This window comes from Deinococcus hopiensis KR-140, from assembly GCF_900176165.1.
In the GTDB taxonomy this organism is placed as follows: Bacteria; Deinococcota; Deinococci; order Deinococcales; family Deinococcaceae; genus Deinococcus; species Deinococcus hopiensis.
In genome coordinates this window covers 57,160-380,191 of sequence record NZ_FWWU01000004.1, presented here as the reverse complement: position 1 = coordinate 380,191, position 323,032 = coordinate 57,160, and the positions used below count along the sequence as shown (strand labels likewise).

At 66.1% G+C, this 323,032-nt stretch carries 258 protein-coding genes, 8 pseudogenes and 4 riboswitches (1 of these 270 cut by a window edge); of the genes and pseudogenes, 159 read left to right on the top strand and 107 right to left on the bottom strand.

Annotation, left to right across the window (positions count from 1 at the left end; all coding sequences use genetic code 11):
• The 3 genes from B9A95_RS04860 to B9A95_RS04850 form a co-directional block, all read left to right on the top strand.
• Positions 1-1,057, top strand: a 1,057-nt coding sequence (locus B9A95_RS04860; protein ID WP_342744560.1) for a Gfo/Idh/MocA family protein, incomplete at its 5' end; no start/stop codon positions are given.
• Positions 1,054-2,103: a Gfo/Idh/MocA family protein gene (locus B9A95_RS04855; RefSeq protein ID WP_084045794.1), complete on the top strand. Its 1,050-nt coding sequence runs from the start codon at positions 1,054-1,056 to the stop codon at positions 2,101-2,103. The genes B9A95_RS04860 and B9A95_RS04855, both read left to right, overlap by 4 nt.
• Entirely contained in the window at positions 2,100-2,852 is a 753-nt protein-coding gene (locus B9A95_RS04850; protein WP_084045793.1) for a ThuA domain-containing protein, read from the top strand. The genes B9A95_RS04855 and B9A95_RS04850 overlap by 4 nt, the downstream gene beginning before the upstream one ends.
• A gap of 59 nt (positions 2,853-2,911) precedes the next feature.
• On the opposite strand, the gene B9A95_RS04845 is transcribed toward B9A95_RS04850, so the two are convergent.
• Positions 2,912-3,592 (bottom strand): Type 1 glutamine amidotransferase-like domain-containing protein, encoded by a 681-nt coding sequence (locus B9A95_RS04845; protein WP_084045792.1) that lies wholly within the window; start codon positions 3,590-3,592, stop codon positions 2,912-2,914.
• Between the two features lie 346 nt (positions 3,593-3,938).
• Between B9A95_RS04845 and B9A95_RS04840 the strand changes: the two genes are divergently transcribed.
• The 9 genes from B9A95_RS04840 to B9A95_RS04800 all read left to right on the top strand — a co-directional run bounded on the left by B9A95_RS04840 (position 3,939) and on the right by B9A95_RS04800 (position 14,088).
• Positions 3,939-5,150, top strand: coding sequence for an ROK family protein (locus B9A95_RS04840; protein ID WP_084045791.1), 1,212 nt, complete (start codon positions 3,939-3,941; stop codon positions 5,148-5,150).
• On the top strand, positions 5,147-6,688 hold the full coding sequence (locus tag B9A95_RS04835; RefSeq protein WP_139806452.1) for a sugar ABC transporter ATP-binding protein: 1,542 nt from the start codon (positions 5,147-5,149) through the stop codon (positions 6,686-6,688). Before B9A95_RS04840 ends, B9A95_RS04835 begins: the two co-directional genes overlap by 4 nt.
• A complete protein-coding gene (locus B9A95_RS04830) occupies positions 6,681-7,679 on the top strand; it encodes an ABC transporter permease (protein WP_084045789.1) in 999 nt (332 codons plus the stop codon). Before B9A95_RS04835 ends, B9A95_RS04830 begins: the two co-directional genes overlap by 8 nt.
• Before the next feature lie 61 nt (positions 7,680-7,740).
• Entirely contained in the window at positions 7,741-8,691 is a 951-nt protein-coding gene (locus tag B9A95_RS04825; protein WP_084045788.1) for an ABC transporter substrate-binding protein, read from the top strand.
• A 109-nt stretch (positions 8,692-8,800) separates the two neighbouring features.
• Entirely contained in the window at positions 8,801-9,814 is a 1,014-nt protein-coding gene (locus tag B9A95_RS04820; RefSeq protein WP_084045787.1) for a sugar phosphate isomerase/epimerase family protein, read from the top strand.
• Complete coding sequence (locus B9A95_RS04815) at positions 9,811-10,947, top strand: Gfo/Idh/MocA family protein (RefSeq protein WP_245808139.1); 1,137 nt, start codon at positions 9,811-9,813, stop codon at positions 10,945-10,947. Before B9A95_RS04820 ends, B9A95_RS04815 begins: the two co-directional genes overlap by 4 nt.
• 243 nt (positions 10,948-11,190) lie before the next feature.
• Positions 11,191-11,409 (top strand): hypothetical protein, encoded by a 219-nt coding sequence (locus B9A95_RS04810; protein WP_084045786.1) that lies wholly within the window; start codon positions 11,191-11,193, stop codon positions 11,407-11,409.
• 130 nt (positions 11,410-11,539) lie between these two features.
• A complete protein-coding gene (locus B9A95_RS04805) occupies positions 11,540-12,118 on the top strand; it encodes a hypothetical protein (protein ID WP_084045785.1) in 579 nt (192 codons plus the stop codon).
• A gap of 101 nt (positions 12,119-12,219) precedes the next feature.
• Positions 12,220-14,088 (top strand): sensor domain-containing diguanylate cyclase, encoded by a 1,869-nt coding sequence (locus tag B9A95_RS04800; RefSeq protein WP_084045784.1) that lies wholly within the window; start codon positions 12,220-12,222, stop codon positions 14,086-14,088.
• 15 nt (positions 14,089-14,103) lie between these two features.
• Here B9A95_RS04800 and B9A95_RS04795 read toward each other — a convergent pair whose 3' ends face one another.
• Positions 14,104-14,853 carry an IclR family transcriptional regulator gene (locus B9A95_RS04795; RefSeq protein ID WP_084045783.1) on the bottom strand — a complete coding sequence of 250 codons (750 nt, stop codon included), beginning with the start codon at positions 14,851-14,853 and terminating at the stop codon, positions 14,104-14,106.
• A 116-nt stretch (positions 14,854-14,969) separates the two neighbouring features.
• On the opposite strand from B9A95_RS04795, the gene hutU reads away from it, so the two are divergent.
• From hutU to B9A95_RS04770, 5 genes are all read left to right on the top strand, one after another.
• The gene (hutU, locus tag B9A95_RS04790; protein ID WP_084045782.1) at positions 14,970-16,667 is read left to right on the top strand and encodes a urocanate hydratase; all 1,698 of its coding nucleotides are present in this window, start codon (positions 14,970-14,972) and stop codon (positions 16,665-16,667) included.
• Entirely contained in the window at positions 16,667-17,581 is a 915-nt protein-coding gene (locus B9A95_RS04785) for an arginase family protein (protein WP_084045781.1), read from the top strand. Before hutU ends, B9A95_RS04785 begins: the two co-directional genes overlap by 1 nt.
• Positions 17,574-18,794, top strand: a complete 1,221-nt coding sequence (hutI, locus tag B9A95_RS04780; RefSeq protein ID WP_084045780.1) for an imidazolonepropionase — start codon at positions 17,574-17,576, stop codon at positions 18,792-18,794. Before B9A95_RS04785 ends, hutI begins: the two co-directional genes overlap by 8 nt.
• Positions 18,791-20,290, top strand: coding sequence for a histidine ammonia-lyase (gene hutH / locus B9A95_RS04775; RefSeq protein WP_084045779.1), 1,500 nt, complete (start codon positions 18,791-18,793; stop codon positions 20,288-20,290). Before hutI ends, hutH begins: the two co-directional genes overlap by 4 nt.
• Positions 20,291-20,633: 343 nt before the next feature.
• Entirely contained in the window at positions 20,634-20,921 is a 288-nt protein-coding gene (locus B9A95_RS04770; protein ID WP_084045778.1) for a DUF1989 domain-containing protein, read from the top strand.
• Between the two features lie 148 nt (positions 20,922-21,069).
• Here B9A95_RS04770 and B9A95_RS04765 read toward each other — a convergent pair whose 3' ends face one another.
• The gene (locus B9A95_RS04765; protein WP_084045777.1) at positions 21,070-21,264 is read right to left on the bottom strand and encodes a type II toxin-antitoxin system antitoxin; all 195 of its coding nucleotides are present in this window, start codon (positions 21,262-21,264) and stop codon (positions 21,070-21,072) included.
• A 44-nt stretch (positions 21,265-21,308) separates the two neighbouring features.
• Complete coding sequence (locus tag B9A95_RS04760; RefSeq protein WP_084045776.1) at positions 21,309-22,220, bottom strand: SPFH domain-containing protein; 912 nt, start codon at positions 22,218-22,220, stop codon at positions 21,309-21,311.
• Positions 22,221-22,384: 164 nt separating this feature from the next.
• Here B9A95_RS04760 and B9A95_RS04755 point away from each other — a divergent pair, with 164 nt between their 5' ends.
• Both B9A95_RS04755 and B9A95_RS04750 read left to right on the top strand, forming a co-directional pair.
• Entirely contained in the window at positions 22,385-23,098 is a 714-nt protein-coding gene (locus tag B9A95_RS04755) for an HAD family hydrolase (protein ID WP_084045775.1), read from the top strand.
• On the top strand, positions 23,095-23,736 hold the full coding sequence (locus tag B9A95_RS04750; protein WP_245808138.1) for an MBL fold metallo-hydrolase: 642 nt from the start codon (positions 23,095-23,097) through the stop codon (positions 23,734-23,736). The genes B9A95_RS04755 and B9A95_RS04750 overlap by 4 nt, the downstream gene beginning before the upstream one ends.
• 48 nt (positions 23,737-23,784) lie before the next feature.
• Here B9A95_RS04750 and B9A95_RS04745 read toward each other — a convergent pair whose 3' ends face one another.
• Together B9A95_RS04745 and B9A95_RS04740 are read right to left on the bottom strand one after the other, a co-directional pair.
• Positions 23,785-24,669, bottom strand: a complete 885-nt coding sequence (locus B9A95_RS04745) for a ParB/RepB/Spo0J family partition protein (protein ID WP_084045774.1) — start codon at positions 24,667-24,669, stop codon at positions 23,785-23,787.
• The gene (locus B9A95_RS04740; protein WP_084045773.1) at positions 24,666-25,442 is read right to left on the bottom strand and encodes a ParA family protein; all 777 of its coding nucleotides are present in this window, start codon (positions 25,440-25,442) and stop codon (positions 24,666-24,668) included. The genes B9A95_RS04745 and B9A95_RS04740 overlap by 4 nt, the downstream gene beginning before the upstream one ends.
• 756 nt (positions 25,443-26,198) lie before the next feature.
• On the opposite strand from B9A95_RS04740, the gene B9A95_RS04735 reads away from it, so the two are divergent.
• Positions 26,199-27,620 (top strand): replication initiator protein A, encoded by a 1,422-nt coding sequence (locus tag B9A95_RS04735; protein WP_084045772.1) that lies wholly within the window; start codon positions 26,199-26,201, stop codon positions 27,618-27,620.
• Between the two features lie 52 nt (positions 27,621-27,672).
• On the opposite strand, the gene B9A95_RS04730 is transcribed toward B9A95_RS04735, so the two are convergent.
• Both B9A95_RS04730 and B9A95_RS04725 read right to left on the bottom strand, forming a co-directional pair.
• Positions 27,673-28,311, bottom strand: coding sequence for a DsbA family oxidoreductase (locus B9A95_RS04730; protein WP_084045771.1), 639 nt, complete (start codon positions 28,309-28,311; stop codon positions 27,673-27,675).
• 46 nt (positions 28,312-28,357) lie between these two features.
• On the bottom strand, positions 28,358-29,170 hold the full coding sequence (locus tag B9A95_RS04725; RefSeq protein ID WP_342744559.1) for an ABC transporter permease: 813 nt from the start codon (positions 29,168-29,170) through the stop codon (positions 28,358-28,360).
• A 611-nt stretch (positions 29,171-29,781) separates the two neighbouring features.
• On the opposite strand from B9A95_RS04725, the gene B9A95_RS04720 reads away from it, so the two are divergent.
• The gene (locus B9A95_RS04720; RefSeq protein WP_139806451.1) at positions 29,782-31,377 is read left to right on the top strand and encodes a DEAD/DEAH box helicase; all 1,596 of its coding nucleotides are present in this window, start codon (positions 29,782-29,784) and stop codon (positions 31,375-31,377) included.
• 139 nt (positions 31,378-31,516) lie between these two features.
• Positions 31,517-31,666: a hypothetical protein gene (locus tag B9A95_RS33215; RefSeq protein ID WP_170928420.1), complete on the top strand. Its 150-nt coding sequence runs from the start codon at positions 31,517-31,519 to the stop codon at positions 31,664-31,666.
• Positions 31,667-31,816: 150 nt separating this feature from the next.
• Here the strand turns inward: B9A95_RS33215 and B9A95_RS36070 are convergent, their stop codons facing one another.
• Positions 31,817-32,044, bottom strand: a complete 228-nt coding sequence (locus B9A95_RS36070; RefSeq protein ID WP_084045770.1) for a helix-turn-helix domain-containing protein — start codon at positions 32,042-32,044, stop codon at positions 31,817-31,819.
• Between the two features lie 1,329 nt (positions 32,045-33,373).
• On the opposite strand from B9A95_RS36070, the gene B9A95_RS04710 reads away from it, so the two are divergent.
• From B9A95_RS04710 to B9A95_RS33210, 3 genes are all read left to right on the top strand, one after another.
• Positions 33,374-33,784: a transposase family protein gene (locus tag B9A95_RS04710; RefSeq protein WP_084045069.1), complete on the top strand. Its 411-nt coding sequence runs from the start codon at positions 33,374-33,376 to the stop codon at positions 33,782-33,784.
• Between the two features lie 8 nt (positions 33,785-33,792).
• Positions 33,793-34,179, top strand: a complete 387-nt coding sequence (locus B9A95_RS04705) for a transposase family protein (protein ID WP_245808063.1) — start codon at positions 33,793-33,795, stop codon at positions 34,177-34,179.
• 168 nt (positions 34,180-34,347) lie between these two features.
• Complete coding sequence (locus tag B9A95_RS33210) at positions 34,348-34,494, top strand: hypothetical protein (protein ID WP_170928419.1); 147 nt, start codon at positions 34,348-34,350, stop codon at positions 34,492-34,494.
• A 231-nt stretch (positions 34,495-34,725) separates the two neighbouring features.
• Here the strand turns inward: B9A95_RS33210 and aceB are convergent, their stop codons facing one another.
• The gene (gene aceB, locus B9A95_RS04700; RefSeq protein WP_084045769.1) at positions 34,726-36,288 is read right to left on the bottom strand and encodes a malate synthase A; all 1,563 of its coding nucleotides are present in this window, start codon (positions 36,286-36,288) and stop codon (positions 34,726-34,728) included.
• 248 nt (positions 36,289-36,536) lie between these two features.
• Between aceB and B9A95_RS04695 the strand changes: the two genes are divergently transcribed.
• The 4 genes from B9A95_RS04695 (at position 36,537) to allE (ending at position 41,361) form a co-directional block, all read left to right on the top strand.
• The gene (locus tag B9A95_RS04695; RefSeq protein ID WP_245808136.1) at positions 36,537-37,871 is read left to right on the top strand and encodes an aldolase/citrate lyase/malate synthase family protein; all 1,335 of its coding nucleotides are present in this window, start codon (positions 36,537-36,539) and stop codon (positions 37,869-37,871) included.
• On the top strand, positions 37,868-39,118 hold the full coding sequence (locus B9A95_RS04690) for an allantoate amidohydrolase (protein WP_084045767.1): 1,251 nt from the start codon (positions 37,868-37,870) through the stop codon (positions 39,116-39,118). Before B9A95_RS04695 ends, B9A95_RS04690 begins: the two co-directional genes overlap by 4 nt.
• On the top strand, positions 39,118-40,461 hold the full coding sequence (locus B9A95_RS04685) for an allantoinase (protein WP_084045766.1): 1,344 nt from the start codon (positions 39,118-39,120) through the stop codon (positions 40,459-40,461). Before B9A95_RS04690 ends, B9A95_RS04685 begins: the two co-directional genes overlap by 1 nt.
• Positions 40,462-40,599: 138 nt before the next feature.
• Positions 40,600-41,361, top strand: a complete 762-nt coding sequence (allE, locus tag B9A95_RS04680; RefSeq protein WP_084045765.1) for a (S)-ureidoglycine aminohydrolase — start codon at positions 40,600-40,602, stop codon at positions 41,359-41,361.
• Positions 41,362-41,368: 7 nt separating this feature from the next.
• Here the strand turns inward: allE and B9A95_RS04675 are convergent, their stop codons facing one another.
• A complete protein-coding gene (locus B9A95_RS04675) occupies positions 41,369-42,043 on the bottom strand; it encodes a winged helix-turn-helix transcriptional regulator (RefSeq protein ID WP_084045764.1) in 675 nt (224 codons plus the stop codon).
• 166 nt (positions 42,044-42,209) lie between these two features.
• On the opposite strand from B9A95_RS04675, the gene B9A95_RS04670 reads away from it, so the two are divergent.
• Together B9A95_RS04670 and B9A95_RS04665 are read left to right on the top strand one after the other, a co-directional pair.
• Positions 42,210-42,797: a dihydrofolate reductase family protein gene (locus B9A95_RS04670; RefSeq protein ID WP_084045763.1), complete on the top strand. Its 588-nt coding sequence runs from the start codon at positions 42,210-42,212 to the stop codon at positions 42,795-42,797.
• 69 nt (positions 42,798-42,866) lie between these two features.
• Positions 42,867-44,336, top strand: coding sequence for an MDR family MFS transporter (locus B9A95_RS04665; protein ID WP_084045762.1), 1,470 nt, complete (start codon positions 42,867-42,869; stop codon positions 44,334-44,336).
• 97 nt (positions 44,337-44,433) lie between these two features.
• Here B9A95_RS04665 and B9A95_RS04660 read toward each other — a convergent pair whose 3' ends face one another.
• Genes B9A95_RS04660 through B9A95_RS04650 form a run of 3 tightly spaced genes read right to left on the bottom strand, consistent with a single transcriptional unit; the run spans position 44,434 to position 47,595 of the window.
• The gene (locus B9A95_RS04660) at positions 44,434-45,561 is read right to left on the bottom strand and encodes an alginate O-acetyltransferase AlgX-related protein (RefSeq protein ID WP_084045761.1); all 1,128 of its coding nucleotides are present in this window, start codon (positions 45,559-45,561) and stop codon (positions 44,434-44,436) included.
• A gap of 6 nt (positions 45,562-45,567) precedes the next feature.
• Positions 45,568-46,989, bottom strand: a complete 1,422-nt coding sequence (locus B9A95_RS04655) for an MBOAT family O-acyltransferase (protein ID WP_084045760.1) — start codon at positions 46,987-46,989, stop codon at positions 45,568-45,570.
• A gap of 15 nt (positions 46,990-47,004) precedes the next feature.
• A complete protein-coding gene (locus B9A95_RS04650) occupies positions 47,005-47,595 on the bottom strand; it encodes an alginate O-acetyltransferase AlgF (protein ID WP_245808135.1) in 591 nt (196 codons plus the stop codon).
• A 210-nt stretch (positions 47,596-47,805) separates the two neighbouring features.
• Between B9A95_RS04650 and B9A95_RS04645 the strand changes: the two genes are divergently transcribed.
• Positions 47,806-49,176, top strand: coding sequence for an alginate O-acetyltransferase AlgX-related protein (locus tag B9A95_RS04645; protein WP_084045759.1), 1,371 nt, complete (start codon positions 47,806-47,808; stop codon positions 49,174-49,176).
• Between the two features lie 225 nt (positions 49,177-49,401).
• Here the strand turns inward: B9A95_RS04645 and B9A95_RS04640 are convergent, their stop codons facing one another.
• Positions 49,402-50,247: a glycoside hydrolase family 16 protein gene (locus B9A95_RS04640; RefSeq protein ID WP_084045758.1), complete on the bottom strand. Its 846-nt coding sequence runs from the start codon at positions 50,245-50,247 to the stop codon at positions 49,402-49,404.
• Between the two features lie 659 nt (positions 50,248-50,906).
• Here B9A95_RS04640 and B9A95_RS04635 point away from each other — a divergent pair.
• From B9A95_RS04635 to B9A95_RS04615, 5 genes are all read left to right on the top strand, one after another.
• Positions 50,907-51,113, top strand: coding sequence for a hypothetical protein (locus B9A95_RS04635; RefSeq protein ID WP_084045757.1), 207 nt, complete (start codon positions 50,907-50,909; stop codon positions 51,111-51,113).
• Positions 51,114-51,200: 87 nt separating this feature from the next.
• A complete protein-coding gene (locus B9A95_RS04630; RefSeq protein WP_084045756.1) occupies positions 51,201-52,370 on the top strand; it encodes an LLM class flavin-dependent oxidoreductase in 1,170 nt (389 codons plus the stop codon).
• Between the two features lie 120 nt (positions 52,371-52,490).
• The gene (locus B9A95_RS04625; protein ID WP_084045755.1) at positions 52,491-53,465 is read left to right on the top strand and encodes an aliphatic sulfonate ABC transporter substrate-binding protein; all 975 of its coding nucleotides are present in this window, start codon (positions 52,491-52,493) and stop codon (positions 53,463-53,465) included.
• Entirely contained in the window at positions 53,462-54,331 is an 870-nt protein-coding gene (locus B9A95_RS04620) for an ABC transporter permease subunit (protein ID WP_084045754.1), read from the top strand. Before B9A95_RS04625 ends, B9A95_RS04620 begins: the two co-directional genes overlap by 4 nt.
• On the top strand, positions 54,328-55,056 hold the full coding sequence (locus tag B9A95_RS04615) for an ABC transporter ATP-binding protein (RefSeq protein WP_084045753.1): 729 nt from the start codon (positions 54,328-54,330) through the stop codon (positions 55,054-55,056). Before B9A95_RS04620 ends, B9A95_RS04615 begins: the two co-directional genes overlap by 4 nt.
• Before the next feature lie 305 nt (positions 55,057-55,361).
• Here B9A95_RS04615 and B9A95_RS04610 read toward each other — a convergent pair whose 3' ends face one another.
• Positions 55,362-57,524 (bottom strand): PAS domain-containing sensor histidine kinase, encoded by a 2,163-nt coding sequence (locus B9A95_RS04610; protein WP_084045831.1) that lies wholly within the window; start codon positions 57,522-57,524, stop codon positions 55,362-55,364.
• Positions 57,525-57,552: 28 nt separating this feature from the next.
• Positions 57,553-58,623: an SGNH/GDSL hydrolase family protein gene (locus B9A95_RS04605; RefSeq protein ID WP_084045752.1), complete on the bottom strand. Its 1,071-nt coding sequence runs from the start codon at positions 58,621-58,623 to the stop codon at positions 57,553-57,555.
• A gap of 276 nt (positions 58,624-58,899) precedes the next feature.
• Between B9A95_RS04605 and B9A95_RS33205 the strand changes: the two genes are divergently transcribed.
• From B9A95_RS33205 to B9A95_RS04590, 3 genes are all read left to right on the top strand, one after another.
• On the top strand, positions 58,900-59,043 hold the full coding sequence (locus tag B9A95_RS33205; protein WP_170928418.1) for a hypothetical protein: 144 nt from the start codon (positions 58,900-58,902) through the stop codon (positions 59,041-59,043).
• A gap of 136 nt (positions 59,044-59,179) precedes the next feature.
• Positions 59,180-62,575 carry a PAS domain S-box protein gene (locus B9A95_RS04595; RefSeq protein WP_084045750.1) on the top strand — a complete coding sequence of 1,132 codons (3,396 nt, stop codon included), beginning with the start codon at positions 59,180-59,182 and terminating at the stop codon, positions 62,573-62,575.
• Between the two features lie 172 nt (positions 62,576-62,747).
• The gene (locus B9A95_RS04590; RefSeq protein WP_084045749.1) at positions 62,748-64,427 is read left to right on the top strand and encodes a polysaccharide deacetylase family protein; all 1,680 of its coding nucleotides are present in this window, start codon (positions 62,748-62,750) and stop codon (positions 64,425-64,427) included.
• A gap of 160 nt (positions 64,428-64,587) precedes the next feature.
• Here the strand turns inward: B9A95_RS04590 and B9A95_RS04585 are convergent, their stop codons facing one another.
• A complete protein-coding gene (locus B9A95_RS04585) occupies positions 64,588-67,518 on the bottom strand; it encodes an ATP-binding protein (protein WP_084045748.1) in 2,931 nt (976 codons plus the stop codon).
• Positions 67,519-67,617: 99 nt separating this feature from the next.
• On the opposite strand from B9A95_RS04585, the gene B9A95_RS35040 reads away from it, so the two are divergent.
• The 4 genes from B9A95_RS35040 to B9A95_RS04570 all read left to right on the top strand — a co-directional run bounded on the left by B9A95_RS35040 (position 67,618) and on the right by B9A95_RS04570 (position 69,910).
• Positions 67,618-67,899 (top strand): hypothetical protein, encoded by a 282-nt coding sequence (locus B9A95_RS35040; RefSeq protein WP_245808134.1) that lies wholly within the window; start codon positions 67,618-67,620, stop codon positions 67,897-67,899.
• On the top strand, positions 67,859-68,476 hold the full coding sequence (locus B9A95_RS04580; protein WP_281255805.1) for an esterase/lipase family protein: 618 nt from the start codon (positions 67,859-67,861) through the stop codon (positions 68,474-68,476). Before B9A95_RS35040 ends, B9A95_RS04580 begins: the two co-directional genes overlap by 41 nt.
• A gap of 148 nt (positions 68,477-68,624) precedes the next feature.
• On the top strand, positions 68,625-69,179 hold the full coding sequence (locus B9A95_RS04575; protein ID WP_084045747.1) for a helix-turn-helix domain-containing protein: 555 nt from the start codon (positions 68,625-68,627) through the stop codon (positions 69,177-69,179).
• Positions 69,095-69,910: a transposase gene (locus B9A95_RS04570; protein ID WP_342744557.1), complete on the top strand. Its 816-nt coding sequence runs from the start codon at positions 69,095-69,097 to the stop codon at positions 69,908-69,910. Before B9A95_RS04575 ends, B9A95_RS04570 begins: the two co-directional genes overlap by 85 nt.
• A gap of 261 nt (positions 69,911-70,171) precedes the next feature.
• On the opposite strand, the gene B9A95_RS04565 is transcribed toward B9A95_RS04570, so the two are convergent.
• A complete protein-coding gene (locus tag B9A95_RS04565; RefSeq protein WP_139806449.1) occupies positions 70,172-71,284 on the bottom strand; it encodes a transposase in 1,113 nt (370 codons plus the stop codon).
• A gap of 62 nt (positions 71,285-71,346) precedes the next feature.
• Positions 71,347-72,457 (bottom strand): annotated as a pseudogene (locus tag B9A95_RS04560) (IS701 family transposase); the annotation flags it as partial.
• Between the two features lie 1,985 nt (positions 72,458-74,442).
• Here B9A95_RS04560 and B9A95_RS04555 point away from each other — a divergent pair.
• The 4 genes from B9A95_RS04555 to B9A95_RS04535 all read left to right on the top strand — a co-directional run bounded on the left by B9A95_RS04555 (position 74,443) and on the right by B9A95_RS04535 (position 79,555).
• Positions 74,443-74,961 carry a hypothetical protein gene (locus B9A95_RS04555; protein ID WP_084045744.1) on the top strand — a complete coding sequence of 173 codons (519 nt, stop codon included), beginning with the start codon at positions 74,443-74,445 and terminating at the stop codon, positions 74,959-74,961.
• 738 nt (positions 74,962-75,699) lie between these two features.
• Complete coding sequence (locus tag B9A95_RS04545; protein ID WP_084045743.1) at positions 75,700-77,544, top strand: ABC transporter ATP-binding protein; 1,845 nt, start codon at positions 75,700-75,702, stop codon at positions 77,542-77,544.
• 380 nt (positions 77,545-77,924) lie between these two features.
• Positions 77,925-78,617 carry a hypothetical protein gene (locus tag B9A95_RS04540; RefSeq protein ID WP_139806448.1) on the top strand — a complete coding sequence of 231 codons (693 nt, stop codon included), beginning with the start codon at positions 77,925-77,927 and terminating at the stop codon, positions 78,615-78,617.
• Between the two features lie 11 nt (positions 78,618-78,628).
• Positions 78,629-79,555: an NAD-dependent epimerase/dehydratase family protein gene (locus B9A95_RS04535; protein WP_084045741.1), complete on the top strand. Its 927-nt coding sequence runs from the start codon at positions 78,629-78,631 to the stop codon at positions 79,553-79,555.
• Between the two features lie 276 nt (positions 79,556-79,831).
• Here the strand turns inward: B9A95_RS04535 and B9A95_RS04530 are convergent, their stop codons facing one another.
• The gene (locus tag B9A95_RS04530; RefSeq protein WP_084045740.1) at positions 79,832-80,614 is read right to left on the bottom strand and encodes an SDR family oxidoreductase; all 783 of its coding nucleotides are present in this window, start codon (positions 80,612-80,614) and stop codon (positions 79,832-79,834) included.
• A 240-nt stretch (positions 80,615-80,854) separates the two neighbouring features.
• Between B9A95_RS04530 and B9A95_RS04525 the strand changes: the two genes are divergently transcribed.
• The 16 genes from B9A95_RS04525 (at position 80,855) to B9A95_RS04455 (ending at position 98,757) form a co-directional block, all read left to right on the top strand.
• A complete protein-coding gene (locus tag B9A95_RS04525) occupies positions 80,855-82,180 on the top strand; it encodes a nucleotide sugar dehydrogenase (RefSeq protein ID WP_084045739.1) in 1,326 nt (441 codons plus the stop codon).
• Positions 82,177-83,130 (top strand): Gfo/Idh/MocA family protein, encoded by a 954-nt coding sequence (locus B9A95_RS04520; RefSeq protein WP_084045738.1) that lies wholly within the window; start codon positions 82,177-82,179, stop codon positions 83,128-83,130. The genes B9A95_RS04525 and B9A95_RS04520 overlap by 4 nt, the downstream gene beginning before the upstream one ends.
• Before the next feature lies 1 nt (position 83,131).
• Positions 83,132-83,722: an acyltransferase gene (locus B9A95_RS04515; protein ID WP_084045737.1), complete on the top strand. Its 591-nt coding sequence runs from the start codon at positions 83,132-83,134 to the stop codon at positions 83,720-83,722.
• On the top strand, positions 83,719-84,825 hold the full coding sequence (locus B9A95_RS04510) for a DegT/DnrJ/EryC1/StrS family aminotransferase (RefSeq protein WP_084045736.1): 1,107 nt from the start codon (positions 83,719-83,721) through the stop codon (positions 84,823-84,825). Before B9A95_RS04515 ends, B9A95_RS04510 begins: the two co-directional genes overlap by 4 nt.
• 4 nt (positions 84,826-84,829) lie before the next feature.
• On the top strand, positions 84,830-86,083 hold the full coding sequence (locus B9A95_RS04505) for an oligosaccharide flippase family protein (RefSeq protein ID WP_084045735.1): 1,254 nt from the start codon (positions 84,830-84,832) through the stop codon (positions 86,081-86,083).
• Between the two features lie 34 nt (positions 86,084-86,117).
• Positions 86,118-87,293, top strand: coding sequence for a glycosyltransferase family 4 protein (locus B9A95_RS04500; protein WP_084045734.1), 1,176 nt, complete (start codon positions 86,118-86,120; stop codon positions 87,291-87,293).
• A gap of 437 nt (positions 87,294-87,730) precedes the next feature.
• A complete protein-coding gene (locus tag B9A95_RS31550) occupies positions 87,731-88,675 on the top strand; it encodes a hypothetical protein (protein WP_139806447.1) in 945 nt (314 codons plus the stop codon).
• Positions 88,656-89,786: a glycosyltransferase gene (locus B9A95_RS04495; RefSeq protein WP_084045733.1), complete on the top strand. Its 1,131-nt coding sequence runs from the start codon at positions 88,656-88,658 to the stop codon at positions 89,784-89,786. The genes B9A95_RS31550 and B9A95_RS04495 overlap by 20 nt, the downstream gene beginning before the upstream one ends.
• 28 nt (positions 89,787-89,814) lie before the next feature.
• The gene (locus B9A95_RS04490; RefSeq protein ID WP_170928415.1) at positions 89,815-90,738 is read left to right on the top strand and encodes a D-glucuronyl C5-epimerase family protein; all 924 of its coding nucleotides are present in this window, start codon (positions 89,815-89,817) and stop codon (positions 90,736-90,738) included.
• A complete protein-coding gene (locus tag B9A95_RS04485) occupies positions 90,735-91,931 on the top strand; it encodes a glycosyltransferase (RefSeq protein ID WP_139806446.1) in 1,197 nt (398 codons plus the stop codon). Before B9A95_RS04490 ends, B9A95_RS04485 begins: the two co-directional genes overlap by 4 nt.
• An 11-nt stretch (positions 91,932-91,942) precedes the next feature.
• A complete protein-coding gene (wecB, locus tag B9A95_RS04480; protein WP_342744561.1) occupies positions 91,943-93,004 on the top strand; it encodes a non-hydrolyzing UDP-N-acetylglucosamine 2-epimerase in 1,062 nt (353 codons plus the stop codon).
• Positions 93,001-94,248 carry a glycosyltransferase family 4 protein gene (locus B9A95_RS04475; protein ID WP_084045730.1) on the top strand — a complete coding sequence of 416 codons (1,248 nt, stop codon included), beginning with the start codon at positions 93,001-93,003 and terminating at the stop codon, positions 94,246-94,248. The genes wecB and B9A95_RS04475 overlap by 4 nt, the downstream gene beginning before the upstream one ends.
• A complete protein-coding gene (locus tag B9A95_RS04470; RefSeq protein ID WP_084045729.1) occupies positions 94,248-94,883 on the top strand; it encodes a sugar transferase in 636 nt (211 codons plus the stop codon). Before B9A95_RS04475 ends, B9A95_RS04470 begins: the two co-directional genes overlap by 1 nt.
• Complete coding sequence (locus tag B9A95_RS04465; RefSeq protein WP_084045728.1) at positions 94,880-95,509, top strand: acetyltransferase; 630 nt, start codon at positions 94,880-94,882, stop codon at positions 95,507-95,509. Before B9A95_RS04470 ends, B9A95_RS04465 begins: the two co-directional genes overlap by 4 nt.
• Positions 95,506-96,702 carry a DegT/DnrJ/EryC1/StrS family aminotransferase gene (locus B9A95_RS04460; protein ID WP_084045727.1) on the top strand — a complete coding sequence of 399 codons (1,197 nt, stop codon included), beginning with the start codon at positions 95,506-95,508 and terminating at the stop codon, positions 96,700-96,702. The genes B9A95_RS04465 and B9A95_RS04460 overlap by 4 nt, the downstream gene beginning before the upstream one ends.
• A 213-nt stretch (positions 96,703-96,915) precedes the next feature.
• A complete protein-coding gene (locus B9A95_RS04455; protein ID WP_084045726.1) occupies positions 96,916-98,757 on the top strand; it encodes a polysaccharide biosynthesis protein in 1,842 nt (613 codons plus the stop codon).
• A 692-nt stretch (positions 98,758-99,449) separates the two neighbouring features.
• On the opposite strand, the gene B9A95_RS04450 is transcribed toward B9A95_RS04455, so the two are convergent.
• The 9 genes from B9A95_RS04450 to B9A95_RS04410 all read right to left on the bottom strand — a co-directional run bounded on the left by B9A95_RS04450 (position 99,450) and on the right by B9A95_RS04410 (position 109,344).
• Positions 99,450-101,114, bottom strand: a complete 1,665-nt coding sequence (locus B9A95_RS04450; protein ID WP_084045725.1) for a tyrosine-protein kinase domain-containing protein — start codon at positions 101,112-101,114, stop codon at positions 99,450-99,452.
• A 176-nt stretch (positions 101,115-101,290) separates the two neighbouring features.
• Complete coding sequence (gene hpaI / locus B9A95_RS04445) at positions 101,291-102,055, bottom strand: aldolase/citrate lyase/malate synthase family protein (RefSeq protein ID WP_483863745.1); 765 nt, start codon at positions 102,053-102,055, stop codon at positions 101,291-101,293.
• The gene (gene hpaH, locus B9A95_RS04440) at positions 102,042-102,914 is read right to left on the bottom strand and encodes a 2-oxo-hept-4-ene-1,7-dioate hydratase (RefSeq protein WP_084045723.1); all 873 of its coding nucleotides are present in this window, start codon (positions 102,912-102,914) and stop codon (positions 102,042-102,044) included. Before hpaH ends, hpaI begins: the two co-directional genes overlap by 14 nt.
• Positions 102,904-103,881, bottom strand: a complete 978-nt coding sequence (gene hpaD, locus B9A95_RS04435) for a 3,4-dihydroxyphenylacetate 2,3-dioxygenase (protein ID WP_084045722.1) — start codon at positions 103,879-103,881, stop codon at positions 102,904-102,906. Before hpaD ends, hpaH begins: the two co-directional genes overlap by 11 nt.
• A complete protein-coding gene (gene hpaB / locus B9A95_RS04430; protein WP_084045721.1) occupies positions 103,878-105,365 on the bottom strand; it encodes a 4-hydroxyphenylacetate 3-monooxygenase, oxygenase component in 1,488 nt (495 codons plus the stop codon). Before hpaB ends, hpaD begins: the two co-directional genes overlap by 4 nt.
• Position 105,366: 1 nt before the next feature.
• Positions 105,367-106,179: an NAD-dependent epimerase/dehydratase family protein gene (locus B9A95_RS04425; protein ID WP_084045720.1), complete on the bottom strand. Its 813-nt coding sequence runs from the start codon at positions 106,177-106,179 to the stop codon at positions 105,367-105,369.
• Positions 106,176-107,729, bottom strand: a complete 1,554-nt coding sequence (hpaE, locus tag B9A95_RS04420) for a 5-carboxymethyl-2-hydroxymuconate semialdehyde dehydrogenase (RefSeq protein WP_084045719.1) — start codon at positions 107,727-107,729, stop codon at positions 106,176-106,178. The genes B9A95_RS04425 and hpaE overlap by 4 nt, the downstream gene beginning before the upstream one ends.
• A complete protein-coding gene (locus B9A95_RS04415; RefSeq protein WP_139806445.1) occupies positions 107,726-108,493 on the bottom strand; it encodes a hypothetical protein in 768 nt (255 codons plus the stop codon). Before B9A95_RS04415 ends, hpaE begins: the two co-directional genes overlap by 4 nt.
• Before the next feature lie 50 nt (positions 108,494-108,543).
• Entirely contained in the window at positions 108,544-109,344 is an 801-nt protein-coding gene (locus B9A95_RS04410) for a fumarylacetoacetate hydrolase family protein (RefSeq protein ID WP_084045717.1), read from the bottom strand.
• A gap of 85 nt (positions 109,345-109,429) precedes the next feature.
• Here B9A95_RS04410 and B9A95_RS36535 point away from each other — a divergent pair, with 85 nt between their 5' ends.
• The gene (locus tag B9A95_RS36535) at positions 109,430-110,653 is read left to right on the top strand and encodes a PucR family transcriptional regulator (protein ID WP_342744556.1); all 1,224 of its coding nucleotides are present in this window, start codon (positions 109,430-109,432) and stop codon (positions 110,651-110,653) included.
• A 154-nt stretch (positions 110,654-110,807) separates the two neighbouring features.
• Here B9A95_RS36535 and B9A95_RS04400 read toward each other — a convergent pair whose 3' ends face one another.
• Positions 110,808-112,079, bottom strand: a complete 1,272-nt coding sequence (locus tag B9A95_RS04400) for an O-antigen ligase family protein (protein WP_084045715.1) — start codon at positions 112,077-112,079, stop codon at positions 110,808-110,810.
• 65 nt (positions 112,080-112,144) lie between these two features.
• Complete coding sequence (locus tag B9A95_RS31545; RefSeq protein WP_139806444.1) at positions 112,145-112,759, bottom strand: tetratricopeptide repeat protein; 615 nt, start codon at positions 112,757-112,759, stop codon at positions 112,145-112,147.
• 179 nt (positions 112,760-112,938) lie between these two features.
• Here B9A95_RS31545 and B9A95_RS33200 point away from each other — a divergent pair, with 179 nt between their 5' ends.
• From B9A95_RS33200 to B9A95_RS04375, 3 genes and pseudogenes are all read left to right on the top strand, one after another.
• Positions 112,939-113,091, top strand: coding sequence for a hypothetical protein (locus tag B9A95_RS33200; protein WP_170928413.1), 153 nt, complete (start codon positions 112,939-112,941; stop codon positions 113,089-113,091).
• A gap of 2,399 nt (positions 113,092-115,490) precedes the next feature.
• A pseudogene (locus B9A95_RS35030) lies at positions 115,491-115,788 on the top strand (transposase); the annotation flags it as partial.
• 107 nt (positions 115,789-115,895) lie between these two features.
• A pseudogene (locus tag B9A95_RS04375) lies at positions 115,896-116,105 on the top strand (IS66 family transposase); the annotation flags it as partial.
• A 419-nt stretch (positions 116,106-116,524) separates the two neighbouring features.
• Here the strand turns inward: B9A95_RS04375 and B9A95_RS04370 are convergent.
• Both B9A95_RS04370 and B9A95_RS04360 read right to left on the bottom strand, forming a co-directional pair.
• A complete protein-coding gene (locus tag B9A95_RS04370) occupies positions 116,525-118,375 on the bottom strand; it encodes a CASTOR/POLLUX-related putative ion channel (protein ID WP_212648245.1) in 1,851 nt (616 codons plus the stop codon).
• A 186-nt stretch (positions 118,376-118,561) separates the two neighbouring features.
• Positions 118,562-119,365 carry a M8 family metallopeptidase gene (locus B9A95_RS04360; RefSeq protein WP_084045709.1) on the bottom strand — a complete coding sequence of 268 codons (804 nt, stop codon included), beginning with the start codon at positions 119,363-119,365 and terminating at the stop codon, positions 118,562-118,564.
• Positions 119,366-119,744: 379 nt separating this feature from the next.
• Here B9A95_RS04360 and B9A95_RS04355 point away from each other — a divergent pair, with 379 nt between their 5' ends.
• Positions 119,745-120,245 (top strand): PDDEXK family nuclease, encoded by a 501-nt coding sequence (locus B9A95_RS04355; RefSeq protein WP_084045708.1) that lies wholly within the window; start codon positions 119,745-119,747, stop codon positions 120,243-120,245.
• A 49-nt stretch (positions 120,246-120,294) separates the two neighbouring features.
• Positions 120,295-121,254 (top strand): LysM peptidoglycan-binding domain-containing protein, encoded by a 960-nt coding sequence (locus B9A95_RS04350; protein WP_084045707.1) that lies wholly within the window; start codon positions 120,295-120,297, stop codon positions 121,252-121,254.
• A 23-nt stretch (positions 121,255-121,277) separates the two neighbouring features.
• On the opposite strand, the gene B9A95_RS04345 is transcribed toward B9A95_RS04350, so the two are convergent.
• The 13 genes from B9A95_RS04345 to B9A95_RS04285 all read right to left on the bottom strand — a co-directional run bounded on the left by B9A95_RS04345 (position 121,278) and on the right by B9A95_RS04285 (position 135,730).
• On the bottom strand, positions 121,278-122,117 hold the full coding sequence (locus tag B9A95_RS04345) for a metallophosphoesterase (protein WP_245808131.1): 840 nt from the start codon (positions 122,115-122,117) through the stop codon (positions 121,278-121,280).
• Positions 122,118-122,231: 114 nt separating this feature from the next.
• A complete protein-coding gene (locus B9A95_RS04340) occupies positions 122,232-123,338 on the bottom strand; it encodes a glycosyltransferase family 9 protein (RefSeq protein WP_212648244.1) in 1,107 nt (368 codons plus the stop codon).
• Entirely contained in the window at positions 123,335-124,135 is an 801-nt protein-coding gene (locus B9A95_RS04335; RefSeq protein ID WP_084045706.1) for a glycosyltransferase family 2 protein, read from the bottom strand. The genes B9A95_RS04340 and B9A95_RS04335 overlap by 4 nt, the downstream gene beginning before the upstream one ends.
• The gene (waaF, locus tag B9A95_RS04330) at positions 124,132-125,223 is read right to left on the bottom strand and encodes a lipopolysaccharide heptosyltransferase II (protein WP_084045705.1); all 1,092 of its coding nucleotides are present in this window, start codon (positions 125,221-125,223) and stop codon (positions 124,132-124,134) included. Before waaF ends, B9A95_RS04335 begins: the two co-directional genes overlap by 4 nt.
• Positions 125,223-126,686 (bottom strand): D-glycero-beta-D-manno-heptose 1-phosphate adenylyltransferase, encoded by a 1,464-nt coding sequence (gene rfaE2 / locus B9A95_RS04325; protein WP_084045704.1) that lies wholly within the window; start codon positions 126,684-126,686, stop codon positions 125,223-125,225. The genes waaF and rfaE2 overlap by 1 nt, the downstream gene beginning before the upstream one ends.
• Positions 126,687-126,924: 238 nt before the next feature.
• Positions 126,925-127,542: a D-glycero-alpha-D-manno-heptose-1,7-bisphosphate 7-phosphatase gene (locus B9A95_RS04320; RefSeq protein ID WP_084045703.1), complete on the bottom strand. Its 618-nt coding sequence runs from the start codon at positions 127,540-127,542 to the stop codon at positions 126,925-126,927.
• Complete coding sequence (locus tag B9A95_RS04315) at positions 127,539-128,306, bottom strand: SDR family oxidoreductase (RefSeq protein WP_084045702.1); 768 nt, start codon at positions 128,304-128,306, stop codon at positions 127,539-127,541. The genes B9A95_RS04320 and B9A95_RS04315 overlap by 4 nt, the downstream gene beginning before the upstream one ends.
• Positions 128,303-130,264: a glycosyltransferase gene (locus B9A95_RS04310; RefSeq protein WP_084045701.1), complete on the bottom strand. Its 1,962-nt coding sequence runs from the start codon at positions 130,262-130,264 to the stop codon at positions 128,303-128,305. Before B9A95_RS04310 ends, B9A95_RS04315 begins: the two co-directional genes overlap by 4 nt.
• Positions 130,261-131,229, bottom strand: a complete 969-nt coding sequence (locus tag B9A95_RS04305; RefSeq protein WP_084045700.1) for a glycosyltransferase family 4 protein — start codon at positions 131,227-131,229, stop codon at positions 130,261-130,263. Before B9A95_RS04305 ends, B9A95_RS04310 begins: the two co-directional genes overlap by 4 nt.
• 1 nt (position 131,230) lies before the next feature.
• Positions 131,231-131,623 carry a glycosyltransferase family 9 protein gene (locus B9A95_RS04300; RefSeq protein WP_084045699.1) on the bottom strand — a complete coding sequence of 131 codons (393 nt, stop codon included), beginning with the start codon at positions 131,621-131,623 and terminating at the stop codon, positions 131,231-131,233.
• Positions 131,613-132,611, bottom strand: a complete 999-nt coding sequence (locus B9A95_RS04295) for a glycosyltransferase family 9 protein (RefSeq protein WP_084045698.1) — start codon at positions 132,609-132,611, stop codon at positions 131,613-131,615. The genes B9A95_RS04300 and B9A95_RS04295 overlap by 11 nt, the downstream gene beginning before the upstream one ends.
• Before the next feature lie 354 nt (positions 132,612-132,965).
• A complete protein-coding gene (locus B9A95_RS04290) occupies positions 132,966-134,576 on the bottom strand; it encodes a carboxylesterase/lipase family protein (protein ID WP_084045697.1) in 1,611 nt (536 codons plus the stop codon).
• A 41-nt stretch (positions 134,577-134,617) separates the two neighbouring features.
• Positions 134,618-135,730: an ROK family transcriptional regulator gene (locus tag B9A95_RS04285; RefSeq protein ID WP_084045696.1), complete on the bottom strand. Its 1,113-nt coding sequence runs from the start codon at positions 135,728-135,730 to the stop codon at positions 134,618-134,620.
• Between the two features lie 149 nt (positions 135,731-135,879).
• Here B9A95_RS04285 and B9A95_RS04280 point away from each other — a divergent pair, with 149 nt between their 5' ends.
• The 9 genes from B9A95_RS04280 to B9A95_RS36065 all read left to right on the top strand — a co-directional run bounded on the left by B9A95_RS04280 (position 135,880) and on the right by B9A95_RS36065 (position 151,822).
• Entirely contained in the window at positions 135,880-138,354 is a 2,475-nt protein-coding gene (locus B9A95_RS04280) for a glycoside hydrolase family 3 C-terminal domain-containing protein (protein WP_084045695.1), read from the top strand.
• Between the two features lie 641 nt (positions 138,355-138,995).
• Positions 138,996-140,000: a LacI family DNA-binding transcriptional regulator gene (locus B9A95_RS04275; protein ID WP_084045694.1), complete on the top strand. Its 1,005-nt coding sequence runs from the start codon at positions 138,996-138,998 to the stop codon at positions 139,998-140,000.
• Positions 140,001-140,096: 96 nt separating this feature from the next.
• Positions 140,097-141,344 (top strand): ABC transporter substrate-binding protein, encoded by a 1,248-nt coding sequence (locus B9A95_RS04270; RefSeq protein WP_084045693.1) that lies wholly within the window; start codon positions 140,097-140,099, stop codon positions 141,342-141,344.
• A gap of 54 nt (positions 141,345-141,398) precedes the next feature.
• Positions 141,399-142,388, top strand: coding sequence for a carbohydrate ABC transporter permease (locus B9A95_RS04265; protein ID WP_084045692.1), 990 nt, complete (start codon positions 141,399-141,401; stop codon positions 142,386-142,388).
• A gap of 1 nt (position 142,389) precedes the next feature.
• Entirely contained in the window at positions 142,390-143,259 is an 870-nt protein-coding gene (locus B9A95_RS04260; RefSeq protein ID WP_084045691.1) for a carbohydrate ABC transporter permease, read from the top strand.
• Between the two features lies 1 nt (position 143,260).
• Complete coding sequence (locus B9A95_RS04255; protein ID WP_084045690.1) at positions 143,261-144,535, top strand: GH39 family glycosyl hydrolase; 1,275 nt, start codon at positions 143,261-143,263, stop codon at positions 144,533-144,535.
• Between the two features lie 47 nt (positions 144,536-144,582).
• Positions 144,583-145,923, top strand: a complete 1,341-nt coding sequence (locus B9A95_RS04250) for a GH1 family beta-glucosidase (RefSeq protein ID WP_084045689.1) — start codon at positions 144,583-144,585, stop codon at positions 145,921-145,923.
• A 106-nt stretch (positions 145,924-146,029) separates the two neighbouring features.
• Positions 146,030-148,159, top strand: coding sequence for a glycoside hydrolase family 3 N-terminal domain-containing protein (locus B9A95_RS04245; RefSeq protein ID WP_084045688.1), 2,130 nt, complete (start codon positions 146,030-146,032; stop codon positions 148,157-148,159).
• Between the two features lie 78 nt (positions 148,160-148,237).
• Positions 148,238-151,822 (top strand): acyltransferase family protein, encoded by a 3,585-nt coding sequence (locus B9A95_RS36065; protein ID WP_084045687.1) that lies wholly within the window; start codon positions 148,238-148,240, stop codon positions 151,820-151,822.
• Positions 151,823-151,882: 60 nt separating this feature from the next.
• On the opposite strand, the gene B9A95_RS31540 is transcribed toward B9A95_RS36065, so the two are convergent.
• From B9A95_RS31540 to B9A95_RS04210, 6 genes are all read right to left on the bottom strand, one after another.
• Positions 151,883-153,043, bottom strand: a complete 1,161-nt coding sequence (locus B9A95_RS31540; RefSeq protein WP_212648243.1) for a PucR family transcriptional regulator — start codon at positions 153,041-153,043, stop codon at positions 151,883-151,885.
• 152 nt (positions 153,044-153,195) lie between these two features.
• Positions 153,196-153,870 carry a beta-phosphoglucomutase family hydrolase gene (locus tag B9A95_RS04230; protein ID WP_212648242.1) on the bottom strand — a complete coding sequence of 225 codons (675 nt, stop codon included), beginning with the start codon at positions 153,868-153,870 and terminating at the stop codon, positions 153,196-153,198.
• 1 nt (position 153,871) lies between these two features.
• Positions 153,872-154,612, bottom strand: a complete 741-nt coding sequence (locus B9A95_RS04225; RefSeq protein WP_084045686.1) for an endonuclease/exonuclease/phosphatase family protein — start codon at positions 154,610-154,612, stop codon at positions 153,872-153,874.
• Positions 154,609-156,483, bottom strand: a complete 1,875-nt coding sequence (locus tag B9A95_RS04220) for a glycosyltransferase family 2 protein (RefSeq protein ID WP_212648241.1) — start codon at positions 156,481-156,483, stop codon at positions 154,609-154,611. The genes B9A95_RS04225 and B9A95_RS04220 overlap by 4 nt, the downstream gene beginning before the upstream one ends.
• Before the next feature lie 284 nt (positions 156,484-156,767).
• Positions 156,768-156,965 (bottom strand): DUF1540 domain-containing protein, encoded by a 198-nt coding sequence (locus B9A95_RS04215; protein ID WP_084045685.1) that lies wholly within the window; start codon positions 156,963-156,965, stop codon positions 156,768-156,770.
• A 211-nt stretch (positions 156,966-157,176) separates the two neighbouring features.
• Positions 157,177-157,698 carry a hypothetical protein gene (locus tag B9A95_RS04210; RefSeq protein WP_084045684.1) on the bottom strand — a complete coding sequence of 174 codons (522 nt, stop codon included), beginning with the start codon at positions 157,696-157,698 and terminating at the stop codon, positions 157,177-157,179.
• Positions 157,699-157,899: 201 nt separating this feature from the next.
• Here B9A95_RS04210 and B9A95_RS33195 point away from each other — a divergent pair, with 201 nt between their 5' ends.
• The 4 genes from B9A95_RS33195 to B9A95_RS04190 all read left to right on the top strand — a co-directional run bounded on the left by B9A95_RS33195 (position 157,900) and on the right by B9A95_RS04190 (position 165,001).
• On the top strand, positions 157,900-159,063 hold the full coding sequence (locus tag B9A95_RS33195) for a hypothetical protein (protein ID WP_084045683.1): 1,164 nt from the start codon (positions 157,900-157,902) through the stop codon (positions 159,061-159,063).
• Positions 159,064-159,133: 70 nt separating this feature from the next.
• Entirely contained in the window at positions 159,134-161,044 is a 1,911-nt protein-coding gene (locus tag B9A95_RS04200) for a glycosyltransferase family 2 protein (protein ID WP_084045682.1), read from the top strand.
• Between the two features lie 151 nt (positions 161,045-161,195).
• Positions 161,196-161,280: riboswitch (cyclic di-GMP riboswitch) on the top strand.
• A 103-nt stretch (positions 161,281-161,383) separates the two neighbouring features.
• A complete protein-coding gene (locus tag B9A95_RS04195; protein ID WP_084045681.1) occupies positions 161,384-162,505 on the top strand; it encodes a S8 family peptidase in 1,122 nt (373 codons plus the stop codon).
• A gap of 12 nt (positions 162,506-162,517) precedes the next feature.
• Positions 162,518-165,001, top strand: a complete 2,484-nt coding sequence (locus B9A95_RS04190) for an EAL domain-containing protein (RefSeq protein WP_245808129.1) — start codon at positions 162,518-162,520, stop codon at positions 164,999-165,001.
• 161 nt (positions 165,002-165,162) lie between these two features.
• Here B9A95_RS04190 and B9A95_RS36530 read toward each other — a convergent pair.
• Positions 165,163-165,234 (bottom strand): annotated as a pseudogene (locus tag B9A95_RS36530) (hypothetical protein); the annotation flags it as partial.
• 260 nt (positions 165,235-165,494) lie between these two features.
• A pseudogene (locus B9A95_RS35015) lies at positions 165,495-166,319 on the bottom strand (FGGY family carbohydrate kinase); the annotation flags it as partial.
• 292 nt (positions 166,320-166,611) lie between these two features.
• Here B9A95_RS35015 and B9A95_RS04180 point away from each other — a divergent pair.
• Entirely contained in the window at positions 166,612-167,436 is an 825-nt protein-coding gene (locus tag B9A95_RS04180) for a DeoR/GlpR family DNA-binding transcription regulator (protein ID WP_425429910.1), read from the top strand.
• Positions 167,437-167,952: 516 nt separating this feature from the next.
• Here the strand turns inward: B9A95_RS04180 and B9A95_RS04175 are convergent.
• Entirely contained in the window at positions 167,953-168,438 is a 486-nt protein-coding gene (locus B9A95_RS04175; RefSeq protein WP_084045679.1) for a response regulator, read from the bottom strand.
• Between the two features lie 319 nt (positions 168,439-168,757).
• Here B9A95_RS04175 and B9A95_RS04170 point away from each other — a divergent pair, with 319 nt between their 5' ends.
• Positions 168,758-170,596, top strand: a complete 1,839-nt coding sequence (locus B9A95_RS04170) for an alpha-amylase family glycosyl hydrolase (protein WP_084045678.1) — start codon at positions 168,758-168,760, stop codon at positions 170,594-170,596.
• A gap of 20 nt (positions 170,597-170,616) precedes the next feature.
• Positions 170,617-171,210, top strand: a complete 594-nt coding sequence (locus B9A95_RS04165) for a class I SAM-dependent methyltransferase (RefSeq protein ID WP_084045677.1) — start codon at positions 170,617-170,619, stop codon at positions 171,208-171,210.
• A 47-nt stretch (positions 171,211-171,257) separates the two neighbouring features.
• Here the strand turns inward: B9A95_RS04165 and B9A95_RS36060 are convergent, their stop codons facing one another.
• Positions 171,258-173,129, bottom strand: coding sequence for a winged helix-turn-helix domain-containing protein (locus tag B9A95_RS36060; RefSeq protein WP_084045676.1), 1,872 nt, complete (start codon positions 173,127-173,129; stop codon positions 171,258-171,260).
• Positions 173,130-173,298: 169 nt separating this feature from the next.
• On the opposite strand from B9A95_RS36060, the gene B9A95_RS04155 reads away from it, so the two are divergent.
• Positions 173,299-173,697, top strand: coding sequence for a hypothetical protein (locus B9A95_RS04155; RefSeq protein ID WP_084045675.1), 399 nt, complete (start codon positions 173,299-173,301; stop codon positions 173,695-173,697).
• Positions 173,698-173,753: 56 nt separating this feature from the next.
• On the opposite strand, the gene B9A95_RS04150 is transcribed toward B9A95_RS04155, so the two are convergent.
• On the bottom strand, positions 173,754-175,364 hold the full coding sequence (locus B9A95_RS04150; protein ID WP_170928411.1) for a tetratricopeptide repeat-containing diguanylate cyclase: 1,611 nt from the start codon (positions 175,362-175,364) through the stop codon (positions 173,754-173,756).
• A gap of 130 nt (positions 175,365-175,494) precedes the next feature.
• Entirely contained in the window at positions 175,495-176,916 is a 1,422-nt protein-coding gene (locus B9A95_RS04145; protein ID WP_084045673.1) for an MATE family efflux transporter, read from the bottom strand.
• Between the two features lie 92 nt (positions 176,917-177,008).
• Between B9A95_RS04145 and B9A95_RS04140 the strand changes: the two genes are divergently transcribed.
• Positions 177,009-178,031 (top strand): GGDEF domain-containing protein, encoded by a 1,023-nt coding sequence (locus tag B9A95_RS04140; protein WP_084045672.1) that lies wholly within the window; start codon positions 177,009-177,011, stop codon positions 178,029-178,031.
• A gap of 60 nt (positions 178,032-178,091) precedes the next feature.
• Here the strand turns inward: B9A95_RS04140 and B9A95_RS04135 are convergent, their stop codons facing one another.
• Positions 178,092-178,565, bottom strand: a complete 474-nt coding sequence (locus B9A95_RS04135) for a hypothetical protein (RefSeq protein ID WP_084045671.1) — start codon at positions 178,563-178,565, stop codon at positions 178,092-178,094.
• A gap of 78 nt (positions 178,566-178,643) precedes the next feature.
• On the opposite strand from B9A95_RS04135, the gene B9A95_RS04130 reads away from it, so the two are divergent.
• The 4 genes from B9A95_RS04130 to B9A95_RS04115 all read left to right on the top strand — a co-directional run bounded on the left by B9A95_RS04130 (position 178,644) and on the right by B9A95_RS04115 (position 182,836).
• A complete protein-coding gene (locus B9A95_RS04130) occupies positions 178,644-179,504 on the top strand; it encodes a helix-turn-helix transcriptional regulator (protein WP_170928410.1) in 861 nt (286 codons plus the stop codon).
• A 179-nt stretch (positions 179,505-179,683) separates the two neighbouring features.
• Positions 179,684-180,289, top strand: coding sequence for a YceI family protein (locus B9A95_RS04125; protein WP_084045669.1), 606 nt, complete (start codon positions 179,684-179,686; stop codon positions 180,287-180,289).
• A gap of 17 nt (positions 180,290-180,306) precedes the next feature.
• Positions 180,307-180,732 (top strand): hypothetical protein, encoded by a 426-nt coding sequence (locus B9A95_RS04120; RefSeq protein ID WP_084045668.1) that lies wholly within the window; start codon positions 180,307-180,309, stop codon positions 180,730-180,732.
• A gap of 250 nt (positions 180,733-180,982) precedes the next feature.
• Positions 180,983-182,836 carry a glycoside hydrolase family 2 protein gene (locus B9A95_RS04115; protein ID WP_084045667.1) on the top strand — a complete coding sequence of 618 codons (1,854 nt, stop codon included), beginning with the start codon at positions 180,983-180,985 and terminating at the stop codon, positions 182,834-182,836.
• 638 nt (positions 182,837-183,474) lie between these two features.
• On the opposite strand, the gene galK is transcribed toward B9A95_RS04115, so the two are convergent.
• From galK to B9A95_RS04100, 3 genes are all read right to left on the bottom strand, one after another.
• The gene (gene galK, locus B9A95_RS04110; protein ID WP_245808127.1) at positions 183,475-184,581 is read right to left on the bottom strand and encodes a galactokinase; all 1,107 of its coding nucleotides are present in this window, start codon (positions 184,579-184,581) and stop codon (positions 183,475-183,477) included.
• Positions 184,578-185,675 (bottom strand): galactose-1-phosphate uridylyltransferase, encoded by a 1,098-nt coding sequence (gene galT, locus B9A95_RS04105; RefSeq protein WP_084045665.1) that lies wholly within the window; start codon positions 185,673-185,675, stop codon positions 184,578-184,580. Before galT ends, galK begins: the two co-directional genes overlap by 4 nt.
• Before the next feature lie 224 nt (positions 185,676-185,899).
• A complete protein-coding gene (locus B9A95_RS04100) occupies positions 185,900-186,829 on the bottom strand; it encodes a glycoside hydrolase family 43 protein (RefSeq protein ID WP_084045664.1) in 930 nt (309 codons plus the stop codon).
• A 469-nt stretch (positions 186,830-187,298) separates the two neighbouring features.
• Here B9A95_RS04100 and B9A95_RS04095 point away from each other — a divergent pair, with 469 nt between their 5' ends.
• The 8 genes and pseudogenes from B9A95_RS04095 to B9A95_RS04065 all read left to right on the top strand — a co-directional run bounded on the left by B9A95_RS04095 (position 187,299) and on the right by B9A95_RS04065 (position 199,592).
• A complete protein-coding gene (locus tag B9A95_RS04095) occupies positions 187,299-188,639 on the top strand; it encodes a S8 family serine peptidase (protein WP_084045663.1) in 1,341 nt (446 codons plus the stop codon).
• A gap of 14 nt (positions 188,640-188,653) precedes the next feature.
• A pseudogene (locus B9A95_RS37525) lies at positions 188,654-189,283 on the top strand (tetratricopeptide repeat protein); the annotation flags it as partial.
• Between the two features lie 102 nt (positions 189,284-189,385).
• Entirely contained in the window at positions 189,386-190,663 is a 1,278-nt protein-coding gene (locus B9A95_RS37520; RefSeq protein ID WP_245808126.1) for an HD domain-containing phosphohydrolase, read from the top strand.
• Positions 190,664-190,813: 150 nt separating this feature from the next.
• Positions 190,814-195,766 (top strand): response regulator, encoded by a 4,953-nt coding sequence (locus B9A95_RS04085; RefSeq protein ID WP_084045661.1) that lies wholly within the window; start codon positions 190,814-190,816, stop codon positions 195,764-195,766.
• A gap of 1 nt (position 195,767) precedes the next feature.
• Positions 195,768-196,607 carry a CheR family methyltransferase gene (locus tag B9A95_RS04080; RefSeq protein WP_084045660.1) on the top strand — a complete coding sequence of 280 codons (840 nt, stop codon included), beginning with the start codon at positions 195,768-195,770 and terminating at the stop codon, positions 196,605-196,607.
• The gene (locus B9A95_RS04075) at positions 196,604-198,313 is read left to right on the top strand and encodes a PAS domain S-box protein (protein WP_084045659.1); all 1,710 of its coding nucleotides are present in this window, start codon (positions 196,604-196,606) and stop codon (positions 198,311-198,313) included. The genes B9A95_RS04080 and B9A95_RS04075 overlap by 4 nt, the downstream gene beginning before the upstream one ends.
• 438 nt (positions 198,314-198,751) lie before the next feature.
• A complete protein-coding gene (locus B9A95_RS04070) occupies positions 198,752-199,153 on the top strand; it encodes a hypothetical protein (RefSeq protein ID WP_084045658.1) in 402 nt (133 codons plus the stop codon).
• Positions 199,131-199,592 carry a hypothetical protein gene (locus B9A95_RS04065; RefSeq protein WP_084045657.1) on the top strand — a complete coding sequence of 154 codons (462 nt, stop codon included), beginning with the start codon at positions 199,131-199,133 and terminating at the stop codon, positions 199,590-199,592. Before B9A95_RS04070 ends, B9A95_RS04065 begins: the two co-directional genes overlap by 23 nt.
• An 87-nt stretch (positions 199,593-199,679) precedes the next feature.
• Here B9A95_RS04065 and B9A95_RS04060 read toward each other — a convergent pair whose 3' ends face one another.
• From B9A95_RS04060 to B9A95_RS04045, 4 genes are all read right to left on the bottom strand, one after another.
• On the bottom strand, positions 199,680-200,531 hold the full coding sequence (locus B9A95_RS04060; RefSeq protein ID WP_084045656.1) for a tyrosine-type recombinase/integrase: 852 nt from the start codon (positions 200,529-200,531) through the stop codon (positions 199,680-199,682).
• Between the two features lie 54 nt (positions 200,532-200,585).
• On the bottom strand, positions 200,586-201,626 hold the full coding sequence (locus B9A95_RS04055; protein ID WP_084045655.1) for a glycoside hydrolase family 16 protein: 1,041 nt from the start codon (positions 201,624-201,626) through the stop codon (positions 200,586-200,588).
• Positions 201,627-201,775: 149 nt separating this feature from the next.
• The gene (locus B9A95_RS04050) at positions 201,776-203,122 is read right to left on the bottom strand and encodes a right-handed parallel beta-helix repeat-containing protein (RefSeq protein WP_084045654.1); all 1,347 of its coding nucleotides are present in this window, start codon (positions 203,120-203,122) and stop codon (positions 201,776-201,778) included.
• A gap of 12 nt (positions 203,123-203,134) precedes the next feature.
• Positions 203,135-203,209: riboswitch (cyclic di-GMP riboswitch) on the bottom strand.
• A gap of 145 nt (positions 203,210-203,354) precedes the next feature.
• Positions 203,355-203,801 carry a response regulator gene (locus tag B9A95_RS04045; RefSeq protein ID WP_084045653.1) on the bottom strand — a complete coding sequence of 149 codons (447 nt, stop codon included), beginning with the start codon at positions 203,799-203,801 and terminating at the stop codon, positions 203,355-203,357.
• A gap of 419 nt (positions 203,802-204,220) precedes the next feature.
• On the opposite strand from B9A95_RS04045, the gene B9A95_RS04040 reads away from it, so the two are divergent.
• Positions 204,221-205,408, top strand: coding sequence for a glycosyltransferase family 1 protein (locus B9A95_RS04040; RefSeq protein WP_139806443.1), 1,188 nt, complete (start codon positions 204,221-204,223; stop codon positions 205,406-205,408).
• 58 nt (positions 205,409-205,466) lie between these two features.
• Complete coding sequence (gene glf / locus B9A95_RS04035) at positions 205,467-206,609, top strand: UDP-galactopyranose mutase (RefSeq protein ID WP_084045820.1); 1,143 nt, start codon at positions 205,467-205,469, stop codon at positions 206,607-206,609.
• Positions 206,610-206,686: 77 nt separating this feature from the next.
• Here the strand turns inward: glf and B9A95_RS04030 are convergent, their stop codons facing one another.
• From B9A95_RS04030 to B9A95_RS04010, 5 genes are all read right to left on the bottom strand, one after another.
• Positions 206,687-207,583, bottom strand: coding sequence for a carbohydrate ABC transporter permease (locus B9A95_RS04030; protein WP_084045652.1), 897 nt, complete (start codon positions 207,581-207,583; stop codon positions 206,687-206,689).
• Between the two features lies 1 nt (position 207,584).
• Positions 207,585-208,547 carry a carbohydrate ABC transporter permease gene (locus tag B9A95_RS04025; RefSeq protein WP_245808125.1) on the bottom strand — a complete coding sequence of 321 codons (963 nt, stop codon included), beginning with the start codon at positions 208,545-208,547 and terminating at the stop codon, positions 207,585-207,587.
• Between the two features lie 172 nt (positions 208,548-208,719).
• Positions 208,720-209,946, bottom strand: a complete 1,227-nt coding sequence (locus B9A95_RS04020) for an ABC transporter substrate-binding protein (protein WP_084045651.1) — start codon at positions 209,944-209,946, stop codon at positions 208,720-208,722.
• Positions 209,947-210,131: 185 nt separating this feature from the next.
• Positions 210,132-210,800, bottom strand: a complete 669-nt coding sequence (locus tag B9A95_RS04015; protein ID WP_139806442.1) for a hypothetical protein — start codon at positions 210,798-210,800, stop codon at positions 210,132-210,134.
• 29 nt (positions 210,801-210,829) lie between these two features.
• Positions 210,830-211,699, bottom strand: coding sequence for a tryptophan 2,3-dioxygenase (locus B9A95_RS04010; RefSeq protein WP_084045649.1), 870 nt, complete (start codon positions 211,697-211,699; stop codon positions 210,830-210,832).
• 66 nt (positions 211,700-211,765) lie between these two features.
• Between B9A95_RS04010 and B9A95_RS04005 the strand changes: the two genes are divergently transcribed.
• Together B9A95_RS04005 and B9A95_RS04000 are read left to right on the top strand one after the other, a co-directional pair.
• A complete protein-coding gene (locus B9A95_RS04005; protein WP_084045648.1) occupies positions 211,766-212,611 on the top strand; it encodes a VOC family protein in 846 nt (281 codons plus the stop codon).
• Positions 212,612-213,389: 778 nt separating this feature from the next.
• Positions 213,390-215,264 (top strand): site-specific DNA-methyltransferase, encoded by a 1,875-nt coding sequence (locus B9A95_RS04000; protein WP_084045647.1) that lies wholly within the window; start codon positions 213,390-213,392, stop codon positions 215,262-215,264.
• An 8-nt stretch (positions 215,265-215,272) separates the two neighbouring features.
• Here B9A95_RS04000 and mgrA read toward each other — a convergent pair whose 3' ends face one another.
• Positions 215,273-216,274, bottom strand: coding sequence for an L-glyceraldehyde 3-phosphate reductase (gene mgrA / locus B9A95_RS03995; RefSeq protein ID WP_084045646.1), 1,002 nt, complete (start codon positions 216,272-216,274; stop codon positions 215,273-215,275).
• A gap of 66 nt (positions 216,275-216,340) precedes the next feature.
• On the opposite strand from mgrA, the gene B9A95_RS03990 reads away from it, so the two are divergent.
• A complete protein-coding gene (locus tag B9A95_RS03990; RefSeq protein ID WP_084045645.1) occupies positions 216,341-217,324 on the top strand; it encodes a type I phosphomannose isomerase catalytic subunit in 984 nt (327 codons plus the stop codon).
• A 467-nt stretch (positions 217,325-217,791) separates the two neighbouring features.
• On the opposite strand, the gene prpE is transcribed toward B9A95_RS03990, so the two are convergent.
• A complete protein-coding gene (prpE, locus tag B9A95_RS03985) occupies positions 217,792-218,583 on the bottom strand; it encodes a bis(5'-nucleosyl)-tetraphosphatase PrpE (RefSeq protein ID WP_245808124.1) in 792 nt (263 codons plus the stop codon).
• Between the two features lie 314 nt (positions 218,584-218,897).
• Between prpE and B9A95_RS03980 the strand changes: the two genes are divergently transcribed.
• Genes B9A95_RS03980 through B9A95_RS03965 form a run of 4 tightly spaced genes read left to right on the top strand, consistent with a single transcriptional unit; the run spans position 218,898 to position 222,856 of the window.
• Entirely contained in the window at positions 218,898-219,182 is a 285-nt protein-coding gene (locus B9A95_RS03980) for a DUF3006 domain-containing protein (protein ID WP_084045644.1), read from the top strand.
• The gene (locus B9A95_RS03975) at positions 219,179-220,183 is read left to right on the top strand and encodes an excalibur calcium-binding domain-containing protein (protein ID WP_084045643.1); all 1,005 of its coding nucleotides are present in this window, start codon (positions 219,179-219,181) and stop codon (positions 220,181-220,183) included. Before B9A95_RS03980 ends, B9A95_RS03975 begins: the two co-directional genes overlap by 4 nt.
• Positions 220,184-220,236: 53 nt before the next feature.
• Positions 220,237-221,634 carry a DEAD/DEAH box helicase family protein gene (locus tag B9A95_RS03970; protein WP_084045642.1) on the top strand — a complete coding sequence of 466 codons (1,398 nt, stop codon included), beginning with the start codon at positions 220,237-220,239 and terminating at the stop codon, positions 221,632-221,634.
• Positions 221,621-222,856 carry a DUF790 family protein gene (locus B9A95_RS03965; protein ID WP_084045641.1) on the top strand — a complete coding sequence of 412 codons (1,236 nt, stop codon included), beginning with the start codon at positions 221,621-221,623 and terminating at the stop codon, positions 222,854-222,856. Before B9A95_RS03970 ends, B9A95_RS03965 begins: the two co-directional genes overlap by 14 nt.
• Positions 222,857-223,021: 165 nt before the next feature.
• Here B9A95_RS03965 and B9A95_RS33175 read toward each other — a convergent pair whose 3' ends face one another.
• From B9A95_RS33175 to B9A95_RS03950, 4 genes are all read right to left on the bottom strand, one after another.
• The gene (locus B9A95_RS33175) at positions 223,022-223,198 is read right to left on the bottom strand and encodes a hypothetical protein (protein ID WP_170928409.1); all 177 of its coding nucleotides are present in this window, start codon (positions 223,196-223,198) and stop codon (positions 223,022-223,024) included.
• Entirely contained in the window at positions 223,174-223,887 is a 714-nt protein-coding gene (locus tag B9A95_RS03960; protein ID WP_084045640.1) for an MsnO8 family LLM class oxidoreductase, read from the bottom strand. Before B9A95_RS03960 ends, B9A95_RS33175 begins: the two co-directional genes overlap by 25 nt.
• Positions 223,888-223,942: 55 nt before the next feature.
• Positions 223,943-224,734 (bottom strand): YdcF family protein, encoded by a 792-nt coding sequence (locus B9A95_RS03955; protein ID WP_084045639.1) that lies wholly within the window; start codon positions 224,732-224,734, stop codon positions 223,943-223,945.
• Between the two features lie 703 nt (positions 224,735-225,437).
• Positions 225,438-226,271: a ribonuclease H family protein gene (locus B9A95_RS03950; RefSeq protein WP_084045638.1), complete on the bottom strand. Its 834-nt coding sequence runs from the start codon at positions 226,269-226,271 to the stop codon at positions 225,438-225,440.
• A gap of 129 nt (positions 226,272-226,400) precedes the next feature.
• On the opposite strand from B9A95_RS03950, the gene B9A95_RS03945 reads away from it, so the two are divergent.
• The 3 genes and pseudogenes from B9A95_RS03945 to B9A95_RS36740 form a co-directional block, all read left to right on the top strand.
• Positions 226,401-227,378 carry an NAD(P)/FAD-dependent oxidoreductase gene (locus B9A95_RS03945; RefSeq protein ID WP_084045637.1) on the top strand — a complete coding sequence of 326 codons (978 nt, stop codon included), beginning with the start codon at positions 226,401-226,403 and terminating at the stop codon, positions 227,376-227,378.
• Positions 227,379-227,561: 183 nt separating this feature from the next.
• Positions 227,562-228,590 (top strand): tyrosine-type recombinase/integrase, encoded by a 1,029-nt coding sequence (locus tag B9A95_RS03940; RefSeq protein ID WP_084045636.1) that lies wholly within the window; start codon positions 227,562-227,564, stop codon positions 228,588-228,590.
• 668 nt (positions 228,591-229,258) lie between these two features.
• A pseudogene (locus tag B9A95_RS36740) lies at positions 229,259-229,537 on the top strand (helix-turn-helix domain-containing protein); the annotation flags it as partial.
• Positions 229,538-229,742: 205 nt separating this feature from the next.
• Here the strand turns inward: B9A95_RS36740 and B9A95_RS03930 are convergent.
• Both B9A95_RS03930 and B9A95_RS03925 read right to left on the bottom strand, forming a co-directional pair.
• Positions 229,743-231,209 carry a glutamate synthase subunit beta gene (locus tag B9A95_RS03930; RefSeq protein ID WP_084045817.1) on the bottom strand — a complete coding sequence of 489 codons (1,467 nt, stop codon included), beginning with the start codon at positions 231,207-231,209 and terminating at the stop codon, positions 229,743-229,745.
• 56 nt (positions 231,210-231,265) lie between these two features.
• The gene (locus tag B9A95_RS03925) at positions 231,266-236,035 is read right to left on the bottom strand and encodes a glutamate synthase-related protein (protein ID WP_084045816.1); all 4,770 of its coding nucleotides are present in this window, start codon (positions 236,033-236,035) and stop codon (positions 231,266-231,268) included.
• A gap of 363 nt (positions 236,036-236,398) precedes the next feature.
• Here B9A95_RS03925 and B9A95_RS03920 point away from each other — a divergent pair, with 363 nt between their 5' ends.
• The 5 genes from B9A95_RS03920 (at position 236,399) to B9A95_RS03900 (ending at position 243,390) form a co-directional block, all read left to right on the top strand.
• A complete protein-coding gene (locus tag B9A95_RS03920) occupies positions 236,399-239,560 on the top strand; it encodes a GAF domain-containing protein (RefSeq protein ID WP_084045634.1) in 3,162 nt (1,053 codons plus the stop codon).
• A 60-nt stretch (positions 239,561-239,620) separates the two neighbouring features.
• Positions 239,621-239,893, top strand: a complete 273-nt coding sequence (locus B9A95_RS03915; RefSeq protein ID WP_084045633.1) for a UBP-type zinc finger domain-containing protein — start codon at positions 239,621-239,623, stop codon at positions 239,891-239,893.
• On the top strand, positions 239,890-241,275 hold the full coding sequence (locus tag B9A95_RS03910; RefSeq protein ID WP_084045632.1) for an ATP-binding protein: 1,386 nt from the start codon (positions 239,890-239,892) through the stop codon (positions 241,273-241,275). The genes B9A95_RS03915 and B9A95_RS03910 overlap by 4 nt, the downstream gene beginning before the upstream one ends.
• A gap of 96 nt (positions 241,276-241,371) precedes the next feature.
• Positions 241,372-243,036: a response regulator gene (locus B9A95_RS03905; protein WP_245808123.1), complete on the top strand. Its 1,665-nt coding sequence runs from the start codon at positions 241,372-241,374 to the stop codon at positions 243,034-243,036.
• A gap of 27 nt (positions 243,037-243,063) precedes the next feature.
• Positions 243,064-243,390 carry a YnfA family protein gene (locus B9A95_RS03900; protein ID WP_084045631.1) on the top strand — a complete coding sequence of 109 codons (327 nt, stop codon included), beginning with the start codon at positions 243,064-243,066 and terminating at the stop codon, positions 243,388-243,390.
• 407 nt (positions 243,391-243,797) lie between these two features.
• On the opposite strand, the gene B9A95_RS03895 is transcribed toward B9A95_RS03900, so the two are convergent.
• From B9A95_RS03895 to B9A95_RS03885, 3 genes are all read right to left on the bottom strand, one after another.
• Positions 243,798-246,068 (bottom strand): putative bifunctional diguanylate cyclase/phosphodiesterase, encoded by a 2,271-nt coding sequence (locus tag B9A95_RS03895; protein WP_084045630.1) that lies wholly within the window; start codon positions 246,066-246,068, stop codon positions 243,798-243,800.
• A 485-nt stretch (positions 246,069-246,553) separates the two neighbouring features.
• Positions 246,554-247,105, bottom strand: a complete 552-nt coding sequence (locus B9A95_RS34460) for an SDR family oxidoreductase (protein WP_212648240.1) — start codon at positions 247,103-247,105, stop codon at positions 246,554-246,556.
• A gap of 137 nt (positions 247,106-247,242) precedes the next feature.
• Positions 247,243-247,572, bottom strand: a complete 330-nt coding sequence (locus tag B9A95_RS03885; RefSeq protein ID WP_084045629.1) for a helix-turn-helix domain-containing protein — start codon at positions 247,570-247,572, stop codon at positions 247,243-247,245.
• Positions 247,573-247,649: 77 nt separating this feature from the next.
• Between B9A95_RS03885 and B9A95_RS03880 the strand changes: the two genes are divergently transcribed.
• From B9A95_RS03880 to B9A95_RS03845, 8 genes are all read left to right on the top strand, one after another.
• A complete protein-coding gene (locus tag B9A95_RS03880) occupies positions 247,650-248,639 on the top strand; it encodes an ion channel (RefSeq protein WP_084045628.1) in 990 nt (329 codons plus the stop codon).
• Positions 248,640-249,133: 494 nt separating this feature from the next.
• Entirely contained in the window at positions 249,134-250,447 is a 1,314-nt protein-coding gene (locus B9A95_RS03875; protein WP_084045627.1) for an ABC transporter substrate-binding protein, read from the top strand.
• 136 nt (positions 250,448-250,583) lie between these two features.
• A complete protein-coding gene (locus B9A95_RS03870; RefSeq protein WP_084045814.1) occupies positions 250,584-251,522 on the top strand; it encodes a carbohydrate ABC transporter permease in 939 nt (312 codons plus the stop codon).
• On the top strand, positions 251,522-252,379 hold the full coding sequence (locus B9A95_RS03865; RefSeq protein WP_084045626.1) for a carbohydrate ABC transporter permease: 858 nt from the start codon (positions 251,522-251,524) through the stop codon (positions 252,377-252,379). The genes B9A95_RS03870 and B9A95_RS03865 overlap by 1 nt, the downstream gene beginning before the upstream one ends.
• Position 252,380: 1 nt before the next feature.
• Positions 252,381-253,400 (top strand): glycoside hydrolase family 43 protein, encoded by a 1,020-nt coding sequence (locus tag B9A95_RS03860; protein WP_139806441.1) that lies wholly within the window; start codon positions 252,381-252,383, stop codon positions 253,398-253,400.
• Between the two features lie 148 nt (positions 253,401-253,548).
• Positions 253,549-254,280: an LOG family protein gene (locus B9A95_RS03855; protein WP_084045625.1), complete on the top strand. Its 732-nt coding sequence runs from the start codon at positions 253,549-253,551 to the stop codon at positions 254,278-254,280.
• Positions 254,281-254,282: 2 nt separating this feature from the next.
• Entirely contained in the window at positions 254,283-254,942 is a 660-nt protein-coding gene (locus B9A95_RS03850; RefSeq protein ID WP_245808142.1) for an N-acetylmannosamine-6-phosphate 2-epimerase, read from the top strand.
• Between the two features lie 58 nt (positions 254,943-255,000).
• Entirely contained in the window at positions 255,001-255,258 is a 258-nt protein-coding gene (locus B9A95_RS03845) for a hypothetical protein (protein ID WP_084045623.1), read from the top strand.
• A 68-nt stretch (positions 255,259-255,326) separates the two neighbouring features.
• Here the strand turns inward: B9A95_RS03845 and B9A95_RS03840 are convergent, their stop codons facing one another.
• Positions 255,327-256,349 (bottom strand): aldo/keto reductase, encoded by a 1,023-nt coding sequence (locus tag B9A95_RS03840; protein ID WP_084045622.1) that lies wholly within the window; start codon positions 256,347-256,349, stop codon positions 255,327-255,329.
• Between the two features lie 195 nt (positions 256,350-256,544).
• Positions 256,545-256,659: riboswitch (cobalamin riboswitch) on the top strand.
• Here B9A95_RS03840 and B9A95_RS03835 point away from each other — a divergent pair.
• The 19 genes from B9A95_RS03835 to thiD all read left to right on the top strand — a co-directional run bounded on the left by B9A95_RS03835 (position 256,634) and on the right by thiD (position 279,083).
• A complete protein-coding gene (locus B9A95_RS03835; protein ID WP_281255803.1) occupies positions 256,634-257,590 on the top strand; it encodes a cobalt-precorrin-7 (C(5))-methyltransferase in 957 nt (318 codons plus the stop codon). It overlaps the preceding riboswitch by 26 nt.
• On the top strand, positions 257,587-259,176 hold the full coding sequence (locus tag B9A95_RS03830) for a precorrin-8X methylmutase (protein ID WP_084045621.1): 1,590 nt from the start codon (positions 257,587-257,589) through the stop codon (positions 259,174-259,176). The genes B9A95_RS03835 and B9A95_RS03830 overlap by 4 nt, the downstream gene beginning before the upstream one ends.
• Positions 259,173-260,309 carry a cobalt-precorrin-5B (C(1))-methyltransferase CbiD gene (gene cbiD, locus B9A95_RS03825; RefSeq protein WP_245808121.1) on the top strand — a complete coding sequence of 379 codons (1,137 nt, stop codon included), beginning with the start codon at positions 259,173-259,175 and terminating at the stop codon, positions 260,307-260,309. Before B9A95_RS03830 ends, cbiD begins: the two co-directional genes overlap by 4 nt.
• On the top strand, positions 260,306-261,037 hold the full coding sequence (cobI, locus tag B9A95_RS03820; protein WP_084045620.1) for a precorrin-2 C(20)-methyltransferase: 732 nt from the start codon (positions 260,306-260,308) through the stop codon (positions 261,035-261,037). The genes cbiD and cobI overlap by 4 nt, the downstream gene beginning before the upstream one ends.
• 2 nt (positions 261,038-261,039) lie before the next feature.
• The gene (cobM, locus tag B9A95_RS03815; RefSeq protein WP_245808141.1) at positions 261,040-261,807 is read left to right on the top strand and encodes a precorrin-4 C(11)-methyltransferase; all 768 of its coding nucleotides are present in this window, start codon (positions 261,040-261,042) and stop codon (positions 261,805-261,807) included.
• On the top strand, positions 261,804-262,565 hold the full coding sequence (locus B9A95_RS03810) for a cobalamin biosynthesis protein (protein ID WP_084045618.1): 762 nt from the start codon (positions 261,804-261,806) through the stop codon (positions 262,563-262,565). Before cobM ends, B9A95_RS03810 begins: the two co-directional genes overlap by 4 nt.
• On the top strand, positions 262,562-264,103 hold the full coding sequence (cobJ, locus tag B9A95_RS03805; RefSeq protein ID WP_084045617.1) for a precorrin-3B C(17)-methyltransferase: 1,542 nt from the start codon (positions 262,562-262,564) through the stop codon (positions 264,101-264,103). The genes B9A95_RS03810 and cobJ overlap by 4 nt, the downstream gene beginning before the upstream one ends.
• Complete coding sequence (locus B9A95_RS03800; protein ID WP_084045616.1) at positions 264,100-265,200, top strand: CobW family GTP-binding protein; 1,101 nt, start codon at positions 264,100-264,102, stop codon at positions 265,198-265,200. The genes cobJ and B9A95_RS03800 overlap by 4 nt, the downstream gene beginning before the upstream one ends.
• A gap of 1 nt (position 265,201) precedes the next feature.
• Positions 265,202-265,882, top strand: a complete 681-nt coding sequence (locus tag B9A95_RS03795; protein WP_084045615.1) for a HoxN/HupN/NixA family nickel/cobalt transporter — start codon at positions 265,202-265,204, stop codon at positions 265,880-265,882.
• Positions 265,882-266,496 (top strand): 5,6-dimethylbenzimidazole synthase, encoded by a 615-nt coding sequence (bluB, locus tag B9A95_RS03790; RefSeq protein WP_084045614.1) that lies wholly within the window; start codon positions 265,882-265,884, stop codon positions 266,494-266,496. The genes B9A95_RS03795 and bluB overlap by 1 nt, the downstream gene beginning before the upstream one ends.
• 10 nt (positions 266,497-266,506) lie before the next feature.
• Entirely contained in the window at positions 266,507-270,832 is a 4,326-nt protein-coding gene (locus B9A95_RS03785; RefSeq protein WP_084045613.1) for a cobaltochelatase subunit CobN, read from the top strand.
• Positions 270,829-271,620, top strand: coding sequence for a class I SAM-dependent methyltransferase (locus tag B9A95_RS03780; protein WP_084045612.1), 792 nt, complete (start codon positions 270,829-270,831; stop codon positions 271,618-271,620). Before B9A95_RS03785 ends, B9A95_RS03780 begins: the two co-directional genes overlap by 4 nt.
• Before the next feature lie 47 nt (positions 271,621-271,667).
• Complete coding sequence (locus B9A95_RS03775; protein WP_084045810.1) at positions 271,668-273,329, top strand: VWA domain-containing protein; 1,662 nt, start codon at positions 271,668-271,670, stop codon at positions 273,327-273,329.
• Positions 273,330-273,403: 74 nt separating this feature from the next.
• Positions 273,404-273,515: riboswitch (TPP riboswitch) on the top strand.
• Positions 273,516-273,620: 105 nt separating this feature from the next.
• Complete coding sequence (gene thiC / locus B9A95_RS03770) at positions 273,621-275,402, top strand: phosphomethylpyrimidine synthase ThiC (RefSeq protein WP_084045611.1); 1,782 nt, start codon at positions 273,621-273,623, stop codon at positions 275,400-275,402.
• Positions 275,399-276,055, top strand: a complete 657-nt coding sequence (gene thiE / locus B9A95_RS03765; RefSeq protein ID WP_084045610.1) for a thiamine phosphate synthase — start codon at positions 275,399-275,401, stop codon at positions 276,053-276,055. Before thiC ends, thiE begins: the two co-directional genes overlap by 4 nt.
• 211 nt (positions 276,056-276,266) lie before the next feature.
• Entirely contained in the window at positions 276,267-276,461 is a 195-nt protein-coding gene (gene thiS, locus B9A95_RS03760; protein ID WP_084045609.1) for a sulfur carrier protein ThiS, read from the top strand.
• Entirely contained in the window at positions 276,458-277,276 is an 819-nt protein-coding gene (locus B9A95_RS03755; protein WP_084045608.1) for a thiazole synthase, read from the top strand. Before thiS ends, B9A95_RS03755 begins: the two co-directional genes overlap by 4 nt.
• Positions 277,273-278,274, top strand: a complete 1,002-nt coding sequence (locus B9A95_RS03750; RefSeq protein WP_084045607.1) for an NAD(P)/FAD-dependent oxidoreductase — start codon at positions 277,273-277,275, stop codon at positions 278,272-278,274. The genes B9A95_RS03755 and B9A95_RS03750 overlap by 4 nt, the downstream gene beginning before the upstream one ends.
• Positions 278,271-279,083 (top strand): bifunctional hydroxymethylpyrimidine kinase/phosphomethylpyrimidine kinase, encoded by an 813-nt coding sequence (gene thiD / locus B9A95_RS03745; RefSeq protein WP_084045606.1) that lies wholly within the window; start codon positions 278,271-278,273, stop codon positions 279,081-279,083. The genes B9A95_RS03750 and thiD overlap by 4 nt, the downstream gene beginning before the upstream one ends.
• Here thiD and B9A95_RS03740 read toward each other — a convergent pair.
• From B9A95_RS03740 to B9A95_RS03705, 8 genes are all read right to left on the bottom strand, one after another.
• Positions 279,068-280,345, bottom strand: coding sequence for an MFS transporter (locus B9A95_RS03740; protein ID WP_245808120.1), 1,278 nt, complete (start codon positions 280,343-280,345; stop codon positions 279,068-279,070). The genes thiD and B9A95_RS03740 overlap by 16 nt on opposite strands.
• A gap of 131 nt (positions 280,346-280,476) precedes the next feature.
• Positions 280,477-281,235 (bottom strand): SDR family oxidoreductase, encoded by a 759-nt coding sequence (locus B9A95_RS03735; protein WP_084045605.1) that lies wholly within the window; start codon positions 281,233-281,235, stop codon positions 280,477-280,479.
• 117 nt (positions 281,236-281,352) lie between these two features.
• Entirely contained in the window at positions 281,353-282,603 is a 1,251-nt protein-coding gene (locus B9A95_RS03730) for an extracellular solute-binding protein (RefSeq protein WP_084045604.1), read from the bottom strand.
• Positions 282,604-283,325: 722 nt separating this feature from the next.
• Entirely contained in the window at positions 283,326-284,291 is a 966-nt protein-coding gene (locus B9A95_RS03725) for an aldo/keto reductase (protein ID WP_084045808.1), read from the bottom strand.
• Positions 284,288-285,631 carry a GH1 family beta-glucosidase gene (locus tag B9A95_RS03720; protein WP_084045603.1) on the bottom strand — a complete coding sequence of 448 codons (1,344 nt, stop codon included), beginning with the start codon at positions 285,629-285,631 and terminating at the stop codon, positions 284,288-284,290. Before B9A95_RS03720 ends, B9A95_RS03725 begins: the two co-directional genes overlap by 4 nt.
• Before the next feature lie 27 nt (positions 285,632-285,658).
• Entirely contained in the window at positions 285,659-287,134 is a 1,476-nt protein-coding gene (locus tag B9A95_RS03715; protein ID WP_084045602.1) for a gluconokinase, read from the bottom strand.
• 21 nt (positions 287,135-287,155) lie between these two features.
• Complete coding sequence (locus tag B9A95_RS03710; RefSeq protein ID WP_245808119.1) at positions 287,156-288,079, bottom strand: MurR/RpiR family transcriptional regulator; 924 nt, start codon at positions 288,077-288,079, stop codon at positions 287,156-287,158.
• Positions 288,080-288,417: 338 nt separating this feature from the next.
• The gene (locus B9A95_RS03705; RefSeq protein ID WP_084045806.1) at positions 288,418-289,455 is read right to left on the bottom strand and encodes a LacI family DNA-binding transcriptional regulator; all 1,038 of its coding nucleotides are present in this window, start codon (positions 289,453-289,455) and stop codon (positions 288,418-288,420) included.
• A 255-nt stretch (positions 289,456-289,710) separates the two neighbouring features.
• Between B9A95_RS03705 and B9A95_RS03700 the strand changes: the two genes are divergently transcribed.
• The 6 genes from B9A95_RS03700 to B9A95_RS03675 all read left to right on the top strand — a co-directional run bounded on the left by B9A95_RS03700 (position 289,711) and on the right by B9A95_RS03675 (position 296,183).
• The gene (locus B9A95_RS03700) at positions 289,711-291,039 is read left to right on the top strand and encodes an ABC transporter substrate-binding protein (protein WP_084045601.1); all 1,329 of its coding nucleotides are present in this window, start codon (positions 289,711-289,713) and stop codon (positions 291,037-291,039) included.
• 169 nt (positions 291,040-291,208) lie between these two features.
• Positions 291,209-291,994, top strand: coding sequence for a substrate-binding periplasmic protein (locus B9A95_RS03695; protein ID WP_170928407.1), 786 nt, complete (start codon positions 291,209-291,211; stop codon positions 291,992-291,994).
• A gap of 138 nt (positions 291,995-292,132) precedes the next feature.
• Positions 292,133-293,059 (top strand): carbohydrate ABC transporter permease, encoded by a 927-nt coding sequence (locus B9A95_RS03690; RefSeq protein ID WP_084045599.1) that lies wholly within the window; start codon positions 292,133-292,135, stop codon positions 293,057-293,059.
• A 1-nt stretch (position 293,060) separates the two neighbouring features.
• Positions 293,061-293,918 carry a carbohydrate ABC transporter permease gene (locus B9A95_RS03685; protein ID WP_084045598.1) on the top strand — a complete coding sequence of 286 codons (858 nt, stop codon included), beginning with the start codon at positions 293,061-293,063 and terminating at the stop codon, positions 293,916-293,918.
• A complete protein-coding gene (locus B9A95_RS03680; RefSeq protein ID WP_212648239.1) occupies positions 293,915-294,574 on the top strand; it encodes a nucleoside/nucleotide kinase family protein in 660 nt (219 codons plus the stop codon). The genes B9A95_RS03685 and B9A95_RS03680 overlap by 4 nt, the downstream gene beginning before the upstream one ends.
• Positions 294,575-294,680: 106 nt before the next feature.
• On the top strand, positions 294,681-296,183 hold the full coding sequence (locus tag B9A95_RS03675) for a mannitol dehydrogenase family protein (RefSeq protein WP_084045804.1): 1,503 nt from the start codon (positions 294,681-294,683) through the stop codon (positions 296,181-296,183).
• Positions 296,184-296,436: 253 nt separating this feature from the next.
• Here the strand turns inward: B9A95_RS03675 and B9A95_RS03670 are convergent, their stop codons facing one another.
• From B9A95_RS03670 to B9A95_RS03660, 3 genes are all read right to left on the bottom strand, one after another.
• Complete coding sequence (locus B9A95_RS03670) at positions 296,437-298,386, bottom strand: adenylyl cyclase (protein ID WP_084045597.1); 1,950 nt, start codon at positions 298,384-298,386, stop codon at positions 296,437-296,439.
• Positions 298,387-298,519: 133 nt separating this feature from the next.
• Positions 298,520-299,797, bottom strand: a complete 1,278-nt coding sequence (locus B9A95_RS03665) for a family 16 glycosylhydrolase (protein WP_084045596.1) — start codon at positions 299,795-299,797, stop codon at positions 298,520-298,522.
• Positions 299,798-299,985: 188 nt separating this feature from the next.
• Positions 299,986-301,290, bottom strand: a complete 1,305-nt coding sequence (locus B9A95_RS03660; protein ID WP_084045595.1) for a glycosyl hydrolase — start codon at positions 301,288-301,290, stop codon at positions 299,986-299,988.
• A 757-nt stretch (positions 301,291-302,047) separates the two neighbouring features.
• On the opposite strand from B9A95_RS03660, the pseudogene B9A95_RS03655 reads away from it, so the two are divergent.
• Positions 302,048-302,212 (top strand): annotated as a pseudogene (locus B9A95_RS03655) (twin-arginine translocase TatA/TatE family subunit); the annotation flags it as partial.
• A gap of 7 nt (positions 302,213-302,219) precedes the next feature.
• Here the strand turns inward: B9A95_RS03655 and B9A95_RS03650 are convergent.
• The 5 genes from B9A95_RS03650 to B9A95_RS03625 form a co-directional block, all read right to left on the bottom strand.
• On the bottom strand, positions 302,220-303,503 hold the full coding sequence (locus B9A95_RS03650; RefSeq protein WP_139806439.1) for a lipopolysaccharide biosynthesis protein: 1,284 nt from the start codon (positions 303,501-303,503) through the stop codon (positions 302,220-302,222).
• On the bottom strand, positions 303,500-303,934 hold the full coding sequence (locus B9A95_RS03640) for a hypothetical protein (RefSeq protein ID WP_084045591.1): 435 nt from the start codon (positions 303,932-303,934) through the stop codon (positions 303,500-303,502). The genes B9A95_RS03650 and B9A95_RS03640 overlap by 4 nt, the downstream gene beginning before the upstream one ends.
• A 25-nt stretch (positions 303,935-303,959) precedes the next feature.
• A complete protein-coding gene (locus tag B9A95_RS03635; RefSeq protein WP_139806438.1) occupies positions 303,960-305,882 on the bottom strand; it encodes a hypothetical protein in 1,923 nt (640 codons plus the stop codon).
• A gap of 10 nt (positions 305,883-305,892) precedes the next feature.
• On the bottom strand, positions 305,893-308,211 hold the full coding sequence (locus B9A95_RS03630) for a glycosyltransferase family 2 protein (protein ID WP_212648238.1): 2,319 nt from the start codon (positions 308,209-308,211) through the stop codon (positions 305,893-305,895).
• A 240-nt stretch (positions 308,212-308,451) separates the two neighbouring features.
• Positions 308,452-309,321 carry a glycosyltransferase family 2 protein gene (locus B9A95_RS03625; protein WP_084045588.1) on the bottom strand — a complete coding sequence of 290 codons (870 nt, stop codon included), beginning with the start codon at positions 309,319-309,321 and terminating at the stop codon, positions 308,452-308,454.
• 500 nt (positions 309,322-309,821) lie between these two features.
• Here B9A95_RS03625 and B9A95_RS03620 point away from each other — a divergent pair, with 500 nt between their 5' ends.
• The 3 genes from B9A95_RS03620 to B9A95_RS34995 all read left to right on the top strand — a co-directional run bounded on the left by B9A95_RS03620 (position 309,822) and on the right by B9A95_RS34995 (position 311,738).
• Positions 309,822-310,193: a hypothetical protein gene (locus tag B9A95_RS03620; protein ID WP_084045587.1), complete on the top strand. Its 372-nt coding sequence runs from the start codon at positions 309,822-309,824 to the stop codon at positions 310,191-310,193.
• A complete protein-coding gene (locus B9A95_RS03615; RefSeq protein ID WP_084045586.1) occupies positions 310,190-311,005 on the top strand; it encodes a hypothetical protein in 816 nt (271 codons plus the stop codon). Before B9A95_RS03620 ends, B9A95_RS03615 begins: the two co-directional genes overlap by 4 nt.
• Positions 311,006-311,255: 250 nt before the next feature.
• Positions 311,256-311,738: a hypothetical protein gene (locus tag B9A95_RS34995; protein ID WP_245808118.1), complete on the top strand. Its 483-nt coding sequence runs from the start codon at positions 311,256-311,258 to the stop codon at positions 311,736-311,738.
• Between the two features lie 74 nt (positions 311,739-311,812).
• Here the strand turns inward: B9A95_RS34995 and B9A95_RS03605 are convergent, their stop codons facing one another.
• From B9A95_RS03605 to B9A95_RS03585, 5 genes are all read right to left on the bottom strand, one after another.
• Complete coding sequence (locus B9A95_RS03605) at positions 311,813-312,778, bottom strand: ArsR/SmtB family transcription factor (RefSeq protein ID WP_084045585.1); 966 nt, start codon at positions 312,776-312,778, stop codon at positions 311,813-311,815.
• Positions 312,779-312,906: 128 nt separating this feature from the next.
• Complete coding sequence (locus B9A95_RS03600; protein WP_084045584.1) at positions 312,907-313,794, bottom strand: N-acetylglucosamine kinase; 888 nt, start codon at positions 313,792-313,794, stop codon at positions 312,907-312,909.
• A 1-nt stretch (position 313,795) separates the two neighbouring features.
• Positions 313,796-314,887, bottom strand: a complete 1,092-nt coding sequence (locus B9A95_RS03595; protein WP_084045583.1) for an ABC transporter permease — start codon at positions 314,885-314,887, stop codon at positions 313,796-313,798.
• Between the two features lie 106 nt (positions 314,888-314,993).
• Entirely contained in the window at positions 314,994-315,965 is a 972-nt protein-coding gene (locus B9A95_RS03590; RefSeq protein ID WP_084045582.1) for an ABC transporter permease, read from the bottom strand.
• An 87-nt stretch (positions 315,966-316,052) separates the two neighbouring features.
• A complete protein-coding gene (locus B9A95_RS03585) occupies positions 316,053-317,822 on the bottom strand; it encodes an ABC transporter substrate-binding protein (RefSeq protein ID WP_084045581.1) in 1,770 nt (589 codons plus the stop codon).
• A gap of 141 nt (positions 317,823-317,963) precedes the next feature.
• Here B9A95_RS03585 and B9A95_RS03580 point away from each other — a divergent pair, with 141 nt between their 5' ends.
• From B9A95_RS03580 to B9A95_RS03565, 4 genes are read left to right on the top strand one after another with little or no spacing between them, the layout of a single operon-like run.
• Complete coding sequence (locus tag B9A95_RS03580) at positions 317,964-318,749, top strand: GntR family transcriptional regulator (protein WP_084045580.1); 786 nt, start codon at positions 317,964-317,966, stop codon at positions 318,747-318,749.
• Positions 318,746-319,924, top strand: a complete 1,179-nt coding sequence (locus B9A95_RS03575) for an anhydro-N-acetylmuramic acid kinase (protein ID WP_084045579.1) — start codon at positions 318,746-318,748, stop codon at positions 319,922-319,924. Before B9A95_RS03580 ends, B9A95_RS03575 begins: the two co-directional genes overlap by 4 nt.
• On the top strand, positions 319,921-320,838 hold the full coding sequence (gene murQ, locus B9A95_RS03570) for an N-acetylmuramic acid 6-phosphate etherase (RefSeq protein WP_084045578.1): 918 nt from the start codon (positions 319,921-319,923) through the stop codon (positions 320,836-320,838). The genes B9A95_RS03575 and murQ overlap by 4 nt, the downstream gene beginning before the upstream one ends.
• Positions 320,835-321,833 (top strand): serine hydrolase domain-containing protein, encoded by a 999-nt coding sequence (locus tag B9A95_RS03565; RefSeq protein ID WP_084045577.1) that lies wholly within the window; start codon positions 320,835-320,837, stop codon positions 321,831-321,833. The genes murQ and B9A95_RS03565 overlap by 4 nt, the downstream gene beginning before the upstream one ends.
• A gap of 73 nt (positions 321,834-321,906) precedes the next feature.
• Here B9A95_RS03565 and B9A95_RS03560 read toward each other — a convergent pair whose 3' ends face one another.
• Positions 321,907-322,326, bottom strand: a complete 420-nt coding sequence (locus B9A95_RS03560; protein WP_084045576.1) for an HU family DNA-binding protein — start codon at positions 322,324-322,326, stop codon at positions 321,907-321,909.
• Between the two features lie 178 nt (positions 322,327-322,504).
• Positions 322,505-322,777 carry a metal-sensitive transcriptional regulator gene (locus B9A95_RS03555; protein ID WP_084045575.1) on the bottom strand — a complete coding sequence of 91 codons (273 nt, stop codon included), beginning with the start codon at positions 322,775-322,777 and terminating at the stop codon, positions 322,505-322,507.
• A 250-nt stretch (positions 322,778-323,027) separates the two neighbouring features.
• On the opposite strand from B9A95_RS03555, the gene B9A95_RS03550 reads away from it, so the two are divergent.
• Positions 323,028-323,032 carry the start of an alkaline phosphatase family protein gene (locus tag B9A95_RS03550; protein WP_084045574.1) on the top strand. It continues 934 nt past the right edge of the window, so the window shows 5 of its 939 coding nt (coding positions 1-5); the start codon lies at positions 323,028-323,030; its stop codon lies beyond the right edge, outside the window.

The window sequence follows — 323,032 nt, the reverse complement described above, 5'->3', positions numbered from 1 at the left end:
AGGTCCAGTCATGACCAAGTTTCTGTCTCCAACCGAGCCCCTTACCGTCGGCCTGATCGGCGTCGGCGGCATCGCCACCCTTCATGAGCGCGGCTACCGGGAAGCGGGCGCACAGGTGGTGGCCATCGCCGACACGCACGAGGCGACCCTGTCGCGGCGACAGGCCGAGTGGAACGTGCCCCGCGCCTACGCCGATATGGAAGCGCTTCTCGCCGATCCAGAGGTGCAGGCCGTGTCGGTCTGCCTGCCCAACGCCTGGCACCACGAGGCCACCCTCGCCGCCGCCCGCGCGGGCAAGCACGTGCTGTGTGAAAAGCCCATTGCCATGTCCCTGACCCAGGCCGACGAGATGATCCGGGTGTGCCATGAGGCGGGCGTGGTGTTGCAAGTCGGTCACCACCTCCGCACCAACCCCTACGCCGCAAAGGCCCACGAGATCATCACGAGCGGCGCACTGGGGCGCGTCACCTTCCTCCGGCTGCGGCAGGCCCACGACTGGGGGGGCACCACCCCACGGGCCTCCTTTATGACGCTGGCGAGTTCGGGCGGCGGCACCCTGCTGGACAACGGCTGCCACATGATGGACCTCGCCCGCTTCTTCGGTGGCGACGTGCGCGACGTGTTTGCCCGCACCGCCACGCTGGGCTACGACGCCGAAGTCGAGGACACGTCCCTGGTGTCGCTGGGCTTCGAGTCCGGCGCCCTGGGCAGCGTGGAAAACGCCTGGACCGCGACGGGCTGGGAGGAGGCTTTCTGGATCTACGGCACGCGGGGCGCGCTGGAATACACCAACCGCACCGGCACGCCCGAGTTGCGGCACGTCTTCCGCGACTCGCCCGGCACGACCTGGGACGGCACGGACGTGGCGACGTACCGCTTCGGGGGCGTGTCTCCCCACTCGCGGGGCGTGGCCGCCTTTGTGGACGCCATCCGGGGAGGGCGCGAGATTATCTGTACGGGCGAGGACGGGCGGGAAGCCGTGCGCCTGGTCCTGGCGAGTTACGAGAGCGCGCGCCGGGGCCAGCCGGTGATGCTGGCGGCAGAGGCCCAACCTTGAGCGCCCCGCTTCGCCTCGTGCAGGTGGGTTTGGGCGGCTGGGGCCGCGACTGGACGCGCATCGTGCGCGCAAGCGCGGACGTGGAGCAGTCGGCGTTTGTGGACAGCAATCCGGAAGCGCTGGCCCTCGCCGCGAAGGGTGGAGCGGACCCCAGACGCTGTTTCCCCTCGCTGGAGACGGCGCTGGAGGCCGGACCCGCCGATGCGGTCTTGATCACCACCGGGGTGGGCGGACACGCGCCCGTCGCCCTGGCCGCTCTCGAGGCGGGCCTGCCCGTCCTCGTCGAAAAACCCTTCGCGGCCACCCTGGCGCAGGCGCAGGAGGTGGTGCGGGCGGCGGCGCGGCGCCGCCTGCCGCTGATGGTCAGTCAGAATTACCGCTTCCACCCGGCTCCCGCGCTTGCAGCCCAGGTGGTGCGGGAGGAGAGGCTGGGGGCGCTGGGCTTCGTTGAGGTGGACTTTCGGCGGGACAACGCTCGCCCACGGCCTCCCGCCACGGCCCACCACGCCCTGCCCGATCCCCTGCTGATGGACATGGCGATCCACCACTTCGATCTGATGCGCTTCGTGCTGGGCCGTGGGCCGCTGCGGATCAGTTGCACGGCCTTCAATCCGCCCTGGAGCCCTTTTCGCGATCCCGCCGCCGCTGCCGCCGAGATTGAGTTCGAGGGCGGCGTGGTGGTCAGTTACCGGGGCTCGTGGGCCAGTTCCGGACCCGTCACCCCCTGGGCGGGCGAGTGGCGCATGGACGCGGAGGGCGGCGAGATTCGCTGGACCAGCCGCGACGAGCCCACACCCGATTTTGTGGCCGTGCGCCAACTGGGCCAGGACCTCGAGCGTCTTGCCCTTCCCGAGCTGCCCCACCTGGACCGCGCGGGCGCGCTCTCCGAATTCGCTGCCGCCATCCGCGAGGGCCGCGAGAGCGCCAGTTCCGGGCGGGAGAACCTGCCCAGCCTCGCGCTCGCCTTTGCCGCGCGGCTTTCCGCTCAGGAGCGCCGCCCCGTCGAACTGTCTGAACTTCTTTCCCCTCAGGAGGACTCCGCATGACGCAAACGGCCCAAACCCCAACTGCACAGCCCATTCGCGTGCTCGTCTGGAACGAATTTCGCCACGAACGCAAGAACGAGGCCGTCGCTGCCCACTACCCGGAGGGTATCCACGAAACGGTCGCGGCGGCCCTGCGCGAAGGCGGCTGCGAGGTCCGCACCGCTACCCTGGACGAACCCGAACACGGCCTGACGGAAGAGGCCCTCGCCTGGGCCGACGTGGTGTTCTGGTGGGGGCACATCGCCCACGGTGAGGTCAGCGCCGAAGCCACCGAGCGCGTCTTCGCGCGGGTGATGGACGGCATGGGCTTCGTCGCCCTGCACTCGGCGCACTTTTCCAAGCCCTTTAAGCGCCTGATGGGCACAGGCTGCGACCTGAAGTGGCGCGAGGCGAACGACAAGGAACGGCTGTGGGTGCTTGCACCGGGGCACCCCATCGCCTCGGGGCTGGGTGAGTACATCGAACTGGAGGCCGAGGAGATGTACGGCGAGTTCTTCGACGTGCCCCCACCCGAGGAACTGGTCTTCATGAGCTGGTTTACCGGCGGCGAGGTCTTCCGCTCGGGCTGCACCTACACGCGCGGGCGCGGGCGGGTCTTTTACTTCCGTCCCGGTCACGAGACCTACCCCACCTACCACCACCCCGACATTCGCCGGGTGCTGGTGAATGCCGCCCGCTGGGCTGCGCCCGTAGACGGACCCAGACCAGTGTTCGGCAACGCCAAACCCCTGGAGCGCCTGGACGGGTAGGTGCTCAGCCGCTCCACCTGCTGCCGGGCCCTCCCGAAGATATGGGGAGAGCCTGGAAGCTAGGGCTGCTGGGGTGTAAAGCGCTTCCAGTGCCCCTCGGAGATCACCTCAAGGCCGCTGTCCGTGACTTTGATGGCAGTCTCATCGTCGATCGCGTAGGCCGGACCGGAAAGGCCCGCCGCCCACTTCTCTGCATTGGTTAGGGTGTTGTGCGGCAGGTCCGGGTGATCCAGATGCGGGAAGATCGAGAAATCGACGAGGCCCAGTGTCTCGTCGCTTCCCGTGGGAGGCTGCCACGCCACGAAGTCCTTTCCGGTACGTGGGGTCATGACCATGCTCCCCGCACTCAGTCCCACCCAGACGGTCTCGCGCAGCGACGGCAACAGGTCCGCCAGCCCGGACTCCCGCATCCAGTGGCCCAGGTACAGGGCGTCGCCGCCGTTGACCAGCAAAACGTCTGCCTGCTGCACCCAGGGAACCCAGCGCTCCCGCCCGATGCTGGGCAGCGCGGTCAGTTCCAGCACGCCCACAGACTTCCAACCCAGTTCGGTCATTGGGCACTGGGGTTCCTGTCCGCTGATAAATCGCCACGCATGGGTTGGATTGGTCTGTGGATGTCCGTAACCCGCCGTGGGAATGCAAAGGGCAGTGGCCTCGGCAATCGGCTTGCCCAGAAGGTCCAGCAGCGCGTCATGGATGCTGGGATTTTTGATTCCAGCCGAAGTGAGCAGAAGTTTCACAGTTCCTCTCCTTCTTGGTGGACGGAAAGCGAAAAGAAGCCTTTTTCCCTGATCCTGATTTCACGGTCAGCCAGAAGCGTAATATCACCTGTTCTTACACCCGTAACATAGCATCGGAAAGTCTGTTCAGCTTCTGACCCAGTGCAGAATTGCCGCACCCTGCGTTCCTTTTGCTTTTTCGCCTCGGGATCGGCAGCGGCCCGCAACACAACCGAGTGCCTTGCTGAAGAGGCGCCAAAACGCCTCTCAACCGCCGACTTAGGTCGAAATCAAGCCAAAGTACGCGCTTGCGTGGACAAAGAGGACGGGATTACACTTCTCTTCATCCAGAAGGAGGCGGGGCGACATGACGGCACAGACGGTGGGCCGGTGGTCAGATATTTCCGCGGCCGAGCGGGCGGTGGTGGAAGCGGTCTTCTGGGGACGGGACCTCTCCCGCAGCGAGTTGGGACGGCGTGTGGGCTTTTCCAAGAGCAAGCTGGGCGCAGAAGTGGCCGGGCTGATCACCGCCGGCGTGCTGGAAGAACGCGGCGCTCACGCCTCCACTGGAGGGCGGCGTGCGGAGGGGCTGAGTCTGAGCCGCGACCTGGGCGTGCTGGCAGCAGTCGACCTGGGCGCCACCAGCCTGGACGTGGCCCTGCTCTCCCCCACGCTGGAGGTTCTGGACGCCTTGACTGAGGACACGGACGTGCGGCGGGGGCCGGGCCCGGTGATGGCGCGGGTCAAGGCGCTGGTGCGCCAGCTTCTTCGTGCGCGGGGCCTGCGGGAAGGCGACGTCCTCGCCGTGGGTATGGGCCTTCCGGGGCCGGTGGAGTTTCAAAGTGGCCTGCCGGTCAACCCGCCCATCATGCCCGGTTGGGAGGGCTTTTCGATCCGCGACGACCTCGCGGAGATGCTGGACGCCCCCGTGTATGTGGACAACGACGTGAACATCGCGGCGCTGGCCGAACTGTGGCATGGCGGACAGCAACCGCAGAACTTCTTCGTGGTCAAGGTGGGCACCGGGATCGGCTGCGGCATCGTATGTGGCGGCGAGATCTACCGGGGCGCGGACGGAGCGGCGGGCGACGTGGGGCACATCCTGGTGGATCCCCTGGGGCCGCGCTGCCACTGCGGCAACGTGGGCTGCGTGGAGGTGATGGCCGCCGGTCCCGCCATCGCCCGCGAGGCCACGGCGGCCGCGCAGGCGGGCGAGAGCCCCCTTCTGGCCGACTGGTTGGAGGCGAACGGACGGCTGGACCCCCCGGACGTGGCCCGCGCGGCGCGTGAGGGGGACCCGGTGGCGAACGCCATTATTCAGAAGTCGGGCCTGCTCATCGGCCAGATGCTCGCGTCGCTGGTCAACTTCTTCAATCCGTCGCACATCGTCCTGACGGGCGGTGTGACGCGCATGGGGCCGCTGTGGCTCGCCTCCATCCGTCAGAGCGTGTACCAGCGCTCACTGGCGCTCTCAACGCGGCATATCGAGATTCGCCCCTCCCTCGTGGGAGACCAGGGCGGCCTGATCGGGGCCGGAGCACTGGCGATGCTGGGTTGTCTCCGGGTGGAACGCACGTGACGGGCGGGGTAGGTGCCGTTCCCCGCGCCGCCTTTCGCGGTGTGTCCAAGCGCTTCGGTCCGGTGGACGTGCTGCGGGACGTGTCGTTCGAGATCGCTCCCGGCGAGGTTCACGCGCTGCTGGGCGAGAACGGCGCGGGCAAAAGCACGCTGATGAAGGTGCTCTCGGGCCACCACGCGCCCACCTCCGGGCAGGTGGAAGTGGACGGCGCGCCCGTGCAACTCCGCTCGGTGCGCGACGCCGAGGCGCTCGGCATCGTCCTGATTCACCAGGAATTCAATCTGGCCGAGGACCTGACCGTCTCGCAGAACGTCTTCCTGGGGCACGAGGTGGGCGGCTTTCTGCTGAACGACGCCGAGATGAACCGCAGCGCCGCCGCTGCCCTGGCCCTGGTGGACGTGCAGCTGGACCCGCGCACCCGCGTGCGGGACCTGAGCGTGGGGCAAAAGCAGCTCGTGGAAATTGCGCGGGCGCTGTCCCGCCAGGCGCGGCTGCTCATTATGGACGAGCCGACGGCAGCCCTGACGCTGGGCGAAACGCGGGTGCTGCTGGACCTCGTGGCCCGGCTGCGCTCCGAAGGCGTGACGGTGCTGTACATCAGCCACAAGCTCGACGAGGTGGAGCGCATCGCGGACCGGGTGACGGTGCTGCGCGACGGGCGTTTCGTCGCCACGCGGCCCAGAGAGGGCCTGACGCCGCGCGCCATGGCGAGCCTGATGGTGGGACGTGAACTGGAGGACATGTTTCCAGCGCGGGGTGCGCCCTCCGGTGAGGTGGCGCTCGCCGTGCGGGGGCTTACCGTGCCCGGCTGGGCGCAGAACCTCTCCTTCGCGGTGCGCCGGGGCGAGGTGCTGGGCTTCGCCGGCCTCGTCGGCGCGGGCCGGACCGAGGCGCTCGAGGGACTCCTGGGCCTGCGCCGCCGCACCGTAGAGCGCGTGGAGCGGGACGGAAAGCCCGTGACCATCCGCGACGCGGGAGACGCGGCCCGTCACCGCCTGGTCTACCTGTCTGAAGACCGCAAGGGCAAGGGCCTGCTGGTGGACGCGGGGCTGCGCCAGAACCTGACGCTGATGACCTTATCGCGCTACGCCCGGCCACTGCTCGACGTGGGGGCTGAACGCCGGGCGCTGGCGCGGGCCGTGGACGAGTACGGCATCCGCACCGGGCGGCTGGATGTGGCGGCGAACGCGCTCTCGGGCGGCAACCAGCAGAAGCTCGCCCTCGCCAAGATTCTGGAAACCGAGCCCGAGGTCATCGTGCTGGACGAGCCCACACGTGGCGTGGACGTGGGCGCCAAGCGCGAGATCTACCACCTCATTCACCGCCTGGCCGATACAGGCAAGGCCGTGGTCGTCATTTCCAGCGAGCTGCCCGAGCTGCTGGGCCTGTGCCACCGCCTGCTGGTGATGCGGGCGGGCCGGATCGTCGGGGAACTCACGGGGGAGCGCATGAACGAACACGAGGTCATCGAGTACGCCACGGGCCTGAAAGACGACGGGGCCGCGCCTCAAGGAGAAGGGGTGACCGCGCATGTCTAACCCCGCCGCCGAATCGGGCGCGTCCCCCTCCCCTCCCCTGCTCGCCCGGCTGGGCAGCCTGGGACCACTGCTGGGGCTGGTCCTGCTGATGGCCCTGGCGACGGCCCTCAACTCCAGCTTTCTCACGCCTGCCAACCTCGCCAACGTTGCGACGAGCGCCGCCTTTATCGGCATCATCGCGGTCGGCGCGACGTTCGTGATCATCTCCGGCGGCATTGACCTCAGCGTCGGCTCGCTGGCAGCCCTGACGGCGGGCTCGGTCATCCTGATCATGAATACGGTCTCGAAAACGCTGGGGACGGGATGGACCACGGTCCTCGTGGGTATCGTCGCCGCCCTCGTTATCGGAGCGCTCGCGGGGCTGGCGCACGGCACGCTGATCTCGCGGGGGCGCATTGAACCCTTCATCGTCACGCTGGGCACGCTGGGCATCTTCCGCGCGGTGCTGACCTACCTCTCGCAGGGAGGGTCCATCAGCCTCGACCTCGCCGTGGCTGACACGTTTGGGCCGGTCTACTATGGCCACGTTCTCGGCGTGCCGGTCCCGGTGCTCGTGTTTGCCCTTGTGGCGCTGCTGGGCGGACTGATCCTCAACCGCACCCGCTATGGGCGCTACGTGCAGGCCATCGGCTCCAGCGAGCAGGTCGCGCGCTACGCCGCCATTGACGTTTCGCGGGTCAAGGTGCAGACCTACGTGCTCCAGGGCCTATGCGTGGCCATCGCCACCATCTTGTACGTGCCGCGCCTGGGCTCAGCCTCGCCGTCCACGGGGCTGCTGTGGGAACTGGAGGCCATCGCCGCCGTCATCATCGGGGGTACAGCCCTCAAGGGCGGCAGCGGGCGCATCTGGGGCACGGTGGTTGGGGCGCTGCTGCTGATGACCATTACAAACATGCTCAACCTCACCAACATCATCAGCGTGTATCTCAACGCCGCCGTGCAGGGCATCGTGATTATCCTCGTCGCTTTTTTCCAGCGGGGCAAGCGGTAATGCCCCTCGTCCGTGCCGCGTCACCGTCGCCCGCCCACCCACTTTTGCCCGGAGGAACACCATGCGCCTGACCCGACTGCTGACCGTTTCGGCCCTGCTGACCGTTTCCACCGCCCTCGCCCAGACCAAGACCGTGATCGGCGTGTCCATCCCCGCTGCTGATCACGGCTGGACCGCGGGTGTGGTTTACCACGCCAACGAAGCGAAAAAGGCTGTGGAAAAGATGTATCCCGGTGCGCAGGTCATCGTGAAGACCGCCAAGGACGCCAACGAGCAGGCCAACCAGATTCAGGACATGGTTACGGTCAACAAGATCAATACGTTGGTGATCCTGCCGCAGGAGAGCGCGCCGCTGACGGCCCCCGTCGCAGCGGTCAAGCGCCAGGGCGTCTACACAGTGGTGGTGGACCGGGGCCTGACGAATGCGGCGGCCCAGGACGCCTACGTGGCGGGGGATAACAAGGGCTTCGGCAAGGTGTCGGCTCAGTTCCTGGGCAAGCAGCTGGGCGGCAAGGGCAACGTGGTGGTGCTGCGCGGCATTCCCACCGTGGTGGACAACCAGCGCGTGGACGCCTTCGAGGCCGCCATGAAGGCCGGATACCCGGGCGTCAGGATTCTGGACAAGAAGTTCGGCAACTGGAACCGCGACGACGCCTTCAAGGTCATGCAGGACTACCTGACCCGCTTTCCCAAGATCGACGCCGTGTGGGCCGCCGACGACGACATGGCGGTCGGCGTCCTGAAGGCCATCCAACAGGCCGGGCGCAAGGACATCCGCGTGGTGCTGGGCGGCGCAGGCATGAAGGAAATGATCAAAAAGGTGATGGACGGCTCGGACAAGTTGATCACCGCCGACGTGACCTACCCACCGTCCATGATCGCCGACGCCATCATGCTCGCCGCCAAGAACCGCACAGCGGGCAAGGCGCTCCCCAAGAGCACCATCATCCCCAGCGTCCTCGTGACCAAGGGCAACGCCAGCAAGTTCTACTTCCCCAACTCGCCTTTCTGACGTTTGCCGGGGGCGGCCCGCGCTTCCCCGGCTCGGGCCGCTTTCTCTTTCCGCCCGTTCCGCTTTCCCGCCCCCAACAACGCTCCGTTTTCCCTGTTCGAGGTTTCTTATGGCAAGACCCGTCACGCTCTTTACCGGCCAGTGGGCCGATCTGCCCCTCACCGAACTCGCGCCCCTCGCCCGGCAGATGGGCTACAGCGGCCTGGAACTCGCCTGCTGGGGAGACCACTTTGACGTCCAGCGGGCCCTGGCCGAGGAGGGCTACGCGCGCGAACGGCGCGAACTCCTCGCCGATCACGGTCTGGTCTGCCACGCCATCTCCAATCACCTCGTCGGGCAGGCGGTGTGCGACCTGGTGGACGAGCGTCACCGCGAGATCGTGCCCGGGCACGTGTGGGGTGACGGCGATCCCGAGGGCGTGCGGCAACGCGCCGCAGAGGAAATGATGGATACCGCCCGCGCCGCCCAGAAACTCGGCGTTGGGGTGGTGAACGGCTTTACCGGCTCGTCCATCTGGCACGCCACCTACGCCTTTCCGCCCACCTCACAAACCTACTGGGACGCCGGTTTTCAGGACTTTGCCCGGCGCTGGACGCCCATCCTCGATGTGTTTGCAGAAGTTGGCGTGAATTTCGCGCTGGAGGTCCACCCCACCGAGATCGCTTTCGATCTCGCCACGTCCGCGCGGGCACTGGAGGCCGTGAACCGTCACCCGCGCTTCGGCTTCAACTATGACCCCAGCCACCTCGCGTATCAGGGGGTGGACTACGTGAAGTTCATCCGGACCTTCGGAGAACGCATTTTTCACGCCCACATGAAGGACGTGTGGTGGGGGCACGGCAACGGGGATGTGGGCGTGTTTGGCGGGCACACCACCTTCGGCGATCCGAGGCGCTTCTGGGACTTCCGCAGCGTGGGGCGCGGGGACGTGAACTTTGAAGAGGTCATCGTGGCCCTCAACGACGCGGGCTACCGGGGCCCACTGAGCGTGGAGTGGGAGGACGCCCGCATGGACCGGATCCACGGCGCGACGGAAAGCGCCGCCTTCGTACGCCGCCTGGACTTCGAACCCCCCGCCACCGCCTTCGACGCGGCCTTTGCCCGCACCGAGGAGACCAAGTGAGGCCCCTCAAGCTCCGCATGGGCATGGTGGGCGGCGGTCAGGGGGCCTTTATCGGAGCCGTTCACCGCATGGCGGCCACCCTGGACGGCGAGATCGAACTCGTGGCGGGGGCGCTGTCGAGCACGCCGGAACGTTCGCGGGCATCGGGAGAGGCGCTGGGACTGCCGGACGAGCGCAACTACGGCAGTTGGCAGGACATGCTGGCGGGCGAGCTGGCGCGCGAGGACCGCATCGATCTGGTGGCGATCGTCACCCCCAACCACCTGCACTACCCGGTGGCAAAGGCGTTTGCCGAAGCCGGAATCCACGTCGTCTGTGACAAACCCCTGGTGCATACCTCAGAACAGGCCCAGGACCTGGTGCGGGTGGTCAATGCGTCGGGGGTGGTCTTCGCCGTCACCTACAACTACACCGGCTACCCGATGGTGAAGCAGGCGCGGCACATGGTCCGCACGGGACAGCTGGGTGACATCCGTAAGGTCGCCGTGGAATACCGCCAGGGCTGGCTGGCTGGCCCCCTGGAAGGCAACAAACAGGCCGACTGGCGCACCGATCCCTCTCGCAGCGGATTGGGGGGCGCAGTCGGCGACATCGGCACCCACGCCGAGAACCTGATGAGCGCCGTGACGGGCCTGGAACTGGAAGCGGTCTGCGCGGACCTGACGGCTTTTGTTCCGGGCCGAATGCTGGACGACGACGCCTCGGCGCTGCTGCGCTTCCGGGGGGGGGCCAAAGGTATCCTGACGGTCTCGCAGGTGGAGATCGGCGGCGAGAACGACCTGCGCCTGCGCGTTCACGGCACGAAGGGCAGCCTGAGCTGGCGGCAGGAGGACCCCAACCGCCTGCTGTTCGATTCATTGGACGCTCCGCAGCAGGTGCTGACGCGCAGCGGCCCCGGTCTGTGTGGGGAAGCGCAGGGGGCCACTCGACTCCCCGCAGGGCACCCCGAGGGCTTTATCGAGGCCTTTGCCAACGTGTACCGGGCCGCCGCCACGCACATCCGGGCCAAGGCAGAGGGCCGGGAATACACGCCTGATTACCCCACAGTGGAGGACGGCGCGCGGGGAGTGCGCTTCATCGAGAAGATGGTGGAAAGTAGCGGCAGCGCAGAGAAGTGGACGGTGCTGGACTGACGCAGCGCCGAGGGAAGAGGGCAGACAGACCGAAACGGAGTGGGGGCGGCCGTACCCATTTCCGACTTGGGGTGTCGGCCGCCGTTCCGCTGAAGGTGCCGCTTCGCCCCGGCAAGACAGCCTCAGGAAAAAGCTCCGCTCCTGGATGCCGGGAGACGGAGCTGCCCGCCGACTTCACCCGGTCGGCTTTCAATTTTGGGGTAGGGCAAGCGTAGCGCGTTCTTGTCAAGGAGGTGTGCAGATTTGAGCAAGAACCCGAAAGCGTTTTCGTCCGTCTGCCTTTGGCCTTTCCCACAGCCTGCTCAGGCCGTCCCAAGCCCCATTCAACAGGCGCACTCGGCGCTCGAACTCCTGGGCAGCGCCTTCGGAGGCAGACGGTCCGCCGTCCAGACGGGCGGCCCCGAGGTGCAGGTGCTGCTGCTCGGCAAGCAGGTGGGAGGCTCGGGAGCGCGCGAGGGCTGAAAGGCGGTGACGGCGGCGTGCGTCGTGGCGGGGACGGAACTGAGGGGCCCGGGGAACGCAGGGCGAAAGCTGAAGCCAGAACCCCAACCCAAATCACCCTCTGCCCATCCAGGCCGCCTATGCTGACGTCATGCGCGGCCTTTTCTCGAAACGCAAGGCGGATGGGAAACCCGCCGAAGACAAGACCCAGGCTTCCAACCGCTCCCAGATGCCGGGCACGCCCAAACCCGCCTCCGAGAAACGGAGCGCGGACCCCCGGGCGAGTCAGACCCAGGTGGGCCAGACGCGGGCCGGGCAGACCCGCGCTGGACAGACGCAGACGGACCTCATCCTGAACACCACCGAGCGTATGGCGCGCATCGGAGACCGCTTTGCCCTCGCCCTGCGCGAGGCCCTGATGGACCAACCCTACGAGGTGGTGCAGAACGTACAGCTCAAGGATTTCCTGGCGCTGACGCCAGGCGGCGGGCTGGAGCGCGAGGCGCGGCGCAAGCTCGATTTCCTGATTGTGGCCCAGCCGGAGCGCGTGCCGGTGCTCGCGATCATGCTCACCCACCACACCTATGGGCGCGACCGCCGCAGGTCGCCGGAGGTCAACAAGGACACGGGGCTGGGCGGAGGCAGCATCATCACGGTCTTGAACCTCGATCCGCACGAACTCGTTACGCCCGAGGCTGTTCTCAAGGTGCTGCGGCCGCACCTGTCCTGACCCCCAGCTCCAGCCACACGCCGGACCCCGAGCCAGAAGCGCGATGTGTAGGCTTCCTGCTGGCATTGGGGGGACCCAGGCCTCATGCTGACTGGAGAAGCATGCATCTGCGAACCCTCATCTCCCGCAACCTGACGGGCCTGTCGGTCATCCTGGCCCTGGCAGGCGCGCTCGTGCTGTACAGCATTCAGCGCAACCTGAGCGACTCGGCCACCCTCCGCGAGCTGCAGGGGGGAAGCCAACAGATCGAGACGGTCTTGCAGCACATCGTGGACCTGGAAACGGGGGTGCGCGGGTACATCATCACGGGCAACGACGTCTTTCTAGAACCGTACGACCGGGGACGCGCGTTGTTGCCCGGTGAGTTCTCGGCACTCAGCAGATTTCTGGCCGAGCAGGCCAGTCAGAAGCAGATGGAACGCCTGAGCAACGTGCAGGCGCTGCTCGACCGATGGTTCCGTGACGTGGCCACGCCCGAGATCGAGACGCGGCGGGCGAACGGTTTCTCAGCGGGTGAAGCGGCCCGGTCGCAAGCGGGCAAACGCCTGGTGGACAGCATGCGGCAGGAACTGGCGGGGATGCAGGCCGCGCTTCAGGCCCAGACCGTACAGATGCAGCGTGACGCCACCTTCAGCCTGCGCCTGGTACAGGGGTTGGTGCTGCTCGCCTTTGCGTTGGTGGCGGGAGCTTCGGCGCTGATCGGCACCAATCTCTCGCGGCGGCTGGGACAGGCGCTGGAGGGGTTGAGCCGGGTGACGCGGCGCGTTGCGGCCGGACACTACGACGAGCGCGCGCCGCGCAGCGACGTATACGAGGTGCAGGAGGTCGCGGGGCACTTCAACGAGATGGCGGCCGCCATTCAGACGAGCCAGGCCGAGGTGCAGGAGCGGCACGCAGCCCTGGAGCGGCAGCACGAGCAGGTCGCGCGCCTGAGTGAGGACGCCGGGCGGCTCGCCGAGCTGACCGATACCCTGCAGGCCTGCTACACGCTGGCCGAGGGGTACGCCGTACTTCAGGGCATGTTGCCGCACATCTTCCCAGGCTGGAGCGGCACCGTCAGTGTAATCGCCGCGTCGCGCAACCTGCTCACCGTGCAGGTGAGCTGGGGCGAGGCCCGCTGGCGCACACCGGACCTGACCTCCACGCCCGACATGTGCTGGGCGCTGCGCAAGGGCCGGACCTACACCCGCGAGCATCCCATCACCATGTCGTGCATCCAGCAGGCCCCAGGGCACACCCACGCCTACCTGTGCATTCCCCTCGTCGCGCAGGGCGAGACGCTCGGTTCACTGCGGCTGAGCGCCGACGACCCCGAGCAGAGCTCCAAGGAAACGGCCCGGGCCCGCAACTTTGCCGAGGCCGTCGCCCGGCAGATCGCGCTGTCCATCGCCAGCCTGCAACTGCGCGACACGCTGCGCAACCAGAGCATTCGTGACGCCCTGACCGGGGCCTTTAACCGCCGGTACCTCGAAGAAACCCTGTCGCGCGAACTCGTGAGCGCGGAGCGCAACCGACGCGCCCTCAGCGTGCTGGCGCTGGACATCGACCACTTCAAGCGCTTTAACGACACCTTCGGACACGATGGAGGCGACGCGATGCTCGTGGCCGTGGCCCAGGAGATGCAGGACTTTTTCCGTGCCGAGGACGTGGTGTGCCGCTACGGCGGCGAGGAGTTCGTGGTGGTGCTGCTCGACACGGCCCATGAGGACGCCCTCGCCCGCGCCAACGGTTTTCGGCAGGCGGTCCACGGCCTGCGGGTCAACCTGCGCGGGCAGCCGCTCGGGCAGGTCAGCGTGTCCATCGGCGTCTCGACCTTCCCGGGAGACGGCACCACCCCCGAGGGCCTGGTCTCGGCCGCCGACGAGGCCCTGTACGAAGCCAAGCGCCAGGGCCGCGACCGGGTGGTGAGCGTGTCGCAACTTCCGGCCCAGGGCGCAATTGTGCCGGACATGCCCAAGCCCCAGGGCTGAAGTCGGCGACGGGGTTCAAGACCCCGGACGGTGCCCCAGCGTCCAGGCCACCCCGTCCGCCGCGTCACGCAGCCGCCGGGTCAGGCGTTCCTGTTCCCGCAGCCGGGCGGTGGGCAGGCTCAGGCCCAGGGCGGCGATCACCTTTCCCCCCTCGCCCACCAGGGGCACGGCCAGCCCGCTCGTGCCCACCGCCCACTCGTCCCGCGTCAGGGCCAGGCGGTCCAAGCGGATTCGGCGGGCTTCCTCCGGCCAGGGCGCCGCCAGGGTGTGTGGGGTGAAGCGGGGAGCGTCTGGAGGAAGGTCCAGACCCGCCAGGGCGTACAGCAGCTTGCCGCTCGCCGTGGCGTGGGGCGGCAGCACGAAGTCGGTTTCTCCCACCACCGGCGGCCCGTCCCGTCCCTGCACGGAGCGGGCGATGCACAGGACCTGCGCCTGATCCTGACCGGCTTCCAGCACGCAGAGAAAGGCGAGCAGGTGCGTTCCTCGCGCCAGGGCGTTCATCGCGTCGTGCGCCGGCGCGTACCACGGCACCGAGCCGTAGAGCGCGCTGGAGAGCTTGAGCAGCCGCCAGCCCAGTCGGTAGCGCCCCCGTCCCACCCGCATCAGCAGCCCGCCCGCCGTCAGCGTGGTGAGCTGCTCGTGGAGGGTGGAGGTGGCCTCGCCGAGATGGACCGCGAGGGCCGTCAGGGTCCACTCGGTGCGGTCTGCGTCGAAGGCTTCGAGCACACGGACGGCGCTGTCCACGGTGGCGAGGGTGCGGGGCACGGCCCAAGTCTACCTTTTCCGGTTATTCCGAAAATACGACTTGTGGCCTGCTTCCGGAAGGCGGACGATGGCGGCGCAATCCACTCCACCCCTCGCCTCACTCCGAAAGGACGCCCATGACTGACGTTGCCTCCCCCAGTGCCCCTGTAATTCGCGCGCCCCGTGGCTCCGAGAAGACCGCCAAGGGCTGGATTCAGGAAGCCGCCAAGCGGATGTTGATGAACAACCTCGACCCGGAGGTGGCCGAGAACCCCGGCGAACTGATCGTGTACGGCGGACGCGGCAAAGCGGCGCGGAACTGGGACGCCTTTCACCGGATCGTGGAGACGCTGGACCGCCTCAATGACGACGAGACGCTGCTGATCCAGTCGGGCAAGCCGGTGGCTGTCCTGCGGACGCACGAGTGGGCGCCGCGCGTGCTGCTCGCCAACTCCAACCTGGTGCCCCACTGGGCGACGTGGGAGGAGTTCGACAGGCTCGATCAGGCGGGGCTGATGATGTACGGCCAGATGACGGCCGGAAGCTGGATCTACATCGGGACCCAGGGCATCCTCCAGGGCACCTACGAGACCTTTGCCAGCGCGGGGAGAAAGCACTTTGGCGGTTCTCTGAAGGGCACCATCACCGTCACAGCGGGCCTGGGCGGTATGGGCGGCGCGCAACCGCTGGCGGTCAAGCTCGCGGGCGGCGTGAGCATCAACGTCGAGATCGATCCGCACCGCATTGAGCGCCGCCTGGAAACGCGCTACCTGGACGAGGTGGCCGACAGCCTCGCGGACGCGATTCAGCGCGCTGAGCGCTACAAGGCGCAGGGCGTGGCCCGCTCCATCGGCCTGCTGGGCAACGCCGCTGAACTCGTCCCCATGCTCGTGGAGATGGACTGGACCCCAGACCTCGTGACCGACCAGACGAGCGCCCACGATCCCATGTGGGGCTACATCCCAGTCCTCCAGCCCGACGAGGACGCCGACAAACTGCGCGCTGAGCAGCCCGAAGCGTACCGCCAGCGGGCCTACGAGGCGATGGCGAACCACGTCCGGGCCATTCTGGAACTGCAAAAGCGCGGCGCTGTGGCCTTCGACTACGGCAACAACCTGCGCCACCGGGCGCGCGAGGCAGGGGTGGAAAACGCCTTCGACTACCCCGGCTTCGTGCCCGCATTTATCCGCGACTCCTTCTGCGAGGGGCGGGGCCCGTTCCGCTGGGTGGCCCTCTCCGGCGATCCCGAGGACATCCGGGCGACGGACCGGGCGCTGCTCGACCTCTTCCCCGAAGACGAGCGGCTGCAGGCGTGGCTGACCTACGCTGCCGACCAGATCGCTTTCCAGGGCCTGCCCGCGCGCATCTGCTGGCTGGGCTACAAGGAGCGCGACCGCGCCGCCCTGCTGTTCAACGAGATGGTGGCCGACGGCCGCCTGAAGGCCCCCATCGTGATCGGGCGCGACCACCTCGACGCGGGCAGTGTCGCCAGCCCCTACCGGGAGACCGAAGCGATGAAGGACGGCTCGGACGCCGTAAGCGACTGGGCGCTGCTGAATTTCGGTGTGGGTATCGCGTCGGGTGCGGCTTGGATGAGCTTTCACCATGGCGGCGGCGTGGGCCTGGGCTTCTCGCAGCACGCCGGACTGGTGGCGCTGGCCGACGGCACGCCCGAGGCCGCCGCCCGCCTCGCCCGCTGCCTGACGAACGACCCCGGCATGGGCGTGATTCGCCACGCTGACGCGGGGTATGAGAAGGCGCTGGACGTGGCGCAGGAGCGGGGGCTGGACCTGCCGAGTCTGGGCATTGAGGATGCCAGCAAAGGGCAACGCTGATGGAGGGACCGCCCTCCCACCTTCCCTACGGCGGCGTCGCCTCCTTTGCCCGCGCGCCCCTCGTTGAAACGGGTGGAGACTGGCGCGCGGACGTGGGCGTTCTGGGCATCCCCTTCGATATCGCGCTGGGCTTCCGGCCCGGAGCCCGCTTCGCGCCCCGGGCGTTGCGGGAGGCGTCTTTGCGCTTTGTGCCGCCCTTCACCGGGCTGGACGGACGAACACGGCTCGGAGGCGTGACTTTCGCGGACGCAGGTGACGTGGTGCTGCCCAGCCTGGAGCCGGAACTGGCGCGCAAGCGCATCACTGAAGCGGCGAGACAGGTGCGCGAGCGCTGCAGATTGCCCGTCTTTCTGGGAGGCGACCACAGCGTGACGTACCCGCTGCTACGCGCCTTCCACGACGTGCCTGAGCTGCACGTCATCCAGCTCGACGCCCACCTCGACTTCACCGACATACGCAACGGCACACGCTACAGCAACTCCAGTCCCTTCCGCCGGGCCGCCGAGGAACTTCCCAACCTCGTCCACATCACCACGCTGGGGCTGCGCGGGCTGCGGTTCGACGCTGAAGCCGTGGCGGCCGCGCGGGCGCGGGGGCATACCCTGGTGCCGATGGAGGACGTGGAGGCGCAATTCACGTCCGTGCTGCGGGCGCTGCCCGAGGGCCGCTCCGTTTACCTGAGCGTGGATGTGGACGCCTTCGACCCAGCGGTCTTGCCGGGCACAAGCAGCCCCGAGCCCGACGGCTTCACCTACGCCCTGGCGATGCGGGTAATTCGCGAAGTTGCCCGCCGTCACCGACTTGTCGGCGTGGACGTGGTGGAACTCGCCCCCAATCTCGACTCCTCGGAGCGCAGCTCGCTGCTGGCAGCCCGCCTCATTCTGGAGATTTTGTGCGAGGTGTTAGGTGGCTGAGACGCTGTTTACAGGAATTTCTCAGCTCGTCACCCCCGCGCCGGGCCCCCAGCGCGGCCCGGCGATGCGCGAGTTGACCGTTGTCCCCGACGCCGCCCTGCTCGTTCGTGACGGCCTTGTCTCCTGGGTGGGGCCTCGCCGCGACGCACCTGCTGCTGCCCATCTTCACGACTTCGGAAGCGTGGCCGTCGTCCCTGGGCTGACCGATCCGCACACCCACGCGGTCTGGGCCGGAGACCGGCTGGCCGATTTTGAAGCGCGGGTGGAGGGCGTGCCCTACGAAACGATCCTCGCGCGGGGTGGCGGCATCCGCTCCACCATGCGGGCGACGGCAGCGGCAGACGAGGCCGAACTTGTGCAGCTGGCCCTGCCCCGTCTACGGGCACTGGCGGTGAGCGGCGCAACCACCATCGAAGTCAAGAGCGGCTACGGGCTGGACTTCGGGGCCGAGATACGGATGCTGCGGGCGGTGCGGGCCTTGCAGCCCATCATTTCCGTGACGTTGGTGGCCACGTTGCTGATCCACGTGCCGCCGCAAACCGGGCGAACCGATTACGTTCAGTCCGTCTGCGGGGAGCTGATTCCTCAGGTGGCCCGCGAAGGACTGGCCGAGGCCGTGGACGTGTTCTGCGAGCGCGAGGCGTTTGGTGTGGACGAGACGCGCGCCATCCTTGCGGCCGCGCGGCAGCACGGACTGGCCGTCAAGCTGCACGCCGATCAATTTCACGCGGTCGGGGGCACCGAACTGGCCTGCGAGGTGGGGGCGCTCAGCGTGGACCACCTGGAAGCGAGCGGAGAGGCGCAGGTCGCAGCGCTGGCCTCGTCGAGCACCATCGCCACCGTCTTGCCCGGCGTCACGCTCCACCTCGGCCTGCCCGCCGCGCCCGCCCGGAAACTGGTGGACGCGGGCGCATGCGTGGCTGTGGGCACAGACCTCAACCCGGGCAGTTCTCCCCTCTTCAGCGCGGGGCTCGCCCTCGCGCTTGCCGTGCGCCTGTGCGGCCTGACTCCGGCGGAGGCCCTGACGGCCGCGACGGCCAACGCGGCGGCGGCGTTGGGCCTGAACGATAGGGGCGCGCTTGTCCCCGGACAGCGCGCCGACTTTCTGGCGCTGCACTCGGCGGACTGGCGCGATCTGGCCTACGCGCTGGGGGCGAATCCGGTGCGCGACGTGTGGGTCGGCGGGCAACACTTCAAGGAGCATTCAAGGTGATTCTCGATCAGCAATTGACCTTAGCGGACTTCATCCGTGTCGTCCGCCACGCCGAACCCGTCACCCTCTCCCCCGCTGCCCGGGAGCGTGTCCTCGCGGCCCGCGCCGTCATCGAAGGGATTGTGGAAGGCACGGAAGCCGTGTATGGCGTCAACACGGGCTTCGGCAAATTCGCCAGCATCCGCATCGCGCGCGAGGAGCTGACGCAGCTGCAGCACAACCTGATCGTGTCGCACGCCATTGGCGTAGGTGAGGCGCTGCCCACCGAAGTGGTGCGGGGGATGTTGCTGCTCCGCGCGCAATCGCTGGCGCTCGGGCACTCCGGCGTACGCGTGGAGGTGGTGGAGGCGCTGCTGACGCTGCTGAACGCCGGAGCCTGTCCGGTGGTGCCTGCCCAGGGCAGCGTTGGCGCGTCTGGAGACCTTGCGCCGCTGGCCCACCTCGCGCTCGCGCTGATCGGCCTGGGTGAGACCGAATACCGGGGCGAGGTGCGGCCCTCGGCGGACGTGCTGACCGAGCTGGGACTGACGCCGCTGGTGCTTGAGGCCAAAGAGGGCCTGGCCCTTATCAACGGCACCCAACTGATGGGCAGCCTGCTGGCCCTCGCGCTGCACGACGCCCGGATCCTGCTGCACACCGCCAACCTCGCGGCCGCGATGACAGTGGAGGCGCTGTCGGGCAGTCACCGCCCCTTCTCCGAAGGCGTGGTGCGCCTGCGGCCCCATCCAGGCGCGGTGGAAGTGGCAGGGGAGCTGCGCACTTTCCTGCGGGACTCGGCCATCGCCCCGGCGCACGCAAACTGCGGCAAGGTGCAAGACGCCTACAGCCTGCGCGCCGTGCCCCAGGTCCACGGAGCCACGCTGGACACCCTCATGCACGCCGAGCGGGTACTGGCGATTGAGTTCGCCTCGGTGACGGACAACCCCCTGATCTTCCCCGAGACGGGTGAGGTCATCTCCGGAGGCAACTTCCACGGTCAACCCCTGGCAGTGACGGCCGACGCACTGAAGGTGGCGGTGGCCGAACTCGCATCCATCAGCGAGCGCCGCACCGAGCAGCTGCTCAACCCAGCGCTGTCGGGTCTGCCCGGCTTCCTGACGCGCGAGGGTGGACTCAGCAGCGGCTACATGATCGCCCAGTACACGGCGGCGGCCCTCGTCAGCGAGAACAAGGTGCTGGCCCACCCGGCGAGCGTGGACTCCATTCCGACAAGCGCCAACCAGGAAGACCACGTGAGCATGGGCGCACACGGCGCGCGGCAGCTGCGCCAGATCCTGACGAACGCGCAAAACGTGCTTAGCATCGAGCTGATGTGCGCGGCGCAGGCGCTGGGCTTTCAGCCTTTGCAGGCTGGGGTTGGCGTCCAGGCCGCCTTTCACCGCATCCGCGAAACGGTGCCGCCGCTGGAGCGTGACCGCTACTTCCGCCCCGAACTCCTGGCCCTGCGCGAGGTGGTAACCAGCGGCGAACTGCTGAGAGCAGCGCAAGAGGCGTAAAGCAAAAAAAGCGTGTGGAAGAGGAGGCAGCCCATCCACGGCTGCCTCCTCTTCGTTTGCTCGTCACGTGACGAGCAACCCTTCTGGAGTGCGCCTCGCCCCCTTCTCTGACGAAGGAAGCCAGAGCGGAAAAATGCCTTTACGCGACGTTGACCCTACCGTAGAGCCTGCGCCAATCCGGTGTGATTTGCCGACGAGGGGGGAGGTGCGTCTGGTCTGACGCTCCAGAGCTGACCTCCTCTCTTTGCCCTCTCGCCCTGGTGATCAATCCCCAGGGCGAGCAGGGACCAGACCTGATGGCCTTTGCCGCTTCAGACCGTGACGAACGGCTCTCCTGCGGGCAGTGCTGTACAGCAACCGCAACCGCCCGATGGTCACCCTGCTGCGCAACGATACGGGTCGGCGCGACTTCCTGCTCCACCGGAACCTGCGAACTCCTCCGTCCGCCTGGCACCGCGAACGGACATCCGAGCCGCTCTTCCTGGTGGGGGCCTTTGCGCTGTTCGGCATCACACTGGACCACACCACCCTCAACGTCTTTATGGGCGCGCTCGTGGACGCTCTGGGCCAGGTAACCATCGGGCCCCCACCCCAGAGGCCGGGCAACGGTTGGCGCTGCCCGCCGCGGTAGACCTCGAGGTGGGCCTGACGGCCTGCTCTGCGGAGGGCGGCAACGACGGGACCTTCACCGACAATCAGATTCTCCCGGCGCAGCAAGGCTGATGGGACGAGGGGGGGCCAGCCGGAACGTAGACGGCTGCCCCCCCTCTTGTTGCAGATCACTCCTCCGCGCTGCTGTCTCCATCCGGGCGAACTTCCTCGGCTCCCGCCTTCCAGCGCCCGGCCTGTTTCACGCTCTGGGTCAGCAGGTACTCGATCTGCGCGTTCACGCTGCGGAGTTCGTCGGAGGCCCAGCGCTCCAGAGCGGCGTACAACTCGGGGTTCACGCGCAGGGGAAAATTCTTGCGGGCCACAGCGCCTCACCTCGCCTTCTCGGGCTGTGCCCGTTGGGGACCACTCAATACAGGCTCCCGGCATTCACGACCGGCTGGGTGCCGCGCTCGCTCGTTAGGACCACGAGGAGGTTGCTGACCATCTGCGCCTTGCGCTCCTCGTCGAGTTGCACGATGTCCTGCTCGGAGAGTTGCTGCAGCGCCATCTGGACCATGCCCACGGCGCCCTGCACGATCTGCTGCCGCGCGGCGATGATCGCGCTCGCCTGCTGGCGCTGCAGCATGGCCCCGGCGATCTCCGGCGCATAGGCCAGGTGCGAGAGCCTCGCCTCCAACACCTCCACCCCCGCGTGCCGCAAGCGGGCGGCCAGTTCCCGCCCCAGCGCCTCGGCCACTTCCTCGGGGTTGCCGCGCAGCGAAAAACTCTGGCCCTCGTACTCGTCATAGGGGTACTGGGCGGCGAGGTGGCGCAGCGCCGTCTCGGCCTGGATGGCGACGAAGCCCTGGTAATCCTCCACGTCGAACACCGCGCGGGCCGTGTCCACCACCCGCCACACGATGACGGCGGCGATCTCGATGGGGTTGCCCATCTGGTCATTGACCTTCAGGCGTTCGGAGTTGAAATTCCGGATACGCAGCGACACGTTCTTGCGCACCGTGAAGGGATTGGTCCAGTAGAAGCCGTTGCGCCGCTCGGTCCCCACGTAGCGTCCAAAGAGGGTGAGCACTTTGGCTTGATTGGGCTGCACGACGAAAAAGCCGATCAGCCCCAGAAAGGTCAGGATGCCCAGCAAGACGCCCAGCAGCGGTGTGGTTGCCAGGGCCACTACCGTCGCCGCCGCCATCGCCAGCCACAGCAGCACGGCAGGCACTCCCGGCAACCCGAAAGCGCGCCGCTCGACGCTTGCCACCGCTGGATTGGGAGACACCCCACCCTCAGGACCAACCGTTTGCGGAAGCTTTTCCAGTTCGCTCATACCCTACCTCCGATCAATATGATATCACTTTGACCTCAATTTGAATAGTCCGTTCCCGTGGGGATGAAGGCAGGGTTGAGCTTGAACCTTCAGTGGCTGTTCAGACCACCAAAAAGGGTTTGGCGGCCAGGCGGTATGCTGCCTGGCCGCTCTAGAGTGCGTCCATGATCGTCGCTTTCGTGAATCCGGTTGGCTTTCTCGCGCCGCAGGGCCGGGAAGAAGACCTCTCCCCCACAGCCCCAGTCCTCGCCCGCCTGCTGGAGGCCGCCGAGTGGATTCCCGTGACCGGGCTGGACGAGGAGGGCCTGCTGAATGTGCCCGCGGCCTTTACCTCCTGGCAAATCCTGCGGCACGGAGCAGTGGTACTGAAGCCTGACGGCGAGGAGGACGCCGCGTGGCGCAGGCTGACAACCGAGACGCTGGGGGAGCGCGAGGGCGCGCTGCGAATGGCCCATCAGGCGGCCCAGCACATCGGCTGGCTGGGTCAACTCGGCACCGAGGCCGAACTGCACGAACGCGGTGGGCTTCCCCTGATGGTGACGGTCCGGCATCCGCACGGGGTTCCCTTTGCCCTGGACGCAGCAGCGCGGGAGTGGCAGACCTGGCTGGACGAGGGGCCTTTTCGGGGACAGTTCCGGCTGCTCTCGGCCCCCGATCAACTCACCCTGCTGCCCCGTGAGATTAACCCGGAGGGCGCGGTGAACTACGTCCTCTCGCAACTTGGGGACGGTGTGGAACTGACCCTGGGTGTGAGCGCCGCCGCTTCCGACGCCTCCTTCCTGGCCCTTTGCGCTTACGCCGTCATGCCTGGAGAAGGACCTCTCCTCACCTCCGCCCTCGCGGAGCAGGACCGGGAGGCGGGCGGGGAGGACGAGTGAGCCCGCTCCCGGAGGGGGTAACGGTCCATGCCCTGTATGCCAACGTTTACCTGCTGCACACCCCCGAGGGCCGGGTGATGGTGGATTCGGGGAGTCTGGCGCATACCCCCCGCTTTGCCCGGGTGCTGCGCGACTTCCGGCCCGACGCCCTGCTCCTGACCCACGCGCATGTGGACCACTCGGGTGGTGCATTCCTGGCGGCGCGCTCAGGCGTGCCCATCCTGACCCATCCGCTGGAATGTCCCCTGCTCACCGGCCAGGAGCACCACCTCCCCTATCCGGCGGGAGCGCCCCGGGTAGGACAGATCATCTCGCGGCTGCATCCCAAAGTGCCGCCGTCCGCTCTGCGGGCCGTTCTTCCGGGCGAACACGTCTATGGCTGGGAGGTCCTGCCTCTCCCAGGGCATTCCCGTGGGCAGATTGGCCTCCTGCGAGGTGGCGTGCTCATCGCGGGAGACGCCGTGATCAGTGGCCCGAACGGGGCCCATCTTCCCCGCCCTGCCTACAACGACGATCACGCCCAGGCGGTTCAGACCCTGCGGCTCCTCACCGAACTGGACCTCAGGGTCATCCTGCCCGGACATGGTGGTCCCCTCACGCCCCAGCAACTGCGCGAAAGGGCACGCCGCGACGGCTAGACGCCCCGGCTCTCCCTCTGCTCGTCACGTGACGAGCAGTCCTCTCCTCTACGTTTCCGCACTGTCCAGCAGTTCACCGATCTGTTGGAGGAGGCGTTCGATCTTGCGCCTGCGCGCCCCCTCCAACCCGGCCAACGTTCTACGGTCCGCCAGTCGACGGAGGACTGCCTGCGTGGGATCGGCCCGCCTTTCCTGTGGGTCCGCGATCTGCTCTCGCAGGGCCTGCACCGTCGCTCCGGCTCGCGCAGCTTCCAGCAACCCCTGGCGCTGCTCGCGGTCCTCCACACGACCGACCACCAGCGCTTTGCGGTAGTCGAGGCCGGTCCGCACGGCTTCCTGAACGTCTTCGGGCAAATTCAACAGGGCGGCGCGGTTCTTGACGAAGCTTCGCCAGCTTTCCCGTCCCAGCGCGGCGAAAAGGGCGTCCAGCCGTGCCACTGTCTCCGGATCCTCGTCCGGACGACGGTCCAGGGCGAACAGCCGGGGCACGGCCTGCTCTGGAGAAACACCCAGGGTGGACGCCGCCACCTGCAGGCGGGCCCGCACTTCCTCCATCACGTTGAGGTTCTCGCGCTGCAGGTTCTCGACGGCGGCGGCCAGCTGCGCCTGTGCATCGGTGAGGTCCCGTACCAGGACGGGCACCTCGGTCAGACCGGCCTGCTGCGCGGCCCGCCAGCGGCGCTCTCCGGCCACGATCTCGTAGCGTCCGCCTGGGAGAGGGCGCACCAGCAGAGGCTGCAAAACTCCCTGTTCCCGGATGCTGTGCGCCAGTTCTTCCAGCGCTTCTGTACCGAAATGGACGCGGGGTTGAAAGGCGCCGGGCTGCAAATCCGAAAGGAGCAGGGTCATGGTGGCGGGCTGCCCAAGGGTTCCCACGCCTTCCACCAGGCCGCTCAGGCGGGCACCGATGGCCGGCCTCGCCTTGCGGGTCACGCCTTCCCTCCAGGAATTGTCACCTCGAGGCGTGAGGCCGCTGCAATCTCGGCGGTGGCCCGCAAGACGTCTTGATGCACGGGCGAACCCGGCGCGTACAGGCCCACCGGCTGTCCAGCGCTGGCCGAGTCGTTCCACACTGCGCCGCGATCTGGAATGGGACTTGCCAACGGCCGGAGCATGCCCTGAAGGGCGGCGTAGGCTTCCCGGTCATGGGAGCGCCGGGCGTCATACAGGGTGGGCACGTACAGCGCCACCGTGAGATCCGGCCGCAGCTTGCGGTAAGTCGCCATCGCTTCGGATAGACCCGCCAGGGCGTTCATTCCCTTCTGCCGCGTCGGCACTGGCACGATCAGGTGATCCGCCGCGAGGGCACCCAGAATGGACAGTTGGCCCAGGCTGGGTGGGCTGTCGATCAGCGTCACGTCGTACTGATCCGAGACGGCCTGGAGCGCCTGCCGCAGATGCAGGTGCGCGCCTACCACGCCCATCATCTGCCCCTCAGCCAGCGCCAGTGAAACGTCGCTGGGAATGAGGTGCAGGCCGTGCACTGCGGTAGGGGAGGGGAGGGGATCACCGCTGGTGGCGGTGGTGTACACCGTTTGCTCCCGCGTCACACCACTGACCCCCAGCCAGTCGGTGAGGTTGGCCTGCGGGTCGAGATCTACCACGAGTACCCGCAGGCCGGCCTGCGACAGGGTGTATCCCACGTCCCGCGTGAGGCTCGATTTCATGACTCCCCCCGCGTGGTTGAAGAACGTCAGCGTTCGCATTTCTATCAGCCTAGCGCGAATTTCCGCCACGAACAGCGACTTGCTCGTCACATGACGAGCAGTGGCGACCAGAGGGGTAGACAGGAACGGAGACTATCGGACAACTTGTGCCGTTTTGCCTTATGCCGCTTCAACCAAGTGCGCTCAGGATCTCCCTGTGCACAACCTTTCACCCGTCCTGGAGACCGGGAGAGGAAACCGGAGGAGAACTGACCTGCAGAGGAGTCTTCTAAGGGGAATTTTTCTTATAGAAGCAGAATTTGATATAGATTTTACGTCTACACTCTCAAACTCTACCTATCGGACAACTTGCGCCGTTTTTAGATGAGAGGGTATCGGACAACTTGCGCCGTTTCCCCTTTTCCTGTGTCTGACACGCCTGCCCTGGGGTGTACATTCCCCCAAACTCTACCTATCGGACAACTTGCGCCGTTTGAAGCCCAACTATCGGACAACTTGCGCCGTTTTTCCCCACAACTATCGGACAACTTGCGCCGTTTCCAAACTCTACCTATCGGACAACTTGCGCCGTTGCTATCGGACAACTTGCGCCGTTTGGGGTCTACCTATCGGACAACTTGCGCCGTTTGACCCCCAAAACTATCGGACAACTTGCGCCGAACTATCGGACAACTTGCGCCGTTTGACCCTTTTTTTGCCGTCCAGCACACGAGTCGCCCCGCCGCTTGATGATGTTAACAACATATCTTTTTTTAAAAGATTTAAAGATCTAAAAAACAACAACAAGGGGGGTCCGTGACCGAGAAAGAGATCAAGCGCTTCGACGAACTGAATATTGCCCGGCTGAGCCTCATCAGCGTTCAGGAACGGATCCCGGTCGGCTACCGCGACTGGTCGGTGGAACTTGAAGACGGGGACCGCCGATACCGGGTGACCTGTCAGGCCATGCCTGAGTACGGGGTGCCGCACGGCATCGACACCGACATCACGGCGGCCCTCGTGAACCTGTACATCGACCAGGGCGCGCCCACCGACGGCACGGTCACCTGCACGCCCTACCAGCTCCTGCAGATGGCGGGCCTGGACACCAGCGGGCGCTATTACGCCGCCCTGGACGAGAGTTTGCGGCGACTGACAACCACGAACTACTTCATCGCCGAGGGGTGGCGTGACCACCCGCGCAAGCGCTGGACCAACGTGAATTTCCGGTACATCGACCGGCTGGAATTCTCCTCGGGCGAGGCCGAGCGCCTGGACGCCAGCAGCATCCTGAAGATCACCCTGCCGCAGGAAATCGCCCGCAGCGTGCGCTCTGGGTTCATCAAACCGCTCGATCTGAGCTTTATGCAGACCCTCAAGCGGCCGCCCACACGCGCCCTGTACCGCCTGCTCGACGCCCAGCGCCGTGACCCCGAGAATCCCGAGCAGGTCGCCATGTCGTACGAGGTGGGACTTATGGAGTGGGCCGAAGCCTGCAAGATCATCACCGATCGGCCCAGCCTGGCGGTCCGCACGCTCGACGCCGCTCACGAGGAGCTGATTGAAAAGGGGTTTCTCAAAAGCGTCGAGTATCTCGGGCGCGGCAAGAAAAAGCTCCTCCACTACACATTTGGTGAGGCCTTCATCCCGCCCGATCCGCTGCTGATGCAAGGGCTGACCGATATCGGGATCACGCCGACCCGCGCCCTGCAACTCGTCCGGGAGCACGGGGAAGCGCTGATTGCCGATACCTTCACCCGCTATCAGGCCATCGTGGCCGAGGGGTACAAGCCGCGCAGCCGTCCCGCCTTTTTCGTAGATCTTTTGAAGAACCCAGGCAAGTATATGAACCCGGAGGTGCCCGTAGCGGTCTCTGGAGGGCCCTACAAGGCTCAGCAGGACACCCCTCAGGGGAAGAGACCACGTAAAGCTCCGCAGGCCCCTTCTCGGCCTTCACAGGAGGAAAGGGATCTGGAGGCGGACACCGCCCTTCGGGCTTTGCCCCGGGAAGGTCAAGTGGAGGAAGTCATGCGGACCCTGACGTTCCTGCTGCGCAACGACCTCAAGCTCACCGAACTCGATACCCTGCGCCTGGCCCTGGACGAGGGACTCGAAGACCCCCTGGACGTAAAGGCCTGGGTGTTACGCGGCATCAGCAGTGGGCAGAAGGGGGAGATGATCCGCGAGTTGCGCGCTCGCCTGAGCCTGGCACCAGACGGACCGAACATGTTGTTTTAGACTCGAGTCTAAAACAACATGTTCGGTCCGTCCTACAGGCCTTTTTTGGTTTTTAGCGGGGCCGCTTGATCGTCTCGATACCTGCACCCGAATGCAGCACTTCGGTGTACAGATTCCAGAGTTGCTCCGCCTGCCCAGCCTCCCGCACGAGTTGTGAAAAGCGCAGATAGGCCGCATTCCCATCGGGGAGCACGAACGTCGGGGTGCCAAATACGCCCAGCGCTGAAGAAGCGCGCAGGTCCCCAGCCAGCGCGTCCCGCCGGGCCTGCTCGTCGGCCAGATCGGTTGCGAAGCGTTCTGGGTCCAGCCCGGCCACCCTTACCGCGTCCTGCACGGTTTGCTCATCCAGTTCGGCTTTGCGCTCGAAGCGGGCCCGGAACAGGGCCAGCGTGAAGGCCCATCCCGCCTCCTCGCCCTGTTCGGCGGCGGCGCCAGCCGCGAGAAAGCTGCGCAGGCTGGCTTGCTGGTGTGCGCCGCCCTCGCCCTGGGGTTGCTCGTGAAGCCACCAGGTCGGGGCCTTGCGGTCTGGATTTTCCGGGTGGTTGCCCTGCACGAGCGAGAAGTGGCGCAGGCGGAAACTCAGCCCGCGCTCCCGCCGCAGCACGTCGGCCAGCTCGACGCCGCGCCAGGCGAAGGGGCAGAGGAAATCGAAGAACACCTCGGTGACGGTCGCGTCCGCAACTGTGGTCATGGCCGAACGCTAACACGCCTTGGAGGGCGCCACTGTCGGCCGCGCTTCAGGCCTGTCTTGACGCAATCAGCCGCAGGGCGAGCAGCACCCCGAACGCCAGCACCACCATCAGGGCGCTGAGCACCAGGGCAGGCGCAAGGTCACTTTCCATCGCCGTGTAGATTGCCAGAGGCACAGTGCGGGTCTGCCCCTGAAGACTCCCAGCAAACAACAGGGTGGCCCCGAACTCGCCCAGTGAGCGCGCCCAGGCGAGCACTGCACCCTCCAGCAGGAAGGGCAGGGCCAGCGGCAGAGTGATCCGGAAAAAGGTGGCAGCCCCTCCCGCGCCGTCCACCCGCGCAGCCGCTTCCACCTCCGGATCGAAGGCGAGAAAGCCTGCCTTCGCCGCACGTACGTAGAAGGGGGCGCTCGTAAAGATCTGCGCCAGAACCACGGCGGCGGGCGTGAAGGCCAACTCCACGCCCGCGAGCGAGAGGGCCTGGCCCAGCCAGCCCACGCGCCCGAAGGTCAGCAGCAGCGCGGCGCCCGCCACCACCGGCGGCAGCACCATGGGCAGGTCGAGCAGCGCGTCGAGCACCACCCGCCCTGGAAAGCGTCGCCGCGCGAGCAGGTACGCGACGGGGGTGCCCAGCGCGAGCGTGACCGCAAGGGCCGTGCCGGTGGTGAGGGCGCTGATCCGCAGGGCGTCGAGCACGGCGGGCGAGCGCAGCAGCGGCAGGGAGCCTGCCCCAAGACCCCGGCTCAGCAGCGCCAGCGTGGGCAGCAGCAAAAACGCGGCCATCAGGCCGCTGAGCAGCAGCGGAACGGGCCGGACCAGCCGCGCGGCCGTGGGGACTACCTCGGGAACGGGGTACCCCACTCTCGCAAGGTGGCGTGGGCAGGGCGGGGCGGGACCCACACATGACCTGCCGCCTCCGGGTATTCCCCGGGGATCATGCTGGTGGGGCAGTTGGGGAAACCGCCATTGCCCGGCCTCGTGATCCGAGGTGGTGTGAAGTGGCGGGCACTGGCAGACTTCAGCGTTCCCGCTCTCCGCACGGACAGCCGAAAGCCGTGCGGAGGCAGCCTGGGCAGGGTCGGCGCACGCCTCATGCCTGTGAAGCTAGCCCGTCCCGGGACCATCGGTCAATTTGCGCCGGCTGCCTCTGGCGACGCCTGCAGTGGGCTGCTCGTCACGTGACGAGCAACCCTAAAACTCCTGAATTTTTCCGTCCCACAGGTGGTCGAGTGTTCGGCGGCCCACTCGGGGTCGCGGGTGATGATCAGCACGAGACACCCTTTTGGCGGGGGGCGGGACGATTTGCTGCCCATGAGAGAGGCCGCTTCAGGCATGATGGGGGAGACGAGGGCCGTCCGCCCTGGCCTCTTCGGCGGAGCCTGGCCCGGTGATGCCCCTTCCGAAGTGCTGGCCCTCCACCCCCATCTACCCCACCGCTGCACCCACCGGGAGGCGCGGCAGACAGGACCCATGTGACCCGAACTTCAAACCCAAACAGGCCCCCCTCCGACAAGACCACCACCGCTGAGCAGGACCGCTCTGCGAGGGGCAGGCGTGGATCCCGGGAAACGGCCCCAGCTCCGGTTTCGTCCAGCCTCACCGGTGAGAACTGGCAGACGCTGCTGGGCGACCGCACCCCAACGCCCGTGCAGGCCGCCGCCATTCCGCCGCTGCTCCAGGGCCGCGACGTGATCACCACCGCGCGGACCGGCAGCGGCAAGACGCTCGCCTTCCTGATTCCCGCCGCCGCGCGGGGCATCGGCACCCGGGAGGTGCGGGGCATGCGGCCCGAGGTGCTGGTGATTACCCCCACCCGCGAACTCGCCGTGCAGATCCGCGACGTGGCGCGTGAACTCGGCCTGCCCGCCGGACGCATCACGGGCGGCATCACTCCCGCGCAGACCCGCAGTGAGGCGAGCGGCAAGGGCCTGATCGCGGGCACGCCGGGCCGCCTCAAGGACCTCATCACGCGCGGCGAACTCGGGCTGGCCGGGCTGCGCTACGTGGTGCTCGACGAGGCGGACGAACTGCTCTCGCTGGGCTTCCTGCGGGACGTGGGCGACATCCTGCGCGCAGCGACGGCGGCTGCGGGCCGCGACACCCTGCAGATCGCCATGGCCTCGGCCACCTTCCCGCAGGAGATTCGCGCCATCGCCGAGCAGTTCATGCACCGCCCCGAGCGCATTGACGTGGCTCCGGCCCGACGGGCCGAGGACACGGAACGCCAGGGCGATGTGCTGGGTGGAGCGACGGGCGCGACGCACCTGCTCGTCCACACGACGCGCGACGAGGTGCTGGACGTGGCCGCCGAATACACCCGCTCAGCCCTGCGCGAGCCTGGCGGCTGCGTCGTGGTCTTCAGCCGCACCAAGGCCCTCGTCAAGCGGCGCGCACAGCAACTTGAGGCCCTGCTGCCCGGTGAAATGGTCAGTCCGCTCGAAGGCAACATGGACCAAAAGAAGCGCGAGCGGACCATGACCCTGCTGCGCGAGGGTCAGTCGCGTATCCTCGTCGCCACCGACATCGCTGGACGCGGCATCGACTTGCCCGAGGTGCGCCTGGTGATCCACATGGACATCGCCTCCACCGCCGAGGACCACGTCCACCGCTCGGGCCGTACCGCTCGCGCCGGGCGTCCGGGCGTGAACCTCGTGCTGCTCATTCCCGAGCAGCGCGGACTCTGGCAGACGGTCCGCCGGGGGTTGCCCGCTGCCCTGCAGCCGCCGCTGACGCCCGAGGAAGGCCAGATCGACCGCGCCATTCAGCAGAAGCAGGGCCGGGGCTCGGGCAACGGCGTAGACGGCGGCCAGGGAGGAGGCCGCACCGGGAGCCAGGGCAACCGCGGCAGCCAGAACGGCGCGGGGCGCGGCCAGACCGGACGCAGCGCGCAGGGCCAGCGGGGTGACGGCTCGGGGGCACAGCACTCGGGTCCACAGAATTCCGGAGGGCGTTCTGGAGGCCAGCGTTCCGGTCAGGGTCGGTCATCGCAGCCCCAACCTGCTGGCGTGGGTGAGGGCCGTGTGGGACCGCAACCCGCGCGGGGCCGGGGCGGACGGGGCCGCCGCTAGTCGCTAAGGCTTTCCACTGGGGCCGGACGAGACAGTCTTGAGTACTGTCTCGTCCGGCCCCTTCGTTTGCATCACGTCATTTGTAGAGGGTCTCAGGGGGAGCCGCCCATCCTTGGCAAGGGACTGAAACGAGCTGAGGATGGGTGACGTTGATCTGGACAGAAGGGAACGCCAGATCGCCGTGACGGGCGCGAGCGGCAACGTGGGACGGGAGGTGATGCGCGAACTCCCCACACGTGGAGAATGGGCATCCGGACGACCTGCGCGAACTGTTCGGCCCCCGAGCTAGAGGTGGCCCGGCTGGAGTTCTGGAACCCCAGGACGTATCCAGCGGGTCCTGTTACGGACCTCTTCCTGATTCGCCCGCCGCAGACCACGCAAGTGGAGCAGATGCTGCTCGTGGGGAGGGACCATAGCCCTCAATCTCACGCTGTGGCTACTACAACAACTCTCTGAGCGGCACGCCTACCCCCGCTGCCAGCAAGTGCATGTTATCCACGGAGATATTTCTGCGTCCCACCTCGACCTGAGCAATGTAGGACCAGGTGATGCCGCTCGCCTCGGCCAAATCCTCCAGCGTCATCTGCCGTTTCTGCCGCTCCTCACGAAGACGCCTGCCAAAGGTCACCCTGGACTCTGTCGGCCCCTTGTCCGTTTTCGCCACCATATTAAGGTGGCCAGGACATCCAGATCAAAACCATGCAATTAAAGCCATATCACTTAAAGCCATGGTATGTTGAAGTCGCCCTACGGGAGGTGCCTCTCTGGAGAACCCACTTAGGGATTGGGCAAGCGTGGCTAAGGATCCTCTGGGAGGGTGGTGTCTGGGCTTCAGGTGACGAGGAATGCTCGTGCCCGATGACGAGAGGTTCCTAGCAAAGCCGTCCTCCTCAAGTGCCATAGGATGCTGTTCCTCACCGTGCTGGGTAATCTCATCTGGCCTCTTTGCAAGCCCTAAATGGCGTTCTTGGATGAGAAGTTTTGTTACTACAATAGAAGAGAAAGTGTATTTATATTTGAAGTAATTTTTATTATAGCAGCATATTTGATTCACTCAAGAGAATCACGCAATTTACCAATCATATTGTTTGGTTTGGAAGCATTTTAGTCTATTCGAATTTCATACGTGTTTATTGTTGTATCAACATAATCACTACATCATACGCCCTCGTAGCAAGGAGAACACGGCATGGAAAACACAAGATTACTAGTACAAATGAAGTACACGTTACCTTTACAGAAAATGCCAAAGAAAGACTGAGCGAACGCATCCAAGAATACTCAGTTAGTCTGAATCCTGCCCTATTGATTGGAGAAACTCGTAGTAATATCTATCTGATCAAGTATATTGAACCAGGTTTTACGGGCAGAAGTAGCGCGAAGTACGGACGACTCATCATTAATAGTGGGGATCACAGTCATGGTTGGCATAATGGCTACCGTGAGGGGTTGCGACATGCTGGCCTGATGCAGTTGGGCTGGTGGCTGCATCAGCGGCAGGGCCCGCCTACAGAGGTATGCCTGACCCAGCCGGAGACGCTCCATCTACTGTTTCAGCCGGAGTGACAGATAGTACCCCATTACATCAACGATCGTCCAAACACGTTACTTCTCCTAACTTGGTTGGATGGTGAACAGACACAACATCGCCTTCTCGAAATCAACCGCCACACTGAGCAGGCCCTTGAAATCCCTGTATCCTGGTAAGTCTTTAAAAAGACGATTTGTTTAGCATTAGTAGATCGGTCATATTCTTGGGCGAGGCGAGGATCCAATTGCGGTTGTACTTCAGCAACTACAGGACGTGCTCAGCACAAAACTTATGCTCCAGGAGTTGACTATATTCGCGTAACCGAGGCCCTAGGAGTAGATGGATGTTGTCAGGTACTTAATTACGTCCCTTACCTCTCCCTCAGAAGGGTCTATTAGACCTCTTGCGAAAGTCGTAGGCTAAGCTGGGAGGGTGGAGCGAGACCGTCTGACACGCACGCTGAAGATGAATCGCAAGCAGTTCCGTCGACGCACCGGGGTCTACCCGGAAACGTTTGCTGAGATGGAAGAGGTGCTGACCCTACGCGAAGGACAGAAAAAGAAATCAGGCCGCCCCGCCGCGCTCAGCGTGGCGGAACAACTGCTGATGACCCTGGAATTCTGGCGCGAGTACCGGACCTTCGCCCACCTGGGTGACGACTGGGGTGTGCACGAAGCCACCGTGCATCGCACGGTGGAACGCGTGGAAGCGGCTCTGATTGCCAGTGCACGGTTCCAGCTGCCCAAGAAACGCGTGTTTCAGGAAGCACAACTCGTGTACAGCATCGTCGCGGTCGATGCTTCCGAAGTGCCCTGTGAACGGCCCAAAAAAAGCAGCGCGCGTGGTACAGCGGCAAGAAAAAGCGGCACACCCTGAAATTTCAGGTGCTGATGTGCACAGTGACGCAGCGCATCCTGGGCACCGCCACGAGCGCTGGGGCGGTTCATGACCTAAAGCTGTTTCGTCAGTCAGGCGTTCGTTTTCCTCACCAAACGGCGCTTATTGGAGATGCAGGGTATCAGGGCCTGTGGAGAAGCCACAGGCACGCCCTTACCCCCCATAAGGCGACGCAGGCGTCGCCTCTGTCCGCGGAGCAGCGCCAGGACAACCGTGTCCTCGCGCATACCAGGCAGGCAATCGAGCATATGATCCGTCGCATGAAGATCTTCCGTGTGCTGAAGGGCGTGTACCGACATCGGCGGCGTCGGTTTGCACTCCGGGTTCAGCTCATCGCAGCGCTGTGCAACCTCACCCAAGCCTGCCGATCGTGACTTTCGCAAGAGGTCTATTTATCGCACTCCCAATTTGCTCATTTATTTTTGTTCTACATGATGCATCCCGCGAAGACCGAGAAGCACCTGAGGGCCACCGGTATACCCTATACATGCTGGAGTCCAGCTTCTTTATGCAAAACCTCTCCACGACGTACCGTCAGGAGATTGCGGAAGATTCTGGTTCCCGGCAATCATGGACGGACCAGCTTCGTGGACATGCGTGATATCGCTGCTGTGGCGGCGCTCGCCATCACGGAGGAGCGCGGAGTAGGTCGACGAGCCGATGGGCCGGGAAGCGCTGACTTGCGGTGAGGTGGCGGACTCCTTCAGGCGTGAACTCGGCGGTGTACCGCAACCCCGGCCCACTGAGCTTCTGGTTGGGAATGGGGGCGCGGACACGCGAACCGGGCTTCGTCCTCGTGATGCTGGCGCTGTATACCGTGTGCCGCCTGATGGACGGGGCGGAGCGGCTGCTGGGCCGTCCATCACCCTGGTGCATTCTTCCGGTGGTCTTGCTGACCTGCTGCTTCTCGTGCGCTGCCGTCAGTCCAGCTGCTCATAAGCGGACAGGGTCAGAAACTCGGCCAGTGGTGAGCGGGTCGCCACCTCATGGAACAGCGCTCCCGCCTGAGCGAAATCCGGTCCCAGGGACGCCAGTTCCTCACTGAACAGGGCGTCCAGCCGCTTAGGCGTTAGAGGCTGTCCGTCTGTCAGCCTCACGCCGTGGTGTGCCCACTGCCAGAGCTGGGCCCGGGAAATCTCGGCGGTGGCGGCGTCTTCCATCAGGTTGTGGATTGGCACTGCCCCCCGCCCCTCCAGCCACGCGGCCAGGTATTGAATGCCCACGTTGATGTTCGTCCGCACACCCTGTTCAGTGATGGTACCGCTGGGTGGGGTAAGGAGCTCGGCGGCCGAGACCAGGAGGTCTTGCTGCTTGGAGCTGGCGATCTGGTTAGGGGTGGGCATGAGGCGATCAAAGACCTCAGTGGCGAGTTGGACCATGCCGGGATGGGCCACCCAGGTGCCGTCGTGTCCGTCGCCCGCTTCCCGCTCCTTGTCGGCGCGGACTTGAGCAAAGGCGCGCTCATTGGCCACGGGGTCATTTTTGACAGGGATAAAGGCGCTCATTCCCCCGACCGCTGCTGCCCCCCGTTTGTGGCAGGTCTGAATCGCCAACCTGCTGTAGTTGCGCATCATCGGCGTGCTCATGGTCACCTGCGCCCGGTCGGGGAGGATGCGGTCATCGAAGCTGCGCAGCTTCTTGATGTAGGAGAAGATGTAGTCCCAGCGCCCACAGTTCAGCCCGGCGGCGTGTTCACGCAACTCGTACAGGATCTCGTGCATCTCAAAGGCCGCGAGGATGGTCTCGATCAGCACGGTGGCGCGTAGCGTCCCTACGGGGACGCCCAGCGTCTGCTCAGTAAAGGCAAAGACCTCGTTCCACCACCGCGCCTCGAGGTGCGATTCGAGCTTGGGCAGGTAGAAGTGGGTGCCCAGCCCCTGACGCAAGCGTTCGTGGGTGTTGTGGTAGGCGTACAGCCCGAAGTCGAACAGCGCGCCGCTGATCGCCTCACCGTCAACGGTGAGGTGCTTTTCGGGCAGATGCAGTCCACGGGGACGCACGAGCAGCGTCGCCACCGTCTCGTTCAGGCGGTACTGCTTGCCGCCCCCTTCCAACGAGATGGTGCGCCTCACGGCGTCCATCAGGTTCAGCTGCCCCTGCATCACGTTGTCCCAACTCGGGCTCGTGGCGTCTTCGAAGTCGGCCATGAAGATTTTTGCGCCGCTGTTCAGGGCGTTGATGACCATCTTGCGGTCCACGGGTCCCGTGATTTCTACCCGCCGGTCTTGCAACTCCGGGGGCAACGGGGCGATCTTCCACTCCCCCGTCCGAATGCTTGAAGTCTCAGGCAAAAAGTCGGGCAACGCTCCCGCGTCCAGCCGCGCCTGCTCCGCTTCCCGCCGTGCCAGCAATTCCACACGCCCCGCGTTAAAGCGCCTGTGCAGCTCCGCGATGAAGGCGAGGGCACCGGGCGTCAGAACGCGCGTGTATTCCTCCTGAAGGGCAACGGAGAGGGACAGGCCAGCAGGTAGGGGAGTGGTCATGGTGGAGCCTCCTGGGAGGTAGGGGAGGGACGCACCCGGCGGCACATCCAGCGTTTGACGTGGGGGTCAGGCTACGGAAGGCCGCGCGCCCTTGTCAATTTGCGGCTCCGTTCCGGTTCCCCTGACCCAGGCGGGAGGAGACAGGCGGTATCTTCGGGGTCTGAATCCTCCACCCGCTTCCGAAGGGAGAACTTTACCTGACCGCTTCCCCCCTGCCCCCCTCCACGCTGGCACAGACCCTTCAACCCTTGTTCGCCGAACGCTGGGCTGCTCTGCGTGTCCGACCCACCTGGACGCCGGGCTTTGACCCCTCCACCGCCCTTATTCGGGCGGGCGACTGGCAGGTGGCCTCCATGCCACCGGCGTTGGAGCGGAGGAAGGTGGAGCAGTTGGTGGAGGCGAGTGACAGCGTGGCGTTGGAGGCGGCGTTGGCGGCCGGGCCCGACGCCCTGATCTTCGACTTCGACGACACCTTCTCGCCCACACCCGAAAATGTGCGGCGGGGACAGGCGAACCTCGCCGCGTTGGCCGCTGTGGACGGTCCCCTCCCCATGCTCCGGCCCCGACCCCTCTACATGCGCTCCGGGGGCGGGGGCAGCGCCAGCATCGAGGACGTGTCGGCCTTTGTCGGCGCCTTGCCCGAACGCGCGTTCCTGTGCATCTACATTCCCAAGCTCGAATTCCCCATGGAGGCCGTGTTCTGGAATGACCTGCTGGCCGAACTCGAACGCCTCACCGCACGTCCCCCCAACAGCATCCGGGTCTGCCTCCAGATCGAAACCCTTCCCGGTGCTTTCTACGCCGAAGAACTCCTCTACGCCTTGCGGGAGCGCGCTTTCGGTCTCAATGCCGGACGCTGGGACTACGTCTTCAGCGCCATCAAATGGCGGAGTCGGACATCGGGCGCGTGCCTGCCTCCCCGTTCGGCGCTGCATATGGGCCAACCCGCCATGCAGGCCTACGAGCAGCACCTCGCCCGCATCTGTGCGCGCAGGGGCGCGCAGGCCATCGGAGGAACGGCGGCCCTGGCGCCGGACGCGCAGCACCCAGCACCGGCGCTGGCCGTGGTGCGCGCCGACAAGGAGCGGGAGGCCTCGTGGGGGTACGTTGCCGCCTGGGCGGGACTGCCCGAACTCATTGCGACCGTGCGGGAAGTGTTCGAAAACCCGCCGCCCGTCACGCCGATTCCTGAGCGGTCCGAGGCGGAGGTGGCGGCCGCACTGCTGGGCTTTCCCGAGGCCGGGCAGGTGTCGGAGGTGGAGGTGCGGGAGGCCACCGCGATGGCCACGGACTATTTCCGGGCGTGGCTGGGTGGCCGGGGCGTGATCGTGCGCAAGGGCCGCGTGGAAGACACCGCCACCGCGGAACTCGCCCGCACGCTGCTCTGGCACTGGCTCCGTCAAGGCGTTCTCCTGGATTCGGGAGACGTGCTGACGTCGGAGCGATTTGGGGCGCTGCTGCAGGAGGAGGCAAACCCCAGTGAGGTGGCGGCCCGGCTGCTGCGTTCGTTGGTGCTGGCCCCAGCCATTGCGCCCTTCTTTCCCACCGTGGCCCAGGCTCTTCAGGAGGCCGATTCCGCATGACCAACTTCACTGAGACCGACTTCGCCTCGCTGGCCGAACAGGCCCTCGTCCGCTGCCACACCCTCGCCACCTTCACCCAGGAACCGGGCCAACTGACCCGCCTCTTCCTCTCGCCCCCCATGCGCGACGTTCACTCGCAGCTGGAGGGCTGGGCTGCCGCCCTGGGGCTGGAAACGTCCATCGACGCGGCGGGCAACTGGCACGCAGTCCGGCACAGCGCTGACCTGGAGGCCCGCACCCTCCTGATCGCCTCGCACCTGGACACGGTGCCCAACGCCGGGGCCTACGACGGCCCCCTGGGCGTGGTGCTGGGTTTGGGGCTGCTGGAAGCGCTGGGAGACTTGGCGGTGCCCTATCACCTGCATGTGGTGGGCTTCAGCGAGGAGGAGGGTGTGCGCTTCGGTGTGCCGTTTCTGGGCAGCCGGGCGCTGGTGGGCACGGCGGAGCCCCTCCTGGAATTGACGGACGCCGCGGGGGTCACGGTTCGTCAGGCCATCGGCGACTACGGCCTGGACGTGTCGGCCCTGTCGGAGGCGAGGTTGCGGGGCGAGGTCCTGGGCTACCTGGAATTCCATATCGAGCAGGGGCCTGTGCTGGAGGCCGATGGCCGCGCCCTGGGAGCGGTCAGTGCCGTGGCGGGACAGTCGCGGTTCAACCTGGCCTTCACGGGCAAGGCCAACCACGCGGGCACCACCCCAATGCATCTGCGCCGCGACGCCCTGACGGGAGCGGCCGAGTTCATCCTTGCTGCCGAGACGCAGGCGCGGCAGACGCCCGGTCTCGTCGCCACAGTGGGATTCATTGAGGCCCGGCCCGGCGCAAGCAACGTGATCCCCGGCGCGGCCCACTTCACCCTTGATGTGCGTCACGCGGAGGACGAGGTGCGGCGCCGGGCACAGACCGAGTTGCTGGAGACGGCGGGAAGAATCGCCGCCGCCCGCCACCTGAGCTTGAAGCAGGAGGTGAGGATGGAGGTTTCGGCGACGCCGATGGACGGGGTGCTGACGGGGCTATTGGGGGAAGCGTTGGAGGCGGAGGGGCACGGGGGGTCGACGCTGGTCAGCGGAGCGGGGCACGACGCCATGGTGACCGGGACGGTGTGGCCGTCGACGATGCTCTTTGTGCGCAGTCCGGGCGGCATCAGCCACCACCCCGACGAAACTGTCCTCGCGGAGGACGTCGAAGCGGCCCTGCGCGTGGGTGTCCGCTTTCTGACCCTGCTGGCCGAGCGAGAGGAGGGGCGCTGATGTATGACCTCCTGATCCGCGGGGGGCAGCTGATCGGTGAGCAGGGGGTGGTGTGTGCAGACCTCGCCGTGGAGGACGGCCGCATCGTTGCCCTCGCCCCGGAACTCGAGGGTTCGGCCCGGGCGGAGATCGACGCTGCAGGACTGCACGTCTTTCCGGGTGTGGTGGACGTTCACGTGCACTTCAACGAACCTGGCCGGAGCGAGTGGGAGGGCGTGTCCACCGGCAGCCGTGCCCTCGTCGCCGGAGGTGGAACGACCTTTGCCGACATGCCGCTGAACAGTTCGCCTCCGGTACTCAACCGCGAGACGTTCGGGGCCAAACGGCAGGCCGCCGAGGGGGCGTGCTACGCGGACTTCGCCCTGTGGGGGGGCTTGACGCCCCACAATCTGGAGCACCTGCCCGAACTGGCTGAAGCGGGGGTGGTGGGCTTTAAGGCGTTTATGAGTGACAGCGGCCTGGCGGAGTTTGCGGCCGCCGATGACCTGACGCTGTATGAAGGGATGCACGCGGCCCAGGCACTGGGCCGCGTGGTGGCCGTGCACGCCGAGAGCGAGACCATCACGGCGAGGCTGGGGGCGCGGATTCGGGCGGCAGGCGGACGGGAGGTGGGGGACTATCTGCAAAGCCGCCCGGCGATCGCGGAGGTGGAAGCGGTGGGACGGGCCCTCTTGCTGGCCGAAGAGACGGGCGCGGCGCTGCACCTCGTTCACCTGAGCACCGGGCGGGCCGTCACGCTCGCGGTGGAAGCCAGGCGGCGGGGAGTGAATGTGAGCGTGGAGACCTGCCCGCACTACCTCTGTTTTACCGGGGAGGACATGGAACGCCTGGGTGCGGTGCTCAAGTGTGCGCCCCCCCTGCGCGGCAGAGCAGAGGTGGAAGCCCTGTGGGCTTCCATCCGGGCGGGCGAGATCAACACCATCGGTTCGGACCACTCGCCGAGCACGCCAGACCTCAAAGCCCGCGACGACTTCTTCGAGGTCTGGGGAGGGATTGCCGGGGTGCAGTCCACCCTCGCCGCCTTGCTGACCGAAGGCCGCAAGCGAGGACTGGGCCTGCCGCTGCTCTCCAGCCTGCTCTCGGCCAATCCGGCCCGCCGGTTTGCGCTGCAGGGCAAGGGGGGGCTGCAACCGGGCAACGACGCCGATCTGGTCCTGGTGGACCTCGGAGCCGTCTGGACCCACACGCCCGAGGATCTGCACACCCGCTGGAAGTCCAGCCCTTACCTCGGACAGACCTTCCTCGGACACGTCCAGCGCACCCTCCTGCGCGGTCACACCGTCTACCGGGATGGACGCTTTTCCTCAGCGCCGGGGGGACGATTCGTGCGCCCGGAGGTGTAGAGGCCGCTCCACCGCACCCCCTCCCTGCGGGCCGTCCCCATTGACGCAGGTCTGCGCAGGCCCTTCTCGCCTCTGACCGCTGAAAGCGGATCTCCGCCCACTGCTCGCTGCCCCCTTCTCCCGAAAGGAACCCTCCCCTTGACCCTCCAGCACCTCGGCCTCACCCGCAGCGTCGTCTCGCCCGAATTCGCGCTACTCACGCCCGAAACATTTGTCCGCACGCCCATGGCCGGGTGGGAAGGGGCGGCCTGCATCGTCCACATCGCTCCTGTGATTGGCCTGGGGGCACGCTTTACCCAGTTCACGGCCGAGTTGGGCGCAGGCGCGCAGGCGAGCGCCGCGCCGGCAGGCATCCAGCGCTTCGTGTTCGTTCTGGAGGGCGAGGTGGAACTCCGCGCGGAGGGCGAGCGGCACACGCTGGGCGAGTCCGACTACGCCTACCTGCCCGCAGGGCTCAGCCATACGCTGCACGCGGCGGTCCCCGCCCGCCTCTCCGTCTTCGAGAAGCGCTTTCAACCCGCCGAGGGGAACCTGCCCGCGCCCCGCCTTTTCCTGGGCAACGAACGCCGGGTGGAGGGCACGGCGTTCGAGGGGGACGCCGGGCTGATCGCACGCAAGCTGCTGCCGGACGAGCCCAGGTTCGACTTCATGGTGAGCACCATGAGCTACGCGCCGGGCGCCACGCTGCCCTACGTCGAGATTCACTACATGGAGCACGGCCTGCTGATGCTCGAGGGAGAAGGCATCTACCGGTTGGGCGAGCGCTTCTTGCCCGTCACCACGGGGGACGTCATCTGGATGGCGGCCCACTGCCCCCAGTGGTACGGCGCCCTCGGCAAAACCTGGAGCAAGTACCTCCTCTACAAGGACATGAACCGCCATCCCCTAACGCTGGTGTAGGCGGCGCTCAGGAGGCCACGCCGGACAGCACCACTGGCCCTGGCAGGGGAAAGAGGCGAAGGAAGTGCTCGGCGAGGGCGCGGTCCCCCTCCACTGCAACGCGGCCCTCCGCTTCGGCTGCCTGCAGGGGCTGCCCCCCGAAGATCAGGCCACCCAGCGTGGGGACGTCTCCCGTCAGCACGGCACTGGGATGCCGGGCCTCTCCGGGCTCCACCGCAATCTGCCCATCTTCCAGGCGGACGGTAAAGGTATCGCGCCCCATCCTCAGCTCCAGCGTGGCCTTCAGCTCTCCACCCGGTGACTGGAACATGGTCTTCAACGCCGTGATCAGCGTGGCGAGGCTGATGGGGTGCCCCTGAGGCCGCACCGGGGAGCGCACGCCCCAGCGGCCCAGCTGCTGCAGGACGGGTTCGAGTTCGTATCCCCAGGAGGTCAGTTCGTAGACCCAGGACGCCGCCGGGGCTGGAAGATGGCGGCGGCGCAACACGCCCGTTTCCTCCAGGTCCACCAGCCGCTGCGTCAGCACATTGGGGCTGATGCCCGGGAGCGCCGCGCGCAGGTCCGTGAAGCGCCTCGGCCCCAGCAACAACTCGCGCACCACCAGCAGCGCCCAGCGCTCGCCGATCAGGTCAAGGGCGTGCGCGGCGGCGCAACCGTCTTCGTAGGAACGCTTGGACGCCATGCCCCAGTCTACCGAACTTGGTACAAAAAACTGAGTAAGCAGTTGCAATTTAGGACTGTTATGTCCTACACTAAATTCAGCGAAAGGATTACGGGTTTTGTGCGCTGGGCGGCCTCATGGTGGTCCGGACGGCTTTCCCGTGTTCCTGGCTGTCAGGGAGGACACCATGAGGAAAATCATTGCCGGTCTGTTTATGTCGCTCGACGGTGTGGTGGAGGGGCCCGGCCCCGCCGATGACTTTGCGGCGGCAGGCTGGTCCATGCCGTACTTCGTGCCTGAAATAGGGCAGTACATCGGGGAGTCCGGGGCCCAGGCCGACGCCCTGCTGCTGGGCCGCGCGACGTACCAGGGCTTTCGCGCCGCTTTTGCAAACGCGCCCAGGGGTGACCCTGCCGCCGCCATGATGAACGGCATCTCCAAGTACGTGGTATCAGGCACCCTGACGGAAGCCGACTGGGTGAACTCCACGCTGCTGGGCGGCGATATGGTGGAAGAAGTGGGGCGCCTCAAAGCGCAGCCGGGGCGCAACATCAACGTCAGCGGGAGCGTCACCCTGATCCAGTCGCTGCTGCGCCTTGGCCTCCTTGACGGGCTTGACCTCCTCGTTCATCCCGTCGTGGTGGGTCAGGGCCGCCGCCTGTTCGGGGACGGTCTGACTGCGCGGCTCGCGCTCCGGGAAACGCGCACCTTTTCCAGCGGCGTGGTGCTGCTCTCGTACGACGTGCTGGCAGACCCAGCGGCGACCTCCTCCTGACCTTCCTGTTTTCCCTGACCCTCAGGTCTGGTTCCCCGCCCGGCTTCGCTCTCACCCGAGGAGGTCTCCATGACCGCACCCACCCCCGCCCCACATGACCGGGCCGTCATCCTGATCCTCCTGATCGCCACCTTCGTCGTGATCCTCAACGAGACGATCATGAACGTGGCCCTGCCGCGCCTGATGACAGACCTGCACGTCGCCGCGAATACGGTGCAGTGGCTGTCCACCGCCTTCATGCTCACGATGTCGGTGGTGATTCCCACCACGGGCTTCTTGCTGCAGCGCCTGTCCACCCGGACGGTCTTTTTCGTCGCCATGACGCTGTTCAGCGTGGGTACCCTGCTCGCGGGCGTCGCGCCGGGATTCGGCGTGCTGCTGGCTGCGCGCATCGTTCAGGCATCGGGCACGGCCATCATGGTGCCCCTCCTCATGACCACTGTGCTGACGCTGGTGCCGCCCGAGCGGCGCGGCGCGGTGATGGGCAACATCAGCATCGTGATCTCTGTGGCCCCGGCCATCGGTCCCACCCTCTCGGGCCTGATCTTGCAGCTGCTCTCGTGGCGGGCGATGTTTCTGTTCGTGCTGCCCATCGCCCTGGCCGCACTCGCCTATGGAGCGCGCACCTTGCAAAACGTCGGCGAGGGGCAGCGCATCACGCTGGACCTCACGTCGGTGCCCCTGTCGGCGCTGGGCTTCGGCGGCATTGTCTACGGCCTGAGTCAGGCTAGCGGTCCCGGAGGCTTCGGCAGCCCGGCAGTGGTGTGGCCGCTGGCAGTCTCGGCGCTCAGCCTGGCGCTGTTCACGTGGCGGCAGCGTCATCTTGAACGCAGCGGCGCGCCCCTGCTGGACCTGCGTGCCTTCCGCTTCCCCATGTTCACCCTCGGCGTCCTTCTCATGATGATCGCCATGATGGCCCTGTTCGGCGGCGCAATCTTGCTGCCCATCTACCTGCAGAACATTCGCGGCCTGTCCTCGTTGCAGACCGGGCTGCTGCTGCTTCCCGGCGGCCTGCTGATGGGACTGCTGGCCCCCAGTGTGGGCCGGCTGTATGACCGGCGAGGCCCGCGGGGACTGGTGCTGACAGGTACGGCGCTGATGACGGCCGTGCTGTGGGGGCTGGGCGGCATCACGGCGGACACGCCCGTGTGGGCGCTGCTGGGCCTGCACCTCGTCCTGAGCGTGGGGCTGGCCCTGCTGTTCACGCCGGTCTTTACCAGCTCGCTGGGGCCCCTCCCCATGCACCTGTACTCCCACGGCAGCGCCATCCTCAGCACCCTGCAACAGGTGGCCGGCGCGGCGGGTACGGCCCTCCTCGTTACCCAGATGACCGCCCGCAGCGCGGACCTGCTGCGGGAGGGCAGCGCGCCCTTGCTCGCCCAGACGGCAGGCTTGCAGTCGGCTTTCCACGTCGCTGCTGCCATCTCGGTGCTGTCCATCGCGCTGGCCCTGTTTCTGCGCCGGGCGGAGCAGGAGCATGGGGGAGAGCCGGGGGCCGGGGGCAGCGGGGCGGGCGCGGAGCGGCCCCAGCCTGTCTGAAGTCGGTGGGAAAGTGCCCCAGCCATTAGCAATGGCTGGGGCACTTTCTTCTGGCCCCGGTCTCCATGGAAGAATGGGGCTTGCGGTGGGAGGGCGTTTATTCCTTCCGCGCCGTATTACCGTAAGGCACCCGCAAGAAGCGCTCTGGAATCTCCCAGATGACCACCTTGGGGGGCGCGTCCCGGTAGTCCTGGCCCCCCAGGTACTCGCGCATGGGGAGCAGCGGTCCCTTGCCTGCCTGCGCCGCGTTCAGCACCTCGGTGCCGAGCGCGTGGGCAAGCGCGCCGCTGAACTTCCAGACGTTCTCGGGCGTGTCAGCGCTGTAACTCGTGCCCACCAGCGTGACGGCGATGGCCTCGTCGCCCAGCAGGCTTCCGCCTTCCCCGTCGGTGCGCACGTAGGACTGCCCGCGTACCGTGTCGGGGGCCGGACCGACGTCACCCGGTACAGGCACGTAGCGCAGCAGATCACCCCGGCGCGCGGCCGGCGGCTGGGGCTGGACGGCGTAGGTGGCTGAAGGCAGGTCCAGGCGCAGCGCCTCCACGGTGGGCGCGAGGGCCTGCGCCGCCACCGCCGCTCCCTGGGGGGTCCAGTGGGTGTCGGTACGCAGAAACAGGGCCTCGCCGGAGCGCTTCTTCCCGGCCTGCATGGCGGCGAGCAGATCCGGCACGGGGATGTGCGCGTCTTCGAGCTCCTGGCGAAACTGCGCGTATACGTTTTCCTTCACCGCTGGAATGTGCGCGCGTCCCAGGTACTCGGGGTACACCCGCGCCTTGGCTGGAATGAGGGCCACCACGAGCCGTGTGCCAGTCTTCGCCAGCGTGTCGCGCACCTGCCGGACATACTCGAGTTTGGCCGCCAGCTCCCGCGCGTCCTGCGCCGAGGTCTGGAATTCCTCGGCGGTGTACAGCCAGCCTTCCCGGCCCATCACCGCGCCCTCGCGGGCCTCGTGCAGCAGGCGGTAGTTCAGGCCCCCCCACAGGTTCACACTGGGATCACGCCACAGCACCCCCGCGTCGAGGTTCTTCTCCCAGGAGGCGGTCCACTCACCGGTCAGGAGGTTTTTGCCGGGTTGGGCCTCACGGAGCCCGGGACGGCCCAGCGTCAGGCCCGAGCCCAGGGCAACGACAGTAAGCAAAAATGCGCCGGGAAGCCAGGTCTGCAGGCGGGAGGCGGAGGGACGGGTGGCCCGGAGCCCAAGGGTGTCCTGCGCGAAATCGGTCATGTCACCTCAGAACTGAAAGTAGAGAAAGGGCGTGTAGCTCTGGGCCGAGAGCTTGAGCACGGCCAGCACGAACAGCGGCAGCAGCGCTACCGTGGCTGCCGCCGCGAGCCGGGGCCGCAGGAGTGTGCTGCCCGGGTCCCCCACGCGTCGGCCCCACAGCGGCGCGAGGTACACCAGGGCCCCCGCCAACCCCATGGTGAGCAGCACGCTGGGACGTACCTGCCACGCCAGCGTGTCGCTCAGCGCGAGGCCGTTCAGACCGAACATGCCCCGGTACATCCGGAAGGCATCCGCCACGTTGTCGGCGCGGAACATCACCCAGCCCAGCATCACCAGCAGCATCGTCCCGGGAATGGTCAGCCAGGCGGGCGACGGCTTCCAGAGCCTGGCTTCCTTCATCCGGCGCTCGACCGCGAGGATGCTGCCGTGCCACATTCCCCACAGCACGAAGGTCCAGTTCGCCCCGTGCCATAGCCCGCCCAGCACCATCGTCAGCCACAGGTTCAGGTAGGTTCGGCCCTCACCCTTCCGGTTGCCTCCCAGGCTGATGTACAGGTACTCGCGCAGCCAGCTGCTCAGGCTCATGTGCCAGCGCCGCCAGAACTCGGTGATCGAGCGGCTGATGTACGGGTGGTTGAAGTTTTCGGGAAACTTGAAGCCCATCATGGCGGCCAGGCCAATCGCCATGTCGCTGTATCCACTGAAGTCGAAGTAGAGCTGCAGGGTATAGGCCACGGCCCCCAGCCACGCGTCGGCCATCGTCGGTTGCGCCTGGCTGAAGCTCGCGGTGACGAGGGGCGCGATGGTATCGGCGATCAGGACCTTCTTGGCAAAGCCAGTCATGAAGCGCGTCGCGCCGGCGCTGAACTGCTCGGCGCTGTGCGTACGGTGAAGAAATTGATCGGCGAGCAGGTTGTACTTCAGTACAGGCCCCGCGATCAGGTGCGGAAAGAGCGCGATAAAAGCGGCGAAGTCCAGCAGGTTGCGGGTGGGCGGCTCTTCCCGGCGGTACACGTCCACGATGTAACTGATGGCGTGGAAGATGAAAAACGACAGTCCGATGGGCAGCAGTACGGGCGTCCAGGAAAAAGGGTGAAAGCCCAGCGTCTGCGTGATGGCGTTGAAACTCTCCACGCCGAAATTGGCGTACTTGAAGTACGCCAGCGCACCGAGATTCAGCACGATGGCAGAGGTCAGCGTCCGGCGTCGCGCCGGGCCGTCCGACTGCCGGTCCAACACCAATCCGTAGACGTAGGCTGCCGCCGTGATCCCTATCAGCAACCACAGGAAATCGATGCGCCACCACGAGTAAAGCGCGTAGCTGCCAAGCAAGATCCACGCCGAGCGCCCCTTGAAGGGCAGCAGGTAGTAGACGATCAGAAACAGCGGCAGAAACAGAAACAGAAAGACATTGGAGCTGAAGACCATGCAGCAGCGTCCGCCTTACTTGGTCTTGGTGCTGCCCATGGTCAGGGTCACGCCCCCGTCTGTTACGACGACGGCGTACGTGTTGCCGCGTTCGAGCTTCACCCCTTTCAAGGTGCCCAGCGCCTTGTCGCCAGCAAAGGCGGCGAGGTCCACCGTCACGCCGTTCACGGCCCGGTTGCCGCTGTCGCCCGCCTTCACGCCCTTGACCACGGTGGTCTTGCCGTCGGCGGTCTTGAGGTCCACGCTGGCGGCCTTGCTGAGGTTGTAGATGACCAGCAGGGCCTTGGCGCGGCTTTCCATGGCCGGATCGGTCAGCAGGACCAGCCGGTTCCCGCTGGGCACCACGCTGTAGAACTTGCCAGCCTCGACCTTCAGTTTGCCCGCCGCCGCGCCCACCTTCGCGTCGAACTCGCCCTGCGGCACCACGACGTACACGCTGGCTGTCCCCTTGTCGGCGGTGACGGCCTTGCCTCCGAGCGTTCCAGCTGGGGCGTTGATCACGCGTACGAAGGCGCTGTTGGCGGGGGGAGCGGGATCATACAGGCCGTTGTCCTCGGCAGCGGCCAGGGAGCCGAGCAGTGCCACGAAAAGAGTAAAGTTCTTCACACATGCACTTTAACGTAGCTTACGCTTTGGAACATCTGAATCTGCCGGGTGTGCCCCCACCTGCGCCTGCCTCCGAGTCGCGCTGCCAGGCATGACCGCTCATCTGCGGCTTGGCGCGGTTTGCCCGTCTGCCATGATGAAGCGCAGAAGTTGCCCCGAGTAACGCGCTCCGCCTCCTTTCCCTGCTCTCCATCCTTTCGAGGTTCACCCATGAAAACCATCCTGCTGAGCGGCCTTCTGGTCCTCTGCTCGTCGGCCCTGGCTCAAACTGCCCCGGCCCAGACTGCTCCGGCGACGCCGGCCCAACCTGCCCAGATCCCGCCGGTTCAGGCCCCACCGGCTCAGTCACAGCCTCAGTCACAGCCCGCCCCGGCCCAGCCGCCTGCCTGGGCCGTGTGCGACGCGGCGCGCGATCCAAAAAACTACAAGGACGACGACCTGTGGGCGGTCATCATCAACCGGGGTGAGGGCGACTGGCTGTTTGGGGAATCGAGCTACTGGGGCTACCGGGACGCGAACACGGCCGCTTCCAAGCCGTACCTGCAGCGCTTTGCTGGCGCCCTGCGCGCTTTGGGCACCGAGCTAATCATCGTGCAAGTGCCGCCCAAGGCCGCCGCTGAGGCCCGGCACCTGGGCAACGGGGTGCCCAAGACGCTCGATCCCCAGTGGGCGGGCGAGACGTACGCCCGCTTCGTTCAGATGCTGGGCGAGGCGGGCATCTACGCGCCGGACCTGCTGGCCCTCTACCGGGCGCAGCCGGGCGACGTGCCCTTCTTTTTCGAGCGCGACCACCACTGGACCCCGGCGGCGGCGGCCCTGACCTCCAAGGCGATCGCAGGGTATGTGGCCGGACGGGAGCTGCTGAAAGACGTACCGGCAGTGGAGTTCACCCTCACCCAGAAGGCGCGGCCCAATACCCAGAGCCTGGGGGGCCGGGTGGCTGAACTGTGCCACGAGAACGTACCAGTTCAGGAATACCAGACGTTGATCAGCACGCCCAAGGCCGAACCCGGCCTGCTTGACGACACCACGCCCCGGGTCATGCTGGTGGGCACGAGCAACAGCTTCCGGCAAGATGAGGATTCGTTCGCCGCTTCCCTGCGCCACGATCTGGGGCGGGATGTGGTCAACGCCAGCGTCAGCGGGGGCGGGCCTTGGTCCGCGCTGGAGCAACTGGTCTATTCCAACGACTTCCGCACAAGCCCACCCAGACTGCTTATCTGGGAGATGAACGTCGAGGCCGACTTCAAGGGCGGCCTGTCACAACTGATTCCCGCCGTGCGCGGAGGGTGCGCCGCGCCGCTGGGGCAGGCCAGGGAGGTGCTGCCCAGCCAGTCCTCCACAGCGCTGAACCTCGCCTCGGGCGATTACTTCTCGGTGCGCGTCTCGGACCCCACCCTCAGGACGGTACCCGTCAAAATCACGGACGCGGCGGGTACCCACACCCTGACCCTCAACCACCAGGGCCAGGGCACGAAGAGCCCGCTGTTTTTCGGCGAACTCGACGCTCCCGCCAGCGCCCTGGCCGTCGATCTGCCCGACACGGCGGGCAAGGTGGACCTGACAGTCTGCAAGGGCTGATCCGGTTTTCGTCCATGGCCGGCGCCGGCCGTGGACCGAGAGTTTCACCGGGCAGACCCGCCATCCTCTTCCGAGGAGGCCTGCGGACCCGAAGGGGAGCGGGAAAAAGGACGTGGCACCGGGAGCTTTTCGGTGCCCTTCTCAAAAGTCGGAACGTCAGGTGTACCCTCGGCCCCTGGGCCGGTCCTGTGCGGAACAGAGCGGCTCGCGTGCCCCGCCCCCACGTTATTTTCCAGCTTCCCGCCAGATGCGGACGTAATCGACGAGCATGCTGCTGGGAAAGACGGTAGTGGCGGGTGGCGTGCCGGGCCAGGTACCGCCGACGGCGAGGTTCAGCAGCAGGGAGAAGGGCTGTTCAAAGACCCAGCGGGTGCCCGCGGGAAGATTGGCCGGGGTGACGCGCTGGTACGGCCGCCCGTCCAGCAGCCAGACGATCTCGTCAGGGCGTTTGATCAAGGTGTAGGTGTGGTAATTGCCGGATGCGGGGTGGCCCAGGTCTGTTTCCCGGCTGATGCCCAGCGCGTCGGAGTAGCCGGGCCCGTGGACGGTGCCGTACACCAGGTTCGGCGTGTGGCCCACCCACTCCATGATGTCGATCTCGCCGCCGTCCGGCCACTCTCCCGGGCCCAGGCTCCAGAACGCCGGCCACAGACCCTGGCCCGCCGGCACCTGGATACGGGCCTCGATCTTGCCGTGCACAAACTCGACCTTGCCCTTTGTGGTCAGCCGCGCGGAGGTATAGCGGCAGGGTTGGTCGTTCCAGCAGGGGAGCTTTGCCTGCGCCGTCTCCGCCCGGATCTCCAGGTGGCCCTGACCGTCGAGGCGGGCGTTGCGGGGAGAGGCGGTGTAAAACTGCAGTTCGCGGTTGCCCCATCCCCCCGTATCGCGGTTGCCGACGTCGTGGTTCCAGAACTTCGGGTTGGGCGGCGTGCCCTGGCGCCCCGTGAACTCGTCGCTCCAGACAAGCGTCCATTCGGGCGAGGACGGGAGGGAGGTCTCGGCCTGCACACCGGAGAGGCAGATCAGCAAGCAGGCGGCGAGGGAGAGTGGAAGCGCGGGAAGTCGGGGCATACGTTCTCCAGGGAAACAGGCTTCGGAGGGACGGGCACGTGGATTTCCCCGTCCTGCCCGGTGACCGCCTGCGGCCGACGCCGAACGGAGCCTGGCGCACTCTAGAGCAGTTCTCCAACGGGCGTGGGTAGGGAAACAGTACGCCACCCACCTTACTTCCCCATTCTGCTCGTCGAAATTCTCTCGCTCTGCTCTCCTGCGCAGCTGTGCCAGTCCGCTTCGCCGCCGTGTCAGCCGAACAAAAAAAGCCGCTTCCTGTGCCCAGCGCTTTGGGGAAACGCGCCGCGGCGTGCAGAAGGTGAACTGGGTTCATCTATCGTAATAGTTGACAAGTTTCATCAACTGATCTACGGTGAACGCAACCCAGAAACGGGTTCACACTTCCCTTCCAGAGCGGCCGAGGGCTTAGGCCCCATGACGCCGCAGCGACCAGGAGCCACATGACGAGGAACCCACTGTTTACGCCGCACCACCTCGCGCCCTCGACCGGGCCGATGTGCTGTTGTCGCTGAGCAGCCGAGGCTGTCCCCGGCTCCCCGGAAAGGAACACTCCGTAGCGCGACTCCAGCGCTTTCCGGTGTTGCCGACGGTGACCCCCCTTCAGCGTTGTCCCGCCCTACACCCCGCCTGACCGGTCCCGCCGTCCGGCCGAGGTTCCCATGACCGAGATTCTGAACGTGCGCTGGAAGCCCGGAACGCTCGATACCCTGCTTGTTACCTCGCCCGCGGGAACGCTCGAATGGAGCGCCCTGATCTTCGAGCGGATCTTCGGCCGGGCCGTGATGGACGCCCTGTACCTGCGGGGGCGCGTGACCGTGACGCGCGAGGCGCTGCCCCAGCAGCACGCGCCCTCCACAGCGGCCTGAACGCCAGCGGCCAGCCCACACCTCATTTTTGTCCCGCCCTTCTCCACGAAGGCCGGAGCCTTCCTCACACCCCAAGCGAGGCCCAACATGACGAATTCCACCCTGCCCACCCCCAACCTCTACTGGTTCATTCCCTCTGGTGGCGACGGGAGCCGACTGGGGCAACCCTCGCGGCCCGCGAACTTCGCGTATCTCAGCCAGATCGCGCAGGCGGCCGACGTGCTCGGCTTCGACGGCGTGCTGCTGCCCACGGGCGGCACGAACGAGGACACCCTGGTGGTCGCCAGCGCCCTGAGCAGCCTGACGCGGCAACTGCGTTTCCTGGTGGCCCTGCGCCCCGGCCTGCTCTCGCCCATCCTCGCCGCGCGGCTGACCGCCTCACTCGACCGGGTGACGGGTGGGCGCGTGAACCTGAATATCGTGTCGGGCAGCGGCAACTTCGACTTCGAGGGCCTGAACCTCTCGCAGGCCGAGCGCTACGAGCTCACCGCGGAGTGGCTGGGCGTCTTCCGCGCGGCGCTGCGGGGCGAGACGGTGAGCCACCAGGGCAAACACCTTCAGGTTCAGGAGGGGCGCTCCCTGCTGCCCAGCGTGCAGCGTCCCTACCCGCCCATCTTTTTCGGGGGCAGCAGTGATCCGGCGCTGGACGTGGCGGGCGAGCACGTGGACGTGTACCTCAGCTGGGGCGAACGCCCCGAGCAGGTGGCGGAGAAATTCGCCCGCGTGCAGGAGCGGGCGGAGAAGCACGGCCGCAAGGTGCGCTTCGGGCTCCGGGCCCACATCATCGTGCGCGAAACCGAGGAAGAAGCCTGGGACGCCGCTGACCGCCTGATCGAGAACATCAGCGACGAGGAGATCGCCCGCTCGCATCAGGCCTTTTTGCAGAGCGGTTCGGAGGGACAGCGCCGCCAGAGCCAGCTCAACGGCGGCACCCGCGAGTCGCTGCGGGTGGGACCGAACCTGTGGGCCGGCGTGGGGCTGGTGCGCGGAGGCGCGGGCACGGCCTTTGTCGGCAGCGCCGAAAACGTGGCCGCGGCCCTGCGCGAGTACCAGGCGGTGGGGGTCGAGACCTTCATCCTGAGCGGCTACCCGCACCTGGAAGAGGCGTACCGAACGGCCGAACTGCTGTTCCCCGCGCTGGGCCGCACCAGCCCGGTCTTCACCCCGCGCGAGGGCCAGGCGCTCACGCACACCTCCACGCCGGTGCTGAACGCCGAGCGCGAACCCGAGCTGACGGGGCGATTCAGGAGCATCTAGCGGCCGGCCGCTGGCCTTGAGCCGTTGGTAGATCACCCTCAATCTTCGGTCCGGGGGCACCGCCGCGTGCCCGCCGGAGGTCCATCACACCCCATTTTTTTGTCACACGGAGTCCCCACAATGACCAAAACCCTGCGTCCGGCCCTTCTGCTCACCACCCTTGCCCTGGCCACTTCCGCTCACGCCGTCACCTTTACCATCGGCTATCAGAAGGGCGGCATCCCCAACATCCTCAAGGCGCGCGGCACGCTGGACGCCTACGCCAAGCAGGGCATCAACTTCAAATGGGTGCTGTTCACGGCGGGGCTGCCCCTGCTGGAGGCGGCCAACGCGGGCGCGGTGGATTTCGGAGGCGTCGGCAACGCGCCGGGCGTGTTCGCGCTGGCGGGCGGCGCGGACCTGAAATACGTGGCGGTCACGGAAAACCGTTCAGACGCCGGAGAGGCCATCATCATCCCGAAAGGCTCAGCGCTCAAGACGGTGGCGGACCTGAAGGGCAAACGCATCGGCGTCTTTCGGGGGTCCAGCGCGCACTTTTTCCTGTACAACGCCCTGAAACAGGCGGGGCTGGGCTTCAAGGACGTCACCATCGTCCCGCTGGCTCCACCCGATGCCCGTCCGGCCTTCGAGAGCGGCACCATCGACGCGTGGACCATCTGGGACCCCTACCTGACCACCGCCTTGCAGGGCACCGGCGCGCGGGTGCTGCGGGACCACAAGGGGCTGGGCCAGGGTGACAGCTATTACCTCAGCCCCAGCGCGGTGCTGAAGGACCCCGAGAAGAAAAAGGCGCTGCAAATCCTGCTCGCCGAGCTGGAGAGGACGTCCACGTGGGCCAACGCGAACAAGAACGCCGTGATCACGCAGTTCAGTGACGAACTGGGCATCCCCAAGAGCGTGCTGGAAGTCACCGTGCCCAAGAGCGTGCCCTTCAACATCCGCCCCTTCCGCGCCTCGGACCTGAAGCCCCTGACCGCCCTGGCGAACGCCTTTACCGAAGTCGGCGTGTTGCCAGGGAAGGTCAGTCTGAGCGCGCAGTCCTACGTGGCCCTGCCCGCCTTCAAGACCGTGCTGGGCAAGCTGGAGACGAAATGACCCAGGTGGACATCACGCAAGACGCCCTGACGGGAGCGATCACGGCCCGCCCGGCCACGGGAGGCGCAGGAACGGGACGCGAGGCGGCCTCCACGCCCCGGCGAACGCCCGCCCGCTGGCAACAGGAGGGGGTGCGCTGGGCCGTGCCGGTGGCGCTGCTGCTGGGCTGGCAGCTGGCGTCGCAGGTGGGGTGGCTGAGCTCCCGCGTGCTGCCCGCGCCGACCGCGGTGGGCGGGGCCTTCTGGGAGCTGGCGCGGACCGGGGAGCTGTGGCACCACTTTCTCGCCAGTCTGGGCCGGGCGGGGAGCGGGGTGCTCCTCGGGGGTGGGCTGGGCCTGCTCCTCGGCATCCTGACCGGCACCTTCCGCGCCGCACACCTGCTGCTCGACAGCACCTTCCAGATGCTGCGGACCATTCCCAACCTCGCCCTGATCCCGCTCGTGATCCTGTGGTTCGGCATCGGGGAAAGTGCCAAGGTCTTTCTGATCGCGCTCGCCACCTTCTTTCCGGTGTATCTCAACACGCTGCACGGGGTTCAGAGCATTGATCCCCGCCTCAAGGAGATGGCGGGGGTGTACGGCCTCTCGCCGCTGGAAACCTTTCGGCGCGTGACGCTGCCCGGCGCCCTGCCGGGCGTGCTGGTGGGCCTGCGCTACGCGCTGGGCATCTCGTGGTTGGCATTGGTCGTCAGCGAGTCGTTCGGCGCGAGTCAAGGCATCGGCTTTCTGGCGATGGACGCCCGCGAGTTTTTCCGCACGGACGTGATCGTCCTGACCATCTTGATCTACGCGCTGATCGGCAAGGCTGCCGACGCCCTGGTGCGTGGCCTGGAGCGCAGGTTGCTTCCCTGGCGGGTGGAGGCGTGACGGCGGCGCTGGACTTTGCCGGGCCCCACAGCGTTCCCGGAGCGGGGGTGCAGCTGCGTGACCTGGCGGTGCACTACGGTGACCGCGCGGTGCTGCACGGGCTGAATCTGGAGATCAACCCAGGGGAGCGCATCGCGGTGGTGGGGGCGAGCGGCGGCGGCAAGACCACCCTGCTGCGGGTGCTGGCTGGGCTGACCCTGCCCTCGGCCGGACAGGTGCGGGTCTCGCACACCCAGGCCTCGCCGCGCATCCGGGTGATGTTTCAGGAAGACCGCCTGCTGCCCTGGCTGGGGGCCCTGGACAACGTGACGCTGGGACTGCCCAAGGCCGAACGCCACCGGGGAGAAGACGCGCTGCGGGACGTGGGGCTGGCCGGACGGGAACGGGCCTACCCCCACGAACTCAGTGGCGGACAGCGGCAACGGGTGGCCCTGGCGCGCGCCCTGGCGCACCGGCCTGCACTGTTGCTGCTCGACGAACCCTTCGGCGCGCTCGACGCCCTGACCCGCGCGGGCATGCACGACCTGCTCGAACAGCTGCTGGGCGAGACGGGGGCCACCACCCTGCTCGTGACGCACGACCTGGACGAGGCGCTGAAGCTGGCAGACCGGGTGCTGCTTCTGGGGGGCGGTGGGGTGGCCGAAGACCTGCAGGTGACGGCCGGGCCACGGGACCGCGTGAGCCTGGAGCCGCTCCGGCAGCGGCTGGAGGAAAGGCTGCATTAGAGCATGTGTCAAAGTCAGGACTTCTTTTTGACCGAGCCCAGCAAGCAAACTTGAATGCGCACTGGGGAGAAAGGAGCCGTGAGGGGAGGGCCACCCCTCACGGCTCCTTTCGGACAAATGCTCTGCGGCAGGCCCGGTGGCCCCCTCACACCAATCTCGAGCCAGTCCCTCTCGCCTTCGGAGCTCTACGGGCCCCGTCAGGGGAGAGGGTCAGCAGTCTTTAGCCCCTCTCACCCACGGCGAGGGGGGCGCTGCACAGCAGTGGGGTGACGGGTACAGCCCGCATGAAGCCTGGCCCCGCGCCCTCACGTCTGCCGGGGCAGCGAGAAGGCGAAGGTCGCGCCCCCGCCCGGCACGCCCTCGGCCCAGACCTGACCGCCATGGCGGTTGATGATCCGCCGGACGTTCGCCAGTCCCACGCCCGTGCCCTCGAACTCGTCTTGCCGGTGCAGGCGCTGAAAGACGCCGAACAGCTTGCCGCTGTAGCGCGGATCGAAGCCCACCCCGTCGTCGCGCACGAAGACCGCCCACGCCTCTGGGCGCTCCTCGGTCCAGACGTCGATGTGGGCCTGGGGACGCGGGCGGGTGTACTTCAGGGCGTTGGACAGCAGGTTGACGAGCACCTGCCGCAGCGTGTCGGGATCGCCGATCACCAGGGGGAGGGGAGAAACCCGCCACTCGACCTGCCGGTCGGCGGCGTCGACCTCCAGTTCGGCCCGCACGTCACGCACGAGTTCGCCCAGGTCCACCAGGCCCGGCCGCAGGGGCAGGCGCGAGGTGCGGGACAGGTCGAGCATGGCGTCGATCAGGGTGTTCATGCGGGCGGTGGCCTCGTCGATCACCGTGAGGTAACGCGTGCTCTTCTCGCCCGCCGCGGCGCCCAGCGTTTTGCGCAGCAACTGGTTAAAGCCCATGATGTGCCGTACCGGGGTGCGCAGGTCGTGCGAGACGCTGTAGGCGAAGGCTTCGAGCTCCTCGTTGGCAGCGGCCAGCTTGCGCTGCTCCTCGGCCAGCTGCGTGACGCTCTGCGCGCGTTCCAGCGCCAGGCCCAGGCTCCGCACGGCGGTGTCCAGGAAGGCCCGCTCGGCGGCCTGCCAGGTGTCTTGAAGCGGCAGGCCCACACCGAACAGCCCCACCGGCGCGCCGTCCACGACGACGGGCAGGAGGGCGGCGCGGCGCAACGGGGCCAGACCGGCCCTCGCCACCTCCGGCAGCGAGCCGAAGCCGTCGTGATAGAACGCCTCCCCGGCGCTCCAGGGGGCCAGCAGCAGGGGTGTGGCGCGGGGCAGGCCGCGCCCCACGCGCTTCCACACCTCGGGGTGCCCGGTGTTCCCCACCTGTGAGCGCAGCCACCACAACTCGCCCTCGGGCTCGAAGTAGGCGGCCAGGCCCTCGGGCCACAGCTTCAGCACGATGTCCTGCGCCCGCCCCACCAGGGCGAGGCGGTCCGTTTCCAGCACCAGGTCGCGCGAGAGCTGCGCGAACGCTTCCAGGGCGCGGTTGCGGCCCAGTGCCTCTTCTTTCTGGGCCTGAAGTTGGGCCACTGCCCCCGCCCGTTCGAGCGCCAGGCGGAAGCTGTCGCTCACCGCGCGGAAGATGGCCTTTTCGCGCTCGGACCAGGCCGGCCGCTCCACCGACGCCATGCTCAGCAGGCCCTGCGCTCCCCCGGGAACGGGAAGCGGGGCATAGGCTGCCGTGACGGCGGAGCGTCCGGGTGCCTGGGATTCAGGGTGGGCAGCGTCCAGAAACGTGACCTCCTCCACCCCGAGGATGGGCGCGAAGGCGGGCGAGGTCACGGGCAGGTCCCCACGCCGCAGGCCAGCCAGTTCGCCGGGCAGATCTCCAGACGCGACGCGCATCTGCCACCGGTCATCCACCCGCTCGTAGTACACGGTCAGCTCTACGTCCAGCACGGCGCGCAGCACCTCGCAGGCGTGCCCGGCCAGCTCCTGCACGTCGGTGGCGCCCGCCGCGCGTCCGGTAAAGGCGGCGAAGGCCGCCAGGGCCGCGCGCTCCTCCTCCAGCTCCCGGGTGCGCTCCTGCACGCGGCGCTCCAGATCGGCGTTGAGCCGCACGAGCTCCCGCTCGGTTTCCTTGCTGCGCGTCACGTCGCGGCTCAGGCCGTACAGGCGCACCATCTCGCCCGATTCGTCCCGCTCGACCATGGTGTGCTGCTCGACCCACAGCGCTCGGCCGTCGTCGCGCAGAAAGCGGTACAGGATCACCGCCTCGTCCTGACGGCCCCGGCGAAAGTCCTCGAAGTTCTGCAGGATCAGGGGACGGTCCTCCGGATGGACGTTGCCGAGGTAGTCGCCGAGCGAGGGGGCCCCGTTGCCTACGCCCAGCAACTCCTGCAGCTCGGGCGAGCGGTAGCCCACCCCAGCACGAAAATCGTATTCCCACGCGCCCTGCTGCGCCGCCCTCAGGGCGAGTCTCAACCGCTCCTCGCTCGCGGACGTGTCAGCCATACGGCTCAGCATAGCGGGCTGGCGGGCTTCAGCCACCCCCTTCCAGGGGAATGCGGAAGTGCAGCTGCGCGTTTCCCGCCGCGAGCAGCGCCCGCGCCAGCTTGAGCTGTCCCCGGGACGACAGGTGCAGGCCGTCGAGCGAGAAGTCGGGGCCGAAGGGCTGCTCCGCCCGCAGGGGGTCCGGCGCCGGACGGGCGAGAGACGCCATCACGCCCGCCACGTCGAACACGAGCGCGCCCGTCTCGGCGGCCAGGCGCGTCAGGCCCGCGTTGTACTGCCGAAGCGTGTCGCGGATGCGCCCGGCCTCGGCAGGGGTGACGGCCGCCGGGGCACTGCAGTCCACCGAGCGCTGGGTGAGCAGGAGGCGGATGTCCACCCGGTTGGCCGAGGTTCGGCAGCTTGGCGCGCCGTAGCCGTAGCGGAAGATCAGCGGCCCGGCCACAAGCAGCGGCGCGGCCGTCACGTCGGGCACGGTGAGCAGCACGACGCGGGCCCCCGTGGGCCGCAGCGCCTCCAGCACCGCGCGGTAGGCGCTCAAAAACTGAGCGGGCGGCGTCACCCGGGCCGGATCGCCCGAGGAGACAGCCTCCTGCACGTCATTGGCCCCGACCCACACGGTGACGAACTGCGGGCGCGACTTGCGGGCGGCCGCCACCTGCGTCAGGCGTGGCCCGAGGATGAGCGTGTACATCCGGCGCGTCAGGTCGTCGGGCGCGTTCTGGGCCGTGCGGCCCAGCAGGTCCGCCACCCGCGCGCCCGGCACCGCCAGGTTGTTGTTCTGCACCCCGGGCACCGCCCGCACGCACGAGCGCCCTGCCTGGAGCGGCTGCCCCAGGGGAGGTGGGCACCCCGGGGACTGTCCGAGCGCCAGCCCGAAGGGAATGCCCGCCAGCCGCGCGATCACCGCCGGGTAGGCGTCCCGCTGCGCCTGCGGGCCCAGGCCGCCTGACTGGAACCCGGCGGTCAGCGAGTCGCCCAGCGCGACGTACACGGCCCCCGGCGCAGGTGAAGTGGGCGGGGGCCGTGCGGGCGCAGGGACTCCGGCAGTGACGATGGCCACGAGCAGGGCCGCCAGGGGCAGGAGACGGAAGCGCTTCACTCAGGTGACCTTAAAAGCGCCGTGCATGAAAAGGATGTTGCGGTCGTGGGCGACTCTACGCCTCACCGCCCTTTTTGCCCCCCGCCCTGCTCTCCCTCTCATCGAGGGCCCTGCCGGGGTGCCCGCCACCGGCGTGCGCCTGACCCTGCCCACCGGCTTCACACCCATGACGCCCACCACCGCCCTCAAGCGCGGGGCACACCGTCTATTCGGCGGCAGGGCCGAGCTACGCGGTGAACACTCCCTTCTCGCTGCGGGACGTGGCCCTGCCGCCGGGTGGCGCACGGCACCAAAAAGGTGGCTGGGCGCGAGTGGACCGTGCTGCGCTTCCGGGTGGACGGCCTCGGCACGCCCATCCACCACCACCTGCGTGAGACGCGGCAGGGAGACGAGACGCTGCTTGCGGAACGGCCAACGTGACCAAGAAGCTCTACGCGCAGTACGCGGCGCAGCTTGCCGGGGAAATAAAGGGCCTGCGCTGAGAAGGGGACACCAGTCCGGTTCACGAAATCTTTAAGAGGCGGAACAGTGGGGCAAAAGCCTCTACCATCGGGGGGTGACGCTGCCGTCCGGTTCGTCCCACCTGCCCGACGCGGCTCCCGGCTTCCTGGAAACGCTGTTCCTGCACAGCCATGAAGGCGCGGCCCTATGCGACGGCGAGCTCTGTCTGCTGCGCGTCAACGCGGCCTTCGCTGCACGGATGGAACGGGCGGGAGCGGACCTGACCGGCCGGCAGCTGACCGAGGTTTTTCCGGGGCAACCGCAGGTGTTGCTCGGGGCGTGCCGGCAGGTGCTGGAGAGCGGCGAGGCGCTGGAAGATCTGCTGCTCTCGCTGGGCGAGCGCGCCTGGCGGGTCAGCGCCTACCGGGTGGGCGGGACGGGGGAAGCCGGACCGGGCGGTCCGGCGCTCGCGCTGCTCCTGCGCGAGGGCCAGATGTCGGGGAGCCAGACGCCGCCAGAACCCCAGAGCGGTGGGGACGGCGGGCCTGAAGAGGACGCGGTGGGTGAGGCGCAGGCGCGCGCGTTGCAGGAGCTCACGAGCGCACTCTCGGGCGCAGTGACGAGTGAGGACGTGCAGCGGCTGGTGCTGGAGCAGGCCGTGCGGCTCACCGGGGCGTATGGAGGGACCCTGATTCAGGCGCTCAACCCACAGACCATGTATATGGTGGGTTCTTTCGGGTATGCCAGTCCCATCGGTACCACCTGGACGCGCTTTCCAAGTGACGACGGATTTCAGGTGGTGCGGGCCATGCGCGAGGGGCGGGCCATCTTCTCTTCCCTGCAAGACGTTGCGCGGGACTTTCCCCAGATGCTGCCGCTGCTGCAGTCTCCGACACGCGCTATTGCGGCGCTGCCGATGCAGGCGGGCGAGACGCGCTTTGGCCTGGCCCTCTCGTTTACTGACGAGCACGGTCTCCAGCTCAGGCAGCAGGCCTTTATCTGTACCGTGGTCGACCAGTGCGCGCAGGCGCTGTACCGCGCGCAGCTGTACGACGCCGAGCGGCAGGCCCGGCAGCGGTCCGCGTTTCTGGCGAAGGTGGGGAACCTGCTCGCGCAGTCGCTGGACGTCGGGGAAACCCTGCGGAGCGTGACCCGGCTGGCGGTGGAGCAGGTGGCCGACTGGTGCGCGGTGTACCGGCCAGCACCGGGCGACGGGCTCCTGGAACCGGCCGCCCTGGCCCACCGCGATCCGGCGCTGGTGGACCTGCTGCGCGAGTACCTGTCGCGCTTTCCCTCCAACCCGGACGAGCCCGGGACCACCGCCTGGGTCTTTGGAACGGGGGAGGCGGTCTTCGTGCCCGTGCTGTCCGAGGCGGTTCTCCAGAGCCTGTCCGAGGAGCGCGTGCAGTACGTTCGTCGGCTGCAGGTGCACTCGCTGGTCTCGGTGCCGATGCGGGTGCGGGGGATCAACATCGGGGTGCTGAGCCTGGCGACGAGCACACCCGAGCGCACCCTGACCCCCGCCGACTTCGAGCTGGCGCAGGACCTCGCGCAGCAGGCGGCGTTCGCGCTCGACAACGCGCAGCTGTACGGAGACGCGCAGCAGGCGCTCGCGCGCTACCGCACCTTGATCGACGCCTCGCGTCAGATCGTGTGGACGTCCAACGCGGCGGGTGAACACGTCGAGGAGCAGCCAGGCTGGGAAGCGCTCACCGGCCAGACCCACGAGGAATACCTCGGGGAGGGCTGGGCCGCGCGCATTCACCCGGACGACCTGCCGGCGGTCCACAACGCGTGGGCGCGGGCGGTCACGACCGGCAGCGTGTACGAGATGCAGCAGCGGGTGCGGGTGCGGGACGGCAGCTACCGGCACTTTCACGTGCGCGCTGTGCCGATCCTGGACAGTGACGGCACGGTGCGCGAGTGGACCGGGGTGGACACCGACATCACCGAGCAGCTCGAGGCCGAGCGGCAGCTGCGTGAGCGCGAGGCCCGCTACCGCGCCCTGGTGGAACACGCCGCGCTGGGCATCGTGCGCATCGGGCTGGGCGGGCAGCTGCTGGAGGCCAACCCGGCGGCCGAGGCCATGCTGGGTTACCGCCAGGACGAGCTGCTGAACCTGACGGCAGCGGACCTGACTCCGCCCGAGCGCGTGGCTGGAGTCACGGCCACGCTGGGCGAACTGCTGCGCGGCAGGCGCGACATCCTGTCGATGGAGGAGCAGGTGGTGCGCCAGGACGGCCGGCGGCTGTGGGTCAACGTGACGGCCAGCCTGGTGCGGGGCGACGCGGGCCAGCCGCTTTACAGCGTGGCGCTGCTCGAGGACGTGACCGAGCGCCGGCAGCACGAGCGCGAGCGCACCCGGCTGGCACGGGTGGTCGAGGAAAGCACCGACTTCATCGCCTTTGCGGACCTGGACGACAACCTGGTGTACCTCAATGCGGCGGGCCGCAAGCTCGTGGGCCTCGGCGGGGAGGTGCCGCACGGCCTGACCATGGCCAGACTGATCCCGCCGGAGGACGAGGCGCGGCTGCGCCGGGAGGTGTGGCCGCAGGTGCGCCTCGCGGGACACTGGGAGGGCGAGACGCGCTTCCGGCACCTCGTGAGCGGCGAGGACATCGACGTTCACCGTTCGGTGTTCGCCCTGACGGACCCCACCACCCACGAGCGTTTCGGGTACGCCACCGTCAGCCGCGACATCCGCGAGCGCAAACGCATCGAGGCCGAGCGCGGAGCGTGGCAGGCCACCCTGGAGGGCGAGGTGGCGCGGCGCACCGCTGAGCTGCAGGAGGTGAACGCCGAACTCGACGCCTTTTCCTACAGCGTATCGCACGACCTGCGCGCGCCCATCCGGCACGTGGCGGGTTTCGCTGCCATGCTCCGGCGCAACCTCGAGCGCGATCCGGCCAAGGCGGACCGTTTCCTCACCATGATCGAGGAGGCGGCCATCCGCATGAACGGCATGGTCGACGCCCTGCTGGAACTCGCGCGCCATGGCCGCCAGCCCCTGCGGGTCACGCCGGTGGACCTCGGCGAACTCGTCCGGAGCGTGCGGCTCGACCTCGATCCCGAAACCGGGGAACGTGAGGTGCTCTGGAACGTCGGCCCACTTCCCACCGTTCAGGGCGACGCGCCGCTGCTGCGGCAGGTGCTGTACAACCTGCTGTCCAATGCCCTCAAATACAGCGGGCGCGAGGCGCAGGCCCGGGTCACCGTGAGTGCCCAGCGCGCCGTCACCCCTGAGGGCCAGGGCGAATGGGCCATTCACGTGCGCGACAACGGCGTGGGTTTCGATCCGGCCCTGGCGGACAAGCTGTTTGGGGTGTTTCAGCGCCTGCATACCCCTGAGGATTTTCAGGGCACCGGCGTGGGCCTCGCGAATGTGCAGCGCATCGTGACGCGGCATGGCGGACGCGTGTGGGCCGAGTCTCAGCCCGGCGAGGGTGCCACCTTCAGCTTCAGCCTACCGGATGGAGGCGGGGCAGCCGGGGACGCCGCCCCCGATCTTTGAACTGGGTGAAAGTTTCTTCACGCAAGGAGGGGATCGCCCCCCCCATCATTCCACCGGTCCGCCTTGCACTGAAAGTGTGAAAAATTCTATAGAATGAGGTGAGCAATCTCCAGGGAAGCATCTGGAGCGCTGAATTCGGCCTACTTTCACGCTGGCTATCAGGAGAAAAACCATGACGTACCGACGCCGGACGGCCCCTCTTGCGGCCCTTTGTCTCTTCCTTACTGCGTCCCTCTCGGCCTGTGCCAATGATCCAGGCCTGAATCAGGGCCCCTCACAAAACGCGGCTGCGGCGGCAGATACCCTGGGGGCCTTCCAGCTCACCCTGGGCAACCCGGCAAGCGGCAGCCTCAGCGCGCAGGGCCTGCACCCCCAGGCCAAGCTCAAGCCGATCTTCCCCGTCGACACGGTGGACGTGCAGTCCTCGCGCTCGGGCGTCTACGATGACGACCTCGCCAACCGGCGTTACCTGTGGATTTCGTTTGACCTGACCAACGTCTCCAAGACCACCTTCAGCAACCTCTCGCTGATCGCCTACGCCCCGGCGCAGGGCAGCGTGGCCGGCACGGCCATCTCCGGGCTGATCAATCCTCAGGGCCAGCCCTACACCAACTCCATCGTGGCCCGCAACATCCGCCCCGGTGAGTGGCTGAAGACCGCGCCCACCGAGTTTTCCAGCTTCGGCTTCACGGCCCTCACGGAGGACGAGGCGCAGCGGCTCGAGGACAAGGGCCGGCAGAAGGGGCTGCTCGAGCGCGGCGACGACGTGCTGGAATACGGCTTCAACGTGCTGAACAGCGCCACAGGCAGCCAGGTGCTGCGGCCCGGCGAGAAGGGCACGCTGACCCTGGTGGTCAAGCTGCCGCTGGTGGACGAGAACACGCCCCGCGAGTTTTCCATGAACCTGCTGCTGTCGCAGTCCAACCGTGAGCGCGTGACGCGCCTGGTGGGCGAAACCACCGCGAGCGCCGCGGCGCGCGCCGCGAGCACCGGAGCCGAGGAGCTCGCCCTGATCGGCGACCTCGACAAGGACAGGGCCCCGGGTGGCCTCAAAACCGTGCGGATTCCCAACGTCCGCCTGACCACGGGGGCCAAGCCCGTCTACCTGGTTGACAACGAGCCCGAGCCGCAAGGCTGCCTGGGCGGCGTCACGCCCAACAGCCTGGGTGCGCAGGCCACCGCGACGTCACCGGGGCCCATGATCACCTTCATCACCGACGACGCGTCCAAGGCCGACAAGACCAAGCTGCTGCCCCTCTTCAAGGCCAAGGGCATCGTGGCGACGAGCGCCGTGATCAGCGGGCAGATGACCAATCCCGACCCCTATTTCCTGGGGCTGGAGGGGGTGCGCGAGCTCAAGCAGGCAGGCTGGGAGATCGTGAGCCACACGGTGAGCCACCCCGACATGACCACCCTGTCCGACGAGGACCTGCTGCGCGAGGTGCGCGACTCCAAAAAGGAGCTGGCCCTGTTCGGATTCAATACCGACACCCTGGTCTACCCCTACGGCCAGCAGGACGCGCGGGTGCGGGCCGTGGTGTGCAAGTACTTCCGCCACGGGGTGCTGGCCTGGGGTGAGGGCAACACGCTGCCCCTGACCACCAACTACCAGATTGGTCGCTACGCGCTGGGCGCGTATGCCAACGGCACCTGGGGCACGCTGGACTTCTACAAGGCCACGGTGGACCAGGCCGTCAAGAACAAGGACTGGCTGGTCTTTATGATTCATCCAGGCGACGAACTGCACACCGACCAGCAGCAGGAATACCTCAGCCAGACCATCGACTACATCAAGGGCAAGGGTGTGCCCGTGGTGACGATGGGTGAGGCGCTGCGCCGCATGGGGCGTTAAGGGCAGCGGACCTGGAGCGCGGGGAGGTGGCGAGCGACATGCTCACCACCTCCCCGCTTCTTTTGAGCCCGCCTCTTCCCGGCAAGGAGGAATCTGCGCGCTCCAAATGATCTACGGGGTGAGTTCGAGCGGGGCAAGCGGGAAACAGACTCCCGCCGTGTCAGGAGACTTCGCGCTCCGCTCCGGGCAGGGTCAGGAAGAAGGTGCTGCCCTGCCCCGGCACGCTTTCGAGCCACAGCTGACCGCCGTGGCGCTCCACGATCTTGCGGCTGACGGCCAGCCCCAGGCCAGTGCCCTCGATGTCGTCCTGGGCATGCAGGCGCTGGAACGGCACAAAGACCTGTTCGTGGTAACGCGCGTCGATGCCTACGCCGTTGTCGGCCACCGCGAAGCGCCACAGGCTGCCCTCGGGCTGGGCGGTGACGTGGACGCGCGGCGGCACTTCCGGGCGGCGGTACTTCAGCGCGTTGCCGATCAGGTTGACGAGCAACCTCGACAGCTGGCCCTCGTCGGCCTGCACCCAGGGCAGCGGGCCGGACGTGACCCAGCCGCCCGACGCTTCGAGCTCGGGCCCGAGCAGCTCCACCACCTCGCGCAGGGTATTCGCGCTGTCCACCGGTTGCGGAGGGCGCTGCTGGGTATGCACCCGCGAAAAGGCCAGCAGGTCGTCTACCAACCGCTTCATGCGCTCGCCCCCCTGCACGATGTGACTCAGGTACGTATGCCCCCGCGCGTCGAGGCGCTCCCCGTAGCGTTTTTGCAGCAGGCCGGCAAAGCTCGTCACCGCGCGCAGCGGCGTCTGGAGGTCATGGCTGGCAACGTAGGCGAACTGCTCGAGCTCCTGGTTGGAGCGGCGCAGGTTCTCGTTGGCCTCGCGCAGCGCCGCCTCGGCTTGGTAACGCTCGGTCACGTCGCGCATCGCCACGACGGCCCCCAGCGTCTGTCCTCCCTCTCCGAGGACCGGCCCCCCCACGCTCAGCACAAGGCGGGACTCGCCCTCCCGGGGGCGGACAACCATCTCCACGTCGCGAACCTGCTCGCCGCGCCACGCCCGGTAGAGCGGCACCTCTTCCATCCTCATGTGCCGGCTGCCGTCCGGGTGGTACAGGCCGTAGTGCTCGGCCCAGCGCTCGGGTGGCAGCGGCGCCAGCGGCAGGCCGTGCAGCTCTGCGGTGCTCTCGTTGAACAGGGTCAGGCGGCCGGAGGCGTCGCAGGCCACGATGCCTTCAGACAGGCTGCGCAGCACGCCCGACAGAAACACCCGTTCACGCTGCAATTCGCGCAGGGCGTCCGCCCGTTCCAGGGCCAGCCCCAGCGCGCGCGCCGTGGTCTCCAGCAAGACGCGCTCGGGGGCCGCCCAGGGCCGCACCTCGTGGGTGCCCACCACCAGCACGCCCCGCGGCTCTCCCCCCACCAGCACTGGCAGGGTGGCCGTTGCGCCGATGTCTTGCAGTTGGGCCGCAGCGGCAGGCGTCGTGCCGGGATCGTAGTGCTCCTGGTAAAAGGGCAGCCCCGTGTCGAAGGGCCGGTCCACATTGGGCGTCTCGCCGCGCGGCAAACCCAGTTCCAGGACGGGCCGGACCGCCGGATTCCTGAAGGTCCCCCGCGAGGACTGCAGCCGCCAGCGTCCCGCGTCCAACTCGTAGTAGGTGCTGACCCCCTGCGGCAGCAGGCCCACCAGAATGTCCTGCGCGCGGCCCACGAGCGCGGCCGGATCCTGTTGAGCGCTGAGGTCGCGCGACAGCTCGGCGAACGCCTCAAGCGCCTGTGTCCGCGCCGCGAGCTCGGCGGTGCGCTCAGCCACCCGGGCCTCGAGGTCCGCGCCCCGCCCCCGCGCCTGTTCGTACAGCCGGGCGTTTTCCAGCGCCAGGGCCGCCCGGCGGGCCAACTCCTGCACAAAGGGCACGTCCCCCTCGCTGAAGCTGCGCCCGGCCTGGTACAGGGCCAGGCTGAGGGTGCCCACCACCTGCCCGCGTACCGCCAGCGGCACGAGCAGCGACGAGCCGAAGCCAAAGGCGCGCAGCAGCCTGCGCTGCTCCTCGGAAATCGGCAGGGCGCCCAACATCTCGTCGGTGATGCGCGGCAACAACACCGGCACGTTCTCCCGGTAGACCCTGGAGACCGCGCCCATATCGTCTATCCGCTGCGGAAAGGCGGTCAGGTACGCCTCGGCAACCCTGCCCCTCTCCGGGTCACGGTGCGTGTAAGCCTGGGGGTGCAGGGTTCCGTCGGGCCTCAGGAGATACACCGCGCACCAGTCGGCCAGGACCGGCACGGTCAGCCGGGTCAGCCGCTGCAGGGTCTCGTCCACATCCAGGTTCTGTGCGAGCGTCTCGCCCGCGCGGGCGAGCAGCGTCAGGCGCAGCTCGGCCTCCTTGCGGGCCGTGGAGTCACTCACGGTTCCCAGCAGCCGCGCGGCCGGGTGGGAGACGTTTCCCTCGGCGCGCAGGTGGTGTTCCAGCCACACCTTGCGTCCGTCGCCCCGCAGGAAGCGGTGTTCCACCCGAAGCGTCTGCGGGCTGGCCGACTCGGCCGCCTGCGCGAACGTCGCCCGCACCTCCTCACGGTCTTCCTCGTGGACACGTTCCAGAAATGCCGTCAGGGGCAGAGGCGTTTCGGTCAGCTCCAACTGCCGCAGGGTTTCAGGCATCATGGTCAGCTGCCCGGCCGCGACGTCCAGGCTCCAACCTCCCAGACCGCTGGCCTCCTGCATCAGGCGCAGCTGTTCCCCGGCTTCCTTGAGGTCGTTGACGTCCTGAACGGTCACGAGGAGGAGCGTCGGAGGCCCCACCGGGGAGTGCAGGCGACCCCGCACCCGGCACCAGCGGTACGCTCCGCTCGCCGCGCGCAGACGCAGCTCTGCTCCGGCCACCCCGCCTGGTTCCTGGGCCCGCTCCAGCAACCGGGCCCAGGATTCGCCGTCGTCCGGGTGAACGGGAAGCGGCTCCCGCTGGTTTCCCGGCGTCTGTCCCGTCCACTCTGTAAACGCCTGGTTGACCGCCAGCGCCACGCCCTCCCGGGTACACACCAGGGCCGGCAGGGGCAGGTCATCGAGAAATTCCGGCAAACCTGCTGCAGGCGGCTCAGACACCCCGTGATGTTAACGGCTGCGGAGGACGTTGTCCTGGAGGGTGGTCCTGGGGAGGGCAGCCCGGAGCACCTTGCACCTGCCGAAAATACGTTTGAATACGTGGTAGATGTCTCCGTTGCTTCAGCGCTTCTTCCTGATGGTCCTGACCGGCAGCCTGCTCGGCGCGTGCAGTCCTTCGGCCTCACCGGCACCCCCCTCCACGCCAGCCCCAGTCACACCGCCGTCGTCGCCCGCTCCGGATCCTGCACCATCCCCCCCGCCGTCTCCTACCCCTCCCACCGCGCCGTCTCCCACACCCCCCGCTCCACCGCCTCCCACACCCCCCACCACACCGTCTCCCGTGCCGCCGGCCCCCAGTCCAGCCCCTGGGCCTGCGCATGATCCCATCCTGTTTGTGCACGGCTACAATTCCGCAGGGCTGGTCTGGCTGGTCATGGTGAACCGCTTTCGGCAGGACGGTTGGACCGACGGGGAGCTGTTTTCCTGGACGTACGACACCCATCTGTCCAACTGGGACACCGCCCGGTTGATCGCGCAGAAGGTGGACGCCATCCTCGCCCAGACGGGGGCTCGGCGGGTGGACATCGTCGCGCACTCGATGGGCAGCCTGTCCTCGCGGGCCTACCTGCGTGGGTCTAGTGGCAACCAGGTGGATGCCTGGGTCTCGCTGGCTGGGCCCAACCACGGCACGGAGGCGGCCTACAACTGCTCGGACGTGTCCTGCGCGGAGATGCGCCCGGACTCGGCCTTTCTCACCGAACTCAACGCTGGCGACGAGACGCCGGACGCGGTCCGTTACGGTACGTGGTGGTCTCCCTGCGATGAGGTCATTCGGCCGCTGGGCAGCGTGGCATTGCTGGGAGCGTTCAACACCCAGACGTCCTGCCTGTCGCACAGTCAGCTGTTGGTGGACGCCGGGGTTTATCAGCAGGTGCGCGACTTTCTGGACGGGCGCTAGTACTACAGTTGCAGTTGCTCCAGGAGCCTGTTGTTCAAGGGCTTTCTGTCACCAGTCACCTCCCGAGAATTCCCGTGTTTGAGGGACCCAATCGCCAAATGCAACTGTAGTACTAGTGGGTCACTTGCTTTGCGTATAGGCTTTTAGGGTGCCGCGTGTCCAGAAAAACCCGCTGCGTTCCCTGACCGAAGAGGAACGCGCGACCTTGGAGCGATTGAGCCGTTCGCATCACACCGCAGCGATTGTCGTCGGCCGGGCGAAGACGATTCTCGCGGTGTCGACCGGCATGGCCTATACCGAAGCGGCTCGGTTGTGCGGACGACGATCCGGTGAAGGCGTCGCGCGTCTGGTCTCCCGCTTCAATCAACACGGGTTAAAAGCACTCGAAACACGTCCAGGTGGGCGTCCTCCCGTCGTCTACGGTTCCGCTCAGCGGAACCGTATCTTAGAGACAGCGCGTCGTACCCCCGATCGGGAGCAAGACGGCACGGCCACCTGGTCTCTGGTGACCCTGCAAAAGGTGCTGCGTCGTGAACCCGGATTTGAACGCTTGAGCACGTTCACCATCTTGGGTGTCTTACACGAAGCCGGGCTGACCTGGCAGCGGGACCGAACCTGGTGCGAAACGGGAAAGGCCAGACGACAACGCAAAACAGGCGTCGTCATCGTACAGGACCCAGATACCGAGGCCAAAAAAAACTGATCGAACGCGCATACCTTGAAGGGGAACAAGGTGGCCTGGCGGTGTGGGTCGAAGACGAAGCCGGACCCTACCAGGCCATTTTCCAGCCTGGGAGCGCCTGGCAACCTGCAGGACAACCGACGCGTCTCCCACACGAGGATGTCCGCGCAGGGACGGCGAAGTTGCTGACCCTCTTTCATCCTGCCAGCGGTCAGGTCCGTGTTCGTGGAGTGACCAGCTGTACGAATGCGGTGCTTCACCCTTGGCTGCGACAGACCCTCTCCGAAGTACTCCAACCCCTGCCGGGGGCAACACCGTTGCCACCGGCAGACAACCGTGCCGCGTGGGAAAGGTGGCAGGAAGGACTGTGCGTCAAGTTCACGCTGCTCGACACCTTGCCGCCTCTTCGCATGTTGCTGATCCTCGACAATCTCATCGGACATAAGACGCCAGCACTGGTGTGTTGGTTGATGGAGCAGGGCATCATGCCGCTGTACACCCCTGTGGCCGGGAGTTGGCTCAATATGGCGGAGTCGATTCAGCGCATCTTGGTTCGTCGTGCGTTGGCAGGTCAATGTCCGAGTAGCCCAACTCAAATCATCCAGTGGTTGGAGAGGGCGGCTCGAGGATGGAATGCGCACCCGAACCCGTTCGTTTGGGGAGGAAAAAGAAGGGCTCGCCGTCAGCGAGCCTATGCGAGGCGACATCCTCTGGGTGGGTCTGGCGCGACGACCCTTCAGGTCGTCCAGTGAATACCTACAATCATGCCAAGTGACCCACTAGCAGGACTTCGTCACTCTCCTGAGAGCTCATGGGGGTGCTCCCCGCACCTGTTCCCCGCAGTGTGGGCACCGACCCAGCCGGACCTCTTCAAGGGTCCGGCTCGCCTCTCGTCGTGCCTGCGGCAGGGTGATGACCTGCGCGGTACCGCAGGTAGCGGCACGTACGGTTTGCAAAAACAGCATCGTCAACATCACCAACGCCACGTGGTGGGTCAACTGACATCTTGCAGTTTAGGTGGAGGACGTCAGAAGTGCGTGCTGGAAGGCATCAATAGCATCAAGTTCGAGTTGGAGGGCTCTACGACGCACTTCGGAGACGAACGAGAACCGTACGGTACTCGCCAGGTCGCCCCAGTCCGGCCACGAGTGCGGCACACTCACAGGCAGGTCGAGGTTCTGAACATGGCACAAGAGAAAAGCCATGCCTGATAAGCACCACCAGCGCAGCACGCCCTGCTTGCTGTGCTGGGCGAAGCGTTCAAGCCCAAAACGTCCCTTGACCGTCTTGAAAAAGGCTTCGATCCGCCACCGGCGTTTCCCCACCCGTGCCAGGTACTTGCCGCCCAAGTCGAGATTCGACATGACAAAGCGTTGCTCCGGCTCCTTGTTTCGGTACAGCCAGACCCAGGAGACACACATCGCCTGGTCAAGCCCACAGGGCTTGACCAGGCTCCCCCGTACCATCAGGTCGCGGAGCTGGCGGCTATCTTCGAGCTTGCGGGTACAACGCACGCCCACGACGATGTCCAACCCCCGAGTCAGCACGCCTTGGATGAATTCGGCACTCTCAAAGCCCCCGTCTGCGTGCAGACGAGGCCGACGTTTCCCCTTCAGCAACGTGGCAGGGACTGTTCGGAGCAACTTCAGGGCGAGTTGTGCGGGGGAAGGGGATCCCTTCCCCCGCCAGACTTGAAAAGCCCAGGGGAGACGAAGCTCCCCACAGCACAGGTACAACACCACCAAGTGAACGCCGTGGACGCTGTGGTAGGTGTGGACCCAATCGGCAAGTTCAACGAACTTGCCGGTCTTTTCCAGACTGGTGAGATCCACCAGCAGTTCCAGCCGGGGGCGCTGATGGGGTTGCTGTCGCCATAGGTCCTGCAACGTCTCTAGAGCGTGCTGACGCATGACTCGGCACAGCTGACGGGTGTTCCAATTCGCATGGTTGAGAAAACGGCTGAGGGCCGAGGGGGATTTGACGGTGGCGCGTTCCGGCAGAGGTCTGCCGGAACCATCCAACAACAGGTCCAGGAAGACTTCAAACGATTCCCGGTGCTGCTTGCGGGCAAAGCAGCGCAGGATGTCAGAATACAGACGTCTGGAACGCGGTTCTTTTGGGTTCACACCCCACTATGGGGCCAAAAGCCCGTTCCAGACGACCTTTTCTAAAAGTGCAAGATGTCAGTCAAGCCCCGCCAGGACCGTCCCTCGAAGTGATCCAGCCCCAATTCCTCTTTGGCTTGCTCGTGCAGGGTGGTCGCAGGACCAGCGGGCCTTGATGTCTCGCACGATCTGCGCTTTGGACGCGTTTGCCGGGTGACTGGTGACGTCGTACTTGACCTCGCCACCCCGCCGCTTCTCCCCGACCACCCACACCAGTTCGCCGGGTAGATGACGTCCCCGTGCATCCTCGACACCGTCAGCAATGCGTGCTCGCACAACGAGCCAGCGCGACTTCTTACCGCCTTTCACGGTGTGCCAGTGGTGCGGCGGTAAGGCATGCAGCACGTCCCTGACGGGACGTGCCTGTTCACTCGGCACCGGATGCTTGCTGGGTCGCCCCTTCCCCTTGGCTTTCGGCGGCGGGTCGTGTACGGTCACGTGCTCGCCGAACACCTTCTGGTGACCGACGACTCCGCCAGCCCAGGTAAGGCCCCGGGTGGTGAGCGCGCGGCGGAACTCTTCGCTCACGCCGTACCCAGCATCAGCCAGCACGATGCGGAATGTCACACCCTGTGCTCGCACGCGGTCGAGTTCTTCCAAGGCGAGATCGCCCTTCGACTTGTACATTTGGAGGTCCTCAGGCACGCCTGCCAGGCAGCAACGCTCTGGATCGTCAGTCCAGCTCTTGGGGAGGAACAGCCGCATCCCGAGCGGCGCGAACACGCGCTGATCGGCGAGGGTGAGGGTAACGAGAGCTTGGCAGTTGGCGAGTTTTCCGAGCGCACCACAGTACTGGTGAGCGACGCCGACGCTGTGCTCGCCACTCTTAGGCAGGGCAGTGTCATCAATGATCAGCACGCCGTTCTGACCACCACACAGGGATTGAGCGCGTTCAGCGAACAGGCGTTCGAGCGGGTCCGTGTCCCAAGGGCTGACGTTCAGGAAGTGGTGGAGGCGTTGATACGCCAGCCCGAGGTACTCGGCGATGGGTTCAGTGCTCTTCCGTTCCAGTGGAGCGAGGAGGCCGCGGATGTATCTGGGGAGGCAAGCGCGCTGCTTGGGGTGGTCAAGGGTTTTCAGACAGGGAGACAGAAAGTTGGAGAACGACCGCTGCCAATTGTGTGGGACAGGCATACCTACAAAGATCGGTCACCACAGCAAGGGGCGGCTGAGCGCCGCCCCAGAGTGACAAAGTCCTGCTACAGGTTCTGAGAATAAAAGCTTCTCTCCCTGGTTTCTCTAGCGAAGGACCTCACCCATTCTGGAGCAGACGCCTTATTTCCAGGGAAGAAAAATTCCTTGAAATCCCCCATTTCCTGAGCCGAAAAGTGCCGGCCCGGAACGGGAAGTGGCAGACCATACCCTGCGCTCAGGAAGAGGGAAGGAAGCCAGACAACCGGCGAACCGGGAGGAGAAACCCGAAGGCTAGATACTTCGGAAGCATCTGGTTTGACAGGAAAATGCGGTCGACAACTTCGGCAAGACAGGCACGTTCCAACTGAAGTGGCCGAAGGAGAACCGAGAGAAAAGGAGAGCAGAATCACGCTGGAAAGGCCGGAGCAGGAAGGCCTTCTCTGACAACGAGCGAAGCGAAAAAACGCCCTGAAACTCTCCAGCGTGCGAAGCTTAAAGTCCCTCGCGCTCGCCATTCATAGGCTATCAAGCGGAGAGGTCAGCTTCTCCGTTGACGACGCTTAAATGAGCGCGGCAAGACCACCAGACTTGAAGGAAAGGAGAGGAATTCGCCGTTTTTCCCGGTGGAAATCTGCCTTCCATTTGCCCAAGAATGAGGTACGTTTTTCACCCAAGCTGTCTCGAATTGCCTCCGCAAAAGGAGTCTGACGTGCGAGGTTAAGCAACCAATTGTGGCGAGAGATTCTGCTTGCCGAATGGTGGAAGTAGAGAAGAAATCAGCAGGACTGTAATGCCTACAGACCGCCCTTTCGAGGGCGAATTCTTTGACGAAGCGAGCTTCCCAGGGAACGGGCAAGCAGGAAACAAGATCGGGAGCGGAGGAGGAACCACCCCTTCTCAACGCACCAGCGAGACGCGTGTGGTGCTCCTGACGCTCAGGACGATCAGCGCATCGCCGTGGAGTTGGGCGCATGCAGCTCCTCCTAAACGTCGCTCCGAATACGGAGACCTAGGAGGCGGAACACCGCAGAGGGTTGCGGTATGAGGAGCCGGAGGCGGTGGTCTTTGAGCAGGGTGATGTGGCGCGATCAATCGAGTTCAACAACGGTTCGTACACCATGTCGTTGGCCAACAACAAACTCTCGACGTTCCGCGAGCTAGGGTCTTCCGGAGCGGTCTGAGGCGTCTCAAATCCACCGCCCAAAAGGGGCTTGGCGCGCGAAGTCAGCGACCACTTGTGCCCCGAGATCTTGCTCGCCGAATGGTGGAAGTGGAGAGAGATTCAAGGAGAAAACGTAAGACCTGGCCGCTCTTTCAGAGGGTTTTTTTCAGGTCGAAGAGAGATTGAGAAGGGGAAAAGTTTGTCACGAAGCCACTGAAATCGCTCAGGTTGAAGGTGAAAATGTGGGGGCTGTGACGTGCAAAGAGACATCAAAAAGTTGGCCTTAAGGTGGTGATTGCGCTACACCGGAAGATACAAGAAGCAGTCTTTTGAGCTGTGGGTAACCCATACGGCTACCCAGACATATAGAAGTATTTCCAAATTTGCTCCTTTTTCAAAGTACGACCTATAGAAGTATTTCGGGAAGCCTGGGTAGGCAAAAGTGAGACCTATAGAAGTATCTCGTTTGCAGACCCCGGCGAAAAACCTAGACCTGTAGAAGTATTTCGGATATACTCGTAATAACCAGGCGGATTTGTCTCCCGTTTCCCGAGACTCTCTCACGGAGGGGCCCCGCCCCACTCCTGCTCCGGCCTCTGTGTGCAGTCCTGGGGTGGGACCCCCGCGATAGGCCCAAAGGTGGGCGGGACTCAAAAGATTTCATCTCACAGAACGCGGATGAAGGACGCAGCATGAAGACGATGCTGAAGCCGAGCGTAAGTGGTCGGGGCAAACTGTTTTTTCTGGACCAGGAGTTCTGCCTGGTGGTGAGTCTGAAGGCAAGCGCGAGCGGGTCTTGTTCCTGCGTGACGGAGCGCAAGCGATGCGCTCGTCCGGCGACGTGGGCTTCAAGGTTCAACGCGAGTTGGGACAGGGCCGGGACGCCTTCGTGTTCCCCGGTTTCGTGGGAGACAAGGTCGAAGTTGCGGAGGCGGAACTGCACGTTCGCCCGTCGATCATTGGCAAGACCGAAGCGGCACTCAAGTCCATGTCCGCAGCGATGACGAGTCGCTTGGAAGACCTCGCACGCAAGGCAGTGGAAGTGACGCTCAACCGCTTGATCCTGGTGGCGGAGACGGACCTGAATCAAGCGGTGGCTGCTCGCAAGGAAGAAGCGGCGGCGAAAGACAGCAGCGCTTGGTGGCTCGCCTGCTTGGACCAAAAGGAGCGGGACGCGCGCCTTCACCTCGCGGACCTGCAAGCGAAACGCCAGGCATTGACGCCGGCGGCGGAGATGGCCGGAGGGCGAAGCCACGGTCGGCCAGGAGAAGTGGGAGAAGGAGGGACAGACGCGCACGAGGGTTCGCCTGCCCACCCTGCGCTACGAGAAGCTGGATGGTGACTTCGCCACGTTGGCCGACCGGAGCGATGGATAGCGCTTAACTCAGGGCATCAATCATGCGTTGCTGGGTGGCAACTTGGTCGCCACACCGGGACTGCGTTATACGCCCAGCGGCGATGCGGTCGTTGAACTTCTCGTTCGGTTAGGACGGAAAAGTTCAACGACCGTCAGGGTCGGCCTCAGGAGCGCACGTCGTTCATAGGGGTCACGGTGTGGAAAGACCTGGCTGTCCTGGTCGCCGAACTGAAGGCGCGTGAGTTCTGGCGGTAATGCTCCAAGAAATCCTTCCAAAATCACGCGCCCACTTGCGAGGGGTGAGCACACTGGAGGGAAAGTATGGGCAAGCAACGGAAAAGCTGGGCAACGGACACGAAAGCGCAGATTGTTCTGGCTGTTCTCGGCAGGCAACTGCACGACAGCACGGCGTCAACGAGAGCCGTGATTCACGGCTGGAAAGCACAGTTCCTCGAGGCGGGCACGCCCCGCCTCGCTGGAGAGCGCCAGGAGGACCGGCACACGGAGTTGGAACGCGAGAATGAACGCCTGAAGGTGGTCGAGAGGACATTGATCGTATTTGGGCGACATGGAAGCGGTCCTTCCTGCCACGGGGCAAAGAGGGATCAAGGAGTACAGAACTTCGGGGAAGGAAGGAGAGGAGCCTTTATGGGTCCCCACGCTTCACCTCTGTAATCGAAGGCCTGCCCAGTGGAGAGCGAGAGGTGCAGACTGGCCCCCGTGATGTCCTCCCGCTCTCCCGGCCCGCCACCGAGTTCGGCCCCCGCTTCCCTGCAGGTCCGGACGGCGGACTTCCGCAACACGCTGGCCCTGGTGTGGCAGGCCAGTCCGCGCCACGCCGCCACCTTCGTGCTGACGAGCTTGCTGTCGTCCATCCTGCCCGCCGCCACGCTGTGGGTAGGCAAACTGCTACTCGACGCCGTGGCCCACGCGGGAGCGGGCGGCGCGAGCTACACGCGGCTGCTGCAACTGCTGGGACTTCAGGTGGGGCTCACCGTCGTGGGCGGCCTGCTGTCCACGGTGCAGGGTGCAGCGCGCGAACTGCTGGGCGACGCGCTGCAGCACCGGACCAGCCGCTCGATTCTGGAAAAGGCCTCGGGCCTGCCGGTGGAGGCCTTCGAACGCGCCGAGACCTACGATCAGTTGCAGCAGGCCTACCGGGAGGTCGGGTCGCGACCCCTCGGCGTGGCGACGCAGCTTGTGGGGCTGGCCTCGGCGCTCGTCACGCTGGCCTCGGTGGGGGCGCTGCTCGCGCGGCTGGGGTGGGCGGTCCTGCCCCTGGTGCTGCTCGCCGCGCTACCCGGCGTATGGGTGAGCAACAAGTTCGGCGTGGAGGGCTACCGGATGCTGCGTCGCCAGACCCACGACGCGAGGGTGCAGAACTACCTCGGCAGCGTGCTGACGAGCGACGCGCTGGTCAAGGAGGTGCGGCTGTTCGGCTTCGAGCCTTACCTGCTCTCACGCTGGCGCGAATATTACCTGGGGTTTCGGCGGCAGCTGGAGGACGTGGTGCGGCGGCGTTCGGGCTGGACCTTCGCTGCGGCGCTGTTCTCGGCCCTGCTGGTGGGGCTGGCCTCAGCGCTGGTGTTGCGCCGGGCAGCGGGTGGTGGCCTCACGGTCGGTGACTTCAGCCTGTTCGTGCTGGGCCTCGCTCAGGTTCAAGGACAGGTGGGCAACGTGTTGAACGGGGTCAGCGGCATCTACCAAAACCTGCTGTACATGCGAAACCTCTTCGGCTTTCTGGAATTGCCTGCCCGTGACCTGAACTCGGGTGAGGAGTGGCAGGGGCCCATCCACTCCATCGAGTTTCAGGACGTCGGTTTCCGCTATCCCCTTACCGAGCGAGATGTGCTGCGCGGGGTGAGTTTCCGGGTGGAACGCGGCCAGGCCCTCGCGCTCGTGGGCGAGAACGGGGCCGGCAAGACCACCCTCGTCAAGCTGCTCACCCGTCTGTTCGAGCCGACGGGCGGTCGCATCCTGCTCAACGGCCAGGACGCCGCGCTCTTCTCGCCCCGCAGCGTGCAGCGCGAAATGAGCAGCATCTTCCAGGACTTCGGGCAATACCAGATGAGTGCTGGGGAGAACGTCGCCGTGGCCCAGACGGGACGCATGGACGACGAACCCGGCATAGGGCAGGCGGTGGACCGCGCTGGAGCCGCCTTTGTGGAGACGCTGCCCGAGGGCCTGCAAACTCCGCTCGGCCGCCTGTTTCAGGGCGGACAGCAACTGTCCGGCGGTCAGTGGCAGCGCCTGGCCCTGGCCCGGCTGTACTTCCGCGGCGCCTCGGTCCTCGTGTTTGACGAGCCCACCGCGGCCCTTGACGCCCGAGCCGAGTTTGACACCATTGAGGCGCTTCGGCGCGAGACGCGCGACCGCATCACCGTCCTGATCTCGCACCGCTTCTCCACTGTGCGTCTCGCCGACCGAATCGTGGTGCTGGAGGGCGGCAAGATCACCGAATCGGGCACCCACGGTGAGCTGCTCGCGTTGGGCGGGCGTTACGCGCAACTGTACGAATTGCAGGCGCGCGGCTACGCGGAGGAGGAGCGGCAGAAGGCGGAAGGCTGAGACGGGTTCACCTTTCGAGAAGCTTTTCAAGAGCACGCCGAGCACGTTGCACCGAAAAGCTCGAACGTGAGGGGCAACGTACTTTCTCCGCTGCTCGCTCTGTCCGTACAAGATCAACGGCGGTGTCCTGAACTGTCCAGGACCTGACCCACCCACTCTCCCTTGCGCAGCCTACGAATGCCAGGCGGGCGTGTGGCAGCGTGGGTAGGTGAGGGGTGGGTTCATCCCCTGGCTGGGCCTCGCCCAGGGGTGGGTGACCCGAACTTTGCCCTTTTCCATAGGGCTGCACCTATCAAATTGAGGCTGTGGAGCGTTTCTGGGAGAACCCAGGCATTGGCGGCAGGAGGCAAGTCACATCAAGTGGTGCGATGCTCTTGGACATGGCAGTTGGGCGAGGCGAGGCGGCACGGGCGGGCGGTGGAGCAGAGGGCCAGGTCCCCGTTCACAGTGGGGGCGTACGCCCAGCTCTGCTGACACGGCCCCGCCTGCTGCAGGCCATTCTGGGTGAAGAGACGCCCCGTGTAACCCTCCTGATCGCTCCCTCCGGCTACGGCAAGAGCGTGCTTCTGGGGCAGGCCGGCGCGCAGGTTCCCGCCCACGTGGCGGTGGACCTGCGGGAAACAGGCGGGCAGGTGGACGCCCTCGTTCAGGCGTTGATCGCGGGTATCCAGGCGCTCAATCCGGCCTTGGCCGAGTCGCTCCAGGAGACGCAGGAGGGTGACCGGCTGACGCCCCAGCGCGCGGCGGCGATGCTCGCTTCCCTGCCCCCCACGCTGCTGACCGTGGACCACGCCGAGCGCCTCGGACCAGATGGTGAGGCGTGGCTGCTCGGCCTCGTACGCCACCTGCCTGCGCCACACCGCGCCCTGGTTGCAGCGCGCACGCTGAGCACCTTCGAGGTGCCGTACCTCGTCGCTACGGGAACCGCCGGGCGATTGGGCCCCGAGCAGCTCGCCCTGCAGTCTGAGGAACTCGCGGCGCTAGGCCTGCGCCCGGAGGACCAGATAGGGGTCTGTTCCGGAAGAGCAGTGCCGATCATGCTCTACTATGGGACTGATATTTTTACATTGTGAAACAGAAGCGCATGTTGGTTACTGGCGGAGCAGGTTTTATTGGAAGTCATGTGGTGGAGCGCGCCTTAGCTGGAGGCTGGGAAGTGGCTGCCTTAGACAATCTGTCCAGTGGTAAGCGCGAGAACTTGCCCTTGGGGGTTTCGTTATATGAGATCGATGTACGAAACCCAGGCGCGGTGAGCGCTGCCTTTCAGGAATTCCAGCCAGTGGTCGTCAGTCATCAGGCAGCGCAGGCGAGCGTGAGCGTCAGTGTTCGTGAGCCGGTCCTTGACGCCGAAATCAACATTATCGGCGGAATAAATGTGCTGCGAGCGTCCCTGGAAGTGGGGACCCAGCGGATCGTGTTCGCCTCAACCGGTGGGGCCATCTACGGTGAAGTGCCAGTGGGGGCAGCCGATGAAACTGCGGCAGCCCGTCCCTACAGTCCTTACGCCACGAGTAAGCTGTCCTTTGAGTACTACCTGGAGACGTTCCGCCAGCAGTTCGGGTTGGATTACGTGTCGCTGAGGTATGCCAACGTCTATGGCCCACGCCAGAATCCACATGGCGAGGCGGGCGTCGTGGCCATCTTCGCGGACCGCCTGCTGGCTGGACAGCCGATTAACATCAATGCCATGAAGGAGGTTGGCGACGACGGGTGCGTTCGCGACTACGTCTATGCGGGAGACGTCGCGGAAGCCAATTTGGCTGCGGCGGAAGGCCGGACTCCACGTCTACTGAACATCGGTACGGGGAAGGCCACAACCACCCGGGAGCTGGCGGAGCAACTCGCGTCGGCGCTTGGGGTACAGGCGGAACTGCAGGCTGCGCCTCCTCGCGTCGGAGACCTTCAGCGCTCAGTACTGGATGTCCAGCAGGCTGAAGGTGTGCTCGGACAACCCCTCACCCTGAAGGAAGGGTTGCGGCGGACGGCGGAATGGGCAAGGTCGCGTCGTTGATGGGACCTGGGGGGTAGTGAGTCGACTGCTCAGGGCAGCGATCAGTAGTTCGGCAGCGCTGCTGAAGAGCGACTGCATGTTGTGATGTTCAGCTAGCCAGTACCGAGTGGTACCCAGGGCCTCCACATGTTGGGCGAGAGCTACCATGGCCTAAATAGCCTCAGCACTGCTCTGTTTGGAGGAGAGGGAACCACATCGAGAACCGAAAGCAGGGGAGACACCATGACCGTAGTCTGCGCCTCCCCGTGGGGTTCTTTTTGCTCAAAGAGACGTTTTCTAGCGCAGCAGTGACGCACCCCCGTCCACATAAATGTCCACGCCAGATACGTGGCGGCTGAGGTCCGAGGCTAGGAACAGGCAGGTGTCGGCGACGTCCACCGGCTCACCCTGACCCTCGTTCAGGGCGGGGCTGCCCTCGGGCAATTCGACCTCGATCCCGAGCTTTTCGGTGTCGCGGTGCTCGGTGCGCTGCTCGATGTTGGTGTGGATCGCTCCAGGGCACACCGCGTTACAGCGGATGTTGTCTCGGCCGAGTTCCAGCGCGATCATCTTCATAAATGCGACCTGCCCGGCCTTGGAGGTGCTGTAGGCGCTCGCACCAGGGCTAGAGAAGGTGCGGTTACCGTTGACGCTGCTCGTGATGATGATGCTTCCGCCGCCCGCCTTCTTGAGGTGCGGTACAGCGTAGTGGACGGTCAGATAGGTGCCCCGCAGGTTGATGTTCAAGGTCTTATCCCACTCCTCGGGCTCCAGCTCGTCGATAGGTGTCCAGACGCCGTTGATGCCCGCATTTGCAAACACCACGTCTAGTCGCCCGAACCGCTCCACGGCAGCCTGGATGGCCTGCCGTACCGATTCAGCGTCGCTCACGTCGCAGTTCACGTACAGTGCCTGACCGCCCTGCTCCTCAATGTCGGTGCGCACGCGTTCGCCTTCCTCAGCCTGCACGTCGGCGAGGACCACTTGAGCGCCTTCCTGCGCAAACCTCCGCGCTGTACCTGCGCCGATCCCACTGGCTCCGCCTGTAATAAACGCCACTTTGCCTTCAAGCATCTTCATGGTGTCTCCCTCCTGTGAATCAATGAAAGTACGATATGGCGAAGAACGGCGGTCAGCCTGATGGGTGCCTTGGGGAGGTTCCCACTTTTCCGTGGCGTTCCTCACGCTATTCCCGCCCGCGTTGCAATCATGAGGAAAGCGTGGGCTATTCTTGGGCCGTTGTTGTTCGTCGGCCCGCAGGACCAGAAATAAGATTCATCCTGTTGATGGCGTCTCAAACAGAGAGTGAACGAGGTGACTATGGAGCAGGTAGTGCAGGAGAGTTATGCGGCGGCCCTGATTCGCCGGATAGAGGACCACACGGCAAGGATCGGTGTGGTGGGGCTGGGCTACGTGGGGCTGCCCTTCCTGGTCGAGAAGGCCAAGGTGGGCTTTCACGTCACGGGCATAGACCGCAACCCCCAGCGGGCTGAAATGGTGGCGCGCGGTCAGAACTACATCGGCGACGTGCGCGACGAGGATCTGCGGGACATCGTGGAACAGGGCTTAGTCAGTACTACTACCGACTTTGCTGTCGTGGCGGATCTCGACGTGATTGTTATTTGCGTACCCACGCCGCTCGATATAAACCTCAGCCCCGACCTCAGCTACGTGCAGGGTGTCACTGCTGAGATTGCCAAGTACCTGCGCCCTGGCCAGCTCGTCAGCCTGGAAAGCACCACCTACCCCGGCACGACCGAAGAGGTCATGAAGCCGCTGCTGGAGGCGAGCGGCCTGCGTGTGGGCGAGGAATTTTTCCTGGCCCACTCGCCTGAGCGGGTCGACCCCGGCAACGCCCGCTACACCACCAAGAACACCAACAAGGTGGTTGGCGGCCATGATCCAGTGAGCCTGGAGGTGGCCGTCACGTTCTACCGCCAGGCCATCGAACATGTCGTCCCCGTCAGCAGCGCCAAGGCCGCCGAAATGGTCAAGGTCTACGAGAACACGTTCCGCGCCGTGAATATTGCCCTCGCCAACGAGATCGCCCTGCTGTGCGACCGCATGGGCATCAACGTCTGGGAGGTGCTGGACGCGGCGTTTACCAAGCCCTTCGGCATCATGCCTTTCTACCCTGGCCCAGGTGTAGGCGGCCACTGTATTCCCCTCGACCCGCATTACCTGGAGTGGAAGGCGCGCGAGTACAACTTCCAGACCCACTTCATCGCCTTGGCGGGCGAGACCAACCGCAAAATGCCCGAGTTCGTGGTGGACAAGGCAGCGCGGGTGCTGAACGCCGCCCGCAAACCGCTCAACGGTTCCAAGGTGCTGCTGCTGGGCATGGCCTACAAGAGCGACCTCGACGACTACCGCGAGTCCCCGGCCATTGAGGTCTACAAGCTGCTTCAGCGTGCTGGGGCAGAAGTGAGTTTCCACGACACCTGGACGCCCGAGGTCAATGAGCACGGAGTTCACGCTACCGGCGTGGACCTCACCGATGAGACCATCCATGGCGCGGACCTCATCATCATCACCACCAAGCACAGCGACGTGGACTATGCCGGTGTGGTGCAGAAGGCCCAGGCTGTTCTCGACACCCGATATGCCACACGCGGCATCGCTAGCGAGAAGGTGACCCTCCTGTGACCGCTTCCGAACAAAAGCGCTTCGGCCTGACGGGCGCGTCTGGCTATATCGCCCCTCGTCACCTCAAGGCCATCAAGGATAGTGGGAACACGCTCGTCGCGGCGCTGGACCCCTTCGACTCGGTAGGCATCCTCGACTCATACTTTCCACAGGCCGAGTTTTTTACACAGCCCGAGATCTACGAACGCTACCTGCACGACGCGCGGCGGCGGGGACAGGGCGTGAACTACGTGAGTATCTGTAGCCCCAACTACCTGCACGACGCCCATATCCGAATGGCCCTGCGGGCGGGCGGCGATGCACTGTGTGAGAAGCCCATCGTGTTAAACCCAGAAGACATCACGGCCCTCAAGGAAGTAGAGGCTGAGACGGGCCAGCGCGTCTGGACCATCCTGCAACTGCGTGCCCACGCCGCGCTGGAGAGGCTGAAGGCCGAACTGGACGGTTCGGCGGGTGGCAAGCGTGATGTGGACCTCTCATATATCACCAGCCGGGGTACCTGGTATCTCCGCAGTTGGAAGGGCCGTGAGGAGCAGAGCGGCGGTCTTGCTACCAATATCGGTGTGCATTTTTACGACATGCTGTCGTGGATGTTCGGTCACATTGAGCATGTGGAAGTCCACGAGCGGACTGAGACGGTCTGCGCTGGATACCTCGAACTCGACCGCGCTCGCGTCCGGTGGTTCCTGTCTATTGATCCCAGTTATATCCCGGAGGCGCTGAGTGCCAAAGGTCAGCGCACCTACCGCTCCATCACCATCGATGGGCAGGAGGTTGAGTTCAGCGAGGGCTTTACGGACCTCCACACTGAGGTCTACCGCCGCACCTTGGCTGGGCAGGGCTTCACCCTGGACGACACCTTCGAGGCAATCGCCACTGTAGCCCAGATTCGGAAAGCAGCCCTGACCACGCCCACGGCGGATACCGGTCATCGCTTCCTGAGGCGCTGAGGTGACGGGCCGAGCGGAGTGGTGGAAGCACGAGAGCGCCTACGTGGACGAGGGTGCGCAGATTGGAGCGGGGACCAAAATCTGGCACTACAGCCACGTCATGCCGAGGGCCGTGATCGGCGAGCACTGTTCGTTGGGGCAGAACGTCTTCGTCGCCAGCAACGTGACCATAGGCAATGGCGTGAAGATTCAGAACAACGTCAGTGTGTACGAGGGGGTGGTGCTGGAGGACTACGTGTTCTGCGGCCCCAGCATGGTCTTTACTAACGTCCGCACACCCCGCAGCGAGTTTCCCCGCAACACGAGCGGTGACTACACGCTCACCATCGTCAAGCGCGGGGCCAGTATCGGCGCGAACGCCACCATCGTCACGGGCGTGACCCTGCACGAATGCGCATTCGTGGCGGCAGGGGCAGTGGTCACCAGTGATGTGCCCGCCTATACCATTGTGGCGGGGGTTCCCGCACGCCCCGTCGGGTACATGAGCGCCAGCGGCGACCGCTTGGATTTTTCGGCGGGCGATACCGTCACCGACAGCATCGGCCACACCTACCAGAGGGTGAGCGACACCGAGATCAGGAGGCTTGCATGACGAGTACCGAACGGGTCCAGATTCCCATCTTGGACCTCTCGCCCGAAATCGACGAGTTGTGGGATGAACTGAATGCCGCCATTCAACGGGTACTACGCTCGGGTCACTTCATCATGGGCCCCGATGTGACCGCTTTCGAGGAAGAAGTGGCCGCGTACCTGGGCGTTAGGCACGCTGTCGGTGTTAACTCGGGCACCGACGCCCTTATTATTGGGCTCCGCGCCCTAGGCATCGGTCCCGGCGATGAAGTCATCACCACGCCCTTTACCTTCTTCGCCACTGCCGAGAGCATCAGCAGTGTGGGAGCCACGCCGGTCTTTGCCGACATTGATACGCGCAGCTACAACATTGATCCCGCGCGTATCCGTGAGGCCATCACTCCGCGTACTAAAGCCATCATGCCCGTTCACTTGTACGGTAATCCGTGTGAGATGGACGAGATTATGGCCATTGCACGTGAACACAACCTACTCGTGATCGAGGACTGTGCCCAGTCTTTCGGTGCGCGCTACAAGGGCAAGCAGACGGGGACCATCGGTCATGTTGGGGCCTACTCCTTTTTCCCCAGCAAGAACCTGGGAGCCTTTGGCGACGGTGGCTTGCTGACCACCGACGACGACGGGGTTGCCGAGGTGGCGCGGATGCTGCGGGCGCACGGCTCACGCAAGAAGTACCACAACGAGATTCTGGGCTACAACAGTCGTCTGGACACGATTCAGGCGGCCATCTTACGCGTCAAGTTGCCGCATGTGGACCGTTGGAACGAGGGGCGGCGACAGGTGGCGGCGACCTACAACGAGCTGCTGGCGGACGTGCCTGGTGTGGTAACGCCAGAGATCACCGAGGGGCACGTCTTTCACCAGTACACCATTCGCCTGACCCAAGCCGACCGCGATGAAGCGCAGGGGAAATTGGCGAATGAGGGGATTGGGACGATGGTGTATTATCCAGTTCCACAGCATAAGTTGCCTATATATGAGGATAATCAAAGCTCTTTTATAGATAGTGAGAGTGTAAGTCGTTCTGTTATTAGTCTTCCTATATCGTCAAATCTGCATAGAAGCCAGATAGTAGCCATATCAGATATACTTTCTCGTATTTAGAAATATGATCAAGGTAAATAAGGTTCTAGTATCAAATGTTGCATATACATTTTTATTGCAGTTGTTTTCGACAATTACACCATTGATTGTTATTCCTCACCTTTCGCGGAATCTTTCGATAGACGAATTCGGAAGGTATATGTTTTTTACCTCCCTAGGTCTTTTATTATCTTTTTTGATTGAGTTCGGCACTAATATATCTGCTTCTAGAGAGCTTTCTAAATTGGAGAACGAGGAGAAGCGATCACATTTTATTACATCTGTTGTTATTATAAAACTAATAGCCTCCGTGTTGGTTGGAATACTGATTATTATATTTGAAGATTTTGGGGTTGTTCCCCATAGCTTGAGTATTTATGCTATTTCGGTTTGGTTATATGCTGTGGCGACAGGAATGAGTCCATTCTGGTACTTTCAATCAACCCAGTCGATGAGAATATTTTCCTTATCCGAGACGATATTCAGGCTTTTGGGTGCGATGTTGGTATTAATTCTTGTTGGTAAAGGTGGCTATGGTTATAAAGCAATTTCGTATCAGTCGTTAGCTCTTCTTGCCTCAGATGCTATACTGCATTTCTTCATATTTAAGAAGGTAAAATTTAAATTTGCTGGTCTCGGTGATGTGCTTTCTACCGCTCGCAGGAGTATTTCTATGCTTACTTATAGAATTATAGTAAGCCTGTATACTTATGGAAATTCATTCTTTTTGGGACTAGTAGCGCCGGTAGGCATAGTTGGTGGTTTCTCTTCGATAGATAAAATATGTAAGTCTGCACTTAGTCTTCTGTCTCCCATAAATCAAGTGATCTTCCCGAAGATAGTCAGCCTAATTGATAGTAACAGAAATCAAGCTAATAGAGTACACCAAATCTTTCTGTTTGTAACGGTCGTTTTAAGCCTCTTGTTTGCTGCGGTAATATTCACTTTCTCAGAAAAGATAATTCTTATTATTTTGGGAGATAAGTATACAAGCCTAGCTCCCTTCTTAAAAGTATATTCTTTTGTTATTCCTGTAATAGCTGTAAATAATGCCCTGGGGATGCAGTGGATGGTGCCAAGAGGAATGGATAAGTCTTTTAATTACATTATTTTAGTAGCAGGAATAGTTAATGTACTTGGCATAGTTATAATGGTGCCCCAATATGAGTTGTATGGAATAATTTGGAGCATTCTGTTGTCTGAGGCTCTAGTTTTGATTATGATGATTCTAGCTATATCATTAGACACGAACACCTCAAAGAAGCGCGCGGAGATTTAGAAAAACAACACCAAATTTTGAGTTAGGGGGAGTTATGGGAGTATTACATGTTTTTCCGGCTTTGAAAGCAGGAGGGGGGCCGGCCGGGTACGGAATGAATTTGCATAATGCCCTCCTTGAGCAGCAACAAGACGATAAAGTTATAGCAATTCTTTATCCAGTAATTTCTGTTAACAAAAATTCAGGCCCATCTAAAAACTTCATCTTACTTAAAAAGCTACCTAAGCTGATACAGTTTTTAATAATCCTTAGACAGACCATTAAGAGCTTAAAAAGTGCTTTTTCTCATTTTGGCTTTAGTAGTGATCAGATTACTAGGATGAAAACTAGTAGCACTGTAGTCTTTCACGACTTTAGATTAGCATATGAGTATATGTCCAAGCACAAGGTGAGTGGTCAAAAAATTATAATTATGCCACATTCACCGACAGATTTATCAACGGAGTTTTTGGAAAATTGGGAGAGTTATTTCGGGGCCTCCATATTATGGTCTTTATTATACAAATATCTTCAAAGGATAGAGCTTTCTGTATTAAAAAAAAGCGATGGACTCCTAACCCCTACTCAATTTGCCCTTGAGGCTTATTTTCCTAAACAGAAGGATTGGCATAAGCATACCAAAATATACGAACTTCCTTCTGGAGCAAGACGATTAGAGCCTGTAAAGTCGAGAGAAGACGTTAGGGCATCCTGGAGCTCCGAACCGCAAACTTTATTTGTCGGATTTTTCGGTAGAAGGCACAGCCATAAGGGCTACGATATATATCTGGAAGTTGCGAGTTTAATATATAAACAGGGCTACAGAAATATAAAATTTGTTACCGCAGGAAGTGGTCCCCAGTCAGATCTTAAAGTTCCGCCAAATTTTATAGATCTAGGATATGCCGGCTCCGAGCTCGCGGACTACGTTAATGCAGTGGATGTCGTCATTGTTCCTAACAGGTTCAGTTATTTTGACTTGATAATACTAGAGGCCATGTCACTGGGTAAGAAGATTATTATGAGTAACGCTGGTGGCAATAAGAGTTTTTTGGGAGAGCCCGTAATCGTTACAAACATAGATGCTGGAAAGATTGCAGAGGCTATTATAGATTTGATCGTTAATGACACTTTGTTGATAGATGAGTCTAAAGTGAGGGGGTTGTATAACTCGAAGTACAGTCTTAAAAGTTTTGCTGCTAGACACATAAGGCTTGCAAAAGAATTATGATGGGTATTGTTGTATCAGTGATGATTTTGCTGTGTGCATTACTGTTTGGATACTTAAGTCGTCAAAATGTTGTTGACCCAAAACCTATATGGTGGACGGCATTGGTATATGTTGTTATATATGGGGTTATACCAGTATTACTACTTTTTTTGTATAAAGATATAGGCCCTCGTTTCTACTGGTTTAATGTCGTGGAATACGATCGTGGCATTTCGCCATATTCTTCTTTCCTGGTGATACTTAGTTATATTTGTATATCATTAAGTTATGTATACGGTCCTAACGTGAGCGGGAGTGGTGTCATTCGAGGTATAAATAAAACGTACTCTCGAATTTCTCTGCGATCTTGGTTCGTATTTGCGTTCATTACGCAATTAGCCTCCCTATACTTTCTAAAACTCTATACTTCCCAACGGGGAGCTTCGCTATATGTTCTATTGCAGAACGCAGGAAGACTCAGGAATGGTGAGAGTATAGTAGGGGTAAACGATGCAAGTTGGACATTTTTAAGTTATGCGACTTGCAGCATATTTGCCTCTGCCGTTATTTCTGCTATCTACTCTGAGGTTAGGTCTTATAAGACAAGCGATAATATAAAAACTGGCCTCTTTATTTCAATGCTGATATCTATAGGGATTACACTCTTAATATTATGGTTAAAGGCCGGAAGGCTTCACTTATTTAATTTTATAGTGCTTATATTTATAATTCTAACCAGAAGAGTTAGGTGGCAAACTAGACTAATTTTTGCAATACTTGGATTCGCACTAGGCTATTTAATTCTGACAAGCGGGAAATCGCTATTTGGAGTACAGACTTCAAACGATAATGTTACGTACTTTTCCAAAATAGCTGACGCTGCTTCTGAGTTTGGTTTTCCAGTGATGTCTCTGGAATTGACTACTCATAGTGTAAATATACTATGGCGTTTTTTTATTGACTATGCTCTAGCTCCTATATATGTTTTTGGATTACCTATATCTGCTTTTGTCTTTGGGTTCGTCCCGGAGTTGCAGGAATCGGTAGCAAAAATAAACACGGTAGCTTTCCTTGGAACCTATAGTAGTGGTGAGATTCCGGTTGATATAGTGACGCTGGGATACTACAATATGGGTGTGATTGGAGTTGTAATTACATCCCTCATTTTTGGTTTCGCAATGAAATCGATAAATTCAGTATTTAGCGAGCATAACAATCCGATTGTAAGTGCCGTAAAGTATATGATTATTATATACTTTATCAGTGTTGGAATTATGTATGCTGACCCTGTAAATTTTCTAAGAGACAGTTTCTATATCTGGATGCCTTTGCTAGTGATAGCGATTGGGAGTCCTACTCTTAAATCAAGGCGTAACATCGTAGATGTTGGAAAGAGCAGGTGAATGCTTGAGAGTAATGCAAATAATACCAAATTTGGGATTGGGTGGAGCAGAGAAAATGGTTATTCAGCTCTCCGCTGAGCTAAAAAGTCGAGGAGTTGATGTTCGTATCACTAGTCTATTCGCTAGAGAGGAAAATGCGAACAGCCAATATATTCAGGAAAACAATATTGATATCAGATATTTAGATAAGAAAATGGGACTTGATATAGGAGTTGTGCGTCATATAAGCGATGAAATAAAGGACTTTAAGCCAGTAGTATTGCATAGTCATAGATACTGCATAAAATATTTGACGCCATACATCTTTACAAGACCAAAGCAGGTGGTGCATACAGTTCATAATCTGGCTTCTAGAGAGGTGGGAAAGCTGGACCAGAGGGTGCACAATTTGGCCTTTAAGCGTGGGGTTACGCCGGTGGCTATAGCCGAGCGTATTAGAGAGAGTTTGAGAGAAGTGTATGGCCTGGAAGAAAGCAGAATCCCGTTAATCCCTAATGGAATAAACCTAAGGCCTTTTGATCATGACAATGACATAAGAGATGAATGGAGAGAACGTGAGGGAATCCCGGCAGAGGATACCGTGTTTGTCTGTGTGGGGAGACTAACAAGGCAAAAGAATCACAACATGCTTTTAGACGCATTCCGCAAGGTCGTTGATCGATTGAACAACTGCCTTCTACTGATTGTGGGCGAGGGAGAGTTGCGGAGTGAAATATACAATAAGGTGGAAGAATTAAATTTGCAGGCACATGTGAAGCTATTGGGTCTTCGAAGCGACATACCTGAAGTCTTGGCAGGATCAGATGTTTTTGTGATGTCGTCCGATTGGGAGGGAAATCCGCTTTCAGTTATGGAGGCTATGGCTGCTGGACGTTCCGTCATTGCCACTGCTGTCGGGGGAATACCAGAAATCATTAGTACTGGAGAAACCGGCTTATTGGTTTCTCCTCAGCAGCCTAGGGAGTTGACAGAAGCGATGCTTACGCTGGCCCAGGATAATGAATTTCGAAGGGTAACAGGTCGCCGCGCGAAAGCATATGCTCAGCAATTCAGCGCAGAAGTGATGGCAGAAAGGTATATCTCGCTCTATGAAAAAATTGTACAGAGTTAGTTCCTTATATAAGCTGATCTCCAGGTGGGTGAGTATCGCATTAGGCAAAAGCTATTGGCATATGCCTCAAGGATTGGGAAAGCAGTTTGAGCCAGGCAAGTTGTTGGGCTATTTCAATGATATGACAGCTAAAACAATATGGTTGGGTAAGACTGATAAAAACGGATTTCCTTTGGTCCGTGTGGGTGGACGCGAGGTTCTTTTTCCAACCACTCTTTTTCAAAAAGCTCTAGGTCATTGGGACTGTTCGTTAAATGCAGAGATAGAAGAGGTGTCAAGGATGGGCCACAGGACAGATTTTCTTAAAGTGGCCGAGTGGGCGGTGAGTCAGCAGGACACCGAAGGCGGTTGGTCGGTGTGGTCCCTCGTCAACCTTCCTTCAGCTTCCCCCTATTCAGCTATGACGCAGGGGGAAGGCATATCCCTCCTGGTTCGCGCTTACAGCCTTACAGGAGAGGAAAAATTTATGGTAGCGGCTAGGCGCGCTTTGCAGCCCTTATTGAAGGATGTATCTCAAGGAGGGGTTTCCAGAGAAGTGAATGGAAAAATCATCCTCGAAGAGTTGCCAGCAAAAGAAGCAAAGGCAGTCTTCAACGGGTGGGTATTCGCCATCTTCGGTCTTTATGACCTTTTACTTGTTGGAAAAGATAAAATGGTAGATGAGAGACTGCAGATAACGCTAAAAACCCTTGTTAATTCTTTAAAAGATTACAATTCGGGATTCTGGTCTTATTATGATCTATCTCACAATATTTCAAGTCCTTTCTACCACGAACTGCATATTGCACAATTAAAAGCACTAGAAATAACCTTTTTAGATCACAGCGCTGCCTTTTCTGTGGTGCGTAAGGAATTTGAGAGGCAGCTTTCTAATCCTATTGATAAAGCTTTATCTGTAATTATAAAAATAGGGCAAAAGATTTCTAAGCCGACAAAGGAAGTGGTCAGTTGAACCTTCTTTACATTTCCGCCTCTCTTCCCTATGGCCCTGGAGAAGCATTTATTATTCCGGAGATACAAGAGTTGACGAAGAGGGGACATGGGGTTCACCTTCTTCCAACGAGGGCGCGAGGTCCTGTCGTTCATGCTACTGCCCAGCAATATGAAGCGTATTGGTCGAAACCAGGGCTCATCTCTTTTAATATGTTGGTTGTTTTCATTATGGCCTTTTTGCGCCAACCAAATATTTCCTTACAGGCTTTAAGTTTAATTTTACCTTCACGGCCTGAAAGACTTCTGAAAAACTTGTCAGTCGTTCCCAAAGCTTTCTGGCTAGCAGAGCGAATCAAAGAAGAAAACATAGCTCATATACATGCCCACTGGGCCTCTACGAGTGCAACTCTAGCAATGCTGGCAAGCCATATTTCTGGTGTTCCTTGGAGTTTGACGGCACACCGATGGGACATCGCCGAAAACAATCTACTTCACAGGAAGTCGGAGAGAGCTAGATTTATACGTTTTATATCGAGAAGTGGTCTGGATATGGCGATAAAAAGAGGCATGCCAGGTAAAGCGAATGCTACCATTATTCATATGGGTATTCCTCTCTCCAGGGAGAAGACTGCGGTTCACGAAAATAGAGGAAGAACAATTATTATTTGCCCCGCCAACCTTGTACCAGTAAAGGGTCACGCGTACCTCCTTCAAGCAGTGTCCCACATAGAGGGAAACGTAGAGTTGTGGCTGGCGGGAAACGGGGAACTGAGAGAGGCGCTTGAGCAGGAAGTCGTGGAGCTGGGGCTAGAAGAGAGCGTCAAATTCCTCGGGCAATTGCCCCATGAGCAGCTGATCGGGCTGTACAGGCAGGGCGAGGTGGACCTCGTGGTCTTACCCAGTCTCGATCTCGGAAACGGGCTACATGAAGGCATTCCGGTCTCTCTGATGGAGGCGATGGCCCACGCCATCCCAGTGATTTCTACGTCTACGGGCGGCATCCCTGAGCTTTTGGAGGGCGGCGCTGGCCTAATGGTTCCTCCTGCCGATGTGGCAGCGTTGGCCCAAGCCATCCAGGCCCTTACGGAGGATGCAGATTGGCGAAGAGCGCTTGGTGAAGCGGGACAGAGGCGGATAGAGGAATCCTTTGCCCTTGAGGCTGTGGTGAGTCAACTTGAGGGAAAATTCCGAAAGAATGGAGGCTTAACTTGAAAATCTTGACTGTGGTGGGGGCTAGGCCTCAGTTCATCAAAGCCTCGGCCCTCTCTAGTGCCCTCGGTGCGGTGCCTGGAATTCAGGAGGTGCTGGTACATACCGGCCAGCACTACGACGCCAACATGAGCGACGTGTTTTTTGAAGAGCTCGGTATCCCTGCCCCGGCCTATCACCTTGGCATAGGCTCGGCCACCCACGGGGTCCAGACGGGGGAAATGCTGGGGGCCATCGAAAAAGTCATTCAGGAGGAGCGACCCGACTGGCTGCTCGTGTACGGCGACACCAACAGTACGGTGGCGGGTGCGCTAGCGGCCTCCAAACTCCACGTCCCTGTTGCCCACGTGGAGGCGGGGCTGCGGTCTTTCAACAAAAAGATGCCGGAGGAGATCAACCGCATCCTGACTGATCACGTAAGCGACGCGCTGTTTGTGCCCACGTCGAGCGCCGCCGAGCACCTGCGCCGCGAGGGGATTTTTGGCCCTCAGGTGCATCTGGTGGGCGACGTGATGTACGACGTGGCGCTCAACATGGCCGAGCGTGCACGGGAACGCAGCCCCGTGCTGGGCGACCTGGGCTTGACCGAGGGCGGGTACATCCTGAGTACGGTTCACCGAGCTGAGAACACCGATCAACCCGAGCGGCTGAGGGCCATTATTGAGGGCTTGCGGGCGGTGACGCGTCAAACGCCCGTTGTGTTGCCGCTGCACCCACGCACCAAACGGATCGCCCTAGAGATGGGCCTGGAGTTTGGCGACATCCGGGTGGTCGCGCCCGTCGGATACCTGGATATGGTGAGGCTGGAGCAGGGCGCGGCCTTGATCGCCACCGACTCCGGCGGCGTGCAGAAAGAGGCCTATTTTTACCGGGTCCCCTGCGTCACCCTGCGGGACGAGACCGAGTGGACGGAACTCTTGGAAGCGGGTTGGAATACTCTGCTGACCCCTGCGAGCGCCGAGCAGGTAGAGGGGGGCATTGTCTCTCGGCTAGGGCAGCGGGGGCAGGATGTGGCGCTGTACGGAACGGGCGACGCCGCGCGCCAAATTTTGCAGGTGCTCCGGGGACCCGCATGACCCTGCACGTGTGGTTTGTCAACCACTACGCGCTAGCCCCCGACCAAGCGGGCGGAACGCGTCACCACACCCTGGCGCGGCTGATGCAGGCGCAAGACGTGGACGTGACCCTGATTGCCTCCAGCGTGGACTACACTTCCCGGCAAGACACGCGTCTGACCACGGGGGAGACCCTCAAAATCAAGCGGGAAGAGGGCGTGCGCTTCGTTTGGATCAGAACCCCAACGTACACCGGCAACAACCTGGGGCGAGGCCGCAACATGCTTGCTTTCGCGCAGGCGGTGCTGGCGCTGCGGCCCTCTGACGAGTTGCCCCGTCCGGACGTGGTAATCGGTTCCAGTCCGCACCTGTTCGCGGCGGGGGCAGCCTGGGTTCTGGCTCGGAAATTTGGTGTGCCCTTTGTGCTGGAGATTCGGGACATCTGGCCCAAGACCCTGGTGGACCTGGGGGGAATGTCTGAGCATCACCCTTTGGTGCTGGTCTTTGGGTGGCTGGAAAGGTGGCTTTACCGACACGCGGCGGTGGTGGTCAGCCTGCTGCCAGGATCAAGGGGTCACATTGAGGAGGTAGCGGGGCGTTCAGTCCCGTTCATGTGGCTTCCCAACGGCATAGATGTGCAGCCCCTTAGACAATTTTCCCCTACGGGCCAGCGTGACACCTTTGATGTGGTCTATGCCGGAGCACACGGTGCGGCCAACAGCCTCGACACCGTTTTGGAAGCGGCGGCGGTCCTGCGCCGGAGTGCAGACCCCCGAGCGGCCACCATTCGTTTCGTGCTGGTGGGCGACGGCCCCGAAAAGGCGAGGCTGCAAGGGGTGGCCGAAGAGCGTGGCCTGACAAACGTCGTATTTCGGGCCCCGGTGCCTAAGCGTCAGGTGCCGGAGGTGCTCGCCGGCGCCGACGCCTGCCTGATGCCCCTCAAGGACTCGCCCGTCTTCAAGCATGGGGTCAGCCCCAACAAGTTATTCGACTATTTCTCTGCGGCCCGACCCGTCATTTTCGCCATTAACACGCCCCTGAGCGCTGTGGAGGAGGCGGGGGCCGGGCTGAGCATTCAGCCCGAAGACCCCCAGGCCCTGGCCGACGCCGCGTTGCGCCTAGCCGCCCTCGCGCCGCAGGAGCGGGAAGCTATGGGTGAGCGCGGGCTCGCTTACGTGGCTGAACACCACGATATGAAGCGCTTGGCCCGGCGGTTGGCGAATGTGCTTCACGTGGTGGCCGGGAGCAAAGGGAGGAAACGGTGATGCGCGCAGCAAGTCGAAGAAAGGCGAATCAGGCCAAGCGCGCGCTTGACGTAGTGGCATCTGGGGTAGGACTGCTGGCCCTAAGTCCGGTCCTGGGCGGAATCTCCCTGTTGGTCCGCCGCCAGATGGGCTCGCCCGTCCTCTTCCGCCAGCAGCGCCCCGGCCTGTACAGCCAGCCCTTCACCATGTACAAGTTCCGCACCATGCGCGACGTGACCGACAGCCAGGGACGAGTCCTTCCCGATCAAGAGCGCCTCACGCCCCTAGGCCGCTTTCTGCGCTCCACGTCCCTTGACGAGTTGCCCGAGCTGTTCAACGTATTGCGCGGCGACATGAGCTTGGTAGGTCCCCGCCCTCTGCTAATGGAGTACCTGGACCGCTACACGCCTGAGCAGGCGCGGCGGCACGAGGTACGGCCCGGTATCACGGGTTGGGCCCAAGTCAACGGTCGTAACGCAATTTCATGGGAGGAAAAGTTCAAACTGGACGTGTGGTATGTAGATAATAGGAGCTTGGCATTGGATTTCAAAATTCTGTGGATGACGTTGCTTAAGGTTGTTAGGCGCGAGGGCATCAGCGCGGCGGGCGAAGCCACCATGCCTACCTTCAAAGGGACGCAGCAGGGTAAGGCGTGAGCGATATACTGGTAGTCGGGGCAGGGGGACACGCCAAGGTCGTGATCGCCACGCTCCGGGCCGCTGGGGGAGTGGTTGGAAGTGTGCTGGACGACAATCCCGCTTCCTGGGGAACGGAGGTGCTGGGCTGCCCTGTTCTAGGGGGAACCGAGCGGCTGGAGGGCGGCGAGAAGTCGGCCATCCTCGCCATCGGCAGCAACCGCACCCGGCAAGCAATTAGCGCTCGTTTTCCAGAGGTTGAGTGGGTCACGGTAGTCCATCCGGCGGCGACGGTACATAGAACTGCTCACCTAGGAGCAGGAACGGTGATTTTCGCAGGAGCAGTGGTGCAGCCGGACGCCTGGTTGGGAAACCACGTCATCATTAATACGGGCGCAACAGTGGATCATGATTGCGTGCTGGAAGATTACGTCCATATGGCTCCCGGCTCCAATTTGGCGGGGAACGTGCAGCTGGCTGAGGGTGTATTTCTGGGCATAGGCAGTTCTGCCGTCCCGGGCGTGCAGGTTGGCGCATGGACCACGGTGGGAGCGGGGGGCGTCGTGGTGAAGAATCTACCTGCGGGCGTCACGGCAACCGGAATTCCTGCCCGGCCCAGGATAAAACAAGAGAGGGGAGAGGCATGACGGAAACGGCAGTGCGGAAGCTGGAGCGGGCCTTGCAGCCCTGGCCCGTCTTCGAGGCGGACGAGGTGGAGGCCGCCACTCATGTGCTTCAATCAGGAAAGGTTAACTACTGGACCGGCACCAAGGGCCGCGAGTTCGAGCGGGAATACGCGGATGCCCTTGGGGTCAAGCACGCCATCGCCCTGCATAACGGGACGGTGGCGCTGGAACTGGCACTGCACGGCTTAGGCATCGGTGTGGGCGACGAGGTGATCACCACGCCGCGCACCTTTATTGCCTCGGCCAGCGCAGCAGTCATGCGCGGGGCGGTACCGGTCATGGCAGATGTGGACCCGAATAGTGGCAACATCACGGCCGAGACCATCGCGCGGGTGCTTACACCGCGCACGAAAGCCATCATCGCCGTTCACCTGGCCGGATGGCCCTGCGATATGGACCCCATCATGGACTTGGCCCGTGAGCATGGCTTGTACGTGATTGAGGACTGCGCTCAGGCACATGGAGCGATGTACAAGGGGCAGCCTGTGGGATCCTTAGGACACGTCGGGTGCTTCTCCTTCTGTCAGGACAAGATCCTTACCACTGGCGGCGAGGGCGGCCTGCTCGTCACCAACGATGAGGTCCTGTGGAAAAAAGCTTGGGCCTTCAAGGACCACGGCAAGAGTTATGACGCTGTGTATCACCGTGAGCACCCACCTGGCTTTCGTTGGCTGCACGAGTCCTTCGGCACCAATTGGCGCATGCTGGAATTTCAGGCGGCCATTGGACGGCTCCAGTTGCGTAAGCTGCCCGATTGGACAGCGCGACGCCAGCAGAATGCGGCTGTCTTATACGAACGCTTCTCCGTCCTAGAGGCCCTGCGCACTCCAACGCCCCATGAGGACTTCATCCACGCCCAGTACAAGTTCTATACCTATGTCCGCCCGGAACGGCTGGGTGAGGGCTGGTCGCGGGACCGTATCATGAATGAACTTACTGCTCGTGGCGTACCCTGCTTCAGCGGCAGTTGCTCAGAAATATATTTGGAAAAGGCATTTACCGAGGCCGGATATGGCCCCGCAGAGCGACTGCCCGTAGCGCGCGAACTGGGCGAGACCTCGCTGATGTTCCTGGTCCATCCCACCCTGTCGTCGTCTGACCTACAAGCTGTAGCCGACTTGGTGGAAGAGGTGGTACTTCAGGCCACGCGCTGACATTTTTCCGTGCCTCAGCTTGACCCTTACTGCCGGAGGGTCAAGCTGACTCCTTTTGGTTTAGCCCAAATTGCATATAAAGGAGTTCGTGGGGATAAGATCAGAATATTTTTGTTTTTGGTTTGCTTCACAAAGCGTTCATGGGTAACATCGGGTAGAGTGGTGCGAGAACAGTGAGTAGAGGTGCAGCCATCCGGTGGAGGAAGAACAGAAATGAGAACAGCAAGACCGCCTGAGGCGAATACAGCCTTGGTCAAGGCGTTGCTGGACGTAGGGGTGTTCAGCTTGGCCGCCGTCTTCGCCTACTGGCTCCGGCTGGAGGGAGGCATTGAGCGCTACGTCAGGGATATCGCCTACTACGTCTTGCTGACCCTGCCCATCCGGTACATTGCCCTGAACCGCTTTCAGACCTACCGCCATATCTGGCAGTACGTGACGTTCGAGGATCTGGCCGCGTTGGGGCGGATGGTCGCCATCGTTACGGGGCTACTACTGCTTCTCACGGCGTTTTTGCGTTCGCTGATCTTCGTGCCATGGACCGTACCACTGATTGAGGGCCTGTTGGCGCTCGCTGGACTCTCGGGGCTGCGCTTTCTTACCCGCCTCGCCCTGGATCGGCGCAAGCGGAAGGCGGCGACCCCAGCTACCACATCGGTCCTGATAGCTGGAGCGGGCGACGCAGGACGGATGATTGCCACCGAATTGCTGCGCCGTCCAATCGGACTCAATCCAGTGGGGTTTCTGGACGACGACCTCCGAAAGAAGGGACGGCGGCTGCTGGGGTTGCCGGTGCTGGGAAGCGCGGGGCAGCTACCAGAGCTTCAGCAAAAGGCGCAGGCAGACCTGCTCATTGTCGCGATGCCCTCAGCAGACGGCCACGCTGTTCGGCGGTATGTGGAGGCAGCGCAGGCTTCAGGGATGCAGACGCGCATTATTCCCGGGTTTTCAGAACTTGTGGGGGGACAGATAACAGCCAATCAGCTCCGCGAGGTGCGGGTAGAGGACCTTCTGCGTCGCCCCCCAGTAGAACTGGACACGGCTTCGATCCACTCCTACCTGGAGGGGCAAACGGTTCTGATCACAGGGGCGGGGGGATCCATCGGCTCTGAACTCGTCCGTCAGGTGGTGAAGTACCGGCCCAGACGCGTAATCCTGTTGGGCCGTGGTGAGAACAGCATCTTTTCTATCGAGCAGGAAATCCGGCGTGACTGGCCAGAAATTGACCTCGTGGCTCTGATCGCTAACGTACGATCGGCGGGGCGGCTGGACCAGATTTTCCGTACTTATCGCCCCAATGTCGTCTTTCACGCGGCGGCACACAAGCACGTCCCCCTGATGGAAGCGTCGCCCAGCGAGGCGATTCTCAATAATGTGTTCGGCACACGCAATGTCGTCGAGTGCTGCTTACGTTACGACGTACAGCGGTTGGTTAACGTCTCCACGGACAAGGCGGTCAACCCTACGTCGGTGATGGGGGCGAGCAAGAGGGTGGCAGAGCGCGTGGTCTCGTCCGGCGCGGTGCGGGCCCACCCTGGGCAGGGGTTTATGTCCGTTCGATTCGGCAACGTCTTGGGCAGCCGGGGTAGCGTCGTGCCCACCTTCCTAGCTCAGATCCGGGCGGGCGGCCCTATCACTATCACCCACCCTGAAATGACGCGCTACTTCATGACCATCCCTGAGGCGTCGGCGCTCGTGTTGCAGGCGGGCGCGCTGGGGCACAATGGGGCCGTCCATCTGCTGAACATGGGCGAGCCCGTCAGAATCGTAGACCTGGCCCGCGATGTGATTCGCCTGTCGGGCGGCAAGGACGTTGAGATCGTGTATTCGGGGATTCGCCCCGGAGAGAAAATGTACGAGGAACTTCTGACAAATGGCGAGGGCGTTTCTGCTACGCAGCACGCCGAGATTTTCACCGCTCGCCCGGAGCAGCCTGATCCCCATGACCTCAATGAGCTCCTCATTGCACTGGAACGGGCAGCGAAGGCAGAAGATGGCGTGGCGATTCGTCAGACCCTCCATGCCGCAATTACTGGGAGCCACCTAGCCCGAGCTTAAGCCTGGCTGAAGCCCCCCTATGCGAAAATCCAACTTTCACCACGCTCTTCTAATGTCCAACCGGCTCCTCTAAGTGACACTAAGACATGACCGTGGACACGTTAGTCTTTCTAGTGGTGGGTGTGTTTACGGTGGCCGTTGTGTTGCTACATTTGGCGCGACTCCGGATGCCCCTGGGTGGACTGTCTACGCCTTACCCGCCGGCTCCCCTCGTCCTAAGTTCTAGCCCAATGCCCCAGGTAACTCCACTGACGCATAACCCCCCAGCAAAGGGCACCCCCGTAGATTTTGACGACGTGCTGCGCGCGTTGGGATGTGAGGGCTAGCACAGATTAGGAAGACAGAGGGGGCCGAAGAGAGACTTCTCTTCGGCCCCCTTTCTTATGTTCCTGGCACTTCAAGACTTCGAGTTCAAGGTCAAGTGGTGGAGGATTGTCCTTGAACTGTTGCTCCAACAGGACCGGAGGTCGCCCTGCCAGCCTACCGAAGGCGAAAAACAAAGTTCCGAGAATGGCGGTAAGGTTATTGTGCAGGCGGTGAAAGGAGAAGACGAACATCACTGCCCTATAAACGAGCCAATGGAGCTGTCGCCCAGACGGGCAAATAGAGTCTCCTCCACTCCTGCATCCATCAACCCAATCATCAACGTTGTCCATTATGCCGCTTAGCGTCTTCTTTGACCTGACTCGGACTTAGGGTTGTGGACTGGAAGTGCGACTTCCCGCCTGACCCTCGCTTCCATAGCCATAAGCGTAGTAGTACGAACTGCTTTGCCGAGCAATCTTGTTTACCACAAAGCCGAGGATGGGCACGTTGGCCACGCGAGCGTTCTGTATGGTGCGCTCAACGTCACTGAGACGCGTCTTGCCCGCTTCCACCACCAGCATGACACCCTCAGTAAAGGGTGCGACCGCCAAGGTATCGGGCAGTGAGAGCATGGGGGGTGAATCGATCAGCACGAAGTCATAGCCCTCCGACCAGCGTTCGAGGTGCGAGCGGAAGGTGGGTTGGTTGAGCATCGTCGGCATCCCCGCACCCCGGAGTGGTGCTCCGGCAGGCAGCAGGTCCACATTCTCAGCCACCCGCGTGACGTATCCAGCCTCGGGGCGTAGAAAGATCTCACTGAGCGTGGCTGCTGGGGGAAGTGTGGGATCGGTGCCCGGGAGGGGTTGTCGAGAGCCACGTTCCACTCCCCAGACCTTGGATTGGCTAGGACGGCGTAGGTCGGCGTCAATCACAAGTACCTTCAGCCCACTGGCACCCATGCTCTGCGCCAGCGCCGCCGTGACTGAGCTCTTGCCCTCACTGGGGTAGGCACTGGACATCACCAGGCGGCGGTGTGTGCCGCGTTGCAGCAGCGACTGCACGTTGATGCGTAGAAAGCCGATGCCCTCGTACAGCGGTCCGTTCTGGCTGGCCTGTACGAAGCCCTGCCCGAGGTCACGGCGGCGGAGCAGTGGCAGCTGTCCCAACACGGGCAGCCCCAGCGGCAGCAGGTCCTCCGAGCCGTTGACACGGCGACGCAGGCTGTCGGTGAGCAGCGCTCCACCAACGCTCAAAAACAGAGCGAGTAGTCCAGCCAGCGCGGCATTTCGCAGGGGCCTCGGAGAGACAGGGGCACGCGGCTCAACTGAGTCAGCCACCAGCACCAGGGTACCGCTCGCCGCTGTTTCCAGCACCGCCACCTGCGACAAGTTCTGCAGTACCGAGCCCTGTGCGGCCACCAAGCTCTGCCGCTCCAAACTGTTCACAGGCGTAGCCTGAATGCGGACGCCTAAGTCCCTGAGCTGAGCTTGCAGACTGTTGCGTGAGCGGATCACGCCTTGCTTCGCGCGGTTGTTGTCCCAGGCAATCAGGGACTCCACCCCCACCTGTGCAAGTTGCTGGGCGGCGTGGGGAGTTTCGCCACGCGCCCGGAGCTCGTACACGCCGCGCTGCTGGGTGTCCAGCCTAGCCCGCACCTTGAGGCGGGAGAACGTGCCGCTCGCCAGTTCATTCTCCAAATCCCCACTGATCTTTCGAATGACGGCAGGGTCGATGTCGGTCTTCTTGAGCCGCGCCACCACGTCCCGGACCAAGCTGCGGCTGTGGACCACTTGATCTACTGCGCCTTGCGGGAGCGGCGGAGCCGTAACCAACGTGTTATTGATTACCGAGTTCTGCGCGTCGTTGTCGAGGGCAATCACGCTGGTCGTCGCCTCATATACGGGTGGCTGCCGCTTCGAGAGCGCATAGGTTCCCCCTGCAGCGAGCACCGGGGCCAGCAGCAGCCAGGGAGCGTAGCGGCGCAGCGTTCCGAACACCTGCTTGAGGTCGATCTGGTCCGCGTCCGGAACACGAGAGGGAGACGGTTGCATGCGACTCACAGTGTAGCAAGCGAAGCGCTCTAGACACGCACCGGTCCCTTAAAGAGTCTTCGGCCTGATGGTGACATCCGAGAAAGAATGCCTCCGTCAACGGGAGAGGAACGGTGCAGGCTGGCGTTCTGCCTCGTTTGCACACCCCATGCTCGTCATGTGACGAGCAACGGGCCTTACGCCTTGAACTTTGCCAGCAAGGCCGAGGTTTGCTGAGCCAGCATCATGCTGTCCACCCCCACGGCGACGAAGGTGTAGCCCCATTGCAGGTATGTCCGGGCCATCACCTCGTCTGTCGCAAGAATGCCTGCTACCTTGCCTGCGCTCCGGATACGCCGCGCCGAGTCCTGAATGGCCGCCTGAACTTCCGGATGCCCGGCGTGACCAAGGTGGCCGAAGCTGGCTGCGAGGTCTGCTGGACCAATAAACACGCCGTCTACGCCGTCTACTGCAGCGATCTCTTCGAGGGCTTCCAGGCCAGTTACAGATTCCACTTGAAGTAGTAGGCAAATACTTTCGTTCGCCGTCTTCAAATACGCCGCGCTTCGGGAAAACCCGCTGACCCGGGCGATAGAAGCTCCCACTCCGCGAATCCCTTCCGGCGGATAGCGGGTAGCCGCCACGAGTTGACGGGCCTGCGCTGCCGACTCCACCATCGGGATTAGGAGGTTGCAAGCGCCGATATCCAGCAACTGCTTGATCTGAACAGGATCACCTACAGGGGGACGCACCACTGGATGCGAAGGGTACGGCGCGATGGCCTGAAGCTGAGTGAGGATGGACCGCAGGTCGTTGGGGGCGTGCTCGCCGTCTACCACCAGCCAGTCGAATCCAGCTCCCGCGCAGATCTCAGCCGTGTATGCATTCGCCAGCGCGAGCCAGAGGCCATAGACTGTCTCGCCCCGCTCGAGCGCCGCTTTGAACCCGTTAGTTGTGTCCACGCGCATCTCCTGTAAAGCGGCACGAGAAGGTGCCCAGCGGGCCGTAGTCGAATGTAAAGACGTCGCCCGAAGCGATGTCCACTGGGCGCGTGAACGACCCAGCCATCACGAATTCTCCAGCCCTTAGTCCCTCCCCGTGGGGAGCGAGACGATTGGCGAGCCAGGCAATACCGGCTGCCGGGTGCCCCAGCACGCCTGCTGCCACGCCCGTTTCCTCAATTACGCCGTTACGGATGCAGAGTGCCGCTGCCCATCGCAGGTCCAGGTCGTCTGGGCGCACGGCACGTCCACCTACAATTACGCCCGCATTCGCGGCGTTGTCGCTGATAGTATCCGTCACCCGGCGGGGTTTGCCTGTCTCTTTGCTCACTCGCTGAATCCTGGCGTCGATGATCTCAGCGGCGGGCGTCACGTATTCGGTAGCGCGCAGCACATCGAAGACGGTGACATTGGGGCCTTGCAGGTCCGCTTTCAGGAGGAAGGCGAGTTCCACCTCTACCTTCGGGGCCACAAAGCGCGACAGGGGAAGATCCCCGTTCGGCTCGAAGAACATGTCGTCCAGTAGTGCCCCGTAATCCGGCTCAGTGATCTGCGAGGCCATCTGCATCGCCCGCGAGGTCAGCCCGATCTTGTGTCCTACGACCTGCCGCCCGCCCTTTACCTTCTGTGCCACCCATGCCCGCTGCACGGCGTAGGCGTCTGCAATCGTCATGTTGGAGAAGCGTTCGGAGAAGGGGAGAAGTTGCACTCCGCTCACCTCCGCTCCTTCCAGTTCCGTGGCAAGGCCAGAAAGGGCTTCCTCGGGAATGACCCTCCCTGCTGCTGGCGAACGGCCAACGGCCGATGGCTCAGATGACATGGACCGGAATCCCCTTCAGTTCCCCCTCGACCGGCTCCACCCAGCCACCGCCGAAGGCTTCCAGGCGCGAACCTTCCTCGAACCAGCTGCGTGGTGTTTTCGCGCCCCAGAGCGTCTGCCGCCGGGGATCGTCGCGCTGCCAGCGGATCGTCTCGAAATCGGGGTCCACGGTGATGTAATCGGAGGTGTACAACTCGATGCGGTGGCCGTCAGGGTCACGGATATACAGAAAGAAGGCGTTGGAGATGCCGTGTCGCCCGGGGCCACGCTCGATGCGCTCGGGCTGGCGTGCGCCCGCGAGGATGTCACAGGTACGGATGATGCTCAGGGCGTCGGGCATCCAGTAGGCCCAGTGGTGCAGTCTTGGGCCTGCGCCGTTCGTCATGGCGAGGTCGTGGACGCCGCCCCGGCGCTGCACCCAGGCAGCCCAGATGCGGCCCTGCTCGTCCTCGGTGAGTTCAGAGGTGCGGAAGCCCAGTTCAGAGCCGTACCAGTTCATCATGGCTTCCACATCGGGCGTCATCACGTTCACGTGATCTACGCGCTGCAAGCCTGGCCCCCGGTGCAAGTGGTAGTCCTGCAGGTGCCACTTGTGCGTCTTGCTCTCGCGGTAGAACGCCACAGGTACGCCGAAGGGGTCCTGCATCCGCAGAATTCGGGGGCGGTCCAGCTCCTCCTCCCAGCGGTAGGGGAGACCCTCGCGCTCGGCTAATACCACCAGGGCGTCGAGGTCGGCATCACTCCGCACCCTGTACCCCAGGTGGCGTACGCCCGCTTCCGCGCTTTGCTCCAGCTTCAGCGTCCATTCGCGGTCTTCCACGCCGCGCAGGTACAGCGCTCCGCTTTCCTCATGCAGCACGTTGAGGCCCAGCAGGTTCACGTAAAAGTCGCGGGAAGCTTCGAGGTCCGTCACGGTAAAGATGGTCTGCGCAATGCGAATTACATCGGGGCGAGCGGGGGCGGTCATGCCGTCACCTCTTCCTGTTGCGGCTTCTCGCTGCGGTTGAGGAACGCCTGAATCCGGTCCACATAAGGCCCCTTGTTGTACACCTCGTACAGCGCCGAATGCATCCGCACGGGGTCCCCAAAGAAGAACTTCTCGTACAAGCTCTGCCGTCCGCCGAAAGAACTCATGGACATATCCCAGGCGAGGCGGAAGAGTTTCAGGCGCTCCTCGGCGGTGGCGTTGCCCGCTTGCAGGTACTTGGCGATCTGCGGCCCCAGCGGTCCCTCGCGGTCGGCCTTGCTCGGCATCATGATGATCCCCGACGCTCCCAGGTACTGCAGCAATTCGGGCAGGCGGGCGTACACGGCCGGGTAGTAGTTGCGTGCGGCGTCCAGCGGTCCACGGGCGGGCGTCATCACGCCGTATTTGTTGAGCGTGGCTCCATCGCGCGCTGCCACTTCCAGCGCCTTCATAATCTCCAGCATCACGATGATCTCGGCGACCTTGCTCTGGACGTGCTGAAACTGCCCACTGCCAATGGCGTTCACGATGCTCTGCGCGGTGCCCAGGAACGCCTCGGTCTTGGCGACTTTCAGGTTGACCACCTGATACGCCATGTGCAGCACGGCGTCGGTGGCGGCATATGCCTTGTTGGCCAGTTCCACGTCATACAGCAGGAAGACGCGCTCCCAGGGTACAAGCACGTCATCGAAGATCACGAAGGCGTCCTGCTCGTCAAAGCGGCTACCAAGTGGGTGATCTTCTGGGTCGCGACCCACGTCGAACGGCTCGCGGCACTGGAAGCTGAGGCCGGGCGCATTGCATGGCAGCGCAAAGCCCATCGCGTAGCGGCTCTTGTCAGCGTTTTCCTTCAGCACAGTGGAGGGAAAGACCAGAATCTCGTCCGCGATGGGCAGCGTCGCCATCATCCGTGCGCCACGCACGATGACGCCTTCCTCCGTTTCCTCCACCACCCCGAGGGCGATGTAGGGGTCAGGCATCTCCGAAGCCATCTTCGCGCGGTTGACCTGGGGATTGGTCAGGGCGTGCGTCAGGCACAGATCGTTGTTGCGCACAAACTCGTAGTACCTGCGCATGTTCGCTGCAAAATCGCGTTTGCCCTCGCCACTGGCCGTGCAGGAGGCGAAGTAGTCCGCGCCCATGCCCGCCGCCATCACGTTGGCGTTCATGTAGTCAGGTGCCCGGCCCAGGAAGCCCAGACTGAAATTGGCGCGGATGCGGTGCGACTCCCCAAGTTTTGCCAGGTCTTCCTTCGTGCGCGGCACCATAAAGGAGGTGGCGTAGCGCTGTCCATTCTCCTCGTAGGTCAGCACGTCTCGGAGATCGGGCTGGTTCTGAAGGTCGTACAGCCCGGCGAGCGAGTGGGCCATGTTGCGGGTGGCAAGGTGGGTGGTGGGGTCTTCCACCCGCTGCCCGTCGATGTAGAGGGTGGGCGGGTTCTGGCGCAGGCGGTCGAGGAACTCTTGGCCGGTGATGGCGGGCATCTTACTTCTCCTTCCCGGCAAGGCCGGTGTAACTCGAATCCACGAAAATTCCGCCCTGACGCTGCTCGGTGATGTCCTCTGGGGCACCGTGAATGTGCTCCACCTCGGCGGCGTAGGTTTCGGCGTTGTCCTGTGGTACGTAGCCCAGCACGTCCCAGCCGTCCTCCGTCATCCAACGGCGGGTGTTGCCACTGATACCCGCAACGACCAGGAAGCCGACGCTCGGCACGGTGACAGCCTTCTCGAACATCTGAACTGTGTCGCGGGGCGAAAACCAGGTGCTGAGATGCCGGGCGTCTTTCGGCATGTCCTGGAAAGAGCAGATGCGGACACTGACAAACTCCATGCCGTATCGCTCGAAGTACATGCGGCCGAGCGCCTCGCCAAAGACCTTGCTGACGCCGTAGTAGGTGTCGGGGCGCACGGGCACGTCCGTCCCAATCTGCTCTGAGCGTGGGTAAAAGCCGACGGTATGGATGGAGGAGGCGAAGGCGAGCCGCTGCACTCCTGCCTGCCGCGCCGCTTCCAAGACGTTGTACGTGCCGTCGATATTCACGTCGCGGAGGCGCTCGTAGGTGTGCTCGTTGGCGATGCCTCCGAGGTGAATCACGGCGTCCACACCTTCTAAGGCCCGCCGAACGGCGTCGAAGTCCATGAGGTCGGCTTGGACGAGCTCCTCGCCTTCAATCGCCTCTCCCAGATCGCGGTTATCTGTGAGGCGCAGAAAGGGGAAGTGTCCACGTAAACCCTCGCGCAGGGCCGAGCCGACTTCTCCAGCGGCCCCGGTAATGAGGAGGCGGTGAACGCTGCTCATCCCTCCGCCACCGTCTTGTCCACCACGGGGGGTTGCCCCACGCCGAGCTTGGCCGTCTTGTGCGTCCCCAGGCTGATGGCAATGTTCTTCGTTTCCATATAGAAGTCGAAGGAATAGTCACCGCCGTCGCGCCCGATGCCGCTGTTCTTCACGCCACCGAAGGGCGTCGGCAGGTGCCGCACGTTTTCCGAATTCACCCACACCATGCCCGCCTCCAGCCCCTGTGCAAAGCGGTGAGCGCGGGTGAGATCATTGGTCCACAGGTAGCCCGCCAGCCCGTAGCGCACGTCGTTGGCAATAGAGAGGGCTTCGGATTCGTCAGCAAAGGGAATGGCCGTCAGCACAGGACCAAAGATTTCTTCCTGGGCGATCCGCATGTTGTTCCGCGCCTGGGTAAACAGCGTAGGTGTCACGAAATTGCCCTGCTCGCCCACCTGCTGCCCGCCCGCCGCGATGGTCGCGCCGTCCTCCTGGGCCTTACCGAAGTACGAGATCACCTTCTCGAAGTGGCGGGGGTGAATGAGCGGCCCCACCTCCGTGTTGGGATCGAGCGGATCCCCTACCCGAATGTTCTTCGCGCGCTCGGCAATCCGAGCGGTGAATTCATCGTAGATGCCTTCCTGAATCAGTACCCGGCTGGAGGACGTGCAGCGTTCGCCATTTAGGCTGTAGATCATGAAGACCACGGCGTCGAGGGCTTTGTCGAGGTCCGCGTCGTCAAACACCACCACCGGGTTCTTGCCGCCCAGCTCAAAGTGCACGCGCTTGAGGGTGTCAGCTCCCTGCCGCATGATGTGGCTGCCGGTGGTCGTCTCGCCGACAAAGGCGATGGCGTGAATGAGGGGATGCTCGGTGAGGGCCTTGCCGGCGCTCTCACCGAAACCGTGGACGAGATTGTGCACGCCCTTTGGGAGTCCTGCCTCATCCATGATTTCGGCAAGCAAGGTGGCCGTCACCGGGCTCCACTCGGCAGGCTTGTGGACCACGGTGCAACCCGCCGCAAGGGCCGGGGCGATCTTCCAGGTGGAGAGCATGAAGGGTGTGTTCCAGGGCGTGATCACACCCACGGGGCCGATGGGCTGGCGCAACGTGTAGTTCAGGAAGCCAGGGGCAGGGAGGCTTTGACCGTCCGCTGCTCCGGGGGCCCGGTCCGCGTAGAAGCGGAAGTTCTCCGCCCCGCGCACTGCCGCCGATTTCATAAAGCGCATGGCCTGTCCGGTGTCGACGCTTTCCAGCACGGCGATCTCCTGCGCACGCTTCTCGATCAGGTCTGCGACCTTGTGCAGTATTTTGCGGCGTTCACTCCCACTGGCCTCGCGCCACGTTTGGAAGGCGTCGTGTGCGGCGCGAGCAGCGCGGTCAATGTCCGCCGCGTCTCCACTTGCCACGGTCGTGAGGTGGGAGTTGTCGGTGGGCGTGTGGGTGTGGAAGGTCTCGCCGCTCTGTGAATCCACCCACTCGCCGCCGATGAAGTGCTTGAGTCCATCTTTCAAGCGGCTCTCGCGCAGCCGGGCGGCGAGCTCGTGGTTGGGGCTGAGGGTCTGGGTCATGGTTGCTCCTTGGCAGGGAGGGAGACGGAGTAGGCGAGGAAGGGTTCGCGGCGCAGGACTTTGCCGTTTTTGAGGACAGTCACGCTCGCCCCGCTTTCAGTCATTTCTACCCGGTAGGTGTAGCCGTCGGGCGTGGTCCAGAGGTAAACGCGTTGAAAGCCAGTCACTCGGCTGGATTCCCGCGTCGTGGCTCCGTAGGCCGTCTGGTCCCCCCGCAGCAGAACGCCCCGCGTGCCGTTGAAGTTCTGGGTGCCGTATGTAGTCCGCTTGCCGCTGTCCCACACGGTGACGGTGCGGTTGGCCGTTGTACCTACGAACGTGGCCTGAGGCTCATAACGGCAGTCATAGATCCTGTTGCCGAGCTTGAACGGTCCCACCTTCGTCATGCGGTAAGCAGGATCGTTGACGTTCTGGACATTGCTCAGATGGACGTAGGAGGCTGGGGTCTGCGCCGCCATCTGTCCGGCAGGTGTCAGGGCCACGTAGACGTTGCCTGCCCCCGCATCATTGGGGCCAAGTTGCCAAGAGGCTCGCTGCAACTGACCGGTCTTGGCTTTGGGCCACGTCAGCAGCGTAACGGGCTGGGGCGTCATGGCGACTTTTGTCGGCTGTGTCACCGCCAGCACCCGGTCAGGCGCGTCGCACCACGCAAAGACCGGCTGAACCCGGCCATTCACATTGGCGTAGGACTGCATCTCAGAATGTACAGGCGCGGCCAGGGCAAGCCCGGGGAGGCCCAGCAATAGGGCAGACAGGAGCTTCATGCTTCCAGCCTGCGCCCGGTGCATGAGCCTTTCTCCCGGTCCAACGCTCCTCAACGCCCGTCCCACTCGCCTTCCTTGCTTTCTTTTCCCTTGATGGGCTCAGCCCCCTCATCCTCCTCCTGAATGTCGTTTTGCAACACGCCCAGGCCTTCCACCTCCAGCCGCATCACGTCGCCGGGGTGAACGTGGGAAATGCCCTTGGGGGTACCCGTCAGGATCACGTCGTCTTTCTGGAGGGTCATGAAGCGCGAGATGTGCTCGATCAGTTCGGGAATGCCGAAGATCATGTCGCGGGTGCTGCCTTCCTGCCGCAGCTCTCCATTCACGTGGGCAGTGAGCTTCAGGTTGTGCGGGTCAGCAACTTCGTCTGCGGTGACGTAGTACGGGCCTAGAGGTCCAAAGGTGTCCCAGCCCTTTCCGCGCAAGGGGGGGCGGAAAGTATTGGTTACGTAATCGCGGACCACCAGGTCATTGCCGATGGTGTAGCCGCCAACGTAGTCCATGGCGTCTTTCGCCTTTACCCGCCGGGCGTCACGCCCAATGATCACACCCAGTTCGACTTCGTAATGCATGAACTCAGCCCCGCGCGGGTAGATCACTGTGCCCCGGTGTGGCAGCAGCGTAGTGTTGGGCTTCCAGAACAGGGCGGGCTCTTTCGGTTGCGTTAGGCCCAGTTCGCCCGCGTGGTCGTTGAAGTTCAGGGCGAGGGCGATGACCTTGGGCGGGTCCACCGGGAGGCGGAACTGCACCTGTTCTGGATCGTGGGCTACGCCAGCCGCGTCAATGAGGTGGCCGTCTTGAAGAAAGCCGTTGAGGAACCGGCCTCCGGCGATAAAGCGGGCGAGTTTCAAGGATGCGCTCCAATCATGAGGTCCTCCGGCAGAGGAAAGGGTCTGGGTGCAAAGGGTTGCCTCCTCAGCATAAGGGGAAGGGCACATGGTGCGAATGGTGCAAAAGGTGAATCCTGAGCCCCAACCTTGTAGTTTTGAACAAATGCCTCAGCGTGCAGAAATGGCTCGGCCTCCCGAACTGCCCGACGCCTCGGTCCTGGCCCTGCCCGGCATGGCTGACCTCCTGCGGGCCCTGCGCTCCGCCGCCACCGGGCCTCAGCCGGAGCGCGAACTGACGGCGTTGCTCGCCCAGCTGACAGGTGGATTCGCTGAGATCCGTGCCAGCTGGGGAGATGTTGTGGCGTCGTCGGGACAAGAGACTGGACCGCTCCTCATACGCCGACTGACGTACAGCGATCCCATGGGGGATCGCCAGGTCGGTACCTTGACGCTTTCTGTTCCGGAAGCATGGAGAACGCTCTTGCCCCTGGCTTCGGAATATGCCCTCCTTGCACGGTTGCAAGCGGCGGCTGCAGGAGCAGCGCGGAGGCGGGTAGGGGAGCGGGCCTTGGAAGCGCTTTTATCCGGAACTCTCCAGAGTGAAGAGGCTTCGCGTGAGGAACCTGTCGCTATCGCCGTCGCTGCTTTCACTCATTCTCCCAGACCAGGAACGGTGGGGCGAGGGGCATTCGCTCAAGCGTTGGATGTGCTTACGGCGGTTGGTGAGGGGTACTTCTTGGAGCGGGGATATTCGTCATCCTCCACTGTTCGGGGTGAGCGTGGAGTATGGCTTTGGCACCCGACAAAAGTGGAGCGGGCCACCCTCGAGCGGGAAGCCCGCGATCTACATAGGGCGCTAACCGTCAGTACTGCTCGCGAGGTGCGGGTAGGCGTAAGTGGGCTCCACATGGGCCTGTCCTCTGTGCGTGCAGCAGAGCGTGAAGCCCGACAAGCCCTAGCGGCCACGCACCAAAAGCAGATGTTCACGACGTATCACACGATGGATCCTTTGTATGCCCTGCTGACCACAGGAGCCCTCGACACCCTCCATGATCAACTCATTGCACGGCTTTGCCGTGGGGACGATAAGGGACGCATTGTCTCGACCCTCCGGTCCTTTCTCAGTTTTGCTGGCAGCCTCCCTGAACTGGCGGAACACCTTCATATCCATGTCAATACTCTCCGCTACCGCTTGAAACGTGCTGAGGAATTGTTGGGAGGCAGTTTGAAGGATCCCGCACTATTGGCCCGCCTATACCTTGCATTCGAAGCAGAACGCTCTTCAGAAATAGAGAAGTTGGATGATGTTAGGGAGACAGGAAAGTCATAAGCTGATATTTTAGTGAAATTGGTATCATTAGCTATAGTGGGCTCAATCTTAACTTGACAGCTTTCTAATCCTTCTTTTATTTAGTGGGAGATAATTTGTGATTTTCTGTTCGAAAAACTGTTAGACAATATAAGAAGTGTATATTAATGGGAGTTTATTTCGATTCCACGGGAGCAGTAATAGCTGCATGGTCCTGAGAAGGGATAGAAAAGCCGGCAATAGCCCCTGTGGAAACCCAGGCCCATGCCATGGTGCCAGCTATTACTGTCGAGTGGGCATCATACAGACCCGAGATCCACAGGCCTGTAAGACCTGAGAGCAAAGAAGCACCAAGCATGTCTTGTCGCCTACCGGAGAGGAGTGTTAAGGTAATAATAATTAAATATATTGCCAGGCCTGTTTTTCCCAATTCGATAGCAACTTGGAAATAGTCATTATGTGCATAATTAACGAGCTTGAATGAAGGGTCATTTCCCTTATCCGCCTTATCAGGGCGAAATTTAGGCATGAAGTAGACGAAATTACCAGGACCTACTCCGTATAAGGGTGTATGTTGAGTCGCCTTGAGGTCCTGTTCCAAGATGCGTTTTCTTGGAAGAACAAAGCCGGACATGGAGGTTTTTTGAGAAAATTTTAGTGCTTGATCAATAAGAGGCCATTTCTGCTGGTCCGATATCAGCCAGACGCTTCCTCCAACTAAAAGCACTATTGATGTAGCAAAAATGAAACCAAGAGGGCGAAAAAGTCTCCATATCCATAAGGTAAATACAATCGATGAGGCAAGAACCGCTGCCGGAAAACTCGAGGAGCTTGTGTGTAAAAGGCAATAGAAGAGGGCAACCGATGTAGCAAGACCTAAAACTTTTGTGAGTATAGATTTGTGAAAAAGAAGTGCCCAAAGCGAAATTGGTAGGGCAAGAATTATATAGCCCGCGAAGTGACTGGGGTTATAATAGAAGGAGGTTATGAGTGCTGGGTCCACTGTAAGTGTTTTCCCATACCCCATTTTTTGTATAATTCCGTAGGCCGACATGGTTGTACCTACAAGTAGTAGCCATAAGCCGAAGATATTCCTCCTGGAAACTGTCCTGAGGAGATACTGGGCGGATAAGGCCGCCAAAAACATGCTAACTAGCAATCCTCCCTGCTGGAAAGCAGCAAAAGAATATTGAGCATGTAAAATACTTAGCACTATCCAGATTATCATAAGTACTATAGAGGTGATCCAAGGCAAGTTATAAAAACGAGGCCTCTTCGAAAGTGCAACACCAAGAATGCAGAATAGGAAAACCAGAGCACCTAAAATGGTGATAATCGCTTGTCCCCCTGCAAAAACACTGCCCTGAGCAATAGGACCCCAAGCAACAAAAAGTAGGAGAAGAAGAAATGACAGAGTATTTGATGTTTTTGCAATTTGATCTAACATGATCCATCCATAACTTTACTCTTAACTAGAATTTTATTAATGGCAGATCCAATAACTAAAGATATTCACTTAAGACGTTCCTCGGCACTTTCGCTCTCCTGGTTGGGAAGAATTTCCTCCGCTTTTCTAAAAGCAGCCAATGCTGCCTCCGTATGACCCGCTCGCTCAAGAGCTTTTGCTCTGTCAACTATAAAGCCGGGATTATGAGGGTCTCGTTTTAGTGCTTGCTCAAAAGCTGCATCAGCTTCACTGTGATGCTCGGCCAAGGAAAGAAGGCGGCCCATTTCGTACCAAGGCATTGCGCTGAGGCGATTAAGCCTTGCTGCTTCCTTATATGCCGAAAGTGCATGATTAAATAGCCAATCTTTTGAATGATTAAACCATAGGTCAGGCTCCCGCAACAGTTTTGCGGGAGCCGTTGTAAGGCCTGCATCATGCAAATACCAAGCCGCCCTATACGTTTGGCCAAGATCAGACCAAAGTTCAGCTGATTTTGGATTTCGTTTCAATTCTGTTTCGAGCGCCTTCCAAGACTGATCGTATTGGGCCAATCCTGCCAAAGAAGCAGCTCGTTCGCGTACCTTGCTGACACTATAGCCATTGATGGCAGTCAGTGTAGTCCAACCGACTACACTGACTGCCACCAGTATTAGAACGAATGCCCGAAATAGAAGTAACACCGACGGGAGAATTGGGTTTTAGGAGCGGGGGCTAATAGGGGTGATGGGCGAAGTCGTGTTGTTGACGAGCGGTGGGAGGGGAATTGGGTTGGCAAGCGCTGTGCCGACGGCGGTAGAAATTGCAGCCGCAGCGGCGGGAACGGCAACCACAACAGCCGCGCTAATAGCCTGGGACGCTGTTGGCACCGCCTGCACAACAGCTGCAGCAATCGCTGCGGCCGCCTGTGGAGCCGCTGTCGCCACAGCAGCAGCAATCGCTGCCGCTGCTGCAGGATTGGCCTGGGCCGCCGTTTGAGCAATGGCTGCCGCTTGAGCAGGTGCTGCAGTCGTGACCGCAGCGGCGATGGCTGCTGCTTGAGCAGGTGCTGCCAGTGCAACCTGACCAGTAATTTGGGCTGCAGCCGCAGGATTTGCAGCTGCAGCCGCAGCCGCAACAGCGGCTGCAGCAGTAGGAACAACGCGGGCTACAGAGCCTGCAATCGCTGCAGCCGCGGAAGGCACAGCGTTAGCGGTAAACCCACTAATCGCTGCTGCGAGTGAGGGGCGTGCTTGCGCCGCAGTGGCAGCAAGAGCAGCAGCATACTCGGGGTACTGCCGCAGCAGTGCAGTCAGCCGTGCCTGAGCGGCAGTTGACAGCGTCGTGGCTGAGGTGCTGCTGCTTTGCAGAATGCTATTCATCTGTGCGCGGACAGATGTGGGAAGCGTGCTCTGCTGAGTCTGTGCACCGGCAGTCGACGCCAGCAAGGTTCCAGCAAGGGCCAGCTTAAGAAGATGTGAGCGATTGAACATTGAGTATTCCCTCCCTTTTTGACTATCATGCGATAATCAGGGACAGATACTGCCCCTACCGTGAGAACTAACCTAACAATACCACAACCCTCAGGTTGAGTGTGAGACCAAAGGGGAATCAACCCCTTTTAGGGGTACGGGTGTTTGGCTGAGCGTCTCAAAACGGGTTGGGCACAACCAAGCACGATGTTTCTTTGAAACCCACTTCATGACTGGGAGATGGAGAGAAAGCACCGAAGTAATAAAATTGTAACAAGTTCGGAGCTCCTGCGCTACCTCTTCCAGGGCTAGTCGCAGCTCTCTGAATATTGAAGGTGCAAATGTGAGCAGTAGGACATTGAATGGCTGAGCCTTCTTCTCTCCGCGTATGCCAGAGCATTCAAGGTCAGTTCCGTGCGCCCCACGAAGGCCTGAAGGCCCGCCATGTTGACGCGTTCCACCTCACCCAAGCTGCGGTACGTCGTGGCTCGGTCTCCCTGGAGTTCCTTCGAGGCCTTGACCGTATGCGCCGGATACATAAGGGTGCGGTTCAGGACAGCGTTGTCTGCCTTCACGCCTAGGCTTCTAGCTCGTCGCAGGTCCCACTCAAGTAAGAGATTATCTCCAGCGTCGAGTCGTCGTACTCCAGTAGCCTCAGCCGCCGTCCACATACTGGATGGCGTACAGTTATGTTGGACCCAGTCCGGTGATAAGTGGCAGCTCTCCTCACATATCAGCAGGTAGGGTGTCCACACCCACTACTTGCCGGGCAAGCAGGGCAGGTAGGAAGCGGCTCATTGTTTGCTTGGTGCAACTGTAGGGATAGCCAATCAGGTATTCAAGCGCCGGGGCCCAATGTCCAGCAGGGAAGGGGTGACGAACACTCCCAGCAGCGCTGAAGCCATACTTGCTCCGGTGGCCACCTCCAAAGTCACCTGGTGGTCCGCACGTCCTATTGATCGCGGCACAAATCGATATGAATTCCAGTGGGACGTTCTGCGTGCTGGCCATTTTCCCCGTGACCCGGGGTGCAGAGGACCGGGGCGAACTTACGCCGTGATCAAATAGTGCTGTCGGGGTCGTGTTATACCCCCGTACCGTGACGGAATGCGGTAACTTGGGGCTGTCCTGACCTGGGGTGTGCTCATCCCAAAGGAGACGTCGAGCTGTCTCACATGGTAGGCCCACATCCGTATGTTCTGTCTGGTGTAGCCGCCCGAACTCCCGAACTAATGAGGATTGCCACACCCGTATCGCCGAATACCTGCGATTCAGCACGTGGGAGGCTGGAACGCTGCACGTTGGTGCGGCCCTGCAGCAGGTGCGGCGAGATGTTGTTCACCACGCCGGTCGGGGTGGCCTGGTCGCCGTGAACCATGCAGGTGGGCCTCCTCAGACAGGTATTGATTAGGTACCCTCGGGTCTGCGTTTCCACTTTAAATGCAAGTTTTCCTTAAGAAGAAGGGCCTGCTGAGTAACAAATTTGTTATGAAAATGAATATAGGCTTAATTATGAACAGACAGAAGCCTAAATTAGCAAGTGGAGTCACGATAACCGATACGGTTTTTAAAGTCAGCGTTTTTCTTGGCAGCATTTCAGTGAGTACGGGCCTCGTCTACCTTCTCACTCGATCTGCTCCCTAAAACTAAAAGTGGCTTTCCCGCGTCTCACTAGGGGATTTTCTATTTCGCCTATGATGTGTTGACCCGTGGGTCACGGCTGTCCTCGTTCCTTCCTCGCTCAAGCTCTGGTCTAGGATGAGGTCCATTCTATGGGAAGTCATAGAGAGCCTTATCACAGTAAGCCAGTCAGTTTCTGATAAGCATTAGGGCCAATGGAATACCTAACTCCCAGCATGTTGGTATGGGGTTGAGTGAATGTATTCGTGTATCTGATTAGCGGCCTGAGCTCCCCCGCCTCTGGGCGGGGGAGTTGCAGTTAGGATGGGAGCAGGGCTGGGACGCTCTCGGACTGTACTTCGGGAAAATTCAGCAGGGTGACAGGGGGGACAGCGTCGGTGATGCTGGCCTTCTCCTAGGCGTCGACAACTGCCAAGCTGGACGCAAGAACAGGAAGAAAAAGACGCAGGATGGATGACCAATGCGTCGTTACAAGCGACGCTGGAAGGTGGAACGCACGACCTTATTGGCTGCAGTCATTCAGGCGTGTTCGGACACGAGATGAGCGCAAAGCCCAGAACTTCCTGGGCTTCGTCCAGCTCGCCTGCATCCTCATCCTGCTCCGTCGGATTTCCGGATGACCTGTAGTACTACAGTTGCAGTTGCCCAAGGAACCTGTTGTTCAAGGGCTTTCTGTCACCAGGCACCTCCCGAGAATTCCCGTGTTTGAGGGACCCAATCGCCAAATGCAACTGTAGTAGTAGCAGCCCCCCAGATTCCACCCACGAATAACGCAGCAGAGCGAAGTCTCCGGACCGTGGTAATCGCCAGAAAAGTTTCGCAGTGCAGCAAAAATGCCCTGGGGGCGCAGACATACATGCGCATCAAGTCCACGGTGGAAACCGCCAAACTCCGGGGTCAGGACCCCGTGGACGTGCTCTTCCACCTCAGCCGCTAATCAGAGACCCCCGCACAAATGCTTATTGTGCGTCATAACCTATGGTTCGGTCTCGTCTTTCTCTTGCAGCACGAGGACGTGACTCAGAGCGCCATCAACAAGAGTGACAACGGCACGGCCTGGCTGCTTCAGATTCCTCTAAGGCGGAGCACCTTTCTAACTGGCCTAACCCTCATGCTCAGTGCCGCAGACCTGGGCAGCTGCCCTGCAAATCTCCCGCACTCTTCTGAATATCTGTCACCATATCCCTCATCTTCTGGGCGGCGCCGAATCTTATGGGGGCGACCACCTACGCTTGGAGCATCATCACACACAAGCATGTGCGGGCACGGGGCATCAATGGGCCTGCGTGTCAGGGTCTGCGGACCAGAGTCAACTCTCCGCCAGGACGATGATGCGGTCGTTTGACGAGAAACGGATCAAACCCGACTTGGGGGATTGAGGTGCACGCCATAGGCCAGCTTCGGGCTCTCCGCCTCGCTTCTGAGCCGGTAACCGATGGCGATCTCGTTTCGGCGGGCCGCTTCGAGCACCGTGTAAAAGTTCAGTGGCTGATCCAAGGCTACGTAGTCGCTGGCAGGCTTGAGGTAGATTTCGGAGCCTTCGGCCCTGAACAAGTCGTCGAACACCGCCTTGAGCCCTCCATTTTCCGATACCTGGGAGATCAGAAGGCTCACCAGGCGGTCAGAGACGATGAAATCGTCGGCCTGGGTCACCTGAGCCAATTCGCGGTTGCGCACGTCGAGCATCTCAGAGACGATGGAGAAATCCTGCCCGGAGCGGCTCGCCATGTCACGCAGGTGCAGCAGGGTCACGAGGGTGCGTCCATCTGCCTCCTGAACGTCCGTGCCGTCTGAGGAAAGCGTGATGATGTGATCGTATCCGCCTGGACGCATGGCCTCAAGGACCCGGCGATCGGTGGTGTCACCCACGTACAGTTCAACGCTTTGACGCTCGAGGCCATGCCGCAGTTCGTCCAGCACTTGGGCTGCTTCCGGTATGTCCGAGACAACAGTCATGCTGGAGCCTGGCGCAACATACCGGTCAAGCTCGGTGATAACCGTCGGGGCCCGCTCATTCCAGCCAAGGACCAGGATCCGCTCGGGTTGTGGAATTCGCGTCACGGGCAGGCGGATCGCCGCCTCGTCGATATCTGGCTGAACGGGGACCGCGCGTACGGTATCGTCGTCCGCCGAGATGGCAATCACCCGGTCACCGGCAGCGATCGCGAGGTCCATCGGCGGATGGACCAGGATCTGCCCGTCGTGTCGACGCAGCCCGATGAGACTCGAATCCGCGAACGCCGAGAGGGCTTCTCCAAAAGTGCGTCCCACCAGGCCTGGCAACTCGGCGAAGTAGATCTCGTCTCCTCCGAAGTCGAGCAGTTCGGTGTAGACCACTGACAGCCCGGACTGGCGGCATGTCTGCACCATGATCCGGGAAATCAGATCGTCCACCAGGATCAGGCTCGTTTCCTCCCGGCCGACCAGACGGGCTGCTTCGAGGTTTCGCGCGTCACGGAGCTCGGCGACGATGTGATAGGGCTCGGCCCGGCGGCCAGGATTGTTGGTGATGGCCAGAACCGATTTGATAACGCTCGAGTCGGCGTTCTCGTCCTCGGGAGCCAGCACGATGATGGAGCGTGCCGCATGCGGGTTGGCGATCTCCAGGTCCGCCAGATCAATCGGGCTTCCGGTGCGGCACACGATGCGGGTCCGGCCCGTGGGACCGAGCCGGGCGCGCAGTTCATCGTCCATCTCCACCTTGTCCTTGTCGGCCAGGATGACGATGCAGGCCCGGCGCTGGTTGGCGTTGGCCACGACCAGTTCGGAGAGAATGGTAAAGACGTGGGATGACCAGCCAAGGATCAGGGTGTGGCCCTCCTCGGCGACGAACGAGCGGCCCTTGCGGAGCTCCTCGAGCCGCGCCTCGATGCCGCTCGTCACCACGCCGATCAGCATGCTGACCACGAAGATGCCGCCGAGCGTCATGGCGAACATCGTGGCGAGAAACAGAGGCGTTCCACTGTCCCCGCCGATGGCCCCAGAATCCAGGGCCCGCATCAGGTTCCACCACAGCAGGCCGCCAAAGCCGATTGGCTTGTGGTCTTCCCCGGACGGTACCTGACCCGTGACCTGCACGAAGAGGCTCACCAGGACAATCAGGAGGACCGATACCAGGAACAGCCAGCCGATCATCGCCCCTGGTCCACGGGCCATGGAGTTGTCGAAGCGGTACCTCAGGTGCTCGCGAAACGTTGCTCGCCTCATGTGTGGCTCCCTTTCAGGCTCTGCGCCAGGACGGCCTTGATGGTAACCATGTTCAAGGTAAAGGGCAGGTTGGTCCAGGTCGTGACAGAGGGAAACTCAGGAGCAGCAAGGTCCCGGGTTGGTCTGAAGTGCAGAGCCAGGTGTGGGGCACGCTCCCCGGCTTTAGAGGTGCCTTTGGGGCGCACTTCAGTCCCCCTCAGGGCATTGTTTGGTGGGCAGACGGAAAGGGTCTGCCGCCTTTGGGTTGACGGTGTAACCGAGATCCTCGAGGGCGCCCAGCGTGAGCGCACTGATGGGATTGACCCGGCCCAGATAATCACCAGCACTGCCCGAAACAATCTCCGAGCAGACGGTGTCGCCCGCCCAGTGTCCCCTGTCCGGGTCCAGTGGAATGCCCTGTTCCTTTCCGCCCAGCTTCCGGTAGGCCGCGACGGCTCTGGGCCCAGTGTAGTAGTACATCCCTCCCTTCTTCCGAATGAAGTTCTTTTCGTCAGTATTCCCCTCCAGGGAGACCCGGGCGTCCGCTTCCCAGAGCGTCCCGACGCCAAGGGCATGCAGGGTTTCGTGGACCATGGTGTCGAGCAGATCAACCCCGGGGAGGTCGCCGGTCACCTGGGCATTCAGGAAAATCGATGCGTAGATTGGCAGGTAATTGTCCTCGTGCAGCTCGCATGGCCCTGACTCACCGTAGAGATCCTCGTCCAGGTTCTTCACCGTCACGAAAATGACCAGGTGGGTGAACCGCTCCTTGAGCCTGGGAATGCCCTGGTCACAGGAGTTGGCGGGCAGATCGACGTTCACCGGGAGGTAAGGCGAGGTAATCAGCCGCGAAACGCGGTCCGTGGCGGCCACCACGGTGGCCTTCTGAGCGGCGCTGAGCGGTTGACCGAGAAAGCGGGTTTCGATGACAAAGGGTTGGGCAGCGGCCCAGGGACCTGCCGTTACCGCCGCCAACAGCGAGGCCAGGAAAAACCAGGTTCGATTCTTCATCTCCCTGCACCGTACGCGCTGGCGTCTGACGCAACTCTGAGTGACCTCAGGGAGAAGGGGCCGGACGAGATGGAGAGACCTTCCGGCACAGGCCTTGAGGTTTCAGAAACAGGCCCTGATTCCTGAGAGGAGGAAACAGTCCGTGCTCCACCGGCACAAAAGGCACTCCGCGCTTCCGGGGTTGGGGGCTGGGTATGCCACGTCCCGCTGGAGCGCACACCTTGTTCCTCTGTCTGGAGATTGCGCGGCTGTTCTGGGCGGGACAGCAAACAGGAGGGGATCCTGGAGAACGCAGGAAAGCCACTCAACCTTTATTTCTTAAGGAGCCTTCACTTACAGGCGTCAAGGTCCCGTCAGGACCTGAAAACTACCCTGAGTCATGCACGGATTCTTCGCAAAACGTACCCCGGCCGCTCTGCCCGTGCGCTCCACCGCGCTGGGGTCCGCTTCCGAAGCTTCCCGCCCTGCGGGATCTCGACCAGAGCCGTCGCCCGCCGCCACACCTCGCCCCTACACCCGTGAGGGTGATCGCCTGGGGACCGCCCTGCGCGAGTTTCTGTCCAGCCAGCGCTACGAGGTGCAGGAAAACGTCCGCCTGAAGGACTTCCTCGCGCTGACCTGCAGCGCCCAGGCGCCCGCCGGAACGCTGACGCGCGAAGCGGTGCGCCGGGTGGACTTCCTGATCGTCAGCCGCGGCTCCAAAACGCCCGTGCTGGGCCTGATGCTGGCCGACGCCACCTACGGGCGGGACCGCCGCCGCCGTACGGAGCCGTCAGGCAGCGAGCGAATGAGCGGCAGCATCGTGACGCTGCTGGAGGTCCAGGCGCAGGCCCTGCTCGCGCCTGGAGCCCTCGCTGAGGCGCTGTTGCCACACCTGTAACGCTACACTCCGTGATCATTCCCTCCTTTCCGGAGTAGAGTTGGGCGGAATGAAAGGTTTGCAGGTGGGAGTTCGTGGGCTGGGGACTGGTTTGGCGGCGCTGTCGTTGCTCGCCGGGCCACTGCTGAACGGCGCGGGAGCAGAGCGGGCGCTCACGTCCTACACGGTACGGATGGGCGATACGGTCTACAGTCTGTCCCAGCGCTCGGGCACGACGGTCAGCCAGCTGCTTCAGCTCAACGGCCTGAGGCAGCCGGTGCTGAGGGTGGGGCAGGCGATCAAGTTGCCGGTGACCCGGACGGGTCCAGCAGCGGTTCGTCCAGCTTCCACCCATTTACCCTCCGTGGCGGCCATCCCGGCACGTCCCGTCGCTCCGGCGCTCAAGCTCCAGTTGCCCCGGCCCGATCCCTTCGCCATCTCCGCTCCAGCTGTGTGGAAGGCCACGCCCGCTCCCACCGTCGCCAGCTTTATCGGCTGGTTTCCGCTGACCGATTCGCCCATCGGTAACGCCCTGCCGGTGCGGACCTACCTGCACGGCCTGGCCTTCAACTACCAGACCTACAACAACTGTGGACCCAGCGCCCTGTCGTCGGTGCTGGGCTTTTACCGCGTCAAGATCGGGCAGGAAGTCATCCAGCGGACGGTGCGGCCCGGTGGCGGCTACATGCAGGTCAGCGCCATCGCGCCTGAACTAGCCAAATTCAAGCTGCGGACCCTGACCATCCGGGGAGGCAAGCTGTCGCAGGTCAAGCGCCTGCTCGCGCTGGGCATTCCGGTGATCGTCCTGCAGTGGTATGACCGCCCCGGTCACATCCCGCACTTCCGGGTGGTGCGCGGTTACGACGATCAGGCGGGCGTGTTCTGGGTCAGTGACAGCATGGTGGGGCCGCTGGCGTACCTGAGTTACCGCAGCTTCGACACGTTGTGGAACACCCAGGACCGCAAAATGTTCCCCGTCTACCCCGAGGGCTACGACAAGGCGGTGCGCGAGCTAACCCGCATGAGTTGATTCCGGCGAAGGGCGGCCTGAGCTCACCCGGGAACGAAATCGAAGACGACCAGTTCCGCCGGACAGTGGAGCCGCACAGGAATCCCCGTGGTGCCCAGTCCCCGGGACACGAAACCGGGTGCCGGCCCCTGCACAAAGCCCTGGACGAAGCGCTGGCCGAACCGGCTGGCTGGCACGGGCGCGCCGATTCCCGGGAGCCGCACCTGACCGCCGTGGGTATGGCCGCAGAGGGTAAGGCTCACCCTGGAGGGAACGGTGGGCAACAGATCCGGATTGTGGCTCATCAGGAGAACCGCTCCCTGCGTGGGAGCGCCCATCAGCGCTGGTGTCAGCTGCGGGTCCCCTTTGCGCAGATCATCCACACCCGCGAGGTAAAGGTCATCCCGAAGGGGCAGTCCGCCATTTCTGAGCAGGCCGATGCCCGCATTCTTGAGGGCGACGGTAAAGGCGTCCCGGGCCTGTTGCGGGTCCCGGCCCGTCTTCTGCGCCTCCCGGTGACAGTAATCGTGGTCGTGGTTTCCCCACACGCCCCAGACTCCCAACGGAGCCCGGAGTCGGCTGAGTTCCTGAAACAGCGGTCCTGGCGCGTCCAGCAGGTGCCGATCTGCAAAGTCGCCCGTGATCAGCACGAGGTCGGGCCGCAGGGTGAGGGCCGTCTCCATCCAGGCCCGCACGGCCGCGGCACGGTGAAATGGCCCGTAATGCAGGTCGGTCAGCTGCACGGCCCGGATGGGGGACTGCAGCCCTGGCAGGGCGTAGACATGGTGGTTGATCTCGAATGCGTACGCCCCGTTCAGGCCGGTGGCCCCCAGGCTGCCCAGCCCCAATCCACCCAGCAAGACGGCCCGCCGTGAAATCTGCACCGCTTTACCTTAATGCGCGGGCGATGGGACGGGTGTCTACCCAAAGGGTGAGGACAGGAAACTGCCTGGGAAAGGCGTCCGTGGGTCGCCCCGCTTCTCCCAGGAACAACGCTCTTACGCGTGTCCAGCCTCGTGGCTGGCTGTGGCTTCGTCGGGGAGCCCGCCTTCTGTGGTGCGGAAGGGCTGTTGGAGCAGGCCCAACCCCACCTGCACCACCTCTTCGGGCGAAAAGTCCAGGCATTCGAGACTGAACGGGCAGGTAAAGGCGTAGCAAGGATGGCAGGGCGTGGGGCGGCGCAGCAGGGCGAAGGGGGCGCTGCGTGGCTGCCACTGCGTGTCCAGATCCGTGCCCGAGTACGTCACGAGGACGGGCGTGCGTGTGGCGTCCGCGAGGTGCAGGGCCGACGTGTTGTTGGTCAGCACCAGCTGGGCCCTGGCGACCAGCGCAGCGAACGCGGAGAGGTCCGTTTGCCCCAGCAGGTCCACACCGATGGGGCCGAGTTCGGCCAGCAGTTCCTGGCTGCGTTCGCGGTCCTTCTCCACGCCCGTGACAGCCACCTTGAGGCCGACTTGCTCGGCAATGAGCCGCGCTGCCCGGGCGGCCTTCTCGGGGGGGTAGGTCCGCGCCGAGCAACTGGCAAATGGGTTGAGGAGCAGGTACGGCTCCGGCATCAGGGCCGCTGCGCGCTCCCGCGCTTCCTCCGAAATGTGGATGAAGAGGGAACGGTCCCGCACCGGGAGCCCCGCCGTTTCCAGCAGCCGCAGATTTCGCTCGGCCTGGTGGCCGGCTTCATCTGTGGGAAAGGGGGGCTCGTGAGTGAGGAGGCCGGGAGCGCGTTCCTTCGATTCTCCGAGGCGCAGCGGAATTCCGGCGAACAGGCAGGCGACCGCGGCGGGGTGCGGCGTCTGACTGAAGGAGGTCAGCAGGACGGCTGCGTCGAAGTTCCGCTCACGCAGCAGGGAAATCAGCTCTTCCTCGCGCGCCGGATCGCACACTCCGCCTCCGAGTTGTTGCCACATTGCGCGCCAGACGATCACGTCGTCCACCCAGGGCAGCAGGGGTACGGCGTTCGCGCCCGCCGGGCTGCACATCAGGGTCAGGCGTGCGCCGGGCAGGGCTTCTTTCAGGGCACGCAGTGCGGGCCCCGTCATGACCACGTCCCCGATGTTGTCGAGCCGCATGACGAGGACGTTGCGGACTCCATTCCAGTCGGTGCTCACAGGTCCAGCACCTTTGGGGCGTCCACTTCCCGGTGGGGCAGGGTGGTGGGCAACTCCTGGTGGTAGACGCCCGAGGGCATTATCCCGCAGCCGCCGAATCGGGCCATCACCCGTTGCTGGGCGAGCACGTCCTCGCCCGCGTGGTGTTCGGGGAGTTCACGCCAGAAGCCAAAGCCGCCCACCGCTTCCAGGCAGGCGCGGTCATACAGCACGCAGCCGCCCACCCAGGCCACCTTGTAGACGCGGCTCCCTTCGGGCGCCGGGGCCTCGCGCTCCTGAACGTGCAGCAGGTTGGCCGCGTTGTGCAACTTGTACCGCTCCCAGGTGGGGAGGCCGGGCCGCACGGTTTCGGGTTGAACCGCACCCTCCCAGAACTCCACCCCCTGCTGATGGGGCCGCACGTCGGTTCTGTAACTCAGGCCGATCACGGCGCTGCCCACAAAGCCGCAGCCCTCGCGGCGGATGGCGTCCACCATCTGTCCCACCACCCACGTTTCCAGAATGAGGTCATCGTCAAGAAACAGCACCAGCGGCGCGCGGGCCTGGTCGAGCAGGAACTGGCGCTGCTCGGCCATGCCCCGCCGGGGCAGGTGGCGGCGAACCTCCACCTCACAGCCGTGCAGTTCCAGTACGCGGATGGCCGTCGCCACTTCGGCACGCTTGGTGGCGGGCTCTTCGCCCTGGTCCGAGATCACCACCCGGAAGGGCTGCACGGTCTGCGCGCCGAGGCTGGTCAGCGTGGCTGCCAGCGCGCCGGGGCGATCACAGGTGGGAATGAGGATGTCCACGTCGGTCATGCCAGCTCCAGTGGAGCGGGCGTCAGCAGTTCCAGCGCCGCCGAGACGACTTCGCCCGGGGTGACGCCCCGCAGGCAGAGGTGGTGCCCGGTGCGGCACACCGAGCTGTAGCACCAGCGGCAGGGCACGTCGTGCGAGAGGACGCGCGACGGCACCGCCCAGGGGGTGTGCTGCGGGTTGGTGAGTGCGTAGAGGTCCACCACGGGTGTGCCCAGCGCGGCGGCCATGTGCGCCGGGCCCGTGTTGTTGGAGATCAGGAGGGGAGAGCGGGCGATCAGGGCGGCGAGTTCCTCCAGGCTGAGCTCTCCGGCGAGCGAATGCCCCACCCCTCCGGCCATCTCCCGAATCCGGGCAATCAATTCCTGCTCCCCGCCGTCTCCGGTAAAAAGCAGGGGAAACCCCCGCGCGCTGAGCTCCCCCGCCACTTCCGCAAAGGATTCCGGCGGATAGCGGCGGGAGGCGGCGGTGGCTCCCGGGTGGATGACGATGGGGGACGGCAGAGGGCCGAGCCCCAGAGCTTCCAGCCGTGCCGTGACCCGGGCTCCCGCCTCGTACGAAAAGGAGAGGGACATCCGCTCGTCCGGCGTGAACAGACCCACCAGCGCCACCAGATCAAGCTGGCGCTGGACTTCGTGGCGAATGCCGCCCTCCGGCTCGGTTTCGCGTACCCAGTCGGTCAGGAGTTGATAGGGGTTCTCACGGCAGTGGGCCAGCCGCAGCGGAATGTCGGCGAGGAAGCACAGCATGGCCGAGGGCAGCGGGTTCTGGCTGTAGACCGTGAAGATGACGGCGGCGTCAAAGCCCCGCGCCCGCAACCCAGCGATCATCTCGAAGTCGGGCGCGCTGCTTTTGCGCGGAGCTGTGGCCTTGAGCCAGGGGGCCGGGTAGACGAGGACATCGTCTATCTCGGGCACCAGCCGCGCCACCGCCGCGCCGGGAGCGGAGGTCAGCAGCGTGACCTGACGTTCTGGGTGCCCCGCCTTGAGCGCCCGGATGGCTGGGGTGGTCATCAGCACGTCCCCCAGGGTGTCCAGCCTCACGGCGAGGATGTTCCGGGCCTGCGCCCAGGCGTCCGTTCCTCCCGGCATCAGGTGCCCGTCGCGTAGGCCCGCCGGACCCGTTCGATGATGCCGGTGGTGGAGCGGTCTTCGAGGTAGGGAAGCAGGCGAACCTCGCCGCCCAGCGACTCCACGAGGGGAGCCTCGGGCAAGGTCTCACGGGTGTAGTCGCCGCCCTTGACGTACACGTCGGGGCGCAGGGCCTCGATGAGCGCGGCGGGGGTGTCTTCGGTGAAAGGCACAATCAGGTCCACGCAGCTCAGGGCGGCGAGCACCTGCGCGCGGTCTTCGGTGGGATTGATGGGGCGCGAGCTGCCCTTTAGCCGGCGCACGCTCGCGTCGTCGTTCAGGCCCACCACGAGCACGTCGCCCAGCGCCTTGGCCTGGTTGAGGTACGTGATGTGCCCCCGGTGCAGCAGGTCGAAGCAGCCGTTGGTAAAGACCAGCCGCTTGCCCGCCTCGCGCAGCGCGGCGGCGCGGGCGACGAGTCCGTCACGGTCCAGCACCTTGTTCTCGGCAGTCAGGAAGTCCCGCAACTCGGCGGTGGTGCAGGTGGTGGTGCCGTCGCGCTGCACCACGACGGTGGCGGCGGCGGAGGCCAGGTCAGCGGCGGCGGGCGTGTGTGCCCCGGCCGCCAGCGCGAGGGCCAGCGTCCCGACGAAGGTGTCTCCGGCTCCCGTCGCGTTCGCGTTGGAGTGCGGGCGGGTAAAGGTGCGGTAGGCGGGCTGGCCCTGTTCGAATACGAGCGCGCCCTCCACGTCCAGCGTCACGGCCACGATGCGCGCCCCGGTACGGTCCAGCACCCGCTCCTCCCAGGCCGTCACCTGGGCGAGACGTTCCTCGGAAGTGGTCGCCGCCGTTTCTCCCAACAGGCGCAGCGCTTCGCCGTAATTGGGCTTCACCGCCGTCACGCCCACCTCGCGGTACAACTCGGGCCGCTTGGCGTCCAGCACGAGGACGCGGGGCGAGCGGGCCTGCTCCTCCGCCAGCGCTGCAATGACGCCCGGGGTGAGGATGCCGTAGCCGTAGTCGGAGACGATCACGGCGTCGGCACGGCGGAAGGCGGCGCGCAGGCAGGCGATGAGGCGCTCCTCGTCCTGATCCTTCACGCCCTCCTCGGTGCCCTGGTCCAGCCGCAGCAGAATCTGGGAGGCGGCCATCACGCGGCGCTTGACGAGGGTTTCGCGGCTCCTCGCGCGGACAACGCCCGCCGTATCCACGCCTGCTTCCTCCAGGCAGCCCAGCAGGATATCGCCCTCCGCATCGGCACCCACGACGGACAGAAACTCGACGGACGCGCCAAGGGCGCGCACATTGACGGCCGCGTTCGCTGCGCCGCCCGGCACATCCTTTCGTCCGCTCAGCGCCACGATGGGCACGGGGGCCTCGCGGCACAGACGGTCAGCCGTGCCGTAGAGGTAGCTGTCGAGCATTGCCTCGCCGATCACCAGCACGCGCAGACGGCGGAATTCTTCAACGTGTTCTAAAAGCATGGGGCCTCCTTCCTCGCTTTATTTCGGTGGGTCGTTGTTGGGTCTGTTGTTGGGAGAGTTGAAATGGATTCTCTGGATCCCTCCCTCCTTCTGGGGGAGGGGTAAGGAGGGGGCGACTGCCGAAGGCGATCCTGCCGCTTAAATCCCAATTGGTCGCGGACGCCCTGCACGTTCACCCCCTCAACGGCGCAGCTCTCCGGGCCTCAGCCTCCCGCCTTGCGGGTCGGGGGAGGAGGACTTAGAGAACCTCTGCCTGACGTGACTCCTGAGGCTGGAGCGGTGAACTGTTCAACGCCTTCGGCAAAATGAACCCCACCACCTCGTCCCAATTTCGCGCCGTGAAGTCCGGCGTACGGTGCGGGCCAGGCACCCACTCCGTCTCGCCACCGTTGTCCAGCAGAACGGTCCGGCACCCCGCGCGGTTTCCGGCCTCCACGTCGTTCAGGATGTCGCCCACCATCCAGGAGCGTGTCAGGTCCAGCCCCAACTCCTGCGCGGCCTGGCGAAGCATCCCCGGTCCCGGCTTGCGGCATTCGCACTCGCGTGCGTACTCGGGCACGGTGCCGTCCGGGTGGTGTGGGCAGTGGTAGAAGCCCGCCAGGACCACACCTTCTCCAGCCAGGAGTTCGCGCAGCCGCGCTTCCACGCCGGTCAGCGCCGACTCGGGAAAAAGGCCCCGCGCCACGCCCGACTGGTTGGTCACGACGACGAGGGCGAAGCCTGCCCCGTCCAGCGCCCGCAGGGCGGGCCCCACCCCGGGACTCAGACGGATCAGCCCCGGGTCCACGTTGTAGGGCACGTCCTCGATCAGGGTGCCGTCCTTGTCGAGTAGGGCGGCTTTCCGTAGGGCGCTCACGGCCAGGAGGTTTCGCGCATCGGGATGACGGTCAGCTCCGGCACCACCGTTCCCTCAGGCTGGAGCAGCACGTAGCGCACGGCCTCGGCGACGTTGCGCGGGTCTTGCAGGTTCTCCAGCGGAGTGTCGGGGAAGCGTTCGAGAATAAAGGGCGTCTGCATGCCGCCCACCACGAGCGCCGTGACACGCACGCCGAGAGGCCGCGCCTCCACGTGCAGCGCGTGGCTGAAGCCCAGCAGGCCCCACTTGCTCGCGTGGTAGGCGGTGGCGTTGGCCCACGCGCGCTTGGAGGCGGTGGAGGCGATGTTCACGATCGCGCCGTGTCCGCGCTTTGCCATCCGGGGCAGCACGGCGCGTGACAGCAGGAACGGACCGCGCAGGTTGACGTCCAGCACGCGGTCGATGTCTTCCACGCTCAGTTCGTCGATGGCGACCGTCACGTCCGTGCCCGCGTTGTTGATCAGGATATCGAGGTGGCCGAACTCCTCTTCCAGCTGCGCGACAACGGCTTCCAGCGCATTCTCGTCGCGTACGTCGAGGCTGATGGCCCGGGCCTGATGTCCGGCTTCAGTCAATTCGGTGACGAGCTCCTGCGCCTTGGTAAGTTGAATATCAGCGGTAACCACCTGCGCGCCGGATTCGGCCAGCACGCGGGAGATGGCCGCACCGAGGCCGCTGCCGCCGCCCGTCACGAGGGCGACTTTTCCAGCGAGGGACTGGGCAAAGGGGTTTTGGGTCTGGGGCTGAGACAGGGTATTCGTCATACGTTCACTCCTTGAGCACTAGAGGTGGGGGCGGAAATGAGGGGGGTGCTGCCGGGCGGGGTGAGCCGGACCGACGCGGGGAGGGCGGTGGGCAGGTGGGCGGGGACGCCCGCCGAGATCTGCTCCTCGACGAGCTCGCAGATCAGGTGCAGGGCGAGGATGTGGACCTCCTGGATACGGGGCGTGTCGGTGCTGGGCACCAGCAGGGGCAGGTCCGCCAGGACCAGGGCGTCCCCGCCCGAGCCGCCCAGCAGGGCGAGTGTGGTGACGCCGCGTGCCCGCGCCGCCTCCATCGCCGCGACGATGTTGGGCGAGCGTCCACTCGTGCTGATGGTGAGCAGCAGGTCGCCGGGCTGCCCGAAGGCCTCGACCTGCCGCGCGAACACGTCCCCGAAGCCGATGTCGTTGGACCAGGCGGTCAGCATGGCCGAGTCGGCGGTCAGGGAGATGACGGGCAGGCCCCGCCGTCCGGGAATCAGGAAGCGGCCCACGAGTTCAGCGGCAAAGTGTTGCGCGTCGGCGGCGCTGCCGCCATTGCCGCAGACCAGCACCTTGCCCCCGCGTTCGAAGCACGCCACGATTGCCCCCGCCGCCGCCACGATCTGCGGTTGCAACTCGCTGCGGGCGCGGGTCAGCGTGGCGATCAGGTTGCCGAAGGCCCGCTCCACGGCGGCGTCAGGGGCAGCCCGGTGGCCGCTGTGCAACGCCAGCGCTGGAATGACCCGCTCCACCTCCTCGCCGACCTCGCGGTAGACCTCGGCGAGTTGCCGGGCCACACCCTCCCAGGTGAAGTGGGTGCGGACCCGTTCCAGGGCGGCCTGTCCCATCCGCTCGCGCCGCGCCGGGTCCGCCAGGAGTTCGCCCAGGCGCTCGCCCAGCGCGTCTGGGTTGCGGGGGGGCACGAGTGCGCCCGTCACGCCGTCCACCACCGTGTACTGGATGCCGCCCACCTGCGCGCCGAGCACAGGGGTGCCGCACGCCATCGCTTCGAGGGGGGTGATGCCGAAGGGCTCGTACCACGGCGTGCTGATAAACACGTCGGCAGCGCTGTAGTAGTCGCGCAGGTGAGCACGTTCACGGCTGCCCGTGAAGGTCACCCGGTCTTCCACGCCTTCCTCGCGCGCCACTTCCCTTAAACGGCCCAGTTCGGGCGTCAGCGCCGGATCGGGGTCCGGGCTGTTGCCGCCCACGACGAGGAGGCGGGCGGGAATGCCAAGTTGGCGCGTGGCGCGGGCAAAGCCACGAATCGCGTCGTCCACGCCCTTGCGCCGGACCATGCGCCCGAGTTGCAGCACCACCGTCTCGTCGGGGTCCAGGCCCAGCCGAATGCGGGCTTCCCGGCGGCCCCGCGGCGTGAACTCCGCGGGATCGAAGCCGCAGGGCACGGTCACGATGCGGGCCGGGTCAGCGTCATACAGGTCGCGCAGGTCCGCCTCGTCCTGGGGACATTCTGCGACAATTCGGTCCGCCTCGCGCACCAGCCGCTCCTCGATGGCGAAGCGGTCGTCGGGAAAGCCGTCCGCCTCCCCCTGGTGCAGCCGCCGCACCTTACCGAGCGCGTGGAAGGTGATGACGAAGGGCACCCCAAGCTGCCGCTTGAGGTCCGCCGCCACCAGCCCCGACATCCAGAAGTTGGCGTGCAGGAGGTCATACTGTCCCTCGCGCGCCATAAACGAGGCCATGAAACGGGTAAAGTCCCCCATCAAGGGCAACAGGTCTTCTTTCGGCAGCACCCGGGCAGGTCCGGCGGGCACGTGAATCACGCGTACGCCCGGCACCCAGTTCATCACTTGGGGCAGGTGCGCGGCGTCGCGGCGGGTAAAGACGTCCACCGTGTGCCCCAGCTCCGCCAGATGCCGGGCCACCTGCGCCACATAGACGTTCTGTCCGCCCGCATCGGTGCCGCCCAGCGAGGCGAGCGGCGAGGCATGTTCGCTGATAAGCGCGATTCTCTTCACTTGACTCCTCCTACCAGTGCGCCGCGTCCGGCCACTTCCCGCAGCGCCACGTCCCAGTCGCGGGCAAAGCGCCCGATAGAGAAGCGCTCGCGCGCCACCGCCCTCGCCCCCTCGCTGAGCCGCCGCGCCTCGTCGGGGTCGTTAAGGAGGTGGTTCATCCGCTCCACCAGCTTCCGCACGTCGGTGTCCACATAGCCGTTCACGCCGTTTTGCACGGCGGTCGCCATCTCCGTGGTTGCCAAGCCCAGGATGGGCATGCCGAGCATCATCGCCTCGCACACCGCCAGACCCAGGCTGGTGTAACGGATCGGGTTGAAGAAGAAGCGGTACGGCGCGGCGAAGGCGGGCAGCTCGGCCAGCGGAATGCTGCCCAGCCCGCCCATCTCCTCGGCCTTGATGCCGACCAGATCGAGGGGGACTTCGGCCCTCACCTGCTCGAACACGTCCACGCCCAGGCGGCGGCCTCGCGACTTGAGGCCATTCACGACGGTCAGGCCGCGCGCTTTTTCGCCCGTCCACGTCATCCCCGGATCGGTCACGCCGTGTTCGATCACGCGCGTCGGCGTGCGTCCGCTGTTCCACATCAGGTCGTTGAAGTGGGTCACGTGGACGAGCAGCGTCTCGGGGTCGTCCACCGGATGCCGGGTGTCGGTGGGCGTCTCGCGCGGCGGGTCGTGCTCGAGGTAGATGCGCGGTAACTTGCGCTGTTCGGGCGAGAGGATTTCGAATTGATCTTCGAGGTAGTTCTTGTGTGACTGAAACAGCACGGCGTCAAACTGCTGGTTCCTCACGTCCTCGGCGGGCACGTCGTGCACGTTCTCGCCCCAGCGGAAGTCGCCCGCGCGCCCACCGTAGCCCTCGGGGCGTCCGGGTTTGACCGGGAGGTAAAACTCGTGGGGGGCCTGCGTCAGGTAGTACAGGTAGCTGCCGTGAATGTGCCAGGTCAGGATTCGGAGGGGTCGCATGTCAGCTCCTTTCGGGGGAGGGTGAGGCCAGGGCAGGCTTGATCCATTCGGTGAGCGCCTGCCCGCCAAACTCGGCGGAAACCCCCACGCGAACGGGAATACCGGCGAGTGCGCACAGGTAGCCCAGTCCGTGCGGCGAGTCGCCGGGAGGGGTAAGGAGGAAGGCGGCGTTAAACCGCCCGGCCCGCAACGTCTCCACAAGGTCGCGGGTCCAGAAGGTGGCGGGAGCCAGTACGTCGCCCGCCCAGAGCGGCGCCTCGTTCCGCTCGGCGGCGGGAACGAGCAGGGTGAGATGGGCATTCGGCCAGGCGGCCCGGTAGGTTTCGAGTTCGGGCAGGAGGGCCGCGACGTTCCCCGTACAGGCGAGCAGCGCACGCTGGACATCAACCGACACGCGCCACCTCCCGCCGCAGCAGGAAGTCCACTTCAGCCAGCGCCGCCCCGGCGTCATCGCCCACCACCCGGTGCCGCTCGCGGTCCAGAGGGGCCCAGCGCGCAGGGTCCGAAGCGAGGAACACGACCACGCTGGGCGTGCGGGTGGCTGCCCCGAGGTGTGAGACGCCAGTGTCTCCGCAGACGAGCAGCCGCGCGCCTTCCAGCAGCGCCGCGAGCGTCCCGAGGTCCGTCTGCCCGGTGAGGTCCAGAAGGTCTGCCGGGCCGAGGGCTTCGCGCACCGCCCGCGTCGCTTCCGCCTCGCCCGCCGTGCCCGTAAGGACGACCTGCAGGCCGCGCCCCCGCAACTCGCGGCCCACCTGCGCGAACTTCTGGGGAGACCAGCGCCGCTCGGGCACGCTCGCTCCCGGGTGCAGCACCGCGTACCTGCCTGGCGTTAACGCTTCCACGCCGGGCAGCGCACGCAACGCCGCGCGGTCTTCCCCCTGCACAGGAAAGCTCAGCGTCTCGCCCTGTGACGGGTAGCCCAGGTGCTTGACCACGCGCAGCCACACCAGCGGCTCGGGTTCGTCCTCACGGTAGGGCAGGAAGCGGGCGGGGTCCGGGCACCACTGGCCCGTCACGTACCGGCCCGCCATCTGCCGCGCCCCAAGCAGGGCCACCACGGGATTGGTCAGCGTCCCAGCCCCGTGCAGCTGCAGAGCGAGGTCGTACTGGCCCTGAACCTGCTGCAGGAAGCCGAGCAGATCGGCGTTTTTTACGGGTTGTTCGGGCAGACCCGGAAAACCCGGGAAAGGCAGGAACTGGTCGATCAGGTCCGGAAAACGCCCAGCGAAGGCCGCCGCCTGAGGAAGGCCTACCAGCGTGATTTCCGCCTCTGGCGCCCCTCTCCGCAGGGCCCGCAGTGCAGGGACCGCGCACAGCAGGTCACCCAGGCCCGGGAGGGCACGGAAGATCAGGATGCGTGGAGGGGGGATGACCAAAGACATGACGCCTCCGGCGGGCTGCCTCCCAAGGGGCAGCCCGCGGAAAAGAGAAACCGCTTCGCTCTGTCGGGCGTAGAGGAGTTGAGTGAGGTGGAAGGCTCTGCGGAAGGTGCCAATTCCACTCTCTGAAGAGCATCGTAAAAACCGCTTGTCAGGAATACATGGTGCAACTGCACAACGCAGGCAAAAGCAATACCTGTATTTTGTGCGGATGCACCAAACCAAAGGCCGTGCTGGAGAAAAGAGCTTCCAGCACGGCGAAAGACAGACTTCCTGGCTGCTTCACCTGCCGTTAAGCTCAGGTTGAGTCAGCGTTAAGTTTAGGGCGAAAAATGGTTTGGCAGAGGCTTTTCGACCTCAAGTCTCCTTGCCGTTCAGTGGTTCCTGACCCTGCACCGCTTCCAGCAGCAGGTGGCGCTCGCGGTGAATTTCAGGGCCTGCCTCTGGGCGGACGTCGAGGTGCATGACGGCCTCTTCACTTCCGGCGCTGAACGGTGGCCACTGCGGCAAACCCGGCCGATTGGGATCTCCAGCTTTGACGAATTGGACGTAGCAGGCCTGCATCAGGTCGGACAGCGCCGTGTCCTGCGCTGACCAGGCGTAGACCTCGTTCGTCGAGAGGTTGCCCATGAAGTACTCGATATCCGCAGAGTGAACCGCGCCGCGCGGGGTGGGCAGTGCGGGCAGGTCAGCGTCCTGCCTGTCCATCAAGCCGCCCGCCAGGCCCGGGACCTTGTGCTGAACTGCCGGAGACATGGGCGGCCGGGGGTGGGCGTACAGGTACCGGAACACCGGCTGGCCGCTGGTGGCGCGGTGCAGTTCGGCCCAGCGCCATGTGCTGTGGCCGATGAACAGGTCACTCGCCAGATCGGTCGCGGCCTGCGCCGCTTCCTCGTCCGTCGTTGCTGGGTAAACCTGGAGAAGCGCGTCTGCCCGGTCACCGAAGCGCAGCCGTAGGGCACGGGCAAACGCTCCGGGTGTCGGCGCCTCGCCCCGCAGAAGCCAGTCGTGGTTCATTTCTTCGGAATTCCAGCCGACCAGCAGCGGAACTCTCGCCTGCTGCCCCGTCACGTACAGGGCCGCCGGGTCGTCCGGCAGAAAGAAGCCGTCGAGCGTCGCGGTCCATGCCGGCGCGTGCGGGAGGGCGGTGGCTTCCAGAAGCGTCCCGGCGTCCAGGTCGCGCAACGCTGCGAGAGACGGAGCCTTCAGGTGTGCAGCGAAGGCCGCTCCGGCCGCTTCGGCCTGACCGAGCGGCACCGGCGGCATGGCACCCAGAATGGAGCCGCTGGAACCGATGGCGCCCGCCAGAAGGTCTTTTGAGAGGGGAGACACCAGATGCGCGCTCACCGCGACAGACCCGGCCGATTCTCCAGCGATGGTGACGCGGGCCGGATCGCCGCCGAACGCCGCGATGTTCGCCTGCACCCAGCGCAGGGCCTCGACCTGATCGAGGTAACCGAGATTGCCCGACGCGCCGTGCGGCAATTCCCGGCTGAGTTCCGGGTGGGCCAGAAATCCAAAGACGTTCAGACGCGAATTGACCGTGACGACGAGGATGCCCCGTTCGGCGAGGGCCGAGCCGTCGTACCGGGGCTCGGAGCTGTCCCCGGCGATATTTCCGCCCCCGTAGAAATACACGAGGACCGGACGTCCACCGGCGCCGGGTTCGGCGGGAGCCCAGACGTTGAGGTACAGGCAGTCCTCGCTCATGCCGGGGGACCTGAAATTCATGTCCCCGAACACGGGGCGCTGCATGGGGCGGGGTCCGAAGGTTCGGGCAGGCCGTACCCCCACCCAGGACGTGGGCGGTTGCGGTTCCCGCCAGCGCCGCTCGCCGGTGGGCGGCGCGGCAAAGGGAATACCGAGAAAGGCCATGACGTTCCGCGCGGGGTCCAGGGCGCCTTCCAGCACGCCGGAGCGGGTCTGAACCTGGGGAAAAGGGGGGGCCGCTGGAGGTGGGGTGTTCAAGGGAGACTTCTCCTTCGGGGAGGGAGGCGCAGAGGCGGCGCTTACGTCGGGGCGGTGGCCGGGATGGGACGGGTCAGGCGGTCACGTTCGAGGTGGGTGGCCCCGTACAGCCCGGCGCTGTCGAGCCCGCCCAGCAGCCCGAGGGGGCTGACGAGCACGTCGGAGCCGAGGCCAAGTTCGGACAGGGCGCGCCGCAGGGCCTCCCGCAGGGCCGGGGCAGCGTGCGGAATGTCTTGCAGCACCACCGCAGCTGGGTCAAGCAGGGCGGCGACGGCAGTGAGGTGGTTGGTGAGGTCGGCGTTAAAGGCCCGCAGGGCCCGGCGGGCCGTCCGGTCTCCCGCCGCCGCCAGGGCCGCCACCTGCGCGGTGTTGCCCCCGGGAACTGCCGCGTGCAGGTGGCGGAGCAGGCGCTGAATGAGCCCCGCGTGGTGGCCGCGTTTGCTGGGATCGGCGGCGAACGACACCTCGCCCGCTGCGCCCGTGGCGCCGTGGTAGACCTGCCCGCCCAGCACCATTCCGATCCCGATGCCGAGGCTGAAGTTGAGGAAGACCAGGGGCGCGCCCGGCGTGAGCCCCAGCGCGCGCCAGGCGTGCCAGGCCGAGAGATTGGCGTCGTTTTCCACAAGGACCGGCCAGCCCAGCGCCCCGGTCAGTTCGGCTTCCAGCGCGCGGCTGCGCATGGCGAGCGGCACGCTGGTGAGGGTGCGGTCACGGGGATTGACCGCCCCGAGGACGCTCACGACCGAGAGGTCCGCCTGCCCCTGCTCGCGCAGCCACCCGAGCAGCCGGGTGACGTTGCGTTCGGGATCGTTCGTCAAGTCCGTGTGGCTCATGCCGTGTTCGGCGTATCCCAGGCGGGTGCCAGACAGGTCGTAGCGGCCGGACGTGATGCTGGGCCCGCCGAGGTCCAGGGCGGTGACGGTGAACCGTTCGGGAACGCGTCGGACGCGAGCGGCGGGCCGACCACGTCCACCGGGAGGAGGGGTGTCCTCCAGGGTGACGAGTCCACACTTGAGGAGGTCCTCGACGGTGGCGATGACGGTGGGAATGCTGAGCCCGGTGTGCTGAGCAAGTTCAGGGCGGGTGCCGGGCGCCTGTTTCAGGGCCGCATAGACGCGTTCCCGGGCAAGTTTGGGTTCGGGTGGCCTTGTCATACACTCTCCGGCCTGGTCAGAGGCAGTGGTCGGCCGCTTGACAGCCTCGCCCCAATTTACTAGGGTGGATTTAATAAAGTCGAATTTAAAAAATCGCGGATGGGTCGTTTCCTCTTGCCCAGAGTCCCGCCCCTGGAGGTGTTCGCCGCATGAGCCCCACCCACTCCACTGACATCGACGCCCTGCTGGACCAACTCACCCTGGAGGAGCAGGTTATCCTCCTGGCCGGCGCGGACTTCTGGCGTACCCACGGCGTGGAGCGGCTCGGTATTCCGCCGCTCAAAGTCACCGACGGTCCGGCCGGAGCCCGCGGTGGGGGACCCCTCGTCGGCGGCAGACGCACGGCGGCTTTCCCCGTGGGTATTGCCCTGGGCAGCACCTGGAACGTCCCCCTTCTGCGCGAAGTCGGCGAACACCTCGCGCGTGAAGCGCGGGACAAGGGCGCGGGCGTCTTGCTCGCCCCCACCGTCAACCTGTTTCGCAGCACCCTGAACGGCCGCAATTTCGAGAGCTACAGCGAGGATCCCTTCCTGACGGGCAAACTCGGGGCGGCGTATATCGCGGGCCTGCAGTCCAGGGGTGTGGCCGCCACCGTCAAGCACTACGTCGGCAACGAGAGCGAGTACCAGCGCGGAACCATCAGCAGTGACATTCCGGAACGTGCCCTGCGGGAACTGTACCTGCTGCCGTTCGAACTGGCCGTCAAGGAAGGCGGCACCTGGGCCGTCATGAGCGCCTACAACAAGGTCAGCGGCACCTACAGCAGTGAGAACCGCCGGCTCCTCACCGACATCCTCCGGGGAGAATGGGGCTTTGACGGCCTGGTCATGAGCGACTGGGGCGGGACCCACTCCGCCGGTGAAAGCGTGCGCGCCGGGCTCGACCTCGAGATGCCCGGTCCGGCCCGGGCGCGCGCCTCGCTGCTGCGTGAAGCGCAAGAGGACGAAGCCACTCGCCTCGCCGTACGCGCCGCTGCCCGCAACGTCTTGCGGCTGATCGAGCGCACCGGCACCTTTGCCAACTCACCCGACGTGCGTGACGAGGCCGAGCGCGAGGAGGAGTACGCGGACACCCGCGCCCTGATCCGCCGCGCTGGAGCGGAGGGCACAGTCTTGCTCAAGAATGCCGGGTTGCTTCCCCTGCCCGCCAGTACCCGCGTCGCTGTGATCGGGCCGAATGCGAGCGTGGCGCAGGTCATGGGGGGTGGCAGCGCCCAGATGAACGCCCACCGGCGGGTCAGCCCCCTGGATGGCCTGCGCGAGGCGCTGGGCGGGGCCAATGTGACCCACGCCGTGGGGTGCGGTAACGACAGGTTTCTGCCCGCCCTCGGTACCAGGGTGCACATCGAATACCGCCGCCCCGGCCAGGACGAGGTCGTGGCCACCGAGGAGCGGGACGGAGCCGAGGTGATGTGGTTCGGCCTTCCCGAGGGTGTCCCGGGCGACTTCCTGGCGTCCCTGACCAGCACGGTCACGGTCACCGCTGCCGGTCTGTACGACCTGAGTCTCATCAGTGCCGGTCTGAGTCGTCTTCACCTGGACGGAAAGACGCTGATCGACAACTGGGATACCTTCGCGCCCGGCAGCACCTACTTCGGGTTTGGCAGCGACGAGGTGCGGGCGCGCACCTTCCTCACCGCCGGAGAGCATGTGGTCACCGCCGAATTTACGCCCAAGGCCGTCGAGAACGGCATCGCGGCGGTCAGCGCCCTGCGCATCGGTTTTCAGCAGCCCCTGCCGGAAGGCAGCATCGAGGAGGCCGCCGCCCTCGCAGCGGAGGCGGAGGTGGCCGTGGTCTGCATTGGAACGAACGGCGACTGGGAAACGGAGGGCGTCGACCGCTGGGGGCTGACCCTGCCCGGGCAGCAGGACGAACTCGTCCGGGCTGTGGCCCGGGCCAACCCCAACACGGTGGTGCTGCTCCAGACGGGTGGACCTGTCCTGATGCCCTGGCTGGGCGACGTGGCGGGGGTCTTGCAGGCCTGGTTTCCCGGCCAGGAGGCTGGACACGCCGTGGCGGACGTGCTGCTCGGACGTGCTGACCCCGGCGGGCGCCTGCCGCAGACCTTTCCAACCCGCCTGGAGGACGACCCGGTGCATCCCGGGACGCCGGACCGGCAGTACCCCGGCGAAAATGGCCACGTCGAGTATCAAGAAGGCCTGTACATCGGCTACCGACATGTAGACCGCCACGCCCTCACGCCCCTGTTTCCCTTCGGCTTCGGCCTGTCGTACACCACCTTTGCCCTCGGTGCCCCGCACCTCAGCGCCACCGTTCTTCAGCCGGGCGAGCCGCTTACCGTGACGGTGCCTGTGCGCAACGTGGGTGCGCGCTCCGGGCAGACAGTGGTGCAGCTGTATGTCCAGGACGTGGAAACGACCGCCGAGCGCCCGGAGAAGGAACTCAAGGCTTTCGCCAAGGCGGCCCTTGGACCTGGTGAGGCTGGGGAAGTCACCCTGACCATCGACATGCGCGCCTTCGCGTACTTTGATGATGCCCGCGCAGCCTGGGTGGCAGACGCAGGGGACTTCAACCTGTTGATCGGCCAGAGCAGCGCCGACCTGCCGGTTCGGACCACCGTTCACCTCGCCCGCGAGTGGTCGAACCCGCTCCATACCGCCTGACCCAGAGGCTGTGCTCCACCCCGGACGTGCCCAGCAGGGAGGGCACGTCCATTTGCTTTGGTGTTCCCCGGTCACCGGGGTTCGGCCGCTCTATCCGCCCAAACGGCATCTCTGATCGTCACGGAATGCGATCACGCCAGGGAGCTCCATATGGTCCCGGCGACGCCGGGACCATATGGAGCGATTGCCACAGCCTGGTTGTCTATGGGGGCAACGGTGCATGCGCCTCGGGTGGCGCTCTCAACTTGTAGAGACATCTTAGTCCACGGCAGTGTCGCCTGCATAGGGCAGTTGGGCGTGTGCCCAGCAGCTTCACGGCTGTTTGACGTCTCTGGCGCGTTTTTGGCAGTGCACGGGTTGCGGCGTTCATCTGCTCCCCCACAAATGGGTGAAGTTTGGGAATTCGCCGCTGAGGAGTTCTTATAATGGCCCCGTTCTCCCTCAGCCGTTTGCTTGAAGTGCGTTGACGTCTGCCTTGTCGGCAGCAGTTATGACGCCGCTTTCAGTTATGTGTACATGAATATTCAAGGGCGGATTTTGGAGAGCGTGTGCTGGCGCGGCTCGTTGGGTGTACCCCCATCCAGCGCTTTGCAAAAGTTTGACAGCGGTTTCAAACCCATGTACTCTTCATTCACGCACTTATGGAATCGACTGTGACACTCGCGCAAGTGGCACGTGCTGCCGGCGTTTCGGCCAGCACGGTCTCACGGATCCTGAACGGCACGGCTAAGGTCAGCGCCGAGAAGAGGGAAGCCGTGGAACGAACCCTGGCGCAGTTGAACTATCAGCCCAACGTGCTCGCTCGCAGCCTCGCGAGTGGCAAGACCATGAGCATCGGCGTCCTGACCCAGGACATCTCCAGTCCGTTTTATGGAGACGTGCTCCGCGGTATCGAGCGTGGCCTGACCAACAGCGGGTATCACCCGGTGGTGATCAGCGGTCACTGGCGCGCTCAGGAGGAAGTGGAAGCGATAGACTTTCTGGTTTCGCGCAAGGTGGACGCCATGATTGTGCTGGGGGGCGTCGCGCCCGACGAGCAGTTGCAGCAGGTGGCGTCGTATATGCCGCTGGTGGCGCTGGGCCGCAGTGTTCCCGGGTTGACCCAACAGTGCCTCCGTCTCGATAACTTTGCAGGTGGGTACCTCGCCACCAAGCACCTGATCGACCTGGGACACCGCACCATCGCCCACATCGCCGGAATGCCGACCCACCGCGACGCCCAGGACCGGCTGGCCGGATACCGCGCTGCACTGGAAGAAGCCCGGCTCACCTTCGACCCCGAACTGGTGCTGGAGGGCGACTTCCTGGAGCAGTCTGGCTTTCTCGCCGCGACGCGGCTCATCGACAGCCGCAAGATGTTCACCGGCGTTTTCGTGGCGAACGACCAGATGGCCTACGGCGCGCGGCTCGCCCTGTACCGGCGGGGGCTGAGGGTTCCGGAAGACATTTCCCTGGTGGCCTTCGACGACCTCCCCAGCTCGACCTTCACCACCCCGCCGCTCACGACGGTCCGGCAGCCCACCTTCGATATGGGCCTGGCCGCCGCCACTTGCCTGCTCCGGATGCTGCGCGGCGCTCCGTCCTGGCTGCCCCCCATGGGTCCTGAACTCGTCGTTCGGGAGTCCACCACCCGCAGGCGCGGCTGAGCCCTCGCCTCATTTCTTAAAGCAGTCTTCTTTCTGATTTGCACTGTATGTGCAAGCGCTTTCAAGCACGGTTGTTCACTTTCCCTGGAGGATTGTATGAAAAAGACCCTGACTGCCCTGACCCTCGCCCTCATCGCCAGTGTCGCCAGCGCCCAGAAAAAGACCATTACGGTCAGCGTGTTTCCGGACCTCGATACGGTGGTCAAGGCCGCCATCCCGGGCTTCCAGAAGACCCACCCTGACATCGACATCAAGGTCGTGTCGCTCGCCTACGCCGACCACCACAACGCCCTGACCACCGCCCTGTCCACCGGCAGCGGTGCGGGTGACGTCGTGGCCGTGGACTTCGGCTACGTCGCCCGTTTCGCCGAGGGTGGCGGCCTGGAAGACCTCAACAAGGCCCCCTACAACGCGGGCAGCCTCAAGGGCCGCTTCGTCAGCTACACCTTCCCCCAGGCCACCTTCGGCGGCCGCCTGGTGGCCATGCCCACCGACATCGGCCCAGGCACCATGGTCTACCGCACCGACCTGCTCGCCAAGGCCGGCGTCAAACCCGCTGACCTCAACCGCAGCTGGGACGCCTACATCGCAAACGGCAAGAAGGTCGTGGCCGCCAACCCCGGCACCTTTCTGATTCCCGACGCCTCCGAAGTCGCGCAGATCTACAGCCGCACCAACATCCCCGCAGGCCAGGGCCTGTACTTCGACGCCAAGAACAACGTGCTGGTGTCGCCGACCAACCCCCGCTTCATGAACGCCTGCACGCTGGCCAAGAGCGTGCGCGACAACAAGCTCGACGCCCGCGCAGGCGGCGCGTTCAGCCCCGAGTGGACCACGGCCTTCCAGAAGGGCAACCTGGCCACCGAGTTCTCGGGTGCGTGGCTCGTCGGGCACATGCAGAACTGGCTGGCCAAGGACTTCGCCGGCAAGTGGAACGCGCAGCAGCTGCCGGGCAACACCTTTGCGTCGTGGGGCGGCTCGTTCTACGCCATTCCCACCCAGAGCAAGAACAAGGGCGACGCCTGGGAATTCATCAAGTACCTGACCACCAACCGCGACCAGCAGGTCCTGGCGTTCAAGACCACCGGCGCGTTCCCCGCGCTGACGGCGGCGAACAACGCCCCCCTGTTCAACGAGGGCGTGCCCTACCTGGCAAACCAGAAGGCCCGGACGCTGTGGCGCACGGCGGCCACCCGCATCAAGCCCATCGACGTCAACCGCCTCGACCCCGTGGCCGACGAAATCTTCCTCGCCGAACTGGGCAACGTCCTGGACGGCTCCAAGACCTGCCAGCAGGCCCTGACCGACGCCAAGGGCCTCATCGAGCGCCGCGCTCGCCGCTAAGTTCAGCCACACCTGCCCGGGACGACACCTGGGCAGGTGTTTGAGGAGTGACCCGTGCAAGCCCGTTCTTACTCTGCCCGCGCCGCTGTGGAACGCCCGTCCCTTCAAACCCGCTGGAACATTTTTCAGCGGCGTGCGGCGCCCTACTTTTTTATCAGCCCCTTCTTCATCCTCTTCCTCGTCTTCGGGCTGTTTCCCATTGTGTTTCTCGCGTACCTCTCCTTTCAGGAGTGGACGCCGTCGGCCGGTCTCGGCACGATGAAATTTGTGGGCTGGCGCAACTACACCGACAACCTGACCGATCCTGCGTTCTGGTCGTCGCTGCGCAACACCGTTTCGCTTGCGCTGCTCGCCGGCCTGCCACAACACCTGATCGCCATTCCACTGGCCTTTGCCATCAACATGGGTCTGCGCAAGCTGCAGGGTCCGCTCACCGCCGTGTATTTCGTGCCGTACATCACTTCGGTGGTGGCGATCTCGGTCACGTTCTTCACGCTGTTCAGCTGGCAGTACGGCGTGGTCAACGCGGGCCTTACCGCCCTGCACCACCTGCCCCTGATCGGCGGCCTGTTTCCCGCTGAGAACATCAACTGGCTGGGCGAGCGGGCCTTTATCCAGCCCGCCATCGCGATGGTCGTCGTGTGGCGCTTTACCGGCTGGAACGTCGTGCTGTACCTCGCCGGGCTGCAGTCGATCTCGCGCGACCTGTACGAGGCAGCCTCGGTAGACGGCGCCACCCGGCTGCAGCAGTTCCGCTTCATCACCCTGCCGCTGCTGCGCCCCATGATGTTCCTCGCCATTACCCTGACCATCATCGGCAACCTCCAGCTGTTCGAGGAACCCTTCATTCTGACCAACGGCACGGGCGGCGCGGGCCAGCAGGGCACCACGGCCGTGATGTACATGCTGCGCACCTACCAGAACTACGGTGAGGCGGGCATCGCCGCCGCAATGGGCTGGCTGCTGTTCGTGGTCATCATGGTGCTGACCTTTATCAACAACCGCGTCTTCGGGCGTGAAGGCGTCGCCGGGAAGGACAACTGAGATGACGATCACTGCTCCCGGCCCAGCTCCCTCAGGCGGACGTCGCCGCGGCATTTCCCTGGGCCGCCTGGGAACGTACCTGCTGCTGGGCCTGTTCGCTCTGCTGACGCTCGCGCCCTTTTACTTCATGTTTGTGTTCGCCACGCACGACCGCGCCGAGATCTTCCAGCTGCCGCCGCCCATGTGGTTCGGAGACGACACCACCCGGAACTACCAAAATCTGCTGGAGCGCGTGCCCTTCTGGCGCAGCCTGTGGAACAGCGCGTATCTCGCCGTTGTATCGACCGCGACGACCCTGTTCTTCTGCTCGCTGGCGGGCTTCGCCTTCGCGATGTACTCCTTCAAGGGCCGCGAGTTCCTGTTCAACATCGTGCTCGTCACCATGCTGATCCCCACGGCCCTGAACCTGGTTCCCTACGCGCTGATCATGCAGGGCCTGGGCTGGATCGACAAACCCCGCGCGCTGTGGGTGCCTGGCATGGCCGGAGCCCTGGGCATCTTCATGATGCGGCAGTACATCGGCTCGGCCATTCCGCGCGAACTGATGGAAGCCGCCCGCATCGACGGCGAGACCGAGTTCGGCATCTACCGCCGCATCATCATGCCGCTGAGCACGCCGGTGTTGGGCACCCTGGGTCTGATCACCTTCATCGGGTCCTGGAACAGCTTCGTCGCCCCGCTGATCATCTTCCGCTCCACCGAGACGCAGACCGCGCCCCTGCTGCTGCGCAGCCTGCAGGCCGTCGCCAACACCGACTGGGGTGCCCTGATGGTGGGCGTGGTGCTGACGGTGCTCCCGCTGCTGGTGGTCTTTATCTTCGCGTCGCGGCAGCTGATTGACGGCCTGACGGCCGGATCGACGAAGGGCTGAGATGCGGCGGCGGCTCCTGATCTCCTGCGGTCTGTCGGCCCTGGCGCTCACGGGTGCCGCCGCTGCCCCCGCCACCCTGACTCTGGGAACGTCGGGTACGCCCATCCCGCCCCTGGCCATCAGCGGCTTCAACTTCAGCTGGCAGATGCCCCTGGTCGAGGCCATCGACGCGGTGAAATCGGTGGCCCCCACCTCGCTGCGGTACCCCGGTGGAAACGTGGGCGACGAGAACGACCTGGCCCGTCAGGGCCTGGAGTACTTCAAGTCCAGCCTGGCCGTGACGGGCAAAGGGACGGCGGGCATCGTCCAGACCCGCGTCTTCGCCACCCGCACGGACGCCCGCAACAAGCCCGAAGACGCCGCGCAGGCGGCGAGAGAAGCCCGCGACATCGGCCTGAACGTGGCGTACTGGGAAATCGGAAATGAGCCGGACCTCTACGCCACCAACCGGGGCGATCCTTCCTGGACGCCCGAGAAGTACTGCCAGACCTTCCGCGCCCAGCGGGAAGCGATTCTCAAAGTCGATCCCAGCGCCCGCTTCGCCGGTCCGGCCGTGTCCAAAGGCGCGGGACCGGCCATGACCTACCTTCAGGGGTTCGTGAAGAGCTGCGGCGACGTGGTGGACCTGCTGACCTGGCACGAGTACCCGACGGACGGCACGGCGACCGACGAGGCGGCCCTCGCCACCGCTGCCGAGGTGACCGGGCACGTCCAGGCCGTGCGGGACCTGTGGAGCGATCCCGCGCGCAACCCCCTGGGCCATGCGCGTCAGGTCGAGCTGGGGGTCACCGAGTTCAGCCTCTCCTGGAAATCGGGGCGGGCGCGTCACCTGGCCGATCAGGTCAACGCCCTGTGGACGGCCGAGACCTCGCTGCGCCTGGCCGAAGCGGGTGTGCAGCTCTCCAGCTACTTCGCCATCATCGCCGCGGGCAGCCACGGCCTGGTGGACCGGGCGGGCGTGCCGCGTCCCACCCTGTACGCGTTTCAGCAGCTTCGCCACTTCCGGGGCACCGCGCTGCCCGTTCAGAGCAGCGACGCCGCGCTGTGGGCCCATGCGGCGCAGGAGGGCGCGCTGCTGACCCTCCTCGTCACGAACACGGCCACCGCTCCGCGAACGCTCGCCACCACCCTGCCTGGCCTGACCTTGATCGGTGCCAAAACCTTTACCGAAAAGACGGTGCAGGACGAGGCGGACCTCATCCGGCAAAGACTCGGCCCCGCTGTAGACCTTCCGGGACGTTCCATGACGCGCCTCGTCTACAAGCGCCTGCCGTAAGCACCTCCCGTCATCCCCTTCCATATCCCAGTGAGGACTGAACCACCATGACCCTGACCCGCAAGGACTTTCCCGACCACTTCATCTTCGGCGTCGCCACATCCTCGTACCAGATCGAGGGGGCCGCGCATGAGGGCGGCCGCGGCCCCTCGATCTGGGACACCTTCTGCCGCGAACCCGGCCGCATCCTGGACGGCAGCAATGGCGACGTGGCCTGCGACCACTACCACCGCTGGCCCGCGGACCTCGACCTGATTCGCGGCCTGGGTGCGCAGGCCTACCGCTTCTCGATTGCCTGGCCGCGCATTCAGCCGGACGGCAAGGGGGCCATCAACCCTGCGGGGCTCGACTTCTACGAGCGCCTGGTGGACGGCATGCTGGAGCGCGGGCTGCAGCCCTACGCCACCCTGTACCACTGGGACCTGCCGCAGACCCTGCAGGATGTGGGCGGCTGGGCCAACCGCGACACCGCCTACCGCTTCGCGGAGTACGCCCGTGTGGTGGCTGAGCGCCTCGGCGAGCGCGTCAAGAGCTACGCCACCCTCAACGAGCCGTGGTGCAGCTCGCTGCTGAGCTACGAGATCGGGGAGCACGCACCCGGGCTGCGTGACCGCCGGCTGGCCCTCGCCGCCGCGCACCACCTGATGCTCGGCCACGGAGAGGCCATCGCGGCCATGCGGGACGTCGTGCCGAGCACGGGTCTGGGCATCGTGCTCAACCTTCAGCCCGCCTACCCCGCCTCGGACCGCCCCGAGGACGTGGCGGCCGCCCGCTTCGCAGACGGGTACTTCAACCGCTGGTTCCTCGATCCCATTTTCCGCGCCGAGTACCCGGCCGATATGTGGGAGGCGTACGGCGAAAACGTTCCGGAGGTGCAGGACGGCGATCTGGCCCGCATCGCGCAGCCCATCGATTTCCTCGGCGTGAACTACTACAGCCGCAGCGTAAACGGGGCGTCCGGCAACGTGAAACCCGCCGAGTCCAGCTACACCCACATGGGCTGGGAAGTGTACCCGCAGGGACTGACCGACCTGCTTGTGCGGCTGAAAGACGACTACACGCTGCCGCCCATCTACATCACCGAGAACGGCGCCGCGTACCCGGACCGCCTCTCGGGCCAGGAGGTCCATGACCCCGAGCGCGTCCGGTACTTCCAGCAGCATCTCGGGGCAGTGGCCGAGGCCGTGCGCCAGGGCGTGTCTGTCGACGGGTACTTTGCCTGGAGCCTGATGGACAACTTCGAATGGGCCCACGGCTACGACAAGCGCTTCGGCCTGGTGTACGTGGACTACGCCACCCAGCAGCGCACCCTCAAAGACAGCGCCCGCTGGTATCAGGGCCTGCTGACCGGTCAGCCCGAGGGCCAGCTCGTCAGCGGCGACGACTGACCGCCCCCTTGCCGGGCCTGTGCTGGAGCGCCGTTGCGGCGCGGCCCAGCCGCAGGCCCGGTTTTCCGTTGTCCCCGCCCGTCACCACCTGAGAGGAGCGTTCCCTTTGCGAACTTTGTTGCTCACCGCCCTGCTGCTCAGCACCGCGCCCCGTGCCCTTGCCCAGTCCGCGCCGTACCTCAACCCCGCCCTGCCGGTGGAGGACCGGGTAGAGGACCTGCTGGGCCGCATGACCCTGCCAGAGAAAGTCGGGCAGCTCACGCAGATTGACGTGCTTCGCCTGATGGGGCAAGACGAATGGGACCGCGGGCCCCTCAACCCCACCTGGATGGAAAAGATTCTGGCCGATCAACACGTCGGCTCGCTGCTGAGCAGTGGCGGCGCCGCGCCCGTGCCCAATACGCCGGAGACGTGGGTGCAGGTGACGAACGACCTGCAGCGCTACGCCATTGAGCATTCTCGGCTGAAGATTCCCATCCTGTATGGGATCGACGCCGTACACGGCCACAACAGCGTCCTGAACGCCACCATGTTCCCCCACAACCTGGGGTTGGGCGCGACCTTCGACCCGGAGCTCACCCGGCGCATCGGGGAAGTGACTGCCCGCGCCCTGCGCGCCACGGGCATCACCTGGAATTTCGCTCCGGACGCCGATATGGGCCGTGACCCCCGCTGGGGGCGGTTCTACGAGACGTGGGGCGAGGACCCCCTGCTCGCCGGGGAAATGGTGGCCGCCAGCGTTCGCGGCCAGCAGGGCGACGCGCTCGGGCCCAATTCGGTGGCCACCACCCTCAAGCACTTTACGGGGTACGGCGCGCCGATCGGGGGCAAGGACCGCGCCGACGCGCGCATCTCAAACGCCGAACTGCGCGAGATACACCTGCCCTCCTTCCAGGCTGGCCTGACGGCCGGGGCCGCCACGGTGATGGTCAACAGCGGCTCGGTAAACGGAGTGCCCGCCCACGCCTCCGCACCGCTCCTGACCCAGATTCTCCGCAAGGAACTCGGCTTTGGCGGCGTGACCATCTCCGACTGGGAGGACATCAAGCGCCTCCAGACCGTCCACAAGTACGTCCCCACCTACCGTGAGGCCGTGCATCAGGCAATCAACGCCGGGGTAGACGTGTCGATGGTGCCCCACGACGCTGAGGGTTTCACGGGTGCGGTGCTGGACCTCGTCCAGGCCGGGGAGATCTCCGAGGCGCGCGTCAACGAGGCCGCTGGACACGTCCTGGCGCTGAAGTTCCGCCTGGGTCTGTTTGAGAAGCCCTACGCGGACCCGGCGGGGGCAACCCCGGCCGTGAAGGCTGGACAGGACCTCGCCCTGCGCGCGGCCCGCGAGTCCATCACGCTGCTCGCCACCAACGGCCGGACCCTTCCCCTCGGCGGATCAGCGAAAAACGTGCTGGTGGTCGGAGAGCGCGCGCGCGATCCCCGCTCGCAACTGGGCGGCTGGACCATCGGCTGGCAGGGGCTGCCCGCCAGCGAGGACACCCGCGCCGTGACCGTGCTGGACGGCATGAAACAGGTTGTTCCCAGGGGAAGCCGCCTGAGCTACAGTTCTGCCGTTCCCTCCAAGCCCTCGGCGGACGTCATCGTCGTGACCGTGGGTGAGCCGCCCCACGCCGAGGGCGAGGCCGACAATCCCAAACTGGCCCTGCCCGAGGGGGATCTGGCCCTGCTGCGGGACGCCGTGGCGACGGGTAAGCCCGTGGTGGCCGTCTTGCTCGCGGCCCGTCCCCTGATCCTGCCGGAGGAGGTACGCAGCCGGCTGGCCGCGCTGGTCATGGCGTACCTGCCGGGCAGCGAAGGTGGACGCGCGGTCGCCGACGTGTTGTACGGCAACACCAACCCCAGTGGCCGTCTGCCCTTTACGTGGCCGAAGACCCTGGCGCAGGTGCCTGGTTCCTACGACGCTCCCTCTGCGGCCGGCGCCCCGCTTTACCCCTTCGGCCATGGCCTGAGCTACACCACCTTCGCCTACAGCGGGCTGACCTTCGCGGACGGCCGCATCACGGTGAAGGTCAGCAACACCGGGAAGGTCCCGGGCGCCCACACGGTGCTCGCCTTCGCCCGCGCCACCGGGGCGACCACCCCACCGAAACTGGCCGCCTTCGCCCGCACCGTCCTTCAGCCGGGCGAGACCCGCACGGTCACGCTCACCGTTCCCGCGGGCCGCTTCCCGGCTGGTGCCGAAGTTCAGGTTGGCAACCAGCGGGTCACCGGCGGTTCCTGAGCAGCAGGGCCAGGGGAGGGGGTGGCCGGGGCAGCGTGGGCCCCGCTTCCCCTCCCCCTGGCCTGAACAGGTAAAGGCATGACGACGCTCAAACCCGTTCCGCCGCTGACCCGGACCCGGCCCAAGAAGGGCCTGGGCCGGGCGGCATGGTCGCCCTATTTCTTCGTTGGGCCTTTTTTTGCCCTCCTGTTGTCCTTCGGGCTGTTTCCGCTGCTGTTCTCGCTCTACATCGCTTTTTGCGAGTGGAACCCGGCGTCCGGCCTGGGGTACATCCGCTGGGACGGCCTGTGGGCCTTTCACAACGTCCTGACCGACCCTTTCTTCTGGCCCGCGCTGTGGCGCTCGCTGAGTACGGGGCTGGCTGCCGCGGTGCCCCAGCACCTGCTGGCGCTGCCCCTGGCCTTCGGGATTCACCTGGCGTTCAAGCGGTGGCAGGGCCTGCTGGGTCCACTGCTGTTTCTGCCCTACATCACCTCACCCCTGGCGGCGGGCGGCGCGCTCGGCCTCGCCTTCCTGCTGATCTGGGGCCCTGTGGACGCTCTGCTGGACCTGCTGCGGAGCGTTCCGTTCCTGCGTGCCCTGCTGCCGGGTGAGGACAGTGGCGTGCCCTTCGGGGCCTTCCAGGCCTTGTGGAGTGGCCTGGGCTGGAACGTGCTGCTGTACCTGATGGCGCTGGGTACCATTCCCCGCAGCCTGTACGAGGCGGCGCAGGTGGACGGCGCGAACCTCTGGCGGCAGTTCCGCTTTATCGCCCTGCCCCTCTTGCGGCCGATGATCTTCGTGGCGTTCACCATGAGTTTCCTGGCCGGGGTGCAGTCCAACACCCTGCCAACGGGCTTTTCAGACATCCGCTCCACGAACGTGCCCGCCTACGCCTTTCACACCGCCTTCTTCGACATGGATTTCGGCCTGGCCTCGGCGCAGACGTGGGTCCTGTTCGCGGCCATGCTGCTGGTGGTGCTGCTGGCGTACTTCTGGGTGGGGCGCAACTTCACGTCCCTGGACGTCTCGGCCCAGGGGGAGCGGGACGACGGCCCGCTGCATCTGGGAACGCCCGCCCTGGTGGTCCTGAAGCTGGTGCTGGTGCTGGCGGTGGCCCTCGCGGCGCTGCCCATCCTGGCGGTTGTACTGAACGCCACGCGCACGGCGGGTTCTCCGCCCCTCGCCGTCGGGCAGGAACTGGGAGCGAATTACCGGGACCTGCTGGAGCGGGTGCCGGAGTTCTGGCGCACCGTCTGGAACAGCACCTACATCAGTCTGCTCGCGGGGCTGGGAGCGCTGGTCACTTCCGGCCTGGCGGGATACGCCTTTGCGCTGCTGGATTTTCGGTACCGCCGCCCGCTCTACCTGAGCGTGCTGGGGATCATGCTGTTTCCGTCCCTGCTCAACCTGATTCCCACCGCCATGATCGCCACGGTGTTCGGCTGGGTCGATCAGGCCCGCGCCATCTGGCTGCCCGCCGCCGCCAATGCCTTCGGGGTGTTTCTGGTCACCCAGTACATGAGGGGCGCGGTGCCTAAAAGTGTTGTGGAAGCGGCGCGCATCGACGGTGCGGGCGACGCGCTGATCTTCCGGCGGATGGCCCTGCCGCTGACCCTGCCTGTCCTCGTCACCACTGGCCTGATCACCTTTATCGCCACGTGGAACAACACCATGAGCGCCCTGGCGGTGCTGCGCACTCCAGAAACGCAGTCGGTGTTGCAGGCGCTGAGCACGGTGGTGCGTGCGGACGGCAGCGGCCAGAACGCCTTCCTGTTTGGGGTGGCGGTGGCGACCCTGCCCACCCTGGCGGTGTACGCCCTGACGGCCCGGTTCCTCACGCGGGCGCTGAACCTGACCGCGGCGGCTCCACCCGCGATCGTCCGCCTGGACGTGCGGCCGCAGGAGGACCGGGCGGCGTCCCGCAAGGGCGTCCTGGCAGGGGCCGACGGCGTCCGGGCCCTGGCCTGCCTGATGGTCATCATGCACCACCTCTGGCAACGCCTGGACGGCCAGGCGCAACCGCCCGCCCTGCGTGAGCTGCAGGCGTTCATGATGACGGGGCAGGTGGGCGTGAGCGCCTTTTTCGTTCTGTCCGGTCTGCTGTTGTCGCTGCCCTTCTGGCGGCGTTACCTGGCGGGACAGGCCCCGCCGGGGCTGCGCGACTACGTCCGGCGACGCGCGGTGCGCATCATGCCGGGGTTCTACGCCGCCCTCGCGGTGAGTTTCCTGTTCTCGCTGGCCCTGGTCCCCGACGCCTTCATGCCCTGGGTGCGGCTGGTCAGCGCCGCCACCTTCACGTCGTCCTTCCACCCGGTGACCTTCTTTCCCACCGATCTCAACGGTCCCCTGTGGAGCATCGGTTTTGAAGTGGTGTGCTACCTCCTGATGCCCCTGTGCATGCTGGGCCTGTTCGCCCTCTTTCCGCGCCGCCGCCTGGGGGTGGCCCTGGCGTACTGGGGCGGGGTGTTCATCGTGACCCTGCTGGCCCACCGCTGGATCCTGGGGCACCTGGTGCCGGGCGACGTGGGGCGCGGTTGGTCCTACGGTCTGATCGGGGGCGCGAAGTTCTGGATGCCGCACTACAACCCCATCGGCCTGTACGGGCACTACATTCTGGGGATCTTCGCAGCGGGCGTGATCGCCGCTGGTCAGCAGCGGCGGTGGGTGAGGGGCTGGGGCTTCGACGCGCTGGCGGGCCTGGCCCTCGCGTCCATGCTCGGGCTGCTCTGGATCTGGCGGGCTGCCCCCGAGTTCTCGCACAGCGTTGGGTCACAGCCCTACTTCTTCCCGACGTTTCCGCTGACCATCGCGGTGATGCTGGCCACGCTGCCGTTCTCGCGCCGGCTGGCCGCGGGGCTGGACAACCCCTTTTTCCGCTTCACCGCCCGGGTTTCCTTCGGGCTGTACATCTGGCATTACCTGATTCTGGAACTGATCCGCACCCTGCATAACCCCTCGTTCGTGTACGGCGGCATCGGTTCGTTCTCCGAGTGGCTCGTGACCTCGGGCGCCGCCCTGCTCCTGGCCTACGGTGCGGCGGCCCTGTCCTACCGGCACATTGAGGAACCCTTTTTGCGTGGGGGACCGGCAGAACGCCCCGCGCCCGCGGTTTCCGGGGAAGGGGCAGATACCGCCCCGGGGGACCAGATGATGGTGGCTGGAGCGGGTCTGCCTTCCCCAGCGATCCGCCGCTGGCAGACCCTGCGTCAGGAGTTGAATCCGGCCCATGACGTCGCCCCGCCGGAGCCCCGGGTGATCGCTCTGCGCTGGGGAGTCCGCCTGCTGCCGTGGGTGCTGGGCGGTGTGCTCGCCTGGGTCCTGCTGGCTCCGTCGCGGGTGGACGGCGCGGAGCTGAACAACTGGATCGCAACCGTGACGCGTAACCCGGAGGCGGTGGCCGTCACGTCGCACGATGGAGCAAACCTGTACCGGTACGAGTACACGGTCCTGGGCACGACCTCGCTGTTCTGGCGCAGTCCACAGGACTGGTGGCTCCGGATCGAGTCACCCCGTTTCGGCCTCAACGACCTGGTGCCCGAACGTGAAGCGCTGACCGTGCAGGGCGAGCGGGAAGTGTACCGCGTCACAGGCGGCCCGCTCCGGGACCACTACCTCTTGCAGACTCCCCTGGAAATTGACGTCTACAGCTCCAGGTACTACCTGCAGCACCGCGCCCAGTAGCCGAACTGGCCGGGTGAGGGGCAGGGAGGCGCGCCGCCTCCCTGCCCCTCGCATTGGGCTTCAGCTGTGTAGCCTCCGGATCAGCAGGGCCAGGCGAATCTGCACCGCGTGGTCGAAGGTCCGGGGGTTCAGGCCCGTCATGGAGGTGATCTTGTCCAGGCGGTAGTTCAGGGTGTTGCGGTGCAGGCCGAGCTGCCGCGCCGCCGCGATGGGATGGCAGTCTGAGGTAAAAAAGGCTTCCAGGGTCTCCAGCAGTTCCGGTTCCTCGTCCAGGGGGCTGAGCAGGTGCCCGGCCAGACTGAGTTTCGTGGGCTCGTCGTCCAGGCCGACGAAGGCCGCCACCCCCAGCGCGTCGAGGGTATGGCTGCGGTTCTCGCGGCTCAGGCGGGTGCCCAGCGACAGGGCGGTGCGGGCATCCTGGTAGGAGCGCGCCAGGCCGTCCAGCCCGCGGTGGTATCGCCCGATGCCCATGCCGAGTGGGGTGCCCAGGTCTGCCTGGAGCCGGTCGAGCAGCGCGTTTCCGGCCCGCTTGAGGGCGGCAAGGTTGGCCCATGACGGCCCCACGGGAGCAGCGTCGCCCGGTTCCTCGGCCCAGCGGCCCAGGTTCTTGGTGTCGCTGGCCTTGAGGACCGCCACCTCGCCGCCCCCGATGTAGGCGCAGATCGTGTCGTTGGGCAGGTGAAAGAAATTCACCACGCTGCCCACCACGAGTTGCGCCCGCTGCTGCACGCGCTCCGGATCGTGTCCCGGCCCCAGCAGGTAGGCGGAGGCATCGATCAGGATCACCGCGCGCGGCGGTCCGAGGTCCATACCCAGAATGCGGGCCTGACGCAGCAGCGTTTCCTCGTCGAGAACAAGGCCGCGCAGCAGGTCGTGGATAAAGGTGTTTTTCAGCTCCTGGCCGTGTGGCAGCCGGTCCACCATCAGCGCCTGCCCCAGCACCAGCTCCACCACCCCGCGCGCCAGCTGGGGCGAGAGGGTTCCCCCCTCGGGCGGCAGGATCAGCACCTGGTTCTCGTGTCGCCCCAGTTGAAAGGGGACGCGCAGCGCGTCACCGGGCAGGGTGAGGCTGGCAACGCTCTGCCCATACCACTCGGCGCGGCTGGACGCCACCACCCGGCCCTCGGGACCGACGACCACCGTGGCCGCCGAGAGCAGCTCCGCGGTGCGCTGGCTGACGAGTTGCGTGACCCGCTCGGAGCGGGAATCTGTAGACGCCAAAAGCTTCTCCCCGGGCAAGATAAGGACGCAGCCCGGAGAAGAGTGCGGGAATAGGTACGGTCAACTTGGCCGTACCGGAGGCCAGCTCTTGTTCAAGTTAAAAACGCTTTTATCTTCTCTTCACACGAAGTTGGACCAAATACTGCTTTTGGTTACTTTCCTGCGTCAAGTAACTCGTCCAGCGTCACGCCTGCCAGCGAGGACCGGACGAAATGCGCGTCTCCCAGCCGTCCCGCTTCCCCCAGCCCCAGCACCCGGAAACCGCCCGCCCGGGCCGCACGCACCCCCGCGCCCGAGTCTTCCAGCACCAGGCAGCGCGCCGGGTGCAGTCCCAGCCGGCCTGCCACCCACAGAAATACGTCGGGAGCAGGCTTGGCGTTGACCACGCTGCCGCCGTCGGCAAAGGCGGTGAAGAGGTGCAGCACCCCCAGCCGCTCGCAGACCTGCCGGGCATTGCGGCTGGACGAAGCCAGGCCCAGCGGGACCCGCCGCGCGTGCGCCTCGCGCAGCACCTCGCCCACGCCGGGCAGTAGGTCAGCGGGGCCCAGCCCCTCCAGCCCCTCCAGGAAATAGCCGTTCTTGCGCCGCAGCAGGGCCTCACGCTGTTCGGGGGCAGCGGGTTTGCCGCCCAGCCATACCTCCAGCGCCTCTTCCCGGGTGCGGCCCAGCAGGGCTTCGTTCGCCTCCCGGGAGAAGGGGTGGCCCTCCTCGTCGGCGAGGCGCTGCCACGACCGGTAATGCAGCTCGACGGTATCGGCCACCACACCGTCCATGTCGAAGATCAGGCCCTCAATTTTGACGGGTGCCCTCGCTCCAGGCTCTGGCACCTCAGCCCTGCTCCAGGGTTGCCCGCAGGCCCGCGTGGTCCGAGGCGCGCAGCGGGCCCTCGCTCGCGGCCAGCACAGTCCCGATTGCACTCATCCGCACGCCGCGCGTCCACACGTAATCGATGCGGATACTCGGCTCCTGCGCCTCGGCAAAGGTAAAGCCGTCCTCTTCCGGGTGCAGGGCCTCCCAGGCGTCCACCCATCCGGCCTCACGGAAGCGGCCCAGGCAGGGGTTGTCAGGCTGCATGTTGAAGTCGCCGGCAAGGACGGCCGCCGGTCCCGCGTGGCCCTCCAGCACCGACAGGGCCTCCTGGACGTTGCCCTCCTGCTGCTCCCCCACCCACGAGAAATGGGCGTTAAACACGTCCAGCGGTCCAGCGGCCGTCTGAAAGCGGCCGTGCAGCAGCATCCGGCGGCCGGTGTCCTCCAGGTTGGGCAGCAGGCTGAGCTCGTAGGGCTGGACCTCGGGCAAGTCGCCGCGGGTCAGGAACGCGGGTCCGTCCTGCCGTCCGTCGGCGTGCGTCTGCGCAGCCACGAACATGGCCTGATACCCGGGCAGGCGCGAGGCGAGTTGCGTGGCTTGGTCCACGGGGTCCTGCCTGGGATGCAGCGATACCGCCTGCAGCACCACGATGTCGGGTTGCGCCTCACGGACGGCGCGTTCGATGAGTTCGCGGCGTTTCTCCCAGGTTCCGTGTTTGTCGGCGTAGCTCTGGATGTTCATGGTCAGCAGGGTGGTCACGATGGGTTCCTTTCAGGGGGGGCGGCGTGGGCCGTGGCCCCGATTACCTCGCGGAAAAAGTCGGTCAGGCGGGCGACGTGGTGGTCGAAAGTGAAGAGTTCCCGCTTCGCCCACACGTTCTCACGCAGGGCCGAGAGCCGTTCGCGGTCCTGCAACTGCGCGCCCAGGTCCGTCATATCGCGGAAGAACAGGCCCAGGTCCAGCTCACGGGCGAGCGTTTGCGTGGCGACGATGTGCCCGGTGTTGTCGCCCTGCAGCATGGGCAGCCCCGCCGCGGCCAGCGTCGCCATCCGCGCCGGGATGTTGAGGTCGTCCCAGTTGGCCCGGCGCAGTTCGCCGCCGTTCTCCGAGCGGAAGAAGTGCAGCCAGCCCGCGTCGTAACGCGAGAACTCGCGCACCCAGTCCTCCTGGTTCACGTTGGAATGCAGGTGCAGGAAGCGGCCCGCCAGCCCCCTCGTGCGTTCGATCCAGCCCTTCCACTGCCCGTGGGTAAATTCCCCGTAGAAGTGCAGGTGGACGCCCTGCGCGGCGAGGTCCGCCACCGTTTCCGGGTGCAGCCCGATGGGACGGCCTGGCACGACGGTGTGAATCTCACCGTCTGCGCCAGACAGCCGGGGAGAGCGCTCGCCCGCCACGCCCTCGCGCTTGGGCAGGTCGCCGTCCAGAACCAGGGTGGGCCGCCCGTCCCGCAGTTCGGGCGCCAGCGTCTCGAACCACGCGCCCATCTCGGGGCTGGAGTAGATGCGCCCGTCCGCGCGGCGGTACAGTTCCAGCAGTTCCCGCCAGGTGCCCTTTTCCAGGCAGATAAACGGGCCTTCCTTGAAGTGCCACACAAAGGGCACCCCGGGATTTCCAGTCAGCACCTCATGCGCGAAGGGCACCGCCTGCCAGTTGAGCAGGCCGTAGATCACGTCGGGTTGGAGTTCCCGCACGGCGGCCTGCCAGTTCTCGCGCGGAAGGTCCGTCACGTGGCCGAAAGGAAGCGGGCCCACCCAGTTGTACCAGTAGGGCTCGTCCATCCACAGGCCGTAGAGTTTGTGCCCGGCTTCGGAAAGCGCCAGCATCCGCTCGGGGTTGTAGGCCAGTTCGCCCACAAGCAGGATCTTCAGGCCGCCGGGTGCGGGGGGCCTGGGGGGGCGCACGCGGTACTTGCGGTAGCGTTCCAGTTCATCGATGTGGTGGCCCACCGTCGTGTGAAAGCGCAGCGGTTCCTGCACCCCGTAGTAGACGCGGTAGGTGTTGATCCCGCCCACCGGTTCGCGCACGATCTTGTGCCGCTGGTGGGGGTGGTCCACCCATTCGCAGGTGACTTGCCCGCTGCCCACCGCCGCGCCGTGCCGCGCCAGCGCGTCCCAGTACATCCGGCCCAGATCGTCGGTGGTCAGTTCGGAGCGCTCCAGCCAGCGGTCGCCGACGCGGCGGTGCAGCACCTGCACGAGTTGGAGAGGGTGGCCCTCCAGCTGCCCCGGAGCGGTGCGGTTGTAGTGGTGCCGCAGCCCCGAGTACGTCAGCGCCGCCTCTGGGTGTGTGCCCAGCAGGTCCACCAGGCTCTGCAGGTGGTCCCGGTAATACACGTCGTCCGACGGCAGGTAGGCCACCAGGGGTGCGCGGGCGAAACTCAGGGCGTGGTTGAGGGCCGCCCCCAGTCCGGCGTTGTGGGGAAGGCGGTGGTACGAGACGCGGGGGTCCGCAAGAAAGGGCTGCACCGCCGCTCGCGTCTCGTCCGGCGAGCCGTCGTCCACCACGATGAGTTCCCAGTCCTGCAGACGCTGGGCGAGCAGGCTTTCTACCGCGCGGGGCAGAAAGTGCGCCTGCTTGAACGTCGGCATCAGCACCGAAACGCGGGGATGGGAAGGAGAGGAAGAGCTCACGCGAGTGGCTCTGCGCGGGGAGGCGAGAACGGGGGGAGACGTCTCTGGAACTTCAGATGCAGCATGGGGGCCTCAGGACATGAAAAAAGCGCTGAGCGCGTGGAGAAGAGCAGCGAAACGGGCAGGCAACTCGCACAGTGATAGCACTCACATATCTGAGAGATATTGAGAAAGCCCTGATCTTCAGTGTTGCCGGCAAAAAGAAGCCAGAAGGGACCTCAGGCAGCCAGAAGCCCCGGCGCGCGTGCCGGGGCTTCCAAAAGGTGGGGGATGGGGGTGGGACTTTACGAATTGCCCTGGCGGGGCTGCTCACCCAGGCCCGGCTGGCTTCCCTGCGGATCGTAGGTCATGCACTGGGCCGTCCCGCCCGACAGGCTGACCTGAATCTGGCCGGCGTGACACTCGCGGTTTTCGTTGTACCGGCAGTTCGTGGCGTCGCACGAACCGACCACGCTGGTTTCACCTTCGTTGCGCTGCGTCATGGTTGTTCCTCCTGGAAACGGGGGTGATCCTCGCATGGAGCGAGAACGGTAAGGGCCTAGGCCGTCACCGTAGTCCGAAAGGAAGCTGGTTTCAACGCAGCAAGCCGACTTCCTTACTTGGGTTTTGTGGGCAGCCTGGACGCCGCGGGCCCCAGTAGAGGCGCAAAAGACGCTGCCCCGATCTGATCAACCCGTTTCCGAACGTAAAGAATCAGTTGAGGGTCGTGCCCCGAATGCCCTGCACGCAGTCCACCCGGTGCTGGATCTCCTGGCCCGAGAGCACGCCGCGTTCCTGCAGGGCCATGCTGACCACCTCGACCTCCACCCAGCTGCGGCGCAATTCTCCGCGGGTGCGGGCCAGCAGCACGGTCAGGTACGCCTCGCCCACCTCCGCCTCGTCGCTGCTCTGCGCCGCTTCGCGCAGAAGCTGCGCGGCGCGTTCCAGGGGCCTGGCATCGCCCACGGCGCCAAACTTGATCTCCTGAGCTGCCGCCTCGGCCAGCACCGTCATGACGGTCTCTTCCAGAAAGGCGCGGTTGGCCCGCAGGGCAAAGGCCACCGCCGTGTCGCCGAACGTGACTTGCGCTTCCGGATACAGGCGCGCCGAGGTCACCCGCAGGGTGGGACGGTTAAATTTGCCTGCCAAAACGGCCGCTCCGGCCAACGCATAAGCGGCGTGCTCGGCGTGAAGGGTGGTCTGGCTGGCAGCAGTGGACAGGGTCAGTTCAGGCATGGTGTCAGGGACGCTCCTTAAATCCGAGCGGTTTACTCTACTTTGGCACCGGCTTTCCCGGTCGTCAAGGACGTTCTTCACCTGAATCTAGGGGAGGGTCCAGGTGCGCTGGCCGTGCCTTAGAAGAAAGGGGGATGCGCTGCGGTTCTCCCACCATTCGTGCTTTCCTGTGCTCGTTCCCTCGGAGGAACGGAGGGCCGGATGCGGGAGTTGCAGGCGGGAGAACGAATGGGCGTGGCCGCGCTGGGTGCCGGAGCCGCAGCGCGGCTGGTGCTGCGGGTGCGGGGCGGAGCGGTGGCAGGGGACCTGCCCGGGGACGCGCGCGTGTGGGCGGTGCTGGTGGGCCCGGGCGCCCGGGTGCTGGACTCAGGCCCCCTTCCGAGCTACCGGGAGGGTGGGGGGGGGCTGGCGACAGGTGAGGCGGGGGTGCCAGGTGTGGTCCTGCGCCCGGAACTGCTGTACGGCGAGACGCACCGGATCGGCGTCGTCCTCACCTGGATGGGCGCCGCGGGTCCACTTGCCCTGGACGTCCGGGTGGACGGCGGCCTGGTGGCCCGCGCTGCCCTGCCCGCACCGAAGCTGAACGTCTCGCCCGCAGCGGGTGGCAGAGCCATGCTGCTGGCCACCGTGTACCGGCGCGGCGCGGAAGCGCGCCTGTGGATTCACGCCGAGGAGGTGCGCGGTGTGGCGGCCCTGGAGACCCTCTTCGAATTGCCGGACGGGGCGCTGCGGCCTGACCTGGCGTTTTCCCCCGGGCCCGAAGTGGCGCGGGGGGCGGAGGCACCCGCGCCACCTCCACCGCCCGCGCCCGGCCCGCCTGTCCCTCCGGCAACCACGCCCCTGGGGCGGCTACGCGAGGCCTGGGCCGTATTGACGGGGGCGGGGCGCGAGGAGTTTCCCGCTGCGCCGCCTGCCCCTGCCGTTCCCCGAGAAGGGCCCGGCGAGGAGGTGCTCCCGTCCCGGACCGCGCAGGTGCTGGCCGAACTCGGCGCGCGGCTCGCGGCCCTGCGTGAGGTGCAGGATGAGGAGGAGCGGGTGCGGCGCGCCCAGGGACTGCTCCTCTCCCCCGAGGACGCCCGGCGGCGCGCGCGGCTCTCGGCCCTGGAAGAGACGCACGCCCGCGTGCGGGAGGAGGCGGTGGCCCTGGCCCGGCGTGGGCGGCAGCTGCGGCAGGTTGGGGGCGCGGACGCGGGGAATGCTCCCGAGATCCTGGCGGTCGAGAACGCCATCGAGCAGACGGTGCGGGCCCTGTCGCGCGCCCTGGACACCGAGGCCCGGCGGCTGGTAGACGGCCCCCTGCAGGAAAGCCAGCGCCGCCTAAGCAGCGAGGCCAGGTTTCTGGAGGACCTGGACGGCGAGGGATAGGGCGTACCTGCCCGAGCCTTCAGAAAGCCACAGGACGGGCGCGCCTCTTCTCGTGGCAGCATGACGGCCGATGTCCGTTCCCACCTCCGCGCCGCTCGTGTCCGTCCTGATGCCAACGTTCAAGCAGGCGCACTTTCTGCCCCGCGCGGTAGAAAGCCTGCTCGCCCAGCGTCTGCAGGACTGGGAACTCATCGTGGTGGACGACGGCTCGCCGGACGAGACGCGAGCGGCGGTGCAGCCCTTTCTTGCGGACCCCCGCGTCTCGTACCACCGCCTTCCCCACAACGCCGGACTGGGGGCGGCCCTCAACCACGCTTCGGCGCTGGCGCGCGGAACGTACCTCGCCTACCTGCCCTCCGACGATCTGTACTTTCCACAACACCTTGAGCGGCTCTGCAGCGTGCTGGCGGCCGACCCCGGGGTGACGCTCGCTTACGGGGGGCTGCGCTGGGGTTACCGCTTCAGCGGACCGACGCTGCGCGGCGAGGAGGCCGTCGGAAACGAGGCGCAGGCGCTGGACTGGCCGCTGGCGTCTGGACAGAGCGTCAAGTGCCTGAATCTGCTCACCCTGGTGCAGGTCATGCACCGCCGGGAAGGGGTGCCCCGGTGGACCGAGCGCACGGAGAAAGTCTCGGACCGACTGGAGGCCGATTTCTGGCGCGCGATGCTGGAAGGAGGCGCCCGTTTCGCCTTTGGGGGTGGGGTCACCTGCGAGTGGGTCGAGCACCCGGAAGGGCAGCACAACCTGATTGCGGGCGTGCCGGGTGGCCTCTCGCGTTACCGCGCCCACCACGGCATTCCTTCAGGGGAGTACCTCAACTTTCAGCCCAGCCGCGGCATGCGCGTGAACGAGCGGGAGCGTTACGGGCGCTTTGCCGAGCAGCCGCTCACGCCAGGACCGGACAGCCTCAAGATCCTCCTCGTCGGCTCGCTGGGATTCAACCCCGAACGTCTCCTCGCTTTCGAGGAACGCGGGCACCGGCTGTACGGCCTGTGGTCTCCCGAGCCCGAAACCTGGGACCACACCGGGCCCTTTTCCTTCGGCCACGTCACGGACCTTCCGCATGAGGGTTGGCGGGCGGCCGTGGAGGAGATCAAACCCGACGTGATCTACGCGCTGCTCAACTGGCAGGCCCTGCCGCTGATCCGCGAGGTGCTGGACGCGCGAACCGGAATTCCCCTGGTGTTCCACTTCAAGGAAGGCCCCTTTATCTGCCACGAGCACGGGCTGTGGTCCACCCTGACGCGCGTCTTGCGGGAGAGTGACGGCCAGATCTACATCAGCCCCGAAAACCGCGAGTGGTTCCGCCTGGCGCTGGGTGGGGAGACAGACCTCTCGCGGACCCTGATCCTCGACGGGGACCTGCCCAAGCTCGACTGGTTTACCGGGGACTGGTCCCCCAAACTCTCGGCGGGAGACGGAGAGATTCACACCGTCTGCGCGGGACGCCCGTTGGGCCTGGAGCCGCTGTCGGAACTGGGGCAGCAGGGCATCCACGTGCATTTCTACGGCACGCACTTTCACGAGTGGTTTCCCAACTGGACGCGAACCGGGCTGGAAAGCGGGTACCTGCACCTGCACCCCACCGTCGAGCCCGGGGACTGGGTGCGCGAACTCTCGCGCTACGACGCGGCTTGGGTACAGCAGTTTGCCAGCGACAACGGTGGAGACCTGCGCCGCGCTTCCTGGGACGACCTGAACCTGCCTGCCCGCCTGGGCACCTATGCGGCGGCGGGGCTGCCCTGGATCATGCGCGAGAACCCCGGTTCCTGCGTGGCCATGGCCGAACTCGCGCGCGCGCACGGCTTCGGCGTGTTCTACCGCAACTTCGGGGACTTGGGGCAGCAGCTGCGGGACCGCGCCCGCCTGGAGAGGCAAACGGCCAACGCCCGCGCCGCGCGCCACCACTTCGCCTTCGACACCCACGTGGATGAACTCATCGCCTTCTTCCGGCGTGTCGGGGCAGGACCAGGTGCCTGAACGACCTGCGCGAACGGGCATGGCCAAGGGCAGAACTTTCTGACGAGGCCTGAGGTGAAACGTGACCTTCTCGCTTCCGCCGGATATTTCACAGAGGACTCCCCACTGGGGGCATAAGATATGGGCATCAGCACGGCTCCTTCTGTGGACCTCGGCTGATAGAGGCGATGAAGCGCGGTCCTGTATACGGGCACCTGGGACGCGCGGAGCCAGTGGTGCGACCGGCTATCTGTCTGGCGGCTGGCCTTCTCGGGTCTACCCGCCGCCCTCTCGGTGTCCCTCCTTCCTGACTTTCCCAGTTGAAGTAGGGGCGCACGGCGTCCAGGAGGACTCACTTCCGTGATATTTCCATTTGGTCAGAAGAAAAGGGGGCCCTGGCAGGGGCTGGCCCTGACGGTCCTCGGGGCCTTGGCGCTCTCGGCATGCAGCACCGCTCCGGTCCCCCAGGCCGCGCTCCAAAGCAGTCCGGGCACGGCTTCCCAGGGAGACGAGGACCGCGTGGTGCTGGGCGACACCCGCGCTGTAACGCCTGTCGGCCTCGCCGTCAGCGGCACGCGCTGGTGGAACGAGGGGTCCCGCTGGTGGGCGGAGGGCACCCGCTGGTGGGGCGAAGGCACGCGGTGGTGGGCGGAGGGATCCCGCTGGTGGAACGAGGGGACCTTCGGGCCCATGCCGCAAAATACGGCGTCCTTCCGGTTGGCGGGGTTGGACCGGGCCGAGGCGCGCTCACCCCATGCGGGCGAGGGCGTGACCGTCGCGGTGATCGATTCGGGCGTCGACGCTTCCCACCCCATGCTGCGCGGGGCGGTGCGGCCCGGTTACGACTGGGTGGACGATGACGACGACGCCAGTGAGGCGGATGCCGGCCTCGGCGCAGGCTACGGCCACGGCACGGCGGTGGCTGGGCTGGTGCGGCAGGTGGCTCCCGGTGCGGCGCTGCTGCCGCTCCGGGTGTTGGGACCCGACGGCTCGGGCCGGGCGGCGGACGTGGCCCGGGCCATCCGGTTTGCCGTGGACGCAGGCGCGGGGGTGATCAACCTCAGCGTGGCGTCCTCGTCGTCCAGCGAGGGTGTGCGCGCAGCGCTCCAGTACGCGGTGGGCCGGGGTGTGCTCATCGTCGCGGCGAGTGGCAACGAAGGGGGAGACGTGCCGCAGGCCCCCGCCCGTTCGCTGGACGGGGACAGCCCCCTGGGGCAGCTGGGCGTGTCGGTCACGGCGGTGGATGCGGCGGGAGACTTGCCCGCCTGGAGCACGCGCGGTGGCGAGGTCCTGGCCCCCGGCGTCCAGTTGGAGAGCGCCTATCCAGGCGGCCGTGTGGTGACGGCCACGGGCTCGTCCTTCTCGGCGCCCATCGTCAGCGGTGCGCTGGCCCTGGCCCTCGCGGAAGGCCGTGACGCCCGCGCGCTCGCCGCCCATCTGGCCTCAGGGCAGCTGCTGGACGTGGCAGAACTCCTCCGGTAAGCTGGGCCGACTGTGCCCAAAGAGAAGGAGGAGGGAGGGGCGGTGGCGCCGCAGAGTCCCACGGGACCTGGGGCGCACACGCCAGCTCCGGCTGCCCTGCCACCTGCGCCTCGCCGCGGGGCGAAGGCCAGAGGCGCAGCGGGCCAGAGCGGGGCCCAGACCCTGCTGCGTCAGGCGCGGGACATGCGTGGCAGCGACCTGGTTCGGGCCGCGCTGCTGTTTGAGCAGGCGGCGGCGGCGGCGCGGCGGGCGGGCGAAGTTGACCTGCTGGCCGACGCCCTCAATGGATTGGCAGGGCTGGAGCACGCCCACGGCGACAGTCAGGGCGCAATCGTGCACCTGGAGGAGGCGCTGACCCTGCGCGAGCGGCAGGGGGACCCGGGAGGCGCGGCGGTGGCGCTGGGCAACCTCGGCGCGGTGTACCTCGATCTGGGCCACTTCAACCGGGCGCTCGAACACCTGTTGCGCGCCGACACCCTGTGTGCGGACGCGGCCCCCGCCCGGGCCGCCAGCGTGGCCGCCAACCTCTCACGGGTGTACGAAGCCCTGCAAATGCCGGACGACGCCCTGACCCACTCCGCCCGCGCGCTGGCGCTGGCGCGGGAGGCTGGGCACCCGGTGGGTGAGGGCATCGTCGCGGTCAACCGGGCGGACCTGTTGCGCCGTCAGGGCCATCTGGCGGAGGTGGAGGCGCTGCTCCAGCGGGCCCTGACCCTGTCGGAAGGTTCGGGCACCCTCGCGGCGAGCGCCCTGCGCGGGCTGGGCCGCCTGCGTCAGGACGAGGGGCGGCTTCCCGAGGCCCTGAGCGCCTTTCGGGAAGCGCTGCGCCTGGCCGGGGAGGAAGGCGACCTCGACGAGCTCCTTTCTGCTCGGCTGGGCGTGGCGGATGTGCTGCTGGACCTGGAGCGGCACGGCGAGGCGCTCGCGCTGCTGAACGCTGCCGGAGAGGAGGCCCAGGGCGGCGAGCGTGCCCGCGTCGCAGCGCAGGTGCTCGCGCTGCGGGCACGGGCTGCCGAGGGCATGGGGGACCTGCCCGGCGCGTTGACGGAGATGCGGCAGGCCCACGCGGCCGAGGTCCGGGTGCTGCAGTCCGAGGCCGAGCGCCGCACCCGTGAGCTGCTGGCGCGGGGCGAACTCCAGCAGGCCCGCGCCCGGTTGGAGCGCGAGCAGGCCCGCTATGAGGCCGAGCGTGAGGCCAAGGAGAAGCTGGCCCGCGAACAGGCGGCCCGCCTGGAGGAGCTCGAACGCCTGGCCCTGTACGACGCCCTGACGGGGTTGCCCAACCGCCTGCTGCTCGCTGAGCGCGCCCGCACCGCACTGGAAGGGGCCGCCCTGCGGGGGCATTCGGTGGCGCTCGGGGTGCTGGACCTCGACAAATTCAAGGCCGTCAACGACACCCACGGCCACCACGTCGGCGACCTGCTGCTCGTGGAGGTGGCGCGGCGGGTGGAGCAGGCGCTGGGCCCCGGCGACACAGTGGCCCGCACGGGGGGAGACGAGTTCGTCTTCCTCATCGGGGACGCGGGCGAGGCCGGGTTACCGGACTTTGCCCGGCGCGCGCTGCAGACCTTCCACGAGCCGTTCTTTCTGGATGGGGTGGAGCTGAACATGCGGCCCAGCCTGGGATTCGCGCGGTATCCTGAGGACGCGGCGGATTTGCCGGGCTTGCTGGAACGCGCCGATCACGCCATGTACCGAGCCAAGGCGCGCGGCAGCGGCTTCGAGCTCAGCGTCGGGAACACCGAGATCGCCCCGGTGACGCTGGAGGCAGCGCTGCACGGCGCGGTGCGGGCCGGAGAGTTGCACCTCGTCTACCAGCCGTTGGAGGACGCGGTGGGCCGCTGGGCCGGGGCCGAGGCGCTGCTGCGCTGGCGCAGTCCGGTGTACGGCAACGTTACCCCCGATCAGTTTATGCCCCTTGCCGAACGCAGCGGCCTGAGCCTGCCGCTCGGTGACTGGACACTCAGCCGCGCCTGTCAGGACCTCGCGCGGCTGCCCGGTCTGAGCGTCGCCGTAAACGTTTCTGCGCGGCAGCTCCTGGACCCGGACCTCCCCGCCCGTGTTCGGCGCGCCGCCGACAGAGCTGGAATCGAATGTTCCCGCCTGCTCCTGGAGGTGCGCGAGGAGGTGGTGGCCCGCACCCCGGAACGGGCCCGCGAGGCCCTGACCGCCCTGGCCGAGGTGGGGGTGCGCCTCACCCTCGACGACTTTGGCGGCGGCTACGCCAACTTTGCCGAGCTCGCCCGCCTGCCCCTGCACGGGGTGAAACTCGCGCGCGCCCTCCTGCCCGGCGCTGAGGCCAGCCCGCGGGCAGAGGCCCTGCTGGAGGCGGTGGTCCACCTCGCCCGCGCCCTGGACCTGCAGGTCATCGCCAAGGGCGTGGAGACCGAAGCCCAGCGGGAACATCTGCGGCGACTCGGCATCAGCCGAATGCAGGGCTTCCTGGTCTCGTCACCCGTCGAGCCTGGCGCGCTACGCCACCGGCCGGTGGGCTGAGCGGGGCAGGGCTTTTTCAGACTGGGGTGGGGGAGGCGTGGGCAGGTAGCCCCGCGCCAGTTCCCGGTACGCCCCGGCCTGACCTGCGGCCCACGCGGCGCTTTTCCCAGTTCCTCGGCCAGGATTTCCGCCGTCCGGGCTGCCGCCTCGATGCTTGCCCGGGCGTGCAGCAGCAGCGCGTGGCTGCGCCGCGAAAGCAGATCTTCCACCGTCCGGGCGCCCTCGCGGCGCACACCCCAGCGGAGCTCGGCCTCGGTGTAGGGCAGCTCGGGGTGGAGGGTAGGGCCTGGACCAGCGGCCCGCCGCTGCCATAGACCTTCAGGTGGTCCGCGCGGGGTTCCTCGGACCAGCCGTACAGGTGCAGGCCCGGCGTGGATGAAATCACGGGCCAACCCGAGTGGAGCGGGCAGGAAAAACGGTAGCGCAGGGGTGTGGAAGCGCCGAAGCGAGGTGGAGGGGACGGAACGGATGATCTGGAACCGTCTGGGCCACCCTCACTCCGGTCCCTCCACGCCCGGCTGCGCTCCACCGCGCGGCGCCAGCGCCGCATGCGCTCCGCGCGTTCGTCTGCCGAGAGGCCAGGCTCGAACACCCTGCCACTGCCGGGTCAGGTCTGCCGGGGAGCGCCACACGCCGACGGCGAGGCCCGCGAGGAAGGCCGCGCCCAGAGCAGTGGTTTCCGTGACCTGCGGGCGAATCACGGACACGCCCAGCAGGTCCGCCTGAAACTGCATCGTCAGGTGATTCGTGCTGCCGCCGTCCACGCGCAGTTCGGTTAGCGGAGTGCCGGTGTCCTGCTGCATGGCTTTCAGCACCTCGGCAGTCTGATCGGCCACCGCCTCCAGGGCGGCCCGGGCCATGTGGGCGGCGGTCGTCCCGCGCGTCAGGCCCAACAGGGTGCCCCGCGCGTAGGGGTCCCAGTACGGCGCGCCCAGCCCCACGAAGGCCGGCACGAGGTACACGCCCTCCGCCGAGTCCACGCTGCGGGCCACCCCACCCCGCTGCTGGAGTGGATGATGCCAGGGCTGTCGCGCAGCCACTGTACCGTCGCGCCCGCCACAAAGACGCTGCCTTCCAGCGCGTAGGTCCGCGCTCCCTCCAGTTGCCAGGCCACCGTGGTGAGCAGCTTGTTCGCGCTCGGCACCGCTTCCCCGCCCGTGTTCATCGGCATGAAGCAGCCCGTGCCGTAGGTGTTTTTCGCCGTGCCTGGCGACAGGCACGCCTGCCCGAAGGTCGCTGCCTGCTGGTCCCCCGCCATACCAGCGATCGGAATGCGGCTCCCAAAGACGCCCGGAGCCGTCTCGCCGTAAACCTCGCTGAGGAGAGGGGAACCCGGCACGCCAGAGCCTTTTCGGCGCAGCCTGGACCATGCTGCGTCGCTCACTTTTTAGAGCGAGCAGAAGTTTTGGAGGCGCTCCGTCGAAAGTGAACAAATGTTCAGAAGCTGTTAACGGCTGTTCGTGGGTTGGGCAAGATGGACGTCCGAATCCACAGTGGTCATCCCCTGCGCGCCTGCTTCAGTACTGCGCCCGGCCTCCTGCGGGCGTTCTCTCCGGGTATGCGGCCGTGACGGACCTTCCCCCTTGCCTTGACGACTGTAAAGAAGTTGAATAAGCTCAGAAAAATTTGAAAGTTCTACTTCCGGACCCTGGGCGTCGGACAAGGAGGGTGGGTTCCTGTTAGAAGCGCGTCGTGGTGAAATCGTGTCGCTGGTTCAGCGCTATGGAGAGGTTCCCGTCGCCGAGCTTTCAAAACTTTTGCACGTCTCGGAAGTGACGATCCGCAGTGACCTGAAGGCCCTGGAGCAGAGCGGTCAGGTACGCCGCACGCGTGGCGGCGTTCGGCTGCCGCTGGGCAATCAGGGCGAAACGCCCCTGGAGGAAGCCGGCCGTCAGCACGCCCACGCCAAGCGCCGGATCGGCCAGGCGGCCGCCGCTCTGGTGCAGGACCGGGAAACGGTATTTCTGGACGTCGGCAGCACGACCACTGAGGTGGCCCGCCACCTGTCTCCCACCCTGCGCGGCGTGACGGTGGTTACAGCCGGAATTAACATTGCCCTCGAACTCGAACGCCTGCCCAATCTCCGCGTGATCGTAACGGGCGGCACCTTACGCCCCCTGCAGCACTCGCTGGTGAGTCCCTACGCGCTGGAGGTGCTGCGCCACATCCACGCCGACCGGCTGTTCCTGGGGTGCAATGGCGTGGACGCCATCCACGGCGTCACCAACGCCAACCACGAGGAAGCCGAGGTCAAACGCTGCATGGTGGCGCACGCCGCGCAAGTGATCGTGGTGGCGGACCACTCCAAACTCGGTGAGGTCAGTCGTGCCCACCTCACGCCGCTCAGCCGGGTCTCCGCGCTGATCACCGACCGCCACGGCGACGGTCTCCCTCCTGCACTCGGGCAGGTCCTGCGCGACGTTCAGACGGTCTAGAGCATTTCTCCGAATGGCGCGGCGCGTGGAAGGGCACCCCTCACGGCGTCATTCTCCTCCATGCGCATTCAAGTCCGCTCGCTGGGATCGGTCAAAAAGAAGTCTGCACGTTGACACATGCGCTAAACGCGCTTTTCTCAACCGTCTCTCCCCTGTTCCTGAAAGAACCCTGGAGCAGTCTGGCCGGAGCGGTCACCTCGCGTCCCTGTGGGCCGAGAGTCACCGCGTGGACGCCGCGCAGGGGGGGACGGCCGGTCCGCCGTGATGCGGCCCATGGACCGTCATCGGCGCCCACAGCGAGACGCTGCTCCGGGACGCGCTTCGTGGAGTGCTGGAGGAAGCGGGCGTACCTCCCGAAGAGCTGCCCAAGGGCTTGCGTGGTGGCTGCCGCACCGGCGTCGTCCTGGTGCAGAACAGGAAGCTCGGGGCGGGGGCACGCGGTGGGCCCGGTCTCCCCGCTTGTGCTGCGGGAGGAGGTGGTGGGGGCGACTTCCGCACCTCCTCGCCCTTCTGGCGTTACCGTCCCGCTGGCGTCGCGGATCTCGGCGACGTGTACGCCAAGTTGATGTTCATCCAGAAAGCCCGCAACGTGCGCGCGACTTCCAGAAAGGCCGCGAGGTCGACGGGCTTGACCACGTAGCCGTTCGCGCCGTGGCGGTAACTGCGCTCCATGTCCTCGGCGTGGCCGGAGGTGGTGAGCATGACCACGGGCAGGGTTTGCAGGATGGGGTCCGCCTTGAGCCGCTGAAGGGTCTCGACACCATTGAGGCGCGGCATGTTCACGTCCAGCAGCACCAGTGTGGGGTGGGGGGTGATGCGTCCCGCGTAATCGCCCTGACGGCGCAGGTATTGCAGCGCCTCCTCACCGTCGCGCACCATATCGATGTTCGAAGCGTCCACGCCCGCCTCCTCAAAGGCGTACCGCGCCAGTTCCAGGTCGGCGGGGTTGTCATCCACCAGCAGGAGGCGTTTTGGGTTGGGTCCCGCCGCAGATGCGTTCACTCTAAGAAGACTATAAAGCCCGGTGCATGATGAGAGAGGTGAGTTTATCCACTTTGCTTCGGCTCCGCCCGGTCCTACGGCCCAGGCGCCTGGGTTGTTCACCCAGGCGCCCTCCCCCAGAGGGGCCCTTGACCGGACGGCCCCGCTTCGCGCACACTGCCTGACAACAACACACAGGCAACGCTTGCCCCCCCGGCACGACCTTCTCCCCCCCTTGTTTTAGAGGGAGCAGGTGTGCCGGGCGATGTCGTTTGGGCAGGCCGGGGAGAGAGGGTTTTTCCCCTCACCAACTCTTTTCCCCTGAAGGAGGAACGAAGACATGACGGTATTCGCGTCACTCTCCGCGCAGCACGACCATACCCCCGCCTACACCGAGCGCCTTGGAGCCCCGCAGGGCCAGACGGTCCGCGTCCGCATCCGCGTCACACTGCCTGTGGAAGCGGTTCATCTCAAGCTGGTACGGGTGGGCGAGATCGAGCTGCTGCCCACGCAGGAGGTCACGGGGCAGTTGGCCGCCCACGGCGAGGCGGGCCGCTGGTTCGAAGCCGAGCTGCCCGTCTGCGAGGCGCGGGTGCGCTACGCCTGGCAGCTGCGCCTGCCCGACGACCACCTCAACCTCACCATGCTGGGCCTGCACCACACCCGCCGGGGCTTTCGCAACTGGTTTCAGTACCTCGCCGGGCACGTCTCGCCCGAGTGGGCCTGGAAGAGCGTCTTCTACCAGATCTTCCCGGACCGCTTTCGCAACGGCGATCCGGAAAACAGCGTGCGGACCGGCGAATACTTCTACGAGGGCCGGACTGTCGAGCAGGTGCCCTGGGAGCAGCCCATCGACAAATGGGGCGACATCCACGGTCACTACGGCGGCGACCTGCCCGGCGTGGTGCAGGCGCTGCCGTACCTGAAAGACCTCGGCGTCAATGCCCTCTGGCTCACGCCCATCTTCGTCTCGCCCTCCAATCACCGTTATGACATCACCGACTACCGGCACGTGGACCCCCATCTCGGGGGCGACGCGGCCTGGGACGATCTGGTAGAGGCGGCGGGGGCAGCCGACATGCGCCTGGTGCTTGACGGCGTGTTCAACCACGTGGGCAACGAGAACGCCCTGTTTCTCGCCGCGATGGAGCGCGAGGAGGCCCCCGAGCGCGAACTGTTCACCTGGCGCAGTGAGGCTGGAAAGCCGCCATACCACGCTTTCTTCGACCTGCCCACGCTGCCCAAGATCGACTACCGCTCCGAGCGCGCGGTACAGGAGTTTTTCAGCGGTGAGGAAAGCGTGGTGCGCCACTGGCTGCGGCGGGGAGCGGCGGGCTGGCGCCTGGACGTGGCGCACATGATCGGCGTGGACGGCACGAATGAGCAGAACGTGGCGATGCACGCCGAGCTTAAGCGCGCCGCGCGGCAGGAGCGCAGCGACGCCTACGTCTTCGGCGAGCGCTTCTACGACGCCGAGCACGCGCTGGGCGGCGAGGGCGAGGACGGCAGCATGAACTACCACGGCTTTGGCCTGCCCGTCATGACCTGGCTTAGCGGCCAGACCCATTGCGACGAGCCCAGCCGACTGGAGGGCGCCGAACTCGCCGATATCCTGTGGGACGCCTACCACGCCCTGCCGCCCCAGATCGCCCTGAGCATGTTCAACGTGCTCGAATCTCACGACATCGGCCGGGCGCTGTACCGGGTGGGGGAGAGCCGGACGCGCTTCCTGGCGGGCTTCACGCTGCTCCTCGCCTATCCCGGCGTGCCCTGCACCTACTACGGCACCGAGGTCGGCGTGACCCAGAGCCGCTCGGGAAACATGCCGTGGTGCCGTGAGGCGATGCCCTGGGACGAGGCGAAGTGGGACCACGACCTGCGCGCCCACGTCCGGACCCTGATCCACGCCCGGCGGGCCACCCACGCCCTGCATGAGGGCAACCTGCGCTTCCTGCACGCCGAGGCCGATGCCGTGGCTTTCCTGCGCGAATTCACCCACGGGGATGGCCGGACCGAGCGGGCCGTCGCCGCTGCCAGCCGCCTCGATGCCCCGCACGAGGTGACCTTCAGCCTCCCTGGAGGCACGTACCGCGACGCCGTGACGGGCGAGATGTTCACGGGCGGCCCGGTCACGCTGGACGTCAGCGGTGGGCGGTTGTTGGTCGGACAGGCAGAGTAGATCTGCGGCACAATCGGCGCATGTGCCCTTCGCCCGACGATGCGGTCCCCGCTTCACGCCGGATCATTCTCGGGGCGGGGGAGCAGCGCTGGCCGGGCTGGATTCCCACGCAGCGAGAAGACCTGGACCTGCTGGACCGGGCCTCCTTCGAACGCTTTTTCGGGGAGCGCCGGGCCGACGCCTTTCTCTGCGAGCATGTCTGGGAACACCTGACCCTGGAGGAAGGACGCGAGGCCGCCCGGCTGTGCTCCGACTTCCTCCAACCCGGCGGCCACCTGCGCTGCGCTGTGCCGGACGTGAATTTTCCCGATCCCGACTACCAGCGGCTGGTCCAGGTGGGCGGTCCCGGTCCCGCCGATCATCCGGCGGCGGACCACAAGCTCGTGTACGACTGGCGCACCTTCGTGGACGTGTTTCGGGGCGCTGGCTTCGAAGTCACGCTCCTCGAGTACTGCGACGACGCCGGGCAGTTTCATACCCGCGACTGGGACCTTGAGGCCGGGCCCATCTACCGCTCCCTGCGGCTGGACCACCGCAACGCAGGCGGACAGCTGGGCTTCGTGTCGCTGATCGTGGACGCCCGCAAACCACGGGGGGAAGCGGACGACTCCTGACGGACCGCTCCCCCTCCGGGGAAAACATTGCGCCGGGCGCGGCCCGCCTACGCGCCTCCCAGATCTCCCTGCAGGAGGTAGCCCTGGCCGCGCACCGTCTGGACACCCACCTCATCGGTCAGTTGGCGCAGTTTGCGGCGCAGATTGAAGATGTGCACCTCGACCGGGTTGCTGCCGGGAGTGGACGCCGCTCCCCAGACCTCGCGGGTCAGGGCCTCGCGCGAGACGACCTGCCCCGGATGGCGCATCAGTACAGCGAGCAGTTCCGCCTCGTGGCGGGTAAGCTTCACGGCGCTGTTGCCGGACCGGACCCGGTTGTCCTGCAGGCTCAGGGGCCCGAGCGACAGGGGGGCGGCCCTCTTGGCGGGGGTGACCCGGGCGCGGTCGCCGGGAGCAGCTGGGGGGTCGGGTTCTTCCTGGCCGCCCGTCTGGCGGGTGTCGTAGAGCTGGGTGCCGGCCGCCGAGAAGAGAGCCTGGGCGTCGGTGCCGTTCTCGGGCGAGTGGACCGAGGCTGTCCGCACCCCGGAAAGCTCGAAGCCTGCGCCCCGGACAAGCCCGAGGGCCTCCTCGACGTGAGGTGAGGCGGAGCGGTCACTGGCGGTCAGCAGGGCGAACTCGTCGCCGCTGAGGCGGTAGGCGGTGCCCGAGTCGCCCAGCCGGGTCTGCAGGGCTTCTCCGAACAGGTGCAGCAGGACGTCGCCGCGCTCGTAGCCCTCGGCCTCGTTGATCGCCTGGAGGCCGCCGAGGTCAATCAGGCTCAGCGCAAACGCTTTCCCAGCCGAGACCCGGGCCTGCAGGTCGCGCTCCAGTGCCCGGCGGTTGCCCAGACCCGTCAGGCTGTCGACAAAGGCGAGGACCTCAAGCTTCCGCAACTGCTCGCGCCGGGTGACGGACACGTTCAGGGTGCGGGAGGCGGAGCGCAGCAGCCGCTGGTCATCGGGACGCCAGAGCACGGGGTCCGCGAACCGGGCAAACGTGACGAGGGCCCGCGCGCCGCCCATCAGGGCCAGGGGAAACCACGCCATGCTGCGCACGCCCGTCTCGGTCAGGGCGGGGTTGAGGCTCCCCTGACCCCCGAGTTCCGCGTGATCGAGAAACAGGGGCGCGTCGGGCTGGAGGCGCAGATGAAGTCCGCGTGTGGCGTCTATGCCCACCTCGGTCATCCTCTGCGTGAACGCTTCTGGAACGCTGGGGTCGTACCAGCTGTACGTCGTCACCTGACCGTCCCCGGAGGGCAGGTGCAGCCCCAGCCAATGAATGCTCGCGGCGCGCCCCAGGAGCTCCCCGATGGCCGGCACCAGCTCCGAGAGCTCCAGGTCGTATTCCATCATCTCCGCCATCGCCACGTGCAGCTGCGCCGCCTCGGTCGCCCGGCGCAGTTCGGCCACCATCTGGGTTTTGGCCCGCGCCTCGTTTTCCAGATCCCGCTGCGCCCGCCGCAGCTCGAGCTCGTCCACGACGAGGGCGGCGAGGTCCGAGAGGTTGGTCTGCTCTTCGGGACTCAGTCCGGCGCGCGGCACGTCGTCGATCACGCACAGGGTCCCCAGCTTGTGGCCGTCCGGCGTGATGAGGGGCGCGCCGGCGTAAAAGCGGATGTTCGGCTCGCCGGTGACCAGGGCGTTGCCGGCGAAGCGCGGGTCCCGGGTGGCGTCGGGCACCACCATCACGCCCTCGCTCAGAATCGCGTGCGCGCAGAAAGACAGCGACCGGTCGGTCTGGCGCAGGTCCAGCCCGAGGCAGGCCTTGAACCACTGCCGGTTCTCGTCGACCATCGAGACGAGGGCGATGGGTGTTCCAAACAGCCGCGCCGCGAGGTTGGCGATGCGGTCGAAGGCCTCCTCAGGCAGGGTGTCCAGAATCTCATAGCGTGCCAGAGCTTCCAGGCGCTGGAGTTCGTCTTGTTGCGGCAGTGCTGACACCCCTCCAGTCTACGCGGTGCTTTGTCAGAAAACTGCGTGGACACCTGGGTTTTGCGTTCTGGCGGGTATACCCCCGGTGAGGGGTACGCCGCGAACGGATCCGTTCTGCCCTTTTGGCGGCGCACTTGCCGCACCCAGGGAAATGCTCTTGGGTTACGCTGGAGTGGTCATGAATATGCCCTTCTTATCCCAGACCCTGCGCCCCCTCACCCTCCTCGCCGCGGGCAGCCTGGCGCTGAGCGCCTGTTCGTCCGGCACCTCCCCGGCCTACGACGCGTCCGGCACCTGGAAGGGCACCCTGAACACCGCGCAGGGACCGGCCGCCTTCACTGCCGTCGTCCGCGACAGCAGCGGCCGGCTCACAGGCACCGTCAACCTCGACAACGCCGACACGGTGCCCACCGACTTCACGGGCAACCGCGGCGCGGACAATACCGCCACCCTCAATGTGCCGAGCACCATCTTCGGTGCGCTGAGCATCGACGGCACCTTCAGCGGCAAGACCTTTACCGGCACCTACCGGGTGAATGGGGGAGCGGCCACCGCGCTGTCCATGACGCGCCAGTAAACGCCGCTGTTTCGCGGTGGGGACCGGCCTGCGGCAATCGCGGCCGGTCCCCACCCTTACGCCGGGTTGCGCTGGTCCGTGCCCGGAAAGCTCCCGCTGAAGCGGCCCACCCCATTCTTGCCCGAATGCTTGATGCGGTACATGGCGGCGTCGGCGTGCTTTTGCAGGGTTGTCAGGTCGCTGCCGTCCGCCGGCGCGACGGCGACCCCGATGGACGCGGTGACCGACACCTGGTGTTCGTCCAGGGTGAAGGGCTCGCACAGCGCTCCGAGCAATTGTTCGCCGACCCGCGTCGCGTCCTGCGCTTCCTCGAGCTCGCGCAGCAGCACCGTGAACTCGTCGCCGCCCAGCCTTGCGATCAGGTCACCCCGCCGCGTGTGCTGGCGCAGCCGCGCGCCCACCTGGCGCAGCAGTTCATCGCCCAGATCGTGACCCAGGGCGTCGTTCACGGCCTTGAAGCCGTCGAGATCGATAAACAGCACGGCGCTCATGCCGCCCTCGCCCGCGTCCGCGCCGCGGCGCAGGGTGCGCGAGACCTCGGCCTGGAAATGCGCCCGGTTGGCCAGCCCCGTCAGGGTGTCGTGCGCGGCGCGGTGGGCGAGCAGCTGGTGGTCCTGGCGCAGCGCCGCGTTGTCGCGCGTCAGCTGCTCGGAGCGCAGCCTCTCCATATCAGCCTCGCGCCGCAGCGCTTCAAGCTGGAACTGGGCGGTCAGCAGCCGTGTCCGGCGGTCCACATGCTGCGCGTGAATGGCCTGCTGCAGGGCCAGGTAGGCGCGCAGGTGCATCAGCGCCGCCGGTAGGTTTCCCAGGGCTTCCTGCACGTCGCTGAGCGCCCGGTGGGCGTCGCGCTCGTGCAGCCGGAACTCCAGGTCCTGCGCCAGCGTCAGCGCCCGGGTGAGCACGGTGGTGGCGGCCTGGCCCTCGCCCAGACCCTGCAGCGCCCGGCCCCGGGTAACGAGCAGGCGGCAGAGGTGGTCGTGATCCGCGATCTCCTCGGCGAGGGGCTGCGCCCGCTCGGCGGCAGCGAGGGCTTCTTCCAACTGCCCGAGTTCCAGCAGGCTGGCGGCGCGGTAGGTCTGCACCACCACCTCGTGCTGCCGCACGCCCGCCTTGCTGAGCGCCAGCAGCTGCTCGTCGGCCAGGGCGATGGCCGCTCCGTACTGGCCCAGCAGGCAGAGGTCCATCACCGCGTTTGCCCGGGCGCTCGACTCGAGGAGGGGGTCTCCAATGCGCCGGGTGCCCTCGATCACCTCGCGGTGGGTCCGCAGCGCTTCCTCGTACTCGCCGAGCTCGCCGCGGATGACGCCGATGTTGTTCAGCACGCGCAGCCGCCCCTGTTCGTCACCCACTGCGCCGGCCAGACGCGCACTTTCCAGGAAATGCTCCAGCGTGCCCACGTAGTCGCCGCGCTGACTCGCGACGTTGCCCAGGCCGTTGAGCGCCCGGGCCTCCAACGCCGCGTCTCCAAGCCGCTGCCCCAGGGCCCGCGCCGACGCAAATGAGGCCGCCGAAGCCTCTATCTCCGAGCAGTAGAACAGCGCCGCGCCCCGCAGGCACAGCAGCTGGCCGCCCACAGGCGAGTCCGGCAAGGTCAGCGCCTCGGCCTCCGCAATCAAGTGCAGCGCGCCCTGGGCGGACGTGAGCAGGCGCGCTTCGATCTCAGTCAACAGCGCTTCCAGCCGGGCGGTGTCAACGCCTGGAGCTGCGGAGGTGAGCTGGCCGGAAGAGCCCATAGAAATTCAGTTCCAGAATAGAGCAATTCGTGAGGGGAAGGGCAGTGACGGCGCAGACCGGACCTTAGGTTCCGCGGGTGGACCCGTCCGGGATCTGGCCCGCCTGCTCTCCATTCTGGCGGGGGCGCGTCCGGTGCAAAAAGCGTCCCAGCAGCGCCGCCGCCGCCGTGAACAGCCCGGCAGTCAGCCCGAACCACAGGCCGCGCGGCCCCAGCTCCAGCCCGAACGCAAGCCACGACCCCAGGCCCAACCCCACCACCCAGTACGCGCCCAACGAGATCAGCAGGGGGGCGCGGGTGTCGTGCAGGCCGCGCAGGGCCGCGTTGGCCGTGACCTGCACGCCGTCCACGGTCTGAAACAGGGCCGCGATGGCCAGCAGGCCGGCGGCGGTGCCCAGCAGCCCGGCATTGCCCGCGTCGCGCACATTCACGAATACGCCCAGAACCGCGCGCGGCGCGAGCAGCTCCAGCGCCGCAAAGCCCAGCATCACGCCCGCCGCCAGTCCGATGCCCGTCAGACCCGCACGCCGGGCCCCTGCCCAGGCTCCGGCTCCCGCCGCGTGGGCCACCCGGATCCCGGTGGCCGTCGCCAGGCCCAGCGGAATCATGAACACGGCGGTGATGACCTGCAGCGCCACGTTGTGCGCCGCGAGCGCTTCCCCACCGAAGCGGGCCATCAGCAGCGCCGTGACGCTGAACATCCCGCCCTCCGCGCCCAGGGTCAGGCCGATGGGCCAGCCCAGCCGCAGCAGGGCCGCCACCTCCGAGCGCAGGGCCTCGGCGGGCCGGGCCGGGCCGTCCGGCGCGTGGGGCGCGCGGCGCAGGGTGATGGGCAGCAGGGTCAGCGCCATGACCCACGAGGCCACGGCGCTCGCCGCCGCTGCGCCCCCCAGGCCCAGTGCGGGCAGCGGTCCCCAGCCGAAGGCGAGCGCGGGGCTGAGCAGCGAGACGAGCGCCACACCGCCCAGCGCCGTGGCCGTGACCACCCGCGGCTGTCCGGTGCCCTCCAGCGTGCCGCGCAGGGCCGTGAAGGCGAGCACCGGCCACATGCCCAGCGCGTAGACCCGCAGGTAGGTGGCGGCCAGGTCTGCCCGGATGCCCTCCGGCGCGAAGCGGGGCAGCAGCGCCGCCACCCCCCACATCAGCGGCAGGGCCACCAGGGCCAGGCCCAGCGCCAACCACAGTCCGGCCCGCAGCGTCTGCCCCACGCCCGCTGCGTTTCCTGCCCCGTGCGCCTGCGCGGCGCGGGGGCCCACCGACAGCATCACGCCAATCAGGACGATAAATACGAGGTAATAGGTGGCGTTTGCGTAGGCGGCCGCGGCGAGCGGGCCCTCACCCAGCCGCCCGATCACGGCCGTACTGACCAGCGCGAGCGCGTTCGAGGCAAACTGCGACACGACGACCGGACCCGCCAGCCGCACGAGGGCCCCGAGTTCTGCCCGGAACTCCGGCGGCGAGGCGAGGGGTGGGGGTCCGGCGTTCATCCCCGCAGTGTACGGGCCCGCCGGGAGAGGCGCGAGAGGAATCTGACAGGCGCGGGGGCGTAGGCTGGACGGCGTGCCAGAGCAGGGCCTCCATGCATGAGCCGGGTGGGGCAGAGGCGCGGCGGCGCGGGGGAGTGGCCCTCGTCGCCGGCGCGCTCTGCCTGGGGTTGTGCGGCGTTCTCGCGTCCGGTCACGGTGATCTGGGGAGCGCCGTCCTCGCTGTGGTCTGCGCGTTGACGGCCGCCCTGCTGCGCTTCACGCGGGTGCCACTGGGGTGGGTGGACCGGGGTCTGCTGCTGGCGTTCGGTACCGGCCTCGGCGTGGCCCTGTTCCGGACGCCCCCAGCGCCCACCTCCACGTCCCTCCTGCCGCTCGCGCTGCTGGCCCTGGGTTCGGCCGCCTTCGCCGTGCTGCGCGTGGGCGAGGCGCTGCGCTACGCAGCCCTTTTGTTCGGGCTGTTCGCTCTGGCCTCGTGGCAGGACGGTCCAGGGGTGCTCCCCCACCTCATCGCCGTGGGCCTGACCCTCGCGCTGGTGGGCGCGGCCAGCGGGTATATCGGCCGGTTCAGCGCCGAGCGGGCGGAAGCGGCGCTGATGCGGGGACTGGCGCGGACCGACGCGCTCACCGGCGCGGACAACCGCCCCGAGCTGTACGCCCACCTGCGCCGCGCGCTTGCCGGCGGGGGGCCGGGCTGGGGCCAGGAGCGCAACTTCGCGGTGGTGCTGCTCGACCTCGACTATTTCGAGCAGGTCAACACCCGCTACGGCCACGCGGTGGGCGACGCCCTGCTGGTGGCGGTGGCCCGGTCCTTGCGGCAGGAGGTGCGCGCCGGGGACCGGGTGGCGCGCTGGGACGGCGACGCGTTTCTGGCGCTGCTCCCCGGCGTGGACGAACGCGGGGCCAAGGCCGAGGCGTACCGCCTGTGGCTCGCCGTGCGGCGGCTGCGAGAACCGGGCCTTCCCCAGGTCACTGCCAGCCTCGGCGTGGCCTTGAGTACGGACGCCCATACCCTGGAAGACCTTCTGCAGCTCGCGAACGAGCGGCTGTACGTCGCCAAGGCGTCAGGACGGGACCGGGTGAGCTTGCCCGAAAAGCCGCTGCCGCTGTTTCCGTGAGAAACCGTGGACAGTTGGTCGTAGAACAGCCCTTATTCCACGGCCCAGGTCCTCACCAGCTCACCGAATCGGATCGATCTCCGACAGTGACGTCGACGTTGCCTGCGTCCGCTGCTGGCGCAGGGTATCCACTTCACGGGCGTCGAGGGCGTCGTCAGCCATCACGATGGTCTGCGCGAGCAGCAGCAGGGACGGGCAGATCGCGCGGGGCAGGCAGCGCTGGTTGCCCTCCCGCAGCACCACGCCCTGCTGCCCGTCGGTGAGGATCAGCAGGCCGGAGCCCGCGAGCAGTCCCGCCGGACCCGGCGTGGGCCAGGTGCGGGCCCGGCAGCCCAGCAGCGCCGCGCGCCACTCGGCGCTGTTCCAGTCGCCCTCCTGTGCGTTTCCCGTTCTGCCCACGTCTCCGCACAGCTCGGTGATGGCCGCACCCACCTCGCCGCCAGGCTCGTCCAGCCCCACAAAGGCGTGGGTCAGTTCGTCCAGGGACGTCTCGCCCCGCTGCCAGAGGCGTACCTGCTCGATGATCCCGGTCATGCCCGGATGATAGCGGCAGGCGGAGGCGGCCGGGACGTACGAATCTCGCCCTCACGGGGGGACGCTACTCTGGGCGCCGTGAAGGCGCCGCCTGCCATTCAGTACGTGCCGCTGCGCAACAGGACCCTCCCGCTGGTGGTGGAGCCCATTACGGTGCCCACGTCCGCCCCAGGGCAGGTGTTCCGGCCCCACCGCCACGACTTTCAGGAGTTGCTGTGGCTGGAGTCGGGTACGGGCGTCCACTCCATCGACGGGCGGATGATCGAGTTTCGCCCGCCCAGCGTCTCGGTGATCACCCGGGGGCAGGTCCACGCCTTTCAGCAAACCCAGGACCTCCAGGGCTTCGTCGTGTCGTTTACCGAGGAGCTGTTTGCCGCCCCCGGCGAACATGCTCCGCATCAGCTCGTGTTCAACTACGCGCCGGGCGATCAGGCATTCACGCTCGGTGAGGACCTGCACGGGCAGGGCGTGACCCTGCTGCGCCTGATGCTCGCCGAGTACGGGCGGGCGGAGGTGACGGGCGACCTTTCCCTGCTGCGGCCCCTGCTGGAGGCGCTGCTCGCGCTGGTTGGGCGGGCGGCGCGCGAAGCGAGTCGGGTGGGCCCGGCCCAGGAATGGCGCGACCTGCCGCGCTTCCTCGCCCTGCTGGAACGCGACTTCGTGCGGCAGCAGGGGGTGGAGCACTACGCCCAGGCCATGAACGTTTCGGCGCGGCACCTCTCCCGCCTGACGCACGCGACGTTGGGCAAGAACGCCAAGCAGGTGATCCAGGACCGCCGAATACTCGAAGCCCGCCGCCTGCTGAGCTTCACGGACATGTCTGTCAAGGAGGTGGCCGTCCGACTGGGCTTTGCCGACCCCTTTCACTTCAGCCGCGCCTTCAAGGCAGCCAGCGGTGTGTCGCCCCAGACCTTCCGCGCTCGCCGAGAGCCGGTCTGAGCCTTGCGCCGCTCGGGAGAAAAAGACATGCCGGAGTCCGAGGCGGTCATTGCTCCGCCCAGTGGGAACGGCTACAGTGTCTTCACGTTGAACGTTTCCTGAAGTGAGGCGCTCCGATCGTTCCAACCCACTCCATTCCCCTGATCCGGCCCGCATTTCCGGGCCCCGGAGGCCACGTCATGTCACGATTCCCCGCTGCCCGCCTGCTGCTCCTCGCCCTCCTGGCCGCCCCGACCGCCCTCGCCGCTCCCGTGAAGTTCGAAGTGGCGACAAAATCCGAGAACCTCAACGTGCTGACGGTCGAAAGCGAGACAGCCGTGGAGAATTTCACGGCCAGGACGAACAAGGTCAGCGGGACCCTGACCTTCGATCCAGCCTCCAAGACGGGCGGCGGGACGGTGACCATCGACGGCACCACCATCGACACGGGCATCGCCCTGCGCAACAGGGATATGAAGTCTGCCACCTGGCTAAACTTTGATAAGCAGCCTGACGTGAAGTTTACGGCGACCAAGGTGGCCCACCTCAGCGGTGAGAAATACCGGGTAAGTGGCAATCTGACCATGAACGGCGTGACCCGTCCTGTGACGGCCGACGCCACTGTGCGCTACACGCCGGAAGGTGACCTGACGCGCGCGGTGGGGCTGAAGGGTGACGTGCTGGCGGTCAGCGTCAAGTTTGGCGTGAAGCTCAGCGACTACGGGGTCAAGCACCCCCAGATCGCTGCCGGACGCGTGAGCAACGACCTCGACCTTGTGGTGCGTTTTATCGCCAGCAGCAAGTGAGTGGGGAAGGCCAGCCGATGCGCGCGTCCCCACCCCGGCTTCGCCTGTTGCGCCGCCTCGCCGGCACCCTGGCCGTGCTCGCGCTGCTGGCGCTGCCCATCAGCGTCCTTGTCAGCGGCGGAATGACCCAGCATGCGGCCCTCGTTCAGCGCGTTGAGCCCTCTGCCAACGCCGAGGCCCTGTTCGGCGGAGACGGCGGCCCCGGCACGCCGCTGGGCTCCCCGCAGCGCGTGATCATCCGTGACGAGAAGGCCTTCCTCCCCGGTACCGGCGAGAACGGCGCGCGCTTTGTAAGCGAGGCGTACTTGCGCGAGCACGGCCTGTATCCCCTGCAGGTCAAGACTGTCGAATTTGTGCGGAACGTCGTGGCGGCCGTCTCGCTCGCCGCGTTGTTGCTGTTTGGGGCCCTGTGGATGTGGGCGCGGCGGACGGAGCGGGGCTGAGGGCCACCCTTCGGGCAAGGCGCCGCCCGTTGTGCTGGCCCCAGTTTGATGAGGGGTGTGACCGGAACCGACAGTTTGCCTCAACGCGGGCGCGGGGGCGCATCGTGTAGCATGCCGGGGCCTGTGCCCGAAAGACCCGCCCTGCCGGCGCGGTGAGGGCGCTGTCCGTTCAGGCTGGCTTCCCGTCCGGCGTGTCGCCGGTGGAGTCGGCCTTCTCCCTACCCGCTCTCACGCCCCCAGGAAGACCACCTTGAAGTACTCCTCCCACCCCAATCCTTTGCTGGAACGCGCGGCCTGGCGTGACCTGAACGGCACGTGGCAGTTCGCCTTCGACGACGAGGCCCGCTGGCGCACCCCGCAGGACGTGACCTTCGACCGCGAGATTCAGGTGCCCTACCCGCCCGAAAGCGTCCGGAGCGGCCTTCACGACGAGGGCTTCCACCGCGCGGTGTGGTACCGCCGCACCGTGACCCTGGAAGAGCATGAGCGCCAGGGCCGGTTGCTGCTGCACTTCGGAGCCGTTGACTACGCGACGCGCGTGTACGTCAACGGGCGCCTCGTCGTGGCCCACGAGGGGGGCCACACCTCCTTCACGGCGGACGTGACCCAGCGGGCGCGCGAGAGTGACACGCTGGAGATCATCGTGCGCGCCGAGGACGATCCGGCGGACCTCGCCAAGCCGCGCGGCAAGCAGGACTGGCTGCTGCATTCGCACTCCATCTGGTACCCGCGCACAACCGGCATCTGGCAGCCCGTGTGGCTGGAGAGCGTGCCCGAGCACTTCGTGGAGAGCCTGCACTGGACCTCGCACATGGAGCGCTGGGAAATCGGCGTGGAGGCGAGGGTCAACACCGGCGCGCACGGCAGCGTTCCCACGGACCTGACGCTGCGCGTGCGTCTCTCCCACGAGGGCCAGCTCATCGCCGACGACCGCTACTCGGTCGTCGGCGATGAGGTGTCGCGCCGCATCGCCCTGCCGGACCCCGGCATCGACGACTTCCGCAACGTGCTGCTGTGGAGTCCCAACCACCCCACCCTCATTCAGGCGGACGTGGAGCTGCTGCGCGGCGACACGGTGCTGGACCGGGTGCAGAGCTACACGGCCATCCGCTCGGTGGACGTGCAGGGCAACCGCTTCATGCTCAACGGGCGGCCCTATTACCTCAAAATGGTGCTGGACCAGGGCTACTGGCCAGAGTCGCTGATGACCGCCACCGACGAGGAGCTGCGCCACGACGTGGAACTCACCCGGCAGCTGGGCTTTAACGGCGCCAGAAAACACCAGAAGATCGAGAACCCCCGCTGGCTGTACTGGTGCGACGTGCTGGGCCTGCTCGTGTGGGAGGAGATGCCCAGTCCCTACCGCTTCACGACCCGCTCGGTGGAGCGCCTGACCAAGGAATGGACCGAGGCCATCGAGCGCGACCGCTCGCACCCGTGCATCGTCGCGTGGGTGCCCTTCAACGAGTCGTGGGGCGTGCCGGACCTGCCCACCAACGCCGCGCACCGCGACTACGTGCGGGCGCTGTACCACCTCACCAAGACGCTGGACCCGACCCGCCCGGTGATCGGCAACGACGGCTGGGAGCATGTGGCAACCGATCTGCTCACCGTCCACGACTACGCCGACGATCCGGGCGTGTTGCTGGAGCGCTACGGCACGCTGGAAGCCACCCGCAGCAGCATCGAGCGCCAGCGCCCCGGCGACCGCGTGATCACGGTGTCGGGCTTTCAAATGGTTGAGCAGCCGGTGGTCTTGTCCGAGTTCGGCGGCATTGCCATCATGCAAGACAGCCAGAGCGGCTGGGGCTACAGCGAGTCCGAGGACGCCAGCGACTTCCTGAACGACTACACGGCGCTCCTCGCTGCCGTTCACGACAGCCGGGGCCTGTCGGGCTTCTGCTACACCCAGCTCACCGACACCTTTCAGGAGAAAAACGGCCTACTCGACGAATACCGTCGCCCCAAGGCCGACCTGCTCGCCCTGGCGCGCGCCACCCAGGGCAAGCGCACTGCCCGCGAGATGACCATCGACCCGGCGATGAACCCCTTCGGCTACTCCCACCGCTGGCGCGAGCGCAAGCAGCACGACACGGGGGAGTGACGGGCTGAACGTGCGGGCCGGGCAGCGCTGCCCGGCCCGCGCCCTTGGCGGCACATTGGGCGTATCGAGATCTTTTCCAGCACAACGATGGGAGCGACCCGCTGGTGCGGGACGGGCACGTCCCCGGAACCGGGCCGCGGCGTCGCCATCCACAGATGGAACGGCGCGAGCGGCGTGGCGCGAGGCGGAAAGCGCGCTCGCCGCTACGCCGCGAAAGCGGGTCGCACGCCGCCCCCGGGCTTCGGGCGCGCCCAGCCGGCGCCCGGCGGGCAGACCGGTCACTCGCCCGGCCCGGTCCCCGTCGGTGAGGACCGGACGACCGGTTTCAGCGTGAGGCCTCGACCGCTGCTCGGGGCCTGCCCGGCGGCACCCATGAACCTGTGGGTCCCCGCATTCAGGGCGATTCCAACGGCGTTGAGCGCCTCACCTTCGTTTGGCACGGGGAGGAGAAGCTGCCGGACGCCCACCGTGACTTCAGGGGCCTGAAGGCGTACCTGGAGACCCGCTCCAAGGGGGACCGTCCCGACGGGCGAATGGTCAAGATCAAACGCAAGGACTTCTTCCGGGAAGCCCGGAGACCGAAACGGCGATGGGCCGCCCAGGCAACGTTGCCCGGGCGGCCCAAACGTTTCGTCCCTTTAGTGCGCTGGCATCAGCAACCGCGGCGTGCGTCCCGTCTGCCGGGCGTACTCGGCAGCGACCCGCTCGCCCGCGCGGCGGCCCGTGCCGTGGCGGGCAATCATGACCACGCTGCCGCCGAAGCCGCCGCCGGTCAGCCGCGCGCCGTAAACGTCCGCCTCGGCTTCCGCGAGCGTCACGATCAGGTCCACCTCCCGCACCGACACCTGATAGTCGTCCCGCATGGAAGCGTGCGAGGCTGTGAACAGCTCGCCCACCCGCCCGAGTTCGCCCGCCCGCAGCGCCGCCACCGTCTCCAGCACCCGGGCGTTCTCGGTGATGACGTGCCGCGCACGGCGGTTCAGAGGCTCCGGCAGGGCATTTACCCGCTCCAGATCCTCCACACCGAGCTCCCGTAGGCTCGCCACGCCCAGCAACTCACAGGCCCGCTCGCACTCGGCGCGGCGGGTGTTGTAGTCGCCCGCGGCGTGGTTGTGTTCGACGCCGGAATGCAGCACCACCAGGTCCATGTCTTCCGGCAGCTTCAGGCGCTCGAAGGTCAGGTCCCGGCAGTCGAGGAACAGCGCCTCGCCCACCTGCGCCAGCGAGCAGGCCATCTGGTCCATGATGCCCACGTTCGCCCCCACCAGCCCATTCTCAGCGCGGCGGGCGAGCTGCGCCACCTGCACGTCGTCAAGCGGCAGACCGAACAGCTCGCGCAGCCCACGCAGCAGACACACCAGCAGGGCTGCCGAACTCGACAGCCCCGAGCCGAACGGCACGTCCGAGCGAATATGGGCGCGAAAGCCCGTCAGCTTATGTCCGTCCCGGACGAGTTCCTGCGTCACGCCCTGCACGTAGTCGATCCAGGAGTGCGTCTGCGTTTCTTCGCCCAGACGGTACGCGCGCGCCTCGTTCAGATCGCTGGCGTAGACCTCCACCCCGTCTCCCTCCAGGCGGCTCAGGCCGATCACCGCCTGCTGGGGTATGGCGCTGGGCAGCACGAAGCCGTCGTTGTAATCCGTGTGTTCGCCGATCAGGTTGACCCGGCCCGGGGCGTGGGCCGTCACCTCCGGGGCCGCGCCGAAGTGGCTCAGGTAATCGCCCGCCGTGCCGGTGCGGATCACAGCGTCACCTCCCGCAGTTCCTTCGCCTTGACCTCGGGCAGCGAGTCGTTGGCAAACAGGCCCGCGCCCTGCTCGGTGCCCGCCAGGTATTTGAGCTTGCCCTTGGCACGCAGGGCGGGGTAAATCTCGATGTGCAGCGGCCATTCCTCGTGCGCCTGCCCGTCGGTGGGGGCCTGATGAACCGTCATCAGGTACGGCATCCGTACCCCGAAGAGGGCGTCGAGCCGTGCGAGCGTCTCCTTCAGCAGCGCCGCAAAATGCAGGCGCTCGGCGTCACTGAGGTCCGACAGCCGCGCGGCGGGGCGGGCGGGCAGCAGCCACGTCTCGTAGGTGTAGCGCGCGAAGGGTGGAACCACGGCCACCGCGCCCTCATTGCGCGACACCAACCGCTGGCCGCTTTCCAGTTCCTCGCGTAGGAAGGTGGCCGCCCAGGGCTCCCCGTGTTCAGCGAGGTGCGCTCCAGCCAGTTCCAGCGCGCGGGTTTGGACGGGCGGCACGTGGTCATAGGCGTAAATCTGCCCGTGCGGGTGGTGTAGCGTGACGCCCACCTCCACGCCCCTGTTCTCGAAGGGCAGCACGTACTGAATCTTGTCCTGTTCGCCCAGCGCAGAGGTGCGGTCTGCCCACACGTCCACGAGCAGCTTGACGTGCTCCACCGGCAGCTGGTGCAGGCTGGTCCCCGCGTCCTGCGTAAACACCACGACCTCGCACTCGCCGGTGCCGGGGCGGTTGACGGTGCCGGGCACCGGGTCGGGCTCGGGGGCCGCCAGGGTCAGGCTGGGAAAGCGGTTCTGAAACACCGCGATGTCGTAGTCGCCCTGGGGCAGCTCGGTGGGGTGTTCGGGGTCATGGGTAGGCGCGAGGGGATTGTATTCGGCCGGCGGCAGGAAGGTGCGGTCCTGACGGTGCGCGGCGTAGATGACCCATTCGCCGCGCAGGGGATGCCAGCGCTGCTGCGGGGTGGCGCGCACAGGTTCGTTGCCCGGCGAGGGGACGGGCCCCTGCACGGCGATGGGACGGCGGCTGTAAAGCCACAGGAACCGCCCGTCCGGTTTGCGGAACTCGGCGCGCTGGTATGGAGTCGTCTGGGTCATGGGAAGCGTTCCTCTCTGAACGGGCCATTTTAACCGGCCGTGCTTGAACCCGGGGAGGCGTGCGGCGGCGAAAGCTATGTGCCCGAAGCCCGAACGCCGTGGGGCGTCGCAACGATCATAGGACCTCCCCGGGGTTGGGCGGCGCGATTGTCGGAATAGGGCGGGGAGATGCGCCGGGAAACCGGCAACGCGGCCCCGCCTGATTCTCCAGGTCCTCAGCGCCCTCAGCCCAGGGCCACCACTTCGCCCGACAGGTCCGCCACCGGTACCCCGTCCGGCCAGTTCAGCGGCACCACGTGCATCTGCCGGTGCTGGTGGCCGCTGTCCCAGGCGTGAAACACGAGGTAGTCCTGTCCTCCCGGTCCACGCACGACCGAGTTGTGCCCCGGGCCAATCAATACGCCGGGTTGCGTCCACAGCACGGCGGGCCGCACCTGATCCTCGCGCCAGGGCCCCAGGGGATGATCCGCGACGGCGTGACCCACCCCGTACGTCTCGTTCGTCCAGTTGCCGCCCGAGTAGAACAGGTGGTAACGCCCGCCGCGCCGCAGCACAAAGGCGCCTTCCAGCGTGTGCCAGTCCAAGGTCCGGCCGTACATCTCGCGGCCGCGGTGAAACAGTTGCCAGTCGGCCGTAGCGCGCAGCACCGGCTGCAACTCCCCTGCCAGTTCGGTCATGTTGCGCAGTGGGGCGGCGGCCAGCGCCGTGCCCGCCCGCTCGCCCTCCAGGTAATCCTTGGCGACGTACAGGTACCACTGCCCGTCCTCGTCCTGAAAGGGGTGCGGATCAATGGCGAAAGGCTCGTTCGGCGTCAGGTTCAGGCCCTGATCCACAAAAGGCCCCAGCGGACTGTCCGAGACTGCCACCCGGATGTGGTGTCCCCGGTCCCCCTCGCCCGCCGAGTAATACATGTAGAAGCGCCCGCCACTCTTCGCCACCTCAGGGGCCCAGTAGTCCAACCGCTGCGGGGTGTAAGGCACGAGCGCGCCCCCATGCGAGGTCCAGGTCCGCAGATCCGGCGAGGACAGCACCTCGAAAGCCCGGCCTCCATCCTCACCGTGCATGCCGGTGCCGTAAGCGTAATACAGTCCGCCTTCGGCCAGAACGAAGGGATCAGCGAGGTAACCGGTGTAGACGGGCAGAATCGGGGGCATGGAGTCTCCAGGAGCAGGGGGAAAGTGGGAAGTGAAGCGCGGCGGCGCGGTACAGCAGAACCGGGCGGTGCGTGAGGTCTCTCGGCACCGGGGGCAGCCGGAACACGGCGGGCTGCCCCTGGTGCCAGCGGGACAGAGTGAGGGACTCGCGAGAGGTTCGACGGTCACAAGTGTAGCAGAAAAATCTTGTTAATTGTCAATTTTAGCTTCAATACATCCATATGCTTTGAGCAAATGGGCAATGGCTGCACGGTTTAGCAGGGGACTCTGCCGGAAAGGAGGCAACCAGAAGGTAGCCTTGTGAAGTTTCACTGGGCCCTGAACAGCACGGATCAGACATTATGGTCAGAGAAATGACAGAGGGCAGGTAACTTCCTTGGCATTTCCCAGAAACAGTGTGTGAAAGCAGTCAGAGAAGGGTTTTTATAGTATTCTCATGGCAACTGCCTAATCACGCGAGGAGGCTTCCGTGCCTGCAAGACGCCGCTCCACCCCTGCATTTGGTCTTCTGACCTTACTCCTGCTCAGCGCCTGCTCAAGCACCCTGCCTACAACGCCCGACACCGCTTCTGCTCCCCGCTACGACTCCGTGGCTTCCGTACCGCTCAAGGCGGGGGATACCCGTGAATCCGTGGCCCGCATTCTGGGAGGGACGGTAATCGAGTGGAACGACTCAGGCTGCGCGGCGGGCGTCGCGGCGTCATGCACGGCACTGGTTGGACTGGACCGCGGTGTACAGGCTCTTTCTCGCCTGAAGCCTCTGGGCGACCGCAGCGTGCAGATCGAGCCGAATAGGGACGCTTTTAGCGGGAGTGGCGTTGTAGGCGTGTGGGCCGGTGGTGTGGTGGGGGTTTGGGCGGGCGGCATTGTAGGCGTGTGGGCCGGCGGTGTGGTGGGGGTTTGGGCGGGCGGCGTATATGCAAATCTCCCCGCAAACACCTCCCTCTGGCAAAAAGTCAACCTGCAGCAAGCGCAAGCGTTGGCCTCCAATCTTGGCGCAGGCGTGACCGTCGCCGTCATTGATACTGGCATTGACCTTCAGCACCCTGCCTTCCAGGCCTCTTTAACAGACTCTTCTACCTGGCGGGACTTCTACGGCAACGACAATGTGCCTCAGGAAGAGGGCATCCTGGGAAACGGTGCATATGGGCACGGTACGAGCGTTGCTGGCATAGTCCTGCAAGTCGCTCCCAAGGCCAGGATCATGCCGATCCGCGCGCTGGGCTCCGACGGGTCGGGCGACGCGGTAATGGTAGCCCAAGCGATACAGTGGGCTGCGGCGAGGGGAGCCAATGTCATTAATCTGAGTCTGGGGAGTGCCGAGAACTCCACTGTGGTGCAAAGCGCCATCAATACAGTCACGGCACAGGGCATTCTGGTTGTGGCGTCAGCCGGGAACGAGAACCAGAACGTCCTGACTTATCCGGCAGCCAACGCCACGCAAAAGGGCAGTGGCGAATACGCCTTGAGTGTGGGAAGCGTCGATCTATCGGACCTAAAATCCACCTTCTCCAACTATGGCCGTTCGTTGGAACTGGTTGCCCCCAGCGAGAACGTCTATGGGCCAGCCCCTGAAAACCGAATGGTGGCCTGGAGCGGCACCTCGATGGCCGCCCCGATGGCCGCCGGTGGCCTGGCCCTGGCCCTTGGGCAACAGCGGACGGTGGCGTTGAAGGACCTGACAGCCAAGATGGCGGGGACGGCCTTTGATGTATATAACGGTGGTGCGAACGACGCCTATAAAGGCATGCTCGGTCCGAAAGGCCGCCTCGACCTCTCCAAGTTCCTGGACGACTCCATCCAGCACTAAGCGGGCGATCATTCATGCTTCCTGACGACCAGGCATTGACGTCGTCGCCCCCATCCCACGTTGCAGAGCGAATCGAAGCTTTGCAACGTGCTGTTCTGGAATTGTTGGAAGCTGACCCCCGAGAAGCGCTCGTGCTTGCGCAGTCCTGTTGCCGTGTGGCCGACGGGATTGGAGACATGGGGTACCGGGCCAGTTCATTGTTGTTGCTGGGCCGTGTGCTGTTCGCTCAAGCTGAGCTAGCGGAAGCAAGGGTAAAGTTGCTGGAGGCTGCAACTCTCTATCAGCATCTCGGCAATATTTTGGAAGAGGCCGAGGCGCATAGTCACTTGGGACGCATTTCGCTGAACCTGGGACAATTCGAGGAAGCTCAGACTCATCTACAGTTATCTATAGAACGCACGGCGGCCATCTCTTCTTCAAAAGCTAAAAATATTCATGCGACCGCCCTCAACTTGTTGGCTGGTACATATCATCAGCAGGGAAATGCTGGAGATGCATTGCGTCTGTTGAACCACTCTCTTAACCTCTGGCAAGAAGAAGAAAATATTACTGGGCAGTTGCAATGCCTAAGCAATATAGGAAATATACAGAATTGGCTCGGGCAGTATGGAGAGGCCATATCAACCCTTTCAAATGCATACAGGATCTATCAATCTCACCCTCAGGATTCAAAAACAGAAATACACATTCTGCACAATCTGGCAACAGCACATCATCTAAATGGGGATAATACCCTGGCCATTAAGATGATGGAGTCCGCGCATCAGACGGCGGTAATTAGCAGAAGTAAATTTAACGAGGCGGCAGCCCTACTGAACTTGGGCGGCTTTTGTCTGCAGGATGAACAATGGACGGAGTCTCTCCGGTATCTGCAGGACGCTCTACGGCTAACGCAGCAGCTGGGGTATCAAGTTCTTGAATTGGAAGTCCTCGACACCCTCGGCTCTCTCTACCAGAAAACCGGGGAACACGATCTTGCGCGCCAGAGCTATGCCCAGGCGCTGGAGATGGCCCTGTCCATCGGCTCTACCCAAGGCGAACTCAACGCCCGCTTGCACCTGGGTCAACTGCACCTGACGGGCGGACAGCTCGAGCAGGCCCGCGAGGAACTGCGGGCCAGCCTGGGCCTGGCGGTGCAGGCGCAGTTTCGTAAGGAGGAAGCGTCGGCGCACGAGGCGCTTTCGGAGCTGTACAAGCGTCTGGGGTGGCCTGCAGAAGCCCTGGAACACAGTGAGCAGCTCCGGCGCATCGAGCGAGAACTGTTCGATGCCGAGCGGGACCGGCAGACCCGCAACCTGACCATCCAGTTCGAGGTGGAGCGGGCCCGGCGGGACGCAGACGTATACCGCATGCGGACTGAAGTGGAGCACGAGGCCCGGCGTACGGCCGAGCGGCTGGTGCAGGAGCGTACGGCAGAACTTGCCCGCGCTCAGCACGAGGTCGTCACCCGTCTCGCCATGGCTGCCGAGTACCGCGACGACACGACCGGCGAGCATACCTGGCGTGTGGGACACGCGGTCACCCACATTGCCCGGGCGCTTGGGTGGCCAGACGCCCGGGCCGAACTGCTGGGGATCGCCGCGCGTTTGCACGACGTGGGCAAGATCGGCATTCCCGACAGCATTCTGCTCAAGCCGGGCAAACTGACGCCCGCCGAGTATGTCCAGATGCAGACGCACACCCTGATCGGGGCCCGCATCCTGTCGGGCGGGCTGTCCGAACTGCTCCGGCTGTCCGAAGAAATCGCCCTGACGCACCATGAGCGCTGGGATGGCAAGGGCTATCCCCGGGGACTGGGCGGGCCGCTGATTCCGATCTCCGGGCGCATCGTGGCGGTGGCCGACGTCTACGACGCGCTTACGCAGGAGCGGCCCTACAAGCGTGCCTGGACGCATGAGGAAGCGCTTCACGAGTTGGAAGTGCAGGCGGGCACGCAGTTCGATCCCGATGTTGTGCGCGTGGCGCTGGAGGTATTGCAAGGCGGCCTGGCCGCAACAGAACCGTTCCGCTCTGTTCGCCGCTGAATCTGGGGCCACAGGTGTGGCCTCGCCCAGATCCTCTTCAGGAAACCTTTAAGTCTCTTTCTGTAAGGAAGCGGACCCTATTCTGGGGGGTAATGCCGTCTTTCGCTTCTGCTGTTCCGAGGCTCCCCCAGTACCCCGCCGGAGCGGTTCATGACTGAAACCGCGCTGGTGGACGCCCTCGATGATCAACTGCTGCTCTCGGCCCTGCTCGCCTTCCGCGACGGCGACTTCTCGGCGCGGTTGCCAAGCAACTGGACAGGGGTGGCCGGCAAAATCGCCGACACCTTCAACGAGGTGCTCGTCAGTACCGGGCGCGTCGCCCAGGACGTGGCGCGCGTCGGGCACATCGTTGGCAAGGAAGGCAAGGTCACCCAGCGCATTCCGCTGGGCCGGGCCGTGGGTGGCTGGGCCGAGCTGATCGAGGGTGTGAATACCCTGGTGGACGACCTCGTCTGGCCCACCAGCGAGATGACCCGCGTGATCACCGCCGTGGCGAACGGGGACCTCTCGCAGACCATGGCCCTGGAAGTTGAGGGTCAGCCCATGCAGGGCCAGTTCCTGCAAACGGCGCGGACCGTCAATACGATGGTCAGTCAGCTGAACAGCTTTGCGGGCGAGGTGACCCGCGTGGCGCGCGAGGTGGGCACAGAAGGCAAGCTCGGGGGTCAGGCCGATGTGCGCGGTGTGGGCGGAACGTGGAAAGACCTCACCGACAACGTGAACTTCATGGCCGGCAACCTCACCAATCAGGTGCGTAACATCGCGGACGTGACCACCGCCGTGGCGAACGGGGACCTGAGTAAAAAGATCACCGTGGACGCGCGCGGGGAGATTCTGGACCTCAAGAACACCATCAACACGATGGTGGACCAGCTGAACAGCTTTGCGGGCGAGGTGACCCGCGTGGCGCGCGAGGTGGGCACGGAAGGCAAGCTCGGGGGTCAGGCCGATGTGCGCGGTGTGGGCGGAACGTGGAAAGACCTCACCGACAACGTGAACTTCATGGCCGGCAACCTCACCAATCAGGTGCGCAACATCGCGGACGTGACCACCGCCGTGGCGAACGGGGACCTGAGTAAAAAGATCACCGTGGACGCGCGCGGGGAGATTCTGGACCTCAAGAACACCATCAACACGATGGTGGACCAGCTGAACAGCTTTGCGGGCGAGGTGACCCGCGTGGCGCGCGAGGTGGGCACGGAAGGCAAGCTCGGGGGTCAGGCCGATGTGCGCGGTGTGGGCGGAACGTGGAAAGACCTCACCGACAACGTGAACTTCATGGCCGGCAACCTCACCAGCCAGGTGCGCAACATCGCCTTCGTCACCACCGCCGTGGCGAACGGGGACCTGAGTAAAAAGATCACCGCCGACGCGCGGGGTGAGATTCTGGAGCTGAAGGAAACCATCAACACGATGGTGGACCAGCTGAACAGCTTTGCGGGCGAGGTGACCCGCGTGGCGCGTGAGGTGGGCACAGAAGGCAAGCTCGGGGGTCAGGCCGATGTGCGCGGTGTGGGCGGAACGTGGAAGGACCTCACCGACAGCGTGAACTTCATGGCCGGCAACCTCACCAGCCAGGTGCGCAACATCGCCTTCGTCACCACCGCCGTGGCGAACGGGGACCTGAGTAAAAAGATCACCGTGGACGTGCGCGGCGAACTGCTGGAGCTGAAAGACACCATCAACACGATGGTGGACCAGCTGAACAGCTTTGCGGGCGAGGTGACCCGCGTGGCGCGCGAGGTGGGCACGGAAGGCAAGCTCGGGGGTCAGGCCGATGTGCGCGGTGTGGGCGGAACGTGGAAGGACCTCACCGACAACGTGAACTTCATGGCGTCGAACCTCACCGATCAGGTGCGTGGGATCGCGCAGGTGGTGACCTCGGTGGCGAACGGGGATCTCAAGCGCAAGCTGACGCTGGAGGCCAAGGGTGAGATCGCCGAGCTCGCCGAGACGATCAACTCCATGATCGACACGCTGGCCACGTTTGCCGATCAGGTCACGGGCGTGGCGCGCGAGGTGGGCGTGGAGGGGCGTCTGGGCGGACAGGCCAGCGTGCCGGGCGCTTCGGGCACCTGGAAGGACCTCACGGACAACGTGAACCGGCTGGCCGCCAACCTGACCACGCAGGTGCGGGCGATTGCCGAGGTGGCGACCGCCGTGACCAAGGGGGACCTCACCCGCTCGATCAATCTTGACGCCCGGGGTGAGCTGGACGCGCTGAAAGACAACATCAACGCGATGATCCACAACCTGCGCGACACGACCGAGAAAAACGAGGAGCAGGACTGGCTCAAGACCAACCTGGCGCGCTTTACCCGGATGCTGCAGGGCCAGCGCGACCTGCTAACGGTCAGCCGCCTGATCCTCTCCGAGCTCGCGCCGCTGGTCAAGGCCAGTCACGGCGTCTTCTACACCATGGACGAGGACGCGCCCACCCCGACGCTGCAACTGCAGGCGAGCTACGCCTACCGCGAGCGCAAGGGCCTGGGCAACCGCTTTCTACTGGGCGAGGGCCTGGTGGGGCAGTGTGCGCTGGAGCAGCAGCCTATCGTGCTGACGCACGTACCGCACGACTACGTACAGATCAACTCAGGGCTGGGGGCCGCCACACCGACGAGCATCATCGTGCTGCCGGTGGTGTTCGAGCAGCAGACCAAAGCCGTGGTGGAGCTGGCCTCCTTCAGCACCTTCAGTCCCACGCACATCGCCTTTCTGGAGCAGCTCACCGAGTCCATCGGCATCGTGCTCAATACCATTCAGGCCACCATGCGCACCGAAACGCTGCTCGCGCAGTCGCAGGGCATGGCGCAGGAACTCCAGAGCCAGCAAGAAGAGCTGCGCCAGACCAACGAGGAGCTGGAAGAAAAGGCCCGGCTGCTGGCCGAACAAAACCGCGAGGTGGAACGCAAGAACCACGAGGTGGAGTCGGCGCGGCAGGCGCTGGAGGAAAAGGCCGCGCAGCTCGCGCTGACCTCCAAGTACAAGAGCGAATTTCTGGCAAACATGAGCCACGAGTTGCGTACGCCGCTCAACAGCCTGCTGCTGCTCGCCAATCAACTGCGCGAGAATCCGGAAGGCAACCTCTCGGCCCAGCAGCAGAACTACGCCAAGACGATCTACGCTTCCGGCAATGACCTGCTCAACCTGATCAACGACATCCTCGACCTGTCCAAGGTGGAGTCGGGTACCGTGACGGCGGACGTGGCGGATGTGCCCTACCGCGTGGTCGGCGAGGCGCTGGAAGCGACGTTCGCGCCCGTCGCCGCCGACAAGGGTGTGGGCTTCGAGTTGCGCTTCGATTCCTCGCTGCCCGCCAGCCTCGCCACCGACGAGAAGCGCCTGCTCCAGATTCTAAAAAACCTGCTTGCCAACGCTTTCAAGTTCACCTCTCGCGGCTCGGTCACGCTGGAGGTCGCCCCGGCCGTGGGCGGCTGGAGCCTGGACAACACCTCGCTCCTGCGTGCGCCAGGCGTGGTGGCCTTCCGGGTGACCGACACCGGCATCGGCATCCCCGCCGATAAGCAGCGCGTGATTTTCGAGGCGTTCCAGCAGGCCGACGGTTCCACCAGCCGCAAGTACGGCGGCACCGGTCTGGGGCTGGCGATCAGCCGCGAGCTCGCGCGCATTCTGGGCGGCGAGATCACGCTGGAGAGTACGCCGGGCTCGGGCAGCGTCTTCACGCTGTACCTGCCCGCGGGGCGGCGGGGAATGGACTTCACCCCGGCCGCGGGTGGCGCGCGGAATATGGTGGTGGGCCTGAACACCACCTCCAGCATGGGTTGGACGGGCCTGGACACCCCCTCGGCCAGCAGCGTCGGCGGCGCTTCCAGCCTGGCACCCATCTCGCCCGTTCCGGCGGCGGAAGGGACCGCCGCGCCGTTGCCCTCCGCGCACGTCGGTGACGACCGGGCCGTCATTCAGCCTGGCGACCGCACCGTGCTTATCGTGGAAGACGACCCCACCTACGCGGGCATCCTGCTGGAGCTGGCGCATGAACGCGGCTTTCTGGGGCTCATCGCCACGCGCGGGGACCAGGCCATTACCCTGGCGCAGACGTACCGGCCCACGGCGGTCACGCTCGACCTGTCGCTGCCCGACACGAGCGGCTGGGCGGTGCTCGACCACCTCAAGCACGACCCGGCCACCCGGCACATCCCGGTGCACATCATCTCCGGCGAGGAAGCCACCCTGACCGGGCGCAAGCTGGGCGCGCTCGATCACGTCACCAAGTCGGGCGACAAGGCGGCGCTGACCCGCGCCTTTGCCAACTTGGAGTCGTTCATTGCCCGGCGGGTCAAAAACCTGCTGGTGATCGAGGACGATCCGGCGCAGCGGGAGAACATCGTGGAGCTGATCGGCAACGGTGACGTGAAAACCACGGCGGTGAGCAGCGGCGCCGAAGCCCTCGCCGCGCTGGAGGCCACGCCCTTCGACTGCATCGTGCTGGACCTGCAGCTCACCGACATGACCGGCTTTGAGCTGATTCAGGCCCTGCAGAAGAATCCCGCGTACAAGTCCATCCCGGTCATCGTCTATACCGCGCAGGACCTCACGCGGCAGCAGGAGACGCAGCTGCGCAAGGCGGCCAAGTCGATCATCCTCAAGGACGTTCGTTCGCCCGAGCGGCTGCTCGACGAGGTAACGCTCTTCCTGCACCGCGTGGAGGCCAACCTGCCCGAAGCCAAGCGGCAGATTCTGGAGGGGGCGCGGCAGCAAGACCCCACTCTGCAGGGCCGCCGGGTGCTTGTGGTGGACGACGACATCCGGAACATCTTCGCCTTGACCGCTGTGCTCGAACGCCACCGCATGACCGTCTACACGGCGGAAAACGGCCGCGACGCGATCAGCATGCTCGAAAGCACCCCCGACATCGACGCCGTGCTGATGGACGTGATGATGCCCGAACTCGACGGGTACGAGACCACCCGCCTGATCCGGCAAAACCGCAAGTTCAAGTCGTTGCCGATCATCTCCCTGACCGCCAAGGCCATGCCCGGCGACCGCGAGAAGTCCATTGAGTCAGGCGCCTCGGATTACATCTCCAAGCCGGTGAACACCGATCAACTGCTCTCGCTGCTGCGGGTTTGGCTCTCACGCTGATATGTCGCCCCTCTCGCCTCCCACCGACGCCCTGGAACAGATCGAGATCACGCTGCTGCTCGAAGGCGTGTACCAGCACTACGGCCACGACTTTCGGGGCTACGCACCGGGCACCGTGCGCCGCCGCGTGCTGCACTGCCTGCAGGCCGAGCGTCTCCCCACCGTCAGCGCCCTGCAAGACCGGGTGCTGCACGATCCGGCCGCCATGACCCGGCTGGTGGCGGCCCTGTCCATCCAGGTCACCGAGATGTTCCGCGACCCCTCTTTCTACCGCGCGCTGCGAGAGCAGGTCCTGCCCGTGCTGCGGACCCATCCCTTCTTGCGCGTGTGGCACGCGGGCTGCTCGACCGGCGAGGAGGTCTACTCGCTGGCGATCCTGCTCGAAGAGGCGGGACTGCTTTCCCGCACCCGGCTGTACGCCACGGACGTGAGCGCTCCGGCGCTGGCGGTGGCGCGGCAGGGCATCTATTCGGCCGAGAAGCTGGCCGGATACGCCCGTAACTACACCGACGCGGGCGGCGCGCGTTCCTTCAGCGCGTATTTCACCCAGGGGCAGGGGCACGCGCTCGTCAGCGCCCCGCTGCGGCAGAACGTGATCTGGGGCCAGCACAACCTGGTGACCGACGGGTCCTTCAACGAGTTTCACCTGATCTTGTGCCGCAACGTGATGATCTATTTCGCCCGGCCGCTGCAAGAGCAGGTGCAGGGCCTGCTGCACGCCAGTCTGGTCACGTTCGGGGTGCTGGGGCTGGGGCAGCATGAGACGCTGGAGTTCTCTCCTCACAGCGCCCACTTTGAAACCCTGAACTACCGTGAGAAACTGTACCGGAGAATCGCGTGACCGCCCCCCCCGCCAATACCCTGCCCCTCGCCAACATCCTGATCGTCGACGACCAGGACGCCAAGCGCCTGGCCCTGGCCTCGGCGCTGGAAACGCTGGGGCAAAACCTGGTGCTCGCCTCCTCCGGGCGCGAGGCGCTGCGCCTGCTGCTGCAAGACGAGTACGCGGTGATTTTGCTCGACGTGCGGATGCCCGAGATGGACGGCTTCGAGACCGCGGGCCTGATTCGCAGCCGCGTCCAGACCGAGACCACGCCCATCATCTTCGTGACCGCCCACGACCGCGCGGAGGCAGACATGCTGGGCGGGTACTCGCTGGGCGCGGTGGACTTTATTTACTCGCCCGTACAGGCCGAGATCCTGCGGGCCAAGGTGGGCGTGTTCGTGGACCTGCACCAGAAGACGCGCACGGTACAGGCGCACGAGCGGCGGCTGCGTGAGCTCGAGGCGCAGCAGGCCCGCCGGGTACAAGACCGCCTCCGGCGCGAGAGCGAGCGTGAGCGGCAACGGGCGCAGACCGAGATGCGCAAGCTGTCGAGCGCGGTGGAGCAGGCCGCCGATCCCGTATTCATCACGGACCGCGAGGGGATGATTGAGTACGTCAACCCCGCCTTCGTGGCCCTGACCGGCTACAGCCGCGCCGAGATTCTCGGGCAGCGTTCCCGGGTGCTGCGGCCCGACGGCCACGATCCGGCGCTGTATGAGCATATCTGGGACCTGCTGCTGCGCGGCGAGGTGTACCGCGGTGAGCTCGCGAGTCGGCGCAAGGACGGCAGTCTCTTTTACGAGGAAAAGACCTTCACGCCCATCAAGGACGAGGCGGGCAGAATCACCCACTTCGTCTCCACCGGGCACGACGTGACCGAGCGCAAGCGGATCGAGGCCGAACTCGTGGCGCTCAACGCCTCGCTGGAGGCGCGGGTGCAGGAGCGCACGGCGCAGCTCGAAGACGTAAACGCCGAACTTGAGGCCTTCGCCCATTCCATCTCGCACGATCTGCGCACGCCGCTGCGGCACATCGCCTCGTTCGCGGACCTGTTGCGGCGCGACGCGCAAAGGACGATGTCCGAGCCTGCCCAGCGTTACCTGCGCATCATTCAGGACTCGACCCGGCGCATGGACGACCTGATCCTGGGCCTGCTGGAATTCGCGCGCACTGGACGCCAGGACCTGCGCTTCGGCCCGGTGGACCTCGGCGTGCTGGTGCAAGACGTCCTTTCGCACCTGCAAAACGAATGCGGCGACCGGGTGGTTCGCTGGCGGATCAGCGAGCTGCCCGTGGTCCAGGGCGACCTCACGGCGCTGCGGCAGGTGATGACCAACCTGCTGTCGAACGCGCTGAAGTACTCCCGCGGGCGCGAGGAAGCTGTCGTGGAGGTCTGGAGCACGCGCGAGGGCGGGGAGTACGTCCTGCACGTTCGCGACAATGGGGTGGGCTTCAATATGGCCTACGGGCACAAGCTGTTCGGCGTCTTCCAGCGCCTGCACTCGCCCGACGCCTTCGAGGGCGCAGGGGTGGGGCTCTCCAACGTCAAGCGCATCCTCGCCCGCCACGGAGGCCGCATCTGGGCCGAGGCGCAGGAGGGCCTGGGGGCCACCTTCAGCTTCACCTTGCCGCAGTCCCAGGAACACCAGCCTGAGCAAGAGGAGGGCCGCTCCCAGGGCGACGGACCTCAGGACGTGACCCCACTGGAGACGCCCGCCTGAGTGCCGCCCGGAGGGGCCCTCCTGCCCGAGCGAGCTGGGCCGCGTCTGTGCTTGCGCATATCCCCCGTTTACAGGCCCTGCCAAATGAGCGGAGCGGTACCCGTTGCCCACACTGCCCGTATGGTACCGGCAGACCGGAGCAGGGCCCAACGACCCTTCCGCACCGCGCGGCGGCCGCGCAGAAGGCACCTCGGCGTGCCGGACCTCGCTCCGTGGCTCTTTCCTGACGTGCCGCTGGGGCGGGGGAGCGGTTGCCCAGCAGGCCCTGCAAGGTGATCTCGCGGCCCTGCAGCGCCTGAAACCGGAAGACTTCGCGCGTCTGCCAGGTCGCCCGCTGCGCCAGTACAGGGTACCTCGTGTCCGCCCTACGCCTTTCCCCGCATTCGCTCGCGCGCTTTGGACCTGACCCTGAAGGCCAAATGGGAGGCCTGACTTTCAATGCTGGAACGCGTTCCCCACCTGCGCCTCGAAGCGCGGGTACGGGACGTCCTCCAGGCCGTGCTCGGCAACGCCCGGCGCATTCCCCTGTACCATACCGACAAGGCCGATTTCGGCGACCTCGACGTGCTGGTGCTGTCCCCGCGCCTGACCGCAGAAGCGGTGGAGGCGGGTGAGTACCGGCGGCAGGGCATGGGCCACACGTTCCTCGCGCCCGTGTCTGGCGAGGAACGCGCCTTTCAGGTGGAGCTGTTTCCCGCGTCGCCCGCGCAGTTGCAGGCCCGCTTCGCTTTTATGCCCCGGGGCGATGGCGGAAACATCCTGGGGCGTATGGTCAAGCCGCTGGGCCTCACAGGAAGGCCTGCGCTACGTCCACCGTGTGCACAACAACTGGCGCCGTGAACTCCACCTCACGGACGACGTCGCCGTGCCACTCGCCGCGCTTGGCCTGGACCCCGACGTTCACGCCGCAGGGGACCGGGACGAGGAGGCAATGTTCCGCTTCCTGACCCCCAGCCGCCCGTTCTGCCCTTTTCCGTTTCTGAACCCCGGCGGTGACCTCGCCCGCCGGGTGAAAGTGCGCCCCGGCATGGACCGCTTCGTCGCCTTCCTGCGGCGCGAGGGCTTCGTGGCCGGGGAGGGGGCTCCCCGCCTGACCCCGGGAGAGACCAGGGCCCTGCTGCCCGGGCGGGGCATCCTGGCCATCGTCCACGACATGAACGCCGAGGACGAGGGGACCGAGCAGGTCAGGGCCCACTTCGACGGCCGCGCCGTCATGCACCTGACGGGCTGGCGCGGCCCTGGGACGGCTGATGGCGCGCCTGAAAGCGGGCGGCATTGAGGCGCGTGCCGTCGCGGGTAACCGCCCGGCCATCGAGGCCGCCATTCAGGCTCCCGACGAGGCCCTGCGCGGAGAAGAGGCCCAGGGCTAGGCCCCCTCTGCCTCCAGCTTTTGCCAAACTTCCACGGCCTTGAGGGTGGTCAGGCCCAGGCGGCGGGCCACCTCCTGCGGATCCCCCGTCTGCTGCAGCACCCGCATTCCCGCGGTGTTCCTGAGGGCGCGCCACGCCCGGTACGGCACGTTCGCCCGCTGGCACAGGGCGTATATGGCGGCCCGCAGTTGATGGTCCGTCTGAAACTCAAACAGTGGCCCCGGCGCGGAGAACAGCGCCGTCTGTCCCCGCTCGCGCCCATAGGCTTCCAGGGCTTCTTGAAGTTCGGCGTCCAGCTCCAGTTCTCGGCCCGGCGCAAGGAGGCGCCCTCCCCGCAGGTCCACGTCCTCCCAGCGCTGCGCCACCGTCTCCGGGCCGGTTAGCCCGGCGCGCGCCCCCAGCAGCACCAGCGCCCGGCCCGCCACGTCCGCATGCGCGAGCAGCCGGGTGATCTCCGCTTCCGAGTACAGGTCGCGGTGCTCCTCGGGTTTGTTGCTGGGCAGCTTCAGCCCCAGAAAGGGATTGGGTCCCGGGTGCAGGCCGTGCTCGCGCAGCAGGTCGTACATTGTCCGCACCCGGGTGAGGTGGTTGTGAATCGTGGAGGGCGTCTGGGCATGCTTTTGCAGCAGCCGGCCGAAATACGCCTGGGCGTCGGCAGCAGTGGCGTTCAGCACGCTCCGGTCCTCTTCACCCGCCCACCGCAGGTACGCCCGCAGGCTGGAGAGGTAGTTCTTACGCGTGGCGTTGCCCGGCTGTCCGGGCAGCCCCGCCGACAGCAGATCCAGCCCGGCCTCCACGTCGCCCCGCGCCAGGGCCTGCCGAATCAGAGAAGGAAGACGCTCGGTCATGCTTGAATATATACATGAAGCCGACGCTTGCCTAGCCCCGGCGCCCCCCTCCCTTCAACGTTCTCGCCGCCACACCCGCACCCAGTCCACCTGCACGGCCGTCTCCGGGCCCCACAGGGTGCTGCTGTCCGGCGACTCACACCAGTAGCGCGACGCGGAAGTGCAGACCATGCTGTTGATGATCAGGTAAGACGGCCCGCGCTGGTAGGCGGCTCCCTCAGCCCCCGACAGCCGTGCCTGCACCTTGCCGTCGCGGTAGAACACCACTTCGCCGGGTTGCCAGTCCACCCCATACACGTGAAAGTCCAGGGACAGGTCCGCCGAGAGGGTGCGTCGCCCGGTCGACTCGTTGCCACGGCGCCCGGGGTCGTCGAAATGCAGGGCCATCTCGTGTTCGCGCGGGCGGCTGCCCAGCACCTCGGCGATGTCGATCTCGGGCGGCCACGCGCCGTCCGCGCGGTGCAACCACCACGCGCCCAGTACCCCGCGCCGTCCGGGCATCCGCAGCCGCGCCTCGAAAAACCCGTATTCCTGGCTGAACTTGCCCTTGGTATTGATCGCCGCGGAGGTGTGCGACTTGTTACCGCCCAGGCATTCGGGGGACCTCGGCCGGTCCGGCGAGGTATTCAGGGTCAGTGTGCCGCCGCTCAGGCCCACAGCCGCGGGTTCGGCGCAGCTCGCCACCCAGGCGTTGGCGTCATACGGTCCCCACCCAAACCCGGCTGACCACTTCTGCGGGTCCAGCCGCTCACCGCTGAAGGTGTCGGTAAACGTGTTGATCCAGCCCCCCGGCCGAAAGCCGTAGGGCGCGGCCGGCCCCATCCCCGGCGGCGCCGCCAGGGGGAAAGCGGGCCTCTCGCCAGGTCCGTTCGCCGGCTCCTCGGCGGGAGGTCTGGACGCTGGTCCTTTGCCCGGCGCCGGTGGGCTGGCTGGGGATTGCCCGGCTCCGCCGGCGCCATCACCCCCGGCAGAGGGTGGCCGGGCGGCGGGAACCTCCACGGCCGTCCGCCGCTGCTGCCACACGAAAGCGAGGCCCGGCAGCGCCAGGGCCAGCAGCAGGATCAGGACGGTGCGGGGAAACCGGGGAGGGGGCAACGGAAATCCTTCGAAAAGGGGATGGGGGCGCAGGCAGGGGGAAAGTGAACGGCCGCAAGATAGCGTGGGCAGGCGCTGGCGTGCCGAAAACCCCAAAGGGCAGTGGGTGCCCCTTCGCGAGAGGCACCCACCCGGACACAGACCCCGCTTTAACGTGTGCGGGAACGCGCGGTCGCCAGGACCACCGGGGACAGCCGGCTGGTGAAGTTCAGCGCCACCGGATCGACGAACAGGGGATCGGTGATGCGGTCGGTGGCGCTCAGCTGGCCGCCATCGATGCTGACGTAGGGGCGCCCGCCGGTCTTCCAGAAGACGTTGTTGTACTCGGTGAAGGGCGCGTCGGCCCACATGGGCGTCATGTTGGCCGCCGGGACGATGCCGCTGGCCGCGCCACGCTGCCACAAGACGTTGTCGTGCGCCTTCAGGACCGAGGGGCCGCAGCCGTCCGAGCAGATGATCCCCGTATCCACCATGTACCCCACGTTGTGGTGAAACACCGTGCCGGGGTTGCCGCCCCACTTGCTCTTCGTGCCGCGCAGCACGATCATCGCGCCGCCCGCCTTCACCGGCGCGTAGGTGTTGTACGCGAAGGTGTTGTTCTCGCTCTGGCTGGTGGGGGTGCCGCCCAGTTCAGTGAAGGTCATGTCCTCGGTGCTGAGGTTGTCGTGGACGTTGTTGCCGCTGGCCTCGTACAGTTCCACGCTCGCGCCATCTACGCCGTAGTCCTCGCTGCAGGCCCAGTTGCCGCTGAAGGTGTTGTTCGCGACCTCGTTGCCGTTGGAGTTGACGAGCACGCCCCAGGCGCCAGAGTCGTCGTCGTACACGCCGGCCGTATTCTTCTTCATGACGTTGTTGTTGGTCAGGGTGTTGCCCAGCACGCGGTTGTTGTTCGCGCCGGCCATGAGGTGCACGCCCGCCATGAAGCCGCTCGCAGAGGAATTCTGCACGGTGTTGTACTGCCCGGTCACGGCGAAGCCGACTCGCCAGGCAACCGGGGTGTTGGCGCACTTGCCGGTGCCGGCGGGCGCGGGGCGGGTGGAGGTGACGTTCAGTCCGTCGAACACCAGGTAGTTGCCACCAACGAGGACTGCCTCGGCGTCGGTGTTCAGCACGATGGTGGGAGCCGCACCCTCGCCGTAGGCCGTGTACACGATGGGGGAGGCCGCGGTGCCGCTCGACTTGGCGACCAGCGAGCCCGTAAAGGTGCAGCCGCGTTTCAGAAGCACCCGGTCACCGGCAAGGAGGCTCAGGCCGCTCACCCTGTTCAGGGTCCGCAGGGCCGTGCCCGCGCTTGTACCGCTCGCCTTGTCGTTTCCCGCGCAGTCCAGGTAAAAGGAGCGTCCGGTCGCCGTGGGGGTGGGGGCCGGCGCGGCGATCTTCCTCGCGCCCTGCGCCTGCAGCGTGCCGCCCTGGGTTTTGGCGCTGGCCTGGGGAAGGGCGGTTTGCGAGCAGCTCACGATAAAAACAACAGGCAGCAGCCAGACCAGTTTCTGCACAGGATCCCTCGTTTCGGTGGCCCGGCTGACTGCGTGAGTCCCGTGGCTTTGCGCCCCCTGCTCGCACAGGGTTTGCCTTTTCGTCGAGCTGCGCAGAGCGTCTCTCTGCCGCCAACGTAAATAATGTTAGAACCGGAGTTCTGACACAAAGCTTACTTCAATGTCTCCTCAAAATTCCACGTCCCCGGTACCCACCCATTGGGGGTACCGCACAGGTGCATCTCCGTGACGCTCAGGGCTGGTGCTTGGGAGACAACGCCGCTGTGGAAAACCAGAAGGCCCGGAATGACTGGATCACGTCGATAAATTCGCTCACGGTCACGGGCTTGGGGATATAGGCGTTGGCATGCAGGTTGTAGCTGCGCCAGATATCGTTTTCGGCGCGTGAGGTGGTCAGCACGATCACCGGCACGTTGCGGAGCTCTGCGTCCGCCTTGAGCACGTCAAGCACCTCGAGCCCGCCCATGCGCGGCATGTTCAGGTCGAGCAAGATCACGTCGGGTGTGGGCACGCCGGCGTACGGGCCCTGGCGCCGCAGGAAATTCAGTGCGTCCACTCCATCGCGCGCCACGTGGAGCCGGTGGGGGAATTCGGCCTCGCTGAAGGCCTCCTCGGTCAGCAGGATATCGGCGGGATTGTCCTCCACCAGCAAAATCTCGATGGTCTTTGTGGGCTTCATGTGTGGGGCGAACTCCTGAGCGCGGGAGGGGATGAGCGGCAGAACCCAGCGGCGTAGAACGGACCTTACCCTACTCTGATCCGGCGTTCTTTCCGTTCTCTTCCCCATGAAAGGCTTCTAAAGGCACCACGCGCGCCCATCGGCTGCGCTGCTGGCCCCATCTAAAGAAAATGAACGATGTGCTGGGCCTTTCCTCAGGCTTTATCCCCGAAAGCCTTCAGGTTTCATCAGGACCGAAGCGCAGGCCAAAAGGTAAACTGAGCACCGTTCCTGGCGCGGCGATGAGCCGGCACCAAAAGAGGACCGCAGGGCAACGGTACGGCCCCTCTTCTTGCGAAGACAGGCCGTCAACACTTGTTCAGCTCCGGTGGCCCGCGCAAAGCCGCGCCGCCGGCGTTTGATGTACGGAGGAAAAGACCTTGAACCCCACCCATTTGCAGCCTGATTCGGTCCGCGCCTCAGATACCCCCGCCCTGCTCGTTGTCGCGCATCTCCGCTGGGACTTCGTGTTTCAGCGCCCGCAGCACCTGATGACGCGAGCGGCCCGTTCGCGGCGCGTGTATTACATCGAGGAGCCGCGCTTCACGTCCGAGGCCGACCACCTCGTGATGCGGACAGATCCTTCTGGCGTCGTGGTCGTCACGCCGCACATCGAGGAGGGTCACAGCGCGGACGCCTCGCAGGCGCGCACCGCCCGGCTGCTGGAGGGGATGGTCAAGGCTGAGGGCCTGCCCGAGTATGACCTGTGGGTCTACACGCCCTTCGAGCTGCCCATCACGGCGGGCCTGAGTCCCCGCGTGACCGTGTACGACTGCATGGACGAACTCGCGCAGTTCCGCGGCGCGCCGCCCGAACTCCGGACGCGGGAAGATCAGCTTTTCGAACAGGCGGACCTGGTGTTTACCGGCGGCCACCGCCTGTACGAGGCCAAGCGCGAGCGCCACGCTGGGGCCTACCCCTTTCCCTCCAGCGTGGAAGTGGAGCACTTCGCGCAGGCCCGCAAAGGGCTGGCGGACCCCAAGGACCAGGCCGCCTTGCCGCGCCCACGGCTGGGCTTTTACGGGGTGATTGACGAGCGGTTCGACATTGAGCTGATCGGTGAGCTGGCCCGCCGCCGCCCCGAGTGGCAGTTCGTGCTGCTGGGCCCGGTCGTCAAGATCGACCCGGCGGAGCTGCCCCGCGGCGAGAACCTGCACTACCTGGGGATGAAGTCGTACGCCGAGCTGCCGAGCTACCTCGCCCACTGGGACGTGGCGCTGCTGCCCTTCGCGCTCAACGAGGCCACCGAGTTCATCAGCCCCACGAAGACGCCCGAATACCTCGCGGCCGGGGTGCCCGTGGTGTCCACCGGCATCCGCGACGTGATCCGGCCCTACGGCGAGAAGGACCTGGCGCGCATCGCCGACGGCGTGGACGCCTTCGAGGTTGCCTGCGCCGAAGCGCTGGCCGAGCGCGGTACCCCGGCGGGCGACGCCCGCCGTGACCGGGCCGACGCCCACCTCTCGACCCTCTCGTGGGACCGCACCTGGGCCGACATGAGCGCGTTGATCGAGCGTGCAGCGGCGGAGCGGCGCGTTTTTCCCCTCGCCGGAGTGGCGGATGACTGAGCGTTTCGATGGACCAGCGCTCCCCGGCACCTCTTCGGCAGACCCTATGATGGAGCTGATGACCGAATCCGTTTCTCCCCAGGGCTTCGACTACCTGATCGTCGGCGCGGGCTTCGCGGGCAGCGTGCTTGCCGAGCGGCTCGCCAACGACGGCAAACGCGTGCTGATCGTGGACCGCCGACCGCACATCGGTGGCAACGCCTACGACCGCTACGACGACGCGGGGGTCCTGATCCACCCTTACGGCCCGCACATCTTCCATACCAACTCGCGCGAAGTGTTCGACTACCTGTCGCGCTTTACCCAGTGGCGGCCGTACCAGCACCGGGTACTGTCGAGCGTGGACGGACAGCTCGTGCCCATTCCGATCAACCTCGACACCGTGAACAAGCTCTACGGCCTGAACCTGACGGCCTTCGAGCTCGAGGAGTTCTTCGCCTCGGTGGCCGAGCCTGTCGAGCATGTCCGGACCTCGGAAGACGTGGTCGTAAGCAAGGTAGGGCGCGACCTGTACAACAAATTCTTCCGGGGCTACACCCGCAAGCAGTGGGACCTCGATCCCAGCGAGCTCGACGCTTCGGTAACGGCACGGGTTCCCACCCGCACCAACCGCGACGACCGCTACTTCGCCGATACGTACCAGGCGATGCCGCTGCACGGCTACACCCGGATGTTCGAGAACATGCTCTCGCACCCCAACATCAAGGTGATGCTGAACACCGACTACCGCGAAATCGCGGCGTTTATTCCCCACGGCCACATGATCTACACCGGGCCGGTGGACGCCTTCTTCGACCACTGCTACGGCAAGCTGCCGTACCGCAGCCTGGAATTCAAGCACGAGACGCACCCGGTGGAGCAGTTCCAGTCGGTGGGCACGGTCAATTACCCCAATGACTACGCCCACACCCGCGTCAGTGAGTTCAAGCACATCACCGGGCAAAAGCACGACCAGACCAGCGTGGTGTACGAATTCTCGCGCGCCGAGGGCGACCCGTACTACCCGGTACCGCGTCCGGAAAACCAGGAGCTGTACAAGAAATACGCCGCCCTGGCTGACGCCCGGGAGGACGTGACCTTCGTGGGCCGCCTCGCCACCTACCGCTACTACAACATGGACCAGGTGGTGGCCCAGGCGCTCGCCACACACCGGAAGTTGAGCGGGCAGAAGACCGGGGCGCAGGCCGTTACGACGGGCTGATCTTTTAGGGGAGAACAACAAAACCCAGGCGGGCGGTGAGCAGACAGATGCTCACCGCCCGCCTGGGTTTATTCCCGCTATCCCTTGACGCTGCCCGTCAGGGACGCTCCCTCGATAAAGTACTTCTGGAACACGAAAAAGATCACCACGACGGGCAGCAGCACCATTACGGAGGCCGCCATCAGCAGTTGCCACTGCACGCTGTTGGCGTCCTGGAAGAACTTTAGGCCCACCTGCAGGGTGTAGAGCTTCTCGTCGTTGAGGTACAGCAGCGGATTGACGTAGTCGTTCCAGGTGCCGTCGAAGGTAAAGATGGCGACGGTGGCGAGCGCCGGCGTCGCGAGCGGCAGCACCACCCGCGCCCAGATCCACAGCTCACTGGCCCCGTCCACCCGCGCGGCTTCCAGCAGTTCGTTGGGAATCCCCATGAAGTACTGCCGCAGCATGAAGGTAAAAAAGGCCCCAGCGCAGAAAGACGGCACCACCAGCGGCAGGTAGCTGCCCACCCACCCCAGCTTGGAGAACAGGACGTACTGCGGCACCAGCGTGACCAGTCCCGGAATCATCATGGTGGAGAGCATCACCGTGAACAGCAGGTTGCGGCCGGGAAAGCGCAGCTTGGAAAAGCCGTAGGCGGCCAGCGAGCACGACAAGACCGTGCCAAAGGTGACCGACGAGGCGTACAGCAAGCTGTTGACCGCGTAGCGCGAGAAGGGCGCGCTCGCCCAGGCGCGGGCATAGTTGCCCCACTGGACAGGATCGGGAATCCAGCGCGGCGGATACGCGAAGACCTGCTGGTCGGGCTTCAGGGACGTGGAGACCATCCACAGCGCCGGATACAGGATCAGGGCGGACAGCAGCAGCAGCGCGGCGAACGCCAGCACCCGCCCGATCAGCGGATTTCCCTCACGTTTCGGTCCCCCGGTGCGGGCCGGGCGAGGACGGACCTGGACCTCGGGTCTGGACAGCGCCATCTCAGCGCACCTCGCCTTCGTAGTGGACCCAGCGCTTCGAGAGCCACAGCTGCAGTCCTGTGATCACCAGCGTGATCAGCAGCAAAATCCACGCCATCGCGGAGGCGTAACCCATTCGCAGGTCCGTGAAGGCCGTCTGCCACAGGTACAGACCGTAAAAGAGCGTGCTGTCGCTGGGTCCCCCCTTGGTCAGCACCAGCGACTCGGACCAGAACTGCATCGCGCCCGAAATGCCGGTGATCAGCTTGAAAAAGATCACCGGGGAGATCAGGGGCACCGTCACCGCCCAGAACTGCCGTGCGGGAGAGGCCCCGTCCATCTGCGCCGACTCGTACAGGTCGCGCGGTACGCCCCGCAGGGCCGCCAGGTAGAACATGAAGCTGCCCGCCGCCGTCCATACGCTCATGATGATCAGCGCAGGTTTGGACCACGCCGGGTCCCCGAACCACAGCGGCAGGTGGTTCTCGTTCACGCCCAGGCGGTAGAGCCCGGTGTTGATGAGGCCCACCTGCGGGTTAAAAACCCACAGCCACAACAGCAGCACCGCCACCCCGGTCAGCACCTTGGGCAGGAAGAACACCGTACGGAAAAAGCGCTGCCCCGGCACCTCCTGGTTGAGCAGCGTGGCGATCAGCAGGCCGGTGGCGATGCCCAGCGGCACGGCGAAGGCGGCGTAATAGGCCGTGTTGCCCAGCGCCTTCCAGAAGCGCTGGTCGCCGGTGAGCAGCTGCACGTAGTTGCGCACCCCCACCCAGTCGAAGCGCGAAGTGATGTCGTAGTTGGTAAAGCTCGCGTACAGCGAAAACAGCATCGGCCCCAGCACAAAGCAGAGAAACCCGATCAACCACGGCGCGATAAAGAGGTAGCCCCACAGCGCCTCGCGCTGGCGCCCATTCAGCCTCTGGCGTCGCGGGGCCGGCGGCTGAGTGGCTGGAGGCGGGGGAAGGGGAGAGGCGGCGCTCAAGGCCGCCTGCCCAAAAGTCTGTGCATGTGCTCCTGCCTTTCAAAAAGGGGCAAAGCGGGCAAAGCGCAAACCTCAGGCTTTGCCCGCTGCCGGGCGGGGTGGAACGTGGACTGCGGAGACCGGGGCGCCGTTCAGCGGGGGCCGGCGGCGTCCACCCCTGTTCCCGCTCCACTCACTTGTTGTTGTCGACCTGCTTCTGGACCTGCCCCTGCGCTTCCTCCAGCGCCTGGCGGGCGTCGTCGCCGCGGTACACGGCGTCCTCGACGGCCTTGTCGAGCAGGCTGCTGTAGCTTGGCGCGAGGCGCGGGGCTGAAGTCACCTCCGTGTACTTCATGTTCGCCGACATCATGCGGAAGGCGGGCGAGGTCACGCTCAGGGAGGCGTTCTTGTAGCCGGGAAAGTCGTTTTGCTCCATGGCCCAGATGCGTGCGCCCTCGGTCGCCATGTACCGCGCGAAGGCGAAGGCTTCCTTGGGATGCTTGGTGCCCACCGGAATTTCGAGGTTAAATCCTCCGCCCGACGACGTGCCCGGTCCCGGCTGCCCAGTGGGGGTGGGGATACGCGCCATGCCGTAGTTCATGTTTGGGGCGTACTTTTTCAGCGTGGCCGCGTAGCCGCCGATGTCGATGATCATGCCGACCTTGCCCGAGATAAAGGGGTCCTGCGCGCCGCTGCCGAACGAACTCTTAAACGCCTGCACGTTGCGCGCGCCCAGACGGTCCGTCCACGCCTTGATCCAGCTGAGGGTCTTGACGGCCGCGGCGCCCGTGAAGCGCGGGTTGGTGCGGTCCTCGTCCCACATGCTCCCGCCCGCGTTGGCCACCCAGCTCTCGAAACCGAACGAGCCGTACAGGGGGTAAAAGCCGATGCGCGAGTAGGCGGGGCCAGCCTTCTGGTCGAGTTTTTTCGCGGCTGCGTCCAGCTCGTCCCAGGTCGTGGGCGGCTTCTTGATTCCGGCCTGCTTGAACAGGTCTTTGTTGTAGTACAGAAACCGGCTGTCGGTCACGAAGGGCAGCGCGTACTGGTCACCCTTGTAGGTGGCCGTGGACCACAGGTTGGGGTAGAAGAGGCTCTTGAGCTTGTCCGCACCCAGTTTGCTGAGGTTGGAGGCCTGGTTTTTGGCCGCGCGCAGGGGGGTGGTGCGGATGTCGATGACCACCACGTCCGGCGGATTTTTGGCCGCCACAGCCGCCAGCGTCTTGGTCTGCAACTGATCGAAGGGCACGAAGGTGTACTTCACCTGCACGTTCGGATTTTTCCTGTTCCAGGTGTCGACGATGCGGTTGATGGTGGGCCGACGCTGCTCGGAACCCCAGTGGGCCCACAGGTCGAGCGTGACCTGCTCGGCACTTGCCCCGCCCATCAGGACGGCTGTCAGAAGAACCAGTGTTTTTTTCATGCATTCCCCCGGATGTCTGTCGGTCTGGCCCCGCCCCGAGTCGCCGAGGTGGACCGGGCGAAGGGCTGTGCACGGTCTTCTCGTCCGCTCTGCCTTGTGGCGGGGCCTGTCCTGACACGGTAAGTGTAGCGCCCAGCGGGTCCAGGCTAGACTTTTGGACTTCTAAAGGTGCGCCGCCCCTACCGTCACAGCACTTCTTTCACCCGACCCGTACGCCGAGGCCGGGGGTCCCCGGTGGCCACGTGCGCCCAGTAGCCCAGCAGCAGTCCGGCGCCAGCCAAGGGCCACAGCGAGGAAAACCACCAGCAGGTGGCAGCGAGCAGCAGGGGCGGTACGGCACACAGCTGGCTGTACAGCGGATACGCGAGCAGGATGCGCGCGGCTTCTCCAACGGCGCGGGGCAGGGGCAGCCCTTCGGCCAGCGCGTCGAGCAGGTAGGGTTGCAGCGCCAGCCACAGCCAGCCGAGCAGCACGCCGCCTACGCCGGCCAGCGCGCCTCCCAGCGCTCCCGGTTGCGTTCGCCACAGCGTCAGGTCCGCCCACACCGCCGCGAGCAGTCCGGCGTTCAGACCGGCCCACAGCGTGCCGGGCCACCACAGGCGAAGCAGAAACCGCGGCAGTGAGGCAAACGGCTCGTCGGGAATGACGGGTCCCCCGGCGTCCCCCTCGCGGCGCTCGTCCGCCACTTCCAGCAGGGCCCGGCGCAGCCAGGCGTAGGCGGCCAGGGTGACGGCCCCCAACGTCACGAGCGGCCAGGCAACGGCCGCCCAAACGACGCTGACCAACATCAGGCGCGGTAGCGCGTGCCACAGGGCGGCAGCGGCGTGGCGCGAGACCTGCACGGCTCCCCTCATCGCTGCAGGATAGAGCGGGTGCGGGAACACTACAGGCTGGTGCGCACCTGCCACAGCTCGGGAAACAGCACGACGCTCAGGGCGCGGCGCAGGTAGCCGGCCCCGCTCGTGCCGCCACTGCCGGCCTTGAAGCCGATGGTGCGCTCCACGGTGGTGAGGTGATTGAAGCGCCAGGCGCGGAAATTGTCCTCCACGTCCAGCAGTTTCTCGGCCAGCTCGTACAGGTCCCAGTAGCGCTCGGTGTCGCGGTAGACCGTGAGCCATGCGGCGAGCACCTCGGGGTGCTCCCCGTGGGGACCGGTCGGGTCACGCTCCAGCACCTCGGCCGGAATGGCCAGGCCCCGCGCCGCGAGCAGCCGCAAGGTGAGGTCATAGACGCTCGGCGCGTGCAGCGCCGCGTCCAGCGGGCCGTACAGGTCCGGGCGGTGCGTGAAGGGCCGCAGCAGCGTGGGGTTGCGGTTGCCCAGCAAGATCTCCACCATGCGGTACCCAGCCGACTGAAACCCCGACGCCTCGCCGAACGAACCCCGGAACTGCAGGTAGTCGGCGGGCGTCATCGTCTTGAGGACGGACCACGCCGCCGTGAGCTGCTCCTGGGCGCGCACCACCCGCGAGAGCATCTTCAGCGGCGTGTCGGTCACGCCCGCCGACAGCAGGTCCATCGCCGCGCGCAGCTCGCGCACCACCAGGTCCAGCCACAGCTCGGAGACGTGGTGCACCGTGATAAAGAGGTGCTCGTCGTGCGCGCCGGTCAGCGGCTGGTGCGCGCCGAGCAAGGCGTCCACCCGCAGGTAGTCGCCGTAGCTCAGCCGCCGGGTAAAGTCGAGGTGCGCCCGTTCGGTGGCGTCGCGTTCAGGCGATGCGGCCGGATTTGCCGGGGAAGAAGCGGAGTCGCTCATGCTCCGCAGCGTACCCGAAAGGCCCGCTCAAGACGGCCGGGCCCAGCGGGCGTCTACCCTGGCCGCATGTCTACCTCGCCCATTCTCGACCTCGCCGGCATCACGCTGGAAGTCAACCACCTGCCCCGCGGAGTGCGTTTTTATACCCAGGTGCTGGGGTTGGACCTCGAAGCCCTGGACGAGGTCCGGCAGACGGCCCGGTTTCGGGTGAACCTCGCCCAGACCCTGACCCTCTGGAAGCCCGTGACCCGCCAGGCGAGCGCGCCTCGCCTCGCGCCACTGCACGCGCGGGGGGCCTCGCACCTGCATTACGCGTGGCAGATTGAGCCGGACGATCTGGAGCGCTGCAAGAGTCTACTGGACGAGCACGGGCTGGAATGGACCGAGATTGACCTCGGTACCCCCGAGCGGCCGGACCCGACCGTCTACTTTTTCGATCCCTTCGGGCACGGCCTGGAGTTGCGTGGTGTCAACCGGGCGGACGAGCGCCAGCCCGCCCTTCCCCCTGTACCCAGGCCGTGCCCTCCCCATGCCCTGCCTGTGATGGGCCTGCGCGAAGCGGCCATCGCCTTTAGCGATTACCCCGCCATGCTGGCCCGGTTGCCGCGCGCCTACGGTTTTGCCCTGGCCAAGGAGCAGCCGGACCGGGACTTCGCGCAGTTCACCCTGGGCCCGGAGCCCGAGCACGACGGAAACGGCACCCCCCGGCGCTGGCTGTATGCCTGGGACCCGCAGGTGGGGCTGGCCGACATGTTTGGTGGGGACCACGCGCTGCTGCAGTTCTACGCCGATGTTCCCGCGGTCCTGGCCCGGGTGCGGGCCGAGGGGCTGCCCCACGTGGAGACCGGCGAACAGCTCGCAGTGCGGGATCCCGAGGGGCACGTGTTCGAGTTCCTGCCCTTGCCGAAGTAAATATATACATAGTTGTTTTCTCCTTGAAACGTCACCAGAAGGCTGTCTCCCTCGGGAAGGCGAGCGACGACACGGGCCCAACGAGGTGGGAACAATGACCAGAACACGGGGTGGCAAGTGAGGGCTGGAGGCCCCTGTCCTGGTGACCGATCTTCCACCCGGGAGACAGCCCGGAATCCACTGTCCACGAACGGTTGTGCGCCGGGGTGGCACACGAATGCGCGCGGGAGTGCGGCCTGACACTGGGAGCAAGCCGCATGCTCAAAGCCCCGCTGGGAAAAAGGGGGCTGGTGCGCCGGAAGCCCTGGGCAGCAACCCCACCAACCGGGGCAAAGCCGGGGGCGCGCACGCTTCCTCCCGGCGCCACAGGCACTGCACGCTCAGCTGCGCTGTATGGCGACTGGCGCCATGACAGCACGGTGCTCCTGGACGCCCTCGGCGCTGCCCGACCGTGGGTCCGGCCCGCGTGCCGTTCCTTGGCCGTGAATCCTGCTCCTGGTGATCCGCAACGCCCACCCACCGCGGCGGTGAGCGGGCGCTTGGCCCTAGGTGCGCCGGGAGAAGCGTCAAGACCGTTGCCGAGTGGACGGCCTGCCTCCTCCAGGCGAGGTCAGAGCGGCGTCTCCCCGTGAGGCCATTGCCTTGGCAAAAGCTTTCCTGGGTTGGAGCGCTTTTGCGTCAGTGGAGGCATCTGGAGGTGGAAATAGGGGACGGGAGAAGAGGCATTGCAGATTCGTATATATTCAGGAAGGCCATGGAGGATTGCTAAGCTGACGCGGTGAGCCGGGAAACGCCCTACGACCACCTCAGCCGGGATGAGTTGCTGACACTGCTTGAGCGGCGTGACGCCGAGCGCACATTTGGACTGGTCTGGGAGCGGGACGCGGCCAGGCATGAGGAGACGTTGCGGGGGGAAGTGGTGACGCTGGAGCCGGTGGAGGAGCTGGGGGTGGGCGGCGAACCCCACCGCAACCTGATCATCGAGGGGGACAACTTCGATGCGCTGCGGTCCCTGCGGCTCACGCACCGGGGGCAGGTCAAGTGCATCTACATCGACCCGCCGTACAACACGGGTGGGCAGGAAGTCACGTATCACGACCGCTTCGGGCAGCGCGAGCACCGGTTCGAACACTCGGCCTGGCTGGAGTTCATGTACCGCCGGCTGCACCTGGCCCGGGACCTGCTGCGGGAAGACGGCGTGCTGCTGGTGTCCATCGACGACAACGAGGTGGCCCCGCTGACATTGATGCTCGACGGCTTGTTTCCCGGGGGCCGGGTGGCGACGTTCGTGTGGCGGCGGCGCAACGGCAGCAACGCGGTGCCGGACACGTTTGTGACTGTGGATCACGAGTACGTGCTGTGTTACGCGCGGCCGGGCTTTTCATTCGCGGGGACCGCCAAGGCGCTGGACGACTACCGGGAATTCGATCCCGGCAACCCGGACCCCTGGAAAAATGGAGACCTCAGCAAACCGCACACCTACCGCCAGCGGCCCAATGGATTCTACGCGGTCCACGATCCCGCAGAGGACGTGTGGTATCCCCCCAACCCCGCGCGGGTCTGGGCCTTCGCTTCAGCGGGGCAGACCCGCCCCGGCCAGAAGCTGCGGCGGCAGACGATGGAGCAGCTCGTCGCGGAAGGCCGGGTGGTATTTCCACGCCGGCAGCCTCCTGCGGTGTACCCCAGCGCCGCGGCGCTGCGGGAGGCCATCCGGGCGGGCCACGCTCCCCGTTTTCTGCGGCTCGGGCTGTTCGATACCCCCGAGGAGGAGGAAGAGTACCTCGCCTTCTATGTGGGCAAACGCGTGGGCTTCGGCACACTGGGCTACAAACGCTTCCGGTCGGAGATGAGGACGACCAGCAAGCCGGTGTCCACCTGGATCGCCGGACTGCGGGAGGCGGCGAACGAGGAGGGCGCCACCATTTTGCGAAGCGGCCTGAACGCCGACGGAACGGCGCTGCTCGGCCAGATGTTGCAGGGCACCGGGGCCGAGTTCAGCTATCCCAAACCGCTGTCACTGCTGCAATCGCTGCTGAGGCAGGCGACGGGACCGGGGGACCTGGTCCTCGACTTCTTCGCGGGCAGCGGCACCACAGCCCACGCGGTGCTCGCGCTAAACGCCGAGCAGCAGGCGGAGCCGGAGCGGCGCTTTATGCTGGTGTCCTCCACAGAGGCGGGGCCCGGAGCCCCGGAACGCAACGTCTGCCGGGACGTGACGCGTGAGCGGGTGGCGCGGGCGATCGCGGGCTACACCGCCCGCAGCCGCTCGGGGCAGGTCGCGGTGACGGGCCTTGGGGGCGAGTTCGCCTACCTGCGGACGCGGCGGGTGGCCGCCAGCCGCCTCCGGGAAGAGACTGGGGACACCCAGGTCTGGACGACGCTGCAGCTCCTGCACACGGGAGAACTGGGCCTCTTCTGTCCGGACACCCCGGTACAGCGGCTGCAGGCGGAACACCTGCTGCTGCTCTACCTCACGCGGGTGGACGGGGACGTGCTGACCGAGGTGCGCGCGCTGGCCGGAGGAACGGCGCTGCCGGTATGGGTCTATACCTGGGAACCGGAGGCCGTCCGGCCGCACCTTCCGGAAGGGAGGGTGAGGACCGGAGGCGTGGCGGAGGTCCTGCGGCCCTTTCAGGACGGCGAGGCCATCTGAACCGTCCCTCAGCCCTTCAGAATGGTTTCGATCCGCTCCAGTTCGGCGCCGCTGAAGTCCAGGCCCCGCAGCGCCCCCACCGCGTCGTCGATCTGTTCGGGGCGGCTCGCGCCAATAAGGGCCGACGTGACCTCGGGGCGGCGCAGCACCCACGCCAGGGCCAGCTGGGCGAGGGTCTGATTCCGCTCCCGCGCCAGCTCATCGAGCTGCCGGGTGCGGCCCAGCACCTCGTCCGTGACGTGTTCGGGGCGCAGAAACCGCCCCGAGGCCACCGCGCGTGAGTCGGCGGGGAGGCCGTGCAGGTACCGGTCTGTCAGCAGGCCCTGGTGCAGCGGGCTGAACACAACCGAACCGACGCCCTCCTCGCGCAGGACGTCCAGCAGGCCGCCCTCCACCCAGCGGTTGAGCATGGAGTAGCTCGGCTGGTGAATCAGGCAGGGCGTGCCCAGCCCGCGCAGCAGCCGCGCCGCCTCGCGGGTCTGCTCCGGCTTGTAGTTGCTGATGCCCACATACAGCGCCCGCCCGCTGCGCACGATGTGGTCCAGGGCCGACACCGTTTCTTCCAGCGGCGTTTCGGGGTCCGGGCGGTGGTGGTAGAAGATGTCCACGTGGTCCAGGCCCATGCGTTTCAGGCTCTGGTCCAGGCTGGAGACCAGGTACTTGCGTGAGCCCCAGTTGCCGTAGGGGCCTTCCCACATGTCGTAGCCCGCCTTGGTGGCGATGACGAGTTCGTCGCGGTAGGGGCGCAGGTCGCGTGCCAGTGCCCAGCCGAAGGTTTCCTCGGCGCTGCCGGGAGGCGGGCCGTAGTTGTTGGCGAGATCGAAGTGGGTCACGCCCAGGTCAAAGGCGCGGCGCAGCATGGCGCGGGCGTTCTCGCGGCGGTCCACGCCGCCGAAGTTGTGCCACAACCCCAGCGAGATGGCGGGCAGTTTCAAACCGCTGCGCCCGCAGCGCCGGTAGATCATGGAGTCGTAGCGGTCGTCGCGGGCAGCGTAAGGTGTGTGGATCATGGACGCACCGGGAGGAGAGACATATGCCTGCCACCATACCTCCTGGGCTGCCTTACGCTGACGGGCATGACTGCCTTGCCCTTCCGCCACCTCTACCGTCTGGAACCCCAGTACCGCGAGCGGGTCTGGGGAGGCCAAAACCTGCGTCCCGGGCAACCTCCCGTCGGGGAAGCCTGGATCGCCTACGAGGGCAGCCGTGTGGAGGGGGAGGAGGACCACACGGTGGGCGAGTTGGCCGCAGAACGCGGCGCAGCCTTGCTCGGCCGCGCCGTGGCGCGGCGCTCCCTGCGCTTTCCACTGCTGATCAAGTTGCTCGACTGCGCCGACTGGCTCTCGGTGCAGGTCCACCCCAACGACGAGCAGGCCGCCCGGCTGGTGGGACCCGGCGAGTACGGCAAGACCGAGGCGTGGCACTTTCTGGAGGTGGAACCGGGGGCGAGCATCCTGGCTGGGGTGAAGCCGGGCACCACGCGGAACGCGCTCGCCCGCGCCATTCGGGAAGGGCAGGTGCTGGACGTGGGCCTGCGGCGGGAGGTGCAGCCGGGCGAGACGGTCTTTATCCCGGCGGGAACGCTGCATGCCCTGGGACCGGGAACGCTGCTGTACGAGGTCCAGCAGGTCAGCGACACCACCTACCGCGTCTACGACTGGGACCGCCCGGCGAGCGCGGGGCGCTCCCTCCACATCGAGGAGTCCGTGGAGGTGACGGACCCGGCGCAGGTACCGGAGGTCACGCCGCCTCCCACGTTTTCGGGCACAGCGGCGCAAGAGACGGTCCGCTGCCCCTTCTTCGCGCTGGAGGTGCTGCAGCTGGGCGGCGAAGCCCTGACGGGCGACACCCTTGGGCAGTCGGCGCACGTCGTGACGGCCACAGGGGGCGAAATCGAGGTGCGCTGCGGAGAAGAGAGCGTGCGGCTGGGCCGCTTTGAAAGCGTGCTGATCGCTGGAGAGGCGGGCCGGTACGAGGTCCGCTCCACGGGCGGAGAAACGCGGGCACTGCGGGCAAGCGTTCCTGAGGACGTCGGGGACGACGACGGACAGCAGGGCTAGCACCGCGCTTTATCCAACGTCCAGACCGGCGGGCCTGGCCCTCCCCCAGGCGTGGTGTTCGCTGAGGCGGTGAGAACGTCGCGCCACTTCATTGGCGCGGCCTGCCACCTGTGAGGCGTACACCACCCCAACGGGGCCGCTCCAGCGCACCGGGTCCCGTTGGGGTTAAGAGAGACGTCTGCCAGTTCGCCCCGCGACGTCCCAGATGAACTGGGCCTTTCCCTATCCGCTGTGGGCCATACGCCGCGCGTGCGGCGGCGCTGGCCGCCTCGCTGTGGGAGCAGCACCCGCTGCGCGAGCTTCACCAGAAGCACCAGGCCCAGTTTGAATTGTGCGACCACGTCACGCGGCGCCTCCTCCTTCCGACCAGCTTTCACGCCGTTCGCCCTGCAATCCCGCCCTCAAGCAGGCGGGACCGTGGAGCGGGGCGGACGCGCTGCAGCCGCAAGCGCCTGATTGCGCCCGGTCTACAGCTGTTCCCCGTCGGCAAGGTCCACCGCGAACGACGGAGAAGGCCAGTACACCCGGTGGGCGCGTACGCTCCGGAGGCTGAGCTCGGGCTCCCCTCCTTCGTGAGGGTCGTACCGCAGCGCCGTGAGCGCACCTCCAAACGCGCAGCCCGTATCGATGTTTACCGTATTGTTCATCCAGCGCGCGCGGTGGACCGGCGTGTGACCGTACACGACCAGCGCCGCTCCCCCATACGCCGCAGCCCAGTCCCGGCGGACCGGATGCCCGAATTCGTCACGTTCTCCCGTCGTGTCGCCGTACACGGCGAACGCCCACGCCTCCCGGGTGCGCCGTCCCTGCAAGTCCGCCCTCAGGCCCGCGTGGGCCGCCACCAGCCGCCCGCCGGCCAGCAGCAGGTGCGCGGGCCGCGCGTCCAGAAAGAGCCGGACGCGGCGGCGGAAGGCACCAGGTTCTGCCCACAGCTGCTCGAGCGTCTCCCCCAGGCCGTTGTCGGTGCTTACCCGCCGTCCCTCCAAGCGGCGGCGCAGCTTCTCGTCATGGTTGCCAAGCACGCACAGTGCCCGGCCTGCCTCCACCATTCCCATCACGAGCCGAAGGACACCCACCGCGTCCGGGCCGCGGTCCGTCAGGTCGCCCAGGAACACGGCGGTCCGGCCCGGTGGAGGGAGCAGTTGCCCGTCCGGGTTCAGCCGGTAGTCCAGCCCACCGAGCAGGTCCAGGACTTCCTGGTGGCAGCCGTGCACGTCGCCGATCAGGTCAAAGGGCCCGGCCAGACGCCGCAGGTCCACAGGTGGGAGGGAAGTGCCTATGGCCGGGCCCCCCGCGTACGGCGCGGCCCGGCACCTCTCCCGCGTCCGGACCACGCGCGCGGCGTCGGGGGACCCGCGCGCTGGGGCCACACGGCGGCCAGCATCTGGGAAAGCTCAACCATGGTGTCTCCCATTCCGTCATACCTGACGCTGGGGTGGACGTGGGCTTCGTGAACACCCCTTGAGCCACAATCGGGGAAACGTGTTGCTGTCCGGGGGTTGCGCGGCACCCGGTGAAGGCCGACTGAAGGGCTCCCGCGCTCCTGAAGCGTCCCCGGCCATTACCCTGAGGCATGCCTCAGGACCCGCCCGAGCCCATGCTGACCGGGACGCTGATCGTCGACGCCATTGAGGGCCACTACGCCCGCGTCGAACGCGAGGACGGCCAGGTTGAGGACTGGACCCTCGCGTCCCTCCCATGCAATGTGCAAGAGGGCGACGTCATCCGCCTGCAGGTCAAAGGCGCAGACCTGGAGATGCACCTTGACCGCGAAGCCGCGCAGGCCAGGAGAACCCAGACGCAGGCGCAACTGAACGTCCTGAATGGGAACACACCGGCCGGGGAGATTGACCTGTGAGGGGCTTCCTCGCCCTCGTGGCCCTGTCAACCACCCTTGCCGCTGCACAGGCCACGCCCGGCGTGCTCACCCTCCGCTTCCTGGACGTCGGTCAGGGAGACGCGGTGCTCATCACCAGCCCAGAGGGCAAGAGCGTCCTCTACGACGGGGGGAGAAGCGAAGTGCGGTTGCAGACCCTCCTGCGGCAGTACGGGGTACAGAGCCTCGACCTCGTCGCCGCCAGTCACGGGGACGCCGACCACATCACCGGCCTCACGCCCGCGGTGCGGCTGTACAGGCCGAAGCTCTTCCTGAACAACGGCATCGCCGCCAATACCCAGGCGTGGAGCAAACTCGTTACCGCTGCCAGGAACGCCGGAACGCAGGGCCTGCTCGCCAAGGACCAGGTGATCAACCTCGGCAGCGTGAAGATCACGGTCATTCCGCCTCCTCCCGGCATGCCCAGAGGCGAGCAGAACGTAAACAGCGTCGGGTTGCTCGTGCAGTACGGGAGCTTCAGGGCGCTGATGACCGGCGACAGCGAGACCGAGGAGACCCGGGCGTGGCTGAAGAAATACCCGGCGGGCTTCCTCGGGCCCGTGCAGGTGTACAAGAGCATTCACCACGGTGCGAAGAACGGGGACAACGCCGCGTGGCTCGCTGCTGTTCGCCCTCTGAACGTCGTGATCGGGGTGGGACCGAACAACTACGGCCATCCGACCGCAGAAGCCCTCACGCTGTACAAGAAGGAGGGGGCGGGCGTGTACCGCACAGACCTCCAGGGCACGGTGACGGTGGTGGTGCAGGCAAACGGACAGTTCGCCATCACTGCGGAGAAAGGGCAGGCGGTGGCCCCGAACCGGGGCAAGGGAACGGCCGCACCCGCGAAAGGACCGACCACCCCCGCTCCCTACCGCAGCTGCGCGGCAGCGCGCGCCGCGGGCGTGACACCTCTTCGCCGGGGTCAACCGGGGTACAGCGCGGCGCTCGACCGGGATGGGGACGGCGTCGCCTGCGAATAATCGTCACGTCCGGCGGGATGGGCGGGGGCTTTCCCCGCTAGGATGCCTGTCCAATGGCCTATACCCTCCGCCTCGACCGCGGCACCCTCGTCATGTCCGAAGTGCCAGACGCGGTGTCGGCCTTTTTTACCTGGGACGCCCGCAGTCAGTCCTGGCGCGCCCCTGGGAAAAGCTACCGCGACGTCATGGAAGCGCTGAAGAAGAGCGGCGTCCCTGTGCGCGACCAGGCCTCCGCCTTCGAGAAGCTGGACCTGGGGTATGCGCGGGAGATCACGCCCTACCGCCACCAGCAGCTTGCCCTGAACGCCTGGAAGCAGGCGGGGCGGCGCGGTGTGGTGGTCCTTCCCACCGGCGCGGGCAAGACCCTGGTCGCCCAGCTCGCCATGCGCGACACGCCGCGCAGCACCCTGATCTGCGTTCCGACGCTCGACCTGATGCACCAGTGGTACTCGGGCCTCAAAGCCGCCTTCCCGGATATGGAGGTGGGCCTGCTCGGCGGGGGCAGCAAGGACGAGACGCCGCTCCTGATCAGCACGTACGACTCCGCCGCCATTCACGCCGAGCACCTGGCGGGCCGGTACGCCCTGCAGGTCTTCGATGAGGCGCACCACCTGCCCAGTGACTTCCACCGCAGCGTCGCGGAACTGGGGCTGGCCCCTTACCGGCTGGGTCTGACAGCCACGCCCAAGCGCAGTGATGGGCGGGAGCTTCACCTCGACGACCTGGTGGGCGCCGTGGTGTACCAGTGCGCGCCGGAAGACCTGGCGGGAGGCTCACTCGCGGACTACCGGGAGGTGATCATCAAGATCAAGCTCAGTCCCGGTGAGCAGCGTTACTACGACGAGCTGATTCAGACCCGCAACGATTTCCTGAGACGATCGGGGATCAAGCTGGGAAGCCTGGAAGGCTGGCGGCAGTTCATCTTGCACAGCGGCAGTCCGCAGGGCCGCGTGGCGATGCGCGCACACCGGGAAGCGAGGAGCCTCGCGTACGGCACGGAAGGGAAATTACGGGTGCTCGAAGAGGTCCTCGCCAACCACCCGGAGGAACGCACATTGATCTTCACGGACGACAACCGCACGGTGTACACCATCAGCCGCGACTTTCTGATCCCGGCCATCACGCACAAGACGCCCGTCAAGGAGCGCCATAGGCTATTGGAGAAATTCCGCGAAGGAAGCTACCGCGTGCTGGTGACCAGCCGCGTGCTGAATGAAGGGGTTGACGTTCCTGAGGCGAGCGTGGCCATCGTGCTGTCCGGAACGGCGACGGAACGCGAACACATCCAACGCCTCGGCCGCATCCTGCGGAAAGCCGAAGGGAAGAACGCCGTGCTGTACGAGGTGGTGACGGAAGGCACGTCCGAGGAGCGCGTCAGTCAGCAGCGGCGCGGACAGTGGCAGGCCCGGCCCGGGGAAATGAACTTCGAGGAGCTCAATGCTCCCCACTGAATTGCTGATGTTCCGGGTCAAGGGCGGGCTGGTGGAACCGAGGCGGCTCAAGGCCACCACCGCGAACCTGCGGCTGGCAGAATCCGTGATTGCGGCGTTCGAGGCCAACCTCGGCAAGAGGCGCGCTGAACTCGACGAGGAGTTGCGCCAACTCGAAGCGGGCCGCACGGACTTCAAGGTGCTGCGCGGGATGGCCCATCTTCTGACGAACAGCTGCGCGACCTTTGAGGCCGGGGGCGACATCGAGCCGTCAACCGTGCGGGAAAAGGTGTTCGGGCTCGCCCAGACGCACCCGCCGAGCCGTCACCGCAGGACCCTGGTCCTGGAACAGGCGGCGGCCGCTCTCTCTACGGAGCGTTCCCTGACGCCGGAGGACATCGGTGAACTGCTGTACTCGGACCTCCCGGATCAGCAGCGGATGGTGACCTTCGACCCGCCGGAACCGAAGGAACTCGTGGAGCGCTTCAACCTCGCCCAGGCGCAGGGCATGCTCTACCGCGCGTACGCGTTGGTCATCACCGCACGCCGCAACGAACCCGCCCGGTACAAGCAGCTGCTGAAATACACGAAGTTCTTCGGCCTGATGGTGACGGTCGAGGGGGATCCGAACTACGGCTTCACGCTGACCATGGACGGCCCGACAAGTCTGTTCAGCTCGACGACCCGCTACGGCCTGGCGATGGCAAAGTTTCTACCGGCGTTGCTGCACGTGACCAAGTGGGATCTCACCGCAACCCTGAAGCCCCGCAAGGACCTGGAGTGGGTGGACAAGAGCGAGGAGGAGTGGCGGTTCGAACTGACGAGCGAGGACGAGTACGTCAGTCATTACAAGCCGCCCGAGGAGCATGACAGCGCCCTGGAGGCCGGCTTCGCGGACCGCTTTGCCAAGCTGGACACGCCCTGGGTCCTCGAGCGGGAGGTGGACCTCGTTCCTGTGCCTGGCGGGGTCATCATTCCGGATTTCCGGCTGGTTCACCCAGACGGACGGAACGTGCTGGTGGAGATCGTGGGGTACTGGCGGCCGGAGTACCTGCGCAAGAAGTTCGCCCTGCTGCGCAAGTCGGGGCGGACGGACGTCATCGTCTGTGTCTCCGAACGCCTGAATCTGGAGAAGGCCGGGGTGGACCCGTCAGATTTCGACGAGCGGCTGATCTGGTTCAAGGGCGTCCTGAATCCAAAGGACGTGCTCGGCTTGGCAGAACGCCTCACGGGGTCAAGTTAACCCCGTGAGGCGCCTGATATGCCGGGGCATAGGGCTCGTTGCTTGCTCTGGTGCCGCGGTAAACGTCCCCAACGTACGGACACGCTTGCAGACGTGCCCTCAACTCGAAGGGCACAGAGACGGTGGGAAGGACCCAACTCTACGCACCTCCGCGGAAAGGTTTGTCTACGCTCCTTGAGGGTACGTCTCCGCCAGCCGTTCATAGGAGCGCTGGCAGTCTTCCAGGAGGTGCATCTGGCTGCCCACCCTCAGGTCCTCGGCGCCCGTGACCCGCAGCACCTGATCGAGCGGTTCCCGAACTGCCTGAGGGCCGCCCGCTACAAAGCCTCCATTGCGGTGCATGGCGTCAATCTGCCCGAGTTCCGCCGCGCTGTAGGGATACATCTGCGCTTCCTCCACGCTGGCGAAAGGAGCGCTCTTTCCCCGGAGCAGGGCCAGGGACCGGGCTTCCTCATCGATTTCTGCGAGAACCACCGACTGAGCCCCAGCACCCGGGGTTCCGGAAACTGGGCAGAAGACTGGAAGCTGGCGCGGTAGTGCTGTGCCGCCTGGGCCGAGAGGTGCATATCCAGATTGATAGGGGCCGCGATGGCCAAGCCCGCACCAATCTTGGCCGCCACGGCAGCGTCATGTCCGGAGCTGCTGAGGATCCACAGGGGCGGCAGTGGCTGGTCGTGCGGCACGGCGACGATACCCCAGAAGGGATGACGCTCGGGGAAGTCCTGTCCGGAGAATGCCATCAGTTCGGCAAGTTGAGATTCGAAGGCGTCTGCCTGCAGCGCCTCCTGGGAGCGGCGCAGCACGAGGGCGGTGTTCATGTCGGTGCCCGGGCCGCGGCCGAGCCCCGGGTTGATGCGTCCTGGCCCCAGGGCTCCCAGGAGCCGGAAGGTCTCGGCGACCTTGAGGGGTGCGTGGTTGGGGAGCATGATGCCGCTGGCGCTGAGACGCAGCGTATTCGTGCGCTCGGTCAGTGCGGCGATCAGCAGTTCGGTCGCCCTGCCCCTGCTCCTCGCCGCCTGCTCGGGCAACATTCCCGCCACCCCGTTCCTGCCTCAGCTCTGGGTGAGCATGCTTTGGTTGAAGCCTCTACAACTGCCCCTGGACCACCGCTTTGAGATACGCTCCCGCTTCCCGCAACAACAAATGCCGCTCCGTATATGAGGGCACGAACCCCGCATCTTTGGGTACCGGCTGAGCTGGGACAGAGATGACTTGCACCCCCACCTTTCGAAACAGCCCCGCGGCTCGACGGGAATGCCAGTTGGAGGTCACGAGTAGGATGACGCCCCAGTGGTGTTGCTCTACCAGTTCCGCTGTCGCCTGGGCTTCATCCTCAGTGTCCCTGACGTCTTGCAAGACCTCCAGTCGAAGGTCTGCCCCGGGAAACATCTGACGGAGCAGCCGCTCCTCGACTTCCGCGTCACTGGGGCAACCGGGCTGACGAATCTCTTCTGAGGCTTGGCTGAGCACCAGCACAGGAGCATAGCCCGCCTGCCACAACCGCACGCCTTGATCGAACCGTTGCTGGACCTCCGGCATCAGCGTACCGGTTGCGCAGTCCACACCGCCCCCCAGGATCACGATGGCGTCCGCGGGTACAGGGGCTTGGTGGAAGGTCATCGCCGACAGCCCGACGTGAAGTAGCGGAGTGTATGTCAGCAGAACCAGGGGAAGAAGAACGCCCGTCGCCAATGAGGGGAGAAACCGTGTTGGGCGAAAGAACCCCAGGACCAGCGCCACCAGCGCACCGATCAGCATCCACTGTTGTCGGCTTGAAGACTCCCAGGCATGAAGGGTGGTGTATCCCAAGTTGCCCGCCAGTGCGCCCATCGGCAGGGCCACAAGCAAGGAGGAGAGCGCCAGGGGCCGTCTCGACATCTGCGCAAGTGTGGCACACCCCGGTGAACCTCGTGTCTCTTTTCAAGCCCCGACACCACACACAACCCGCCCGTTGTCGGCCCCTCGCTCCGGTGGGGGGTTCGCCTTTTCTCCTGCCCCCAAGATCCTTATGCCCAAACTCCTGTCCCTCGCCCTGCCCTTGCTCCTCGTCGTCTGCTCCAGCACTCACGAAGATCAAGCTGCCGTCTGTGGCTCGGCAGGGCGTCACCTCCACCGTCATGCCATGCAGTTCCAGCAACGCGGCCAGCAGCTGCGCGCGCACCTCCGCATCCTCACCTTCGATGACCGCCAGTCCGAGCTGAAGGCGTGGTTGCGTCCTCTGAAGCAGGTCACCGTGCGGCCCAGCACCTCGAGGCCAGGGCGAGCCCAGACGGCCCAGCGTCCCGTGCAGCTGGTGGGCCACAGGGTTCCCGATAGGAGCCGGAGCGGGGGTGGGCAGGCTAACTTCCTCGACCATCTCCACCTGGGAAGCGCGGTCCAGCAAGCGGGAGGCCTCCACGAAGTTCGCGTTCTCTCCGTCCACAATGGCGCTCAAGCTGCCGTCGTGGTCCCACATGAGCGTCACAAAGTGGGTGGTGATAAGGAAACAGCCTTTGAACAACGCCCTATATTGGAGAAATCAAGGCGACCCGGAGGTCGCCTTCTTCCATTCCAGCGTGCGGCTGAGCGCAAAGTCGGGCCATCAAGGGGAAGCTTCTCCGGCATCCGATTCCTCAAGGGGCACCACGCGCACAACGCCCAGTTCGCCTGTGGCCTGCCGAGCTGCCTGGGTCCAGGGCTCCCGCACCATCAGGGCCACCAGGCCGCCCCGTGCCAGGGGGCGTAGGCCCCGTTCCACCGCGGCGCGCAGCGCCTCCTCCTGCGTCCGGCCTGTTCCCCGCACCTGCGAAAGTTCCAGCGTCAGCGTGGCCTGTACCTGCCGTGACAGGGTGAGCTGGAAGGTGACGCCCCGCAGCGCCACCTGGAGAGGCAGAGCGAACCCCGGGAGGTGTTCGGGTCCCTGGAGGGAGAGGGCCGTATCCACCGGATTTACCTGGGCAACGGCCTGAACGGCAAGAACGGCATTGGCAAGTGCCGCGCCTTCAGGGGCGGATCTCTGCTCGCGCGCCTCCACTTCTGCGGTCCGGGCCACGTGATGCATGTCCTGATGGTGGCGGTTGCTGTTGCGGGCAATGGAATGCACCCACAGGTCGCGCAGGTGCGTCCAGGCCGCGGCACCTTCCGCGCCCCGCAGGATCTGCAGCAGAAGGGCCAGCTCCAGATCACTGTAGAGCCGGGCTGCGGCACCGCCGGGCACCAGGCGCAAACCCATGAGAACCGCCTCGGTTTCCGCTTCGAGGGAGGTGCCGCCCGGACGCGCGCCGCTCACCTGCCGGACCTGCTGCGTCTCGGGCTGCACGGCCCGCGCGGCCCAACCCGAGAAGGTCCGGCGGCGCTCATGCCGCGTGCTGCCATCGGTGTAGACGTGCCATTCTCCTGGAGTGGAGGGCAACCCGCGCCGTTCAGACCGGACCATACCCAGATCATCCCCGGCCCACCACTCCGCGCGCTACGCAGCGAGGCTGCCGTATTGTTCACCGTCGTCTCCTGAGGCAGCAGCGCTTCTTGCAGTCGCGCTGCCCACCCGGCCCTACACTTTCCGGCGATGAGTGACATTCTGGTGCTCGGTGCGGGTGTGGGTGGCCTCGCCGCGGCCCGTGACCTGGCCGCCGCAGGGGACCGGGTTCAGCTGCTCGACAAGGCGCGCGGCGTCTCAGGACGGGCCGCGACACGGAGGTTTGAGGCGGGCAGGCTCGATCACGGGGCGCGGTTCCTCACGGCGCGTCAGGCCCGCACGCAGGCCCTCGTGGGCGAGGGGCTCACAGAAGGCTGGCTGCGCGAGTGGACCCGGCAGTTCTCGCGGTGGCAGGCGGGCGAGGTGACGCCTACGCGTGACGGGCACCCGCGCTATGTCGGCGCGCGGGGCATGAGTGATCTGGGCAAGGCGCTGGCGCAGGACCTGGAGATTCACACGGGGACCCACATCTCGTCCCTGGGGCACACCGAAGCTGGCTGGACGCTGACCGCCGATGACGGACGCACCTTTATGGCCCCCACCCTGCTGCTCAACGCGCCCGCGCCGCAGCTGGCGCTTCTCCTGCGGGGCGTGACCGACACGGCAGCGCTGGACGCCGTGACGTTCCAACCCTGCTGGGCGGTGGGCGCGGTTCTGGACGAGGATCTGCCGGTGGACTGGCCCGCGCTGAATCTGGAGGGTCATCCCAGCCTCGCCTGGATCGCCCGGGAGCACACCAAGCGCCCCGGGCCACCGGCCCTCACGCTGCACGCGGACGCCGCATGGAGCGCCGCGCACCTCGAAGCCACGCCGGAGCAGGTGCAGCGTGACCTGCTGCAAGCGGCTGAGGAAGTGGTGGGGGAACTCAGGGTGCGCCGCGCCTTTGCCCACCGCTGGCGGTACGCCACGCCGGAGCGGCGCTTTCCCCAGGCCTGCGGGTGGGTGCCCGGGCTCCGCCTGGGTTGGTGCGGCGACTGGTGCGTGAGTGACGGCCATGGCCCCCGCCTGGAAGCCGCGCTGCTCAGCGGCTGGGCCCTGGCGGAGGCCCTGAGGACGACGGGGACTTGAGGCCAAGGCCTTTGAGGAGGATCCGGCACTGGCCCGCATGACGCGGGCCAGTGCCGTCTGTCTCCCCGAAAAGGCGAAAGCCCCGGGTCAGGAACACAGGTGGGGGCGCTTGGGAAAAGCCCCCCCTTCTCTTACCTAAGCGGCCTTAGGTAAGAGAAGGGGGTTTTCTGCTACCCTCCTTCCATGACCTCCAGCCCGCCGGAGTCACCCATCCCTGGCACGACGCTTGCCCGTTACGGCGGTGACCTGCTCGCCCAAACGCGGCAGTGGACCGGCCTGCACGACGAGGAGCTGCGGCGCCGGGCCGTGCAGGCCGCGGGGGAAAAGGATGTCGACGCGCTCGTGGCGCTGACCACGGCATACCTGGCCCACCACGGAGCCAGCGGCGTGCTGACGAGTTCGCGAACGGTGGACGCCTACGCCCTCGGCGCACAGCAGTTCGTGACCTACGCGGCGGCGCAGGCGGTCAACCTGCTGCGCCCGGGGCGACACGACGCGCAGAATTACGTGGGGCACATGCTCGCGGCTGGCCGCAAACCCGCTGGAGTGCAGCTCAAGGTGGCGGCGGCGGCCTGCCTGTACCGGGCGCTGCGCTGGGCTGGAGCAACGGAGGCGGACCCCTTTCGGGACGTGAAGGTGCCGCGTGACCTGACTCCCGGCATTGTGAAGCGCCCACCGTATTCGGAAGACGAGATTGCGGATGTGCTGGAAAAGGCCGACATACAGGCCAAGTTTTTGCTGTTTCTGACCGCCCACGCGGGGCTGAGGATCAGTGAGGCGCTGGCGCTGGAATGGGCGGACCTGGACGAGGCGGGGCGGCGCATTCACGTCCGCTCAGGCAAGGGGCGCAAGGGCCGGGTGGTGTCCATGAGCACCAGCCTCGCGCGCGCCACCCGGCATTACCGGGGGCTGTACGGGCCTGGCGGGCCGGAGCACGGGGGGGGCAGACGGACCACAGGGCGTGACGCCGTGTTCCGGTACGCCAGCGTGATGACCGCTCGCTACCACATTGAAAAAGCCTTCAAGGCGGCGGGCGTGTCCTTCCGGGGATTTCACCCAGGGCGCAAATATGCGGGCACACGCCTTCTGCAGCAGGTCAGGGATTTTGGGCGGGTGGCCGCGCACCTGGGACACGCCTCGGTGGACACGACCCGGCGGGGATACGCCCAGCTCGCTGCCGACGACCTGAAGGACGCGCTGAGCGGGTGGTAGGGGTGAACGTGGAAGGATGGGGCGGTGATAAGCCTGCGCCCGGCCACCTTTCCCAAGGACCTGGAAAACGTCCGCACCCTGTTTCGCGAGTACGCCGCTGAAATGCGTGGGTGGCGTTGCGGCCGCTGAATGGAGCGACGTGCGGGATGAAGCGGCTCGGCGCGCGGCCTGGAGCTCTGGACGAGCAACTGGTGGACCGCCGCCTCGCCAAGCGGCTGATCGCGGAGGTCCGGAAGGCCCGGTGCACGAGGATGGTCCCTGACACCCTGAAAAGCATGACTCCAGCTGTGCGGCTCTACCGGGACCCGGCGTTCGCCCCTCGGCGGCGCCCACGTTCAATCTGCTGCCTGAAGTTCTGCTCTTCGGTCTGCAGGGTGACTTGCTGTTCCTTCCTTTCCCCCTACCCTATACCCCTCACAACGCGTTGGAGGTCCCTTCCTGGCCTTCCTGTGAGGGCGGACCCAGGAGCCCGTGTAGAACGGAATTGGATACTTTTCCTATTCGTTGGGCGTTGACCCGGTGGTGGCTCCCGGAGAGGTGGGCTGCGGCGAGTGGCCCGATGTCATTGGGCACACCCCTGCGGCTCAGGGTTGCCATTCCGGCAAGGAGAGCGTTGACCTCGGGATTATCGCGCACGCCACCGCCGCTGTCCCCCGTTTCACCGTCACGCTGGCGCGGTGGCCTCGCTCACGCCCCCGCAGTTTCAAAAGCGGCTCCGCCTGATCGAGGTGAGGCGGTGGAGGCTCGCCCTCGGTAAGCCTCCACGCACAGCGGCCTTGGCCGTGGGATACGGGAGCGCGCCGCAGTTCACCCGCAAGTACCGGCGGATGGTTGGCCTGCCACCCAATGCGGGAAACGGGGGCGGCCAGGAGCCGTGCAGGGGCGTAGACGGCAGTTCGGCAGGGGGAAGGAGATGTGCGTCTCCCCCGCCCTGCCGCTGCGTCTAGAGCATTTGTCCGAATTCCACTGTGAGGGGTGCCCTTTCCCTCACGACTCCTTTCTCCTGCATCCTCCTTCAAGCTCGCTCACGCTGCTCGGTCAAGAAGAAGTCCTCTTTTTGACAAACGCTCTAAAGGGCGAGCAGTCACACCGTCTGACCGCAACGAGCGTCAAGCCGTTGATGGGCAGACCTTGAGACGGTTGGGCCCCGCCTCAGCGCGGCAGGTCGCTTCCCCCCATCAGGAACTCGTCAACGGCGCGGGCGGCTTGGCGGCCCTCGCGGATGGCCCACACGACCAGGGACTGACCCCGACGCATATCGCCGGCAGCAAAGACGCCCGCCACATTGGTCGCGTAGCCGCCACGCTCCTCGGTGGTGGCCTGGGCATTGCCGCGTTGATCTCGGTTCACGCCGAAGGTCTCCAGCACGCTGCCCACTGGACTGACAAAGCCCATCGCCAGCAGCACGAGGTCGGTGGGCAGGACTTCCTCGCTGCCTTCAACCTCCACCATCTTGCCGCCCTGCCACTCCACACGGACGGTCTTGATGCCCACAACGTGGCCGTCCTCGCCCAGGAATTCTTTGGTGGCGATGGCGAACTCACGCTCGCCGCCTTCCTCATGGCTTGAGGAGGTGCGCAGCTTGTACGGCCAGTAGGGCCAGGTCAGGGGCTTGTTCTCGCGCTCGGGCGGCATGGGCAGCAGCTCGAACTGGGTGACGTGCGCCGCACCGTGGCGGTGCGAGGTGCCCATGCAGTCGGAGCCCGTGTCGCCGCCGCCGATCACGATGACGTGTTTGCCACCCGCGTGGAGCTGCTCGGGAAGGTGGTCCCCCGCGTTCACCCGGTTCTGCTGGGGCAGAAATTCCATGGCGAAGTGGACGCCCTTCAGGTCACGGCCCGGTACGGGCAAGTCGCGCGGCTGCTCGGCGCCGCCGGCCAGCAGCACGGCGTCGAACTTCTGGCGCAGCTCCTCGGGTGACACGGTTTCGCGCGCGAGGTTGGTGACGGTGGAGCCCTCGGGCAGCGCACCGACGAGGACACCCGTGCGGAAGGTGACGCCCTCGGCCTCCATTTGACGCACGCGGCGGTCGATCAGGTCCTTTTCCAGCTTGAAGTCCGGGATACCGTAGCGGAGCAGGCCGCCAACGCGGTCGTTCTTCTCGAAGACCGTTACGTCGTGGCCCGCACGGGCAAGTTGCTGCGCGGCAGCGAGGCCCGCCGGACCTGAGCCGATCACGGCCACGCGCTTCCCGGTGCGGAAGGGCGGAGGCTGCGGGGCAACCCAGCCTTCCTGCCAGGCGCGGTCAATGATGGCGCGCTCGATGGACTTGATCCCCACCGGCTCGTCGGTGAGGTTGAGGGTGCACGCCGCCTCGCACGGTGCGGGGCAGATGCGCCCGGTAAACTCGGGGAAGTTGTTCGTGGCGTGCAAGGCGTCGATGGCCCGCCGCCAGTCGTCACTGTAAACGAGGTCGTTCCAGTCGGGAATCAGGTTGCTGACCGGGCAGCCGCTGTTGCAAAAGGGGACGCCGCAGTCCATGCAGCGCGCGCCCTGCACGCGGGCCTGCTCGACGGTGAGTTCCTGCACGAACTCGTGGTAGTGCTTGAGGCGGGCGTCAATCGGCTCGTACGCCTCTTTGACCCGGTGGTATTCGAGAAAGCCGGTGACTTTGCCCATCATTTGCTCCTTACGTACGGGTGGGGCCGCCCTGGCAGCCCCCGTCCCGGCATCGTTTACTTGGTAAGAACGCCCGCGCCCTGTCCAGGGGCCTGCTGCTCGTTGCCGTTACCGGCCACGCGGCCCTTGTCGGCGTTCAGCTCGCCCAACGCGCGTTCGTACTCACGGGGGAAGACCTTGATAAACCGGGGAAGCGCCTCTTCCCACTGGTCGAGCAGTTCGCGGGCGCGCAGCGAGCCAGTCCACATGTGGTGGTCTTCCAGAAGCTGGCGCAGCTGCGCCTCGTCGGTCTGGCCCCGGTGCCAGAAGCGGCGCTCGATGCCCGCTTCCTGCTCAGCGGCGGACACAACGCGGTCCAGGGAAACCATCGCCGGGTTGCAGCGGCTGGCAAACTGGCCGTCCTCGTCGTACACGTAGGCGATCCCGCCCGACATACCGGCCGCGAAGTTGCGTCCGGTCTTGCCGAGGACCACGACGGTGCCGCCCGTCATGTACTCGCAGCCGTGATCGCCGGTGCCTTCTACCACTGCCGTCGCGCCGGACAGCCGCACCGCGAATCGCTCACCCGCCACGCCGCGCAAAAACGCCTCGCCGGAAGTCGCGCCGTACAGCACGGTGTTACCCACGATGATGTTGCGGGTGGCGTCGCCGCGGAAGTCGATGGAGGGGCGGACCACCACGCGGCCGCCGGAGAGGCCCTTGCCGGTGTAGTCGTTCGCGTCGCCGATGAGGTAGAGGGTGATCCCGTTTGCCAGGAAGGCGCCGAAAGACTGGCCGCCATGGCCTTCCATCTGGATGAACACGCTCTGGTCCGGCAGGCCCTCGGGGTGACGGCGAACCAGTTCACCCGAGAGCATCGCGCCCACCGTGCGGTTGACGTTGCGCGCCGTTTCGAGGAGCTTGACCTTTTCGCCGCGTTCCAGTGCCGGGCGGCACTTCTCGATGAGGGTCACGTCGAGGGCGTGCTCCAGGCCGTGGTCCTGGGTGGCGACGTGGCGGTGGGCCACCTCGGCGGGCGTTTCAGGGCGGTGGAAAACGCGGGAGAAGTCCAGCCCCTTGGCCTTCCAGTGCTCGGTCCCCTTGCGGGTGTCGAGCAGGTCCGAGCGCCCGATCAGGTCCTCGAAGCGGCGGATGCCCAGCGAGGCCATGATCTCGCGCACTTCCTCGGCCACGAAGAAGAAGTAGTTGATCACGTGCTCGGGCTTGCCGGAGAAGCGCTGGCGCAGCACGGGGTCCTGTGTCGCCACACCCACCGGACAGGTGTTGAGGTGACACTTGCGCATCATGATGCAGCCCTCGGCGACGAGCGGCGCGGTGGCGAAGCCAAACTCGTCGGCGCCCAGCAGCGCGCCGATCACCACGTCGCGTCCGGTCTTCATCTGGCCGTCGGCCTGCACCCGGATGCGGTCGCGCAGTCGGTTGAGCACCAAGGTCTGCTGCGTTTCCGCGAGGCCCAGTTCCCAGGGCGAACCGGCATGTTTGATCGAAGACCAGGGTGACGCGCCCGTCCCGCCGTCGTGCCCGGCGATGACCACGTGATCGGCCTTCGCCTTGGCCACGCCCGCCGCGATGGTGCCCACGCCGACTTCAGAGACCAGCTTGACGGAGATGTCTGCCGCCGGGTTCACGTTCTTGAGGTCGTGGATGAGCTGCGCGAGGTCCTCGATGGAATAGATGTCGTGGTGCGGTGGCGGAGAGATCAGGCCGACGCCGGGCACCGAGTGGCGCAGCATGCCGATGTACTCCGAGACCTTGCCGCCGGGCAGCTGGCCGCCCTCGCCGGGCTTGGCGCCCTGCGCCATCTTGATCTGAATCTGGTCGGCTGAGACGAGATAACCGGTGGTGACGCCAAAGCGGCCTGAGGCCACCTGCTTGATCTTGGAGCGCAGCGAGTCGCCGTCTTGCAGCGCGTAGTCGGCGGGAGCCTCAATGCGGCCTTCGCCCAGGATTTCGCTGAGGCGGCTTCCCGCCTGAATGCGCTTGCCCGCCAGCTCACTCCGGTAGCGCGCGGGGTCTTCCCCACCCTCACCGGTGTTGGACTTGCCGCCGATGCGGTTCATGGCCACGGCGAGCGTGGTGTGCGCCTCTGTGGAGATGGAGCCGAGAGACATGGCCCCCGTGGCAAAGCGCTTGACGATCTCGGAGGCGGGTTCGACTTCCTCCAGAGCAACCGCCTTCTCGGGGTCCGCCTTCAGCTCGAACAGGCCGCGCAGGGTCATGTGACGGCGGGACTGGTCGTTGATGATCGCTGCGTACTCGCGGTACGTCTCGAAGCGGCCCGAGCGCGTGGCGTGCTGGAGCTTGGCGATGGCGTCGGGCGTCCACATGTGCTCCTCGCCCTGCGAGCGCCAGGCGTACTCGCCGCCCACGTCCAGCCGGTCGATGTAGTTCGCGTCCTCGAGGAAGGCGGCGCGGTGGAGCCGCAGCGCCTCTTCCGCCACCTCGAACACGCCGATACCGCCCACCTGCGAGGAGGTGCCCCGGAAGTACTTCTGCACCATGTCCTCGCGCAGGCCAATGGCCTCGAAGATCTGCGCGCCGCAGTAGGACATGTAGGTGCTGATGCCCATCTTGGACATAATCTTGGACAGGCCCTTGCCTACGCCTTTGATGTAGTTGTAGACGGCCTTTTCGGGCGTCACGCCGTTCGGGTTGCCCTTGTACAGGTCTGCCAGCGTCTCCAGCGCGAGGTAGGGGTGAACGGCTTCCGCGCCGTAGCCTGCCAGGACGGCGAAGTGGTGGACCTCACGCGCCGAGCCAGTCTCCACCACGAGGCCCGCCGTGGTCCGCAGACCCTGGTGGACGAGGTGCTGGTGAACGGCGGAGAGGGCGAGGGCCGCCGGAATCGCCACGTGATCGCGGTCCATCCCCCGGTCCGTGAGGATGAGGATGTTGCTGCCGCCGCGGATGGCGTCCACGGCGTGCGCGCACAGGGAAGCGATGCGGGCCTCAATGCCCTCATTGCCCCAGGCGGCCGGGTAGCAGATGTCGAGTTCGCAGGAACGGAACTTGTCACCCGTCTGGCCCGCGATGCCGCGCAGCCGCGCCATATCCGCGAAGTCGAGGATGGGCTGCGAGACTTCCAGGCGCATGGGCGGGTTCACGGCATTGATGTCGAGCAGGTTGGGCTTGGGGCCGATAAAGGACACCAACGACATGACGACCTGCTCCCGGATGGGATCAATCGGGGGGTTGGTTACCTGCGCGAACAGCTGCCGGAAGTAGTTGTACAGCGGCTTGTTGCGGCTGGACAGCACGGCCAGGGGCGAGTCGTTGCCCATGGAGCCGATGCCCTCTTCCCCGGCGGCGGCCATGGGGTTGAGCAGGAACTTCAGGTCTTCTTGCGTGTAACCGAAGGCCTGCTGACGGTCCAGGAGCGACTCACGGTGCGTCACGCCCTTGCCATCCACGTTCAGCTCGTCGAGCTTGACGCGCACGCTGTCGATCCACTGGCGGTAGGGCTTGGCGGAGGCGTAGCGCGACTTGAGCTCCTCGTCTTCGAGGATGCGCCCCTCGTCGAGATCGAGGAGGAACATGCGGCCCGGCTGGAGTCGCCACTTCTTGGTGATCTTGTGCTCTGGGATAGGCAGCACGCCCGACTCAGAGGCCAGGACCACCAGATCGTCCTTGGTCACGATGTAACGCGCGGGGCGCAGGCCGTTGCGGTCCAGCGTCGCGCCGATCTGGCGGCCGTCGGTGAACACCATTGCGGCGGGACCGTCCCAGGGCTCCATCATCGCCGCGTGGTACTCGTAGAAGGCCCGGCGGCGTGGGTCCATGCCCTCGTGGCCTTCCCACGCTTCGGGAATCAGCATCATCGCGGCGTGCGCCAGCGGATAACCCGCCATCGTCAGCAGTTCGAGCGCATTGTCGAAGGTGGCCGTGTCGGACTGGCCGCGCAGGCTGATGGGGTAGAGCTTTTGCAGATCATCGCCCAACACGGGCGACTTCATCACGCCCTCGCGGGCACGCATCCAGTTGAAGTTGCCCTTGACGGTGTTGATCTCGCCGTTGTGGGCCACCATGCGGTAGGGGTGCGCGAGGTACCACTCGGGAAAGGTGTTGGTGGAAAAGCGCTGGTGGACGAGGGCGAGGGCCGAGACGACGCGCTCGTCCTGCAGGTCCAGGTAATACTCGCCCACCTGTCCGGCCAGCAGCAGGCCCTTGTAGATCACCGTGCGGCAGGACATGGAGGGCACGTAGTACTCGCGCCCATGGGTCAGCTTGAGGCGCAGGATGGCGAGCGACGCGCGCTTGCGGATCACGTACAGCTTGCGCTCCAAGGCGTCGGGCACCAGGATGTCGGGCCCGTGGCCGATAAAGACCTGGCGGATGACGGGCTCGCGGTCCCGCACGGCCGGAGACATCGGCATCTCTGCGTTGACGGGTACGTCGCGCCAACCGAGCAGCACCTGGCCCTCGGCCTTGATGGCACGTTCCAGCTCCTGCTCACACGCGAGGCGGGAAGCGTGCTCCTTGGGCAGGAAGATCATGCCCACGCCGTAATCGCCGGGAGGCGGCAGCGTAATGCCCTGCTTCGCCATTTCCTCGCGGTAGAACTCGTCGGGAATCTGAATCAGGATGCCCGCACCGTCGCCCATCAGGGGGTCCGAGCCGACGGCCCCGCGGTGATCGAGGTTTTCCAGGATCTTGAGGCCCTGGGTGACGATGCTGTGGGCCTTCTGGCCGCGCAGGTGGGCGATAAAGCCCACACCGCAGGCGTCATGCTCGTGTTCGGGGCTATACAGTCCCGCCGTGGTAGGGCCGCGCGTCTCCAAGGTCCCGGGTTCCTGCGGGGAAGGGTTAAGGATTTCATTTCGGTCCATCAGGGGCACTCCTCTCTCATCCCGGCGCGGCGCGCGGTATGTTGGAGAGAGTACACACTTCGCATAAATACGCCGCGCTGTTGTCCATGTCGGGAGCGCACAACATTACTTTTGCGCTTTTCAAAAGCGGCTTGAGCAGATGAGTTCCTTGACAAGCGAGAGGCGAAGGCACCTGTCCGGACGTCCGCCAACTCCCAGCCCTCGGTCTATTCGTTCCAGAGTTGGAGCTCCCGGACGCCAAGTGCCCCCGCATAAAGATGAAGGCGTGGCGCTTTGGCTCGCGTCTTCCCCCCGTTCGGTAGAATCGTGGGAAGTGCCTGATCCCCTCCCCGCCGCGACACCTGCCCCAAAGCCGAGCCCTGCATGACCCCACCTGACCCTTCCGCCGTGGCCCCGGCGCTCGCCCAGCTGCTGGAGACGAGCAGCGACATGGTGTTTGTGCTGGACGGTGAGGGCCGCTTTACCTACGCCAACCGGGCGGCGGCGGCGCTGGTGGAGTTGAGTCCCCAGGAGATCGTGGGCCACTCGCTGGAAAAAGACTTCCCCTATGCCTTCAGCACGCGCTGGCGTGCGGCGAGCCGGGAGGCGCGGGCATCGGGGCAGACCACCGAATACGAGGCCTTCAATCCGGTGCTGGGCCGCTGGGTGCGGGTGCAGATTGCGCCCGGAAACGGGAACCTGGCGGTGCAGATGCAGGACGTGACTCCTCTGAAACACGCGTCCGCGCTGGGCCAGGTGGCAGCGGCGCTGAGCGGGGCGGAACATCCGGACGAGGTGCTGCGCGCCATGCTGGAGCATGCGGTGGGCGCAGTGGGTGCGTATATGGGGGCCATCCTCACGCCGACCCCCGACGGTGAGCACCTCGCACTGCGCGGCGACGTGGGCTACAGCGCCGAGTTGCGCGGGCGTTTCGCCCGCTTTCCCCTCACGCTGGACCTCCCGCAGTGCGAGGCGGCGCGGACCGGGAAAGTCGTCTTTGTGGGAGGAGACGACTTCGACCGGCAGTATCCGGGGTCGGTGGGCCTCCGGTCCGGGGAGACGCGCAGCCTGGCGGCCTTTCCCCTGAACGTGGAGGGCAGGCTCTGGGGCGTTCTGGCGCTGAGCTTCCGGGAAGCGCGGCGCTTTGGCGGGGACGAGCGGCGCTTCCTGAGGACGCTGGTGGAGCAGTGCGTGCAGGCGCTGGGGCGCACGACGGTGGAGTCACGGCTGCACGAGCAGGCCGAGACCCTGGCAACGCTGAACCGCATCGGGCGCTCACTGTCTGCGGAACTGGACTTAAACCGGCTGGTGCAGGCGGTGACGGACGCAGGCGTGGAACTGACGGGCGCGCAGTTCGGGGCCTTTTTCTACAACCTGGTCAACGAGCGGCAGGAAAGCTACACCCTCTACACCCTGTCGGGAGTGCCCAGAGAGGCGTTCTCGCGCTTTCCGATGCCGCGCAACACGGCCATCTTTCACCCGACGTTTGTGGGCGAGGGCGTGTTGCGCTCGGCGGACATCACGAAAGACCCGCGCTACGGGCACGCTGCGCCGTATCACGGCATGCCGGAAGGGCACCTGCCCGTGCGCAGCTACCTGGCTGTGCCGGTCGTCTCCCGCTCGGGCGAGGTGCTGGGCGGTCTGTTTTTCGGGCACGCGGAGGTGGGCGTGTTTACCGAACAGGCCGAGAATCTGACGCTGGGACTGGCCGCGCAGACAGCGGTGGCGCTCGACAACTCGCGCCTCTACAGTCAGCTTCAGGGCAGCCACGCGCTGCTGGAGTGCCGGGTGGAGGCGCGCACCCGCGAACTGGAGGAGCAGGCGGCGGCGTTGGGAGCCTTCGTGCGCTTCACCGAGGCGGCGGGGCTCTCGACGGAGCTCCTCACCCTGGTGCGCGAGGTGTTCGCGGTCTTTTCCAGCTTTTTTACGGCGGGCAGCGCGGCGTACTACGAGCGCGAGGGAAGCTCGTGGCACGCCCGGGTGTGGACCGAGGACCTGGCCCCGGAGGTGGTGGCGAGCATCACGGCGGGTATTGCGGTGGACGCCCCCGCGTTCTCGAAAGCCGAGCGGACCGGGCAACCGGTGTTCGTGGACGGCTGGAACCCCGAACAGCAGCAGGTGGCCGCGACTCAGGAATACGGCACCGTGGCCCTGTACCCGATGGTGGTGGGCGGCGAGGTGGCGGGAATACTCGCGGTGGGCCTCAAGGACGTGCAGCGGTGGTCCGAGCCCTCACGGGCGGTGGTGCGCTCGGCGGGGCGCAGCTTGAACCTCGCGCTGGAACGGGCGGAAGTGGCCTCACAGCTTGCCGCGCAGCGTGACGCCCTGGAAGCGCGGACACGGGCGCTCGAAGCCTTTGCACGGCTCACGCGGGACCTGACGCTGGAGGCCGATCCCCACGCCCTTATCCGGCGGGCGAGCGAGATCGTGCTTTCCCTGCTGCCCGACGGTTACGCGATCTACTGGGAGAGGGAGGGCGACCTGTGGCGCATCGGGACGCAGGTGGGGGATGTGCGTCACCCCGAATTGCAGCGGCAACTGGAGGCGGGTTTGCCCTACGCGCAAACCCCTACAGTCCGGGTGCCTTTCGAGACGGGCGAGCCGCTTTACCAAGACGAGTACAACCGGCAGGGCGACAACCTCAAAGGCCGCGTGGAGCACATCAGCACGACCGTCTCGCTGCCCGTGAAGGTGGCGGGTGAGGTGCGGGGCGTGCTGGTGCTGGGGCTGTTCGGGCAACGGCGCTGGACCGTTACGGACCGCGCGCTGCTCGACACGGTGATGCGCAGCCTCACCCTGACGCTGGAGGGCGCGCGTTCAGCCCGGGCCCTGCAGGAGCGTACGGTGGAACTGGAGCGCAGCAACGCCGAACTGGAGCGCTTCGCGTATGTAGCCTCGCACGACCTGCAAGAGCCGCTGCGGACCATCGCGTCCTTTACCGAGCTGATCAACCGGCGCTACGGAGGACAGCTCGACGGATCCGGGCGCAAGTTCCTGGGGCTGGTGACGCAGGGGGCGGAGCGGATGAAGGTCCTCATCGACGACCTGCTCGTCTTCTCGCGCCTGAACTCGGTGCGCGAACCCCTGCGGGCCGTGCCGCTCGCCGGGCCGCTCCAGGAGGCGCTGGAGCGGCTGCGGGCCGCCACGGAGGGAAGCGGGGCGCGGGTGCAGGTGGGGAAACTCCCCGCCGTGCAGGGTGTGCCGTCCGAGCTGACACAACTGTTTCAGAATCTGATTGGCAACGCGCTGAAGTTTCGCCGCCCGGGCGTGACGCCGGAGGTGCGCATCACCGCCGAGCGCGTGGCTGAAGGCTGGCGCGTGGCCGTGCGCGACAACGGCATCGGCATCGAGCCCCAGTACCGCGAGCGCATCTTCCAGATTTTCCAGCGGCTGCACCTGCGTGAGGAGTACGAGGGCACCGGCATGGGCCTCGCCATCGTCCGCAAGGTGGCCGAGCATCACGGCGGAACGGTGTGGGTGGAGAGCGTACCGGGCGAGGGCAGCGCCTTTTTCTTCACCCTCAGGGACGCGGGCGAAGCCGGGTAGAGGCGCGTCGCAGGTCCGCCCTCCTATGGTCTTTTGCAGGGCGTGTGTCACTGTAGGGCCATGAGTCAGGGCACCTGCACGCACGAGGGCAGCATCCTTCTTCTGGAACCGGCGCACACAGGGAAGCAGGTGTGCGAGGACTGCGTGAAGACCGGAGACACCTGGGTTCACCTGCGGATGTGCATGACCTGCGGGCACGTGGGCTGCTGCGATTCGAGCAAGAACAGGCACGCCACCCGCCACTTCGGGGAGACGGGGCATCCCATCGTCCGCTCGGTGGAACCGGGCGAAGCGTGGCGCTGGTGCTACGTGGACCGGGTGACCCTGGGGTGAGGCCCACCCTCGACGACTTGCGGCAGGTCACCGTGCTGGCCGACCTGCCGGAGGCAGACCTGGCGTGGATCGCCGAACACGCCGAAGTCCACGCCCTCGCCAACGGCGAAGTCCTTGTCCATGCCGGGGACCCCGCCGGTCACCTGCACCTGATGTTTTCCGGACAGATCGAGTACACCGGCGAGGTGGGTGGGCAACCCATTCGCTGGGTGGTGGCGGGCGGCGAGGTCAGCGGCCTGCTGCCGCACTCGCGCATGACGCACTTTCCGTCCACCGGGCGGGCCGTGGGGCTGACGCGGCTGGCGACGTTTCCGGGAGCGCTGTTCGGGGAGTTGCGGGAGCGCATTCCCGCGCTGGAGCCGCGCTTTATGGCGGTGCTGGCCGACCGCATCCGGGTGGCGGTCCAGGCCGACGAGCAGCGCGAACGCCTGAGCGCCCTGGGCAAACTCTCTGCGGGGCTGGCGCACGAACTGAACAACCCCGCGGCGGCGGTTCGCAGCGCGGCGGCGGCCCTGGAGACGCGGCTGGGCACCCTGCCTCAGTTGCTGCGCGCCTGGCTGGAGGCGGCCCCGGAGCCAGACGCTTTGGAAGCCCTGGAGGACGCCGCCCGCACCGCCATGACCCGCATGGACGAGCGCCTGACGCCGCTGCGCCGCTCGGAACTGGAAGACGAGGTGGCCGACTGGCTCGCGGACGAGGGGGTGCCGGGCGCAGCGGAACGCGCGGGCACGCTGGTGGAAGGGGGGGTGCGCCTCCCGGACCTCACGCAGCTGGCCGCCGCGTGTCCGCAGGGCGGCGCGACGGGTGTGGCCTACCTGGAATTCCGGCTCGCCAGCCTGGCCCTGCTGCGCGACGTGCTGCACGCGGCGGGGCGCATCTCGGACCTGGTGGCGAGCGTGAAGACCTACTCCCACATGGACCGGGGCGGGGACCGCGCCCGCGCGGATGTGCGCCGGGGCCTGGACAGCACGGTGACGATGCTCGCGTACAAGCTGCGCTCGAAAAAGATCACGGTAACGCGCGAGTACGCGCCGGACCTGCCGCCCGTCCTCGCCGACGAGGGAGCGCTGAACCAGGTGTGGACCAACCTCCTGGTCAACGCTGTGGACGCGCTGCCCGAGGGCGGGCACGTCACCCTGAAGGCCGGGGAGCGCGGTGGGCAGGTGGCGGTGAGCGTCATCGACGACGGTCCCGGCATTCCGCCCGAGATCCAGGGCCGCATCTTCGAGCCTTTTTTCACCACCAAGCCCGTGGGCGAGGGCAGCGGCCTGGGGCTGGATCTGGTGAGCCGGATCGTGATGCGCCAGCATGGCGGCACGGTGCGCGTGAGCAGCCAGCCGGGGCACACCGAATTCGCGGTGCTGCTGCCGGCGGCGCTGTAGCGCGCGGCGCACAGCTGGCTTCCACCTCTTTTCCACCTACCGCTGACCACTTCCCACGCACACCCAGGTCACCCACCCAGGACAGGAGTTTTCCCCTTGACCCTCACCCAGACACCCAAACCCGTGATGCTCGTCGTGGACGACGACCCCGACGTGCTGCGCGCCGTGGCCCGTGACCTGCGCGCCCGCTACAGCGCCGATTACCGCGTGCTGCGGGCGGAAAGCGGTGAGGAGGCGCTGGACGCCCTGAAGGAGGTGCGCGAGCGGGGCGATCCCGTGGCGCTGCTGCTCAGCGACCAGCGGATGCCAGGGTTGGACGGGGTGGCCTTCTTGTCCCGCGCCGCCGCCCTGTTTCCCGGCGCCAAGCGGGCGCTGCTCACCGCCTATGCCGACACCGACGCGGCCATCCGGGCGATCAACGAGTCGCAGGTGCATTTTTACCTCACCAAGCCCTGGGACCCGCCGCAGGAGCAGCTCTACCCGGTGCTTGACGACCTGCTGGACGACTGGCGCGGTGAGTTCAAGCCGGGCTACGGCGGCCTGAAGATCGTCGGCGACCGCTGGTCTCCACGCTCGCACGACCTGCGCGATTTTCTGGCACGCAACGGCGTGCCGTACACCTTCTATGACCTGGAGACGAACGACGAAGCGCAGGAACTGCTGGGAGACGAGGGCGGTGAGGCCCTGCCCCTGGTGATCCTGCCCGGCGGCGAGCGCCTGGCCGACCCTGACCCGGCAGCGGTGGCAGAGGCCGTGGGGCTTTCCCGGCCCGCCTCCCGGCCTTTTTACGACCTCGCCATCGTGGGGGGCGGCCCGGCGGGGCTGGCGGCAGCGGTGTATGGGGCGTCCGAGGGGCTGTCCACGCTGCTGATCGAGCGCGAGGCTCCGGGCGGGCAGGCGGGCACGTCGTCACGCATCGAGAATTACCTGGGCTTTCCAGCCGGGCTCTCGGGCGGAGACCTGGCGCGGCGGGCGGTGGCGCAGGCGCAGAAGTTCGGGGTGGACCTGCTGACCCCAAGGGACGTGACCTCCCTGCGGGTGGAAGGACCGTACAAGGTGCTGGAGGTGGCGGGTGAGGGCGAGATCAGCGCGCACGCGGTGGTGATCGCCACGGGCGTGAGCTGGCAGAAACTTCCGGCGCAGGGGGCCGAGGCGCTGACCGGGCGCGGGGTGTACTACGGCGCAGCCCGCTCGGAGGCCGTGGACTGCGCGGGAGAGAACGTGTATATCGTCGGCGCGGGCAACTCGGCGGGACAGGCGGCAATGTACTTTTCGCAGGCGGCGGCGCAGGTGACCATGCTGGTACGGGGCGCGAGCCTGGAGGCCAGGATGAGCCAGTATCTCGTGGACCAGATTCGCAAGACGCCGAACATCGGGGTGCTGACCCGCCACGAGGTTATGGCCGTGCACGGCGAGGAGCGGCTGGAGAAATTGACCCTGAAAAACTGCGAGACGGGCGAGGAACGCACCGTCCCCACGCACTTCCTCTTCTCCTTTATCGGGGCCGCGCCGCACACCGGCTGGCTGGACGGCGTGGTGGCGCGCGACGCGCGGGGTTTTCTGCGCGTGGGTGACCAACTGCGCGAGGACGATCTGCGCGGGTGGCCGCTGGAACGGGCCCCCTTTCCGCTGGAGACGAACGTTCCCGGTATCTTCGCGGTGGGCGACGTGCGCTCCACCAGCGTCAAGCGCGTTGCCTCGGCGGTGGGCGAAGGCTCGGTCACGGTGTCGTTCGTTCACCAGCACCTCGCCGGGTTGTAGGGGCCCCCACCCGCGACCATGCCCTCCATGTTCCGTTCTGTTGTGCTGTTCGTGCTCGCGGGTGCCGCAGAAATCGGCGGCGGTTACCTGGTGTGGCTGTGGCTGCGCGAGGGCCGCCCCCTCTGGGTGGGTTTGCTGGGAGCGCTTACCCTCGTGCTTTACGGCATCCTTCCCACCCTACAACCGGCTTCGTTCGACTTTGCCCGGGCCTACGCCGCGTATGGCGGCCTGTTTATCGCCCTGTCTCTGCTGTGGGGGCAGGTGGTGGAGGGCCGCACACCCGATTCGCCCAGCCTCTGGGGCGCGGGGCTGGCGCTGATCGGCGCGGGGATCATCGCCTACTGGCCCCGGTAGCCGTGCCCGCCGGGAAGGGAGCCTGACCTCCAGGATCCTCGCGGGCCCCGCCCCTGTCACGCCGGGCACAACGGTTTCCGAAGCTTCTTCCAGCGGCGTGGCCCACGCTTTTTACACTGCCTTCGCGCGTCGGGGCGATGGTGGCCGTTTACGCTCCCGGGGCCACCTTTTAGGATCCGGTGCTCCGCAGGCTGGACCGGGCGAAGACGGCTTATGGCGCACCCTGCTGGGGCGGGCCAATCCAGGGCCTTGGCCCTGAGGGCGACACAGTGCGGGTCCAGCAGGAGCCGCGCTACAGTACAGCTTCAGCGGCCCCGGGCGGCGGGTACCCAGCGTGATCGGGGCGCGGCTCAGGGCAAGCGGTGTGCCGTACGGTCTGGCCCCCCGGCACTTTCCTCACCCCAAGATCACGCCTCCGCAGGCTGCGGCCGGCCCAGGAAGTAGCCCTGCCCGGCGTCGCAGCCGAGGGCACGAATTTCTTCGAGTTGCTCGGCGGTCTCGATGCCTTCCACCACCACGCACAGCTGCAGTCCACGCGCCATACCCACGGCGGCCTGCAGGAGGGGCCGGGTGGAACGCGGGGCGTCCAGGCCTGCCGTGAACGAGCGGTCCACCTTCAGCACGTCCACGGGCAGGTGCGCAAGCTGATGAAGGTTGGCCTGCCCGGCCCCGAAGTCGTCGAGGGCCAGCCACACCCCCAGCTCGCGTACCTGGGCCATTCGGGCTCTAGAGGCGTCGAGGTCACGCAGGGCGGCGGTCTCGGTGAGTTCGAGCATCAGGGCCTCGGGCGGCAGGCCCGACTCGCGCAGCGCCGTTTCCACCCCGTCCACAAAGCCGGGGTGGGCGAGCTGAACCGCCGAGACGTTCACCGACATGCGGCCCCGGTATTCCCCCGCGTCCAGCCAGCGCCGGGCCTGGGCACACGCGGCGCGCAGCACCCAGGCGCCCAGATCGAGCATCAGCCCGCCCTCCTCGGCCAGCGGCACGAACTCAGCGGGCGACACCGGCCCGAGGACCGGATGCGTCCAGCGCAGCAGCGCTTCGGTGGCCCAGGGTGCGCCCGTCTCCAGCTCCAGCAGCGGTTGGTAGTGCAGCGTGAGGCCTCCACCCCGCAGCGCCGCGTGTAGATCTGTCACCAACCGGGTGCGGCGCAGGGCCTCCTGCCCGAAGCGGGCGGTGGCGCGCACGATGGCGTTGCGTCCCCCCTGCTTGGCGTGATCCACCGCCAACCCCGCACGCCCCAGCAGGGTCCCCGCGTCCAGTCCATCATCGGGAAATACGCTGACCCCGATGCTGGCGGTGAGGTGCAGGGCCTGTCCACCAAAGCTCCAGGGGGCCCGCAACGCCGCCGACACCCGGTCGGCCACCCGCAGCGCGTCGGCCTCCCCCGCCAGGCGGGGCAGCAGCACGGCGAACTCGTCGGCTCCCAACCGGCCGAGCACGTCGTCCTCGCGCACGGTCCGGCGCAGACGCTGGCCCACCTCGTGAAGCAGGGCGTCGCCCGCCGGGTGGCCGTGGGAGTCGTTGACATGCTTGAATCCGTCGAGGTCCACCAGCAGCAGCGCGCCGGTCGTTTCGCTCGTTCCGGCGGCCGCCAGGGCCGCCTGCAACTCGTCTTCGAAATGCGCGCGGTTGAGCAGCCCCGTCAGGGGATCGTGCCACGCGAGGTGAACGAGCTGGCCCTGCAACCGGCCCTGCTCGATGGCCACCGCCGCTTGATCGACCAGCGATTGCAGCAGCGCGAGGTCCGCCGGACTGAAGTCGCGCTGGTTGGGACGGTTGATCACGGTCAAGGTCCCGACCACCACTCCACCGGAGTGCAGGGGCAGCACCGCCACGCAGCCGCACTCCGTCTCGGACCGGGTGGCCTGCACCGCGCTGCTCTCGCGGGAATCGGGCTCGCCCCTGGGCGACAGTGCGGGGCGGCCCTCGCGCAGCACCCAGCCGCTCAGCCCCTCCCACAGTTCCTCAAAGGTCACCCGCTGCACCTGGGCGGCTCCCGGACCCGCCACGTGCCAGGCGTCTACCTCGTGCCCCGTCATGTCAAAGGCGACCAGGCTGGCGCGGTCGGCCCCAACCGCCTGAACGGCCCGCTCCACCACGGTCTGCAAGACCTCCTCGCGGCGCCCCGCGCCCGCCAGCGCCCGGCTCACGTCGTACAGGGCGCGCACCCGGCGCAGCTCGTCGCTCAGGTCCCCGTGCAGCTGCGCGGCCCGCAGGGCCGTCCCCAGAAAGACGCCCAGGACGTCGCCCAGTTCCTCGGACACCAGGGCCCGGTTGCGCGGGGGCACGTTCCACACCAGCAAGACGCCCTGAACCGCCTGGCCGTCGTGCAGGGGCAGGGCAACGTGGCTCAGGTCCGCCGGGCCGTCAGGCCAGGGCACCGGCTGGCGGCCCACTTCGGCGCGCGCAAGCGCTTCGCTCCAGCCAGGGGGCAGGTCCGGCAGGAATCCGGACTGGTCCACCTGGGCCCAGTCGCCTTCCCGCCACACATACAGCCGCACGCCCGAACAGGCCAGGAGCTGCCGGGTCTCCAGGCAGACTGGGCCGTACATCGCTTCCGCCGTCCCACCCTCGGCGGCGCGCGCCAGCCGGGTCAGCGTCCGCGCCAGCCGCTGCGCGGGTGCACCCTCGCCGGAGGGCTGGCCCACGGTCACCCCCACCTCACCCTCAGGCATGGCAGTTTCCCCCAGCGCAGCTCATCCACGGCACACCGCAGGCTAATCGGGCGGCTCTGTCCGGCCTCTTACGCTCCTGAGCGCGGCGCCCACGCCCATCAGCCGACCACGGGGAGCCGGAGTCAGTTGCTGATCGACGGCGCCTGCCGCAGGTGTGCGCGCCCGAACCCAAGCCGTCCAGCGTGAATTGCGCCCCGCGTCTCCCGCGTCACGAAGGGGCGGGTGTCACCCACCAAGCCCACCCGGACGGACGCAGTGGGGCCGTCCATAGGGCCGGGAAAGGGCGCAGCTCCAAGGGTGACCCGGGGTGGCGAGAAGGACGCGCTTCATCCCCGACTGCCCGCCTGAGTTCCCAACGCGCCGGTCAGCAGCCCCACGCCCGCGAAGCGGTGGGCTTCAGCGCAAGGGTGTCCCCGTCCCCAAAAAAGCGCTTTCCCTTTCCGACGACCACCGGATAGGCCATCAGGCGCAGCCTGTCCAACAGCTCAAATCTGGCGGAAGCCCGGCAGGCCACCGCCTCCACGTGATGGCTTGCCCTCGGCACTCCGCTCCCTGATGTGCCGAAGTGGGGTGTGCCGTAGTGGCCCCGTCACCCCTGGCTTTGCCCGGCCCTCTCCCACACGAAAAGAAGGGACAAAAGTAACAGAGGCTTGCCCCTCCCCAGTGGGCCTTGTCAAGCTGCGTGGCCGAGAGGGAGCCCACGAGAAGGCCCCGTTTTTAAGCCCCCCGCCCTGATGCGACCGTGCCTGCGCGCGCTTCACGCCCCCCGGAATCAGGCGTCGCGGCAGGAAGCGCGGCGTCAAAGCCAGAAGCTGGTTCACCTTGCCATTGATGACGTTCTGCCCGCGCAGCATGGCGGACACTCCTTGCCGGGCCACGGTGGCGTCGTCCAGAATCGCGCGGCCCTTCACCAGCCTGGAGTCATTCATCTGGGCGCGGTTCTGAAAGCCCGTTTGTATGGGGCCGGGGCACAGCGCCGTGACGGTCACGCCCGTACCGCGCAGCTCCTCGCGAATGGCTTCCGAAAAGGACAGCACCTAAGCCTTGGTGGCGTCACACGGCCATCAATGGCCCGGGCATAAAGGCGGCCGTGGAGGCCACATGCATCACTCGGCCTCGGCCCCGTTTTGCTCCAGCGTGGTGTTCAGCAGGCGCAACGTGGCCCCCTGCCCCTTCAGAGAGGCGCCGAGCGTGACCGCCACCGTTTGGGGCGTGCCCTTTCCTGCGCGGCGAGCCGGCGATCCACCACCCCGAACCAGTTCCAGAGCAGGCGCTCGGGCACCGCCAGGAACAGCGCCTCCTTGGTCTGGAAGTACAGGTAGAGGGTACCCCTGGCGAGTCCAGCGGCGCGTGCCACGTCCGACACCGTGATGTCGGTATACGGCTTCTCGCCCCACAGGGCGAAGGCCGCATCGAGAATGGCGCCGTGGCGGGCCAGCTTGTCCCCGTCCTTGCGGGCCCGCTCTCCCCTGGATTTCGGCACAGGTTCCGCGTTACTGACCACGGGTCATATATTAAATGACCGTTGGTCAGGCATCCGGCATACGGGGTACAGGTGAGGAGGGGCGTAGCATCGGCTCCATGGGCGCTCCTCCTTTCGGTTCGCAAGCGGCGCGGCAGCCGCAGGGCGAAGCTTCCGTGGAGCCGGTGGGCAACGATCTGGGCCTGGGCCGGGTGATCTCGCAAGAGAGCCATACGCGGATGCTGAACAAGGACGGCAGCTTCACCCTGCAGCGCGGCGGCATCGGCTTCTGGCACTCACTGAGCCTGTATTACGACCTGATCAGCATTTCGTGGCCAGCCTTTTTCGGTCTGCTGGGGGTAACCTACCTGCTGCTGAACGCCGGGTTTGCCCTGGCTTACCTGACGCTGGGTCCGGGCGCACTGTCCGAGATGCCGCAGGGCGACGGCAACCGCTTCTGGGCCTGCTTTTTCTTCTCGGTGCAGACCTTCGGCACCATCGGCTTCGGGCACGTCTACCCGCGGACCTTCGCCGCCAATCTGCTCGTCACGGTGGAGGCGTTCGTGGGCCTCGTGGGCGTGGCGCTGGCAACTGGAGTGCTGTTCGCCCGCTTTTCCAGGCCCAGGCACCGCGTGCTGTTCAGTGAGTGCGCGGTGATCGCTCCCTACCGCGGCGGGTGGGGCCTGATGTTCCGGCTGGTCAACGGGCAACGCACGGACCTGATCGAGCTGCAGATTGAGGTCACACTGGCGTACTTCAAGCGGGTGGGCGTCCGTCAGGTGCGCCACTTCGCACCGCTGACCCTGGAGCGCAGCAGCGTGGCCTTCTTTCCCCTCTCGTGGACGGTGGTCCACCCCATTACCGAGGAAAGCCCTCTGTGGAAGGTGACCCCGCAGCAGCTGCAGGCCGCTGAGGCCGAGATTATGGTGAATCTGCGCGGCCTGGACGACGCGGTGTACAACGCTGTTCGGGCGAGGACGAGCTATCAGGGGGCGGACCTGCGCTGGCACGCCCGCTTTGCCGATATCTTCGTGCGCCGCGCCGGGCGCCCGGTTGGTATTGACGTGCGGAAGCTGAGCGTGGTGGAACCCGCGCCCTCAGCAGAGTAATTTCTAACAACATTTCTCGCGATTATTGCTCTGCTTTCCTCTCCCCATTTGAGCTGCACCATACGAAAAGAGACGTAAGATCTGGAAGCAACTCCGAAAGGCGAATACGTTTTCAGACCCCGACATCCAAGCTTCATATCGGCTTTCCCCCTCCAACAGCGGGCGAAAGTAACGAAATCTTCCTGCGCAACTCAATAGGATGAAAGGGTGTTTTCAGTGGACGGGGGGTGAGGTATGCTGTATGGACAAGCCACTTCACGCCTCTGCGCCTACGGCGGAGGCCGCCCATTCCAGCGTTTCCGGCCCGGGAACTGCACCCGCCCACTGTCCAAACCCACCACTTCGTCCGTTTAGGTTCAAGGTGTTTGACGATTATTCACCGGCGTTGTAGGCTGCCCCTCGAACACATCAGCGAGTTTTCCGCCCGGTTTTCCTGAATGGCGCGATGTTCCTCATTTCCAGTGGGTGTCTCTGCCCACCCAGGAGGTTGTCTCATGACCGTATCCCGTACTCTGCTTGCCCTGCTCGCCCTCGGTGCCGCTGCCCACGCCGGCGCCCAGACCTACACCGGGCCCAAGGTCAGCCTCACGTACCTGCACGGCTTTACCGGCCCTGACCGCCCCGTCATGGAGGCCCTGGTCAAGCAGTTCAACGACACCCACCCCAACATTCAGGTGCGCGCGCAGGCCCAGCCCTGGGGCACGACCTGGCAGCAGTTGCCCTCGTTGGTGGCCTCGGGCCGCGCGCCCGACGTCGTGGTGATCAACGAGGACCAGATCACCGGCTTTATCGCTCGTGGAGCCGTGTCGCCCCTGACGACCGCCGAGATGACGGCGGCGGGCCTGAACAAGAAAAACTTCTTCGGGCCGCTTTTCCAGACGGCCGACTACAAGGGCCAGAGCTACGGCATCCCGGTGTCCAGCGTCGCCTACGCGATGTTCTACAACAAAGACCTGATGAAAAAGGCCGGGCTTGACCCCAACAAGCCCCCCCGCACCCGCGCCGAGTTTCTCAAGGCCGTGCAGGCGTGCACGGTGGACAAGAGCGGCAAGAAATCCACCGACGCAGGCTTCGATCCCAAGAACCTCGACACCTGGGGTGTGAGCCTGTACAACAACTGGGTGGGTGCGCGCGCGGCCTACGCCGCCATTTTGCAAAACGGCGGCGCGATGATCGACAAGAACGAGAACGCGGCCTTCAACTCGCCGCAGGCCAAGAGCGCGGTGCAGTTCGTGGTCGACTTGGTGCAGAAGCAACACGTGGCGCGGCCCAACAGCACCGAGGAAGCCGAACTCGCGGCCTTTAGCCAGGGCAAGGTCTGCTTCTTCCCCAGCGGCCAGTGGTACCTCGACCGCTTCGAGCAGCAGAAGATGAATTTCGGCGTGACCTTCATGCCGCGTATCGGCGGTACCGTACGTGACGCGGCGTGGGGCGGATCGAGCCACCTGACGCTGCCCAAACAGCGCCCCGGCTACGACGCCAACAAGCGCAAGGCGGCCCTGGCCTTTATGGCCTGGATAACCCAGCCCGAGCAGAACCTGAGCTGGACGAGCACCGGCAGCCTGCCGAGCCAGAGCGTCGTTGCCAAGAACCCCAAATTCGACAACGCGCCCATCAGCGGCATTTTCGATCGCCTGGGCAGCGTGTACGCCACGAGCGGCTTTCCCTGGGTCGGTCAGGTCATGGGGCCCTTCGATCAGGCCTGGGAAGCGGCTTACCTGGGCAAGAAGACCGTGGACAAGGCGCTAAACGATGGTGTGGCCGAGGCCAACAAGCAGATCGAGCAGGCCCGCAAGAACTTCAAGTAAAGCCTGTGCGGGAGCGTCGCCCGGCGCTCCCCGCCTGCCCAGCCCCGGCGGCGGCTTCCTTTCCCCCCGCACGCTGTTGTGGAGGGAGGAGGCCGCCTCCTTTTTCCGGCTCTCCCGACGAGAGGTGTACGCCGCGATGACCGTTACCCAAGCCCCGCCCACGACCACCCGGACGCCTGGTCCCCGCCGCCGCCTCAATCTGGAACCCTACTTCTACCTGCTGCCGCACGCGCTGCTGTTTTTCGTGTTTACGGTGTATCCGCTGATCTACGGCCTGTACATCAGCCTGCACCGCTGGGACCCGCTGAACCCGCAGATGCCCTTTGTGGGCGCTGAGTTCTACCGCAACCTGTTCACGCCCGACACCCCACAGTTTCAGTTTTTCTGGAAGACGCTGTGGAACACCACCTTCTTCACGATTGTGAGCGTGCCCCTGCTGGTGGCGGCGGCGCTGGGACTGGCCCTGCTGCTGCAGCGGCCCATCTTCGGACGGGCCTTTTTCCGGGCAGTGTTTTTTATGCCGGGCATCTTGACCGTCTCGGTGATGGGCATCCTGTGGCGCTGGATGTTCGATAACCAGAACGGGCTGGTCAATGCGGCGGCGGGCGCGCTGTCGCAGATGCAGCCCATCCCCTGGCTGTCTACTGAGGGGCTGGCGTGGGTGCCCATCGTGGTGGGCACGATCTGGTGGACGTTGGGCTTCAACATGACGCTGTACCTGGCGGCCCTGAGCAACGTGCCCGAGAGCCTGTACGAGGCGGCCTCACTGGACGGGGCCACGCGCGGGCAGCAGTTCCGCTACATCACCCTGCCCATGCTCGCGCCAGTGACGCTGTTCGTGGTCGTCACGACGGCGCTCGCCTCGTTCCAGCTGTTCGGGCAGTCGCAGGTCATCACCAATGGCGGCCCCAACCGCAGCACCCAGAGCGTGATCCAGTACATCACCGAGGAGGCGTTTACCAACACCCAGTATTCCAGCGCCGCGGCGCTCGGCTTCGCGTTCGGCCTGATGATGCTCATTCTGACCGCCATGCAGTTCCGGATCATGGCGCGTGACGTCAAGGAGGAAGGCTGATGGCCGTGACGTACCAACCGCAGGTCAAGCGCCGCCGGATGCCGCGCGATGTTCCGCGCTTCGCGCTGCTGTGCCTGCTGTCCATCCTGTTTCTCGCCCCGGTGTACTGGATGCTCACCACGTCCCTCAAGGCCGAGGCCGACGTTATTGCCACGCCGGTGCAGTGGTGGCCGCAGCACCCGACGCTGGACAACTACCGCGAGGTGCTGACCTCTCCCGACGGCAACATCGTGCGCTGGACGCTGAACTCGCTGTTCGTGGCCGTGACCTTTACGGTGCTGCACGTCATCCTGTGCGCGCTGACCGCCTACCCTCTGGCGCGTATGAAATTCAGGGGCCGCAACGCCTGGTTCTGGTTCATCCTCAGCTCCATGATGATTCCGGGGATCGTGACCCTGATTCCCACCTACATCATGATGATGCAGTTCGGGTGGATCAACTCGTACCACGCGCTGATCTGGCCGGGGATTTCGGGCGTATTCGGGGTGTTTTTGCTGCGGCAGTTTTTCGTCGGCATTCCCAAGGAGCTCGAAGAAGCCGCGCGGCTGGACGGCGCGAACAGCTTGCAGACCTTTTGGAGGATCATCCTGCCGCTGAGCGTGCCGCCCCTGATCACGCTGGCCGTGTTCGCGTTCATGGGCTCGTGGAACAACTACCTCTGGCCGCTGTACACGGTCACCGATGTGGACAAGATGACGCTGCCGGTGGGAATTACCACCTTCTCGCAGCGCTACGTGACCGAGTACGGCAAGCTGATGGCCTCCACCACACTGGCGGCCGTGCCGGTGCTGATCGCCTACCTCGTCGCGCAGCGCTTTTTGGAATCGGGCCTCGCCACGACGGGCCTCAAGGAGTAATGTGCCCCCACGCCTGATCCCCCGTTTCCTGACGTTCACGCTCGCCTGCACGGCGCTGCTGTCTTCCTTCCCCGTGCAGGCCGGAGGCACCGGGCCAAAACCAGCGCCAGCCACCACCTTCCGCAATCCGGTGATTGACGAGAACTTCCCCGATCCCTTCCTGCTGCGGGTGGGCAGCACCTACCACGCCTACGCCACCAACTCCAGCAACGCCAACGTGCCGCACGCGGTCAGCCCGGACCTCGTCCACTGGCAGATGCAGGCGGACGCCATGCCCGTGCTGCCGGCCTGGGCGAAGGGAGGACGCACCTGGGCCCCCGAAGTGGCGCAGATCGGCAAACGGTATGTGCTGTACTTCACGGCGCAGGATGCGGAGAGTGGGCGGCAGTGCGTGGGAGCGGCGGCGGCAGCCGCGCCCGAGGGCCCGTTTCAGGGCCAGCCGCGCCCCATCGTGTGCCAGGTGGGGGAGGGCGGCAGCATCGACGCCAGCCCCTTTACCGACGCGGACGGCAAGCGCTACTTGCTGTGGAAGAACGACGGCAACTGCTGCAACCAGCTCACCAACATCTATCTTCAGCCGCTGAGCGCCGACGGCCTGAAGGTGACGGGCAAGGCCACGGCCCTCATCAACAACTTCGAGATCTGGGAAGGCAACGTGGTGGAGGCCCCCACCCTGTACCGCGCAGGCGGCGTGTACTACCTGCTGTACTCGGCGGGGCCGTTTGACTCGGACCTGTACGCGGTCGGCTACGCGACCGCCACGCGCGTCACGGGGCCGTACCGCAAGGCGGCGGACAACCCCGTGCTGTCGAGCAAGGGGCAGGTGGCCGGACCGGGCCACCAGAGCGTGGTCAAGGACGGGGCCGGGCAGACCTGGCTGGTGTACCACGCCTGGCAGGCCGGCAAGACCAACGACAGCGTGGGTTACCGCTCCATGCACCTCGCGCCCGTGACCTTCTCGGGCGGCAAGGTCAAGGTCAACGGACCGACGCTCGCGCCGCAGCGGGCACCGAAGCCGTAGGGGAAAAGGAGCGTCAGGCGGGCGGACCCTTCGGGGTTCCGCCCGCGTTTCTCCTGGCCTCTTCTTGCGCCGTTTTCCGCCTTTCACCGCGCAGGCTTATCCTGTCGGGCGCGTCCCCTCCCCTGCCCACCCACAAGGAGCCCTTGCCATGACGACAGAGCCCAACGAAGCGCACTTTGAACTGGACCGCATGACCGAAGACGCCTGGCAGATGTTCCGTACGCTGGGCGAATTCTCCATCGGCTTTGACCGCATGGCGCGGGTGCACACGCCCCTGGTGACGGTGTACGGCAGCGCCCGCACGCCCATCAAGGACCGCTATTACGGCCTGGCCGAGGAACTGGGCCGCGCCCTGGTTCGGGCGGGCTTCGGCGTCATGACGGGTGGCGGCCCCGGCATCATGGAGGCGGCCAACAAGGGGGCGTACGAGGCCGGAGGCGTCAGCATCGGGCACAACATCATCCTGCCGCATGAGCAGCGGGCCAATCCGTACCAGACGCTCTCGCTGACTTATGAGTATTTCCACGCCCGCAAGGTGATGCTGGCGCGCTACGCCCGCGCCTTCGTGGTGTTTCCGGGCGGCTTCGGCACGCTGGACGAACTTTCGGAATTGCTCACGCTGGTGCAGACGCGCAAGATGCACGCCGCGCCCATCTACCTCGTCGGAGCGGATCACTGGCGGGGGCTGGCGGAGTGGTTTACCGGTACCCTCACCCAGTCCGGCGCGATCTCGGCGGACGACGTGCAGTTGTTCCAGGTGGTGGACGGGGTGGCGGGTATCCCGGAAGGCATCCACCTCTACCTCAACCCGAAGGTGGAAGACGGCTTCAAACGCCCGACGCCGGAAGACCGCGCCCGCGCCCAGGGAGGGCCGTCTTGAGCGTGCTGGAGCGGTTGCGCGGCCAGCTTGTCGTGTCGTGCCAGGCGGACCCGGGCAGTCCGCTGCGCGATTCCTACATCATCGGTCGCCTGGCCCTGGCTGCCGAGTTGGGCGGCGCGGCAGGGCTGCGGGTGCAGGGCTTCGCGGACGTGCAGGCGGTGCGCGCGGTGACGGCCCTGCCCATCATCGGCCTGACAAAGACGGACCGGAACGACACCGACGTGTACATCACCCCCACATCGGCGGAAGCGGTGCGCCTGGCCGAACTGGGGGCCGAGATCGTGGCGCTGGACGCCACCCTGCGGCCCCGGCCCGAACCGCTGCAGAACATGTTCGCGGCGGTTCGCGCGGCGGGCGCGCAGGTCATGGCCGATATCAGCACGCTGGAGGAAGCGCGGGCGGCGCTGGACGCGGGAGCAGACTGCGTGGGCACCACGCTGGCCGGATACACCCCTTACAGCCGGGCCCTGACCACCCCCGACTGGGACCTGATGGACGAGCTGCGCGCGGCGGGTCTGCCCTTCGCCGCCGAGGGCCGCATCAGCCTTCCGGAGCAAGCGGCGGAGGCGCGCAGACGCGGGGCCCTCTTCGTGGTGGTGGGCTCGGCGATCACGCGGCCGGACGTGATTACGCGGTGGTACGCGCAGGCACTGGACGGATAAACACGTCTGCCCGGAGCCCTGAACTTTTGCATGAGAGCGGGTGACGTATGCTGGGTCTATGTTGATTCTCGAAGGAAAATATCAAGTCCAGCAAAATAAAAAACTGACGATTCTGGCCGAGGGCAAGGTGCAACCGAAAGGCACGCTGGACAGCGACATTGCTGCGCTGCAGGAAAGCTGCCGCACCACAGGCCGCTGTGACGTGCAGGTCGTTACCCAGCACGGCGTCATGCAGGGCACCTTAGTGGAAAAGAAGCCCCGCCAGTTCAGCCTGTGGCAGTACGAGGGCCACCTCTCCTTTCCGCCCCGCGACTGACCCCGACCGCGAATTGCAAAGGCCCCCCTGGTCCCAACCCGGGGGGCCACGCCTTTTGAACGCTCCGATTAGCGTTCCAGCTCGGTGCGGGCGCGTTCCCAGTCGCTCACGCGGCTGATCTCTTCCAAGTCCGCCGGGTCCAGCGTCAGGGTGACGGTACCCAGCAGGTCTTGCAGTTGCTCCACGCTGTTCGCGCCGATGATCGGTGCGGTTACGGCGGGCTGGGCGAGCAGCCACGCGAGGGCCACCTGCGCGGGCACCGCGCCGTGCCGCTCAGCCACCGACACGAGCGTTTCCACGGTGTCGAAGTTCTGGTCGCCAAAACGCCTGGCTGCGTTCTCACCCGCGCGCACGCTGTCCGGCAGGGGCTGGCCGCGGCGGTACTTGCCCGTCAGCATGCCGCCGCCCAGCGGGCTCCAGGGAATGACCCCCAGGCCGTACTCCACGCAGACCCTCGACAGCTCGCGCTCGAAATTGGCGCGGGTGGGCGAGAGCAGGCTGTACTCGGGCTGAATGCTCACGAAGCTCTCCAGCCCCCGGCGGTCACCCGTCCAGAGGGCCTGCATCAGCCTCCACGCGCTGTAGTTCGAGCAGCCGATATACCGCACGTAACCCCGGCGCACCAGCTCCGTAAAGGCGGCCAGCGTTTCCTCGATGGGCGTGGCTGCGTCGATCCAGTGGGCCTGGTACAGGTCGATGTGGTCCACCTGCAAGCGGCGCAGGCTGTCCTCGCAGGCCTTCAAGATCCAGCGGCGCGACAGGCCCTCGCGCTGGTGAATGGTCGAGCGTCCCTGGTGGTGATCCACCCCACCCATCGGCCCGCGCACCTTGGTGGCGATCACCATATCGTCGCGGTTGCCGCGGGCTTTCAGCCAACGCCCGATGATCTCCTCGGACACGCCGCCAGGGTTGCCGGGAATCCAGGTCGTGTAGATGTCGGCGGTGTCCAGAAAATTGCCACCTGCGCCGGCGTAGGCGTCCATCAGGGCGAAGGAGGTGGCCTCGTCGGCGGTCCAGCCAAACTGCATGGTGCCCAAGCCGAGGGGAAAGAGGTGCAGGCCGCTGCGGCCGAGCTGACGGTAGGGGGTCATGGGGGCTCCTCCGGGAGGGAAGACGGGGGCGAGGGCAAACGTGACGGGCGTCCACAGCTTGCCACGTCGCCCTGTGGCCGCGCCCTGCGCTCCACCGGAACTTCAGGAACGCTCAAGCGCCGGCGTTCTCCCCTTCCTCCCGGGGTCTGTTGCTCCGCACCCGGAGCTCCTCTGCCGCCCGCCCCGCTGCCCTCTGCTATGCTGCCTCCACCTGGGAGTGGGGAAGTCCGGTGAGAATCCGGCGCTGTCGCGCAACGGTATGCCGCAAGGAGCGGTAAGCCCGAATGCCCCCCAGGGACGCCCTGCCACGCACAACACGTGGCCAGGCACCTCTCGCCGTCAGAGGGCCATCTCCCGAGCTGCCGCATGTTCCGTGCCTGCTCCGGCCCCCGGCTGGAGTGGGTTTTTTCGTGCTCCCACTCCCGCTGCCCTGCCCGCACGCCGGAGCTCACCATGCCCTTTTCTCCACCTGCCCCCAGCCACCTGGGGTCCCCCGATCTGCCGCCCATCTCCCAAAGCCCCGAAATGAGCGTTCTCTCCGCCTGGTGGTCCCCGTGATCGTCTGCGTCGGGGCGGGTCCCGGCCACCTCGATTTCCTGACGCGCCGGGGCGCGGAACTGGTGTCCAATGCCGATGTCGTCGCAGGATTTGACGCCGTGGTGGACGTGGTGCGGCCGCTGCTCCTGAATGAACAGCAGGTGGTCACCATGGGCTACAGCGATCAGGTGGCAAAACTGGCGGAAGTCGCGGAGCTTCATCAGGCGGGGAAGAATTGCGTGGTGGTGTTGATGGGCGACGTCCACTTCAGCGGCTTTCAGTTTCTGGAACGGGTGGAAACGGCCTGCGGACACCGGGTAGAAACCGTGGCCGGCATCTCCAGCGCGCAGATGCTCGCCAGCAAGGGACGGGTGTGCTTCGACGAGACCACCTTCCTGACCTTTCACCGCCGGGGTAACCTGACGCCCTTCAAGACGCACCTGCGCGAGGTGCTGCGCGGGGGGCGGAACGCTATCGTCATTCCCCGTCCCTGGGACTTTATGCCGGGGGACGTCGCGGCGTATTTGCTCGCAGGTGGGGCAAGCGCTGCGCACCAGGTGGAGGTCTGGGAGAACCTTTCCCGTGATGAGGCCGAGTGGAGGGGCACCCTGGCCGAGATGGAGGGCCGCAAATTCTCGGACATGAGCATCGTGCTTATCCGCGCCCTGACGCCCATGCCCACGGGTTTGGAGGGAGAACAGTGAGTGCCGACTACGCCATCGTCCTGGCCGCTCACGGCAGCCGTGACCCTGCCAGTTCGGGGCAGTTCGAGGAGCTGGTCACTCGGGTCAAGGCCCTGGACCCTGGACGCGTCATCACCCACGGGTTTCTGGAGTTCAACACGCCCACCATTGACGAGGCCGCGCGGGAAGCCATTGCCGCAGGGGCGCGGGAAATCGTGCTGGTCCCCGGCGTGCTGCTGGCCGCCACACATGCCAAGAACGATCTGCCCAGCGAGCTCAACGCCCTGCGCCGGGAGTTCCCCCACGTCACCTTTCACTACGGCGCGGCCATGGACCTGCACCCGGGCCTGCTGGCCGTCTGCCGCGAGCGGCTGGTGGAAGCCGAGGCCGGGGCATCCCGTGAGGTTCGCCGTAACGAGACGCTGCTGCTGCTCGTCGGTCGCGGCACCACCGACCCCGACGCGAACGGGGACGTTCACAAACTGGCCCGCTTTCTGGAGGAGGGCCTGGGCTACGGCGCGAGCCTAGCCTGCTACAGCGGTACGGCCAGACCGGACCTGACCACCGGGCTGGCCCGCGCCGCCCGGCTGGGATTTGCCCGCGTGGTGGTGCTTCCGTACCTGTTGTTCGATGGTGTGTTGGCCCGCCGCGTCCGGGAAGCGGTGGCGGCGGCTGCCCAGCGCTGGCCAGAGACCGAGTTCCTGACGGCTGGACACCTGGGGCCACACCTGAACGTGGCCCGGGTGTTTCTGGAGCGGGCGCAGGAAGGCGTGCGGGGCCAGGGCCACATGAACTGCTCGCTGTGCAAGTACCGGGTGGAGGTGGTGGGCTACGAAGCCCAGGTAGGCGCGCCGCAGGTGGGACACCATGGGGCAGTCAGGGGGCTGCTGGGGGCGGGGGGTGAAGCGCCCAAACGCAGGACCATCGCCCCCTACGAACCCCACCCCATCGAGCGGGAGTCCTTCGAGATCATCGGGGGTCTGCGCGACTGGTCCACCGTCAATCCCTCCGACCGCTACGCCATGCAGCGCCTCGTGCATACGGCGGGCACATCAGACATCGTGGAAGACTTGTACTTCTCGCCGGGCGCGACCGAAGCGGGCGTCATGGCGATTTTGCGCGGCCTGACCGTGGTAACGGACGTGACAATGGTGCAGAGCGGCCTAAAGCGGCAGGTCCTGGGGGAACTGGGCGTGCCGGTCTGGTGCGGCGTCCATGACCCGGAAACGCACCTGCTGAGCCGCGAGGCGGGCATTACTCGCTCGGCGGCGGGCATCCGCCGCGCCTACGAGAAGTTCGGAAACGGCTGCATCGTCGCCATCGGGGACGCCCCAACAGCCATTTTCGAGACGGTACGCCTCATTCGCGAGCGGCACTGGCGTCCAGGTCTCGTCGTCGGGCTGCCCGTGGGCTTCGTGGGCACCCGCGAGAGCAAGGCCGCCCTGCGGGCCTGCCTGCGCGTTCCGCGCATCACGAATGCAGGCACGCGGGGCGGCAGTCCCTGGGCCAGCAGCGTGGTCAATGCACTGATGATCGAGGCGCAAAACCGCCTCGCCGCGGTGGCCACCACCGAGGTAGGGCCGGCCCGGCCCAGGACCAAAGCGTGAGCCTGACCATGACACCACCTGCCCGCCTCGATCTCAGTCAACTCGCCCCCAATGGCCTGCGGCGGGGCTTCACCACGGGCAGCGCGGCCACCGCGGCCCTGAAAGCGGCCCTGCTGCTGCTGCACGGAGGGTACCGGACGGCGGTGGACGTCACGCTGCCGGACGGGGACCTCGCCCTGCATCTGCCCGTGCAGAACGTGTGCCTGACCGACGTGGGCGCGTACGCCGAGGTGGTCAAGGACGGCGGCGACGACCCCGATGCCACGCACGGGGCGACGCTGTGGGTCCGGGTCACGCCCCTGCCAGATTCCCTTCAGCCCATGACCTTCCACGCGGGCGAGGGGGTCGGCGTGGTAACGGCCCCCGGTATTCGCGTCCCCGTAGGTGAACCTGCGATCAACCCCGTACCCCGGGCGATGATGCGCCGGGCCGCGCGGGAAGTGGCGGGGCACGAAGCCTTTGCCGTGACCGTGGGCTGCGTAAACGGCGCGGCCATCGCCCGCCGGACCTTCAACCCCCGGCTGGGCATCGCGGGCGGAATCTCCATCCTGGGAACCACCGGCATCGTGGAACCCATGAGCCTGGAAGCGTACATGGCGTCGGTGGAGGTGTACGTGCGGGTGGCCGTCCACGCGAGGCCGCCCGCTGTGGTCCTGACGCCCGGCAAGCTGGGCCGCGAGTATGCCCGCGAGACGCTGAAGGTGTGTCCGCAGGCCACCGTGCAGATGAGCAACTTCGTGGGTGCGGCGCTCGACGCCCTGCAGTCGGCGCTGGAGGAAACCGGGCATCCCCTCCCCCTGCTGCTCGTTGCGGGTCACCCCGGCAAGCTTGCCAAGGTGCTGAACGGCGACTGGAACACCCACAGTGGGCACAGCGGCATGGCGATGAACGCCGTCGCCCGGGTGGCGGCGGGGCTGGGAGCAGACGGGGAAACCGTGGAGGCCCTCGCCAGGGCCAACACCGTCGATGCCTGCGTCGCCCTGCTGGCCGCCCACCCGCGAGGAGGGGAAGTCTGGCAGGAGGGAGCGCGGCAGGTGGCTGGGGCGCTGCATGGCCGCGCCCCAGCTGTGGGCCGCGTCCGGGTGGCCCTCTTCGCGCTGGACGGCAGCGGGCTGGGCGAGGCCGAGGCGTGACTCCTCCCGGCACCTTCTACGGCCTGGGCGTGGGCCCAGGCCCCCACGGCCTGCTGCCCGTCGCGGCGCTGAACGTTTTGCAGGAGGCAGACTTCATCTACGCGCCCCGCTCCCGTGTGTCGGAGGGCTCGGTGGCCCTCGCCGCGCTGAACGGCCTGGACTTTCCCCTCGAACGGGTGCGCGAGGTGGCGTTCCTGATGGATGGTGACGATTCCCGCATCGGCGAGCATTACGCGACGCTGGCCCGGGAAATCGCGGGGTACCAGCGGGCGGGGCGCAGCGTCGCCTACCTGACCATCGGCGACGCAATGACCTACAGCACCCTGGGCTACCTCGTGGCGGCCCTGACGCGGGAAGCGCCGAACCTGCCACGCCGCGTGTTTCCCGGCGTGACCAGCTACGCCGCTGCCGCCGCCCTGACCGGTTTCAGCCTGGGGGAAGGCAGGGAGCGGGCGCTTATCCTGCCCTGCCCGGACGACGTGGAAGACCTGCGCGCCGAGATCGAGCGGAGCGACGTGGTGGTCCTGATGAAGGTGGGCCGCCGCCTGCCCGCTGTGCTCGCGCTGCTCTCGGATCTGGGCATCTTGAGCCACTGCGCCCTCGCCCACCGGCTGGGCCTGGACGGCGAGGTCGTGCGGGCCAGCCTGGACCCGCTGCCTGACCCTGGCCGCCTGGGGTATCTCAGCGTGCTCCTGATTCGCAAATCGGCTCCCCGGAGGTTTTCTTGAAGGTGTATTTCATTGGCGCGGGGCCCGGTGCCCCCGACCTCATCACGCTGCGCGGCGCGCGGCTCCTGGGCGAATGCCAGCTCATCCTCTACGCCGGTTCCCTGGTGCCCGGGGCGGTGCTGGAACATGCCCACCCCGGCGCCGAGCGCTTCAACACCGCTGGCATGCATCTGAACGAGCAGGTGGCCCTGTACCGCCGTGCCCGTGAGCAGGGGCGGAACGTGGCCCGCGTGCACTCCGGCGACCCCGCCATCTACGGAGCGACTGCCGAACAGATGCGGGCGCTGCGCGAACTGAACATTCCGTATGAAGTGGTGCCCGGCGTCAGCAGCTTTACCGCGAGCGCAGCGGTGCTGGGCGCCGAACTCACCCGCCCCAATGTGACGCAGACGGTCATCCTGACCCGCGTGTCGGGCCGGGCCAGTCCAGTGCCGGAGCGGGAGAACCTGCCCAGCCTCGCCGCACACGGCGCGAGCCTCTGCCTGTTCCTGGGGGGCAACCAGCTCCCTCACATCGTGGCAGACCTGCTCACGGCCTACCCGCCGCACACCCCCGTGGCCCTGGTGCAGCGGGCCAGTCAGCCTGGCGAGCGGCAGCACGTCAGCACGCTGGATCGCCTGCTGTCCGAAATCCGCGTGAGCGAGTGGGCGCTGACCACCATGCTGCTCGTCAGCCCGGCCCTCTCGGACCCCGAGACGAGCAGCTGCCTGTACGACCCCGCCTACGCCCACCGGTTCCGCCGCGCTGAGAAGCCCGGGGGGGAGGCGTGACGGTGGCGATCTGGCCAGTCCGCCGCGAATCGGAGGCGCTGGCGCAGCGGCTGGCAGAGGCGCTGAACGCCGCCCTGCACCGGCCCTGGCAAAATGCCGCGCGACCCCTTGCCCAGTTTCAGGACGCCTTCCATGAGGCCCGCGCCTGGGTCTTCATTGGGGCCACCGGCATCGCCGTGCGCTTTCTGGACGGGCTGACGCGCAACAAACGCACGGACCCGGCGGTGGTGGTGCTGGACGACGCGGCCCGCTTCGCCATTGCCCTGCTGGGTGGACATGAGGGCGGGGCCAATCGCCTCGCCTACCGGGTGTCCCGCCTCACCGCGGCCGTGCCCGTCGTGACCACCGCCACCGAGGCGGTCAAGCCCCTCACCCTGGGCATCGGGTGCCGCCGGGGCGTGAGCGAGAACCAGATTACCGCCGCCGTTCGGCAGGCCCTGGGAGAACGCCACCTGGACGAGGTGCGCGAGGTGGCGACAGTGGACCTCAAGGCGAACGAGGCGGGCCTGCTCGCCTTCTGTGAGCGGCACGGCCTGCCTCTGCGGGTACTGGACCGGGCTGACCTCGCCGCGCGGCCTTTTGTCACGCAGCCCAGCGCCTGGGTGCAGCAGAACGTGGGGCTGCCCGGGGTGTGCGAACCCTGCGCCCTGAGCGCCAGCCCCCGGGGAAGCCTCATCGTGCCCAAGCTGGCCCTGGACGGCGTGACCGTCGCTGTGGTGGAGGACCCAGGCGCATCCGCTTTCGAGGAAAAGTCATGACCGGACATCTCAGCCTCGTTTCTGTCGGTCCGGGAGACCTCTCACTGGTGCCCGAACGTGCCCGACAGGCCCTGCTGGACGCGGACGTGATCGTCGCGTATGACCTGTACCTGCGCTGGGTGCAGCCCCTGATCACCACGCAGGAGGTGCTGACCCCGCCCCTGACCCAGGAGAAGTACCGCGCGCAGCTCGCCACCGAGAAGGCGGGGGAGGGAAAGCGGGTGGCCCTCGTCAGCAGCGGGGACATCGGCGTGTACGCCATGGCGGGGTTGGTGTTCGAGGACCTGCCCCAGGACCCGCCCTTCGGCGTGGAGGTCATTCCCGGCATTACCAGCGCCACCGCCTGCGCCAGCCTGCTGGGTTCCCCCCTCACGCACGACTTCGCCACGCTGAGCCTCTCGGACCTGCTGTGTCCCTGGGCGTGGATCGAAGGGCGCGCCAGCCACATCGCCCAGGCGGACCTCGCCTGCGTGCTGTACAACGTGCAAAGCAAGTCCAGGCGCGAGGGCGTGTACCGTGTGCTGCGCCTGATGCTGGAACACAAGCGTCCGGACACGGTGTGTGGGGTGGTCCGCAACGCCTACCGCGAGGATCAGGAGGTGCGCGTCACCACGCTCGAAGCCCTGCTGCAAGACGAGTTCGACATGCTGACCACCATCGTCATCGGCAACCGCTTCACCGCCCGGAAGGGGAGGTGGATGTACACGCCGCGCGGTTACAACGACTGGCAGCCCGGGCGGGCCGGGGAGACGCGGGCTGCGTCCTCCCATCTCGGGGAAAGTATCTGGGTCTTCAGCGGCACCCGGGACGGCAATGCCCTGGCCCTGCAGCTGGCGGAGGCCGGGGAGCACGTGACCCTCAGCGCCGCTTCCGAACTCGGCGGGCAGGTGGCGCCGAAGCATCCGCACATCGAGCTGTACAGCGGTCCCCCGGGGGTGGAAGCCCGCCGCCGTGCCCTACGGGGTGCGCGGGCCGTGGTGGACGCCACCCACCCTTATGCCCAGGCCATGACCGCCGGGCTGCGGGAACTGACGGCAGAACTGGGTCTGCCCTACTTCCGCTACGAGCGGCCCGGCGGTCTGCCCGCCGACACGGGGGGTCTGGCGCTGGTGGATTCCTTTCGGGAAGCCGCGCGGGCCGCCGCGCCCCATGGCCGGGTGTTCCTGGCGACGGGCAGCAAGGACCTGAAAGCCTTCTTGCACGCCGTACCAGGAGCGGAAGTCTTCGTGCGCCTCACGCCGCAGCCTGACGTGCTGCGCCGCGCCGGGGAACTCGGGGTGCCGCCGGGACGCATCTGCGCCATGGTGGGGCCCTTCTCCCGTGAATTCAACGTGGCCCAGTGGCGGGCCTGGAACATCGGTGCGGTGGTCACCAAGGAAAGCGGTGCGGAGGGGGGCTTCCCCGCCAAGCTGGAGGCGGCCCGCGAACTCGGCCTGCCCCTCATTGTGGTGCGCCGCCCACCGCCCCTTCCCGGTGCCTTTTTCAGCACCGGTGCCCTGCTGTCCGCCCTGAACGCCCATCTCAAGGAGCCCGCATGACCCTTTCGACCTTCAAAACCCCCGTCACCATCGTCAGCGGCTTTCTGGGGGGTGGCAAGACCACCTTGCTGGGCAATTTGCTCAACCAGACGCACGACCGCACCCTCGCCCTGATTGTCAACGAGTTCGGGGAGGTCAGCATCGACGGCCCCCTGCTGGAAACGCGTGAGGACGGCGTAGAGCTGCACGACGTGCACGGCGGGCTGCTCGCCTACGGCGGCGAGGGCGACGCCTTCCGCCGCACCCTGCACGCCCTGAAAGACCGCCGCCACACCTTCGACCACGTGCTGATCGAGACGAGTGGACTGGCCGTGCCCACGGCCGTGATGGTTACGCTGGAGGAGCCCGAATTCAGCAGCGACTTCGCGCTGGACGCGACCCTGGTCGTGGTGGACACTCCCCTGCTGCTGGCGGGAGCCTTCAGCGCGGAAGCCGCCGAGGAGGCCGCCCGCAGCGCCGCCCGGGTCTTTGGCGCCCAGCTGGAATATGCGGACGTGGCGGTGCTGAACAAGATTGACAGCCTGACCGACGCGGACCTGCTTCAGGCGGAAGCGGACGTGCGGCACCGCGCTCCCCGCGTGCGCTTCATCGAACTGGCCTATGGGGCGCGGCTGGATACGCAGCTCACCCTGGGTCTGAATCTGCACGGCCGCCGCAGTGCGGCCCACCAGGCCCCCGTCAGTGGCGCTCCCGGTACGCTGGCACAGCCCCTGCACGACCACAGCGCCCTGGACGGTCACGCACACGGCGATCTGGACGCCCACGTCCACAGCCTGAGCACCCACCAGCACTTCCACGAGCACGACCCAGGCTGGCAGTCTTTCCGCCTGACCAGCGACGACGCGCAGAACGTGCCCGAGCTGGTGCGGACCGTGCAGAATGTGGCCCGGGTGTTTCCCGTGCTGCGCGTGAAGGGCTTCGTGCAGGGCGAGGACGGCGGGCGGCACGCGGTGCAGGCGGTGCGCTCCCGGGTGGAGGTGCACCCCGCACCCGTCAACGCAGATGCCGCCAACGAGCTGATTTTTATCGGCTACCACGTCAGCCGCAAGAAAGTCACCGAGGCGCTGCAGCGGGCGCTGCCCCAGCGGTGGGCCTGAGATGGCGGCCACCCTCGCCCTGGTGTTCGCGCTCGGCGTGCGGCACGGGATAGACGCCGATCACCTCGCGGCCATCGACGGCTTTTCCCGGTTGCGCCCCAGCCGCTGGACTGGCGTGCTGTTCGGGCTGGGACACGGGCTGGTGGTCACCCTGCTGGCGCTGCTCGCGGGGCACCTGGGTCAGGACTTCGGGCTGGACTGGCTGGCCCCGTACCTGTTCCTGGGGGTGGCGGCGCTCAACCTGTGGCGGCTGCTGCGCCCCGCCCCTGCCCACACGCACCGGCTGCCCGCACTGGCGTTGGGACCGTTCGTGGTGGGCCTGCTGCTGGCTGTGGGAATGGAAACGAGCAGCCAGCTCGCGGCCCTGTCCCTGGCGCGCAGCCTCTCTCCGCTGGCCCTGGGCCTGACCTTCACCCTGGGCATGGTGCTGGCCGACGGCCTGGACGGCCTGCTCGCGTCGCAGCTTCAGCGCGGTCAGCGGGCCGACCCCCGCCGCTCGGACATCGCCTCCCGCGTCATGGGCTGGCTGGTGGTGGGCCTGTCCCTGCTGTTTGCCCTGACTGGCCTGGCGAACGTGAGCCTGGAGGACGTGGCCGGACCACTGGGGCTGGCTGTGTTCGGCGTGCTGCTGGCCCTGCGAATCTGGAGCCGGATGGGTCCCCGGACTCCGCAGGTGGCCTGATGCGTTCCGGCGACCGCGAGGCCCTGTGGCGCGTGCTGGAAGCCCGGCGCGACCACCGGCATTTCCGCCCTGACCCCGTTCCGCAAGGAGCGCTGGAGCGGGTGCTGGAGGCGTTTCGCGTCGCTCCCAGCGTGGGCCTGAGCCAGCCCTGGCACGTGACGGTGGTGCGCGGCCCAGACCTGCGGAACGCCGTCTACACCAGCTTCGCGGGGGTCCGGGCGCGGGAGCAGGAACGCTTCGCCGGACCGCGCCGCGCCCTGTACAACACGCTGAAACTGGAGGGCATCCGGGAAGCGCCCGTCGGCCTGCTCGTCAGCTTCGTGCCGCCTGCGGACGCTACGCTGGGCACCACCAGCCTGCCCACCGCCCTGGAGTACAGCGTGGTCAGCGCCATCACGCTCGCCTGGCTGGCCGCCACGGCCGAGGGACTGGGGATGGGCTGGGTCAGTCTGGTGGAGCCGGACGACTTGATGGCGGCGCTGGGGCTGCCCGGCCACCTCCGTCCCCTCGCCTACCTGTGCCTGGGCTTTCCCGCCCTGGATCTGAAAGAGCCCCTGCTGCAGACCGTGGGCTGGGCGCAGGCCCGGCCCCTCACGGTGGAGTGGCGGGACTGAAGGAGATTGTGTGACCCGTTCCCCTACCCCCAGACAGCGCGTTACCCGCGCCGACGGCCGCACCATCAACGTGGCCCGCAAGCGCGGTCACCTGAGCTACTGCTTTCACGGCTGCTGCTGCGGGCGCACGGACAAGGGGTATCCGGCGGCCCCGGCGGACGTGTACCGGGACGAGTGGACCCGGCGCAAGATGCGGAACGCCGTTCACCTTACCAAGGGCGGGTGCCTGGGGCCCTGCGGCCTTGCCAACGCCGCCCACCTCGTGTTCGACGGGCATGACGTGTGGTTCCACTCGGTCAACGATGCCTGGCTGGTGCGGGCCATTTTCGATTATATCAGCGCGATGCTGGAGCGAGGCGGCTACCTGCCCCCGCCCCCTGAACTGGTGGAGTACACCTTCAACTATTACGCCTGGGACGCGGCAGGCGGTGCGGCTGCGGGAACGGTGGCCCTGCCCATGGCGACGCCCGAGGCCCCCGCCGAACTGTCTGGCATGGCCTTCCTGACCCACGCCGATACGGACCTGCTCAACCTCCGCGCCGCGCAGGAGACGCTGCCCGCCGACTTCGAACCGGTGACGGGCGTGGCCCTGGGGGGCATCCGCTCGGACGCGCAGATGGGCACGCTGCTTTCCGGTGCCGTGGGGCGAGCGGAAATCGTGCTGGTGCGAATTCACGGCAAATTCTCGGCGGTGCCGGGGGCCGAGTTGCTGCTCGAACATGCCCGTCAGGCGGGGCAACACCTGCTGCTGGTGAGCGGCACCAATGAACCGGACGCCGAACTGGCGGCGCTGAGCCTCGCGCCCGCGCACACCCTGGACACCGCCCGCGCCTACCTCGCCGCGAGTGGGTGGCAGAACATCCGGGAACTGCTGCTGTCGCTGAGCGACACGCTGCGGCTGACCGGATACGGGGCGCAGCCGCCCCTCGCTCTGCCCGAGCACGGCATCCACCACCCGGACCTGCCGGAAAACGCCACGCTGGAAGACTGGCAAAAGGTCCGCACGCTGGGCCGCCCCGCCGTGGGCATTCTCCTGTACCGCGCCCACGCGCTAAGCGGGAACACAGACTTTATCGACACCCTGGTTACGGCGCTCGACGAGGTCGGGGCCGATGCCCTGCCCGTCTTTACCACCAGCCTCAAGGATGTGGACGAGCGGGGGGACCCAAAAGCCTTCGCGCTCTTGCGGGGGCAGGTGGACGCCCTGATTTCCACCCTCTCCTTTGCGATGGCCGACGTGCAGGCGGGGGGCGTGACCCAGGCGGGGGCCAACGTGGGCGCGCTGGAACGTCTCGGCGTGCCCGTGGTGCAGGGGCTGACGAGCGGTGGGGCGCGCGGACCCTGGGAGACCAGCGCGCGGGGTCTGAATCCCCTCGATACCGCCATGAACCTGGCCCTGCCCGAGTTCGACGGGCGGATTATCGGCGTGCCCTTCGCGTTCAAGGAGCAGGAGGCCGGGGAAGCCCGCCGATTGCAGGCGGACCCGGAGCGGACGGTTCGGCTGGCGGGCATTACGGTACGGCTGGCCCGGTTGCGGCACCTGCCCAACGTTGAGAAGCGGCTCGCCTTTATCTTCACCAACTCCACCGCCAAGGCGTCCCAGGTGGGCAACGCGGTGGGGCTGGACTCGGCGGCCTCGCTGCTGCACACGCTGCACGCACTGAAGGCCGCGGGATACGACGTGGGCAAGCTGCCCGAGACGAGTGACGCGCTGATGCACGCCCTCATCGGGCGCACGTCCTACGACGCGGCGCAGCTCACGCCCACGCAGCTCGCGCAGGCCGCTGCGAAGGTGCCCGCTGACCTCTATGCGCGGTGGTTCACGGACCTGCCTGTCAGCCAGCAACGCCGGATGCGGGAGCAGTGGGGCAACCCGCCCGGCGAGGCGTATGTGCATGACGGCTCCGTGGCGCTGGCGGGCCTCTCCTTCGGCAAGGTGTTCGTGGCGCTGCAACCCCCACGCGGGTACGGCATGGACCCGGACGCCATCTACCACACGCCGGACCTGCCGCCCACGCATCATTACCACGCGCTGTACCGCTGGATGCGTGAGCCGCCGGAACTGGGCGGTTTTGGAGCCCACGCCCTGGTTCACGTGGGCAAACACGGGACGCTGGAATGGTTGCCCGGCAAGGGCGCGGGCCTGAGCGAGAACTGTTTTCCCGACAGCCTGCTGGGCGACCTGCCCCTCTTTTACCCCTTCGTCATCAACGATCCCGGCGAGGGCACCCAGGCCAAGCGCCGCGCCCACGCCACCATCCTCGACCACCTGCCGCCGCCATTGACCCGTGCCGATACCTACGGGCCGCTGGCGGAACTGGCGGCGCTGGTGGACGAGTATTACCAGCTCGAACTGCTGGACCCCTCCAAGTTGCCCCTCCTCCAGGGGCAAATCTGGGACCTGGTGCAGAAGGCGGACCTGGGGACGGACCTGGGCACCATGCTGCGCCGGGACCACGGGGACCACGTGCACGCGTGGGACGACGAGTTCACCGAGGAGGGCGTGCCCGTAACCATCAGCGAGATGAACGGGGCGGACATCGCGCACCTGCTGGAAGACATCGACGGGTACCTGTGCGAACTGGGCATGGCGCAGATTCGGGATGGGCTGCATGTGCTTGGGCAGCCGCCCCAGGGTGAGGGGCTGCCCGAGATGCTGCGGGCCCTCACCCGACTGGCGAACGCGGAGGTTTCGGGCATGAATGCTGGCCTGGCCGGAGTGCTGGGGCTGGACCTGGGCGCATTGTTGGACGCGCCCGGCGCACGTCTGGCGCCTTGCGCCGCACTGGACGCCCTCGCGGGTCGCCCGGTCCTCACCCACGGGGACGCGCTGGAGGTGCTGGACGAACTCGCGCTGCACCTGTACCAGACCTTACAGGCGCGGGATTTTGACGCCTCCGCGATTCCCGAGGCTTTGGCCCTCTCGCTCGGCCTCCGGGAGGATTACGGCACGCTCCCCGAGACCCTGGACTACGCCTGCCGGGTCCTCAAGCCCAATCTGGACGCGACGACAGACGAAATCACGCACCTGCTCGCGGGCCTCTCCGGGCGGTATGTGCCTGCCGGGCCAAGCGGGGCGCCTTCCCGGGGCCTCGCGCACATCCTGCCCACGGGGCGCAACTTCTATGCCGTGGACCCCCGGGCGCTGCCCTCGCAGGCGGCGTGGACGGTGGGCAGCAGCCTCGCGCGGGAGGTGCTGGAGCGGCACCTGAAGGAAGCGGGCACCTACCCTGAACACGTCGCCATCAGCGTCTGGGGCACTTCCAACATGCGCACCCAGGGGGACGACGTGGCGCAAATCCTCGCTTTGATCGGCGCGCGGCCCCTGTGGCATCCTCAGAGCCGCCGCCTGACGGGCGTGGAACTCATCCCCCTCGCGGCGCTGGGCCGTCCCCGCATCGACGTGACGGTGCGGATCAGCGGCTTTTTCCGGGACGCCTTTCCCCACCTGATCACCCTGCTCGACGAGGCGGTCAACCTCGCCATGCAGGCGGACGAGCCGGAAGAACAGAATTATCTGCGCAAGCATTACGTCGCGGACCTGCGCGAACGCTTGAGCGAGTTGCCCCCGGAAGAGGCGCAATCCCGCGCCAGCTACCGCATCTTCGGCAGCGCGCCGGGCACCTATGGCGCGGGGATTCTGGACCTCATCCACGAGGGCAACTGGAAGGACGAGGCGGACTTCGCCCGCACCTTCATCAACTGGGGTGGGTATGCGTACACAGCGGCCGACGCCGGAACGGACGCCCGTGAGGACTTCCGCGCCCGCCTTTCGGTCACCCAACTCGTGCTGCACAACCAGGACAACCGCGAACATGACATCTTCGACAGCGACGATTACCTGCAGTTCTTCGGCGGGATGATCGCCTCGGTGCGGTCCCTGAGTGGCGCGCAGCCCCGGCAGTACTTCGGGGACACGGCCAATCCCGAGCGTGCCCGCGTGCGAGACCTGAAGGAGGAAGCCCTGCGCGTGTACCGCTCGCGGGTGGTCAATCCCAAGTGGCTGGAAGGTGTCCGCCGCCACGGCTACAAGGGTGGGCTGGAGCAGACGGCGACGGTGGATTACCTCTTTGGCTTCGACGCCACCGCGCAGATTGCCCACGACTTCATGTACGAGGGGGTGGCCCAGGCGTATGCGCTGGACCCCGAGAACCAGGCGTTCCTGCGGGAATCGAACCCCTGGGCACTGAACGCCATCGCTGGGCGGCTGCTCGAAGCCCACGCCCGCGACCTCTGGACCCCCGAACAGGCCACGCTGAACGCCCTGCAAAACCTGCTGGCCGAGAGCGAGGGCCTGCTCGAAGACCGGGGCGAGGCGGGACGGGTGCGGGGATGACCCTTCAGACGGACGTGTTCGGCGAATGGACGGCCGAGGTGCTCGCCGTCCGATCTGGGCGCTGGCAACCGGAACGTGACCGGGCCTTCTGGCAGGAGAAGGCGGCGCACTACGACGCGGGCCAACCGCCGCTTCCCAACACGGTGGCGTGGCTCAGGGAGCGGCTCACGGGTGCGGCGTCGCTCCTCGACGTGGGCGCGGGGACGGGCCGCCTCACGCTGCCCCTGGCGGGCGCGGTGGGGCGGGTGACGGCGCTGGACCACTCGCCCGACATGCTCGCCGTGCTACGCGCCAAGGGACCGCCCGCGTACCTGCACCTGCGGCAACAAGAACTCGCGGACGCCCTGCAAGACCCCACGCTCCCGCCCCACGACGCCGTGCTGAGTGCGTGGTCCCTGGCCTACCTGCCGGACCTGCGCGGAGCACTGACAGGCCTGCTGCGCCTCGCCCGCCGGGACCTCTTCCTGCTGGAGGACGATGGGGTGGGCAGCCCACACGTCACCCTGCGCCGCCAGCTCGCGGGGCAGCCCAGGCCCACGCGGGCCTCCAGCCTGCGCCGCGCCCTGCACGCGCTGGGGGCAGAGCCTGAACACCTTCAAATTCCCGAGGAACGCGAATTGACCTTTCCTGACACGGCGGCCCTGCTGGCCCAGGCACGCTTGCCCCTTGGTGCCGCGGAGGCGCTCGCCTTCCTGCGTCCCCACCTCACGCCCGAGGGGGAGGGCTGGCGCTACCGCTGGACCTTCGACGTTCACGCGCTGCATGTGCCCCTGGGGACCCGCCCGTGACCGCCCTCTATCCCCTCTCTGCCGTCGCGCACCAGCCAGCGCTGCGGATGGCCCTGTCGCTGCTGGCCGTGTCGCCCGATATCGGCGGCGTGCTGATTCGTGGGGACCGGGGTGCGGCGAAAAGCACGGCGGCGCGCGGACTGGCGGCGTTGCTGCCTTCCCGTCCGGACGGCACCCCCGCCCCCTTCGTGAACCTGCCTCTGGGGGCCACCGAGGACCGCGTGGTGGGCACCTTGGATTTGGACGCGGCCCTGAAGGGTGAAGTCCGCCTGAAACCCGGCCTGATTGCCGGGGCGGACGGCGGCGTGCTGTACATCGACGAGGTCAACCTGCTGGCGGACCATCTCGTGGACGTGCTGCTGGACGTGGCCGCGATGGGCGTCAACCGCGTGCAGCGCGACGGCCTGAGCGCCGAGCACTCCGCCCGCCTCGCGCTTGTGGGAAGCATGAACCCGGAGGAGGGGGGCCTGCGACCCCAGTTTCTGGACCGCTTTGGGCTGTGCGTGGACGTGCAGGCGCCCACAGGGTACGGGGAACGCGCGGAAATCGTGCGGCGGCGGATGGCGTTCGAGGCGGACCCGGCAGCCTTCACGGCCAGGTGGCAGGCGGAGGAGGCCATGCTGACCGCCCGCCTCTCTGCTGCCCGCGACCGCCTGCCCCAGGTGGCTCTGCCCGATGCCCTGCTGGACACCATCGCTGCGCTCAGTGCGGAGGCGGGGGTACGGAGCCTGCGCGCTGACCTCGTGCTGTACAGGGCCGCCCGCGCTTTGGCCGCGCTGGAGGGCCGGAGAGAGGTCCGGGAGGAAGACCTGCACCGCGTCGCTCCCCTCGTCCTGACCCACCGCCGTGACCCCCGGCTGCCCCCACCCCCTCCACCGCCCCCCGCACCACCGCAAGAACCGTCCACTCCACCCACCGAAGCGCCACAGGAGGCTTCCGCCCCTCCATCCCCGCAGGACGACCCGGAGGAGGTCTTCGCGCCCGCCGCAAATCCCGCACCTCTGGCCCTGCCCGCTGCCCCCACGCCCGGTGCAGGCGGGGGAGGGAGCGCGCAGGGCCGCACCGTTCGCACCGTACCTGACCCTCAGGCCGTCACGCTGGCCGTCCCTGCCACCCTGCGCGCCGCCCTGACCCGGACAGGGGCGTCGGGAGGCCCCATGACCCTGACCCGCGAGGACTTTCGCGCCCCTGTCCGCGAGGAGGTCACGGGCCGCCGCGTCCTGTTTGTGGCCGACGCGAGCGGCAGCATGGGCACCCGCGAGCGGATGGGGGCCGTGAAGGGCGCGGTGCTGGACGTGCTGCGTGAGCAGGGACGGCGGGACCGGGTGGCCCTGGTGACGTTTCGGGGGGCAGGGGCGACCCTCGCGCTGGACTTCACCACCGACGCGGCTGCTGCCGAGGCGGCCATTACCGCCGCGCCCACGGGCGGACGAACTCCCCTGGCCCACGCGCTGACCCTCGCCGCGCAGGTCCTGACGGGCGAGCAAGGCGCGCAACTCGTGCTGTTCACCGATGGACGGGCGAATGTGCCGCTGACCCCGGGAGGGGAGGCGTGGGCGGACGCGCTGGGGGCGGCCCGCGGCTTACGGGGCATCCCCACGCTCGTCGTGGATACCGAGACGGGACACGTGCGCCTGAACCGGGCGGCGCAACTCGCGGGGGTGATGGGAGCGGAGTGGACGGCCCTCTCCCCCGCCCCTGCGGGCTAGGGAAGCCGCCCGTCTCCGTCAGACAACCGCCGCGGCTCCCGGTTGACCCACGCCCTCCTCCGTGACACACTGCCCGGCGTCACTCGGGGTGCCAAGAAGGCTGAGAGGGCACGCGCAACTGCCGCGCCCAACCCGTTGAACCTGATCTGGTTAAGACCAGCGGAGGGAACGTGATGGGAACCCCAACTTTGATGTGTAGCGGCCTGCCCCCCTGCCGGGGTGGGCTTTTGCCGTATGGGTCTGTCCCCTCTCGCCCCTGCCGCTTTGCCGTCAGGAGCGCAGGGAGACGACATGACCGCCCACCGACCGGCCCGCAAGGGCATCACTGACCCCACCCCCACGGACCTCGCTCATATCACGGCGGGTCCCTTTCCAGGCAGCCGCAAGCTTTACCTGACCCCGGCAGGCCGCCCGGAACTGCGCGTGCCTGTGCGGGCCATCTCGCAGACCCCCACCACCGAACGTGTTGGAGGCGTGACGCGCACCACGCCCAACCCCGACGTGTACGTGTACGACGCGAGCGGACCGTACACCGACGCGAACGCCGCGTTCGACCTCACGCGCGGTTTACCTGCCGCCCGCACCTGGCTGGGCGGGGGCGAGGGGCACCTCACCCAGCTTCAGGCCGCCCGCCGGGGAATCATCACCCCCGAGATGGAATACGTGGCCCTGCGCGAGGCCCTGCGTCAGCCGGGAGATTTCGACCTGGACCACCAGCACCCCGGTGAGGGCTGGGGAGCCAGCCTCCCGCGCGAGGTGACGCCCGAGTTCGTCCGCTCGGAGGTGGCGCGGGGGCGGGCGATTATTCCCGCGAATGTGCGCCACCCTGAACTGGAGCCCATGATCATCGGGCGGGGTTTCCGCGTGAAGGTAAACGCCAACATCGGCAACAGCGCGGTGCGGGCCAGCGTGACCGACGAGGTGGAAAAGCTGGTGTGGGCAACGCGCTGGGGGGCCGACACGGTGATGGACCTCTCCACAGGCCCCGACATCCACCGCACCCGCGAGTGGATCGTGCGCAACAGCCCGGTGCCCATCGGTACGGTGCCCATCTACCAGGCGCTCGAAAAGGTAGGCGGCAAGGCCGAGGAACTGAGCTGGGACGTGTACCGGGAGACGCTGATCGAGCAGGCCGAGCAGGGCGTGGACTACTTCACGGTCCATGCCGGGGTGCGCCTGGCCCACCTGCCGCTGACAATGCGCCGGCGCACCGGCATCGTCTCGCGCGGGGGCAGCATCCTGGCCCGCTGGTGCCTGGCGCACCACCGCGAGAACTTCCTGTACACCCACTTTGCCGAGATCTGCGAGATCATGGCCGCCTACGACGTCTCGTTCTCGCTGGGCGACGGTCTGCGCCCCGGCAGCATCGAGGACGCGAACGACGCGGCGCAGTTTGCCGAACTCGGCACGCTGGGCGAACTGACGCAGGTGGCCTGGGCGCACGGGGTGCAGACCATGATCGAGGGCCCCGGCCACGTGCCCCTGCACCTGATCCGCGAGAACGTCGAGCGGCAGCTGTCGGTGTGCGGCGAGGCGCCCTTCTACACGCTGGGGCCGCTGACCACCGATATCGCGCCGGGCTATGACCACATCACCAGTGCCATCGGGGCGGCCAACATCGGCTGGTACGGCACGGCGATGCTCTGCTACGTGACGCCCAAGGAGCACCTGGGTCTGCCCGACAAGAACGACGTGCGCGAGGGCGTCATCGCCTACAAGATTGCGGCCCACGCGGCGGACCTGGCCAAGGGACTGCCCGGGGTGCAGGCGCGCGACAACGCGCTCTCAAAGGCCCGCTTTGAGTTCCGCTGGGAAGACCAGTTCAACCTCGCCCTCGATCCCGAGCGGGCCCGCGCCTACCACGACGAGACGCTGCCCGCCGAGGCCGCCAAGACCGCCCACTTCTGCTCCATGTGCGGCCCGCAGTTCTGCTCCATGCGCCTGTCCCAGGACCTGCAGGAGGACCTGGCTGCCCTCGCGCTCGCCGATCTGGAGGCCAGCCTGCAGGAGAAGGCGCAGGAATTCCGGGAAGGTGGCCACGCGCTGTACCTGACCGCACCGGTGGAGTTGTGACGCGCCCACTCGGGCGGCTCTACCTCATCGCCACACCGCGTCCGGGTCAGCCCGAAGCCGAGTTTCTGGCGCGGGTGGAGGCGGCACTCGGCGGCGGTGTGGACCTGCTACAACTGCGCTGCAAGGACTGGGAGGCGCGGGCCTACATCGCCCTGGCCGAGCGGACCCGCGAACTGGCCCACGCGCGCGGCGTACCCCTGATCGTAAATGACCGGGTGGACGTGGCCTGGGCGAGCGAGGCGGACGGCGTGCATCTGGGCCAGGGGGACCTGCCCCCAGCGTGGGCGCGGCAGCTGGCCCCTGGCCTCGCCATCGGGCGCAGCACGCATGCCCCCGAGCAGGCCCGCGCGGCGCTGGCGGACGCCTCGGCCTATCTGGCCGTGGGTCCGGTCCACGTGACGCCCACCAAGCCGGGCCGCGCCGCCGTGGGCCTGGACTACGTGCGCTGGGCGGCAGCCCACCTGCCCGGCGTGTGGTACGCCATCGGCGGCCTGAACGCGAAAAACCTGCCCGAAGTGCTGGAAGCGGGCGCGCGGCGGGTGGCGGTGGTCCGCGCGGTGCTCGACGCGCCCGATCCGGCGCGGGCGGCTGCAGAACTGTGGGAGGTGCTGGCGGGGTTTCCGCTGCTTGCTTCACAGGTGGGCGCACCTTGATTTCGCTCAACGCGGCGCTTTTTGCTGTTGGCTCCCTTCCCGTGAACGCCTGGCGCGCATTACGGCGAATGGAGGTGGGGGCCAGAGCAGTGTTTTCTCCGTTCCAATCGGGAGCGAGCTTCGCCCGCCACCCCCCTCCTTCCGCGCTCGACGAGTTCCGCCCAAGGAGGGAGGGAGCAAAACCCCACACCATTCTCCCCAGGAGGACCCCATGCAAGTGAACGGCCAACCCTTCGTCCACACCCCCGGCCTCACACTCCACGCCCTGCTGCGCGAACTCGGCGTGCCGCCCGAGCGGGTGGCTGTGGCCCTGAACGACGACTTCTACCCCGGCGCGCGGGTGCCGGACCGCGAACTGCGTCCCGGCGACGTGATCGAAGTAGTGCGCGTGGTGGCGGGCGGATGACGGGCGATCACGTACAGACAGACTCGCTCGTCATCGCTGGGCAGCCCTTCACCTCACGGCTGATGCTGGGCACCGGCAAGTTCCGCGACTTTACGCTGATGGGAGACGCGATCAGGGCGAGCGGCGCGCAGATCGTGACGGTGGCAATCCGGCGGGTGGAACTTGGCGCCCCGGGCCACGAGGGGTTGCTGGACGCCCTGGACCTCGGGTGCCTTCAACTGCTGCCCAACACCGCCGGATGCCGTACCGCCGCCGAGGCGCTGCGGGTGGCCCGGCTCGCGCGGGCGCTGACGGGGACGCGCTGGATCAAGCTGGAAGTCATCCCCGATCCCCGCTACCTGCTGCCCGACAGCCTGGAAACGCTGCGGGCCGCGGAGTTGCTGGTCTCAGAAGGCTTTACCGTGCTGCCCTATGTCCAGCCCGACGCGGTACTGGCCCGGCAACTGGAGGCCGTGGGCTGCGCCACAGTGATGCCGCTCGCCAGTCCCATCGGCTCGGGGCGGGGGCTGCTCGCGCGGGCGTTGATCGAGACGGTCATTGACGGCGCGGGCGTGCCCATCGTCGTGGACGCGGGCCTGGGGGTGCCCAGCGACGCTGCGCAGGCCCTTGAACTGGGGGCAGACGCCGTGCTGGTCAACACGGCGGTTGCGGAGGCGCGTGACCCGGTGCAAATGGCCCACGCCTTCGGGCTGGCGGTGCGGGCGGGCCGCGAGGCCTACCTGGCGGGCCGGATGGAACAGCGAGCACAGGCCAGCGCCAGCAGCCCGCCCAATGGGGTGCCCCGCCTGCCGGACCCGGAGGTGCCCGTCCTGTGATCGCTGTTATTGGCGGTGGCCTGATCGGGGCCTGCATCGCCTTCGAGCTGCGCCAGGCCGGCAAGGAGGTGCTGGTCCTCGACGCCGAGCGCCCCGGGGCGGCCTGGCGTGCGGGGGCGGGGCTGCTGACGCCCAGCGGCGAGCGGCTGGCAGGAACGCCCCTTGAGGCGGACGTCCGCCTCAGCCTGGGGATGTGGCCTGGGTTTGCCCGGCGTATCGAAAGGGCCTCTGGGCAAACCGTCCATTTCCGCGAGGGCGTGTACCGGGTGGCCCTTACCCCGGCGCAGGCCCAGGAACTGGAGGCGCACCCGGCGGGGGAGTGGACCCGGCCACCCCTCCCCGGAGTACTGGCAGCCCGCGTTCACCGGGAGGAAGGCCGTGTGCATCCGCCGAGCTTGCGTAAGGCCGCATTGCGGGGCTTGCCGATGCAGCGGGCGCATGTCCGGCACCTGGAGCCGACAGGGCAGGGCGTGCGGATCCATACGGATGGGGAGGTGCTGGAGACCCGCGCCGCCGTCCTCGCCTGCGGGGCCTGGAGTGCCGAGTTCGGGCTTCCTGTACGGGCCGTCCAGGGTCAGGCGCTGCTGCTGAACGCACCTCAGGACACGCCCGCCCTGTACAGTCTCCCCCGGACGGGCTTCAACCTCTACGCACTGGGCCGCCCGGACGGCGTCTATGTAGGAGCCACCAGCCGCGAGACGGACCGAGCCACGCCCGACGCCCACGCGGCGGTCTGGCTGCGAGGAGGAGCGCAGCGTCTTCTCGGGGCGGAGGGAGGAACGGCCCCCACCCGGCAACACCTCGTCGGCCTCCGTCCGGTCACGCTGGGTGGAAGCCCCCTGCTGGGCCCTCATCCGGCGCTGCCCCGGGTGATTGTCGCCACAGGGCATGGCCGTCACGGCGTCCTGCTCGCACCCCTGAGCGCCTACCGGGTGCGTCACCTCGTGGAAGAGGTGCTGGCGGAAAGGGCTGCGCCGCGCGTAGGGATGGCCGGATGAAGGCCGTCGCCCTCACGGTGGCCGGCTCCGATTCTGGAGGCGGGGCAGGCATCCAGGCGGACCTCAAGACCTTTGCGGCCCACGGGGTGTACGGCGCGTCGGTCCTCACGCTGGTCACGGCGCAGAATACCCGGGGCGTTGCGGCGAGCCACGCGCTGCCGCCCGAACTGGTGGTGGCCCAGCTGCAGGCGGTGCTGGACGATTTTCCGGTGGCTGTGGTCAAGGTGGGCGCCTTGGGAACAGCTCCCGTGGTGCGGGCGGTGGCCGACGTGCTGCGGCCTACAGGCCTGCCGCTCATCCTCGATCCGGTGATGTTCGCCAAGGGAGGTGCAGCCCTCCTCGATTCCGACGCCGTGACCGCACTGCGGACCGAATTGCTGCCCCTCGCCTGCCTCGTCACTCCCAATCTACCCGAAGCCGAGGCGCTGCTGGGCCTCGCGCCGGGGGAGTTGCACGGCAAAACTGGCCTGGAGGCGCTGCGAGACAGGCTGAGGGAAGCCCTCCCCTTCCCCCTGCTCCTCAAGGGTGGGCACGGCGCGGGCGAAACGGTGGAGGACGAGCTCTGGCTGCCAAATGCGGCTCCGCTGGTTCTCACTGCTCCCCGCCGCCACACGCGCCACACCCACGGCACAGGCTGCACCCTGTCGAGCGCGGTGGCTGCCAACCTCGCCCTGGGTCACGCGTTGCCCGAGGCCGTGCGCCACGCCCACACGTACGTGCAGGCCGCCTTGGGGCACGCCCCCGGCCTCGGCAGTGGGCACGGGCCGCTGGAACACTTTCCACGCTTCGTTGCTCAGGAAATGCCCTGACCCGGCTCCCCTCCAGCGAGGGGAACAGCCCGGCCCCGCCGCCGGTACAGCGTCACTGCCAGGCCCAACAGCACGACATTCAGGGCCGCGATCAGGAAGAACAGCGCCCGGGGGTGCCCGCTGTAGATCAGCCCCGCCAGGCCCGCCGCCGGAATAGAAAACAGCAGCGTCAGCGACTGCACCGCCGAAAACAGGTCTGCCGTGTTCTGTTCAGGCAGGCGGTTAAACAGCACCGCGTCCCGGAAGGTCTGCGTCAGGAAGGTGGACGCGGCCAGCACGCTGACCACGAGCAGCAGCAGGGTCAGGTTCCCCACTGGAATCAGCAGCACCAGGGCCGCGCCGAGCAGACCCAGCGCGCGGGCCAGCACGAGCACCCACGTCGGGGGCCGGTGCGAAAGCCGCCGCAAGACCAGCCCGTACATGACCAGGGTGACGGCCGCGGTGGCGAACGGCACGAACGACAGCGCCCCGCCCGTAAAGCCCAGGGCCTCACGGAAAAAGAGAATCTGAAAGAGCCCCATCTGTTCCAGAAAGACCGTCAGGATGTAGAACACCGTGACCAGGGGCAGTCCGGGGTGCCGCCGCAGCCCCGCGAGTTGCTCCAGGCTGTGCATAAAGCTCTGCCAGGGGTGCAGGTCCCGGTGCTCGGTCATGGCGGCGGCCCCGCTCCGGGTTTCCTGGGTGATCGCGTTGCGTACCACGAACATCACCGTCATGCCCACGCCGCCCAGTGCGTAGAAGGCGCGCAGCGTGGCCTCCACCCCGTAGCGGTTGATAAATACACCCAGCACCGGCGTCAACATGCCGCAGGTGGCGATAATTACATTGAAGATGCCGAACACCCGCGCCCGCTGCGACTGCTCCACGTCCTCGATCACGAGGAGGCTCCACGACACCCCCACGATGCGCCCGGTGGCGCTCAGAACGGCGGCGACCAGAAAAGCCGGAAACGTCGTCGCCAGGGCCCACAGGAACATCGGGACGGTCCACGACACCAGGTCACCGATAAGGGTGGTGCGTTTGCGCCCAACGCGGTTGGTGATGGGCGCGGCCAGCAGCTGAAACACGAAGGAAAAGGCCAGCGTGACCGAACCCAGCAGGCCGATCTCGGTGCTGCTCAGCCCCACGCTCTTGAGGTACAGCGGCGCGTAGTACAGCACGATGGTGCCGAACACCGCCCACAACGGCTCCATCAGGATGGAATTGCGGGCGTTGCGGGGCAGATCGGCCAGGGCAGCGGGTTTGAGTGGGGCGAGTCTCATGGGGCAACACTCCGGGGCGGCGGGAAGGGGCAGGGGCCACGCGGGCAAGCAAAAACTGACGTGCGGGGCACGCCAGCTTGGGAGGCAGAGTAGCGGATTGGAGGCAGGGAAAGAAGCCGGGGAATGGACCCTCAGCCCAGCGTCTTGCCCCCATTCACGGCGACGCTCTGACCGGTGACGAATGCGGCAGTGGGCGAAGCGAGAAAGGCCACCATCGCGGCGAGTTCCTCCGGCTGGCCCATCCGCTGCAGGGGCACGGTGGCCGCGTAAGCCTCGCGGGCCGCCGCGTCCACATCGGCGTGGCGCTCCACCGGAATCCAGCCGGGCTCCACCACGTTTACCGTGATGCCGTCCGGCCCCAGTTCGTTCGCCCAGCTGCGGCTCAGGCCCACGAGCGCCGCCTTGGCCGCCACATAGTGCCCGAATTCGGCGTTGCCGAGGTGGACCACCTCGCTGCCGATGTTGACCACCCGTCCCCCGCCGATCCGGCGAAAGTCAGGCAACGCAGCCTGGAGCAGCAGCAGCGGGGCCTGAACGAAAAACCGCAGTTGGCCCAGGTGGTCTTCCCAGGTCTGATCCTCCAGCCGGACGAAGGGCTGCGGGCCGGTGGCGTTGTTCACCAGCACGGCCACCGGGCCGAGGGAGGCGCGAATCTCCTCCACGCCGCGCTCCACGGCCTCCACGTCCGTCACATCGAAGCGGTAGGCCCGCGCGGTGCCGCCGGCAGCGGTAATTCCCTCCACCGTCTGCGCGGCCCCGGCCTCGTCGTGGGCGTAGTTCACGGCCACGGCCCAGCCCGATTGCGCCAGTGCGAGGGCCAGCGCCCGGCCCAGTCCGCGTGACGCGCCGGTCACGAGGGCGCAGCCAGAATCCACCGAAAATGTCGTCATCCGTCCTCCTGTTTCGTTGAACCAGTCCGAAGAGAGCGCCCCCGCAACACCTCCCGGAAGCGCTCCCGCCCTTGTCTGGCCCGCGACTGTGTTTTCGGCCGCTGCTCGCCCGCTGGCTCAGCGCACCCGGCGTTCGATCAGGGCTTTCGCGTCGGTCAGGGCGACCTGCACCGACTTGGAGCCGTCCAGCACATTGCCGATGGCCTCGTTCATGATGGTCTCGGCGATGGGGTCGAGGCGGTTGACGTCCAGCGGCTTGATGCGCAGCGCGGCCGTGCGCCACAGCAACCGGGCCTTCTGGTTCGCCAGGTAGGGAATGCCCTCGTTGAACATGGTGTCGTTCTGCGCGGCCAGCAGCGCGGGGAACGCGCCGGTGGTGCGGAAGCCCAGCAGCTCCTGGTCCTTTTGCGTGGTCATAAACTTGATGAATTCCCAGGCCTCGGCCTTGTGCTGGCTCTGGTTGGGAATGGCGTAGAACGAGCCGCCCCACGCCGCGTAGGTGTTGCCGGGCAGTTGCTGGGCGTTCCACTTGCCCGCCGTGTCCTTGGCCAGCCAGTTTTTCATGTGGCCGACCAACCAGGCGCCGCTGAATTCGGTGGCGAGGTTGCCCTTCTGGAAGGCCGTGGTCCACTCGGGGCTGAAGGCGGCTCCGGCGCGGGCGTCGAGTTTCGCGTCGCGGACCTGCTTGGCGAGCGTCAGGGCACGCACGAAGCGGGGGTTGGTGGGCGACACAAGCACCTTGTTGCTCTTGTCGAAGTAGATCCCTTCCCCGGCCCCCAGGTTGGTGCGGATCAGGATCTGCGCGACTTCGGAGGCGTCGGGAATCAGGAAGGTGCCGGGGTTGGCGGCCACGACCTTCTTGCCGTTCTCGATGTAGGCTTCCCAGCTCTTGTTCAGGTCCGCCGGCTTGACCCCAGCCTTTTTCAGCAGGTCCGTGCGGTAGAACATCGAACCCGGGCCGATATCGATGGGCATGGCGACGACGCGGCCGTCCTGGGTGGTCGACTGCGGAAAGGTAAAGGCCGTGAAAGACTTCTTGTACTGGCCAATGTTGTACGGGGCCTTGCTGAGGTCGGTCAGGCCGCTGCCCTCGGCGAAGCTGGCGATATAGCCGAAGTCGATGGCCACGACGTCGCTGGCCCCCTTGCCGGTGGAGAGCGCGGTGGTCAGCGCGTTGTGGTGATCGGCGTAGGCGAGCGACACAACCTTGACGTCGACGTTCGGAAACTTCTTGGTAAAGGCGGGGATGGCGGCCTTCACCACGCTGTCGATGTCGGGAAAAACGCCCACAGTGAGGGTGGTCTTGCTCTGGGCGGCGGCGGTGGTGGCGACGAGGGCGACGGTGAGGCCGAGCAGGGTTTTGCGCATGGGAGTTCCTCCAGGAAACGGGAGAGAGGGGAAAGGCGAAAAAATGGGGTAGAGAACAAAAAGAATTCCGAAAAGGCCAGGCCGGGGAGGGGCGAGGAAGGGGGGGGACCTCGGCCCTCCTGGCCGGGGAGCAACACAACGCCCCCACCTCCGCGAAAAAAGCGGAAGGAAGAACGGTCACGAAGGGCCAGGAAGCCGCTTCGTCACAGCGGAACGCAGGTGGGTTGTCTTTGCCTGAAAAAAGTGTAGGGGCCAGGAAGCAAATTCCACGCATCATTGGGAAGCGTTTTTGCAAGCAGGTTGAAGACAGGCCAGCGGCGGCGGGGGGCAGGAGGACCCGCTTCCACAAAGACATGCACGGAATGTTCTCCGCTCTGTGGGCGCGTAAGGGCGCTTTTTCTCAGGCCCTCGCTGGCAGAACAGATGAAGGAAAAGTCGCATTTATTCTTCACTAAAATGTAGTAAGACTTTGTTTACCCGTTTCTTAACCTGAACTGTCCTTTCAGGCTTGCAAAGAGGTTCAGACAACACGACCGGACCTTCAACCCGGGGTGCCGTGGGAGCACAGGTTGAAGGTCCGTCTGGGGAGAGAAAGGTCAGGAAACGGTGGGGATACGGACTGAAGTCGGTTTCGTCAACAAACCCCGGCAAACGCCAGTGGGCCAACGTCGCGCGCAGCCCGCTGTCCGGACTCCACCGCTTCGGCGGGGGAGCCATCCAGATCAGATGCCGAGTACGTCGCGGGGCCGGTACGGTTCTTCGAGGTAGGCCCGGTCTTCGGGGCCCAGTTGGAGGCGCAGGGCGGCCACGGCCTCGTCCAGATGGTGGGGTTTACTCGCGCCGACGATGGGCGCGGTGACGCCAGGTTGAGCGAGCAGCCACGCGAGGGCCACCTGTGCGGGCGAGACGCCGTTCCGGGCGGCCACCTCCTCGGTGCGGTCCGCGATCGCGTGGTCCTCGGGCGTGTGGTAGAAGCGCTGTGCCAGGTTGTCGGTCCGGCCCCGCACGGTGCCTCCCTGACGGTTGCCAGCCAGAAAGCCGCGCGCCACCGGACTCCAGGGAATCACGCCGACGCCCTCTTCGCGGCACAGGGGCAGCATTTCGCGCTCTTCTTCCCGGTAGATCAGGTTGTAGTGGTTTTGCATGCTCACAAAGCGGGTCCAGCCGTGCAGGTCTGCCAGGTACAGGCTGCGGGCGAACTGCCAGGCATACCCGCTCGACGCACCGATATAGCGCACCATGCCCAACCGCACCAGATCGTGCAGGGCGGCCAGCGTTTCCTCGATGGGCGTTTCGGGATCGAAGCGGTGGATCTGGTACAGGTCGATGTAATCGGTCCCCAGCCGCTTGAGGCTGGCCTGCACCCCGTCGAGGATGTGCTTGCGCGACAGGCCACGGTCGTTGGGGCCCTCCCCCATGGGGTTGAAGACCTTGGTGGCGATCACCACGTCCTCGCGCCGGGCGAAGTCGCGCAGGGCCCGCCCCACGATCTCCTCGCTGCGGCCCAGGGAGTACATATCGGCCGTATCGAAGAAGTTGATGCCCGCTTCCAGGGCTGACTTCAGAAAGGGACGGCTCTTCTCCTCATCCAGCGCCCACTCGCGCCACTGGGGATCGCCGTAGGTCATGGTGCCCAGGCAGATGCGGGACACCTTCAGGCCGCTGCGGCCCAGCCGGGTGTAGTTCACCGGGCCACCCCCCGCTGTGCCCGCGCGAAGCGGGCGTACCACTCGGCGCTGGCCTTGGGGGTGCGCACCTGCGTCTCGTAGTCCACATGCACGATGCCGAAGCGCTTGCTGTACCCGAAGGCCCACTCGAAATTGTCGAGCAGGCTCCAGGCGAAGTAACCGCCCACCGGCACGCCCTCCTCCATCGCCCGGTGCATCTGCTCAATGTGGGTCCGCATGAAGCGCACGCGGTTGTCGTCTTGAACGCGCCCGTTCCCGAACACGTCGTCAAAGGCGGCTCCGTTTTCGGTGATGAGGTACCTGGGAGCCGGATACTCTCGGTGCAGGTCCAACAGCAGGCGGTGAAGCCCTTCCGGGTACACCTCCCAGTCCATTGCGGTGCGCTCGGTGCCCGCTCCGGGAGGTCCGCTGCGGCGCACCTCGTTCCCGCTCACCCACTGCCGGAAGTAGTAGTTGACGCCCAGGAAGTCGAGCGGCTGACAGACCGCGGCGAGCGCCGCCGGGTCAATCTCGGGCACGGCGTCACCGTAATGGGCCCACGCCCGCTCGGGGAAGGTGCCCCGGAAGACTGGATCGAGGTACCAGCGGTTGATCTTCTCGTCCACGAGCGCGGCCGTTTCCCGGTCCGCCTCGGTGGCCGCGTCCACGGGGTAGAGGTTGAGCACGATGCCGAGCTCGGCGCGGGTGTTGGCCTCCCGCAGCGCCCGGACGGCTTGCCCGTGCGACAGGTGGATGTGGTACGACGCCAGCAGCGAGGTCCGCAGGTCGCGCAGGCCTGGGGCGTGCCTTCCGACGTGGTACCCGAGTTCGGCGCTGCACCACGGCTCGTTGAAGGTGGCGTAGCTGGCGACCCGGTCCCCCAGACGCTGGGCCACGGCGAGCGCGTACTCGGCAAACCAGTGCGGAATGTCGGGGTGCGCCCAGCCGCCCACATCCTGCAGGGCCTGCGGCAGGTCCCAGTGGTACAGGGTGACGTGGGGCTCCAGGCCGCGCTCCAGCGCGCCATCCACCAGCCGTTCGTAGAAGTCCAGCCCCGCGGCGTTCACGGGTCCCGTTCCGCCCGGCATGACCCGGGGCCAGGCCACGCTGAAGCGGTAGGCGTTCAGGTGCATGGCTTTCATCAGGTCGAGGTCCGCTGCCCAGCGGTGGTAGTGATCGCAGGCCACGGTTCCCGTCTCGCCGCCCAGGATATTGCCGGGGACTGCGCCGTAGGTGTCCCAGATGCTGGGGCCGCGTCCGTCCTCGGAAGTGGCCCCCTCGATCTGGTAGGCGCTGGTGGCCGCGCCCCACAGGAAGTCGGGCGGAAAAGTCAGGCCGAAAGCGGAGTCATGGGTGGTCATGGGTAGGGCCTCCTGGGGTGGGAGAAGTCAGCCCGGCAGCGCCGACAGGGCGGTCATCAGCCGCTGCTGGCGCTCGCGGGCAGCGCCGTAGACCTCGCGGGCCTCCGGGCGGGGCTCGTAGACGGTGGAGCGGGGGCGGCGGGAGGGGGCGTAGGGGTCGAGCAGGTCCAGCGCGCCCAGCGCCAGGCGGGCTGCGCCCCGGGCGCTGGCCTCATCGGGAAAATCGGTGACGACCACCGGCGCGCCCAGCACATCGGCGAGCAGCCCCAGCCAAACGTCCGACGAGAGGAGCGCCTTGCCGCTGGCGACGTAAAGGGGCGAGGTGTCCAGCGTGGAGTTCAAGCGGACGGCGATGTCGGCCAGACGGTAGGCCACCCCTTCCATCGCCGCGCGCAGCATCTCGGTGGGGGTGGTGCTGAACTTCAGGCCGTGCAGCGTGCCCGTCGCGTCGGGGTTGTAGTCGGGGCTACGCGCGCCCCCCAGGGAGGGGATGAAGGTGAGGCCATGGCCGTCGGGAGCGAGGGCCGCCAGGCGCGGCTCGAGGTCGGTCCAGGAGCCCAGCTGCAGGCTGTCGCGCAGCCACTGGTGCAGGTTGCCGCCCTCCGTGAGGGCTCCGCCCACCAGCGCCCGCTCGCCCGACACCAGGTAGGCCCACAGCCCCGGGGGGACAGCGGGGGCCCGCAAGGGCACCACGGTCCGCATGGCGCTCGTGCTGCCGACCGTCAGGGCGATCTGGCCCGGCCCGGTGGCCCCGCTGCCCACGTTCGCGGCGGCCCCGTCGCCTACCGCCGGAAAGAAGGGAATGCGGGCGAACTTCGGCCAGCGCCGGGCGTACTCGGGGCGCAGGCCCACGTGAGGCGCCGAATGCTCGGCCAGCTCAGGAAGTTGCGAGGGGCTGAGTCCCAGGCCGTCCAGGACCGGCCCGTCCCAGGCCAGCGTCTGCCGGTTCAGGCAGCCGGTCCAGGAGGCGAGGGAATAACTCGTCCGCAGCGGTCCGCCGAACCAGCGCTCTTGCAGGGCATCGGCCACGCTGCACCACGCGGTAGGCGGCGGGGAGGCGGCCTGCCGCGCCCGCCACCAGCGAATCTGTGCCGGCCAGTAGGCGGTGTAGTCGGGGCAGCCCGTGCGCTCCACCCGCGCGACGTCGGCGGGCATGGCTCCCAGTTGCGTGCGGCTGCGGGTATCGGCGTATGAGAGCACCGGGGCCAGGGGACGTCCGCCCTCCCCCAGGGCGACGAGGCTCGAAGCGATGCTGGTCATGGCGACGCCCAGCACCTCACGGCCCCCACTGCGGGCGTGCAGCGCGTCGAGGACTCCATCGACGGCGCGGACGATGCAGGGCAGGTCCACCTCGGCCCCGCCGTCCGGCGAGTACTGCAGGGTGCAGGGCGCCCGGCCCTCTATGCCGCCCAGGGCCTCGCCGTATGGATCGAAGGCAAAACCCTTCACGCTGCTCGACCCGATGTCCACGCTCAGGATCAGGGGCTCAGGACGCAGGTACATGGCGGTCCTTTCTGTGGTGCGTCACAGGTCCGGCCGAGTGCGCCGTGCTGTGCGCCGGGGAGTGGAGGGCAGGTCCCGCTGGGCCCGCAGCGCCGCGTCCGCCTTGTGGACGCGGCGGGACGCGAAGGGCTCGCCCAACAGGTGCAGCGACGCCACGAGCGCGTCGACCACACACATCTGCGCCAAGCGCGCGGTGACGTACTCGGGGCGGTAGGGGCTGCTGGGGGCCGCGACGTGCAGCGCCTGGGTGGCCAGGCGCGTGAGGGGCGTGCGGCCCAGGCCCGTCAGGGCCACCACCGCCGCCCCATTGCCGCGCGCCAGCTGGGCTCCCCGCACGATGTCGGCGGTGCAGCCCGAGTAGGAGACGGCCACCAACACGTCGGCGGGTTCGAGCAGCGCGCAGACCTGGCTGATGGCGAAAGGGTCCGTGTGCGCGCTCCCCAGCCCACCGAGGCGCAGAAACTGTTCCTGGGCGTCGCGCGCCACCAGCGCTGAGTTGCCCAGCCCGATAAATTCGGCCCGGCGGGCCTGGGCAAGCACCTCGACGACCTGCGCGAACACCCCCGCGTCGAGGTGTTCGAGGGTATCGGACAGCGACTGCCCCGCCCCCCCAAAGACCTTGCCCAGCACCTGATCCGGCGAATCGTGAGGCTCGATCTGTCCCGGCGCACCCCGCTCGCCCGTCGCCAGCGTCCGCGAGAGCTTGAGCTTGAATTCCTGGTAACTGCGGAAGCCCAGGTTCTGCACCAGCCGCACGACGGTGGCCTCGCTGGAATGGGTGATGGCCGACACGTCGGCGATGGTCCACCCCAGGAACTCGTCGGGGTGTTGCAAAATCTGATCGATGATCCGCGCGCTCGCCGCTCCGGCCTCGCCGCGCATGACGTGCAGGCGGCGCAGCAGGGGGGGCAGGTTGGCCGGAATTGGGAAGGGAGGCTCGCTCACATGCTGGCTCCTTTGGACCTGTGTGGGTCTTGGATGCACCCAGTATGACGCCAACCCCCAAAAAGGCGCATATCAATGTGAAGCGTTAAACCATGCAGATGCGCGGCACGTAGACCCTGGATCGCGCACGCCTCTCACCACACGGCAAAGAGTAGGACGAGGAGGAACTCGTCCTTGAAGACACAAAACCGGGGGGTGCGCTGCCGCTAGAATGAAGTATAGGCCGCACTCCTCGCAGGGAATGATGTAGCAACGCTTCTTTTATTGCCCTTCGGGAGTGCAGAAAAAACATCACCCCTGGGGGAGACAGGGCAAAGGAGAATGCTTCAGCGGAAGCGTCAGCGGGGAGCGGCGGTGCTGCCCCGCACGATCAGGCGGGCGGGAAAAACTTCCACCCTCGGGGGCTCTGGAGTCGGGCTGCCCTCCGCATCCCGCAGCTCGGCCCGGCGCAAAAGCGCGAGCATTCGCTGCGCGGTGGCCGTCGCCATCGCCTCCACAGGCTGCTCGACCACCGTGATGGGTGGGTCTACCAGGGCGGTCCAGGAGTAGTTGTCGAAGGTGACGAGGCTGAGGTCATCCGGAATCCTGAGGCCGCGCTCGCGGATGGCGCGGTAGGCCCCGATGGCCTGCGTCCCGGTCAGGGCAATCAGCGCCGTCGGCGGCGTGGGCAAGGCGAGCAGCTCGTGGGTGAGGGCGTAGGCGGTGTCCTCGTTGACCGTCGCCACCCGGCGGTACTCGGAGGGCACCACCAGACCCAGGGCGTTCATAATCTCGGGAAAGGCCCGACTGCGTTCCTCGGGAAGGATGACCGGATCGTAGGTGCCCAGGGCCGCGATTCGCCGGTGCCCCAGGGCATGCAGGTGGGTCACAGCCCCCCGCATCGCCCCCACATTGTCCAGCTTCACAGCGGGGTGGGAGCTGTGGGGCGGCAGATAATCGTATTCGACGATATTGACGCCCCGCTCGGTGAGACGCGCCAGATACTCCCGGCTCTCGTGGCCGTAGCCAGGCCGCAGAATGATCCCCGCCACCCGCTGACCGTACAGCCGACGCAGTTCGGTGAGTTCGTAGGCAGCGCTGTACTCATTTTCGGAGATGATCAGCGTGTAGCCTTCCCCGGCCAGCACCCGCGAACAGGTGCGGGCAAACTGGGCGAAAAAGGTTTCCACCACGCTCCCCACGACGAGGCCAATGGTATTGCTCTGGCCCCCGCGCAGGCTGCCGGCGCGCTGATCGGTCTCGTAGTGCAGCTGTTCAATGGCGGTGCGGACGCGGGCCAGCGTTTCCGGCGTCAGCTTGTCGGGCTCGCGCAGGGCGCGTTTGGCCGTAGTGGGTGAGACGCCCGCGAGGCGCGCAACGTCTTGAATCGTGGACACGTTTCCCAGCATACGCCTCTCCAAAGGGCGCAAGCCATGCCCAATGGCCTCGTGACCTTTTTCCCTTTCTGAGCTTTTCTCTATGCCTATAGACACCCGTCACAATCTGTGATTCACTAATGGCCACGAGACCATCAATCCATTCGCCAGGTGGAGCGGCCACCTGGCCCGGCATCCCCGTGTGCCGCCCCTCGCCCGCTCCGCCCCATTCCCGGCGGCCACGTCTGTGGCTCGCCTGCCTCTGGAGGAACACCCATGAAGCGTGCCCTGCTCCTCAGCCTCGCCCTGACCGCCACTGCCCAGGCTGCGTCGACGATCACCATCGCCACGGTCAACAACCCCGACATGGTGACGATGCAGAAGCTGACGCCCGAGTTCAACAAGAAGTACCCGGACATCACGGTCAAGTGGGTGACGCTGCCGGAAAACGAGCTGCGCCAGAAGATCACGCTGGACGTGGCCAGTGGCGCGGGCAGCTTCGATCTCGCCACTGTTGGGGCCTACGAGGTGCCGATCTGGGCCAAGAACGGCTGGCTCGAACCGCTGACGCCGCTGTTTGCCAAGAACCCGGCCATCGCCAAGAGCTACAACGTCAACGACATCATCCCCGGCGTCCGTACGGCCCTCACCGTGAATGGCAGCCTCTACGCTGTGCCCTTCTATGCCGAGAGCAGCATGACGTACTACAACAAGGACCTGTTCAAAAAAGCAGGCCTGACCATGCCGAAGAGCCCCACCTGGAACCAGATGCAGACGTTTGCCAGCAAAATTCACAACCCTTCAGGCGGCGTGTACGGCATCTGCCTGCGCGGCCTGCCCGGCTGGGGCGAGAACGCGGCGCTGTTCACCACCATGGTCAACACCTTCGGGGGGCGCTGGTTCGATCAAAACTGGAACGCGCAGCTGAACTCGCCCGCATGGAAGAACGCCATGACCTTCTACGTCAACCTCCTCAAGAAGTACGGCCCCCCCGGAGCCACGTCCAACGGCTTTACCGAAAACCTCACCCTGATGAGCCAGGGCAAGTGCGGCATGTGGGTGGACGCCACCGTGGCCGCCGGCTTTCTGAGTGACCCGAGCAGCAGCAAGATCGTCAACAGCGTGGGCTTTGCGAACGCGCCCGTGGGTCCTGGCACACCGCGCGGCAGCCACTGGTACTGGAGCTGGAACCTCGCCATTCCCAAGAGCACCAGGCAGGAGGACGCCGCCTTCAAGTTCCTGACGTGGGCGACGAGCCAGGAGTACATCGCCCTGGTGGCGAAGACCAAGGGTACCTGGGCCTCGGTGCCTCCCGGCACCCGCACCAGCACGTACAGCAATGCCAACTACAAGAAGGCGGCGGGCGCGTTCAGCTCGCTGGTCCTCAGCGCGATCAACACCGCAGACGTCACGAAGGCCACCAAGGACCCCGTGCCCTACACCGGCATCCAGTACGTCGCCATTCCGCAGTTCCAGGCGCTCGGCACCCAGGTCGGCCAGTATCTCGCCGGCGCGCTCAGCGGCCAGACCTCCATCGACCAGGCGCTGAAGCAGGCCCAGGATGCCGCCCAGAAGACCGCCAAAGAAGGCGGCTACCAGAAGTAAGGGTGGACTGACTGCAGGCCCCTTCCTGCGGGCTGTACCAGTCCCCCCTCCACTCCGCCGCGCCCTCTTTTCCCCGCTTCGCGGCCGTACCGGTCCGGGGCTTCACGGGTCCCACGGGAAGAGGATCAGCAACCCCCCAAGGGAGGCCGGCGTCCAGGGAGACCAGGTTATGCGAATTTCACACCGTTTCCGCACGTCGCTGCTCGCCTCCCTGCCCTTCCTGGCATTCCTCGTCACGCCAGCGGCGGGAGCCGTCGGCCTGAGCCAGCTTCAAGGGGGAACGCTGCGGGTGGGTTACTTCACCGATACGCCGGGACTGGTGCAGCAGGGCGGGGGTCAGGTCACCGGATTTGCTCCCGAGGTGCTGGCCTTGGTCGCGCGGGAGCTGAAAGTCAAGAACGTCACCTGGCGCAAGCTGAGCTCCCAAGAAGCCCTGCTGCGGGAGCTCAGCGCTGGAACCCTCGACGCGGCCTTTGACGTCAAGCTCCCGCAGATCCTCGCCGATGCCGAACAACTCGCTCCGGTGGTCTGCACCGGCGGCGTGATGTTCGCCCGGCCCGGTGGACCGAAAACCGAGGCGGACCTGAGGAGCGCGAAAATTGCGATGGCGACGGACCATCCCTACTTCAACTATGTTCGCAATCTGCCCTTTCCCAAAACCGTCGTCGCCTTTGAGAACGCCGATAAGGCGCTGCTGGCCTTTCTGGGCGGTTCGGCGGACGTGCTGCTGCTGGACCGCTTTGATGCACTGAAGATGTACACGCGCCTCGGTCCCGAAAAACTACAGGTGAGTCCCCTGCTGTGGAGCCAGCCCGTGGCGCTGGTCGTGAAGGTGGGTTCCGATAAGCAGGTTGGGGCAGCTGTCGGTGCGGCCCTTCAGAAGGTTCAGGCCAGCGGCAACTACGCAAAGCTGAGCAAGAAGTACTTTACGCAAGACGTGCGGTGCGCGGGGTAGGACGGCTGACCCACAGGTTTTCCCCTCCTTGCTTCGCAGCCTTGCCAGTCCCTCCGGGGGAGAGGGTCAAGCCCCCCCGGGCCCCATTCCTCCCGTCCCAACACGCCTGCCGGCCTCTCTCCCAGCGAAGGTGTATCCATGACGATAGCCCCCGCACCCCTGACGGCCGCCCAGGTGCCTCCCGCGCAGAAGCGTGGGTTGCGGCTGAGCCCCGCCGCCCTGATCTGGCCCGCGATGCTGTACCTGATCCTGACCACGCAGGTGCCGTTTTTCATGACGGTGTACTACTCGTTTTTCCGCTACAACCTGGTGGATCCTTCCTCCCGCCCCTTCATCGGGCTGGAGAACTACGCCAACCTCCTGACCAACCCCGAGAACTTCCACATCGTGCTCAACACGCTCGGGCTGGCGGTGGGCACCCTCCTGCTGACCCTGCTGATCGGCGGGGCGATGGCGCTGCTGCTCAACCGCGAGTTTCCCGGCCGCGCCCTGCTGCGCACCCTGATGATCAGCTCGTTTCTGGTCATGCCCATCGTCACGGCGGTGGTCTGGAAGAACATGCTGCTCAACCCGGTATCGGGCTTCTTCTCCTGGGGAATGCTGAAGCTGGGCCTGCAACCCATCGACTTTCTGGCGCAGCACCCGATGGGCAGCGTGATCGCCATGGTCACCTGGGAGTGGATGCCCTTCGCCATGCTGATCCTGCTGACCGGCCTGCAGAGCCTGCCGGATGACCAGCTCGAAGCCGCTCGCCTCGACGGCGCCTCCGTGATGCAGGAGTTCCGGCACATCGTGCTGCCCCACTGGTCCCAGGCCATCCAGGTGGTGGTGCTGATGGAAACCATCGCGCTGCTGCAGGTCTACGGTGAGATCTACGGTTCCACCTCGGGCGGCCCCGGCATCGCCACCACCAACTTGCCGTACTTCATCTACCAGAAGGCCTTTGCCGAGTACAACATCGGCCTGGCGAGCGCCGCGGGTGTGATCACGGTGGTGCTCACCAATATTCTGGCCGTGTACCTGCTGCGTTTTATCAGCCGCAGCCGCTCCAGTCGGGGAGAATGACGTGACCACACTTTCCAGTTCCCAGAACCAGGCCCGCGCGCAGGGGTCCCGCCTGCGCGCTCGCAACGGGGTCCTGACCCTGCTGACCTACCTGATCGCGCTCGCCTTCCTGTTTCCGCTGATCTGGATGATCCTGGCGGCCTTCAAGACCGAGGCGCAGGCGTTTGCCACCCCACCCGTCTTCCTCTTCACCCCGACGTTGGAGAACTTCGAGAAGGCGCTGGGCGGCTACTTCCCGGCGCTGCGCAACAGCCTCGCCGCCGCGCTGGGCTCGACCCTGCTGGCGTTCGTGCTGGGGCTGCCCGCCGCCTTCGCGCTGGCGGTGTACCCCACCCGGCGCGCACAGGGCGTGCTGAGCTGGATGCTCAGCACCAAGTTCATGCCCGCCGTGGGCGTGATCGTGCCGCTGTTCCTGATCTACCGCGACCTGCACCTGCTTGACACGCTGCCGGGCCTGATCCTGATGTACACCACCATGAACCTGCCGCTGGTGGTCTGGATGATGCACTCCTACATGACCGAGATTCCCCACGCCATCTACGAGGCGGCCAAGGTGGACGGCGCGTCCGTGGCACGTGAGTTTTTCAATATCGCGCTGCCGCTCTCCATGCCCGGCGTCTTCGCCACCGCGCTGCTGTGCCTGATCTTTGCGTGGAACGAGGTGTTCTTCGCCCTGAACCTCACCAACGCGCAGGCGGCTCCCCTGAGCGTGTTTATCGGACAGTTCAAGACCAGCCAGGGCCTGTTCTGGGCCCAACTCAGCGCTGCCGCCACTCTGGTTGTCCTGCCCGTCCTCGTCTTCGGCTGGATCGCCCAGCGTCAACTCGTGCGCGGCCTCAGCTTCGGAGCCGTGAAGTGAGCCCGCTGGCCTCCACTGCCGGCCCTGCGGCCGTACGGGCGACGCTGGCGGACCTCGTGGCCCTCGCCCATCAGACCATCGTTCCGGGGGAGCGGCGGGTCCTGGGCGTCACGGGCGCCCCTGGAGTCGGGAAGTCCACCCTTTGTGAAGCGCTTACCGGGATCCTCGGAAAAGAGGCCGCCCTGGTGGGAATGGACGGCTTTCACCTCGCCAATGCCGAGCTGGAGCGCTTGGGCCGCCGGGACCGCAAGGGCGCGCCAGACACCTTCGACGCGGGCGGGTACGCGGCGCTGCTGGGGCGACTCCGGTCCCAGGCAGATCAGACCGTCTATGCTCCCCTCTTCAGCCGGGAGCTCGAAGAGTCCATCGGCAGCGCAGTACCCGTCCTGCCCGGCACGCCCCTGATCCTGACTGAGGGCAATTACCTGCTCCTGGACGAGGGTCCCTGGCGTGAGGTCCGGGGGCAACTGGACGCCGTCTGGTTTCTGGAACTCGGTGAAGACGTGCGCCTGCAAAGGCTCGTCGCCCGGCACGAGGCGTTCGGCAAGGCCCCCGACGAGGCGCGGCGGTGGGCCGAGCGGGTGGACGGGCGCAACGCCGCCTTGATCGACGCCACCCGTGCCCGCGCGGACCTGATTGTGGAACTCGTGGACTGAGGCCCCATTCACACCCCGGGCGAGGCCAGTGGTCCGCGCGCCCGCCGTCACCCCTTCCCTCCCGTTTCCCCGCTTCCTGACGGAAAAGCTTTTTGGAGTTCTCCCCATGGTCAAACTGAGTGCCTCCGCCCTCGCTGCCCTCCCAACTGAAGTTCAGGTCCCCCTCTACAATCCACGTACCCTCACGCCCGGCATCGTGCATTTTGGCGTGGGCGGCTTTCACCGCTCTCACGAGGCCATGTATATGGACCGCCTCCTGAATATGGGGGAGCACCGCGAGTGGGGCATTTGTGGAGTGGGCGTGCTGCCCTCAGACGCGGCCATGCGCGGCGTGCTCACTGCCCAAGATCACCTCTACACCCTGCTGACCAAAGCGCCCGACGGGCGCGAGGAAGCGCGGGTGATCGGAGCCATCGTGGAATTCCTGTTTGCCCCTGACGCCCCCGAAGCGGTGATCGAGAGGCTGGCTGCGCCCACCACCCGCATCGTGTCCCTGACGGTGACCGAAGGCGGCTACAGCGTCAACAATGCAACGGGGGAGTTCGATCCTTCCGGGGCGGATCTCCAGCATGATCTGGCAGCGGGGGCGGTGCCGAGAACAGTCTTCGGCTTCATCACCGAGGGGCTGCGCCGCCGCCGGGAGCGGGGCCTCGAGCCCTTTACGGTGCTCTCGTGCGACAACATGCCGGGCAACGGACACGTGACCCGCCATGCCCTGACCGCCTTCGCCCATCTGAAGGACCCGGAACTGGGCGAGTGGATTGCGCAGCAGGTGGCCTTTCCCAACTCAATGGTGGACCGCATCACCCCCGTGACCACGGACCAGGACCGGCGGGAGATTGGCGCCCGCTACGGCTTGGAAGACGCCTGGCCGGTGGTGGCCGAGACCTTTACCCAGTGGGTGCTGGAAGACCGCTTCACGCTGGGACGTCCCCCACTGGAGACCGTGGGCGTGCAGGTGGTGGAGGACGTGGAGCCCTACGAACTGATGAAGCTGCGGCTGCTCAACGCCTCACACCAGGCCATGAGCTACCTGGGGTTGATGGCGGGATACGGGTACGTCCACGAGGTCTGTCAAGACCCCCTGTTCGTGGACTTCCTGCTGGGCTACATGGCGCGCGAAGCCACACCCACCCTGCCCCCGGTGCCCGGGATCGACCTGGGGGCCTATGGGCACCAACTGATCGAGCGCTTCGCCAGCCCCGCCATTCGGGATACCCTTACCCGGCTGATTGTCGACAGCTCCGAGCGCATGCCCAAATTCCTCCTGCCGGTTGTGCGCGAGCAACTGCGCACGGGGGGCGAGGTCCGGTACGCGGCGCTGGTATTGGCGTCGTGGAGCGTTTATCTGGAGGAGAACGGTACGGGGGAGCAAGCGGTCCCGGACGTTCGCGCGCCCCTGCTCGTGGCGACAGCGGCACGCGACGCACAACAGCCGGGAGCCTTTTTGGAGGTGAGCGAGGTCTTCGGGGACCTGGGCACCAATGAACGCTTTCAGGCCGAGTACCGGGCCGCGCGGGAAGGGCTGCGGCAGCTGGGGCCGCGCGGCGCCCTTGAGGCCCTATTGACGAAAGGCGATGCGGCTGCGCCGGCACAGAACGGGGCATAACCGGCGTCCCGTGCCCGGACCCCCCGCGTTGCAGGTGAATCTGGACGCTTTATTCACGCGGCGCCTGCGGTCGGCGGCACGCGGGCACCTTCTCCTTTCCTGACCCGGAACGGGGGCAAGCATGAACGCGGTGACCGATGTGGACCGTTGAGAAGTGCCCCTGTTTCTGCCGGGGCACTTCTACTGGCAGGGCCACAAAAAAGCGCCACCGGGAACGCAGCCTGGCTTCCCGGTGGCACATCTGCTGGCGGAATTACGGTGTCGCGTAGTCCTTCACGTACACGGGCTGCCCGACCCTGGACGTATCGGCGGGACCACCTACTCCGTTGACCACATGGTTGATCGTGCCCGCACTCAGGTTCACGGTCAGGACATGGTGAAGTTTGACGCCGGGCGTGACGGGGACCTCAAAGCCGTTCTCAGTGTGGATGGCTGGGTTGTTCTGGTTGAAGACGTAGGCTCCGCCACCAAAGAGGCGGTGCGCCTTGACGTTGCCCCCCACCTTGTACGCCGCCCAGCCCAGCGTGCCGTCGTGGCCCCAGTCGGCCTGCGTGGGCGGATCGTAGGGCAGCTCGTTCTGGTACAAGACCGTGGTCCCATTCTCGCCGTTCCAGACGGTGTTGTACTGCTGGAAGTGTTCGACGAACAGACCCGTCGCAGTGACGTTGTCACCGTTGATCACCACGCCGTTGCGGCCGATGTTGGTGTTCCAGCGCTGGGTATCGCCGGAAAAGCCCTCGACGCCGTGGTCGGCGCGCCAGACCCAGGTGTGGTCGATCAGCACGTTGTCGCTGTTGACCTCCAGGCTGATGTCCGCCTTGCCGATGTGGGGGCCGCCGACGCGGAAGTACACGTCGTTGAGCGTGGTGGGGTTGGAGGGATCGTGCTTTTTCGGCGCGTTGTTGCCGTTCTTGGTCCCCACCTGCAGCAGCGTGGGCGACAGGGCCGCCCCCGCGTCGATGGTCACGCCGGCAATGACCACGCCGGGCACGTCGGCCACCTTGAGGGGCGTCGCCCCGCCCACTGCCGTCAGTGTGGCGTGCCCCAGGCCCAGCACCACCGTGTCGGCGCGCTTGACCGCAATGCTCTGATCGACGTTGTAGATGCCTGGAGTCAGCAGCAGGTTCTTGCCGCGGGACAGCTGGTTGTTGATGGTCTGTACGGAATCGGACGGCCGCGCCACGAAGAAGTCGCTCAGCGGCACGGTACGCCCCGGCGTCAGTCCCGCTTCCCACGAGGTCCCGCGGCTGTTGGTCTGCGCCGCAGGAACGCGGACGTTGTAGCGGCCCTGAGCGTCGACGAACACATACGGCTTTTCCCGGCTGACGGGGGTCTGGTCCAGCGTGGTGTAGGGCTCGTCGGGGAATTTGGCCTCGGAAGGCGCGCCGATCACGCCGGAGAACACCTGGTTCCACACCCCATTGGACCAGCCGCCGAGGTTGCTGTTGCGGGTGTACCACTGCTGCTGCGAGCCGTTGATCACGAACCCCGCCTTGCTGTCGGCCAGGTAGCCGCCGCTGGCATACTGGGGGCCCGCCGTGCAGTAGTCCATCAGTGACAGGTTACCGCCCCGGATGTCCACCCGGCGCAGCGAGGCGGCCTGAGACACGGCCCAGAAGTTCGCCGAGCCCCGGCAGCCGTCCTGACCCGCACCGTTGACGTTGACCGTCAGGTTGGACACCGTGCGCCAGAAGTTGACGAGCGCGAGGCAGTTGCTGGTGCCGCCGCCCTCCAGGCAACGGTTGTAGACCTCCACCTTGCCGTTGATCGTCACGTCGGAAGGCGACGCGCCGAGCCCCGCGATCTCGGTGTAGTACCCCACCTTGACCTGGAGGGGCTGGCTGGCCGTGCCGTAGGTGCCCGGCTTGAAGAAGAAGGCGTACCGCTCGCTGCCCATCTCGTTGTCCACCTGTTTGGCGTACACCGCGTCGAGCGTCGCCTGAATCTGGCCCACCGGCATGCTCGGGTCGAAGACCGTGACCTGAGGTCCGAGGGAATCACCCGGCATGGCAAGCGAAGTCAGCGCTGTGCTGGCTGACGTGGCTGTGCCCCCAGCGCCCTGGGCTGAAGCGCTCTGGGAGCTGCCTGGTACCGCGGACTGCCCGCAGGCTCCCAGCAGCAGGGTAAGGGCCAGGAGTGCTCCAGCCCGGATGGGGGAAGTGGAGGCGCGGGAGGAACGGGCGGTGTGGAACGCGTTTGTCATGAAGCACCTTTTGGAGTGGGAAGGAGCGTGAATGGAGAAAGGTTGTGAAGAGGACAGGGCAGCGAAAGCGTTTTCAAGAGGCTGGCATTTGGCAAACTTTCATGAAGAGGGAGAAGCCCCAGAGGTGGAGCCCTTACTGCTTGAAGAACTCGACGTCGTCGAAGTACAGGTACTGGTAAGCCCCGGCGGTGGTATGGAAACCGATTTCGGCCTGTCCGTTGGTGACGTAGACGTTGGGGATGCTGACCTGGGTCCAGTTCGTGTAGCCGCGAATATCGAGTGACCGCTGCGTACCGCCGAAGTTCTTGACCAGCATCTCGCCAACGCTCTGTCCGCCTGTGGAACGGACCCAGGCCCGCAGCGTGTAGTTGCCGGTGGCGAGGCCAGTCTTGACCTGATAGGTGTGGACCTCATAGGGCGACGCGCTGTACTCGGTGGCGTGCGCACCGTTGCGCCCGTTGTACGTCTCAGTAAAGACCGTGCTCTGGTAGGCGTTGTTGGGCGACCAGACGCCCCAGCCGCTCAGGCCGCCGTCGAAGGTGCCGTTGGTCACCAGGTTGGTGCCGCCAGTAGAACCGCTGGTGTCCCGGTAGACCCGCACGTAGTCGACCAGCTGGTATTGAGGGAAGGTGGTGGAGGCGTCCGGGTTCCCATCGAACATGCCCCCAACGGCCGTGTTCATGACGAGCTGCATGGTCCCGGTGGTGATGTTGGCCGTGTGCTGGGCCCGCTGCACGCCGTCGATATAGAAGGTGATCCGGTCAGCGAGCCATTCCACCCGGTACGTGTGGAAATCCTGGCTGAAGTCCGGCCCCGCGTACTGGGTGGTCTGGTAATTCTGGTTGGGGTAGGTGCCCCACCAGTGGGTCATGTTGTTGATGGTGGGCTGCGAGCCGCGCAGTTCCATCACGTCGATTTCCGGCGGCCACGCCGAGCCGCAGCCGTTGATGCCGTCGCACCCCGTGCTGACCAGCCAGTTGGCGGGCCAGATTCCCTTGCCCTTGGGCACCTTGGTCCGCCACTCGACCGCGCTGCCCCGCGTCACGGTCACGTTGTTGCCGCTGCGCACCTCACCGGAGGAATAGCCGCGGCCCCCGAAGGAGCGTTTCTGGGTCCGCAGCACCAGAGTGCCGTTTTGCAGGTACACGTCTTCCGGCGTGTAGTACTCCAGTTCGCCGTTGACGTTGGCTGCGCCGTTGACCGCGATCCACTTGCTGGTGTCCAGCGCCGTACCGTTGAATTCGTCGCTGTAAACCTGGGTCCAGACTGGCGTGGCCTGGGCATGCAGGGTGGAGCCCTGGGCCGTTTCCGGGCCCACCTGGCCCGGGGCACCCCCCGGTGTGGAGGACTGCCCGCAGGAGGCGAGCGTAAGCACGAGAGACACGGCGAGGAGTGAACGGGGAAACGACATAGCAACACCTCCGGCGGCAGGGACGGTTCGGGGATAGCCTCCGGAGTGGCAGGACCGGACGGAGGCCGAGGGCGTCCCAGGCTGGACACCCCAAACTGAAGAAAGATTGATGTCAAAAACTTTAGCAGGATCTGAAAACGTTTACAACAGTTTGGGTTTGTTTAAGCCAAAGGTTCCCTTCACGGTGTTCAGGGGCGCGTCCGCACCTGCAACTCGTACAGCGAGTAGCCGTAGCCGGTGTTGCGCTGAGTCCCGTACATCCTTACGTACCGCCCGGTCTGGTCCAGATTGACCGTCTGGGTGCCGCCCGTGCCGCTCGCCGTGCTGTAGGCGGTGGTCCACGTCCGCGCGTCGTTCGAGACCTGAATCTGGAAGGCTTTGGCGGACGCCGCTTCCCACTGCAACGTCACCTGACAGATGCTCTGCGCGCTCCCCAGGTCGACCTGCACCCACTGGGGATCGCTGAAGGTGCTCGACCAGCGGGTCGAGGCGTTGCCGTCGGTGGCGGCCGTGGCGGAGGTGGCCGCGTTCTCGACGGAAGAAGCGGTCGCCGCCTTGTTCTGAGCGACGTTCACGGTGCCGCACCCCGTGGCGCTGCTGTACGGCAGCGAGAGGTAATACTTCCCCAGCTCCGTGAGCTGCCCGTTGGCTCCCAGCAGGCTGATAAAGTGCGCGTCGCTGTTCCAGCGCCCTGTGAACCAGGCATACCGGAACACGTCGCTGCGCGACTCCAGCGTTGCGACCATATCGGCCATCTGCGCCTTTTGCTTGGCGAGTGTATCAATCTGCGCGCCGTCGCTGCCGCTGTGCCAGTTGGAGAACTCGGTCACCCAGAAGGGTTTGCCGTACTTCTTCAACCGGTCGAGCTGACTCGCCAAGCCGTAGTCGTACCAGTGAAAGGCGAGGTAGTCGATGCGTGGGTCCCGGTTCCCGTTGCGGGCGCGGTAGGCCGAGTAAAAGGCGTCCAGCCACACCACCGGATCGCTGTAGCCGGGCATGGTGCCCCAGTTCATCGCCGGGCCGACGAGCTTCACACCGGTGTCGGCCGCCACCTGCTCGTACCTGGGCCACAGATCGGCGGCCTGGGTGGGCGTCAGGTTGGCCTGATCCGTGAGGTTGGGTTCGTTGAGCACCAGCAGGTACCGGGCCGCCGGGTTGCCCCTGATCTTCGCCTCCACGGCCGCCACGTCGAAATTGCCATTCCACAGCATCGGCACGAAGTCCATGCCGTAGGTGGACCCGGCGTCTTGCGGCGCGCCCGCATTGGGCGAGGACCCCCAGTTGTACCACCAGCTCACTCCCGGGGCCAGGGCCGCGAGGTCCGCCGCCGTACTCAGGTCGTAAGCGATGCCGCGCTTGGCACTCTTGGGACCAGTGGCCTGGGGCTGCAGTCCGGGCAGGCGCCCCGTACGGTCGACCGCCGCATTTTCACCACACGCGGACAGCAGGCCCAGGAGTCCTGCCAACAACAACGCCGGTTGTCTACGGTTCATACCTCCACCTCACGCTTTCTTTAGAGCATTTGTCTGAATTGCGCTGCGCAGGCGAGGAAGGGCACCCCTCACAGATCCATTCTCCCCAACGCGCATTCAAGCTCGTTCTGTTCGATCAAAAAGAAGTTATCTTTTTGACAAATGCTCTAGGGGCTCTTTCAAAGAGAGAAAGGGAAGTTGCCGAATAGAGTGGAGCGTTCGCCCACGGGCGGCGAGAGACAGCGGACCGTCCCCATGGCCCACTTCCGAATCGGAGCGTGGAATATAGCGCTATAATTTTAGAGCAGTGCCGGGCACATCAAGGCCAGGGGCCTCACGTGGCCGTTAACACCTCCAAAGTGGGGCAAGGCGGCAGGAGCAGGAAGCGGTATTGAAGATGGTGCCGGGCAAATATAGCGGTACAATCCCAGGGATGCAAGCTGTGGACTGCTGTAACGCAGAGAGAACAGCGCAGTGAGACCTGAGCAGGCGAGGGCTGCGTACCCCGCTTCCCGAACATCCGGACGGGGGCGTAAGAAGATTCGGAACACGACGTTTTCTATCCTCACGGGCGGAAGCGCGTGGAGACGCCGGGGGGCGCGCTGGGCTGTGCCTCAGGAGGCCTTTGCCCTGACGAACCCAACCGCAGCGTCCGGCCTTCCCCAGCCGACGATCACGACGACTTCAACGCCCCTGGCCTGGGTGGCCACGTGAACACGTTCGCCCGGCCAGGGATGGACCCGCTCAGGAGCTCCCATGAACTTCGGCCCCATGGACGGAAAGCATCGCCGTCCTCGTGGTTGCCCTGCTCGCCTTCGGTCCCCGCAAGCTGCCCGAACCGGACCAGGACTTACGTGAATTCCAGGCTGGAACGCCCGAACTCCGGCAGGACCTGGACCCCGCTTCCCAGCCTCAGGAAACGGGCGGCTTTTTCTGTCGTTAACGGGCCTTCAGCTGGAGGCAGGCCAGAACCAGCCAGCACCGCGCAGCACAGGCCGCAGCATCCAGAGGGCTTCCAGCACGTAGGCGGCGAGCAGGCCCAGGGCGATGCCGATCAGACCGCCGAACCGCGCGCCGAGCAGGATGCCCAGCAGTTCCAGCACGCCTCCCAGAGCCACGACCACCGAGACGCGCAGCAGGTCACCGCGCAGCCGCCCCAGCGCGGTGAAATGCGCCTTGATGATCACGGGAAAGGCGGTCAGCGCCAGTACCCGCAGGGTGGGCACCGCCTCCCCGGTATAGGCCGGACCGAAAAGGCCCAGCAGAAAAGGGGCCAGCAGCAGCGTGGCGAGGGCCCCGGCGGCGCAGCCCCACAGCGACCACCGCAGCGACTGCCGCACCCGTACCTGGCCTGCGTTGTCCGCCGCCTCACCCTCGGAGCCGCTGACGGCGGGCAGCACGGTGGACAGCGAGTAGGGAATCATGCCCAGGAAGCCGGCGATCATCCAGGCCAGGTAGAACTGAGCGTTGGCTCCCGGCGTCACCTGGCTTGCCACGAGCACGGGCAGCAGCAGGCTGGGGGCCTGCAGGGCGAGGTTGAGGGTGTGGTGCCGCAGCGCCGGAGGCAGCAGGCCACGCAGGGTGCCCGGCGAAGACGGCGAGAGCAGCGGCTCGGCCATGCCCCGCGCCCGCCACGCCACCCCCCCCAGCGAGAGCAGGTTGCCGACCAGCCACGCGGCATACACGCTCGGCGCGTCGGGCCGCCCGCGCGTCAGGACGAGGAGCGCAGCGATTTTGATCACCGCAGAGAGCAGGTTGCGCCACAACTGCAGGTCACCGCGCAGCCGCCCGATGATCGCCTGATCGAACACCAGCGTCACGCCGGTGAGGACCACGCCCAGCACAAACAGCAGGAAAGCCCCGGGCCCGGCGGTGATCCAGGCGAAACCGGGCATCACCCAGGGCAGCGCCGCACCTGCCACGCCCGCCAGCGCCGCGCACGCCAGTGCCGTGGCCCCCAGGCTCGCGGCCATCAGACCCGGGGCGCGGTCCCCCGCCCGGGGCAATTCGCTGATCAGCAGCGTTCCCAGGCCCAACATGCCCGCTGTGCCCACCAGCGTCATGGCCGAGACGGCGGCTGTGCCCGCCCCCAGCGCCTCCGGGGAAAGCTGCCGCGCCGCCACCCACCAGAACGCGAAGCCCAGGCCCGAGGTCACGGCGCTTGTGCCCACCAACGACACCGCATTGCCGATCAGGGCGCGGGCGGCGGCAGGACGGGCCGGGGAGGGGATCACCCCCTCTCCGGCAGAGGAGAAACAGTTTCGGGCTGCCCCTCCACCCGGTCTCCGGAGGCAGCGTCCGCGGGCAGGGTTGCCGGGGGCGGTGCGGCTGGCGGGCGGGTTCGGGTACTCAGGCGGGCCACCGCCCAGCCCACCCCGGTCAGCCAGGCCACGAGCAGCAACAGTCCGAGTCGGGTCAGGGCCTGGAGGTAGAGCAGGGCGAGCGCCGCGGTGAAGGTGACGAGCAGGCTGCTCGTCAGGACCAGCGTCCAGTAGGAGACGGGCTCACGGCGCATCGCTCCAGGCATCAAAATCACGCCGGGCACCGTCAGGCACAGCGCCAGGCCCGAGAGCAGCTGAACGCTGGGCAGCACGCCGGGCACCACCGCGAGCAGCAGCAGGACGCCGCCGAGCAGCAGCCGCAGGGTCTGGGACAGGTCCGTCACGGAGGCGTGCCCTCCGACATCTGCCTCACCCGGGCACCAGCGAGGGTGCGGGGCGAATGCGGTAGATGCGGGCGCTGCCCTGCCCATAAATCAGGCGGGCGCTGGGGTCCGAGCGCACGAGGGCCTCAAAGGCGCCGAACGCTCCAGGCGCGAGGATGCGGTTGCCCTCGGCGTAGATGCGCTGCGCGTCGGTGAACACGACAAAGCCCTGATGAACCCCGGCCTCGCGCAGTTGCTCGCGCAGCTGCTGGTACTGGGCCTCTCCCAGCGTTACGTTGCGGTCGAGCTGATCGTCCACCAGGGGCATATGCTCGTAGCTGGCGTAATTGCCCGAGAGCTTCAGGGGAAAGCTGTCGACCGAGAAGGTCACGATGGCGGAGTCGGGTGGCGCGTGGGCGTAGAGGTACTGGGCGGCCTGCACGTCTGCACGCGCGACGCGGTTGGTGCGCTCGTTGCCGTAGGCGCTGAAAAAGAGCCCCCCCAGCAGCAGCGTCGACACCAGCAGGCTCCCGGCGGCTTCCCGGCGCACGGGGGTCTGCGGCACCGGCAGGTAGGTGAACAGCGCGGCCGAGGAGCGCACCGGGGCCACCGTCCACCGGGGCCGCGTGACGGGCGAGTACAGGGCTGTGGCCGCCAGGTACGCCATGAAGGGCAGCGAGAAGAGGTAGATGCGCAGCACCATCTCGCCCCCGTAGGCCCCCAGGGCCAGCATCGGAAAAGGCGCGGCGGCCAGCAGCACCGGGCGCAGGTCCAGTTGCCGTTCGCGCCAGGCACGAAAGACGCCCAGCGCCGCCACCCCCCATAAAAACAGCGTCATCCCGCGGGTGAGCCGGGAGACGAGCTGGTGCCCCGCCGAGTACTGCACCGGCTTGTCCACGTTGAATTCCAGGTTCTGCTCCAGGTGCCCCAGTGAGGAATACCAGTGCGAGTAGCGGCTGAGGTACGGCCAGGCCACCCCCAGGTCCCAGGCCACTGTGAGCAGCAGCGTCAGCGCAAACAGCCACCACAGCTGGCGCGAGCCGGTCAGCATCAGGGCGACGAACGCCGCGAGCAGCATAAAGGGCGTGAGCTGGTGACTGGCCACCACCGCCAGACAGGCCAGGCCCAGCAGCCCCAGCAGCAGCGGGCGGGACGGCGATTGCCCCGGTGCCGGCACCGGCCCGCCGCGCTCACCGGGCCGGGCGCGGGGGGCCAGCCAGGTCACGCACGCGGCCAGCACGAACAGAAACAGGAAAAAGGCGAAGGACTGCGGCGAGAAGTAGTCCTGTCCGATCCAGTTGCCCAGCAGGAAAAACCAGGCCGAGAGCCACACCACCCGCGCCTGCGCCGTGAACGCCCGGTAGATCAGCAGCAGCGGCCCGAGGTACAGCAGGTTGAACACGGCGGGCCACCAGCGTGCCAGGTCCAGCGCGAAGCTGTCAGGCAGGCCGGGCAGCCGCAGCAGGGCGGCGACGAGCGAGAAAAAGCCCGGCCAGTTGTGGTAGGCATCGATGGAGGAGTCCACGTACCCGCGCTGCAGGACGTACTCCATCACGCCGATGTGCTTGTAGGTCCACCCGAAGCGCGCTGTGCCGTACAGCAGCGGCAACGTGACCTGCAGGATGACGATCAGGGCGACGAGGTGCAGTCCCATCAGGGCGGCGGGCGGGGAACGGCGCAGCGTCAGGCGCCAGTAACTCAGGGTCAGCAGCAGTGGCGCGAGGTAATAGGCGGGCGGCAACACCGACGCCAGCCCCAGGTCCGTCATGCGGTCCAGCTCGACCCCCGGCAGCGAGAGACCCCAGATGACGAGGGCGAGGACCACGGCGAGGACTGCCTGGGCATCCTCTCCCGGTCGCCAGGACCAGCCCGGCCAGGACCGGGGGCGAGGCGACCCGGCTCCTGGGGCCTCGGCGGCCTCCGCCTTCCTGGAATCTGGGGTCTTGGTGCCCGGGAGGGTGGCGCTCATACCGGGCACCTCACGGGCCCCCGCCCGCCCGGCGGCCGAACTGCCGGCGAACGGCGGCCAGGGCCCGGCGGCTGCGCAGGTAGGCGAGGGGACCGTACAGCATGCCGCGCAGCTCCAGCCGCGTCAGCTCGGCTGGGTAGAGGTCGTTCTTCTTGCTGTTCTTCTCGGAAGCGGGGTGCAGCGCGTGGCGCAGTCCCTCGGGAACCCGGGCCGCGAGGTCAAGCAACCGCGCGGGCCGCTTCCACACGGCGGCCGTCAGGTAGGCGGTCAGGCCTGCCCCGTAACTGAACATCTGGCGCTGCAGCGCCCCGTAGTCGGCGTGGTGGTCGTGGTACAGCAGCGCTCCCGGCCGGTAGGCGATCTGGTAACCCCGCTGCAACAGCTCCACGAAGATGGACAACTCTTCGCCGCCCATGCCCGCCGTTCCTGCGCCCAGCGCCGCGTCGAACCCGCCCACCTCTCGCCACGCCGAGCGGCGAAAGGCGAGGTTCGCACCTGAGCCGAAGGCCCCGGCGGCGTAGGGATACATCCGGCTGTCCAGTTGGTGCGCCCGCAGGTCAAACAGCCGCGGCGCAAAACCCTTGTTGAAGCCCCCGTACTGCTCGATCCACGCTTGAGCGGGCGTGTCGAGCCGCATTGCCAGAATCGAGCCGGTGACGCACCCCACGTTCTCGCCCGCCGCGAAGCCGCGCGCGAGCTCGGTCAGCCACGCGCGGTCAGGCCGCACGTCGTCGTCGGTGATCGCCACAAACTCGCCCCGCGCGTGGCGGATGCCCCGGTTTCGGGCGTTGGACAGCCCTGGGTGGTCTTCCCGCACGTAACGCACCCGCGCGTCCCGCGCCGCCCGCGCCTGCACCACGCGCTCAGTCCCGTCGTCGGTGGGTGCATTGTCCACGATCACCACCTCAAACCGGGGGTAATCGAGGTCCAGAAGCAGGTCGAGCAGCGCGTCCAGCCGCGCCGCCCGGTTGCGCGTCGCCACAATCACCGACATGAAGGGAGCCCGCTCCAGCAGCGCCTGCCGCTCGGTGAGGCAGCGGGGCGTGCTGAAGGTGGGCAACCCCGCCGCGCCGAGGTGGGTCACCTCGGGCAGGCCATCCTCACGCAGGTGGCCGTTGATCTCGCCCGACAGCGCGGCCCATAGCTCTCCAGCGAGGGCCTCGCCCCCCAGGCCTCCCGGCGGCAGGTCGAGGTCCACCAGGCCGATCGGCCGCGCGTGCAGCCGAACGAGGACGCGCGCCCCGGGATACACGCGCCCGGTCTCGGGATCGCGCGGCTGCAGCGTGGGCAACGGCCCGGCAAGCTCCACTTCCAGCACGCGCAGGGGGCGCGGTTCCGGGCGGTGTGCTCCGGAGCTGGGGGGGGCGGTGGGGACCACCGGAGCAGCGGGGGCCTTCAGCACCTGACCGGCGGCGTAGCCGGCTCCCACGGTCAGCAACCCGCCCACGATCGCGGCGGCACGGAGCAGGCCGCCGCCGTCGCCGCGCAGGGCCGCACCCAGGGCGCGCAGAACCCCCAGGGGCAGGGTCTGCGTGGCGTAGCGCCGCTCGGAGGCGAGGGCCGCTCCCGGCCCCACCAGCCGCGCGACGCGGGCCTTGGTCAGCCCCTCGGCAAAGCAGCGGGTCAGGAAGTAACGCCCGGTGGCCCGGGAGCGCGGAACGAGGTGCCGCACGGCGGCGGCGGGCTGGTACAGCCACACCCCGCCTGGAAAGCGCCCTGCAGAGCGGATGCACAGCTCGGTCTCCTCGCCGCCCAGCGGAAAAACGCCCACCCGGCCCAGTCCGTGCCGGAAGCCCCCCACCTCATTGAGCACGTCGCGCCGGCAGGACATGTTCGCGCCGATCACGTTGCGGACCGGGGCAGCCCGGCCGGGCAGACCCGTGTAGGAGCAGCCCATCACCCACAGGAACTCGGAGGGAAACCATGCCGGAGCCCCACCTTCCCAGTTCGGGGCGATGAACCCGCCCGCCCCCAGGACGGCCGGGTCCGCATACGCCGCCCCGAGCGAGGCCAGCCAGTCGGTGGCCGCCACCGCGTCGTCGTCGAGGAAAGCCACGACTTCACCCGTGGCGGCCTCGACGCCGGTGTTGCGCGCGCCGGACAGTCCCCGCTGCTGGGCATTGGGGCACACCGAACAGCCCGCGAACGCCGCCCGCGCCCGGCCCAGCAGGGCCGAATTGTGGTCGATCACCACGATGACCTCGTGCGGGGGTTGGGTCTGGGCCTGCGCCGAGGCGACGGCGGCTTGCAGCTCGGCCCACCGGTCCTCCGTGTAGGCGCAGATCACCACCGAGATCCGGGGAACCCGCTGGGGACGTTTCGTTCTCACACCTGGATTCTCCCTTTCCAACTTCACGTCCAACCTCGCGCCGTTCCGCACCTCCTGGCCCGGAGTCTGGTTGGTCCAGAGTCTAGAACAGTTCGTTGCCCCAGGCGTGGTCATCCTGGGCACGGCCAGGGCAGCGCAAACGCCCCGGCCCACCGGGGCCGGGACGGGGTATCCGCAGGGGTGCTCTCGGCTCCGGGAAGCGCTGCGCCGCCCCGCGCCGGGGAAGGCCGGTACCTGGGCTCAGTGCGTGGACACGCCCCGGGCGAAAGGACCGTCCCAGAAGCGGGCCAGCGACTGCCGCACCTGCTCGACCCGGCGCCGGTTGGGTGAGCCGCGCAGGAAACGCTCGCGCAGAATCAGCTTAAAGATGCGCCAGCCGTCGCGCACAGCGTTCAGGTTGCTGCTGCCGTGGATGCGGGCGTGCTCCATGGAGTGGACCTCAAAGATGCGCAGCTTGGCCTTCAGGGCCCGGATGCCCATCAGGGTCTCGATCTCGAAACCGTCGCTGTCGAGGTCCAGCACCGGCAGCAGCACCCGCCAGAACGCCGCGTAGCCGTAGCACAGGTCCGAGTAGCGCCCGCCGAACAGCACGCGCACCGCCCAGGTGATGCCCGAATTGCCCCAGGAGCGGATGTGCGAGATGTCGTTGGACCCTGCCCCCTGCATATAACGCGAGCCCTTGACGAATTCGGCTCCCGAGCGCAGCTGCCGCACAAACGAGCCGATCTCGCGCGGATCGGTGCTGCCGTCCGAATCGATCATCACGATGATGTCGCCCGTGGCGGCGGAAAAGCCCGCGCGCAGGGCGTCGCCTTTGCCCTTGCCCGGCTGCACGACCACGCGGATGTGCGGCAGGAGAGCGCGGGCCACGGCAACGGTGTCGTCCTTGGAATGGCCGTCGACCAGCACGACCTCGTCCACCCAGTCGGGAATGAACGGCAGCACGAACGGCAGGTTCTTGGCCTCGTTCATGGCCGGTACGATGACGCTGACGGTGGGGCGATCGGGGCGCGAGCGCTGCACCGCTGTGCCCTCGGCTTCCCGGGAGAGTGCCGCCGTGGGCTGGGCGTTATGGACGTGCAGGGAGCGGGCTTCGGAAGAGTTGGACATGCTTATTTCTCCTGGCGATCCCCCGAACCGCTTACGCGAGCGGGGCGGTCGTCTTGGGCAGTGAGTCTAGGGTGAGACCTGAGTGTGAGCCCGGCTGCTCGGCACAGCGGTGCAGCAGAGGTGCATCGTAACGACTCTACCGCCGGAGCCGAAGAGACCTGTCCTACAGTTTCCTCCTCCCCTCTTGGGGGTAGCGAGCAACATGCCCCCTGTCACCGCGTCACACTCATCTGCCTCATGCTGAAGGTTTGTCGGCGGGAACAGTCATGGGGAGATTAAGGTTCCTTCAGGGGACAGGGGGGGCGCGGGAGGGTTCCCCACTTCCTTCCGCCCCCGGCCTCCTCTCCCCAGACCTTCAGAGCGGGAGAATGCACGGCGCGTGGGGGACGGTGGGACCGATTCGCGGGAGGGTTCGGAGCGGCTCCTCGCCGCTGCCCCCGCCGGGTGGAGCCCTCTTTTCCCGCTGCGCACGCGGTAGCCTGAAGGGGGAGGCGGGGCGCATGACGGGTCAGAGCGAGCGGGTGTGGGGGCAGCAGGCGCTGGACACCCCGCAGGGGAATGGCGCGGAACTCGTGCAGGCGCTGCACGCCCTGGACCTGATGCTGCAGCATGCGGCGTGCCTGCTTTCGAGCCTGCCGTGGGAGCGCGCCGACGACGAACCCGAGTTGCGCGAACGGCTGGCGGGCCTGAGCTGGCGTCGGGAGGTGTTTGGTCGGGAGGTGGCCCAGCTCCAGACCCGCGGTCATCCTTTCAGCCCGCAACACGCCCGTCTCCTGTCGGTGGCCCGCCACGAGACCGAACACCTGCGCCGCGAGATCTGCCGCCTGGGCCAGGGCCTGTACGGTACCCGCCGTCCCGAGGAACGCCATTGACCCACCCGGCGCCCGAGCCGCTGCTCCCCGGCCGGCGTGCGGTCCTGGTCCGCCGTCTGGAACGGGCGCTCGCAGCGCAGGGCGCCGGGACCGTCTCCTCCGGAACGCTCGAGGAGGCCGTGGAGCAGTGGGCCGCGCAGGGCGGTTCTTCCACTGCCCTGCAAGCGGCGTTGCGGGGCCTCTTTCCCGCCGGGAAAGGCGGACCGCTGCCGCACGTGGCCTGGGGAATGCTGGGCGTCCCCGCCCCTGGAAGCGTCGCCCTGGGGGCGGCGCGGGAGGCCCGGCTGACCCATCTGGCCGAGCTGCACGACGTGACCGGTCCGGCGGTGGTAGAAGGGCTGGGAACGCGCCTGTCGGGAGAGCCTCACCTCGTAACGGACCTGCTGCGGGCGCGGCCTTGGCTGATGGAGGCCCAGACGGGCGGGGCCACAGCCATGCTGGGGGCCGTGTTCCGCAGCGAGTGGGCGGGGTTCCTGGTCCTGCTGGGTGAATTCGGCCCCTGGGCGTATGTGTCCAGCGTGGCGGACCTGCAGCGCCTGTCCCGGCACTACCGCGGGCTGGTGGAGGCGGCGTCACGCTGCCCGCCAGGTCAGGCCCTGGAGGCGGCCCTGCGGCTGACGCTTCAGGCCCCGGACCTGCCCCTGCTCGTCCGGCTGGAGGTGACCGATTACCGCTCGGGTACACGGCCGCGCAAAGCGGCGGCGCAAGCAGCCCCCCACCTGGCCCGGTTGGAGGAAGCGTTCTGGGCGGCGGCGCGTGGACAGGCGCAGCGGCGACGTGACGAATGGGCGGCGAGCCGACGCGGGGGGTGAAAACCGGCTCGACTGGCACGAAATTTGGACTGTGGAGACGGAAGCCGCGTGGTAGACTTTCTTCAGAGACCCGCGAGCAGGACCCTGTGCGCCCGGGAAGTGTGGGTCTCGTTGGACAGGAGCCGCAGCGGCTTTTGCCAGCAAGGGGCGCAGGCACGTGATCGGCCAGAGACAGAACACCCCCATTTCTGCCGTTTTCTAGCCTGATTGGGGGAAGCGCACGGAGGCTCCGTGCGAGTAAGGTGGGACTATGGCAGTGGTGTTGATCGTTCTCGTCCTTGTGGCAGTGGCCGTCGCGGTGATGGTCTCGCGTTCCTCCTCGAAGAGGTCCAAGCCCTCGTCCTCCGCACCGACCGTTTCAGACACGCCGGTCCAGCGCCCTGCCGCACCGCAGGTGACGGCCGCTCCTTCCCGGCAGGCGGCGCCGACCGCCCTCGCGGACGAGGACGAGCAGGTCCGGCAGGAGATCGATCCCCGCGCCCTGGCTGCTGCCCGCGCCGCCGTAACCAAAGACGTGCCCGACGAGGTGCTCAGCGACGCGCTGCAAGACGCCTCGCCCACGCAACTCGCCCACCTGTTTGCCGCCGTGCCGGCTGACGTGATGGCGGCCGCCATCGGCAGCGGCGGCAAGAAGGGACAGGAGCAGGCCCGTCCCGAAGACCTCGCGCAGTTGCGGGGTGCGGGCAACGCGGTGGACGACCTCGAAATCTGGGACTTCGGCAAGAACGACTGAACAGTCCACCGGACCCCGGGGTCCGAACCGAGGGAGACCTGCCCCGTCGCTGGGGCAGGTCTCCCTCCAGCGTTCTAGCGGACCTTGACCGTGCGGGTCTCTTTGGGGAAGGCGTAATTCATGCGCAGCACGAGGTCCTGCTCGTAGTTGCCGAAGCGGCGGCCGAACAGGTTCAGACCCGCGCGGTTGCGGGCGTCGGGCTTGACGCCAAGCCGCACACGGATGTGGTTGCTGCCGGTCAGCCCCAGCGCGTCCAGCGTGACGGACGACAGGCTCTCTCCGTCGATGAAGGCCCCTTCGTCACGCACGATCCAGTGTTTCAGGAGGCCGTAGGAGGTCTGGTCGTCGTTCCACCAGGAGGGCGTGAGGCGGGCGCGCTGGCCACCGAAGTCGCCGGGGCTGGTCCAGGTGCCGACCTCCACACCGTTGATCCAGAGGGTGAGGTCACTGGGCCAGTCGGGGTCGTACTGCGGGGCCTCGGAGCAGACTTCCATGGACAGGTCAATCTGGGTGGGCAGGGCCCCGTAGGGGAGGTTGTTGGGAAACACATAGTCGAGGTGACCGTGTCCGCCGAACCACAGGATCTGAGCGTACACGTGGTCCGGCTCGAAAAAGGAGCGCGGATCGTCCAACATGCCGATAATCTTGGTGTCCGACGCCAGGCCGCAGGTGGGCTGAACCTCCACGTGTGAGTAGTTGCCGATGGGCATGGTGACGGTCACCTGGTCCGACTGCGCCTCCACCCCGACCCCGGGCATCTTGAAATTCACCTCGTCGTACCGGCGCGAGCACAGCTTTTGCGAGCCGCGGGTGCCAGGCTCGTACTCGACGGTGATCAGCCCCGCGCTCAGCAGCTGGTTGAGGTTGAAATTGACGGTGGAGTGAGGCAGGTTCAGCGCCGCGGCGAGTTCGGAGACGTTCATCGCGTTGTGCGTGAGCAGGCTCAGGATCAGCAGACGGGTCTCGTTGGCCAGGGCCTTGAGGACCGGCAGGGCACTCTCGCCTTCCAACATCAGGAGGCGGCTTCCAGAGGCGGGCATGGTTCTCCTTCCGTGCTCGGACCGCTCACAGCTGTGCGCGGAGCACTCAACCTCCAAATCTTACCCTGAAGTTGTGAGTTACGGAAAAAAGATGCAGGCGGGGGGAGCGCCGCGTCACCAGCGGCAGCTCACAGCAACAGACGCGCCATTCCCAGGCGGGCGGCCACCTCCGCATGATCCTTCCACATCACCTGAACGCCCGGACAGCACGCCTTGAGCGCGGTGGGAAAAGCGGGGCTGATCCGCAGCGCTCCGCCGGTGGCGATCACCGGAAGCGGCCCGGTGCGCGCCTGAACCCGCTGGGCGAGTTGCGCGAGTGATCGCGCCGCGTCGTCCAGAAGCCCGAGCGCCACCCCATCGGCCCGGTCTGCCGCGCGGCCCACCGCAGGGGCCAACCGGGCCACCGCCGCCGCGCCCGGCGTGCCGTAGGCAAAGCTTCGCAGCGTGTCCCAGTCCAGACGGCCCGTCACGGCCGCGACCTCTGCCGCCAGCAGAGATGTGGGCTCCTCGCCCCGGTCCAGGACGTCGGTGATTCGGCGCAGCGCCTCGCGCCCCAGGCTGAACCCCCCACCGTCGTCCCCGATGCGGTACCCCCGGCCCCCGGCGCGCACGACCTCGCCGCTCGCCCCCACATGGTAGGCAATGCTTCCCGTGCCGGCATACAGCAGCACGCCCTCACCCGGCGCGAGGTGGGTGCGGTAGGCGAGGTCCAGGTCGCCCTCCACCGAGGTTCGGCTCGCGGGCAGGGAAAAGGGGCGGGCCAGCGCGTCCCGGACCCGGTTGGCGGCGGGCGTGCCCTGTGTCAGCCCGGGCACACCCGCGTGCAGCGCCTCCGGGAAAAGGGGAAGCGCGTCCACAAGGGCCGCAAGCGCCGCTTCTCCCGCCCCGGTTTGGAGCAGGGCGGCGGTCAGGGGCGGCGCCGTGCCCCGCGCCAGCACCTCCTGCCCGCGCAGCAGTGCCCATTTCGTCCCGCTGCCGCCGGCGTCGAGACCCAGGGCGAGGGGCAGGTCCGGCATGTCAGCGGCTCTGGGTGTCGGCGGCGTCGCGCAGGGCGTCTCCGAAGAAGTTAAAGGCGAGCACGGCGAGAAAGATAAAGAGGCCGGGCGTAAGCAGCCAGGGATACAGGCGCAGGGTCTGGAAGTTCTGCGCGTCCTTGAGCAGCAGCCCCCAGGAGGTCATGGGCTCCTTGATGCCCAGGCCCAGGAAGCTCAGCGCACTCTCGCCCAGGATGTAGCCGGGCAGGGCGAGGGTGGCGGTGACGACCAGAAAGGAGCTGAGGTTCGGGGTAATGTGCCGCAGGATGACCCGCAAGTCACGCGCGCCAAGCGCCTGCGCCGCCGCGACGTACTCGGCGCCGCGCGCAGCGAGAACCTGCCCACGCACCACCCGCGCCAAGCCGGCCCAGCCGATCAAGGACAGCACCGCCACGATGCCCAGGTAGACCCAGGTGCTCGGCCAGCGGGCCGGGATGAGGGCAGAGAGCGAGAGCAGGATGGGCAGGCGGGGAAACGAGAGCAGCACCTCCACCACCCGCTGAATCAGGTTGTCCACCCAGCCGCCGAAATAGCCGCTGATCCCGCCCAGCAGGACGCCGATGGCAAACGAGATCAGCACGCCGATCACGCCCACCGTCAGGCTGACCTGCGCGCCCACCAGCGTGCGTGACAGCAGGTCACGGCCCAGCTGGTCGGTTCCCAGCGGAAAGAAGGTGTGGCCCTCCGGCACGCCGAAGAGGTGCAGGGTGGCTGACAGCCCCAGAAAACGGTACGGCTCACCACGCACGAACAGGCGGATGGGAATGGGGGTGGTGCGGTCCTCGACGCTCTTGCGCGCGAAGGTCACCGGATCGCGTACCTGCTTGAAGCCGTACACGAAGGGCGCGCGCAGGCGGCCACCTTGCACGATGTGGACCCCCTGCGGAGGCTGGTAGCTGAAGTCTTCGTGCTGCGCGGTGATGGAATACGGTGCGAGAAAGGGCGAGAACAGCGCCATACCGTACAGCAGGGCCAGCAGCCAGCCACCAACCACGCCCAGGCGAGACTTGCGGTAGCGCCGCCACGCGAGCTTCAGGGGGGAGGGCGCGGCGGAAGTGATGGAGCGGGCAGTCATGGGCAGCTCCGCCCATAAAAACGTGCTGGATTGTCCCCAGGTTCTGATCTCCACCGCGTGAGGCGGCCCGCACGCCCACACCACGCCTGCACATGGGTCTCTCCGATCATTGGTACCTCACGCGCGGGTCTGCCCACGCCAGCGCGAGGTCCGCGAGGAGGTTGCCGATCAGGAGCAGCAGGGCGCTCAGCATCAGCAGCGTCAGCGCTGTGTACTGGTCCTTGTTCAGCAGGCTGTCGTACAGCAGCGGCCCGATGGTGGGCAGGTTCAGCACGATGCTCACGATAATGGTGCCGCTGATCAGCGAGGGCAGACTCAGGCCCGCCAGGCTGATGAGGGGATTGATGGCGTTGCGAACGGCGTGCCGCCAGATCACGCGGTTTTGCGGCAATCCCTTGGCCCGCGCCGTGCGGATGTAGTCCTGCGTCAATACGTCCAGGGTGGAGGCCCGCATCTGACGCATCAGCCCCGCGACGCCCTCGAGCCCCAGGGCCACCACCGGAATCCACAGGTGGGCGAGCAGGTCTACGACCTTTGCCCCGGACCACGGCGCGTCGATCATGTGGGGGCTGAAGAGGCCGCCCACATTCTTGCCTCCGAATTGCAGCACGAGCGCCACGAGCAGCAGCGCGGCCAGGAAATCGGGAATGGCGAGACCCACGTAGCCCAGAAAAGTGGCGACATTGGCGGCCACGCCATGCCGGTTGAACGCCGTGTAGAGCCCCAGAGGCACGGCCACCAGCCATGAGAACAGCAGGGTCAGCAGGCTGATAAACACCGTCCAGCCCAGCAGGTCCCCGATGACGGTCACCACCGGACGGTTCTGCATGAATGAGAATCCGAAGTCCAGCCGGGTGACCACGCCCCACAGCCAGCGCCCGTACTGCACCAGTGGGGGCTGGTCCAGGCCCAGCTGCCGGCTGATGGTCTCTACCGTCTCCTTCGTGAAGCGCGGGTCTTCAAGGTACTGATCGGTGAAACTGCCGGGTTGCAGCTTGATGACGGCGAAGCACACCGCGCTGATTACGAGCAGCGTGGGAATCATGCCGAGGATGCGGCGCAGGGTGTAGGTCAGCATAGGAGAAAAGGGGTGAGGGGTGAGGGGAGCTGCGGCTCTGGCTTTCCGCCTCGGCCTCTTTTTGACTCACGCCTCACCCGTCACGCGTCACTTCTGGTAGATCAGCGGCACCGGGTTGTAGCCGGGGATCACGCCGAGGTTGTAGATGTAGTTGCCGTACTTGTTGCTGATCGCACCAATGTTCTCGGGCTTGGCAATGGGCGTTACCGGCAGGTTCTGAGCAAACAGCAGCTGCCAGCGGGTGTACAGCGCCTTGCGTTTGCTGCGGTCGGTCGTGGTCGCCGCGTCGTCGAAGACGTTGTAGATCTCCTTTTCCCAGGGGAACATCTTGCCCACGTTGGGCTTATCGCCGTCTTTGGCAGGCTGCAGCTCGCGGTGCCAGTAGTACAGCGCGCCGCCCGGCTGCCAGATGGGCTTACGCAACTCCGGATCGGGCTGGTCTCCGAACGCGTGGAGGATCATCTCCCAGCTGCCGCTCTGCCCGGTCGAGAGCAGGTTTTTCACCAGGATGCCCTTCAGGTTCACCTTCACGCCGATCTTGGCGAAATCGTTCTGGATGATGGTCGCCATGGCTGGGTAGACGCTGGAATCTGTGCCGTAGGTCAGGTCGAATTCCAAATTCTTGCCCCTGGAAATTTCGCGGATGCCGTCGCCGTTCGTGTCTTTGATCCCCAGGGCGTCGAGCGCGGCCGCTGCGGCCTTGAGGTCAAACGTTCCGAGCTGCCGGGTCGTGTTGACGTACCAGTCCTTGTTGGCAGGCGCGACGCCGTGTCCGGGCAGGCTGGCAAGGCCGTTGTACACCGTGTCGATGATCCGCTCCCGGTTAAGCGCCAGCTGCATCGCCCGGCGGAAGCGAACGTCGCTGAAGACCTTGGCGAGCGCCGGGTCCTTGGCATCAAAGTTGTAGGCCACGAAGGGCGGAGAGCCGAACAGCGCGGTCGAGCGGATCACCTTGAAGGGAGCGCCGGCCACCTCACGGCCCTTGATGTCGGGAAACTGCGCCCCGGTGATGTTGAGCTGGTCGAGGTTGCCCGCCAGGAACTGCGCGACTTGCGCCTGCGGATCGCGGATGATCAGGAATTCCAGTCGGTCGAGGTACGGCAGCCGTGTGCCCTTCGCGTCCACCTTCCAGTAGTTGGGGTTTTTGACGAGCGTGACCTTCTGCCCCGCGGTGTAATTGCCCAGCTTGAAGGGTCCAGTCCCGACGATCTCCGCTTCACCAACGTTGCTGGGCCAGGCGGTGTTGATATCGGCGGGCTTGGCCCCACCCTCGATGGAATACTTGAGCAGCTTGTGCTTGGGCATGATGAAGTACCGCTGCTGCAGCAAGAAGGCCGGGGCCGCGCGGGGCAGGGTAAACCGCACGGTGTAGGGGTCCACCTTGCTGACCGTCACGTCCTTGCCGTCAAGCTTGAAGTTGCCCGGATCACCCGCGCGCGCCTCAGGGTTCATGATCATGTTCTTGTAGGTGAACACCACGTCGTCGGCGTCGAAGGGCTGACCGTCGCTCCACTTCACACCCTGACGCAGCTTGAAGGTGTAGACCTTGCCCCCGTCGGTCACAGTCCACGACTCGGCCAGGGCAGGCTCGATCTTGTAGTTGGCGAAGTTGAACTCCACCAGGCCGTCGAACATCTGCTGCGCGACCAGGCCGAGATTGTTGTCGATCACGCCGTAGTAGTTCAGGCTCTGGGGACTGTCTCCCAGGACCAGGGTGTAGGTCCCGCCGGGCTTGCCGTCGGTGATTCCGAGGCTGCCATACCCGCTGACTTTTTTGGATGCGGCGGAGGCGTCTCCCAGAGCAGCGGCCCCCAACAGGGCCAGGGTCAGAAGGGCGAAACGGGTACGGCTGTGCATGGGTCAACCTCCAGCGGGAGACGAAACGAAAAGGGCCAGCGAGCGGTGGAAAAGACACCCCAGCATAAGACCAGTTCAATGCCACTTGCAAGCCACCTCCGAGATTGTCAGGATTGGTCTTGAAGTGGTACGGTATGAGCGATGACCTCCTCGCCCTCGCTTTCCCCGCTGCCCTGGGTGTTTGCCCTGGACCCGGGAAGCGCCACGCCGGTTTACCTGCAGGTCGCCCAGGGGCTTACTTCGCGGATCGAGAGTGGCGTGCTGGAGGGCGGCGCCGCCCTGCCGTCGGAGCGCGAGCTGGCCGCCGAACTCGGTGTCTCGCGCGTCACGGTGCGGCAGGCGCTGACGCTGTTGGCGCAGCAGGGCACGGTCACGCGGCGTCACGGCAGCGGCACCTTCGTGAATCCACCCGCCCGTGAGCGTGCCGAGCGGCCCCTGGGGCAATTGACCGGCTTTTCGGAAGACGTACGCTCCCGGGGCCAGGTGCCCGGCGCGCGCGTGCTGGGGTTCGAGTGCACGCGCCCCACCCCTCAGGAAACGATGACCCTGGCCCTCTCCCCCAGCGAGAAGGTGTACCGGGTGCGGCGGCTGCGAACGGCGGATGGCGAGCCCCTCGCCGTGGAAGAAAGCGTGTTGCCCGCCGCCCGGCTGGGACCGCTGAACGAACGTGAAGTCACCGACACCAGCCTGTACGCCCTGCTCGCGGCCCGGGACCTCTCTCCCGTGCGGGCAGTGCGCCACCTGCGGGCGGTAAACGCTGCGGGTCAGCTGGCTGGCTGGCTGGGCGTGCCCGTGGGCGCGGCCCTGCTCGCCACCGAGCGCGTGTCGTGGACGGCGGGTGGGCACCCCATCGAACACGCCCACGCCCATTACCGGGGAGACCGTTACGACTTCGTGATGGAGCTGCAGGCCGGAGAAGACGCGTGAGCCCGCGCGTCCTGGGCCTGATGAGCGGCACGAGTGCCGACGGCATCGACGCGGCCCTGCTGGAGCTGCCCGGCTGGCCGGATCTGGGGCGCGCAGACCGCTTCCCCGAGTTGCCCGCTGGTGTGCCGCGCGGACGGGTACTGGACCACAGCTTCACTCCGTTCGCACCGGACTTGCGCGCTGCCGTGCTGGCCGCCACGCGCAGCTCGCTGCGCGTGGCGGAGCTGACCCAGCTTCACGCCTGGCTCGGCGAGGCGCTGGCAGCGGCAGCGGCCCCGCTCGCGGCTTCGGCGGACCTGATCGCCTCGCACGGCCAGACGGTGCAGCACCACCCCCGGCCGGATCCAGCCCGCGGCTGGACCCGTCCTGCCACGCTGCAACTGGGCGAGGCGGCGCTGATTGCCCAACAAAGCGGCAAACCCGTCGTCGCTGACTTTCGGCCTGCAGACCTGGCGGCGGGCGGCGTGGGCGCGCCCCTGGTGCCCTTCGCCGACTGGGCGCTCCTGGGCGAGCAGGGGGTGCGGCGGGCCGTTCACAACCTCGGCGGGATTTCCAACCTGACGTATCTGCCCGGCACAGCCGGAACGGACGTACTTGCCTTCGATACGGGTCCGGGCAACTGCCTCCTCGACGAGGCGGCCGCGCAGCTGGGTCAGACTTGCGACGAGGACGGGCGGCTGGCCGCCTCGGGGCAGGTCCATGCGGAAACGCTGGCGGCGTGGCTGGCCCATCCCGAGCTGCAACAACCTCCGCCCAAGGCCACGGGACGCGAGGTCTGGACACTGGACCGGCTGCCCCGCCCAGCGCCCCTGAGCGTGCCCGATCTGGCCGCCACCGCTACCGCATTTACCGCCCGGACTGTGGCCGACGCCTACCGCCGCTGGGTCGTTCCACGTGGACTGGACGAGGTGGTGGTGGGCGGCGGCGGAGCGCGCAACCCCACGCTGATGAAGGCGCTGGGTGCAGCGCTGGCTCCCCTCCCGGTGCGGACGTTCGCAGACGTCGGTTGGGCCGCATACGGCTTCACGGACGCCACGCGCGAAGCGGCGGCCTTCGCCTTTCTGGGCTACGCGCGGGCCCAGGGGTGGACCAACACGCTGCCGCAGGCAACGGGCGCGCGGCACGCCGTTAGCGCCGGTCACCTCCTGTTCCCCCCACCGGGAGGCGCACAGTGACGGTGCCCCCCTCTCCCCTGTCGCCCGATCCCCGGCGGACGGAGGGCGTTCACCCGGACCACACAGAACTGGACCGCCTGGACGCGTCGGCGCTCGTGCAGGCGTTTGTGGAAGACCAGCTTGGAGCGGTGGAGGCCGTGCGGGCAGCGGGCGGCGCGATCGCGGAGGCGGTGGACGCGGCGCTGCCCCGCCTCGCGCGTGGCGGGCGGCTGGTGTATGTGGGGGCAGGCACCAGCGGGCGGCTGGGTGTGCTCGACGCCACCGAGCTGACCCCCACCTTCTCCTGGCCACCTGAACGCGCGGTGGGACTGATCGCCGGAGGAGACCGGGCCATCCGGCAGGCGGTGGAGGGTGCGGAAGACAACGCTGACGCGGGAGCCGCCGACATAAGGGGCGCGGAAGTGGGCTCCGACGACGTACTCATCGCCATCGCTGCGAGCGGCACCACCCCCTACGTGCTGGGCGCGGTGAAGGCGGCCCGGGAGAGGGGCGCGCTGACGGTAGGGGTGGCGAACAATCCCGGCACCCCTCTCCTCGCAGCCGCAGACTGCGCAGTCCTGCTGGACACCGGCCCGGAAGTGATCAGCGGCAGCACCCGCCTGAAGGCGGGAACCGCCCAGAAAATCGCCCTGAACACGCTGTCGAGCGCCTTAATGGTTCAGCTTGGCAAGGTGTACGGCAACCTGATGGTGGACGTGCAGTCCAGCAACGTCAAGCTGGAGGAACGCGCCGTGCGCCTGACCTGCCACGCAACGGGCGCGTCCGAGGCGCAGGCCCGGCAGGCCCTGGCCGAGGCCGGCGGACACGTGAAAACCGCCCTGGTGATGCTGCGGCTGGGAGTAGGGGCGGGTGAGGCGCAAGCCCGGCTGCAGGCGGCGGGCGGCCACTCCCGCGCCGCTCTGGGGGAAGGATGATTCCAGGGCGGACGCAGGCACTTCTGGCGCAGGCGCTGGAGGCAGGCCTGTGCGGCGCGGCCCTCGGCGTGGTGACGGCGGGCGGAGGGCGGGACACCCTGTTTCTGGGACAGGCGGCGCGCGAACCCGAACTGCTGCCCCTGACGGAAGACACCTTCTGGGACCTCGCCAGCCTGACCAAGCCGCTGTTTACGGCGCGCGAGGTGCTGCGGGCCTCCGAGGAAGGTCTGATCGATCTCGACGACACGCTGGGTACGCACTTGCCCGATCTGGCGTGGATGCAGGAAACCGGCCTCAAAAGCCGGACCCTGCGGCAGGTGCTCACGCACTCGGCCGGACTGCCTGCTTGGGCTCCCCTCTACACCTGGGGCGACGCCGCGCTGATCCGGGCGCGCGTCTTGCAAGAACCCTGGCACCTCACCCCACCAGGCGAGGTGGTGTACAGCGATCTGGGGTACGTCTTGCTGGGCCTGCTGCTGGAACGCGTACGTGGACAGGCCCTCCGTGACTTTACCCTGCCCCCAGGCCTCACCTTTACCCCGGACCCCTCCCACAGCGCCGCGACCGAGCGCTGCCCATGGCGCGCGCGGGTGCTCCGCGGCGAGACGCACGACGAGAACGGCTTTGCGCTGGGCGGCGCGTCGGGGCATGCCGGCCTTTTCGGCACCCTGGCCGCGGTGCTGGACCAGGCGCAGGCGCTGCTGCGGGGCGGCTGGCTTTCTCCGGCGGCGCAGGCAGCGGCCGTGCGCCTCCACGTGCCGGGCCGCACGCTCGCCTTCGTGGCCCCCCAACCGGGCTGGAGCGGCGGTGGCCTGTGCAGCCCGAACGCTTTTGGTCACACCGGCTTTACCGGCACCGGCTTCTGGGTGGACCCGGAGCGGGGCTTGGCGTGGGCGCTGCTCACCAACCGCGTTCACCCTTCGCGGCATACCTCCACCGACATCCAGGCGCTGCGGCGGGCGGTAGGCAACACGCTGCTGGCGGCACAGGGATAACCGCAGGGCCAGGGAGCGTCTCCCACAAACGGAAAAGCGCTCCGAACCCGGAGCGCCCATGGTGTGGTGCGGCTTACTCGCTGGCGTCGTCGCCGGTCAGGCCCAGGGAAGACTTCAGGGTGCTGGCGACCTTGAAGGCGACCTTCTTGCCGGCAGGGATCTGGATACGCTCGGAGGTGCCGGGACGCACGCCGGTGCGGGCGGCGGTGGCCTTGACGCTCAGGGTGCCCAGGCCGGGCAGGCCGACGCTCTGGCCGCCCTTTACGGCGTCCACAATCACGCCCAGCATGGCGCTGACGGCCTCCTCGCTCTGCTTCTTGGTCAGGCCGGTCTTGTCGGCGACCAGTTCCACGAGCTGGGTCTTGGCAATCTTGCCGCTGCCCTCGCGGCCTTCCTTGCGGGGAGCCTCAGCCTGGGCGGGGGCGGGAGCCGCCTTGGCAGCGGTCTTCTTGGCGGGCGCTTTCGTCGATTTCTTCGTCATGGTGAGCAGCATGACATATGCCGGCCCGCACGTGAAGAGGGGGCAGAACCGCGGAGCCGCGCCAGCACACGTTTCCCAATGAGTGAAAACTCTTTTTAACGTCCAGGACGACGTTTTGCTAAAACTTCATCAAGTGGGCGTGGGAAGTGCGGCCTAAACGGTGTCCAGCCGCTTTGGAGATCTGAGCGGCTCAGCCCCGCAACAGTTTCACGGCCCGCACCACGTCCTGCGGGGTGACCGCTTCGCCTGGCTGCGCGCGGCAGCCCGAGGCGTACTGCTCCAGGATGGCTTCGCCGGAGGCGTCAAGGGCGCTGCGAATGCCCGAGAGCAGCGTCAGCACCTCGTGGCAGTCGCGGCCCTCCTCAATCATGCGTTGCAACCCACGGACCTGGCCCTCAATCCGGCGCAGCCGTTTGAGAATGCGTTCGTCGGCCTGGGTAAGGGTGGGTGGCTCTGGCGTCATCACGGTCCTTTCGGAGAGCAGCAATTCCACCGAAACATACCCCCCCGGGATAGGGAAAGGGTGAGACAACGGGGTGAGCGCGCCCACAGCCGGGCTTGCGGCCGAGAGGGAGACCCTCGCCCCTCCCGTATGCCGCGCCGGTGAGGGCCCCACGCGTGCCGATCCTTCCCGTCCGCTCCGGGGGCCAAACCGAAACGAACGCCCGGGTTCCGCCCCGCTTTTCTCAGCCTCCGGGCCTCTACCCTGGGCCATGCA

Bases quoted from the DNA above. Each gene is read 5' to 3' on its own strand.
- B9A95_RS04260 (WP_084045691.1), top strand. From the start codon at position 142,390: ATGACGATCACTGCTCCCGGCCCAGCTCCCTCAGGCGGACGTCGCCGC.
- glf (WP_084045820.1), top strand. From the start codon at position 205,467: ATGACCGAATCCGTTTCTCCCCAGGGCTTCGACTACCTGATCGTCGGC.
- B9A95_RS03795 (WP_084045615.1), top strand. From the start codon at position 265,202: ATGGCGGCCACCCTCGCCCTGGTGTTCGCGCTCGGCGTGCGGCACGGG.
- B9A95_RS03660 (WP_084045595.1), bottom strand. From the start codon at position 301,290: ATGAACCGTAGACAACCGGCGTTGTTGTTGGCAGGACTCCTGGGCCTG.
- B9A95_RS04425 (WP_084045720.1), bottom strand. From the start codon at position 106,179: ATGAGCAGCGTTCACCGCCTCCTCATTACCGGGGCCGCTGGAGAAGTC.
- hpaD (WP_084045722.1), bottom strand. From the start codon at position 103,881: ATGACCGCCCCCGCTCGCCCCGATGTAATTCGCATTGCGCAGACCATC.
- B9A95_RS04785 (WP_084045781.1), top strand. From the start codon at position 16,667: ATGGAGGGACCGCCCTCCCACCTTCCCTACGGCGGCGTCGCCTCCTTT.
- B9A95_RS04800 (WP_084045784.1), top strand. From the start codon at position 12,220: ATGCATCTGCGAACCCTCATCTCCCGCAACCTGACGGGCCTGTCGGTC.
- B9A95_RS04630 (WP_084045756.1), top strand. From the start codon at position 51,201: ATGACGAATTCCACCCTGCCCACCCCCAACCTCTACTGGTTCATTCCC.
- B9A95_RS04635 (WP_084045757.1), top strand. From the start codon at position 50,907: ATGACCGAGATTCTGAACGTGCGCTGGAAGCCCGGAACGCTCGATACC.
- B9A95_RS04640 (WP_084045758.1), bottom strand. From the start codon at position 50,247: ATGCCCCGACTTCCCGCGCTTCCACTCTCCCTCGCCGCCTGCTTGCTG.
- B9A95_RS03635 (WP_139806438.1), bottom strand. From the start codon at position 305,882: ATGAGCGCCACCCTCCCGGGCACCAAGACCCCAGATTCCAGGAAGGCG.
- B9A95_RS03840 (WP_084045622.1), bottom strand. From the start codon at position 256,349: ATGACCCCCTACCGTCAGCTCGGCCGCAGCGGCCTGCACCTCTTTCCC.
- B9A95_RS04655 (WP_084045760.1), bottom strand. From the start codon at position 46,989: ATGGTCTTCAGCTCCAATGTCTTTCTGTTTCTGTTTCTGCCGCTGTTT.
- B9A95_RS03980 (WP_084045644.1), top strand. From the start codon at position 218,898: ATGCCTCAGGACCCGCCCGAGCCCATGCTGACCGGGACGCTGATCGTC.
- waaF (WP_084045705.1), bottom strand. From the start codon at position 125,223: ATGCCGGGAGGAACGGACGCCTGGGCGCAGGCCCGGAACATCCTCGCC.
- B9A95_RS03875 (WP_084045627.1), top strand. From the start codon at position 249,134: ATGACCGTATCCCGTACTCTGCTTGCCCTGCTCGCCCTCGGTGCCGCT.
- B9A95_RS04620 (WP_084045754.1), top strand. From the start codon at position 53,462: ATGACCCAGGTGGACATCACGCAAGACGCCCTGACGGGAGCGATCACG.
- B9A95_RS04060 (WP_084045656.1), bottom strand. From the start codon at position 200,531: ATGACCGAGCGTCTTCCTTCTCTGATTCGGCAGGCCCTGGCGCGGGGC.
- B9A95_RS03870 (WP_084045814.1), top strand. From the start codon at position 250,584: ATGACCGTTACCCAAGCCCCGCCCACGACCACCCGGACGCCTGGTCCC.
- B9A95_RS04370 (WP_212648245.1), bottom strand. From the start codon at position 118,375: ATGAGGCGAGCAACGTTTCGCGAGCACCTGAGGTACCGCTTCGACAAC.
- B9A95_RS04255 (WP_084045690.1), top strand. From the start codon at position 143,261: ATGCGGCGGCGGCTCCTGATCTCCTGCGGTCTGTCGGCCCTGGCGCTC.
- B9A95_RS03880 (WP_084045628.1), top strand. From the start codon at position 247,650: ATGGGCGCTCCTCCTTTCGGTTCGCAAGCGGCGCGGCAGCCGCAGGGC.
- B9A95_RS04470 (WP_084045729.1), top strand. From the start codon at position 94,248: ATGCGCGCAGCAAGTCGAAGAAAGGCGAATCAGGCCAAGCGCGCGCTT.
- B9A95_RS04540 (WP_139806448.1), top strand. From the start codon at position 77,925: ATGGCAGTTGGGCGAGGCGAGGCGGCACGGGCGGGCGGTGGAGCAGAG.
- B9A95_RS03755 (WP_084045608.1), top strand. From the start codon at position 276,458: ATGACGGGCGATCACGTACAGACAGACTCGCTCGTCATCGCTGGGCAG.
- B9A95_RS04270 (WP_084045693.1), top strand. From the start codon at position 140,097: ATGAAAAAGACCCTGACTGCCCTGACCCTCGCCCTCATCGCCAGTGTC.
- B9A95_RS04495 (WP_084045733.1), top strand. From the start codon at position 88,656: ATGTTGGAAAGAGCAGGTGAATGCTTGAGAGTAATGCAAATAATACCA.
- B9A95_RS04510 (WP_084045736.1), top strand. From the start codon at position 83,719: ATGACGAGTACCGAACGGGTCCAGATTCCCATCTTGGACCTCTCGCCC.
- B9A95_RS03695 (WP_170928407.1), top strand. From the start codon at position 291,209: ATGCGAATTTCACACCGTTTCCGCACGTCGCTGCTCGCCTCCCTGCCC.
- B9A95_RS04460 (WP_084045727.1), top strand. From the start codon at position 95,506: ATGACGGAAACGGCAGTGCGGAAGCTGGAGCGGGCCTTGCAGCCCTGG.
- B9A95_RS04840 (WP_084045791.1), top strand. From the start codon at position 3,939: ATGACGGCACAGACGGTGGGCCGGTGGTCAGATATTTCCGCGGCCGAG.
- B9A95_RS03855 (WP_084045625.1), top strand. From the start codon at position 253,549: ATGACGACAGAGCCCAACGAAGCGCACTTTGAACTGGACCGCATGACC.
- B9A95_RS04820 (WP_084045787.1), top strand. From the start codon at position 8,801: ATGGCAAGACCCGTCACGCTCTTTACCGGCCAGTGGGCCGATCTGCCC.
- B9A95_RS03915 (WP_084045633.1), top strand. From the start codon at position 239,621: ATGAGTCAGGGCACCTGCACGCACGAGGGCAGCATCCTTCTTCTGGAA.
- B9A95_RS04210 (WP_084045684.1), bottom strand. From the start codon at position 157,698: ATGCCTGAACTGACCCTGTCCACTGCTGCCAGCCAGACCACCCTTCAC.
- B9A95_RS03945 (WP_084045637.1), top strand. From the start codon at position 226,401: ATGAGTGACATTCTGGTGCTCGGTGCGGGTGTGGGTGGCCTCGCCGCG.
- B9A95_RS03730 (WP_084045604.1), bottom strand. From the start codon at position 282,603: ATGCGCAAAACCCTGCTCGGCCTCACCGTCGCCCTCGTCGCCACCACC.
- B9A95_RS04755 (WP_084045775.1), top strand. From the start codon at position 22,385: ATGATCGTCGCTTTCGTGAATCCGGTTGGCTTTCTCGCGCCGCAGGGC.
- B9A95_RS33215 (WP_170928420.1), top strand. From the start codon at position 31,517: ATGGGTGACGTTGATCTGGACAGAAGGGAACGCCAGATCGCCGTGACG.
- B9A95_RS36535 (WP_342744556.1), top strand. From the start codon at position 109,430: ATGGTGCGAATGGTGCAAAAGGTGAATCCTGAGCCCCAACCTTGTAGT.
- B9A95_RS04760 (WP_084045776.1), bottom strand. From the start codon at position 22,220: ATGAGCGAACTGGAAAAGCTTCCGCAAACGGTTGGTCCTGAGGGTGGG.
- B9A95_RS04100 (WP_084045664.1), bottom strand. From the start codon at position 186,829: ATGCCCCCGATTCTGCCCGTCTACACCGGTTACCTCGCTGATCCCTTC.
- B9A95_RS04685 (WP_084045766.1), top strand. From the start codon at position 39,118: ATGTATGACCTCCTGATCCGCGGGGGGCAGCTGATCGGTGAGCAGGGG.
- B9A95_RS03585 (WP_084045581.1), bottom strand. From the start codon at position 317,822: ATGCACAGCCGTACCCGTTTCGCCCTTCTGACCCTGGCCCTGTTGGGG.
- B9A95_RS03670 (WP_084045597.1), bottom strand. From the start codon at position 298,386: ATGACAAACGCGTTCCACACCGCCCGTTCCTCCCGCGCCTCCACTTCC.
- B9A95_RS04660 (WP_084045761.1), bottom strand. From the start codon at position 45,561: ATGACCGATTTCGCGCAGGACACCCTTGGGCTCCGGGCCACCCGTCCC.
- B9A95_RS04830 (WP_084045789.1), top strand. From the start codon at position 6,681: ATGTCTAACCCCGCCGCCGAATCGGGCGCGTCCCCCTCCCCTCCCCTG.
- B9A95_RS33195 (WP_084045683.1), top strand. From the start codon at position 157,900: ATGCGGGAGTTGCAGGCGGGAGAACGAATGGGCGTGGCCGCGCTGGGT.
- B9A95_RS03960 (WP_084045640.1), bottom strand. From the start codon at position 223,887: ATGTTGCCCGAGCAGGCGGCGAGGAGCAGGGGCAGGGCGACCGAACTG.
- thiS (WP_084045609.1), top strand. From the start codon at position 276,267: ATGCAAGTGAACGGCCAACCCTTCGTCCACACCCCCGGCCTCACACTC.
- B9A95_RS03555 (WP_084045575.1), bottom strand. From the start codon at position 322,777: ATGACGCCAGAGCCACCCACCCTTACCCAGGCCGACGAACGCATTCTC.
- B9A95_RS04140 (WP_084045672.1), top strand. From the start codon at position 177,009: ATGCATGAGCCGGGTGGGGCAGAGGCGCGGCGGCGCGGGGGAGTGGCC.
- B9A95_RS04530 (WP_084045740.1), bottom strand. From the start codon at position 80,614: ATGAAGATGCTTGAAGGCAAAGTGGCGTTTATTACAGGCGGAGCCAGT.
- B9A95_RS03675 (WP_084045804.1), top strand. From the start codon at position 294,681: ATGGTCAAACTGAGTGCCTCCGCCCTCGCTGCCCTCCCAACTGAAGTT.
- B9A95_RS04805 (WP_084045785.1), top strand. From the start codon at position 11,540: ATGCGCGGCCTTTTCTCGAAACGCAAGGCGGATGGGAAACCCGCCGAA.
- B9A95_RS04825 (WP_084045788.1), top strand. From the start codon at position 7,741: ATGCGCCTGACCCGACTGCTGACCGTTTCGGCCCTGCTGACCGTTTCC.
- B9A95_RS03690 (WP_084045599.1), top strand. From the start codon at position 292,133: ATGACGATAGCCCCCGCACCCCTGACGGCCGCCCAGGTGCCTCCCGCG.
- B9A95_RS04740 (WP_084045773.1), bottom strand. From the start codon at position 25,442: ATGCGAACGCTGACGTTCTTCAACCACGCGGGGGGAGTCATGAAATCG.
- hpaB (WP_084045721.1), bottom strand. From the start codon at position 105,365: ATGCCCGCCATCACCGGCCAAGAGTTCCTCGACCGCCTGCGCCAGAAC.
- B9A95_RS33175 (WP_170928409.1), bottom strand. From the start codon at position 223,198: ATGCACCGCAATGGAGGCTTTGTAGCGGGCGGCCCTCAGGCAGTTCGG.
- B9A95_RS04135 (WP_084045671.1), bottom strand. From the start codon at position 178,565: ATGACCGGGATCATCGAGCAGGTACGCCTCTGGCAGCGGGGCGAGACG.
- B9A95_RS04450 (WP_084045725.1), bottom strand. From the start codon at position 101,114: ATGCAACCGTCTCCCTCTCGTGTTCCGGACGCGGACCAGATCGACCTC.
- B9A95_RS03715 (WP_084045602.1), bottom strand. From the start codon at position 287,134: ATGTACCTGCGTCCTGAGCCCCTGATCCTGAGCGTGGACATCGGGTCG.
- B9A95_RS04590 (WP_084045749.1), top strand. From the start codon at position 62,748: ATGACGTACCGACGCCGGACGGCCCCTCTTGCGGCCCTTTGTCTCTTC.
- B9A95_RS03930 (WP_084045817.1), bottom strand. From the start codon at position 231,209: ATGGGCAAAGTCACCGGCTTTCTCGAATACCACCGGGTCAAAGAGGCG.
- B9A95_RS03605 (WP_084045585.1), bottom strand. From the start codon at position 312,778: ATGCCCGCCTCTGGAAGCCGCCTCCTGATGTTGGAAGGCGAGAGTGCC.
- B9A95_RS03735 (WP_084045605.1), bottom strand. From the start codon at position 281,235: ATGACGACATTTTCGGTGGATTCTGGCTGCGCCCTCGTGACCGGCGCG.
- B9A95_RS03990 (WP_084045645.1), top strand. From the start codon at position 216,341: ATGACTGCCTTGCCCTTCCGCCACCTCTACCGTCTGGAACCCCAGTAC.
- B9A95_RS04170 (WP_084045678.1), top strand. From the start codon at position 168,758: ATGACGGTATTCGCGTCACTCTCCGCGCAGCACGACCATACCCCCGCC.
- hutU (WP_084045782.1), top strand. From the start codon at position 14,970: ATGACTGACGTTGCCTCCCCCAGTGCCCCTGTAATTCGCGCGCCCCGT.
- B9A95_RS03925 (WP_084045816.1), bottom strand. From the start codon at position 236,035: ATGGACCGAAATGAAATCCTTAACCCTTCCCCGCAGGAACCCGGGACC.
- B9A95_RS03900 (WP_084045631.1), top strand. From the start codon at position 243,064: ATGTTCCGTTCTGTTGTGCTGTTCGTGCTCGCGGGTGCCGCAGAAATC.
- B9A95_RS36070 (WP_084045770.1), bottom strand. From the start codon at position 32,044: ATGGTGGCGAAAACGGACAAGGGGCCGACAGAGTCCAGGGTGACCTTT.
- B9A95_RS03920 (WP_084045634.1), top strand. From the start codon at position 236,399: ATGACCCCACCTGACCCTTCCGCCGTGGCCCCGGCGCTCGCCCAGCTG.
- B9A95_RS04625 (WP_084045755.1), top strand. From the start codon at position 52,491: ATGACCAAAACCCTGCGTCCGGCCCTTCTGCTCACCACCCTTGCCCTG.
- B9A95_RS03970 (WP_084045642.1), top strand. From the start codon at position 220,237: ATGGCCTATACCCTCCGCCTCGACCGCGGCACCCTCGTCATGTCCGAA.
- B9A95_RS04125 (WP_084045669.1), top strand. From the start codon at position 179,684: ATGTCACGATTCCCCGCTGCCCGCCTGCTGCTCCTCGCCCTCCTGGCC.
- B9A95_RS04505 (WP_084045735.1), top strand. From the start codon at position 84,830: ATGATCAAGGTAAATAAGGTTCTAGTATCAAATGTTGCATATACATTT.
- B9A95_RS04010 (WP_084045649.1), bottom strand. From the start codon at position 211,699: ATGAGCGACTCCGCTTCTTCCCCGGCAAATCCGGCCGCATCGCCTGAA.
- B9A95_RS04305 (WP_084045700.1), bottom strand. From the start codon at position 131,229: ATGCGACCCCTCCGAATCCTGACCTGGCACATTCACGGCAGCTACCTG.
- cobJ (WP_084045617.1), top strand. From the start codon at position 262,562: ATGACCGGACATCTCAGCCTCGTTTCTGTCGGTCCGGGAGACCTCTCA.
- hpaH (WP_084045723.1), bottom strand. From the start codon at position 102,914: ATGTCATCTGAGCCATCGGCCGTTGGCCGTTCGCCAGCAGCAGGGAGG.
- B9A95_RS03895 (WP_084045630.1), bottom strand. From the start codon at position 246,068: ATGCCTGAGGGTGAGGTGGGGGTGACCGTGGGCCAGCCCTCCGGCGAG.
- hpaE (WP_084045719.1), bottom strand. From the start codon at position 107,729: ATGACCCAGACCCTCAGCCCCAACCACGAGCTCGCCGCCCGGCTGCGC.
- B9A95_RS04350 (WP_084045707.1), top strand. From the start codon at position 120,295: ATGAAAGGTTTGCAGGTGGGAGTTCGTGGGCTGGGGACTGGTTTGGCG.
- B9A95_RS04475 (WP_084045730.1), top strand. From the start codon at position 93,001: ATGACCCTGCACGTGTGGTTTGTCAACCACTACGCGCTAGCCCCCGAC.
- B9A95_RS03780 (WP_084045612.1), top strand. From the start codon at position 270,829: ATGACCCTTCAGACGGACGTGTTCGGCGAATGGACGGCCGAGGTGCTC.
- B9A95_RS04535 (WP_084045741.1), top strand. From the start codon at position 78,629: ATGTTGGTTACTGGCGGAGCAGGTTTTATTGGAAGTCATGTGGTGGAG.
- B9A95_RS03665 (WP_084045596.1), bottom strand. From the start codon at position 299,797: ATGTCGTTTCCCCGTTCACTCCTCGCCGTGTCTCTCGTGCTTACGCTC.
- B9A95_RS03740 (WP_245808120.1), bottom strand. From the start codon at position 280,345: ATGAGACTCGCCCCACTCAAACCCGCTGCCCTGGCCGATCTGCCCCGC.
- B9A95_RS04335 (WP_084045706.1), bottom strand. From the start codon at position 124,135: ATGACCGACGTGGACATCCTCATTCCCACCTGTGATCGCCCCGGCGCG.
- B9A95_RS04165 (WP_084045677.1), top strand. From the start codon at position 170,617: ATGTGCCCTTCGCCCGACGATGCGGTCCCCGCTTCACGCCGGATCATT.
- B9A95_RS03965 (WP_084045641.1), top strand. From the start codon at position 221,621: ATGCTCCCCACTGAATTGCTGATGTTCCGGGTCAAGGGCGGGCTGGTG.
- B9A95_RS04415 (WP_139806445.1), bottom strand. From the start codon at position 108,493: ATGAAGCTCCTGTCTGCCCTATTGCTGGGCCTCCCCGGGCTTGCCCTG.
- B9A95_RS03700 (WP_084045601.1), top strand. From the start codon at position 289,711: ATGAAGCGTGCCCTGCTCCTCAGCCTCGCCCTGACCGCCACTGCCCAG.
- B9A95_RS04145 (WP_084045673.1), bottom strand. From the start codon at position 176,916: ATGAACGCCGGACCCCCACCCCTCGCCTCGCCGCCGGAGTTCCGGGCA.
- B9A95_RS36065 (WP_084045687.1), top strand. From the start codon at position 148,238: ATGACGACGCTCAAACCCGTTCCGCCGCTGACCCGGACCCGGCCCAAG.
- B9A95_RS04020 (WP_084045651.1), bottom strand. From the start codon at position 209,946: ATGAAAAAAACACTGGTTCTTCTGACAGCCGTCCTGATGGGCGGGGCA.
- B9A95_RS03565 (WP_084045577.1), top strand. From the start codon at position 320,835: ATGATTCCAGGGCGGACGCAGGCACTTCTGGCGCAGGCGCTGGAGGCA.
- thiC (WP_084045611.1), top strand. From the start codon at position 273,621: ATGACCGCCCACCGACCGGCCCGCAAGGGCATCACTGACCCCACCCCC.
- B9A95_RS04030 (WP_084045652.1), bottom strand. From the start codon at position 207,583: ATGGCGCTGTCCAGACCCGAGGTCCAGGTCCGTCCTCGCCCGGCCCGC.
- B9A95_RS04610 (WP_084045831.1), bottom strand. From the start codon at position 57,524: ATGGCTGACACGTCCGCGAGCGAGGAGCGGTTGAGACTCGCCCTGAGG.
- B9A95_RS04080 (WP_084045660.1), top strand. From the start codon at position 195,768: ATGTCGCCCCTCTCGCCTCCCACCGACGCCCTGGAACAGATCGAGATC.
- B9A95_RS04360 (WP_084045709.1), bottom strand. From the start codon at position 119,365: ATGAAGAATCGAACCTGGTTTTTCCTGGCCTCGCTGTTGGCGGCGGTA.
- B9A95_RS04525 (WP_084045739.1), top strand. From the start codon at position 80,855: ATGGAGCAGGTAGTGCAGGAGAGTTATGCGGCGGCCCTGATTCGCCGG.
- B9A95_RS04085 (WP_084045661.1), top strand. From the start codon at position 190,814: ATGACTGAAACCGCGCTGGTGGACGCCCTCGATGATCAACTGCTGCTC.
- B9A95_RS04710 (WP_084045069.1), top strand. From the start codon at position 33,374: ATGAATCGCAAGCAGTTCCGTCGACGCACCGGGGTCTACCCGGAAACG.
- B9A95_RS04555 (WP_084045744.1), top strand. From the start codon at position 74,443: ATGCGCTCGTCCGGCGACGTGGGCTTCAAGGTTCAACGCGAGTTGGGA.
- B9A95_RS04545 (WP_084045743.1), top strand. From the start codon at position 75,700: ATGTCCTCCCGCTCTCCCGGCCCGCCACCGAGTTCGGCCCCCGCTTCC.
- B9A95_RS04155 (WP_084045675.1), top strand. From the start codon at position 173,299: ATGAATATGCCCTTCTTATCCCAGACCCTGCGCCCCCTCACCCTCCTC.
- B9A95_RS03955 (WP_084045639.1), bottom strand. From the start codon at position 224,734: ATGTCGAGACGGCCCCTGGCGCTCTCCTCCTTGCTTGTGGCCCTGCCG.
- B9A95_RS03600 (WP_084045584.1), bottom strand. From the start codon at position 313,794: ATGCCGGACCTGCCCCTCGCCCTGGGTCTCGACGCCGGCGGCAGCGGG.
- B9A95_RS04315 (WP_084045702.1), bottom strand. From the start codon at position 128,306: ATGACGAATACCCTGTCTCAGCCCCAGACCCAAAACCCCTTTGCCCAG.
- B9A95_RS03845 (WP_084045623.1), top strand. From the start codon at position 255,001: ATGTTGATTCTCGAAGGAAAATATCAAGTCCAGCAAAATAAAAAACTG.
- galT (WP_084045665.1), bottom strand. From the start codon at position 185,675: ATGACCCAGACGACTCCATACCAGCGCGCCGAGTTCCGCAAACCGGAC.
- B9A95_RS04730 (WP_084045771.1), bottom strand. From the start codon at position 28,311: ATGACCACAGTTGCGGACGCGACCGTCACCGAGGTGTTCTTCGATTTC.
- B9A95_RS04675 (WP_084045764.1), bottom strand. From the start codon at position 42,043: ATGGCGTCCAAGCGTTCCTACGAAGACGGTTGCGCCGCCGCGCACGCC.
- B9A95_RS04670 (WP_084045763.1), top strand. From the start codon at position 42,210: ATGAGGAAAATCATTGCCGGTCTGTTTATGTCGCTCGACGGTGTGGTG.
- B9A95_RS03625 (WP_084045588.1), bottom strand. From the start codon at position 309,321: ATGTCCAACTCTTCCGAAGCCCGCTCCCTGCACGTCCATAACGCCCAG.
- B9A95_RS04015 (WP_139806442.1), bottom strand. From the start codon at position 210,800: ATGAGGGGAGCCGTGCAGGTCTCGCGCCACGCCGCTGCCGCCCTGTGG.
- B9A95_RS03580 (WP_084045580.1), top strand. From the start codon at position 317,964: ATGACCTCCTCGCCCTCGCTTTCCCCGCTGCCCTGGGTGTTTGCCCTG.
- rfaE2 (WP_084045704.1), bottom strand. From the start codon at position 126,686: ATGCTTTTAGAACACGTTGAAGAATTCCGCCGTCTGCGCGTGCTGGTG.
- B9A95_RS03590 (WP_084045582.1), bottom strand. From the start codon at position 315,965: ATGCTGACCTACACCCTGCGCCGCATCCTCGGCATGATTCCCACGCTG.
- B9A95_RS04250 (WP_084045689.1), top strand. From the start codon at position 144,583: ATGACCCTGACCCGCAAGGACTTTCCCGACCACTTCATCTTCGGCGTC.
- B9A95_RS03865 (WP_084045626.1), top strand. From the start codon at position 251,522: ATGGCCGTGACGTACCAACCGCAGGTCAAGCGCCGCCGGATGCCGCGC.
- B9A95_RS03835 (WP_281255803.1), top strand. From the start codon at position 256,634: ATGCCCCCCAGGGACGCCCTGCCACGCACAACACGTGGCCAGGCACCT.
- B9A95_RS04005 (WP_084045648.1), top strand. From the start codon at position 211,766: ATGTCTACCTCGCCCATTCTCGACCTCGCCGGCATCACGCTGGAAGTC.
- bluB (WP_084045614.1), top strand. From the start codon at position 265,882: ATGCGTTCCGGCGACCGCGAGGCCCTGTGGCGCGTGCTGGAAGCCCGG.
- B9A95_RS04285 (WP_084045696.1), bottom strand. From the start codon at position 135,730: ATGACAAGGCCACCCGAACCCAAACTTGCCCGGGAACGCGTCTATGCG.
- B9A95_RS04275 (WP_084045694.1), top strand. From the start codon at position 138,996: ATGGAATCGACTGTGACACTCGCGCAAGTGGCACGTGCTGCCGGCGTT.
- B9A95_RS04120 (WP_084045668.1), top strand. From the start codon at position 180,307: ATGCGCGCGTCCCCACCCCGGCTTCGCCTGTTGCGCCGCCTCGCCGGC.
- B9A95_RS04045 (WP_084045653.1), bottom strand. From the start codon at position 203,801: ATGAAGCCCACAAAGACCATCGAGATTTTGCTGGTGGAGGACAATCCC.
- B9A95_RS04690 (WP_084045767.1), top strand. From the start codon at position 37,868: ATGACCAACTTCACTGAGACCGACTTCGCCTCGCTGGCCGAACAGGCC.
- mgrA (WP_084045646.1), bottom strand. From the start codon at position 216,274: ATGATCCACACACCTTACGCTGCCCGCGACGACCGCTACGACTCCATG.
- B9A95_RS03800 (WP_084045616.1), top strand. From the start codon at position 264,100: ATGACCCTTTCGACCTTCAAAACCCCCGTCACCATCGTCAGCGGCTTT.
- B9A95_RS04400 (WP_084045715.1), bottom strand. From the start codon at position 112,079: ATGTTAGATCAAATTGCAAAAACATCAAATACTCTGTCATTTCTTCTT.
- aceB (WP_084045769.1), bottom strand. From the start codon at position 36,288: ATGACCACTCCCCTACCTGCTGGCCTGTCCCTCTCCGTTGCCCTTCAG.
- B9A95_RS04850 (WP_084045793.1), top strand. From the start codon at position 2,100: ATGACGCAAACGGCCCAAACCCCAACTGCACAGCCCATTCGCGTGCTC.
- thiD (WP_084045606.1), top strand. From the start codon at position 278,271: ATGAAGGCCGTCGCCCTCACGGTGGCCGGCTCCGATTCTGGAGGCGGG.
- B9A95_RS04500 (WP_084045734.1), top strand. From the start codon at position 86,118: ATGGGAGTATTACATGTTTTTCCGGCTTTGAAAGCAGGAGGGGGGCCG.
- B9A95_RS03560 (WP_084045576.1), bottom strand. From the start codon at position 322,326: ATGCTGCTCACCATGACGAAGAAATCGACGAAAGCGCCCGCCAAGAAG.
- B9A95_RS04645 (WP_084045759.1), top strand. From the start codon at position 47,806: ATGAAAACCATCCTGCTGAGCGGCCTTCTGGTCCTCTGCTCGTCGGCC.
- B9A95_RS04070 (WP_084045658.1), top strand. From the start codon at position 198,752: ATGCTGGAACGCGTTCCCCACCTGCGCCTCGAAGCGCGGGTACGGGAC.
- B9A95_RS04295 (WP_084045698.1), bottom strand. From the start codon at position 132,611: ATGTCTTTGGTCATCCCCCCTCCACGCATCCTGATCTTCCGTGCCCTC.
- B9A95_RS03775 (WP_084045810.1), top strand. From the start codon at position 271,668: ATGGCCCTGTCGCTGCTGGCCGTGTCGCCCGATATCGGCGGCGTGCTG.
- B9A95_RS04355 (WP_084045708.1), top strand. From the start codon at position 119,745: ATGCACGGATTCTTCGCAAAACGTACCCCGGCCGCTCTGCCCGTGCGC.
- B9A95_RS04280 (WP_084045695.1), top strand. From the start codon at position 135,880: ATGAGCCCCACCCACTCCACTGACATCGACGCCCTGCTGGACCAACTC.
- B9A95_RS03620 (WP_084045587.1), top strand. From the start codon at position 309,822: ATGACGGGTCAGAGCGAGCGGGTGTGGGGGCAGCAGGCGCTGGACACC.
- B9A95_RS03595 (WP_084045583.1), bottom strand. From the start codon at position 314,887: ATGACTGCCCGCTCCATCACTTCCGCCGCGCCCTCCCCCCTGAAGCTC.
- B9A95_RS04215 (WP_084045685.1), bottom strand. From the start codon at position 156,965: ATGACGCAGCGCAACGAAGGTGAAACCAGCGTGGTCGGTTCGTGCGAC.
- B9A95_RS37520 (WP_245808126.1), top strand. From the start codon at position 189,386: ATGATGGAGTCCGCGCATCAGACGGCGGTAATTAGCAGAAGTAAATTT.
- B9A95_RS04200 (WP_084045682.1), top strand. From the start codon at position 159,134: ATGTCCGTTCCCACCTCCGCGCCGCTCGTGTCCGTCCTGATGCCAACG.
- B9A95_RS34995 (WP_245808118.1), top strand. From the start codon at position 311,256: ATGGCAGTGGTGTTGATCGTTCTCGTCCTTGTGGCAGTGGCCGTCGCG.
- B9A95_RS03950 (WP_084045638.1), bottom strand. From the start codon at position 226,271: ATGGTCCGGTCTGAACGGCGCGGGTTGCCCTCCACTCCAGGAGAATGG.
- B9A95_RS03940 (WP_084045636.1), top strand. From the start codon at position 227,562: ATGACCTCCAGCCCGCCGGAGTCACCCATCCCTGGCACGACGCTTGCC.
- B9A95_RS04665 (WP_084045762.1), top strand. From the start codon at position 42,867: ATGACCGCACCCACCCCCGCCCCACATGACCGGGCCGTCATCCTGATC.
- B9A95_RS04455 (WP_084045726.1), top strand. From the start codon at position 96,916: ATGAGAACAGCAAGACCGCCTGAGGCGAATACAGCCTTGGTCAAGGCG.
- B9A95_RS03720 (WP_084045603.1), bottom strand. From the start codon at position 285,631: ATGACCACCCATGACTCCGCTTTCGGCCTGACTTTTCCGCCCGACTTC.